General features: G+C 42.0%; 449 protein-coding genes, 5 pseudogenes and 3 riboswitches (2 of these 457 running past the window's edge). Of the genes and pseudogenes, 325 read left to right on the top strand and 129 right to left on the bottom strand.

The features are described from left to right. Nucleotides 1–383: the 3' portion of a thioesterase family protein gene (locus tag B5354_RS11240; RefSeq protein WP_079529154.1), read on the top strand. The gene continues 91 nt to the left of window position 1, outside the view; only the last 383 of its 474 coding nucleotides appear in the window; its start codon lies off the left edge, out of view; it ends in the stop codon at nt 381–383. Between the two features lie 163 nt (nt 384–546). Then, the gene (locus B5354_RS11235) at nt 547–1,281 is read left to right on the top strand and encodes an SDR family NAD(P)-dependent oxidoreductase (protein WP_079528837.1); all 735 of its coding nucleotides are present in this window, start codon (nt 547–549) and stop codon (nt 1,279–1,281) included. Between the two features lie 60 nt (nt 1,282–1,341). On the opposite strand, the gene B5354_RS11230 is transcribed toward B5354_RS11235, so the two are convergent. Continuing rightward, nucleotides 1,342–2,091: an SDR family NAD(P)-dependent oxidoreductase gene (locus B5354_RS11230; protein WP_079528835.1), complete on the bottom strand. Its 750-nt coding sequence runs from the start codon at nt 2,089–2,091 to the stop codon at nt 1,342–1,344. A gap of 86 nt (nt 2,092–2,177) precedes the next feature. Between B5354_RS11230 and B5354_RS11225 the strand changes: the two genes are divergently transcribed. Together B5354_RS11225 and B5354_RS11220 are read left to right on the top strand one after the other, a co-directional pair. Further along, nucleotides 2,178–2,693 carry a PadR family transcriptional regulator gene (locus B5354_RS11225; protein WP_079528834.1) on the top strand — a complete coding sequence of 172 codons (516 nt, stop codon included), beginning with the start codon at nt 2,178–2,180 and terminating at the stop codon, nt 2,691–2,693. 123 nt (nt 2,694–2,816) lie between these two features. Next, complete coding sequence (locus B5354_RS11220) at nt 2,817–3,200, top strand: carbonic anhydrase (protein WP_079528832.1); 384 nt, start codon at nt 2,817–2,819, stop codon at nt 3,198–3,200. 100 nt (nt 3,201–3,300) lie between these two features. On the opposite strand, the gene B5354_RS11215 is transcribed toward B5354_RS11220, so the two are convergent. Then, a complete protein-coding gene (locus B5354_RS11215; protein ID WP_079528831.1) occupies nt 3,301–4,014 on the bottom strand; it encodes a GntR family transcriptional regulator in 714 nt (237 codons plus the stop codon). Nucleotides 4,015–4,229: 215 nt separating this feature from the next. Here B5354_RS11215 and B5354_RS11210 point away from each other — a divergent pair, with 215 nt between their 5' ends. Genes B5354_RS11210 through B5354_RS11200 form a run of 3 tightly spaced genes read left to right on the top strand, consistent with a single transcriptional unit; the run spans nt 4,230 to nt 7,770 of the window. Further along, a complete protein-coding gene (locus B5354_RS11210) occupies nt 4,230–5,600 on the top strand; it encodes a 6-phospho-alpha-glucosidase (protein ID WP_079528829.1) in 1,371 nt (456 codons plus the stop codon). 18 nt (nt 5,601–5,618) lie between these two features. Beyond that, nucleotides 5,619–6,356 carry a chitin disaccharide deacetylase gene (chbG, locus tag B5354_RS11205; RefSeq protein WP_079528828.1) on the top strand — a complete coding sequence of 246 codons (738 nt, stop codon included), beginning with the start codon at nt 5,619–5,621 and terminating at the stop codon, nt 6,354–6,356. Nucleotides 6,357–6,369: 13 nt separating this feature from the next. Then, on the top strand, nt 6,370–7,770 hold the full coding sequence (locus B5354_RS11200) for a PTS transporter subunit EIIC (protein WP_079528823.1): 1,401 nt from the start codon (nt 6,370–6,372) through the stop codon (nt 7,768–7,770). 304 nt (nt 7,771–8,074) lie between these two features. On the opposite strand, the gene B5354_RS11195 is transcribed toward B5354_RS11200, so the two are convergent. Continuing rightward, nucleotides 8,075–8,536 carry a GNAT family N-acetyltransferase gene (locus tag B5354_RS11195; RefSeq protein WP_079528821.1) on the bottom strand — a complete coding sequence of 154 codons (462 nt, stop codon included), beginning with the start codon at nt 8,534–8,536 and terminating at the stop codon, nt 8,075–8,077. Between the two features lie 128 nt (nt 8,537–8,664). After that, entirely contained in the window at nt 8,665–8,958 is a 294-nt protein-coding gene (locus tag B5354_RS11190; protein ID WP_139377108.1) for a hypothetical protein, read from the bottom strand. A 146-nt stretch (nt 8,959–9,104) separates the two neighbouring features. On the opposite strand from B5354_RS11190, the gene B5354_RS20500 reads away from it, so the two are divergent. The 10 genes from B5354_RS20500 to argF all read left to right on the top strand — a co-directional run bounded on the left by B5354_RS20500 (nt 9,105) and on the right by argF (nt 21,252). After that, nucleotides 9,105–9,278, top strand: coding sequence for a hypothetical protein (locus B5354_RS20500; protein WP_176142465.1), 174 nt, complete (start codon nt 9,105–9,107; stop codon nt 9,276–9,278). Nucleotides 9,279–9,631: 353 nt separating this feature from the next. Beyond that, complete coding sequence (locus B5354_RS11185; protein WP_079528816.1) at nt 9,632–10,150, top strand: GNAT family N-acetyltransferase; 519 nt, start codon at nt 9,632–9,634, stop codon at nt 10,148–10,150. A gap of 188 nt (nt 10,151–10,338) precedes the next feature. Beyond that, complete coding sequence (locus tag B5354_RS11180; protein ID WP_079528813.1) at nt 10,339–11,649, top strand: lysine N(6)-hydroxylase/L-ornithine N(5)-oxygenase family protein; 1,311 nt, start codon at nt 10,339–10,341, stop codon at nt 11,647–11,649. Between the two features lie 290 nt (nt 11,650–11,939). Further along, on the top strand, nt 11,940–12,974 hold the full coding sequence (gene argC / locus B5354_RS11175) for an N-acetyl-gamma-glutamyl-phosphate reductase (protein ID WP_079528810.1): 1,035 nt from the start codon (nt 11,940–11,942) through the stop codon (nt 12,972–12,974). Nucleotides 12,975–12,996: 22 nt separating this feature from the next. After that, the gene (gene argJ, locus B5354_RS11170; protein WP_079528807.1) at nt 12,997–14,220 is read left to right on the top strand and encodes a bifunctional ornithine acetyltransferase/N-acetylglutamate synthase; all 1,224 of its coding nucleotides are present in this window, start codon (nt 12,997–12,999) and stop codon (nt 14,218–14,220) included. Further along, a complete protein-coding gene (gene argB, locus B5354_RS11165; protein WP_079528804.1) occupies nt 14,183–15,001 on the top strand; it encodes an acetylglutamate kinase in 819 nt (272 codons plus the stop codon). Before argJ ends, argB begins: the two co-directional genes overlap by 38 nt. Then, complete coding sequence (locus tag B5354_RS11160) at nt 15,001–16,176, top strand: acetylornithine transaminase (protein WP_079528802.1); 1,176 nt, start codon at nt 15,001–15,003, stop codon at nt 16,174–16,176. The genes argB and B5354_RS11160 overlap by 1 nt, the downstream gene beginning before the upstream one ends. A 27-nt stretch (nt 16,177–16,203) precedes the next feature. After that, on the top strand, nt 16,204–17,271 hold the full coding sequence (locus B5354_RS11155) for a carbamoyl phosphate synthase small subunit (protein WP_079528799.1): 1,068 nt from the start codon (nt 16,204–16,206) through the stop codon (nt 17,269–17,271). Next, entirely contained in the window at nt 17,264–20,296 is a 3,033-nt protein-coding gene (locus B5354_RS11150; protein WP_079528796.1) for a carbamoyl-phosphate synthase (glutamine-hydrolyzing) large subunit, read from the top strand. The genes B5354_RS11155 and B5354_RS11150 overlap by 8 nt, the downstream gene beginning before the upstream one ends. Continuing rightward, complete coding sequence (gene argF / locus B5354_RS11145; protein ID WP_425432116.1) at nt 20,293–21,252, top strand: ornithine carbamoyltransferase; 960 nt, start codon at nt 20,293–20,295, stop codon at nt 21,250–21,252. The genes B5354_RS11150 and argF overlap by 4 nt, the downstream gene beginning before the upstream one ends. A gap of 144 nt (nt 21,253–21,396) precedes the next feature. Here the strand turns inward: argF and B5354_RS11140 are convergent, their stop codons facing one another. Further along, a complete protein-coding gene (locus B5354_RS11140) occupies nt 21,397–22,824 on the bottom strand; it encodes a Na+/H+ antiporter NhaC family protein (protein WP_079528793.1) in 1,428 nt (475 codons plus the stop codon). Nucleotides 22,825–23,060: 236 nt separating this feature from the next. On the opposite strand from B5354_RS11140, the gene B5354_RS11135 reads away from it, so the two are divergent. From B5354_RS11135 to B5354_RS11125, 3 genes are all read left to right on the top strand, one after another. Beyond that, nucleotides 23,061–23,537 carry a UPF0158 family protein gene (locus B5354_RS11135; RefSeq protein ID WP_079528791.1) on the top strand — a complete coding sequence of 159 codons (477 nt, stop codon included), beginning with the start codon at nt 23,061–23,063 and terminating at the stop codon, nt 23,535–23,537. 1,466 nt (nt 23,538–25,003) lie between these two features. Beyond that, nucleotides 25,004–26,731, top strand: a complete 1,728-nt coding sequence (locus B5354_RS11130; protein ID WP_079528788.1) for an ABC transporter ATP-binding protein — start codon at nt 25,004–25,006, stop codon at nt 26,729–26,731. Next, nucleotides 26,728–28,578 carry an ABC transporter ATP-binding protein gene (locus B5354_RS11125; protein ID WP_079528785.1) on the top strand — a complete coding sequence of 617 codons (1,851 nt, stop codon included), beginning with the start codon at nt 26,728–26,730 and terminating at the stop codon, nt 28,576–28,578. The genes B5354_RS11130 and B5354_RS11125 overlap by 4 nt, the downstream gene beginning before the upstream one ends. A 189-nt stretch (nt 28,579–28,767) precedes the next feature. Here B5354_RS11125 and B5354_RS11120 read toward each other — a convergent pair whose 3' ends face one another. Next, nucleotides 28,768–29,187, bottom strand: coding sequence for a VOC family protein (locus B5354_RS11120; RefSeq protein ID WP_079528783.1), 420 nt, complete (start codon nt 29,185–29,187; stop codon nt 28,768–28,770). Between the two features lie 188 nt (nt 29,188–29,375). Between B5354_RS11120 and B5354_RS11115 the strand changes: the two genes are divergently transcribed. After that, nucleotides 29,376–29,507 carry a YpzI family protein gene (locus B5354_RS11115; RefSeq protein ID WP_079528780.1) on the top strand — a complete coding sequence of 44 codons (132 nt, stop codon included), beginning with the start codon at nt 29,376–29,378 and terminating at the stop codon, nt 29,505–29,507. Nucleotides 29,508–29,614: 107 nt separating this feature from the next. On the opposite strand, the gene B5354_RS11110 is transcribed toward B5354_RS11115, so the two are convergent. The 4 genes from B5354_RS11110 to B5354_RS11095 all read right to left on the bottom strand — a co-directional run bounded on the left by B5354_RS11110 (nt 29,615) and on the right by B5354_RS11095 (nt 34,917). Continuing rightward, nucleotides 29,615–31,048, bottom strand: coding sequence for an alkaline phosphatase PhoX (locus B5354_RS11110; protein WP_079528778.1), 1,434 nt, complete (start codon nt 31,046–31,048; stop codon nt 29,615–29,617). Between the two features lie 233 nt (nt 31,049–31,281). Further along, entirely contained in the window at nt 31,282–32,319 is a 1,038-nt protein-coding gene (mnmH, locus tag B5354_RS11105) for a tRNA 2-selenouridine(34) synthase MnmH (protein ID WP_079528776.1), read from the bottom strand. A gap of 315 nt (nt 32,320–32,634) precedes the next feature. Next, a complete protein-coding gene (locus B5354_RS11100) occupies nt 32,635–33,834 on the bottom strand; it encodes a M14 family zinc carboxypeptidase (protein ID WP_079528773.1) in 1,200 nt (399 codons plus the stop codon). A 30-nt stretch (nt 33,835–33,864) separates the two neighbouring features. Further along, complete coding sequence (locus B5354_RS11095) at nt 33,865–34,917, bottom strand: M14 family zinc carboxypeptidase (protein ID WP_079528771.1); 1,053 nt, start codon at nt 34,915–34,917, stop codon at nt 33,865–33,867. A gap of 254 nt (nt 34,918–35,171) precedes the next feature. Here B5354_RS11095 and B5354_RS11090 point away from each other — a divergent pair, with 254 nt between their 5' ends. From B5354_RS11090 to B5354_RS11080, 3 genes are all read left to right on the top strand, one after another. Beyond that, the gene (locus B5354_RS11090) at nt 35,172–35,618 is read left to right on the top strand and encodes an SgcJ/EcaC family oxidoreductase (protein ID WP_245804757.1); all 447 of its coding nucleotides are present in this window, start codon (nt 35,172–35,174) and stop codon (nt 35,616–35,618) included. A gap of 271 nt (nt 35,619–35,889) precedes the next feature. Beyond that, the gene (locus B5354_RS11085; RefSeq protein WP_425432114.1) at nt 35,890–37,764 is read left to right on the top strand and encodes a Xaa-Pro dipeptidyl-peptidase; all 1,875 of its coding nucleotides are present in this window, start codon (nt 35,890–35,892) and stop codon (nt 37,762–37,764) included. 235 nt (nt 37,765–37,999) lie between these two features. Next, on the top strand, nt 38,000–39,373 hold the full coding sequence (locus B5354_RS11080) for a VWA domain-containing protein (protein WP_079528768.1): 1,374 nt from the start codon (nt 38,000–38,002) through the stop codon (nt 39,371–39,373). A gap of 123 nt (nt 39,374–39,496) precedes the next feature. Here the strand turns inward: B5354_RS11080 and B5354_RS11075 are convergent, their stop codons facing one another. Beyond that, a complete protein-coding gene (locus B5354_RS11075; RefSeq protein ID WP_079528766.1) occupies nt 39,497–40,294 on the bottom strand; it encodes an ABC transporter permease in 798 nt (265 codons plus the stop codon). Next, nucleotides 40,291–40,929, bottom strand: a complete 639-nt coding sequence (locus B5354_RS11070; protein WP_079528763.1) for an ABC transporter ATP-binding protein — start codon at nt 40,927–40,929, stop codon at nt 40,291–40,293. The genes B5354_RS11075 and B5354_RS11070 overlap by 4 nt, the downstream gene beginning before the upstream one ends. A gap of 207 nt (nt 40,930–41,136) precedes the next feature. Between B5354_RS11070 and B5354_RS11065 the strand changes: the two genes are divergently transcribed. Further along, a complete protein-coding gene (locus B5354_RS11065; RefSeq protein ID WP_079528761.1) occupies nt 41,137–41,700 on the top strand; it encodes a GNAT family N-acetyltransferase in 564 nt (187 codons plus the stop codon). Nucleotides 41,701–41,941: 241 nt separating this feature from the next. Continuing rightward, nucleotides 41,942–42,874 carry a DUF4349 domain-containing protein gene (locus B5354_RS11060; protein WP_079528758.1) on the top strand — a complete coding sequence of 311 codons (933 nt, stop codon included), beginning with the start codon at nt 41,942–41,944 and terminating at the stop codon, nt 42,872–42,874. Between the two features lie 51 nt (nt 42,875–42,925). On the opposite strand, the gene B5354_RS11055 is transcribed toward B5354_RS11060, so the two are convergent. Then, nucleotides 42,926–43,447, bottom strand: coding sequence for a GNAT family N-acetyltransferase (locus B5354_RS11055; protein ID WP_079528755.1), 522 nt, complete (start codon nt 43,445–43,447; stop codon nt 42,926–42,928). A gap of 166 nt (nt 43,448–43,613) precedes the next feature. On the opposite strand from B5354_RS11055, the gene B5354_RS11050 reads away from it, so the two are divergent. From B5354_RS11050 to B5354_RS11005, 10 genes are all read left to right on the top strand, one after another. After that, the gene (locus tag B5354_RS11050) at nt 43,614–44,057 is read left to right on the top strand and encodes an SRPBCC family protein (RefSeq protein ID WP_079528753.1); all 444 of its coding nucleotides are present in this window, start codon (nt 43,614–43,616) and stop codon (nt 44,055–44,057) included. A gap of 116 nt (nt 44,058–44,173) precedes the next feature. Next, a complete protein-coding gene (locus B5354_RS11045) occupies nt 44,174–45,316 on the top strand; it encodes a DEAD/DEAH box helicase (RefSeq protein WP_079528750.1) in 1,143 nt (380 codons plus the stop codon). Nucleotides 45,317–45,350: 34 nt separating this feature from the next. Continuing rightward, entirely contained in the window at nt 45,351–46,097 is a 747-nt protein-coding gene (locus B5354_RS11040) for a CAP domain-containing protein (protein ID WP_139377107.1), read from the top strand. A gap of 166 nt (nt 46,098–46,263) precedes the next feature. Further along, nucleotides 46,264–47,286, top strand: coding sequence for a LacI family DNA-binding transcriptional regulator (locus tag B5354_RS11035; protein ID WP_079529150.1), 1,023 nt, complete (start codon nt 46,264–46,266; stop codon nt 47,284–47,286). A 2-nt stretch (nt 47,287–47,288) separates the two neighbouring features. Then, on the top strand, nt 47,289–48,245 hold the full coding sequence (locus tag B5354_RS11030) for a sugar kinase (protein ID WP_079528744.1): 957 nt from the start codon (nt 47,289–47,291) through the stop codon (nt 48,243–48,245). 4 nt (nt 48,246–48,249) lie between these two features. Then, nucleotides 48,250–48,903, top strand: coding sequence for a 3-hexulose-6-phosphate synthase (hxlA, locus tag B5354_RS11025; protein ID WP_079528742.1), 654 nt, complete (start codon nt 48,250–48,252; stop codon nt 48,901–48,903). Beyond that, nucleotides 48,872–49,426: a 6-phospho-3-hexuloisomerase gene (gene hxlB, locus B5354_RS11020; protein ID WP_079528739.1), complete on the top strand. Its 555-nt coding sequence runs from the start codon at nt 48,872–48,874 to the stop codon at nt 49,424–49,426. Before hxlA ends, hxlB begins: the two co-directional genes overlap by 32 nt. A gap of 180 nt (nt 49,427–49,606) precedes the next feature. Beyond that, entirely contained in the window at nt 49,607–50,635 is a 1,029-nt protein-coding gene (locus B5354_RS11015; RefSeq protein ID WP_079528737.1) for a TRAP transporter substrate-binding protein, read from the top strand. A 59-nt stretch (nt 50,636–50,694) separates the two neighbouring features. After that, nucleotides 50,695–51,174: a TRAP transporter small permease gene (locus B5354_RS11010; RefSeq protein WP_079528734.1), complete on the top strand. Its 480-nt coding sequence runs from the start codon at nt 50,695–50,697 to the stop codon at nt 51,172–51,174. After that, the gene (locus B5354_RS11005) at nt 51,171–52,460 is read left to right on the top strand and encodes a TRAP transporter large permease (protein ID WP_176142464.1); all 1,290 of its coding nucleotides are present in this window, start codon (nt 51,171–51,173) and stop codon (nt 52,458–52,460) included. The genes B5354_RS11010 and B5354_RS11005 overlap by 4 nt, the downstream gene beginning before the upstream one ends. 37 nt (nt 52,461–52,497) lie before the next feature. Here the strand turns inward: B5354_RS11005 and B5354_RS11000 are convergent, their stop codons facing one another. The 8 genes from B5354_RS11000 to B5354_RS10965 form a co-directional block, all read right to left on the bottom strand. Then, a complete protein-coding gene (locus tag B5354_RS11000) occupies nt 52,498–53,124 on the bottom strand; it encodes a hypothetical protein (protein WP_079528732.1) in 627 nt (208 codons plus the stop codon). A gap of 211 nt (nt 53,125–53,335) precedes the next feature. Continuing rightward, nucleotides 53,336–54,085 (bottom strand): alpha/beta hydrolase, encoded by a 750-nt coding sequence (locus tag B5354_RS10995; protein WP_079528729.1) that lies wholly within the window; start codon nt 54,083–54,085, stop codon nt 53,336–53,338. A 109-nt stretch (nt 54,086–54,194) separates the two neighbouring features. Beyond that, nucleotides 54,195–54,815 carry a response regulator gene (locus B5354_RS10990; RefSeq protein ID WP_079528727.1) on the bottom strand — a complete coding sequence of 207 codons (621 nt, stop codon included), beginning with the start codon at nt 54,813–54,815 and terminating at the stop codon, nt 54,195–54,197. A 175-nt stretch (nt 54,816–54,990) separates the two neighbouring features. Continuing rightward, nucleotides 54,991–55,983, bottom strand: coding sequence for a zinc-binding dehydrogenase (locus B5354_RS10985; RefSeq protein WP_079528724.1), 993 nt, complete (start codon nt 55,981–55,983; stop codon nt 54,991–54,993). Further along, nucleotides 55,980–56,936: an ArsA family ATPase gene (locus tag B5354_RS10980; RefSeq protein WP_079528721.1), complete on the bottom strand. Its 957-nt coding sequence runs from the start codon at nt 56,934–56,936 to the stop codon at nt 55,980–55,982. Before B5354_RS10980 ends, B5354_RS10985 begins: the two co-directional genes overlap by 4 nt. 43 nt (nt 56,937–56,979) lie before the next feature. Next, nucleotides 56,980–57,246 carry a cory-CC-star protein gene (locus B5354_RS10975; RefSeq protein ID WP_079528719.1) on the bottom strand — a complete coding sequence of 89 codons (267 nt, stop codon included), beginning with the start codon at nt 57,244–57,246 and terminating at the stop codon, nt 56,980–56,982. A 15-nt stretch (nt 57,247–57,261) separates the two neighbouring features. Then, on the bottom strand, nt 57,262–57,639 hold the full coding sequence (locus B5354_RS10970) for a hypothetical protein (RefSeq protein WP_079528716.1): 378 nt from the start codon (nt 57,637–57,639) through the stop codon (nt 57,262–57,264). A 68-nt stretch (nt 57,640–57,707) separates the two neighbouring features. Continuing rightward, nucleotides 57,708–59,444 carry a carbon starvation CstA family protein gene (locus tag B5354_RS10965; protein ID WP_079528713.1) on the bottom strand — a complete coding sequence of 579 codons (1,737 nt, stop codon included), beginning with the start codon at nt 59,442–59,444 and terminating at the stop codon, nt 57,708–57,710. Nucleotides 59,445–59,671: 227 nt separating this feature from the next. On the opposite strand from B5354_RS10965, the gene B5354_RS10960 reads away from it, so the two are divergent. From B5354_RS10960 to B5354_RS10950, 3 genes are read left to right on the top strand one after another with little or no spacing between them, the layout of a single operon-like run. Further along, a complete protein-coding gene (locus B5354_RS10960) occupies nt 59,672–60,277 on the top strand; it encodes an anthranilate synthase component II (protein ID WP_079528710.1) in 606 nt (201 codons plus the stop codon). Continuing rightward, nucleotides 60,274–62,025 (top strand): aminodeoxychorismate synthase component I, encoded by a 1,752-nt coding sequence (pabB, locus tag B5354_RS10955; RefSeq protein ID WP_342742991.1) that lies wholly within the window; start codon nt 60,274–60,276, stop codon nt 62,023–62,025. Before B5354_RS10960 ends, pabB begins: the two co-directional genes overlap by 4 nt. After that, nucleotides 62,025–62,396, top strand: a complete 372-nt coding sequence (locus B5354_RS10950) for a thiol-disulfide oxidoreductase DCC family protein (RefSeq protein ID WP_079528707.1) — start codon at nt 62,025–62,027, stop codon at nt 62,394–62,396. The genes pabB and B5354_RS10950 overlap by 1 nt, the downstream gene beginning before the upstream one ends. Nucleotides 62,397–62,638: 242 nt before the next feature. Here B5354_RS10950 and B5354_RS10945 read toward each other — a convergent pair whose 3' ends face one another. Next, on the bottom strand, nt 62,639–63,637 hold the full coding sequence (locus B5354_RS10945; RefSeq protein ID WP_079528705.1) for an NADP-dependent oxidoreductase: 999 nt from the start codon (nt 63,635–63,637) through the stop codon (nt 62,639–62,641). 109 nt (nt 63,638–63,746) lie between these two features. Here B5354_RS10945 and B5354_RS10940 point away from each other — a divergent pair, with 109 nt between their 5' ends. From B5354_RS10940 to B5354_RS10915, 6 genes are all read left to right on the top strand, one after another. Further along, entirely contained in the window at nt 63,747–64,490 is a 744-nt protein-coding gene (locus B5354_RS10940) for a GNAT family N-acetyltransferase (protein WP_079528702.1), read from the top strand. Nucleotides 64,491–64,573: 83 nt separating this feature from the next. Next, a complete protein-coding gene (locus B5354_RS10935; protein ID WP_079528700.1) occupies nt 64,574–65,347 on the top strand; it encodes a DUF4037 domain-containing protein in 774 nt (257 codons plus the stop codon). 57 nt (nt 65,348–65,404) lie between these two features. Then, nucleotides 65,405–65,508, top strand: a riboswitch (TPP riboswitch). 95 nt (nt 65,509–65,603) lie between these two features. Next, a complete protein-coding gene (locus B5354_RS10930) occupies nt 65,604–66,206 on the top strand; it encodes a YkoF family thiamine/hydroxymethylpyrimidine-binding protein (protein ID WP_079528698.1) in 603 nt (200 codons plus the stop codon). Nucleotides 66,207–66,213: 7 nt separating this feature from the next. Next, the gene (locus B5354_RS10925) at nt 66,214–66,792 is read left to right on the top strand and encodes an ECF transporter S component (RefSeq protein ID WP_139377129.1); all 579 of its coding nucleotides are present in this window, start codon (nt 66,214–66,216) and stop codon (nt 66,790–66,792) included. Continuing rightward, nucleotides 66,789–68,444, top strand: a complete 1,656-nt coding sequence (locus tag B5354_RS10920; protein WP_079528694.1) for an ABC transporter ATP-binding protein — start codon at nt 66,789–66,791, stop codon at nt 68,442–68,444. Before B5354_RS10925 ends, B5354_RS10920 begins: the two co-directional genes overlap by 4 nt. Then, nucleotides 68,431–69,210, top strand: coding sequence for an energy-coupling factor transporter transmembrane component T family protein (locus B5354_RS10915; protein WP_079528691.1), 780 nt, complete (start codon nt 68,431–68,433; stop codon nt 69,208–69,210). The genes B5354_RS10920 and B5354_RS10915 overlap by 14 nt, the downstream gene beginning before the upstream one ends. 42 nt (nt 69,211–69,252) lie before the next feature. On the opposite strand, the gene B5354_RS10910 is transcribed toward B5354_RS10915, so the two are convergent. Then, complete coding sequence (locus tag B5354_RS10910) at nt 69,253–69,621, bottom strand: DUF779 domain-containing protein (protein ID WP_079528689.1); 369 nt, start codon at nt 69,619–69,621, stop codon at nt 69,253–69,255. 21 nt (nt 69,622–69,642) lie between these two features. Beyond that, nucleotides 69,643–71,163 carry an acetaldehyde dehydrogenase ExaC gene (gene exaC / locus B5354_RS10905; RefSeq protein ID WP_079528686.1) on the bottom strand — a complete coding sequence of 507 codons (1,521 nt, stop codon included), beginning with the start codon at nt 71,161–71,163 and terminating at the stop codon, nt 69,643–69,645. A 234-nt stretch (nt 71,164–71,397) separates the two neighbouring features. Between exaC and B5354_RS10900 the strand changes: the two genes are divergently transcribed. Beyond that, nucleotides 71,398–72,273, top strand: coding sequence for a 5'-3' exonuclease (locus tag B5354_RS10900; protein ID WP_139377105.1), 876 nt, complete (start codon nt 71,398–71,400; stop codon nt 72,271–72,273). A gap of 47 nt (nt 72,274–72,320) precedes the next feature. Here the strand turns inward: B5354_RS10900 and B5354_RS10895 are convergent, their stop codons facing one another. The 3 genes from B5354_RS10895 to B5354_RS10885 all read right to left on the bottom strand — a co-directional run bounded on the left by B5354_RS10895 (nt 72,321) and on the right by B5354_RS10885 (nt 74,360). Next, entirely contained in the window at nt 72,321–72,953 is a 633-nt protein-coding gene (locus B5354_RS10895) for an SDR family oxidoreductase (RefSeq protein WP_079528684.1), read from the bottom strand. Nucleotides 72,954–73,021: 68 nt separating this feature from the next. After that, entirely contained in the window at nt 73,022–73,957 is a 936-nt protein-coding gene (locus tag B5354_RS10890) for a PD-(D/E)XK nuclease family protein (RefSeq protein ID WP_079528681.1), read from the bottom strand. Between the two features lie 79 nt (nt 73,958–74,036). Beyond that, entirely contained in the window at nt 74,037–74,360 is a 324-nt protein-coding gene (locus B5354_RS10885; protein WP_079529146.1) for an MGMT family protein, read from the bottom strand. 98 nt (nt 74,361–74,458) lie between these two features. Here B5354_RS10885 and thiD point away from each other — a divergent pair, with 98 nt between their 5' ends. Both thiD and B5354_RS10875 read left to right on the top strand, forming a co-directional pair. Then, nucleotides 74,459–75,265 carry a bifunctional hydroxymethylpyrimidine kinase/phosphomethylpyrimidine kinase gene (thiD, locus tag B5354_RS10880; protein ID WP_079528678.1) on the top strand — a complete coding sequence of 269 codons (807 nt, stop codon included), beginning with the start codon at nt 74,459–74,461 and terminating at the stop codon, nt 75,263–75,265. 79 nt (nt 75,266–75,344) lie between these two features. Beyond that, nucleotides 75,345–76,013 carry a Type 1 glutamine amidotransferase-like domain-containing protein gene (locus B5354_RS10875; protein ID WP_079528676.1) on the top strand — a complete coding sequence of 223 codons (669 nt, stop codon included), beginning with the start codon at nt 75,345–75,347 and terminating at the stop codon, nt 76,011–76,013. Nucleotides 76,014–76,073: 60 nt separating this feature from the next. Here B5354_RS10875 and trhO read toward each other — a convergent pair whose 3' ends face one another. The 3 genes from trhO to B5354_RS10860 form a co-directional block, all read right to left on the bottom strand. Continuing rightward, a complete protein-coding gene (gene trhO / locus B5354_RS10870; RefSeq protein WP_079528674.1) occupies nt 76,074–77,015 on the bottom strand; it encodes an oxygen-dependent tRNA uridine(34) hydroxylase TrhO in 942 nt (313 codons plus the stop codon). Between the two features lie 194 nt (nt 77,016–77,209). Beyond that, nucleotides 77,210–77,752, bottom strand: coding sequence for a cysteine hydrolase family protein (locus B5354_RS10865; RefSeq protein ID WP_079528672.1), 543 nt, complete (start codon nt 77,750–77,752; stop codon nt 77,210–77,212). Between the two features lie 228 nt (nt 77,753–77,980). Continuing rightward, a complete protein-coding gene (locus B5354_RS10860; protein ID WP_079528670.1) occupies nt 77,981–79,168 on the bottom strand; it encodes an MFS transporter in 1,188 nt (395 codons plus the stop codon). 283 nt (nt 79,169–79,451) lie between these two features. On the opposite strand from B5354_RS10860, the gene B5354_RS10855 reads away from it, so the two are divergent. The 6 genes from B5354_RS10855 to B5354_RS10830 all read left to right on the top strand — a co-directional run bounded on the left by B5354_RS10855 (nt 79,452) and on the right by B5354_RS10830 (nt 86,136). Then, on the top strand, nt 79,452–79,940 hold the full coding sequence (locus B5354_RS10855; protein ID WP_079528668.1) for a PTS sugar transporter subunit IIA: 489 nt from the start codon (nt 79,452–79,454) through the stop codon (nt 79,938–79,940). A gap of 12 nt (nt 79,941–79,952) precedes the next feature. Then, a complete protein-coding gene (gene treP, locus B5354_RS10850; RefSeq protein WP_079528665.1) occupies nt 79,953–81,362 on the top strand; it encodes a PTS system trehalose-specific EIIBC component in 1,410 nt (469 codons plus the stop codon). A gap of 30 nt (nt 81,363–81,392) precedes the next feature. Beyond that, on the top strand, nt 81,393–83,084 hold the full coding sequence (gene treC / locus B5354_RS10845) for an alpha,alpha-phosphotrehalase (protein ID WP_079528663.1): 1,692 nt from the start codon (nt 81,393–81,395) through the stop codon (nt 83,082–83,084). A 24-nt stretch (nt 83,085–83,108) separates the two neighbouring features. Beyond that, complete coding sequence (treR, locus tag B5354_RS10840) at nt 83,109–83,822, top strand: trehalose operon repressor (RefSeq protein ID WP_079528661.1); 714 nt, start codon at nt 83,109–83,111, stop codon at nt 83,820–83,822. 291 nt (nt 83,823–84,113) lie between these two features. Further along, nucleotides 84,114–84,623, top strand: a complete 510-nt coding sequence (locus B5354_RS10835) for a DUF6933 domain-containing protein (protein WP_079528659.1) — start codon at nt 84,114–84,116, stop codon at nt 84,621–84,623. Between the two features lie 115 nt (nt 84,624–84,738). Next, a complete protein-coding gene (locus B5354_RS10830; RefSeq protein WP_079528657.1) occupies nt 84,739–86,136 on the top strand; it encodes an MBL fold metallo-hydrolase in 1,398 nt (465 codons plus the stop codon). Between the two features lie 44 nt (nt 86,137–86,180). Here the strand turns inward: B5354_RS10830 and B5354_RS10825 are convergent, their stop codons facing one another. Both B5354_RS10825 and B5354_RS10820 read right to left on the bottom strand, forming a co-directional pair. Beyond that, nucleotides 86,181–86,834 (bottom strand): DUF429 domain-containing protein, encoded by a 654-nt coding sequence (locus B5354_RS10825; RefSeq protein ID WP_176142463.1) that lies wholly within the window; start codon nt 86,832–86,834, stop codon nt 86,181–86,183. 224 nt (nt 86,835–87,058) lie between these two features. Beyond that, nucleotides 87,059–88,345, bottom strand: a complete 1,287-nt coding sequence (locus tag B5354_RS10820) for a helix-turn-helix domain-containing protein (RefSeq protein ID WP_079528652.1) — start codon at nt 88,343–88,345, stop codon at nt 87,059–87,061. A gap of 244 nt (nt 88,346–88,589) precedes the next feature. On the opposite strand from B5354_RS10820, the gene B5354_RS10815 reads away from it, so the two are divergent. Both B5354_RS10815 and B5354_RS10810 read left to right on the top strand, forming a co-directional pair. Further along, nucleotides 88,590–90,155, top strand: coding sequence for a M4 family metallopeptidase (locus tag B5354_RS10815; RefSeq protein WP_425432127.1), 1,566 nt, complete (start codon nt 88,590–88,592; stop codon nt 90,153–90,155). Nucleotides 90,156–90,343: 188 nt separating this feature from the next. Further along, on the top strand, nt 90,344–92,293 hold the full coding sequence (locus B5354_RS10810) for an aconitate hydratase (protein WP_079528647.1): 1,950 nt from the start codon (nt 90,344–90,346) through the stop codon (nt 92,291–92,293). Nucleotides 92,294–92,347: 54 nt separating this feature from the next. Here the strand turns inward: B5354_RS10810 and B5354_RS10805 are convergent, their stop codons facing one another. From B5354_RS10805 to B5354_RS10795, 3 genes are all read right to left on the bottom strand, one after another. Then, nucleotides 92,348–93,301, bottom strand: coding sequence for a ring-cleaving dioxygenase (locus B5354_RS10805; protein ID WP_079528645.1), 954 nt, complete (start codon nt 93,299–93,301; stop codon nt 92,348–92,350). Between the two features lie 235 nt (nt 93,302–93,536). Continuing rightward, nucleotides 93,537–93,689: a sporulation histidine kinase inhibitor Sda gene (gene sda, locus B5354_RS10800; RefSeq protein ID WP_176142462.1), complete on the bottom strand. Its 153-nt coding sequence runs from the start codon at nt 93,687–93,689 to the stop codon at nt 93,537–93,539. Between the two features lie 17 nt (nt 93,690–93,706). Then, nucleotides 93,707–94,234, bottom strand: coding sequence for a helix-turn-helix domain-containing protein (locus B5354_RS10795; RefSeq protein WP_079528641.1), 528 nt, complete (start codon nt 94,232–94,234; stop codon nt 93,707–93,709). Between the two features lie 283 nt (nt 94,235–94,517). Between B5354_RS10795 and B5354_RS10790 the strand changes: the two genes are divergently transcribed. Continuing rightward, nucleotides 94,518–95,129 (top strand): trimeric intracellular cation channel family protein, encoded by a 612-nt coding sequence (locus tag B5354_RS10790; protein WP_079528638.1) that lies wholly within the window; start codon nt 94,518–94,520, stop codon nt 95,127–95,129. Nucleotides 95,130–95,177: 48 nt separating this feature from the next. Here the strand turns inward: B5354_RS10790 and cysK are convergent, their stop codons facing one another. Continuing rightward, nucleotides 95,178–96,107 carry a cysteine synthase A gene (gene cysK / locus B5354_RS10785; RefSeq protein WP_079528636.1) on the bottom strand — a complete coding sequence of 310 codons (930 nt, stop codon included), beginning with the start codon at nt 96,105–96,107 and terminating at the stop codon, nt 95,178–95,180. Nucleotides 96,108–96,321: 214 nt separating this feature from the next. Here cysK and helD point away from each other — a divergent pair, with 214 nt between their 5' ends. Then, nucleotides 96,322–98,658, top strand: coding sequence for an RNA polymerase recycling motor HelD (gene helD, locus B5354_RS10780; protein ID WP_079528633.1), 2,337 nt, complete (start codon nt 96,322–96,324; stop codon nt 98,656–98,658). A 12-nt stretch (nt 98,659–98,670) separates the two neighbouring features. On the opposite strand, the gene B5354_RS10775 is transcribed toward helD, so the two are convergent. Next, nucleotides 98,671–99,312 carry a YpmS family protein gene (locus B5354_RS10775; RefSeq protein ID WP_079528632.1) on the bottom strand — a complete coding sequence of 214 codons (642 nt, stop codon included), beginning with the start codon at nt 99,310–99,312 and terminating at the stop codon, nt 98,671–98,673. A gap of 17 nt (nt 99,313–99,329) precedes the next feature. Further along, complete coding sequence (locus B5354_RS10770) at nt 99,330–100,247, bottom strand: SGNH/GDSL hydrolase family protein (protein ID WP_079528629.1); 918 nt, start codon at nt 100,245–100,247, stop codon at nt 99,330–99,332. A gap of 187 nt (nt 100,248–100,434) precedes the next feature. On the opposite strand from B5354_RS10770, the gene B5354_RS10765 reads away from it, so the two are divergent. From B5354_RS10765 to B5354_RS10735, 7 genes and pseudogenes are all read left to right on the top strand, one after another. After that, the gene (locus B5354_RS10765) at nt 100,435–102,714 is read left to right on the top strand and encodes an ATP-dependent DNA helicase (RefSeq protein ID WP_079528627.1); all 2,280 of its coding nucleotides are present in this window, start codon (nt 100,435–100,437) and stop codon (nt 102,712–102,714) included. Nucleotides 102,715–102,860: 146 nt separating this feature from the next. Next, complete coding sequence (locus B5354_RS10760) at nt 102,861–103,586, top strand: SDR family NAD(P)-dependent oxidoreductase (RefSeq protein ID WP_079528625.1); 726 nt, start codon at nt 102,861–102,863, stop codon at nt 103,584–103,586. Continuing rightward, on the top strand, nt 103,579–104,610 hold the full coding sequence (locus tag B5354_RS10755) for an S-adenosylmethionine:tRNA ribosyltransferase-isomerase (protein ID WP_176142461.1): 1,032 nt from the start codon (nt 103,579–103,581) through the stop codon (nt 104,608–104,610). The genes B5354_RS10760 and B5354_RS10755 overlap by 8 nt, the downstream gene beginning before the upstream one ends. Beyond that, nucleotides 104,611–104,952: a VOC family protein gene (locus tag B5354_RS10750; RefSeq protein WP_079528621.1), complete on the top strand. Its 342-nt coding sequence runs from the start codon at nt 104,611–104,613 to the stop codon at nt 104,950–104,952. It begins immediately after the preceding gene. 225 nt (nt 104,953–105,177) lie between these two features. After that, nucleotides 105,178–105,576 (top strand): IS200/IS605 family transposase, encoded by a 399-nt coding sequence (gene tnpA, locus B5354_RS10745; RefSeq protein ID WP_079528619.1) that lies wholly within the window; start codon nt 105,178–105,180, stop codon nt 105,574–105,576. 11 nt (nt 105,577–105,587) lie between these two features. Then, nucleotides 105,588–106,703, top strand: a complete 1,116-nt coding sequence (locus tag B5354_RS10740; RefSeq protein WP_079528618.1) for an RNA-guided endonuclease TnpB family protein — start codon at nt 105,588–105,590, stop codon at nt 106,701–106,703. A 124-nt stretch (nt 106,704–106,827) separates the two neighbouring features. Continuing rightward, nucleotides 106,828–107,115: pseudogene (locus tag B5354_RS10735) on the top strand (MFS transporter); the annotation flags it as partial. 51 nt (nt 107,116–107,166) lie between these two features. On the opposite strand, the gene B5354_RS10730 reads toward B5354_RS10735, so the two are convergent. Continuing rightward, on the bottom strand, nt 107,167–108,615 hold the full coding sequence (locus tag B5354_RS10730; protein WP_079528616.1) for an HsdM family class I SAM-dependent methyltransferase: 1,449 nt from the start codon (nt 108,613–108,615) through the stop codon (nt 107,167–107,169). 243 nt (nt 108,616–108,858) lie between these two features. Between B5354_RS10730 and B5354_RS10725 the strand changes: the two genes are divergently transcribed. Together B5354_RS10725 and B5354_RS10720 are read left to right on the top strand one after the other, a co-directional pair. Further along, nucleotides 108,859–109,449, top strand: a complete 591-nt coding sequence (locus B5354_RS10725) for a biotin transporter BioY (protein ID WP_079528614.1) — start codon at nt 108,859–108,861, stop codon at nt 109,447–109,449. Nucleotides 109,450–109,511: 62 nt separating this feature from the next. Then, nucleotides 109,512–110,567, top strand: coding sequence for a PQQ-dependent sugar dehydrogenase (locus tag B5354_RS10720; protein ID WP_079528612.1), 1,056 nt, complete (start codon nt 109,512–109,514; stop codon nt 110,565–110,567). A 49-nt stretch (nt 110,568–110,616) separates the two neighbouring features. On the opposite strand, the gene B5354_RS10715 is transcribed toward B5354_RS10720, so the two are convergent. Next, nucleotides 110,617–111,018: a hypothetical protein gene (locus tag B5354_RS10715; RefSeq protein WP_079528610.1), complete on the bottom strand. Its 402-nt coding sequence runs from the start codon at nt 111,016–111,018 to the stop codon at nt 110,617–110,619. 191 nt (nt 111,019–111,209) lie between these two features. On the opposite strand from B5354_RS10715, the gene B5354_RS10710 reads away from it, so the two are divergent. After that, nucleotides 111,210–111,650, top strand: coding sequence for a DUF6376 family protein (locus B5354_RS10710; protein WP_079528607.1), 441 nt, complete (start codon nt 111,210–111,212; stop codon nt 111,648–111,650). Nucleotides 111,651–111,832: 182 nt separating this feature from the next. Beyond that, nucleotides 111,833–112,933 carry a M24 family metallopeptidase gene (locus B5354_RS10705; RefSeq protein ID WP_079528605.1) on the top strand — a complete coding sequence of 367 codons (1,101 nt, stop codon included), beginning with the start codon at nt 111,833–111,835 and terminating at the stop codon, nt 112,931–112,933. Nucleotides 112,934–112,983: 50 nt separating this feature from the next. Here the strand turns inward: B5354_RS10705 and B5354_RS20265 are convergent, their stop codons facing one another. Then, nucleotides 112,984–113,115: a competence protein gene (locus tag B5354_RS20265; protein WP_139377104.1), complete on the bottom strand. Its 132-nt coding sequence runs from the start codon at nt 113,113–113,115 to the stop codon at nt 112,984–112,986. A 178-nt stretch (nt 113,116–113,293) separates the two neighbouring features. Between B5354_RS20265 and B5354_RS10700 the strand changes: the two genes are divergently transcribed. The 10 genes from B5354_RS10700 (at nt 113,294) to B5354_RS10655 (ending at nt 122,909) form a co-directional block, all read left to right on the top strand. After that, nucleotides 113,294–113,647, top strand: coding sequence for a lmo0954 family membrane protein (locus B5354_RS10700; protein WP_079528603.1), 354 nt, complete (start codon nt 113,294–113,296; stop codon nt 113,645–113,647). A gap of 29 nt (nt 113,648–113,676) precedes the next feature. Next, entirely contained in the window at nt 113,677–114,318 is a 642-nt protein-coding gene (locus B5354_RS10695; protein ID WP_079528600.1) for a PspA/IM30 family protein, read from the top strand. Nucleotides 114,319–114,414: 96 nt separating this feature from the next. Then, nucleotides 114,415–115,137, top strand: a complete 723-nt coding sequence (gene liaF, locus B5354_RS10690) for a cell wall-active antibiotics response protein LiaF (RefSeq protein WP_079528597.1) — start codon at nt 114,415–114,417, stop codon at nt 115,135–115,137. Beyond that, nucleotides 115,134–116,174 carry a sensor histidine kinase gene (locus tag B5354_RS10685; RefSeq protein ID WP_079528595.1) on the top strand — a complete coding sequence of 347 codons (1,041 nt, stop codon included), beginning with the start codon at nt 115,134–115,136 and terminating at the stop codon, nt 116,172–116,174. Before liaF ends, B5354_RS10685 begins: the two co-directional genes overlap by 4 nt. Continuing rightward, the gene (locus tag B5354_RS10680) at nt 116,171–116,803 is read left to right on the top strand and encodes a response regulator transcription factor (RefSeq protein WP_079528593.1); all 633 of its coding nucleotides are present in this window, start codon (nt 116,171–116,173) and stop codon (nt 116,801–116,803) included. The genes B5354_RS10685 and B5354_RS10680 overlap by 4 nt, the downstream gene beginning before the upstream one ends. Before the next feature lie 768 nt (nt 116,804–117,571). Next, nucleotides 117,572–118,273, top strand: coding sequence for a ribose 5-phosphate isomerase A (gene rpiA, locus B5354_RS10675; protein ID WP_079528591.1), 702 nt, complete (start codon nt 117,572–117,574; stop codon nt 118,271–118,273). Between the two features lie 126 nt (nt 118,274–118,399). Beyond that, nucleotides 118,400–119,926, top strand: coding sequence for an RQC-minor-2 family DNA-binding protein (locus B5354_RS10670; RefSeq protein WP_079528588.1), 1,527 nt, complete (start codon nt 118,400–118,402; stop codon nt 119,924–119,926). A gap of 62 nt (nt 119,927–119,988) precedes the next feature. Then, nucleotides 119,989–120,633, top strand: coding sequence for a DUF4166 domain-containing protein (locus B5354_RS10665; protein WP_079528587.1), 645 nt, complete (start codon nt 119,989–119,991; stop codon nt 120,631–120,633). A gap of 11 nt (nt 120,634–120,644) precedes the next feature. Continuing rightward, entirely contained in the window at nt 120,645–121,478 is an 834-nt protein-coding gene (gene kynA, locus B5354_RS10660; protein WP_139377103.1) for a tryptophan 2,3-dioxygenase, read from the top strand. Nucleotides 121,479–121,574: 96 nt separating this feature from the next. After that, nucleotides 121,575–122,909 (top strand): polysaccharide deacetylase family protein, encoded by a 1,335-nt coding sequence (locus B5354_RS10655; RefSeq protein WP_079528584.1) that lies wholly within the window; start codon nt 121,575–121,577, stop codon nt 122,907–122,909. 43 nt (nt 122,910–122,952) lie between these two features. Here the strand turns inward: B5354_RS10655 and B5354_RS10650 are convergent, their stop codons facing one another. Continuing rightward, entirely contained in the window at nt 122,953–123,924 is a 972-nt protein-coding gene (locus B5354_RS10650; protein ID WP_079528581.1) for a homoserine dehydrogenase, read from the bottom strand. After that, nucleotides 123,914–124,987 (bottom strand): homoserine O-acetyltransferase MetX, encoded by a 1,074-nt coding sequence (gene metX / locus B5354_RS10645; protein ID WP_079528578.1) that lies wholly within the window; start codon nt 124,985–124,987, stop codon nt 123,914–123,916. The genes B5354_RS10650 and metX overlap by 11 nt, the downstream gene beginning before the upstream one ends. Nucleotides 124,988–125,066: 79 nt before the next feature. Next, a riboswitch (SAM riboswitch) is annotated at nt 125,067–125,182 on the bottom strand. Nucleotides 125,183–125,338: 156 nt separating this feature from the next. Here metX and B5354_RS10640 point away from each other — a divergent pair. From B5354_RS10640 to B5354_RS10625, 4 genes are all read left to right on the top strand, one after another. Further along, entirely contained in the window at nt 125,339–125,596 is a 258-nt protein-coding gene (locus B5354_RS10640; RefSeq protein WP_342742989.1) for a DUF2188 domain-containing protein, read from the top strand. A gap of 135 nt (nt 125,597–125,731) precedes the next feature. Beyond that, nucleotides 125,732–127,186, top strand: coding sequence for an IS1182 family transposase (locus B5354_RS10635; protein ID WP_079528577.1), 1,455 nt, complete (start codon nt 125,732–125,734; stop codon nt 127,184–127,186). Between the two features lie 307 nt (nt 127,187–127,493). Then, nucleotides 127,494–128,711: an NAD(P)/FAD-dependent oxidoreductase gene (locus B5354_RS10630; protein ID WP_079528575.1), complete on the top strand. Its 1,218-nt coding sequence runs from the start codon at nt 127,494–127,496 to the stop codon at nt 128,709–128,711. A 38-nt stretch (nt 128,712–128,749) separates the two neighbouring features. After that, the gene (locus B5354_RS10625; protein ID WP_079529143.1) at nt 128,750–129,232 is read left to right on the top strand and encodes a hypothetical protein; all 483 of its coding nucleotides are present in this window, start codon (nt 128,750–128,752) and stop codon (nt 129,230–129,232) included. A gap of 16 nt (nt 129,233–129,248) precedes the next feature. Here the strand turns inward: B5354_RS10625 and B5354_RS10620 are convergent, their stop codons facing one another. Further along, the gene (locus B5354_RS10620; RefSeq protein WP_079528573.1) at nt 129,249–130,094 is read right to left on the bottom strand and encodes a TetR/AcrR family transcriptional regulator; all 846 of its coding nucleotides are present in this window, start codon (nt 130,092–130,094) and stop codon (nt 129,249–129,251) included. 115 nt (nt 130,095–130,209) lie between these two features. Here B5354_RS10620 and B5354_RS10615 point away from each other — a divergent pair, with 115 nt between their 5' ends. Both B5354_RS10615 and B5354_RS10610 read left to right on the top strand, forming a co-directional pair. Beyond that, complete coding sequence (locus tag B5354_RS10615) at nt 130,210–133,380, top strand: efflux RND transporter permease subunit (RefSeq protein WP_079528571.1); 3,171 nt, start codon at nt 130,210–130,212, stop codon at nt 133,378–133,380. A 204-nt stretch (nt 133,381–133,584) separates the two neighbouring features. Beyond that, on the top strand, nt 133,585–134,553 hold the full coding sequence (locus tag B5354_RS10610) for an NAD(P)/FAD-dependent oxidoreductase (RefSeq protein ID WP_139377102.1): 969 nt from the start codon (nt 133,585–133,587) through the stop codon (nt 134,551–134,553). 57 nt (nt 134,554–134,610) lie between these two features. On the opposite strand, the gene rarD is transcribed toward B5354_RS10610, so the two are convergent. Continuing rightward, nucleotides 134,611–135,507, bottom strand: coding sequence for an EamA family transporter RarD (gene rarD / locus B5354_RS10605; RefSeq protein WP_079528567.1), 897 nt, complete (start codon nt 135,505–135,507; stop codon nt 134,611–134,613). 113 nt (nt 135,508–135,620) lie between these two features. Further along, nucleotides 135,621–137,201 (bottom strand): FAD-dependent oxidoreductase, encoded by a 1,581-nt coding sequence (locus B5354_RS10600; RefSeq protein ID WP_079528565.1) that lies wholly within the window; start codon nt 137,199–137,201, stop codon nt 135,621–135,623. 160 nt (nt 137,202–137,361) lie between these two features. Here B5354_RS10600 and B5354_RS10595 point away from each other — a divergent pair, with 160 nt between their 5' ends. Continuing rightward, on the top strand, nt 137,362–137,859 hold the full coding sequence (locus tag B5354_RS10595; protein WP_079528563.1) for a PTS sugar transporter subunit IIA: 498 nt from the start codon (nt 137,362–137,364) through the stop codon (nt 137,857–137,859). Nucleotides 137,860–138,021: 162 nt separating this feature from the next. Then, the gene (locus B5354_RS10590; RefSeq protein WP_079528561.1) at nt 138,022–139,485 is read left to right on the top strand and encodes a glycoside hydrolase family 32 protein; all 1,464 of its coding nucleotides are present in this window, start codon (nt 138,022–138,024) and stop codon (nt 139,483–139,485) included. Nucleotides 139,486–139,549: 64 nt separating this feature from the next. On the opposite strand, the gene B5354_RS10585 is transcribed toward B5354_RS10590, so the two are convergent. Next, nucleotides 139,550–140,185 carry a class D sortase gene (locus B5354_RS10585; protein WP_079528558.1) on the bottom strand — a complete coding sequence of 212 codons (636 nt, stop codon included), beginning with the start codon at nt 140,183–140,185 and terminating at the stop codon, nt 139,550–139,552. 230 nt (nt 140,186–140,415) lie between these two features. On the opposite strand from B5354_RS10585, the gene B5354_RS10580 reads away from it, so the two are divergent. From B5354_RS10580 to cls (B5354_RS10570), 3 genes are all read left to right on the top strand, one after another. Further along, nucleotides 140,416–141,063, top strand: coding sequence for a TasA family protein (locus B5354_RS10580; RefSeq protein ID WP_079528556.1), 648 nt, complete (start codon nt 140,416–140,418; stop codon nt 141,061–141,063). A 71-nt stretch (nt 141,064–141,134) separates the two neighbouring features. Continuing rightward, nucleotides 141,135–141,671 carry a transcription repressor NadR gene (locus B5354_RS10575; RefSeq protein WP_079528554.1) on the top strand — a complete coding sequence of 179 codons (537 nt, stop codon included), beginning with the start codon at nt 141,135–141,137 and terminating at the stop codon, nt 141,669–141,671. A 174-nt stretch (nt 141,672–141,845) separates the two neighbouring features. Then, nucleotides 141,846–143,288 carry a cardiolipin synthase gene (gene cls / locus B5354_RS10570; RefSeq protein WP_079528551.1) on the top strand — a complete coding sequence of 481 codons (1,443 nt, stop codon included), beginning with the start codon at nt 141,846–141,848 and terminating at the stop codon, nt 143,286–143,288. A gap of 136 nt (nt 143,289–143,424) precedes the next feature. On the opposite strand, the gene B5354_RS10565 is transcribed toward cls (B5354_RS10570), so the two are convergent. After that, nucleotides 143,425–144,573, bottom strand: coding sequence for a S1C family serine protease (locus tag B5354_RS10565; protein WP_079528549.1), 1,149 nt, complete (start codon nt 144,571–144,573; stop codon nt 143,425–143,427). A gap of 224 nt (nt 144,574–144,797) precedes the next feature. Here B5354_RS10565 and B5354_RS10560 point away from each other — a divergent pair, with 224 nt between their 5' ends. From B5354_RS10560 to nhaC, 4 genes are all read left to right on the top strand, one after another. After that, nucleotides 144,798–145,490 (top strand): response regulator transcription factor, encoded by a 693-nt coding sequence (locus tag B5354_RS10560; RefSeq protein WP_079528547.1) that lies wholly within the window; start codon nt 144,798–144,800, stop codon nt 145,488–145,490. After that, nucleotides 145,487–146,899 carry a sensor histidine kinase gene (locus tag B5354_RS10555; protein WP_079528544.1) on the top strand — a complete coding sequence of 471 codons (1,413 nt, stop codon included), beginning with the start codon at nt 145,487–145,489 and terminating at the stop codon, nt 146,897–146,899. The genes B5354_RS10560 and B5354_RS10555 overlap by 4 nt, the downstream gene beginning before the upstream one ends. Next, nucleotides 146,889–147,410, top strand: coding sequence for an acyl-CoA thioesterase (locus tag B5354_RS10550; protein ID WP_079528543.1), 522 nt, complete (start codon nt 146,889–146,891; stop codon nt 147,408–147,410). The genes B5354_RS10555 and B5354_RS10550 overlap by 11 nt, the downstream gene beginning before the upstream one ends. 339 nt (nt 147,411–147,749) lie before the next feature. Next, nucleotides 147,750–149,147: a Na+/H+ antiporter NhaC gene (gene nhaC / locus B5354_RS10545; RefSeq protein WP_079528541.1), complete on the top strand. Its 1,398-nt coding sequence runs from the start codon at nt 147,750–147,752 to the stop codon at nt 149,145–149,147. Between the two features lie 286 nt (nt 149,148–149,433). Here nhaC and B5354_RS20260 read toward each other — a convergent pair. Continuing rightward, nucleotides 149,434–149,625, bottom strand: a pseudogene (locus tag B5354_RS20260) (transposase); the annotation flags it as partial. A 316-nt stretch (nt 149,626–149,941) separates the two neighbouring features. Here B5354_RS20260 and B5354_RS10535 point away from each other — a divergent pair. The 6 genes from B5354_RS10535 to B5354_RS10510 all read left to right on the top strand — a co-directional run bounded on the left by B5354_RS10535 (nt 149,942) and on the right by B5354_RS10510 (nt 158,664). Beyond that, complete coding sequence (locus tag B5354_RS10535) at nt 149,942–151,357, top strand: alanine/glycine:cation symporter family protein (RefSeq protein WP_079528536.1); 1,416 nt, start codon at nt 149,942–149,944, stop codon at nt 151,355–151,357. A gap of 134 nt (nt 151,358–151,491) precedes the next feature. Next, nucleotides 151,492–153,390 carry an ABC-F family ATP-binding cassette domain-containing protein gene (locus B5354_RS10530; protein WP_079528534.1) on the top strand — a complete coding sequence of 633 codons (1,899 nt, stop codon included), beginning with the start codon at nt 151,492–151,494 and terminating at the stop codon, nt 153,388–153,390. Nucleotides 153,391–153,505: 115 nt separating this feature from the next. Next, entirely contained in the window at nt 153,506–155,068 is a 1,563-nt protein-coding gene (locus B5354_RS10525) for a mechanosensitive ion channel (protein ID WP_079528532.1), read from the top strand. A 115-nt stretch (nt 155,069–155,183) separates the two neighbouring features. Then, nucleotides 155,184–156,431 (top strand): aminopeptidase, encoded by a 1,248-nt coding sequence (locus tag B5354_RS10520; protein WP_079528530.1) that lies wholly within the window; start codon nt 155,184–155,186, stop codon nt 156,429–156,431. A gap of 378 nt (nt 156,432–156,809) precedes the next feature. Further along, on the top strand, nt 156,810–156,989 hold the full coding sequence (locus B5354_RS10515; protein WP_079528528.1) for a hypothetical protein: 180 nt from the start codon (nt 156,810–156,812) through the stop codon (nt 156,987–156,989). A gap of 145 nt (nt 156,990–157,134) precedes the next feature. Further along, nucleotides 157,135–158,664, top strand: coding sequence for a BCCT family transporter (locus B5354_RS10510; protein WP_079528526.1), 1,530 nt, complete (start codon nt 157,135–157,137; stop codon nt 158,662–158,664). Nucleotides 158,665–158,706: 42 nt separating this feature from the next. On the opposite strand, the gene kynB is transcribed toward B5354_RS10510, so the two are convergent. From kynB to recQ, 3 genes are all read right to left on the bottom strand, one after another. Then, on the bottom strand, nt 158,707–159,327 hold the full coding sequence (gene kynB, locus B5354_RS10505) for an arylformamidase (RefSeq protein WP_079528525.1): 621 nt from the start codon (nt 159,325–159,327) through the stop codon (nt 158,707–158,709). A 12-nt stretch (nt 159,328–159,339) separates the two neighbouring features. Next, nucleotides 159,340–160,614, bottom strand: a complete 1,275-nt coding sequence (kynU, locus tag B5354_RS10500; RefSeq protein WP_139377101.1) for a kynureninase — start codon at nt 160,612–160,614, stop codon at nt 159,340–159,342. A gap of 82 nt (nt 160,615–160,696) precedes the next feature. Next, complete coding sequence (recQ, locus tag B5354_RS10495; protein WP_079528521.1) at nt 160,697–162,847, bottom strand: DNA helicase RecQ; 2,151 nt, start codon at nt 162,845–162,847, stop codon at nt 160,697–160,699. Nucleotides 162,848–162,953: 106 nt separating this feature from the next. On the opposite strand from recQ, the gene B5354_RS10490 reads away from it, so the two are divergent. Beyond that, nucleotides 162,954–163,892 carry an NADP-dependent oxidoreductase gene (locus B5354_RS10490; protein WP_079528518.1) on the top strand — a complete coding sequence of 313 codons (939 nt, stop codon included), beginning with the start codon at nt 162,954–162,956 and terminating at the stop codon, nt 163,890–163,892. 352 nt (nt 163,893–164,244) lie between these two features. Here the strand turns inward: B5354_RS10490 and brnQ are convergent, their stop codons facing one another. Continuing rightward, complete coding sequence (gene brnQ / locus B5354_RS10485; protein ID WP_079528515.1) at nt 164,245–165,564, bottom strand: branched-chain amino acid transport system II carrier protein; 1,320 nt, start codon at nt 165,562–165,564, stop codon at nt 164,245–164,247. Nucleotides 165,565–165,838: 274 nt separating this feature from the next. On the opposite strand from brnQ, the gene B5354_RS10480 reads away from it, so the two are divergent. Then, nucleotides 165,839–167,689: a cation:proton antiporter gene (locus B5354_RS10480; RefSeq protein WP_079528513.1), complete on the top strand. Its 1,851-nt coding sequence runs from the start codon at nt 165,839–165,841 to the stop codon at nt 167,687–167,689. Between the two features lie 55 nt (nt 167,690–167,744). Here B5354_RS10480 and B5354_RS10475 read toward each other — a convergent pair whose 3' ends face one another. Then, nucleotides 167,745–167,924: an SE1832 family protein gene (locus B5354_RS10475; RefSeq protein ID WP_079528511.1), complete on the bottom strand. Its 180-nt coding sequence runs from the start codon at nt 167,922–167,924 to the stop codon at nt 167,745–167,747. Between the two features lie 479 nt (nt 167,925–168,403). Between B5354_RS10475 and B5354_RS10470 the strand changes: the two genes are divergently transcribed. After that, nucleotides 168,404–169,282 carry a GNAT family N-acetyltransferase gene (locus B5354_RS10470; protein ID WP_079528508.1) on the top strand — a complete coding sequence of 293 codons (879 nt, stop codon included), beginning with the start codon at nt 168,404–168,406 and terminating at the stop codon, nt 169,280–169,282. 31 nt (nt 169,283–169,313) lie between these two features. On the opposite strand, the gene B5354_RS10465 is transcribed toward B5354_RS10470, so the two are convergent. Continuing rightward, a complete protein-coding gene (locus B5354_RS10465) occupies nt 169,314–170,381 on the bottom strand; it encodes an AI-2E family transporter (protein ID WP_079528506.1) in 1,068 nt (355 codons plus the stop codon). Nucleotides 170,382–170,588: 207 nt separating this feature from the next. Between B5354_RS10465 and pepT the strand changes: the two genes are divergently transcribed. From pepT to B5354_RS10445, 4 genes are all read left to right on the top strand, one after another. Continuing rightward, nucleotides 170,589–171,821 carry a peptidase T gene (gene pepT / locus B5354_RS10460; protein WP_079528503.1) on the top strand — a complete coding sequence of 411 codons (1,233 nt, stop codon included), beginning with the start codon at nt 170,589–170,591 and terminating at the stop codon, nt 171,819–171,821. A gap of 266 nt (nt 171,822–172,087) precedes the next feature. Continuing rightward, nucleotides 172,088–172,882 carry a TerC family protein gene (locus B5354_RS10455; protein WP_079528501.1) on the top strand — a complete coding sequence of 265 codons (795 nt, stop codon included), beginning with the start codon at nt 172,088–172,090 and terminating at the stop codon, nt 172,880–172,882. Nucleotides 172,883–172,950: 68 nt separating this feature from the next. Next, a complete protein-coding gene (locus B5354_RS10450; RefSeq protein ID WP_079528499.1) occupies nt 172,951–173,142 on the top strand; it encodes an SE1561 family protein in 192 nt (63 codons plus the stop codon). 5 nt (nt 173,143–173,147) lie between these two features. Beyond that, on the top strand, nt 173,148–173,606 hold the full coding sequence (locus B5354_RS10445) for a GNAT family N-acetyltransferase (RefSeq protein WP_079528497.1): 459 nt from the start codon (nt 173,148–173,150) through the stop codon (nt 173,604–173,606). Nucleotides 173,607–173,612: 6 nt separating this feature from the next. Here B5354_RS10445 and B5354_RS10440 read toward each other — a convergent pair whose 3' ends face one another. Next, on the bottom strand, nt 173,613–174,533 hold the full coding sequence (locus B5354_RS10440; RefSeq protein ID WP_079528495.1) for a hypothetical protein: 921 nt from the start codon (nt 174,531–174,533) through the stop codon (nt 173,613–173,615). 141 nt (nt 174,534–174,674) lie between these two features. Here B5354_RS10440 and B5354_RS10435 point away from each other — a divergent pair, with 141 nt between their 5' ends. After that, complete coding sequence (locus B5354_RS10435; RefSeq protein WP_079528494.1) at nt 174,675–175,121, top strand: OsmC family protein; 447 nt, start codon at nt 174,675–174,677, stop codon at nt 175,119–175,121. Between the two features lie 199 nt (nt 175,122–175,320). Next, nucleotides 175,321–175,545 carry a hypothetical protein gene (locus B5354_RS20495; RefSeq protein WP_079528492.1) on the top strand — a complete coding sequence of 75 codons (225 nt, stop codon included), beginning with the start codon at nt 175,321–175,323 and terminating at the stop codon, nt 175,543–175,545. A gap of 264 nt (nt 175,546–175,809) precedes the next feature. On the opposite strand, the gene B5354_RS10425 is transcribed toward B5354_RS20495, so the two are convergent. Beyond that, nucleotides 175,810–177,465: a glycoside hydrolase family 13 protein gene (locus B5354_RS10425; protein ID WP_079528491.1), complete on the bottom strand. Its 1,656-nt coding sequence runs from the start codon at nt 177,463–177,465 to the stop codon at nt 175,810–175,812. A 194-nt stretch (nt 177,466–177,659) separates the two neighbouring features. Between B5354_RS10425 and B5354_RS10420 the strand changes: the two genes are divergently transcribed. The 9 genes and pseudogenes from B5354_RS10420 (at nt 177,660) to B5354_RS10385 (ending at nt 186,284) form a co-directional block, all read left to right on the top strand. Then, complete coding sequence (locus tag B5354_RS10420; protein WP_079528489.1) at nt 177,660–177,995, top strand: hypothetical protein; 336 nt, start codon at nt 177,660–177,662, stop codon at nt 177,993–177,995. A gap of 92 nt (nt 177,996–178,087) precedes the next feature. After that, entirely contained in the window at nt 178,088–178,255 is a 168-nt protein-coding gene (locus tag B5354_RS20750) for a hypothetical protein (RefSeq protein WP_245804756.1), read from the top strand. After that, nucleotides 178,252–178,740, top strand: a pseudogene (locus B5354_RS10415) (undecaprenyl-diphosphate phosphatase); the annotation flags it as partial. The gene B5354_RS20750 and the pseudogene B5354_RS10415, both read left to right, overlap by 4 nt. Nucleotides 178,741–178,878: 138 nt before the next feature. Further along, nucleotides 178,879–180,345: a potassium/proton antiporter gene (locus B5354_RS10410; protein ID WP_079528484.1), complete on the top strand. Its 1,467-nt coding sequence runs from the start codon at nt 178,879–178,881 to the stop codon at nt 180,343–180,345. Between the two features lie 151 nt (nt 180,346–180,496). Continuing rightward, a complete protein-coding gene (locus B5354_RS10405) occupies nt 180,497–181,210 on the top strand; it encodes a FadR/GntR family transcriptional regulator (RefSeq protein WP_079528482.1) in 714 nt (237 codons plus the stop codon). 414 nt (nt 181,211–181,624) lie between these two features. Beyond that, entirely contained in the window at nt 181,625–183,211 is a 1,587-nt protein-coding gene (locus tag B5354_RS10400) for an L-lactate permease (RefSeq protein WP_079528479.1), read from the top strand. A gap of 208 nt (nt 183,212–183,419) precedes the next feature. After that, the gene (locus B5354_RS10395) at nt 183,420–184,139 is read left to right on the top strand and encodes a (Fe-S)-binding protein (protein ID WP_079528477.1); all 720 of its coding nucleotides are present in this window, start codon (nt 183,420–183,422) and stop codon (nt 184,137–184,139) included. A gap of 13 nt (nt 184,140–184,152) precedes the next feature. Then, a complete protein-coding gene (locus B5354_RS10390; RefSeq protein WP_079528475.1) occupies nt 184,153–185,586 on the top strand; it encodes a LutB/LldF family L-lactate oxidation iron-sulfur protein in 1,434 nt (477 codons plus the stop codon). 2 nt (nt 185,587–185,588) lie between these two features. Then, nucleotides 185,589–186,284 (top strand): LutC/YkgG family protein, encoded by a 696-nt coding sequence (locus B5354_RS10385; RefSeq protein WP_079528473.1) that lies wholly within the window; start codon nt 185,589–185,591, stop codon nt 186,282–186,284. A 129-nt stretch (nt 186,285–186,413) separates the two neighbouring features. Here the strand turns inward: B5354_RS10385 and B5354_RS10380 are convergent, their stop codons facing one another. From B5354_RS10380 to B5354_RS10370, 3 genes are all read right to left on the bottom strand, one after another. Next, nucleotides 186,414–187,106, bottom strand: a complete 693-nt coding sequence (locus tag B5354_RS10380; RefSeq protein WP_079528471.1) for an LrgB family protein — start codon at nt 187,104–187,106, stop codon at nt 186,414–186,416. Continuing rightward, the gene (locus tag B5354_RS10375; protein ID WP_079528469.1) at nt 187,076–187,480 is read right to left on the bottom strand and encodes a CidA/LrgA family protein; all 405 of its coding nucleotides are present in this window, start codon (nt 187,478–187,480) and stop codon (nt 187,076–187,078) included. Before B5354_RS10375 ends, B5354_RS10380 begins: the two co-directional genes overlap by 31 nt. A 276-nt stretch (nt 187,481–187,756) precedes the next feature. Next, the gene (locus B5354_RS10370; RefSeq protein WP_079528468.1) at nt 187,757–188,254 is read right to left on the bottom strand and encodes a hypothetical protein; all 498 of its coding nucleotides are present in this window, start codon (nt 188,252–188,254) and stop codon (nt 187,757–187,759) included. Nucleotides 188,255–188,684: 430 nt separating this feature from the next. Continuing rightward, nucleotides 188,685–188,834: riboswitch (FMN riboswitch) on the top strand. 137 nt (nt 188,835–188,971) lie between these two features. Between B5354_RS10370 and ribD the strand changes: the two genes are divergently transcribed. The 7 genes from ribD (at nt 188,972) to B5354_RS10335 (ending at nt 195,958) form a co-directional block, all read left to right on the top strand. Continuing rightward, a complete protein-coding gene (gene ribD, locus B5354_RS10365) occupies nt 188,972–190,069 on the top strand; it encodes a bifunctional diaminohydroxyphosphoribosylaminopyrimidine deaminase/5-amino-6-(5-phosphoribosylamino)uracil reductase RibD (RefSeq protein WP_079528466.1) in 1,098 nt (365 codons plus the stop codon). Next, a complete protein-coding gene (ribE, locus tag B5354_RS10360; protein ID WP_079528464.1) occupies nt 190,069–190,716 on the top strand; it encodes a riboflavin synthase in 648 nt (215 codons plus the stop codon). Before ribD ends, ribE begins: the two co-directional genes overlap by 1 nt. Nucleotides 190,717–190,732: 16 nt before the next feature. Continuing rightward, on the top strand, nt 190,733–191,926 hold the full coding sequence (locus B5354_RS10355; protein WP_079529142.1) for a bifunctional 3,4-dihydroxy-2-butanone-4-phosphate synthase/GTP cyclohydrolase II: 1,194 nt from the start codon (nt 190,733–190,735) through the stop codon (nt 191,924–191,926). Nucleotides 191,927–191,993: 67 nt separating this feature from the next. Further along, a complete protein-coding gene (gene ribH / locus B5354_RS10350) occupies nt 191,994–192,464 on the top strand; it encodes a 6,7-dimethyl-8-ribityllumazine synthase (RefSeq protein WP_079528462.1) in 471 nt (156 codons plus the stop codon). Between the two features lie 260 nt (nt 192,465–192,724). Beyond that, nucleotides 192,725–193,966, top strand: coding sequence for an aminopeptidase (locus B5354_RS10345; RefSeq protein WP_079528460.1), 1,242 nt, complete (start codon nt 192,725–192,727; stop codon nt 193,964–193,966). A gap of 233 nt (nt 193,967–194,199) precedes the next feature. Next, nucleotides 194,200–195,213 carry an acyltransferase family protein gene (locus tag B5354_RS10340; RefSeq protein ID WP_079528457.1) on the top strand — a complete coding sequence of 338 codons (1,014 nt, stop codon included), beginning with the start codon at nt 194,200–194,202 and terminating at the stop codon, nt 195,211–195,213. Between the two features lie 85 nt (nt 195,214–195,298). Further along, nucleotides 195,299–195,958, top strand: coding sequence for a type 1 glutamine amidotransferase domain-containing protein (locus tag B5354_RS10335; protein WP_079528455.1), 660 nt, complete (start codon nt 195,299–195,301; stop codon nt 195,956–195,958). Between the two features lie 41 nt (nt 195,959–195,999). Here the strand turns inward: B5354_RS10335 and B5354_RS10330 are convergent, their stop codons facing one another. The 4 genes from B5354_RS10330 to B5354_RS10310 all read right to left on the bottom strand — a co-directional run bounded on the left by B5354_RS10330 (nt 196,000) and on the right by B5354_RS10310 (nt 201,752). Next, on the bottom strand, nt 196,000–197,355 hold the full coding sequence (locus tag B5354_RS10330) for a YjiH family protein (RefSeq protein ID WP_079528453.1): 1,356 nt from the start codon (nt 197,353–197,355) through the stop codon (nt 196,000–196,002). Nucleotides 197,356–197,464: 109 nt separating this feature from the next. Then, nucleotides 197,465–198,343 (bottom strand): fructosamine kinase family protein, encoded by an 879-nt coding sequence (locus B5354_RS10325; RefSeq protein ID WP_079528450.1) that lies wholly within the window; start codon nt 198,341–198,343, stop codon nt 197,465–197,467. Nucleotides 198,344–198,630: 287 nt separating this feature from the next. Then, nucleotides 198,631–199,524 (bottom strand): GNAT family N-acetyltransferase, encoded by an 894-nt coding sequence (locus B5354_RS10315; RefSeq protein WP_079528448.1) that lies wholly within the window; start codon nt 199,522–199,524, stop codon nt 198,631–198,633. A 101-nt stretch (nt 199,525–199,625) separates the two neighbouring features. Next, a complete protein-coding gene (locus tag B5354_RS10310) occupies nt 199,626–201,752 on the bottom strand; it encodes an immune inhibitor A domain-containing protein (protein WP_079528447.1) in 2,127 nt (708 codons plus the stop codon). A gap of 256 nt (nt 201,753–202,008) precedes the next feature. On the opposite strand from B5354_RS10310, the gene B5354_RS10305 reads away from it, so the two are divergent. The 5 genes from B5354_RS10305 to B5354_RS10285 all read left to right on the top strand — a co-directional run bounded on the left by B5354_RS10305 (nt 202,009) and on the right by B5354_RS10285 (nt 207,404). Continuing rightward, entirely contained in the window at nt 202,009–203,655 is a 1,647-nt protein-coding gene (locus B5354_RS10305) for an ABC1 kinase family protein (protein ID WP_079528444.1), read from the top strand. Nucleotides 203,656–203,801: 146 nt separating this feature from the next. Further along, entirely contained in the window at nt 203,802–203,969 is a 168-nt protein-coding gene (locus B5354_RS20745; protein WP_245804755.1) for a hypothetical protein, read from the top strand. A 221-nt stretch (nt 203,970–204,190) separates the two neighbouring features. Further along, a complete protein-coding gene (gene coxB, locus B5354_RS10295; RefSeq protein ID WP_079528443.1) occupies nt 204,191–204,886 on the top strand; it encodes a cytochrome c oxidase subunit II in 696 nt (231 codons plus the stop codon). 32 nt (nt 204,887–204,918) lie between these two features. Next, nucleotides 204,919–206,826: a cytochrome c oxidase subunit I gene (ctaD, locus tag B5354_RS10290; protein WP_079528441.1), complete on the top strand. Its 1,908-nt coding sequence runs from the start codon at nt 204,919–204,921 to the stop codon at nt 206,824–206,826. Further along, the gene (locus B5354_RS10285; RefSeq protein WP_079528440.1) at nt 206,826–207,404 is read left to right on the top strand and encodes a cytochrome c oxidase subunit 3; all 579 of its coding nucleotides are present in this window, start codon (nt 206,826–206,828) and stop codon (nt 207,402–207,404) included. Before ctaD ends, B5354_RS10285 begins: the two co-directional genes overlap by 1 nt. Before the next feature lie 78 nt (nt 207,405–207,482). Here the strand turns inward: B5354_RS10285 and B5354_RS10280 are convergent, their stop codons facing one another. Beyond that, nucleotides 207,483–208,718 (bottom strand): GNAT family N-acetyltransferase, encoded by a 1,236-nt coding sequence (locus tag B5354_RS10280; protein WP_176142460.1) that lies wholly within the window; start codon nt 208,716–208,718, stop codon nt 207,483–207,485. Nucleotides 208,719–209,586: 868 nt separating this feature from the next. Next, a complete protein-coding gene (locus tag B5354_RS10275; protein ID WP_079528436.1) occupies nt 209,587–210,315 on the bottom strand; it encodes a YwaF family protein in 729 nt (242 codons plus the stop codon). A gap of 386 nt (nt 210,316–210,701) precedes the next feature. Between B5354_RS10275 and B5354_RS10265 the strand changes: the two genes are divergently transcribed. The 3 genes from B5354_RS10265 to B5354_RS10255 all read left to right on the top strand — a co-directional run bounded on the left by B5354_RS10265 (nt 210,702) and on the right by B5354_RS10255 (nt 212,843). After that, nucleotides 210,702–212,039 (top strand): sodium-dependent transporter, encoded by a 1,338-nt coding sequence (locus tag B5354_RS10265; protein ID WP_079528433.1) that lies wholly within the window; start codon nt 210,702–210,704, stop codon nt 212,037–212,039. Nucleotides 212,040–212,165: 126 nt separating this feature from the next. Then, a complete protein-coding gene (locus B5354_RS10260; RefSeq protein ID WP_079528431.1) occupies nt 212,166–212,462 on the top strand; it encodes a YwdI family protein in 297 nt (98 codons plus the stop codon). Nucleotides 212,463–212,474: 12 nt separating this feature from the next. Beyond that, entirely contained in the window at nt 212,475–212,843 is a 369-nt protein-coding gene (locus tag B5354_RS10255) for a DUF423 domain-containing protein (protein WP_079528429.1), read from the top strand. On the opposite strand, the gene B5354_RS10250 is transcribed toward B5354_RS10255, so the two are convergent. The 3 genes from B5354_RS10250 to B5354_RS10240 form a co-directional block, all read right to left on the bottom strand. Continuing rightward, entirely contained in the window at nt 212,840–213,088 is a 249-nt protein-coding gene (locus tag B5354_RS10250) for a hypothetical protein (RefSeq protein ID WP_079528427.1), read from the bottom strand. The two genes, B5354_RS10255 and B5354_RS10250, sit on opposite strands and share 4 nt — an antisense overlap. A gap of 94 nt (nt 213,089–213,182) precedes the next feature. Further along, nucleotides 213,183–213,731, bottom strand: coding sequence for a spore coat protein GerQ (gene gerQ / locus B5354_RS20740; RefSeq protein WP_425432126.1), 549 nt, complete (start codon nt 213,729–213,731; stop codon nt 213,183–213,185). A 115-nt stretch (nt 213,732–213,846) separates the two neighbouring features. Next, complete coding sequence (locus B5354_RS10240; RefSeq protein WP_079528426.1) at nt 213,847–214,269, bottom strand: cell wall hydrolase; 423 nt, start codon at nt 214,267–214,269, stop codon at nt 213,847–213,849. A 146-nt stretch (nt 214,270–214,415) separates the two neighbouring features. On the opposite strand from B5354_RS10240, the gene B5354_RS10235 reads away from it, so the two are divergent. After that, nucleotides 214,416–215,084 carry a response regulator transcription factor gene (locus B5354_RS10235; RefSeq protein ID WP_079528424.1) on the top strand — a complete coding sequence of 223 codons (669 nt, stop codon included), beginning with the start codon at nt 214,416–214,418 and terminating at the stop codon, nt 215,082–215,084. Beyond that, a complete protein-coding gene (locus B5354_RS10230) occupies nt 215,081–216,436 on the top strand; it encodes a HAMP domain-containing sensor histidine kinase (protein ID WP_079528422.1) in 1,356 nt (451 codons plus the stop codon). Before B5354_RS10235 ends, B5354_RS10230 begins: the two co-directional genes overlap by 4 nt. An 11-nt stretch (nt 216,437–216,447) precedes the next feature. Here the strand turns inward: B5354_RS10230 and B5354_RS10225 are convergent, their stop codons facing one another. Next, a complete protein-coding gene (locus B5354_RS10225) occupies nt 216,448–216,945 on the bottom strand; it encodes a DUF1648 domain-containing protein (protein ID WP_176142459.1) in 498 nt (165 codons plus the stop codon). Nucleotides 216,946–217,074: 129 nt separating this feature from the next. Here B5354_RS10225 and B5354_RS10220 point away from each other — a divergent pair, with 129 nt between their 5' ends. The 3 genes from B5354_RS10220 to B5354_RS10210 are packed head-to-tail and all read left to right on the top strand — an operon-like array spanning nt 217,075 to nt 219,411. After that, complete coding sequence (locus tag B5354_RS10220) at nt 217,075–218,010, top strand: ABC transporter ATP-binding protein (RefSeq protein ID WP_079528418.1); 936 nt, start codon at nt 217,075–217,077, stop codon at nt 218,008–218,010. After that, nucleotides 217,988–218,692: an ABC transporter permease gene (locus B5354_RS10215; RefSeq protein ID WP_176142458.1), complete on the top strand. Its 705-nt coding sequence runs from the start codon at nt 217,988–217,990 to the stop codon at nt 218,690–218,692. Before B5354_RS10220 ends, B5354_RS10215 begins: the two co-directional genes overlap by 23 nt. Beyond that, entirely contained in the window at nt 218,692–219,411 is a 720-nt protein-coding gene (locus B5354_RS10210) for an ABC transporter permease (protein WP_079528413.1), read from the top strand. The genes B5354_RS10215 and B5354_RS10210 overlap by 1 nt, the downstream gene beginning before the upstream one ends. A gap of 154 nt (nt 219,412–219,565) precedes the next feature. Here B5354_RS10210 and hemQ read toward each other — a convergent pair whose 3' ends face one another. After that, nucleotides 219,566–220,303, bottom strand: a complete 738-nt coding sequence (gene hemQ, locus B5354_RS10205; protein WP_079528411.1) for a hydrogen peroxide-dependent heme synthase — start codon at nt 220,301–220,303, stop codon at nt 219,566–219,568. A 226-nt stretch (nt 220,304–220,529) separates the two neighbouring features. Here hemQ and pta point away from each other — a divergent pair, with 226 nt between their 5' ends. Then, on the top strand, nt 220,530–221,501 hold the full coding sequence (pta, locus tag B5354_RS10200; protein WP_079528409.1) for a phosphate acetyltransferase: 972 nt from the start codon (nt 220,530–220,532) through the stop codon (nt 221,499–221,501). Between the two features lie 165 nt (nt 221,502–221,666). Here pta and B5354_RS10195 read toward each other — a convergent pair whose 3' ends face one another. Continuing rightward, nucleotides 221,667–222,509 carry a lipoate--protein ligase family protein gene (locus B5354_RS10195; protein ID WP_079528407.1) on the bottom strand — a complete coding sequence of 281 codons (843 nt, stop codon included), beginning with the start codon at nt 222,507–222,509 and terminating at the stop codon, nt 221,667–221,669. A gap of 137 nt (nt 222,510–222,646) precedes the next feature. On the opposite strand from B5354_RS10195, the gene B5354_RS10190 reads away from it, so the two are divergent. From B5354_RS10190 to B5354_RS10150, 9 genes are all read left to right on the top strand, one after another. Further along, nucleotides 222,647–223,291, top strand: a complete 645-nt coding sequence (locus B5354_RS10190; RefSeq protein ID WP_079528405.1) for a LytTR family DNA-binding domain-containing protein — start codon at nt 222,647–222,649, stop codon at nt 223,289–223,291. 125 nt (nt 223,292–223,416) lie between these two features. Beyond that, nucleotides 223,417–224,928, top strand: coding sequence for a succinyl-CoA:acetate CoA-transferase ScpC (scpC, locus tag B5354_RS10185; RefSeq protein WP_079528403.1), 1,512 nt, complete (start codon nt 223,417–223,419; stop codon nt 224,926–224,928). A gap of 145 nt (nt 224,929–225,073) precedes the next feature. Beyond that, nucleotides 225,074–225,916, top strand: a complete 843-nt coding sequence (locus tag B5354_RS10180; protein ID WP_079528400.1) for a glycerophosphodiester phosphodiesterase — start codon at nt 225,074–225,076, stop codon at nt 225,914–225,916. 178 nt (nt 225,917–226,094) lie between these two features. Next, complete coding sequence (locus B5354_RS10175) at nt 226,095–227,390, top strand: HD domain-containing protein (RefSeq protein WP_079528399.1); 1,296 nt, start codon at nt 226,095–226,097, stop codon at nt 227,388–227,390. A gap of 14 nt (nt 227,391–227,404) precedes the next feature. Continuing rightward, nucleotides 227,405–227,905 (top strand): YwgA family protein, encoded by a 501-nt coding sequence (locus tag B5354_RS10170; protein WP_079528397.1) that lies wholly within the window; start codon nt 227,405–227,407, stop codon nt 227,903–227,905. A gap of 122 nt (nt 227,906–228,027) precedes the next feature. Then, the gene (locus B5354_RS10165) at nt 228,028–230,016 is read left to right on the top strand and encodes an ABC transporter permease subunit (protein ID WP_079528395.1); all 1,989 of its coding nucleotides are present in this window, start codon (nt 228,028–228,030) and stop codon (nt 230,014–230,016) included. A gap of 91 nt (nt 230,017–230,107) precedes the next feature. Beyond that, on the top strand, nt 230,108–230,545 hold the full coding sequence (locus B5354_RS10160; protein WP_079528393.1) for a GNAT family N-acetyltransferase: 438 nt from the start codon (nt 230,108–230,110) through the stop codon (nt 230,543–230,545). A gap of 43 nt (nt 230,546–230,588) precedes the next feature. Continuing rightward, nucleotides 230,589–231,584, top strand: coding sequence for a serine hydrolase domain-containing protein (locus B5354_RS10155; RefSeq protein ID WP_079529140.1), 996 nt, complete (start codon nt 230,589–230,591; stop codon nt 231,582–231,584). A 45-nt stretch (nt 231,585–231,629) separates the two neighbouring features. After that, nucleotides 231,630–232,193, top strand: coding sequence for a GNAT family N-acetyltransferase (locus B5354_RS10150; protein ID WP_079528390.1), 564 nt, complete (start codon nt 231,630–231,632; stop codon nt 232,191–232,193). 110 nt (nt 232,194–232,303) lie between these two features. Here the strand turns inward: B5354_RS10150 and B5354_RS10145 are convergent, their stop codons facing one another. Beyond that, nucleotides 232,304–233,056: a PRC-barrel domain-containing protein gene (locus B5354_RS10145; protein WP_079528388.1), complete on the bottom strand. Its 753-nt coding sequence runs from the start codon at nt 233,054–233,056 to the stop codon at nt 232,304–232,306. A 228-nt stretch (nt 233,057–233,284) separates the two neighbouring features. Between B5354_RS10145 and B5354_RS10140 the strand changes: the two genes are divergently transcribed. After that, the gene (locus B5354_RS10140; RefSeq protein WP_079528385.1) at nt 233,285–234,262 is read left to right on the top strand and encodes a ring-cleaving dioxygenase; all 978 of its coding nucleotides are present in this window, start codon (nt 233,285–233,287) and stop codon (nt 234,260–234,262) included. Nucleotides 234,263–234,453: 191 nt separating this feature from the next. Next, complete coding sequence (locus B5354_RS10135) at nt 234,454–234,801, top strand: VOC family protein (protein ID WP_079528384.1); 348 nt, start codon at nt 234,454–234,456, stop codon at nt 234,799–234,801. Between the two features lie 294 nt (nt 234,802–235,095). Here the strand turns inward: B5354_RS10135 and tatC are convergent, their stop codons facing one another. Together tatC and tatA are read right to left on the bottom strand one after the other, a co-directional pair. Then, complete coding sequence (tatC, locus tag B5354_RS10130; protein WP_079528381.1) at nt 235,096–235,818, bottom strand: twin-arginine translocase subunit TatC; 723 nt, start codon at nt 235,816–235,818, stop codon at nt 235,096–235,098. A gap of 68 nt (nt 235,819–235,886) precedes the next feature. Beyond that, nucleotides 235,887–236,102 (bottom strand): twin-arginine translocase TatA/TatE family subunit, encoded by a 216-nt coding sequence (tatA, locus tag B5354_RS10125; protein ID WP_079528379.1) that lies wholly within the window; start codon nt 236,100–236,102, stop codon nt 235,887–235,889. Between the two features lie 408 nt (nt 236,103–236,510). Here tatA and B5354_RS10120 point away from each other — a divergent pair, with 408 nt between their 5' ends. Continuing rightward, nucleotides 236,511–237,935, top strand: a complete 1,425-nt coding sequence (locus tag B5354_RS10120; protein WP_079528376.1) for an aldehyde dehydrogenase family protein — start codon at nt 236,511–236,513, stop codon at nt 237,933–237,935. A 51-nt stretch (nt 237,936–237,986) separates the two neighbouring features. On the opposite strand, the gene B5354_RS10115 is transcribed toward B5354_RS10120, so the two are convergent. The 4 genes from B5354_RS10115 to B5354_RS10100 form a co-directional block, all read right to left on the bottom strand. Next, the gene (locus tag B5354_RS10115; RefSeq protein ID WP_079528374.1) at nt 237,987–238,385 is read right to left on the bottom strand and encodes an ectoine synthase; all 399 of its coding nucleotides are present in this window, start codon (nt 238,383–238,385) and stop codon (nt 237,987–237,989) included. A 48-nt stretch (nt 238,386–238,433) separates the two neighbouring features. Beyond that, nucleotides 238,434–239,714, bottom strand: coding sequence for a diaminobutyrate--2-oxoglutarate transaminase (ectB, locus tag B5354_RS10110; protein ID WP_079528372.1), 1,281 nt, complete (start codon nt 239,712–239,714; stop codon nt 238,434–238,436). A 30-nt stretch (nt 239,715–239,744) separates the two neighbouring features. Beyond that, entirely contained in the window at nt 239,745–240,287 is a 543-nt protein-coding gene (gene ectA, locus B5354_RS10105; protein WP_079528370.1) for a diaminobutyrate acetyltransferase, read from the bottom strand. Between the two features lie 580 nt (nt 240,288–240,867). Then, on the bottom strand, nt 240,868–241,359 hold the full coding sequence (locus tag B5354_RS10100) for a hypothetical protein (protein ID WP_079528368.1): 492 nt from the start codon (nt 241,357–241,359) through the stop codon (nt 240,868–240,870). A gap of 104 nt (nt 241,360–241,463) precedes the next feature. Here B5354_RS10100 and B5354_RS10095 point away from each other — a divergent pair, with 104 nt between their 5' ends. The 7 genes from B5354_RS10095 (at nt 241,464) to B5354_RS10065 (ending at nt 246,319) form a co-directional block, all read left to right on the top strand. Then, on the top strand, nt 241,464–242,255 hold the full coding sequence (locus tag B5354_RS10095) for an alpha/beta hydrolase (RefSeq protein WP_079528367.1): 792 nt from the start codon (nt 241,464–241,466) through the stop codon (nt 242,253–242,255). Between the two features lie 31 nt (nt 242,256–242,286). Beyond that, nucleotides 242,287–242,748 (top strand): hypothetical protein, encoded by a 462-nt coding sequence (locus tag B5354_RS10090; protein WP_079528365.1) that lies wholly within the window; start codon nt 242,287–242,289, stop codon nt 242,746–242,748. A gap of 118 nt (nt 242,749–242,866) precedes the next feature. Further along, nucleotides 242,867–243,643: a hypothetical protein gene (locus tag B5354_RS10085; protein ID WP_079528363.1), complete on the top strand. Its 777-nt coding sequence runs from the start codon at nt 242,867–242,869 to the stop codon at nt 243,641–243,643. A 44-nt stretch (nt 243,644–243,687) separates the two neighbouring features. Beyond that, nucleotides 243,688–244,191, top strand: coding sequence for a DinB family protein (locus B5354_RS10080; RefSeq protein ID WP_079528361.1), 504 nt, complete (start codon nt 243,688–243,690; stop codon nt 244,189–244,191). Nucleotides 244,192–244,241: 50 nt separating this feature from the next. After that, nucleotides 244,242–244,928, top strand: coding sequence for a SagB/ThcOx family dehydrogenase (locus tag B5354_RS10075; protein WP_079528359.1), 687 nt, complete (start codon nt 244,242–244,244; stop codon nt 244,926–244,928). Nucleotides 244,929–245,144: 216 nt separating this feature from the next. Continuing rightward, on the top strand, nt 245,145–245,963 hold the full coding sequence (locus tag B5354_RS10070) for a YitT family protein (RefSeq protein WP_079528357.1): 819 nt from the start codon (nt 245,145–245,147) through the stop codon (nt 245,961–245,963). A gap of 143 nt (nt 245,964–246,106) precedes the next feature. Further along, the gene (locus B5354_RS10065; RefSeq protein WP_079528355.1) at nt 246,107–246,319 is read left to right on the top strand and encodes a hypothetical protein; all 213 of its coding nucleotides are present in this window, start codon (nt 246,107–246,109) and stop codon (nt 246,317–246,319) included. Nucleotides 246,320–246,453: 134 nt separating this feature from the next. Here B5354_RS10065 and B5354_RS10060 read toward each other — a convergent pair whose 3' ends face one another. Both B5354_RS10060 and B5354_RS10055 read right to left on the bottom strand, forming a co-directional pair. Then, a complete protein-coding gene (locus B5354_RS10060) occupies nt 246,454–246,864 on the bottom strand; it encodes a GlcG/HbpS family heme-binding protein (RefSeq protein WP_079528353.1) in 411 nt (136 codons plus the stop codon). 116 nt (nt 246,865–246,980) lie between these two features. Next, complete coding sequence (locus B5354_RS10055) at nt 246,981–247,163, bottom strand: 2-hydroxymuconate tautomerase (protein ID WP_079528351.1); 183 nt, start codon at nt 247,161–247,163, stop codon at nt 246,981–246,983. 174 nt (nt 247,164–247,337) lie between these two features. Here B5354_RS10055 and B5354_RS10050 point away from each other — a divergent pair, with 174 nt between their 5' ends. Continuing rightward, a complete protein-coding gene (locus tag B5354_RS10050; RefSeq protein ID WP_079528349.1) occupies nt 247,338–247,886 on the top strand; it encodes a YwhD family protein in 549 nt (182 codons plus the stop codon). A gap of 422 nt (nt 247,887–248,308) precedes the next feature. On the opposite strand, the gene B5354_RS10045 is transcribed toward B5354_RS10050, so the two are convergent. Beyond that, a complete protein-coding gene (locus B5354_RS10045) occupies nt 248,309–250,360 on the bottom strand; it encodes a transglycosylase domain-containing protein (RefSeq protein ID WP_079528347.1) in 2,052 nt (683 codons plus the stop codon). A 145-nt stretch (nt 250,361–250,505) separates the two neighbouring features. Here B5354_RS10045 and speE point away from each other — a divergent pair, with 145 nt between their 5' ends. The 6 genes from speE to B5354_RS10015 all read left to right on the top strand — a co-directional run bounded on the left by speE (nt 250,506) and on the right by B5354_RS10015 (nt 255,878). After that, nucleotides 250,506–251,339 (top strand): polyamine aminopropyltransferase, encoded by an 834-nt coding sequence (speE, locus tag B5354_RS10040; RefSeq protein WP_079528345.1) that lies wholly within the window; start codon nt 250,506–250,508, stop codon nt 251,337–251,339. Nucleotides 251,340–251,342: 3 nt separating this feature from the next. Then, the gene (gene speB / locus B5354_RS10035) at nt 251,343–252,215 is read left to right on the top strand and encodes an agmatinase (RefSeq protein WP_079528343.1); all 873 of its coding nucleotides are present in this window, start codon (nt 251,343–251,345) and stop codon (nt 252,213–252,215) included. A 683-nt stretch (nt 252,216–252,898) separates the two neighbouring features. Then, the gene (locus tag B5354_RS10030) at nt 252,899–253,345 is read left to right on the top strand and encodes a hypothetical protein (protein ID WP_079528341.1); all 447 of its coding nucleotides are present in this window, start codon (nt 252,899–252,901) and stop codon (nt 253,343–253,345) included. A 79-nt stretch (nt 253,346–253,424) separates the two neighbouring features. After that, nucleotides 253,425–253,853: a YwiB family protein gene (locus tag B5354_RS10025; RefSeq protein WP_079528339.1), complete on the top strand. Its 429-nt coding sequence runs from the start codon at nt 253,425–253,427 to the stop codon at nt 253,851–253,853. Further along, entirely contained in the window at nt 253,850–255,517 is a 1,668-nt protein-coding gene (gene argS, locus B5354_RS10020; RefSeq protein ID WP_079528337.1) for an arginine--tRNA ligase, read from the top strand. Before B5354_RS10025 ends, argS begins: the two co-directional genes overlap by 4 nt. A gap of 181 nt (nt 255,518–255,698) precedes the next feature. Then, a complete protein-coding gene (locus B5354_RS10015; RefSeq protein WP_079528335.1) occupies nt 255,699–255,878 on the top strand; it encodes a XapX domain-containing protein in 180 nt (59 codons plus the stop codon). Here the strand turns inward: B5354_RS10015 and cls (B5354_RS10010) are convergent, their stop codons facing one another. Next, the gene (cls, locus tag B5354_RS10010) at nt 255,879–257,069 is read right to left on the bottom strand and encodes a cardiolipin synthase (protein WP_079528334.1); all 1,191 of its coding nucleotides are present in this window, start codon (nt 257,067–257,069) and stop codon (nt 255,879–255,881) included. Nucleotides 257,070–257,273: 204 nt separating this feature from the next. On the opposite strand from cls (B5354_RS10010), the gene B5354_RS10005 reads away from it, so the two are divergent. From B5354_RS10005 to icmF, 8 genes are all read left to right on the top strand, one after another. Then, nucleotides 257,274–259,406 (top strand): heterodisulfide reductase-related iron-sulfur binding cluster, encoded by a 2,133-nt coding sequence (locus B5354_RS10005; RefSeq protein ID WP_079528332.1) that lies wholly within the window; start codon nt 257,274–257,276, stop codon nt 259,404–259,406. A 150-nt stretch (nt 259,407–259,556) separates the two neighbouring features. Beyond that, entirely contained in the window at nt 259,557–260,744 is a 1,188-nt protein-coding gene (locus B5354_RS10000; RefSeq protein ID WP_079528330.1) for an acetyl-CoA C-acetyltransferase, read from the top strand. A 12-nt stretch (nt 260,745–260,756) separates the two neighbouring features. Next, complete coding sequence (locus B5354_RS09995; RefSeq protein ID WP_079528328.1) at nt 260,757–261,608, top strand: 3-hydroxybutyryl-CoA dehydrogenase; 852 nt, start codon at nt 260,757–260,759, stop codon at nt 261,606–261,608. 21 nt (nt 261,609–261,629) lie between these two features. Then, nucleotides 261,630–262,775, top strand: a complete 1,146-nt coding sequence (locus B5354_RS09990; protein ID WP_079528327.1) for an acyl-CoA dehydrogenase — start codon at nt 261,630–261,632, stop codon at nt 262,773–262,775. Between the two features lie 15 nt (nt 262,776–262,790). Further along, on the top strand, nt 262,791–263,930 hold the full coding sequence (locus tag B5354_RS09985; RefSeq protein WP_079528325.1) for an acyl-CoA dehydrogenase: 1,140 nt from the start codon (nt 262,791–262,793) through the stop codon (nt 263,928–263,930). A gap of 21 nt (nt 263,931–263,951) precedes the next feature. Continuing rightward, nucleotides 263,952–264,884 (top strand): methylmalonyl Co-A mutase-associated GTPase MeaB, encoded by a 933-nt coding sequence (gene meaB / locus B5354_RS09980; RefSeq protein ID WP_079528323.1) that lies wholly within the window; start codon nt 263,952–263,954, stop codon nt 264,882–264,884. 2 nt (nt 264,885–264,886) lie between these two features. Then, nucleotides 264,887–265,516, top strand: coding sequence for a TetR/AcrR family transcriptional regulator (locus tag B5354_RS09975; RefSeq protein WP_079528321.1), 630 nt, complete (start codon nt 264,887–264,889; stop codon nt 265,514–265,516). 14 nt (nt 265,517–265,530) lie between these two features. Next, complete coding sequence (gene icmF, locus B5354_RS09970; protein ID WP_079528319.1) at nt 265,531–268,776, top strand: fused isobutyryl-CoA mutase/GTPase IcmF; 3,246 nt, start codon at nt 265,531–265,533, stop codon at nt 268,774–268,776. 286 nt (nt 268,777–269,062) lie between these two features. Here the strand turns inward: icmF and B5354_RS09965 are convergent, their stop codons facing one another. Next, nucleotides 269,063–269,380, bottom strand: coding sequence for a hypothetical protein (locus B5354_RS09965; protein ID WP_079528317.1), 318 nt, complete (start codon nt 269,378–269,380; stop codon nt 269,063–269,065). Between the two features lie 288 nt (nt 269,381–269,668). On the opposite strand from B5354_RS09965, the gene rpoE reads away from it, so the two are divergent. The 37 genes from rpoE (at nt 269,669) to spoIID (ending at nt 306,161) form a co-directional block, all read left to right on the top strand. Beyond that, nucleotides 269,669–270,205 (top strand): DNA-directed RNA polymerase subunit delta, encoded by a 537-nt coding sequence (gene rpoE, locus B5354_RS09960; RefSeq protein WP_079528315.1) that lies wholly within the window; start codon nt 269,669–269,671, stop codon nt 270,203–270,205. A 154-nt stretch (nt 270,206–270,359) separates the two neighbouring features. Beyond that, nucleotides 270,360–271,970: a CTP synthase gene (locus tag B5354_RS09955; RefSeq protein WP_079528313.1), complete on the top strand. Its 1,611-nt coding sequence runs from the start codon at nt 270,360–270,362 to the stop codon at nt 271,968–271,970. Between the two features lie 264 nt (nt 271,971–272,234). Next, nucleotides 272,235–272,603, top strand: a complete 369-nt coding sequence (locus B5354_RS09950) for a response regulator (RefSeq protein WP_079528311.1) — start codon at nt 272,235–272,237, stop codon at nt 272,601–272,603. Nucleotides 272,604–273,398: 795 nt separating this feature from the next. Next, nucleotides 273,399–274,262, top strand: a complete 864-nt coding sequence (gene fba, locus B5354_RS09945) for a class II fructose-1,6-bisphosphate aldolase (RefSeq protein WP_079528309.1) — start codon at nt 273,399–273,401, stop codon at nt 274,260–274,262. Nucleotides 274,263–274,364: 102 nt separating this feature from the next. Continuing rightward, nucleotides 274,365–275,006, top strand: a complete 642-nt coding sequence (gene fsa / locus B5354_RS09940) for a fructose-6-phosphate aldolase (RefSeq protein WP_079528307.1) — start codon at nt 274,365–274,367, stop codon at nt 275,004–275,006. 69 nt (nt 275,007–275,075) lie between these two features. Then, the gene (locus tag B5354_RS09935) at nt 275,076–276,362 is read left to right on the top strand and encodes a UDP-N-acetylglucosamine 1-carboxyvinyltransferase (RefSeq protein WP_079528305.1); all 1,287 of its coding nucleotides are present in this window, start codon (nt 275,076–275,078) and stop codon (nt 276,360–276,362) included. 331 nt (nt 276,363–276,693) lie between these two features. Then, nucleotides 276,694–277,659, top strand: coding sequence for a class II fructose-bisphosphatase (glpX, locus tag B5354_RS09930; RefSeq protein WP_079528303.1), 966 nt, complete (start codon nt 276,694–276,696; stop codon nt 277,657–277,659). A 374-nt stretch (nt 277,660–278,033) separates the two neighbouring features. Beyond that, nucleotides 278,034–279,323, top strand: a complete 1,290-nt coding sequence (gene rho, locus B5354_RS09925; protein WP_079528301.1) for a transcription termination factor Rho — start codon at nt 278,034–278,036, stop codon at nt 279,321–279,323. Between the two features lie 164 nt (nt 279,324–279,487). Beyond that, nucleotides 279,488–279,733, top strand: a complete 246-nt coding sequence (locus B5354_RS09920; RefSeq protein WP_079528299.1) for a type B 50S ribosomal protein L31 — start codon at nt 279,488–279,490, stop codon at nt 279,731–279,733. Between the two features lie 207 nt (nt 279,734–279,940). Then, entirely contained in the window at nt 279,941–280,561 is a 621-nt protein-coding gene (locus B5354_RS09915) for a thymidine kinase (protein ID WP_079529139.1), read from the top strand. A 140-nt stretch (nt 280,562–280,701) separates the two neighbouring features. Next, the gene (locus tag B5354_RS09910; RefSeq protein WP_079528297.1) at nt 280,702–281,103 is read left to right on the top strand and encodes a hypothetical protein; all 402 of its coding nucleotides are present in this window, start codon (nt 280,702–280,704) and stop codon (nt 281,101–281,103) included. Between the two features lie 229 nt (nt 281,104–281,332). Next, nucleotides 281,333–282,403 (top strand): peptide chain release factor 1, encoded by a 1,071-nt coding sequence (gene prfA, locus B5354_RS09905; RefSeq protein WP_079528296.1) that lies wholly within the window; start codon nt 281,333–281,335, stop codon nt 282,401–282,403. Beyond that, complete coding sequence (gene prmC / locus B5354_RS09900) at nt 282,396–283,256, top strand: peptide chain release factor N(5)-glutamine methyltransferase (RefSeq protein ID WP_079528294.1); 861 nt, start codon at nt 282,396–282,398, stop codon at nt 283,254–283,256. Before prfA ends, prmC begins: the two co-directional genes overlap by 8 nt. A gap of 265 nt (nt 283,257–283,521) precedes the next feature. Then, the gene (gene spoIIR / locus B5354_RS09895) at nt 283,522–284,148 is read left to right on the top strand and encodes a stage II sporulation protein R (RefSeq protein ID WP_079528292.1); all 627 of its coding nucleotides are present in this window, start codon (nt 283,522–283,524) and stop codon (nt 284,146–284,148) included. 88 nt (nt 284,149–284,236) lie between these two features. Beyond that, nucleotides 284,237–284,563: a hypothetical protein gene (locus B5354_RS09890; RefSeq protein WP_079528291.1), complete on the top strand. Its 327-nt coding sequence runs from the start codon at nt 284,237–284,239 to the stop codon at nt 284,561–284,563. 272 nt (nt 284,564–284,835) lie between these two features. Next, a complete protein-coding gene (locus B5354_RS09885; RefSeq protein ID WP_079528289.1) occupies nt 284,836–285,873 on the top strand; it encodes an L-threonylcarbamoyladenylate synthase in 1,038 nt (345 codons plus the stop codon). Between the two features lie 54 nt (nt 285,874–285,927). Then, a complete protein-coding gene (locus B5354_RS09880) occupies nt 285,928–286,467 on the top strand; it encodes a manganese efflux pump MntP (protein WP_342742985.1) in 540 nt (179 codons plus the stop codon). Nucleotides 286,468–286,532: 65 nt separating this feature from the next. Further along, on the top strand, nt 286,533–287,147 hold the full coding sequence (locus B5354_RS09875; protein ID WP_079528288.1) for a low molecular weight protein arginine phosphatase: 615 nt from the start codon (nt 286,533–286,535) through the stop codon (nt 287,145–287,147). 99 nt (nt 287,148–287,246) lie between these two features. Beyond that, nucleotides 287,247–287,690, top strand: coding sequence for a ribose 5-phosphate isomerase B (rpiB, locus tag B5354_RS09870; protein WP_079528286.1), 444 nt, complete (start codon nt 287,247–287,249; stop codon nt 287,688–287,690). 188 nt (nt 287,691–287,878) lie between these two features. Next, the gene (locus B5354_RS09865) at nt 287,879–288,424 is read left to right on the top strand and encodes a TIGR01440 family protein (RefSeq protein WP_245804777.1); all 546 of its coding nucleotides are present in this window, start codon (nt 287,879–287,881) and stop codon (nt 288,422–288,424) included. A 20-nt stretch (nt 288,425–288,444) separates the two neighbouring features. Beyond that, nucleotides 288,445–289,698, top strand: coding sequence for a serine hydroxymethyltransferase (locus tag B5354_RS09860; RefSeq protein WP_079528282.1), 1,254 nt, complete (start codon nt 288,445–288,447; stop codon nt 289,696–289,698). 608 nt (nt 289,699–290,306) lie between these two features. Next, entirely contained in the window at nt 290,307–290,939 is a 633-nt protein-coding gene (upp, locus tag B5354_RS09855) for a uracil phosphoribosyltransferase (RefSeq protein WP_079528280.1), read from the top strand. A gap of 12 nt (nt 290,940–290,951) precedes the next feature. Then, nucleotides 290,952–292,100: a non-hydrolyzing UDP-N-acetylglucosamine 2-epimerase gene (wecB, locus tag B5354_RS09850; RefSeq protein ID WP_079528279.1), complete on the top strand. Its 1,149-nt coding sequence runs from the start codon at nt 290,952–290,954 to the stop codon at nt 292,098–292,100. Between the two features lie 285 nt (nt 292,101–292,385). Then, nucleotides 292,386–294,611 (top strand): S8 family serine peptidase, encoded by a 2,226-nt coding sequence (locus B5354_RS09845; RefSeq protein ID WP_281252729.1) that lies wholly within the window; start codon nt 292,386–292,388, stop codon nt 294,609–294,611. 540 nt (nt 294,612–295,151) lie between these two features. Continuing rightward, nucleotides 295,152–295,523: an ATP synthase subunit I gene (locus B5354_RS09840; RefSeq protein ID WP_176142484.1), complete on the top strand. Its 372-nt coding sequence runs from the start codon at nt 295,152–295,154 to the stop codon at nt 295,521–295,523. A 24-nt stretch (nt 295,524–295,547) separates the two neighbouring features. Next, nucleotides 295,548–296,270, top strand: coding sequence for a F0F1 ATP synthase subunit A (gene atpB / locus B5354_RS09835; protein WP_079528277.1), 723 nt, complete (start codon nt 295,548–295,550; stop codon nt 296,268–296,270). A 39-nt stretch (nt 296,271–296,309) separates the two neighbouring features. Then, complete coding sequence (gene atpE / locus B5354_RS09830) at nt 296,310–296,522, top strand: F0F1 ATP synthase subunit C (protein ID WP_079528275.1); 213 nt, start codon at nt 296,310–296,312, stop codon at nt 296,520–296,522. Between the two features lie 239 nt (nt 296,523–296,761). Next, nucleotides 296,762–297,226 carry a F0F1 ATP synthase subunit B gene (atpF, locus tag B5354_RS09825; protein WP_079529135.1) on the top strand — a complete coding sequence of 155 codons (465 nt, stop codon included), beginning with the start codon at nt 296,762–296,764 and terminating at the stop codon, nt 297,224–297,226. Then, nucleotides 297,223–297,765: a F0F1 ATP synthase subunit delta gene (locus B5354_RS09820; RefSeq protein ID WP_079528273.1), complete on the top strand. Its 543-nt coding sequence runs from the start codon at nt 297,223–297,225 to the stop codon at nt 297,763–297,765. The genes atpF and B5354_RS09820 overlap by 4 nt, the downstream gene beginning before the upstream one ends. Before the next feature lie 22 nt (nt 297,766–297,787). Continuing rightward, nucleotides 297,788–299,296 carry a F0F1 ATP synthase subunit alpha gene (gene atpA, locus B5354_RS09815; RefSeq protein WP_079528271.1) on the top strand — a complete coding sequence of 503 codons (1,509 nt, stop codon included), beginning with the start codon at nt 297,788–297,790 and terminating at the stop codon, nt 299,294–299,296. A gap of 126 nt (nt 299,297–299,422) precedes the next feature. Beyond that, nucleotides 299,423–300,289 carry an ATP synthase F1 subunit gamma gene (gene atpG, locus B5354_RS09810; protein WP_079528269.1) on the top strand — a complete coding sequence of 289 codons (867 nt, stop codon included), beginning with the start codon at nt 299,423–299,425 and terminating at the stop codon, nt 300,287–300,289. A 42-nt stretch (nt 300,290–300,331) separates the two neighbouring features. Then, complete coding sequence (atpD, locus tag B5354_RS09805; protein ID WP_079528267.1) at nt 300,332–301,723, top strand: F0F1 ATP synthase subunit beta; 1,392 nt, start codon at nt 300,332–300,334, stop codon at nt 301,721–301,723. Between the two features lie 92 nt (nt 301,724–301,815). After that, nucleotides 301,816–302,220, top strand: a complete 405-nt coding sequence (locus tag B5354_RS09800) for a F0F1 ATP synthase subunit epsilon (RefSeq protein ID WP_079528265.1) — start codon at nt 301,816–301,818, stop codon at nt 302,218–302,220. Between the two features lie 384 nt (nt 302,221–302,604). Beyond that, nucleotides 302,605–302,838: a DUF1146 family protein gene (locus tag B5354_RS09795; protein ID WP_079528263.1), complete on the top strand. Its 234-nt coding sequence runs from the start codon at nt 302,605–302,607 to the stop codon at nt 302,836–302,838. Nucleotides 302,839–302,922: 84 nt separating this feature from the next. After that, nucleotides 302,923–303,639, top strand: coding sequence for a YwmB family TATA-box binding protein (locus B5354_RS09790; protein WP_079528261.1), 717 nt, complete (start codon nt 302,923–302,925; stop codon nt 303,637–303,639). Nucleotides 303,640–303,673: 34 nt separating this feature from the next. After that, nucleotides 303,674–304,984 (top strand): UDP-N-acetylglucosamine 1-carboxyvinyltransferase, encoded by a 1,311-nt coding sequence (gene murA, locus B5354_RS09785; protein WP_079528259.1) that lies wholly within the window; start codon nt 303,674–303,676, stop codon nt 304,982–304,984. 136 nt (nt 304,985–305,120) lie between these two features. Beyond that, nucleotides 305,121–306,161, top strand: a complete 1,041-nt coding sequence (gene spoIID, locus B5354_RS09780) for a stage II sporulation protein D (protein WP_079528257.1) — start codon at nt 305,121–305,123, stop codon at nt 306,159–306,161. Between the two features lie 147 nt (nt 306,162–306,308). On the opposite strand, the gene B5354_RS20245 is transcribed toward spoIID, so the two are convergent. Beyond that, nucleotides 306,309–306,581 (bottom strand): hypothetical protein, encoded by a 273-nt coding sequence (locus tag B5354_RS20245; protein WP_139377098.1) that lies wholly within the window; start codon nt 306,579–306,581, stop codon nt 306,309–306,311. Between the two features lie 198 nt (nt 306,582–306,779). On the opposite strand from B5354_RS20245, the gene spoIIQ reads away from it, so the two are divergent. The 6 genes from spoIIQ to B5354_RS09750 all read left to right on the top strand — a co-directional run bounded on the left by spoIIQ (nt 306,780) and on the right by B5354_RS09750 (nt 311,665). Next, nucleotides 306,780–307,865, top strand: coding sequence for a stage II sporulation protein SpoIIQ (gene spoIIQ, locus B5354_RS09775; RefSeq protein WP_483866674.1), 1,086 nt, complete (start codon nt 306,780–306,782; stop codon nt 307,863–307,865). 311 nt (nt 307,866–308,176) lie between these two features. Then, nucleotides 308,177–308,455 carry a sporulation transcriptional regulator SpoIIID gene (gene spoIIID / locus B5354_RS09770; RefSeq protein WP_079528253.1) on the top strand — a complete coding sequence of 93 codons (279 nt, stop codon included), beginning with the start codon at nt 308,177–308,179 and terminating at the stop codon, nt 308,453–308,455. A gap of 169 nt (nt 308,456–308,624) precedes the next feature. After that, entirely contained in the window at nt 308,625–309,626 is a 1,002-nt protein-coding gene (gene mreB, locus B5354_RS09765; protein ID WP_079528251.1) for a rod shape-determining protein, read from the top strand. A gap of 27 nt (nt 309,627–309,653) precedes the next feature. Continuing rightward, nucleotides 309,654–310,481: a flagellar hook-basal body protein gene (locus B5354_RS09760; RefSeq protein ID WP_079528250.1), complete on the top strand. Its 828-nt coding sequence runs from the start codon at nt 309,654–309,656 to the stop codon at nt 310,479–310,481. A gap of 58 nt (nt 310,482–310,539) precedes the next feature. Further along, a complete protein-coding gene (locus tag B5354_RS09755) occupies nt 310,540–311,382 on the top strand; it encodes a flagellar hook-basal body protein (RefSeq protein ID WP_079528248.1) in 843 nt (280 codons plus the stop codon). A 19-nt stretch (nt 311,383–311,401) separates the two neighbouring features. Beyond that, nucleotides 311,402–311,665 carry a DNA-directed RNA polymerase subunit beta gene (locus tag B5354_RS09750; protein WP_079528246.1) on the top strand — a complete coding sequence of 88 codons (264 nt, stop codon included), beginning with the start codon at nt 311,402–311,404 and terminating at the stop codon, nt 311,663–311,665. A 96-nt stretch (nt 311,666–311,761) separates the two neighbouring features. Here the strand turns inward: B5354_RS09750 and B5354_RS09745 are convergent, their stop codons facing one another. Continuing rightward, the gene (locus tag B5354_RS09745; RefSeq protein ID WP_079528244.1) at nt 311,762–312,541 is read right to left on the bottom strand and encodes a DUF4878 domain-containing protein; all 780 of its coding nucleotides are present in this window, start codon (nt 312,539–312,541) and stop codon (nt 311,762–311,764) included. A 388-nt stretch (nt 312,542–312,929) separates the two neighbouring features. Between B5354_RS09745 and B5354_RS09740 the strand changes: the two genes are divergently transcribed. Together B5354_RS09740 and B5354_RS09735 are read left to right on the top strand one after the other, a co-directional pair. After that, the gene (locus B5354_RS09740; RefSeq protein WP_079528242.1) at nt 312,930–314,258 is read left to right on the top strand and encodes an FAD-dependent oxidoreductase; all 1,329 of its coding nucleotides are present in this window, start codon (nt 312,930–312,932) and stop codon (nt 314,256–314,258) included. Nucleotide 314,259: 1 nt separating this feature from the next. Beyond that, a complete protein-coding gene (locus tag B5354_RS09735) occupies nt 314,260–315,336 on the top strand; it encodes a class I SAM-dependent methyltransferase (protein ID WP_245804753.1) in 1,077 nt (358 codons plus the stop codon). Nucleotides 315,337–315,525: 189 nt separating this feature from the next. Here B5354_RS09735 and B5354_RS20240 read toward each other — a convergent pair whose 3' ends face one another. Further along, nucleotides 315,526–315,678 (bottom strand): lmo0937 family membrane protein, encoded by a 153-nt coding sequence (locus B5354_RS20240; protein WP_139377097.1) that lies wholly within the window; start codon nt 315,676–315,678, stop codon nt 315,526–315,528. 91 nt (nt 315,679–315,769) lie between these two features. Here B5354_RS20240 and fabZ point away from each other — a divergent pair, with 91 nt between their 5' ends. From fabZ to B5354_RS09715, 4 genes are all read left to right on the top strand, one after another. Then, entirely contained in the window at nt 315,770–316,192 is a 423-nt protein-coding gene (gene fabZ, locus B5354_RS09730) for a 3-hydroxyacyl-ACP dehydratase FabZ (RefSeq protein WP_079528240.1), read from the top strand. A gap of 402 nt (nt 316,193–316,594) precedes the next feature. Next, on the top strand, nt 316,595–317,911 hold the full coding sequence (locus tag B5354_RS09725; RefSeq protein WP_079528238.1) for a S8 family peptidase: 1,317 nt from the start codon (nt 316,595–316,597) through the stop codon (nt 317,909–317,911). 137 nt (nt 317,912–318,048) lie between these two features. Then, nucleotides 318,049–319,407, top strand: a complete 1,359-nt coding sequence (locus B5354_RS09720; RefSeq protein WP_079529133.1) for an N-acetylmuramoyl-L-alanine amidase — start codon at nt 318,049–318,051, stop codon at nt 319,405–319,407. Nucleotides 319,408–319,575: 168 nt separating this feature from the next. Then, entirely contained in the window at nt 319,576–319,890 is a 315-nt protein-coding gene (locus B5354_RS09715; RefSeq protein WP_079528236.1) for a hypothetical protein, read from the top strand. A gap of 21 nt (nt 319,891–319,911) precedes the next feature. On the opposite strand, the gene B5354_RS20490 is transcribed toward B5354_RS09715, so the two are convergent. After that, nucleotides 319,912–320,079, bottom strand: coding sequence for a hypothetical protein (locus B5354_RS20490; RefSeq protein ID WP_176142456.1), 168 nt, complete (start codon nt 320,077–320,079; stop codon nt 319,912–319,914). A gap of 82 nt (nt 320,080–320,161) precedes the next feature. Then, nucleotides 320,162–320,350, bottom strand: a complete 189-nt coding sequence (locus tag B5354_RS09710) for a YjfB family protein (RefSeq protein ID WP_079528234.1) — start codon at nt 320,348–320,350, stop codon at nt 320,162–320,164. 248 nt (nt 320,351–320,598) lie between these two features. On the opposite strand from B5354_RS09710, the gene B5354_RS09705 reads away from it, so the two are divergent. The 3 genes from B5354_RS09705 (at nt 320,599) to B5354_RS09695 (ending at nt 326,009) form a co-directional block, all read left to right on the top strand. Further along, a complete protein-coding gene (locus B5354_RS09705) occupies nt 320,599–321,222 on the top strand; it encodes a hypothetical protein (protein ID WP_079528233.1) in 624 nt (207 codons plus the stop codon). Between the two features lie 368 nt (nt 321,223–321,590). Beyond that, nucleotides 321,591–322,934 carry an efflux RND transporter periplasmic adaptor subunit gene (locus B5354_RS09700; protein ID WP_079528231.1) on the top strand — a complete coding sequence of 448 codons (1,344 nt, stop codon included), beginning with the start codon at nt 321,591–321,593 and terminating at the stop codon, nt 322,932–322,934. After that, entirely contained in the window at nt 322,935–326,009 is a 3,075-nt protein-coding gene (locus tag B5354_RS09695; RefSeq protein ID WP_079528229.1) for an efflux RND transporter permease subunit, read from the top strand. Between the two features lie 296 nt (nt 326,010–326,305). Here the strand turns inward: B5354_RS09695 and B5354_RS20735 are convergent, their stop codons facing one another. The 3 genes from B5354_RS20735 to B5354_RS09685 form a co-directional block, all read right to left on the bottom strand. After that, nucleotides 326,306–326,404: a putative holin-like toxin gene (locus B5354_RS20735; protein WP_245804752.1), complete on the bottom strand. Its 99-nt coding sequence runs from the start codon at nt 326,402–326,404 to the stop codon at nt 326,306–326,308. Between the two features lie 225 nt (nt 326,405–326,629). Next, the gene (locus tag B5354_RS09690) at nt 326,630–327,832 is read right to left on the bottom strand and encodes a chromate transporter (protein ID WP_079528228.1); all 1,203 of its coding nucleotides are present in this window, start codon (nt 327,830–327,832) and stop codon (nt 326,630–326,632) included. A 19-nt stretch (nt 327,833–327,851) separates the two neighbouring features. Next, the gene (locus tag B5354_RS09685) at nt 327,852–328,157 is read right to left on the bottom strand and encodes a PadR family transcriptional regulator (protein WP_079528226.1); all 306 of its coding nucleotides are present in this window, start codon (nt 328,155–328,157) and stop codon (nt 327,852–327,854) included. A gap of 290 nt (nt 328,158–328,447) precedes the next feature. On the opposite strand from B5354_RS09685, the gene B5354_RS09680 reads away from it, so the two are divergent. From B5354_RS09680 to B5354_RS09670, 3 genes are read left to right on the top strand one after another with little or no spacing between them, the layout of a single operon-like run. Next, nucleotides 328,448–328,810, top strand: coding sequence for a DUF3231 family protein (locus B5354_RS09680; protein ID WP_079528224.1), 363 nt, complete (start codon nt 328,448–328,450; stop codon nt 328,808–328,810). Next, nucleotides 328,788–329,459, top strand: coding sequence for a DUF3231 family protein (locus B5354_RS09675; protein ID WP_281252738.1), 672 nt, complete (start codon nt 328,788–328,790; stop codon nt 329,457–329,459). The genes B5354_RS09680 and B5354_RS09675 overlap by 23 nt, the downstream gene beginning before the upstream one ends. Nucleotides 329,460–329,509: 50 nt before the next feature. Continuing rightward, nucleotides 329,510–330,520, top strand: coding sequence for a DUF3231 family protein (locus B5354_RS09670; RefSeq protein WP_079528220.1), 1,011 nt, complete (start codon nt 329,510–329,512; stop codon nt 330,518–330,520). Between the two features lie 248 nt (nt 330,521–330,768). Here the strand turns inward: B5354_RS09670 and B5354_RS09665 are convergent, their stop codons facing one another. After that, nucleotides 330,769–331,521, bottom strand: coding sequence for a sulfite exporter TauE/SafE family protein (locus tag B5354_RS09665; protein ID WP_079528218.1), 753 nt, complete (start codon nt 331,519–331,521; stop codon nt 330,769–330,771). A gap of 433 nt (nt 331,522–331,954) precedes the next feature. On the opposite strand from B5354_RS09665, the gene B5354_RS09660 reads away from it, so the two are divergent. The 6 genes from B5354_RS09660 to B5354_RS09635 all read left to right on the top strand — a co-directional run bounded on the left by B5354_RS09660 (nt 331,955) and on the right by B5354_RS09635 (nt 336,090). Further along, nucleotides 331,955–333,292: a copper amine oxidase gene (locus tag B5354_RS09660; protein ID WP_245804751.1), complete on the top strand. Its 1,338-nt coding sequence runs from the start codon at nt 331,955–331,957 to the stop codon at nt 333,290–333,292. Between the two features lie 265 nt (nt 333,293–333,557). Beyond that, nucleotides 333,558–334,535: a class F sortase gene (locus B5354_RS09655; protein WP_176142455.1), complete on the top strand. Its 978-nt coding sequence runs from the start codon at nt 333,558–333,560 to the stop codon at nt 334,533–334,535. Between the two features lie 185 nt (nt 334,536–334,720). After that, nucleotides 334,721–334,825: a YjcZ family sporulation protein gene (locus B5354_RS09650; protein WP_079528214.1), complete on the top strand. Its 105-nt coding sequence runs from the start codon at nt 334,721–334,723 to the stop codon at nt 334,823–334,825. Between the two features lie 319 nt (nt 334,826–335,144). After that, entirely contained in the window at nt 335,145–335,378 is a 234-nt protein-coding gene (locus B5354_RS09645; RefSeq protein WP_079528212.1) for a hypothetical protein, read from the top strand. Further along, entirely contained in the window at nt 335,379–335,810 is a 432-nt protein-coding gene (locus B5354_RS09640; protein WP_079528210.1) for a hypothetical protein, read from the top strand. Next, nucleotides 335,797–336,090, top strand: a complete 294-nt coding sequence (locus B5354_RS09635; protein ID WP_079528208.1) for a hypothetical protein — start codon at nt 335,797–335,799, stop codon at nt 336,088–336,090. Before B5354_RS09640 ends, B5354_RS09635 begins: the two co-directional genes overlap by 14 nt. Before the next feature lie 140 nt (nt 336,091–336,230). Here the strand turns inward: B5354_RS09635 and B5354_RS09630 are convergent, their stop codons facing one another. Continuing rightward, nucleotides 336,231–337,703: a spore germination protein gene (locus B5354_RS09630; RefSeq protein ID WP_079528207.1), complete on the bottom strand. Its 1,473-nt coding sequence runs from the start codon at nt 337,701–337,703 to the stop codon at nt 336,231–336,233. A gap of 229 nt (nt 337,704–337,932) precedes the next feature. Between B5354_RS09630 and B5354_RS09625 the strand changes: the two genes are divergently transcribed. The 3 genes from B5354_RS09625 (at nt 337,933) to B5354_RS09615 (ending at nt 340,127) form a co-directional block, all read left to right on the top strand. Next, complete coding sequence (locus B5354_RS09625; RefSeq protein WP_079528205.1) at nt 337,933–338,631, top strand: YetF domain-containing protein; 699 nt, start codon at nt 337,933–337,935, stop codon at nt 338,629–338,631. A 306-nt stretch (nt 338,632–338,937) separates the two neighbouring features. Then, nucleotides 338,938–339,291, top strand: coding sequence for a DUF4260 domain-containing protein (locus B5354_RS09620; RefSeq protein ID WP_079528203.1), 354 nt, complete (start codon nt 338,938–338,940; stop codon nt 339,289–339,291). Between the two features lie 86 nt (nt 339,292–339,377). Next, nucleotides 339,378–340,127 carry a MerR family transcriptional regulator gene (locus B5354_RS09615; protein ID WP_079528201.1) on the top strand — a complete coding sequence of 250 codons (750 nt, stop codon included), beginning with the start codon at nt 339,378–339,380 and terminating at the stop codon, nt 340,125–340,127. 203 nt (nt 340,128–340,330) lie between these two features. Here the strand turns inward: B5354_RS09615 and B5354_RS09610 are convergent, their stop codons facing one another. Both B5354_RS09610 and B5354_RS09605 read right to left on the bottom strand, forming a co-directional pair. Next, nucleotides 340,331–340,813: a hypothetical protein gene (locus tag B5354_RS09610; protein ID WP_079528199.1), complete on the bottom strand. Its 483-nt coding sequence runs from the start codon at nt 340,811–340,813 to the stop codon at nt 340,331–340,333. Between the two features lie 10 nt (nt 340,814–340,823). Continuing rightward, the gene (locus B5354_RS09605) at nt 340,824–341,831 is read right to left on the bottom strand and encodes a DUF3231 family protein (protein WP_079528198.1); all 1,008 of its coding nucleotides are present in this window, start codon (nt 341,829–341,831) and stop codon (nt 340,824–340,826) included. 162 nt (nt 341,832–341,993) lie between these two features. Here B5354_RS09605 and B5354_RS09600 point away from each other — a divergent pair, with 162 nt between their 5' ends. Then, nucleotides 341,994–342,308, top strand: a complete 315-nt coding sequence (locus B5354_RS09600) for a hypothetical protein (protein ID WP_079528196.1) — start codon at nt 341,994–341,996, stop codon at nt 342,306–342,308. A gap of 198 nt (nt 342,309–342,506) precedes the next feature. Here B5354_RS09600 and B5354_RS09595 read toward each other — a convergent pair whose 3' ends face one another. Continuing rightward, nucleotides 342,507–343,211 (bottom strand): CBS domain-containing protein, encoded by a 705-nt coding sequence (locus B5354_RS09595; protein ID WP_079528194.1) that lies wholly within the window; start codon nt 343,209–343,211, stop codon nt 342,507–342,509. Nucleotides 343,212–343,753: 542 nt separating this feature from the next. Here B5354_RS09595 and B5354_RS09590 point away from each other — a divergent pair. From B5354_RS09590 to B5354_RS09480, 23 genes are all read left to right on the top strand, one after another. After that, on the top strand, nt 343,754–344,083 hold the full coding sequence (locus tag B5354_RS09590) for a helix-turn-helix domain-containing protein (RefSeq protein WP_079528192.1): 330 nt from the start codon (nt 343,754–343,756) through the stop codon (nt 344,081–344,083). A gap of 188 nt (nt 344,084–344,271) precedes the next feature. Then, nucleotides 344,272–344,586 (top strand): helix-turn-helix domain-containing protein, encoded by a 315-nt coding sequence (locus B5354_RS09585; protein ID WP_079528190.1) that lies wholly within the window; start codon nt 344,272–344,274, stop codon nt 344,584–344,586. A 229-nt stretch (nt 344,587–344,815) separates the two neighbouring features. Further along, complete coding sequence (locus B5354_RS09580) at nt 344,816–345,574, top strand: tyrosine-protein phosphatase (RefSeq protein ID WP_079528188.1); 759 nt, start codon at nt 344,816–344,818, stop codon at nt 345,572–345,574. 769 nt (nt 345,575–346,343) lie between these two features. Further along, the gene (locus tag B5354_RS09575; RefSeq protein ID WP_079528186.1) at nt 346,344–347,102 is read left to right on the top strand and encodes a tyrosine-protein phosphatase; all 759 of its coding nucleotides are present in this window, start codon (nt 346,344–346,346) and stop codon (nt 347,100–347,102) included. 183 nt (nt 347,103–347,285) lie between these two features. Next, nucleotides 347,286–347,618, top strand: a complete 333-nt coding sequence (locus B5354_RS09570; protein WP_079528184.1) for a helix-turn-helix domain-containing protein — start codon at nt 347,286–347,288, stop codon at nt 347,616–347,618. 264 nt (nt 347,619–347,882) lie between these two features. Next, complete coding sequence (locus B5354_RS09565; RefSeq protein ID WP_079528183.1) at nt 347,883–348,170, top strand: VanZ family protein; 288 nt, start codon at nt 347,883–347,885, stop codon at nt 348,168–348,170. Nucleotides 348,171–348,540: 370 nt separating this feature from the next. Next, complete coding sequence (locus B5354_RS09560; protein ID WP_079528181.1) at nt 348,541–349,308, top strand: tyrosine-protein phosphatase; 768 nt, start codon at nt 348,541–348,543, stop codon at nt 349,306–349,308. Nucleotides 349,309–349,376: 68 nt separating this feature from the next. Continuing rightward, entirely contained in the window at nt 349,377–351,224 is a 1,848-nt protein-coding gene (locus B5354_RS09555) for a polysaccharide biosynthesis protein (protein WP_079528179.1), read from the top strand. Between the two features lie 23 nt (nt 351,225–351,247). Beyond that, entirely contained in the window at nt 351,248–352,126 is an 879-nt protein-coding gene (gene galU / locus B5354_RS09550) for a UTP--glucose-1-phosphate uridylyltransferase GalU (RefSeq protein ID WP_079528177.1), read from the top strand. A 20-nt stretch (nt 352,127–352,146) separates the two neighbouring features. Beyond that, nucleotides 352,147–353,475, top strand: a complete 1,329-nt coding sequence (locus tag B5354_RS09545) for a UDP-glucose dehydrogenase family protein (RefSeq protein WP_079528175.1) — start codon at nt 352,147–352,149, stop codon at nt 353,473–353,475. A gap of 302 nt (nt 353,476–353,777) precedes the next feature. After that, nucleotides 353,778–354,995 carry a DegT/DnrJ/EryC1/StrS family aminotransferase gene (locus B5354_RS09540; RefSeq protein ID WP_079528173.1) on the top strand — a complete coding sequence of 406 codons (1,218 nt, stop codon included), beginning with the start codon at nt 353,778–353,780 and terminating at the stop codon, nt 354,993–354,995. Between the two features lie 46 nt (nt 354,996–355,041). Then, nucleotides 355,042–355,554 carry a GNAT family N-acetyltransferase gene (locus B5354_RS09535; RefSeq protein WP_079528171.1) on the top strand — a complete coding sequence of 171 codons (513 nt, stop codon included), beginning with the start codon at nt 355,042–355,044 and terminating at the stop codon, nt 355,552–355,554. 65 nt (nt 355,555–355,619) lie between these two features. Then, the gene (locus B5354_RS09530; RefSeq protein WP_079528169.1) at nt 355,620–356,807 is read left to right on the top strand and encodes an ATP-grasp domain-containing protein; all 1,188 of its coding nucleotides are present in this window, start codon (nt 355,620–355,622) and stop codon (nt 356,805–356,807) included. Between the two features lie 36 nt (nt 356,808–356,843). Further along, on the top strand, nt 356,844–357,437 hold the full coding sequence (locus B5354_RS09525; RefSeq protein WP_079528167.1) for a sugar transferase: 594 nt from the start codon (nt 356,844–356,846) through the stop codon (nt 357,435–357,437). A gap of 31 nt (nt 357,438–357,468) precedes the next feature. Beyond that, complete coding sequence (locus tag B5354_RS09520) at nt 357,469–358,713, top strand: glycosyltransferase family 4 protein (protein WP_079528165.1); 1,245 nt, start codon at nt 357,469–357,471, stop codon at nt 358,711–358,713. Next, a complete protein-coding gene (locus B5354_RS09515; protein ID WP_079528163.1) occupies nt 358,706–359,737 on the top strand; it encodes an SDR family NAD(P)-dependent oxidoreductase in 1,032 nt (343 codons plus the stop codon). Before B5354_RS09520 ends, B5354_RS09515 begins: the two co-directional genes overlap by 8 nt. A gap of 12 nt (nt 359,738–359,749) precedes the next feature. After that, the gene (locus tag B5354_RS09510) at nt 359,750–360,844 is read left to right on the top strand and encodes a polysaccharide biosynthesis C-terminal domain-containing protein (protein WP_079528161.1); all 1,095 of its coding nucleotides are present in this window, start codon (nt 359,750–359,752) and stop codon (nt 360,842–360,844) included. A 3-nt stretch (nt 360,845–360,847) separates the two neighbouring features. Beyond that, nucleotides 360,848–361,978, top strand: a complete 1,131-nt coding sequence (wecB, locus tag B5354_RS09505) for a non-hydrolyzing UDP-N-acetylglucosamine 2-epimerase (protein ID WP_079528159.1) — start codon at nt 360,848–360,850, stop codon at nt 361,976–361,978. Between the two features lie 142 nt (nt 361,979–362,120). Further along, complete coding sequence (locus B5354_RS20485; protein ID WP_176142454.1) at nt 362,121–362,729, top strand: CatB-related O-acetyltransferase; 609 nt, start codon at nt 362,121–362,123, stop codon at nt 362,727–362,729. A gap of 2 nt (nt 362,730–362,731) precedes the next feature. Then, the gene (locus B5354_RS09495; RefSeq protein WP_079528157.1) at nt 362,732–363,889 is read left to right on the top strand and encodes a glycosyltransferase; all 1,158 of its coding nucleotides are present in this window, start codon (nt 362,732–362,734) and stop codon (nt 363,887–363,889) included. Nucleotides 363,890–364,292: 403 nt separating this feature from the next. Beyond that, a complete protein-coding gene (locus B5354_RS09490; protein ID WP_079528155.1) occupies nt 364,293–365,498 on the top strand; it encodes a lipopolysaccharide biosynthesis protein in 1,206 nt (401 codons plus the stop codon). Between the two features lie 139 nt (nt 365,499–365,637). After that, nucleotides 365,638–366,963, top strand: coding sequence for an O-antigen ligase family protein (locus B5354_RS09485; RefSeq protein WP_079528153.1), 1,326 nt, complete (start codon nt 365,638–365,640; stop codon nt 366,961–366,963). A gap of 1,103 nt (nt 366,964–368,066) precedes the next feature. Further along, nucleotides 368,067–368,258, top strand: coding sequence for a hypothetical protein (locus B5354_RS09480; RefSeq protein ID WP_079528151.1), 192 nt, complete (start codon nt 368,067–368,069; stop codon nt 368,256–368,258). A gap of 631 nt (nt 368,259–368,889) precedes the next feature. On the opposite strand, the gene B5354_RS09475 is transcribed toward B5354_RS09480, so the two are convergent. Together B5354_RS09475 and B5354_RS09470 are read right to left on the bottom strand one after the other, a co-directional pair. Then, entirely contained in the window at nt 368,890–370,005 is a 1,116-nt protein-coding gene (locus tag B5354_RS09475; protein ID WP_079528149.1) for a M20 peptidase aminoacylase family protein, read from the bottom strand. Between the two features lie 17 nt (nt 370,006–370,022). Further along, nucleotides 370,023–370,937: a MurR/RpiR family transcriptional regulator gene (locus tag B5354_RS09470; RefSeq protein WP_079528147.1), complete on the bottom strand. Its 915-nt coding sequence runs from the start codon at nt 370,935–370,937 to the stop codon at nt 370,023–370,025. A 55-nt stretch (nt 370,938–370,992) separates the two neighbouring features. Between B5354_RS09470 and B5354_RS09465 the strand changes: the two genes are divergently transcribed. The 5 genes and pseudogenes from B5354_RS09465 to B5354_RS09445 all read left to right on the top strand — a co-directional run bounded on the left by B5354_RS09465 (nt 370,993) and on the right by B5354_RS09445 (nt 377,289). After that, nucleotides 370,993–372,423, top strand: coding sequence for a YfcC family protein (locus B5354_RS09465; RefSeq protein ID WP_079528145.1), 1,431 nt, complete (start codon nt 370,993–370,995; stop codon nt 372,421–372,423). A 498-nt stretch (nt 372,424–372,921) separates the two neighbouring features. After that, a pseudogene (locus B5354_RS09460) lies at nt 372,922–374,639 on the top strand (ABC transporter ATP-binding protein). A 395-nt stretch (nt 374,640–375,034) separates the two neighbouring features. Then, nucleotides 375,035–375,835, top strand: coding sequence for a glutamine ABC transporter substrate-binding protein (locus tag B5354_RS09455; protein ID WP_079528143.1), 801 nt, complete (start codon nt 375,035–375,037; stop codon nt 375,833–375,835). A 72-nt stretch (nt 375,836–375,907) separates the two neighbouring features. Then, on the top strand, nt 375,908–376,567 hold the full coding sequence (locus B5354_RS09450) for an amino acid ABC transporter permease (protein ID WP_079528141.1): 660 nt from the start codon (nt 375,908–375,910) through the stop codon (nt 376,565–376,567). Further along, nucleotides 376,567–377,289: an amino acid ABC transporter ATP-binding protein gene (locus tag B5354_RS09445; protein WP_079528139.1), complete on the top strand. Its 723-nt coding sequence runs from the start codon at nt 376,567–376,569 to the stop codon at nt 377,287–377,289. Before B5354_RS09450 ends, B5354_RS09445 begins: the two co-directional genes overlap by 1 nt. Nucleotides 377,290–377,842: 553 nt before the next feature. Here the strand turns inward: B5354_RS09445 and B5354_RS09440 are convergent. Beyond that, the gene (locus tag B5354_RS09440) at nt 377,843–378,400 is read right to left on the bottom strand and encodes a Uma2 family endonuclease (protein ID WP_079528137.1); all 558 of its coding nucleotides are present in this window, start codon (nt 378,398–378,400) and stop codon (nt 377,843–377,845) included. Between the two features lie 221 nt (nt 378,401–378,621). On the opposite strand from B5354_RS09440, the gene B5354_RS09435 reads away from it, so the two are divergent. Then, entirely contained in the window at nt 378,622–379,161 is a 540-nt protein-coding gene (locus B5354_RS09435) for an NUDIX hydrolase (protein WP_079528135.1), read from the top strand. A 212-nt stretch (nt 379,162–379,373) separates the two neighbouring features. Here B5354_RS09435 and B5354_RS20730 read toward each other — a convergent pair whose 3' ends face one another. After that, nucleotides 379,374–379,472, bottom strand: coding sequence for a putative holin-like toxin (locus B5354_RS20730; RefSeq protein WP_245804749.1), 99 nt, complete (start codon nt 379,470–379,472; stop codon nt 379,374–379,376). A gap of 343 nt (nt 379,473–379,815) precedes the next feature. Between B5354_RS20730 and B5354_RS20235 the strand changes: the two genes are divergently transcribed. Further along, entirely contained in the window at nt 379,816–381,237 is a 1,422-nt protein-coding gene (locus B5354_RS20235; protein ID WP_139377096.1) for a ribonuclease YeeF family protein, read from the top strand. Nucleotides 381,238–381,251: 14 nt separating this feature from the next. Then, complete coding sequence (locus B5354_RS09425) at nt 381,252–381,713, top strand: Imm30 family immunity protein (protein ID WP_079528133.1); 462 nt, start codon at nt 381,252–381,254, stop codon at nt 381,711–381,713. A gap of 220 nt (nt 381,714–381,933) precedes the next feature. Here B5354_RS09425 and B5354_RS21075 read toward each other — a convergent pair whose 3' ends face one another. Then, the gene (locus B5354_RS21075) at nt 381,934–382,032 is read right to left on the bottom strand and encodes a putative holin-like toxin (RefSeq protein ID WP_245804749.1); all 99 of its coding nucleotides are present in this window, start codon (nt 382,030–382,032) and stop codon (nt 381,934–381,936) included. A gap of 402 nt (nt 382,033–382,434) precedes the next feature. Between B5354_RS21075 and B5354_RS20895 the strand changes: the two genes are divergently transcribed. Then, the gene (locus B5354_RS20895; protein ID WP_281252728.1) at nt 382,435–382,911 is read left to right on the top strand and encodes a DUF2247 family protein; all 477 of its coding nucleotides are present in this window, start codon (nt 382,435–382,437) and stop codon (nt 382,909–382,911) included. Continuing rightward, nucleotides 382,895–383,026 carry a DUF2247 family protein gene (locus B5354_RS21070; RefSeq protein WP_425432125.1) on the top strand — a complete coding sequence of 44 codons (132 nt, stop codon included), beginning with the start codon at nt 382,895–382,897 and terminating at the stop codon, nt 383,024–383,026. The genes B5354_RS20895 and B5354_RS21070 overlap by 17 nt, the downstream gene beginning before the upstream one ends. A gap of 225 nt (nt 383,027–383,251) precedes the next feature. On the opposite strand, the gene B5354_RS20725 is transcribed toward B5354_RS21070, so the two are convergent. Further along, nucleotides 383,252–383,350 carry a putative holin-like toxin gene (locus B5354_RS20725; protein WP_245804748.1) on the bottom strand — a complete coding sequence of 33 codons (99 nt, stop codon included), beginning with the start codon at nt 383,348–383,350 and terminating at the stop codon, nt 383,252–383,254. A 365-nt stretch (nt 383,351–383,715) separates the two neighbouring features. Here B5354_RS20725 and B5354_RS09415 point away from each other — a divergent pair, with 365 nt between their 5' ends. From B5354_RS09415 to B5354_RS09375, 9 genes are all read left to right on the top strand, one after another. Beyond that, complete coding sequence (locus B5354_RS09415; protein WP_079528132.1) at nt 383,716–384,675, top strand: LCP family glycopolymer transferase; 960 nt, start codon at nt 383,716–383,718, stop codon at nt 384,673–384,675. Nucleotides 384,676–385,434: 759 nt separating this feature from the next. Continuing rightward, complete coding sequence (locus B5354_RS09410; protein ID WP_079528130.1) at nt 385,435–386,157, top strand: GntR family transcriptional regulator; 723 nt, start codon at nt 385,435–385,437, stop codon at nt 386,155–386,157. A gap of 49 nt (nt 386,158–386,206) precedes the next feature. Then, a complete protein-coding gene (locus B5354_RS09405; protein ID WP_079528128.1) occupies nt 386,207–386,530 on the top strand; it encodes a (2Fe-2S)-binding protein in 324 nt (107 codons plus the stop codon). After that, complete coding sequence (locus B5354_RS09400) at nt 386,520–387,620, top strand: NAD(P)/FAD-dependent oxidoreductase (protein WP_079528126.1); 1,101 nt, start codon at nt 386,520–386,522, stop codon at nt 387,618–387,620. The genes B5354_RS09405 and B5354_RS09400 overlap by 11 nt, the downstream gene beginning before the upstream one ends. Continuing rightward, the gene (locus B5354_RS09395; protein ID WP_079528124.1) at nt 387,621–387,953 is read left to right on the top strand and encodes a (2Fe-2S)-binding protein; all 333 of its coding nucleotides are present in this window, start codon (nt 387,621–387,623) and stop codon (nt 387,951–387,953) included. Further along, nucleotides 387,946–389,040 carry an NAD(P)/FAD-dependent oxidoreductase gene (locus B5354_RS09390; RefSeq protein ID WP_079528122.1) on the top strand — a complete coding sequence of 365 codons (1,095 nt, stop codon included), beginning with the start codon at nt 387,946–387,948 and terminating at the stop codon, nt 389,038–389,040. Before B5354_RS09395 ends, B5354_RS09390 begins: the two co-directional genes overlap by 8 nt. A 126-nt stretch (nt 389,041–389,166) precedes the next feature. Next, on the top strand, nt 389,167–390,597 hold the full coding sequence (locus tag B5354_RS09385; protein WP_079528120.1) for a sodium:solute symporter family protein: 1,431 nt from the start codon (nt 389,167–389,169) through the stop codon (nt 390,595–390,597). 53 nt (nt 390,598–390,650) lie between these two features. Then, complete coding sequence (gene solA, locus B5354_RS09380) at nt 390,651–391,790, top strand: N-methyl-L-tryptophan oxidase (RefSeq protein WP_079528119.1); 1,140 nt, start codon at nt 390,651–390,653, stop codon at nt 391,788–391,790. A gap of 386 nt (nt 391,791–392,176) precedes the next feature. Further along, complete coding sequence (locus tag B5354_RS09375; protein ID WP_079528117.1) at nt 392,177–392,359, top strand: hypothetical protein; 183 nt, start codon at nt 392,177–392,179, stop codon at nt 392,357–392,359. Between the two features lie 308 nt (nt 392,360–392,667). On the opposite strand, the gene B5354_RS09370 is transcribed toward B5354_RS09375, so the two are convergent. Then, entirely contained in the window at nt 392,668–392,997 is a 330-nt protein-coding gene (locus B5354_RS09370) for a type II toxin-antitoxin system PemK/MazF family toxin (RefSeq protein ID WP_079528115.1), read from the bottom strand. Continuing rightward, entirely contained in the window at nt 392,997–393,266 is a 270-nt protein-coding gene (locus tag B5354_RS09365) for an AbrB/MazE/SpoVT family DNA-binding domain-containing protein (RefSeq protein ID WP_079528114.1), read from the bottom strand. The genes B5354_RS09370 and B5354_RS09365 overlap by 1 nt, the downstream gene beginning before the upstream one ends. Before the next feature lie 693 nt (nt 393,267–393,959). Here B5354_RS09365 and B5354_RS09360 point away from each other — a divergent pair. Further along, entirely contained in the window at nt 393,960–395,000 is a 1,041-nt protein-coding gene (locus tag B5354_RS09360) for an N-acetylmuramoyl-L-alanine amidase family protein (protein WP_139377094.1), read from the top strand. 74 nt (nt 395,001–395,074) lie between these two features. Here the strand turns inward: B5354_RS09360 and B5354_RS09355 are convergent, their stop codons facing one another. The 7 genes from B5354_RS09355 to B5354_RS09325 form a co-directional block, all read right to left on the bottom strand. Next, on the bottom strand, nt 395,075–395,536 hold the full coding sequence (locus B5354_RS09355) for a CBO0543 family protein (RefSeq protein ID WP_079528110.1): 462 nt from the start codon (nt 395,534–395,536) through the stop codon (nt 395,075–395,077). Continuing rightward, nucleotides 395,524–396,060, bottom strand: a complete 537-nt coding sequence (locus B5354_RS09350) for a CBO0543 family protein (RefSeq protein ID WP_079528109.1) — start codon at nt 396,058–396,060, stop codon at nt 395,524–395,526. The genes B5354_RS09355 and B5354_RS09350 overlap by 13 nt, the downstream gene beginning before the upstream one ends. Before the next feature lie 318 nt (nt 396,061–396,378). Continuing rightward, a complete protein-coding gene (locus B5354_RS09345; protein WP_245804747.1) occupies nt 396,379–396,828 on the bottom strand; it encodes a PaaI family thioesterase in 450 nt (149 codons plus the stop codon). Nucleotides 396,829–396,853: 25 nt separating this feature from the next. Further along, nucleotides 396,854–397,246 (bottom strand): thioesterase family protein, encoded by a 393-nt coding sequence (locus B5354_RS09340; protein WP_079528107.1) that lies wholly within the window; start codon nt 397,244–397,246, stop codon nt 396,854–396,856. A 24-nt stretch (nt 397,247–397,270) separates the two neighbouring features. Then, the gene (locus B5354_RS09335) at nt 397,271–398,047 is read right to left on the bottom strand and encodes an enoyl-CoA hydratase-related protein (RefSeq protein WP_079528105.1); all 777 of its coding nucleotides are present in this window, start codon (nt 398,045–398,047) and stop codon (nt 397,271–397,273) included. Nucleotides 398,048–398,092: 45 nt separating this feature from the next. After that, on the bottom strand, nt 398,093–399,100 hold the full coding sequence (locus B5354_RS09330; protein ID WP_079528103.1) for an NAD(P)/FAD-dependent oxidoreductase: 1,008 nt from the start codon (nt 399,098–399,100) through the stop codon (nt 398,093–398,095). 477 nt (nt 399,101–399,577) lie between these two features. Beyond that, on the bottom strand, nt 399,578–400,537 hold the full coding sequence (locus B5354_RS09325; RefSeq protein WP_079528101.1) for an NAD(P)H-dependent flavin oxidoreductase: 960 nt from the start codon (nt 400,535–400,537) through the stop codon (nt 399,578–399,580). A 68-nt stretch (nt 400,538–400,605) separates the two neighbouring features. Here B5354_RS09325 and B5354_RS09320 point away from each other — a divergent pair, with 68 nt between their 5' ends. Then, on the top strand, nt 400,606–401,136 hold the full coding sequence (locus tag B5354_RS09320) for a gamma carbonic anhydrase family protein (RefSeq protein ID WP_079528099.1): 531 nt from the start codon (nt 400,606–400,608) through the stop codon (nt 401,134–401,136). 465 nt (nt 401,137–401,601) lie between these two features. On the opposite strand, the gene paaX is transcribed toward B5354_RS09320, so the two are convergent. Beyond that, nucleotides 401,602–402,453 (bottom strand): phenylacetic acid degradation operon negative regulatory protein PaaX, encoded by an 852-nt coding sequence (gene paaX / locus B5354_RS09315; RefSeq protein WP_079528097.1) that lies wholly within the window; start codon nt 402,451–402,453, stop codon nt 401,602–401,604. 256 nt (nt 402,454–402,709) lie between these two features. Further along, complete coding sequence (gene paaK, locus B5354_RS09310) at nt 402,710–404,044, bottom strand: phenylacetate--CoA ligase PaaK (protein ID WP_079528095.1); 1,335 nt, start codon at nt 404,042–404,044, stop codon at nt 402,710–402,712. Between the two features lie 313 nt (nt 404,045–404,357). Here paaK and paaA point away from each other — a divergent pair, with 313 nt between their 5' ends. From paaA to B5354_RS09255, 11 genes are all read left to right on the top strand, one after another. Beyond that, nucleotides 404,358–405,269: a 1,2-phenylacetyl-CoA epoxidase subunit PaaA gene (gene paaA / locus B5354_RS09305; protein WP_245804775.1), complete on the top strand. Its 912-nt coding sequence runs from the start codon at nt 404,358–404,360 to the stop codon at nt 405,267–405,269. A gap of 24 nt (nt 405,270–405,293) precedes the next feature. After that, nucleotides 405,294–405,653 (top strand): 1,2-phenylacetyl-CoA epoxidase subunit PaaB, encoded by a 360-nt coding sequence (gene paaB, locus B5354_RS09300; protein ID WP_079528091.1) that lies wholly within the window; start codon nt 405,294–405,296, stop codon nt 405,651–405,653. Then, nucleotides 405,650–406,465 carry a 1,2-phenylacetyl-CoA epoxidase subunit PaaC gene (gene paaC, locus B5354_RS09295; protein WP_079528089.1) on the top strand — a complete coding sequence of 272 codons (816 nt, stop codon included), beginning with the start codon at nt 405,650–405,652 and terminating at the stop codon, nt 406,463–406,465. The genes paaB and paaC overlap by 4 nt, the downstream gene beginning before the upstream one ends. Nucleotides 406,466–406,489: 24 nt before the next feature. Beyond that, nucleotides 406,490–406,990 carry a 1,2-phenylacetyl-CoA epoxidase subunit PaaD gene (paaD, locus tag B5354_RS09290; protein WP_079528087.1) on the top strand — a complete coding sequence of 167 codons (501 nt, stop codon included), beginning with the start codon at nt 406,490–406,492 and terminating at the stop codon, nt 406,988–406,990. A 438-nt stretch (nt 406,991–407,428) separates the two neighbouring features. Continuing rightward, on the top strand, nt 407,429–407,734 hold the full coding sequence (locus B5354_RS09285; protein WP_079528085.1) for an EthD family reductase: 306 nt from the start codon (nt 407,429–407,431) through the stop codon (nt 407,732–407,734). After that, complete coding sequence (locus tag B5354_RS09280; protein ID WP_079528084.1) at nt 407,727–408,500, top strand: enoyl-CoA hydratase-related protein; 774 nt, start codon at nt 407,727–407,729, stop codon at nt 408,498–408,500. Before B5354_RS09285 ends, B5354_RS09280 begins: the two co-directional genes overlap by 8 nt. Before the next feature lie 3 nt (nt 408,501–408,503). After that, nucleotides 408,504–409,286, top strand: a complete 783-nt coding sequence (locus B5354_RS09275; protein WP_079528082.1) for an enoyl-CoA hydratase/isomerase family protein — start codon at nt 408,504–408,506, stop codon at nt 409,284–409,286. An 18-nt stretch (nt 409,287–409,304) separates the two neighbouring features. Beyond that, nucleotides 409,305–410,831, top strand: a complete 1,527-nt coding sequence (locus tag B5354_RS09270) for an aldehyde dehydrogenase family protein (protein WP_079528080.1) — start codon at nt 409,305–409,307, stop codon at nt 410,829–410,831. 21 nt (nt 410,832–410,852) lie between these two features. Then, on the top strand, nt 410,853–411,707 hold the full coding sequence (locus B5354_RS09265) for a 3-hydroxyacyl-CoA dehydrogenase (RefSeq protein WP_079528078.1): 855 nt from the start codon (nt 410,853–410,855) through the stop codon (nt 411,705–411,707). A 15-nt stretch (nt 411,708–411,722) separates the two neighbouring features. Continuing rightward, nucleotides 411,723–412,922, top strand: coding sequence for a thiolase family protein (locus B5354_RS09260; RefSeq protein ID WP_079528076.1), 1,200 nt, complete (start codon nt 411,723–411,725; stop codon nt 412,920–412,922). A 46-nt stretch (nt 412,923–412,968) separates the two neighbouring features. Continuing rightward, nucleotides 412,969–413,208 carry a 4Fe-4S dicluster domain-containing protein gene (locus tag B5354_RS09255; protein ID WP_079528074.1) on the top strand — a complete coding sequence of 80 codons (240 nt, stop codon included), beginning with the start codon at nt 412,969–412,971 and terminating at the stop codon, nt 413,206–413,208. A gap of 315 nt (nt 413,209–413,523) precedes the next feature. On the opposite strand, the gene B5354_RS09250 is transcribed toward B5354_RS09255, so the two are convergent. The 3 genes from B5354_RS09250 to B5354_RS20980 are packed head-to-tail and all read right to left on the bottom strand — an operon-like array spanning nt 413,524 to nt 417,719. Next, nucleotides 413,524–415,974: a penicillin acylase family protein gene (locus B5354_RS09250; RefSeq protein WP_176142453.1), complete on the bottom strand. Its 2,451-nt coding sequence runs from the start codon at nt 415,972–415,974 to the stop codon at nt 413,524–413,526. Nucleotides 415,975–416,016: 42 nt separating this feature from the next. Further along, the gene (locus B5354_RS09245) at nt 416,017–417,603 is read right to left on the bottom strand and encodes a sodium:solute symporter family protein (protein ID WP_079528070.1); all 1,587 of its coding nucleotides are present in this window, start codon (nt 417,601–417,603) and stop codon (nt 416,017–416,019) included. Continuing rightward, nucleotides 417,600–417,719, bottom strand: a complete 120-nt coding sequence (locus B5354_RS20980) for a symporter small accessory protein (RefSeq protein ID WP_342742980.1) — start codon at nt 417,717–417,719, stop codon at nt 417,600–417,602. The genes B5354_RS09245 and B5354_RS20980 overlap by 4 nt, the downstream gene beginning before the upstream one ends. 668 nt (nt 417,720–418,387) lie before the next feature. Here B5354_RS20980 and dcuS point away from each other — a divergent pair. From dcuS to B5354_RS09230, 3 genes are all read left to right on the top strand, one after another. Next, entirely contained in the window at nt 418,388–420,019 is a 1,632-nt protein-coding gene (dcuS, locus tag B5354_RS09240; RefSeq protein ID WP_079528068.1) for a DcuS/MalK family sensor histidine kinase, read from the top strand. Then, nucleotides 419,991–420,704, top strand: a complete 714-nt coding sequence (locus tag B5354_RS09235; RefSeq protein WP_079528066.1) for a response regulator — start codon at nt 419,991–419,993, stop codon at nt 420,702–420,704. Before dcuS ends, B5354_RS09235 begins: the two co-directional genes overlap by 29 nt. A 168-nt stretch (nt 420,705–420,872) precedes the next feature. After that, the gene (locus B5354_RS09230; RefSeq protein ID WP_079528064.1) at nt 420,873–422,201 is read left to right on the top strand and encodes a 2-hydroxycarboxylate transporter family protein; all 1,329 of its coding nucleotides are present in this window, start codon (nt 420,873–420,875) and stop codon (nt 422,199–422,201) included. Between the two features lie 277 nt (nt 422,202–422,478). Here the strand turns inward: B5354_RS09230 and B5354_RS09225 are convergent, their stop codons facing one another. Further along, the gene (locus B5354_RS09225; RefSeq protein WP_079528062.1) at nt 422,479–422,778 is read right to left on the bottom strand and encodes a hypothetical protein; all 300 of its coding nucleotides are present in this window, start codon (nt 422,776–422,778) and stop codon (nt 422,479–422,481) included. Nucleotides 422,779–423,007: 229 nt separating this feature from the next. Further along, nucleotides 423,008–423,502 carry a sigma-70 family RNA polymerase sigma factor gene (locus B5354_RS09220; protein WP_079528061.1) on the bottom strand — a complete coding sequence of 165 codons (495 nt, stop codon included), beginning with the start codon at nt 423,500–423,502 and terminating at the stop codon, nt 423,008–423,010. A 197-nt stretch (nt 423,503–423,699) separates the two neighbouring features. On the opposite strand from B5354_RS09220, the gene B5354_RS09215 reads away from it, so the two are divergent. From B5354_RS09215 to B5354_RS09150, 14 genes are all read left to right on the top strand, one after another. Further along, complete coding sequence (locus tag B5354_RS09215; protein WP_079528059.1) at nt 423,700–424,164, top strand: RNA polymerase sigma factor; 465 nt, start codon at nt 423,700–423,702, stop codon at nt 424,162–424,164. A gap of 216 nt (nt 424,165–424,380) precedes the next feature. After that, complete coding sequence (locus tag B5354_RS09210; RefSeq protein ID WP_079528057.1) at nt 424,381–424,677, top strand: hypothetical protein; 297 nt, start codon at nt 424,381–424,383, stop codon at nt 424,675–424,677. Beyond that, nucleotides 424,678–425,364, top strand: coding sequence for a DnaD domain-containing protein (locus B5354_RS09205; protein WP_079528055.1), 687 nt, complete (start codon nt 424,678–424,680; stop codon nt 425,362–425,364). Continuing rightward, nucleotides 425,343–425,675 (top strand): hypothetical protein, encoded by a 333-nt coding sequence (locus B5354_RS09200; protein WP_079528053.1) that lies wholly within the window; start codon nt 425,343–425,345, stop codon nt 425,673–425,675. Before B5354_RS09205 ends, B5354_RS09200 begins: the two co-directional genes overlap by 22 nt. After that, a complete protein-coding gene (dnaB, locus tag B5354_RS09195) occupies nt 425,665–426,972 on the top strand; it encodes a replicative DNA helicase (protein ID WP_079528051.1) in 1,308 nt (435 codons plus the stop codon). Before B5354_RS09200 ends, dnaB begins: the two co-directional genes overlap by 11 nt. Nucleotides 426,973–427,260: 288 nt before the next feature. Further along, complete coding sequence (locus B5354_RS09190) at nt 427,261–427,938, top strand: GOLPH3/VPS74 family protein (RefSeq protein WP_176142452.1); 678 nt, start codon at nt 427,261–427,263, stop codon at nt 427,936–427,938. A 205-nt stretch (nt 427,939–428,143) separates the two neighbouring features. Next, a complete protein-coding gene (locus B5354_RS09185; protein WP_079528047.1) occupies nt 428,144–428,437 on the top strand; it encodes a hypothetical protein in 294 nt (97 codons plus the stop codon). A gap of 201 nt (nt 428,438–428,638) precedes the next feature. Then, nucleotides 428,639–429,085, top strand: coding sequence for a DUF4064 domain-containing protein (locus tag B5354_RS09180; RefSeq protein ID WP_079528045.1), 447 nt, complete (start codon nt 428,639–428,641; stop codon nt 429,083–429,085). A gap of 354 nt (nt 429,086–429,439) precedes the next feature. Next, entirely contained in the window at nt 429,440–430,183 is a 744-nt protein-coding gene (locus tag B5354_RS09175) for an SDR family oxidoreductase (protein WP_079528043.1), read from the top strand. A gap of 179 nt (nt 430,184–430,362) precedes the next feature. Continuing rightward, entirely contained in the window at nt 430,363–431,559 is a 1,197-nt protein-coding gene (locus B5354_RS09170; RefSeq protein WP_139377093.1) for a M24 family metallopeptidase, read from the top strand. 33 nt (nt 431,560–431,592) lie between these two features. Further along, complete coding sequence (locus tag B5354_RS09165) at nt 431,593–432,801, top strand: cystathionine gamma-synthase family protein (protein WP_079528041.1); 1,209 nt, start codon at nt 431,593–431,595, stop codon at nt 432,799–432,801. A 5-nt stretch (nt 432,802–432,806) separates the two neighbouring features. Then, nucleotides 432,807–434,057 carry a M20 metallopeptidase family protein gene (locus tag B5354_RS09160; protein WP_425432110.1) on the top strand — a complete coding sequence of 417 codons (1,251 nt, stop codon included), beginning with the start codon at nt 432,807–432,809 and terminating at the stop codon, nt 434,055–434,057. Continuing rightward, complete coding sequence (locus B5354_RS09155) at nt 434,047–435,099, top strand: homoserine dehydrogenase (protein ID WP_079528037.1); 1,053 nt, start codon at nt 434,047–434,049, stop codon at nt 435,097–435,099. Before B5354_RS09160 ends, B5354_RS09155 begins: the two co-directional genes overlap by 11 nt. Before the next feature lie 7 nt (nt 435,100–435,106). Beyond that, on the top strand, nt 435,107–436,546 hold the full coding sequence (locus tag B5354_RS09150; protein WP_079528035.1) for an aldehyde dehydrogenase family protein: 1,440 nt from the start codon (nt 435,107–435,109) through the stop codon (nt 436,544–436,546). A 272-nt stretch (nt 436,547–436,818) separates the two neighbouring features. Here the strand turns inward: B5354_RS09150 and B5354_RS09145 are convergent, their stop codons facing one another. From B5354_RS09145 to B5354_RS09130, 4 genes are read right to left on the bottom strand one after another with little or no spacing between them, the layout of a single operon-like run. Then, nucleotides 436,819–437,475, bottom strand: coding sequence for an ABC transporter permease (locus B5354_RS09145; protein WP_245804746.1), 657 nt, complete (start codon nt 437,473–437,475; stop codon nt 436,819–436,821). A gap of 52 nt (nt 437,476–437,527) precedes the next feature. After that, nucleotides 437,528–438,397, bottom strand: coding sequence for an ABC transporter ATP-binding protein (locus B5354_RS09140; protein WP_079528031.1), 870 nt, complete (start codon nt 438,395–438,397; stop codon nt 437,528–437,530). 24 nt (nt 438,398–438,421) lie between these two features. Next, nucleotides 438,422–438,775: a DUF2178 domain-containing protein gene (locus B5354_RS20720; RefSeq protein WP_139377092.1), complete on the bottom strand. Its 354-nt coding sequence runs from the start codon at nt 438,773–438,775 to the stop codon at nt 438,422–438,424. Next, nucleotides 438,765–439,004: a helix-turn-helix transcriptional regulator gene (locus B5354_RS09130; RefSeq protein WP_079528027.1), complete on the bottom strand. Its 240-nt coding sequence runs from the start codon at nt 439,002–439,004 to the stop codon at nt 438,765–438,767. The genes B5354_RS20720 and B5354_RS09130 overlap by 11 nt, the downstream gene beginning before the upstream one ends. 180 nt (nt 439,005–439,184) lie before the next feature. On the opposite strand from B5354_RS09130, the gene B5354_RS09125 reads away from it, so the two are divergent. The 6 genes from B5354_RS09125 to B5354_RS09100 all read left to right on the top strand — a co-directional run bounded on the left by B5354_RS09125 (nt 439,185) and on the right by B5354_RS09100 (nt 449,011). Continuing rightward, on the top strand, nt 439,185–439,382 hold the full coding sequence (locus B5354_RS09125) for a plantaricin C family lantibiotic (protein WP_079528026.1): 198 nt from the start codon (nt 439,185–439,187) through the stop codon (nt 439,380–439,382). 36 nt (nt 439,383–439,418) lie between these two features. Continuing rightward, nucleotides 439,419–439,616, top strand: coding sequence for a class II lanthipeptide, LchA2/BrtA2 family (locus B5354_RS09120; RefSeq protein ID WP_079528024.1), 198 nt, complete (start codon nt 439,419–439,421; stop codon nt 439,614–439,616). An 18-nt stretch (nt 439,617–439,634) separates the two neighbouring features. Further along, the gene (gene lanM, locus B5354_RS09115) at nt 439,635–442,568 is read left to right on the top strand and encodes a type 2 lanthipeptide synthetase LanM (protein WP_079528022.1); all 2,934 of its coding nucleotides are present in this window, start codon (nt 439,635–439,637) and stop codon (nt 442,566–442,568) included. A gap of 1 nt (nt 442,569) precedes the next feature. Continuing rightward, entirely contained in the window at nt 442,570–444,741 is a 2,172-nt protein-coding gene (locus B5354_RS09110; RefSeq protein WP_079528020.1) for a peptidase domain-containing ABC transporter, read from the top strand. Then, complete coding sequence (gene lanM, locus B5354_RS09105) at nt 444,732–447,545, top strand: type 2 lanthipeptide synthetase LanM (protein ID WP_079528018.1); 2,814 nt, start codon at nt 444,732–444,734, stop codon at nt 447,543–447,545. The genes B5354_RS09110 and lanM (B5354_RS09105) overlap by 10 nt, the downstream gene beginning before the upstream one ends. Nucleotides 447,546–447,898: 353 nt before the next feature. Next, a complete protein-coding gene (locus tag B5354_RS09100) occupies nt 447,899–449,011 on the top strand; it encodes an alcohol dehydrogenase catalytic domain-containing protein (protein ID WP_079528016.1) in 1,113 nt (370 codons plus the stop codon). Between the two features lie 435 nt (nt 449,012–449,446). Here B5354_RS09100 and B5354_RS09095 read toward each other — a convergent pair whose 3' ends face one another. Further along, nucleotides 449,447–450,355 (bottom strand): helix-turn-helix domain-containing protein, encoded by a 909-nt coding sequence (locus B5354_RS09095; RefSeq protein ID WP_176142451.1) that lies wholly within the window; start codon nt 450,353–450,355, stop codon nt 449,447–449,449. A 239-nt stretch (nt 450,356–450,594) separates the two neighbouring features. Here B5354_RS09095 and B5354_RS20480 point away from each other — a divergent pair, with 239 nt between their 5' ends. Then, a complete protein-coding gene (locus B5354_RS20480) occupies nt 450,595–450,756 on the top strand; it encodes a hypothetical protein (RefSeq protein ID WP_176142450.1) in 162 nt (53 codons plus the stop codon). Nucleotides 450,757–451,066: 310 nt separating this feature from the next. After that, complete coding sequence (locus tag B5354_RS09090) at nt 451,067–451,315, top strand: hypothetical protein (protein ID WP_079528012.1); 249 nt, start codon at nt 451,067–451,069, stop codon at nt 451,313–451,315. A gap of 123 nt (nt 451,316–451,438) precedes the next feature. Here B5354_RS09090 and B5354_RS09085 read toward each other — a convergent pair whose 3' ends face one another. After that, entirely contained in the window at nt 451,439–452,125 is a 687-nt protein-coding gene (locus B5354_RS09085) for an ArsR/SmtB family transcription factor (RefSeq protein WP_079528010.1), read from the bottom strand. Nucleotides 452,126–452,316: 191 nt separating this feature from the next. On the opposite strand from B5354_RS09085, the gene B5354_RS09080 reads away from it, so the two are divergent. The 6 genes and pseudogenes from B5354_RS09080 to B5354_RS09055 all read left to right on the top strand — a co-directional run bounded on the left by B5354_RS09080 (nt 452,317) and on the right by B5354_RS09055 (nt 457,054). Continuing rightward, nucleotides 452,317–452,937 (top strand): flavin reductase family protein, encoded by a 621-nt coding sequence (locus B5354_RS09080; RefSeq protein ID WP_079528008.1) that lies wholly within the window; start codon nt 452,317–452,319, stop codon nt 452,935–452,937. A 266-nt stretch (nt 452,938–453,203) separates the two neighbouring features. Beyond that, nucleotides 453,204–453,752 (top strand): dihydrofolate reductase family protein, encoded by a 549-nt coding sequence (locus tag B5354_RS09075; protein ID WP_245804745.1) that lies wholly within the window; start codon nt 453,204–453,206, stop codon nt 453,750–453,752. A 141-nt stretch (nt 453,753–453,893) separates the two neighbouring features. After that, a complete protein-coding gene (locus tag B5354_RS09070) occupies nt 453,894–454,154 on the top strand; it encodes a hypothetical protein (RefSeq protein ID WP_079528007.1) in 261 nt (86 codons plus the stop codon). Nucleotides 454,155–454,380: 226 nt separating this feature from the next. After that, the gene (locus B5354_RS09065) at nt 454,381–455,016 is read left to right on the top strand and encodes a pentapeptide repeat-containing protein (RefSeq protein WP_079528005.1); all 636 of its coding nucleotides are present in this window, start codon (nt 454,381–454,383) and stop codon (nt 455,014–455,016) included. 538 nt (nt 455,017–455,554) lie between these two features. Beyond that, nucleotides 455,555–456,079 (top strand): DinB family protein, encoded by a 525-nt coding sequence (locus tag B5354_RS09060; protein ID WP_079528003.1) that lies wholly within the window; start codon nt 455,555–455,557, stop codon nt 456,077–456,079. Nucleotides 456,080–456,222: 143 nt separating this feature from the next. Next, nucleotides 456,223–457,054: pseudogene (locus tag B5354_RS09055) on the top strand (GNAT family N-acetyltransferase). Between the two features lie 173 nt (nt 457,055–457,227). Here the strand turns inward: B5354_RS09055 and B5354_RS09050 are convergent. Then, entirely contained in the window at nt 457,228–458,679 is a 1,452-nt protein-coding gene (locus B5354_RS09050) for an MFS transporter (protein ID WP_079528001.1), read from the bottom strand. A 187-nt stretch (nt 458,680–458,866) separates the two neighbouring features. Between B5354_RS09050 and B5354_RS09045 the strand changes: the two genes are divergently transcribed. Then, nucleotides 458,867–459,217 carry a VOC family protein gene (locus B5354_RS09045; RefSeq protein WP_079527999.1) on the top strand — a complete coding sequence of 117 codons (351 nt, stop codon included), beginning with the start codon at nt 458,867–458,869 and terminating at the stop codon, nt 459,215–459,217. 144 nt (nt 459,218–459,361) lie between these two features. Here B5354_RS09045 and B5354_RS09040 read toward each other — a convergent pair whose 3' ends face one another. From B5354_RS09040 to B5354_RS09030, 3 genes are all read right to left on the bottom strand, one after another. Next, nucleotides 459,362–459,730 (bottom strand): iron chaperone, encoded by a 369-nt coding sequence (locus B5354_RS09040; protein WP_079529127.1) that lies wholly within the window; start codon nt 459,728–459,730, stop codon nt 459,362–459,364. Nucleotides 459,731–459,825: 95 nt separating this feature from the next. Continuing rightward, a complete protein-coding gene (locus tag B5354_RS09035) occupies nt 459,826–460,794 on the bottom strand; it encodes an NAD(P)H-dependent flavin oxidoreductase (RefSeq protein WP_079527997.1) in 969 nt (322 codons plus the stop codon). 377 nt (nt 460,795–461,171) lie between these two features. Further along, nucleotides 461,172–461,373, bottom strand: partial view of a DeoR/GlpR family DNA-binding transcription regulator gene (locus B5354_RS09030; RefSeq protein WP_079527995.1) — the final stretch only. Its footprint extends 587 nt past the window's final position; the window shows 202 of its 789 coding nt (coding positions 588–789); the start codon falls outside the window, past its right edge — the gene reads right to left on this strand; the stop codon is at nt 461,172–461,174.

The following is a 461,373-nucleotide window of genomic DNA, read 5'->3' as shown; positions in this document are numbered from 1 at the left end:
TCAGCTGGGCGGTTGATGGTTTCATGAGGGAAATGGGTGTAACTGATGCTTTTCGTGAAAAAGAACGGTACACCATGTTCACCCTTGAAAATCACGTCTGTTACTTAGCAGAAATGAATTTTGAAGAGTCATTGGAAGTCCATGCAACCGTACTTGACTATGACGCGAAGCGCGTCCACCTTTTTCTCGAGTTATATGGAAAGGAAGGTAAACGGGCGGCTACTAGCGAACAAATGCTAATGGGCATGGACCAGGAATCTGGCCGGCCTGGCCCGTTTCCGGATGAGGTTTTTTCAAAGCTGCAATCATTGGCAGACAAGTTCTCAGTTGAAACAAAGCCGAAAGAAGCCGGCCGAGTGATCGGAATAAAGAAGAAAAAATAATGTTTTTTATAACTATCAAAAACGCGGGCATGAGTCTATACACCTCATGCCCGCGTTTTAAATTTGTCCTATCAGCAGTTAAATATATACCCAATCCATATACTTTGCACAAAGTATATAAAGTGATAGGATAGTTATATATCCTTTAAGGGAGGAAACCATGATGGGGAAATTTGATAATAAAGTGGCTATTATAACTGGCGGTGCTTCTGGCATGGGGCGTCGTATGGTTGAATTATTCAGCGAAGAGGGAGCTTTAGTGATTGCTGCTGATATCAACAGAGATCGTTTACAAGAAGTTGACAACTTAGAAGGTGTGGAAGGTCAGTATCTTGATGTTTCATCTGAGAATAATTGGATCAGCCTTACTAAACAAGTGATCGACACCTATGGAAGAATTGATATCCTTATTAACAACGCAGGAATTTCAAGCGAAAAAACGGTTCAAGATATTACTATTGAGGATTGGGATACGATGATGCGAATTAACAGTTTCGGTCCATTTGCCGGTATGAAGCATGTTATCCCTTATATGATGGAACAGAAGTCAGGTTCAATCGTCAATATTTCAAGTTATACAGCTCAAATTGGAATGGGGCTGAATAACTATTCGGCATCAAAAGGGGCGGTACGTGCTATTTCAAAAGCAGCAGCTACTCAATACGGTCCATATGGTGTACGGGTAAATGCGGTGTTCCCTGGAGTTATTCAAACGCCAATGACGGATGGGTTAAAGGAAGCTGGTGAGACTGTTAATAGACTTGTTCGTGCTACTCCGTTACAAAGATTTGGTACGGCGGAGGACGTAGCACAGGCTGTTTTATATTTGGCATCCGACAACGCGGCCTATGTTACAGGTGCTGAGCTAGTCATTGATGGTGGTTTTTCAGCTCAATAAACATATGACTGGTTATTTATAGAAGATGCACCCTTCTCTTACAAGGGTGCATCTTTTTACTTATGTTAATTTAACTGTGCCTCCATCCACCATGATCGTTTGACCCGTAATATATGAGCTATTATCACTGCTTAGAAAGACAGCGACTTTTCCGATGTCCTGCTCTGGGTCCCCCAACCTCCCTAGTGGAATTCCAGCTATCATGGATTGATACTGTTCAGGGTGTTGCTGTCTCCATCCCTCTACACCGGCAGTATAGGCGATCGGCGAAATTAAGTTCACATTAATTTGGTCTCTAGCCCATTCGTTTGCCACCGTACGCGTTAAACCTCGAATTGCTTCTTTGGCAGCTGCATAAGAGGCTTGATTTGGCTGGCCGGATATCCCTGCTCCTGAAGCGAAGTTAATGACAAAACCTCGGTTTTCTTTCAATTGTTCATAACTTGCTTGCATTAAATTCACAGTAGGGTAAAATCCAGTGTTAAAGGATAAATCAAAATCATCGCGCAATGTATTTGTAAATGGTTTTTGCCTGGAAGCATGGGCGTTATTGATGAGAATATCGAGCTTGCCGAACGTATCGATGGTTTCCCGAACAATTTCTGTTGCATGTTCAGCGATAGAAATATCTTTTAAAATGAAGTGGACTTTGCCAAATCGTTTCAACTCCTTCATTGTAGATTCACCAGCATCCTTATTAATATCTACAATGACTACGTTAGCGCCTTCTTTCAGCAAGGCTTTGGCAATACCTTTTCCTATACCTCCTGCACCACCTGTTATAATTGCGACTTTATTAGCTAATTGCATGGAATCACTCCTGTCAGTTTATTTACATTATATACTCTTATATACTCTGTGCAAAGTAATCAGTTTATCGAGAAAGGGAGACAGCTATGTCAATACAAATCGTCATCCTAGGGTTGTTAAAATCGAACGATCAGCATCCTTATGAAATCAAAAAAATGATAAAAGAGAACAAGTGGGACCAATTTTTCGACATGACAGATGGAAATCTATATTATTCCATAGAAAGTCTTAAAAAAAAGAATTATATTCAGTCCATAAAAACAGAAAAGGTGGAGAAGCGGCCTAATCGTACAATCTATTCAATTACATCAGAAGGGCATAACCATTTGATCAACTTGATTTATGAGGTTTTTGAAACTCAGAAAATGGATGGGCGGTCGCTCTATCCGGCGCTGCTATTTGTTGATTACGTAAACTTAGACAAAGTATCGGAGCTTATTACTTCATGGATCGTGAATCTTGAACGTGTATTAGACGACAATCCGCCTTCAGGTTCTGAATTGGCAGCTGCCATTCACAGTCATTACTACGGAATGTTAAACTTTCATCTGAAATGGCTAAAGAATGTACAAGATATAATAAGGGAGCGAATTTCAGATTAATTTTTTTATTCAGGGGAAAGTGATAGTTCCAGAGAGGCGACATAAAGTCAATGAATTGGTATGATAGAAGTATCGTTACATTATATAAAGCTATAAAATGACTATTACAGGAGGCTAAAAGTTATGTCTGATTCAAAATTTGCGACAGCCATTAACTGCATGGATGGGAGAGTTCAACAGCCGGTATTTGAGTGGATGAAAGAACAGTTTTCAGTTGAGTACATAGATATGATTACTGAGGCTGGTCCGAACAAAGTGCTGTTAGAAGGAACAGAGCGAGAGGTTGAATCCATACAGTCCAGGGTTCAAGTTTCTTATGAAGCCCATGGCTCAGAGGTAGTAGCGATTGTAGGGCATTATGGCTGTGCAGGGAACCCGATTCCAAAAGATGAATTGTTTGGGCAGATTGAAAAGTCTGTGGAGAAAATTAAAAACTGGGGACTGGAAGTCAAGGTTCTTGGGCTTTATGTGAATGAAAACTGGGAAGTAGAAGTTGTAAAGGAATAGTTGAAAGTGAAAAGAAGAAGTCCATTGGGCTTCTTTTTTAGTTACAATTGATTGAACCAATAAGGAGCTGGGCAATTGATTTGCCCAGCTCCTTATTATATCAAAACCGTTTAGATGTAAATTTAAATGTATACTTCTCACTTCTGAAATAGAGACGGGTATATTCAAAAATTGTATCATCATCCAAATATGCCCATAAATTCATGGTTAGAATTGATGCTTCACCTTCTAATAGGAGAATTCTCTTCAATTCTTCATTTGGGGATAGCGGTAGAATCTCTCCTTGACGTTCTTTAATGATATAGCCTTTGTTTTCCACGTATTCGTATTTAGAACGAGTCATCACTTCTACTGACAAATCTGGAAATAGGGAGACTGGCATGTATGTTTCCTCCAAAATCATCGGTTCGTCATCCACACAACGCAGTCTCCGAATAAAAAAGACCTTTTCCCCTTGGTTAAGTTGTAAAGTTTCTCTTACCTGATCACTAGGTTCTTGCATGTGAAAATCAAGCACTTGGTTAGTTGGTGTTTGATTTAAATGGGTCATTTCTTCAGTAAAGCTTTGCAACCTGTATATATCGTGTTCGATTTTCTGGTTTTTTACATATGTACCGCTTCCGCGAACCTTATAAAGTATGTCTTCATTCACTAGCTGTTGAATGGATTGACGAATGGTTACTCTGCTGACCTGATATTTTTCAGCTAGTTTTTTCTCCGAGGGAATAGCTTCATCTTTATTAAGCTTTGCGGTAATGATTTCTCTTTTGATTTTGCTTGCTACTTGCTTATATAACGGCGTATTTGTATTCATTTACGTCACCACCATGGTTATGTGTTTATAGTTGTATTAATCATCAATACAACTATAAACGAATCCGAAATTATTTTCATCCTTCTATATTGTAAAATAGTTTTTGTTCATATATTAAAATGAAATTAATACAAATATAATGCATAATTGGTATTGAATTAGTATTATAATGGTGATATAAATAATGTAAGAGCTGAATGGAAAGGAGCACTATTATGAAAAGACAGCGCTTAGTTGTAGTCGGCAGTGGAAGCACTTATACAATGGGGATGATGATGAGCTTAATCGAAGAAAAAGAACGTTTCCCCTTAAAAGATGTCATATTCTACGATATTGATGAACAACGTCAGGAACGAAACGCAAGAGCAACTGAAATTTTATTTAAAGAACGCTATCCAGAATTGGAGTCTTTCTCCTACACAACGGACAAAGAGACAGCTTTTAAACAGGCTGATTTTGTATTTGTGCAAATCCGTACGGGTGGTTTAGCCATGCGAGAGCGGGATGAACAGATTTCCTTAAAACATGGCGTTGTAGGACAGGAAACATGTGGCCCTGGAGGAATGGCTTATGGGCTGCGTTCAATTGGAGATATGATTGAACTTGTAAATGACGTCCGTGCTTACTCACCCGATTCCTGGATATTAAATTATACAAATCCAGCCGCAATCGTAGCGGAAGCACTTAACAGGGAGTTTCCAAAAGATCAGCGCATTCTCAATATTTGTGATATGCCAATTGCTATTATGATCAGTTATGCTAAAATTCTTGGTCTCAATGTATGGGATATTGTACCGGAATACTTCGGGTTAAATCACTTTGGCTGGTTCACGAAAATTTATGACAAAGAAGGCAATGATCACACAGAACGTTTAAAGAGGCTTATTATTGAAACAGGTTTTACCCCAGAGGATGAAGCAATTGCTAATGATACCTCCTGGCAGAAGACATTTGAACAGGCACGCCAAATGCTGATTGATTTTCCGGAATTTCTACCTAATACGTACTTGCAATATTACTTATACCCTGAAGCCATGGTTGAAAAAGAGAACCCCAGCCGCACGCGGGCACGACAAGTCATAGAAGGGCGCCAGAAGCACGTTCATGATTTATGTAATCGTATCATCATGAAAGAGACAGCCGAAGGAGAAGATTTAGATGTTGATATTCATGGTGTCTTTATGGTTAGGGCAGCTGAATCTCTGGCCTATAATTTAAATAAACGATTCATAGTTATGGTGGAAAACAATGGTGTTATTCCTAATTTGCCAGTGGAGGCCATGGTTGAAGTACCAGCTCTTTTGACAAGCCAGGGACCTAAGCCATTTTCTGTTGGTGAGATTCCTATTTTTTATAAGGGGCTTATTGAAGGTCAGTTAGCTTATGAACAGCTAGTTGTTGACGCCTATTTTGAAAGAAGTTATCAAAAGCTTGTTCAGGCACTTACATTAAACCGCACAGTAGTCAATGTTTCTAAGGCTAAGGAGATTGTCGATGATTTGATCGCTGCCAATGAAAAATACTGGCCGGATATTAAGAAAAATACGGAATCATTTTTTCAGACAACATCTGATAGTAATAATTAGAAAAGAGAAGGGGATATCATGAAAAAGCTTATTATTAATGCAGATGATTTTGGCTATTCAAGAGGGGTGAATTACGGAATCATTGATTCTTATCAGTATGGTGTGCTAACTTCGACAACTTTTATGTCAAACATGCCAGGGGCAGACCACGCGGCTGACCTGGCCAAGCAAAACCCAGGCCTTGGAGTAGGAGTGCACCTTGTTTTAACTTGTGGGAGACCTTTATTGGCTAATCATCGAACGATTGTTGATTCAAAAGGGGACTTCAGAAAGCTAGCCTTTTACAAGGGGGCTTTTACGATTGATTATGATGAAGTGTATTTCGAATGGAAGGCGCAAATTGAAAAATTCCTCTCCTATGGTTTACAACCAACTCATTTAGATAGTCATCATCATATCAATTCATTTGGTGACATTCCTCAAGTTTTTTTGCAGCTAGCCAAGGAGTACAGCTTGCCTGTTCGTAATAATATGGAGCAGAAAGAAGTGAAAACAACAGATTTTTTTGCTTATTTAATTGAAAGCGCTTTAAAAGATGAGCAGGCCCTTAATGAGTTATTTAGGGAACATGATACAGTCGAAGTCATGTCCCATCCAGCTTATTTAGATAAACCGCTGCTCTCGACGTCTTCCTTCACCTATCCAAGGGTGGATGAAGTGGAGTTTTTAACAGATCCAGGAATTGTGGGCTTGATTCAGGGGCGGTCAGATATTCAATTGACCACGTTTAAGGGACTTTTAAAGCCGATCATATGAGGAGGAACGAAAAATGAAAAGCTTTTTGCAAAAGTTTGGAAAATCGTTATTAATTCCCATTGTTGCTTTGCCTATTGCTGGGTTGCTGCTGCGGATTACAGCTGAGGATATGCTTGATATTCCTCTGTTTCAGGCTTCTGGGGTTATTTTAGCGCAAATGGATGCACTAATTGCCATTGGTATTGCTATGGGCCTAGCAAAGGCAAAGGATAAGGGGATACCGGCACTTACAGGCTTCCTGGCTATTATCGTTTTAGAAGAAGGGCTCAAGATTATGGACCCTGAGCTGAATATGAGCGTTTTTGGCGGGGTCCTAGCGGGTTTAATAGCAGCTTATATTTATAATAAATTTAAAGATACAAAGCTTCCTAGTATGTTTGCCTTTTTCAGTGGTGAAAAGTTCCCGATTACGATGATTATTTTCACGATGATTCCGGTAGCTGGAGTTATGGCCTTGATTTGGCCTTATGCTCAAGCTGGAATTGATGCCTTCAGTCAAACATTAATGGGCCTTGGAGCCCTGGGAGTATTTATATTTGGATTCTTAAATCGATTTTTACTGCCATTTGGCTTGCATCATGTGATTAATACGTATGTTTACTTTGGTTTAGGTGAATATGAAACTGCTTCCGGTGAGGTCGTAACTGGTGAAATTACACGATTTCTCAGTGGCGACCCAACTGCAGGGTACTTTATTGGCGGATTTTTCATTACCATGATGTTCGGGATTCCTGCCATCGCGCTAGCCATTACGAAGGCTGCAAGAAAAAGGAAACAGGAGACGAAATCATTGATGTCATCAGGTGCAGCGACGTCTGTTGTAACGGGGATTACCGAGCCTATTGAATTCACATTTCTTTTTACCTCCCCGTTATTATATTTCCTGCATTCCATTTACACTGGTTTAGCAGGGGCTGTTCTTTACCTGCTTCACATCAGGCATGGGTTCTCCTGGGGAGCGGGAGCAATTGACTATTTCTTGAATATCAATCTATCAGATGGAGGGTTGTGGATTATACCAATAGGTTTGGTATTCTCTGCACTATATTACTTCACTTTCTATACCATTATCGTCAAGAAGGACATCCCATTAATCGGAAGAGAACACGACCTCGAATTTGATGAAGTTGCTTCTAGTAAGGAACAGGATCTAGAATTGTCCCACTCCAATCATGAATACATGGCCAAGAAGATCCTTCAGTCTATTGGTGGAAAAGAAAACGTCATAACGAATGACCATTGTATGACACGTCTGCGGCTGGAATTGAAGGACACAGATATAGTTGATGAAAAGCGAATCAAACAAACTGGTGCCCATGGTGTAGTAAAAGTCGATAAGCAAAATATACAAATTGTTATTGGCTCAGAAGCCACAACTGTAAAAAGTGAACTAGATAAGTTTCTGGATGAATAATCAATTAATCCCACCTCAGGTCATACAAATATTGGATGACCTGAGGTGGGAAATAAAGGACCATTCTGATGGGGTGAAATTCTTGGAGACAACCTCCCCTGCATTTTGAAAATAAGAAAGAGGGTCAAAATTATATCTTTTATGAAAAAGTGCGGGGATAGAACTGATTAAAATGATCCCAATAACTCCTAAAAGGTATTGGCTAATCAATTTAGCAATGAATTTCATCTGTGCACCACCAGTAGAAAATTATAACTTAATGGATCAAGCTTTCCTTTTCTAGATTGATTCTCGATTCTCTCATTCAGGTAAGTCTTTTACTGAATCGAACCGTGTCAAGCGCCTGAATACCGTTCTCGTATATCGGCTCAGGATAGCGGGTGAAGAAATCCTTGATGATTCCATCCATCCGAAAACCTGCTTTTTGATAGAAAGCGAGATTGGCAAGACTTGAATTAGACGTGCCGACAACCATGTTGTGGAACCCTTTTTCTTTATACAGTTGGAAAGCATTGTTCATCACCCGTTTTCCGAACCCTTGCCCTTGCTTCTCAGTGGCAATAGCAAAGTTTTTCACTTCAACAGTGTGTGGGGTGGGGAAAATAAACAGGCAGACTCCTATCGTTTGTTTCTCATACTCAATTGCGTACATTTCCCCTTCGTCGATATACTCATTAATAATCTCCTCTGTCTCATCTGCTAACAGAAGATACGGTAAATAGACTTGTCTCTTTTGAACAGGTGACAGTGTGATTGAATTTTCCATAGAAACCTCCTTAACTAAGACAGCTTTTCTCTGAGTTGCACGAAATCATGATGACTTAATTGATGACGATGAATTTTAGCACTTCTTCCATCTCCATAATAAATGTGGAGGTAACCCTCTTTTTCGACTTATTTATTTAGAGAAACCAAAGGAATTTCTTTCTCGTAAGGATAAATGCCAGGGCGAATAAGTAGTTTGTCTTCGTCGATTCTAACGTACGATAATTTGTGAATGTTCATAAAGGATATGGCTAAATAAATACTAATTCCGGATGTAATAATATGGAGGATAAAGACAAAAAGTAGAGTCTCTGCCAAATAAATATCGAAGCAGATTAACACGATATTTATTGCCGCGACTGCCAGCCATGCCAAACCTAGAAGCATTTGATCTGAAAAGTTCATATAAAACTGATGCTCCATGTCAATCAACCTTTCCTCTCTGCAGCATATAATTGAGTAAGAAGCCTACCTTTTCTGAAAATCATTGTCTTAACTATACGAATAATGAGGAAGTTGGTTTCAAAAATGTTAGAATAATCTAAAAGGACAGGGAAGGAGTATGTGTGATGCAAAAGAAGGTCTCCTTAGCAGGATGGGTGTTGTTCATTGTGGGCGCCTGCTTTTGGATAGCAGATGTAAACTTGCCTTTTGTTGATATTGATTCTGTGCTAGTAGGTGCAGGAGCTGTATTGTTGCTCATATCGGGAATAATGAAGATGAAAGAACAGCAAATGGAGTGACCACTTACACCGAACCAGATCATCCAGCTTAACCCAATTTTTCGAAAAGGTGGTTGTGGATTTTCTGCCCCTCTATAGATAGTTAAATTGTACAAACCCTTTTGCGAACTTCCTTAAAATAAGCTGGTCCAGCCTATTCATTCACACACTGCATTAATTACTGATCAGATTGAAAAAATTCAACCTCTGCCAGTACGACATGGTGTTGCTTTATCACTTTTACCGTCCATACTTCCCCTGAAACCCCTTTTCAGTTCATTGATCAATCATACATTGGAAAACTGTTTGAACATGCGCCTTTTCTACCCACATAGGGTGGTAGTCCATGAATTTTAATAAGGAGAGGTGTGAATATGGAAGTAAAATTTTGGGGTGAAATAGGTGAGGGTGTAAATGATATGATTGACATTTACAGCAATTCATTTGAAGACACAAAACCAGAACAAGTCTTAGAAATGATAACAAAACATGTTACATATAAAGGTTTTTCCGGTGTGAAATATGTGGGCGAAAGTGGGGATGTCCTGGAATTTGCATATGGTTATACGTCATTCCCCGGGCAATATTATCATGAAAAGATAGCAGCACAGTTGACTGATAAAGAAATTCATCAATGGCTTACTGATTGTTTTGAGTTTGTGGAATTAGCTGTTGAACCTGCCAGAAGAAAAAAAGGTATTGGCCGACTGTTGCATGATGAATTATTGCAGACTGTCAACCATACCACCTCCATACTTACGACCTCTATAGATAATGTCCCGGCGATTGAATTGTATAGACAGAGTGGATGGCAAGTGGTGAAAGAACATGCAGTTGTCATACCTGAAGTTCCACTATTACTAGTGATGGGGAAAGAGCTACGGTATTCCTGATGTTTCCTTAAACAATGACTTGTGCATAAAGATGTATGAAATTGTAAACCTAGTAAGGATAGTCTCTATACTGACGAAGGATATTACCCGGTAAGCCCCCTTCCCCCATGTTACCGTTTTCCTGCCATTATGGTACCATGGTAGTAGTGTTCTGAAATGGAATTTTTTCAGAAAAAGGAGTAGTGAAAATGGAACAACAAGACAAAATGTATGATCTCATCGGGGTAGGAGTGGGCCCCTTTAACCTAAGCCTGGCTGCACTTCTCGACGAAATAGAAGATATTACTAGTGTTTTCTTCGAACAGAACGATCACTTTGACTGGCATCCGGGCATGCTCATTGAAGGTACGAAAATGCAGGTGCCTTTCCTCGCAGACCTAGTCACGATGGCCGATCCAACCAACAAACATAGCTTTCTCAACTACATTAGCCAAAACGACCGCATGTATCAATTTTATTTTTTACAACGACTCGACATACCGCGCCGTGAATATAACGAATACTGCCAATGGGTCTCAAAAAGACTTCCAAGCTGTCAATTTGGTCAACGTGTAACCGGCGTGCGTCATATCCAGGATAACGAGGAATACTTTCAAGTCGAAGTCCTTAATCTTGTCACCAACCAGACGAGCGAATTTAAGACACGGCACCTCGTTATGGGTACGGGGACTGTTCCTGTTATGCCGAAATCGTTGAGGAATCTACCTGCCGCAGACGTGTTCCACACCGCAGATTTCCTCCCTAATCAAGAGCGTTGCGGAAACGCTAAGTCGATCACTGTCGTCGGCTCAGGACAGAGCGCCGCTGAAACGTTTCGCGAACTCTTAAAAGAACAGAAAGATTACGGCTACCGTATCGACTGGATCACCCGCTCACCAGGGTTCGCTTCTATGGAAGAGTCCAAGCTGAGTCTTGAGCATTTTTCACCCGACTATGTGAACTATTTTTACCAATTACCACAGAAGCAAAAAGACGAGATTTTTGCTAACCAGGGCTTGTATTATAAAGGAATCAGCAATCACACCATTAATGATATTTATAATCTTTTATATGAATATTCTATAGGCGGGGATGAACTTAATGTCGGCCTTCAAGTACTTAGTGAAGTGAAGGATATTACACCGAAATCATCAAGCAAAGGATACGAAATCACCTGTTATCATACGCAAAAGAAGGAAGAATTCACTCATGAAAGTGAGGTAGTAATTACTGCAACCGGGTATAAACCGAACGTGCCGGATTTCGTCCATCACCTTGGTGATTTCCTCGAGTGGGATGAAGAGGGACGCTATAAAGTTGAGCACGATTATCGGCTGCAGAAAGCTGAGGAGTCCAGCAATGAAATTTATGTCCACAGCGGCATTTCCCATACACATGGTGTCGGCTCAACGAATCTAGGGCTCTCTGTTCATCGAAATAAAGTGATTATTAACCATTTAATGGGACGGGAGGTTTACAAGTTACCTGAAAATAATATCTTCCAGAACTTTGGACTATAACTTTCGCAAAAAGGTCAGCATAATGCTGGCCTTTTTTTCATGTTGAAAAGGAATTGTCTGGAGGTTCAGAGACAATTGCTCGAACCGAAAGCATCATTGCATGAAATTAAGATTTATTGCACAAATCTGTTCGTTGAGGGCATTTCCCCGATTAAGATCCCCAAGTCCGGTAAGAAAAATTCAGAAACTTCTTCCCAACCTATTGACAATTACCAGATAAAAAGGAATAATAGCATAATTATACGGAATAATTAATAATTATACATTTATATACGAAAGGAGTAAAAAGATTGAAGGCAGGAATCGTTGGAGCTACTGGATATGGCGGTGTTGAATTATACCGACTATTATCCTCTCATTCGCATATTGAATCGATCACATTATATTCTTCCACTCAGTCGGGGGAAGGGATAAGTGAATCATACAGTCATTTGAATACAGCACTTGATCAACTGCAGCCATTGGAACCAGCTGCAATGAAGGCTGACCTTGACGTTATCTTTTTAGCCACACCTGCAGGAGTATCCAGTAAGCTCACTCCGGATCTCCTCGGCGGAAAAGCCAGGGTGATCGACTTATCTGGAGATCTTCGTATTTCGGATCGGGATGTTTATACAAATTGGTATAAGAAGGAGGCAGCACCTCAACCGGTCCTTCAGCGAGCTGTCTATGGTTTACCTGAATGGAATAAGGAATCCATTCAGTCTGCGGAACTGATTGCCAATCCAGGTTGTTTTCCGACAGCGGCACTGCTCGGTTTAGGACCATTTATAAAAGAGAAGATGCTGGACACGAGCCGAATTGTCATTGATGCCAAAACCGGTGTTTCAGGGGCAGGGAAAAATCCGAATCCCTTGGCCCATTTTGCTCATACTCAGGAGAACGTCCAGATTTACAAGGTTAATCAACATCAACATATTCCGGAAATAGAGCAGCAGCTTACTAGCTGGGAGGAATCAATGGAGCCCGTGTCGTTTTCTACCCACTTAATCCCGATGACCAGGGGGATTATGACGACGATATATGGTGAATTGACAAGGTTTCATTCAACTGAGCAGTTGCACGAGTGTTTGAGAGCCTATTACGGAGAGCAGCCGTTTATAAGAGTGCATAAGCCGGGTCACTTGCCGAGTACAAAGGATGTTTATGCATCGAACTACTGCGATATTGGCGTAACGGTCGATAAGCGGACTCAACGGGTGACGATTGTATCTGTCATTGACAATTTAATGAAAGGGGCGGCGAGTCAGGCTGTCCAAAATATGAATCTAGCAGCAGGGATCGAAGAAACGACGGGGCTACTTCATATTCCTGTTTATCCATAAGAATGAAAGGGAGGAGAATTTGATGCAGAGTACGGAGGCATACAAGATTGAGAGAGTTGAAGAAGGGACGATTTCTACACCTGTCGGGTTTAGTGCAGGAGGAATACACAGTGGTCTCAGGCGTGCCAAAAAAGATTTCGGATTGCTGATGAGTGACCAGCCTGCCTCCGTCGCAGCTGTTTATACGCAAAGTCATTTTCAAGCTCCTCCGCTTCAGATCACAAAGGAAAGTATTGAAGAGGCCGGCCAAATTCAGGCGATTGTCGTCAACAGTGCAATTGCTAATGCCTGTACAGGTGAACAAGGGCTAGCAAACGCCTATAAAATGAGGGAGCTCTTATCACAACAACTATCTATCTCAAAAAGCTACATTGCCGTTGCCTCAACAGGGGTCATCGGTGAACAGCTTCAAATGGATAAAATCGAGTACGGCACTCAACATGTGCAAGCAACAAAGAATGGAGCCAGTGATTTTCAGCAAGCGATCTTAACCACTGATACTTGTGAAAAGAAGTCGTGTTACCAGGTGGATATTGATGGGGAAACGGTAACGATTGCGGGCGCGGCCAAAGGTTCAGGGATGATTCATCCAAACATGGCCACGATGCTAGGTTTTATTACGACAGATGCCTCCATTTCATCGCAGCATCTCCAGTCAGCATTAAGTGTTTCGATTGAAAAATCTTTTAATCAAATCACCGTTGATGGTGAAACATCCACCAATGACATGGTACTTGCGCTTGCCAATGGCCGTATAAATCATCAAACGCTTACGCCGCAGCATTCCGAATGGCCAGCCTTCCAGCAAGCTCTTCAGCAAGTATGTGAGGACTTAGCCAAACAAATTGCTAAAGATGGGGAAGGGGCTACTAAGTTAATCGAAGTCAACGTTACGGGGGCTGTATCGAATGAAGAGGCGAGAATCATTGCTAAGAACGTCGTCGGTTCAAACCTTGTCAAGACAGCGATCTATGGAGCGGATGCTAACTGGGGCCGAATCGTCGGTGCGATTGGCTACAGCCAGGCTAAGGTTAATGCGGATAGCTGCAGTATTTCTATTGAAGGCCAACTGGTATTCAGAGATGGCACGCCATGTACTTTTTCAGAGGAGCAAGCGAAACAGGACTTGAGTAAAGAGGAAGTGACGATAGACATTGAGCTTTATGAAGGGAGCGGAACTGGAACGGCTTGGGGGTGCGATTTGACGTATGATTATGTCAAAATCAACGCTAGCTATCGAACGTGACCTTGAGCAGAAGCCTGTTGTGGTTGTAAAGCTTGGAGGAAGCATGCTGGATCAGTTATCGGAAGATTTTTACCAGAGCTTTGGAGAGCTTCGTAAGCATTACCACTGCATCATTGTCCATGGCGGTGGACCGGCGATTACATTGATGCTGGACCGTTTGAATATAGAAAGCGAGTTCTATGAGGGATTCCGAAAGACAACGAAAGAAACACTTGAAGTTGTGGAGATGGCTTTGAGTGGAAAAGTGAACGCGCAAATAACGGCTGATCTTGCTCAACAATCCATACGAGCAATTGGTTTGAAAGGCTCTGACGCGATGATGCTGACAGCGAAGCTCATCGACCAGGAGAAATGGGGTTATGTAGGAACGATAGAACATGTAGAAACAGACTTGCTCCTTCGTTGCCTAAATGCTGGTTACATGCCTGTCATTGCCCCGCTAGGCAAAACGTCTGAAGGGCAAACGGTCAATATCAACGCTGATGTGGCTGCCGCAGCAGTGGCGAAGGCCTTGAGTGCAGAGAAATTATTATTTGTAACAGATGTTCCTGGCATTATACGGGAGGGGACTGTTATTGAAGAGACCACACCTGAGGACATTGAGTCCCTTATCCAAACAGGATTGATTCATGGCGGTATGGTCCCAAAAGTGAATGCAGCGGTAGAGGCTTTATCAGGTCAGCTGCAGGAAGTCATGATTGTAAGTGGTGAACATCCATTAATCGAACACAATCAGATGAAAGGAACAAGGATCCGAGCGAGACGAAAGGAAGAAGTCTAATGAGTTTATTTCCAACCTATAAACGATTTCCATTAACGATTGAGTCAGCAAAAGGTACAACGGTTGTCGATGATCAAGGAAACGAATACTTGGATTTTGTTTCAGGTATAGCTGTATGCAATTTAGGCCATCGTCCACCTGCAGTACAGCAAGCCGTTGAGGAACAGCTCGATAAGTTATGGCATGTATCGAACTTGTATCAAATACCACTGCAGCAAGAAGCTGCAGAGTTTTTGACAAACGTTACTAATCTCGACTGCGTCTTCTTTTGTAATAGTGGAGCAGAAGCTAATGAAGCAGCAATCAAACTGGCGAGAAAACATACAGGCAGGGAAAAAATTATAACGTTTACGAATTCCTTCCATGGCCGGACGTTTGCAACTATGAGCGCAACTGGACAGGAGAAGGTTCAAGAAGGCTATGGAACTATGTTGCCTACGTTCGAATATCTCCCATATAACGAAATGGAAGCTCTAAAAGATCTCCAGGGTGAAGATATAGCAGCCATTATGATTGAAGTCATTCAAGGAGAAGGTGGGCTCGTAGAAGGAAAAGCATCCTTTCTTGAAGCTGTTCAGGAAAAATGCCGGAAACTCGGAGCCCTGCTCATTATTGATGAAGTACAAACAGGGATTGGACGCACTGGTGCCCCCTTTGCCTTTCAGCATGCTGAACTCGACCCTGATATTGTGACAGCAGCCAAGGGATTGGGTAGCGGCTTTCCAGTCGGAGCCATGATCGGCAAAGCACCATTAGCTGAATCCTTTACCCCAGGATCACACGGGACGACATTTGGAGGAAATCCGTTAGCTATGGCTGCTGTAAAAGCAACACTTGAGACCATTTTTAACTACCATTTTTTACAGGAAGTAAAAGAGAAGGCTGCTTATTTTCAAGAGGAATTACAAACTCGTCTGCTTCCTTTGTCCACCGTTCGTGAAGTGCGCGGGCAGGGATTGATGATTGGGATAGAAGTGAAGGGCTCTGTTCCAACGATTATTGGAGAATTAAGGGGGCAGGGATTGCTGGCCGTTCCTGCGGGGACCCATGTTCTACGTCTGCTCCCGCCCCTGAATGTTTCTTATGAAGAATTACAGACTGCAGTCCAGCAGCTAGAGTCTGTCCTCAAACAAACTAAAGCAGCAGACGAAGAGGAACTAAGCTCAAACCGATAATTTATTTCATACAGCGAGGTGTTAGGCATGCAACAAGGATATCTTACCTTACAAGATGGTCAACAATTCCAAGGCGAAGCGTCTGAAGATTGGGCGGATCCCATCGAAGGCGAAATTGTCTTTTTCACCGGCATGACCGGTTATCAGGAAGTACTCACCGATCCTTCCTATCAGGGTCAAATCGTTGTTTTCACATATCCGCTCATCGGAAATTATGGAATCAACGAAGATGATTTTGAAAGCGAGCACCCACAAGTGAAAGGTGTTGTGATGCTGCACTGTGCTGAGACAGCTTCGCACTATAAAGCCACGACATCACTAAAGGACTACCTTCACGATAAAGGGGTCCCTTTTTTAACCAATGTAGATACCCGTGAAGTAACGAAAGCGATCCGGACAGGAGGTACACGCCAGGCTGCACTGGCAAGCACACCAAAGAAGCCGACGAGTACTCAAATGACGAATCAAATTTATCAGGTTAAGGGTACGAAACTGACGACACACGGGGACGGAGCCGACCATATTGTTTTAATTGACTTCGGATCTAAGCATTCCATTTTACATCATCTTTTGGAAAAAGGTGTTCGCGTGACAGTTGTTCCTTTTACTGAACTCCATGCTATAGATGAACTTAAGCCGGATGGAGTAGTCCTTTCCAATGGCCCTGGAGATCCAAAGGATGTGGCACCATATTTATCAAAAATAAAACACGTACTGAAATCCTTTCCATCACTCGGGATTTGTCTCGGCCACCAGGTGATTGCGTTGGCATTTGGCGGGGAAACGAAGAAGCTTTCTTTCGGGCATCGCGGTGCGAACCATCCAGTGAAGGATCTCGAGACGGGAAGTGTTTTCCTTACTTCGCAAAACCATAATTACGTTGTCGATGAAGAAAGTCTGGCGGATACAGGATTGCACCCTTACCTAATTCACGTAAATGATCAGTCATTGGAAGGGCTGAAGCATGACAAGTTACCTGTATTATCCGCGCAATTTCATCCGGAGGCCAACCCTGGACCTGAGGATGCTTATTGGTTATTCGAAGATTTTTTCAAACAGATCACGGCAACAAAGGGGGAGAAAGCCTATGTCTAAGAAGATTCTCATTATCGGGTCCGGACCGATCTTGATCGGTCAGGCGGCAGAATTCGATTACTCCGGGACGCAAGGCTGTCTTGCCCTGAAGGAGGAAGGCTTTAATGTCGTCCTCGTTAATAATAACCCGGCGACCATTATGACAGATACGACAATGGCCGATACCGTGTATTGCGAACCACTTACGGTGAACAGTATCGAAGCTATCATCAAGAAAGAGCAGCCAGATGCTCTGCTGGCCGGACTTGGCGGTCAAACAGCTCTGAATTTGGCTGTTGAACTCGACAAACAAGGAATATTATCGAAATATAATATAGAACTGTTAGGAACGAGTGTCACATCGATCCAAAAAGGGGAAGACCGTGAATTATTTCGTGAACTAATGAGTGAACTTAGTCAGCCAGTCCCCGAGAGTGAAGTGATCGAAACTGTGCAAGGTGCAAAAGATTTTGCCCGGAAAGTTGGCTATCCCGTCATTAGTCGACCAGCCTACACCCTTGGCGGTCGTGGCGGCGGAATTGTTGATTATGAGTCGGAACTTGAGGAACTGATCCACAACGGCTTAAAGGCCAGCCCTATTGGTCAGGTGATTTTAGAAAAAAGTATTGCCGGGTTTAAAGAAGTTGAATATGAAGTCATGCGTGATCACAACGGCACATGTATTTCTGTATGTAATATGGAGAACTTTGATCCTGTTGGCGTTCACACAGGCGATTCCATTGTTGTTGCACCATCACAAACACTGACAGATCAAGAATATCAAATGCTGCGCACGGCTGCCTTTACGATCATTTCCGAGCTGGAAGTCGTTGGGGGCTGTAACGTCCAGTTCGCACTTGATCCAAACAGCAATCAATATTATGTGATTGAAGTCAATCCAAGAGTGAGCCGTTCATCTGCCCTTGCATCGAAGGCGACGGGCTATCCGATTGCGAAAATGGCGACCAAACTGGCTCTGGGCTTTACACTTGATGAATTAAAAAACCCGCTTACAGGCACGACATATGCGAGTTTTGAACCAGCCCTGGATTATGTAGTTGTTAAATTTCCGAGATGGCCATTCGACAAATTTTCAGAAGCTGACCGTAAGCTTGGAACGAAAATGAAAGCAACTGGTGAAGTGATGGCCATTGACCGCACGCTCGAAGGTGCTTTTCAAAAGGCTTTAGCTTCACTGGACCAGTCTATTCCCGAACTGGATCCTACGCAGTTAAAGACACATCTGACACAGCCGACAGACTTACGCTACTTTGCAATTCTGGATTTATTGCGCCAGGGAGAGACGATCGAACAAATTCATAAAGAAACAGCCATCGACCTATTTTTCCTAAGCATTCTACAAAACCTTGTTAAGATTGAGAACAAATTGAAAGCCTGTACGACGGAAACATTGTCTGAAGAGTTGCTGCAGCTAGCCAAAGTCTACGGGTTCACAGATGCAAGCATTGCGAAACTGGTGCAAACATCAGAATCAACCATCACCCAGAAGAGATTAGGTTATCATCTTTATCCAAGTTATAAGATGGTCGACACATGTGCAGCTGAATTTGAAGCGGCTACAAACTATGTTTATGCAACCTATTCTGGCGTGAACGAAATTGATCCCCTTCCTTCAGCCAAGAAAGCATTGATTGTTGGTGCAGGACCGATTCGGATCGGTCAAGGTGTCGAATTCGATTATAGTGCTGTCAAGGCTATCGAAACATTGAAGGAACTGGGGTGGTCGACGATCATGATCAACAATAACCCGGAAACCGTCAGTACCGATTACGAAACAGCCGATCGTCTATACTTTGAACCGATCACTAAAGAAATCATCGAGGCCATCGTAGAACACGAACAAATAGACCAGGTCTACACACAGTTTGGCGGTCAGACTGCTATTAACCTGGCTGCTCAACTAGAAGAGGCAGGCATACCTCTGGCGGGTGTTTCGGTTGATACGATCGCCCAGCTCGAAGACCGTGAACAATTTTACTCGATGTTAAAAAGCCTGGATATTCCGCACATTCCAGGAGCGGTCTGCCATACCTTTGATGAGGCCATGTTCGCAGCGAGCTCCTATACGTATCCGCTTCTATGCCGCCCATCATACGTCATAGGCGGCCAGGGAATGGTGAAAGTTAACAATGAACATGAACTGAAGGGTGCACTTGCCGGCACAGATGCCCGTCATTATCCTATTGTGCTTGATGAATTTATAACAGGTCAGGAGGCAGAGGTTGATCTCGTCGCTGACGGGGAGCATATCTTTATTCCGGAAATCATGGAGCATGTAGAACCCGCCGGGATTCACTCTGGCGATAGTATGGCAATTTTTCCTTCTACTTTAGATGAAGATGTGAAGGCGACGATTAAGGAATATGCGAGCAAAATAGTTCAGCATACAGATTATAAAGGGATTATGAACATTCAATTTCTACTGACAGAGGACGCGGTCTATGTGCTTGAAGTGAATCCACGAGCGAGCCGAACCGTTCCGATCGTGAGTAAGGTGTCGAACCGATCGCTGATTGATTTGGCGACACGCGTACTAGCAGGGGATGTTTCTTCTCACTTAAATCAGGTGCAGCCTCCCGAATTTGAACATGTAGCGGTAAAATATCCGTTGTTTTCGGCCCATGCTTTACCAGAACTTGATCATAAGCTTAATGCCAACATGAAATCAACGGGCGAAGGCATGTGCCTGGGAGGAACAGTACAGGAAGCTCTGGCCAAAGTTTTCGAGCACCTGCCTCATTTTTACGAAGAACATGTAAGCTTTGTGGAAGAGGGTTATTCCCATATGGAATCACCAAGTCAGCTTCCCTTTTCAGAATGGATACAAACTGATCAAGCAAGTATTTATGTGAACGATCAACAAACTACGGAAGCTATGGAAAGAAGAATTCAAGCTTTGAAATATGGTGTCACCGTCTTTAGTCAAAAAGAGACGTTTGAAGCTTACCTCGCTTCGCTGCATGTAAGTCCATATCTTCCAGCCCCGCTGCCCGGGAGTTTAAATGAAGGAGTGAAATTAGGATGAACTTAATGCATCAAATGGTCAGCCACACACATTCACTGAAAGGGAGAAATGTCAGCACTTGGCTCGATTTCTCCCAGTCCGATGTATCCGGCTTGCTCGCTCAATCCCAACATTTAAAGGAAAACCCTCATAACAATATTTTGACTGGAAAATCATTAGGTATGATCTTTGAAAAGTCATCCACTCGTACTCGTGTCTCCTTTGAAGTAGGGATGATTCAGATGGGCGGGCATGCCCTCTATTTAAATACGCGGGATATTCAAATTGGCCGCGGTGAAAGCATTTCAGATACAGCAAAGGTGCTATCAGGGTATGTGGATGCCATAATGTATCGAACGACGTCACATGAGAAATTACAGGAGCTTGCCCAACATGCTTCAATTCCTGTTATTAATGGTCTCTGTGATCGATACCATCCTTGTCAGGCCCTGGCAGACATTTTTACTATCCTTGAGCTTAAAGGGAGACTGGCTGGGATTAAAGCTGTTTATATCGGAGATGGCAATAATGTGGCCCATTCTTTCATGATTCTTGGCGCAATGATGGGCATGGAGATTGTGATTGCTTCGCCAGCAGGGTATGAACCTGATTCGGAAATTTTGGCAAAAGCCAAGCAAACAGCTGTAGAAAACAACGGATCTGTTATGGTTGAGCATGATCCTATGCAGGCCGTAAAAGACGCTGATATCTTTTATACTGATGTCTGGGCTAGTATGGGGCAAGAGGAAGAAGCAGAAGAACGCATGAAAGCTTTTGAGGGCTTTCAGGTCAATCAACAGCTGCTTAGTGCAGCTAAAGATGATGTTCACTTCCTGCATTGCTTGCCGGCTCATAGAGAAGAAGAAGTGACAGCAAGCGTCATTGATGGCCCTCGGTCTGTGGTCTTTCAACAGGCTGAAAACCGCTTGCACGTACAAAAGGCGATCCTTCAGGCTGTAATCGGTGATATTTCGTGACCACTCCATTTTAGCTTTGAAGCGCTCGCAATTTGTGAATAACGATCACAATACGTCCGATTAGCTCATAAATGATTAAAAATCGCTCCAGAATTTGTAAAAACGCTCAAATAAAATCCTCACCAACTTGGGTGAGGATTTTTTTCATAAAAATATTGCCAGTGCTAAGTAACCTAAAGCTGCGACACCTGCTGCCATCAAACCTGGTTTCAGCTTAAATTTGGCGTACTCAATCGTATTTAGATTCAAAATACCAGCTGTCGTATTTGTGTCGTCGCTCAAAGGAGAAGCGAAAGCACCGAACGTTCCACTGGCAAATACGGCACCAATTACAATGGGAAGTGAGCTGCCTGCGGTAACGGCGATTGAGAGCGCCACCGGCATCAAAATCCCCCATGCTCCCCATGCTGAACCAATGAAATAGGCAAGTCCACAGCCGAGGACAAAAATAACAACAGCTACATATCCAGGTGGAATCCAATTGAACCAAGTGGAAATCGTATCCGCAAAGCCTAGCGCTTCGGTTCCTTTACTCAGCCCCCACACCATCGCAAGCAATAAAATAACACCCATCATCTCATTGCCGCCCTCGATCAACTCTTTCATTTGTTTACGAAGCGGTTCTTTAGAAAATTTCAAGTACACGACGAACCAAATCAATGTTAAAAGAACCGCTAACACCATAGCACCGAGCACGTTGTCATTAATCAGCGCCTGGAATCCAGATTTGCCCTTTTCAACTCCAATCGCATACATGAAGGCAAACGTAAGAATGATGACACTGGCGAGAGGGATAATCAGGTTCCATGGATTTGCCGGAAGATCTTTTTTTACAGCGGGATGGCAATCCTCCCACTTGTCATCATCCTGCTGATCGTCTTTCGCATTGTCCCCTTGATTATTTTTCTTCTCTGCATCTGTTGCCTTTTTTTTCGAACGATGAAAAAAACTTAAATAAAATCCGAGCAGCAGCATCGAAAAGGCAAAGAAGTTAAAGGGAATACTTTGTAAGAAGAGGGTATAAGGGTCGCCAGATGTCCCCGCCTGATGAATGGACAGCTCCACAACCGAGGTCATGTAGCCTACGAACGCTGTTGCAACAGGTATAACAGCTACGAGAGGTGAGGCTGTTGTTTCAATTACGAACCCGATCTCCTGTTTAGACATTGGAATTTTCCTGCGCATCGCCTTCATAACTGGGGCGATCGTTACGATACGAAAACTCGGCGTACTAAACGTTCCAACGGCAGACAACCATGATAATATAAATGCTCCTCGCTTATTCTCTACTTTTTCTGTAGCTGCCTTAACAAATCCTTTAATTCCCCCTGACATGCGGACGAGCCCGATCATGGCTGAAAAACCATATAAGAAGATAATGATTTTTAAATTATTTTCATCTTGAAGGCCTTGAATGATGAACTGGATAGCAGTGAGCATTCCATTTAACCAGTGAGGTTCTGCTAAATATCCGGCAACAATCACGGCAAATAGTAAGCTCGGAACCACTTGCTTTGTCCAAATTGCCGCAATAATTACGACAACGAAAGGGATAATTGATAACCAACCCATTGTGGCACCTCTTTCCGTTGATAGATCATTTTTTTAGCATGGGTGAAGTAAGTGGTTTATATGCATGAGAATTGAGTAATTAAAGAAAAAGGGAGTTGATTCAAAAGCCATAATAGTGTTTTGTCAGTTAAGTTAGGTGGGGTAGAATAAACACAAGAACCCAGAGTTATTGACAAGTCTGAATAAATCATATTTTCAAGGGTTAGAAGGAAAAATTATTTTAAGGTGGTGTTTAGATGTCAACTTCGGTAAGTATTAAAGATATTGTAGAAGAAATGGATATGCAAATGGAGGAATATCTGGCTTTTCTAAATGTAAATACGGGAAGAATTGTGTCCTTGTTTGAAGAAGATTTACATACAGCAGAAGAGGAAGAACCTATGGATGCGATGGAAGGTTTACAGGATTGGGAGAAGGATGTTTTAAAATTGGCCTATGATATTGTTGATCATCCCATGAAATATAAACAACTGCCATCGAAATATGAAATTCATGAATACGAAATGATTGAAGAATTTTGTTTGAATATACAGGATCCAGATGCAAGGGAAAATTTATTAATTCTTATTAAAGGCAGGGGAGCGTTTAGAAGATTCAAGGATCGTATTAATGAATTAGGGATAGAGGAAGAATGGTACACCTTCCGTGAAGAGCAATATAGAAAGATCGCAGTGGAATGGTGTGAAGCTAATCAATTGAGCTATACAGAATAATTAGTAAATTTTAAATTGAAAAAGGTTCTGCATGAAGAATACTTAGACCACGTCTCAGCGCCTGACATTTGACATTAAAGATAGAAGGGATATTAAGTAACTTCTTTTGGGAAAAATGAAATTTGTCATTGTTATTGAGTTAAAGGGACAGTTATCTTGAAAGCTCAATTCCGAGAAGTTTGAGTAGAGAAGGGGAGATGGGGAGAGGCCGCTTTCCGTGGGCGTACGGTGAGCTTCCTCAGGCTGTCGCCTTGCGGGATCTCACCCTGTAACTTAATCCCACAGGAGTCTCCCCCTCCCCATCTCCCCTTGCCTTATGTTTTTTTTAGAGTCATCTTGAAATTACCCTAAACAGTAAAGCTTTTTTGTCACTGAGATATGGGCAAGCGCAAAGGTATATTCTTGAACTTAACCCATTTTTCAGGGAAGAAATTGCTTTCGAACGATGAAAGCAAAGAACTTTGTTCGTACTATATACCATTACCACGTATTTAATATATTTCTAACCCAGTCTTAATAAATGCCTCTCCCCACTCTACAAAAACTCTTTTGCAAGACTTCGTTAGTTATCTTTTTAGTCTTTGAAGATGCAATTTTCCCCGTCATAAAAGGGATTATGGTTCTCCTATAAAGGTAGATATGGATCGATTTATAGATTTTTTTAAAAAAATCTATTAAAAAAAGTGATCCAATTGTCTATTTGATTCGATAGCTGTATGTAGAAAGGTAAGGGAGGTGAGACAGTGCAAGATATTACGCAAATTCTAAGCGACATTCTAAACGGCAGTGTCAACGATTCCGGAAATGTTGGTGTGGATATCAGTGACTTGCTATAACACTTACCTATGAATCCATGAATAGGGTATATGTTTATAATTAATTCTATCTTAGGACAGTGTACTGTTGTTCCTTTTGAGAACAAAAAACTTGTGCCATGGGAGGTGACACCATGTTTGATTCAACACAAATTTTAAGCGACATTCTAAACGGCAGTGTCAATGACTCTGGCAATGTTGATTTAGACATCAGCGATTTGCTATAAGGCATATTCGTAATGAATAAGAAATAAAAAGCCATTGGAGGTGACATCATGTTAGACGTAACACAGATTTTGAGCGACATTGCTAACGGTAGTGTCAACGACTCTGGCAATGTTGATGCAGACATCAGCGATTTGCTATAAGGCATATTCGTAATGAATAAGAAATAAAAAGCCATTGGAGGTGACATTATGTTAGACGTAACACAAATCTTAAGCGATATTGCTAATGGAAGCGTGAACGATTCTGGCAATGTTGACTTGGACCTTGATAGCTTACTTTAATACATGCCTTGAAATATTAAGGCAGTATAGACTTGTTAACACTCCGGGGTGAATCACTTCACCTCGGCTTTTTTCGTATAAAACAGGATCTATAAATCACATTAATTTTGGCTCGATTCAAGATGGATGGAGGTGATGAAACATGATGAAATTGTTCAAATATTTAAAGCCCTATCGCATCCCTATCATAGTTATTTTGGTGCTAACACTTTTTCAAGCCTTATCTCAGCTCTTTCTTCCTGCCTTAATGGCGAATATTGTGGATAAAGGGATCGTGAATGGTAACATTTCCTATATTGTTAAGATAGGCGGCCTCATGTTGTTGGTGGCTGCAGGGGGTGTGGTTGTTTCGATCTTGGCAGGATTCTATTCTTCGAAAGTGTCCATGGGATTTGGAAATGTTGTTCGTGAAAGAATGTTTACACATATTGAAAATTTCTCGCTGCAAGGATTTGATAATGTTGGGTCTTCCTCGCTTATTACTAGGACGACCAATGATATTATGCAAGTTCAGCAAGTGCTGACAATGATGCTGAAAGTCTTGATTATGGCTCCGATGATGTTTATTGGGGGAATCCTTATAGCTATTGCTACAGACGCGGCTATGTCATTGATTATTATCGCGGTTATTCCTATCATAGTTGCTGCGATTATCGTTGTGGCCAAAAAAGGACTCCCGCTTTTTAAAGCATTGCAGAAGAAGTTGGATCGAATGAATCTCGTACTTCGGGAAGGGCTGAACGGCATTAGGGTTATTCGTTCTTTTAATCGCACTGATCATGAACAGAATCGTTTTAAAGAAGCAAACTTAGATTTTGCAAACACGGCAATTAAAGTTAACAAGATTATGGCAACGTTAACACCGGTCATGATGTTTGTTCTTAACTTTTCAATCATTGCGATTATATGGTTCGGCAGTATTCGAATCAGTAATGAAAACCTTCAAGTCGGTGAATTAATGGCCTTTATTCAGTATGCCATGCAAATCATGTTTTCCTTAATTATGTCATCGATGATGCTCATCATGATTCCCCGCGCCTCGGTCTCAGCCGCCAGGATTAACGAGGTACTCGATAAAGTTCCTGATGTGAAGGATCCGGTTGGTGATAAAGATGAACACTTGCTAGAGGGAGTTGTGGACTTTGATCATGTAACGTTCAGTTATCCGGGAGCTGAAGAGCCTGTCCTTTCAAACCTTTCATTCTCTGCCAAGCCAGGACAGGTAACAGCTATTGTAGGGGGCACTGGAGCTGGAAAATCGACACTTATTAACCTGCTCCCAAGATTCTATGATGTTGATCGGGGCAGCATCAAGATAGATGGTGTCGATACACGTGACATATTGCAGAGTAATTTGAGAAATAACATCAGTTTAGTCCCTCAAAAAGCAGTTCTTTTCTCGGGAACTATTGCAGATAATATTCGCTATGGAAAGAAAAACGCGACAGATGAAGAGGTAAGGAAGGCAGCGGATGACGCCCTAGTATCAGACTTTATTTTAGAGACGAAGAACGGCTTTGACTCTGTTATCGCTCAAAAAGGGGCAAACGTCTCGGGTGGACAGAAACAGCGCCTTTCCATCGCCCGCGCTCTAATAAGAGAAGCTAATATCTATATATTTGATGATAGTTTTTCAGCACTTGACTTTAAAACCGATGCTAAGCTGCGTGCATCCCTTCAACAGGAGACATCTGAAGCCACCGTATTCATTGTTGCTCAAAGGATCAGTACAGTTATGGATGCAGACCAGATTATTGTTTTAGATCACGGAGAAATGGCAGGCGTTGGAACACACCGAGAGTTAATGGAAAACTGTGAAGTCTACCAGGAGATTGTATCATCCCAGTTGTCAGAGGGGGAAACGGCATGAGCGAAAAGCGTCAAAAACAGCAAAGAAACCGTCGCAAAGGTAAGCAAGAGCAAAAGGTCAGAGATTTTAAAGGAACATTAAAAAGACTGATCGGCTACCTGAAACCTCATAGAGTACCATTGCTGAACGTGCTTGTAACGGCTGTCCTCAGCACAATTTTTGCCATTCTCAGCCCTAAAATCATTGGAATGATTACAACGGGTTTATTTCAATCCACGGTGATGAAGAGGTACGGCATTCAAAATGCCAGGGTTGACTTTGAGTTTATTCAGGCAGCTTTGATTATTTTAGGTGTGCTATACCTTTTGAGTGTCCTATTCAGCTACATTCAACAGTATATTATGGCGAGCGTTGCGCAAAAGACCGTCTATACCATCCGTGAAGAAGTAAACGAAAAACTCTCCCGTCTCCCGCTTCAATATTTTGATTCACGAACACATGGCGACCTATTAAGTCGTGCTGTTAATGATCTGGAGAATATCAGCAGCACACTGCAAAAAAGTCTTACACAGTTCATTACATCCATCGTAACATTAGTTGGTGTTGCGGTGATGATGCTTACCATTAGTCCGTTAATGACTGCGATTGTTTTTATAACCTTACCGATAAGTTTTATCATAACAAAGAAAGTGGCTGTACGTTCACAGAACTATTTCATAGGCCAGCGAAAAGCCCTTGGACAATTGAACGGCCACGTAGAGGAAATGTTTTCAGGGCATCAGGTGATCAAGGCGTTCGGTCGTGAGGATCAGTCTATTGACCGATTTAAGAAAATGAACGAGAGCCTTTATCAAACAGGCTGGAAAGCACAATTTATTTCCGGTCTGATTAAGCCAATTTTAAAATTTGTAAATAATATTGTTTATGTATTCATTTGTGTAATTGGTGCTCTGTTAGTTACAAGGGGAGTGATCGGAGTCGGCGGAATCCAAGCATTTATCCAATATATTAGACAGTTTTCCCAACCGATTACTCAAGTTTCCAGCATAGCAAATGTCATTCAATCAACGGTTGCATCAGCTGAACGTGTTTTTGAAATTCTTGACGATGAGGAAGAATGGGTATCGGCGAATGTGAAGTCGATGCCATCTGCAAACGGCTCCGTTAGTTTTCAAAGTGTTGATTTTGGCTATCAAAAGGATTCCCAGCTGATTAAAGAAATGACAGTAAACGTAGAGCAAGGCCAAAAAGTAGCGATTGTAGGGCCGACTGGAGCCGGAAAGACAACACTGATCAATCTATTGATGCGTTTTTATGAAATAGACAAAGGCAAAATTACAATCGATGGTGTAGACATACGCGATGTAAAACGAGGGGAGTTGCGCAGCCTATTTGGCATGGTGCTCCAGGATACGTGGCTCTTCAATGGGACGATACGAGATAATATAGCCTACGGTCGCGAAAATGCCACTGAAGGCGAGGTTATTCAAGCAGCTGAAGCCGCACATGCTGATTACTTTATTCGGACACTCCCTGAAGGTTACGATACGGTTCTGAATGAAGAAGCATCCAATATATCACAAGGTCAGAAGCAATTGCTTACTATTGCTCGTGCGATCATTACGGACCCTGCAATCCTTGTGTTAGATGAAGCTACCAGCAGTGTGGATACAAGAACAGAAAGCCATATTCAGCAGGCCATGAGTGAATTAATGGAAGGGAGAACAAGCTTCATCATTGCTCACAGACTTTCCACGATTAAGGACGCAGATACAATTCTCGTTATGGATAAAGGCAGTGTGATCGAGCAAGGAGCACATGATGAACTGTTAGCGAAAGACGGTTTCTATGCTGAGCTTTACAACAGTCAGTTTGGAAACGAAACCTCTGAAAAAATCACATCATAACGTATGATACACAAATTTTTAGAACAGCGGGGAAAAGCATAGGACATGTGCAGTATCGCTCAGGATCCGGTGTATAAGCAATGAGTTCGACTTCATTAAGTACGGGTTAAGGTTGACATTCGGACAGCCGAAAGCATAGCTGGAAGCAATTATAATGCCATCACCCGCCTCCGGCCTCCTGTCTAGTTCTTACTGTTCGTTAGGATAGTCACAAAACTCAATGATCGTTCCTTCGGTGTCTGCCGGATTTAAATAAATCAGACGTCGCCCGTGTTTGTTTGTTCTCCTTGTATCTTCCATAACCCGGAGGTTTTCCCTTTTCAGCGACACAATAGCTTCATCCAGGTCATCAACCTGGTAAGCTACATGGTGAACGCCTTTTCCTTTTTGCTTGATAAAACGAGCAATTGGAGAGGTAGTATTGTTTGTCGGACACAATAGTTCTGTTCGATCTCCGTCGATCTCCATTATGGCGATTTCGCTTTCAACTCCAGGTGCTTCGCTGCGATAGCGGTCAATCAAAGTAGCTCCTAAGATGTTTTTATAAAAGTCAATGCTTTCCTCAAGCTGTCTGACAGCAACACCAATATGGTCTAACTTTTTTTTCATCTTTCCTACTCTCCTCGTTCAATTTTCCACTATTTTATCATAGTCATGTTGAAGTTAAATCTCGGAATTCTCCCCTAACGACCAATTATTCTGCCCTAACCACAAATGTACATTAAAGAAACAGTGTAATTACTTGAAGTATGAAACTTTGTCTTCTCTTCATAATAACAAAGAAAGGAGGGTAGATAATGGGCAAAGACCGACAAGAGAAGAAGCTTAAGAAGTCAGAAAGGGTAGAATCTGACCGTGATCAAAGTTTAGACTTCCCTGGTGCTACTCAGCTTGAAGATGCTGAAGAAGCACGTAAACGGAACAAGTAAAGGAAGTTGGATAAAAAAAGATGTGAGGGGGTAATTCCTGCTCACATCTTTCTCAAAGTCTTCTAACTTCTCGTATTGTTTTGAACGAAAGTGCTTATTTTCTTTTCTTACGCAATTGGCATGCCGTGACGCGAGAAGGCTGCAGCTTCTAAATCAGTCAACCCTTGAACTTCAGCAAATACAGAAAGTTTGTCCGACACTTTTGGTGCATACTGGGAAGGTGGAGCCGCGTGCCCCATTTGTCTTCTGCGTCCGGCATTTTTACGTGCAAACGGACCCCAAATTGCAAAAGTCAGCCCAGGGTTTTGAATATTCACAAAGAATGTGTCCCCTCTTGTAGAGAATGTAGGACCTGCCAATTCTGAGTTGTTGATTTTATTTTCAGCAAATACATACGACTCTCCCTCAGGAGTAATGCCGATAATCCGGTCAACTCCGCCGCCATCTTCGGAAATCCATAAATCTCCCCATGGAGTAATACAAATGTTATCGGGCATTTCTAGATCATTGGCAGCCGTTGATTCATAAAAAAGTTCCAATGAGTTAGTAGCAGGGATATAACGATATACACGCCCTAAATTTTTATCCCCTGCAGATGTATCATCAAACCAAAATACTCCACCTTCAAAATAAGCCCCTTCCAAACGGCTGAATGCAATGCAGCCTTTTTGCCCAGCATCATATGTAGGCTTTTCTGGATCAACATCTTTCCAGACAATTCCGAATGCATGTCCCGTATAAAAATCACTTGAGCTATCTGAACTCATTTCTTCCATAGCAGCAGCCTGTAATGTACCGCCTTTTTGCAAGGAACCAGCTTTTTGACTGCGATCATTTGGAAGGAAGCGATAAAGGTAACTCGGACCGCCATCTTCCGTCAGATAAACAATCCCTGTGGCAGGATCGATAGCAGTCGCCTCGTGTGAAAAGGCGCCCATCTCTCTGATTGGAGTTTTAGACATTTTATTTTCCGGTTCTTGAGGGTCGACTTCGAACACATAACCGTGTCCTTCTTCAAGTGTTTCCTCACAGGTCAGCCATGTTCCCCACGGGGTAGCCCCGCCAGCGCAATTTCGAATAGTCCCTGCAGATGAAACATACTCCTTGCTCACCTTGCGATTAGCCCCAACAACTAGAGCTGTAGTGCCGCCAGTATTGTCTTTATGGTACGGGTTTTTACCTATGACTGGGTATTTAGGATTGCCGCTTAGTTCATGGTTGCGAACGAGAATCGTAGAATTGTGCGGTCCATTGAAAGCAGCCATTCCATCAAAGTTTTCCGGTATAGGGCGGCCATCCGAAAGCTTACCGCCTTCCTCTGAAATAATCCGGTATTGAAAACCTTGAGGGAGGTCCAGGATACCGCCGGGGTCTTTGACTAATGGCCCGTATCCACCTAATGTTTTTGGCTTCCCGGGTGCTGCTGAAACGCTCTTACTGCCTAAGGAAAGAATTCCTGATGTGCCAAGTGCTAACGCTGCTGTGCTCATTCCGCTAACTTTGAAAAAGTCACGTCTGTTCATATTAGAATTGCCTGTCATTAAAGATGCCCCCTTATTCATTAAAAAATAACCCTATAAGGTAATCTATTAATAAACTAGCAGACCACTTTTAATGAAATATTTAATCATTGTGAAGTTACTGTTAATTACGGAGTTTTCTAAAGTGAAGAAGGAGAGTCAGCTGGAATTATCGAGGATTTAACACATTAAATCACTTTATATAAATAGTTTGACAGGCTCCGCCAGCCAATGGGGAACCTGTCCAAGGGCTATTACATTCCTACTTGTATTTCATTTACAAGATTTTGAACACCTTTAATGGCTTCGGTGTTGTTATTGGCTTGAATCGTAATTTTGTCCGGATATTTCTCGACTGTATGATCATAGAGAGGGTCGTAATAATACTCGAGCAGCAATTGAACAGCTGAGTAAAACTCACCGTTTTCAAGGTTGCTCTCAATTTTTTTAGCAACCGGTGTATGGATTCGTTTCTTAATAATTCGGAAAGCTTCCATGTATTGCTCTTGATGTTCCCATGGTTGATAATCATCCAATATATTGAGTATTCTCTCGTTTAAAGGTAAATCAATAAACAGCTGTGTGCCTTGTTCTTTTTTTTCAAATAGAAAGTCAGGCAGAACGGCTTTACCGATTCGCTTGCTCTCCCCTTCCAGCAGTACATATGGTGATTGTTGGAAGCGCAGCAAATCTTGAACAAGCAGCGACTCAAATTTCCTTTGATTATGAGGTTCTAGTCCAATTTGGCCAAAAATGGACCCCCTATGATTAGCCATTTTTTCTAAATCGAGAACAGGATAGCCATCTTCTTGAAGGTGTTGCAAAATAGCCGTTTTTCCAGATCCTGTATAACCATTAAGAACATAAGTCCGCGGTTTGAATTCCATTTGTTCTAAGGTCTGTACGACCCACTGGCGATAACTGCGTATCCCCCCTTTTAATCGATAAACGTGAATTCCCATTAAATCAAGGACAGTTGCCGCAGTCTCACTACGCATTCCGCCTCGCCAGCAAAATACAGCTTTCTCTGTACTAATCTTACTGAATTTCTTAATAAAGTCAGGTAGTTTAGCAGAAAAGATTTCAAGCCCGCGTTCCTTTGCAGCATTTGTGCTGACTTGCTTATAAAGTGTTCCCACTTCGGCTCTTTCGTCGTTATTAAATATAGGTATATTTAGGCTGCCAGGAATTGTGGCATCATTATATTCTGAGGGGGAGCGGACATCAATTAAGATAATCTCCCCATTTTCCTTTAACGTTGATAATTCATTTAGCGTAACATCTTGAAACATTCGTATATCCGCCTTTCACAATAGCTCTTAGAAAAAACCCCCTCAGTGCTGATTTAAAACACTGAAGGGGTTATGATTACATGTTCTGGGAATTTTTTAGTAGTTCTTGAAATTTTAGTGGAATCATCTGCAGGAATCGCGCACAGGAATTGTACAAAAGCAACACCACAGCAAATGAATAGTGACGCTCATAACCCCTTAATGAGTCATTTACTATTTTAGTATATCATAAAAATGCTCATGGAATTGGTATCGGAGATTGGATGGGCTCTGTTGCCCTTCTGCAGGGGTCACCCTCTCTCCATTCCTAATAATTTATATGCCTGGCGAATATGAAGTTTCTGGAATCTCATAATATCGATCGGCATCAAGGTTCTGTACAGTTCCTTCAGCAACACCTTTTATGATACCGTTTAAGCCCGTTTCGACGGCCTTAACAAGCATTCCTTTTTTCTTTTGACCCATGCTTTGGGTTTGTCCTGTAACTTCAAAAAGCACTGTCCCACTTCCATTTAAGGCAAAAGAACCTAACGCTGTACCTGGAAGATCCAACCCCTGACTATATAAAGTAATATTATCAAAAGGTGATTTTCCCATAGATTGAAGAGCGTCATAGGCTGCTACATTAAGCTGCTTTGAGAATTCATAGTTGTAAGTATCCGTATATTCTGCGTATTCTTGACCTTCTTCACTTGATGGATGGGGAACAAATTGACCTGACAGGGAAAGGGTGACGGGTTCATCGGTTCCGTCGACGTAATAAAGCCCTTGGTGATGCAGGTCTACAAAAACATCTACCTTGCCAAATTCTTGTTTTAACCCTTTGTAAACATCCCGAACGGTCTGGGCCTCAGGCGTGATAAACCAGCCTGGGTCATCTGATGCGCCTGGAATATCATCAGCTTGTGGTACATAATCCAGATCGGGGTTAAAATCACGATTGACGTCGAATCCAGGTTTATCAGCATATTGATCACCCTGCAAAGTACCTGTGTAATAATTCCACGTAGGGCCATCAGAATTGGCCAACTGAGGAAAATTCTTTACAACCTCTGCCCATGTCATGTCGTTCCCTCTTCGCTCCAACTCAGAGGCGTCCGGGTTCATCTTCGGCAAAGCGACTAAAGTAATTTCTTCACGAATTTTCTGCACCTGAGGAGAATTACTGGAACCCAGGTGTTGCAAAATGTTTAATAGAGCTTCTGTTCCTGTTTTTTCGTTTCCGTGAATCTCACTTTCAATCATGATGACACGGTCACCATCACCGACTCTTGCCTGATAGATATTTCTCCCGCTATTAGAGTGTCCTGCCACACTAACATCGACTTTTCCGTTACTGGTCCGCTCTATTTTTTTAAGTTTTTTTCCTAATTGAGCATAGTTCGTGAAACCGGAACTATTATAGGTCTGCTGTTCAGGGGTTCCAGGATGGTTACCCGCTGCGGAGGCAGGGATGACAATACTTGCAGAAAGTACAATCGTGCTCAGGACAGTTAGCAGGTTTCTTTTCTTCAAATTCTTCAACTCCTTCAAGCTTTTTAGCAATTATTCACCAGAGTAGTTACTTTCAGGTAAGGTTTCCCAGAATGAAGTATCAGCAGATTGGATCGAGCCGTCAGCAAGCGCCTTCAAGCTTGCTTCCATTGCTGTTACCACCTGTTTAATGAGATACCCGTTACTCTTCTGTCCAAGGACGTAATCTTCGTACCAATGGTCTGCCATTCCACGTACCTCCAGCAGTAAGGTAGAAATTCCATACTCGAGGGCTAGTCCGTTACGGCTGATCGTTGGTTTGTTACTGCCTGGATATTTAGACAGAAGACCATATCCTTTTGAGTCAATGGCATTGTACACGACTGCACCTAGCTGTTTTGATTGTTCCCGTACTTCTGGATCTACATTTTCGTTTGTCGGATATAGGATGGATCCGGATACGAGCTCTCCTGTATCCCCTAATGTCGTTTGAGTCCCTTGGTGATGCAGGTCAATCATATAATCAGGCTTATATGTCTGTAGAATATTCTGATGTAGTGCTTTCGTTTCAGGCTGATTACGTTCAACATGATCACGATTTAGGTCAACACCATTTGCGTTGTAACGGGTGTGAGTACCGGCAACATAATCCTCTAAGGAGAAATTGACATCACCCTCAGCTCCGTCAACATTTAGCCGGGGAGCGATAAGAACATTTACATTTTTGAGGATTTCCTGTACTTGTTTTCCATTTGATGTTAAGTGTTTGATGACTTGAAGGGCGCCTTCTGTCGTGAGTGTTTCATTTCCATGCTGCTGGGTCAGAAATAATATGGTGGGGTTGTCTTCATCGATACCGAAATTGGCCAAGTATAAATCTCTTCCTTGAACAGACTGCCCATAGACTTCAAGTTCTAATGCCTCCGAACGCTTATCGGATTTTTCTAAGAAATTAACCATTTCTTTATAGGAGTGGAGACGCTCATTCTTAATCGTTTCATTTCCACCGTAGTTCGGTCCATTGGTGCCGTTATCCCCAGCTAGGACTGTGCTTGTTCCTGTCAAAAATGTCCCTGACATTAATAAGACCGCACTCATTATAGCTGTTATAATTTTGTTTTTCATAGAGATCCTCCTCAAAGAGTAATTTATAAAATACTTTTTCTGTCAGGGAGTGTATAATTCCTTTATAAAAAAGGAAAATAATTCCGTGTACCTACTGTTTTCGAGGACATTTATATAGAAGAGGTCTTTAGAAATGGATATAAATTCCTTGCGTTATTAGACAGGTCGTGAGATGAAGGTTCATTTAGAGATGCTCTAAAGGCAGATATGGTAACATTTAAAATAAGCTGGGATTTTATAAGAGGAGGCAAATCGTGGATAATACTGAAATAAAAGCAGAAGTGATTGAACTTTATCAAAAGTTAATTCATGCTTGGAACGATCGTAATGCGGAGGAAATGACTGAACTATATACGGAAACAGGGGAGCAAATTGGATTTGATGGGAGCTTGCTGACAGGACCCGATGAGATATCCGCGCACCTTGGTGACATTTTTGCCAAGCATCCGACACCGCCTTTTACGAGTAAAGTAAAGGATGTCCGGCTATTAGGAGGAGAAAGTGCTGTATTGCGAGCTATTGCAGGAATGGTTCCACCTGGTAATACAGAACTCGATCCACAACTTAATGCACACCAAACACTTATGGCAGTGAAAATAGATCATCAGTGGAAAGTTGAACTTTTTCAAAATACGCCGGCACAGTATCATGGCCGGCCGGATTTAGTGGAAGAAATGACAGAGGAATTAAAGAATAGTTAAAATAAATATAGTAGAAGAGCTGATGCTAGTGGAAATCTAGTGTCAGCTTTTTTGTTTTGCATCTGTCGTCTGCTTATCCACTCCAAAATCCTTATTGGATTTTGTATTCTCAAGCAGTGGGATGTCTGAATTTAGGTTTGTATATTTCTTACTGGTTCATTATTCCTGCATCCTTTCTATTGATTTTACGTTTCTATAAGCAAAACAAGGAACTTATTAAACTTTCATAGAATGTAAATGTTATGGAATTCTATAAGGGAGGGGATTATGTGTGAGGAAAAGTACATTCCTATATACTACGTTTTTATTATTGATGTTATCCACGGTGGCTGCTGTTCAGCCAGCGGATGCTGAAGATGGAAAATCAGAGTCTTCAGATGTTCAGCAAATTGAAGTGGAGGATGGAAAAACTCAGCCAGTTTATTCTCATAAGGAAGCCATCAGGGAGACCATTTTTATTGAAACCTCAGTCGACAGTGATGGAGACGGTGAACTAGATCGGGTACATGCTGATATTATACGGCCGAAAGAAACGGAACAAGGTTTAAAAGTTCCAGTTATTTATGAAATGAGCCCGTATCGTGCTGGGCTAAATCCGATCAATTTTCATGATGTTGATGTGCCTTTAAATCCAGTCGATCATAGGAAGCCTGCGAAGAAAGGAAAAGGGGAGCAAGGGAAGGTAAGCCTTGCTGAAAATCAAGCGGCAGCCAGCGCGACAGCAGCCGGACCGGCTCAACCCTCTTTTCCTGGATATTATGATGATTATTTCGTTCCGCGCGGGTATGCAGTAGTCCTGGCTGAAAGTTTGGGGAGCGGACTTTCTAATGGCTGTGCAACCTCGGGCGGCAAAAACGAAACACTTGGAACAAAAGCTGTAATTGATTGGTTAAATGGGCGAACAAAAGCTTATGATAGTGAAGGAAATCTGGTTAAAGCCGATTGGTCAACAGGAAGTACAGGGATGATCGGGATCTCATACAATGGAACTCTGCCGAATGCTGTCTCCACAACGGGTGTAGAAGGCTTAGAAACGATTGTTCCGATCGCTGCGATCAGCAGCTGGTATGATTATTATCGTGCGAATGGCGCTGTAGTAGCCCCAGGAGGTTATCAAGGGGAAGATACAGACGTACTGGCCCAGGCAGTTACGACACGAGCGAATGCTGAGGAATGTAACGATGTACTGAAGAAACTAGAAAGGTTACAGGATCGCGAAACAGGCGACTACAATGAGTATTGGGATGAACGGAATTATGTAAAAGATGCTAATAAAGTTGAAGCTAGTGTGTTTGCTGTACATGGACTAAATGACTGGAATGTTAAGATGAAGCATCTTTCTCAATGGTGGGATGCTCTTGGTGAAAATAATGTAGAGCGTAAACTTTGGCTTCATCAGAGCGGACATGCCAACCCCTATTACCTTGGTAATGAGGAATGGCTGGATTCACTAAATAAATGGTTTGATCATTGGTTGTATGATATCGACAACAACATTATGGAAGAGCCGATGGTTGATATTCAGCGAGAAGATGGAAATTGGAAAACGTATCAGTCATGGCCTGCGAAAGATGCAAATGGCGTAGCACTGTACTTCCAGCAGGAGGAAACCAGTCTTGATCCAAAGCCAATGTCAGGAAAAAATAAGACTACGGCCACATTCATAGATAATCCTGCTATAACAGCCAGAACGCTTGCAGAGAATCCGAACAGTGAGCATGAGAATCGCCTTGTTTACCAAACACCGAGGCTTGATTCATCACTGCGGATTAGCGGAACTCCCGAGGTTTCTATTCGAGCAAGCATTGATGCCCGTGCTGCTAATCTAACAGCACTGTTAGTGGATTATGCTCCAGATGGATCCTTTGAAATAGTGACTAGAGGATGGATGGATCCGCAAAATCGCCATTCGATTTCTAAATCCCACTCTCTTGTGCCTGGTAAAGAATATAAGTTTACTTGGGGAATGCAGCCCGATGATTATATCTTTAAAGAAGGTCATCAAGTAGGTGTGGTTCTGCTTGCTTCTGACCATAACTATACAATTCGACCAGAAGCGGGTACAAAGATAACAGTGGATCCTAAGCGCAGTAAAATAGTGCTGCCTATTGTAGGTGGAAAGCAAACCGTTGCTTTTTCGAACTAAGTGTTACATTGAAATATTATACCAATAGCCATGTGCCTCCCGGACTTCTAAACGGGAGGCGTTTTTTTGAGCCTCTAACTTCTTAACAGCGAAATTCAGCAATTTAGCCCTGTCCTCAAAAGAAAAAAGCTTGGGCACAGTTGTAATTTATCCCCATTTTAGTAGTATAAGATGGGAGAATAAATTTCCAATTTAAATTTTTACAAAAAAGTTAGGAAAAGTAGGGGGAGTTTGCGTGAAAAAGTTATCATGGTTGGTGTTGTTATTTTTATTGTGCAGTCTGCTTGCTGCTTGCGGATCTAATGAAGAGGCATCCACAAAAGGTAAAAAGTCAGAAGACAAGGCATCAGAAAAAACGGAGGAACAGGCTGCCTCAGATAAAGAAGGTATTGAAAAAGATTTTGCAGTAGCCACGACGATAGAGGATATTATTGAGCAAGATTCGGGGAAATATGCTGGGAATGCATACAATGAGGCCGTGGTGCATCGTGCATTGGATGAATCAGCTTTTCAGGATAAGGACAGCTTCCAAGTGTATGCGAATTTATTGAGTTTGATGAGTGAATCAGGTCAGTACAAGAAATATTATAATTTTGCCAAAGAATTTAATCCACATATGGAGACGGCGGTTTCTGACACTCCAGGTGGAATGAAATTGGATAATGGGGAAAAGGTCAACAGCACAGCCAATATCGCCATCCTGCTTGATGCAAGCGGCAGTATGGCCCAAAAGGTTGACGGAAAAACCAAAATGGAGCTAGCTAAAGCAGCGATTAACAATTTTGTTGCTTCCATGCCAAAGGAGGCTAATGTCGGTTTAAGAGTGTATGGACATAAAGGAAGCAATGCGGATAGTGATAAGGAAATTTCCTGTGATAGTACGGAATTAGTATATGATTTAAAGCCGTATGATAAAGGAGATTTTGAGGAAGCTTTGGATAAATTCGAGCCAACAGGTTGGACACCGATTGCGAAATCTATAACGGAAGCGAAGAAAGACTTTGAGAACACCGACGGCGGCAGCAAGAACATTATTTATATTGTCAGTGACGGTGTGGAGACGTGTGACGGGGATCCAGTTGAAGCGGCGAAAAAACTTCATGATTCTAATATTGAGGCAGTTGTTAATATAATTGGATTTGACGTTGACAGCAAAGGACAGGAACAATTGCTAAAAGTGGCGGAAGCAGGCGGCGGTGAATTCAAAACCGTTGAATCTGAAGATGACTTTAAAGAGGTATGGGAAGATGAACGTGTTCGCCTTTACAATGAGTGGAGTTCGTGGAATGCCGACAATTATAATGAGGTTTCGGGTGAACAAACAGATAAAAAGAATGAACTGTACGGGAAACGCACGGATTTTATGAATCTGACTTATGACGAAGAAAGTAACTTAAAAGAGGCTGTTTATTATTTAGAGGGGAATGAACAGATCAGCGATCAAGTAAGTGAAGAAGTTATTAGTATGATTGAGCAGCGTCAGGAGATCCTGGCTTCTTTTGAGGAAAAATTCAATTCATTGCTGGAGACCGTTGAGACGGAAGGCGATGAATTGAAAGAGAAAATTAATGAAAAGGGCGACCAAATGAAGGAAAAATACGATAACTGATCAGGATGATCTCTATTCTTTTTAAGTTTGAACCATCTAAAACTAAAACAATCCGTGAAATAGGAGCGGTGCGAGAAGGGATCCATCTTGCGCCGCTCTTTTTATGTTTTTATTAGCTGCCTATCAGCTTTTCCCCATGTTATGAAGCAGCTGGCTCCGCTCATTGAAAAATACTTTATAAGCCAAATTAACAAATAAAATTACCGTTAAGGACACTGATCCAATAATACCTAACAAAATGGCAATTTGATATTCAACCGCGATAAATGGGCTTGCTCCAGCTAAGATCTGACCTGTCATCATCCCAGGTAAAAATACAATCCCCATTCCAACCATTTTATTAATTGTCGGCAGGATGGCTGAGTCAAAGGCGCGATTTACCCACTTTTTAGTGGCCGCCTGAGGGCTTGCACCAAGCATTAAAGCAGCTTCCACCTTTTGGCGCTGATCATTCATGCCATCAAGCAGAGTCTGTACACCAAGTGTTACACCTGTCATAGAATTGCCGATAATCATACCAGCGATTGGAATGAAGTACTGAGGGTCATACCACGGTGTAAGCTGGATTACGATAAAATTGAAGTAAAGTAAGCTGACTACAGAACCAGCAACCATAGAGATTAAGATTGCACGTTTGAGCGGTTTATTCAACTCACCTCGTACTCTGCTTGAAATGTTACGAACAGAGAATGCTACCATAATGGCAACAACAAGAATCGTTAGTAACGGATGAGGATTATCAAATAACAGCATTAAAATATAACCGACGATGAGCAGCTGCAGTGTCATTCGTATTGTAGCAATTAAGATTTGTTTTTCCCTGGGAATCTTTCGCCAGCGAACGATGGCTAATAAAATAAGGATAAATACGTAAGCGGCTCCCAATTGCCAGAGGGTCAGATTGATCATTTCTTCTCTCATGAGGACCCCTCTCCTTTTAGTGTGTACTTATGAAAATCAATGGTTTCGTCGGAGAAGTTTTCTGCAATGGAGCGGGAATGTGTCACAAATATTACAGTTTTCTTTCGCTCTTCCGCAAAGGTCATGAAGTTCTCCATCACTTCATGTTCCAGCTCTTCATCAAGCGAAGAGGTAGGTTCATCTAGTAAATATACAGGACTGTCCATTAACGTGATTCGGGCTAAAGCTAAACGCTGCTGCTCTCCACCCGATAAGTTTTCGGCCTCATCGTCAAGACTCTTGTATAAACGGAAACGTTCAATGGCTTGTTTACAGGCATTCTCATCAGGCTCTTCTTGCTCAGCGAAACGAACACCAGCTAAAAGGTTATCTTTGACGCTTTCACCAAACAATACAGGATGTTGAGTGAGCATCGCCACGTCCCTTCGATGAGCAATGGGATCACGTTCGGCGATATTTTTTCCACGAAAAAGAATCTGGCCTTCACTAGGGGAAATCATATGGTTCAACAGCTTTAAAAATGTAGATTTTCCACTGCCGCTTTCCCCTACAATACAGGTCTTCTGATGTTCATGAATAGTTAATGAAGGTACATGTAAGATATCAAGATATGTAACGTTCTCAAAAGTGAACAATATAGAAACACTCCTTATACATACACAATTTAAAAAGGTGATATATACTAAATTTTATCCTAAATACAGCACTAGAGAAACTAATACGGTATCGGACCGTATATCCTAACTTCCCACAAATGACTGTAAATTATCAGATGTAGTAGAGAATGAAATGGAGTTCAAGTAAGATAAAGGCAGAGAACACTTTTTGGAGGAGGCGAAACGATGAGCAGCACAAAACAAGCGGATTATATTAAATTCTTAGAAGGGGACAGACTCTATCTGAGGCCGATTGAGCAGGAAGATTTAGACTTATTTTATAAAAAAGCCTTATTGGATAAAGAAGGAAGAAGACTGACAGGAACACAAGCTGTATTTAGCCGTGCAGGTGTTCAAAACTGGTTTGACAGGAATTCGACGGATAGCAGCAGAATTGATTTGGTGATTTGCCTGCAGACGAACCATCATATGATCGGCGATTTGGCTATGCTGGAAATTGATCATCAAAACCGAAAGGCCGTTGTCCGAATTTCCATATTTGATAAGAATTACTGGGGTCAAGGGTATGGCACAGAGGCTATGTCGCTGCTGCTAGAATTCGGATTTCATCATTTAAATTTGCATCGAGTTGGACTGGATGTCTTTTCATATAATGAAAGAGCTGTGAAATCGTATCAAAAGCTGGGGTTTAAGCGAGAAGGAGTCATTCGGGATGACCTTTACTATGATGGGGAGTATCATGACTCGATATTAATGGGTGTTTTGAAGGAAGAGTTTGTAAAACAGTAAGGCTGGGTAGTTGAAAGTTGACCAAGTATTTCTAGGGTGAGCCTCAGGATTAGTTGCTTCATTATGGGGTTAGCCGACCACCCTAAAAGAACACTATCCTCTCAATATTTACCACACTTATTCATCTTATCCTGTCGTTTTCAGAGCGTATGTTTCTTGTGTATTTGAATGACAAAGGAAACCTTTTCTGTTACCTGACGTCTATACATAACATAGAACTAAAAAACAATGGGGGTCAAACATGAAAAACTGGCTATATGTTGTGTTGGTACTCAGCTTTATTATCCTTGTCACAGGCTGCAGCGGTGATTCGCAAAGCAGCAGTGAGTCGGGGAACGAAGCTGCTTTGACAGCGGAACTCCGTTCTGGAGAAAGCGGTAAATTTGCTCCAGCTTCTGAAGAAAAAGCGGAACAAAATAATGCAAATCAAGAAAAGCAGGCATCAACTGAAATAACGGAAATCAACCAATCTGCGCGGAAAGTGATTTATACCGCCAACCTAAGAATAGAGGTGAAAGATTATCAGCAAACCATCACCAACATTCAATCACAAGTAGCTGAACACGGAGGCTATATTGTGGAATCGAATATGTCCGGCGAATCTGGAGAAGGGTCAATTAACGGGTTTGTCACTGCACGTATCCCTCAGAGTAAGTTTCGTGAATTTATTAAGATCGTTGAAGAGGGCAGCAGTAAAGTCAATGAAAGCTCGATTTCAGGTCAAGACGTGACAGAAGAATATGTAGATCTTGAATCACGTTTAAAATCCAAGCGGGTAGTGGAAAAACGGCTGCTTTCGTTTATGGAACAAGCGGAGAAAACGGAAGACTTGTTGAAGATTTCTGAAAATCTGGCTAAGGTTCAGGGAGAAATTGAAAATATCCAGGGGCGTATGAATTACTTGCAGAATAAAACGGACCTGGCGACCGTGAATATTCATATTCAGGAACATAATGTCCAAATCTCTGGAGTAAACAGCGATGAATTAAATACATGGGATCAAACGAAGCAGCAGTTTTTAAAAAGTATTAACTTCCTTATTACGGTTTTTTCTGGTTTGATTGTATTTGTAGTCGGCAGTTTGCCCGTTTTAATTTTCCTGGGCATCATCGGTCTAGCTGTATTTTTGATTATGAAAAGGGTAAGAAATAAACGGTCGCACAAAGGATCATAGTTGATGAACCAGCAAATTAGGGCCGCAGTATGTGGCCCTGATTTTTATCGTTTACTGGTACCACTCAGATTCCAATAGGCTCATTTCGTACAAGCTCCAGTACTCGTCGTTGATTTTCCGGTGATCACGGAGAAGACCATCCTTTTTAAACCCTGCTTTTTCATAACAGCGAATGGCAGAATGATTAAAATCGAACACACCGAGACTGACTTTATGCAGTTTTAGCTGATTAAAGGCCACTTTCAGTGTTTCCTTTATCATCATTTCTCCAAATCCTTTTCCACGGACTTCGTCGCCGACGATGACTTTTCCAATCCGGGCCGACCGATTCGTTCTGTCGATATTTCTTAGTGCAATGTGACCGATTGTTGCGTCCGTTTGTGTGTCGACCGCGCTAAAAATAAACTGGCTCGCATGATCAGAGTTTGAATCTGTCATATAGTCTTTTAATTGTTCGTGATTCAGTGGATAATGAAACATAGGTCCGCCCCATTGAAGTAAGAATTCTGGTGATGTAATCCAATTGATTAGTTGAGGGAAATCTTTTTCTGAAAAATAACGAAGCTCAATCATAGGCCTATCCTCTTCCTTTTGTATGTAGTTAGTCTTGTTCATAGTGTACTTTTTCTAACAGTGGAAGTCACGAACCGTGATTGTGCATATGGAGTTTAAGGAAGGGAAGTTGCGGCGTTAGGTTAAAAAAATATTTAAGAGACATTGATGTTTTGGAGGGATATACATGGCCTTTTTAAGGCGTAACGTACTGATAAATAAGCCGACTGAAGAAGTATTTGCTGCAGCAACAGATTTTTCAAACAGTCCGGAAATAATGGAAACCGTGGTGGAGGCAAAGCCTATCACTGATGGACCGGTCAGAAAGGGATATCAATTTAAGGAAGTACGCGAGATACGCGGACGAAAATCGGCATCGATTATTGAAGTGACTGAGTATGAGCCCAATGAAAGTTATGCTGTTAGAAGCGATCAACATGGGATTGATTTACGTTATCACTACACATTTGTGGAAACGGCAGAAGGGACAAGAGTAGATTTCATAGGTGAATTGGATACTAAAGGTTTACGTAATACTCTTATGAAGCCACTCATTAAAATGATCATTAAAAAAGAGGATGCTGATCATTTAGATAAAATGAAAGCATGGGTAGAAAAGAACCCATCTTGATATGGTATAATAAATCAAATTAGATGCCGTGTGCAAGTAGGTCTCTTAACGACAACAGAGACCTGTTTTTTTATGAGTGAAGAATGATACGGTACTTAAAGGAGAGACAAGCAACTATGAGTGATTCGAATAAATCAAGCTGGTTTCAAAACATGGCCCCTTTTTTAAAGGAAGCGTGGGAACTGTCAAATTTTGAGCAGCCAACCTCTGTTCAGCAGAATACCATTCCTCTTATAAAGTCAGGCAGAGACGTGATAGCGGAGGCACCTACAGGGAGTGGAAAGACACTGGCTTATGTATGGCCGCTTCTCGAACAAATTGATCCTGCAAAGAAGCATACGCAAGTACTTGTCCTGGCCTCTTCTCATGAACTAGTGATGCAAATTCATCAGGAGGTCCAAACATGGTCAAAGAACAGTGGGGTAACCAGTGCCACTCTAATTGGCGGCGCGAATGTGAAACGACAAATTGAAAAGCTTAAGAAAAAACCACAAATGGTTATCGGCACTCCAGGCAGGGTATATGAATTAATGAAACAAAAGAAATTGAAAGCACATGAAATTAAGACGCTTGTATTGGATGAGGCAGATCAACTTCTCGTCCCTGAGCATATGGAGACTGTACAAAACATTGTAAAGGCTACCCTTAAAGAACGACAAATTCTCCTTTTTTCAGCTACTTTACCAAATGAAGTAGAAAATACTGCTCAGGAATTTATGAAAGAACCTGAAGTTATTCGTATCGAGAAGGAAGCGTTAAGACCAGATGCTGTACACGCTTATATTTCTACACAGGATAGAGATAAATTAGAAATCCTTAGGAAGCTGGCACGAATGGAATCGTTTAAAGGGCTGGCTTTTGTAGGGGATATTGGCAATCTAAGTGTTTATGCTGAAAAAATAAGATACAAAGGACTTTCACTGGAAATTCTTCATAGCGATGCAAAAAAGGAAGAACGAGCTAAAGCTTTGAAAAAGTTTCGTAATGGGGATATTTCACTTTTGCTGGCAACGGATGTAGCTGCTCGCGGGCTGGATATTAAAGATATCACCCATATTATAAACTTAGATGTACCTAAATCCCCTTCTGATTACATTCATAGAGCTGGACGTACAGCGAGGTTAGGGTCAAACTCAGGGACAGTAGTCTCACTTGTAAACCCTGTAGAAGAGAAGCGCCTGAAAAAATACGCAAGAAATTTTAGCCTTCGTTTGGAGAAGAAAGAAATGCATAAAGGAAAATTAATGGATTGTAAATAACAATCTTGATTTTTATGCTAAAGGAGTGAAGGGTTTGCTTAAGAGGTTATCAATCATTTTTGTTTCGGTTTTAGCTTTAGTTACCTTGACTACCCCTGCTTTTGCCTCGGAGCAAAATAACTGGAAGATAGAGCAGATTGGTGCCCAGTCTTTTGAAGAATGGACGAACCAAATACAGGAGTGGCTGTCAGAGCAGAACTTTGAATTTAGTAAAGAGCGGTTTGAGCAAAATTTTAATATCCTCTTTAATCCTGAACAAATTCCTGAAAATCAGCAGCCGCAGCCGCAGCCGCAACAGTCAGAAACGGAACAGCCTGAGGTTGATGCTCCGCAGGCAGGACAAGAGTCTCAAAGGTCATCACAAACTCCCGCAAAAGTAGAAAATGGGGCAACATCCAACTATGAAGAAAAAGTAGTTCAGTTGGTGAATGAGGAACGAGCAAAAGAGGGTCTAGCTCCATTAACCATGCACAACCGTCTTAGTGACCTAGCACGTATGAAGTCACAGGATATGGCAGATAAAGGATATTTCAGCCATACGTCGCCTACCTATGGCTCACCTTTCGATATGATGAAACAGTATGACTTCAGCTATTCAGCTGCTGGTGAAAATATTGCTGCTGGCCAGCGAACACCACAAGAGGTTGTAGAAGGCTGGATGAATTCTCCGGGCCACAGAGCCAACATAATGAATGAACACTTCACCCATATCGGTGTAGGATATGTGGAAGGCGGCTCATATGGTACGTATTGGACACAGCTATTTATGAATCCTAGATAAGTAAATGAAGAGACAGACTCTCATGAATGAGGGTTTGTCTTTTTTTATAGAAGGAGAATCTATAAATTTTGAAAAAGGGGTTGTAAAACGCTTACAAGGGTCCTATACTAAACTAAACCGGTTTACTAAACCGATTTACCAAACTTGCAGAAGATGGAGATTTAGTATGAAAACAGTAACTATGGCCGATGTTGCAAAGCAAGCCAATGTGTCGAAAAGTACAGTGTCGCAATATTTAAATAAACGCTATGACTATATGGGGGAGAAGACAAAGGCAAGAATTGAACAGGCCATTAAAGAACTTGGCTACCAGCCTAATATCGTCGCCAGAAGTTTAAAGCAGAAGTCAACAAAAACAATCGGAGTGATTGTTGCCAATATTCTGCACAATTTCTCGACTGAAGTTAGCAGAGCAATAGAAGACGTTTGTCATAAGGCAGATTTCCATACGATCATATGCAACGCAGATGATGATCCAGATAAAGAAAAAAAGTATATCGAAATGCTAAGAGCCAAACAAGTAGATGGATTAATTATATTTCCAACAGGAAATAACCGAGACCTTTATAGGAACATGCTCGATCAGAATTATCCCGTTGTTTTTGTCGATCGGTCAGTTCCCGATATCCCTATTTCCTCTATTATGCTTGAGAATGAAAAGGCTTCAGAGCTTGCAGTTGATTATCTAGCCAAAAAAGGACACAAACGAATCGCGATGATTACTACACCGATGAATGAAAATGTTTCCTCTCGTGTTGAGCGGATGGAAGGTTATAAGCGTGCTCTGCAGTCACATGGATTAGACGGAAGGGAGGATTATATTCGAAGCATCGATCCTGAGCAGGTAGAGGAAATTCTTAAGGGAATGCTAGCTCTTGACCAGCCTCCGCAAGCGATCCTAGCCGGAAACGATCTTATTTTAAAAGAAGTGCTGACATTTTCTAAACTCCACCGTTTCAAGATCGGCGAGGACCTTTCGGTAATTGGGATTGATGATGTACCTTATGCCAGTTTCTATTCTCCGGCTATCACTACGATAGCTCAGCCGACATTTAAAATGGGAAAAATGGCAGGAGAACTTTTGCTGGACAAAATAAACAAAAAATCTACGGTTGATAAACGACCGGATTATCACTTTGCACCAACATTAATGGTCAGAGAATCTGTTAAGGATCACAAGGAGGACTAGCCATGAAGAAAGATGTAATCACAATTGGGGATGCGATGATCACTTTTGATCCTTCACATAATGGACCAATGAGGTTTGCCTCCTCGTTTGAAAGAAAGGCAGGAGGAGCAGAATTCAACTTTGCGATAGGCTGTGCAAGGCTTGGCTTATCAACGGGATGGATCAGCAGGTTAGGCAATGATGAGTTTGGAAAGTTCATTCGTAATTTTGCTAGAGGGGAAGGGGTGGATGTGTCACGTGTACAATTGCTGGATGACTATTCTACCTCGCTCAACTTTAAAGAGATTCGAGCAGATGGAAGTGGACGAACTTTCTATTATCGCGATCGCTCGCCAACCGAAGCGTTATCGGAAGCAACCCTTGATGAGGAGCCGTTAAGACATTGTAAACTGTTCCATGTCACAGGTGTATTTGCCGCCATTGACCCTGATAAAAACATCCCGCTGCTGAAACGGGCGATCACGATTGCGAAGGATCATGGTGCAGCTATTTCGCTTGATCCTAATATCAGGCTCAAACTGTGGAGTCAAAAGCAGGCGAAAATGGGATTAACAGAACTTCTTCCCTATGTAGATGTTTTGTTAATAGGCGAGGAAGAAGCTGACTTGTTGTTTGATACTCATGATCCAGATGAACTTGTTCAAACCTGTAAGCCTTACGGAATTTCAACTGTTGCGATAAAGAAAGGTGAAAAGGGTGCAACTGCTTATCAACAGGGCGAAATGATTCAAGTCGAAGCCGTATCCCCTAAAAAAGTTGTGGATACAGTAGGCGCAGGAGATGGCTTTGATGCAGGATTTGTTTACGGTTTATTGAAAGGATGGCCGCTCGAACGGACGGTTCAATTCGCTAATATTATTGGTTCGATGGTTGTAAGTGTCTACGGAGATAATGAAGGATTACCTGAGCTTGAAGATGTATTGGTGAAGCTTGGAGAACGAGAATTTATCGAGAGGTGAGACAATGAATCTCCAATTAGCATTGGATAGACTGACCGAAAAAGAGTGTCTTCATATTTTAGCTGATACGAATGAATCGCTCGACTGGATAGAAATCGGTACAGGAGTCATAAAAGAGTATGGTCTGGCAATTGTCAGGAACATAAGGGAAGCTTATCCAAATAAGGTGATTGTAGCAGATATGAAAACGTGCGATGCAGGCAAGCACGAGGCGATCCAAGCTTTTGAAGCTGGGGCTGATATTACGACAGTCATGGCATTTTCAGCAGATCAGACGATTGCAGACATGCTGGATGTGGCCAGAACTTATAAAAGCAGAGTGATGGTGGATTTGTTGGGTGTTCATGATCCGTCACGAGTTCAACAGCTTCATCAATTAGGTGTAGGCCTCGTTAGTCTTCATTTTGGCAAAGACATGCAGAAAAACGGCAGCATGGACAGTCAGTTGTTTGAGTTGGTCAGCCATTATCCAGATCTTGAGGTAGCTGTGGCTGGAGGAATCAATCTTGAAACTTTACCAGAAATTCTACCGCACCAACCTGACACGTTGATTGTTGGAGGTGCCATTACGAAACAGGAAAAACATAAGCAGGCTGCTGCAAAAATCAAGGAGGTCATGAACAACTATGAAGCAAACCATTCACACCGTCACTTATGAAATTAGCCAGGTTCTTACCAATATTAGCGAGGATCAAGCGATGCAATTATCACGCTCATTAATGAGAGCAAAGCAGATTTTCGTCGCGGGTGAGGGCAGGTCGGGACTAATGGGTAAAGCTTTTGCTATGAGATTGATGCATGCCGGATACCACGTCTATGTAACGGGGGAAACGATCACACCCAATATCCAGGAGGACGATTTGCTGATTGCCATATCCGGCTCAGGCTCCACAGATTCAATCTGTCAGTTCGCAAAAAAAGCGAAAGAGCAGGGAGCAAAGGTAACAGCCGTTACTACCGACGTAAATTCAAACCTCGCAGACATGAGTGATGAGATGCTTATTATTCCAGCTGCAACTAAAAAAAGGCGTGAAGAGGAACCGACGACGATTCAGCCATTAGGCAATCAATTTGATCAATCCTTACATTTACTGCTGGATGCGATCATTATTTATACCATTGAACAGGCAAAGAAGACGGATAACGAAGAAATGACAAAACGTCACGCAAATCTTGAATAGGGGTGGAGGATGAATACATCTCAGAAAATACTGGAGTTTAAATATCGTTCGTTTATTCGCAAGACGGATATGACGGTGTATCTGTGTTGGCAAACAGTACGTTGAACTATTATCAGAAGTCTAATTAACTATTTTATGTAAGCGTATTCAGCTAATATCAAGTTAAAGGAGGGGACTTTTATGAGGAAAACATTATTAATCTTGCTGCCTGCCATAGTTCTGTTACTTCTTTCATTGACTGGATGTGGAGAGCGTGTAGCAGGTGGAGCAGAAGATGATGGAGATATAAAAATCATTGCTGCTCATAATCAAACCTCACCAGAGAATCCCTATCAATATGGCATGAAGGAATTTGAAAGGGTAGCTGAAAAGAATGAAAGCATTGAGGTAGAGGTCCATGCAGGAACGCTGGGTACCAGTGAATCCGAACTCGTACAAAAGCTCAAACTTGGTGGAGCGGATGTTGTACTTGTCTCACCTGGATTTATGTCAAAAACAGGCATAAAGGAAATTGATTTGTTTGCCATGCCGTATGTTTTTAAGAATTATGATCATTGGGAACGAGTGGTTGACGGCGAGGTCGGAGAGCGAATGGCTGAAATTATCAATGAAAAATCCGACAATGATTTTAAACTACTAGGTTATTGGAGTGCCGGAGTACGTCATTATTATGGCAAGAAACCCCTTGAATCGATTGAAGACATCGATGGCATGAAGTATCGGACTCAAACATCCGGGGTTATTGCGAAGTACTGGGAAGCAACAGGCGCTGTGCCGACCTCTGTAGCCTGGGGAGAACTGTACCAGGCCTTACAGCAAGGAGTTGTCGATGCTTCTGAGAACTCTTATCCTTACTTTGTTCAGCAGAATCACCATAAAACCGAGAATGGTAAATATATTACTGAGACAGGTCACGATTATACGACCCGCTTCTTGCTCATCAATGGAAATAAATTTGACTCCTATACGGAGGAGCAGCAAGAGGCAGTTCTAAAGGCGGCTAAAGCGTCTGTGGAAAAAGAGCGAGAAATCGTCAAGAAGCAAGAAGAGGAATACAAGCAGAAGGCTATTGATGAAGGGGCAAAAGTAAACCAAATTGACCGTGAACCATTTATTAAACTGGCGAAGCCTATTCAAAACGAGCGAGCAAAGGAAATAGGTGTAATGGAGTTATTGAAAAAGATTAGGGAGTTGAAAAAAGAAGGCTAAAGGAGGAGGTGAGGTGATCCTTCCCTTTAACCCTTTATATGAGGGAGAGTAGAGAGAATATGTTTATTAAATGGCTTGAAAAAATTCAATTAACGATTGGTGTTTTGTTTCTTTTAGTCTTTTTCATCACGGTTATTATCCAAGTGGTTACGCGTTATATAGGTGTTTCTGCGATTTGGACAGGTGAAGTAGCTACCTATTCCTTTATTTGGTCCGTATTTATGGGGGCGTCGGTTATGCTCAATAAACGGGAACATTTTAAATTCGATCTTCTATTGAACAAATTACAAGGAAAAAGTAAAAAAACTCTTTATCTTATAAATGACCTCATTTTATTGTTGTTTACCTTTGCGTTATTTTACTTTGGCATCATCGTCTCCGAAAGCTTCTGGAACTTCACCTGGGTTTCCTTACCACAAATGAAGATGGGATATGTATGGATTTCAGTACCGATCATGGGAGGAACCATGGTGATCTATACACTGGCACATATGATACGAAATGTTAGAAACTTCTCAAAAAGGGAGGTCATCGAATGATTGGTATAGTGTTAGTTGGCTTATTTATCATTTTAATGGTGATAGGAATTCCTATCGCGTTTGTTATAGGAATTGTATCACTGCTTGGATTCATGAATATCCCTTATATCCCTGAGGCTATGGTTCCTGTGAAAATGCTCAACGGCCTTGATTCATTTGTGCTGTTGGCTGTACCCTTATTTATTTTAGCCGCAAACTTGATGAATAGCGGCCAAATTTCCCAAAAATTGATCGATTTTTCCCTTTCGATTGTAGGTCACATTCGCGGGGGACTAGCTCATGCCAATATCTTAGTGTCTATGTTGTTCGCCGGAGTGTCGGGAGCAGCTCAGGCGGATACAGCCGGAGTTGGCAAGATTCTAATTCCCAATATGAAAAAGCAAGGGTATGATACGGAAACGGCGGTTGGTGTTACTGCAGCTTCCTCTACAATAGGTGTGATCATTCCTCCAAGCATACCGATGATCATTTTCGCAGGATTAACGAATGTCTCGGTAGGGGCGTTATTTTTAGTAGGCATTATTCCAGGGATTCTTGTAGGAGTCGGAATGATGGTGCTCGTTTATTTTCTCTCATTGAAAAATCAATATCCGACCTATCAGCGAGCATCGATGAAGAACTTCATTAAAAAATTTCTTGATACTATCCCAGCCTTAATGACCCCTGTTATTTTAATTGGGGGAATTATATCAGGGATTTTCACAGCAACGGAAGCCGCTGCTTTTGCTTCCATTTACACTGTCTTTGTGGGCATGTTTTATTACAAGACCCTTAAGTTAAAGGACTTTCCGAAAATATTAGTCGATACACTTACACTTAGTTCATTATCACTATTTGCCCTGGCCGCAGCAAGTGCTTTAGGTCAACTGATGAGCTATTATAGACTATCGACCTGGGCAGAGCAGTTCTTTGCCAATAATATCGATAGCAGATGGCTCTTCTTATTGATTATTATCGCGTTCTTCCTCTTTATAGGAACATTTATGGATGCCATTCCAGCGATGATTCTGTTTATTCCTGTTATTTTACCCGTAGCGATTAGCTTTGGTATTGATCCAACCTTGTTAGGAATTGTTACCATTATGACTTTGGCGGTGGGACTAGTTACACCACCGTATGGATTATGTTTGTTACTGGCTGCAAAAATAGGGAAGCTGCCGATTGAACGTTCCTTTAAAGCCGTTATTCCTTATATTACAATCGTTGTTGTGGTGCTTCTCGTGGTGGCATTCGTACCGGGAGTAGCCTTCTATGTACCTGAATTAATAAGTCCTGATTTATTTTAATGGAAGCAGACAGGGGTGAAGCACACCCCTGTCTGCTTTAAACTTTTTTAATGCGACGTACATATCCCTCAACTCTTCTGCGATCGGTTTTCTTATCAGCCCGGAACCATTGGTGAAAGAGGACCATAAGTGTAATAAGCATCGTTGCGAGTCCCGACCACATAAATCCGAGCGTCGGAGCAGAGGGATAGTACACAAATGATAGTTGATGATAGGTAAAGAAGAGTAGCGTGGTGCCAGTAAAGTAAGCGAATTTGCTCGAGTAAGCTATTGGTTTATGGAATGAACAGTTTATAAGCAGCGGTCCCCAATAAATAATAGAGCAGATTCCCAGAATGATGATGTGAAGAGCAACTCCCAAATTGTTAGGGAGCATGAGCAGTACTTCATAGCTGAGCAATACACCGAGAAAGAATACAGCCATACTTATAAGTAACCTGTGACTTCCCTTTAGAAAAATCCGCAGGGAACTGCGAAACCACAAGTTATGTTTGTTGGCGTATAAAATGCCAAGCGGAGCAAAAAGAAAGGCCAATAAACTTCGTGATGTGTTCAATACGGGATAGACGAACAAACTGTTAATCGTTAGAATGCCAACTACAAACAAAACAGCAAGTAATACAGCCAGAGTTTTTCCGGAGCGGAAAATTGCGGTTTGTTGCACGCCATCATCTCCTTGGAGTGTTGCAGATTTATTTCCCTTGCTAGCATTTATTAAACCTCAAAAGGATATCAATTAGTTTGTCAACTTTTAAGTGATTTAACATAGGAAAATAAAGTCATCTATGCTCTTCTAAGGAAAGTTCAACACGGCGGTAAAATTCGTGCATAGACAGCAGCACCATAAAACGGCAATTTATTTCCTTCAAAACAAGTTAGGACATATTCAGCCAATCTGAAAGCATTTCCTGCACTGATTCAAGGTGATTCATGAAATGATGCTCAGCACCGTCAATTACTTTTAGCTTGGAGTTCTCGGGAAGCCACTTCATTCCTTGTTTTGTTATAGGCACTAAAATTTCCTCCTCACCCTGGTTTCCATGGATAAGAAGAATCGGGCAAGAGATCCGCGAAAGCAATTGTTTTTGATTACATTGTTCAAAATCAAGCAGCATTTCTTTTGATATGACCACTTCGTCCCGATAAGGATCAGCAACTTCTACTGAAAAGTATCCGGTTCTATGTAGTTCGGCGAGTTTCTCCCCAGTAAAGTGGTCTGGCCAGTGGTAATGTACAGGCCCTGTTCCTGCCCCTGTTAAGATCATAGTTTTAACGTATTTGGGATGGTAAGCCTCTAGACAAACTCTCGCCCCTAGGCTGTGCCCGTAAAGGACCATTTCAGTGAAACCTGCCGTACCAGCATAGTTAATAGCCGACGTGAGGTCATCCACTTCATTAGCCAATGTCAGGGGAGTATCATCACTTTCCCCACACCCGCCAAAGTCAAAGCGCAGTACACTATAACCGAGTTTGTAAAAGGTAGAGGCAAATAAATCAAAGCGACCGCGAGAAGAACGATTAGAAAGAAAACCATGACACATAATAACGATCTGATTCCCTTCATTCCTATACAAATCACCAACCAAAGTCAGCCCCCTGCTGTTAGAAAAAGTAACCCTCTGCATACAGCATCCCCCCTTTCTCAATAAAGTAAATTCCCTTTAAATTCCACCTCAGGTCATCCAAATATTACCATGATGCGTAAGAAAGCGGAAGTGACTGTGCAGGCTTCCGCTAATTGGTATACCATCTATATAGTTTCTTTGGTCTGCCAATTTTTTGGTGGTCAATGACTTGTTTAACTTTCCCTTCTTTTAACAAATACATGAGGTAGCGGTAGACGGTAGGATACGCTAGTCCAATTCCTTTTGAAATGGTGTCGACCGAGTTCGCCCCACGATGGTCCTTTAAAAAATCGGCGACGGAATCCAGTGTTCCTTTACTAATTCCTTTGGCACTATATACATCTTCATCGGTTTCCAGCTGTTTCCTCATATTTGCAATCTGGGCATGTAAATGGATTCGGGAGATTATATCAAGTTCCTTCACAGGTTTCAACGCAAAATCTGTAGCCCCAGCTTTCATAAATGATTCGGCAGCTTCTTTGCTGTTATCTTCTGTCAAGATAAGGATTGGAATCTGTTGATTCTCAAGACGCACTTTCTGAACTAACTCTAATCCATTTATAGCAGGCATATGATAATCCGCGATGATAATATCATAATCATGTTTACTCAGTTGATTAAGTCCTTCTCGTCCATTCGATGCAGTGTCTGTCTCGAGACCGTCTCTCTCACATAAATCCTTTAGAAATGTACTAAGCGATTGATCATCGTCCACAATTAAGACTTTCATATCTTCACCCCTCTCTCAGAAAATGCTACATGCCTTTCTTTGTTACGTTGAAGTATTAATACTATTAATAGTATAATTTAGCGGCTTTTATCGCAATGGTTAAATAAAATAGGCTTGGTAAAGAAGAAAAGTCATACGTAAACAGCCCCGCGGTGATTACCGCAGGGCTGCTTCTTCATCCTATTGAAAAACCTATTTTTCCGAAATTTTTCGTTTCCTGAAGGTATTCAAAGGCTTCTTTATATTGAGATAAGCTGAACATACGATCGAGTTCAGGCTTAATACCGTGCTGTTCAATAAAAGAAAGCATGTCAGCGAATTCCTCGGCACTTCCCATCGTTGAGCCAAGCAGATTGAATTGACCATAGAAAAACTTACGAATATTAATCGTGACTTCGTCCTCTGTAGTGGCTCCAAACGTCACAATCGTTCCACCTTTTCGAATGATAGAAAGGGATTGTTCAAACGTTGCGCGCCCCACGCTTTCTACTAGCAAATCCACCTTCTCATTCTTTAATTCTTCGTTCCAGTCTGAGTTGGTCGGGATGGCGATGTCAGCTCCCAGTTCTTTTGCTTTCTTTAGCTTCTCTTCATGTCTGGATGTAACGATCACTTTTGCTCCAACAGCTTTCGCAAATTTCAATGCAAAGGTGAGTACACCACTTCCGATCCCAGGAAGCATGACCGTGTCTTCTGGTTTAATCTTCCCTCGGGTAAACAGGACACGATAAGCTGTTAATGCTGCAAGAGGCAGAACTCCCGCCTCTTCCCATGATAGATGTTCAGGCTTAGGGACAATATTGTCGGCAGGCACTGAGATATACTCTCCAAAGGTGCCGTTGTCAGGGAGGCCCAGGATGTCAAATCCTTCAGGTGGTGCATCACTAGTATGCTTCCAGCCTAGCCCTGGATTGATGATTACTTCATCCCCCTTAGTAAGGCCTTGAACGTCTTCACCCATCTCTTCAATGATCCCAGCTCCGTCTGAACCGAGCACCAGGGGCGGCTGATCCGTTTTGTGTCTTGAAGTGACAGCAATGTCTCTACGGTTCATCCCCGCCGTTTTGAGTTTCACTTGAACCATCCCTTTTTGGACAGCCGGTGCGTCTATGTCCTGCAATGATAGTCCTTTTAATCCTTCCTGTTCTGCATGTACAATAGCTTTCATTTGTGCGTTTCCTCCTTAGTCAATGGTTGCAAATGAGAAGCAAAAATAGACAATTTGTCCATATCCGCTACATCTTCTTCGAACAATGGCACGTTAATCGTTTGCTGGTTTGAAAAACTTTCTTGAATTTGGTTTAAATAGTCCTGTTCCTGTTTCCTTCGTCTTTGTAAAAAAGCCCCGTCTGCATGGTCAGGCAATACTTTGTTGACGATCAAGGTTTTAATGTGAAGATGGTATTTATCTAACTGTTTAATGGCCTGTTGTGTTTCGAGGATTGGAAGCCGTTCAGGAATGAGAACAAAAATAAACCCGGTCTGTTTCTCATCTAATATAATTTTTCGTACAGCTGAAAATTTCTCTTTCCGCTTCTGCAAAATCTCATAAATCGGATCGTCAATGGGCTCGCCGTCATTAAGGAGTTCAGTATAATTGTCATTGATTTTCTTTCTGCGTTCAAGCATTCCGTCTATCCAGACACTCATTAACTCTGGCAATGTTAACAACCTGATCGTGTGGCCGGTCGGGGCTGTATCAAATATAATTTTATCAAACTCATCTGCTTCTTCCAGAATGATGGAGATCAGCCGGTCGAACAAAGCAGCCTCGTCTGCACCAGGAGAAGCACTGGCCATATCAATTTGCCGATGAACCTCTTCAACCATTTTTGATTTTACTAACCCTTGGAGGTTATCCTTCACACCTTCAATGTATCGTTTGGATTCCCGATCTGGATCCACTTCCATTCCCCATAAATTTTCTTCAAGACTGGTTTTCTCATGCTTGATTTTTTTATGGAAAATATCTCCCAGGTTATGAGCGGGATCTGTTGAAACAACTAGTGTTTTATGACCAGCGCGGGCAAAGGCAACGGCGATTGCAGCGGAGGAAGTTGACTTTCCAACACCACCTTTGCCGCCGACAAATAGGATGTTGTTGTGGTATAAATCATTCATCATAAGACCCCTTTGCAATCAATAAGTTTGATGTGTTGGTTTATTAGCAGCAGCGGATTCCATCCAGCGGTGATTTTTCCATTCCCATCCTTAAGTGCCAGTCGTGAAACTTTTCAATAATGTAGGGGTATAATTCAAGGGTGTAATAAAAGGCAGGATTTGGGATACCGAGCATATCAGAATAGATGAGCAAAAGAAACAAGTCATCTTCATCTCTAAGCTCTCTGGCAATTTCATTTTTGTGGGGGAGGCTCAAGACTTCATCATAAAATTGTACTAGTTTTTTTAACGATAGCTTTTTGTTACCCATAGCTTTTTTGCCTCCTTACGAATGCTGCATCTCATTTATTAGTGTATCACAGCTTTCTAAGTTTTCCGTCAACTTACCATTGATGAAGACCGCATTGTACTTAATGTGAAGAGTTAAATGTTTCACCGCTTCCATCATAGTAATGTATCTACCCTTCACTTGTTGCAGAAAATACACTCCAATAGCAAGAATATTTCTCGGGTCAAGAAAGGTAATCGATATATTCTCTCCATATGTTTGCTTCATATTCCTGTAAAACTCCCCCATGAGCAGTCGGTCTTGGTCATGGTGTTTGAACTCATCAGCCATTTTGATGAATCCATCTCCGCATATTCCTCCGCAGCAGCCCATTCCTATTTCTTTTTCAGCACGTATAATCATGAGGTGAATCATTTGTTTGCCTCCTAAAATAAGAGAAAGCCGCACAATGGAGAAGTGCGACCTTCTTTTTATTTTATTTTCTAAGCACTTTTTTCGATATTATTATCTTTTCCATTAAGAAGGGCCGAGGCTGCCGTTAACAGAATCCAGATAGTGAAGACTAGGATGATCGCGCCAAAGCTGAATAAAAGCCAATCACTTCCTGCTGCCCATGGTGCCCATTCTGTAATCACCTGATCAATCATAGCCCATAGTGTCATAAACATGATGAACAGCATTGGAATGAGGGTCGGCCAATAGTTCCTGCCAAGTCGTTTTAACCAGATAGAGATCAGCAGCAAACTAATTCCTGCCAGCAGCTGGTTCGATGTACCGAACAGCGGCCACAGGAGATAGCCCCCGGATCCAAACCCTTTCGGCCCTTGCGGAATCAATGTTAATGCCGCACTTGAGACAACGGCAGCCGTTGTAGCAACATGTGCTTTTGTCAAAGGTTTAAAATTATATTCGGTTCCCAATTCTGAAATGATATAGCGCATAAGCCGGACAGAAGAATCCAGAGTAGTGGCAGCAAAACTAACGATGATAACAGATACTATAGTTGATGCTACAACAGATGGGATGCCAAGGCCTGTAGCTAATTGGGCCGCTCCTTGGATAAACACAGTCAGGCCAGCCCCGCTTGCTTCTGTAAAGCTGCTGTACGTGGCTGAAAATTCTCCAGCTGTAGGGAAGAAGGTAATAACAGCAATGATCGCTATTAAAGCCAGGGACCCTTCACCGACAGCGCCCAGGTACCCTACGAAACGTGCTTCCTTCTCATTGTTCAGCTGCTTGGAGGTCGTTCCGGATGATACTAAACCGTGAAAACCAGAAATGGCTCCACAGGCAATGGTTATAAATAAGAGCGGGAACCAGGAAACGTCTGCTTGCGCATTACTGACAGGTGCTGTTACTTCCGGGTTCGTAAACAGCAAGCCTAAATAAAGTAATCCTAACCCGACCAATAGCTGGTGAGAGTTAATGTAGTCTCGCGGCTGCAAGAGCTTCCAAACTGGTAAAGTTGAAGCGATATACACATAAACCATCAACACAACAATCCATACGAAGAAGGCCATGGACGTGGCATTTGCCCCCATGAACGTGGTGGCGCCTTCCCCGCCGAAATATTTAACTAAATCAATTTGTAAAACGGGCACATAGCTGGCCACAATGGCTGCTAAGTACATCACACCAAGGGCAACGACCGATGGGAGTAACATACTGCCTTTTTTCTTATACACACTGTATCCGATCCAAACAGCAAGTGGAATTTGAATAAAGACAGATACGACACTCGCTGGGAACGAGATGAATAAGTTTGCGATGACCCACGCAAAAACAGCGTTAACCATCAGTACTAATAATAAAATTATAAATAAAAATAATTTCTTTGCTCGTTCGCCAATAAGCTTACTTGCCAATGTACCCATGGATTGACCCTTGTTTCGAACAGATAAGACCAGGGTTCCAAAGTCGTGAACACCTGCCGCAAAAACAGTTCCGAGCAGTACCCAAAGAATTGCTGGCAGCCAACCCCAATAAACAGCTATAGCTGGTCCGACGATAGGGGCTGCTCCGGCTACAGAAGTAAAGTGATGACCCCATAAAACAAATTTATTAGTAGGAACAAAGTCAACCCCATCCTCGTACTTATGGGCAGGGGTTACATAGTTTGGATCCAAACGGTAAATCTTTTCAGCAATGAACTTTGAATAATACTTATAACCTAATGCAAAGATGATAATTCCAGCAATAGCCAGCCAAATACCACTCATAAAATCCCTCCTTAAATTGTAGACGCTATTCTATATGTATACGCTTACACTTTATAAGTATTATACTACAAATTTTCAGTCAATTTCAATTTAGTTGACTGACTTATCTAAAAATTAAATCTATCATTCTTTTTATAGTTTCATAGGCTTCACAGTTGTTTCGTGAATTTATAGTGTTGAAGAGGTACAATAGTAAGAGAGGTATTCATTCGTAAAAGGAGATTACTATGATTGTAATGATTGATAACTATGATTCATTTACCTATAATTTGTCTCAATATTTTCGACTTCTGGACGAAGATGTAGTCGTTTATCCAAATGACCAAGCTACCATTGAGGAAATAGAGCATTTAGCTCCAGACTTGCTTGTGATTTCACCAGGCCCGGGACATCCTGTCGAATCAGGAATTTGTTATGAGGTGTTGAACCATTTTTATAGAACAATACCAATTCTCGGGATTTGCTTGGGTCACCAGATTATTGTTGATTTTTTTGGAGGGAAGGTTGCAAAAGGAAAGCGTCCGATGCACGGTAAAGTCACCATGATGACACACGATGGAAAGTCTATTTTTCATGGTGTTCCATGTGTGGTTCAGGTGACCAGGTATCATTCGCTTCAAACTCCGGCTGAAGATCTTCCGTTGTCATTAGAAATTAGTGCTATGTCAGAAGATTCAGTAGTTATGGCGGTTCGTCACCATACCCATCCTGTTGAGGGAATTCAGTTTCATCCGGAGTCTATTTTGACGGAGCATGGTTTCCAAATGTTAAGCAACGCTTATGATCGGGCCCTGTTTTTTCAAAAAACAGAGGAGGAGGGAGTGCCAATATGAGTATGAATGAACCTCATCTGTTCTTTGAATTTGCTGATGGGGAGGGAGTAAACCAGCCTATGCTGTTCACAAATCCTCATCACATAATAAAAGCGAACTCATTAGAAGAAGTCCAAAATGCTTTCCTCCAGGCGGAAGCTGCTTTAGCAGAAGGATTTTATGTAGCAGGGTGCGTTTCCTATGAAGCAGCGCCTGCTTTTGATGCGGCCTTTAAGGTGAAAGTAAAAGGGGACTGGCCGCTAATTTGGTTTGGAGTGTTTACTGAGCCAAAGTCTGAAGCACCTGCTCTTTTATCACAGGATTTTTCAGTTTCATCGTGGAAAATGGATACAACTTTTGAGGAGTATCAAGGGGGAGTTGAGAACATTAAAGAAGCTATCGAGCGAGGGGACACCTATCAAGTTAATTATACAACTAGGCTTGAGGCAGTTTTTGATGGTGATGCATTTGGTTTCTATAAACAGTTAGCCGATAACCAACAATCTTCGTATAGCGCTTATTTGTCTCTCGATGGTCACCAGAAGATTTTATCAGCTTCGCCAGAATTGTTTTTTCGTAAAAATGGTCAGCATTTGGTCACGAAGCCAATGAAAGGGACGGCTAAGAGAGGACGTACGCTTGAAGAAGATGAAGCCAACAAGCAGGAATTGAATGTTTCCGGTAAAGATCAGTCAGAGAACTTGATGATTGTTGATTTATTGCGAAACGATGTGGGAAGACTGGCTTTACCGGGCACTGTTCAAGTACCGAGGTTATTCGATATTGAAACCTACCCCACGCTCCATCAGATGACATCAACAGTAGAAGGGGAGCTGCCTGAAGGTACAACTATGTATCAAATCTTTGAAGCTTTATTTCCTTGTGGTTCGATAACAGGAGCCCCAAAAGTCCGTACGATGGATTACATTGCTTCGATGGAAACTTCTCCAAGAAATATTTATTGCGGTGCCATTGGTTACATGACGCCACATCGAGAAGCTGTCTTCAATGTTCCAATTAGAACTGTTTTACTTAATAATGGCAGTGCCGTGTACGGAGCTGGTGGAGGAGTAACGTGGGACTCAACGACGGAAGGTGAATATGAAGAACTTCACACGAAAGCAAGGTTATTAACAGAAGGAAGACCATCGTTTAAGCTTCTGGAGACGATGCAGCTTAACGATGGAGTTTACCCTCTCCTAAACCGCCACTTGAAGCGTATCAGTCACTCGGCACGGTACTTTCATTATGCTTTTAATGAAAAAGATGCTACTGCTAAATTGCAGCAGCTTGCCCAACATTTCTCTCAAGGGTTATACAAAGTGCGAATGCTTAGTAACCAACAGGGGGATATTGAGCTTGAAACTGATGCCATTAATGTTTCGCCTGAAGAGGTTTTATGTACGGTGGCTCACAGGCCAATAGACCTTAGCGATCCGTTTCTTTTTCATAAAACAACCCACCGGAAAGTCTATGAGCAGCATCAGGATGAAGCAGCTAAGGGGAGTTACGCGGTGCTGTTATGGAACGAACGTGGGGAGATGACTGAGTTTACCACAGCAAACCTGGTAGTGAAGCACAAAGGGGCGTACATTACCCCGCCAATTTCAGGTGGTCTGCTGGCAGGGACGTTTAGAGAGGAATTGTTAGCCCAGGACCAGGTTAAAGAGCAAGTTATTTATAAGGATGATCTCGCTTCATTCGAAGGGGTATGGATGGTCAATGGAGTAAGAGGCTGGATAAAAGTCCGATTCGAGGAGGATAAATGATGAAGCATATCGTTTTTTATGATGCAGCGTGTCCTTTTTGTTTTAATGTTAAACGGATTTTGCGTAAGTTTGACTGGTTGAATCAGCTGAAATGGGTTTCTGTTCAGGAGGTTGAAAAGGAGAATGGAAAGTATCCTTACTTGAGCGGGCGCAATGTAAAAGATGAAATCCATATGCTTACAAAACAAGGTGAGCTAAAGGCAGGATTTGGTACAATTCGGAAGTTATTATTACTATTACCCCCGATTTCTTGGATAGGGTTGATCTTATACCTTCCCGGAATGGAACGGCTTGGTTCTCCACTTTATAAATGGTTCTCCAGCCATCGTTATCAATGGTTTGGTCAATACGATCAGCCGCGATACCAATAATACTAGGGGACAATGTGCAACAGGATCCATCAGAGATATGGAATGGCAAAAAATTAAAGGGGCTGGGACATAACTAACTATTTTAAGTGAAAAGGCGAACGATATGCAGTTGAAGCGCAGTATATTTTCGTAGCGGTTTAAATGCACCGATCATAATTTCTACTTAGTTCGGATTTTCATCTTATAAAACACTTTTGTCCCAGCCCCATTAATCTACCATAGCAATTTACAGTCAGCTGTACTTAGGATGAAGCAACTTTAACCAGTTGTTTACCTGTATTGTTTCCTTCAAAGAGACCAAAGAAGGCATCTGGAATGTTGTCAAACCCTTCATGAATCGTTTCTTCATAAGTTAATTTTCCTTGTTTCAACCAATTGGAAAGGTGCTCAAATCCTTCTTTAAAACGGTCCCGATAATCTCCAACTACGAACCCTTTAATCGTAGCGCTGGATTTGATCAAATGCATTTGAATGCGCGGTCCTTGATCATTAGGAACATTATAAGATGCAATTGCACCACATTGTGTAATACGTGCAAATTTATTTAACAATGGATAGACGTGATCAGATATCTGTCCTCCGACGTTATCGAAGTAAATATCTACACCATTGGGACAGGCTTGCTGAAGAGATTCAGCGACATCTTCTGTTTTATAATTGATTGCTGCATCTGCTCCTAATTCATTTACAAGATAGCTTGTTTTGTCATCACTGCCTGCAATTCCGACTACGTGGCAGCCGAGAATTTTCCCGATTTGTACTACGGTAGAACCTACAGCCCCGGCAGCACCAGAAACGACAAGGGTTTCTCCTTCTTTTGGCTGCCCGATATCAATAAGGCCAAAGTAAGCAGTAAGACCAGGCATTCCTAGAATTCCCAAGGATGTAGTTACAGAACCTAGGGACGGATCCACTTTTCTAATTGAGTCAGCAGAAGCAACGGTTACTTCTCTCCACGGAAGCGAACCTGTAACGATGTCACCTGCAGAAAATGCTTCTGTGTTTGATTCGACGACTTGTGCCACAGCGCCGCCTTCGATAGGTTCATGTAATTGAAAAGGGGCAACATACGACTTCGCATCGTTCATGCGGCCTCTCATATAAGGATCAACCGATACATACAGCAGTTGAACTAGTACTTCGTCATTTCCGGGCTGCTGGGCATCAGCCTCTACAAGATTAAAGTGCTCATGGGTGGGAGTCGCATACGGTCTTTGAGCCAGTTGAATTTCTCTGTTCATTCTCCTCATCCTTTCCATTATTTACAATCCTATTGTATCGCATCCCACGGGTGTGATTAAAAGGATAGGCTTGGCTTACATAATATTTCTTATTATTGAGGAGGATACTATGAAGGAAAATGCCTTAAATAGATCGAATCTATATAAAAAAGTAAAGTTTGTTGAAGGAGAGAATTTTACAATAGTAGAGAACCTCACTCATTTATCAACAGGGCAGCTTCTTAAACTGTTAGACTATCTTGTTCATGATGTTCGCTTTCACCAAGCAGCTACACTCTCTATTTTGCTGCCATCTCCTTCGGTAGTGGTAGAAGAGAAATTGGGAAAATTGGGATTTACATTGCATGACGTCACAGTTTCTGTAAAAAGAGACCTATCAGACATGGCTCCGCCAGAAGAACCATTTACCTTACGAGTTTTAGAGGAAGGGATGGAAGAGTCCTTTAAACAGGTATGGTCTCAATCTATGGAAGGTTCATTGAATGCTTCCTCGAGTTTAACGATGGATGAACAGTTTAACAGTGTAGAAAAAGAACTCGGTCCTAACTATAGGCATACATGTCAAATGGTATATGAAGGCGCTAAGCCCATAGGAGTGGTGATGCCGCATATAGAACCTGGAACAACAGGAGAAGGGCGATTGTTCTATTTCGGCCTTATTCCTGAAAAGCGGGGGAAAGGGAAAAGCAGGGCATTGCACCGACAAGCTTTATCCGTTCTGCGGGATGAGTTCAATGCCGATTATTATATGGGCTCGACCAGCTACCGAAATGAACCAATGCTAAAAGTATTTGATTACAATGGGTGTCATGAGGTAGACCGGAGTAACTTGTATGAAAGGAAAATGAGGTAGGTACTGCTCGTTTATGTTTAGGATGTTGGCATCTTTGTAAAACCCGTTAAGGGAAGTCAGCAAAAGGCGGTGGTGATCGAGTGATGAATTTAGAAGAATTAGCAAAAAAAGCAGCAAAGGTATATGAGCAAAATGCTAAGGTGGAAGCTGTTTATATTGCCGGCTCTGTTGCGCGTGGCTGGGAAGATAGTTTCTCTGATATCGAGCTGAACGTCCTATGGTCCGGGGAGCCGACAGATCAAGATCGGTTATCTGTAATTGACCAGTTGAATGGCGAGTTGATTGATTTCTATGGATTTGAAGATGACGAATGGTCTGAAACCTTTAAGCTTGAGGGTGTTAAATTTGAAATAAGCAGTTTTCTTACTGAAACTTTTCGTGGAGTAATCCACCGGGTAACAAAAGAATTTGACATTAGTTTAGAAGGCCAATGTTTGATCTCCTCGATCCATTACGGAGTTCCTGTAGCTGGCGCTGAGTTGATGGACGGTTTAAAGGCCAAGGTCCAAGTATACCCTGAACAACTGGGGCATGTGATGATTGATGCTTACTCTGATTTCGGGAATCAGTGGAAAAATCGGCAAGCTTTGCTGGAACGAGAAGACTGGCTGATGTTTTATTCAGTTGTGACGGCGATGCAGCATCATTTAATGGGAATCCTATTTGGATTAAATTGCATGTATGTTCATCATCCTGATTTCAAATGGCAGCAGCATACCTTAGATTTAATGAATATTAAACCAGCAGATATTACTAAGAGATTAAAAAGGGTATTTTTCTCAAGCCCTGACCAGGGATTGCAAGAACTTGAGCAGTTAGTTCAAGAAGTTCAAGAGCTTGTCAGGGAAAAAGAATAGGCTTTACAAATGTATAACCATTGATTACGATAGAAGTGTGAAAAAATTGCATATCGTTAATAACACTAGGGGAGCTGCGTACGCGGCTGAGAGGAAACCGTTTCTGACCCTTAGAACCCGATCTGGATAATACTAGCGTGGGGAAGTGGAGTCGATCGTAGAATGATAATGGTACACACATATACATACGTTCGTAGCTGCACTCCCGCGGGGTGCAGTTTTTTTTGTGTTTATTAAAAAAGGAGGAAGTATAAACATGAGTGAAGTTTGTGGATCTGCTAATCGAATTGCAGGAAGTTCATTCTCGATTTATCCGATGTCTGACCGTTTTGTGGAGATTATTAAGTCCTCGCTGAATGAAGTGGACACATCGAAAGTATGGATGAGAACAGATGATGTCACGACGACAGTAAGAGGGCAGATGATTCATGTGTTTGATGTAACGAAAGCGATTTTTTTACAAGCGGCAAAAACGGGAGAACATGTAGTATTTCAAGCAACTTATTCAATAGGATGCCCAGGGGACTCGGCTGGCGATGTGTACATGGCAGAGGATAATCTAGTACAAAATGCTTCCGCAAGCGGGTTGATTGACCAAGAGGCTGCCGCTAAGTTTTCCTTATACCCTATGGGCGGCGGGAACTATATGGATGTTATTTATGGTCAAATTGAAGACATGAAGAATCAGGGTGTTGAGGTGAGTGCGGCTCATTATTCGACACGTTTAGACGGGGATGGAAACAGAGTGTTTGATGGCTTGGAGAAAGTATTCCAACAGACTGAAGAGCAAGGCTCTCCTCATACGGTCATGACTGTTACGATTTCTGCAAACAGTCCCTCTGTAAAAGGAGGGAAGTGAAATGGGACTGCATAACTGGAAGTTGAAAGAAATTGTTGTGATGTCCGTGCTTTCCGTAGTATTTGCCGTTGTTTATTTAGCCTTTTTACCTGTTGGAAAGCTGCTGGCAGGACTATTTGGCCCAATCGGATATGATCTGATCTTCGGAATTTGGTTTATCGTTTCGATTGTAGCGGCCTATATTATTCGTAAAAAAGGGGCGGCATTTTTATCAGAAACGATTGCAGCCACAGTAGAAATGCTGCTTGGAAATGCAATGGGCCCGATTTTAATTTTAACAGGGATCATCCAGGGGCTCGGGGCAGAGGCTGCTTTTGCCGTGACAAGATATAAATCATACAATCTAGCTGTATTAATGCTGGCTGGTGTCGGAGCAGCTGTCTTTAGTTTTGTATGGGGGTACTTTCGTTCCGGGTACGCTGTATTTGGAACAGGATACATTCTTAGTATGCTTGTCGTTCGGATGATAAGCGGTGCCTTGATCTCTGGTGTGTTAGGGAAGGCCATTAGTGATGCTCTGGCAAAAACGGGTGTATTAACGGGGTTTGCCCTTGGAAAAGAGCAGCGAAGGAAGAAGGCAGCATGAAGTTACTTGATGTGCGTCAACTTCATCTCCAGTTTCAAGAAGTAAATGACCAAGTGTTATCAAATATTAGTTTTTCAATAGACCAGGGCGAGCGTTTACTATTATTAGGACCGAGCGGCTGCGGGAAAAGCACGCTGACGTATGGTATAAATGGTATTTATCCTCGTGAACTAGACGGAACAATGACAGGCGATATTCAGTTCAGAGGTAATTCTGTGGCTAGCTATGCTCCCGGGGAAATGAGTCAACATGTTGGGGTCGTGTTTCAAGATCCTGAAAGTCAGTTTTGTATGATCACAGTGGAAGATGAAATAGCATTTGGCCTGGAAAACATCCATACACCAGTGGAGCGGATATCTTCCCGTATTGATCATGTTCTACAGCTTGTAGGATTAGAAGGAGCAAGACAGCGATCGATACAAACATTATCAGGCGGGCAAAAACAGAAGCTCGCTTTAGCCTGTGTTCTCGCTATGGAACCTGAGCTGTTAATTTTGGATGAACCGACGGCCAATTTGGACCCGATTGCCACACGTGATTTTATCCAAACCATCCAAGCACTTCAAGAAGAAAAAGGCTTTGCGCTTCTTGTTATTGAACATCAACTAGATGGATGGGTATCTTTTATTGAACGAGGAGTGATGATGAATCGAAGCGGCGAGCTAGTTTATGATGGCCCTATAAGAGATTGGATGAACAGGCATAAAAGTGCATTACAGTGTCAGGGGATATCGATGCCGGCGGTAACTCAGTTAGCTATGGAGAAAGAATGGCTGGATCAATGCAGCCATTTTCCACTGACTGTTTCTGATGTTATTACTGGATGGAGGGGTTCAAAAGAACAGATCACTTTTCCTCCTGAGCCAAGGGGAAGCCATTCTACCTCAACAATTCTTCAATTATCATCAATTTCGTGGATGAAAAGAAAAAGCAGGATTATCTCAGATGTATCCCTGAAAATCAGAAAAGGGGAGTTCATAGCAATGGTTGGTGAGAATGGAAGCGGGAAAACTTCTCTTTCCAGGGTTATGGCAGGTCTGCAAAAGCCGACTAAAGGCAATATTTCTTTTCTCGGAAAACCACTCTCATCTTGGAAAGAAATAGATGTAAGGAAGCACATCGGCTACGTTTTTCAAAACCCTGAACATCAGCTGATTACAGATACCGTATATGAGGAGATAGCATTTAGTCTCAGAGTTCAAGGTATCGAAGAATATAAAGTCGATCAACAAGTACGGGAAGTTCTTGACATCTGTCAGCTGAATGGGATGGAAGAACGCCATCCGTACACATTAAGCCAGGGGCAAAAGCGCAGGTTGAGTGTGGCTTCGATGATAGTGGATCATCAGGAACTGTTAATACTGGATGAACCAACGTTTGGCCAGGATGCCCAATCAACAGAACAATTAATGACCTTGTTGGCTCAACGGCAGGAAAAAGGCGCCACAATTGTCATGGTGACGCATGATATGGAGTTAGTAGATAAATATGCTGATCGGGTGCTCGTCATAAATAAAGGGGAAGTGGTCGCAGATGGACATCCTCATAAACTATGGTGTGATGATGGTTTAGCTAGATGGCAGCTTAATTATCCCGTTCGAATTCAACTGCAGCAACAGGTGGAAAGGGAGGGGCTGTATGTTTCTTCATAAGCTTAACCCAAGCATCAAAGCCTTAACGGTAATCGTTGCAGTTATCGGACTAGCCCTTATTTTTGATCCTATCACCCCGCTGCTATTCAGTATATGGACGATAGTGTTTACTTTTCTGTTTGGAAAAGTAAACATAAAATATTACCTTTTGTTTTTGCTTCCTTTTATGATCATTTCTTTAGGAATGCTGTGGACAACGATAGCATTTTCTGACGCCCCAGAGCATCCCGCTCAAACGATCCACTTGCTGCTGTGGGAAATTCCGGAGGAGGATATTGTAGCTGCCTTGTCTCTTGTGTTTAGAATGTTCGCCTTTGCCACCTTGTCCTTACTGTTCATTTTTACAACAGATATGGTTCACTTTATTTTAAGTCTCATGCAACAGTGTAAACTACCGCCAAAGCTGGCTTACGGGGTGCTGGCGGGATATCGTTTTCTTCCTTTAATGAAGGATGAATTTAATCAAATCCAGGAGGCTCATCAGGTAAGAGGAGTTAAACGAACGAAAAAGGTAAGAGAGTCTATTAAACAATACAGAAGGTTTATGATTCCGTTATTGGCAGGTGCCATCCGCAAAGCAGAAAGGACAGCTGTTGCCATGGAGTCGAAGGGGTTTACCGGTGAGAAGGATCGAAATTTCTATCGTAGATTTACAGTAAAGAGTATAGATTGGATATTTCTAATTGTGACGCTCACCGCGCTAATCGCGATCGCCTATGTTTCTAATGTGTTAGGATACTTCAGCTGGTATAATGGACAGTTCTAAATAAACATTCCCCTGCCATGGAAAGCAAGGCAGGGGGGGTGTTTAAAGAATTCCAGCTGTTTTAAGTTCTTTGAATTCTTCATCGGAAAAGGCACGAGAGCGGGTTAAGAATCGTTTTCCTTCTACTCCTTCCAAAGAAAACATTCCACCACGGCCGTCTACAACATCAATAATGAGCTGGGTATGCTTCCAGTAATCATATTGCTTCTTGTGGATATAAAAGGGAGTCTCCCCAATTTTCCCAAGCAGAACGTCCTGAGTGCCTACGATCAAGTCGCCCTCCGGGTAACACATCGGAGAGCTTCCATCACAACAGCCGCCGGATTGGTGGAACATCAACGGGCCGTGTTTCTCTTTAAGTGCTTCAATTAACTGGAGAGCTTCATCGGTAGCCGTTACACGTTCAACCATTCCGTCACCTCCTTTGTAAGATTAAAAGAATCCTAACTTCTGTCCACTATAGCTGACAAGCAGATTTTTCGTTTGCTGATAGTGGCTGAGCATCATTTTGTGGTTCTCGCGGCCGACCCCAGACATTTTGTAGCCGCCAAATGCTGCATGAGCAGGATAAGCGTGGTAGCAATTCGTCCACACACGCCCAGCTTCAATGCCGCGCCCGAAGCGATAAGCAGTATTAATATCTCTGGACCAGACCCCTGCTCCGAGTCCATAAAGAGTATCATTAGCAATTTCCATTGCTTCTTCTGGATCTTTAAAGGTAGTAACTGCAAGAACAGGACCGAAGATTTCCTCTTGGAAGATTCTCATACTATTATTGCCCTTGAACATCGTTGGCTGAACATAATAGCCTTCGGAAAAATCGCCAGCCAGTTGATTCCGCTCACCGCCAATGAGACATTCCGCACCCTCCTCTTTTCCAATATTAAGATAGGAAAGAATTTTTTCAAGCTGTTCAGAAGACGCTTGAGCTCCCATCATGACTTCTGGGTCAAGCGGGTTCCCGACTTTAATGGCTTTGACACGTTCGATGACTCGTTCCATAAATTGATCATAAATAGATTCCTGCACAAGCGCACGTGAAGGACAGGTACACACCTCTCCCTGGTTTAAGGCAAACATAACCATCCCTTCAATCGCCTTATCAAGAAAATCATCATCTTTACTCATCACATCTTCAAAGAATATATTTGGTGATTTTCCGCCAAGCTCAAGCGTGACAGGGATAATATTTTGTGAAGCATATTGCATAATCATGCGGCCGGTTGTTGTCTCTCCGGTGAAGGCAACCTTGTTAATGCGTGGATTTTGAGCAAGTGGTTTACCAGCCTCAAGGCCATAACCGTTCACGACATTTAATACACCAGCAGGAAGTAAATCCTCTATCATCTCTAGTAACAGCAGCAAGGAGGCTGGAGTCTGTTCCGCTGGTTTAAGCACAATGGCGTTACCAGCAGCAAGTGCAGGGGCAATTTTCCATGTAGCCATAAGGATCGGAAAGTTCCAAGGTATGATTTGTCCTACTACTCCAAGCGGTTCGTGAAAATGATAGGCGACCGTGTCATTGTCAATTTCCCCAATTGACCCTTCTTGGGCACGAATGACTGAGGCAAAATAGCGAAAATGATCAATGGCTAATGGGATGTCAGCATTAAGTGTTTCTCTGACGGCTTTCCCATTCTCCCATGTTTCAGCGACAGCCAGTTTCTCAAGGTTCTCCTCCATACGATCAGCAATACGGTTTAGAACAAGCGAGCGTTCCGTGACTGAGGTTTTCCCCCAGGACTCCTTTGCTTCATAGGCTGCATCAACGGCAAGCTCAATGTCTTCTTCTGTGGAACGAGGTACCTGACAGAAGGTTTTGCCAGTTACAGGTGTAACATTATCAAAGTATTGCCCTTTTACTGGTGGAGTCCATTTACCCCCAATAAAATTTTCGTAACGTTCTTTGTACTGAACGATTGACCCTTCGGTATTAGGAAATGCGTATACCATTCTTCATGCCTCCCATTATTAATCTGGTGATGTGCAAACGCTTACAAAGGAGAGTATGTAAATAGATTGCACGTAACTCTAATTTACTACGTTATCAGAATTTTGTCAATTATTAGGTAATACCCTTGTTTCAAATAGAAGAATAGTTTCTAGATATTGTTAAAGCTATTTGACCCGCTTAGATCTGCAATTTGTTATAATAGAATCAACTTTTTAAAATAAAGGGGTCCGAAGATGATGACAACGAATCGAGTTTTGCTCGTTGACGGAATGGCCTTGCTTTTTCGCGCGTTCTACGCCACAGCAATGAGCAATTATTTCATGATAAATAGTAAAGGTATGCCTACAAATGCAGTTTACGGAATGGTAAAGCATCTGTTTACAGCTATCGATACTTACCAGCCTACACACGTTGTATGCTGCTGGGATATGGGAAGTAAAACATTTCGTAACGAGCTTTTTTCCGAATACAAAGCAAACCGCGGGGAAGCTCCGGAAGAATTAATCCCTCAGTTTGAGTTAGCCAAGGAAGTTATGGAGTCATTGGATATTCCGAATATAGGGAAAGCTGGCTTTGAAGCGGATGACTGTATGGGAACGCTGAGTGATGGATATTGCAAAGATTCGCAGGTGTTTATTCTCACAGGGGACCAGGATATGCTTCAGCTGCTCAAGCCGAATGTTTCTGTCGTTTTATTGAAGAAAGGGTATGGAAATTATGCTGAATACCGCGAGGACTCTTTCTTTGAGGAAAAGGGGATTACCCCAGCACAAATGGTAGATTTAAAGGCTTTGATGGGCGACAGCAGTGATAATTATCCTGGGGTGCGAGGAATTGGCGAAAAAACAGCACTTAAACTATTAATCCAGCATAAAACGATAGAGGGGATTCTGGAAAATATCGAGCAATTAACGAAAGCACAGCGGGCAAAAATTGAGCAGGACCTTGAGATGCTTCATCTTTCAAGAAAGCTTGCGCAAATTCATTGTGAAGCTGATGTGAATTGTTCATTGGAAGAGGCTCTGTTTTTCATTAATGATGAAAAAATGGGGCAAAAATTCGATGAACTCGAGTTTAGAAATTGGCAGAAAAATCTTGTAGGAATGTAAAAAATAACAGCCACTCCCACCGAATTGGGAGCGGCTGTTTTATTGACTTATAGATTTTTCAAAGCATCTTCGATTTGCGTTTCACCTTGAACCATCTCAAAGGTTTTATGATACGCATTTGCTTCTTCCAGAGCGGCAATCATCGTCTTAGCCACATCTGCTCTTGTAATGGAGTCACGCTCCACCTTCTTACCAACTTTAATTTTACTGGTGCTATCTTCGTTGGTCAGACCGCCTGGGCGAACGATCGTATAATCAAGTTCCGTGCCTTCCAAGTATTCATCCGCTTCAAGCTTCATTCTCAAGTAATGCTCCATAGGGCCGGATCCCTGGCTTGGATCATCTGCAGAGATGGCACTAAGCATAACGAATTTCTTAATCCCCAAATTTTCTGTTGCCTTAATCAGATTGATGGCTCCATCACGGTCAACTGCTGTCGTTTGATCTGAACCAGTGCTTGACCCTGAACCAGCCGCGAACATCACAGCATCCATTCCTTTGACAGCATGACCAACATCTTTTGTTAAATCGGCGAGAACGGGTGTACCGCCTAATTCGTCAATTGTTGCTTTTTGTTCTTCTTTACGAACCATTCCGTACGGCTCATGACCGTCTTCTTTTAGATATTGTATAAGTAAACGTCCTGTCGTACCATTTGCTCCTGCTACGAGTACTTTCATAACTTCTGAACATCTCCTTCTGTTTAATGCTACATTAAGTTTATCCGTTCTCAGTTTTGTTCAAACATTTAGGAGCCAGAAGGGAAACATAGTTCTTGATAGTTACAATGGGCGCAAATACGCGGGTTGTCCTGCATTGGGAATTGTTCAATTGGCAAAGGTTGGTTTTGATTGGGGTCCAGCAGGTAACTTTGCATTTGCTCCATACTGATTTGGTAGAGACGTTGAACATTTACAAGGTCATGGGATGTTAGCTGGTGCTCCACATTAGTTCCCTCTAATAAATATTCATTTCGAATAACGATTTCATCTAATGATTCAATATTATATTTTTGTTGTAAGTAAAGAGCATATAGTGCCAGCTGGTTGCGGTCTTCATCAGATGATTTCCCTGTTTTCCAATCTACTATTACCCATTTTCCTTTTTGTAAATCCTTGTAAACTAAATCCATCACGACAAAAATCTTAATCCCATCAACCTTCATATATCTGAATTTTTCTGATTCTATGAACCGCATATTTTCTTTGTTAAGGACGTCTGCGAACGACTGGCTCGCAAAGAAATTTTTCACTGTCGTATGTAGGCGATCTGTTATTTTCTTAATTTTAGATTCTGGCAGTGTATTTGTCTGACTGTAATAAATTTCATGCAGCATTGTATAATGTTTCGGCCTGTTAAGCCATAGATGTTCTTTACGAGTCGATTCAATAAATCCTTTATTTAAATGATGGCGAATCTTATCCACGACCGCTTCTTGACTAGGAATCTCTTTATCATGCAGCACATCTTGAATCATTTGATAGATTAAATCGTGGACAATACTGCCAAAATGCATCTCTAGATTTGTAATTTTTTTTAGACGATAAGCCTGCTGCGACAACGAATCTCCACTAGTAAGCCAACCATTATGGGAGACATAATAATCATAAGCATACTTACGCAAACACGTCAGCATAGTTTTATGCCGCGAAAGCGACCACGACAACTCCGGAAAACGCCTCATCCCAAATCCTCCTCTTCTTTCCCTTCTCCTTCCACCTCAGGTCATCCATTCATTCCTATTCATTACTTAAATTCCCACCTCAGGTCTTCCAATCATTTCCTTCCAATCTATATTGATATGTAGCTAAGTCGATTTGTTTATTAATAACAACAATACCCTCGCTTTCAAGTGAAAGCTGCTGCTCCATTGCTGCTTCCTCATCATTGATGGCAATTTCTCCTTTGGAATTGATGACTCGGTGCCACGGCAGCTGATATTTTCTGCTCATTGAATGAAGCACCCGGACCACCTGTCTCGCCGCACGCGGACTCCCTGCAGCACGAGCAATCTGCCCGTAAGTCATCACATGTCCCTCAGGGATCTCCATGATAATCTTTATCACTTTTTCTGTAAAAGGTTTCATTGACACCAATCATCTCCTAAAAACATCCAGGTCATAGCCTCACCTATCAAGAATTTGTTACAATTTAAGTAGACGAATCGAACCATCGGAGGCTAACTATGAGTATACCACGAACACTTACAATCGCAGGATCAGCAGCCCAGGGAAGCGCCGGCATCCAAGCCGACCTTAAAACTTTTCAGGAACTAGATGTATATGGCATGAGCGCGATCACGGCTATCGTTGCCAACAACTCCACAACGGAACAAGGAATGTTCACCCAGCCTCTCGAAGCCATAGAGGCGCAAATTTATGCTTCTATGGAGCATGTCGGACCCAATGCTCTGAAGACGGGGATGCTTTTTACCGAACCGATTATCAAACGGATAAGCGAGTTGATTGCTGTTTCTTCGGTAAAAAAGATCGTGGTCGACCCAGTTATGATTGGGAAAATGGGATCACAGCTGCTCCAGGATGAGGCTATTCAAACGCTGATCGAGCATCTGCTGCCACTTGCGACAATTATCACACCCAATCTGCAAGAAGCGGCACGTATATTAGACGAACCTGCCCCGCGTTCTCCAGAAGATATGGAGGAGGCCGCCCGGAAACTTTACAAACTTGGGCCGAACTATGTCCTTCTTAAAGGTGGATCTCTAACCAATCATTCAGCCGTCGATATTCTGTATGACGGAGACACCATGAGGCGATATGAGTCGGAGCGCATCGATACGATTCATACAAGCGGTGCAGGCTGCACCTATTCAGCAGCTATAACCGCAGAGCTTGCTAAGGGGAGAACGGTCGAGAGTGCTGTCCAAATAGCCAAGTCATATGTGACCAGCGCCATTCGAGATGCCTTATCCTTTAATCGAGGAATCGGCTCAACCAACCACGCCGCCTATCGCAAAAACGAACAAAGGTAAATTTGGTATAATATCCCACCTCAGGTCATCCAGAATATGGATGACCTGAGGTGGGAATTTATGGAGGAGGGTGTTTAAAGTGAAAGATACACATTTATTTTTGTTCGGTGGCAGCCCGCCTATGCCTGATAGGATGGCTAGTCAGTTTGTTGAAACGTTAAGGAACAAAAGAGGAACCATCACGGTTTTATACATAGAACGGGAAGGTGCTGAAGAGTATCTTCCAAGATATACGCTTTCATTACACAGTCACGCACCGGAACTGAACATATTCTATCTGCCATTAGGTACTTTTTATACAGAGAAACAACTCGACCAATTGAGAGCATCGAATGGGATTATAATTGGCGGTGGAGATACATTAGCCTACCGTAACTATATTGTGGAGACTGAGATAGCTGAGATCATTCGATGTCAATTTCAGAACGGAACACCGATTGCGGGATTTTCAGCGGGAGCACTGATCTCTCCGAACAATTGTGTGATCTCACCGAAAGATAACCCTGAAGAGGTTACTTTATACCAACAAGGACTCGGGTTACTCATGAATGCTGTCCTTTCAGCTCATTACCTGAAGTGGGAAGAACAAGATCAATTGAAAACGATTGTTGCTTATACCCACGTTCAAGTTGGTTACGGCATTGCTGAAGATTCTGGAATCTATTTCAAAAATCAAAGACTAACCACAATCGAAGGATATGTTCATATAGAAAATTATTCCACCTCAGGTCATCCAGAATATGGATGATAGAATGAGGGCAAACAAAAGGCCTTTGCTCATGAGCAAAGGCCGAAATAAGAATCGCACTTAATTCTCAATACGGTCATATTTATCAATTTGCTTCTTACGTACAGCATCCCAGCGGTTTTCGGGGTGCTCTTTACACTCAGTTGTACAAGCAGCGTGGTATTTCTCTTCACACTCTGTACAGCAAACATACTGACGATTACATACAGGGTTACTACAATTAATCATGCGATCTTCAGTTTTCCCACAGTGTTCGCACTCCGCAACTACTTTTTCTTCAACCTGATTAATAGGCACGGAAATACGCTCATCAAATACATACATTTTTCCGTCAAAAAGCTGGCCTTTAACCTCCGGATCTTTACCATACGTATTGATGCCGCCTTCAAGCTGATAGACGTCTTCCACACCATTTTTCATTAGAATCCCCGTTAACTTTTCGCAGCGAATCCCGCCTGTGCAGTAGGTGAGGACCTTTTTATCCTTCCAGTCGTCGGCATTCTCAGCAATCCACTCTGGAAATTCACGAGAGTGCTCCACGTCAGGCTGAATCGCATTACGGAAATGACCGATACGGTATTCATATTCATTCCGTCCGTCAATCACAACCGTATCTTCATCTTGAAGCATTTCATAAAATTCCTTCGGCTTCAGATGTTTGCCGCCAAATGTTTTCGGGTCAATATCATCATTCTCGATACTCCAGTTGACCAGCTCGGGCTTGACGCGGCAATGCATTTTCTTAAACGCATGTTCTTCGTGTTCGTCTATTTTAAAATGAATATCTGCAAAGCGTTCGTCTGAGCGTACGTAATCCATATACTGTTCTACTTGCTGCACAGTACCAGAAACCGTTCCGTTGATTCCTTCAGGAGCAACAATAATTCGGCCGCGCAGACCCAAGTCTTTGCAAAAGTTTAAATGATTTGCACAATATTCCTCGTAGTCGGGCATGTCAACATACTTGTAATATAATAGAACTCGATAATCTTTTGAGCTCATTGGTGATTCCTCCTATATATAGATCAAGCATTATAATAAAAAAGCATAAAATATCCATACTCCATCATATTCGATTTCAGCTGGAATTTCAAATTACTGTTTCTTATCATGCACTAAGATCAAAAACTATACAGATTTCACACAAAAAAAGCACCTTCGCTCAAAAAGGTGCTTCTAATCGTGCTGTCACAATGTTATACGACTTTTGCTCCTAGTACCTGCTCAAAGTGATTCAAAGCCCACTCATGACCTGGCTGATTAAAGCTAGCCACTGCCTCCTTGTGTACGACAATCTGATATCCTAAATTATATGCGTCTATCGCTGTATGGAGGACACAAATATCTGTGCAAACTCCTACTAACTGGATTTCGCCGATTTCCCGCTCCCGCAGCTTCACATCCAAGTCTGTGCCATGGAAGGCACTATATCGAGTTTTATCCATAAAGTAAATGGCAGAACGGTTTGCATCAAATAAGTGCAACAGCTCACCATATAAACTTCTTCCCTTTGTTCCGCGGATATTGTGCGGCGGAAACAAGTCTGTCTCGGGATGGTACGGGTTGTTTTCTTCGTGCACATCGACTGCCAGCACGACATAATCTTCATTCTGTATGGATTGCTCAGTTAAACTTACAAGAGAGTCTTCTATATCTCTTCCAGGTTTCCCGCACGTAAGAGCACCTTCTTCTGCGACAAAATCAACCGTATAATCAATCACAATAAGTGCGCGATTCATCCTTTAATCGCCTCCCATATGTATATACACATATCTTAACACAGGATAAGGCTGAGTGATGTTCCGAATTATAAATGCAGGCGAGCGGACACCCCCCCAGGAAAATCACGTTCAGCCACCCGCGAAAAGAGGTGTAAATTTTTGTAGCGATCCATAGGTACTAATCATAAGTTACTGCTAAGTTCGGATTTTCATTTGATAAGACACTTTTGTGCCAACTTCCTGCACCTAGACAGAATGAGCGTGTCGGACCGACTGAGGGTTTTTGTACATCGTCATGAACATGACGGCTCCACACAAAATAAGGAGTCCGCTCGTCACAAAAAAGACAGCTGAAAATCCGTAGAGTCCTGATAACATTCCACCCATTGCCGGACCAATAATGTTTCCTAAAAAGCGAAGACTCGTATTGTAACCAAGCACTTCTCCTTGCATCGCAACAGGAGCTTCCTGACGAATATATGCTGTTCGAACAGGAATGATCCCGCCAATTGAAACACCGAGCAAGAAACGCAGCGCTACCAGCTGCCAGATATTCGTCACAAACGCTGCGGGGATGTAGACAATACCTGCCATAAATAAAAGAAAGACAAGGATTTTTACATAACCCTTTCGATCAGCAATCCGGCCCCAGCGCCTTGCCATTAGCAAATTACCAAGCCCCGCAGCCGAAAAGGCAATTCCGGAAAATAAGGCTAAGTTCGCAGGTCCATGCAATTCCCCAACGTATAGTGACAGAATTGGTTGAATGCTGAAGTGAGCAATTTGCACGAACATAGAAACAATCATCACCATTAAAAGCACAGGCTGTTTCACAATGTGCTGAATAACCTCACGGGAAGAGTAGCTTGACTTTTCCTTCTCATCTTCCTTCTCCACCTTTTGTTCATGAATCCCAAAGAACACGATGAAGGCAGAAAGAAAAACTGTTATCGATACAAATTGAAAAGTTGTTCCATAGCCAATAGAGTCTGCAATAAAGCCGCCAAGCAGCGGTCCCAGCAAGCTGCCGGTAATGCTTCCGGTTTGCAGCGTACCAAGTACTTGCCCGGCAATGCGCTTCGGTGTTTGTGTAGCAATTAAAGCTTGTGACATCGGTATAAATCCAGTGAAAATCCCCATAAACAGCCGGAGTAGGAACAGCTGCCACACCGTTGTTGCGAACCCCATCAATAGAACAGATAAAGCAAGGCCCGTTGCAGAGACGATCAAGATGTTGCGCCTCCCATACCTATCTCCAATTCGTCCCCAAATTGGGGAAAAGATAAAGGCTGTAACAAAGGTAATTCCAAACACAAGTCCTGACCACGTTTGTACGAACGAGCTGGAGAAATCACCCAGTTCATCAATGTATAAAGATAAGAACGGTAAAACCATCGTAATACTGCCAGCTATGAAAAAGTTGGCGAACCACATGATCCATAAGTTACGTCTTGCGCGTTGTTCCTTTGTTAGGATAGCGGATCCCTTCTTCCTAAATATTTCGGTACCCTAAATAATTTTATAGCATAAAAACTTCCATATATAAAGAAATAACCCTCCGTTATAGAAGGAGTAGAAAGAAACATGCAAAGAATGGAAAACAACTAGAACAAAATAAAACGGTTGCAAAACATGTATATACAACTTATAATAAAGTCGAATTATGTATATACATGTCTGCATTATTTTAATGTAAGCGTTTAAGGAGGGGCACTATATGTTCAAAAAACTTTTTGGAAATAAAGAGCAATCGGTCGTTGTGGTTGCTCCCATAAATGGGAAGGTAGTAGCGCTTGAAGATGTACCGGACCCTGTGTTCTCAGAAAAAATGATGGGTGAGGGGATAGCTATTCAACCTGTTGAGGGGACGATTGTAAGCCCGGTGGAAGGTGAGATCGTTCAGCTTTTCCCAACAAAGCACGCTGTGGGGCTAAAGACGAAAACAGGTGCAGAGATCCTCATCCATATTGGATTAGAAACGGTAAGTATGGAAGGGGAAGGTTTTGAATCTTTTGTTAAACAAGGGGATAAAGTAAAAGTGGGAGACCGCTTGATTACCTTTGATAAGAATTTAGTGGAAGAAAAAGCAAAGAGTATAGTCACGCCTATTATTGTGACCAACAGTGATGAATTTGGTGTTGAGTTGACATCCGAAAGCCAAGCTTCAGCAGGAGAGACGGAACTGTTGACAGTTAATAACAAATAGGAGGGGAATTGTATGAATCACAAACAGCAGGCCGAGCAAATACTAGAAGCTATCGGTGGCAAAGAGAACCTGTCGGCTGGAACACACTGTGTGACACGTCTTCGTTTAGCTTTACATGATGAAGATATTGTTGATAAGGAAAGATTGAATCAGTTAGACGCGGTTAAGGGCTCTTTTTCAACGAACGGTCAATTTCAAATTGTTGTCGGTCAAGGCACCGTAGATAAGGTATATAAAGAGTTAATCCAATTAGCTGATATTGGTGAAGCCTCAAAAGACGAAGTGAAAGAAGCATCAAAGGGAAACATGAACTGGCTTCAGCGTGCTGTTAAAACGCTGGCAGACATTTTCATCCCCATCTTACCGGCAATTGTAACCGCTGGTCTGCTTCTTGGTATTAATAACATCCTGACTGCTCCAGGAATCTTCTTTGATAATCAATCCATTATCGATGTCTACCCGCAGTGGTCGGGTATCGCGAACATGATTATCGTCATAGCCAACACGGCCTTTGCTTTCTTACCTGGACTGATTGGATGGTCCGCTGTTAAGAAATTCGGAGGAAGTCCGATTCTCGGTATAGTTATGGGTCTTGTCCTCGTAAATCCGGAATTATTGAATGCATGGTCATATGGACAAGCAGTTAAAGAAGGTACCGTTCCCACTTGGGATTTATTTGGCTTAACTGTTGAAAAGATTGGCTATCAAGGCCAGGTTCTGCCCGTACTTGTAGCTTCCTATGTCTTAACAAAAATTGAATTATTCTTGCGTAAACGAGTTCCAGAAAGTATTCAACTGTTGGTTGTTGGACCTGTAGCTTTACTTGTAACTGGTTTCTTAACTTTTATTATTATCGGTCCTATTACATTCGCTATCGGAAACGGAATTACTGATGGATTAGTGTCTATATTTGATCATTTTGCTGCGCTTGGCGGACTCATTTATGGTGCTTTATATGGGGTAATGGTTATTACCGGAATGCACCACACTTTCTTAGCTGTCGATATTCAATTAATCGGAAGCACAGGAACAACTTTCTTATGGCCGATGCTTGCGCTGTCCAACATTGCACAAGGTTCAGCTGCTTTAGCAATTATGGCAGCTTCTAAGGACGAGAAGTTAAAAGGTCTTGGACTTTCTTCAGGGGTATCAGCCTATCTCGGAATTACAGAACCTGCCTTATTTGGTGTGAACTTACGCTTTAAATATCCATTCATCATAGCTATCACATCTTCTGCTATTGCTGGTCTTTATATCTCAGCAGCCGGAGTTGTGGCAAGTTCAATTGGTGTCGGCGGGATTCCTGGAATATTCTCCATTGTAGCCCAATATTGGCTTGAATTTTCCATTGGAATGGTGATCGTGATTGTTCTTCCATTCGTGGGAACATTCCTATATGCCAAACGTAAACGCGACGTATAAGAACATTTTTATAAGAACGGTGGTGCTCATATGACACAAGAACAACAACCTTGGTGGAAAAAAGCCGTCGTCTATCAAATTTATCCTAAGAGCTTCAACGATACGACGGGAAATGGAGTAGGCGACATTCAAGGTATTATCGAAAAGCTGAATTATTTAAATACACTTGGGGTCGACGTCCTATGGCTGACCCCAATGTACAAATCTCCACAGAACGATAACGGCTATGATATTAGTGATTACTACAATATTCACGAAGAATACGGAACAATGTCTGACTTTGAGCGTTTACTTGAAGAAACCCACAAACGTGGCATGAAGTTGATCATGGACATCGTTGTGAATCATACGTCCACAGAGCACATGTGGTTCCAGGAGTCGAAGAAATCGAAAGAAAACCCATACCGTGATTATTACATTTGGAAAGATTCTGTTAACGGGGGGCCTCCAACTAATTGGCAGTCTAAATTTGGGGGAAATGCATGGGAATATGATGAACAAACAGGTCAGTATTATCTCCATCTATTTGATGTAACACAAGCAGACTTAAACTGGGAGAACCCTGAAGTCCGTGAAAAAATCTATGAAATGATGCGCTTTTGGGGAGGAAAGGGTGTCGATGGCTTTCGATTAGACGTCATCAACCTGATTTCAAAAGATCAACATTTCCCAAATGATGATGGAAGTGTCGCGCCTGGCGATGGCCGCAGATTTTATACAGATGGACCTAGAGCTCATGAATTTATGCATGAGATGCATCAAGAAGTTTTCGCTCCGTATGACCTTATGACGGTAGGGGAAATGTCGTCGACAACTATCGATCATTGCATTCGTTATACAGCACCTGAGAGAGAAGAGCTTAGTATGACGTTTAATTTCCACCATTTAAAAGTTGATTATCCAAATGGCGAAAAATGGACGAAAGCTCCGTTTGACTTTATTGAATTAAAGCAAATTCTCTCCACGTGGCAGGAGAAAATGAATGAAGGCAATGGATGGAATGCATTATTTTGGTGTAATCACGACCAGCCTCGTGTACTATCAAGGTTCGGAGACGACAAAAATTACCCTGACGAATCTGGAAAAATGTTAGCCACAACGATACACATGATGCAGGGTACCCCTTATATTTACCAAGGGGAAGAGTTCGGCATGACGAATCCTGGTTTCGAGTCTATCGAGCAATATCGTGATGTAGAATCGATAAATGCATATGACATGCTAAAGGAGAAAGGTGTTAATGAACAGAAGATTATGGAGATTTTGAAACAGAAATCCCGTGATAATTCCCGTACACCTGTTCAGTGGAATGATGAGCAACACGCAGGATTTACCGAAGGCACTCCATGGATCCCGGTAGCTGCTAACTATCCGCACATAAATGCAGAAGCAGTCATGCACGAAGAGGCATCCATTTTCGATCATTACCAGAAGCTTATTAAAATTAGAAAAAATTATCCGATCATCACGCATGGAGATTATCAGCTGCTGCTGCCTGACGATGATCAAGTATTTGCCTATCTAAGAAACTGGAATAACGAGAGCTTGCTTGTGGTAAACAACTTCTACGATAAAACAGCATCATTCAAGCTTCCTGACCATGTAGAGCTGCAAGGAGATTGCAATCAGTTAATTAGTAACTACACTGACTCACAAGAGGACTACCATCACATCGAATTGCGGCCTTACGAGTCGATCGTTTACCATATTCGCTCTAATTGATATGATAAAGAGCGGTGATAGCAAATGAAAAACAAATTTATTGTTATATACAACGATTTAGTGCAGGCAATTCGGCAAGGAGAGTTCACAGCAGGTGACACACTCCCCTCGGAAAATGAATTAGCCCTAAGGTTTTCCACTTCAAGGGAAACGATCCGAAAAGCTTTAAATTTACTGTCCCAAAATGGCTATATTCAAAAAGTGAGAGGGAAGGGCTCCGTCATTCTCGATCATAGTAAATTTGAATTCCCCGTTTCAGGACTAACAAGTTTTAAAGAGTTAACCAATCAGCTTGGTCAGACCGTTAAAACTCATGTCCATGAATTAATTTTAGAAACAGCGAATAATCAATTGCGGTCGAGGCTGAATTGTACCAGCGAAAAGAGAATTTGGAAGATTTCCCGAACAAGAGAGATAGATGGGGAGCGCATAATCTTAGATAAGGATTATATTCTTGAAGAGATTGTACCTGAGCTGACAAAGTCGATCGCTGAGCATTCGATTTATGATTATATCGAAAATACGTTAGAACTGGATATTAGTTTTGCCAAAAAAGAAATTGTGGTCGAAGGTGTAACGGAAGAAGATGAGCAGCATTTAGATCTGGAAGGACATGCCCAGGTTGTTGTGATTCGAAGCTATGTTTATTTGGCTGATGCCACATTATTTCAATTTACTGAATCGAGACACAGACCTGATAAATTTCAGTTTGTTGACTTCGCGCGCCGAACAAAATAAACGTATTGAAGAGTCCGGGACAGAACTGAATTATGCATAAAATAATCCGGACAATTTCATTTGAATTTGCCCGGATTATTTGCATACCAAGAAAGGAATTCTACCATCGCTCCGTCAAAATGCTTCGCTTTCCGGAGCCCCTTAAAGCAATAATGAAATGGACTAAGCAGCCAAATATTTTGTGTATGTAATGTAATTTACGGTCAATTCATATCGATGAAAGGATATGAATAGTGTGGTTTGTATTAAGCTGTTACACTAGAGACAGAATAGAGTTGAGGTGGGATGAATATGTTTGTCATTGGAGCAACACAGAAGCTGGTAAAAGAGATAAAAAAAGAGTTGGACGATCCCGAACAATATCAAGAGATCTCAAATATTTACCAGTGGCATGCGAATGTAATGACCATAAATAAACGTAAATGCCTGATGTTAATGAATAATAAAACAGGCATAAATCTGACATTGTTTGGTCTTAGAAAACAGCAATTTGATAATATAGAGAATGTTATAAAGGGGTCCTTGAATCAATTATTTCAACTTCTGAAAATAGAGAGAGAAATTGCCGACCAAATGTTAGAAGCCGCTGAACAGTTTGTTTACACAAAGACGACAAGCCGCCAAGTTTTAGGAATGATGAATCAAGTGAAGGTCATGGTGGAAGAGGCCGCTAATGGCTTAGAGTATGAAGCAATCGATGCAGAAGAGATTAATTATATTACTAATGCTGAATTGATTTATGGCCCGCTGGAAGCTCATACACCTGTGGAAACACTGAAGGCTTATTTTAAAGAATCATAAGAATCCACACCACGTTATATTAAGGTGTGGTTCTTTTCATTTCAAGCAGGACTTTGAACACAATACGTGTAATCATAATAGTAAGATGCACTAGTGCATGAACGGAGGAATAAATATGTTTATTCAAACCTTTTTTGACGAAAATTTAGCGCAAAACTCGTATATGGCAGGGTGTCAGAAAACAGGGGAAGCCATTGTGATTGACCCGGCCAGAAATGTTCAGCCTTATCTAGAAACAGCTCGTAAAAACGGTTTGCACATAACCAAGGTAACGGAAACTCATATCCATGCAGATTTTCTCTCTGGCTCTAGGGAATTAATACAGGAAACGGGTGCCTCTTTGTTCCTTTCAAACGAAGGAGATGACGATTGGAAGTACAATTTTGGAAAAAAGGAAAGTCACGAATGTCTCAAGGATGGAGACCAATTGTATGTAGGAGGAGTACGTTTAGAAGTGCTTCACACACCAGGACATACACCAGAAAGTCTTTCGTTTATATTGTCGGATGAAGGCGGAGGAGCTTCTGTTCCCATGGGAATCTTCACGGGGGATTTTGTGTTTGTAGGGGATGTAGGTCGTCCGGATTTACTTGAGAAGTCAATAGGTGCTGCAGGGACAGCGGAACTTGGAGCAAAAGCAATGTATCAGTCCCTCAATCGCTTCAAGAAATTACCGGACTTCGTTCAAGTGTGGCCAGGTCATGGCGCCGGCAGTGCCTGTGGAAAATCACTCGGGGCTGTCCCTTCTTCTACTATAGGTTATGAAAAGCAGACGAATTGGGCGTTGAATGTGGAAAATGAAGAAGAGTTCGTCGACATGTTAATAGCCGGCCAACCTGAACCTCCTGCTTATTTTCCTATTATGAAGAAACTGAATAAGGAAGGCCCCGTCTTACTAGCCAAAGATCAGGAACTCCAAGAGATAAAACTGGAGGAAATAAGCCGACTTAATGGTTTTATAGTGGATACTCGCTCTAAAGAAGAATTTGCTGAAGGACATCTGCAAGGGTCTATCAATATTCCTTTTAACAAGTCCTTTGTCAACTGGGCAGGGTGGCTGCTTCCGTATAATCAAGATGCGGTGGTCATTGCGAATAAGGATGAAGCTCTTGAAATAAGAAGGACGCTTCAATCAATTGGATTTGATCGCTTAACAGGTTATTTGCCAACTGAAGAAGTGGATAAGTTAACGGATCTAGAAGGGTACGAAACTGTTACAGTTGGGGAGTTTGAAGACAAGCGAGGGAGTGAAGAATATGTGGTAATTGATGTCCGCAATCAGTCCGAATGGGATGAAGACCACATTGATGACGCTATGCACATTATGCTCGGGACATTGCCACACCGACTGGATGAAATCCCATCAGGTAAGGTTCCTATCGTGCATTGCAAGTCCGGAGCACGCTCAGCAGTCGCCGCAAGTATTCTTCAGGCGAATGGCTATAATAAAGTGATCAATGTTTCAGGAGGATTTGATGCCTGGATCAAACATAAACAAACTGCAAAAGCATAACTCTTTATCAAGAGCTTTGTTCAAGTTATTGGGCAAAGCTCTTTTTAACATGAAAAGGGATACGGATGGTGAGGGGAACTAGAATCATACGTCCAATACGGATTACGGTTAGAATGTCCATAATCCCAAGCTGCAATAGCAGCGGCACACGCATCAACTAAGTGACTGGTTGTTAGAAAATCTATTTGTATTCCTTGCAGACCAAAAGAAACCATCCAGTCCACTATCCACTTCAAGCTATCAGGTGAGTGTTTATAGAATAGAGTGTGCTCTCTTCCATGATTCTTAGGGATTCTGGAGGCAAGAGTTGCTCCTGGATGTACTTCAATAACTTCCACATTTGTAAGACTAGTTAACATAGACGCCAATTTCATCCCTCTAGCAGTGAGGTAAATCATTTTTGTCAGAGTGGGGGGCATAATTGAACCAGATTTCATTCCAAGTTCTTTTGCGAATTCACGCAGTTCTTTGTCGAGTTCGCGATCCCCGCCGCCATCTTGATAAGAAAGAGGAGCATCAATCCCTACAAGAACCTGATTTCTTTCAGACAAGCAGGTAATGAGTGAAAGGATGTCGTCGTCAGAAGCGGAGGTCAGCAACTGATCAAACTGTAAAAAGTGTTCATCACTTTTAAAAACAGTTACGGCTGTATTTGTGTGGTTGGCAGGGCCAGACAGGTCGATTCCGACGATAATCATTTCAAGGAGACTCCTTTCGAAAAAAATACCCTCTACCATTGGATAGAGGGTCAATATATAGGTATAGGATTAGGGGTGTTCATTAAATAAAATAACTACATGAAATTACTAAACTTGTTCCGCTACAATAGGCCTTGGAAATGTTTCTACAGCACTATCATGAAGTACTGGAGCTGAAACTGATACTAATAAGCCAGTTAGCGCTATGACTGCTAATAACTTTTTCATAAACTTATCCCTCCTCCCAAATGAGAGTGTTTATTTAACAATTGAATTGCTAACCTAAGGTAAGATGAAGACTTTTTATACATTCTTTGCTTTTCAAGGAGGTCAGCTAAGAACATTGCATATCTAATAGCATATGTATGATCTCTGCTCTCCTGAAAGTATGGAATTACTTCATTTTCTAATAGCTCCTGTATATCTTCATTTTCAGTCATGATATATTTATAAACTTTAAAGTGTAACTCATGTGGTTTTGAAGGGTAGGAAATGAGTTGTTTTTCTCCCTCATTTATCCATTCTATGCATCCATTTTCATCATCTAATTTATAATGTTGAGTAATTAACCCATGAATAATATTTAAAAATTCAAAGGTGTCTAATGCAGTATTTATTTCATCGACAAATTCTAAACTCTTTTTGTAACTAGAAATGGATGCCTTGTGATTTTCAAGCCTGGATTCTAAAACTCCTATATTAATGTAAACAAGTTTGAGTTGAACACGATTATTGGTTTGAGTGGCAATCTTCCGGGCAAGATGGAAATTTTCTAGGGATTTCGAATAGTTTCTTAAACGACTGAAATTTATCCCTTGAATAATATGGCAATCAGCACTTTTAGTTAAATCATAATGACTTTGATAGATTTCCAGAGCAAGACTTGTATAAAAAATAGAGGCCGATATGTAATTGGCTTGACCTGTGCTTAATGCAAGCAAATAGTAAAGGTCGCTGTACTGCCAATCTTCTAATTCCAAAGATGAACTATAATTTTTGGCTTCCATTAAATCTTGATAGGAATCCTCGAACTTAGTCTTATAATACTTCATAAGTCCCGAAACCAAATGGAAATAGAAATTCATTTCGTCATCAAAAGTATCTTTATGCTGACGGATATTTTCCCAAGCCTCATAAGCCTTCTCCACCTCATTTTCCAACAGAAGGTATCGAATGCGGTATAGCTCGAAAAAAATATATAAATGATGGTTAGCTAGCGTTTCTTTCTGCTGGAGCAATTCATTCATGAGCAGCTCTGCATCTTCTCTACGCTTGAACACAATCGATTCATACCATTCCTTTAGCTTCTCTTTAGAAGGATGACTATAGGAAGATTCCGAAAAGTCGAGCCCAAGTCTTTCGTAAAGCAGTTCGAGAACCTCGACAGCCGGAACTGTTTGATCATTCTCAATCTTCGAGAGGTAGGCTGATGAAATGATGCCCTCAGCTAGCTGGTTTTGAGTTAAACCTTGTTTAACCCGGTGAAAACGAAGCACTTTACCATATTCCATTTTCCACACACCTAGTTGATCAACTAAAGATTTGTCAGAAGGTTTGCTCTTTCAAATCTATTTTCAGAATACACGTTCGATTAGTATATTTCAACTATATTGATAGGTTTCCCAAGTCGTTCAAATTTCATGCCTTTAAGTGGGGGATATCGCACTAACTTTCACAGACATAATGACAGAAAATTGTGTTATATTGGCAATGTACTCGAGAAAAAGGAGGAATTTGATGAAGTGGAAGTCATTAATGGCGTCTGTTGTCATAGGTTCTAGTTTAGTGTCGGGTGGGACGTTTGTAAGTGCGGAAACTGATTCTGCAGTGCAGGATGCAAAGGCTAACGCTCCCCATTTTGTGAAAAAGAATTTTGATGCATCCAAAGTCGTGTCCGAAAAGGCAGTCAAGCGATTCTTTAAAGAGAATTCTGAGAAATTTGGGGTCAACCCGAATAAAGACTTGAAGTTTATTGAGGCGAAGAAGGATGAGCTGGGTATGACACACTACACATATCAGCCAATGGTAGAAAATATTCCTGTTGCTAATTCCGAAGTCATTGTACATACGGACGAGTCTGGAACAGTAACATCGGTGAATGGTGAATTTCATAAAGATGCCCCAGAGAAAATTAAACAGAATCGTCAAGTGAAAAAGAAAGAAGCTGTTAAAATAGCCTGGGAACATATTGATGTAGAAAAAGATACAGCTGACAAAGTAAAGAAAACGGCAAAAGGAGAAACGTTTGAGACTTTAACGGAGACTAGCAATCTAGTCGTCTATCATGAAGATGGTGACTATCAATTGGCATATCACGTAGAGCTTCAATTCTCTCAGCCATATCCTGCGAACTGGCAACTGTATGTTAACGCAGAGTCTGGGGATGTGATTAAAGCTGCCAACGTCGTAAAGGAAGCAACAGGGACGGGTACCGGTGTTCTTGGTGATACTAAATCTTTAAACACATATTATACAAACAGCACATATTATTTATTCGATATTACCAAACCAATGAATGGTGTAATTGAAACATTTACGGCTAACCAGGGACAATACTTGCCTGGGAATTATGTAACGGATGCTGGAAACACCTTTTTTAGTGAACAGCAAAAAGCGGCTGTCGATGCCCACTATTATGCAGGAGAAGTATTTGACTATTACTATAACAAGTTTGGGCGTGTAAGTTATGACAACCAGGGTGCAGACATCCGTTCAACTGTACATTATGGTTCCAATTACAATAATGCAGCCTGGACAGGCAATCAAATGATTTATGGTGATGGAGATGGCACAACATTTACGTATCTATCTGGTGCCGATGACGTCGTAGCCCATGAGTTGACTCACGCTGTGACAGATACCACGGCCGGATTGATTTATGAAAATCAATCGGGTGCTCTGAATGAATCATTCTCTGATGTATTCGGGTACTTTGTTGATTCCGAAGATTGGTTGATGGGTGAAGATGTATATACGCCTGGCCGCTCTGGTGATGCATTGCGTTCTCTTTCTAATCCAAACGCTTATAATCAACCTGATCATATGAATGAATATCAAGATTTACCGAATACGCGTGAAGGTGATTGGGGCGGAGTCCATATTAATAGTGGAATTCCGAACAAAGCTGCATATTATACCATTAATAGCTTAGGTATTTCTCAATCCGAGCAAATTTATTATCGAGCATTAACGGTTTACCTCACTCCAAGCAGTGACTTCTCCTATGCAAAAGCAGCTTTAGAACAATCTGCCCAAGATCTTTATGGAACACAGGCTGCCAATGCAGTTACCCAAGCATGGAATAATGTAGGAGTTTATTGAATTTACTAATCCTCCCCCTTAAAATATATCGATGGCGGATGAGATCTTTGATCTCATCCTTTTTTTGTGCTGATTTCTGTATTTATTAAGATATAAAATGGAAATAGTGAGTAAATTAAGGATGAAAAGGGTATAAAAAACATAGGAAATTAATTATAGGGAAACGTAATAATAAGGAGGAGTGCTGAGTGGGGTATAATGTCACACAAAAGTTAATTAAAGATCATTTAGTTGAAGGTGAAATGAAACCAGGGGCGGAAATTGGTTTAAAAATTGATCAGACCTTAACACAGGATGCTACAGGAACCATGGTTATGCTGGAGTTGGAGGCAATGGGAATTGATCGTGCGAAAACAGAGGCTTCCGCTCAATATGTTGACCATAACCTAATTCAGGAAGATAGTAAAAACCCTGACGATCACCTGTTCTTAGAAAGTGCTGCAAAAAAATTCGGGCTGCACTTTAGCCGCCCAGGAAACGGGGTAAGTCACCCAGTCCATATGCAGCGTCTAGCCAAGCCGGGTCAAACTCTGCTTGGTTCGGACAGCCATACATGTGCGAACGGCTGTATGGGGATGCTTGCCATGGGTGCAGGCGGTATTGATGTAGCCATGGCAATTGCAGGTGAACCTTTTTATGTGAAAATGCCTAAAGTCTGGGGTGTAAAAGTTACCGGAGAATTCCCGGATTGGGTAAGTGCTAAGGATGCCATTTTAGAAATGTTGAGGCGCCACGGAGTAAAAGGTGGAGTCAATCATGTGTTTGAATATTATGGTCCAGGACTTAAGAATTTAACGGCAATGGATCGCCACGTTATTGCCAATATGGGTGCAGAGCTAGGAGCAACAGGAACTGTTTTTCCTTCTGATGATGAAACGAAGCGCTATATGAAGCTGCAAGGCCGGGAAGACGATTGGATTGAGCTTAAAGCTGATGATGATGCCAAGTACGATGTTCAGGATGAAATTAATCTTTCAGAGCTTGAGCCTATGATTGCGAAACCTTCTAGCCCTGGTAATGTGGTTACTGTAAGGGAGGTAGAAGGTGAACCGATTTACCAATCTTATATTGGTTCATCAGCTAACCCGGGATACCGTGATTTTGCCATTGCTTCAAAAATTGTTGAAGGCAAACATATTGCAGATGGGTTGTCATTTGATTTAAACCCTACTTCCAGACAAATGCTCATTGATTTGTCTGAGCAAGGCCATATCGCAAACTTTCTACAGGCAGGAGCTCGTTTACATCAGGCTGGATGTAATGGATGTATCGGTATGGGGCAGGCGCCGGCAACCGGGAGAAATAGCCTAAGAACGACACCTAGGAACTTCCCAGGGCGTTCAGGAACAAAAGAGGATAGTGTATTCTTATGTAGTCCGGAAACGGCTGCTATATCTGCATTAAAAGGAAAAATAACAGATCCCCGAAATGCTGGATTTGAATTTCCGAAAGTACAGGAACTTGATAAACCTACCATTGATACACAGCTCCTTGATAAACCGTTAACACCGGAACAATCTGCTAAAGAAGAGCTTGTGAAGGGACCAAATATTGCTTCTATACCTAAGATGGATGAACTTCCAAATGAACTGGAATTACCGATCTTACTTAAAGTAGGGGATGACATCTCAACGGATGAAATTTTAGCAGGAGGAGCCAGAGTGCTTCCATTTAGGAGTAATCTGCCTGAGATTAGCAAATTCACCTATGAAATTGTAGATGAAACGTATTACGACAGAGCGATGAAACAGCGGGAAGAAGGGGGCCATATCATTGTTGGTGGAACTAACTATGGACAGGGCTCAAGTCGTGAACATGCTGCACTAGCTCCGAGGTATCTCGGGTTGAGAGTGGCTATTGTAAAAGATTTTGCTCGTATTCACTGGCAGAACTTAGTTAACTTTGGTATTCTTCCGCTGACCTTTGTTAATAAAAAAGATTATGAAGATCTTGAGCAAGGTGATGTGTTAATCTTTAAAGACCTTCGTAAAGCGATTCACAAAGGGAATGAAATCGATGTGACCATAAAAGGCAAAAATAAGACCATTAAAGCTGAGCACGCTCTTTCCGAACGTCAACTTGAAATGATGGAATCAGGTGGATTAGTCAACTGGGTGAAAAATCGGTTAGACGTATAAAGAGAGATGTCCTAAAAGCAAAGCCTGTGATCCATTATAAGGATCACAGGCTTTTTAATGGTTTAGAGTATTAAGAGGAACTAATTTTGATTCGATATCCTCACGTTTATGTTCAAGGAAGGGAGGAAGAGCTAAGCTTTCTCCTAAATGCTTCTCATCTTCATCTGTAGTAAATCCCGGGCCATCTGTTGCCAGCTCGAATAGAATGTGGTTTGGCTCCCTGAAATATAGAGATTTAAAATAAAAACGGTCCACTAGCCCTGAATTAGGGAAACCGGCGTGTTTGATTTTATCTGCCCATTCGGCAAGTTCTGATTCATCTTTGACACGAAAAGCAACGTGATGGACACTGCCGCGGCCAGGACGTTCTCGTGGCAATTCCGGATTAACCTCAATATGAATTTCTGCTCCAGTTCCGCCTTCTCCCGTTTCAAAAACAATACGATCATCAACTGTTCCAACTTTACGGAATCCGAGGATATCAGTCAGGACCTTTGCTGTAGGGGCAGCATCGGCAACGGTCAGATGGACAGGGCCAAGTCCGTTAATTCCTACTTCCTGGGGCACTGGAGATTGATCCCAAGCCACTCCAGGTGCTACACCCTCATTATTCTCATCTGATACGAGTGTCATTCGCTGACCTTCAGGATCACGGAAAGACAAAGTTTTCCTGTTCATAAGTTCTTTAATCGGTTCTTGTTCGACCCCAAACTGGTCAAAGCGCTTTTTCCAATAATCTAAAGCCCTGTCATCTTTCACCCTTAATGAAGTGGTTGAAATACTGTGAGTACCAGGGTAAGTCGTTCCAGCTCGTGGTATCTCAAAAAAGGTTAAATCTGTACCGGGATTCCCCTTTTCATCAGCGTAAAACAAGTGATACATAGAGTTGTCGTCCTGATTTACTGTTTTTTTAACGAGTCGCATGCCTAAAACATTTGTATAAAAATCGTAATTTTTCTTAGCGTTGGCTGTAATGGCTGATACATGATGAATTCCTTTAATATTCACATCAACCACCTCCTGAATAAGTATTCGTATTTATCTCGAATTCAAGATAAATGATACTATGTTGTGTTATATTTGTCAATAAGGTTAAGATGGAAAAGAATTGGCAAAGAAAAAATCTTTCGCTTGTTTCGATCTTTATATAATCTTTGATTCTGGGCATTATGAAAGTATCTCTCTTAAATGGCTCTTCCTCTGGAAGCAGCCACGTGAAGTAATAGTCGCCGAGTGTTTAGATTTAATTAATGCTGTCAAGACGTACTTTTCGTTTGAATTCTCTTTTAGATAATTCATTCTCAATAAGATTGATGAATTCTTCATCTAATTCCAGTTCAATGGCTCTCTTATGGGTTACTTTAAGTATACGTATAGGTAACTGCTCTAAATTCAAGGTAGTACCCCCTTGCCTTATGGTAATAGTGCAGTAGAAGTTGTTGCTGCTCCAAGTATCCGTCCATCGCTATCATATAAGGGCTGGCCAAAAACATAATATTCTACAATGCCATCAGAAACAGGAAAATGAATGCGCCTGTGAAGCGTGTCTTTTGTTTTTATTATGTTACGCTTAAACTCCATAAGCTCGACAATTCCATTGTTTGTACCATTATAATCATCTCTTTTTCCGATAATGGTCCTTGTGTCAAAGTCTGGATTGGGATTAAACATCCAAGTATATTTCAATTCAAGGTCACAATGTGCCACGATAATAGGGGAATGAAGAAGGGCGAGTTTAAATGGTTCGCTTAAATGTTCAGAGAAAAATAACGACGGATTCACATGAAGAAAACTTGCAATTTGTGAGGCAACTGCGATACTGGGGTTCCTGGACCCTGTCTCAATTTGTGCATAATAAGCCCTGTCTATAAATGCCCCTTTAGCTACTTGTTGTTGTGTTAAATTTCTTTCCTTCCTTAGTTGAACCAGCCAATGTCTCATAATTTTCCACACCTACTATCTCTATATTAATATATTTATTCGAGTGTTGTTCTGAAAGTCCTTGTGGCAGTTTGCAACAAATTAGCCCGTCATTTAAAATATTTCAAGAAAGCAGGATGCCTTTTAGAAGGTATCTATTATATAGCGATCTAAATCACTATTTGTCCAGCTTTTTGATTAAGTAATAAGCTATTAGTTTTTTACCCTGAATAGAGATAAAGTAATCTTGACTTGATTAGTATGGCGTGTTGGCTAAAAAAGTACGTTGAGAGGGGGGACCGTGATGTCTTTTGAGATATTAACGATTATAGCTGTCAGTGCGTTTGCCTTTAGTGGAGCCATTGTGGCTTTGAGTGAGCGGTACGATATATTTGGTACGTTTATGTTAGGTATTGCCACTCCTTTTGCTGGAGGAATTATTAGAAATATAGCCATGGATGTACCGGTTGTCCATGTTTGGGAGCAGGGTTATCTGTTTTATGTCGCCTTTTTCACGATTGCGGTAGTCTACTTTTTTCCAAAAGGCTGGGTGATGTTCTGGGACCGCTGGAACGTTTATCTGGATGCGATAGGGTTATCGGCTTTTGCATTGCAAGGTGCGGCTTTCGCAATTGAGCAGAACTTTCCGCTTGGAGGTATTATCTTTGCAGCGATCATAACCGGCGTTGGGGGAGGAATGACGAGGGATGTGCTTGCCCAAAGAAGACCTATGGTGCTTCATCAGGAGATTTATGCTGTATGGGCAATGGCGATTGGCCTTATCGTTGGTCTGGAATTAGTAGATCTAGGGAACGTGTGGCAAAAATATACTTTATTCGGGGTTGTTTTCAGCTGTCGCATTATTTCCTATCACTCGGGCTGGCATTTGCGGTTTCGCGATTTATATCGATTATAGCGTAAAAAAAGAGAGCCTCACTTTAAACTAGTGGCTCTCTTTCATGGTTTAATAACGGAAAAGATCGCCTGATAAGTAACGTTCTCCTGTATCAGGTGCGATCACCACGATTACATCTTCTGGGCTTTTCCTTTTAGCAACTTCAAGTGCTGCCCAGCAAGCTGCACCGCTTGAGGTTCCAAGCAGCAGTCCTTCTTCGCGTGCTAACCGCCTGGTCACGTCATAAGCATCTTCATCAGTCACTTGGAAAATCTCATCCATGACGTTCACGTTTAAGATGTCTGGGATGAAACCAGGGCTCGTCCCTACAAGTTTATGTTTACCCGGTTCTCCGCCCGATAGTACAGGGGAACCTGAAGGCTCCGCAACGTGAATCGATAAATCACTATAGTGTTTTTTTAACTCTTCGCCTGTACCGGTTATCGTCCCGCCAGTTCCCGCTGTCGAGACAAATGCAGTAAGGGGTTTGCCGATTTCATTCATGGCCTCAATGATCTCCGTTGCCGTTGTGTTTCTATGGGCATCGGGGTTTGCTTCGTTTTCAAACTGCATTGGCATGAAGGCGCCGTCAATCTCTTCAACAAGCTCTTTAGCCTTAGCGATTGCTCCAGGCATTTTTTCGTCACCTGGTGTTAAAAAAATTTCTGCCCCATAAGCTTTTAATAGGTTGATACGCTCCTGGGTCATTGTATCGGGCATAACTAAAATGGAACGATATCCGCGAGCGGCGGCGTTCATAGCAATTCCAATTCCTGTATTGCCGCTGGTTGGTTCAATAATGGTGGACCCTTCTTTAAGGTGGCCATTTTCCTCAGCCTGCATGATCATATTGTAAGCAGCTCTGTCTTTCACACTGCCGCTGGGGTTTTGCATCTCTAATTTTAAGTAAATAGCTGCACTATCCTCTGGAACTATTCGGTTAAGTTTTACAAGCGGAGTATTTCCGATTAAATCAGCAATATTATGAACAACTTGCATGCTGTCACTCCTTATCTTTAGTTATAGAAAAATAATATCATAGTATCAATAAATAGCATAAAAAAAGACACACACTGGTGTCTAAGAGTTTGTTTTCCACAGAAAAGTGTGGTATTATAAATTTTGGTATTTTGTTAAGTGTATAACTATCCATTTTACATTTTAAATGATTTTGGGAGGTTTGTCAACTTTTTTGCGGAAGGAAGATTATGTTATGACTCGTGATGGTAACGAATGGGGTGTCGAGCGAAAAAGACTTGCCGATGTACGCAAGGTGATCGATGCGAAGAAAGAACAATTACTGCAAAATACAACATCGCTTAAAGAAGATATAATAGACCTTCGAAAGAAATTCTGGGATGATGTGACAGTCAATTTTGATGAGGTTGATGATGCCGTAGAAACCTATGCAAGTATTAAACAGCAATCAGAGCTTTTGTCGGAACGGGAACGAAGCCATGGTCACTATCATAAGAATAAGCAGCTATTGGAACGAATGGAGGAATCTCCGTATTTCGGACGGATTGATTTTGATGAGAATGGGGAAGCAAAAGAAAAGATCTATATAGGAGTTTCTTCACTCATGGATGAGGAAGAAGAATTCTTTCTTGTTTATGACTGGCGTGCGCCTGTTTCAAGTATGTACTACGACTTTGAACCTGGTCCGGCTCATTACCTTACCCCCTCCGGCACTGTTAAAGGTGAAATCGAATTAAAGAGACAGTATGTAATTGAGAACGGCCAGTTAACAGGCATGTTTAATACCGGGGTTACCATTGGGGACTCATTGCTGCAAAAAGTTCTCGGGGACAAGGCAAGTTCTCAAATGAAAAGTATCGTAGCTACGATACAGAAAGAACAGAATGCGATTATTAGAAATGAAAGCAGCCGGCTCTTGCTTGTCCAAGGGGTAGCTGGGAGCGGGAAAACTTCAGCAGCCATGCAAAGGGTGGCTTATTTACTGTATAGACATCGCAAGCAAATCAATGCAGATCAGATTTTACTGTTTTCTCCAAACCAAATGTTTTCCAGTTATGTTGCTGCTGTACTGCCTGAATTAGGTGAGGAGCCGATGCAACAGTCAACATTTCAGGAGTACGTTTCCAAACGTCTGGATAGTGAATTTACTTTACAAGCCCCTTTTGAACAACTTGAAGAATCTTTAGTTACCAAGGCCGACGGTTCCGTGCCCGAAGACCAAGAGGCTGTGGATTTTAAATCAAGTGTTGATTATAAAAAGATGATCGATCATTACCTGACGGAGCTATCTGCACACGGTATGAAGTTTAGAAATCTCAAGTTCAGAGGAGAGCTTCGAATCACCGCTGAGGATATAAAAGAGTATTTTTATCAATTGGATCCTTCAATGAAGATGGCCAACAGAGTAGACCTCGTAAAAGGTTGGTTGTTCAGCGAGCTGAAAAAATTAGAGAGAGAAGAGCAAATGAAGGATTGGGCAGAGGAAGAGGCAGGGCTGCTCAATAAAGAAGAGTACCACCAAGCCTTCCAACAGCTTGAGCACGGTCATAACTTTGATGAGGAAACCTTCGATGATTTTGAAAAAGAGGAAATGCTGCTTAGAAAATGGGTGGTCAAACGCAGGGTTGATTCTTTAAGAAAACAGGTAGCAGATTATCAGTTTATTCATGTGAGGAAAATTTACACTGGGCTGTTTCGTGATTTATCTAATCAAAATCAAAAGCTTCCAAAAGACTGGGAGACAATATGTAAGCGTACCATACGAAACTTGGAGCAGCGCTATCTCCCTGTTGAAGATCAAACTCCATATTTATATTTAAAAGATCAGCTGGAAGGGAAAAAAGTTAATACTTCGATCCGTTATGTGTTTATGGATGAAGCCCAAGATTACACTATTTTTCAGTTTCATTATATTAAAGAGCTGTTCCCGCAGGCACGGTTCACACTTTTAGGCGACAAACATCAGGCCATATATTCTCATAACCATGGGCAAAAGACCATTTTGGATGAGCAGGTACATGATGGAGGAGCAACAAAAATGGATTTGTCCAGGAGTTATCGTTCAACAAAACCTATTGTTGATTTTACGAAATGTCTATTGCAAGATGGCGCGAATATTGAAGCCTTTAATCGAGACGGACAGCTGCCAAGGCTTTGGAAGATCGAAAAGCAGCCTGAGACTAAAAAGACGGTCATTGAAGTTGTTCTTAATCGGCAAAAAGAAGGCCATAAAACGATTGCTATTCTTTGTTATTCACTGGAAGAAAGCAAGTCAGCGTATGAGTTAGTAGGAGAAGAACTAAACGCTTCGTTAATCTATAAAGAAACACAATCCTTTCAAGAAGGTGTGCTTATTCTTCCAGTTTATTTGGCCAAAGGAATAGAGTTTGATGGAGTGGTCGTATATAATGCTGCTAATCCTGGTTATCAAGTCGATGGCGGGCATTTAATGTTGTATACGGCTTGTACAAGAGCCATGCACGAACTGGATGTTTTTTACGATAATGACTGTCCGATTCTTTCAGAAATTCCAAATGAACTTTATATAAAAAAAGGAACCGCTGCTCTTTAAGAAGAGCGGCGGTTATTGTTGCAGCTTTTGTTCTGCGATAACTTGTGCTATGTCGAAAGTCTCGCGTGGAACGGAGATGCGAAAGGCTAGTTGATTAGCACTTAAGTTAAAGCGGTCCACTTCAACATTGAAGTTTGAGGCTGTATCCATTTGTGTAACCGCCAGATATATACTTTCTTCATTGGGATGAACTCTTACCCATTCAGGCAGTTTATAATTTTCGGCGACAAATTCCAGGACTTTTTTATTTGGCAGGGGTAGTTTCCCGAGTGAAATTTTTTCCTGTTCCAGGACGAGGTCCCCATTTTTTTGTACGACAGGGTTTAGCTCCATTTTAATAGGGATAGTCTGTTCGAATGCTTTAATATTACCTATGAGCGTAACGTTTCGGTCTAAAGAAATGGAATAATCAAATACTGTTTGTGTTGACAGTTCACTTAAATACTCGTTGGCTAACTGCTCTAGATTTTGTTTAGTCGAAACAATTGTAAATTCCGCATCTGAGCTCTCTTCTTCCGGCTGAACATTAACGAGCGTATATGAGGTAGGAAGAAAAATTAAAGATAATATCCAAACAACTATGCCCAGGTTGATGACAGCTAATAGGAAGAAGGAGGACCTCCATTTATTTTTAAGAAACCATCGTTTAAACATTTTGCATTCCACCTGTGTTATTTCTCAATTTCGGGCCTGATGACTTCAAGAACCCGTTTGGCGATCTGTTTGTAACCTTTTTCGTTGGGGTGAAAATGGTCTTGCTTCCATAAGTATTCCTCCAGTTTGCCAGCAAAAATATCTTTGATCGGTATAAAGACAGCCTGATCATATTGTGAAATAACCTCTTTACCAATACGGTTCCACTCATTTATGATTTGTGTAAGTTCAGGTATGTTTTCAAAATATTTAGAGAAAGGATTATAAAGGCCGATTAGGTAAAATGGTGCATCAGGGTTTAATTCTTCAATACGCTGCATAATTTCATGGAGACGTTTTTCATAACCCGCTTGCTCGGCTGCAAAATCCTCATAATTTAAGCTTGTGAAGTTGTTTTTCACGACCTTCATCATATCATTGGCGCCAATCGTAATTAATACAATGTCAGCTTCTTCAATAGAGGAAGCCATTTCTTCTTCCTCCATTCTCTCTAGCAGCTGGTCAGTACGATTACCACGCTTTCCGTAATTTTCAATATTAATATCTTCGCCTTCTATGTTGCTGTTAAGCGTCTCTTCTATTATACCTACATATCCGCCATTATCTGTGCGATCGCCAACCCCCTGTGTTAGAGAATCGCCTATTGCGACGACTTTTAAGTCTTCCTCCACAAAAAGATGTTTAGCTCCTTCGATCACACTGGAAAAGACTTCGCGTAACCCTTCGCTTAAAGTTCCTTCTTCTTCGGCAGGCTTTTGATCGTACTCTTTTTCTTTAGGAACAGGTTTTTCTTCTTCTGTTTGTTTCTCTTCGGTGGGTGTTTGGCTATTGTTTGGATTAGACGAACTTTCAGGTTGATTGATAAAAGAGGCGAGAATCAAAATCAGAAAGATTAGTGAAAGGATAACAATGGCCAACCACTTTATTTTTTTCATAATGCAATCACCTGTAGTTTCTGAGTAATTTCGCTTATTATTATTAGTATATGTTGAAATCAAATTTTGAGAAATATATAAGATTTACCTATTATTATAACATGTTAGCTTATTAAGTAGACATTCGAAAATCGATAGCAAAAATTGACGGTGTTTTATCACTTGTTTGTAGGCAGGAGGGGTTTTAGTGGATCAGGAGTTAAGTATTTCGGTGCGGGCATTGGTTGAATATGTGTATCGTGAAGGCAGTATCGATAATCGATTTCGATCCAATACGGCGCTGCAAGAAGGAACAGCTATCCATAAAGCTGTTCAGAAGGAATACAACGAAGGCGAAGAGAAGGAAGTCCCCCTTGAATATACATACGCTTACGAGGAGATCAAGCTGCATATTCATGGAAGATGTGACGGGGTTCTTACCACAAAAAAAGGCCCGAAAATCGACGAAATAAAGTCAACTGCTCTTGAGCTTGAAGAGCTCACTGAAAACAGCTTTCCGGTCTATTGGGCTCAAGCTAAGGGGTATGCCTTTATCTACGCGGAACAAGAGGGATTGGACACAATAGATGTTCAACTAACCTATGTTCAAAAACAAACGAAGGAAAAGAAGCGCTTTGTTCACACATACACAGTAGCTGAACTGAAATCCTTTATCCAGCAAACCATCGAAGAATACATGTCATATGCCAGAATTCTTTTGCATATTCGTGAACAAAAACAAAAGACGATTCCCGATTTAACGTTTCCTTTTTCAAACTATCGATCAGGACAGCGTCAGTTCGCAGGGAGTGTGTATCGTACAGTTCAAGAACAACGAACCTTATTTGCCCAGGCGCCTACAGGTATAGGCAAGACGATCTCAACGTTATTTCCGGCGATAAAGGCCATGGAAAAAGGGAAGCATGAGCGGTTATTTTATTTAACAGCAAAAACGGTCACTCGTTCGACAGCTGAGGAAGCGCTTCGTTTGATGGAAGAAACCGGCTTAATGTTACGTTCTGTAACATTGACAGCTAAGGACAAAATCTGTTTTCAAGAAGAAACGATTTGCCAGCCTGATTATTGTGAGTTTGCAGATGGCTATTATGATCGAATTAATGGAGCTATCGTTGACGTGTTAATGAATGAAACGCAAATTACCCGTAACGTTATCGAAAAATACGCAAGAAAACATCGGGTATGTCCTTTTGAGTTTTCCTTGGATTTAACTGATGTCGTTGATGTTGTAATAGGGGATTACAATTATATTTTTGACCCACGCGTATCACTTAAAAGACTAATGCCGGAGCAAAAGAAAAAAACAGCATTACTAATAGATGAAGCCCATAATTTGGTGGAGCGTGCCCGGGAAATGTACTCGGCTGAAATTACTGGCGGATCATATAAGGGAATTAACAGACAGTATAGAGGAACAAATAATGAATTAGCTGAAACGGCAGCAAGTGTTATGAAAGATATGGACGCCGTAGACGCAAGGGAATCAGCAATAGAATACCAGCTTGATGATATCCCTGGTCAGTTAGAAGAGAATCTGGAAAGGTTTATAAACCAAGCTGAACGTCAGCTTCGTGATCAGAACGAGGAGGAAGAAAGAGATGAGGTGTTGCTTGAGTGTTATTTTGCAACCCAAAACTTCCTGAAAATACTGGGTATGGTTGATGAGCATTATGTCTATATTGGCAACAGCCTTAACCAGCATATAAGCATAAAACTTTATTGCATCGATCCTTCTCACGTACTGCACCAAGCTTCGAAGCCGTTTCGTTCCAATATCTTTTTCTCTGCTACTTTATCACCGTTTGGTTATTACAAGGATATGCTTGGCGGGCAGGATCATGACTATATCCTCAGACTTCCTTCCCCATATGACCCGGGGCAAATTGACGTAAGCCTGGTGTCATTATCAACAAGGTTTAAAAATAGACAACAGACTGCGAATCGTCTGGCTGAACTATTGTATAATCAGGTGAAAAATCAACCTGGCAATCATTTATTCTTTTTTCCTTCCTATCAGTATATGCGGTTAGTTTATGAACATTTTCAATCGTATGATCTAGATGCTGTGTCACAGGAACAAGGGATGACGGAGGAACGCAGGGATGATTTCCTTGCTCAATTTGTTGAAGGCGGACACTTAGCAGGTTTTGCTGTACTGGGAGGGGTCTTTTCTGAAGGTGTTGATTTAAGAGGAGACCGTCTAAACGGAGTGGCCATTATAGGAATTGGGTTAGCACCGCGCAATTTTGAACGTGAATTAATTAAGTCTTACTTTTCAAAGCGTGGCCGCAATGGGTATGACTACGCCTATGTATTCCCAGGGATGAATAAGGTACTGCAAGCTGGAGGACGGCTTATTCGTTCAGAAGAAGACTACGGGGTTATCCAATTAATTGATGATCGATTTTTGAATAATAAATACGTCAATCTTCTACCGGAAGAATGGAAAAACTACAAAATAATTTATTAATCTATTTCCTGGGAAATAGATTACGACAAAAGTCGTAAATACTCCTGCATCGAATGTGTGAGATAAAGATACTTTATGTGACTCATGCTTAGTGTGTCTCCTTTTTCTATACTAAGGATACTTAGATAGGGAAAGGAGATTTTATTATGAGTAAAACCATTATGATAACGGGTGGCTCTAAGGGTCTTGGGAAAGCGTTAGCCTTAGGGTTCGCTAAACAGAATCATCGTATTGCTATTTGTGCAAAGGGAGCCCAGGAGTTAAAAGCCGTACAGAAAGAGATTGAGGAATTAGGTGCAGAAGTGATTGCTCTCCAAGCGGACGTTTCAAACGTCCATGATATCGAAAAGTTCGTTTCTCTAGTAGAGGATCGATTCGGAAGTGTGGATGTGTTAATTAATAATGCTTCCGTATTCGGCCCTGGCCCTAAGCAGCTTCTTGATTATGACCATGAACAGTTTCTTCATGTGTTAAAAGTCAATAGCATGAATCCATTTCTCGTGACCAAAAGAGTGCTGCCAGGAATGATTGCAAACCGGACTGGTTCAATTATTAACTTAACTTCAGAAGCGGGGCATACTGGGTTTGCCGAGTGGGGCGCTTATGGGATCTCAAAGTTTGCCGTGGAAGGATTGACACAAACGTGGTCATGCGAAATTGCTGATTATAGTATAAGAATTAATATGGTAGATCCGGGTGAAATGGATACCGAAATGCATGATCGAGCCGTTCCTGATTGCGATTACCAGCTGGCAAGACCGGAAGACAGGTTAGACGTTTTCTTCTATTTAGCTTCTGATGAATCGAGAAACCATAACGGGGAACGCTTCGAAGCGGAAGGTTTCTCAAGGGAGGCGCTGGTACATGAGTAATCTGTTAACCTCGTTTGAAATTCCTACTCATCTTCATGCATCATCACCTATAGAACGAAGAGGTCTTGAGCGTGACCAAGTTAGAATGATGGTGCTAGACCCATTGTCCGGAAAAAGGAAGCATACACACTTCCGTACTATAATCGATACTTTTCAAGCAGGTGATGTGATCGTCCTCAATCGGTCGAGAACGATCCCTTCAAGTTTGCAAGCTGGCGGAGCAAATGGTGATGTTGAAGTTCGATTAGCCAGGAAAGTAAATCATGATCGGTACGAAGTGTTGTTAGTAGGAAATCAATACAGAGATGGGGAAAACATTTACTTTCAAAACGGCCTCTTGGCAACAGTTGAAGGGAGGGGAAGTGAACATCCTTTGCAAGTATTGAAATTCCAGTTCGGCGGGATTTCGCTGATGGAATATATTTATGACTATGGATCCCCAATTTACTATGAGTATGTGGAAAACCCTTGGCCGCTGAATGACTATCAAACCGTCTATAGTTCTGTACCAGGATCTATTGAGATGGCCTCAGCCGGACGCGCATTTACTTGGGAAATCATCGCGGCGTTGGAAGAAAAAGGGGTGGAAATATGCTATGTTACACTTCATACTTCTTTGAGCTATTACGAGGATGATAAATGGCCGTCACCGTCCAGTCATCCCGAACTTTACACGATCCCGCATGAAACAGCTGGAGTTATCAATAAAGCCAAAGAGGAAGGGCGCCGTGTGACAGCTGTAGGCACAACCGTTGTACGTGCGCTGGAATCAGCTGTTCGGAATGATCGCTTAACTCCGCAGGACTCTGTTCTTACCTATTTGTATATTAATCAGGAGCATTCCTTGAGAATAGTGGATGCCCTCTTAACTGGCTTCCATGAACCAGAAGCTAGTCATCTAGACTTGCTCACAGCGTTTGTTGACCATGAGGTATTAATAGGAGCTTATAATGAAGCCATTGAACAGGGTTATTTTTGGCATGAATTTGGGGACATGAATCTAATTGTCCCAGGCAGACTGTAAATGTTTCATCATGTCGGGGTTGAAGTGTTCGATGTTGAGCAGGCGGAGAGGTTTTATTGCTGCCAGTTGGGGTTTACGGTTGATAGGAGGCTGGAATTCCCAGATGAACGTATCGTTTTTTTAACAAATGAAGACTGTACGATTGAATTAGTCCAGCCTAAAGATCGACAGCCTCAGGGGGTACATTTTGCAATAGAGGTATTTGACCTGCCGGCTAAAATCCGGGAACTTAGCAACAGGGGTTTGTCTATTTATGAGGGACCATACAGTATGGCAGGGCTAGAGGTGGTCTACTACCAGGGGTTTAACAAAGAAATTATTGAGTTTGTCCAACGTTCATAATAATTCGGGTGCTTGTACGTACCATTGTATACAAGCATCCTCTTTTTTTATTTCATAAAATTTTGAATTTAACATTTTTCTGAAAGAAGTCTCCCTCTTCAAGCGTGTGAAGGGTGTATCCTAACGGTAAGGGGGGAGATGAATTTCGGTTGGGCGTTAGCCCTAAGACTTTTTGTTATAGACATGGTATAATCAGTCTTATAAAACATAAGGATTGATATACCAATGAAATTAGATAGTAATAATCATTCAGTATTCTTAATGTATTATCATCTTGTACTAGTAGTGAAATACCGAAGAAAAGTTATGAACGATTCAATTTCTGATTATGCAAAAGAAAAATTTGTGTCATTGGGCGGGAAATACAATATTACATTGGTTGAGTGGAACCATGATATAGATCATGTTCATATCCTGTTCAAAGCTCACCCCAACAGTGAATTATCAAAGTTCGTCAATGCGTATAAAAGTGCAAGTTCGAGACTTATCAAGAAGGGTTTTCCCTATGTGCGTGAAAAACTATGGAAAGAAATGTTTTGGTCGAGAAGTTTCTGTTTATTGACTACTGGTGGTTCACCTATTGAAGTGGTGAAAACGTATATTGAAAATCAAGAGATAAAGTGAGGTGATTTGATATGGCTAAACAAAATAAAGCGTATAAATTTCGTCTGTATCCAACGGAAGAACAGGAGATCGTTATACACAAAACCTTTGGTTGTGTTCGCTTTATCTATAACAAAATGTTATCAGAACGAAAAGAAACGTATGATCGCCTCAAAGATGATAAAGAAACCTTAAAAAAGGTGAAACACCCGACTCCTGCTAAATACAAAAAAGAATACTCGTGGCTAAAAGAAGTTGATTCTTTAGCGCTTGCCAATGCACAGCTAAACTTAGATAAGGCTTATAAAGCCTTTTTCAAAGGTAACGCTAAGTTTCCAAAATTCAAAAGTAAGAGACATAAACAAAGCTACACAACGAATGTCGTAAACGGAAATATTGAGTTATTGGATCGTCATATCAAATTACCTAAACTTAAAATAGTAAAAATGAAGCAACATAGACAGATTCCTGTGGAGCACAACATGAAGTCATGCACCATTTCAATGACGGCATCAGGAAAATACTATATTTCGATTTTGACTGAATATGAAAAAGAGATTAAAGGCAAGGAAATTCAAAGTGTTGTTGGGTTAGATTTTGCGATGGATGGATTGTTTGTCGATAGTGAAACAGGTAAGAAAGCCAATTATCCTCGTTTCTATCGTCAAATGCTTGATAAATTAGCAACGGAACAACGCAAGCTTTCTCGAAAAAAGAAAGGCTCTTCGAATTGGAATAAACAACGGATTCGAGTGGCTAAAATTCAAGAAAAAGTCGCCAACCAACGCAAAAATTTTCTTCATCATACGTCGAAAGAGTTCGTTGTGAATTATGATGCCATCATTATCGAAGATTTAGATATGAAGGGAATGTCGAAAGCACTTCAATTTGGAAAAAGTGTAGCTGATAATGGATGGGGAATGTTCACTTCTTTTCTGCTGTACAAGCTACATGAACAAGGGAAACAACTTGTCAAAATAGACAAATGGTTTCCTTCTACAAAAACTTGTTCAAGTTGTGGCTCCGTAAAAGAGGTAGCCTTGTCAGAACGTATCTATCATTGTGCTTGTGGCCTAAATCTTGATCGAGACTACAACGCTGCCCTAAACATCAAAAAAGAAGGCATTCGCTTATTAGCGATTGCCTAATAAAATAAAAACTCTTGGAACAAGAGGGTTAGCTTGGTCCATTTCACTAGCTAACAAAAGTGGTGATGACCCAAGAAGCCCCCACTTCAAGCATCCATAAGGGTGGTAAGTGGTGGGTAGTTCACTTGGTATTATTTACACGTGTTATGGTGGAGGTTTTTCAACAATCCCAGCCTTTATTGGGGATTTGTTTGGTACGAAAGAATTAGGTGCCATTCATGGTTATATTTTGACAGCTTGGGCCGCATCGGGTCTTGCCGGACCGCAATTTGCAGCTTATATGAATGATACAACGGGCAGCTATGAAAGTAGTTTAATCTTCTTTGCCGGACTCTTCGTGGTGGCCTTAATTATGTCCATATTAACTAAGAGAGACATTAGGAAGAAAAGGAAAAGTTTGAAAGCTGCATAGCTTTTGACATAGCGAAAAGCTCAAGCCCATTGTCAGCTTGAGCTTGCTTTCTTATAACAGTTCAATAAGCTGTTCACAAAAATTATTAACATGAACTCGGTTGCTGGGCGAGATGCGATAAACATCAAAAATACTATTATCTATGTTTTGCTGCTGAATAGTGGGATCATAGGATAAGTTTTTCTGCTTCTCAGATACGATGTGCTTTACTTGCTTGGAAATGCAGCTTTTTAATGGAGGGTCCGGCTCAATAAAAGGCAGCTTTTTAACATATCCGGAAGTAATCATATTTGTGCGATTTAACACTTTACGCAGCATGTAGCTAGTCAAATTGCTATTTAGGAGACCTAGAAGGTAATAAAGCTCTTCTTCATTTTCAGTAAAGAGGTTTGTGTTTACCCCAAACAGACTGCCTTTAGGCAGGTATGATGCCTGAAAGTCGATCCCCATAGAGGAGCAGGTAATTCCTTCACGGAAAAAGAATTTCTGGTTACGAACGGTAAATTTAGGGACTGCCCGGCTATACTTTTCCCAATTCTTATGAATGTAGTATTTCGGTTCATAATACCATCGATCACGAATCCCTCCATTTTTATAGAAAGGAATCCACTCCTCATCATCTTCATTGACTTCCCAGGGCCTGAATAGAAACTGTTTATCATTTCCAGTTGAAATCCCTGTTCCTCCTTGTACCTTATCAGCCAGGGTGAATTCTGGTTTTATAAATAAGGAGAGAATTTCCTCAGGGACATTAATGGCAAAATTGGAACCAGGCATCATACGAAAATAGGATTGTTGTAAATATTGTACTCGCTCTGCTGGAGGTGAATTGTATTCTTCTGCTGCCAAGCGGTCGACTAATTTCATCACGTGATCTGGCTTAGGAGAACCTTTCCTAATCGTTATAATGGCTGTTCGTACATCAGCTTTGCCAACGTGAAACAATTTCCTGGGGGCGAGTATGATTTCAATTATTTCTGTGTGATCTATTAAGTACTGACGAAACTTGGTATAATGCACATTCGTTAAAAAAGAATCTTGAACGATCATGCATAAAACTCCGCCTTCTTTCAATAACTGAAGTCCCTTATAGATAAAGAGGGTATACAAATTATGCACACCGATCTCTTTAAAGTTTTTTTCGAGGTCCTGTTTATTTTTTTTAAAATAATCACTGTGACGAATTGATTTGTAGGGTGGGTTTCCTATAATCGCATCGAAAACTTGCTGTGGCTTTGATGTTAGGAAGTCTTGATGAATGAATTGCACATCAGGTACGTCTAGGGAAACGTTAGGGTCGATATCATAAGCATGAATATAGGTAGGATCGACTCCTGCTTCTATCAGCGCCCTGACAAACACACCATCACCTGTAGAAGGATCTAATATATGGGCTGGTTGTGGTGTTTGCTTAATTTCCTGGAGTATAGTCTTCACCATGTATTCGACAGTCGATAAGGGTGTTTCGTATTGTCCCATGGAGCGCTGGTAGGATAGCATGGAAACGCCTCCGTAATTTTTTTAATATACTTTACACCAAAATAAGTAAAAAGTCACCATGTATTGGGAGGGGGTAATTAGTTCAAATCACTCACTTGAATTCCTTAATAAGAAAATATCGGTGAGTAAAGGTTTGTTTAATTAAGAAAACGAATACTTGTTAACTTAATGATATATAGGTTGACAATGCTTCTTATTCTCAGCTATGTTATTTATATAGATAAGGAATAGGAGGAAAATAAGTTGCAACATTCACGTTCAACAGCTTATGAAATAACCATCGGTGCTCTATTTGTGGCACTGATGGCAATTGGTTCGAATATAACTGCTTTTGCGCCCTTTTTGTCTATTATGAACGTACCACTCACCTTACAAACGTTTGTCGCAATATTAGCTGGTATTATACTAGGAAGCCGGTTAGGTTTCTTTTCTATGTTTGTATATACCGTTCTCGGTCTTATAGGTGCTCCTGTTTTTGCAGGATTTAAAGGAGGGATGGGAAGTTTGTTCATGCCTACATTTGGATTTATCCTTTCTTTTATGGTGTTAGCCTTTGTAGTGGGGAAAGTGGTTGAAAATCGCAGAAGTTTCTCTGTCTACATGATTGCAGCTATTGTTGGTTTAGTTATTAATTATGTAGTGGGAGTGAACTGGATGTACATGGCTCTTCATCTTTGGGTAGGTGAAGGTTCAGGGATTGGGTACGCAATTGCTTGGACAAGTATGACTCCATTCTTAGTCAAAGATTTAGCGTTAACAATATTAGCGGCGCTTTTTGCCTATCGTTTGGAGAAAGGTGTGCTTCATCGTACTCCTCTACGCAGAGCAGCTTAACACGTGAGATGTTATAGCAGTCTTGCTATACTAGAAGAAACGACTCAGTACGGAGGTAGAGTATGAGGGTTCTTCTATCTTGTCTTTTGATTCTTTTGATTATGATAGGATGTCAGCCGGAAGATGAACAGAAGGAACAAGTGGAGAAGCAGACCGGAGTTGCAGGCGAGATTGATGAAGTCGTTACAGACCTGCAATCGCCATGGGATATTGAGTCCCATCAAGGCACCATTTTCATAACCGAACGAGAAGGAAGAATCGTTTCATGGACAGAGGAGCAAGGCTTAAAGAGAATGAAGGTTGAAACGGAAGAAGACATTGCCCAGATTGGTGAAGGGGGATTGCTTGGCTTTACGCTTGACCCTGATTTCAGTGATAACCGTCAAGCATTCGCCTATCATACCTATGAAGAAAATGGTCAAATTAAAAATCGGGTTATTGTGCTCGAATATAAGAATGATCAATGGTTGGAAACGGAGGTCATTTTAGAAAATATACCAGGGGCCAATTTTCATAATGGAGGCCGGATTGAAATAGGACCGGATCAAAAACTCTACGTTACAACAGGGGATTCGCTGGACAGTGAGCTCGCTCAGGAGAGGGACAGCTTAGCCGGTAAAATATTGCGTATAAACTTGGATGGATCAGTTCCGGAAGATAATCCCTTCAAAGGTTCCTATGTGTATAGCTATGGGCATCGAAATCCGCAAGGGCTGGCATGGGATAAGAGCGGACAATTATATGCATCAGAACATGGACCCGACAACCATGATGAAGTAAATGTGATCAATCCCGGAGATAACTATGGTTGGCCCCGGATCGTTGGAGATGAAGAGGTTGAAGGGATGCAGCCACCTCTATACCAAACAGGTCAGAACACATGGGCACCTTCAGGGATTGTGGTGTTTAATGAAAATTTATATATCGCAACATTAAGAGGGACGGCTTTGCGTACGCTTTCTCTTAATGAAGAAGATCCTGCCGTGACGGTGGATGGATATGGAAGGATCCGAGATGTTGAGCAGATCGGAGAATCGCTCTATTTTATAACAAATAATACGGATGGCCGAGGAAATCCAGATGAAGAAGATGATCGGCTGATGCGGCTGGAACCGTAATCTAAAAAATCCAGGGCAGTATCCTTTAAAAAGGTCTGCCTTGGATTTTTTAGTCTTCGGAAATGAATTTGCCATGTACAAATGCCATGATAGCGAAAACAACAAAAGCAATTAATAAAATCGTCCCGCCTACAATAAAGAATACGGTGTTGAACGTTTCCATTCCGTCTCCAAAAGGCTTCGTGAAATATAGCCACATGCCTGTAGTGAGACCAAGTACTCCGAAGAAAGAAGTCCAGACATGTACTTTGGATAATTTAGAGTTCTTCGGGATGGAAAACATTTTATAATACATACCAAAAGCAAACAAAGACAACCATCCGACAACGAGAATGTGTGCGTGGACTGCAGTAAGTTGATAGCCGCCGCCACCAGCCATGTGTGAGCCCATAAAAGCGCCGATCAAAGCGTAAATGGCTGAAACTCGTATGAAAAATCGAGTACGGTCCATGGAAATCCCTCCATTTTACAATTAGAATCCTCTGCTATTATATCGAAGGTACCCCTTAAATGAAATGAGAACAGACGAGTTGTTGCAAAAGGTTCAAAAACAGTAGTGATTTTTGACTTAAGATTAATTTTATTGGAACCTTTATCTGTTCTATTCGTATGGTAGGTAATCATGGAAGAGGAGGAGATCGAATGAAAAAACTGTTTATACTTCCATTGTTATTAGTCGCATTGAGTGGCTGCAGCCTGATTGAGGAAGCAACGAATGGATTGCAATATACGGAAGATGTGACACAATTTATTGCTGATGCGGAGGAGTTTTCTAGCGACTTGCCGCAGTTAATTGAGCAGGCTCAAAATGATGCTACTGCTTTTGCTGATGTAGAACAACGTCTTCAAGAGTTTCAAACTGAAATAGAAGAAGTACAGTCCCTGAATCCTCCAGAACTCGCGGAGAGTATTCACAATGATCTCATGGGGTACACAGAGCAACTCGAATCAGGCGTAGAAGAAATGATTCAGGCCGCTCAAGAACAAGTGATCAATATCGAGGCGGTGGAGAATTCAGCTTTGTTTCAAGCCATCAGAGATATTCAGGAAATCCAGCAAAACCTAAACCAATTAGGTGAATAGCAAGCAGCGAGCACGATAATAGTGCTCGTTTTTTTATGGAATAAATCCCCACCTCAGGTCATCCAGAATATGGATGACCTGAGGTGGGGATAATTGGTTTAATGGCATTTCTGTCATATTTGGAGTGAGTGCTTTTTTGAGATATGATGGAGAGGGTAATGTAATTAAGAAGGGATGATCTTATGGAACATAGATTGACTAGTTTTTCAAATTACTTAAAAGAGAATCATATTGATGTAGCATTTTTAAATTCTACAGAGAACGTTTTCTATCTGACAGGTTTTCATACAGATCCGCATGAGCGTTTATTGGGACTGCTCGTTTTCGCAGAAGCAGACCCGATCGTTGTACTTCCTGGCATGGAAGCGGGTCAAATTCGCGATGCTGGCTGGACCCATGAAGTAATTGGCTATGCAGATCATGAAGATCCTTGGATGATGATGGCAGATAAAATGAAGCAGAATGGAATTTCCCAGGTGAACACAGTTGGACTTGAGAAACAAGTGCTCTCATATGGACGCAGTGAATCGCTGCTGTCTCTGTTTGATGAAGTGGCCGTAGTTGACGTGGAAGGCCAGCTTAACGAGATGCGTGTAGTAAAAGATGAAAACGAAATTAGCATCATGCGTGAAGCAGCAGAGCTTGCTGACTACGGGGTCAAAGTTGGTACTGAAGCTCTTGAGGAAGGCATTACTGAAATGGAAGTTCTTGCAACAATTGAGTATGAACTCAAGAAAAAAGGTGTTGCTGAAATGTCCTTCTCCACGATGGTATTATTTGGTGAGAAGTCTGGACAGCCTCACGGAAACCCTGGTGACCGCAAACTAAAAGCAGGAGATTTCGTACTATTTGACTTAGGTGTTGTCTGGAAAGGGTACACATCAGATATTACTCGTACCTTTGCATATAAATCTGCTTCCGATGAACAGAAAGCTATTTATGGAAAAGTGAAAGAAGCACTTGAAGCCTCTCTTTCAATCAGTAAACCCGGAACCCGGATCGGGGACCTTGACCAAACTGCAAGAGACCTGATTACAGAGGCTGGATATGGTGAACTTTTCCCACATCGGATTGGACATGGTCTAGGTATCAATGTTCACGAATTTCCTTCCATGAGTCATTTGAATGACGGGGTATTAAAAGAAGGAATGACTTATACGATTGAACCTGGTATCTATGATCCGGCAATCGGAGGAGTACGATTAGAAGATGATGTCCTCGTTACAGAGAATGGTTATGAAACATTAACGAAAACTCCAAAGGAACTTCGTATAATAGAATAATCATAAAAGCCTGAAATCACTCGCTGGATTTCAGGCTTTTTCATTCTTAATTAATCTTGCTCTTTTTTATCTCCTAATTCCTTACCCGATTTTGATATGGTGATTCTCTCTTCACCTGTGGCCGGTTGAACGGCATCTCTTCCTTTTTGAATCGTCCGTTTAGACTTTGATCGTTTGCCCATAGATCAATTCACTCCTCACAAAAAAGTAACCTTATAAGTGTATTTTCAGCGTAAATCATATAATTTATGTAAAAAGATACGCCCCTGGTCCTAGTCGAAAATATATCCCTGGCTCATTACGGAAAACTTACATTCCTCGTATCATGAAGATAAGAAATAAGCGAGGAGGGAAATGCCGATGAAAAAGTTTTTGCTGTTTATTGCAGGGCTTGTGGCGCTGGGCGTTCTGCTGGCTAACCTTGGTCCAATGGTTCTATTGGGAGTCAGCGTCTGGCTGCTATATGTAGTATTTAAGCAATTCATGAAGTCTGACTCAACCTTTGGCAAAATTGCCTGGATTGTGCTTGGATTAGTGATTCTGAGTATAGCTGTATCCAATATCTTTGCTGTCATTGGACTAGCTGCGGCCTACGTGCTTTACGTCATTTACAAGAAAATGACTAAGCGTAAGGACGATTCAATCATAGAATCAAGCAGTACTTCAGACCCGTTTACGAACTTTGAAAGACAGTGGGCTGAGTTAAACAAATAATCTTAGTATGAAAAAAGGAGAGACGAACGATGGCTAATTTATTTACACGTTTGAAGGATACGATTACGGCTGACTTGCATGATGCCTTAGACCAGAAAGAACAAAAGAATCCAATTGCGATGTTGAACCAATACTTACGCGAGAGTGAAAAGGAAACGGAAAAAGTCCGTAAACTGGTTGAACGTCAGTATCGATTGAAGGACGAGTTCGCTCGTGAACAGCAAAGAGCTGAAGAAATGGTGGACAAGCGTAAGCACCAGGCGGAAGTAGCTCAAAAAGCTGGAGAAGAGACGATGTATGAATTTGCAGTTAAGGAACGCGAGGCCTATGAAGAACGGTCAGAGCGGTTAAAGTGTTCCTATGAAGAAGCGGTCAAGCAGCTCGAAACACTTGAACAGAAATATGAAGAAATGAAGCACAAGTTAAAGGACATGCATGTGAAGCGGATGGAACTGATGGGTCGTGAAAACATCGCCCGCGCTCATCACCGTATGAATCAAGTTCTGGAAGATACAGCGGACAAGCCGTATGCAAGGTTCTCCGAAATGGATCGTTATATTGAAGACTTAGAGTATAAAGTGAATAGTGCCTATTACCGTAATACGTTTGATAGTAAGGTTGCACAGCTTGAAAAAGATATGAAGAATACAGAGGATGTTACGGTACAGTAAGAATCATGGTATCATGAAAGGCGCAGGACACTGCGTCTTTTTGGTGCTATAAATAACATTAAAAAGCCGGTCCCACGGAAGAAGGAGGTTACCTTTATGTTTAAACATATGTCGACAAGTACCATTAACACCATTTTAATCATAGGGGTAATTCTCCTGTTTCTTGAGATCACCTTCTTTAACGGCGGTCTCATCTTTTCTGTACTTTTCTCAGGATTGTTCCTCTATATAGGTTGGAAAAAGTATCGAAAAGTATGGGGGAAAATCCTATTCTGGATTGGCTTAATCAGCCTAACCTTGACGATTTTAAACATGATAGCCGTTCGTTTTCTAATTATTGTCGTCATCGTTCTTTTCATACGTCATTACTTTCGAACAAAAAAAGAACCAGAGCGAATTCATTTAAACTTACAAGCGGATGATGTTCCTTTTGACGCGGGGACTGAACCGCTGGTGAAGCAAAAGTTATTCGGTGACCAAACGACAGCCAGAACGTCTTATAAATGGCGGGATATCAATGTCCATGGCGGGTTTGGTGATCGTGTTATTGATCTTAGTCATGCCGTTTTCCCTGAAGATGAGGCGGTCATTTCAATTCGCCATTTAGTTGGTAATGTCCAAATATATGTACCTTATGAAGTTGAAGTAGCGGTACACCATAGCGCAATCCTTGGGCGGGCGGCTATTTTTCAATATCGTAAAACGAAGTTGTTCAATCAGATGGTATCCTATCGTACACCTGAGTACGTTACTACCAAACCTCGAGTTAAAATTATTACCTCGATAGTGTCGGGAGACATCGAGGTGAAACGGATATGAATGGATGGCAGAAGCAGGTCCTAGCCGGCCTATTATCGTTTGTTCTTTTTGCCATGGTTATCCTGCTGTTTACCTTTTCGGCTTTCCCCCTAAAGGATTGGTCAGATTTATGGTCGAGGAAAGTACTTGATTTACCGTATATACTTCTTGCGCTAGCGTTGTCAGTCACTGGCGGATTAGGCGTTGGAATTGCCCAGGGCTATGCTTTGAAGAGGAAGTTTCATTATGTGGAACATCAACTTGATGAAATCGGCAAGGGGAATCCTGTACTGTACGATGATGTGGATCGAGGCGATCTTCAGAAGATTGAGGAGAAAATGAAGCAAATAGAAGCTCGGTTTAAGAAACAGACAGAAACGGCCCAACGTTTAGCTTCTGAACGTGCTAAAGAGCGGGAGAAGAGTCTCCAGGAAGTTGTCCATCAGGAAAGGAACCGTTTAGCACGTGAGCTTCATGATTCTGTGAGTCAGCAATTATTTGCAGCGTCCATGATGATGTCAGCGATCAATGAAAATAAATCAACAGATACTGAGTCTCGAGACAGACAGATGGCTATGGTGGAGAAAATGATTCATCAGTCACAGCTTGAGATGAGGGCATTGCTTCTCCATTTGCGACCAGTTGCCCTCAAGGATAAATCACTGTCTGAAGGGTGTAACGAGCTCTTACATGAATTGACACAGAAAGTGCCTATGAACATTGAATGGACCGTTGAGCCGTTGTCGCTGGAAAAAGGAATCGAGGACCAGTTATTTCGGATATTGCAAGAAGCTGTCTCCAACACACTACGGCATGCTAAAGCCAATACGCTGACAGTAATGCTGATTGAAAGAGATGATCATATTATCTTAAGAATAGTGGATGACGGCATTGGATTTGATGTAGAAGAGGCTAAAACAAGTTCCTATGGGTTGCAAAATATGCAGGAGCGAGCCTTAGAAGTCGGTGGTACGTTAAAGGTTGTCAGCTTGTCCGAACAAGGAACAAGACTTGAAGTGAAAGTACCTCATTTTGTAAAAGGGGGAGAGCCATCTTGATTACTGTATTATTCGCTGATGATCATGAAATGGTCCGTATCGGTGTTTCCGCTTATTTATCAGCGCAATCAGATATAGAGGTAGTCGCTGAAGCAAATGATGGAAAAGAGGCCGTCGATCTGGCTTTAGCACAACGCCCGGATATAATTTTGATGGACCTTGTTATGGAAGAAATGGACGGGATCGAAGCAACGAAAAAGATTATTCATCAATGGCCGGAAGCTAAAATTATTATCGTCACGAGTTTTCTTGATGATGAAAAAGTTTATCCTGCTCTTGAGGCTGGAGCTACGAGTTATATGCTGAAAACCTCTAAAGCAGGTGAAATTGCTGATGCCATTCGGGCAACATATGGCGGGCAGTCAATTCTTGAGCCAGAAGTTACCGGCAAAATTATGACAAAAATGCGGACGCCCGAGACCGCAGACCTTCATGAACAGCTCACATCCAGAGAAATGGAAATCCTGCTGCTCATGACTGAGGGAAAAACCAATCAGGAAATTTCTGAGCAGCTGTTTATCGCTTTAAAGACAGTCAAGGTCCACGTTAGTAACATTTTAGGTAAGCTTGGGGTACAGGACCGCACTCAGGCGGTCATTTATGCTTTTAAACATAACCTTGCAGAGTAATAGCCTCACCGGCAGGTGGGGCTATTACCTTAACATCACATAAAGTAAGGCCAGCAATAAAAAAAGACAAAATATGGTGAATTTGATGTAGACGTTTCTCATGAGATTCCCCTCCTCATGATGTTTTCTCCTATTTTATGTTTAAGATATTCAATCATTGCCTCATACATGAGTCCATTTCATAACGTCTTTTTACAAGAATAAAGACCAATAAACCACGTTCTATTCGTGTTGCTCCACCATCGCTCCGTTTGTAGAATCTAAGTAAGGTTCCGCATTTATAAAAGGAGAATGGTAGTGGGAACCAATCGCTTACATTTAAGTCGTTTTTTTATCGGTAGTCTCCTCGGTCCTTTCCCGTAGGAGTCACCCCCATTTCGTTAATGAGAGCAGTGAAACTATCTTAATAAAAAACGGAACGGTGTCTTTGGGAAGGTCTTTTGAATAATTGTATTAATAAACAGAAAATGGAAAGGTCATTCGAAATGATTTTTAAAAAAATATGGCAAGGTGAGATGGGGAAGGGGGAGACTCCTGTGGGATCAAAGTACAAGGTGAGATCCCGCAAGGCGGCAGCCTGAGGAAGCTCACCGTACTCCCACGGAAAGCGACTCCTTCCCCAACTCCCCTTCTCCACTCAGACATTAGGAATCGAGTTTTCAATTTTTACATACCTAACCCTTGACGGGCAGTGGCAATCACATGAAGAAATTGAGCCTGTTTTTTTACAAGAAATTGGGGAATAACAAAAAAGACGAGGTGATAGAAATGACGTGGAATAACTCATTAGCTAACATACTGAATTGGTCAGGAGACATCTCAAATCAATCGGACAAAATGCAGGTAGCTGAGCAGGTGGGTAATTTTGTGAATGATGGAGACGTGATAGGGGTAGGATCTGGCTCTACAGCCTTTCTAGCCTTACAAGCTATCGCTGAACGAGTGAAAATAGAACGGATGAACGTTCAGGCGATCCCTACCTCTAAAGAAGCGGCTCTCAACTGCACAGTTCTCGAGATTCCTGTAACGACGTTAACTGCAGCGAGACCTGATTGGGGATTTGATGGGGCAGATGAAGTCGACGGCATGAAGAGGCTGATTAAAGGGCGCGGGGGAGCATTGTTCGCTGAGAAGCTTGTGATGGCTAGTGCTCAAAAAACATTCATTCTCGTGGATGAAAGTAAATTTGTATCGAAGCTCGGGGCTGCTTTTGCTGTGCCCATTGAAGTCGATCCCAGGGCGATTCATCTAGTAGAAACGAAACTGCACGATGCTTTCAGTCCTGAATCCGTAAATCTGCGGATGGCAGTGTCTAAGGATGGACCTGTTATAACAGAAGCAGGAAATGTGTTGTTAGATGTTAAATTTGAAGAAATCACCTCAACTATGGAACAGGAGATCAGTGCTCTCCCTGGGGTGATTGAATCTGGTCTGTTTCTGGATTATCCCGTCGAAATTCTGTCCACTTAAATCATTTCTGGTGATAAAATTAAGGAAGACGCATGATTAAGCCCAAAATTACAATATTTATTGGTAAGTTTACATACTTTTTCTATAATAGTAGTATATCCTTCAATTCTAAAAGGGGAAATCATTATGGGACTGCCAGAAAGTATGACTTACAAGAACGATCGCTACCCGTACATTATTCTTACTCCTATTGGAAACATGAACAAACAAATACGCTCGATCGGTCATAAGTTCGAACGAGGATTGTTGTCGCGAATTAATGAAGTGATCGCTGAGCAGGTAAAGTGTAGGGATTTACCATTAGATCGGCTGCAGCGTTATTTATCAGTTGAGGGGAACACTGTTTTACCTGTCTCTTTTATTAAAGATGATACGTTAAACCCTTATTTAATTAGACCGGAATTATTTCTTTGGACTGAACTTTCCAGGGAGGGCGGTCTGCCTTTCGATAAGCGGTTTCTTTACGACACAGATATTACGCTATTATCATCAGAAAAATTGGAACAACACTTAATTCAAGTTCTTAATGACCATCTATTTGTAGCTGAAATAGCAGAGTATTCACGAAGCTATTGGTTAGATAAAATTGCTTCCAGCTTCGATAAGCATCCGCTCGTTCAATTGACTCAGAGCAAGCGTGACGTCGTAGAAGCTGTCGAGCAAATGAATCAATCCGCATTACTCTCCCAACTCAAATATCCAGAAGATGTAGCCAGATGGCGAGACCGTGTTACTATTGTGATGAGACCATTTCGAACTTTTCCAAAGCAATGGTTTACAGGACGTATGGAGATGTGCAGACATGAAAAGCAATTGCAGTTCTATTCCATTGAAAGGACTGTCGGCTGCAGGTGTGATTGCTGTGACTATACAGTTTACTATCATCTTGACAGTGATCAGGTTTCGTTACAGGAAGAATATCATGTGGAGCGTGCCCACAAGCGAATCGAAACTATCGAGCGTCAATTTAATGAAATTGCGTTACAGAACAAAGGACTCACTCGTCAAATTCAAGAGTTGATTAACATGAAAGGGAAACTTCGGCCTGTTCAGCATACTTTAGATGCGGCACTATCTGTAGCCAGACAAATTGAAAGATATCAAGGGGATGCAGCCGTCGCCGATGCGTATCCTCTGCTTGAAATGCATCATAATCTCTCCAGCTCAGCACTTCCTCAAAGGGGCTCAGAGTCACTCTTATTATGGCTCTCAAGGGTAGAACTAAGTGATGTGAGCCTGCTCAAACGACTGTTTGCCTGGAGAAATCATATCGATGATCAGGTGAACGCAAAGGCTGTGGCTCTGCTTCATCAGCTGCAGGTCCAGCTTGATGAAGCGGAATACACGGAAGAGGACATTATTATTACGATCAAAGAACATGAATTAAACTATTCAGATGTCCAGCAAGTTCTTGATCTGGTTCACTATTATGGAACAGAACATCCTGCTCATACCCTCGTGCAAGTGCTTGCGGGTAAATCAACAAACAAACTTCGGCGCCTCAAGCTCCACGAAACGCGCTGGTTTGGCCTGTTGGATGAATGGCCGCCAAAGCATATTCAACGGTTGTTCAATCAATTAGAAAAGCAAGGGTGGCTGATGAAACAGCGTAAAGGCTACTCAATCAGTGATTTTGCTGAAGAAGTGATGTGATTTAATGTGGGCTGATAGTAAAGCCCACTTACATACAATCTTAAATAAGGAGGAAGATTCACTTGAAATCCATTTATCATCAAGCGTTAGGAGAAAAGTTCGATCAATTGCACCCTGAATTGCAAAAGAAGTTTGGCTTAACCAGTGATCAAAAATTAATGGTCCTTGGTCAAGGGCGCATGACAGAAATCCGAGGGACTCCTCTTTTCCTACGGCCATTTTTAAACATAGGAGCAAAAGATCATCTCATTTTTGCTGAGCGAGGGAGAGAGGTCCCTTTTACCATGGAAAACTATGCTTATGTGGATGAGCGGGGTCGTGAATCAATTAGTTACATTCGCCGCTTTTTCTTCCCGTATGCTATTCGTGGCTTTGATGCCGTGATGTCTTATGATAATGAAAAGCAGTCATTAGTAGATGATCTAGGAAAGTCTGGATGCTTATCGACACAGATGGAGCTTGATGTTACCAGTGAAGGCGGATTACTCATGCATTCCCGGGAAATGAGCGTAGCAGGGAAATTCTCGTTTAATGGTCCGAGGACATCCTTGTATGAGCATTATGACGAAAAGCAGAAAGCATTTCAGGTTCACGTACATGTGGATCACCCTTTATTAGGCACTTTACTCATGTACGAGGGAATAGTTCATACGGAGTTTTTACCCATTACAATCAATCATATTCCAGACCGCGGCATTTTAACATAGGGGGGATTAAGGTGAACAGTGATTCGAAATCGAATGAAAATGTACATACAGATTTTAAAGAGCGCATGACTTATGGTGAGTATTTAAACTTAGATCGGCTACTTTCTTCCCAAAATCGACTTTCTGAACATCATGATGAGATGCTGTTCATAGTCATACATCAGGTGAGTGAGTTATGGATGAAGCAAATTTTACATGAGCTGAGAGCGGCCATTGATCTGATTAGGGAGGGGGAGATCCAAGAAGCGCTGAAGATGTTGTCGAGGGTATCTAAGATACAAACTCAAATTATCCATGCCTGGGATGTGCTCTCTACACTAACCCCTGCCGAGTATATCCAGTTTCGGGATGATCTAGGGCAGGCATCGGGTTTCCAATCTTACCAATACCGTATGGTTGAATTTGCATTAGGATATAAAACGCCACACGTATTAAAGATTTATGAAAAGGATCCTGAACTTCATAAAGAATTAAAAAGAGCCTATGAAGCTCCAGGTATATATGACGCAGCTATCGAAAGACTGGTCGAAGCTGGATTCAAGATTAATCCCGATCTCATAAATCGGGACTTTACAACCATTTATCAGTCTGATGTGACCGTGGAAAAAGCTTGGGAAAAAGTGTATAAGGATGTCGAAACATACTGGGATCTTTATCAGTTGGCAGAAAAATTAGTGGATATTGAAGATTGGTTTCAGCAGTGGCGTTTCAGGCATATGAAGACAGTAGAGAGAATTATTGGCCACAAAACAGGAACAGGGGGCTCCTCTGGTGTAGGGTATTTAAAGAAAGTATTAGACCACCGTTTCTTTCCAGAACTATGGGATATTCGAACGACCCTTTAAATTAACAGAAAAGCCGGAACATAACAAAGATATTATTTTATTATTACATTTATGTTACACTAAGGTGTGAGTTTATTACGGTGAAGAGGGAAGGTTATGAGACGACTAAATATTTATGTAGCACTCCTTAGTCTATTGTTGATTTTGACGGCTTGTTCTATTTTTATAGCAGATGCAAATGAAGGTTCGCTTAAGGTGACTTCGGATCCTGCGGGTCACTATGATGTATCTATGAAAAGTGATATAGAAGAATTCGAAAAGTATCATATCACTATTCATTATCCGCAGACCCCTAATGACCAAATTGACCAAGTGATTATAGATTACGTGAATCAGAAGAAAGATGTTTTCAAAAAAAGAAGTTATGAAGTAGTTCTTAACAGTGAAGAGCAGTCCGTACATGAATTGCATATTGATTATGACATCGTGTATCAGGATGAAAAGGTATTTGTCGTTGAGTTTATTGAAACGACAGACATCGGCCAGAAGCGGGCTGATGTGAGCCGTACGGTTATGAATTTTGATAAATCAAGCGGCAAGAGGCTTGAGCTGAAGAACCTATTTAAAAAAGGTACAAACTATAAAAAAGCGTTGCTTCAGGAAACTAAAGAAAAGCTTGGCATGCAAAGCGAGACAAACTCGTCTGTCAGTTTTGAAAATATAGCACTATCGGGAGATTCTCTTCTTGTGTTCTTAACGGGAGAAGAACAGAAGAGATGGAACACTAGCACCTCGAAAGTGTCTATAGATAAGCAAGTGTTGAAAGACATTTTAGTGCCTGAATACGCCCAAGTGTTTGTACAAACTCAAGAGGAGAATGAGGCTGAAGCTTCATTTCCTGAGATTGAAAAGACGGATCCATCACCTAAACGTGTGGATGGAAAGAAAGTAGCCCTCACCTTTGACAATGGTCCTCATCCAAAAAGAACACCCCTTATTTTAGACGTGCTAGAGAAGTATGAGGCAAACGCAACCTTTTTCATGATAGGGAAACGGGTTAAACATTTCCCTGAAACGGCTAGAGAAGTAGTGAAACAGGGGCATATGGTCGGTAACCATACGTGGACTCATCCAGGGTTTGAACGTCTTTCTGATAGTCAGCAGAGAGCGCAGTTGGATAAGACCCGGGATTTGATTCAAGAGGTCATGGGTGTGACTACAAATCTTGTGCGTTTGCCGTTTGAAGGGGAGCTTCCGGAAGCTTTTACAGATCGGTATGAGGTGGTTCCATGGACTATTAATACCACCGAAGACTGGAACTTAACGAACGCTTCTGAGATTGCAGATGCAGTAATTTCAGACGTGGAGGACGGCTCTATAATTGTGTTAAGCAGTCTCCATTCTGTTACACCAGAAGCATTAGACATTATTCTTGATGAGTTAACGGCACAAGGGTACAGTTTTGTACCGGTAAGTACTTTACAAAAATAACAAATAAGAGCCATAGACAAAGTTTCGTCTATGGCTCTTATTTTTATATATGTTGTTTGACTGGGTAAGACTGCAAGATATAGAGAAAGTCTTCGACCATTGCGCTCGCTGTCGGTAATTGGCCTGCACCTGCCCCTCTGAGCGTCAAAGGACCGACCAAATCTCCAATAAGGTGAATGGCATTATCTACACCATCTACCGGATAAAGTCCGTGAGAAGGCGGCAGCACTTGCGGTTTTACACTGGCGTTAAGTTTACCATTTACCACTTCAATTGAAGCAATGTGGCGAATTTTACTTCCTTGTTGTTGGGCATTTATGAATTGATCTGCTGTTATCTGATCAATCCCTTCACAAAGAACGGTTTCCCAACTTGGCTGTTTGCGATAGATAAGCTGACTCAAGATCATCAATTTGTAAAAAGCATCATACCCCTTAATGTCATTTGTGGGATCAGCTTCGGCAAACCCTCGTTTCTGAGCTTCCTCTAACGCATCCTGAAAGCTCCTTCCTTCACTCTGAATGGATGAGAGGATATAGTTACTCGTACCATTTAAAATGGCTTCGACTTTTGTGATGGAATTTACCTGCAGGAGTCTGGTGATGGTCCCGAGGATGGGCGTTCCGGCCGCTGTTGTCGCTTCATAGCCAATTCCTACACGTTCCCCAGCCTGCGTCAATAAATGGTTTCCATGATTGGCAAACATCACTTTGTTCGCTGTAATGACATGAATGTGCTGATCGATAGCCTTTGTTAAATATGAAAAACCCGGTTCTTCTCCTACGATCGCTTCAAAGATCACATCGGGCTGCTGTGCAAGAATCTGCTCATATTGATCAGTGACGAAAACAGAATAGGGAAGTTCTCGTTCCTTAGATAAGTTTTCTACTAGGATACCGCATAGTTCGATAGGGGCTCCTGCTAATTTGGTTAAATGATCCCGTTTTGTTTGCAGGATTTGATACACTCCCTGTCCGACCGTTCCGAATCCTAATATGGCTGCTTTAATAGTCAAATTCCGTCCCCTCCTCGTTTAATCTCTCACTTATCCATGTTCCCCACTCTCCAAATTCCACAAGAAATCCATCATGTCCATAGTCTGTTTTTACATGATAATGTTCCCCCCTCGACGCATGATGGGAGATTGGCTGAATTAATTCTTTTGGATAGAGAAGGTCGTGCTCAAAGCTTACTGTAAAAAGGACCGGTTTAAATGCTGCGGCTATATCTTGTAAGCTGCCGCGTCCTTTCCTGATGTCGTGATTGTTCATAGCTTCTAACAAATACAGGTAGCTGTTGGCATCAAAACGATCCTTTATTTTTTCCCCTTGATAATTCAAATAGGATTGGATGGAATAAAGCGCATCCTCTTGTTCTCTTGCGAATCTTTTTTGAAACAGAGGGGCGCTTCTATAGGTGACCATGCCGGCCATACGGGCAATTTCAAAGCCTTGAAGTGTCTCGTTAGATGAATAATAGCCCTCCATAAAGGCTGGGTCATCCTTGATGGCTCTTGCTCCAATATGGTTAAAGGCGATTCCGTAATCACTTAAATAAGGGGTCGCAGCTAATACGAAGAGCTGTTTCATAAAGTCAGGGTAAAGCAATCCCCATTCGAGCACCTGCATTCCTCCGAGTGAGCCGCCTGCTACGGCATGGAGCTCGTAAACCCCTAACTGTTTTAATGCTTTATATTGGGCGTGAACCATATCACGAATCGTTACTTCAGGAAAATCAAGACGATAAATGTCACCAGTTTCAGGATTTATACTTGCTGGTCCGGTCGAACCGTGACAACCTCCCAGCACATTAAACGTGATGACTTGATACTGTGTGGTATCAATTGGGCATTCCTCTCCAACCAATCCTGCCCACCATCCGGGGTTTTCGCTAGAACCGACAGCGTACTGGTTTCCGGTTAAGGCGTGACAAAGCAGAATTACCGGCGCACCCTTAGGACCATAATGTTCATATGCCAGCTCAATCTGGGGAAGCGTCTCACCAGATTCAAATGTGAAGTCTTCGATTGAAACCTTTGCAACAGTCTGTTTCTGTTCAACAGGGTTTTGCAATGACATGCATCATCCCTCCTTAATGTAAAATTCCATATAAAAACCCTCTTCTTTAATAAGAAGAGGGTGTATGTATATGTTCCTCCTCTTATCTGTCAGATCTATCCTTCGATCTGTAGGAATTAGCACCTTTTCAAGCCGAAATGCTTGAAGGTTGCCGGGCGTCACAGGGCCTAGTCCCTCTGCCACTCTCGATAAGAGATATTTAGTTTTTTCTTTAAGAATCCCAAGAATATAAGCCACATCAGCTTATGCTTTTCATGCAGCCATCCTAGAATGTTTTTTTAAATGTATGTTTCGAATTATAAAAGCAGAAGTGACTATTGTCAAACTATTTTTGCAAAGAGGATATGTTTAATGGAAAACTATGCCGGGAAGAGTTTTAATAGAACATTGATGAGAGGAGAGATTATGGTGAAGGAATATAGTGTTGTGCCGAATAAAGATGTAACAGGCTGGTTCGTGAAAATAGAGGACGTAGCTCCAACTGACTTATACGATGAACGTGATACAGCTGTAGAAAAAGCAACGGAGATGGCCGAGAATAATAAGCCAAGTCGTCTGCAGGTGATGGATCAAGATCACAATGTAGAAAATGAATGGAATTTCAAATAAGGAGAGGCTCCCTTTAGCGGAGGCCACTGAAAAAGTCCACGATAAAACTAAACACGGTGCCTTTCTTCGATTTATCGAAGAAAGGCACTGTGTTTTCTTGTATAATGAAAAGACTACATAAAAGTGAGGGATTGGATGTTAGACCGACAATTATCAATGAACTTCAGTCAATTTGAGGGGCTATACGATATGGTGGTTCCGAAAGACCACCTGCTTCGAAAAATTAATGACCTTGTTGATTTTTCTTTCGTGTACGAGGAGCTTGAAAGTAAATACTGTCACACGAACGGTCGACATGCTATTCACCCTATTCGTATGTTTAAATACCTATTATTAAAGACCATTTATAAGATTTCGGACGTCGACTTAGTGGAACGTACTCAAGTGGACATGTCCTTCAAATACTTCTTAGAGATGGCCCCCGAAGAGGAGGTCATCGACCCAAGTTTACTAGCTTACTTTCGACGTAAGCGCTTGGATGACGATGATCTGATGGATCTCTTAATTCAGAAGAGCGTCGAGATTGCGATTGAAAAAGATGTTATTCAATCCAAGTCTGTCATCCTGGACGCAACGCACACCAGGTCCCGCTATAATCAGACGTCTCCAGAAGAAGTGCTGCGCAACCGTTCAAAGTCCGTACGTAAATTAATTTACACTGAAGATGAAGATATGAAGCATAAGTTCCCTGGTAAGCCCACGGAAGACACCCTGGATGCTGAATTGGACTATTCCCAACGTTTGGTCGAAGTGATCGAAAAAGAACCTGCCCTCGTTTCGCTTCCCAAGATCAAAGAACCATTAAATTTATTGAAGGAAACCATCGAAGACGACCAACTGGAACTTAGGGAGTCAGAAGACCCGGATGCCCGTCTTGGTCACAAATCCGCAGACTCTTCCTTCTTTGGATATAAGACTCACCTCGCGCTGTCTCAGGATCGCATCATCACCGCGGCAACCGTGACGACAGGCGAAAAGACAGATGGAAAACACCTTCAGACGTTAGTGGGAAAGAGCCAGGAAGCTGGAATGGAAGTTGAAGAAATCATTGGAGACGCTGCGTATTCAGAAAAAGGAAATATCGCTTATGCCAGAGAAAACGACATGAGCCTCGTTTCCAAGTTAAACCCTTCAGTATCCCATGGTTACCGAAAGAAAGAAGATGAATTTGAGTTCAATAAGGATGCCGGGATGTATGTATGCCCCGCCGGTCATATGGCTGTTCGAAAAGCCCGTCAAGGAAAAAAGGGTGACGCCACCAATCAAGTGGACTCGTACTACTTTGATGTGGAAAAGTGTAAGAGGTGTCCCCTTCAAGAAGGGTGTTATAAGCCAGGAGCTAAAACCAAGTCCTATTCCGTTTCCATAAAATCGGAGGAACACCAGAACCAACTAGCGTTTCAAAACAGCGAACACTTTAAGGAAAGGGCAAAAGAACGATATAAGATCGAAGCGAAGAATAGTGAATTGAAGCATAGACACGGATATGAGATTGCCTCATCTTCGGGTCTCCGAGGCATGCGTATACAAGGGGCGATGGCAATATTCACCGTTAATCTAAAGCGAATTATGAAGCTCATGGAGGAATAAGAGGAAAAAGACCCTCTTAAAATTAAAAGAAATAGGCGGGTTGAATGAATTCTTCGTTCAACCCGCCTATATTTTTACACATCATTTGAAATCGCGCAGTTCTTCAGTGGCCTCCTTTAGCGGGAGTCTTTTTTTTATGTTGAAAACTACGAAATGTGCAATTCCGTAACTTTATAGGCAATAACCTACATGAGATGCAATTAACGGGTGTTTTATGTGATTCAATCTGTGCAGTCCCAATAACTAGCTGTTTTCGTAAAAAAACGTTACGCTAGGAGAAATAGAGTGAGAATGAGGTGCTTGGGATATGGAACAACGTGTGGATATTGTGATTGTAGGAGCAAGGGTCGCTGGTGCGAGTCTTGCCATTTTGCTTGGGCAAATGGGGAAAAGAGTTCTTCTGATTGATAAGGCCTCCTTTCCAAGTGATACGTTATCTACACACCATTTATCCCATATGCATTATTTAGATAAGCTTGGTGTACAGGAAGATGTGGAATCAACCGGATTGCGAAAGATTAATAGGATGCGTACATACATTGGCGATAGCTTTGTAGAAGGGCCAAGGGATAACTATACGATCATACCTAAACGCAGTCATTTAGATGATGTCCTGCTGTCGAAAGCGTGCAGTAATAAAGGAGTCGAGCTGCTGGAGAATTGTACAGTTAAGGGTGTGATAAGGAATAATCAGCGTGTGATTGGTGTGGAAGCCGTGGATAAAAAAGGGCAGACAAAGCGGATTCATGCTTCGCTCGTAGTTGGAGCAGATGGCAGACATTCGTATATAGCTGAATGTGTTCAAGCAGAAAAATACGGATTTCACTCTCCCCTGCGACCGGTGTTTTACGGCTATTATCATGGAATTAAACCATTACTGGAACCAACTACAGAAATTTTCCTTAATGAAGGGCGAATCGGTTTTCTCTTTCCGATGGAGCCGGGGGTTGACTGCTTAGGGCTGGAAGTTCATTCAGATGAATTTAAAGAGATTGTAAAAAAACCTCATAGATTTGAAGAGATTTATCAATCATTCTATGGGATGGAGAAGCGGTTACGGAACGGTTCACTACAAGGGAAAATCATCGGTACGCCGGGGGTGCCGAATTTTTTCAGAGAACCGGCTGGAGAAGGTTGGGCTCTAATTGGAGATGCCGCCCATAGTAAAGACCCAAGTACTGGTCTTGGAATCAACGATGCCTTCATGCAGTCCTTCTTATTGGCTGAGGCAATCGAGAGACAAGACTCCGGGGAATCTTGGGAGCACCTCATGGATGAATTCAATCAGAAGCGAGATGAACAGTTACAGCCAGGGTATCGATTAACCCTCGATTACATTCAATCTATCAGACCATGGTCACAAAATGAGCAAGCCCTCTTTCAGGCAATGGCAGCTAATCCGATGGTATGGAATAAAATCGTTCCACATCTTCCTGCTTTATTACAGGAACACTCGACGGCTATTCCCGAGCTATATGGTTCGGTCGAATGGGAGGCTAAGAACTTTGGCCATAGGGAGGAATGAAAGTTCTCTTATCGAATAAGTTAGGAGAGGTGATCTTAATGACTTGGACAAAAGAAACGGCCTTTGAAAAATTGCAAAGCATTTATACAGATAAGGTCATGCAGGAAGAGAAGCGCCGAATTTTTCAGCAAGTGTATCGACATTTGCACGAACATTTGGATGATCTGGCTGTGAGTTCAGGCTTAAAACAAGAAGCAGAAAAACAGTTGAAGTTTTTTAAAGAATACACGTTCATGCCTGGCGATAACTTATTTCAGTCCATGCGTTATGTGTTTCTGTTGGCACGAGGTGAGCGCGAAACAGATCCACAAACGACAGAGCAGCATATCAATCGGATTTACCGTGCACTATTTCAGCCTGCTGGTTTAAAGAACCCTTATATCCCTGACTCTTTTTGGTCAACAACACTGGGCGTTGCATGTCTTGTCGCACAAAAAGGTGTGGAATCCGTATATCCTATACTTGATGAAATCACTGAAGCCGAGCAAATGGAAGGGGAGAACAGCCACGAACCAAAATGATGCCTGGTCGTGGTTGTTATACATGAAAATAGGAACGAATTTGCCCGACTATTTGCTGGAATTCACCTTTATCTTCAAGATTGGTCAGCATACCTTTAATGACAGCGGAACGAGGCTCTGCTCTGTTAAGCTCTTCAAGCAGTACGGCTATAGTGTCTTGAATGTCTTTTGGGGCAGATTCTTGTTTCTCCTCTAATGAATCTCTCATCAGCTCTAACTGACGAGAATAATAGTTATCAGGAATGATTTGGCTCATGATTTCATCGTTAATGACTGGGTGGTCATTATTATGTTTGAACCCGTTAACAAGGTAATCCGCACGTTTTAGCATTTCCTCACAAAGCAGTCTAATATCAAATTTCACATTCTCAATAATAATCAAGTCAATATAAGTTTTAAATATCCCCTGTAAGATAAGAGTGAGCTCCCATGCGAATTCCTTGATCCTATCCCCGTAGATATCAATCAGGTTCTTTTTGTAAAAATGGTAAGAATTAAACCTCATATGACGTAAAAATTCCTCAATATCATGATTGAAAGGAATGGCCTGCTCTCGTATTTGCATAATAATAAATTCACGGTGGGCGATGATTTCTTCAAACGTAACAGAGAGTTTCTGGATAAATTTTTCGCGCGGCTGTAAATCTTCTGCCTCAATTTCATCTATGTTGAGCTGTATCTTTCTAGAATAATAATAAAAAACCTCTAACAACAGGGCATCCTTTGACTTGAAATGTAAATAAAAGGCTCCTTTTGAAATGCCGCACTCATTAGCAATTTCCTGTACGGAAGTGGCGCTGAATCCTTTGTTGGCGAATAGTTTAATAGCGTGTTCGATGATGAAAATACTTTTATCTTCCATATTTTAATGACTCCTTAAATTAATTCAAACAAGTTCCCCTCTTGACTTATGACCGTGTAGTCATTTATATTATAGTTTGTTGTGACTAACTGGTCAAATCAGGGGAGGAGTTTGTATGAAACAAATCATTAACTTTTCTATGAACAATAAATTTGCGATTTGGTTAATGACTATTATTATAACCATAGCAGGTTTATATTCAGGTTTAAATATGAAACTAGAAACGATTCCGGATATTGAACCACCTATTATTACGGTGTCTACTGTTTATCCGGGAGCTACACCAGAAGAGGTTGCTGAACAGATTTCAGAGCCCATTGAACAACAGGTCAGCCAGTTAAGCGGAGTGAAGACGGTCAGTTCTACATCATATCAAAACGCTTCTTCTCTTCAACTGGAGTACACCTTTGATAAAAATCTAGACGAAGCTGAAGATGAATTAAAAGAAGCAGTTGCAAAAGTAACACTGCCTGAGTCAGCCCAGGAACCTTCAGTCAGCCGGCTGAGTTTTAGCGCATTTCCTGTAGTCAGCTTAAGTGTCATCAATGAAGACCAATCATTAGAAAAGATGACGACTACGGTAGAAGACCAGATTGTGCCGGCACTGGAAGGAATTGAAGGCGTAGCAGATGTTCAAGTCTCCGGTCAGCAAGTCCAGGAGGTACGAATTAATTATGACGAAGCTGCTCTAGAAGAGCGCGGAATGAATAGTGAGACAGTTACGCAATTAATCCAGGGTTCCGATGTTTCTTTCCCATTGGGCTTATACACGTTTGACGACACTCAAAAGTCTGTTGTCATCGATGGAGAATTAACGACAGTCGAAGATCTAAGAAACTTGGAAATCCCGGCCATCCCTTCGTCCTCAGGGCAATCAGCAGCGCAGCCGCCATCTCAGGGACAGCCATCTGCTCAAGGGTCCTCAGCCGGGCAAACACAAGCTCAAGGTCAGTCCTCTGCAGGTGCGATGACAGCTGAGCAGGCAGCACAAGCTGGTATCCCTACTGTGACACTTGAAGAGCTTGCTGAAATCGAAGTTGTCGGGCAAGCTGAGTCCATTTCTCGCACCAATGGAGAGGATTCAATTTCGCTTCAAGTAATTAAATCACAAGAGGCGAATACAGTTGATGTTGTAAATGCAGTTAAAGAGCAGACAAAGGAATTAAAAGGTGAACTCGATGGAGCAGAGTTTATCTATTCATTTGACCAAGGGGAGCCGATTGAAGAATCAGTCAGCACAATGTTGAACAAAGCCTTGTTCGGCGGGTTATTTGCTGTCCTCGTAATTCTTCTGTTCCTGCGTAATTTCAGAACGACACTAATTTCTGTCATATCGATTCCGCTTTCTCTGCTCATTGCCGTTCTAGCCCTTAAACAAATGGATATAACTTTAAATATTATGACATTGGGTGCGATGACTGTAGCGATTGGAAGAGTAGTGGATGATTCCATTGTCGTCGTTGAAAATATATATCGGCGTATGTCGCTTCCAGGGGAAAAACTAAGGGGCAAAGATTTAGTTCGTTCCGCAACACGTGAGATGTTTATGCCGATTTTATCTTCAACGATTGTTACTATTGCTGTGTTTTTACCTTTAGGGTTAGTAGAAGGGACCGTGGGGCAAATCTTTTTACCGTTTGCCTTAACCGTTGTATTTGCACTGTTGGCGTCACTCCTTGTGGCGGTCACAATTGTGCCAATGATGTCCCATTCTTTGTTAAAACCAGGCAAAATGAAAAAAGTTGATCATGATGATCAAGGCGGACGGCTAGCCAGAGCATATCGTTCACTGCTGAATCGAACGCTTAATCACAAAATTATTTCAACGATCATTGCCTTTGTTATTTTGGCAGGAAGTGTAGCGTTAGTACCGTTTGTGGGCGTCAGTTTTCTGCCAGCTCAGGAACAGAAAATGGTTATTGCCACCTATAATCCAGAACCAGGCCAAACATTGGAAGATGTCGAAAGCATCGCTACGGAAGCACAAGAGTATTTTGAAGGAAGAGATGGTGCAGAAACGATTCAGTATTCGGTAGGTGGAGAAAACCCGATGAATCCTGGAGCATCGAATCAGGCTGTTTTCTTTGTAGAATACAATAGCGAGACAGAAAACTTCTCATCAGAAAGTCAGACTGTAATTGATGATTTACAAGGTGCGACTGAACAAGGTGAGTGGTCCTCACAGGACTTCTCATCAACGGGATCAAGCAGTACACTCGAGCTCCTCGTATATGGGGATTCGATTGATGAAATTGAGCCTGTAGTAAAAAATGTCCAGTCCATGTTATCTGAACAAGATAATTTGACTGGAATTGACTCCAGCTTATCTGAGTCTTATGAAGAGTACACACTTGTGGCTAATCATGAAAAATTGAGCGAACTTGGGTTAACAGCGGCCCAGTTAGGTATGGAGCTAAACCAAAATGGCGAGCAGCCAGTCGTTACCACCATTAAACAGGATGGCGAAAAACTGGATGTCTACGTAGAAGTAGAAAAGGAAAACTATGAAGACATCAGTGATATTACGGACCGTGAGATCCAATCACCTACGGGTCAATCTGTTGCCATCAGTGAAGTGGTAGAAGTGGAAGAAGGAACAACGGCTGACACCATTACACGGAAAAATGGCAGTGTCTATGCAAGCGTCAGTGCGAAAATCACTACTGATGATATTGGATCAGTATCGTCTGAAGTTCAAAGTGAAATTGACGAGCTTGAGATACCGTCCGGCATGGAAGTGACGATGGGTGGAGTTACCGAGGATATTCAAGAGTCATTTACACAGCTTGGTTTAGCCATGCTTGCTGCAATTGCGATCGTCTACCTCGTACTCGTCATTTTCTTTGGTGGAGCCCTGGCACCATTTGCGATCCTGTTCTCCTTGCCATTTACAATTATTGGCGCAGTTGTAGGATTGCTTATCAGTGGGGAAACCATTAGCATTTCTGCGATGATCGGTGCACTCATGCTCATCGGAATTGTCGTAACAAATGCCATTGTTTTAATTGACCGAGTCATTCATAAGGAAAAAGAAGGGTTTACAACAAGAGAGGCGTTACTCGATGCCGGCATGACACGCCTGCGCCCTATTTTGATGACAGCACTGGCTACAATTGGTGCCTTGCTTCCGCTCGCGTTAGGACTTGAAGGTGGATCAATTATCAGTAAAGGACTGGGAATTACCGTAATCGGCGGGTTAACCAGCTCCACATTGTTGACCCTTCTCATTGTACCGCTTGCGTATGAAGTATTAAGTAAGTTCCGTAAGAAAAAGACTAAAGCATAATGGTTATGAAAAATGCACCTCCCACTTTGTGGAGGTGCATTTTTATCGGCGCATAGAAGCAATAATCCGATAGCTAAAACAACAAATTCATGACGGGGCGTCAGGTTTCCGATAAACAATTCATAGGAATAGAAGAGGTAGGACAATCAAAGAATCGGGTGTAGCTAGACATGTCCTGATTTTCTTATGAAAGGGGTGCTCATTTTGCAAAAGTATGATGTCGCGGTCGTTGGTGCAGGATTATCTGGGATTGTGGCAGCACGAAAGTTGAAACAAGCAGGAGCAAGTGTGCTGCTGTTGGAAAAGGAAGAGACTGTAGGAGGGAGGCTGGCGACTTCCATTACAGCTGAAGGAAAAGCCGACATTGGAGCCCAATTTTTCACAGTACGAACAGAAGAACTGCAGCAAGAAGTTGAGGAATGGCTGGAAAGGGGCTGGGTGAAGCGTTGGTTCGGGGAAGATTATCCGCGTTACACATCAGTTGACGGAATGAGTTCACTCGCTTGTCGCTTAGCCGAGGGAGTTGATACTGTGACTTCTACATTGATTACTACTATTAACGCCCGGGATTCCTACACGGAATTGCATGACGAGAGCGGTAGTTTGTATAAATGCAAGCAGGTTCTATCTACGCTGCCTGCTCCTTTAACAGCCAACTTGATAGGCGAAAGTTCATTTGATTTGAAGACCGAAGCGTATCAAACATTAAAGGAAATTCAGTTTCAGCCCACCTATGTCGGGATCTTTCAGTTTGATCAGTCTCCTCCTCTTCCGGAAAACGGTCACATAGATAAACAGCTTCCTGCGGGTGTAGAACGGATAGTTGACCACCAAAAAAAGGGGATCTCCAAAACTCCTTTGATCAGTGTCTATATGACGGCTAATTGGTCAGCATTACATGAAAGTGGTGAACCCATTCTTAAAATGATAAAAAATACAACCTTCTCTTATTTAGATTTTCAAACGGTGGTGTCACAGCAGTTGGAAATCTGGCCCTATGCACAGGCGTCTGCAACTTATCATCGCTCTTTCCTGGAAATAGATAATCAAGGTAAGTTGTTAGTGGCAGGTGATGCTTTTCTTCGCCCAGATGATCAGGCGGGGAGGACGCGTTTTGAAAGTGCCTTCCTATCCGGCCAAGATGCAGCTGCACACGTCTTAAGTGACAGTTAACGTTCAAAAATGAACGCGTAACAGCCCCGGCTGACTATTGCCAGGGCTGATAATTAATCAAGCCGCTTCATATTTTCGAAGCCGTTTCATCCTGGAAACCGTGTAGACCGCAAGACCCGCCCAGATTAACGTAAAGGATACAACATGAACACTCGTAAAAGGTTCATTATAAAGAAAAACGCCGAGAAACAGCATGATAGTTGGGGCAAAATATTGCAAAAAGCCAACCATAGACAAAGGGATCCGCTTAGCCCCTGCAGCAAATAGCAATAACGGAATGGCGGTTGCGATCCCCGATCCTAAAATAAGCAGTGACGTTATAGACAACAACTCAATGTCAGGGGGAGAACCTTGACTATTCATAAGATACATCAACGCAATCGGAGTGACGATCAGTGTTTCTATGGTTAGTCCGAACATAGCATTTAACGGAACGAGCTTTTTAAGCAAACCATAAGAACCGAAGCTTAAGGCGAGTAACAAGGCCACCCATGGCACTGAACCAAAATGGACAGTCATGTAGAGCACACCGCTTGCCGCTAAAATAAATGCGATCCACTGCGGTTTAGAAAAAGACTCTTTCAGTACGATCATGCCCAAAAGAATGCTGACTAAGGGATTGATATAATAGCCAAGGCTTGCCTCCACGACGTGGTTATTGTTGACGGCCCATATGTAGGTAAGCCAGTTGAGGCTAATGGTGAATGAAGCGAGTGTTATCCCAATCAGACTCCGTTTATTCGCCCAAACTCGTCTCGATTCAGCAATAAGCGGTTTCCACTTATTAAGAGTGATGACGACAGCAATCATAAACACAAAAGACCAGACGATTCGGTTGGCCAAAATTTCAAACGCGGGGAGCTGCTGAAGTAGTTTCCAATAGATTGGAAGGAACCCCCAAAGAATATAAGCGCCTGCCGTGTAAAGAATGCCCAGTTTATTATCATCTGCCATAAGCATAATCCTTTCATGGTTAACAATATGTTATGACGTCATTTTAAGCTAATTTTATAATAATTGGAAAGAAAAAGGTTTCCACAAAAAAGAGCGCCTGCTAAGCGCTCTTTCTAATGATGATCAGTTGATTCTTCGAATGCTTCTGGATCATCAGGGATAATATAGGTTTCTCTAGTGTTTTCAAGGGACAGTTTTTCCAGGGGATGCTTAGCCGGGCCTTCCATGACCGCGCCATCATAAGAGAAACGAGATCCGTGACAAGGACAATCCCATGTGTGTTCACCACTGTTCCACTCTACTTCACAGCCCAGATGAGTACAGGTCGTATCCAATAGATGCAGCTCCCCTTCCTCATCTTTAAAGGCTCCTGCTCGTTTGCCTTCAAACTGGATAACAGCGCCTTCGCCTTTCTTCAAATCCCGTGGTTCCTTATCCACTAATTCAACCTTACCCTCAACTAAATGAGCGGCGACATTTAAGTTGTTGGATAGAAATCGTTTTAGGCTTGGATCACCTTTGAACCGAGAAGGTGTAAAGACAGAATGATACTCCGATTCACTTTCCATAATGTAATCGGTAATCAATCTTCCTGCCACCGTACTGTTCGTCATCCCCCATTTTCTAAAGCCTGTGGCTAGGAAAACCCGATTATCATTCATCGTAACGGGTCCAATGTATGGGACTTTATCTAATGTAATTAAGTCCTGTGCAGACCATTGGAATAATTTGTTCTTGATCCCAAATGTGCGGGCCGCATACTCTTCAAGGGCTTTATAGTGTGAAGACATGTCAGCTCCCTCTCCAGTACGATGACTTTCACCACCGATCAGCAAAATGTTTTTGTCATCGAATGTTGCAGAACGTATTGAACGTTTAGGTTCATCAATGGATAAGTACATGCCATTTTCCCATTCCTTTTCAGGTTCGATAGCGATCACATAAGAGCGCTCTGCATACATTCTGCTAAAGTACATTCCTTTTTTATCATTAAAGGGAAAATGGGAACAAGAGATAAGGTGTTCGCTGGTTACCGTCGCACCATTTCCCGTTTCGATCTCAATATTCTCTCCTTCTTTTACACTGATTGCTTTCGTATGTTCATAAATCTTGCCGCCCATCGCCACAATCTCATCCACTAAATGAGATAAATAATGCAAAGGATGAAATTTAGCCTGATTACGCATGCTCAGAACTCCTGATGTCTCCGTATCAAAAGGAAGATCTTCCAAATGTTCACCCGCTATATCAAGGCGCTCATAGGCCTTCTTTTCTTTTTCGATTTTTTTTGCACCTTTTTCTGTGGTAGCGAAAATATAGGCGTCTTCACGTGTCCAATCACACTTTATGGAATGGTCGTTAATATGTTTTTCAATCCATGCGATCGCGTCTTCCTGGGCTTGATAATAAAGTGCGGCACCTTCATCACCGAAGTGCTCGATGAGTTCGTGATAGATAAGCCCATGTTGGGCGGTTACTTTTGCAGTAGTATGACCGGTTGTCCCGTTGCACAGCTCGTCAGCTTCCAGCAAGGTAACTTTTTTTCCTTCCTTAGCAAGCATGTAGGCTGTTGTAATTCCAGTGATCCCGCCCCCAACAATAGTAATTGGCGTGGAAGTGGATTGCTTTAGTGGTTCAAATGTGGGAAGCTTTGTATCTTCTCTCCACATGGGTTCAGGTTTTGTCCAATTCATGTAGATCCTCCTTGATGGCTGTTTTGTATCAGTTTGCCCTATCCTTTCTTTTTCATGTAAAAGCTCTGGTGGGTCTCTATGTTTAAGTTCACGTTTACAGATCACAATCAAGGGAAAAGTATAGATAGCTTTTTTTTATCTATAGAAAGGTTTTGATGATATGTTCAAAAAACTATTTGGTGGAAATAAAAGGATAGAAGAGCAATTTGTAGCTCCCTTAACAGGAAAGGTGGTTTCCTTGGATGATGTACCAGACCCGGTGTTCAGTCAGCGAATGATGGGTGACGGTGTAGCTGTTGAACCGACAGATGGAAAAGTAGTCAGCCCTATAGCCGGAGAAGTGGTTCAAGTCTTTCCAACGAAACACGCGGTGGGCATTAAAACGAAGTCAGGCGTAGAAGTGCTCGTTCATATTGGGCTTGAAACAGTCTCGATGGAAGGGGAAGGTTTTGAAGGTCATGTCAGCGCTGGCGATCATGTCCAGCCGGGAGACCCCTTAATCACGTTTGATATGGATCTTGTTAGTGAGAAAGCTAAAAGTACAACAACGCCGATTATGATTACTAATTTTGATGAAGTGGTCGAACACTTTGAACCGTCGTATCATGAAACAGCAACTGCTGGAGAAACAGGCATCATGACAGTGAAAACAAAGTAAATGAGTGATGAAGACAGTCTAGGGGAGACCCTAGGCTTCTTTCTGTTCTCCGCGGATCCTGATAAGCTTGTCATAATGAGTAAAATAATATAACCTGCAAATGCAGATAAGCGTAGGACGGATTTGATCACCCCAAATACTTAGAAGGCTTGGAGGATTAACATGAACGCTAAAGATAGAGAATTACGAAATAAAGCTGCAGAGGCTATCGAGGAGAAGGAGGAACGGGTCAATCAGGACCACTACAGGCTAACTTATCACCATATGCCGCCAGTAGGCTTGCTAAACGACCCAAACGGTTTGGTTCAATGGGACGGTGTTTTTCATTTGTTTTATCAATGGATGCCCTTTCATACAGGACACGGGGAGAAGTTCTGGGGGCATTATACATCAAAGGACTTTGTGAATTGGAAGCAACAGCCACTGGCACTGGCACCTTCTGATTGGTTTGATAAAGATGGCTGTTATTCCGGCAGTGCAGTGGTTCATGAGGATAGATTGTATCTCTTTTATACGGGAAATGTAGTGAATGAACAGGGCAAAGGAGAATCGTATCAATGTATGGCTGTATCAGAAGAGGGCATTCATTTTGATAAAAAGGGGCCTGTCATCCATCTTCCCGAAGGATATACGGCTAATTTCCGGGATCCGAAAGTATGGAAAAAAGAGGGCATCTGGTACATGGTGGTTGGTGCACAAAATAAGGACAGTCAGGGTAAGGCAGTCCTGTTTAGATCAGAAGATTTAACAAATTGGCAGTTGGTTGGAAATATTACTGGTTCCTATCAACATAAGCTTGGGGATTTTGGCTACATGTGGGAATGCCCGGACTTTTTTGTGTTAGATGGTCAAGAGGTGTTGATGGTTTCTCCACAAGGCTTGCAAGCTGCTGGGATGGAATATAATAATCGTTATCAGAGTGGTTATTTTACAGGGACGATGGATTACGAACGTGGCGATTTTAAACATGCTGAGTTTAAGGAACTGGATCGCGGCTTCGAATTTTATGCGCCTCAAACAACTATTGATGAGAAGGGGCGGCGAATTCTCTTTGGATGGATGGGCGTTCCTGAACAATACGAAGAAGCACATCCTACGCTTGACCACCACTGGGTTCATTGTTTAACCATTCCCCGGGAACTGCAATGGAATGGAAACCAGCTGGTCCAGAAGCCATTGGAAGAGCTTAAGGAAATGCGGGAATCCGTTTTGCTGCATTCTGATATTACCATTGAAAATGACCAGAAAGGTGTGCGTGGTGTTGGAGGAAATTCGGTAGAAATTCAACTCGAATTTGAAAATATTGAAGAGCAGTTCGCTCTGGAACTGTTTCATTATGCGGCTTTCAGCTACCAGAAAAAAGATGGAATTCTAACATTATCACGACCTCACCTGGAGGATAAAAGTAAAACAGAATTTAGACGGGTTAAACTTAACGGTGAATTAAATCAGCTTCGGCTATTCATTGACCATTCCACACTTGAGATTTTTATCAATGGAGGAGAAGAAGTATTCACATCAAGAATCTTTCCTCAGGAAGGGAATGATGCTGTCCTCTTCACCTCATTAGGTGCTAGCACATTCTCCATAGAACAATGGAAGCTAAACGGATATACGTATTCTTGACAGGCTAATATGGGTATAATTTCCACCTCAGGTCATCCAAATTTTGGATGACCTGAGGTGTTATTTAGACACTTTTTTGTGCGTATATGATATAGCGTTTGGGAGCGTTTCCGATGAAGCTGAATGGATAGCAGGTTGTGAGGACTAAGATTTCTTCTGGGTAGGTGGAGTGAATTACTGTTCGGTCTTCAGCATTGACAATCTTTGAATGACTCATTTGATAGGTGTACGTTCCATCCGCGATTTTGATAATAAAGTCATCACCAGCTTCGAGTTGACCAAAGCGGCGAAAAACAGTGTCCCGATGACCTGAGAGCACAATTTGGTCATTGTGGCCAGGGAGACTGGTAGACGAGACGTGGCCTACTCCTTTTTCAAGGGAAGTCTCATCAGCTCCAGAAATGATGGGGAGGACCGCCTTTAAGGCAGGTATTTTCAAAACACCAATTGATTGATTGGACGGAAAGCGCTCGGTTTGCTGTTGATCTAGGCTTTTGTTCTGAATAGAAGGTGAAGAAGCATCGGATTGTCCTTTTACTGATGAGGAGCTGGCTGCGGCATTGGAGTTCTGATTAACGAGCATCTGGGCTTCTTCAAGTGCGTTGGACTGCAGCAGTGATGATTGATACAGGGAGTTACCGGCATAAATGATTATAGAAAGTCCAGCCAGCAATAAAAGTAAGGCTAGTTTTTTAAACATAAATCCTTCCCCCTTCTCATTTGTTTCATTATAGAGAACAAAGACTTTTAATAAAAGTTGTGTAATTTAGTGTGAAACGATGATATACATAGGAAATAGAAGAATGTTGTTCTTTAAAACGAATAAAAGCTATTTTTTGACTGTTTTATATTTTGTTAATACCTTATATAATAATCTAAAGTTCTTTATTACGAACGACAAGACAGAAGCAAGGAGGGTATGAATAGCAAATGGTAAAATCCTGGAGGCTTGTCTGTGCTGTTTGTTTATCGGTTATAGGTCTGCTTGTTTTTTCTGATGGCGTGCAAGCTGCTGAAGAAGAAAAAGAAATAAATATCGGAACATCTCCAGAAACCATTTTGTTTAAGGTGAGTAATCTGAAGCCGGGAGATACGATGACGAGAGAAGTGGAGATCTCGAATTTAGGGACTAGGGACTTTACCTATAGCACAGTATCTGAATTTACAGGAGGATCGGAAAAATTACTCCGAGCACTACGATTACAGGTTACGGATCAAACTGGTAAGCAAGTATATGCTGGCTCAGTAATGGAATTATCTGAACTGGATAAAAGATACTTGAAGGTTTCCGAGGAGGACCAATTGACTCTTAAAGTAGAGATGCCTTTTGAGTTAGGAAATGACTATCAAGGACTCGCAGGAAGGTTTGAGATTAGATTTACCGCAGACGGAGCTGATAGCATTGCAGGGGCACAAAATCCGAAGAGGACGAGCCAGCCGCCGATTGGTTTTTCTGGAATCGGACTTCCGGATACAGCCACGCCGCTATATAATATCCTTCTGCTTGGTTTGGTCATGGTCTTGATGGGGGCTGGTTTATATGTCATTCATTATGTGAGTAATCATAGAGCAGAGTAAGATTCCCCTCTCTCCATATGGGTAATTGTGCTAAAATGGAGATAAGATATATGTACGAGGGAGTCGTTAACATGAGTGAATCTAAGCTGAAAGCAAATGAACGCAGAGATCATATATTAACTTTATTAAAGGAACAGGATGAACCTCTTACAGGAAGTTCCATTGCCAAGGAAATGAACGTGACGAGGCAGGTGATTGTGGGAGATGTTTCTCTGTTAAAAGCTAGTGGTGAGCCCATTGTAGCTACTAGTCAAGGGTATGTTTATTTAACAAAGATGGATTCAGCTCCCGCGTATAAGCGAACAATTGTCTGTTGTCACTCTGCTGACCAAACCGAAGAAGAATTGACAATCATGGTTGATCACGGGGTGAAGATAGAGGATGTAGTCGTAGAGCATCCGGTTTATGGTGATCTAACGGCTCGATTAAACATTTCAAATCGCCGTGATGTTCAACGTTTTATAGAGCAGGTCAGTTCAACGAATGCAGCGTTTTTACTTGAGTTGACGGATGGAATTCATACACATACCATCTCAGCAGACCATATCGAAACGTTAGATGAAGCAGAACAGGAACTTGCTGAGAAGGGGATTTTATTAGGAAAATGAATAGGCTTACAACAGAGGCTGACTCGTCATGAGTTAGGCCTCTTATTTTGTGGAGTCGGGAGGAGAAATTGTCAATTCTTGTTAGGTTCCTTCCGCTTTTCTTGTTTAGGTCATATACTGAAATGTGCTATAGTTGATATTCAATAGTGTTACTAAAAGGAAGGTGGGGATGAGGTGATTTTTTTCCCTTACGTGTTAAGTGTAATCCTCATATTGAACGTGCTTTTGGCACTGGCTATTATCTTCCTTGAACGCCGGGATGCAAGCTCAACTTGGGCTTGGTTGATGGTTCTCCTTTTTATTCCAATCGCAGGATTTTTTCTGTATTTAGTATTTGGGAGGAAATTAAGCAAAAAAGAAATCTTTACGTGGGATAAGAAGAGTCGTCTAGGACTTCTGACAGCGGTCCAGGACCAGCTTCGTTCTATTAAGGACCATACCTTAAAAGTCTATCATGAGGATATCGTTCCATATGAAGATTTAATCTATATGCAATTGAAAAATAATGATGCATTGCTCACCCAAAATAATGAGGTTGAGATTTTTACCGATGGGCAGAAAAAATTTCATGCATTACTTGAAGATCTTGAACAAGCACAGGAACACATCCATCTTCTTTACTACATTGTCCGTGATGACCGGTTAGGGCAGCGGCTGGCTGACGTCCTCGTTAGAAAAGCAGAACAAAATGTAGAAGTGAAGCTGTTGTATGATGACATGGGCTCAAGGAAATTAGGACGTAAATATATAAGAAAAATTGAGGAAGCAGGGGGGATGGTGGAGTCCTTCTTCCCGCCGCTGATTCCTAAACTGAATATGAAAATAAATTATCGAAATCACCGTAAGCTGGCTATTATCGATGGGAAAATTGGTTATATCGGCGGGTTTAATATAGGTGATGAATATTTAGGGTATAGTAAACGGTTTGGATACTGGCGCGATACTCACGTTCGTCTGGTAGGCGGGGCTGTTAATAATATGCAGACCCGATTTATTTTAGACTGGAACCATGCCTCAAGGGATGACATTTTCTACGACGAACGCTATTTTCAAGCGGATGGTGAAGGTGATGTGGGGGTCCAAATCGTCTCAAGCGGTCCAGATTCAGACTGGGAACAGATCAAGAATGGGTATATTAAAATGATTATGTCTGCTAAAGAATATGTCTATATCCAGACACCTTATTTCATTCCTGACGATAGTCTGCTGGATGCCATGAGAATTGCAGTTTTATCAGGCGTCGATGTGCGTATTATGATCCCTAATAAACCAGATCATCCTTTTGTTTATTGGGCCACATATTCCAACATTGGTGAATTGCTAAAGGCTGGAGCTACTGTTTATATTTATCAAAAAGGCTTCTTGCATGCGAAAACCCTTGTAGTGGACGGCAATATCGCTTCAGTGGGTACCGCCAACATCGACGTGCGCAGTTTCCGTTTAAATTTTGAAGTGAATGCCTTTTTATATCATCCGAAGATTGCCCATGTGTTATCAGACCGTTTTCATGAGGATATTACCGATTCAACTGAACTGACCTTTACATTATATAAGAATCGCTCAACATGGGTTAAATTTAAAGAAGCAATAGCAAGACTGTTATCTCCTATCCTTTAAAGGCAGCACATGAATACAAGGATCGATAGTGATAAACCAAATACTTTAAAGTTCTGAGCTGGATAAGCAGAACATAAAAAAAGGACCTGTGCTTCTAGTCACAGGTCCTTTTCTAGAGAGAGGTTAAATTTATATTTTATCGGGAGGAAAGTTCGAGTGAAACTTTCATTGGTTCACCATTTCGGTAAACAGTCATTTCTACCTGTTCGCCAATCTTGGCTTCCTTATATAGGTATTGGCGTAAACTCATGAGCGATTTTACTTTCTCGTCGTCAATCTTTGTAATCACGTCATACTTTTGCAGATTAGCATCAGCTGCAGGAGTCCCCTGCTCTACACCGGCAACAATAACACCTTGCTGGATGCTGCCTGGCAAGTTCAATTCTCTTTCAAGAATGGGACTCGGAACTTCCCTTACATCCTTCAGGGATACACCCATGTAAGGTCGCTGCACGCTTCCATGAGTTTCTAGGTCTTTAATGACTGGCTTGACCACACTCATCGGAATAGCAAAGCCGATGCCTTCTACTTCTTTTTTAGCGATCTTCATAGAATTAATTCCTATGACTTCACCTTGAAGATTAACCAGTGCCCCGCCGCTATTTCCTGGGTTAATAGCAGCATCGGTTTGAATCACTTCGGTTTGCCAGTCTGGCTGTTGGTCTCCGTTAATATCTACTGGAATATCACGGTTAAGACCACTGACAATTCCTTTAGTGACTGAACCAGCGAACTCCATGCCAAGCGGGTTACCGATTGCTATGGCTGTTTGGCCAACCTCTACGTCTTCGGATGACCCTAGATCTGCAACCCCTTCGACATGTTCGCTATCTATTTGTAAAACGGCTAGGTCTGTTAGTGGGTCACTGCCTTTCAATTCGGCTTTTACTTTTGTACCATCACTTAAAATCACTTCAATTTCAGAAGCATTGGCTACCACATGATGGTTGGTCACAATATAAGCTTGATCGCCGTCTTTCTTATATATGACCCCAGATCCAGTGCCGGCTTTTTGTAAACCGCGGGGACTTTCCTGAATATTGCTTACAGCTACCACAGACTCTTCTGCTTCATCAACAGCCTGTGTTACGGCTTCCTGAGTTTTACCTAGCTGTAACTCATCAGCTTGGGCAGTAGGTTTACTCGTATTGATGTTTATCGAGATCCCCTGCCATTGGAATACAGTTGTTATAAAAAACACGGCTATAATAGCTCCTAATACTCCATAAGCTAAACCGGATCGTTTGTAGTGCTGTTTGGTTTTTTTATTGTTCTCATCATTCATGTTTCTAATGACCCCTTTCTTAGAAAAAATAAGAGAGAGTAGAGTATGGAATTACTGTAGCGATGAATTTAGATAACGAACTGATTCCCTCTTGCAACTTTTATTCTACGGATGAGTTATGGCATGACTTTGGAGTAAATGTGGAAAAAGTGTGTAAAAGAGGTTCTCTTCGTAAAAGTATGCGAAAATGTAGAAAAGCCTTGAGCGTAAGGAGTGAAAATAATATGGATCAATCAATTGGCTTAGTCGAAGATGATGCCAATATCCGCGACATTGTCACAGGCTACTTAATGAAAGAAGGGTTTAACGTCAAGGCACTTGAAACAGCGGAAGCAGCATGGGAGCTGTTTGAAGAGGAACCGCCTGACTTGTGGGTGCTTGATCTTATGCTTCCTGGTATGGATGGCTATGAATTTTGTAAAAAAGTAAGACAGACATCAGAGGTGCCGATTGTCATTATTTCAGCGAAGGATGAAGAAGTTGATAAAATTCTAGGCCTTGAGTTAGGCGGCGATGATTATTTAACGAAACCTTTCAGCCCTAGGGAACTGGTTGCACGCGTAAAGCGGCATTTAAAACGATGGGAAGTTATGAAACCAGAGGAGGAAGAATCATCTGAACTTATTCAAGCTGATGAGCTTACCTTAAATGACGTTGAGCGAAGTGCTTACTTTCAAGGGGTGGAAATTGAGGTGACGACAAAGGAGTTTGAAATGTTAAAGATCCTGGCAGAACAGGAAAACCGTGCTTTTAGCAGGGAGGAACTACTTGTTCAGGTTTGGGGCGATGATTACTTCGGCAGTGACCGGGCGGTCGATGATTTAGTGAAGCGGCTTCGTAAAAAAATGAAAGACCTTCCATTAGAAACGGTCTGGGGCCATGGCTATCGATTAAGATCAAATAGGGGGTCATCATGAGGCTTCTGTATCAGCTCAATGCAGCATTTACTGCGATCATTATTATCATTATGTCGCTTACAGCTTTCTTCGTCTATTCTTTGTTAATGGACTTGCTTGTGCAGGATGAATTGAGACAGCTGGAAGGTCGTGCTGAAGTACTTAGAAATATTGCCAATGAGCAGAATCCGTCAGAGCGAGTGGCACAACTGTCGCAATTTATTCAGGACAGTAATTTTCCTATTGTGTTATTTGATCGTTACGGAGAAGAAGTCTTATTCAGTACACTGCCAGCTGAAACCGCTCAAAAATGGGTTGAAAATTATGATGGTGATCTCATCGAAGAAGAAGTGTGGGAAGGTCATCAAGGTGAAAGTTATGTTGTATATGATTTAGGCTTTGCACCTAGCAGGAGCGGGATGATTTTAGTAATTGCGACTCCATTAGATGATTTACAAGTTGTACAAGCTATTTTTGCACAGCGAATGACTGGTGTCTTCTTTATCGGATTGATGCTTGCCATTATTATGGGGTACTTTCTAACTAGAAAACTCGTAACTCCGCTTACTCGTTTAAAGCAAGAAGTGAAGAAAATTGAGAAGCGGCAATTTTCTCAAGTTCAGCCGGTAAAATCGAGTGGTGAAATAAAAGAGGTTGAACAAAGCGTTCGTCAAATGGCTCATGAATTGGAACGTTATATTACCTCACAAAAGCAGTTTTTCCAAAACGCTTCCCATGAATTAAAAACCCCGTTGATGTCCATTCAAGGATATGCGGAAGGGATACGTGACGGTGTCTTTGAAAAGGATGCAGCCGATAAAGGGCTGACGGTTATTGTAAGTGAAACAGAACGTCTGAAAAAAATCGTAAACGAAATGATCTTGTTAGCGAAACTTGATAGCGATGAAGATGTATATCATCCGCAAGCAACAAATGTGATTGACGTCATTACTCAAGCGAAGGATCGTTTAGTCCCCCTTGCAAAGGAAAGGGATATTGAATTACGCCTCGAATCAGATGGGGCATTTCATACGTTTGTGGACAGGGAACGTATTCTTCAGGCCTTAATTAATATGATTGGAAACGGAATTCGTCATGCCAATCATGAAGTTATTCTGCTTTCATACGTTGAAGGAGATAGTCTGCGAATTCTGGTTACAGATGATGGGGATGGCATACCAGAAGAGCTTCTGCCGCAATTGTTTGAACGGTTTATTAAAGGAAAACAAGGGGAAACAGGCCTAGGATTGGCGATTTCCCGGGCGATTGTCCAGCGCAGCGGCGGAACAATCCAGGCCTATAATAATAAGGGGCAAAACGGGGCAACCTTTGAAATGAAATTATCAAAAAGGATGTCATCATTGAGAAGTGATATAATAGAGGAAGGGAACGATTCCAGAAAGAAAGAGAGGGATGACAATGGAAGCTAAACCTTGCATTGATTCATTAGCCGTAAAGAATTCACATGTACTCCCACCAGATACAAATAGCCATGGCACATTATTTGGAGGAAAGCTGATGGCTTATATCGATGATGTGGCAGCAATTGCATCTGTCCGCCATTGCCGTAAGCCGGTTGTTACAGCATCAACCGATTCTGTAGACTTTCTGCAGCCAGTATTTGAAGGAGATACAATTTGTTTAGAAGCTTTTGTAACTTGGACGCACAATACCTCAATGGAAGTGTTTGTTAAAGCCATTACGGAAAATTTACTTACCGGTGAAAGAAAAGTATGTACGACAGCATTTCTTTCAATGGTTGCTGTTGATGAACATAATCAGCCGACTCCGGTTCCGCCCGTATATCCGGAATCTAAAGAAGAAAAATGGCTCCATGAAGGTGCAGCTAAACGTCGTGAACAGCGGAATTTAAGAAGAAAAGAATCCAAGGAACTAGCTGAACTGTTCGGTACAGGATTACCTTGGAAGAAGGACGAATAACTGGAAAAACGTTATATCCATTTGTAAACCATGGTGAGTTCACCATGGTTTTATTGGTGTTTTGCCAACATTTTGATGTATAACGCGCCCGTTTGACTATATTTCTTATCATGCTATACTTATTCATGGCAAAAAGCGTTTTTTCTATTTTCAATCAATTTATATGTACATATTTTAATTCCCTGTATAGAAAGAACAGCTTGTTGAGGATGAGCACACAAAGTATCAACGTCTTAGTAAGCGTTGAATATTGTGGTGCTTCGCATACAAAAAGGATGTCATGGGAGGTACAATCATCAACTGTACGTATCAAACATTAATAAAAACAGGAGGAAGTATATGTCTTCACAAGCCAGACTTCCAAAGTTGACTGAAGTCGCGTTATTTTTTGTTATCTTTTTAGCGATTATATTTTCATTTATAATGTTTTTTGAACTGCCTATTCAGCTGGCTCTTTTTATTTCATGGTTTATTATTATCGGATTTGGGTTAAAGCTGGGCCATAAATATGATGATTTACAAGGGGCCATTACAAATGGAATTTACAATGGTCTAGAGGCGGTATTGATTCTTATTTCAGTAGGGGCGCTAATTGGCTCATGGATTGCTGGAGGGGTCGTGCCAAGCCTTATTTATTACGGACTGGAAGTTATTCATCCGAGTATTTTTCTCCTTGCCACATTAATTATTTGTGCCATTACGTCCCTGGCTACGGGGACTTCATGGGGGACTGCCGGAACTGCAGGGATTGCTATGATGGGCATCGGAAACGCACTTGGCATTCCGTTACCAATGGTTGCGGGCGCAGTTTTATCTGGTTCTTATTTCGGGGATAAATTGTCACCACTATCAGACAGTACGGTACTGGCTGCATCAATGGCAAAAGTGAATGTCATCTCACATATTCGTTCGATGATGTATGTCAGTGTTCCAACGTTTATTATTACTGCAGTGTTATTTACATTCGCTGGATTTATATATGTAGATGGAAATGCTGATCTAAGCCAAACGGAGAATGTGATGAATGCCTTAAAAGCTAATTTTAATATAGCTTGGTACATTCTTGTTCCTGCTGTTGTAGTCATTGGATTACTTGTTATGAAGAAACCTTCTATTCCTACGATTTCGCTTGGAGCCTTATTCGGTATTATTTGGGCAATCATTTTCCAAGGGATGTCCCCTGTGACAGCCATTAATACGGCATATGCAGGATTTAGTGTGGACTCAGGCGTTGACTTTATTGATAACCTGCTAAACCGCGGCGGGATCACAAGTATGCTGGATATTGTCTTGCTTATTGTGCTCGGACTTGGTTTTGGCGGAATGTTAAACCATATTGGCGCCCTCCAAGTTATTGTTAATCGATTCGAGAAGTTTATGACGAACGCAGGAAGGTTGACCGCTTCTACTGTTTTTGTAGGCTTTTTGGGAAATCTCATTGGTTGTGCAATGTATGTTTCCTTAATATTAACACCAAAGGTTGTCGAAAATCGTTATGATGATTTAGACATTGACCGAACAGTACTTTCGCGAAATACTGAGTCTGGGAGTACGTTGACGTCCGGAATGGTGCCGTGGTCAGATAATGGCATATATATGTCAGCTGTCCTAGGCGTGTCAACGCTATCGTACTTACCGTTTATGTGGTTAAGCTTCATATCCATTATTATAACGGTTGTTTATGGCTATACCGGGAAATTTATCTGGTATAACAGCGAAAAAGGTGAAGCGAAATAGACGCTATAAGGCATCCAATATGAAGTACCCTGGAATATATTAAATAAGTTGAAAAAGAACGTTAGCTTTAAAGCCATCTGAGACAATTTCATGTCTCAGATGGCATTAAATTTAACAGTGGAACTATGCTTAGAGATAAGGGGGAGTGCACTTAGGAATGTTCTCTTCTGGAGAAACCCTTGTTTTTCCACAAGCTTTTTTCTTGCCGCCAGGAGCGAAAGCCCCTTCCCTTTCCGCGGACGAGCGCCCGAGCTTCCTCGCGAAACCCACACTCGGCGATCTCGGCTCACTCGTTCTTCCGCAGGAGTGGAAGGGGCCTCGCTCCTTGGAATTTCTTCAGTTCTTTTGAATCTGCGAAGCTACGCTCGACTTTCTCTTTTCTCCTACGGTATATCCACTTTCCTTCATTGGAAAGCCGGTCCAACCGAACCTGTTCTTTGTCGTCCTCCCACACATGGCGCATGATCGTTTTCTGATGCTTTTGATTTTTGGGTGCACTGAGCTTTTTCATGTTCTGGCAGGCAGCCGTCATCAGCGCCTGTTCCTTCACTTTACCTTTTCCACGCAAGCGGCAATAGCGCAGCGCATGCACAAGCTGACCATGGTGAAGACACCATGGTTTTATTTTTAAAATTCAATCGCATATTCCTATTTTAAGTTTGTACGATTATTGGTAAAGTAAATAATAGTGCATCTTATCGGTTCTATTTTTATTTGATTGGTTTCATTCAGAATCTATCATGAATAGATTCCAACTAGTGTGAGTGTCTTTAAATTTTTGGAGGTGAAGGGATATGGAAGAACTAATATCCACGCTAAATGGCTGGATGTGGGGATATATACTAGTTGCAGCACTTTTAGGATTCGGTCTTTATTTTACTATTCGTCTGAATTTTGCTCAATTTCGTTATATCCCTGAAATGTTTCGCGTTTTATTTGATAAGCGGGCGATATCTGCTGACGGAAAGAAAGGGACGTCGCCGTTCCAGGCTTTCACGATCAGTACAGCATCCCGTGTTGGGACAGGGAACTTAGCGGGTGTAGCTGCGGCTATTTCCGTGGGGGGGCCTGGAGCTGTATTCTGGATGTGGATGGTGGCCATCCTTGGTGGTGCTTCCAGTTTTATCGAGAGTACTCTGGCTCAGGTATATAAAATACCTGACAAAGATCAATACCGAGGCGGCCCGGCCTATTATATGGAAAAAGGGCTTAACAATCGAATGCTTGGAATTATCTTTGCCATAACGATTACGTTTACATACGGACTTGTGTTCAGCTCCGTACAATCCAATACAATCAGGTTGGCATTTGAACGTTCTTTTGATATAGAGCGGTGGACAATGGGCATTATCCTGACTATTATTACGGCTCTTATTATTTTCGGTGGTCTGAAAAGGATAGCTCAAGTGACACAGTTTGTTGTGCCAATCATGGCAATTTTCTATATTATATTGGCAGCTTATGTACTGATCGCGAATCTGCCACAGCTTCCTCAAATGATCGGGATGATTTTTCAAGGAGCTTTTGGTTTTAGAGAGATAGCCGGCGGAACCTTTGGTGGAATGATCTTAGTCGGAGTTAAACGTGGATTATTCTCAAACGAAGCCGGAATGGGTAGTGCACCAAACGCAGCAGCTACCTCTGAGGTATCGCACCCGGTCAAACAAGGTTTAATTCAAACACTAGGTGTTTTCACAGATACCCTTTTAATCTGTAGTGCTACAGCTGTTATCATCCTATTTTCCGGAGAGTACGTGAACACGGATCTTGATGGTGTACAGTTGACACAATTAGCCTTTGAAACGCAATTGGGACGATGGGCAGCTATCTTTATCGCAGTAGCCATTTTCTTATTTGCTTTCAGTTCAATTATTGGGAACTACTATTATGGTGAAACCAATATCGAGTTCATAAAGGAAAGTGCAACTGGGATGTTCATCTATCGCCTGGCTGTGCTAGCAATGGTACTATTCGGTGCAGTAGCCGAATTTGGTCTTGTGTGGTCACTTGCCGATTTAACAATGGGCATTATGGCATTAATTAACCTTTATGCCATTTTTAGGTTGTCTAAAGTAGCTTACGCTGCATTGAAAGACTACAATAGACAGCGGAAGGAAGGGAAAGATCCTGTTTTCTATCAGGATCATTTACCAGGTGTCAAAGGAATGGAATACTGGCGCAGAGATCAGACAAGTGAAAAAGAACAGTAAACTTTTTATCCAAATAAGCCCCAGAAACGTTTGAAAACGTTTCTGGGGCTTTTAAAATGGTGTATATTAGGCGCTTCCGTTTTTCTTGTATGATAAAATGGTGATTAGTTTGTTAGATAAAGGGTGAGCGAAATATGAGCATTTTATCTGTTGAGCAATACAGTAAAAGTTATGGTGACAAACAGCTGTTTACCGATGTATCGTTCACCATTTCAAACCAGCAGCGCATTGGTTTAATTGGTGTTAACGGTACAGGGAAATCTACGCTGCTAAAGTCGATCGCAGGGATAGAATCGGCTGATACAGGAACGACACAGCATGCCAAAGATTTTACAGTAGAATATTTGCCTCAGGATCCAGAATTAGATGCAGACAAAACGGTGTTAGAGCAAATCTATTATGGTGACTCTGAGATCATGGTTGCGATTAGGGAATATGAACGCGTGTTGCAGCGTCTTCAAGACAATCCTGAAGATCAGCACGTACAGAATCAGTTGTTAACCTATCAACAGCGCATGGAAGAGACAGGTGCGTGGGAAGCAAATACGAGGGCGAAGACAATTTTGACGAAGCTTGGAATAGTTGATTTTAATAAGCCGATTCAGGAACTTTCTGGAGGTCAGCGCAAAAGAGTAGCCTTGGCTAAGGCATTAATTCAGCCGGCTGATCTTTTGCTGCTTGATGAACCTACGAACCACTTAGATAATCAGACTATTGAATGGCTCGAGGAATATCTGGCTCAATATAAGGGTTCATTAATGGTTGTTACCCACGACCGTTATTTCCTAAATCGGGTAACGAATCTTATCTATGAGCTCGACAATGGCACGTTGTACACTTACGAGGGGAATTACCAAACGTTCCTCGAGAAAAAGGCGGAGCGTGAAGAGCGGGAACGTCAAGCTGAACAGAAGCATCAAAACACGTTAAGAAGAGAACTTGCTTGGCTTAAGCGGGGAGCTAAAGCCCGTTCGACTAAGCAGAAGGCGAGGAAACAGCGTGTAGAAGCAATGCAGGAACAAACATTTAACAATGACAAACAGGATGTTGATATGGCTATTGGCTCTACCCGGTTGGGAAAGCAGGTTATCGAGTTAAAAGACATCTCCCATTCCTTCGCGGAAAAGCAAATCATTAATCAATTTGATTATTTAGTGGTTCCTGAAGAGAGGTTAGGGATCATCGGTCCGAATGGTTCAGGTAAAACAACTTTATTAAATATAATGGCGAAGCGTATTCATCCTGACCATGGAGAGCTTACGATCGGTTCTACGGTTAAAATTGGCTATTATACACAGGATCATGAGGAGATGGACGAATCATTAAAGGTTATCGAATATATAAAGGAAGTTGCTGAAGTGATTTCCACAGCGGATGGTGAGCAAATCACGGCCGAGCAGATGCTCGAACGGTTCCTTTTTCCAAGACCACAGCAGTGGACCTATATTAAACGTCTTTCCGGCGGGGAACGGCGCAGGCTTTATTTACTGCGTGTATTGATGAGCGAGCCGAACGTTCTCTTTCTCGATGAGCCTACGAATGATCTTGATACCGAAACCTTAAGCGTTCTTGAAGGCTATTTGGAACAATTCCCTGGTGTAGTCATTACCGTTTCGCACGATCGCTATTTCTTAGATCGAGTCGTTGATAAACTGTTGGTATTTGAAGGAGAAGGGGTCGTTGAAACCTTCTATGGAAATTATTCAGAACTTATTGAACAAAAAAAGGTCTTGAAAAAGGAAGAAGCTAAGTCAGAGAAGGGTGAATCCTCTGTCCAGGAACAAACGCGCAGATCGAACCGCAAACGTAAATTATCCTACCGGGAGAAACAAGAGTGGGAGACAATTGAAGATGACATTACTGCCATCGAAGAGGAAATCGAGGCTATTGACGGAAAAATTGCTGATGCAGCAAGTGACTATAATAAAGTGGAGGAATTATACCAAACCAAACAGGACTTAGATGAAAAACTGGAAGAAAAAATGAATCGTTGGGAAGAGCTTTCCTTAATTATAGAAGATGCGTCAGAATGACATGCGCAAAAGTCCCTATTTTTATAATAATAGGGACTTTTGTGTTTTTTTGTTGAATAAAGGGGAATGGGTCTGTGAAGTAAAAATAATGCTTTACAGAGGAAGGTGAGTGAACATGAACTCAATTCAAGAGGAATTTATGAATATGACTAGTAAATTACCTGAATTGATTCTTGCGTTGGTGGTATTGCTGCTTGGCTATATCATCGCTAAGGCTGTTGAAGGAGCAGTTAGAAAGGGTCTCCAGAAAACAAAATGGGATGAAAAGCTTTTCGGTGAGGGAGAAAAAAGAAGTGACAATAGCTCAAGTGAAACGATCATAAGTAAGGTTGCGTTCTGGATCATTATGATCTTTGCTTTTGTATGGTTCTTCAACATTCTCAGCTTAAATCTGCTGGCAGAACCACTCGTCTCTATGCTCTCATCCATAACAGGTGCTATTCCTAATATAATTAAAGCAGGTATAATTCTATTAGTTGCCTGGGTGGTAGCTACTGTAGTGAAGAGGTTAATTGAATCTGGCGGACGTAAAGTAAATGCGAATAAAATGCTAGTTAGAACAAAAGCTGTTGATCATGAAGAAGCGGGAAATAAAGCGATTGATACAGCTGGTCAAGTCGTCTTTTATTTAATCTTGCTTATCTTTTTACCGGCTGTGCTCGGTGCTCTTGACATGGAAGGTATCAGTGCACCGTTTGCTGGCATGTTAAATAGTATTCTATCGTTTATACCTAAGCTCTTTGCTGCGGCCTTAATCGTTCTGATCGGCTGGGTGATTGCTCGCCTAGTCAGTAACATTTTAAGTAATTTCCTAAAGAGTATTGGTACAGAGAAGCTGGCGGACAAACTCAAATTGAACCATGTATTTCAAGGAACGACGGTTTCAGATGTTATTGGAACCATTGCGTTTGTCCTAATTATGATACCAGTAACCATTTCAGCCCTTGAAACCCTTGATATCCGAGGTATATCTGAACCAGCGATCAGTATGTTAAATGATATTCTGACCATGCTGCCTGAAATAGCAACAGCGATTGTATTCATCCTGGCAGGTATTATGATCGGGAAAGTGTTGAAAGATATTGTCGTTTCCATTCTAAATCGCGTTGGATTTAATGGATTAATGAACCGAATGGGGCTTGGGCGTCTGGATGATAATGATCAAATGCCATCCCTTTCTGAGTTTGTTGGTTATATTGTTCAGATTTTAATAGTTTTCTTATTCGTTGTGGAGGCCATGCAAATACTCAATCTTGAATTTATGGTTGATCTAGCTACAGGAGTAGCTTCCTATTTACCTTCTGTGCTAGCAGCGATTCTTATTCTCGGATTTGGCTTATGGTTAGCGAACGTGACAGCCAAATTATTAGGAGGTATGCTTAGAAATTCATCGGGTTCTCCACACGTACTAAGCCTGATCGCCAAATATGCGATTATTGTTTTCGCCTTCTTTATGGCCCTTGATCAGCTGGGTATTGCAGCTTCTATTATTAATGCAGCCTTTATCCTGATTCTGGGAGGCGTCGCTTTAGCATTTGGCTTATCCTTTGGTTTAGGAGGCCGCGAGCACGCTTCAAAATATTTAGATAAAATGGACAGGAGACTTAGTAAAGTAAGAGTGGATCATTCTGAGCAACAAGACTCGCCAAATGATGACCATTCAGGTGATCACTTTTAATTATTAATAAGATCCAATCACAGGCATTCCTGTGGTTGGGTCTTCTTTTTTGTATGAGGATAGGAATTGTGAAATAATGTATACGGATACATAACAAACAATGGGAGGAAAACCAATGTTATTACCTAGTCAAGAACAATTAGAAAAGTATGCAGAGCTTGCTCTGCGTACAGGTGTGAACTTGCAGGAAAACCAGAAACTTATGATCAATTCAACAGTAGAGGGGGCGCCATTCACTAGGATTGTAGCTAGAAAAGCCTATGAAATGGGCGCTGAAGATGTGCATATTGTCTGGGCGGATGACGAACTCACACGTCTTCGTTATGAGTATGCCGATGTGGAAACGTTAAAGGAAGTACCTGACTGGCAAAAGGATATGTTTAGTTACTTTGGGGAAAAAGGAGCAGCTATACTTTCCATCCGGTCAACAGATCCGGATCTGTTAAAAGGAATTGATGCTGGAAAGGTAGCAGCTGCAACTAAAGCTCGATCCGAAGCGATGACGAAGTTCAGAGATTTTACAATGAATGATCGTATTCAATGGTCAATCGTCAGCATCCCTATCCCGGCCTGGGCGCAAAAAATCTTCCCAGGTGAGTCAGAAGAAAAAGCCGTAGAAAAATTATGGGAGCAGATATTTAGTATTGTAAGAGTTGATAAGAACGACCCTGTGGCTGCCTGGGAAGATCATAACCAGACGTTGATTAAAGCAAAGCAATTCCTCAATAAGAAAAAATATAGCAAACTTATTTACAAAGCTCCTGGGACCGATCTTGAAGTGGAACTGCCAAACAACCATATCTGGAAGGGTGGAGCTTCCCAAACCGTTGAAGGAAACGTACCTTTCAATCCGAATATGCCAACAGAAGAGGTGTTTACTGCACCCCATAAATACGGAGTAAACGGTCAAGTTTCAAGTACAAAGCCTCTTAATTATGGAGGTAATGTGATTGATCATTTCACACTCACTTTTAAAGATGGTAAAGTAGTAGATTTTAAAGCGGAAGAAGGAGAAGAAACGCTGCAGCACTTGCTGGATACTGATGAAGGTTCCACAAGACTTGGGGAACTAGCTCTTGTTCCGCATGAATCACCGATCTCTCAATCCGGTTTAATTTTCTATAATACGCTGTACGATGAAAATGCTTCCTGCCATTTGGCATTAGGAAAAGCTTATCCGAACAACGTTGAAGGCGGATCTGACATGAGTGAAGAAGAACTGGACCAAAGTGGTGTTAACCATAGCCTAAGTCATGTCGACTTCATGATGGGTTCAGATGAATTGGATATTGACGGTGTCCTTGAAGACGGAACTACCGAACCAGTGATGAGAAAAGGAAGCTGGGCCATCTCTTTTGAGTAAAATACTATACAGTAGCTTTCCTGAGAAAAGACGCTGACTTCAGCGTCTTTTTAAGTCTGTCGGGAAAGTCTAATGTTTTTTCCAGGGATAAAGGCAGTGATGACATGGACAAGGATGTTTATCTGCGAAAAATCTTATATTACCGCAATAATAAAAATATATCAGTGATAATTAGAATATAACCGCTAAAATGAGGATATACCCGCGAATAGTTTTCATTTCAAAAAATAAGTGCGAGGAGACTGCGGAAAGTTCAGCAGCGGTGTCCAGCGGCTTTTTTCATGAATCCTTATGATTCCCATATAATGATGAATAGGGGGATTGAGAAAATAAAAGTAGGGTATAACACATGTACAGAGAATAAAAGGAGGCTTTTTCATGGTTGATATTGAAAGTGAACTTCCTGGATTTCAGTCAAACCCAAATACGCTTGGAAAATGCAGCAGCTGTGGTAAGATGTTACGGACAAAACAAGAAGCCAAAATAACGATGTGTAAAGATTGCCAAAAGCGTCATCGTGACAAAGATCATGTGTTAGATGAAGAAAAGGATAAGTAAGAATGGAAGAAAAGACTGCAGTGAAGTGAAAACTGCAGTCTTTTTTTGTATGAAAGAAGATTTTTCTTTACATAATATAAGACCGGATGGTAGAGTGTTGCATTGTGCGTCAAAAAAGCAAGATTAATGAATAAAGGAGTTCTGTATGAATCATAAACAAACTGGAAGAGTAGACTGGCCCGTTTTTATAATCAGTGGTGGTGCTTTACTGCTCTTTGTTATTTTAGCACTTATTAATATCACATGGATTGAAACCTTTGTCAGTACGACCTTTGCCTGGTCAGTTACTTACTTTGGGGCATTCTGGCAGCTATTGATGTTAGCCACTTTCTTTGTAGGTATCTGGCTGGCATTTTCTAAATATGGAAACATTAAAATGGGCGGAATTGAGAAACCCGAAATTAGTTTATACAAGTGGTTATCGATTATTATGGCTACTTTATTAGCTGGAGGAGGCGTATTTTGGGCCGCTGCAGAACCTCTCTATCATTTTCTCACGGTTCCTCCATATCTGTCACAATCAGGAATTGAGGCTGGAACAAAAGCAGCTATAAACCCAGCACTGGCGCAAAGTTTTATGCATTGGGGATTTTTAGCTTGGGCGATATTAGGAACGATTAGTGCAGTCGTGATGATGTATGGTCATTATCACAAAGGTATGCCAATGAAGCCAAGAACGCTTCTTTACCCTATTTTTGGGGAGAGCATCCGCAACAATTGGTTCGGAACACTTGTCGATGCTTTTTCTATCATTGCTGTGGCAGCGGGAACAATCGGTCCAATTGGTTTTCTTGGACTGCAAGCGAGTTATGGGCTTCAAGAAATATTTGGCATCCCTAACGAATTTGGCACTCAAGTTTTAATTATCATTGCCGTGGTTTTAATTTCGACAATATCAGCTGTAACGGGTCTGTATAAAGGGATTCAGTTTTTAAGCAGCTTTAATGTTCGCCTTGCACTAGGTCTGATGATTTTTATTGTGATTTTTGGTCCAGGAGGATTTATCATTGATCATTTCGTTTCGTCATTTGGGGTCTATATAGATCAGTTCATACCAATGAGCACATTCCGTGGTGATTCGGATTGGTTATCGTTATGGACCGTATTTTTCTGGGGATGGTTTATTGGCTATGGTCCTATGATGGCCATTCTTGTAAGCCGTATCTCCCGAGGCCGTACGATTCGTGAAATTATCGTAGCCATTTCCATTTTTGCACCAGTCATCTCTACTTTCTGGTTTACGATTCTTGGCGGATCGGGTATATTTTTTGAACTGCAAAATCCGGGATCAGTCTCTGAGGCATTGAATGCGGCAGGCAAACCCGCAGCAATGTTCGCTATCACTGAGCAACTTCCATGGGCAGCCATTATTTCTCCTTTGTTCTTACTACTAACGATTTTGTTTGTCGTAACGACAAGTGATTCAATGTCATATACGATTGCGATGGCTGTCACGGGTGAAGGGAACCCGAAAGTATGGCTTCGTGTTTTCTGGTCTGTCATTATGGGGGCTATTGCAGCAATCCTTCTAATTACAGGAGACAGTGGTATTACACAGTTGCAGAATTTTATTGTTGTAACAGCCGTCCCTGTATCTCTGTTATTATTGCCAATGATTTGGCTGGCGCCGCGCGTTGCCAAACAAATGGCTATTGAACAAAATATAAAGAAATAATAAAAGAGCTCTTGCGCGTATATTGGCGCAAGAGCTCTTTAGTTACATTTGCCGCAAAACCGCACGGACAGGACTGCCATCAGCCTGGTCCATTTTAAGCGGAAATGCCATAAGTTCGTATCGGCCTGGGGCAACATGATCAAGCACAATACTTTCTAAGATAAGCACATCGTTGTTATAAAGGGAATGGTGAGCGGGTAGGTTCTTACTTGTTTCAGCGTCGACAGATGGGGTGTCGACACCTATCAATTCAATGCCTTGTTCTTTTAAAAAAGGACCAACATCTTCACCAATCACAGTATAACTCTCTGGAAATTTGGTGCGGTCTTTCCAGCTGGTGGACCGGAAAAGCACCTTACTGACACCTTCAAATTCAAACGCTTCTAGATCCTTTCTCGTGATCGTCTCTTTCCCCTCCATGTTAAGAACAAGAGCTTCTCCCATAAAACGTTCGACCTGAATTTCAGCCATTTTCAGTCCATTAGAATCATAGTGGAAAGGGGCATCGACATGTGTACCGATATGATTGCTTCCCTTATGACTGCCGACATTAACAGCTCCCGTTTCTTCCATGGATGCGGTTAGTTCGTAGCGGAAAGGCTCGTCCCCTGGCCAAGGTGGTGTTGAATCATTGAGTGTCATGGAAATGTCAATTAGTTTCATTAGATTTCCTCCCTAAGCAATAGTGTCGCGCTCATTTTTGAATTGTTTATATTCTCCACTTTGTACAAGTTCCTTGAGTGTCATCATAACTTGATAAAGGTCGGAATAGGAAGTATAAAGGGCGATGGGGGCCAGACGGATCACATTCGGCGCACGGAAATCAGGAATGATTTGCTTGGCCTTTAAGGCTTTACAAATGCTTGCTGCTTCTTCATGAATTATGCTGACATGTCCGCCTCTTCGTTCATCTTCCTCTGGGTTAGCAATCGTAAACCCGAATTCGCTCAACTCTTCATTAACAAAATTTATTAAAAAACGAGTTTGTTGTAAGGATTTCTCACGAATTCGTTCTATTCCCGCTTCTTGGAAAATTTCCAGTGAACCTATGAGAGGTGCAGAGCTTAAAATATGTGGTGTTCCGATTTGAAAAGCCCCCGCACTCTCAGCCTGTGCAAGGTTATGATCCATATCAAATTGTTTATCTTTATTGGAACTAAACCAGCCGGCCAGCCCTGGTTTCTTTCCAAGGTGTTTTTCATGTACAAACAGGCCGCCAACTCCTCCAGGTCCGCTATTCAAATATTTATATGTACACCAGACAGCGAAATCGATTCCCCAGTCATGGAGTTGATGGGGAAGGGCACCAATGGAGTGGGCTAAGTCGAACCCAATGATGATGCCACGCTCATGAGCAGCTTTCGTGATTGTAGGGATATCGAGCAGCTGGCCGCTTCGATAAAGAACCGATGGCAGAAGAATTAGAGCCACATCCTCTGTCATAGCATTGATGATCCTATCTTCAGATAATGTCCGTCCATCCGCACTCTCTACCTGTACCAAATGTTCCTCTGGATCATATCCATGCAGCTCAAGCTGACTTTTTAAAGCATAAATGTCAGAAGGAAAGTTCAGCGTATCCGCCAAAATTTTTGTCTTTTTCCCTGATGGCTTATAAAACGTTGCCAATAGTTGATGAATGTTAGTCGTGATAGAACCTGTATTAATGACTTCCTCAGGTTTAGCCCCAAGCAATGGAGCTGTCATCGCTCCGAGTTTTTCGGACAGGTAAAACCAGGGCTGTTTCCCCTCTGTCCATCCATTGATGCCAAACTGCTTCCAATCCTGAAGAGAAGTTAGTAAAGCCTGTTCAGCCCTCTTGGAAAGAAGGCCGAGAGAATTTCCATCCATGTAAAGTATATTCTCAGGTAAATAAAATTCAGTCTTGAATGATTGTAACGGATCGTGATGGTCTAGATTAGCAGCCAGATCGTTTGTAAGCCTTTCCATAAACAATTCCACCCTTCTTTTTTTAAAAAACTCTTTCTACTACCATAACAAAAGAACTGCCATGATAGACAGTTCATTTTGATTATTTCATATAACCGTGTTTAACGAGGACTGCCTTTATTAATCGGTATGTGTATTCTTCAGGCAGGGCATCTTTTAAGGGTTTTAGCTTTTTCTCATTCAATTTGCTGTAAGCCATGAGGACATTTTCTTCTTGTTCATCATTGAACCAGAGCTCCCAATTGATCGTTTTGCCTTCGCCAGCCGAACGGAAAAGATGGTTTTCTACGGTCTGCGCACTCATTCCCCGTTCTTCGGCAATGTCATCGATGGTCTTCTCTGCATCTACCCACATGTCATACGTAATTTCATGGCTAGGTCTCGGGTCAGTCGGATCCTTTTTATGCATGGAGGGCTTTAGAGATTCGCTAGGCCGATGCTTAGGGCGTGATTCTGTTTCTTCAGCCCAAGGATGAATTTTTTCTAAAAATAGTTCCCCGTATTGTTCGAACTTCTGCTCCCCGATTCCTTTAATTTTCAGCATTTCCCTTTTGTTTTGAGGAAGGTAAATGGTTAATTCTTTAATCGTAGCATCTGAAAAGATTACATATGGGGGCAGGTTAGCTTCATCTGCCAGTTCCTTTCGCAGCGTACGCAGGGCTTCAAATTTTTCTACATCATAGTTAATTTCCTGATCAGAAGTAGTGGTTTCGACTAACATTTTTACGGGTCTTTCACCTTTAAGGACAGAAACGGACTCTGGGGTGAGTTGTAAGGTCGGATATCTTCCTTCTCCTGGACTTAACAAACCTTCAGCCGTTAAAAAGTTAATAAATTGAGTAAGTCCTCTCTCCGTATACCGGGATAAAATTCCGTACGTGGACAGCTTATGAAACTTAAATTGTAACACTTTTTGATCAGAGGACCCACGCAGGACCTTGGCTGTTAATCCTGCTCCGAACCGTTCTCCCATCCTTTTCACACATGAGAGCACCATTTGAGCTTCTCGAGTCATGTCCTGTTCTTCGCCTTCGTATAAACAGTTGGAACACTTTTCACAAGGTTCGTGTGGGTGAGGGTCAGCAAAGTAGTCTAATATATACTGTTGAAGACATACATGGGTATGGCAGTAGTTGACCATAGACTGCAGCTTCTGGTATTCATCTTTTTTCTTGTCCTCACCCATCATAGACTGGTCAATAAGAAAGCGCTGTAAGTGGATATCCTGGCCGGAAAAAAGCAGCACACAATCACCAGGCTCCCCGTCACGTCCAGCTCGTCCAGCTTCCTGGTAATAGGATTCGATATTCATAGGCATCGAGTAATGAATCACGTATCGAACGTTTGATTTATCGATCCCCATACCAAAGGCGTTGGTGGCTACGATCGTAGTTGTTTCATCTTGAACAAAGTCACCTTGTACTTGCTTACGTTGGTTCTCAGTCATCCCTGCATGATATTTTCCAATAGAAAAACCTTTCTTAGCCAGGAAATTTTGCAGGTGATCGGCATCTTTTCTAGTGGCGGTATAGATGATTCCTGAATCATGTGGCCGTTGTTCCAGGTACTCAAGAATAAAGTCACGCTTGTCGCGTCCTTTAACGAGTCGAAAAGACAAATTGCTTCGTGCAAACCCGGTGTTAACGACTGAGTCATCTGTGACGTCGATAAGCTGCACTATATCCTGTATTACTTCTTGTGTAGCTGTTGCTGTTAACCCCATAATAACGGGAAGGTTAGGAATTTGGTAAAGAGTTTGTACAATTGAACGATAGCTTGGTCTGAAGTCATGGCCCCATTGTGAGATACAATGTGCCTCATCAAAAGCGATTAGAGATAATTTAATCCTTTTAATCGTTGAAAAAAATGATTGAGAATCAAATCGCTCCGGAGCAACATAGACAAACTGATAGCGCCCCTGCTCCATATCAGAGATACGGCTTCGCTGTTCTTCGAAGGACAGCGAACTGTTTATATAAGTAGCTGCAATTCCATAAGAGGTTAGGGCGTCAACTTGGTCTTTCATCAGCGATATGAGTGGTGAAATAATGATAGCCGTTCCCTCTAATGTAAGACCGGGTATTTGATAACACAGCGATTTCCCTCCGCCAGTCGGCATGACAGCCAGTGTGTTTTGATGAGTCAATACACGCTGGATGGCTTCTTCCTGGCCGGGGCGAAACGAGGTGAATCCATAATATTCTTGTAAATATTTTCTAGCCTGTTCGATCATATTAAGATCATCCTTTGCAAATTCTTTGTCTATCGTATCATGTTTTGATTTAGTTGAAACGGGAAAAATTCAGATACAAAATAAATTATGAACGGAGGATAAAGGAATGAAGGCAATTGTAATAGAGCAGTATGGCGGGAAGGATCAACTGATAGAAAAAGATGTGCCTGAACCAGAAATTAAGCAGGATCAAGTTTTGGTCGAACTTCATGCCACATCAATCAATCCGATCGATTGGAAGTTAAGGGAAGGATACTTAAAGGAAAAATTAGATTTTGACTTTCCTATTATATTAGGGTGGGATGCAGCTGGAGTTATTAAAAAAACAGGAAGTGCTGTGCAGAACTTTAACGTCGGCGACCGTGTGTTTGCACGTCCTGAAACAACGAGAAACGGTACGTATGCCGAGTATGTCGCAGTTGATGAATATTTACTTTCCCGTCTTCCAGAGTCGATTTCTTTTGAAGAAGCAGCAGCCGTTCCGCTTGCAGGTTTAACGGCTTGGCAATGTCTGGTTGACTTTTCCGACGTCTCGAAAGGTGATCATGTTCTCATTCATGCTGGGTCCGGCGGGGTAGGACATTTTGCAATTCAAATTGCGAAAGCATTTGGAGCCACTGTTTCGGCTACGGCTAGTGGGAAGAACAAGGAGTGGGTAGAGAAACTTGGTGTAGATCGATTTATAAATTATAAGGATGAGGATTTTTCTGAAGTCCTAAGTGATGTTGACATTGTCCTTGATACAATGGGCGGGCAAATCCAAGAGAAGAGCTACGAAGTGTTGAAAGAAGGCGGCCGCATGCCTTCCATTGTACAACCACCAAATGAGGACACGGCCAGTAAACATGGAGTAAAAGCCGGGTTCGTATGGCTTGAGCCAGATGGAGACAAACTGAGCAAGCTAGCAGACCTTATGGTAGAAGAAAAAATAAAACCCGTCATTGGACATCAATTTGACTTTAATGAAGTTGGGTTGCAGGAAGCCCACGAGCTGAGTGAAACGCATCACGCTAAAGGTAAAATTGTTATTCCTATTACATCATAAAAATCGGAGGCTGGGACATAATTGAATATCTAAAGTAAAAAGACGAACGAAGTGCTGTTTAAGCGAAGTATATTTTCGCAGCGGTTATATGCACCAATTACAGTTTTACTTACGTTCGGATTTTCAATTGATAAAAATACTTTTGTCCCAACCTCTTTTTTGTAGCCGTATGACATCAATTAATTGAAATCCAAACAGCTCCGATACCAGGTACTGGCATATAGAAGCTTTGGACGGGCATATTCGTTATTAGAGGTCAAAGTCTTGATGTAAAAGTCAGTGTGATGGTGATGGATCGGTAAGATAAACAGGGCAGTTCTCTCATAATACTGTTGAGAACTGCCCTGACTTATTATTTGTTTGTGACGACCCTGGATGTTTTCGTAGTGACAGTCCAGTGAATAATAGCCCCAATAATAGCCCCGACAAACGCTGGCAGAATCCAGCTCAGATTTATTTCTGAAAACGGCAAGGCCTGAATATAAGGGGTTACAGACTTAAGTGGAAATCCGGCAGCCACGAGCCCGTCGTATAAACTTATGACACTTGTAAACAGAATGGCTCCTCTGTAAACATAGGGCGAATGGTGAATGATTCCTCCTGTAAAGGTAAGTATAATCAAAACGATCGTAATCGGATAAACAAAAACCAGCACAGGAACAGAATAGGCAACGATTTGATTCAATCCCATGTTTGCAATAGCCAGACTGATAATGGTTACCGCTAAGGCGACACCTTTGTAAGTTAGACCTTTGAATCGGCTGCTGAAAAACTGCCCACAGGCAACGACTAGTCCAACACAAGTTGTAAAACATGCCAGCGCTACAATGATTCCGAAAAGTAGGGTGCCTATATTACCGTACATGATGTTAGCAGCCCCCGCGAGAATCGCACTACCGTTCTCGTATGTCCCTTCTGTAGCCATTTTAGCACCGATCCAGCCTATGGATACATACACACTTGTTAAGCCGATGGCTGCAACGCTTCCAGCCTGGAAGGTGCGAAGTGTGAGCGTCTTGCTGTCAGATATTCCTCGTTCACGAAAAGTGGTCACGGTTATGATTCCAAAAGCCAGGGCAGCTATGGCGTCCATGGTGAGGTAGCCTTCGACGAAACCAGTAAAAAACGGCTGTGAACTATATTTTTCGCCAGGCGGCTGAATCTCACCATCTAGCAAAAAGAAGGCACCGACGACTAATCCAATAATAGATATAAATAAAGCAGGTGTTAACATTTGGCCAATTCGATCCACAAGTTTGGACGGATTTAAACTTACGAAAAAGACTAGTCCGAGAAAAATAGTGGTAAATAAAAACAGTCCCAATGAAGAGGACTCACCAAGCCATGGAGCTAGTCCAGATTCAAATGCTACACTCGTTGCTCTTGGAATTGCGAAAAGCGGTCCGATCGTTAAATAAACAACCGAGATGAATATGATTCCAAATAGAGGGTGGACTCGGCCTGCAAGTTGTATAGCCCCTCCTCTTACAAGTGAAATAGCAACAACGGTTATGATAGGTATTCCTACTCCAGTTAATATAAAGCCAATGATAGCTGGGAAGTAAGAGGTACCAGATTCTATACCAAGTGAAACGGGGTAAATTAAGTTTCCGGCTCCAAAAAATAATGCAAAAAGTGTAAAGCCGATAAACAGGATATCTTTTTGTTTCATGACGTTTTCCTCCTCTACGATGTTATCCTATCTAACGTAAAAAAGAGCTTCTCATGGAGAAGCATCAATCTTCTTTTTTCAGTATTTATCACCGCAGTAATATTATCAATGTCAAAAAATTATGTCAATGTTTTTTTATGTTAATTTATCGGTAAAGGCAGCGTTTTCATATTTGTCTTCATTTCTTTTTGGTACAAGATAGTTTACAGATGTATGGTTGCCATATAAAATAAGTCTCGATACATATCCTTTTGAAGATAAGGAGTTATTATATATGATCGATTCACTGTTATTTGAAGTCATGTTAGTTGGCGCACTGGGAATTGGCTCACAATGGGTCTCATGGCGCTTTCGGTTGCCTGCCATTGTTGTGATGTCAATTGTTGGTTTACTCGCTGGGCCTGTTTTAGGATTGATGAATCCTGAGCAGGACTTTGGCGAATTATATAGCCCTATTATTTCACTCGCAGTTGCAGTGATCTTATTTGAGGGCAGTCTCAACTTAGATTTTAAAGAGGTAAAGGGACTGGGCAGACCAGTATTTCGTGTAGTAACCATCGGTGCCTTTATTAGCTGGATACTTGGATTACTGGCCGCCCATTATATGGCTGGTTTATCATGGGCTGTTGCCTTCGTGATTGCAGCTTTATTTATTGTGACAGGGCCAACGGTTATCTTGCCTTTATTAAGACAGTCTAAACTGAAGCCCAGGCCGGCAAAGATTTTAAAATGGGAAGGAATTATCGTTGATCCGATTGGGGCACTGCTTGCTGTTTTTGCCTTTGAAATAACAGAGTTCATTGTAGGAGCGAATCAATCTCCGACGGCTTTGTTATCGTTCTTCCTGGCCGCCATTTTTGCGGTAATGCTCGGGTATGCTTGCGGTAAAGGAGTAGGCTGGATGTTTGAAACCGGCTATGTTCCAGAATATTTGAAGTCTCCTGTCGTCCTCATGGTGGTAATAGCGTGTTTTACGATAGCTGATGAAGTGACACATGAAACAGGACTGTTATCCGTTACAGCAATGGGAATGACGCTTGCTAATATGCATATATCATCCATTGCAGACATGCGGCATTTTAAGGAAAGCATTTCACTTGTGCTTACCTCCACCATCTTTGTACTTTTAACGGCTTCTCTAACACGTGAAACATTGATGCAGATTTTTAATATCGAGATCATTGGATTTGTTCTCTTGATGTTGTTTATCGTCCGTCCGTTATCGATCTTTCTTTCCACGTGGGGGACAGATCTATCCAGGTCTGAAAAGATATTGGTTGGGTGGATTGCCCCTCGCGGGATTGTTGCTTTAACCGTATCTGGTTACTTTGCAAGTGTGTTATTGGATGCAGGTTTTGAGGATGCCTCAATCTTAACATCCCTTACCTTCGCACTCGTATTTACGACTGTAATGGCCCATGGCTTTTCCATTGGATGGTTATCGAAAAAACTCGGCCTCTCCATGGAAGGCCCGCCTGGTGTTCTGCTTGTTGGCGGCAGTAAATTCACTACCAAGCTTGCTAAAGCATTACAAGATGTCAAAGTTCCTGTCGTCATAAGTGATTCTTCGTGGGAGAGACTATCTTCAGCACGCGCAGAAGGTGTTAAATCCTATCACGGAGAGATTTTGTCGGAGCAAACGGAATATAAATTGGATATGACTCCGTATGAATACATGCTGGCGGCTACCGAATTTGATTCTTATAATGCATTAGTGTGTACGACGTTCGTTCCTGAATTTGGACGCAACAATTTGTTCCAGCTAAGTTTAAGCAAGCGCGAAGGCGACAAACTTGAAGATCTCGTTCATACGATCGGAGGGCGAGTATTATCAAATCAAGGAGCTTCGTGGGAAGAACTGAACCAAATGGTTGAACATGGATATGTGTTTAGAAGAACAAATATTACTGGGCAATATACGTATCGGGATTACCTAAATAACATTGATGATCAAGCTATTCAAATCTTCGTGAAAAAGCCGAGTAAGAAAGTGGAATTCTTTAGTGAAGAAGTTGAAACGAGAGTAGAACAGGGAGATATCGTAGTTTCCTTGACTCCGCCGAAAAAAGAATTCGAAAAGATTCAAGAGAAGTTAGAAAAGCAGCGAAAAGAAAAGGAAAAGTAACTAAAAAGCAGAAAAATCGGCGTGCGATCAGATCGCACGCCGATTTTTCTGTATGTTATTTCACTTCAGCTAATTTTTGTTTCAGTTCCTTTAACTGATCCTCCATGCGTGCCAGCTGTAATTCAGCGTTCTGCACGTTAGCTCCAGCTGCTTCAAGCTTATCCAGATCACCTTGTATCCGTATATAATCAGACTTTAGAGCAGCAATTTCATCCTCAATTTCTTTCCTCGTCATACGATCACCCCTTTATTTACTATTGTAGATGTTGTGTCAAGAGGGTATAATAGTGGAAATTTTCTAAAGGTTAATTCCGTTAATCCTTATTTGGTAAAAACTTCGTTACCACAGCAAGGTTGATTTCCACTTCGAGCATTTGTTTTCCGCAAGGCTGGGACAAAAGTTTCTTTAGCAAATGAAAATTTGACCTAAGTAGGAACATGATCGGTGCATATAATCTGCTTCAAAAAATATACTTTGCTTTCCGCGGGCGGCTGTTGAGCCTCCTTGTGCTGGCGCACTACAGGACGTGCCGAACTTAGTCGAACTTCTTCTGTTGCTTTCCGCAGGAGTCAACTGCCCTACGCTTCAATCAACCGCCATACCTAAGTAGTGTATTTCCGAAGCAGGTATGTGAAGTCATAGTTTTTGCTTCTTATGTCATAACGACTATCTTTAGAAAACAGACTAGAAGGGTTATTAAAGGGGGAATTGTCATGATAAGAATCGAAGAAACTGCAGACGCAGCTGGTTTTGCCAGGCAGGCTGAACCATTATTGTTACAGAAAGAGGCTGAGAATAACCTTCCACTCGGCATTATCGGGCGTTGGAAGCATGGATCGGAAAAGGATTCTTCTGCCTCTATGCTCACCATTTACAACGGTGAAGAGCCTGTTTACATAACACTCCGAACTCCGCCGCATTTATGGATTTTGCCTGCTGTATCAACCATTAATCAAGAGAGTGTGACTCATTTAGCTTATTTCCTTTATGAGAATGAATATGAAGTGCCAGGCGTACTTGGAGAGTCTGACGCGGTGCGATGGTTCGTGGAGGCGTGGGAGAAATGCAGTGGTCAAGCAGGGGCTCTGCATATGAAGCAGGGCATTTATCGATTAGATCAACTCAAACCCGTTATAAAAAACGATGGGGAGCTAATCGTTGCGGAGCAAAAAGATTACCCTCTGTTAGTAAAGTGGCTTACAAAATATGGGCATGAAACAGGAGAGGGTTTTCATAAGGAACGAGCTGCTCAACTAGCAGGCGATATGATCTCTGATCAAAGAATGCACCTTTGGCAGGTGAACGGCACCATTGTATCGATGGTTTGCCGGGCGCGGACCACCCCTAATGGAGCCACTGTAAATGCTGTTTTCACTCCAGATGAATATAAACGCAGAGGCTATGCCACTCAGGCTGTCGCCTCTTTAACTAAAGCATTATTAGCAGAAGGATATGACTTCTGTGCTTTATACACAGACTTGGCTAATGAGACCTCGAATACCATTTATAAAAAAATCGGCTACAACCTTGTAGGCCAATCGCTCGTATATCATTTTGCATCTCATCATAATAAGCAATCCCCGCACCTATAATCCTGCAAGTTTTATAGGCTCAGGGATCTTTTTAATGCTCTGGTCTATTTTCCAGCCATTCATGATAGAAATGGGTAATTATTGTTTTTACCAGTGCATAGGTTGGAATGGCAAACAGAAGACCAAGGAAACCTGCCAGACTGCCTGCAGCGAGTATGACAGTAATGACCGTTAACGGATGAATATTAAGAGCTTTCCCCATCACGTTAGGGGAGACAAGGTTTCCTTCAATTTGCTGAGCAACAACCATTATGATGGCCACATATAAAACCAAAATCGGTTCTTGAAATAGTGCAACTAGAATAGCGGGAATAACCGCTAAGAAAGGACCGACAAAAGGGATGACGTTCATCATCATAGCGAATAAGGCCAGTGTTAAAGAGTAATGCAAGTCAATGATTAAGTAGCCCACAAGCAAAATCATTCCGACGAACACACTGACCGTAAGCTGGCCGATAATAAAGGAGTTTAATGTATGATCAAGAGATTTAGCTAGCTTTTCAAAGCTTTTCCCGATACGTGCATTCATGAATTGACGTAAAAACGGAACAAGCTTGTCACCATCTTTCAGCATAAAGAACAAAAATAACGGGACTAAGATCAATGCAAAAACAAAGCCGATAAACTGACTGATCACATCGATCATGATCGTTGATGCTTGTTTCAAGTAGGATTCTAGATTTTGAATCACATTGTTAATCGCACTATTGAACTGATCTGGGATAATAGCCTGGTTCTGCTGCCAGTAATTGATGGTATCACTAACCATCTCCACCATAGTAGGAAAAGTTTCAATTAACTTTGAAAATTGCTCCTGAGCGATAGGAGCGATAAAGCGGGTGATTAAGTATCCAATGAAAATATAAAGCAAAAAGACTGATAAAATAGCAAACAATCTTGGCACTTTATACTTTTCCAGGAAAAGCATTACGGGTCTTGAAATATAAAATAGGATTCCTCCGCCGATGAAAGGAATGGCTATTGCCGCTAGATAAGTGAATATAGGGGCAAAGAAAAATTGAATTTCATGTATGAGTAAAATAAATAATGAAGCTAGAATACCTGCGATCAAAGTTTGAAACCAACGTTTATGAATCATGAAGACACACCTTTATGTATGAAATGACTATCTATAAAGTAATTCTTCCCCGGTTATGAAATTCCTGCTTGAAAATGGAAAGTGTTCATGAGGGAAAATAAATATGCTATAAGATTATCACTATTCCTCTATCGTTGAAAATATGTCCAGAGGATTATATGGTAGAGAAGATAAAACGTTAATCCAATAATACTGAGGGTGAAAATGATGAAAGAACAATTATTGAAGCGGTTTACAAGTTACGTGAAGATCGACACACAATCAAATGAATCCAATGACCAGTGTCCTTCTACGGAGGGGCAGCTAGTGCTTGCTAATCAATTGGTAGAGGAACTCAAGGACATTGGAATGGATGAGGTCACCATCGATGAAAATGGGTATGTAATGGCTACACTACCTGCTAACGTTGACAAAGACCTTCCTGTCATTGGTTTTTTAGCGCATGTAGACACAGCAAGAGATTTTACTGGGAAAGACGTCTGCCCTCAGATCGTTGAGAATTATGATGGAGGTGATATTTCGTTAAATGATGAAGTCGTGCTATCCCCTTCAGATTTTGAGGAACTTCTTGCATACAAAGGACATACCTTGGTGACGACAGATGGTACTACTTTGCTAGGTGCTGACAATAAAGCTGGTGTGGCGGAGATCATGACAGCGATGCAGTATCTAATCAATCAACCTGAAGTAGAACACGGTAAAATACGGGTTGCTTTTACTCCTGACGAGGAAATTGGGAGGGGACCTCACCTATTTGATGTGGAACGATTCGGTGCAGAATTTGCTTATACAGTAGACGGCGGTCCATTAGGTGAACTACAGTATGAAAGTTTTAACGCAGCTGATGCGACGATCACTTTTGATGGCAACAGTGTTCATCCAGGGACGGCAAAAGGCAAGATGGTCAATGCTTCGAAACTTGCGATTGAGTTTATTGAGCAGCTTCCGAAGCAAGACGCACCTGAGTTTACCGCTGAATATGAAGGCTTTTATCATCTAGTTTCATTTGAAGGAGATGTAGAGAAGGCTCAGTTATATTATTTAGTAAGGGATTTTAATAAACAAGAATTTGAAGCGAAAAAGCAAAAACTGCATTCGATTGCCGCACAAATAGGTGCCAAATATGGAGAGCATCGCGTCAGCCTGGAGGTTCATGACCAATATTATAATATGGGGGAGAAAATTGAACCGAAAAAGGAAATTGTGGATGTGGCGTACCAGGCGATGACAAACTTGTCTATTCAACCGATTGTCCAGCCCATTAGAGGAGGCACTGACGGTTCACAACTTTCCTACATGGGGCTGCCTACACCGAACCTGTTTACTGGTGGTGAAAATTTTCACGGTAAGTACGAGTATATCTCATTAGATAATATGATGAAGTCTACACAAGTGATCGTAGAAATTTGCCGCCTGTTTACTGAAGGAATACAGAATTAGCTAATGGAATTAAATTGATCAATGAAACAGGACATATACCTGTTGACAATTGATGTAATCATGCTATGATGATAGCAGAATTAGTTTCCCTTAAAGGGGAGTAGCTGCAAAGTAAAGTCGTCATTTCGGGAATACATCCCCGGCTTTACTGGCAACGAACGTTGTTAGCGAGACCTTTACCCACAGAGGTAGAGGTCTGTTTTTTTATGATCTTACCATTGTGGTGGGATCATTTTTTTATAAAAAAAGGAGAGTAAATCAAAATTATGGATGCTCAATTACTGATTGAATATGGGTGGGTATTACTCGTTCTTGTTGGGTTAGAAGGTATTCTAGCTGCTGATAACGCTCTAGTGCTAGCTATTATGGTAAAACATTTGCCACCTGAAAAAAGGAAAAAGGCTTTATTTTACGGATTGTTAGGTGCCTTTCTTCTACGCTTTGGTTCGTTATTTGTTATTTCGTTTCTCGTTGATGTCTGGCAAGTCCAGGCACTTGGGGCCGCCTACTTGCTGTTTATATCTGGTAAACACTTGTATGATAAATGGAAAGATAAAGACAGGAACGAACCAGATCCTGATGAAGTAGAGGTAGATACAGACGGTAAAGGAAAAGGTTTCTGGATGACTGTTTTAAAAGTTGAACTGGCTGATTTGGCCTTCGCTGTTGATTCTATTTTAGCTGCTGTTGCGCTGGCCGTAGCATTGCCGGAAACTCCGTTACCACCAGTTGGAAGCCTAGATGGCGGACAGTTTGCCGTTATCTTGACCGGCGGGATGATCGGAATCATTATTATGCGTTTCGCGGCCAACTACTTCGTGAAACTCCTTAAATCCCGACCAGGCCTTGAGGTGGCGGCCTTTATTATAGTCGGCTGGGTAGGGGTGAAGCTGGCTGTTTCCACACTAGCCCACCCTAGTATTCAAGTGTTGGATGAGCATTTTGCCCATTCAACAACATGGAAGCTATTCTTCTACTCTGTACTCGTATTGATTGCGGTTGGAGGATGGTTTTTATCAGGTAAGAAAAAAGAACCACAAAAGCAAGATCAAACCGGTTAATAAATAAATGGGAGTCTTTTTCGAAAGGGCTCCCCATTTTATACCTACATACACTAGGAGGGAAAACTATGGGGAAGGCTGCCGAGACTCAATCTGAGCAATTCAGATATGTGAAAAACCGTATTCAAATGCTGCACCAAGTCGTTGAAACGATGGACCCTGAACAGGTGGAGCATGAAGACTTCTTACGGGTTCTGGATATGATTGAACAACTGCAGTTGAAAATGCAGCGTTTTAAGAAGGATTGGGAAAAGGAGTAGAGTCTATGACAATACAATTTCATCCTATTACTCAAGATGAAGCAGAAGAGGTTGTGGAGTGGCACTATCAAGGCGAATACAGTTTTTATGATATGAAAGAAGGCAAGGAAGATTACGAAGAGTTTATCGATCCTGAACAGAGAAGCAAGCATACACATAGTGCATGGCGGGATGGAGAATTGATTGGCTTTCTCACTAATACCCCCGTGGATGTTGATACTATTGATATTGGACTGGGCATGCATCCAGATTTGACTGGGAAGGGAGAAGGCCAATTATTTTTACGAAAGGGTCTGCAGTTTGTTTATGAAAATTATGCCCCTTTGAAAATCACACTATCTGTTGCTGTTTTTAACAAAAGGGCGATAAAAGTTTATGAGCGAGCAGGCTTTGCAGTTGTGAAGTCCTTTCAGCAGCCTACGAACGGAAGTATATATGAGTTCGTCAAAATGGAAAAAGCCTGATGGGGATTAGGTCGCGACTTTTCCATAGTTGAGCAGAGACTGAAGAGCTTCATAGGTAAGAACACCACGCCATTCTTGCTTCGCTTGCTCCCAGCTATCCATGTACTCATTCCATTCCCATGGAGGCTCGATAAATGGTTGGTCCTTTAATTTTCCCATCACAAACTGCAGGTTTTCCTCAATCTTTGATGTCGGAATTCCTAACGATGAATGATTTGGAGCAGTAGTAAATTTCAATGGGGAAGGCACATAATCCTGCCACTTTTCCTGATCTAAAACGACGAGGGATTGAACAGCTTTATGTAATTGATCAGATGCCTCTGGCGTTAGCAAGTTAGGGTGTAACTGAAAAAAACGCTGATAACAGTAGATTTCATGCTCAGACTCAAATACAGTTAAATTCATAAAATAGTCCATACATTGCTTGCCCAATTGATCTACATCAAGACGTGTTACGGCTTTGCGGTAGAGAAGCAGGTATCCGATGATTTCCGCGCTGGGATTCCCCCAGTGATGATCAATCCACGACCTACCGTCAGCATGCACAGTCCACCAGAAGGCATGCGGATAATGGTTAACTTCTGGCGGCACAGCGTACCATCCCTGTCTCTTGGTATCAAACTGATCTTCGAAATATATAAGCGCTGATTGGATCATTTGATTAGCTTGAGGATTGTCATCGAGTTGTACTAACAATTGCATAGCTGCAGACGTAGCGATCGGAGAGGAATGGGGCAGCCTGATGTCAGCCTCCAACCCATTTCCAAACCCGCCATCTTCATTTTGAAAGGCAGTTAGAGCTGTGACTATGTCTTGTTCATGGCCACCTTTCATCAATTGTTTCAATCTCGCCTTTTCCAGCTCTCTCCCATGCTTAATGATCCAGTTTGCTGCACGTTTATAATGATGTTCTGATAATTTTTGCATTCAATCAGCCCCTTTCTATTGCTTAGTTTCGCTACGGATGGACAGAAATCCTTTTTCAAAAATAAGCAAATGACTTCATTAATGAATACATGCTCGTTTACAATAAATGAATATAGAATGATTTGAAAAGGAGCAAATACGATGGCATTTCACCACTTTCATCTTAAAGCAAACTGGCCAGGCGGCCGTAATGAAGTAGGATCGATTGAAGCAGATAAATTAAAAACAAAAATTTCAATTCCAAAAGAAATGGACGGACCGGATATTGGTACGAACCCTGATGAAATGCTATTAGGAGCAGCAGCAACTTGTTACATTATCAGTTTAGCGGCCATGATCGAGCGGGCTCATCTTCCATTAAAGGAGATGGACATGGAATCTGAAGGGATTGTCGATGTGACGGACGGTGTTTTTACGTATAAGAAGATCATCCACAGACCAAGAGTTATCTTGAAAGAAGGGGCAACTGAGAAGCAATTAACCAGTTTAAAAAGACTAGTTGATAAAGCAGAGAAAAGTTGTATGATTTCTAGAGCAATTCAAGGAAATGTAGAGCTTGAAATGGAAGCAGATCTCGGTATTGAATAGGAACGTTAGGGAAGCCTTTGTCGTGAAGTGACAAAGGCTTTATTTGAAAGGATATTCAGGATATGAATTTCACGCTGGGTTTTATCATTACATACATGTATTACTTTATCGCTTTGTTCGGCGCTTCCTATATAAAGAATGGGGGAGATGTTTGGACTGAAATTTTTCTGAAACAGATGGTTTATGGATTTTTCGTAACATGTTAGGCTGCGCTATTGTCGATTTATTGATTCAAGGAAAGGTTAAGCTGGTTCTGCCAATGGCGGGGTTAGCGGGTATCGTATATGGTTCAGGTCTGTTGCTTCTTTTTAATGCAGGGCCGGTTCCTTTTCTCGTATTATTCGTGTTTTCAGTTCTAACAAGTATTGGTTTCATGCTGTTTCGTGCAATTAGAATGAAAAAGAAGAGGAGAGGACAAGACTAAATCATACAAAAACCCAAATATTCTATTAAAGTTCGGCTTATTGTGTGTCAATAAAGAATTTCTACCAACTCTCCCGCATTCCGTGGGCACGGCCTCAGCTTCCTCAGAAAGCAAAGAACGCTTTCCTGCGGGATCTTCGACTCGCGCTGTTCCCACAGGAGTCTGCGTATTTTGACTACGCTAATGATCTGCGTTTATACTATTCAATTTTATATCGTTCGTTTTTTGACATCATTGCTTTACTTATAGCCCAGCCTCTTAAAGTTAAAATAAGTAAACGTGTGCTTCATACGGAGCCAGATGTAAATGTTTTGTGTGATGACCGTGAGCTTCCAGTTGGTTGGTGAGAAGTAATGCCTCTCTCGTTAAAGTGTAGTCACTTTCAAACTGGGCTGCTTTCCCTGTTAAATTCGCAATGATAAGGGCCGTCTGACCTTCATATGTCCGTGTGTAGGCATACACCTGAGGATCATTAGGATCCAGCAGATTATAGGTTCCATAAGTGAATAGGTCATGTTCTTTTTTCAATCGGATCAACTGTTTGTAATGAGTAAGGACAGAGTGTTCATCCTGTTCTTGATGAGCGACATTGATCTTTTTAAAATTAGGATTAATCTTCATCCACGGCTCACCCGTAGTGAAACCAGCTTGATCACCAGCTGTCCATTGCATAGGTGTCCGGCTGTTATCGCGAGAGGTGTTCCAGAGTATGGGCATAATCTCTTCATGTGACCAGCCATCGTCACGTTTATTTTTATAAAGGTTCTTTGCTGCAACGTCATCATAGTCTTCGATGGATTCATAGGAGACATTTGTCATGCCTATTTCCTGACCTTGATAAATAAATGGAGTTCCTTGCATGAGGAAATACATTGTAGCTATAGATGTTGCACTCTCACGCCAGTATTCTTGGTCATTTCCCCATGTAGAAACAGATCGCGCCTTATCATGATTTTCAGTAAATAACGCGTTCCATCCGTCATTTTCGAGTCCTTTCTGCCAGCGGGTCAGCACTTGTTTAAGCCCAACGACATCAAGCTGTTGCTCGGCTTCATAATCCCAAAGGTCAAGATGCTCAAATTGAAATACCATATCCATTTTCCCTTGTTCGCCTACCCAAAGATGGGCGTCTTCTATACTTACACCATTCGCTTCGCCAACTGTCATAACGTCATAATTCCCATACGTGCGATCCTTAAACTCTTGCAGGAATGTTTGGATTCCTTCCTGGTTCATGTGTTTGTCAAAAGAGGACACATATCGTTTGTTATCAGGATTCGGCATATCAGGAAGACCTGGTTCCTTTTTAATATGACTAATGGCATCAATTCGAAAACCATCAATACCTTTATCCAGCCACCAGTTTACAGTACTATAGAGTTCTTCACGGACCTCAGGATTATCCCAGTTCAAATCAGGCTGTTTCGTTGAGAATAAATGCAAATAATATTGATTTGTCCCTTCATCATATTCCCAGGCTGATCCCTCAAAAATGCTCTCCCAATTGTTCGGCTCTTGACCATCTTTACCATCACGCCAAATATACCAGTCCCGCTTAGGATGATCCGATGAAGAGCGAGATTCAATAAACCATGGATGCTCATCACTTGTATGATTTAACACCAGGTCAATGATCAGTTTCATGTCCCGCTTGTGAACTTCATCTAATAGTTGGTCAAAGTCAGCCATCGTCCCGAACTCATCCAGGATATCTTTGTAATCAGAGATATCATATCCGTTATCATCCTTTGGAGATTTGTATATAGGGCAAATCCAAATAAAGTCTATCCCTAAATTTTTAAGGTAATCAAGACGACTGATAATGCCTTGCAAGTCACCGATTCCATCCCCGTCTGAATCTTGAAAGCTCCTTGGGTACACTTGATACCCAACTGCCTCTTTCCACCAAGTTTTTTCCATTCTTCTGCCCCCTGTGCAACTTGTGCAAACGTTTTCCTAAACTATGTCATATCTTATACGATTTTATGGGGTTTGACAACAGAAATAATGTCATTCAGGTCCTGATTCAGATAAAGAAAATCAGGTTATATTTATTGTTTTTATCACTTGATATAATAAGACTTGAAATGCAATAGAAGAGGGGAGTGGTTAATATGAGAAAGGGTCTGCTGGCAGGGTTAGGTTTAATTATGTTGTTTTTTATGATCTGGTTGCAGCCAGCTGCTGAGCTTGAGAGTTATGCAGCACAATCTGCGGATGAACCAGTGGAACTGATGGCCTATGTAGATGCTGAGCTGAAAGCTATCCCGTCCACACAGTCAACCGTGGTACCGATCTGTAAAAGCAGAGCTTTCTTGCCCGCCTTAGTTGTTAATCCAGCCCCCAAGCAAATGTCGATCCCTGATAAATTCAGCTTTCAAAGGCTGTACATATCGGAAGCAATAAGGGGTATCGATGTAATGAAATATCAATCTCATTATCTCGTATAAGTCATATACAAATTTTTCAAAAACACTTTTATTCACACATTAAATAGTTGTGATCAATTTAGACTTGAAAACAGATTAAAGGAGATTTGTATATGACATCTAAAATTAAATCAGGTAAGAAAGAAAGGTTCGAATATTATGTTATGTCGGTTATTGTCCTGCTCTTGTTTTTCGGTACCATTGTGTTAGCAGGCGCATTGACAGGGACAGATTGGGCAGCATATCTCCCGGACTTCTCGTGGGGCGCGCTCTGGATATAGATGAGCATTTGTTCTCGACATCAACCGTATTATTCGGTCTTGTAGTGGGGGCTTTTCTGATGATAGCAGCCGACTTATATAGTACAAGTTATCAGCACAAGCGGACTCTTGATCAGATTACCTATAAACAGGCCTTGGTTATTGGTTTGATTCAGTGCTTTTCACTTTGGCCTGGCTTTTCAAGATCAGGCTCTACGATCTCAGGTGGTGTACTGCTTGGACTGAACCACCGTGCTGCGGCTGATTTTACATTTATTATGGCCGTGCCGATTATGGCAGGAGCGAGCTTTCTCTCTCTGTTAAGTAACTGGAAGTACTTCACACTGGATGTACTTCCTTTCTTTACCGTTGGTTTTATTAGTGCGTTCTTATTTGCCTACGTGTCCATTCGTTTTTTCTTGAGGATTATTGGGAGAGTGAAACTCATGCCTTTTGCCATTTATCGAATCGTTCTTGCTCTTGTTGTTTATATGATTTATTTTTAACGATTCACCTGTAAGATACGGCTGTTATAAGGGTTCTCATTAGATTATTAAAAGAAAATATATTAATCTTATAATAATAGCTTTATTTTATGCAATAAAGTATAAAGCAGCGTTTGATTTAAGCAAAAGGTGGGTTATATGGAAATAAATGTTGAAACGATTATACTCGTAATTTCTATTATGCTATTAACAGGTGTACTTGCCACGAAATTTTCTATTCGACTAGGAATGCCCTCGCTTATTTTATTCTTAGGTGCAGGGTTACTATTAAATAATTACATTTATTTTGAAAATGCTGGGCTTGCCCAGTTAATTGGAATATTTGCGTTAATCATTATTCTGTTTGATGGGGGCACTCAGACGAAATGGAAAGATATTAAGCCAATTGCCGGAGCAGCAGGGTCTTTGGCGACGGTTGGAGTTTTGATCACCTCATTTGTAACCGGAGCGGCAGCCGTTTATATTTTCGGCTTCACCTGGCTTGAGGGTCTGCTACTAGGGTCCATTGTCGGTTCTACGGACGCAGCAGCTGTATTTTCCGTCTTAGGGACCAAAGATATCAAGAAGAAGATTACCTCAACACTCGAGGCAGAATCTGGAACGAATGATCCGATGGCTGTATTTCTAACGATTATCTTTATCGATTTAATCCAAATCCCGGAAACATCTATTTGGGGAGCGATAGGAAGCTTTTTCGTAGAAATGGGCTTAGGTTTAATTGCCGGGTTATTGTTAGGAAAACTCACAGTGTGGGTCATCAATAAAATTGATCTGGATTCATCCGGCCTTTATCCAGTACTTGCTCTATCGTTTGCTATATTTTCCTACTCATTTACCGCCATGATTGGCGGGAGCGGGTTACTAGCCGTGTATGTAATGGCCGTAACTGTAGGAAATAGCGACCTCATGTATCGCTTCTCTATTCTTCGATTCAACGAAGGCTTTGGGTGGATGATGCAAATCCTCATGTTTATGATGCTTGGACTATTAGCATTTCCCAGCCAACTCCTCAGTGTAGCCTGGAAAGGTATTCTTCTATCGATTGTATTAATGTTCATCGCCCGACCAATTGGAGTCTTTATAAGTATGATCGGAATGAACTATGATCTTAAAGAAAAGACCTTTATTTCCTGGGCGGGATTAAAAGGAGCTGTCCCTATTGTCCTGGCGACCTATCCGCTTCTGGCAGGTGTAGAAAATAGTGATATTATTTTCAATGCCGTATTCTTCGTCGTGATTATTTCTGCATTGATTCAAGGCAGTACATTGTCTGGTGTTGGATCGTATTTGAAGTTAGCAGGAGATTCGAGAAATCGCTCTATAGGTGAGCTGGAATTGATTAACTTAGGAAAAACAGAAACAGAAATTGTTGAAGTAACCTTGGGTGAAGACTCGCCAATCACTGGACGAGAACTAAATGATATTGACTTTCCAAAAGATACGATTATCGTCACGATTGCCCGTGGAGATGAGGTCATTACTCCGACAGGGAATTCGGTTATGCAAACCTATGATACGGTATATGTGTTAACGAGAAAAAGCGAGCGCAAGGAAGTCAGAAAGTTATTGACATCAAAAGGAACAGAAAAAGCAAAAACGTCCTGATGAAAGGATTCGTAAGCACCTCAAATGGGTTGCGTGAGTGGGAAGTGTACACGTCATGCCTCTCTTGAGGTGCTTTTAAAATTCTTAAAAAGTTGTCGGTTTTCTGCCCTTTCGTTAAAATGAAGTTATCAAAGAAGACAGAGGTGTATCCATGGCTTATAAACAAATAAAGCCCCGTAAAATATATGAAGAAGTTGCTGATGAGTTATTAAATATGATAAAAACAGGTGACTTAAAACCAGGTGATAAGCTTAATTCTGTTCAGCAGCTAGCGGAAGATTTCAGTGTCGGCAGGTCGGCTATAAGGGAAGCGCTAAGTGCTTTGCGTGCAAAAGGAATAGTCGAGATGAGACAAGGTGAAGGGACGTTTATACGTGAATTTGATCCAAAGGTATTGACATCATCGATAGCAAGCTCCACTCTATTAATGGATAAAAAGGATATCCACGATTTATTAGAAGTTAGGAAAGTATTAGAGGTGGGAAGTGTCAACTCTGCAGTGGAAAACGCACAAGATTCAGATATGCAGGCAATCAGAAAAGCGCTTGCCGATATGCAGGATGCTAATGGGGATGAACAGCTTGGTGAGAAGGCGGACTTGCAGTTTCATATGGCGATTGCCGAAGCTTCTCACAATCGTTTTTTAATCGATTTAATGAATAATGTATCGGAAACGATGGTTGAAGCGATGTTTGAAACTAGACGTATCTGGTTGTTTTCTCAACAAAGGACGCTTGCAAAAATCTATCAACAGCATAAGCAAATTTTTGAAGCCATTGAGTCCAGAGATTCAGTTAAGGCGCAAGAGCTTATGTTAAACCACTTAACAGAAGTTGAACAAACCCTTTTAAAATATTATCATTGATACAATGCTACGGAAGGCTCCTAAATTAAAATGGTAAGGAGTCTTTTTTCTATGTCATTCATTAGAAAAAGTACACATCGTATCTGTATTTTCAAACAAATTCAATTCTATCCTTGCGTATTGGAAGCGCTGTATATTATAATAACGATTATTAAACAGGTCATCTGATGACCATATCCATAAGAGTCCATTTGTGAAAAAATGATGGCATCCACACTCATTTTACTCTTTTTTCTGTTGCAACTTAAAAACAAATCCCTCTCGCCAGACGAGGAATCTTTCGTTCTCTTGACGTGGTGAGAAATTTTATATAAATCTAAGTCAAGTCATCTGATGACCAGTTGAATTGTTATCAGTTGTTGTTAGGTATGAAAGCGCTTTACTTCATAAAAGAGTAGGGAGAGTTGAATAGCTATGTTATTGCTTGTGGCATTGAGCGCAATCATTGCACCATTTATTTTTTTGGTGATACTCAGAATGACTGCGTTAAAAGGAATGTTTTTTAGTGCAATTATTGTCATTGCGCTTGCATCTTTAGTTTGGGGAATGGAAGGCAATATTGTGCTAGCATCTATTTTACAAGGTACGCATAAGGCGTTTACCATTCTATTAATCTTGTTCGGAGCAATTGTTCTATTAAACACACTTAAGCATACTGGCGCGGTTGATCGTATTAACCAAGGATTTCAAAATATCTCGGGTGATATGCGCGTGCAGGTTGTGCTTGTTGCCTTTTTATTTGGTTCCCTAATTGAAGGGGCCGCTGGTTTTGGGACGCCGGCTGCTGTGACAGGCCCACTGATGGTCGCACTTGGATTCAATCCAATGGCTGCTGCAGTCTTGGCCTTAGTCGCTGATAGTTCAGCTGTTTCTTATGGAGCAGTGGGAACACCCATTCAGGTTGGTTTAAGTAATATTCCAGGGGCGGGCCCATCACTTTTTCAGGAAGTTGGAGTACATATAGCAACAATCGATTTAATTGCGGGTACATTTATCCCATTTGTGCTCGTTGTTCTACTGACACTTTTTTTCGGAAAAGGAAAGGGGATCAAGGATGCAATTCCATTGTTGCCATGGACTTTAGTAGTCGGAATTATTTATACTGCTTCAGCACTCCTTTATGCTATATTATTTGGTCCCGGGTTTGTCGCAATCTTGGCATCACTCACAGGTTTGGTCGTTGCTGCATGGACTGCCCAAAAAGGATGGCTCTTGCCGAAAACGGACTGGACAGATGCCCTACAAGAAGGCTTTGAATTGAAAAAGGAAAATTCAGATATGGGGCTGATTACAGCATGGTCACCTTACGTTGTGGTAGTTGGATTGTTACTAATTACCCGCATCATCCCCGAAGTAAAAGAATTCGCGTTGACAGCTATTGATTTTACCTGGAGCAACATACTTGGGGTGGAAGGAATTACATCGAAATGGGAAATCTTATATTCGCCGGGTACAGTATTAATTATTGCTGCGATTCTGGCAGTCATTATCCAGCGTAAGTCATTTTCCAATTTTGCGAAGGCATCGAAAGAGTCACTGCTCTCGATTATCACTGCCGGTTTAACATTAGTATCTACACTGGCTTTGGTACAAGTGTTCACCAACTCTGGTATGAATGTTCACGATCTGATAGGTATGCCACAGTATATCGCACAGGTACTTGCGAGCACATTCGGTTCGATGTGGGTTTTCGTCGCACCATTTTTAGGTGAACTTGGAGCGTTTATAACGGGAAGTGCAACAGTGTCAACACTGACATTTTCACCGATTCAATACAGTGTTGCTAACCAGACCGGAATGAATACAAACATCGTTTTGGCACTGCAAGTGATCGGTGGAGCTGCCGGCAATATGATTTGTGTTCACAACGTTGTTGCAGCTTCCGCAGTGGTTGGGTTATCTGGAGAAGAAGGATCCATTATTCGAAAAACATTAGTCCCGGCCCTATTGTATGGGTTATTCGCCGGTATTGGAGGGTTTATCTTACTCACAATTATGTAGCGGGACGGGGTACATTTAATCAATCTAATGAGAAATGTACCAGATGTTGAATCAAAGTGAGAAACTATTATTGTATTCAGAAATGGGATGGCCATAGGGAACATATCTATGAGAATAAAGAGGTTATATAGTAACGGTTTATAAACTAGAGATATGATGACCTGTTATTTACATGGGGAACGAGACCTGCAGGAAAGGGAGATTTATGATGAAGGTATCTTTGTTTATTACGTGTCTTGCGGAGTTGTTTTATCAAGATGTGGCGAAGGATGTGGTGGAGGTTCTGGAGCGGCTTGGCTGTGAAATAGATTTTCCGCATGGGCAGATATGCTGTGGCCAGCCTGCATACAATAGCGGCTATCGAAAGGATGCGCAAAAGGCAGCAAGACAGATGATTGCTGCTTTTGAGGAATCAGAATATATTGTTACTCCATCCGGTTCTTGTGCTGGAATGTTCAAGGAATATCCTGGCTTGTTTAAGGAGGATAAAGAATGGCGGGACAGAGCCCAAGCTGTCGCCGATAAAACATATGAGTTTACCCAGTTTATCGTCAACGTTTTGGGTGTTGAAGATGTTGGTGCAGCCTATTCAGCACGAGCTACGTACCATACCTCATGTCACATGATGCGGCTGCTTAAGGAGAATGAGTCACCATTTAAACTTTTGGGAAATGTAAAGGGGCTTGAGTTGCTTCCACTTGACAATAGCTATGATTGCTGTGGATTCGGGGGCACATTTGCCGTAAAAATGGTTCCAATTTCTGAGCAAATGGTCGATGAAAAAGTCAGACATGTGGAGGAATCCACGGCTGATATACTGATCGCGGCTGATGGTGGCTGTCTTATGAACATCAAGGGACGGATTGATCGCAAAGGAAAACCTATTGAAGTGAAGCATATTGCCCAAATATTAAATTCACGTGATTAAGGAGGTATTTTACATGGGAATGAAAATTGGAGATAAGCCATTTTTCGACAGGGTGGATGATGCCTTGGAAAATGACTTTATGCGAAACGCGATGGCTTCCGCTCAGGACAGGTTACGTGATAAAAAACTTGATGCCACAGAACGGGATGACCAGATTGGTGACTGGGAAGAATGGCGCAATGCAGGTGAGGAGATTCGTCGACACACATTAGAAAACCTCGATTATTATTTGGATCAATTGAGCGAAAATTTTGCTGCAAAAGGTGGACACGTATACTTTGCCAAAACAGCAGAAGACGCGAATCACTATATTCAGGAAGTAGCCAAGGAAAAAAACGCGAAAAAAGTGACGAAATCGAAATCAATGGTTACCGAAGAAATCGGGCTGAATGAGGCCCTTGAGGATGTCGGTTGTCACGTTGATGAGACCGATCTTGCCGAATATATTTTGCAGGTGGGCGGTAATGATCGACCTTCCCACATTGTAGTTCCCTCGTTACATCAAAATAAAGAACAAATCCGAGACACCTTTCAGGAGAAAGCGGGCTATACGGGGACGGAGGAACCGAGGGAACTAACGGCTTTTGCCAGAAGCCAGCTGCGCGATGTATTTCTTGAGGCTGATATTGGGATAACAGGGTGTAACTTCGCGGTTGCCGAGTCCGGTTCGATTTCACTGGCGACGAATGAAGGAAATGCAAACATGGTTACTTCTTACCCTGATACGCAGATCACGGTGATGGGTATGGAGCGACTGGTGCCAACATGGGATGAACTTGACGTTCTAATTAATTTGTTAAGCAGAAGTTCTGTTGGTCAAAACATAACCACGTACGTGACAAATTTGACTCCCGGTGTGGAAGAAGATTGTGTGGACGCTCCAAAAGAATTTCACCTGGTGATCCTGGATGCAGGACGTTCGAATGCATTAGGGACTGAATTTCAATCGGCGCTTCATTGCATCCGGTGCGCGGCATGTGTAAATGTTTGCCCGGTGTACAGACAAATTGGCGGACATGCCTATGGTTCGATTTATCAAGGGCCAATTGGTGCAGTTCTGTCCCCGATTCTTGGTGGCTATGAGGAATACGGAGAACTGCCTTATGCATCGAGTCTTTGTGCTGCCTGCACAGAAGCGTGTCCGGTTAAAATTCCGCTCCATGAACAATTGATCCGACATCGGGAAAATTATGTCGCCAAACAGGGGAAACCTAAAACAGGCGAAAAGATGGCGATGAAAGCATTTGGCGTAGGAGCAAGTACACCCTCTCTTTTTCAAATGGCCGTTAAAGGTGCGCCAACGTTTTTGAAACCATTTGTAAAAGATGGAAGTATTTCAAATGGCCCGGGCCCAATGAAACCGTGGACATCGATTCGCGAACTTCCTGCGCCAGGAAATGATAACTTCAGAACCTGGTTTAAGGAACATAAAAGGGGGAGAAAATAGCCATGGCTAAAGGAACCATTCATAATAAGGATGTTTTTTTAAGTGAAATCGCTGGGAAACTTGGACGTGAACGCAAGAAAGATGTTTCCTTGCCGGAGTGGCAGCATCAGCCGCAATGGAAGGTCTACAAAAATGCCTCCCCGGATGATTTATTGGCTACTTTTCGGCAAAGGAGTCAAGCTAAAGATGCGGAGGTAGTAGAAACAGACCAGGCAAAGCTTATGGAAACACTGCAAAAAGTTGTAGAGGAGTATGGTGGCGGGCCTATTGTTACAACAAACGATGACCGATTTGCTGAATATGAGATTAAGGATGTCCTTGATAATGATCATACACATCGATGGGATACAGCACTTGGCGCTGACAATATTGAAAAAGCAAATGCAGCTAATATCGGCATTTTCTTCGGTGATATCGCCCTTGCAGAATCAGGAACGATTGTCCAATTCAACGATAAGGATATCGCGCGTTCCGTCAGCCTTCTGCCGATTACGTACATTGCAATCCTGCCAAAATCATCGATTGTTCCACGGATGACGCAAGCAACACACGAAGTTCATAAACAAGTGGAGTCGGGTAAGGACATTGCAACCTGCATCAATTTTATTTCCGGCCCGAGCAACAGTGCCGACATCGAAATGGACATCGTAGTAGGAGTGCACGGCCCAGTCAATGCAGTATATGTGGTAGTTGAATAAGGAACGGAAGTCAACTCAACTGGGATTATATGAATTTCCGGAGCATGATTTCACCCCTAATTACAAACCCTGTACGAGTGAAAATCTTGTGCAGGGTTTGCTTAAGTTAAGGACCAAAAAGTTCCAGGTCTATGCATAAAATATCCATACAAACAGCGGGCCAAATATTGAGCCGGTGATGGCGCTTAGAGTCATGGCAACGGAGCTCATGGAGACAGTCTGCTCTCCGTATTCAAAAGCCTTAGACGTGCCAATCGCATGGGAGGCGCTGCCAAAGGCGATCCCTTGGCCCAAAGAACGGTTAACCCTGCACCATTTCAAGGTTGCTGGCCCGAGAACAACACCGGTGAACCCGGCGATCATGACAAATACAGCGGCTAGAGAAGGGACCCCGCCTAGTTCTGAAGCAATCTGCATCGCAACAGGGGTGGTAACTGATTTCGGCACAAGGGAAAAAATAAGCTCTTCCGCAAATCCAAGTGACTGGGCTAAAAGAATTCCGCTGGTAATCCCCATAATCGATCCAACCAGGACGCCCCCGATGACTGGATACAGATGCTTGAGTAATATTTTTCTTTGCTTATACAAAGGTAATGCCAGTGCTACTACAGCCGGTCCTAATAAATGATTAATCCACTGTCCTCCGATCATGTAAGTTTGATAGGGGATACGGAAACAAAGAAGGATGACAATGAGCACAAATGTCGTTGTTAAGGCTGGGATTAATAGTGGCCAACGAACCCAGCGGTACAGTCGATCCAGCGCTAAGTACATCAATATGGTAAATATAATTATGATGATTGCGATAAGTACTTCGAGCACTGCTTTTTCTCCTTTCTTTTAGCCGATCTTTTGGCCAAAAATTGGCTCGTATGCCCAGCTGTAATCATGGTGAAGAGTGTGCTGACAACGATGATAACAATCAGCAGAATACCGCTGCCGGCAAATAAATGGAAGTAATTCATGACACCGACTGTGGCTGGAATAAACAGCAGGGGTAAATAAGCTAAAAGAAATCCTGAGCCTGTTTCCACCCAATGAACCGGGCAAATGCCAATAATTAAAGCCGCTAACAGGAGCACCACTCCGACAATGCTGCCTGGTATCGGCAAATGCAGCTGGGCGGAGATCCAATTACCGACCATATAAAAGATATATAATAAGGCGATCTGTATGATGATTTTTAAGGTTTTCATAGATGTTCGGCGTATTTTTTTAATATAAGTGACGCCAGCCCTCCTTATGATAGGATTCAAATTACTCGTTAGGAAGATTAAGGGCCCTTGGTTTTAGGGCGGGTAGATCAGTTCATCTGATGAATTTACCCCTCCCATTTTACTCCTTGCCACATCGGGATGCAATCATTGAAGTTTTACAGAAACTACACGGTATTTTCGACATGTTGAAGTAAAGAGATTTTGTCATATACAAAAAAGAAGGGCCTGATCGTACAGCCCTTCTTTACTCTAGAGTTATTGATTTTTTATTTTTTGTTTCAATTCATTCAAACTGTCCACGGTTGTCTGTGCCCATTCTTTCATTTTGTCAATTTTAGGATCCTCTTGTTTAGCTTCACCGATTAGAGGATAAAGGCTTTCTTCTATTTTCTTGTACTGGTCTGGGAATTGTTCTTCTACTTGCTTCTCAATACTGTCCCAATTCTCTTCAAGAGTTTTCCCGTGACCATTAATTGTTTTGACATCATTTGCTGAGTCTTTTAAGCTGCTGTTCAACTGATTTACGGATTTGATCACGTTATCAACTTCAGATGCTAAATTCATATCTTTGCTCTCGCCACTAGATTGATTCCCTTCGGAAGACTCCGTTGATTTCTCACCATTGGCTGGCTCACTTTCTTGTTGATTGGTTTCTTCTTGAGAGCTAGTGTTATCTTGGTTCTCGGCTGTTCCACAGGCTCCCAAGATTATACCGAGGGCCAGGATCAAACTAAATGCATGGAATCGTTTCATAAAAGATCCTCCTTTTTGGTTTTATTTGTAAGCAGTATTCCCAATTCCTTCAAGTTGAAAACAGGGACATTCGAACGATTATGTGAGTTATATTTCCTTTATCAGAAAACGGTTGATGATCAAAATATAGAGGCCGGATCGTATATCTCCTTCAAAATTTTAAAGAAAAAGACTGTAAACTATGATCTTTACAGGAATATTCAGACTTATATAAACGATAACTCATACTTTTTTTCACTACTTTATCAAGCAGGGACTCCCTGCAATTTTTGGGGCACTTGTTGGAATCGTAGTGTCTCATCAAGTCAAAGCCCCGATTATAGCTAAAAGCTAACTCTACGTTTTTATTAATTAAATAAAGTACGAATAGTGCTAACTAATTGCGATTTTAATAAGATTCATTTATATTTATTATAAGACAATTGAATAAACAATCCTTCGGGGCAGGGTGAAAATCCCGGCCGGCGGTGATGGACCACAACGTTCAAAGCCCGCGACGGGGAAGGAGTCTTATTTCTTCCCCCTGATTTGGTGTAAATTCCAAAGCCGACAGTTACAGTCTGGATGGGAGAAGGAGCGAGCGTGCAAAATAAGGTGCAAACATTCTGTAGTTGTACCTTCTATTCGCTATACTTATTTTTCAATACAGTAAAGCCCTGGAGAAGTTTGTCTTCTTCAGGGCTTTTTTGATTAAAAAAATATGGGGAGGTGAGAAGGATGCAGCGCGACGAACGATATATGACTATGGCTATTCAGATGGCGAAAGAAACGATAGGACAGACGACTCCAAACCCTTCGGTTGCAGCAGTTGTTGTGAAAAATAATCAAGTAGTTGGTCTGGGAGTGCATGTCAAGGCCGGGGAGCCTCATGCTGAAGTCCATGCACTGCGGATGGCTGGTGAAAAAGCTCTGGGTGCAGAAATTTATGTAACACTTGAGCCTTGCAGTCATTTCGGGCAAACTCCGCCCTGTGCCCAGGCGGTGGTTGATGCTGGAATTAAACGTGTGATAATTGCTTCTCACGATCCTAATCCTAAAGTGAGCGGCCGCGGGATAGAGTTGATGAAAAAAGCCGGTCTTGAGGTGAAAACAGGGGTCTTAAAAGATGAAGCAGATGAGCTGAATCGCGCATTCTTTCATTTTATAAGAACAAAGCAGCCCTACGTTCGATTGAAATCAGCGATGAGCCTTGATGGAAAGATTGCTACCACAACAGGTGAAAGCCAGTGGATTACTGGTGAGTCAGCAAGGAAGGATGGCCACTCCTATCGTCATCGATCTGCTGCCATCTTAGCAGGCATTAATACGGTTCTAATGGATAACCCTAAGCTGACGACTCGAATAGCAGGAGGCGGCAACAGCCCGGTGAGAATTGTCCTTGATACCCATTTGCGGACTCCTTCTACCTCTCAGGTGATTCAAAATAGAGAAGCCCCGACTTGGATCTTTACAGGAAAATCCGTCGGAAAGGATGAAATGACCCGCTTTCAAAACTTTTCCCATGTTGAGGTGATCCGCCTGGCAACGGAAACCGTTCAAGTGGAAGCTGTTCTGGACTATTTAGGTGAACAAAAACTTACCTCATTGCTGATTGAAGGCGGCGGAACGATTGCGGATGCTTTTGTCCGGGCCGGGAAAGTGAACGAAACCATTACGTATATAGCACCTAAATTAATTGGCGGCAGGCAGGCCATGACCCCTGTAGCGGGTGAAGGAATCAGTAGTCTGGCCCAACTTGATAATTTTGCATTTCTTAGCTCTGAACAGCTAGGGGAAGATATCAAGCTTGTTTCAGTCAAAAGGGAGGATTCGTAATGTTTACAGGGATTGTAGAGGAAATGGGTACAGTCAAAAATATTAAAAGTAAATCAGAAGCGCTTGAATTAAGTATTATAGCGAAGGAAATTTTGTCGGATATAGATTTAGGGGATAGCATTTCGATAAACGGAGTGTGCCTCACCGTGACAAGTTATACCGATCAAAGTATAGAATTTGATGTAATGCCTGAAACCTTTAGGGCGACGAACTTGCACCAGCTGAAGCAAGGAAGTACAGTCAATCTCGAACGGGCCATGGCAGCAGGCGGCCGTTTTGGTGGTCACTTAGTTTCGGGTCATATCGATGGTACGGGTGAGATTGTGGCGAAGAAATCAGAATCAAATGCCGTTTATTATAAGATTGAACTTCCGGATGAACTGATCCATTATTTTGTGTATAAAGGATCAATTACGGTTGATGGAACGAGTTTGACCGTGTTTGGTGTGGAGGAGAACCGTGTCACGATCTCACTTATTCCGCACACGATGGACCATACGGTACTCGGTGATAAAGAACCAGGTGATCAAGTGAATATTGAATGCGACATGATTGGTAAATACGTGGCCCATTTTTTAGGAAAAGAACCTGAGAGCAGTCAGTCAAAGCTAACGAAGGATTTCTTAGATGAAAATGGATTCGCATAAAGAAGAGGGTGGGAAGATGTTTGATTCAATTGAACGGGCAATTTCAGAATTAAAACAGGGAAAAATGGTCATCGTCTGTGATGATGAGGATCGAGAAAATGAGGGGGATTTAATAGGATTAGCTGAATATGCAACGCCTGAGATGATCAATTTTATGATTACTCATGGCAAAGGGCTTGTCTGTGCACCTGTTACAAGTCAATTAGCTGATCAGCTTGAGTTGAACCCGATGGTGGATAACAGCACTGATCCTAATAAAACTGCTTTTACAGTAAGCATTGATCATAAGCACACGACGACTGGCATCTCTGCGGATGAGCGGGCACTGACGATTCGTGAAATGCTTAACCCATTAAGCCAAGCGGATGATTTCCAAAGACCGGGTCATATTTTCCCGTTAATTGCGAAAGAAGGCGGTGTATTGCGCCGTGCTGGTCATACAGAAGCTGCGGTAGATTTAGCTGAACTGGCTGGAGCCAAGCCAGCCGGGGTTATTTGTGAAATTATTAAAGAAGATGGGACGATGGCAAGAGTGCCTGATCTTCGTAAAATGGCTGATGAGTTTAATATTCCGATGATTACGATTGCGGACTTAATTCAGTATCGTTATCGAGTTGAAGATCATGTCATACGCGAAGTCGAGGTACAGCTGCCAACTGAATATGGTGATTTCCGTGCGGTTGCTTATACGAATGATATTGATTATAAAGACCATATTGCCCTTATCAAAGGGGAGATCGATCCAAGTAAGCCAACATTAGTTCGGGTCCATTCGGAATGTTTAACAGGTGATGTCTTCGGTTCCTATCGCTGCGATTGCGGACCACAGCTTCACAACGCACTTCGCCAAATCTCAGAAAACGGCAGCGGGATCCTGCTTTACATGAGGCAGGAAGGCAGAGGGATCGGCTTATTGAATAAGTTGTATGCCTATAAGCTTCAGGAAGAAGGCCTGGATACCGTTGAAGCTAATGAAAAGCTTGGATTTGGTCCCGACTTACGTGATTATGGTGTAGGAGCACAGATTTTACGGGACCTTGGAATTTCCAAACTGAAGCTGTTAACCAATAATCCGAAGAAGATTTCCGGTCTTGGCGGTTATGGCTTGGAAGTAGTAGAACGAGTTCCGATTCAAATGGAGTCAAGAAAAGAGAATGAACTATATTTAAAGACCAAACAGTCGAAGATGGGGCACTTATTTCATTACTAACAGAAAATAACTTGAGGAATCAAGGTATGAATTTTGCAAATAGACAGTAGCTAAAGGAGAGATCAGGATGGTTAAAACATTAGAAGGAAACCTTGTAGGAAGCGGATTGAAAATTGGAATTGTTGTAGGGCGGTTTAATGATTTCATTACGGGACGTCTATATGATGGAGCACTTGATGGATTGAAGCGCCATGGCGTAAACACGGATGATGTGGAAGTCGCCTGGGTTCCAGGTGCCTTCGAAATTCCTATGGTGGCAGGAAAGATGGCGAACTCAGGAAAATACGATGCTGTGATTACACTTGGAGCCGTAATTCGCGGGTCAACGCCGCACTTTGATTATGTGTGTGGAGAAGCTGCCAAGGGGGTTTCGCAGGCTAGCGTACAAAGTGGAGTTCCTGTTATCTTTGGAGTTATAACTACAGATACGATCGAGCAAGCCATTGAGCGAGCAGGAACGAAAGCCGGCAACAAAGGCTGGGAAGCGGCAACTGGTGCTATTGAAATGGCTAATTTAAATCGGCAATTTGAAGCATAAGACAAAATCGCGGGGGGCAGAGGCTTCCTGCGATTTTTTATGTGTAAAATCAATTTTTTATCCAAAAAACAGAAACCCTTTAGAGGGGAAGAATTCATAGTTTCTGGGCAAAATAATGAGACACTTGTGAAGGTCATCCATGATTTTGGCAGAATCCTTGTTATTTACCCTAAAAGGTCTTCGTACATCTAATCTAGTGGGATTTTTTTCAAAGTTATGAAATAATACGTATAGATCATTAAATAGTTGGAGGTATTCATTTGACTACACATCGAAAACGGCTTGAGAAGTATGCAGAACTAGCATTAAAAAAAGGTGTTAACCTACAGAGCGGTCAGGGGCTGATCATAAATGCTCCGATAGAGGCTGCTGATCTTGTCAGAATTATTTCTGCTAAAGCTTATGGAAGAGGTGCAAAAAATGTTCACGTGGAGTGGAGCGATGAACTTTTAAGTTATATGAAAATGAAGAATGCACCTATGAAGGTACTTGAGACATTCCCTAAGTGGAAGGCGGAGGGTCTTGAGGAGATGGTAAAGGATGGGTATTCCCTATTAACTGTATACGGTCCTAATCCTGATCTGCTCAAAGGAGTCGATTCTGAACGAATTGCTAAAGCGAATAAGGCGAGTGCGGAAGCGCTGACTGGATATCGCGATTACATTATGAATGATAAAACGACATGGTCAATTGTCGCTTATGCACAGGCTGCCTGGGCAGAAAAGGTCTTCCCTGGTCTGTCAGAGGATGCAGCTCAAAGTAAGCTTTGGGAGCAAATATTCAAAATAACCCGGGTAGATCAAGATGATCCCATTAAAGCTTGGGAGGAACACAATGAACGCCTGCGCCAAGCAAGAGAGTATTTAAATAAGAAGCAGTATAAGAAGCTTCATTATAAAGCAACAGGTACAGATTTGAGTGTGGAATTGCCGGAAAACCATATTTGGCATGGGGGATCGGCTACTTCTGAAAAGGGTGTGGAATTTAATCCGAACATGCCGACAGAAGAAGTGTTTACAATGCCGCACAAATATGGCATACAAGGCAAAGTCAGCAGTACGAAACCGCTCAGTTATGGAGGAAACTTGATCGAGAACTTTTCATTGACCTTTAAAGATGGAAAAGTCGTCGATTATTCTGCAGAGTCTGGCGAAGAAACGCTGAAACATTTATTGGATTCCGATGATGGGGCTAAGCGATTAGGTGAAGTAGCTCTCGTCCCTGATGAATCACCGATATCCAAGTCGGGACACATTTTCTATAATACGTTATATGATGAGAATGCCTCCTGTCACCTGGCATTAGGCAAGGCTTATCCGACTAATATTGAAAATGGCCCGTCGATGTCTAAAGAGGAGATGGAAAAGCATGGGGTTAACGACAGTCTCGTGCATGAAGATTTCATGATGGGCTCCGGTGAAATAGACATTGATGGAGAGACAAAAGACGGCAGTTATGAACCTATCTTCCGAAAAGGCTCGTGGGCCATTGATTTTGAATAATTAATCTAGGAGAAGAGCCTGTAAATTCAGTTTGCTGGCTTTTTCTTCTTTTATTTTCTTTTACATTTTAATGATGTGGTTACATTTTTGACATTACGATTACAGTTTATTTAAAAAGCAATAAAATCTAACTTCAACCTATATGTATTGTGGTAAAAAGGAATAGACACTGTTTTTACATTTAAAGAATTAAATCTAATACACAACCACAGAATTAAAGAGGGTGAAGGACTATGAAACGGGAAGCAACTTTTGACAATGCAAAACTTTTATTGATTTTCCTCGTTGTATTTGGTCATCTTATTCAACCGTTTACTGATGGTTCACATACGATGTACACCATCTACATGTGGATTTACACGTTTCATATGCCTGCGTTTATCTTTTTGGCTGGTTTTTTTGCAAAAGGATCAGGGCATAAAGACTATATCGTTAATTTAGCGAAAAAATTAATCTTGCCTTATATGATTTTTCAGCTTGCTTATTCAGGCTACTTTTTCTTTATAGGAAAGGATGGATGGCTGAATGGGCCGTTTTATCCACACTGGTCATTGTGGTTCTTATTCAGTTTATTCTGCTGGCACATTATGCTCTATTGGTTTAAGAGAGTTCCTGCACTGACGGGGATTTTGGTTTCTGTAGGCTTAGGACTCGTTGTAGGATACTTTAATGATATTGGCCATATGTTCAGTCTTTCGAGGACGTTTGTCTTCTTCCCATTTTTCCTGGCTGGCTATTGGTTAACAAAAGACCATGTCAAAAAATGGCGAACTCCGCAAGTGCGTGAAGCCACGCTTCTATTCATGACCGCGCTTGTTGGGTTAATTGCTATTTTTCCTGAATTCGACTCAGGCTGGCTGTTAGGTTCAAAATCGTACAGTGAGCTAGGAGGTTTGGAATTTGGCGGCTTAATCCGGTTTGCCGGTTACATTGTGGGTGCAATTATGACGGTGGGCGTCCTTGCGTGGATTCCTGGTAAATCGTATCGTTTTACTGTGTTAGGAAGGAGAACGTTATACGTCTACTTGCTTCATGGATTCTTTATTCAATTCTTTCGCGAAGCCGGCTGGTTTGAAGTCGACAACATGATTGACTTTGCAGGTTTAGCAATTGTAGCAGCAAGTATTGTATTCTTATTATCAAGTACGTCCATCCAAACATTGACTCAACCTGTTATTGAAGGCAGAGCCCAACTAATTAAGAAATGGTGGCATAAGTTAGCTAAGAAAGATTACACTACAAATTAAATAAAAGAATTCATACCTCTCTTAGGATTGAAATGTGTACTCTAGTGAAAGACTAGTGATATAGATCCTGAGGGAGGTATTTTTCATGGAAAAAAAGATCTTATTTGTGGCAACAAATATCGATAACATCGAAGGCGGGAACGAAACAGGGTTGTGGCTGCAAGAGTTTGTGGAGCCTGCAACAGAATGTAAACAAGCCGGATTCGAAGTAACGGGGGCGAGCCTTAAAGGCGGTAGAATTCCCATCGATCCAAACAGCTATAGTAATGATCTGCCCCGAGTCTGGGATGGAGTCATGGAACCAATCCATAATACAGATAAACTTGAAAACATTGATCTAAATGATTATGCAGGAATATTCTTCACGGGCGGGCATGGGACAATGTTCGATTTTCCTAATCAGACCGTTATTCAATCGGCTTTGCAGCACTTTATCGAGAACGACAAAGTAATAGGGGCAGTTTGTCATGGACCGGCCGCTTTTGTTGGTGTGAAGGATGCAAATGGAGATTCTTTTGTGAAAGGAAAAACGATAACGGGCTTTACCAATAAGGAGGAGGAGAAAGCAGGCCTGACTGACAAAATGCCTTTTTTACTGCAAGACAAATTGTCAGCTGAAGGAGCTAAATTTCAGACCTCGGAGCCTTATAAAGAGAATGTGGAAGTAGATGGCAAGCTCGTAACAGGTCAGAACCCGCAATCCAGCCTCGCTACGGCAGAAGCCTTTATTAGGCAAATCAAATAACTTTGAGGCTGGGACATATTTGTCACCAGCCTCTATCTTTTTTAAAAGATTAGATGTGCGATTAACGCAATGATTGGAAGCGTAATGATGGTTCTTAATAAGAAAATAATAAATAGATCTTTAAGGTTTACAGGTACTTTAGAACCTAATAGCAAACCACCAACCTCTGACATATAAATCAGCTGTGTAACGGATAAGGCCGCAATCACAAAGCGAGTCAATTCGCTTTCAATGGAGGCACCAATGATGGCTGGCAGAAACATATCGGCAAACCCAACTAATATCGTTTCAGATGCAGCTTGTGCATAAGGGATTTGCAATAGTTCCAGAATCGGAATAAATGGTACGCCTAGCCAAGTAAACACTGGGGTGAATTCTGCGATAATTAATGCAATGGTACCTAATGCCATGACAATTGGGGCAACACCCATCCACATATCTAAAATGTTCTGCCCGCCCTGTTTAAAGAACTCTTTAACTCCACTGGATTTGCTGCCTCGCTCGACTGCTTGTGTATATCCATAAGTAAAAGCATTGTGCTGTTCGGGGATCTCTTCACTAATATCATCGGCCTCTTCTGTAACATAAGTGTTCGCTTTACGTGAAAGCGGTGGAATTCTTGGCATGATTAATGCTGCAACAAGTCCTGAGAATCCGACAGTTAAATAAAATGGAATAAACATATCAGCTAAACCAACTTGCTGGATCACAACTAAGCTGAATGTAATCGATACAACAGAGAAGGTGGTTCCAATAACAGCCGCTTCTCTCTTCGTATAATAACCTTCTTCATACTGCTTACTCGTTAAAAGTACCCCGATAGTGCCGTCCCCTAACCATGAGGCCAGACAGTCTATAGAGGAACGTCCGGGCAATTTAAAAACAGGACGCATAATTTTCGTTAATATGACACCGAAGAGTTCAAGCAGCCCGAAGTTGAGCAGCAAGGGCAGAAACAATCCGGCAAATAAGAATACTGCGAATAGCACATGAAGGAGAGAATCTAATAACAATCCACCTGTCACATCAGAAGTAACAGCCTCAGGTCCAATTTGGAAATACACCATTATAGCAAAAATCATTCCTAATACACGGGTAACAACCCATACCCATGGTACATTGAACAATTGCTTGAAGAAAGGGGTTCTATCTAGTTTATCAGGTCCCATTAACTTAACTAAGAGGGTCCCGATCGCTGTAATTGAAATAATCAACATCATAATCAGAGATAGAGAGTCAGCCAGCGTTTCTTGAATCCACGTGGCCAGAATGGCAATAACAATCGTAACACTCTGATCCTCTGCATTATAAAACGGTACAATAAATAAAAATATACCAAGTATTGATGGCACTATAAATTTTAAATGTGATGAAATCTTGAAGTCACTTGCTTTCATTGAAGTATCGCTCCTGACAAATTTGATAAGAATAAATATGCAACAGAATAAATTTTAATACAAAAGTATGCAGTTGCCAATAAAAATATTTACCAGTGTTCTTAAATTCCTAGTTTTTCGTGTACCTTGCTAAAATACGATCCACGGAAAGGCCGTAGCTTTCACCAAACATGTTTAGATGAACGAGAAGATAATATAGTTGATAAAGCGGTTTCATATCCTCGTATTCATGAGGCAGCGGCATGACTTCCTGGTAAGCTGCATAAAAAGCCAGTGGAAATCCACCGAATAATTCCGTGAAAGCTAGTTCAAATGCGTGATCTCCATACAGAATGGAGGGGTCGATAAGGTAGGGGATGCCTCCGCGTCCAACTAAGTAGTTTCCTCCCCACAAATCGCCATGCAGGAGGGAAGGGGAAGGTTGATGTGGAAGTAACTGGTCTAATCGATCCAACAGCTGTTCAAGTCGTTCCCGCCTTTTTGGTGGCAAGGTCCTATGTTCAATTGCTAATTGCAATTGTGGCTGTAATCGATCATCACGAAAATACTCGACCCAGCTTTGCCGCCAATGATTATCCTGGGTTAACTCTCCAATAAAAGTCGGCTGATCAAACCCGAAGCGTTCAGCTGTATGTTTGTGCATATTCGCAAGATTTGCCCCAAGCTGTTCAACTGAGTGGGATGACCAGGCTTCATCTCTTTCGATCCACTCCATAATGAGGAGTCCCGTTTCGCCTTCATCTGGTTGATTATAATCGTATACTTTTGGAACGTTTATGGTGTTTGTTTGTGCGATTCGTTCTAAACCGAGTGCCTCGATTTTAAAGAAATGAGGCGGAACATTGTTATTTCCTTTAACAAAATATTCATCGCGATCTGTGCGTACATAAAATGCTTCGTTAATATCTCCTCCGCTAACTTTACTGATAGCTTGAATAGCGCTTTGGTCACCCAACCGGTGAAGTGATGTTTGAATAACTTGCTTCATATAATTCCCCTATCATTAACAATAACCTAAAAACTCAAAAGTTGAAATAGTGGAATAATTTAAACTGGTTGTCATGCACCTTAGCCGAAATATTGCAGTATTGAATTTATCACATGATAAAGGTTAAATCGCAATCCTTCCTGAAGCAGGTTGTCACCGCCGACATGAGAAAGTTTTGGAATTTTGAAAACCTTTACTTTACTTCCGACACTCTGCCCGCCCTGACTTGGATAAAGCACAAAAAGATCCAGAGCAGCATATTTTAGCTGTTCTGGATCTTTCATGAATTAATGGAATAGGGGAGGTGCACTCAAGTCACTAAGACTTTTTTCAAAGGCATAGACCGTGTTGATTTCACGAAAACCTAACTGCTGATAAAGTTGTTCCGCCTGCGTGTTTTGGTTACGGACTGAGAGTGTCACTGCTTTGACTTCATATACGTAGAAAGCATACTGTAAGGCGTGCTGTATTAACAAAGTTCCAATTCCTTTACCGCGGTCATTCGGCTGGACATTTACAAAACAAACTTCGCCCTCATCAGCTGTAATGGTCTCATAATAAAGGTAGCTGAGCAGCTTGCCATCTTCGATATAGCCAAAGAGTTTATTTTCCTCTCGCTTAGCCAGTTGGACCATTTCCTCCGTAGTGTAGTAAGCCCCCGCAGGGTGAAGGTCCCGAAGTGCATGAAGGTGCTCGCTCGTCAGTTCAAAAATATTTGGATTCCTCTCATTTGAAGGAGAGAAGTGGGACTGGTGCAGAGCTAATGTTCTTTCTATGTTATAAAGTGAAAAATCATGCCGTTCCGCAAAGGAAACCAAGGGATCGTTTGTTTTAAAACACGCCACTTTTACGACCTCAAAATGCAGTTGGAGGGTGAGGGTAGTCTTTTCCCACAGCCGTTCAATTACCTCAGAGTCTTCCTGAGTGGAGAAAGGTCCAAGTAGACGGGCCAGTTTCTGATCGAAAAAGGGGAGGATTCCTATAAATCCGATAATTTGGTTCTGGTCCCAAGCAACATAAGCAAGGGGTTCTTCGAATTGCGTCAACGTCCAAATTTGTTCAAAAATTTCATTGGGTTCTGAAGCAAGCCATGCTACATAATGTTTATCTTGCTCATTCATTGAGTGCAGCCATCGCGCAACAGTATGTAATTCTTTTACTTCTAGTTCTCGAATCTGCATACGATCACCTTAATTCCTGTTTACTCAAATCATGCCATAAAAATATAGAAAAACCAACCAGCATGATTACTGGTTGGTTTATGGTTTATGGATGATTCGTGTTATTTATTCTTAGGTCCTTTTCCATTGTTTCCTTTAAATTCAACTTCGTATTCAAACGGAACAGGAATCGTGCTGTCCTGTGGCGCAGCATAATACGTCGTCATATATGTTTTGCCTTTTCTGAAGGCTTGTTGAAGTTCTAATGCTTCCTTGTCGGTAACATTGAACGGATCGACTTCGATGACCTGGTATTTGCCGTTATTTTTCTCTTTAATGAATGTCACACCATAGTTTACATATTCTTCTTTTAATTGAGCTTCTGACATGAAGGCCTCTGTACTTGTGCCATCGAAGCTTAGACCAATTTCAGGAATGGCAATATCATCGATGAACCAGCCTGAATTATTGCTTCCCCAGTCCGTTAAGTAACGGAAGGAAATCAGTACTTCTTCGCCTGCATATTCAGAAAGGTCAAATGTTTCTTCTTTATAGTTCTCATATGTTCCTGTGAAACCAGGTAAGTTTTCCTTAATAGTTGGATATCCCTGATCAACTACATCTGAACGCGTATTTTCATTAGCAAGGGAAGTCCAAGTTTCGCCGCCATCTGTAGACACTTGCACGACTCCGAAATCCCACTGTTCTTCAATATCAATGTAGTTATCAAATGTTAATGTAGCTTCGTTCACATTCGAAAGGTCAGCACTAAAGATTAATTTGTTATCGAGCTCATCACCTTCACCTGCCCAATATACTTGGTCATCACTGCCGAGTGGATCCTGAACAGTTTCCCATTGTAATGGAAGGAAGTCAATTCCGTTGAACTTGAAATTCTCTACATTTTGATTTGGTGCGAAATTAAACTCTTTGAAATCTGTACCCCATGCCGGGACGCCATCTTTCTCATATGTTTTAGCTTTTTCGAAATTCACTGTAAAGCCGCGCTCACTGCCATCTTCAACTGGAAGCTTACGCAGGTCAATATTTTCAAAACCATACTTTCCACCTTTCCATTTGTCATCATCAACAACAAGGGCAGTGGAGAAGTCCTGGTATATTTCATTAAATGTAACACCTAGATTAAAGTCTTTATAAGCTTGTTCGTAGCTTGCGATACTGTTAATGCCGTCTGTAGCTACGTGACGAATGAACTCTTGTCCAAACCTTTCATAGTTATAAAGGGTAAACAGTTGCACTAAGCCGTAATCAGCAATAGTCTCAGGTCCTGTAGCAGCATTAACGTGCTCATCCCAATTTGTTAATGAGTTTTCAGGATGATCAAGCAGGAAGTTGATGGACCCAGCATCAAGACCGTATCCGCCGAGGTACTCAGAGAATGTAGACATACCTTCATTTAACCATGTGGTTTCATCACCATCGTTGTCAGCGTGTATCAAATGCTGCAGTTCATGGATTGTTGTTCCAAAAAATGTACTTTCCAAACGCTCTTTCCAATCGGCAGAGTCAATAGAAATAATGTTCCGATCTGTATAGTTCTCAAGTGTTTGCCAGAAGAAACCGGCTACAAAGAAAGGATATTCCGGGTTCTCATAGTTTTCATCCGGTATATTGCTGACGTGAATCATCACTTTGTCGCCATCACCTTTATAATAATCTTCTGGAACGAGGCCCATATCTTCAAGCTGGGATTCTGTTCCATCAAGAGAATCAGGCATTCCAAAGAATCCGGTTGCTACTGGATAAATGTTGGAATCAAATTCAGCAGTCATCTTTTCCACTTGTTCCTGGGTAATCACATGAGGATCACGTGGATCGCCTTCACCAAAAGAGAGGTCATTGGCTACCCATACTTCAACGTGTTCACCAACGCTTCGAAGGGTGAACTCTTGAAACTGCAAGTTACGGTTAAGAAATGATTTGGTTTCTCCTACTTTCTTTGCAGAGGCAGTTGTTGCCTTAGATGATTCTGAGGTCTTAGAATCATTGAAATTAACCTCTTCAGCAGCTTTTTTTATTTCCTTAGCCGCTCGCTTTTGAAATTCTTCACTTTGAGATTTTTGCTCTAGCTTTCCGTCAATATCGATACGATCTCCGTATCGCTCTACGTTCCAGTTGCTGTAATCCGTACTCGACTCAGATTGAGCACTTACATTTGATGCTGCTGGAGCAAGCAAAGATAGTGTTAACGCACCTACTGACAGTAATGCTGTCATTTTGTTCTTCATGTAGAAGTACCTCCCCAAATAAATTTGTCCCCTTTAAAACACTATCTATTATAAAGGTGGAATTAGTAATATTCAAAAAATTTAGAATGGTCATTTTGAAGTATTTTTCCGACAAAGGTGTCGATAACATACTCCAAAAGTACTTGAATAAGTCGAGTTTTGTTTCTTTGTGTCGAATGATTCATTTATCAAATTAGATTCGTGTTATAGCATTTAGGGTAACGGATAGGGAAATTTCTGTAGAAGGAGGAGGGAAATGAGCAGCCGACTTAAATACATATCAATTTATCGAATTATTGTCATCGTCTGGATGGCTGTGAAGTTTTTGTTGCAAATCTTCTGGTTTCAAAAGAGACACCGAATTTGGGATAAAGTGACGAAACGCAAATGGGAGGAGATGTTTACAAAACAGGCTAGAGAGTATCGAAGAACGGCTATACGTCTTGGCGGATTATTAATTAAATTTGGTCAGTTTCTCAGTTCAAGAGCCGACTTGCTCCCTCGCTCTTTTATAAAAGAGCTGGAGGGGTTGGTTGATCAGGTGGAGCCGGTTCCATTTCACTATTCCAAAGGTATCTTGGAAGAAGAGTGGGGCTGCTCGATTGCTCAGTCGCTCCAATCGCTTCATGAATCTCCTGTTGCTTCAGCGTCAATAGGTGATGTGTATCGTGCAACACTGCATGATGGAACATCGGTGGCGATCAAAGTACAGCGCTATCGTGTGAGAGAGATTTTTAATGTTGATTTCAGAGCGATGAGAATTGTATTTTTTATCATAGGAAAGTTTACAAGGTATGGGGAAAAGGCTGATTTACCGGCGTTGTATAAAGAAGTAGTTACTGTGATTACAAATGAACTGGATTTTAGATTGGAACTTGAGAACGGTAATCGGTTTAAACGGAGATTTAAAGCCTTTCCGTCTGTCTATACTCCTGATTACTATCAAGAGATGTCTACCGAACGTGTGCTTACCATGGAATGGATTGAAGGGACCAAGATTACCGATGTGGCGTTCATGAAAAAACACGGTATTCAACCTGAACAAGTAGCTAAAACGTTGTTTGATTTATCTTTGGAACAATTTTTGTTTTCCGGCATGTTTCATTCGGATCCCCACTCAGGAAACTTAATGATACGTCCTGATGGCACATTGGTTGTGATTGACTTTGGAATGGTCGGCGAGGTGAAGCAAACAGACGCAGATTCAATACGTTCTATGGTTCAGGGTTTTATACTGGAGGATTATGATCGTGTCGTTGGAGCACTAATTGAAATGGACTTTTTATTAGCCGAAGCGGACATTGATCGTGTTAAGAAAATCATTAAACAAACCACAGATTTATATTTAGAGGGTGGCTTCGGTAAATTGGATGCCAACAAAATGAATGACATCATGGATGAACTGCAGGTCTTTATCAAGGAGCAGCCGATTCAACTCCCAGCTGACTATGCCTTTTTGGGACGGGCAACATCGATTGTCGTAGGAGTATTAACAACGATTTATCCTCAAGTTGACTTAATTGCCTGGGGCAGACCTGTCCTTAAACGGTGGATGTCAGGTACAGGGTCTCATACATCTTTTTATAAAGAAATCATGAGAGAATCAGCAAAGCCGCTTCTCTCATTGCCGCGCGCTATCATACAATATTTGGAGGACGGCAATAAACAAAGAGAATGGCAGCGCTCTAAACTCCAGAAGAAATTCTTTCATCAGTTTTACTTGTTGTACGGTCTATTCACCTTTTTAGTCATGGTGGCAGGTTCAGGAATGGTAATTTACGCCGTAGTCGGAAGCTCCAGCCTTTTATTAATGTTAGGTTTGATTATTGGCGGAGTTGGAATATTTGGAATGCTTATAGTGGCAATAAGTCATTTTCGAATGATTAAAAAGTCTAAGTATTAAAAGGAGGTTTTCAAAAATGAGAGAATTGTTAAAACAAGGTTTTTACCTAGGGCTGGGTGCTGCTGTGAGCGGAAAGGAAAAATTTCGAATCAGTTGTTAATGATATGGCTGCAAGAGGTGATATGTCTCCGGAAGAGGCGAAGGATATGCTGAATACCTGGGTGTCAAAAGGGGAGCAGTTGAATGACGAGTGGAATGAGCGTTCACAGGCTAAAGCGAAAGAGCAGGTAAAGAAGCTGGGTTTTGTCACCAAGGAGGAATATGAGAGGTTAGAGGAAAGAATTAAAATGTTGGAGAACCAGCAAAACACATAAAGATTAAAGCCCCTTTCTAACAGATGTTAGTAAGGGTTTTTTTATGGAGTACAGCTTGAACTTACGGGGCAGATGAACGGAAGTAGACCATTTTTTAATCGGATAAAAGCTAGAAGTCTTCAGTACGTTTCAAGTGTCAAGTAATTGGATATGTACTTGTAATATCCTTAAATAAAAGCAGGTCGTGAGGTTTACTAATTTACTGTAAAGGTTGGAGTGTTATGAAAAAACTATTGCCCTTATTGACACTAATTTTGCTGAGTGGATGTAGTCTAAGAACACTGAATCCTGTAAGTAATTCAGCTGAAAAAATAACAGACCTAATATACCTCAGCTTTGCTATTATGATGCTCGTGCTGGCGGTCGTGTTTATTTTATTTGCGTTATTTATTAGAAAGTATAAAGAAAGACCGGAAACCTCTGATAAGATTCCTAAAGAAAAGAAGGAAAACAAACTTTTAGAGGTAACTTGGACTGTTATCCCTATTATTTTGATAGCGATTCTAGCTGTGCCTACAGTCAAAGCTACATACGATATCACTTCTACGATTTCTGGTCCAGATGATGGGGTATCGAAGGAAGCCGTAGTAGTAAAGGTCAAAGCAGAACAGTTTCGCTGGGAATTCACTTATGAGAACGGCAAACAGACGATGGACGAACTCGTTTTGCCTAAGGATCAAAAGGTTACTCTTCGACTAAGTTCTAATGATGTTATTCATTCTTTTTGGGTCCCCAGGTTAGCCGGGAAAATGGACGTAAGGCCAAATAAAGAAAATAGACTATCCTTTGTACCCCAAGTTACGGGCACCTTTCAAGGAAAATGCGCTGAGTTCTGTGGCGCTGGTCATGCAAACATGCGATTTGAAACAAAAGTTGTGACCCAGGAGAAATTTGAAGACTGGTTAGCATCAGAATGATACTCCAAAAAAGTTAGGCAGGTGGACAGACTATGAATTTACCATCAATTGGTCAAATCCCTTCTGATGTTGTAGCAGCTTGGATATTTACAATAATAGTGGGGATTGTTTTGCTTGTGTGGCTGACGAAATTAAAAAAATGGCCTGTTGTATTCGAATATATGAGGACAACACACCACCGTAAAATAGGTACCATGTACATTTTATTTGCTATTATCTTTTTCTTTAGAGCAGGTATGGATGCTATGTTGATTCGCACACAACTCGCTGTGCCAAAAAACGACTTTTGGGTATTTCAGGGCGACAAGTACAACGAAGTGTTTACTACCCATGGAACGATCATGATCTTTTTTGTAGCGATGCCATTATTAATCGGTCTAATGAATGTCGCTGTACCGCTGCAAATCGGTGCGAATGATTTAGCTTTTCCATATCTAAATGCGATTAGTTTTTGGTTTTTTCTAGCGGGCGGGCTGATCTTTAACATGTCGTTTTTTATGAATTCAGCTCCCAATGCAGGTTGGACAGCTTATGCACCTCTATCGACGGATACTTATACACCGGGACCTAATATTAACTATTACATATTGGGGTTACAAGTTTCGGGGCTTGGGACAATCTTTACAGCCATCAACATGATTGTAACGGTCATTCGGCTGCGCGCTCCAGGGCTGAAGTTATCAAAGATGCCGTTGTTTCCATGGTCTACCCTTGTTACGTCATCTCTGATTCTGGTCGCATTTCCGGTTTTAACGATAGCTTTAGTTCTGTTAATGTTTGACCGATTTTACGGGACATCTTTCTTCACTGGAGAAATAGGCTCACCAGTTTACTGGCAGCACTTGTTCTGGATTTTCGGCCATCCGGAAGTTTATATTCTTATATTGCCTGCTTTTGGGGTATTTTCTGACGTAATTTCGAATTTTTCCAGAAAAAAGGTGTATGGGTACACATCTATGGTAATTGCGCTGGCTTTGATCGGGCTGCTAGGTTTCATGGTATGGGCTCACCACATGTTTACAGTTGGAATGGGGCCATTGGCGAATTCCGTTTTTGCTATTACAACCATGTTGATCGCCATCCCTACTGGGGTCAAAGTATTTAACTGGTTATTTACTATGCGGGGCGGAGTCATCCGGATGAAAACTCCAATGTTATTTGCCTTAGGCTTTATCCCAACGTTTGTTATGGGTGGAGTTACAGGGGTTATGCTTGCTGTAGCAGCGGCGGATTACCAGTACCACGATTCATATTTCGTTGTAGCTCACTTTCATTACACTATGGTGGGTGGAACAATTTTAGGTGCTTTTGCGGGCATCTATTATTGGTATCCGAAAATGACAGGAAAAGTACTTGATGATAAGCTGGGACGCTGGCATTTCTGGTTGTTTTTGATTGGCTTTCACCTTACATTCCTGCCTCAGCATTTTGCTGGATTAAACGGAATGCCGCGCCGGGTCTACACGTACACATGGGCGGATAATGTATTTATTTTTAATGCGATAAGTACAGTCGGCGCCTACTTGATGGGAATTAGTATGCTGTTTGTGATCTGGAACCTTTACAAGACTCATCGATACGGCAAAAAAGCAGACGGAGATCCCTGGGATGGAAGGACACTGGATTGGTCTGTTGCCTCACCAGCACCCGAGCATCCTTTTAATCCGATGCCTAAGGTGAAACGTATGGATGAGTTCTGGTATAGGAAAGTCAACAATAAGGGCCTTGAATATGCCGATGACCCCAGGCCTTCTCCGATTTCCGTTGAGACCTATCAGCCCATTATACTGGCAGGGGTTATGATCGCTTTAAGCATTGCTTTTATCTATCTCTGGGTTTGGCTGCAGGTTATCTTAGGAGCGGGTGTGCTATCCTTCCTGGTTATCCGATCGTTAACCGATGAGCGCAGACAGGCATATCGAGAGGAGGAGAGGTCATAATGAATCAGTCGGTGTCACGTGAGTTATTCGGTGATAAGCGCTTAGGCTTTTATATTTATTTAGGGGTAGAGGCCGTTATGTTTGCAACTTTGTTTGCTACGTACATTATTTTTACTCCTCCTTCAAAAGGGGTTACCCCAACCGAGGCGTTTGACTTACGATCCGTGATCATGGCCTCTGTGTTCTTGCTGCCTAGTAGTGCAACTTTGCTGATTGCAGAAAAAGGGTTAAAGGATGGCAGCCGAGTGAAAGTGTGGATTGGACTGATCACAACGTTTGTGCTCGGTGCTGTGTTCCTGGGGCTCGAAGTGCATGAGTTCTATAAATATGCAGTTCACGAGGGCTACACGATATCGATGAATAATTTCATGGCTTCTTTTTATACGTTAGTTGGACTGCATGCGTCTCACGTTGCCTTTGGCCTTTGCTGGATGGTCCTGCTGATGCTTCAATTAAAAAGAAATCTTCCATCAGCATTATTTAATGAAAAGCAAAAAATATTCAATTATTATTGGCATTTTGTTGATTTTATTTGGGTGATGATTATCATCTTTGTTTATTCACCTTATGTATTTTAACCAAAAAAGACTAGCCAAGTGTAACATGTACTTTACAAAGGGTACCTGTACACCTGCCTAGTCTTTATTACGGCAAATTTAAAAAGATGACCAGTTCTCTGGTTTCTGTGGAGAGTCAAAAAGCTGCTTAACCTGTGACTTCATGTTGTCTGGTCCATGCACCTCAGCTCTTTTAAATTGTAAAAGTGTTGATAGCTGCACACAACCCATTAGCAAGGAAGACAAATCAGCGACATCTATAGTGAGTCGTATGCCGTCATCACGGCTATCACATGCCTCTGGTTTTCCTTCCTCAAAGCGATAAGAATAAGTTGTTTGTTCGGTCTTCATTAGCGTATCTTCCACATCGAAATGTACGGTAATGCTCTCAGGGCCAAAGGAATGGTCACTTATGTAGTTCATGAACAGCGGCAAGTCGACAATACGATACATGACACCCGTTCCTCGCTTGTGGGTTTCATGATACATACGGAAGATCAGGTCCTCTGTAACATTCCTCGGGTCATCCAGTAAAAAGGCTAAAGAATCATCATATGTGGGAAACACGATGGACCGCACTTGATCCTTTTGATTATGAAGAAAGTTAATAAGTGATTGAAAGGCCTCATCTGATTGAGTAAACCAGTCAGTAATATGTAAGTCATGCTTCAGGAATATATCATTCTGCTTCTGTATCAATTCAAAGATCATGTAGCCTGCGAGTTTACCGTTGATACGACAACCGATCACGTCCGTATGCTCCATGGAGATGTGGCGAAATTCATAATCAGCTTTATGGCAGGCACCATGTGTGTGTTCAGCCCAATCATTGTAGCAATCCATAACTTCTTCTTGGTTCTCGATCCGGGTCGCTGCAGGTGTATCATCGAAGAATGGGAGCTGAGCAGGTGAAAATTGATACAGGCTCAACTGTGGTCCAAATCCGAATCCCATTTTTCGATAAAAGTCCGGTCGGAATGGGTAAAGGTGTACAAGGGGATTGCTATCTTGCTTCGCTTGTTCAATAGTATGTTTGACTAAACGTTTCGCGATGCCCTGTTTCTTATAAGGGAGGTCGACCGCCAGGGTACCAATACCTTTAGTCGGTATCATTTGACCATAAACATTCATGGGCAGAGCATAGTCGATATATCCGCCCACAAGCTGGCGGTCCTCATAGACTCCGACATGATGGACACGCTCGTATTGATCCATCTTCTTGCGGTGTTCGGTTGCTTTTCGCATATCTTCCTCTGTTGTGAGTCCCATTCCAGGGTAACAGCGGCTCTGAATGGCAGTGAATGAAGCGAAGTCTGCAAGCGGTTTGATTCTCATAACATTTCTCCCTTCCATATCTATCCTTAAATAGTAATCTACTAATAGAGAAAAGAAAAGTAAGGTTATGCGAATTTCATTGGAAATGTTTGAATTTAAGTAGAAGACTGAAGGCCGAATCAATTTCATAATTGCTCATTTAATGCGCCAAAGACTGGTAGAATATAAGGCTCTTTTCCGAAAGGATTCAAAATGGAATCTTAACCAGTAGATTCTAGTTTCGATTTATAAAGAAAGCTGGTCATTTTCTATCAGTGTTGCTCCACAATCGCCCCTGTTTATTGAAGACCGGTTTCGTTACTTGAGAATGGCGGATGGGGTCTGGGAAACCACTCGCTTTCCGTGGGAGTCCGGCAAGCCTCCTCGAGCTCCGCTTTGCGGTGTCTTACCTAGGACTCTTTTCCCGCAGGAGTCTCGCAGTTCTCCAGCCCCCATTACTTTTATAAGAAGAACGAAACCATCATGCCAAAAGCTTCACGTAACCTGCTGGATATAGCTTTGTCCTATTTATTTGAGCGTCTTCCAGCTATACAACATGAATCGGTTGTAGATTGATCCGAAGTAAATTTTTTGGTAAAGGAGTGGAGGGAAACGGTGAGACTCCTGTGGAATACGCGGGATAGATGAGACCCCGCAAGGCGAAGCCTGAGGAGGCTCAGCGCACGTCCACGGAAAGCGAGCCGTTTCCCGGAGCCCCTTATACAAACTAAAGTCTCGGAATCGAGTTCTCCACAATACTACCCTTAACTTAATAAAATTATTTCAAATTCCTACCTGACTACAATTGAGGAGGTGCTTCCTTTTTTACGTTTTGAATCCCTTGGTAAACAATAGGGCTTAAATTATGAAATTGATTTGTTTAATAACTTTACTCCTTTTTGCTTAACATAAAATGACTACTTCGATAAATCCACAGCATGAATGAAAAGGCTGCTAGAGCAAGCAGCGATAAGTTCAAGTAGTACCATAATCCGTCCCCTAAGTAATTTAAAGGAGTGTTTGCAGCCGGAGGTCCGCCAAGATAAAGATAATTTGATCCGATTAATTGATTCATACACCCGATCACAACCGCATATAGGATAAGGTAACTGTACGTTTCGAACATGACCCGCCTATTAATGGAGACAGAGGAGGTTAAAATTAAGAAAAAGCTTGCCCATGGGATTGCCATATGGTGTAAAAAGAATTTCCAGAATCGAAAGTGCTCATATCCATGGGGAATATCCGGCGTAATGAGAGCCAGCATGGCAGGAATAATGCCAATAAAATAATTGATTTGGATCAATTTTTTCTGATAAGTGAGTAATCCGATCATGGCGATAAGAGAAGCAATACCGCATAAATGCAAGGGCAGATGCTCTGTTGGAGAGAACACACTATTTGTAAGCGTCCATATTTGATAGCTTATCTCACAACTTATGAGCAGGGCGAATAATCCCCACCTTATAACTTGATGTGTACGTGTTCCTTTTCTAATATTTGCGGAAAACAGATAGAAGACTGACATTCCCAACAAAAATACGATGAGCATGATCAGGTGAGATGTTCCAAAGAGCTGGAACGGCTGATTGATCCAAGGTCCGAACCATTTTTGCATGATTACACATCCTAGTGAATCTAGTTTTGCTGTGCTATGATTCTATCATATAACTGTCTAGAAAGAGGGGTAGCATGGGTAAGGTCAATTGTTTTAAGTGTAAGCATTTCTTTTCTACCTGGAACCCGAAATTCCCGCGAGGATGCAAAGCTTATGGGTTTAAAGGAAAAGAGATGCCGTCAGACTTCATTTTAAGAACAACGGGAATAAGTTGCATGCAGTTTGAATGGAAAGTCAAAGACCCTACTCCATCAAAGCCTTCAACAACTTCGACAATTGATATCAGGCTGTAAATAAATTGCAATTGTCTGTTGTCTGTCGTGCAAGCTTTGAATATATGATATGCTGAGGAATATTTAAATAGAATGAAAGGAGATGAAGAGACTATGGCAAGGGAAAAATGGGGGACGAGACTGGGCTTTATGCTTGCCGCCTTAGGTTCAGCTGTAGGGCTGGGAAATATTTGGCGATTCGCTTTCGTAGCGGGAAATAATGGAGGAGGCGCCTTTTTACTTCTGTATCTTGTATTCGTCTTATTAATTGGCGTGCCTCTCTTATTAACGGAAGTTAGTATTGGTCGAAAAGCACAGAGCGATGTAGTCGGTTCTTTTAAAAAGCTTGCTCCTGGAACCCCGTGGTTTCTATCCGGATTTTTCGGTGTGATTAGTGCATTTCTAATTTTAGGATTCTATAGTGTTGTGGCAGGTTGGTCCATTTATTACTTCTGGAAGTATCTAACCGGTGAATTTTTCACTCAGCCAGCTGCAGGCTATGCTGGGGCATTTGGAGAGTTTACGACACATGCCTGGCACCCTGTCTTCTGGACGGCCGTGTTTATGGCTTTTACAATCTTTGTTGTGTTAGGCGGAGTGAACAAAGGTATCGAATTTATTAATAAACTATTTATGCCTATTCTAGCAATCATACTCATTGTCCTTGCGGTTTATAGTGTATCATTAGATGGGGCAGTGGAAGGGCTGAAGTTCTTATTCTATCCGGATTGGTCCTCTCTTCGTGATCCATCGATCTATCTAGCAGCACTGGGGCAGGCATTCTTCTCCCTCAGTCTCGGGATGGGGGCTATGCTGACATATGGCAGTTATCTCTCAGAAGAAAATAAATTGCCTGGAGCAACTCTCGGAATCGGTCTCGTTGGCACCAGTTTTGCTGTTATTTCAGGTGTGGTCATTTTTCCTGCTGTATTTGCTTTTGGCATTGATCCAGCTTCTGGACCGAAGCTTGTCTTTATAACGCTGCCGGGAATCTTTCAACACATGCCTCTTGGCGGAATAATAGGAATTGTATTTTTCTTTGCTATTATCATTGCTTCCTTAACTTCGTCTGTTTCCATGCTTGAGGTTCCTACCGCATACTTTATGCGGATCTTTAATTGGTCGCGCAAGTTTACGACTATCCTTGTCGGAATCACAATGTTTGTAATTGGAATTGCTGTATCTCTAGGCTTTGGGGTATGGTCTGGGGTAACCCCAATTGGCAATAACAACATTTTAGATTCCATGGACTTTATCGCCTCTAACATCCTGCTGCCATTGGGAGGTCTTTCGATGGCCCTGTTTGTAGGATGGTATTTCACCAAAGAGCAGGCTTTGCAAGGTGCCGATATGGCGAATTCTATTGTAGGCGGGATTTGGTATAAGATCGTCAAATATATTGCGCCTATTGTTATTATTCTTATTTTCTTGCAAGCACTTGGTATCATTTAATAGACATTGTGAGGGAATTCCACTTCGGGATTCCCTTTGTTCTTGTGAGACATAAGATCAACGGCATGTTAAGATGATAAACGTAGAACATGTGGTATGAAATATCACGCAAAAGGAGCAGTAAGAATGGCTATAACGAATCAAACCATTTTAAAAAAAATGTCTAGTGAAATTCAGGAAGCAATGCTGAATCATGGGGATGATCAAAAAGTTCGTGAACATATACGTGCTGTAAAATTGCTTTCTGATCTTGTATTAGAGGAAGGATCAGAGTCCACACATTCGTCAGAGTCTATCCATGAACCTACCGTTGAGGAGATTCGTCAGATGATGGGATCTGATAAACCTGTCCCAGAAAGGTCCGAGGATAAATCGAGTCTGGACCATGATGAGGCAAACGGAAAGTCAATCTTTGATTTTTAGGGAGTGGAGATCATGAAGTTATTCCTAATACTGGGGATTATAAACGGTTTTTTTGCCGTAGCACTGGGTGCATTTGGTGCACACGGGTTAGAGGGGAAGGTTTCTGAGAAAGCTTTAGGTCAATGGGGAAAAGCAGTGGACTATCAAATGTTCCATACGATGGCATTACTCGTCACGGGATTATTAATGAGCAAAATCCAGACCGGGATGATGACAAGTGCAGGATGGTTCTTTTTCATTGGAATCCTGTTGTTCTCAGGAAGTCTCTATATTTATGCGCCTACCGGTATTAAAACATTTGCTATGATTACACCGCTTGGCGGGTTGTCGTTTTTGATCGGCTGGATCTTGCTTGGATATGCTGTTCTTAAACATCTTTAAAAATAAAGAATTGTAACAAAAATAAACAAAATGACTGCACGCAGCAGCTGGCTTATACAGGAGACCAGTTGCTGCTTTTTTAGTTCGATGAAAGCTTCAATAGCCAGACTGACAGCTAAAATGTAGAACATAAGAAGCACAATCCATTGATGCCCTAGATTGAATAGGGCAACAATGGCAAGGATAACAGCTGCCAGCAGTGTAGCTAATTGTAATTTGTAGTACTGTTCATAGGGGTGTTTCATAATCATTACCCTCTTTGAATTAGAATGATGCAGGAAGCCCACTATGACATAGTGGGCTCTCTACATGTTATTAATGTGGTGAGAATTAGCTCATTTACTCTATCGGATAGCTATAGTTTATTTCTTCAGGGAATGTGATGTAATCTAAATAGATCATTAACAATAAATAACGTTTGCCCGTTTCCGGATCACTTAAAATAATGTGATCGCGTCCAGCAGCTTCTATAATTCCTCTAAATATTTGTGCATTCCACTGTTCATTGCTCTCAAAAGTCATGTAAACCGTGGCTCTTTTTCCTTCGTTTAATCGTAAGATGTTTTCAATGTACGACTCCTGCATCGGGAGCATGCTTGGCGGGTTGTAGGCACCGCCGCCTGTCTGTTGCGTCTGAGGCATTGAGGGAACTTGAAGGCCTCCTTGTTGGGATCCCGGCTGCATACCTCCACCTTGCATACCGCCGCCTTGCATTCCTGGTATACCGCCTTGCATTCCCGGCATACCGCCTTGCATTCCTGGCATACCTCCACCTTGCATTCCCGGCATACCACCGCCTGGCATACCATTGTTCTGCATGCCCTGCATACCTGGCATACCCCCGCCTTGGGCCCCTGTTTGCGAGCCGCCACCTTGTCTATAAGGCATACCTGGGTAGTAGTTTACTGAAGGATAATAAGGGGCCGGATTCTGTTTCTTGCCACCTCCTTGTTCATCTTGTGGTCCTTGTTGATGTTTATCCATGATCATCACTCCTTACCTATTAATAAGCTTTTGGACATTCGGAACTAAGAGGATTATAGAAGCAATGGGACTTATACCTACCTGAATTCTGCTGTCCGTACCACTGGGCTGGGCAATCCCCTGGTGGTCTAAAAAACCAGAGAGAATTGGAAGCGGGATGGTATCTGTTTCCTTTGATCACTTTGCGTGCAAGATTAATGTCCTTTTCACGTGCCCGTTGGTAGAAGTATCCCTTTTGTGTAGCCTCAAATCCCCCTGGGCTCTGAAAAACCATGTCTCGAATAGAATCAATTCCAGTAAAGTCCAGACAGTTTACTCTTACACGGTTAACACCGGTATTTCCCACCATTAACATCCCGAGTCTGCCGTCGCCTTCTGCTTCAGCTCTCATTAATCTAGCAAGCAGCTTTACACCTTTTGTAGTTTTAGGAATGACAGCCACACTGTCACCTCACTTTTACATGTCCTTCGAAAGCTGACTCTTAACCACTATATGAGCCATCACCCATTAGATATGATTAAAAGATTAGAAAATTGGTTTAGATGTTGTATGATAACTGTAAGATACAGTAAAAAGGAGGGGGCACCGTGAACATTTTATATTTAGAGGATGACTTGGAGATTGGAGAATGGGTTACACACAAGCTCATTGATCATAACTATGAGACGAACTGGTTGACTTCAGGCATCAACCTGCCAGCAGACTTAAGTTTGTATGACCTCATCATATTAGACGTGATGCTTCCGGGTCTTGATGGTTTCTCAATTGGCCGCCGATTGAAGCGATTGGATGCATCGATTCCAATTATTATGTTATCGGCCCGGACTTCGATTGATGATAAATTAGAAGGATTGGAATTTGCGGATGATTATTTGACAAAGCCTTTTCATCCAGAGGAGCTGTTGAAGAGAATCGAAGTGCAGCTCAGAAAGTATGAACGATCACGAAATCAAACGCTTAAAATTGCTCACTTAGATATTCATCAGGAGAGCCAAATCATTCATAATAGAGAAACGAAAGAAGAGGTTATTTTGTCAGGAAAGCAATTCTACATATTCAGGTTTTTCCTGAAACATTTGAATCAGATTTTGACGAAGGAACAGCTTTATGAAGGGGTTTGGCAGGAACCTTTCCGAGAAGGAGATAAAACTTTAATGGTTCATATTAGACATTTAAGAGAAAAATTGGAGAAAGATCCTTCTAATCCTCGTATTATCGAGACGATTCGCGGGATCGGCTATAGGGTGAAGGGATGAAGAAATGGATTAAATCACTGCAAGCAAAATATTTACTGCTTATCTTGTTTGCTGTTTTAATGATTCCGATCTCAGTTCCCCTTATATCTATGATTGTTTATTTGCCTGGGATTGCAATCGAAAATCCAAACGAGCCCTATGGAGACTTTGATACATTTGAACAAAGATGGCACCAAGAGGCGGATGCGTTGAATGGAGCAACAAGGGAGCAAATTAGTTCCAGGCTTCATAAACTCCATTCTGAGTTCCCAGCTGCTGCTATGTTTTGGGTGAATGCACAGGGGGAAACTTCAGAGACCGTGAATTACGATGGCTCATTGCCTAAACAGTGGTCCTCAGCCTATACGATACAGTTTATGAAAAGCAACTATGATAATAATCCATTCACAGTCGTTGCTTTTATAGGGGAGACAGAGGACCAGGGATTTATGGTTGTCCAGCTGGACCGTAAATTTATTGATCCTCCGATTACGAATTTGAGTGAGCGTTACGATTACATCTTTTTTGTGGCATTTGGATGTATTATGATTGTCTTTATCTTTCTATCGTGGGTGTTTTTTAAGAAATTCCATAAGCGGCTGATGCGGTTGCAGGAGGCGATGGAACTTAGGAAGGAAACAGGTATTCCTCTTCCTGTTAAGAAGTCTTATGACGACGAAATCGGTCAATTGGAGGCAAGCTTTAACCGGATGGTACACGAACTTGAGGAGAGCCGTCAGCGTGAACAGCAGGAAGAGAAGATTCGACGGGAACTGATCGCGAATTTATCCCATGATTTGCGTACACCGTTGACAACAATCAGAGCTTCCATGAATGGAATCAGTCCGGAAGTGTCGAGCGAACATGGAAAAGAAAAATTACAATCAGTCCATAATAAAATCGACTATGTCAGCAACCTAATCGATAATTTACTATCATTTACACTTTTGTCCGGGAAAAAGTACCCTTATCATCCTGAGCAACTTGAAATGAATCGGTTTATGCGGGAGACCGCAGCCCATTGGTATCCGGTTTTAGAGGGAAAACAGATAGACGTGGACCTGCAAACAGCAGAGATGCCCGTTTACTGGGAGGTGGACCCTAAGTGGATGGAGCGCGTATGGGATAACCTATTACAAAATCTTGTTCGTTATGCTTCACTAGGAGGTTACGCAGGTATTTTTGTCTCAGAACACATGATCACCCTTCAGGATCACGGCCCTGGTATGAAAGGTCAGTCGACACAGAAAGGGGCGGGCATAGGGTTATCAATCGTCGATTTAATGGTAAGAGAAATGGGGATGCGTTTAAGAATTAGCTCCACTCATGAGGGAACTAGAATAGATATTATAACAAAGGACGCCCAGGTTTAGCAGCGGGCGTCCTATTTTAGTCGTATTGAGCGAACAAGAAATATCAGGACTACTCCTAACGTTCCGCCAAGAGTGATCAACATTCCCCACCCCTCCAAGCCATTTAGGTGCCCCATCCCAACTTGAATACTGACCCAAGTTAAATATGAGAATAGAAGGCAAATGACTAGTTTTAGCACACTAAGCATAAGCACAGCATTTCTATATTGTGCTTCCGCATTGTGTTCATGGATGGTGACGATGTAATTATACGCGTGTGGATATTTTTCAAGCATCGTAAAGGTTACCCAAATGAAGACAGAAATAATTGGAAGGGCAACAATGGACCACTTGCCGCCAAAACGGTCAGGTTCTCCGCTCAAATCAAAATGGACAGGAATGGTATCGGGAATGTTATTCCAGATGACTACCAAGTAAATAAATGTGGTGACCATCACAAGAAAGGAAATAGAAGTGGATAATTTCTCAAAAGTAGAGGTAGGCAAATCGATGTGGGGCTGATTTTTCATGGAATCATCTCCTTCGTTATAACTTACGGATGCAACTCCAAAAGGTTTCATGAATTTAAACAAAACTTAAACGAAAGCCTTCCCTGAATTTAAACCTGACCGTCTATGCTTGATATAGAGGTGATGAAGATGAGTGAAACAATCATTGCAACAAAAGGACTGCTGAAAACATTTAGAAAAACAAACGCAGTTGATCGAGTAGACATTACGGTAGAAAAAGGGGAAATCTATGGATTCCTCGGACCGAATGGGGCAGGAAAGACGACGACGATTAGAATGTTGTTAGGCTTAATGAAACCAAGTGGCGGCAGTATTAAGATGTTTAATAAAGATTTAAAGAGTCATAGGATTGAGATTCTCAAAAGGGTCGGGTCCCTTGTAGAGTCACCTTCTTATTATGAACATTTAACGGGGCGAGAGAACTTAGAAGCTTTGCGAAAACTATTGCAGGTACCGAAGTCACGAATTGATCACGTATTATCAATTGTTCGATTAACAAAGGATAGTGACAGAGCTGTGAAAGAATACTCCCTTGGTATGAAACAGCGGTTAGGTATTGCCTCTGCATTACTTGGTGAGCCAGAGCTGCTTATTTTAGATGAGCCGACAAATGGACTTGATCCATCAGGTATTCATGAGATTAGAGAGTTAATTAAGTCAATGCCGGAGGAATATGGGATCACGGTTATGATCTCCAGTCACTTGTTAAGTGAAATTGATCAAATGGCTTCAAAGGTTGGTATTATTTCGAAGGGGACGATGATTTATGAAGACTCGATTGAGAAATTGAGGAGCCGGGCTCGGCCGCAGATTCGTATGAGAGTAGGTAACGGCAGTGCAGCTAAATCTACACTTCTGTCTTCAGGATATGTGGTCGAACATGATGAAGAATATATTTATGTGGAAGAAGGCAGTGACGAGTACATTTCTGGTCTTACAGCCACATTAGTCCATCAGCGAATTCCTGTATATCGAATCGAGGAACAGCGTCAGTCCCTGGAAGATATTTTCCTGGATTTGACGAACGATGGGGGCGAGGCAAATGCTTCCTATTCTGCAAGCTGATTTATTAAAAGTGAGACGCAAGTGGTTCTGGCTGCTCGTGTTCCTCGGACCGTTTGGGGTGATTGCCCTTCAAATGGTCAATTACGGTGTCCGATATGAATGGATCATGCAGCGGTATCCTGATCGGTGGGGCAGTTTGATTCAGTTTGTCAATATGTTCGTTTGTCCCGCTCTGTTATTGGGGATGACTATTTTAGCGTCACAAATTGCTTCGATTGAACATAAACAGACTTCCTGGAAGCAGTTACTTGCTTTACCTGTAAAAAGAAAAGATGTGTTAATTTCTAAATTTATCGTGACGGCCTTCATGATCGGGATATCTTCCATTCTATTATTTATTGGAACGATTGCCCTTGGCATCGGATTAGGATTTGGCTGGGACTTTTCAATGATCGCTATCCTGGAAAATAGTTTTTACCCTTTCTTTGCTGGAATGCCTGTTTTAGCTCTTCAGCTATGGATGTCGATCGTGGCAAAAAATCAAGCAGGCCCGCTGGCTATAGGGATATTTGGTGCCGTTTTTTCGACGTATGCCTATAAAGCTCCGGACTGGTTGATTTGGAAATGGCCGCTGATGTTTCCGGGAAAAGATCCCCTGCCATTTGTAGGACTAGGGCTATTGGTCGGCCTCCTTATTATTACAGTTGGTGTGTTTGATTTCAAAAGGAGGGATATTGCCTGATGGTACGTTCATTAGTAGCTTCAGAGTTTTTGAAAATACGTAAAACCAAAGTATGGCTTCTGCTATTCATCAGTCCTATTTTAGCTGGCATTGTAGGTTTAACCGCTTCTCTTCCACCTGAAATATCTAATGAATGGAAACATTTTTTTATTGTCATGTCCCCTGCTCATTCATTGCTGCTCCTTCCGCTGATGATCAGTGTGTTTTCTGGGTTCATTTGCCGGTATGAACATCAGCATGGAGGCTGGCGGCGATTGTTTAGTATGCCGGTTGGCAGGCAGCAGGTTTATTTAGCAAAGTTTTTGATTGTATTTGGTTTGACTGCTATCAATCAGCTGATGTTTTTTGCCATCTATCTGTTAGTAGGGTATGGGAAAGGGCTTGAAGGGACTGTACCTGCTGAATTTGTCTTGAAATGCACGGCAGGTGGGTTGGTTGCTACATTGCCGTTAATTGCACTCACGTTATGGCTGGCGATGATTTGGTCAAGTTTTGCAGCGCCGTTTACATTAAATGTGATCTTAACATTACCGAATATTTTAGTTGCGAATTCGGAAACGTTCAGACCAGTTTATCCATGGGTGCAGCCGTTTGTGATGATGATGCCACAAGGAGAAGTGTTTTCTGTTCCAATGCAGTCACTGCTTGTTGCCATCGGCGCAGCCTTTATCACCTTTTACACCATCGGAAGCCTCAACATCCAAAAAAGAGCAGTGTAGTGTGTAGCTAAGTAAATTATAAAACACCCCAAATACTTCCACCTCAGGTCATCCAGATTCTGGATGACCTGAGGTGGAAGTAAATGTAAGAAATAACTGTAAATGTGCAAAATGAAAGACAGCCTCCTTTTATAGGGGGCTGTCTTCATTAGGTTTATACGTGAAGGAATCGGTCCACAGATTCTGGTTTCAGTATATTGCCAATATAGAAAGAACCGAAGTCGCCGTAGCGAGAGGTCACTTCATCAAAGCGCATGTCATAAACGAGCTTCTTAAACTGCAGTACGTCATGAGCAAACAATGTAACGCCCCATTCCCAGTCATCCAAACCGATTGAACCGGTAATAATTTGACGAATTTTACCTGCGTACTGCCTTCCAGTCATACCGTGGGCGTACATGAGTTTGGCGCGGTCATCTTTTTCAAGAACGTACCAATTATCATTACCTTGACGTCGCTTGTCCATCGGATAGAAGCAAATATGATTCCACTTCGGCAGGATCGGATTCAATCGCGCCTTAATATTTGGATCTTCTTCATCCACTTCGCCCATATAATCGGAAAGTTCCACAACTGAAACATAAGAGTAGGCTTTATAGGTGAACTCAGCTAATTTAGATTTTTCAAAAGCTGTTTCCAGTTCATTTAACTCTTCCATCGTAGGGCGTACAAACATCATCAGGAGATCTGCCTTTTGTCCAACTATCGTATATAATGCATGACTTCCTTGCTTGTTTTTTTCGGTATCTTCCCATTTTCCAATCAACTGGTGGAATTCGCTGATCGCCTGATCGCGTTCTTCATTGCTGGCATACTTCCATGAAGTCCAATCGATTGAGCGGAAATCGTGCAGGGCGTACCAACCATCCGCTGTCTTTACTGTTTCTGGCATGGCAAAATCGCTCCTTTTATCTAAAGTTTAAGTAATACTTCCTATTTCAATATAACACAATCGCCCTTGAAGCATCATTTCAAGCACTGTGAACGTATTGTGAACAAAAAAGTAGGGTACAGTGAAGATGTAATCGTTTTAATGAAAAAAATCCTATCATATTACTTTTCATTAAACACAAAACGTCTTATCATATAGTACAGAAATGAAAATGGGAGGGTCCAATATGAGTGATCTTTTTGATACATTGAAAGCCAAAATTGACGGAAAAGGCAAGAAAGTCGTGTTTCCTGAAGGTTTAGATGAACGCATTTTAACAGCAGTCGGTAAACTAGGGGCAGAAGGTTTAATCAAACCTGTACTAGTTGGAGAAAAAGAAAAAATAGAACAGAAGGCAAAAGAAATTGGTGTTGATATTTCTACGTCAGACATTCTCGATCCAGCAAGCTATGAAGGTTCCGATAAGATGGCGGCGAGTTTCGTTGAACGTCGTAAAGGAAAGGCAACCGAGGAACAGGCTCGCGAAATTCTTAAAGATGAGAACTATTTTGGGACGATGCTCGTTTATATGAACGAGGCGGCTGGCCTCGTTAGTGGAGCAGCTCATTCTACAGCTGATACTGTTCGTCCCGCTTTGCAGATCATTAAAACTAAGCCAGGAATCAAAAAAACGTCCGGTGTGTTTATCATGGTTCGTGACGAAGAAAAATATGTGTTCGCTGATTGCGCAATAAATATTTCCCCGGACAGCCAGGACTTAGCTGAAATTGCTCTGGCTAGTGCTGATACCGCCAAGCTGTTCGACATCGACCCTAAAGTTGCGATGTTAAGCTTCTCAACAAGAGGATCAGCGAAATCTCCTGAAACTGAAAAAGTAACGGATGCCTTGAAACTTGCCAAAGAGCAGAATTCAGAGCTTCTGGTTGATGGGGAATTCCAGTTTGATGCTGCTTTTGTTCCATCTGTAGCAGAGAAAAAGGCGCCGGATTCTCCGTTGAAAGGAGAAGCCAACACGTTTATCTTCCCAAGTCTTGAAGCAGGGAACATCGGTTATAAAATCGCCCAGCGCTTAGGAAACTTTGATGCGGTTGGCCCGATTCTGCAAGGATTGAACCAGCCAGTGAATGACTTATCACGTGGCTGCAATTCAGACGATGTGTACAAACTAGCCATTATTACTGCCGCTCAATCACTATAAGGAAATCCCGAAAGCTGTATCAGCTTTCGGGATTTTTTTGTGAAATATGCAATTAATCAGGAAAATGTGCAATACGAGATTTATATGCAATTATCGAAGAATCCGTGCAATTACTCAATATTACATGCAATTTATTGTGATTTCGTACAATTCACGGCTGATTTTTTACTCAATACGCTCGAGTGCTTTTGCATTTCGCTCAATCATTTGTTCAAAGCGTTTATTAAAGGTATCCATTTCCTCGCCCTCAAGCTGCTGCACAACAACATTTTCAGAGAAATCACTCAACTGGTACAGAATTCGATCCCTTACATCTGCAACGCTCAATTTAGTACCGAGCAGCTCGTTCATCGACGCCATCACAGAGGGGTCAATATCTGGATAAACAAAACGCGTTTCTTCCTCGCGCCTTCCTATTTCATAAAAGTTTTTTAGCAGTCGGGCCCGCTCTTCGCCATTTCCGCTTACATCTAAATAAATTTGTACAGCCGATCCATGCTTAACACGTCGCTGGGAAATCCCTGCGAATTTCCGTCCGTTGATACTCAGATCATAGGTTCCCGGGCAGTAGGATTGTGTGATTTCATAGGCCTCGATTTGGTTCGTGAGATCAGCGAACAGATGCTTGATAAACACGACCATGGCCTCATAGCCTTCATGAATATTGACCTCTTTTGAATCTGGAAAAATGAGAGATAGGTTGAGAACCCCTTCATCGAGCACAACCGCAAGTCCGCCTGAATTTCGGACAATGACTTGATAATCCTCAGATTTTAAATAGTCGACAGCCTCTGATATATAGGGTAAGCGGGCGTCAGGTATGCCGAGAACGATGGTATTATGATGCACCCAAAGTCTGGCTGTCGTAGAGGAAGTGCCCTGTCCAACGGAAATTGCCAGAGCATCGTCCGTCGCAAAGGATTGAAGCGCAGAAAATCCGGGACCGAGGCTGCTTTGATCAATGAAGCGATATATTTTGGGATGTAATAAGGTATGAATATGGTTCATGAATACGTTACTCCTTTATTAATAGAACAAAGTAATTATAACAGAAACAGTTGGAGTAGACAGGTTCAATTTGTCTGCCTTTCTAAAGATCCGTTAAACTAGAAGAAATGAGATATCGTGGGGAGGTGTTTAAAAGTATGGAGAGTTTTACGAAAGATTCTCTATTAGATGTGATTGGTGAGTTGTTTTCAGATGAAATATCGATAGCCGTATCAAATACTAAGGAATATATTTATTATCGTCCAAGTAAACGGATTGATTTGAAAATTGGAACAGGTGATCCTGTTAAAGAAGGAACGATTGCACATAAAGCTCTCATGACAGAACAGAAAGTTTCTGAATTTATTAACCGTGATGTATTTGGCGTTCCCTACCATGGGATGGCTGTTCCTTTTCATCATAATGGAAAACTCGAAGGATGTGTAATGGCGATTCATCCGGCTTTCACAGATGGAAAATCAGTCGTCACGGTTAAAACCCTGGATGGCTGGAAGCCGCTTCCCTTTGCCGAAGTGAAATACATAGAAGTGAAAGATCGTAAGGCATATGTATGGTCAGATCAATTTTGTGGCACACATAAAAATTCACTTCAAGAATTTGAATATATGTTGCCAAGGGAATCGTTTGTCCGCTGTCATCGATCGTTTATCGTCAATGTGAATCATATCAGGGAGATCTATCCTGACACTCATTCGACATTTTTGCTGTCGATGGACGATGGAGCAAGTATTCCCGTCAGTCAATCTTACTCCAGTTATTTTAGAAAACTACTCGGGTTTTAAAGGTTGCTGTTTTACTCAAAGAATCTGCTGGTTCATCCGTCATTTTTCTATTCCCCTTCATTTTCCTCAAATCATTGAGCGAATAAGTTAAAATAATTCTAAAAGTTATGAAAGAAGGCGATAGAATGGAAAATGATTACGGACGAATTCAAGATTCCCGCTTGAAGAAACGTGTTGTTTCTTCAGAAGAAGCCGCCTCATGGATTAAGGATGGTATGACGTTAGGCTTAAGTGGCTTTACACGTGCAGGTGACGTGAAAGCGGTACCATTTTCACTGGTAGAACGAGCTAAAAAAGAAGAATTTAAAGTAAACGTGTTTACTGGAGCTTCCTTAGGATCAGATGTAGACAAACTTTTCGCCCAAGCAGGCATTATTCATAAACGCTTACCGTTTCAGGCAGACTCGACAATGAGAAGTAAAATTAACAATGGTGAACATGTATTTGTTGATCATCATTTATCTCACACGTCTGAATTAGTGAGAGGAAATGTGTTAGAAACTATTGATTACGCAATATTGGAAGCGGTATCAATAACGGAAGACGGTATGGTGATTCCGACGACTTCCATTGGTAATTCATTAGCATTCGCCCAGCATGCAGAATCTATCATAATTGAGATCAACATGAAACAACCTAACCTAGAAGGGCTTCATGACCTATATGCCCCTGGCAAACAGGGAGAGCGTGATCCGATTCCGTTAACAAAAGTGGATGATCGTATCGGAACAGTCGGAATTCCAGTTGACCCAGAAAAGGTAAAAGGCATTGTGTTTACAGATCAAAAGGACTCCCCATCAACCATAACGAAGCCGGATCAGGACACAGTTATTATGGCCCAACATTTGATTTCCTTTTTACGGGAAGAAGTTAATGCCGGGCGTTTAACAAGGAGCCTTGCGCCCATCCAATCTGGAATCGGTTCTGTGGCTAACGCTGTTCTGCATGGCTTGATCGACTCAGAATTTAAGAACTTAGAAGTGTATTCAGAAGTGCTGCAAGATGCTGTATTCGATTTAATGGATGCTGGAAAAGTCAATTTTGCTTCCTGTTGTTCAATCACATTATCTGACGAAAAAATGACAGAAGTGTTTAATGACTTGGATATATATCGTGGTCGATTAATTATGAGACCACAGGAAATTTCAAACCACCCTGAGATCATTCGCCGTCTCGGCTTGATTTCAATCAATACGGCCTTAGAGTTTGATATCTATGGCAATGTCAATTCTACGCATGTAGCGGGTACAAAAATGATGAATGGGATTGGCGGTTCGGGAGATTTCGCTCGTAATGCCCGCCTGGCTATTTTCGTAACAAAGTCAATCGCTAAAGATGGAAGTATATCCAGCATAGTCCCATTTGCTTCTCATATTGATCATACGGAGCACGATGTAGATGTGGTTGTAACGGAACAAGGGTATGCAGACTTACGCGGATTAGCTCCAAGGGAACGTGTCGGGTTAATAATCGAGCGCTGTGCCCACCCTATTTATCGGGACCAACTTTGGGACTACTACAATCAAGCTGTTTCCAGAGGGGGCCAGACCCCTCATATTCTTGAGGAGGCGTTCTCATGGCACAAGAATTATGATGAGACCGGCACAATGCTTAAACAAATCCTTCAAAAGGTATAACCATGATAAGAGGACTCTCTTCGTAGTACTTACGGAGGGAGTTATTTTTTTCCTGTATTTCCTTACATTATATTAATGCTTCCCTAATACTCTATTAATGTAAGTTTTGTAGAGTGAAAGTAAGGATAGGAAGGGAGAGGAAGAGATGCCACGTTTTTTGTTCATTCTCATCATGGGGGTATTATTTATGGGAGTATTCAGTACATCAGCAACCAATGTTTCCGCTAATGAAATTAAAAACAGGGATCGTCAGCAAACTATCACAATCGCACACAGGGGAGCTTCCGGCTATGCACCTGAAAACACGATGGCAGCATTTGAAAAATCAGTTGATATGAAGGCAGAAATGTTTGAGCTTGATGTTCAAATGAGTAAAGATGGCAAGCTAGTTGTGATTCACGATACAACAATAGACCGTACGACAAATGGCTCTGGTCAAGTGGGAGATTTTACATATGAAGAGCTGCAGCAGCTTGATGCGGGGAGCTGGTTCAGTGAGGAATTTGCTAGTGAAAAAATTCCAACACTCGGTCAAGTGCTTGATGAATTTAAAGGGAGATCAGGAATATTAATTGAACTGAAGTCACCGTCCCTTTACCCAGGGATTGAACAAAAGGTAGCCGATGCACTTGTTTCCCGCAATATGCATAAGCCGGAAAATGAAAAAATCATTGTGCAGTCCTTTGACCATGAATCTATGAAAAAATTCCATTCGATTCTGCCATCAGTGCCGATAGGGGTGCTGCTTGGTTATAGTGAAAATGGAGTGTCCAATGAACAGCTGGCCGAATTCTCATCGTATGCCGATTATTTTAACCCTAATAAAGCTATGATTACGAAAGATCTCGTTGAACGAATTCATGAATATGACATGAAAACCCACCCTTACACTGTGAGAGATCGTGAATCTGCAAACTTTCTTTTAGAAGCAGGGGTAGATGGTATTATTACCGACTTTCCAGATTACGTTGATCCTCATAAAGGGTAAGAGGCGGAACTGGTAGGGTGTACCCACCAATTTTTCCGTTATGAATAGAAGAAGTTCCATACCTTATCTCTAGAGAACCGGTCATATAAATGTCCGGTTCTTTGCTTTGTCAAGATGTTTTTTTATGCTGAAAAAAGGTATATAATTATAGAAAATGTCGTGAAGAAAGGACAAGCTAATGGCCTATCGTGACGAGAAATTAAGTGAAGAAAAAGTATTTAAAGATCCCGTACATCGCTACATTCATGTACGCGACCGAGTCATCTGGGACTTGATCGGCACACCTGAATTTCAGCGTCTAAGAAGAGTTAGACAGTTAGGGACGAGCTACTTAACGTTTCATGGAGCTGAGCATAGCCGCTTCAACCACTCACTCGGAGTGTACGAGATTGTACGTAGAATTATTAGCAACTTTAAAGACCGCCCTAATTGGGATGAAGAGGAACGCTTGCTTTGCTTAGCGGCCGCCCTGCTGCATGATCTCGGCCACGGGCCTTTTTCTCATTCGTTTGAAAAAGTCTTTAAGCTCGATCATGAGGATTTCACGCAGGCAATCTTGCTCGGAGACACGAAAATCCATCAAGTGCTCTCTAAAGTAGAGGAAGGATTTCCAAAAAAAGTGGCGGATGTTATTAATAAAACATATAAAAATAAACTCGTGGTCAGTCTGATTTCGAGCCAAATTGACGCGGATCGAATGGATTATCTGCAGCGTGATGCCTATTTTACAGGGGTAAGTTACGGACATTTTGACATGGAACGGATTCTTCGGGTGATGCGTCCGATGGAGGACCAGGTGGTTGTGAAAGAAAGTGGAATGCATGCAGTCGAGGATTATATTATGAGTCGTTATCAAATGTATTGGCAAGTTTATTTTCACCCTGTGACACGGAGTGCTGAAGTGATTTTGTCAAAAATTCTTCACCGTGCGAAAGAGCTGTATGAGGAAGGATACACCTTCAAACTGGAACCGACACATTTTCTTTCCTTTTTCACGGAGAAGCCAAATTTAAAGGAATATTTAGCGTTGGATGAGTCTATCACACTTTACTATTTTCAAATGTGGATGGAAGAGGATGATCCTATACTGTCTGACCTTTGTGATCGATTCGTTAACCGCCGACTCTTAAAGTACATAGAGTTTAATCCAAATTCACAGATGAACGAATGGATGGAGCTGTATAGGCTGTTCCAGGAGGCAGGGTTGAATCCTGACTATTATTTGGTTGTCGATTCAAGCTCAGATTTACCATATGATTTTTACCGTCCTGGCGAAGAAGGGGAGCGGCTCCCTATCCATTTGTTAAAGCCCAACCAAGAACTTAAGGAGTTATCCCGTCTCTCAGATATTGTTGAATCGATTTCTGGGAAAAAACGTACAGATCATAAATTATATATACCGCTTGATCGATTAGAGGAAATGCCGGACCGGAGTAAGACGAAACAGCGTATTATGGAAATTTTGTTTGGATAAGGGGTGGAGTTGTCATGTTGGAGAATCACGCAAAGTTAATGCAATTCTTCTCAAGCTCTGAAGATATCGTCGGACGAAAAAAGCTGCAAAAGATGATTTATATCTTGAAAAAGTGTGATATTCCGTTTGAGGAACGTTATGAATTTCATTTTTATGGTCCCTATTCTGAAGAATTGACGTTAAGGATTGAGGAAATGTGCAACTTGGGTTTCATAAGTGAAACAAAAGAAGAGAAAAAGAATTATTATCAATACCGTTACCGAATGACGGAGGCGGGCCATGATTTTCTTAAACATTCAAATGTACATCTGCCGCCTTTTGATGAACATATTAAAGAAATGGGGGCCCAGAGCTCCCGGTTCTTGGAGCTCGTTTCCACTATGCTTTTCTTTGAACAATTACCTAAGGATGAAATCACGGAAAAAGTACACATTGTAAAAGGAAAACAAAATTATTCTAGTGAGGAAATAACAGAAGGTTGGAATTTTATTGAAAAAATTCGCCGGATTCATTAGTATAAGTAGTAGGAAAGGTATACTGTTAATCAGTATATCTTTTTTTATACATATGTGACTGACTATTTTTAAAATTGAAAAAGGTTAGAAATATGGCTGGAAAGCCTAAAGGAGGCTTGAGAATGAAATTAATCAAGTTTATGTTGTATTATATTTTTGGCTTAGTTGGCATTCTTTTAATCAGTGCTTCACCAGCCTTATTCAAAACAGGTACTTTCTTTAATGCATCCGCCTATATTAGCGAGTTAATATATTTGTTCCAAACAGTGATCCATCCGTCGGAGTGGGTGTATTTTTTCAAAGGGAATCCGGTGCCATTACTTGAATATCTTTGGGATCCTTATCGTTACTCTATGACCATCTTCATGGGGGCGATTGCATTGGGATTTGTCCTCGCCTTCTTATTTGCTATTGGCACCTTTTTCCTGCCATCTGTTTTAAAAAGGCTTGTAATGAGGCTGCTTAATTTAGTTGAAGCTGTTCCCGACCTGCTTCTCGCCTTCAGTGCTCAGCTGGTAATTGTGTGGCTGTATAAACAGACAGGGATCTTGTTCATGGATTTCGTTACAGTTGGTCAGGAAAGGATTTATGCTCTTCCCATCGCAGCATTAGCCATTCTTCCTATGGTTTCTCTTTATAAAATTATATTAATTCAATTGGACGAAGAAATGACGAAATCCTATGTACAGTTCGCCAAAAGTAAAGGGATGGTTAAATCCTTTATCCTTAACGTCCATATTCTTAGGAACATTATAAAAAGCATATTTTATCATTCAAAAATTATCCTGTGGGGAGCTTTATCGAGCCTTTTGATTATCGAGTATATTTTCAACATTAATGGGATTACTTCAGCCTTTATGAGTGATTTTGGACCGATTGTGACATTTTTAATCCTTGTTATGCTGTTCACGCCGTTTTTCATTTTTTACCAAGGAACAGAGCTGTTTATCTTTAAAGAAAACAGGGTTGCAGAAGAGACTAATTTGAAGATGAACAGGTTCCTCGGCTCTCTTTCGTTCAAGCCAAATGGAAAGTTAGTTAGACTGTTTGTTCGGGAAGTGGGGGTGCATTTCAAAAATGTAAAATTTCTGATTGGATTTGGGGTCATCTTTGCCATTGTTGCAACCAGTTTGATCTACACGGCTACAGCTGATCCTCTTGTTGAAAAGTTCTATCACATTTACGACGACAATGGAATATTAGTCAGCGCCGCACCTCACTCCCACGAGTATGTCTTCCTCGGGACAGATGAGCTTGGCTACAGTATATTGGATCAGATGCTTACTGGAGCAAAGTACACGGTTTTATTTGGTATAGCTATTGCTTTGCTAAGAGTGGCAATCGGCTTTATCCTAGCCATACCTTACGCTTTTTTCTGTCCTCCGAAGCTGCAGCGGGTGCTGGAGAAATTGGCAGACGGCATGCATTTCTTACCCTTAACGGTTATTGCTTATTTATTGTTAAGGCCTGTGCTTTGGATGCCTCCAGGCGGTTTTACGACAACAGAAATGGAGAGGATTATCTATCAAGGGATTGTTCTCACCATTCTGGCTGTGCCACTCCTTATTACGTTATTTGGAAATGAAATGAAACTAATCATGAAAGAAGAATTTGTCCTGAGTACTAAGGTGCTAGGAGGCAGTTCAGTTCATTTATTGTGGAGACATCTCCTGCCGCACTTAAGCGCTCGAATGGGGATTGTATTTGGTCAACAGTTTATTCAGACCTTGTTAATCTTCATTCATTTGGGCGTGTTTAGCATCTTTTTCGGCGGTACGGATGTTTCACATACTCCGTTTATGCCGGACCCGCCGCAATCGACAACTTACGAATGGTCCGGTCTAATTGGTTCATCTAAGAATGCTTTAATGACGGGGCGATGGTGGTACATTATCCCTCCACTCGTTGCATTCATGGTGGTCATCGTTGCCATGCAGTTTGTTATCCAGGGCATTAAGGAAGTCCAGCAAAAACGTGTTGGGGTGCCTATCGAACGCAATCAATGGTATCGCAGGCTATTCTCTGCAAGTAAGTCGCAAAAGACTATTGCCAAGCAACCGGCTAAAGAAGACTTTGTGTTTATGAATAGTGAGCATAGTCGTTCTTCTTAAGAAAAGATCGGGGTGGTTTTGTGAAAATGTTAAACTTTCTCGGGACGGGACATAAAGAAAAATATCATTTTCGTTAAGAAAGAGGGATTTCATGAACGGTGTCGAAATTAAAGAGTTAAAATCAGAAACAGAAATCGTAGAAGCTTTTCCAGTCATGAAACAACTTCGTACCCATTTAGATCAAGAAACGTATTTAGCGCTTGTTACAGAAGCAAGGGAAAAGGACAGCTATCAGCTTTTTGCACTATATGATCAAGGAAAGATTGTCGCTGTAACGGGTTTTAAACCAATGATCACTCTTTATTACGGACGTTTTGTATGGGTATGTGATCTTGTGACAAGCAGGGAGAATCGCTCAAAAGGGTATGGTGGTCAACTACTTTCTTTTGTCCATGAGTGGACGAAGGAGCATGGCTTTGAAGCAGTGGCTTTATCGTCAGGGTTGCAGCGAAATGATGCCCATCGGTTTTATGAGGAACGAATGGATTATAACAAGGCAAGTTATGTGTTTAAGAAAGTGATCGAATAGATGAAGGAGGGTGAGGTTATTGGATAAGAAGGGTGTAACATCAATGGAACATCATATCAAAGAGGATGGCTTTTCTGGAACAGTATTGGTGAAAGATCACAAGGAAGTTTTATTTCAATCCGCATCTGGCCATGCTAATCGAGCTGATGAGAGTTTGAATAAAATCAATACCCGCTTTGGAATTGCCTCTGGCTGCAAATTATTTACGGCTATAGCCATTGCGCAACTAGTTGAAAATAACCTGCTATCCTTTCAAACACGACTAAAAGATTGTTTAGATATTGAATTTCCGTATGTTGATGAAAGAGTTACCATCCATCACCTGCTAACCCATAGTTCGGGGATGGCAGACTATTTTGATGAAGAACGAATGGAGGACTTTGAAGATGTTTGGAAACAAACCCCAATGTATTTGTTGAAAAATCTAAGGGATTTTCTCCCAATGTTTCAACACGGAAAAATGATGTTTACTCCAGGAGAGAAATTTCATTACAACAATGCTGGATACATAGTGCTGGGGTTAATTGTGGAGCAACAAACGGGTACTTCTTTTCAAGAATATGTGGAAACAAACATTTTCGAGCGGTGCGGAATGGATCAGTCGGGTTATTTCTCCCTTGATAGCCTGCCTGGAAACACTGCATATGGGTACATCGATCAACGGGATGGGACATGGAGAACGAATGCGTACTCTGTTCCGATTAAAGGTGGATCGGATGGCGGTGCTTTTGTATCTGCGTTGGATATGATCAAACTATGGGAGGCTTTGATGGATTATAAGTTATTGGATGAACAAACGACAAACACGCTGCTGACTCCCTATGCCCAAGTGAATGAAGAAGTTGATTATGGATATGGGTTATGGATCTACTATAAACATAGTACTATCTATAAATACCACGTGATGGGATACGATCCTGGGGTAAGTTTTCACGCTGCTTTCTATCCGCAGTCAGAAATGAAGCTTGCCGTCCTTTCGAACAAAAGCTCAGGAGCACGCGATGTCATGAAAGAGTTAGAAAAAACCTTTGTTAAATAGAGCGGTAATTGAAAATTGGTAGAACAATGAAGGAGGGGATCCTCGATGAACCCTATACTGCTTGATTTTCCCCATAAATTTGAAACCGAGCGTTTATTTGTCAGGCTCCCGAAACCAGGGGATGGGAAGGCAGTCTATGAGTCTCTTAGAGCTTCGATAAATGAACTTAAGCCGTGGATGCCCTTTGCTCAGAACGATCAAAGTGAAGAGGAGACGGAAATCAACATTCGGGAAGCACACATTAATTTCTTGAAAAGAGAGGACTTAAGACTGCTTGCCTTTCACAAACAAACGGGAGAGCTAGTTTGCTCATCGGGCCTTCATCGTATAGATTGGGAAGTTCCAAAGTTTGAGATAGGATACTGGGGCGATACTCGTTTTTGCGGAAATGGTTATACAACAGAAGCTGTAGAAGGGATAACAGGTTTTGCTTTTAAAGAATTGGGGGCTAATCGTGTTGAGATAAGGTGCGACTCTAATAATGTGAAGAGCATAGCAATACCCGAGAGATTGAATTTTGATTTTGAAGGAATTCTTAGAAACGAAGATCGGTCGGCGGATGGGAAAGAGCTTCGGGATACATGCGTTTATGCAAAGGTTAAACTATAGGTCATTGAGGACAGTTTGAAAATAGATTCTTAATTCATACCCAATTTCTCTCTATGAATCTAGAGAAAAATTGGGTATTTATAATTACTTAGAGTAATCGAAGCGACCACTTATTTATTGTGAGAAAATTCTTTTCCGTAAGCGTTGTGAAGCTTTTCTTCGAATGCATTTGAAATAGGGGAATCAGGATCGTATTCAGGCGCATTTTTAACCTTTTCTTGATTAAGAGAAACATAAACTCTCTTTTCCTCCCATTTCACTTCCGTAATCCATGCAGGTGCGACAAGCACTTTTTTTCCAGATTTCCAATTTTTCGTATCTACTATTATATAGCGGATTTGCCAGCTTTCGTCATCTAAAAGGAAACTTTCAACATGACCGACCCCGCCATCTTCCGCATGAATTTCGTAATTCTCAATTTCCGAGGTGCTTCTTATATGGGACTCTCCAGGTTCTTCCTCCGTGTTAAGGGAACCTTGAACAAGGTGTTCTCCCAGCAGGTGGTTAGGATACATATTTGCACCCCAAACGCCAGGACCGCCCCAGTAACTGCCCCAACCGTAATATTGGTTTAATTTCAACTCCTGTTCACGGGATACTGGGCTTTCTGAATCGATATTCGGACTGTCCTTCACTTGCTCTTTTGATAATTGTACCGTTACATGACTTTCTTCGTGGTTAACAGCTGTGATGGAAATTGGTGAGATTAGTACGGTACGTCCTGGAAGCCACTTTCGGGTGTCCGCAACGAGGTAGCGAATCGTCCAACTCTCATCATCAAACAGAAATGATTCAACTTTTCCTAATTCATCATCAGTTGCATTAATCTGATAGCCGTGGATCTTCTTTTCATTATGAAACATTTGAATTGCCTCCTTGAAAATTTACCTTGCTAGTTTTATTCCCGAGGTTCGAACAGGATAAACTAATTGCCGTGCTGGAGTAAGCCATGGATATGGTTGGGTAGGATAAATCGGCCTGATTGACAGAAGGTAGAATAAATAGTACATTTATCTTGAATTAAAGATAAATCAATGACTTTAATAAAAAGTCCAGTTATAAAAGTGATTCATATAGGGAGGAGTAATAATATGAATGGATTAAAAGGCATACATCATGTAACAGCGATTACGAGCAGTGCTGAGAAGAATTATGAATTTTTCACATACGTGCTAGGAATGCGTTTAGTTAAGAAAACAGTTAATCAAGATGACATTCAAACCTACCATTTGTTCTTTGCCGATGATACAGGAAGTCCGGGAACGGATATGACATTCTTTGATTTCCCTGGTATTCCTAAAGGCGTCCACGGAACGAATGAGATTTCGAAAACTTCTTTCAGAGTACCAAGTGATGAAGCTTTGGATTATTGGGTGAAGCGTTTTGATCGGCTAAAGGTAAAGCATAGCGGCATTAAGAAGCAATTTGGTAAAAAGGTGCTATCTTTCGTGGATTTCGATGATCAGCACTATCAACTAATATCCGATGAAAATAATGAAGGCGTGTCTGCTGGTACACCATGGCAAAATGGTCCGATTCCTTTAGAATACGCTATTACTGGATTGGGTCCCATTTTTGTGCGAGTTGATAATGTTGATTACTTTAAAGACATGTTGGAAAAAGTTCTGCAATTTACTGAAATAGATAAAGAAGGGTCCTTTCATTTATTTGAAGTCGGCGAGGGAGGAAACGGCGCCGCTGTAGTCGTTGAATATAACACCGTTCTTCCGCAAGCCAGACAAGGTTTTGGCACAGTTCACCATACGGCGTTTCGAGTGGAGGACCGTTCCGTGCTGGATGAATGGATAAAACGGATGGACGGTTTCGGTTTCCGGACTTCCGGCTATGTAAACCGTCATTTCTTTGAGTCCCTTTACGCGAATGTCGCTCCGCAAATCCTGTTTGAGTTTGCTACAGATGGACCAGGGTTTATGGGTGATGAGTCTTATGAAACGCTTGGGGAGAAGCTATCTTTGCCCCCATCCTTAGAACCGAAACGTAAGGAAATCGAGGAAATGGTCCGCCCAATTGATACGGTTAGAAGTACAAAAACTTTTACTAAAGAGTAATGATAATTTGACCCGCGATAACGCCCTTCTTGATAAGAAGGGTGTTTTTTTGCAGGAGTGACAGAAATTGATGTAGAAGTATTTATCTATGCAATTAAAAGAAGGAATTTGGCATTAGAATATTTTCTAGCAAAGTTTAGATAGCGATTGAATACATCTTAGCTAATCATAGCTCAAGAGGGTAAAACTTAATGAGGACCAAACTGTTACACGTCAGAGCAAATGTTAAGGAATTGGATAGAGCAATCAAATGGTATAAAGACGTTTTAGGATTTAGCGTAGATGGTTCTTGGCCACCAGAAAATCCAAATTATGTCCATTTCGAACATGAAAGTGGAGCAATGTTCGCTCTAATGGAACATAAAAATTATCCTACACCCGGTCGCTTTAATTTCTATGTTGATGATGTGGATTCATTATGGGAGCGGTTAAAGAATAAAGCAGAAGTAGTAGAAGAGTTATTTTCCACTGCATACGGCAGCCGGAAATTTACCATTGTTGATTTGGACGGTAATGAGTTAGGGTTTGTTCAAGATTAAGAGTGAACGGATCTAACCCAGTGCTGTTAAGATAATATTTACTCTATTAAGTACTGGGCACTAATGAATACTGGGAATTTAGAGAAGGAAGAGTCTTGCAGATTAGATAGTTTAGGGGAGGTCTCTAATTTACTGATCCTTCCTTCTCTAAATATATTATAACAGAACACTTGTTCCTGTGTGAAGTGAAACGTGAAAAAATATCTTAAAGAAACGGTTTGGAAATGCTCAATATATTAGTAAATAGCCACAAGAGGTAGCTCGCCCTCTTGTGGCTTTCTCCTAATAATAAGGTTAAGCTGCAACTGCCAATTTTTGTTTACGTCTGTACACCACCTTAGAAAGCAGCACACTGCATTCATATAAGAACAGCATCGGAATAACGACGAGTATATCAGATAGGAGGTCAGGTGGCGTGATTAGGACTGCAATCAAAACGAGAACAAAATAGGCATACTTTCTCACTTTCTTAAGTCTGTATGGATTGAGAACCCCGAGACTTGTCAGGAACATGATGATGACAGGAAGTTCAAACAGAAAGCCGAAGGGCAAGGTCATATGTAATAGAAATCGGAAGTACTTCTCAGTTGTGAAAAAGGTGAAAAACATGCCTTCTGACAGGGAAAGTAAGAAGTCAAAGACAATAGGAAAAATAACAAAATAGCCGAATGAAATGCCAATTAGGAACAGGATAAATAATGAAGGAATATAGGCCAGTGTTACTTTTTGTTCCTTAGATGTAAGGGCTGGGCGTACAAAAAGCCAGATTTGATGAGCAACGATCGGAATGGTACAAGTAATAGCTACAACGCTCGCGAGCATTAAATATACCCACAGAATTTCACTTGGCCCGAGAACAGCCAGCTTTATTTCGATATCTTGACTCAGCCAATTATAAATCTCTTTAACATAAACGAATGCTGCTATAAAAAACAGGATGAATGAACCCAGGATGATAATAAGCCGCTTACGAAGTTCGCTTAAATGACCGACAAGATTCATTTCTTGTGCTGCCATCATCATACCTCCTTAAGATAAAAGAAGATGTAAGCAGAAGTGATTAGCTTACACCTTCCATTGTTTGATTAGTTAGCTGATTGTTTTTCTTTTTGCTCGCTGGAATTGTTTTGGTTTTCCTGACTTTGCTTATCATCGGACATTAGATCCTGAGTGGATTTTTTGAATTCTTTTAGGGTAGTCCCGAATGCACGTCCCATTTCTGGTAATTTTGATGGACCAAAAATAATTAGTGCAATCACGAGAATGATGATTAGACCTGGTATTCCAATGTTTTGTAGCATAATAACCTACCTTTCAAGTTATGGCTTTGTGATTAGGTGACTCTTTTGGTGAAGGAAATGAAACAATTTGTTCTTTCGAAAAGCTGGCATTCACATATAGATTAAAAACTTAAGACGGACCATTTTTTGTTCCATTCCCTACCCCCTGATGAATAACTTATGATCTAAAGTATAAGGTCCGGGTCTGGAAAAGTTAATAAACCTCCTGTAAAGTATTATTAAGATAAGTTTAAATTCATTTAAGATTATGAAAAGAAGACGAAAGGGAGGGTAATGGTTTACTTAAGAGAGTCAGCTGATTTTTGTTTGAAATGGAAGGATTAAGGTTATATAGTCTCTAAAACTGAATATAATTCTGATGATTTGCTTGTAATGATCACAATCTTTTTATAAAAGGAGACGGTGGAGATGCGTAACTACTTGAAGCATTACATTAATGGAGAATGGATAGATTCAACTGGTTCTGAAACGGAAGACGTGATTAACCCGGCGACAGAGGAAGTGATCGGGAAAATCAGTTTTGGGACGAAGGAAGATTTAGATAAAGCCGTTCAAGCGGCAAGGGACGCACTTCCTGCTTTTTCACAAACTCCAAAGGAAGAGCGAATTGAGATGCTTGAAAAGATTGCAGCTGAGTATGAAAGACGTAAAGATGACCTGATTGAAGTCATGACAGATGAGCTTGGTGCTCCTTTATCTATTTCTGAAAAGGTTCATTATAAAATGGGCTATTCTCACTTTTCCCAGGCTGCTGAATCACTGAAGGATTTCTCATTTATGGAGCAGCGCGGCAACCATACATTAGTCAAAGAAACAGTAGGGGTCAGCGGTTTGATCACACCGTGGAATTTCCCTACAAACCAAACGTCCACAAAAATTGCCAGCGCATTCGCTGCAGGCAGTCCAGTGGTCTTAAAGCCATCTGAACTGACACCTTTTGCCGCGATGATCTTAGCGGAGATTTTTGACGAAGTAGGTGTTCCGAAAGGTGTCTTTAATTTGGTTAATGGTGCAGGCGACGTCATTGGGGACGGGATTAGCTCACACCCTGATATTGATTTTGTTTCCTTTACGGGATCGGTTGGCGTCGGGCAAAAAATAATGGAAAATGCTGCGAAGACGATTAAGAACGTTGCGCTAGAATTAGGAGGCAAATCGCCGCTCATAGTCCTTGAAGATGCCGATCTTGAGCAAGCAGCCAAGTCAGCTGTAACCCATATTTCCATGAATACAGGCCAGGTTTGCTCAGCAGCTACGCGTATCATTGTGCCTGCGTCGATAAAAAGTTCCTTTGAGGAGGAAGTTAAACGAGTACTTCCGGAGTTTCCAGTTGGAGATCCACGGAAAGAATCGGTTGTGGGTCCGCTCGTATCCAAAAAGCAATGGGATCGTGTTCAATCCTATATTGAAAAAGGCATTGAAGAAGGTGCCACTTTAATCACCGGCGGAACTGGTAAGCCAGAGGGTCTTGATAAGGGTTATTTCGTAAAACCGACTGTATTTTCAGATGTGAATAATGATATGGTCATTGCCCGGGAAGAGATCTTTGGTCCGGTGATGTCGATTATTACCTATGAAACATTGGATGAAGCAATTGAAATTGCCAACGACACGGTCTATGGCCTTGCAGGATATGTAGTTGGTAAAGATCCAGAACTGCTTCGTAAAGTATCCACCAGCATTCGTGCAGGAAGGATTACGATTAACGATAAAGGTAAAGACTTCTCGGCTCCGTTTGGAGGTTATAAGCAGTCTGGTATAGGAAGAGAGTGGGGCGACTTTGGAATTGAAGAGTATCTTGAGAAGAAAGCTATCCTTGGTTTCCCTTCATAATTAAAATTTAAAAAATCCTCCCTGCTCGAGCAGGGAGGATTTCTTTATGACTTACTCGTCTGAATCGTCAACTGGGTAAACTCCATTTTCATCATGAATTTCACGGCCAGTAAGCGGTGGGTTGAATACGCAAACCATACGCATATCTGATCCTTCATAGGCACGCAGTAGGTGCTCATCATTTTCATCTAGTGCATAGATTTCATTCTTTTTAATAGGCCAGACCTTACCGTCTTTGAGTGTTTCCACTTCTCCTTCACCTTCGATGCAATAAACGGCTTCTAAGTGATTCTGGTACCAGATATGTGTTTCCGTGCCAGCTTTGATCACGGTATCATTCACGGAGTACCCCATGCCATCTTTTTTAAATAACAAACGGCGGGACGTCCAGTTTTCACCTTTGATTTCTTTTTCTGTTCCAAGTACGTCTTCTAGTTTTACGACTTTCATAATTTCGGCCTCCAATAGTGTTGTATAGTATAGTGAATCGTTAGTTAATTATGATGTAACTAATTCTTTTTCTTTTGCAACAGCTTCAACGGCTGCTTCAATCTTCTCAAAACCTTGTTCAAGAGCTTCCATGTCAATGTTGATCGGCGGGAAGAGCTTGAATACTTCATCATCTGCGCCAGCTGTTTCCATGATTAAACCTTGTTGGAATGCCAGCTCGGCGACTTTCTCAGAGAAACCTTCTACACCTGAAGAAATCCCCTGCATAATGCCACGGCCTTTACGATACCCTTTCATCTCTGGATATTTCTCAATTAAGCCATCCAGGAATGCAGTGATTTTCTCGCCTCTTTCTTTAATGCCTTCTTCAAAGCTTGGGTCTTCCCAGTAGCGAAGGGCTTCAGTAGCCGTTACGAAAGCCATATTGTTACCACGGAATGTTCCGTTGTGCTCACCTGGTCCCCAAATATCGTGTTCAGGCTTAATCAATGTGATCGCAAATGGCAAGCCATAGCCGCCAATAGATTTAGATAAACAGACGACATCAGGTTTGATACCAGCTGGTTCAAAGCTGAAGAAAGTACCTGTACGTCCGACACCTGCTTGCACGTCATCGATAATCAGGAAGATTTCGAATCGTTTACAAATCGCATCGAGTTTCTTCAACCATTCAAAACGCGCTGTATTCAGACCACCTTCGCCTTGTACTGTTTCAAGGATAACAGCAGCTGGAATTTCTACTCCACTGCCGCCATCTTCTAGATAGCGCTCAAAGTAGTCTAGTGTATCAAGGTTTTCATCAATATAGTTGTCATAAGGCATCGTGATGGCATTGTGAAGCGGAATGCCTGCCCCTTTACGCTTGAATGAATTTCCCGTTACAGAAAGTGCACCAATCGTCATGCCGTGGAAACCATTCGTAAAGCTGACCACTTCCGTACGTTTTGTCACTTTACGTGCTAATTTAAGAGCACTTTCTACAGTGTTCGTACCCGTTGGTCCAGGGAACATGACCTTATAATCGAGGTCGCGCGGTTTCAGAATGACGTCATTCAGCTTGTTTAAGAAATCGGCCTTTGCATCCGAAGCCATATCCAAGCTATGAGTAATCCCGTCATGGGTAATGTATTCAATAAGTTTTTCTTTCATATTCGGGTCGTTATGGCCATAGTTCAAAGCCCCGGCCCCGCTGAAGAAGTCTAAATATTCCTTGTTGTCAACGTCCCACATCTTGTACCCTTTAGCTTTGGTGAAAATGGTAGGGAAGCTGCGGCAATAAGATCTTACCTCTGATTCTAGTTCTTCAAATACAGTTAGATCGTTTTTCATAAATTGCAATCCTCCTTGATAGAATCTAAATTATTTATCGTTATCAGATGTTTTCGGTTTAGAAAATGGTCCAATTCGAAATGTTAACTCTTCTTCATGTCCCTCTCCTGGAAATAAATCCTCAGGGAAGCACTCTGTAATCGTACACGTCGTTTTGTGGTCACGTGCTAATTTTTTAAAAAGGGATTGTGAAGCTTCATTTGATGGTGTAACAGTAGCTTCAAGGTAACGAACCTCATTGCAAACTTCGCGATCAACCAGTTCATTTAAAATTTTGGAAGCTACGCCTTTACCACGCTGGGAAGAATCAATCCCAATTTGCCAGACAAATACAACATCACTTTGTTCAGGCGGGATAAAAGCAGTGACGAATCCGACTAATTTGTCGTTTTCTTTTGCAACGACGCAGGTTTCTGCAAAGTATTCACACATCATAATGTACTTGTAGGGTGAATTTTGATCGAGGGTTGAGTTGTTGACGAGTTCCCACATAGCGGAACCGTCTTCAACGGTTGGTTTCTCAAAGGTTAATTGTTGATCAGTCCGTGTAACTGTTGCGGTTTCATTAGTCATACGAGCTCACCTGTTTCATACTGGAATGTGATTATGACCATGTCCTCCTTTGATTTTTTAAACAAATAAGGCAGACGACATTGTAACCGTTTGCGTAAGCGCTACTCTGTCGTTGTCAATGTTTTTATAATAGTGGTCTGCACGCAGATAATCAAACCAGTTTTATAGGTAAAAAACGGCATTATTTCTTATGAATGGGGATGGCACACACTAAGTAGGGGTGTCATTACAAATTGCTAGGGTATAGTTAAAAATACAGACGATTTGAGAAAATCTGAATTTTGGTTAGAGGGCAAAATCATCCCAAACCCCTATACAGACCAAGGGTTTAGATATAAGGAGATATAAAGAGAAAAAAGGAGATATAAGAAGTATAAATTTTTTGTAAATGAGTGTGGAAATGCTTGCCATGATAGGGTTTTTCCCATTTAAATGGGAAAAACAGTTTTTTAAAAGAAACCTCCAATAGAATAAATCACTATTGGAGGTCCTTTAAGTGAATTATTCTTTTTTCCAATCCAAAGCGTCCTTGGCGATGCTTCTAAGGTGCAGATCCTGTTGAGGAAATGGTATTTCAATTTCATGCTATCAGGGCGCTCAAGTCGATTCCTACAGTAGTCAAACTGATAATGACGGCAATAACCATAATGATATAGTGGAAGATTCGCTCCAACGTAAATCGAACTCCACGATCAAGATGGTAACGCTCATAAACCGTCGGCAGTAAGAAATGATTTAATGTCTTTGAAAGGCGGTTAGCCAATGAAATAATCAGGTAAGCAATTACGATCAAAAATACCGAAATCTTAACCTCGCCTATGGTGAAAAAGGCTTGAAACAGCCACTTTGTTTTTGAAAAATAGATCAATAGAAAAAGAAAGATTCCATTGTAGGCTGCCCAATTGATAAAAGAAGTAAAGGCGTGCTGAATTCGGGTGTTATGTTTGATGGTGCGAATGAGTATATTATTCAGGATCCCTTTCAAGGCGAAAATGGCAAAGATGACCACGATGACAAGCATGGCGTCCTGCCAGAAACCCCATGTCTTCAAATGGGCCCAATTGGATGTCATAACGAAACTCCTTTACAGATCGTGCAAAATATTTTCCGTATATTATCGCATAGTCACAAAAAAACTCAAAGTTTGGATGAAAAAGAAGAGCAAAGGGTGATCAAATGTTAGAAAAATTCACTGTATATATTCCTCCTTTTAGTCAAGAACGAGTTGTTAGAGTCTATTTACCAATGGGGTATCATGAGGCGAAAAGGCAGTATCCTGTTTTGTATATGCACGATGGCCAAAATGTGTTTGAGGATCACGACGCTGTTGGGGGAGCCTCCCTTGGCCTGAGAGATTTTCTGGATAAATGTGAGCTTGATGTGATTGTCGTAGCTATTGATGGCAATCCGATTAAAGAAGATAGAGTGAATGAATATTGTCCGTGGACGGGCGGTGAATTCAGCCAAATGATCACCGGGCAGAATAGTGAGTTTGGAGGTAAAGGGGGAGCATACATAGAGTTTATTGTCAGCGAGCTCAAACCTTTGATAGATCGCAGCTACCGGACGATTGAATATAATACTGCGATGGCAGGTGTATCGTTAGGCGGGCTGATTTCCACTTATGCTGCCTGTCGTTACCCTGAAATCTTTTCCAAAGTTGCTGTTTTATCTTCAGCTTTTTGGAGGAATCAAGAGGAAATAGAACAGTTAATTAAGCAATCTAGCCTATCAGGGATTGAACAGTTTTATCTTGATTGTGGAACTAGCGAAACCAATGATGAATGGATTAATCGAAAGTTTTTCGAATCAAATCAATCGATCTATGAATTGCTTGGCAGGAAAATAGAGAATACAAGTTTTGAAGTAGTAGAAGGTGCTGAACATCATTATTCATTTTTCAGGAAAAGAGTTCCGGATATGATGACTTTTTTGTTCCTGGACTTTCGGAACATAAGCGGGGAATGATTAGCAAAGTGAAAAGAGAGGGGAGAGTATGATGAAGAAATTTATGGCCTGCCTTTTATATTCAGGGGTGATGGGATCTGTGTTAATGGGTGGGTTATTTTATATGAATCACTTAATAGAAAAAGCCGAAACCACTTATAACATGTTCCCATTAATGATTTTCTCACTGATTTATCCGCTTATTATGGGAATGTTGTTTGGACTTCCACAGATGATTAGCCGGCTGAAGAGAAGGGGAGTATTACATTTTGATGTAATCAAATTCGCTGCTATTGGCCTCCCTGCTCTCTATATCTTTGTCATTCCTATATTTTATTATTTCACAAAAATTGGCGGGTGTTTGCCGTTATCTAGAACCATTATGTTATCTGATTCAGGTGGTACTGTATTACTTACAATTGTCGGAGTTGTCTTGGGATATGTACTATTTGAATCGATTGGAAGGAAACCTGACCAATCGGGTAGTCACGTTACCTTAGAGGAAAATGGTTAAAGAAATCGCTGAAAACATTCTACATTGGTGTAGGCGCTTAATGAAGAGGAGGAGGAGTTTTCAGTAATTTTAATAGAATTTTAATTTGGAATGCTATTAATGGTTTGGAGGAAGTGTTATGAAATACGCTGTATCGGTCACAGATACGTCATACGTTAAAGAAATCGAGGAAAGTGGCAGAAAAATAATCGAATCATTGAACGATTTTGCTCACGATTTAGAAAAACTGACTACTTTTGACTATCCAAGAGGAATTGTCTTCCACGACCTCAAGTCAGCAACTGAACTCTACTCAGAAATCCCGCTGCCTGCTTATACTTCGAGGGATTTGATCCACCTGAGTCCATTAACTGAGGTATGGAAGGGTATCTTCTTGTCATCAACTAAAGGGCAAGATGTTACAAAAGCAGTTGAGTATTATTCATCGCTTGAGCAAGTTGACGTTGCCATGATTGCGGCACATGAACTCACTCATCATGCCGATTTTTTTCATGATGACTTTGAGGGTGACGAAGAAAATATGTGGTTCGAGGAAGGAATGTGTGAATATATTCCGCGAAAACTGATGTTGTCTGAGGAAAAATTTAAGGAGATTACAGAAGTGGAAAATCTTCTGATCGAGGCCTATAAAGGAGATTATGGAGGGTACACGTTAGACCAATTTGGAAAGGCAGGGTACCGGAAGGGAGAGAGTCTCGATTATGCCGGTGATTTTTACGATTATTGGCGTAGTGCGGAAACGGTAAAAACTCTTGTTGAGGAGTATTGTGAGGGAAACTTAGAGGAGTTAATCAGCTTTTATCAGGAATGGGAAAAAGGAGAACCGCTTCATTTGTTTTTTATGAAGCGTTTGAAGCTGTCGGATGAAGAGGCTAGGAGGCTGTGGTTCAGTTGAACATGTAGTTCTGGTATCCAATGGGAGAAAGAAAGGGGATTGCGATGGAATTTAAGGTAGATAGTACGCAAGGTTACACACCCAAAATAGGACATCTTATATCTATGATGAATTACGCAAGATACACAACTTTACAGGCTGTGAAGGGGTTAAGCACCAAGGAACTTGATTTTTTACCGAGTGAAGATGGGAACTCTATAGGTGCCTTATTATTACATATTGCTGCTGTTGAAGTGGGTTTTCAGATTGAAATCTTTGAAAACAGACGCCCAAACGAAGAAGAAGCTGCTGAATGGGGAGCGGCATATGAGCTCGGTGAACAAGGTAGGCAGGAAATTAAAGGGAACTCTCTTGAGTTTTATATACAGAAATTGGATGAAGTTCGAAACCGGACATTAGAAGAATTTCAAAAACGAGATGATGAATGGCTGTATGAAGAAAGGTTATGGGACAATCACAATTCGAATCATTATTTTATCTGGTTTCACGTGTTTGAGGATGAAATTAATCATAGGGGTCAAATGCGCATAATCAGGAAAATGCTTTAAGAAATGTAGCCGCTTGTTAGAAGTTAAATAAAGATAGGAGTGATCAGGTTATGGACAGTTATTTCAAAAGGTATCATAAAGAGTCAGGCTGGCCACCTGTATCTAATCCTTCCTCTAAACATGTAGAGAAGGATGTAAAACTTGAAGATTTTATTCTGCTGCGCTACAGCAGGGTGCCTGGGGAGTTGGGTGGAAGCATTCAATCTAGAGAATCTTCGAAGTCCATCGGTCGCGATAAAGGATTAGATAAGGACATTCTTGGGACTTTTTTAAAGTGGTCTGTTGGGGCTCTCGAGGATGAAACGGGCAGGAGGGCTTATCCGTCTGCCGGACAGCTTTATAGCAATGAACTATTTATAGCCGTTAAAGAGGTTGCCCATTTGCAGCCAGGCCTTTACAAGTATCACGCCAATGAACATGCATTAACTTTTGTTAACGGAAATAACGACGTTAACGATGCGTTGGTGCAGGAGAGCATTGATTATAATTTCTGCGTCATTGTAGCAGCTGATGTAACCTTTGCCGTAGATCAATATGGGGAGCGAGGCTATCGTTTTTGCTTAATGGAAGCGGGACATATGGTGCAAAATATCCAGCTGGTTGCTGGCAATCTAAATAAAGCTATTGTTCCCATTGGAGGATTTGTTGACAAGTATTTAAACAGCAGTGTGCTGCCGGGAGAAGATGATCTTTCAGCTTTATATCTTGTTCCAGTAGGAAAGAAACTGGATATTTAACTACTAAGGAATTTGGCATTATTTGTATGAATTACTTAGGGAGTTTTTTCTTGAGTAATAGACAGTTTAAAGAATCTTAAGAACCTCTCCGGAAAGGAACACCGCACTAGTTATAAAAGAGACTTTGGCCCTATGAAAACATGATTGACTTTTATTTTTATGGCCACTAGAATTCATTAAGTGTTCCAGCTATATCCGGATTGGAGGTTAAAGTTAATGAATCATTTATATAAATATTCTGTACTGTTTGTATTTTCTATTGCTTTAGGTTTTGCTTTTAATATGTTTCTACTCCCCCATGAAGTATTAACAGGCGGCGTAACAGGTCTTGCCATGGTTTTTGGGCTGCTTTCTCCCATAAACGCTGGTATTTGGCTTGTTATTTTAAATATCCCTATTTTAATCATTGGATGGATGAAGGTAGGTAAGGAATTTATATGGAATAGTATATTTTCTGTTTTTACCACTTCTATAGCTATGCAGTATATCCCTGTAATGAAGGTTACTGATGATGCTCTATTATCCGCGGTGTTTGGAGGAGTTATTGCCGGTATATCTATCGGTTTTATTATAAGATTTTATGGATCAACCGGAGGATTTGATGTTATTGGACTTGTGCTCACCCAAAAACGTGATATTCCTCTAGGTGGATTAATTTTTGGCTTAAATAGTATTGTTGTGTTTGTTTCCGGGTTTATCTTTGCTTGGGATCTTGCACTATATACAATGGCATCCATTTATATTACCGGGATTGTTATAGACCGTGTTCACACCCGTCATATTAAATTGAATTTGATGGTAGTCACGGATCGAGGGCAGGAGGTAAAAGATGAGCTGCTTGGAAATTTAATTCGCGGTGTTACTGTCATGAATGGGCAGGGCGGCTATTCTAATACTGAGCGTAAAGTGCTATATACGGTTATTTCTCGTTATGAATTAGCGATAGTTAAGTCCCTTATTTCTAGTGTTGACCCGAAAGCTTTTGTCAGTGTCAGTGAAACGGTTGAAGTAGTAGGGAACTTTAGGAGGTCATAGTGTCCTCCTTCTAATAAAAGCAGTTTCAGTTTTGATTATTTATTTTATGAGTAAGAAGCAAGTTTCACTCCCCATTTAGGCAATGTTTGTGACCATTATAGATGAGGCTTCCTTTGGTTATATTACCATCAGGAGGTGAAAATATGGACAATAAAAAGGATCGCAATAAGGAAAAGGTAAATGGAAAATTAGGCGGTATGGGTCTTTATGGAACAACTTCTAATACTGAAATTGCTGGTTACAAAGCTTCTGGTGACATTGAAAATGCTGGAAGGTTAGATAAGGGGTTTCAGAGAAATGAAGATGAAGACCTTGCTCCATCAGCTTCAATAAACGAGGGAGAGCAAGAGGAATAGTAGACGACTCATTTTTTATTGATTAATTTTTTCAAACCCCTCCCGTATAGCCATAAAGGCAATACGGGAGGGGTTTGAGTTTAGCCTTGTTAGTAGAGGGGGAAGCTATTCTACCTAAGTAAGTCTTTTTTAATTTACAAAGTTTCGAAAGCTTTAACGGCCGCCTCAGCCACTTGCACATCATGTTCTACTTTGCTGCCGCTGACCCCAACTGCTCCAACAACTTTTCCTTCCTTAACGAGCGGGATGCCGCCGCCAAACACAACAATACGTCCGTTATTGGTCGTATTCAGTCCGTACAGCTCGGCTTTCGGCACGGTTGCATCTGCTAAGTCAGAGGTAGGCATCTTAAGGGCTACAGAAGTCCAAGCTTTATTCTGGGCGATGTCCACACTGGCAAGCCATGCATCATCCATGCGATGGACGGCGATTAAGTTTCCGCCATCATCAAGGATCGAAATTACCATAGCCACATCTAGATTGCTGGCTTCTTTCTCAGCACTATCAATTAATTTTTTCGCAGTTTCTAAGGATAATTTGTTCATTTTGTATCTCTTCCTCTCATATGTTTGTCATTCTATAAGACTGCCTTCCACTTGTGAGAATTTTGAAACATAGAAGGCATTTCTCTTATCATCTAATATCGAAAAATTCTTGTGAGTTAATCAACCAATCGTTTTCCCGCGACACCATAATTTTGCTTCGACATTTCTTCAATCACAACAGTGACAGCTTCTTTACGGGCACCCGTTGTATCTGTCACGGCATCGGTTACCCTTTCAACTAAAGATTGCTTCTGATCATCGGTTCGGCCTTCGAGCATTTGTACAGTAATAATAGGCATATTGGTTCTCTCCCTTTAAAGCGTTAATTGGATCACAATACTTTCTTCTGCAAAAAGTGCTAAATTCCTGCCTCCGCGGTTGAGAATTATTGGAGTTTTTGTTGAGTGAAAAGTAGGACATGTGTATGTTAAAGTAGAAGCAACAGCAGTCTAGAAGGAGGATGTCATTTAGAAATGAAAGAATTTGATCAATTTAAAAATAAAGATGAAGGCGAAAGTAATGATAAAAAGAAAAATCAATTTACGATAATAAAAGATGACTCCACTGATGGTCACGGAGGATACGGCGTAGGGTCTATCAGCCTGGAGAACATGACGCCTGTAATTGTTGATGCTAATGAAGAAGAGGCGTTTGTGGACATGGGCGCTCTTCACGCCCGAAGCAAGGTCGAAAAGCGCGTTCGCTTTCAACCTGAGCGATCAGAAGTTCCAAATGGCAAACTGTATTGGATTGCATGGGTGACGGTCGACCATCGTGGTGGGAAACCTTGCTATTATGGCGTGTCCGGGAGTGAACTTGTTGTTGATCGTGGAATTCGCCGCGGCTACAAATCAATGCCTGAGCACGTGAATCAAATGGATAAATCATTAAAAGGCCGCTTCGTTTTGGAACATATGGATGAGAAATCGAAGCGTATTTTAGGGGAATACTTGCGTGATTTTAAACCAGAGCTCTGGGAGAATTCAAATCAAGAGTTGAAAGATCAACTTGGGTTCGAATAATAGAGGAGGCGCTTCCTGTTTAGAAAGGGAAAGCGCCTTTTTTGTGTTTTAAAGGGGCAAGCAGGAGCCAGACGGTTAAGGAATACTAACATGTTCTGTTAGTTAAAAGGATTAATAATGGATTAAAATACAGCTGCGGGAATTCATTCATGAAAGGTTTAAAAATTGTTCACAAAATGTTCACATGAAATAAGCAGCTTTTCGGGCAACGAATCTTGACGAACAAGCTGTTCGAATAATATATTAAGTACAACATGGGTTTTACATGTATTACTAGGACAAAGAAGACGACCGGCTAGTCACCGGTCGTTTTCTTTGTTTACTATTATTTGAATATTCAAACTAATGTAGAGTAATGGGTAAAACTTCCACCTCAGGTCATCCAGAAACTGGATGACCTGAGGTGGAAGGAAATGGGTGTGTTAGGAGAACCAGTCGACGATGCCGTCTAACCAGGAGTCGTCTTGGAGTTCTTCGTTAATTTGTTCTTCATTGCTTTTTTCGTTTGGTTCACAAGTTTCGGTTGGAATATTTTCTTCAGCCATGTAAACGAGTCTTTCTTCCGGGCAGCCTGGGCCGGAGAGTTTACCGGTTTTAGGGTTAATGTATACTCCTTTCACACCTGGAGTTGGAGTGAAAGCTGCGACAGGAAGCGGCTGATGAATCGTTTCCATTGTGCTGGCCCATAATTGTTTTGAATATTGGTGTTCAGCCGTTTTGGTAATATTACGGTTGTCATCATACCCTGACCACACTCCCATGATATATTGCGGACTGAATCCAATCATCCAGCTGTCTGCATCTGTCGTTCCAGATTTACCGCCATACATACGTGTCAGTTGATCGGCAATACTTGCTCCCGTCACACTCATATAGCCATTGAGAGCTGTATCGAACATCCCTGTCATCATATGCGTCACCGTAAAGGCGGTGTTAGGGTCAATTGATTTCTCGGTGTCTGTATTCAGTTTGTACTTGTACACGACGTTACCGTGGCGATCAGTAATCTTGGTTATCGTGTGAGCTTGTACAGCTGCAGATCCACTGACCATCCGCATGTAGCCATCGACCATTTCGTAAAGTGAGATCGAGGCACTACCGAGGGCCAAGGAAGGCACCGAGGGTAACTTGCCTGAAATGCCAAACGTACGCAATGTATCTACAAAGTTCTTTGGTCCGATATCAACGTTCGTTGTCACGGCATAGATGTTGTCTGATAACGCTAAGGCTTGTGCCATCGTGATTTTACGGTTGGCATAGTAATTATTGTAATTGCTAGGTGAGTAGACATTGCCATTTTTCAATTCAAAAGATGTTGGTTTACTTGCAATCATCGTCAGCGGAGTGTAATCACGCATCAAAGCCGCATAGTAGAGAAATGGTTTAATGGTGGAACCGACCATTCTCTGGGCATCGGTTGCTCGGTTATAGGCACTCTTTGAGTAATCTTTTCCTCCTGCCAAAGCTGTGACGGCGCCTGTTTGGCTGTCCATAATGACACTTGCTGTCTGAATCTCAGAGCCATTGGCGATTGTCTCATCGATGGATTGTTCGAGTTCTTTCTGATGTGATTTGTTTAACGTCGTGTAAATATGGTATCCGCCCGTTTTGACAGCATCCACATCGGTATCCAAAACTCTCGCAGCCTCTTCCGTCACTTTGTCCTGAAAGTATGGAGCCACTGTTTTCGTGGCTTCCCCTGAATGATCATAATAATCGAGTGACGCGGCAACAGCCTTTTGCTCTTTCTCAGCGGAAATGTAGCCAAGATCTTCCATGCGGGAGAGAATAACACTCTGGCGCTCTTCTGCATTCTCTGAATTATTTAAAGGAGAATAGTAGCTTGGCCCTTTAGGAATTCCAGCAAGCATCGAAGCTTCGGCTAAGGTAAGTTCCTCTGCATGTTTATTAAAATAGTAGCGGCTGGCAGCCTCAATCCCATAAGCTCCGTGTCCGTAGTAAATCGTATTTAGATACCCTTCAATGATCTCGTCCTTTTCATAAAAAATTTCAAGGCGCATCGCATAAAAGGCTTCTTTAAGTTTCCGCGTCCACGTCTTTTCATGAGATAAGTAGAGGTTACGAGCATACTGCTGCGTAATGGTGCTGGCTCCTTCTACCATTTTCATAGCTTTCAAGTCGGTTAGTGCAGCTGAGGCAATACGTCTGAGGTCAAAACCCCAATGATCATAAAAACGGTGATCCTCGATCGCAAGCGTGGCCTGAACAATGGATTCAGGCATATCCTCTTTGCTGATCCAGTAACGTTCCTGTTTGCCGTGGTCCTCGTCGATCACTTTCCCGTCAGAGCCATAGTAGATTGTATTCTGCTCGGTGTGAAGGGAAGGAGGGCCGAGACTGACTGCATAAATGAACACAGCTGCGAGCACAATGAGGCCAAGGATGCAGCAAGTGAAAGCTGCTTTCAATGACCTGCGTATCCATTTCCATCTAAGACGAATAAATAATAGCATTCTTCCCTACTCCTGCCTGTTAAGATATAATAATGATTACTATTATTATGGGGAAGACACTGGTAAATTAAACATTTGCTTGCCTTTTCCAGCGTTTAATCTATAATTTGATTGGTTACAAGAGTGTTGAAAGGAGATCTTTTGAATGGCTACATGGTTTACTGAAAAACAAACCGAAAACTTTGGCATTACGGCAAAAGTGAATCGGACTTTGCATAAAGAAACAACAGATTTTCAAGAATTGGAAATGGTTGAAACAGAAGAGTGGGGGAATATGCTGCTGCTCGATGATATGGTGATGACAACCGAAAAGGACGAATTCGTCTATCACGAAATGATGGCACACGTTCCGCTGTTTACCCATCCAAGTCCGAAAAAAGTGCTCGTTGTAGGCGGCGGCGACGGCGGAGTAATCCGTGAAGTCCTAAAGCATGACAGTGTCGAACAGGCAACCCTTGCTGAAATCGATGGAAAAGTGATCGAGTACTCAAAAAAATACTTACCAAGCATCGCTGGTACACTTGATGATGTTCGGGTTGACGTCCAAGTGTCAGACGGGTTCATGCATATTGCGAAAAGTGAGCGGGAGTATGACGTCATTATGGTTGATTCGACCGAGCCCGTAGGTCCAGCCGTGAACCTTTTTACAAAAGGATTCTATGAAGGAATTGCAAAAGCCCTGAAAGAGGATGGCATTCTCGTGGCCCAAACAGATAATCCGTGGTTTAAAGCAGATTTAATTCGGCAAGTGTATGGGGATGTTAAAGAAACTTTCCCGATTACACGCGTTTATACAGCGAATATCCCGACTTATCCCAGCGGTTTGTGGACATTTACGATGGGAAGTAAAATTTACGATCCACTGAAAGTTACGGACGAACGTTTCACGGCATTTGATACAAAGTATTACACAAAAGAACTTCATAAGGCCTGCTTTGCGCTGCCGAAATTCGTCAAAGATATGACGGAGGAGGACTAATCGATGCGATTCGACCCGGCCTACTCAGGAAAAGTGTTTATTATGAGCCGATCGACGGAAGAGGAAGCTAGAGTAGTTATTTACGGCATGCCGATGGATTGGACAGTTAGCTTTCGTCCAGGCTCTCGATTTGGCCCAAACCGGATCCGCGAAGCTTCGATCGGTCTTGAGGAATACAGCCCCTATTTAGATCGCCATCTTGAAGAAGTCAGCTATTACGATGCTGGAGACATGCTGCTACCGTTCGGTAATGCTGAGCGCAGCCTTGATATCATTGAAGGCTATATTGATGAACTTTTGGAAAAAGGGAAGTTTCCGCTTGGACTCGGTGGAGAGCATCTCGTCAGCTGGCCGGTCTTCAAAGCGTTTCATAAAACGCAGCCGAACATGGCGATTATCCATATAGATGCCCATGCCGACCTTAGGGAAGAGTATGAGGGAGAAGTTCTCTCTCATTCGACACCGATCCGAAAAGCGTGCGAGTTGATCGGGCCTGAGAACGTCTATTCATTTGGAATACGTTCCGGCATGCGGGAAGAATTCCAATATGCTCGGGAAAGCGGCATGCACATGTCGAAGTTTGAAGTGCTCGAGCCGTTGAAGGAGGTATTGCCTGAGCTTGCCGGCCGTCCGGTTTATGTCACGATCGATATTGACGTTCTAGATCCAGCCTTTGCTCCAGGAACAGGGACTGCTGAAGCTGGCGGCATTACTTCCAAAGAGCTGCTCGCTGCAATTCACGCGATTGCGGGATCTGACGTCCACGTAGTAGGGGCTGATTTAGTCGAGGTAGCTCCTGCTTACGATCAAACTGAGCAAACAGCGATCGCTGCCAGCAAGTTTGTACGCGAAATGCTTTTAGGGTTTGTCGAATAAATGATAGAATAGGTCCGTTGCAAGATGCAGCGGATCTTTATTTTTAACAAATGTGCAATTATTCTTGATTTCAAGCAATTATGATGGTATTCACACAATTTGTACAAATAGTTAAAGTTATATGCAAGGCTGAATTCTAAAGGAGTGTGTTTTTGTATAAACAGCATCACCACATACTGTATCGGAAATACACTACGCTTTCCACGGCCGCGCGCGTGGTGAGGTCGTTCGATGTTGGCACATGCCCCACACGACGAGGAGTAGTTCGACGCTGGCACAAGGACGTGCCGATCTTAGTCGAACTTCTTCTATTGCCGGTTTTAACCGAACTTCCTTGTTTATACAGTCTCCTCTCTCATAAATAATGCTCTCTACAGGGTCTCATCGTCTTCGCTTTCCCCAGAAGATTCGCTGGTATGGCGGTTGATTGAAACGTAGGGCAGTCGACTCCTGCGGGAAAAGCAACAGCTGAAGATCCCGCAGGAAGCGGTTTTTGCTTCCGAGGAAGCTGAAGCGTTGCCCGCGGAAAGCGACTGCCCGAAGTGGAAATCAACCTCTCTGTTGTGATGAAGATTTATACCAACGGTGAGGGGGATAGAGCAGCAAAATTTTTAAGAAAAGAGCCTTGTCTATTTTCATGCAATTGATAAAATACTGCACACACATAAGGAGTTTTTACAAAAATGGACAAAAAACTGATTAGCGTAACGGCAGGATATGCCCTCGTTATGGCTGCATTACTCATCCTCACCTTTTCGTTTGCCTGGAACCCTTCTGGATACAGCTATGAAATAGAAAATTCTACTCTTTCGGTCCAGGAAGGCCTTAGCAATGAAGTGGTGGCAGAAGTCGAGATCGCTGACAATATGGCCGATGTGCTGCTGTTTCAGGCAGCTGTTAGTGATGTGAAAACGCACTGGCATACAGATATCGTGCTGATCGCCCTTATCTTTCCACTCATTTTATTCGCGATCTTTAAAGACAAACGGCCATTTAAAAAGGTTCTCCCCTACAAATGGTTTCTGGGCATTGTGGTGGCGATCGTTGTCATCTATGCAGCAGCTACTATCCCTTCATATTTCTCTCAAATTCAGGAAGTCGAAACGTACGTGCAAAAAATTTCGCAATAACTTGAGTTTTTGCTGCGGTATTCTTATAATAGATTAGTTAGAAACAGACTCGAAATCTGGTGGATGGAGGAGTGGTCAAATGAAGGATGTACGTATTAAGCTCATAACGGAAATCAGAGATGCGGGTCGCAAAGAAGAGATGACGTTATCTGAACAAGGGCAATTATATACGCGTAACGAAACGGAAGTCCTCAAGTTTACGGAACACCCTGAAGAGGGGGAGCCCGTGAAAACGATGGTGACAATTAAGCCGGACCATATTAGTATTAAACGAACGGGGCCCGTTGAAATGCGCCAGGTTTTTCAGAAGAAGTTGGAGACGGAGAATATTTATCATCATACATATGGTGATTTTCATATGAGAACATGGACAGACCAAATTGAGTACCGCTCGCTTTCTGAAGCTTCTCAAGGCCGTCTGTTTATTAGTTATCAGATGACGCTGAATGATGAGGTTGAACAACGCCATCGGTTAACACTACTTTTTGAGGAGGAAAGGGAATCATGAACATTGTCGAACAGACGGAACAGAAGCTGAAGGATGAAATTGTTCGAGCCGTAAAGCAGGCAGGCCTGGCAACAGATGAGCAAATGCCCGTTGTGGTGCTGGAACAGCCGAAAGATAAGTCGCATGGAGATTATGCGACAAATATGGCGATGCAGCTGGCGCGTATCGCGAAGAAAAATCCGCGTCAAATCGCTACAGAGCTTGTGGAGCAATTTGATCGTTCCAAAGCTTCTATTGAAAAAATTGATATTGCCGGACCGGGATTTATTAACTTTCACATGAACAATCAGTACCTGGCTGATCTTGTCCCAGCGATCCTGTCTGCTGGGGAAAATTACGGACGCACAGAAATTGGAAAAGGCCATAGCGTTCAAATCGAGTTCGTTTCAGCAAACCCAACTGGGACTTTGCATTTAGGACATGCCCGCGGGGCTGCAGTCGGCGACTCGTTAAGCAATGTGCTTGATGCTGCAGGATATAATGTGTCTCGTGAATATTATATTAATGACGCTGGAAACCAAATTGCTAACTTGGCTCGATCTGTTGAAGCTCGCTACATGCAGGCGCTCGATAAAGATTGGGAGATGCCTGAAAATGGCTACCATGGCAAGGATATCATCGAACTTGGCGAAAAGTTGGTCGAGGAAGACGGAACGAGGTGGGTGGATGTTTCTGAAGAAGAGCGTCTGACCTTTTTCCGTAAGTATGGGCTGACTTACGAATTGAATAAAATTAGAACAGACCTGGAAGAGTTTCGTGTTCCGTTTGACGAATGGTTTTCAGAAACGTCCCTTTATGAAGGTGACCAAATCGAACAAGCGTTAAACGTCTTGAAAGAGAAGAATTATGTATACGAGCAAGACGATGCGACTTGGTTTCGGACGACTGCTTTTGACGATGATAAAGACCGTGTCCTCATTAAGAATGATGGTACGTACACCTACTTAACACCAGATATCGCCTATCATAAAAATAAACTCGACCGTGGTTTTGATACGCTGATTAACATTTGGGGCGCTGATCATCATGGTTATATCCCGCGAATGAAAGCAGCGATTCAGGCGCTTGGTTATGATAAAGATACGCTGGAAGTGGAAATCATCCAAATGGTCAACTTGTTCCAAGATGGGGAAAAGGTGAAAATGAGCAAGCGTACGGGAAAGGCTGTTACGCTTCGTGAGCTGATGGAGGAAGTCGGGATTGACGCGATGCGTTACTTCTTCTCAATGCGTTCCAGTGACTCTCATCTTGATTTCGATATGGACCTTGCACGTTCTGAGTCCAATGAGAACCCAGTTTATTATGTACAGTATGCGCATGCTCGTATTTGTACCATGCTTCGCCAGGCTGAGGAAAAAGGTCTTACAGGTGGAGCATTCAATGGCAAGTTCTTAACCTCGGAAAAAGAAGAAGATTTGCTGAAACGGCTTGGTGAGTTCACGCAGGTAGTGGCTGATGCTGCTGAAAAACGGACACCACATCGTGTTACGCAATATGCTTTTGATTTAGCATCAAATCTGCATAGCTTTTACAATGCTGAGAAAGTGCTCGATGAAGCTCATCACGAGCGTACAACGGCGAGAATTGCGCTCATGAAAGCTGTGCGTACAACTCTACAGAATGCGCTGCGCTTAATCGGCGTTTCTGCACCAGAACAAATGTAGCTGCATAGACTAATCAAAGAGTGTCCTTGCTGAATCAGGCGGGGGCATTCTTTTTTTGTCCAAACTCTGAGTTAGAATGTTTTTCCAACCCAACATAAGGTAAAATAATGTTGATGTAGGAGAGAGAGGATAGCCTGATCATGAATGGAATAACATAAGAATACTAAAAGGGGGCGTATAGATGAAGGAAGTTTTATTTGCTTTATTAACTGGATTTGTTGTAGGAATTATATTTGCAGCCTTTAAATTGCCGATCCCCGCGCCTCCGGCATTAGCTGGAGTGGCAGGGATTGTCGGCATTTATCTAGGCTTTAAAGTGTTTGCGTGGCTTGGTCCGATGGTGAGTGCCTTATTTAAATAACTATAAAATCGGGCGCAGCACTTTGGCGATTTGGATGTTTACTTTTGTAGCGAATGAACGTTGGGACAACCACTCTTCGTTAAAAGCAATCGCATTTTGCGCGTCCTCCATATATGCTTTTCGCAAATCGCTTATAAATACGTTGTCATAGACGAACGTATTGACTTCTTTATTTAGAAAGAAGCTTCGTCTGTCAAAATTGGCGGTACCGATATCGGCTATACTTTGATCGACCATCATCACCTTAGAATGATAAAAGCCATCGTCATACAGACAGATTTTCGCTCCTGCATGGAAAAGTTGTTCCAAATATGGGATAGCCGCTTCTTTTACGAAAGGATGATCTGATTTAAGCGGCACCATGATTTGCAGAAATACTCCGCGTTGTAAGGCTTGTTTCAAAGCTTTCATCAACTTCTCAGTAGGAATAAAATACGGTGTCCCGATTAAGATTTCCTCATCCGCACGCTGAATCATCTGCAAAAATTCATCCTCCAGCTTCATCCCATCCGTAGCAACGATTTTGACAGAGTGTTTCGCTTCTTCCTTGTTCACGATGGGTGAATGCTTCTCACCTGATGCTCGATACCAATCATCAAGAAAAATATGATGAAGTTCACTGACGACAGGACCTATCAGGCGTAAATGATAATCTCGCCAATCGCCGAATTTAGGGTTTTTCCCAAGATAATTGTCGCCAATGTTAAAACCGCCTACATAAGCAATTTTTCCATCAATGACTGTAATCTTCCGATGATTACGGCGATTTAATTTATAAAAGAAATAAGGAAATCCCGGGATTGCTGAAAAGTGAAATTGCACGCCAGCTTCTGCTAAATCGTTGCGTATCGACTTGGACAGCTGGTAGCCTCCCAGACGATCTGTCATCAGGCGGACGGACACTCCTTCACGGGCTTTACTTTTCAATATTTCAAGAAAATCGCGACCTGGCTGATCGCTGCTGACTAAATAAAAGTAAATGTCCACCTGCTGTTGTGCTTCCGAGATTTCTTGAAAAAGGTCCTCAAATAATGGGGCGCCGTTTGCATATAAGTGATAATCTGCTGTCGTTTCTTTAAAAGGGAGGATCTGGGCATGGTTCTGATGGTTTCTTCTTCCTAATTTAAAATCTAACACGATTAGCAGATAGATCAAGACGATAATAAGTAAAAGGGTTATTATGAATAACATTTTAATGGTGCCTCCTTCACATTTTCCTCTATTAGTTTCTCCCAAAGATGGAAGTTTGAAAAGGAAATCGTGTAAAATGTGTTGACTGAATGCTCATTCATAATTATAGTTAATATATAAGATTCAGAAAATTGACAGGGTTCCGAATTGATAATGGGAGAGGCGGTTCGGAATCTTGCAGACTAACTAAGAGGGGGAGAACAGATGAATCCTTTGTTACTCGCAAATTGGATTTTATTCCTGGGGGTTACGATATACGGGTTATATCTATTTGTTCGTGTGGTTCGTACACGGATTGCCTATATCCAGATGGGAAAGAAATTCGAATTTGATGGGCAGATTAAACGACGCCTTCAAAAAATATGGATTTACGTGTTTGGACAGAAAAAGCTGTTAAAGGATAAGAAATCGGGAGCCATTCATGTCATGATGTTTTATGGCTTTATCCTCGTCCAATTTGGGGCGATCGATTTTATTTGGAAGGGACTGGCTCCAGATTCCCACTTACCGCTGGGTCCGCTTTATCCAGGCTTTACTTTTTTTCAGGAACTGGTGACCTTAACGATTCTTGTTGCGGTGATATGGGCGTTTTACCGTCGTTATATTGAGAAGCTTGTTCGTTTGAAACGCGGTTTCAAAGCAGGACTTGTTCTTTTATTTATCGGTCTATTAATGATTTCAGTACTTATTGGAAATGGTATGGCGCTAATTTGGCACGGGCATGAAGGCGCATGGACGGAACCTGTTGCGACCATTGTTGCAAACGCTTTCGCATGGATGCCGCCAGTAGCTGCCGCCAGCGTATTTTTCGTCATGTGGTGGATTCACTTATTAGTTCTCCTTACATTTCTTGTTTATGTGCCTCAATCGAAGCACGCACACTTACTCGCTGCTCCGGTCAATGTATTCTTAAGCCGTGAGGGGCCTCCTGCGAAGCTTTCAAAGATTGATTTTGAAATCGATGAGGACACTGACGAAGAAGATGTTTCCTTTGGGGTTGGAAAAGTAGAAGATTTCAACCAGCTGCAAATGATCGACTTCTATGCGTGTGTCGAGTGCGGACGTTGTACCAATGTTTGTCCAGCGGCGGGATCAGGAAAAATGCTTTCGCCAATGGATTTACTTGTGAAAATTCGTGACCACTTAACAGAAACAGGGGCAGCCGTTACAGGCAAGGCTCCATGGGTTCCTTCTTACGCTTTTGCTGGAACTGAAGGCAATACACTGGCCAAAATGGCCGGCTCACAAGGTGGAGATGAAGCAGCCGCAACTACAGAAGCGGCATCAAGCAAGAGTTTAATCGGTGATGTAATTACAGAAGAAGAACTGTGGGCTTGTACAACATGCCGTAACTGTGAAGACGCTTGTCCGGTGATGAACGAACATGTTGATAAAATCATCGATCTGCGCCGCTATCTTGTTTTAACCGAAGGAAAAATGGATCAGGATGGCCAGCGTGCGATGATGAACATTGAACGCCAGGGGAATCCTTGGGGGCTTTCTAAGAAAGAACGTGTCAACTGGCGTGAAGCGGATGAGGAAGTAACGATCCCAACTGTTAAGGAACTGAAGAAGTCAGGCGAAGAGTTTGACTACCTGTTCTGGGTAAGTTCTATGGGTTCATATGACAACCGCAGCCAGAAGATCGCTATGGCTTTTGCCAAACTGATGAATGAAGCAGGCATCAAGTTTGCTATTCTCGGCAATAAAGAGCAGAACTCAGGCGATACAGCTCGCCGCATGGGGAATGAATTTTTATTCCAGGAACTAGCTGAAAAGAATATTAAAGAATTTGAAAAGCATGATGTGAAGAAGATCATTACGATTGATCCGCATGCGTACAATATTTTCAAAAACGAATATCCAGATTTCGGCTTTGAGGCTGAGGTGTACCACCATACAGAAATGCTTTCAGAGTGGCTGAAAGAAGGCAAGTTAAAGCCTGAAGCAGAGGTCAATGAAACAATTACGTATCACGATAGCTGCTACCTTGGCCGCTACAACGAAGTGTACCAGCCGCCACGCGAAGTTCTTGAAATGATTCCAGGCGTGAAAGTGGTGGAGATGAACCGAAACCGTTCAAACGGGATGTGCTGTGGAGCTGGCGGCGGGATGATGTGGATGGAAGAGAAATCCGGAAACCGCATGAACGTAGCTAGAACAGAACAGGCATTGGCTGTAGAGCCGACGATGATATCTAGTGGCTGCCCATTCTGTTTGACAATGCTTTCCGATGGTACGAAAGCGAAGGAAGTCGAGGAGAAGGTCAGCACCATGGATATTGCGGAAATTTTAGCGAAGTCTATTTTTCCAGAGAAGGTAGAGAAGACGGCATAGGTAAGTGCTAACCGAGTACGTTGATAGGTCTAAGATTAGTGTGCTGTAGGAAAGTGTACAAATTTTATGTACACTTTCCTTATGAAAAGAGATTGAGCGAGCGTTCAATCACCATTGAAAGCGTTAACAAGCTAAAGGAGGAAAATAATCATGACAAAGACTGTAATTGTAGCAGGTGCACGTACACCGTTTGGAAAGTTTGGAGGAGGCCTGGCCCCGCTAACTGCCGCACAACTGGGGGGAATTGCGATCAAGGCTGCGTTAAAAAAGGCCGACGTTTTACCGGAAGACGTAAAGGAAGTCATTATGGGGACAGTGCTGCAGGGCGGACAGGGACAGCTGCCTTCACGCCAAGCTTCCCGTGAAGCCGGTATTCCTTGGGAGGTTAAAACGGAAACCGTTAACAAAGTGTGTGCATCAGGGATGCGCAGTGTAACTATGGCTGATCAGTTCATTCGCTTAGGGGAAGAAGACGTCATTGTAGCAGGTGGAATGGAAAGCATGAGCAATGCACCATACTTTATGCCAAAAGCACGCTGGGGTTTGCGTATGGGAGATGCGGCTGTTAAAGACATGATGGTGCATGACGGCCTGACTTGTTCCTTTGAAAACGTTCATATGGGTAGTTATGGAAATCGCACAGCCAATAAATTTGAGTTAACAAGAGAAGCGCAGGATGAGTGGGCGGCTCGCAGTCATTCGCGGGCCCTTGAGGCAACTGAAGATGGCAAGCTGGCTGAAGAAATCGTTGCTGTTGAGGTTCCGCAGCGTAAAGGTGATCCGGTTGTTGTCGACACGGATGAAGCACCGAGAAAAGGAACAACGGCTGAAAAGTTAGCAAAGCTTCGTCCTGCTTTTGACAAAGATGGAACGATTACGGCGGGGAATGCCCCGGGTGTTAATGATGGAGCGTGTGCGATGGTGCTGATGTCTGATGAAAAGGCACAGCAGGTCGGAGCAGAAACCCTTGCCACTATTCTTGCCCATGATGAGGTGGCGGTTGAAGCTCATGATTTCCCGGAAACACCAGGGCTCGTTATTAATAAATTGCTGAAAAAAGCGGGTAAATCGCTTGAAGAGATTGACTTGTTTGAAGTGAATGAAGCATTTTCAACGGTATCCTTAGCAAGCGGTAAAATCGCAGGGTTGGATCCGGAGAAAGTTAATGTCAACGGTGGAGCTGTGGCACTTGGACACCCGATTGGAGCAAGCGGGGCACGTATTATACTTACATTAGCACATGAATTGAAGCGTCGCGGCGGCGGTCTCGGCATTGCAGCGATCTGCTCTGGAGGCGGCCAAGGAGATGCCGTATTGATTGAAGTACCGAAACAGTAAGGGGGAGTCTATATGTCAATTAATCAAGTAATGGTCATCGGTGCCGGACAGATGGGGGCAGGTATTGCTCAAGTGTTCGCACAGTCAGGCCTGAACGTTAAATTAAACGATATGAACGAAGAAGCACTGCAGAAGGGAATTGCAGGAATCGAAAAACGGCTTCAGCGTGCCGTGGATAAGGGGAAACTAACGGCCGAGCAGCAAGCGAATGCCAATGAACGGCTTACAGGTTCGACTGATCTAAACGATGCATCTGATTGTGACCTCGTGATTGAAGCTGTCGTGGAAAACATGGACGTAAAGACCAAGGTGTTTCAAAGTCTTGATGCCATCACGCCAGCTCATGCCATTTTGGCAACGAATACTTCATCTTTACCGATTACAGAAATAGCAGCAGCGACCAGCCGCCCATCTCAGGTGATCGGCATGCATTTCATGAATCCGGTGCCGGTTATGAAGCTTGTCGAGATTATCCGTGCGATTCAAACAAGTGATGAGACCTATCAAACGATTGAAGAAATGACAGAGAAACTTGATAAAACGCCTGTTGAAGTTAGTGATTTCCCGGGATTTGCTGCTAATCGGATATTAATGCCGATGATCAATGAAGCTATTTTCGCTTTACATGAAGGAGTGGCTTCTGTCGAGGATATTGACAAAGTGATGAAGCTCGGCATGAATCATCCAATGGGGCCACTTACTTTGGCTGACTTCATTGGACTTGATACCTGCCTGTATATTATGGAGGTTCTTCACGATGGATTTGGCGATAGCAAGTATCGTCCATGTCCATTGCTTCGACAATATGTAAAAGCTGGCTGGCTCGGTAAGAAGTCAGGTCGAGGGTTTTACAGCTACGAATAACAGGCGAGGGAGAGAACAAACATGAACCTGCAGTTTACAGATGAACAACAAATGATGCGGAAAATGGTCCGTGATTTTGCAGAAAAAGAAGTGGCTCCAGCTGTTGAACGGATGGAAGAGGAAGACCGTTTTCCCATCGAATTGATTCAGAGGATGGGGGAGCTCGGTTTAATGGGCATCCCGATCCCCGAACAGTACGGCGGCGCTGAAATGGACTATACGTCCTACATTATTGCGATTCATGAAATTGCGAAAGTAAGTGCAACACTTGGCGTCATCTTATCGGTGCACACCTCGGTTGGCACCAATCCGATTCTTTACTTTGGAACAGAAGAACAGAAGCAAAAGTATATTCCTAAATTGGCTTCAGGACAATATTTAGGGGCATTCGCTTTAACCGAACCAAGTGCTGGGTCTGATGCCGGCAGCTTAAAGACGCGTGCTGAAAAACAAGGAGATCATTACCTGTTAAACGGGTCAAAAGTGTTCATAACCAATGGTGGCGAGGCAGATACCTTTATCGTATTCGCTCGTACCAATCGTGATGAGCAGCGAGGTAATGGTGTTAGTGCGTTTATTGTTGAACGTGGCACCCCGGGCTTTTCTATCGGGAAAGCGGAGAAGAAGATGGGGCTGCATGGCTCGAGTACGGTCTCGCTCAACTTTGATCAATGTAAGGTTCCTGCCTCCCAGCTGCTGGGTGAAGAAGGGGCAGGGTTTAAGATTGCGCTTGCCAACTTGAACGTCGGCCGAATCGGAATTGCAGCTCAGTCGCTTGGAATTGCTGAAGCTGCGCTTGAGCATGCCGTAACTTATGCGAAGGAAAGAGAGCAATTCGGCAAGTCGATCGCAAAGCATCAGGGCATTTCATTTAAATTAGCAGATATGGCGACAGATGTAGAAGCTGCCAAACTATTAGTCTATCAGGCTGCCACGCTGGAGGCAGCTGGTGAGAAATGCGGCAGACAAGCATCGATGGCCAAACTATTTGCCTCAAAAGCGGCTGTTAACACAGCAATAGAAGCTGTTCAGGTACACGGGGGCTATGGTTATACAGAAGATTATGCGGTGGAACGCTTTTTCCGGGATGCGAAGGTTTGTGAAATCTATGAAGGAACGAGCGAAATCCAGAGAATTGTGATTGGCAACCATCTATTAAAGGATTGAACAGGAGGAACAACAATGAATTTCAAGCTGACAGAAGAACAAGAAATGCTTAGGAAAATGGTACGTGATTTTGCCAAAAATGAAGTTGAGCCGACAGCGGCTGAACGTGACGAAGAAGAACGCTTTGACCGCGAGATTTTTGACAAAATGGCGGAACTTGGATTAACCGGCATCCCGTGGCCAGAAGAATACGGAGGGATTGGCTCCGACTTTATCAGCTATGTGATTGCTGTTGAGGAGCTATCTCGCGTATGTGCGTCAACGGGGGTAACGTTATCTGCTCATATTTCCTTGTGCAGCTGGCCTATTTATAAATTCGGAAACGAAGAACAGAAGAAAACGTATTTGGCGCAGCTTGCTTCAGGAGAGAAACTAGGGGCTTACGCGTTATCAGAACCGGGTGCAGGAAGCGACGTCTCCTCTATGCGCACGCAAGCTAAGCTGGATGGCGACCATTACGTGCTAAACGGCAATAAAGTGTGGATCACTAATGGCGGGGTCGGCGATATTTATATCGTGTTTGCGAAAACAGAACCAGACGCAGGCAGCAAAGGCGTGAGTGCTTTTATTGTGGAGAAAGGCACTGATGGATTTACGTTTGGGAAAAAAGAGAAAAAGCTCGGAATTCGTTCTTCTCCGACAACAGAGCTGATTTTCGAAAATTGCCGAATTCCTAAAGAGAATTTACTCGGGCAAGAGGGAGAAGGCTTCAAAATTGCGATGATGACGCTTGATGGCGGCCGTAACGGCATTGCAGCGCAGGCACTTGGAATCGCGCAAGGGGCGCTTGATGAGTCCGTCAATTATGCGAAAGAGCGTGAACAGTTTGGTAAGCCGATCGCTAAGCTGCAAGGGATCTCCTTTAAACTGGCTGACATGGCGACTGAAATCGAAGCAGCGCGTCTATTAACCTATCAAGCTGCTTATCTAGAATCAGAAGGAGAACCTTATGCTAAAGCGTCCGCTATGGCTAAATTGTATGCCGGTGATGCAGCGATGCGCATTACGGTAGAAGCTGTGCAAGTTCACGGCGGTTATGGCTATACGAAGGATTATCCGGTGGAACGCTACATGCGTGACGCGAAGATTACGCAAATTTATGAAGGTACCAATGAAATTCAGCGTCTCGTGATCGGACGTATGGTGACACAGTAAGAGAAAGGAAGGCTACTTGTCATGCACCCTTTAGCTGAACGGATTAAACAAAAAGATATGCGAGCTCTGGCGCGGGCGATTTCGATGGTGGAAAGTGATCATCCTGACAAATTGGCTTTAATGAGTGATATTTTTTCCATAAAAAAAAGTGCCCATTACATTGGGATCACCGGATCTCCAGGGGCAGGGAAAAGCTCACTCATTAATCGGCTGCTCACGCATTTAAGAAAACAAGAGCTTACCGTCGCGGTAATTGCGGTCGATCCGACGAGTCCGTTTAGCGGTGGGTCTTTGCTTGGGGACCGAACACGCATGAATCAGCATTTTCTCGATCCAGGGATTTTCATACGCAGCATGGCAACGCGCGGAAGTTTGGGGGGTCTGGCGCGGGCGACGAAAGATGCAATCCGTGTATGTGATGCCTATGGATTTGATGTCATTTTAGTAGAGACGGTCGGAGTCGGCCAGTCGGAGCTTGATATTATGAAGGTCGTGGATACTACGGGACTTGTACTTACCCCAAACAGCGGAGATGTGCTGCAAATTTTCAAAGCAGGAATTATGGAAATCGCGGACCTGTTTATTATCAATAAAGCCGATCTGCCCGGAGTTGTTAAGCTGAAAGCTAGTTTAGAAGAATATATGATGATTGCGGATCCTAAGGGCTGGCGGCCGCTCATTGTCCGAACAGTTTCCACAGAAAACAAAGGGATAGAAGAGCTTTGGGATGGGGTATCCCGACACCGCTCCTATTTATATGAAACCGATCAAGGGGAAAAAAGGCGCCAACAGCAGCTTCAGCTTGAAGTCTATGAGTTGATCCGTGAAGAAATTTGGCGTGAAGTGAAGGAGCATGTGGAGGAGGATCAGGAGAAACTCCAAGCGGTGAGCGACCCTGAAGCTGATCCATATAAGCTTGCACGCTCCTGGTATCAACAATGGAAGGGTGACTGAACATGACAAAGAAACAAGTACCCTCTTCAATTAAGGACGAAGCTCTCGTTGAAAAACGGCGTAAGCAAATGGTCAAAGGGGCCGTAACGCTTTTTACTGAAAAAGGGTTTCACAAAACAACGACCCGCGAAATTGCTAAAGCTTCAGGATTCAGCATTGGGACCTTGTATGAGTACATTCGCAAAAAGGAAGATGTTCTGTTTCTCGTTTGTGACTCGATTTATGAACGAGTGAAAGAGCGAATGGAAAGCTCCATTGATCAAAACGAAACGAGTGTCGACAATCTAGTCTGTGCAATTCGTTCTTATTTTTCCCTGATGGACGATATGCAGGATGAAGTGGTAGTGATGTATCAAGAGGTCAAATCGTTATCAAAGGATGCTCAGGATTATGTCCTGCGTAAAGAGCGCGACATGGTAGCGATGCTTGAGAAAGTGATCATTAACAGTCTTCCTGTTCAATTGCCGGAAGGGGATACAGCACTTGTGGCTAATAATATCTTTGTGCAAGGGCAGATGTGGGGATTCAGACGCTGGATGCTGCAGCGAACCTTTACACTGGAATCCTATACAGACAGACAAATACATTTACTGCTTCAAGGGCTGAACGTCCAGGAAAAGAATTTATCCTAAGGAGGAGAAGCATAATGGAACAACCGCACGTTTATCAAGCGAAAAATCCGGTGCGTTTTGTAACGTCATCGAGCCTGTTTGACGGACACGATGCATCAATTAATATTATGCGCAGAATTTTACAAGCAACGGGGGCTGAGGTCATCCACCTTGGACATAACCGCTCTGTAGAGGAAGTCGTTAATGCAGCGATTCAGGAAGATGCTCAAGGGATTGCGATTTCGTCGTACCAGGGCGGCCACGTAGAATACTTCAAATATATGGTCGATCTTTTAAGAGAAAAAGGAGCCGGCCATATTCGTGTGTATGGCGGAGGAGGAGGTGTTATTCTTCCGCGGGAAATCAAGGAGCTTCATGATTACGGCGTTGCCCGTGTGTTCTCACCAGAAGATGGCCGGGAACTCGGGCTGCAAGGCATGATCAATACGATGATTGAAGAATGTGATTTCCTGCCGCCGCTTAATGTCAAAGAAGCCGTGGAAGATTTGACAAAAGGCAGCCACCAGGCAATGGCACGCTTTATTACCTATGTCGAAAATACACCAAAGCAAGAACGGGAAGCTGTGGCAGCGTTTGAAACCGCTGTTGAAGAGACGACCGAGAAGACAATTCCTGTGCTCGGAATTACCGGAACAGGCGGAGCTGGAAAGAGTTCCCTGACAGACGAATTGATCCGTCGTTTCATTAACGAAGTTCCTGATAAGAAAATTGCGATTCTGTCTGTTGACCCGACGAAAAAGAAAACAGGCGGCGCTCTGCTTGGGGACCGAATTCGCATGAATGCGATTTTTAACCCACGCGTTTATATGCGCTCACTTGCTACGCGTGATGCGCGCTCTGAGTTGTCAAAATCGATTGAAGAAGCGATTCAGGTCGTGAAAGCGGCTGGGGTTGATTTCGTTATTGTCGAAACGAGTGGAATCGGGCAAGGGGATGCCGCGATCACTGATATTACTGACCTGTCCATGTATGTGATGACAGCTGAATTCGGTGCGCCTTCCCAGCTTGAGAAGATTGATATGATTGACTTTGCTGATTTTATTGTCATTAACAAATTTGAACAAAAGGGATCAGAGGACGCACTCAGCCAAGTGCGTAAACAGTACGAACGCAGTCATATGTTGTTCCATCAGGATGTCACAAAATTCCCTGTGTACGGCACGATTGCCAGCCAGTTTAATGATCCAGGAACGAACACGCTTTTTGCTGCGATCATTGATAAGTTGAACGAAGTGTATGAGTGGCAGGATGATACGTCCTTTGAACGTGTCGATAAAGTAGAAAAGCAAAACGTGATTATTCCAAATGAGCAGAAGCAGTACTTGCGTGACATTGCAATGGCTGTGCGCGATTATCATAAACATACGAAGGAACAAGCTGATCAGGCGCGCAAGCTTTACCAGCTAAAAGGCACAATAGACTTGCTGGAAGATGGTGAACATAAATCCAGCATCGAGCGGTTAGTGGAAGATTATAAACGCAAACTGGACCGTGAGTCGACTGAAAAACTTGCAGATTGGGATGATCTCCACGAGCGTTATAGTGGCGAAACGTACACCTTTAAAGTGCGTGATAAAGAAATTACCATGGACCTGACGACGGAAAGTTTATCAGGAACGAAGGTGCCTAAAGTGGCACTGCCAGCCTATAATGACTGGGGTGACCGTTTAACGTGGCTGTTGCGTGAAAACGTCCCAGGTGCCTTCCCATTTACGGCCGGCGTTTTTCCGTTTAAACGAAAAGGAGAAGATCCAAAGCGTCAGTTTGCGGGTGAAGGGACACCGGAACGTACGAACCGCCGCTTCCACTACTTGTCAGAAGGTGATGATGCGAAACGGTTAAGTACAGCGTTTGACTCCGTGACCTTATACGGAGAAGATCCTGATGAACGTCCAGATATTTACGGGAAAGTCGGCGAAAGTGGTGTGAACATTTGTACGCTGGAGGATATGAAAAAGCTGTATGACGGCTTTGACCTCGTTGACCCAACAACCTCTGTATCGATGACAATCAATGGTCCGGCTCCGATCATTCTGGCGATGTTTTTCAACACGGCGATTGATCAGCAGTTAAATAAGTTTACCGAAGAAAATGGACGCGAGCCAAATCAGGAAGAAGCAAAGCAAATTAAAGAGGAAACGATTCATGTGGTGCGTGGTACAGTGCAAGCGGACATTCTAAAAGAAGATCAAGGTCAGAATACTTGTATCTTCTCGACAGAGTTTGCTCTAAGAATGATGGGCGATATTCAGCAGTACTTTATCGATCATGAAGTACGTAACTATTACTCTGTGTCGATTTCCGGTTACCATATCGCGGAAGCGGGTGCGAACCCAATCACCCAGCTTGCGTTCACGCTGGCAAATGGGTTCACGTATGTGGAATACTATTTAAGCCGCGGCATGGATATTAATAAATTCGCACCAAATTTGTCCTTCTTTTTCTCAAATGGTCTGGATCCGGAATATACCGTTCTTGGCCGTGTAGCTCGCAGAATCTGGGCGATTGTTATGAAAAATAAATACGGTGCCAACGAACGCAGTCAGAAGTTGAAGTATCATATTCAAACATCCGGCCGTTCGCTGCATGCACAGGAAATTGACTTTAATGATATTCGTACGACATTGCAGGCCTTAATTGCCATCCAGGATAATTGTAATTCCTTGCACACGAATTCCTATGATGAGGCCATTACCACGCCGACAGAGGAATCGGTGAGACGTGCGATGGCGATTCAGATGATCATTAGCAAAGAGTTTGGCTTAACGAAAAATGAGAACTCGCTGCAAGGGGCTTACATCATTCGTGAGCTTACTGACCTTGTTGAGGAAGCGGTTCTGCAGGAGTTTGAACGAATGAATGAGCGCGGCGGTGTGCTCGGTGCCATGGAGCGTCAGTACCAGCGCGGTAAAATTCAGGAAGAATCTCTGCACTATGAAGGGAAGAAGCATTCCGGGGAGCTGCCGATTATCGGGGTGAATACGTACTTGAACCCGAACCCGCTGACAGAAGATGATATTAATTCTATGGATATTGCGCGTGCTGATAAGGAAGAGAAAGAGCACCAGATCACAGAATTGCGCAACTTCCAGAAGTCTCATGAAGATGTGGCTTCAGAGGCATTGAATCGTTTGAAAGCAACGGCAAGCGGCGGAGGCAACGTTTTTGCTGAATTGATGGAAACGGTAAAAGTTGCGAGCCTTGGCCAGATTACGAATGCGCTGTATGAAGTAGGCGGGCAGTACCGTCGTAATATGTAAGAGGAAATGCGGTCCTGCACTGCTGTATGGCATGTGGGTGTGGGCCGGAAAAACTAAGAGTCCAGCCGTTTTATAGCGGCTGGACTCTTATTGGTTGGTTTTAAGCTCGTACAATTTTCTCGACCTTGCTGATAAGTTTTTGAAGCGGAGCGGATTGTGAGGGCATTCGACATCTGATTTTAGGCATAATAGATTAAGCACATAAATAAGGCGTAAACGCTCTCGAAGCTACGACAGAGAAAGTTCGGTTAAGAACGGCGTCGAACCACCCTCATCGTGTGGGGCATTAATGACCGCCTCCGACACCGTCGTCATCATGAGCTTGATTGATTTCTACTATGTATGGATGAGAATTTCCATACCATTCATATGAAACTTCATAGTTTTCGCCGGGTTTTAAGACCATCCAGGTGCTGGTATCCTTAACTTTTAGTTTCTGATCATCTACTGTTATGAAATAACCGTTGTCCTTATGAGATTTCTCTGTCAAAGTTGCTTCAGCCAGGTGCTTTTCGTGTATGATACCGTAGTTCGTAAAGACCCATATGCCAAGGACTACAGCAATGATTGAAAATAATACCCAGTCAAAAGGGTGCTTTTCCATAGCGTCATTTCTCCTTTGTATCCTATCTTTCTCTATTTTACGATAAATATGAAGGAACTCCAAGAGATTAAAGTGCAAGCAAACTGCCTCCATTGCCGATATACATTTCCTTCCACCTCAGGTCATCCAGAATCTGGATGACCTGAGGTGGAAGGATAATCCAGTTGGGTGCAGGTGTGATTTGATTTTTGTTGTGGCTGAACATATAATGGTTGGTATGATTAAATGTTATCCGTATGTCTATGATGTAATGTATAGATTATTTGATGAGTAAAGGAGTGCTGGATTATGAGTGTGAAAGAACTTAGTAAAGAACAGATTGAAGAAATTTCCATGATTGATTTTGCAACATTGATTTTGAAAGATCAGAGAGAAGCAATGGATTTTAATGATATTTTTGATCGCATTTCTTCTATGAAAGGATTCACTGAAGCTCAGAAAGAAGAATATATAGCTCAGTTTTATACTGACTTAAATGTAGACGGTCAATTTATGACCATTGGAACGAACAGATGGGGGCTGAAAAGCTGGTACCCTGTAGAACAGTTAGAAGAGGAAATTGCTAACCTTCCGCAAAAGCGTAAAAAGAAGAAGAAAAAGAAACCTTCCAAGCTGCTTGAAGATGAATTAGGAGCAGAAGGCTATGATGACAACGATGACGATCTCGAAGATGACATCGATCTGACGGATGAAGATCTGGATCTTGATGAAGACGATGATTACGAAGGTGACTACGAAGAAGACGATTTAGATGAAGAAGAAAAAGAGATCGTGGATGAGGATGTCAGCTTTGTTGGTGATGAAGATGAGGAAGATGAATCCTAAGGTTGACTTTCAAAGTACAAATCAGTAATATTTTACTTGGGCTCTTTAAATTTAGTTTGAACGTTCAAACGCTCCCCTGGATGGGGGAGCGTTTTTTTATTTTTTCTTCCCCTGTAAATACTACTAAGATGATCAGTTTATAAAAGAAAGAGGGATGATTGTGGCTACGAAATATATTTTTGTCACAGGCGGTGTAGTGTCGTCTCTTGGAAAAGGGATTACTGCAGCTTCGCTTGGCCGTTTATTAAAAAACAGAGGGTTAAAGGTAACAATTCAAAAATTTGATCCATACATTAACGTTGACCCCGGGACGATGAGTCCTTATCAGCATGGTGAAGTATTTGTAACCGACGATGGTGCTGAAACAGACCTTGATCTGGGTCACTACGAGCGATTCATCGATATTAATCTCAACAAATTCAGTAATACAACGACAGGGAAAGTATACTCAAACGTTATCAAGAAAGAACGTCGCGGAGATTATCTTGGCGGAACGGTACAAGTAATCCCTCACATTACAAATGAAATAAAAGAACGTGTTTTTCGCGCAGGACATGAGACGAATGCCGATGTTGTGATCACCGAAATTGGTGGTACAGTCGGTGATATTGAGTCCCTTCCTTTCTTGGAAGCGATTCGTCAAATTAAGAGTGACATTGGCCGCGAACATGTGATGTATTTGCATTGCACACTCGTCCCTTATTTGAAGGCAGCAGGAGAAATGAAGACAAAGCCGACGCAGCACAGTGTGAAGGAACTTCGCTCGCTAGGTATCCAGCCGGATGTTGTAGTGCTGCGTACTGAAATGAAAATCTCAGAAGAAATGAAAGAGAAAATTGCTTTGTTCTGTGATATCGATAAACAAGCTGTAATCGAAGCAGGCGACGCAGAAACGCTTTATAATGTCCCGATTGAATTACAGGCGCAAAATCTGGACGAGCTAACTTGTAAGCATTTTGGCTGGGAAACAGAAGAGCCTGATATGACAGAGTGGAACAAGCTCATTGATAAAGTGAAGAATTTAACAGGGAAGGCAACCATTGGTCTCGTTGGAAAATATGTTGAACTTCCTGATGCGTACATTTCTGTAGTGGAAGCCTTGAAACATGCCGGCTATAGCTATGATACAGATGTTGAGGTGAAATGGGTCAATTCTGAAGAAGTTACGGAACAAAATGTCCATGAGGTACTGGAAGATGTAGATGGGATTCTTGTACCGGGCGGGTTTGGAGATCGCGCCATTGAAGGGAAAATCACAGCGATCCACTATGCCCGTAAAGAGCGTGTTCCGTTCCTCGGTATTTGCTTGGGCATGCAGCTTGCTACGGTGGAATTTGCTCGCCATGAGCTTGGACTGACAGGTGCACATTCAGCTGAAATTGATCCAGCTACACCGCATCCAATTATTGATCTTTTACCAGAGCAGAAGGAATTAACGGACCTTGGCGGTACGCTCCGCCTTGGAATTTATCCTTCTCGCCTTAAGGAAAATACAAAAGCCATGGAAGCTTATGGAGAAGAAGTGATTTATGAGCGCCACCGCCACCGGTTTGAATTTAATAACCATTACCGGGAACAAATGGAAGAGCGTGGTTTCATATTCTCTGGTACGAGTCCAGATGGCCGTCTAGTAGAAATTATCGAAGTGGAAGACCATCCTTGGTTTGTCGCTAGTCAATTTCATCCAGAATTTAAATCGCGCCCTACTCGTCCGCAACAGCTCTTCCACGGTTTTATCGGTGCAGTAATTAACGAAAAATCATAAACCCTAGAGGGGCAAGCTAGTGAAGCTTGCCCTTTTACATACGACTTATAAATTACCAATAATTGCAGGAGTTCATCTGTCGAATATAGAAGTATTAAGATTAGAGATAGAATAAGTATGGGGTAAGAGAGAGTGAAGAATAGTTTAGCGGGGCATCCCGCAGACACGAACTTTAAGCGGCTTTTTCGCTGTTTTTTGAATGAAGAGCCGTTTAAAGTTCGTGTCTCGGAAGCTTGCTCAGTAAAAGAAGGGCTGTGAATACCCATGACAAGTAAGATCCTCATTATTGACGATCAACCTGGAATCCGAATGTTGCTAGAGGAATTTCTTAAAAGTGAAGGATATGAAACCATTAGTGCCAAGACAGGAAAACAGGCTTGTGAACAGGTAATGGAGCATCATCCAGACTTGATTCTAATGGATTACAATTTGCCTGTAATGAGTGGAGGAGAAGTGCTTAAATATTTAGAGCATCAACAAGTTAATAAGCCGGTTTTTATCATGACAGGCCTTTCAGAAAGCTCTATTGAGGGGGATACAAACTATTCCTTTGTTAAGCATGTTATTTCTAAACCATTTGATATTCATCAAATTCGTCAAATGATTGCGGACTGTCTTGTAAGCGAATACTAAACGAGGACCGCTCTGTTTGTTGATTTGAGTAAGGTTCCGTATTTTAATAAGAGAATGGGGGATGGGGAGACCACTCGCTTTCCACGAGCCCTACAGGACGTGCCGTTCTTAGTCGAACTTCTGCTATCGCGGTTTTAGCCGAACTTCTTTGAAAACCGGCAAGTCTCCTCGGTCTAAGACCTCTGGGGTTCGCAGTTCCCTCCCCTATTTCGTTGAGCAACGGAACCATCTTAATAAAGATTCGTGGTTATACTAGGGAAATAGTAGCTTCAATGAATTTACTCGTCCATGAATGGTCTTGGATTGTGCCTGAAATGGTAGTGATCCGTTTCCTTCTTCTTTTTAGAAAGGTGGGAGGGGAAATGGCGAGACTCCTATGGGAGGATCGTACAAGGTGAGATCCCGGAAGGCGCAGCCTGAGGAAGCTCACCGTACGCCCACGGAAAGCGAGTTATTTCCCCGACCACCTTCGCCTCATCGAGATAATGGAACGGTTGAATTCTTTAACCTTATAAAATATACATCTTCTATAATAATAACTCTCACAAAACCATTAATGATGTTAGCCTCTAGACCATTAAATTGTTAAATTTCCCCTTAGATGGAATACGAATAGTTACTTCCCAAAATCTTTTTTAAGTTGAAAGCGCTATCTCATCCTTGGAGTGTTGCACCTTAGAAAGGGTATTGGTATTCTTATTAATGTGGCTTACTTATACGACATATTTTTCAAAAAGATAAATTGAAGATATGGGAGTAAATACTAGACGTATTTTCATTAAAGGAGGATCTTTCATGCCGTTAGTTTCTATGAAAGAAATGCTAGAAAAAGCTAAGGAAGAACGTTACGGAGTAGGACAGTTCAACCTTAATAATCTGGAATATGCTCAAGCGATTCTTCAGGCTGCTGAAGAAGAGCAATCCCCTGTTATCCTTGGAGTATCTGAGGGTGCTGGACGTTACATGGGCGGATTTAACGTAGTGGTAGCTATGGTTGAATCACTCATGGAATCTTATGGGACAACTGTACCTGTTGCGATCCACTTAGATCACGGTTCAAGTTTTGAAAAGTGTGCAGAAGCGATTCACGCTGGATTCACTTCTGTTATGATCGACGCGTCTCATGATCCGTTAGAAGAAAACATCGCTCTTACGAAAAAAGTCGTAGAGCTTGCTCATATACACGGTGTGTCTGTTGAGGCAGAGCTTGGCCGTGTCGGCGGACAAGAAGACGACCTTATCGTAGAAGATGCTGAAGCAGCTTATGCAATCCCTGCGGAGTGTAAGCAACTCGTTGATGAGACGGATGTGGATGTATTTGCACCTGCTCTTGGATCTGTTCACGGACCTTACAAAGGTGAACCGAACCTTGGCTTTGACCGCATGGAAGAAATTATGGGCCTTGTTGACAAACCGCTTGTACTTCACGGTGGAACAGGCATCCCGACAGCTGATATCAAGAAGGCAATTTCCTTCGGTACAGCAAAAATTAACGTAAATACAGAAAACCAAATTTCTCAAGGTAAAGCGGTACGTAAAGTTCTTGCTGAACAGCCGGAACAATACGATCCCCGTAAATACTTGGGACCTGGCCGCGACGCCATTAAAGAAACCGTTATTGGCAAAATGCGCGAATTTGGTTCTTCGCAAAAAGCATAAAGATAGTGTTCAAGGAAGCCGTTACACCGTAACGGTTTCCTTTTCAACATGTATGAAAACGCCATCATTCTACAATTTTCAACATAGGAGGAACTTATTACTATGAAGTTTTTTATCGATACGGCTAATATTAACGAGATTAAAGAAGCGAATGCGTTAGGAGTACTTGCTGGGGTTACCACTAACCCAAGTTTAGTCGCAAAAGAAGGGGTTTCTTTTCACGAACGCCTTAAAGAGATTACCGAAGAAGTGGATGGGTCAGTAAGTGCAGAAGTTATTTCGCTCGATTCAGAAGGAATGCTTAAAGAAGCCAAGGAGCTGGCCGCGATTGCCCCTAACATTACGGTGAAGGTTCCCATGACTTTAGAAGGGCTGAAGGCTGTTAAAGCTTTAAGTGACCTAAATATCAAGACGAACGTTACGCTCATTTTCTCAGCCAACCAGGCCTTGCTTGCTGCACGAGCTGGTGCCTCTTACGTTTCGCCATTTCTAGGCCGTCTTGATGACATTGGCCATAACGGAATGGAGCTCGTAGCTCAAATTGCTGAGATTTTCGATCGTCATGCGATTGATACGGAAATCATCGCTGCTTCCGTGCGTCATCCTGTGCATATAACGGACGCAGCCCTGAATGGAGCACACATCGCAACGGTTCCATTTAAACTTTTTGATCAACTTGTCAAGCATCCTCTGACTGACCAAGGTATTGAAAAATTCCTTAATGACTGGAATAATCAAAAATAATACGAGTCATTTGGCAAAAATTGCACATGATAAAGATATAATCTTTACCTTTAAAGTGAGGAGTTTCCCATGAGAAAACTACTAGTAGAAGGCGGCACGCGCTTACGCGGACAAGTACGTGTCAGTGGTGCAAAAAACAGCGCCGTTGCTCTATTACCTGCTGCGATTTTAGCGAGTTCCAAAGTAACAATTGAAGGGCTTCCAAATATTTCAGATGTAGGAACGTTGTCTGATTTGCTTGAGGAAATAGGAGGGACCGTTCATCGAGATGGGCAGACGATTGAAATCGACCCTTCTGAAATGATCTCAATGCCGCTTCCAAACGGCCGCGTGAAAAAGCTGCGAGCCTCTTATTATTTTATGGGGGCAATGCTGGGCCGTTTCAATAAAGCGGTGATTGGACTGCCAGGCGGATGTCACCTCGGACCGCGTCCAATTGACCAGCATATTAAAGGGTTTGAAGCTCTTGGAGCTGAAGTGTCTAACGAACAAGGTGCGATTTATTTGCGTGCTAAGGAACTGCGCGGGGCTAGAATTTATTTAGATGTGGTAAGTGTAGGCGCTACGATTAACATTATGTTGGCAGCCGTGAGAGCCAAAGGGAAGACAACCATTGAAAATGCAGCCAAGGAGCCAGAGATCATTGATGTAGCGACCTTGTTAACGAGCATGGGCGCGAAAATTAAGGGTGCCGGGACGGATGTAATCCGAATTGAAGGCGTCAATGATTTAAATGGCTGCCTGCATACGATTATTCCGGATCGGATTGAAGCGGGCACTTATACGATCATGGCTGCAGCTCAGGGAGAAGAGATGATTATTGATAACGTCATCCCGCAACACCTTGAATCACTGCTGGCCAAGCTTCGTGAAATGGGTGTAACGATTGAGGAAAACGACGAACAGCTTTATATCAGACCTGGTGAAAAAATGAAGAGTGTCGACATTAAGACACTCGTTTACCCCGGATTTCCGACTGATTTACAGCAGCCCTTTACTACTTTGCTTACGAAGGCGGAGGGAACGGGTGTCGTTACCGATACGATCTATCAAGCTAGGTTCAAGCATGTCGATGAACTGCGCCGCATGAATGCTTCGATCAAAGTGGAGGGGGGAGCTGCAATTGTAGCTGGTCCGTCAAAACTTGAAGGAGCAAAAGTGAAAGCCTCTGATTTACGGGCAGGTGCTGCTTTAGTGATCGCAGGGCTAATGGCCGGCGGTGTAACTGAAATCACTGGCGTAGATCACATCGAACGTGGTTATGAAAACATTACGAACAAGCTGGTAGAGCTCGGAGCCAATATCTGGTATGAAGAGATGTCAGAAGAAGAAGTCGAGCAGTTTCAGAATTCATAAGAAAAGCGGAAGCGCCCTAGATAGAGGAAGATCGGCTAAGATCGGATAAAGAGGAAGTTCGACTAAGTTCGGCACGTCCTGTGCCAACGTCGAACTGACCCGCGTCCTGCGGGCCCAAGCAGTGCGGCGCAGTCGGGTGTTCTTTCCCGACGGAGGCGAACTGCTTATGTCTCGAGTGTCTGGGCGCTGCAGCTGGACAGTAGAAAAGCGGCTGGACAGTAGCACAATCCCGCTCTTATGGAGCATTTGCTAATATTGAAAGACCCCCACTTCTTGTGGGGCCATGGGGAGATGAGGAAAAATTCTAAATAGAGAATGGGGAGAATGAACCATGGAAAGAAGTTTATCAATGGAATTAGTCAGAGTAACCGAGGCAGCAGCTTTATCATCAGCTCGCTGGATGGGAAGAGGAAAGAAAGACGAGGCTGATGATGCGGCGACCTCTGCCATGCGTGACGTTTTTGACACGATCCCGATGAAAGGAACCGTTGTAATCGGGGAAGGCGAAATGGACGAAGCACCTATGCTTTATATTGGGGAGACTCTAGGGAATGGCTTCGGTCCAAGAGTGGATGTAGCTGTAGATCCACTTGAGGGAACTAACATTGTTGCACAAGGAACGTGGAATGCGCTGGCTGTCATTGCGATTGCTGATCACAACCAGCTGTTACATGCCCCGGATATGTACATGGAAAAGATTGCCGTTGGGCCGGAAGCTGTCGGAAAAGTTGATATTAACGCATCTGTATCTGAAAATCTGGCTGCCGTAGCTAAAGCGAAAAATAAAGACGTGGAAGATGTTGTAGCGATTGTTCTAAATCGGAAACGGCATGAAGGGATTATTGAAGAAATTCGAGCAGCAGGTGCTCGTATTAAGCTGATTTCTGATGGAGATGTGGCTGCCGCAATTAATACGGCATTTGACGATACAGGTGTCGATATTTTATTCGGATCCGGCGGAGCACCTGAAGGGGTACTCGCTGCGGTTGCGCTTAAATGTCTTGGCGGAGAAATCCAGGGAAAACTCATTGCTTCAAATGAGGAAGAACGCAACAGATGTAAGGATATGGGGATTGAAGACATCAACAAAGTACTTTACATGGAAGACTTCTGCGGCGGGGATGATGCCATCTTCGCAGCCACAGGAGTAACAGACGGAGAACTTCTTCAAGGTGTCCAATTTAAGGGACAGAAGGCAACCACCCAAACGGTTGTCATGCGAGCTAAATCCGGCACGGTTCGTTTTATTGATGGCGACCATAGTTTGAAGAAGAAACCGAATTTAGTGATTAAATAGCAGGATAAATGGGGAAGCTGAAGATATTCAGTTTCCCTACCCTACTTTTTACCCTCTGAAAGACTTGCCAAAAAAACCTCTTGAACCAATGTGATTACTAGATGTACAATAAGGTAGGTTTCTAACAATAAAGAATCAAAGAAATAATTTAATTGTAAACCTCTGTAAGCTTCACATCCCTCTTGTTTCTTCTTTTTATTTCCAAAAAGGGCAATCAACGCTCATACTAAGATCAGCATAGATTAGTAGAGAGCTTACTCTGGTATACACACAATCTATAAAAAAGCTCAAGCACGATCTCCGTTTAATTTTCTCGTTAGGAAACGACGGTCAACGAGGATGCTTAAGCTAAAAATAATTAAAGTGGTGATTTTGTGGCAGAACTATCAATATCCAACCTAGAAGGCATGACGTTAAAGAAACTCTATTCTTTAGCGAAGCAGTACAAGGTATCTTATTATGCCAAGCTGACGAAGCGAGAGTTGATTTTCGCAATTTTGAAAGCACAAGCTGAGAAAGATGGCTTTCTATTTATGGATGGCATCTTAGAAATAATCCCTTCTGAAGGATTTGGCTTCCTTCGTCCAATCAACTATTCTCCGAGTGCTGAGGACATTTACATCTCAGCATCACAAATTCGCAGATTTGATTTGCGTAATGGTGACAAAGTTTCAGGGAAAGTTAGACCGCCTAAGGAAAATGAGCGGTATTACGGATTGCTTCACGTAGATGCAGTAAACGGAGAAGATCCGGAGACGGCGAAAGAACGAGTCCATTTTCCTGCTTTAACGCCGCTCTATCCGGACCGTCACATGAAGCTTGAAACAGAAAGTAAAAAACTTTCAACACGGATTATGGACTTGATGGCACCGGTCGGATATGGTCAGCGTGGATTAATTGTTGCCCCGCCTAAAGCGGGTAAGACAATGCTGTTGAAACAAATTGCAAACAGCATTTCTACTAATCATCCTGAGTCAAAATTAATTATTTTACTTGTCGATGAACGTCCGGAAGAAGTAACAGATATCGAGCGTTATGTGGATCCAGATGTTGATGTGGTAAGTTCAACCTTTGATGAGGTACCGGAAAACCATATTAAAGTAGCTGAACTCGTCTTGGAGCGGGCGATGAGACTGGTTGAACATAAGAGTGACGTAATTATTTTAATGGACAGCATTACGCGTCTTGCGCGTGCTTATAACCTTGTAATCCCGCCAAGCGGACGAACGCTTTCTGGAGGGATCGACCCTGCAGCTTTCCACCGTCCGAAGCGTTTCTTCGGAGCGGCAAGAAATATCGAAGAGGGTGGTAGTTTTACCATCTTAGCTACGGCATTAGTGGATACAGGTTCCCGCATGGATGATGTTATTTATGAAGAATTTAAAGGAACCGGAAACATGGAGCTTCACCTTGATCGCAGTCTGGCTGAACGACGTATCTTCCCTGCGATTGACATTACTCGTTCCGGAACTCGTAAAGAAGAACTGCTGCTGCCGAAATCTGAATTAGACAAAGTGTGGGCGATTCGTAAAACGATGTCGGATTCTCACGATTTCATCGACCGTTTTCTACGCAGGCTGCGGTCATCGAAAACAAATGAGGAATTTTTCGATCTGATGGATAAGGATATGAAAGGGAAAACAACCTCATCCCGTCGCAGCTGATTGCTTTTCCAGAAAAAAGGATACTTCGCGCTGTTGCATTGGACTGCGTAGACTGATATAATCTTTCTATGTGAGTTTCAGTAAAAGGTGTATCGACTAACCTTCGACGGCTCTTACAATAACTCTGTTTCCAGAGGATTCAGGGCAAAAAGGAGTGGAAGAACATGAAAGCAGGAATTCATCCAGAATACCGTAAAGTTGTATTCCTTGATACAAGTTCTGATTTCAAATTTATCGCTGGATCTACACAAGGATCTGACGAAACAATCGAATGGGAAGACGGGAACACTTACCCGCTTATCCGTGTTGAAATTAGTTCTGCGTCTCATCCGTTCTACACAGGCAAACAAAAAGCTGACAAAGCTGGCGGCCGTGTGGATCGCTTCAAGAAAAAATATAACCTTTCATAATAATGTGCGGTCATCTTTGATGATCCCAGCATAATTTTGAACAAGAACAGGCAAATTGTCTTACCTTTTGCCTGTTTTTTTGTTAAAGGAAATCGAAGGACAGCAGCATAAAGAGTCATCCCTATGTGAGTTCAGCCATCTCATACAGGGAGCTTTTTTTGTCAAAAATAGATGGATGGAAGATGTGTGAAGGGAGCGACAGTGGACGTGTATGTAATGAAACAGAGCGGATGGGTTGAGGTGATCTGCGGAAGTATGTTCAGCGGGAAATCAGAAGAATTGATTCGCCGCGTGCGCCGAGCTACATATGGCAACTTGTCTGTTCGTGTATTTAAACCCGCCATTGATAATCGATATAAAGAGGATTCCATCGTGTCTCACAATGGAACTTCTGTGCTTGCAAGACCGGTTGCAGAGTCGTTGGAAATTCTCAGAGAAGTCAGTAATGAAGTCGATATTGTAGGGATCGATGAAGTGCAATTTTTTGATGATAACATTGTAGAAGTTGTAGAATGTCTGGCTGACCGCGGCATTCGTGTCATCGTTGCAGGATTGGATACGGATTTCCGTGGGGAACCGTTTGGCAAAGTCCCTGAACTGATGGCTTTGAGTGAAAGTGTTACGAAGTTGAATGCGATTTGCCCTGTGTGTGGTTCTCCGGCCAGTCGAACACAGCGCTTGATCGACGGCGAGCCTGCTTCCTATGATGATCCAATTATTTTAGTTGGAGCTTCTGAATCGTACGAGCCCAGATGCCGCCACCATCATGAGGTCCCGAATAAGCCCAGGCAAGCGCAAGTGAAGGCTCACGCCGAAAAACATGCATGATGGTTAATAACCACTGACCTAATGGTCGGTGGTTTTTTATGTAATCGAAGTGCTGCATGATGAAAGAAAGTGTCGATGGCATGGCGCATAATCCTTTTCTAATCCGTACACACTATGGAAAAAGAGAAGAGGTGTGAAAGATGATAAGGATCATAATGGCAGGAATTCTTATGACATTATTCATGACGGCTTGCGGGCAGGAATATGAAAATTTTCAAGGCAGTACCACACGTGATGATATTGAGAATTTAAGCGTGAAAGATGAGCATACATCTGAAGCAGAGATTGAAAACCCTCGCTCCATGGACCTAGTAGGCGATACTTGGGGATTGAAGCAGGATCGCGAGTTAATGAAAGAAGCTGCCAATCAGGTTCCTGGCGTCACTGTTAAGCGGGTGATTATCGAAGCTGGTCAGGCGCGGGTGACCGTTGATGTCGATCGCGAACTGAGCAGCGATGAGAAGATGGATTGGTCTAAGCAGATCAAAGAAGCTGTTTATAGTGCTGTGCCTCGCTATAACATTAATGTAAACATACGATAAGCCTGATGGTGCTGGAAATATGCAATTGAACGTTACAATCGTGCAATTAATGGCTTTCATATGCAACTAAGTTTAAGAAATAGGCAATTAACCAGAATATCATGCAATAATCCTCCCATTATGTGCAATCCTGGCTCTTGCGGAGAGATTGTTTTTTCAGGGGACGTGGTTGTAACCCCACCTTCTCTATAATATAATTAGACTGTTATGGAGAAAGAGGTGCATACCATTGATCGAACGTTTGCAAACACTTGAAGATCGTTATGAAAAATTAAATGAATTACTTAGTGATCCGGAAGTGATTTCGGATACGGATAAACTGCGTGAATACTCTAAAGAACAGTCTGGGCTTGCTGAAACGGTGACCGCCTATCGTGAGTACAAGGAAGTGACCGGGCAGCTTGACGATGCGAAGGTCATGCTTGAGGACAGTCTTGATGATGATATGGAAGAGATGGTCAAAGAGGAAATCAGCGAGCTTTCAGATCGAAAACAGGAACTGGAAGAGCGTTTGAAAGTCCTTATGCTTCCGAAAGATCCGAACGATGATAAAAACGTTATTATGGAAGTACGCGGAGCAGCTGGGGGAGATGAAGCGGCTTTATTTGCGGGGGATCTTTACCGCATGTATGCAAGGTACGCGGAATCTCAGGGCTGGAAGACTGAAGTGATTGAGGCAAATGCCAATGATGTGGGCGGCTATAAAGAGATCATTTTCATGATTAATGGAGATCGTGCCTTTTCGAAAATGAAGTTTGAAAATGGCGCCCATCGTGTGCAGCGTGTCCCGGAAACGGAATCGGGCGGACGGATTCATACGTCAACTGCAACTGTCGTCGTTATGCCTGAAGCGGAAGAAGTTGAGGTCGAAGTGCACGATAAGGATATTCGTGTCGACACGTTTGCTTCTAGTGGACCAGGCGGGCAAAGTGTAAATACGACGATGTCAGCTGTCCGTTTGACGCACGAGCCGACAGGGATTGTCGTTTCCTGTCAGGATGAAAAGTCGCAGATTAAAAACAAGGAAAAAGCGATGAAGGTGTTACGGGCTCGAATTTATGATAAAGTTCAGCGTGAACAACAGGCTGAGTACGATGAAAGTCGTAAATCAGCAGTTGGAACGGGTGACCGTTCAGAGCGGATTCGTACGTATAATTTCCCGCAAACACGTGTCACGGACCACCGTATCGGCTTAACGCTGCAGAAACTTGATCAAGTTCTGCAAGGCAATATGGAAGAGATCATCGACGCATTGTTAATTGAAGAGCAGACAAAGAAGCTGGAGTCTATCGGTGAGTAAGTTGTCGTTTACGACCATTGGAGAAGTCCGACGCTGGGCTTCTCTTTTTTTACAAGAAAATGGTCGAGAAGTGAGAGTCGCTGACTTGCTGCTTGAAGATATGCTTAAACTGAGCTTCTCCCAGCTGCTTGCTTATGAACGAGACCCTTTTCCTGAGGCAGTGAAACCGTCCTTTATCCGTGCGATCAAGGACCATGCCGAAACGGGCGTCCCCGTACAGCACCTGATTGGCAAAGCCCCGTTCTATGGCAGGGAGTTCTTCGTTAACGAAGCTGTTCTCATACCGAGGCCGGAAACAGAGGAGCTTGTGTTAGGTACGCTGGAGAGGATGCAGTCTAGTTCTCACCTGGAATCTCCGGTCGTGGCAGACCTGGGGACGGGCAGCGGAATTATTGCGGTTACGATGAAGCTTGAGGAGCCTGCAAGCCAAATAGTAGCCTCAGATCTCTCGACGGATGCACTGGAGACAGCCAGGAAGAATGCGGAAGCGCTTGAGGCTGAGGTGGCGTTTTTTTATGGCGATTTTCTGGAGCCGATCAAACAGCAGCCTATTGATGTTCTCATATCGAATCCCCCCTATATTTCACGTGGAGAGGAGCTTCAGGATACAGTGAAAAATTTTGATCCTGAGCTGGCTCTTTTTGCTGATAACGATGGGTTAGCCGCTTATCAAACAATCGTGGATCAGATCGTCCATTTTAAGTTATCCCCAAGGTTAATGGCTTTTGAAATTGGCCACGAACAAGGGGAAGCGGTTAAAACGATCATTGAAACCAAGCTGCCAGACTATCGTGTTGAAATCAAGCAGGATATTAATCAAAAAGACCGCATGATTTTTGCGGAATTAGTCTAACTCAGTTCGACTTCGAGAAAAGCTGCGGTCGAATATATGCTCGATTTCCTTCAGGGAACGATCCTGTGGAGAACGGGAAAATCCTCTTTTATTAGGGAACAATCCCTTCCGTTAATACCTCCCTTCGGAAAAAAATTATTATTATCGCCTGATAAAATATCGGCTGTAAAGCCTGAGACTATCAAGTTGCATTCATTTAATAGATTTAGAGGTTTAAAAGATTTCCTCCCTGCCCATACTAGCCAGTAACAGGGAGGGATTTTTTATGAGAAAAATAATTCTGGCTGCGACCGCCATTTTACTGAGTCTATCCATTCTACCTTGGGGAGACATGAGTAGTGCTTCCTCAAGCTCTTCATATAAAGTGATTCCCGACGAAGCGATTCGCCTTCGGATTCTAGCAGATAGTAACAAAGAAAAAGCCCAGGATTTAAAGCGTGACGTTCGTGATGCAGTCAACGCGGAAATTACGACATGGGTAGAGGACCTGACGTCGATTGACGCGGCGCGAGCCTTGATTCAATCCCGGCTTCAGGAAATAGATACGATTGTAAAAGAAACGATTGAACAGTCAGAGATTACGCAGAGCTATCAAGTCGAATATGGCAAGCAGGTAGAGTTCCCGACGAAGCTTTACGGCTCCTACATTTATCCGGCAGGTGAATATGAAGCGATTCTGATCACGCTTGGTGAAGGAGAGGGCGACAACTGGTGGTGTGTATTGTTCCCGCCACTTTGTTTCCTCGATTTCTCCAATGGAGCAACGGTAGCTCATGCCGAAGAGAAGGAAGCGGACCAGAAACAGGAAAAATCATCAGAAGAAACAGCTGAGCCTGAAAAGCAGGAAGTGGAATTCTTTCTTGTGAAACTTTGGAATAAAATCGTTTCCTAGCATATTTTCCTCTTTTTCTCATAGAGTACTAGAAAGGTCTCCAATTACGGCAGCCTTTCAAACAAGTACTAGAAAAGGGGGATTTTCTGTGTATATTGAAAAATTAGCACTCAAACATAATGGGGAATGTGGATATCTGATTAAGCGGGATAATGAAGAGGTGGGGTCGTTTATTCTGGACGAACAAAAGCTGGGTGTGAAAAAACTGCGCCAGCTTCAAGTTTCGGCGGACGTCTCCAAGGCAGGGGTATTATACGTGTTTGAGTTGATTCAGAACTATGCGAAAGAGGAAGGCATTCGAGAACTTCAAGTGGAAAGTCATTCTGATGATTTAAACAGATTACTCACTCATCAACAATTTGTATGTAAAGATGAGCAGCAAAGCTTGTGGACATATGATGTTATCAACAATTAATGTGAATAAGTGCATGTTTTATTCACAATCACATCAATTACTGTGGATATATTGTGAATAATTTAATGGATAAATGAGAGGGTATCGTGTGAAAGCGGTGAATATGTGGATAAATTTGTTGATAAGTTGAGGATAACCTGTTAGTAGTGTCTGGATTTGCGAATAACTACTGAATTATTCATAATGTTAGTATATAATTACCCAGCTGAAACAAGATGCAAACGCTGAACTGAACTATTTAACTTTTCCAGAAGATAAAAGGAGCGCCAGACATGAATAACTCAACACAACATTGGAAGCTATCCACACATGTATCAGAAGATGATGAGGCCATTATAGAAGCTGCTGAGCTGCTCAAGCAGCAGCAGGTTGTGGCTTTTCCGACCGAAACGGTGTATGGACTCGGAGGAGATGCGACGAATGCTGCCGCTGTTCAGCGGATTTTTGAGGCAAAAGGGCGCCCGGCGGATAATCCGTTAATCGTACATGTGGGTGATCAATCACAGGTAGAAGAGCTGGTTACCGAGATTCCACCTATTGCCCGTCAGTTAATCGAACAGTTTTGGCCGGGTCCATTAACATTGATCCTGCCGAGCAATGGTGCAGCTGCTGAAAATGTCACGGCTGGACTGCCGACGGTTGGCATACGTATGCCTGATCACCCTGTGGCGTTAAGTATTTTAAAAGCTGCCGGCACTCCTTTAGCTGCCCCTAGTGCCAATCGTTCAGGAAGACCGAGTCCCACCGAAGCGGTTCATGTTGCGCAGGACCTCGACGGGCGGATCGCCGGGATTGTCGATGGGGGGCCAACTGGAGTCGGGGTTGAATCCACAGTGGTTGATTGCACAGCTGAGATTCCGATGATCCTCCGGCCTGGTGGTGTGACAAAAGAGGATTTGCAGCCATTGATTCCTGATGTGATTGTGGATCCGGCTTTAGCTGCTCAAGGTTCTAAGCCGAAATCACCTGGCATGAAATATACTCACTATGCCCCAGAGGCACCACTCTGGCTCGTTGACGGGGACGGTTCATTTTTTCAAGATCAAATCAACCAGCTGCAGGCTGTGGATAAACGCGTTGGTGTGATGGCAAGTCATGAACTGGCGGACGAGCTGGACCATTCGCGAATTCTGCGCTGTGGCTCAAGAGAAAACTTGGCCGAAGTGGCCGGGAATCTCTATGGTGCACTGCGACAATTTAAAAAAGCGGATGTTGATGTTATCTTATGTGAAACTTTTCCGGACCATGGAGTAGGCGCTGCTGTCATGAATCGTTTGTCAAAAGCGGCTGTCCAAAAAGTTATCCAGTAACGGACATACAAGTTGAAAGCCCCGCATAGCATGTCCGGAGGGGGGCTTTCTCAAATGATCGAACAAGCTGCTTCATTAGTATTGCTGTCGTTTGCGCTCGGTATGGATGCTTTCTCTGTATCCCTCGGAATGGGGATGCAGGCGGTCAGGCTTAAGCATGCTTTTTTTGCCGGAATTGTCGTCGGGTTATTTCATATGTTTATGCCAGGTCTCGGAATCATTTTGGGTTCCTGGCTGTCGTCCAATGCCAGTACGTGGGCTGCTGTGGCAGGAGGATTCTTGTTATTCGGGCTTGGCTGCTATACTATTTTTGCATCATTTGCAGAAAAACGTTCTGCTGCCCATTCCCTCGTTGGCGCTGGATTATGGATTTTTGCAATTAGTGTTAGCATAGACAGCTTTCCTGTCGGGTTTAGTCTTGGTCTTCACCAGACAGCGATCATCGTTTCTGTGCTTTCCTTTGGGGTGGTCAGTACCCTCCTGACATGGGCTGGTTTTGTGCTTGGAAGAAGGGCAAGCGGTCTGCTTGGCACGTATAGCGAACTGTTAGGGGGAAGCATATTGTGTGCGCTTGGCCTATATGCAATTTTCTAAACTATTTTTTTGCGAAATAGATATGATATGATAGATAAAAAGCCTCAAGTGAGGAGTGTACCACGATGAATCTATTATTTGTATGTACAGGGAACACATGCCGCAGTCCAATGGCTGAGGCTCTTTTAAGGTTTAAATACAATGATGTGGAGGTTCGCTCGGCTGGTATTTTTGCGGGTTCAGGACAGCCGTTGTCGGAAGGGTCAGAGCATGTGCTCAGTGAAGTTGGATTATCCTTCAACCATTCCTCAACACCAATCACCCAGGAGATCATTGATTGGTCTAACCTTGTGTTAACGATGACAGACAAACATAAGCAGACCTTAGCTCTTCAGTATCCAGAAGACCATACGAAGTTCTTCACATTAAAGGAATATGTTCTGATCGATGAAACACAATGGCAGGAGCTGAAAGAACTTTACACCACTTTTGAGGAAAAGCGCTCATGGATTCTAAGCAATCTCCAGGACAACTTGACAGAAGCTGAAATAGAGACCCAGCTGAGGGAAGAATTGGCCGCTGAAATCGAAAGGATTCAGCAGCTTGAAAGTGACATTCCGAACTTGAATATAACCGATCCCTTTGGAAAAAATGTAAAAGTGTACAGAGAAACGAGAGATGAACTTAATCGGCACATTGATTTGCTGGTGGAGAAGCTAAAAAAGCTTAACGAGTATTAATCAAACGTTTGTTTAACCTGACTGGATAGGGTTTGGCAGCTTGTGAGCAACCTAAACGTTATACGAAACAAAACAAGTAATGAGGAGAGTGGCAGCAAAATGAAAGTGATTCTGGCATCCGACCATGGCGGGGTAAACCTACGCCGCGAAGTAGCAGACGTACTTGATGAATTACATATTGAATTCGAGGATATGGGCTGCGATTGTGAAACATCCGTAGACTATCCCGATTATGCGATTCCAGCCGCAGAGCGAGTGGCAAGCGGTGAATTCGATAAAGGCATTTTGATTTGCGGGACAGGCATCGGTATGTCCATCTCAGCTAATAAAGTGAAGGGAATTCGTGCTGCCCTTGTGCATGATCTGTTTACGGCAAAGGCTACGCGTGAACATAATAATTCGAACATGCTTTGCATGGGCGAGCGTGTCATTGGACCGGGTTTAGCAAAGGAAATTGCCCGCACATGGCTTGAGACGGATTATGAAGGCGGCCGTCACGATAATCGTGTAGGAAAAATTACCGAATATGAAGGAAAAGCGTAAGAACGTCCTCTAGGCTGATTGAACGCATGGGAGCTCTTTTAAAGGCTATTCCTTCCTTATAGGCCTACATACCCACCGAAGATTTTTGAAAAGTATGATAGAATGGCTGTACAGAAAAAGAGGCAATCTTTCTTTTTCAACACATGAACCATTGCTTCTTAACTAAAGGAGATGAGCCTATGACTGAAATTCAAACGATTCAACAAGAGGTATCTACCGTTGTCCGACAATTATTAGAGAGTGGACACATTAAGAAAGGTAGTCTTCTCGTCGTTGGCTGCTCAACAAGTGAAATAGCTGGCGAAAGAATTGGAACTTCCGGTAGTGAAGCCATTGCCGAAGTGGTGTATAATGAATGGCATAAGCTCACAGAACAGAAAGGGATCGATCTAGCGTTTCAATGTTGTGAACATTTAAATCGTTCACTTGTTATCGAACGTTCCGTGCAGAAGGATCGCCGCTGCCAGGAAGTTTCTGCTGTACCTGTTGCGGAAGCAGGCGGTTCAATGGCGTCCTATGCTTTCAAACATATGAACGATCCTGTTTTAGTAGAAGCGGTTGAAGCCGATGCAGGTGTTGACATCGGAGATACGTTAATAGGCATGCATTTGAAGCGAGTCGCTGTACCGCTTCGCCTTGACCAGAATTCAATTGGACACGCACATGTCACGGTTGCCTGCACACGTCCGCCACTCGTCGGCGGCAGCAGAGCGGTTTACGAACTTGAAAAGTAATTCGAGAGGGGAATTCGATCATGGAACATGTTAAATCAACAGATGCAGAACTATTCGCAGCAATTAAGGATGAAAAAGATCGTCAGGAAAACAATATTGAGCTGATTGCCTCAGAAAACTTCGTCTCAGAAGCCGTTATGGAGGCCATGGGCTCAGTGTTAACAAACAAGTATGCAGAAGGTTATCCAGGTCGTCGTTATTATGGCGGCTGTGAGCACGTAGACGTGGTCGAGAACCTAGCAAGAGATCGTGCTAAGGAACTATTTGGAGCAGAGCATGTGAATGTTCAGCCGCATTCTGGTGCTCAAGCGAACATGGCCGTTTACTTTACGGTTCTTAAGCCTGGGGATAAAGTGCTTGGCATGAACTTGAACCATGGCGGTCACTTGACTCATGGCAGCCCTGTGAACTTTAGTGGTACATTGTATGACTTTGAAGAATATGGCGTCGACCAGGATAACGAACAAATTGATTACGATGCTGTTTTGGCCAAAGCGAAAGAAGTAAAGCCAAAGCTGATCGTTGCTGGGGCAAGTGCCTATCCGCGTGAAATTGATTTTGCCAAATTCCGTGAAATTGCTGATGAAGTAGGGGCATACCTTCTCGTGGATATGGCTCACATCGCAGGCCTGGTCGCATCAGGTTTGCATCCAAATCCAATTCCACATGCTCAATTCGTTACGACAACGACTCACAAGACATTGCGTGGTCCTCGTGGCGGCATGATCTTTTGTGAAGAAGAATTTGCGAAGAAAATCGATAAATCCGTATTCCCTGGCATGCAAGGCGGTCCGCTTATGCACGTGATCGCATCCAAAGCCGTTTCCTTCAAGGAAGCATTGCAGCCGGAATTCAAGCAGTATACCCGTCAAATTATCGCCAATGCTAAGCAGCTGGGCGAATCGCTTAAGAAACATGGTATTCGTCTCGTATCCGACGGAACAGATAATCACCTATTGCTGCTTGATTTGCAAAATCTTGAACTTACAGGAAAAGTAGCCGAGAAGGCGCTTGATGAAGTCGGCATTACGACTAATAAAAATACCATTCCATTTGATCCGGAAAGCCCATTTGTTACGAGCGGAATCCGTATCGGGACAGCCGCTGTGACAAGCCGCGGCTTTAAAGAAAAAGAAATGGAAGAAGTGGCCGAGCAGATTGCCACAACGCTGAAACATCATGAGGATGAAGCGAAATTGAAGGAAGTAGCTGAAAGTGTTCAGAAGCTGACGTCTCGCTTCCCGTTATATCCTTCTTTGCTTACGACTTCTTAAATGAGGAAACCACTAGTCCCTGAGACTGGTGGTTTTTTTTGCCCCACAGGATGTGGAGTAGTTCGACGTTGGCACATGCCCCGCAGGATGTGGGGTCGTTCGGTGTTGGCACATGCCCCACAGGATGTGGGGTAGTTCGACGTTGGCACAGGCCCTACACGATGTAGGGTCGTTCGGTGTTGGCACAGGACGTGCCGATCTTAACCGAACTTCCTTGAAGGCCGTTTTTAGTCGAACTTCCGCTTTATCCGGTTTTAGTCGAACTTCCTCTATTGCCGTTCTTAACCGAACTTCTAAGAACGCTTCACTATGCCATTTTGCTTATGCGTGTCAGGTCTGACCGCCCCTCTCCACTTTTCGAATGTCTAGCTCTGGTGCCCAGACACTCGAGACATAAGCAGTTCGCCTCCGTGAAGAAAAACCACTTCACTGCGCCGCTCTGCTTGGGCCCGCAGGACGCGGGTCAGTTCGGTGTTGGCACAGGACGTGCCGTTCTTAACCGAATTTCATTTAGTGATTCAGGGCACCTCCGCTTTTCGTTGCTTGCTTGTTCGATATTTTTTCAGTACAATTTAACAGATGTAAACTATGAGAAGGAGTGACAGGCAATGGGAAATGTATACGTATTGGATCATCCATTAATTCAACACAAGTTGACGTACATAAGAAAAAATGAGACAGGAACGAAGGATTTCCGCCAATTAGTAGACGAAGTCGCCGCGCTGATGGCATTTGAAATCACTCGTGATTTGCCGCTTGAGGAAGTGGAAATCGATACACCGGTAGTCCAAAACTCTAAGGCTCAAGTGCTGACAGGCAAGAAAATTGGTCTAGTACCGATCCTGCGTGCCGGTCTTGGCATGGTTGATGGAATTATTAAACTGATTCCAGCTGCGAAAGTGGGACACGTTGGTCTTTACCGCGATCCGGAAACACTGCAGCCCGTGGAATACTATGTCAAACTTCCAAGTGATATCGAAGAACGTGAATTGATTGTTATCGATCCGATGCTGGCTACAGGGGGCTCAGCCAATGAAGCGATTCAGTCACTCAAGAAACGCGGCGCCCGTCAAATCCGTCTCATGTGTCTTGTAGCCGCTCCTGAAGGCGTAGAAGCTGTACAGGAAGCACATCCTGATGTTGATATTTACCTTGCGGCTATGGACGAACGGTTAAATGAAAAAGGCTACATCGAACCAGGCCTCGGAGACGCCGGCGACCGCCTGTTCGGCACGAAGTAAGGAGGCTCCTCGATGTCCAAACGCATTAAAGTGATGACGATTTTCGGAACGCGCCCAGAAGCGATCAAAATGGCGCCGCTCGTTTTAGAATTAAAAAAAAGGTCAGAGCAATTTGAGCCCATCGTCACGGTGACAGCTCAGCACAGACAGATGCTTGACCAAGTTTTGAGCATTTTCAGCATTGAACCCGATTACGATTTAAATATTATGAAGGATCGTCAAACGCTGACGCAAGTCACAGCAAGAGCACTCGAGGGGCTTGACGACGTGATGAAGAAAACGGAACCAGATGTTGTGCTTGTGCATGGTGATACGACGACAACGTTTGCTGCCTCGCTTGCCGCTTATTACAATCAAATTCCGGTCGGGCATGTGGAAGCAGGCTTGAGGACGTGGAATAAATATTCACCATTTCCGGAAGAGATGAACCGCCAGCTGACCGGAGTCATGGCAGATCTTCATTTTGCTCCAACGGATAAATCCCGGGACAATCTGCTGGCTGAGAACAAGCCGGAAGATCATATTTTTGTGACGGGGAATACGGCTATTGATGCGTTGAATACGACGGTCGATCATGAGTACACACACGAGGTGCTTGATCAGCTAGGTGACAAACGGCTCGTCCTGATGACGGCCCATCGCCGTGAAAACCTTGGCAGCAATATGGAGCAAATGTTCCGCGCGATTAAGCGTTTAGTGGAAACTCATGACGATGTGCAAGTGGTCTATCCTGTGCACCTCAACCCGGCGGTGCAGGAAACCGCTGATCACATTTTAGGCAATGATGAGCGCATTAAGCTGATCAAGCCGCTTGATGTGATCGATTTTCACAACTTCGCTTCTAGAGCCCATCTGATTCTGACTGATTCCGGCGGGGTGCAGGAGGAAGCTCCATCACTTGGTGTGCCTGTGCTCGTCCTGCGTGACACAACGGAGCGTCCGGAAGGCATTGAAGCGGGGACACTGAAGCTCGCGGGTACAGATGAGGATCACATTTTTAACTTGGCCAACGAACTTCTGTCTGATCCGGCTAAGCATGAAGCGATGGCGCAAGCTTCCAATCCGTATGGGGATGGACAAGCGTCCGCCCGGATTGCTGAAGCGATCCGCTACTTTTTCAAGCAGCGTGAAGATAAACCTGCTCGATTTGAAACACAATAAACTAGAGGGATCAAGTCTGTTCGCCGGGCTTGATCCTTTTTTATTATGGGCGGGTTGGATGGCGTTTGGTCAGAATCCGAGCTGTTAAAGGGCGAACTTCAGCTTTCAAGGGGAGAACTCCGGCTGTCAAAGGCCGAATCGGTTGGGTTTTGGGCCGAACAAGGAAGAGTTAGGGTAGAATCTTTTGAATGAGGCATCCAATCGGACAGAAAACCAATAGTGAAAAAATAACTGCATGCATAGCCGCTTCCATTCATCACAAACTATGGAAAAAGGAGCTTCTGCATGCGTAAGTTTTCTGCACTCGTATTCCTCACGGTACTTGTGATGGCTGGATTCAGTCAGCCAGGTCAGCAGCCTACACAACCTGCCTTGTTTGAACAGCCTGAACCGTCAGAGGAAACCACCATTATAGTTGAACTAGAAGAATCACCGAAAGCATTTGCGAGTCAGATACAGTCGAGGCTTCCGCTCCTTGAAGTTGTTGCAACGTATAACACTATTTTTCAAGGAGTGGCCATCAAGGGAGAAGCAGAAGAACTTGAGAAGCTCGCTCGCCTTGATTCCATTGTTAATCAGTACCCAGTACGGACATACAGTGCCGTAAATAATGGAAAGATTGAATCATTGGCGAAGAAGGATAAGCCGCTTTTAACGACGGAGGTGGTCAGAGAGGAGACTTCCTACACGGGAGAAGGGGTGAAAGTCGGCGTCATTGATACAGGGATCGATTACACCCACCCGGATTTAACCGCAAGCTACCGGGGGGGATTTGATGTTGTCGACTTTGATCAGGATCCCATGGAAACAATGGGAGGCTTTGGGGCGACGATGCACGGAACCCACGTTGCCGGGATCATTGCAGCTAATGGAGATATGAAAGGTGTTGCGCCAGAAGCAGAGCTTTATGCGTATCGTGCGCTTGGTCCTGGCGGGACAGGGTCATCGGTACAGGTGATCGCTGCCATTGAACAGGCGGTAGAGGACGGAATGGACGTAATTAACCTTTCGCTTGGAAACACGGTAAATGGGCCGGACTGGCCGACGACGAAAGCGGTCAATAAGGCTGTGGAACTGGGGACAACTGTTGTGGTTGCAGCGGGGAACGCTGGCCCTGATACATGGACGGTAGGGTCACCGGGTACGTCTTCAAAGGCGATTACAGTTGGAGCGTCCTCGCTTCCGACGACGCGGCCTGTCCTCACTTTGCCGGGACTCGATCGAAAGGTTGGCGTCCAATTGATGCAGGGATCTGTACCCTGGAATTTTTCAAAAAAATATCCGTTAATCGACGGGGGCTCTGGCGAAACGATTGTACCCCAGGCGACTGGAAAAATTGTCTTGATGGAGCGTGGAGTCGTGCCGTTTACGGAAATGGCGCAGATGGCATATGAGCAGGGCGCTGTTGGGGTGATCATTTACAATAATCAGCCGGGGATGTTTCAGGGGGCTTTAACAGGTGAGGTTCCGATTCCGGTCGCAGCTGTGTCCGGAAAAGATGGAAAGTGGTTGATGGAGCACGGTGTAAAGGGGGACCAGTGGCTTGAGACGACCAAGGTAGAGGTCGACCGTGGAATAGCTCCATTCAGCTCACGAGGGCCGGTGACGACGAACTGGGTTGTCAAACCTGACATTCTTGCTCCTGGTGTCAATATTATCAGTACAGTACCAGGTGGTTACCAACCGCTGCAAGGGACGAGTATGGCCGCTCCGCACGTTGCTGGGGTTGCAGCCCTGATGATTGAAGCTCATCCGGATTGGAGCCCTGCACAGATCAAGCGTTCGATGATGACGACGGCTGACTTGTTGACAAAGCAGTCCGGTCAGCTGTACCCGCCCACCGCACAAGGGACGGGGGTTATTGATACCGAAGCTGCTATCCAGCCCGACTTGTGGATTGAACCAGGGGGCCTTTACTTTGGACGGATAGAAGATTCGTTCTTTCGGGAAAAAGCGATGATTACGGTGCACAATAAAGGGGACAAGACTCAAACGATTTCTGTTCCCCTGCCCGACAGTCCAACAGGGGTAACGTGGACAATGCCGGAAACGATCCAGTTGGCGCCTGATGAAAAGGCAGAAATCCCCATCGAGATCAGTGTATCGAAAGCTTTCGTAGGGAAAGGCGTACATCAGGGATACATTACGGTGAAGAGTAACAGTCAAACGTATCAACTGCCTTATTTATTTATGATGGAGCGGGCGGATTATGAGAAGGTGTCGGGTTTTGAGTTGTACAAAGACTGGCAGACACAAGGGGATTTGTCCTATCGTTTCTACTTGACGGAAACTGTCGATCAAATCACGGTTGATTTGTACCGTGCGGGCACGATGCTGCACCAAGGTACATTATTTACACGAGAGGAAACGGAAGCAGGCATGGTCGAAGGTGAGATCGATCGCGGTTTGAAAGGAGCCCTGGCCGGACCATATATCGCAGTCGTTACAGTTACAAAAGACAAACAAACCTATAGCTATCCCTTCCCCATCTACCTGGAAAACAAAGAGTAAGGAATGTATTTACTATTATTTACCACCTCAGGTCATCCAGATTCTGGATGACCTGAGGTGGTAATAAAAGGGTATTTATAACTGGGTTAGGTTGGGGAGGATAATGTGCACAAAAAAACACCTGTGAAAAGGGTGTTTTTTTATGTGGGATAAAGGGTTGTTCAAATTGTGACAAAAATGTGATCAAATCGTGTCACACAATTGTTCTTTTGCCCCCAAACTCATTGACATCATATAACCCCTATTGTATTCTTACATAGTGTGGAATGATAAGGTTTTCATCCATGGGATCATTGAATTTTTCGCCATATGTTTACGGCGGAAATTGTCGCAATGAATCCTTTCACATAGGGCAGATTCATGGGGTGACCATGTTACTGCTTTCCCTGGCTAGCTGGGACCAGATCGCTGGTGGTTCGTGGAAAGGTTCGGGGAACAATCTTCCACTGTACCACTATATCTAGTTCGCACTGCCAATGGCTAGAGTACAGGTACATACGAACGATTCATTTTAGTACAAGTGTACACGGGAGACGATGCATTTTGGAATTTCAACACATGATAACCCGTCAGCGAAAATGGATGTTCTACCTTCTAGCTTTACTTGTTCTAGGGTGGGGGTTTACACCTTGGCAACCAGTTTTCCTCGGGCTTCTATTAGGAAGCATTCTTAGTTTCTTCAACCTCTGGCTCATGCAGAAGAAAATTACCAAGCTTGGTGAGACATCTGCAAAAGGTGAAAAGCCATCCAGAGGCATTGGCACATTAACGCGATTGGCTACCGGCGCTTTAGCCGCAGTCATCGTCCTTCAATTTGAAGAACATTTCCATTTAGTTTCGGTAGTATTGGGCTTAATGACAGCCTACTTTGTCATTTTTATAGATTACCTGTTTAACAAGTCAACAGAATAGCATGATGGAAGAGAGGTGAACAGATTGAATCACGAAGCACCGATGTGGAATGACGCTTTTGGAATCTCATGGCTGGACTTCAACTTATCAAACGTTCTGATGATGGTCATAGCTTCCACAATAGTGTTCATTGTATGTGTAGCAGCGACACGAGGTTTACAACGCAGACCAAAAGGGTTTCAGAACTTCATGGAGTGGCTTATCGATTTTATTAAAGGCATTATAGGTTCTAACATGGATTGGCAAGTAGGGAGAATGTTCCTTCCACTAGGATTAACTCTCTTCACATACATCTTCGTTTCCAATATGTTAGGGGTTGTGACCATGTGGGCACCGCATCATACTCTGTGGTGGAAATCACCAACATCTGACCCAGGGATCACAATGACATTAGCTGTTATGGTAGTGGTACTCACTCACTATTATGGTGTGAAGCTCAAGGGAACTAAAGAATATGGAAAAGACTTTACCCGTCCGCTTCCGTTCTTATTGCCTTTCAAGATTATTGAGGAGTTTGCGAATACATTGACGCTGGGTCTTCGACTGTATGGAAACATTTACGCAGGGGAGATTTTACTTGGACTTCTAGCAGGAATAGCGTCTACAAGTATCTTAGGATTCCTAGGTGGATTCTTACCATTGCTTGCATGGCAAGCGTTCAGTACATTTATAGGCTTTATCCAGGCATTTATTTTCACAATGTTGACAATGGTTTATATGTCTCACAAGGTGAGTTCTGACCATTAATAAAAAATATCTATTAAAATATATAAGGAGGAATTTAACATGGGTCTGATTGCAGCGGCAATTGCAGTAGGTCTTGCAGCAGTAGGTGCAGGTATTGGTAACGGTTTAATCGTAGGTAGAACAGTAGAGGGGATTGCTCGCCAGCCAGAATTGCGCAGCGTTCTTCAAACAACTATGTTCATTGGTGTTGCACTAGTTGAGGCACTTCCAATCATCGGTGTTGTTATTGCATTTATCGTAATGGGACAATAACTAGGTAACGTTCATAGAGTGATGGCGAAGTACCGTAAGACAGACTTCGCCTTTCCTTTACACCAGCCAAAATGTATATACCCATTATTACCGAAATGAAAACTTGGACTTAAATATCTTTAAGCCCTGGTTTTTGTCATGTATAGCCCATTACGGATTCGTGCTTGAAAGGAGTGAGCAATGTGCAAACTTTTACAGGATTATTCGTCCTAGGTGCCAGTGGCCTGAACGTTGGTGATATGCTCGTTCAGCTGATTCTTTTCCTAGTGCTGCTTGCGCTATTAGGAAAATTTGCCTGGGGACCGTTCATGAACATGATGAAAGAACGTGAAGATTATATTTCAAATGAAATAGATTCTGCTGAAAAGAACCACCAGGAAGCGATCGAAATGCAGCGACAAGCTTCTGAAGAGTTGAAAAAAACGCGTGAAGACGCGCAAAGTATAATTGAAGATGCACGTAAGACAGCTGGAGCACAAGAACGCGATATTATCGAATCTGCTCGTAAGGAAGCAGACCGCCTCAAGATTTCTGCTCGCCAGGAAATTGAGCAAGAGCGTGATAAAGCTGTTCAAACACTTAAAGATCAAGTGGCTTCCATGTCTGTTATGATCGCATCGAAAGTGATTGAAAAAGAACTATCTGAAAAAGATCAAGAAGCACTTATCAATCAATACATTGACGAGGCAGGAGAAGAGCGATGAGTGAAACGATCGTTGCTAAGCGTTATGCCACCGCTCTTTTTCAACTCGGTTCAGAACGATCAAAGCTAGAGACATTTGATACAGAATTACGTGCGATCAAAGAAGTTTTTCGCAGCAATAGAAATATCGTTACATTTTTGAAGCACCCGCGTGTGACAGTTGATCAGAAGAAAAAGTTGATCAATGATTCCTTTAAGGATGTATCGAAGGAGATCCTTCATACTCTTATGCTGCTCATCGACAGGCATAGAGAAGAGGTCATCCTCCCAGTGGTCGATCACTTCATTTTACAAATGAATGAAGCAAATGGGATCGCAGACGCAACCGTTTATTCTGTGCGTCCACTTTCAGAGCGTGAAATCAAGCGAATCTCTAAGACATTTGCACCAAAAGTCGACAAGCGCTCATTAAACCTTACGAATGTAGTAGAAACTTCTCTGCTCGGCGGTATTCGCCTTCGTGTCGGCAACCGTATTTTTGACGGATCGGTCAGAGGAAAACTAAGTCGTATGGAACGTGAGCTAGTTTCGAAAGTATAAAAGATGATAGGGGTGAAATGGCATGAGCATCAAAGCTGAAGAAATCAGTGCGCTGATTAAGCAGCAAATTGAAAACTACGAATCAGATATTGAAGTTAACGACGTAGGTACAGTTATCGAAGTAGGTGACGGTATCGCGCGTGCTCATGGTCTTGATAACGTCATGGCCGGAGAACTCGTTGAATTTTCTAATGGTGTCATGGGATTGGCACAGAACTTGGAAGAAAGTAATGTTGGTCTTGTCATTCTAGGACCATTTACAGATATTAAAGAAGGCGATGAAGTTCGTCGTACGGGACGTATCATGGAAGTTCCAGTTGGGGAAGAAATGCTTGGACGCGTCGTAAACCCGCTTGGGCAGCCAGTCGATGGCCGTGGCCCGATTGAAACAACTTCCACACGTCCGATTGAATCTCCTGCACCAGGAGTAATGGATCGTAAATCAGTTGATGAGCCGCTTCAAACAGGAATTAAGGCGATTGATGCGCTTGTTCCGATCGGCCGTGGTCAGCGTGAGTTAATTATCGGGGACCGTCAAACAGGTAAAACATCTGTTGCGGTTGACACGATCCTGAACCAACATGACCAGGACATGATCTGTATTTATGTAGCGATCGGACAGAAAGAATCAACCGTCCGTGGTACAGTTGAAACACTGCGCCGTCACGGAGCGCTTGATTACACGATCGTTGTTACAGCAAGTGCGTCCCAGCCTGCACCGCTATTATACTTAGCGCCATATGCAGGGGTAACACTTGGTGAAGAATTCATGTACAACGGTAAGAACGTTCTTGTCGTTTATGATGACCTTTCTAAGCAGGCAGCCGCTTACCGTGAGCTTTCCTTGCTGCTACGTCGTCCGCCGGGCCGTGAAGCATTCCCAGGGGATGTATTCTACCTACACTCCCGTCTGCTTGAGCGTGCCGCTAAACTGAGTGATGCGAAAGGCGGCGGTTCTCTAACAGCACTGCCATTCGTTGAAACACAAGCCGGCGATATCTCAGCTTATATTCCAACAAACGTAATCTCAATTACTGACGGTCAGATCTTCTTGCAGTCCGACCTATTCTTCTCAGGTGTACGTCCAGCCATCAACGCCGGACTTTCTGTATCTCGTGTAGGTGGTTCTGCCCAGATCAAAGCCATGAAGAAGGTAGCCGGTACACTTCGTCTTGACTTAGCGTCCTTCCGTGAGCTGGAGGCCTTTGCTCAGTTCGGTTCTGACCTTGATAAATCAACACAAGCTAAGCTTAACCGTGGTGCCCGTACAGTAGAAGTACTGAAACAAGGACTTCACCAGCCGCTAGCTGTTGAAAAACAAGTTATGATCATTTTTGCTCTGACAAGAGGGCATTTAGACGAGATTCCTGTTGAGGATATTACTCGCTTCGAGTCTGAATTCCACACTTGGTTAGATAACAACCGTAAAGAACTGCTTCAAGAAATCCGCCAAACAGGAAAGCTGGCTGATGAGGATGACATGAATGGAGCCGTTCAGGAATTTAAAAAGACTTTCGTCGTTTCTAATTAATAGAATCGTAACTAGATAAGCTTACAAGCCTCCATGCAGCACCACAAGTTAGCTGCAGCAAAGGGATAACTTGAAAGTACCCGGAGAGCTGTTACAGCTTGACACTAGAAAGGGTGGTGAAACAACGTGGCATCCCTTAGAGATATTAAAGGTCGAATTAATTCAACGAAGAAAACAAAACAAATTACGAAAGCAATGGAGATGGTTTCTGCTTCCAAGCTTAACCGTGCCGAACAAAATGCGCGATCTTTCGTTCCTTATAGTGAAAAGATTCAGGAAGTCGTAACAGGCATTGCAGCTGGCGGAGGCACAGTAAAGCATCCTATGCTTGAATCACGCGAAGTGAAGCGAACAGGATATGTAGTTATCACTTCAGACCGAGGCTTAGCTGGAGCCTACAACAGTAGTGTTCTGCGCAGAGTATACCAGGAGATCAAACAGAATCACAGTTCTACTGATGAATATACCTTGATTACACTTGGCCGTGTCGGTCGTGACTTTTTCCGAAATCGTAATATGCCGATCGATAAAGAAGTGACCGGAATATCTGATCAGCCTGATTTTGCTGATATTAGCACGATCACATCAGAAACGGTCCAGCTTTATACAGATGGTAAAATTGATCAGTTATATATGTATTACAACCATTATGTCAGTGCGATTACTCAAGAAGTTACAGAGAAAAAAGTACTGCCATTGACAAATTTAGGTGAGCAGGGCAAAGCAGCGGCATCAAGCTCCTATGAGTATGAGCCGAGCCAGGAAGAGATTCTGGAAGTTCTGCTGCCTCAATATGCCGAAAGCTTAATTTATGGTGCATTGTTAGACGGAAAAGCGAGTGAACATGCTGCCCGAATGACAGCAATGAAAAGTGCAACGGACAATGCCGATGATCTTATTGGCGACCTTTCACTTTCTTACAACCGTGCCCGTCAAGCAGCCATTACCCAGGAGATCACTGAAATTGTCGGCGGTGCTGCCGCCCTCGAATAGGGATCTGTGGATTTTTTGAATAGTAAGTTAGGAGGGAAATCGATGAGTAAAGGACGCGTAACCCAAATTATGGGACCCGTAGTTGACGTAACGTTTGGCGAAGGTCAACTTCCTGAAATTAACAACGCCGTTATCGTAGAATCAGAAAACGTCGACCTTACACTAGAAGTTGCCCTTCACTTGGGGGACAACACTGTACGTACTGTTGCCATGTCTTCCACAGAAGGTGTGCAGCGTGGAACACCCGTTACTGATACAGGCGGTCCGATCGCTGTTCCTGTAGGGGATGTGACCCTAGGACGCGTATTCAGCGTATTAGGTGAAAAAATTGACCTCGACGAACCGCTTCCAAGCGATGTTCGCCGTGATCCGATTCACCGTCAGGCTCCAACCTTTGAAAATCTGGCAACCGAAACGGAAATTCTTGAAACAGGAATTAAAGTTGTAGACTTGCTTGCCCCTTATGTAAAAGGTGGTAAAATCGGTTTGTTTGGTGGTGCCGGAGTTGGTAAAACCGTATTAATCCAGGAGCTTATTAACAACATTGCCCAAGAGCACGGCGGTATTTCTGTATTCGCGGGTGTTGGTGAGCGTACACGTGAAGGAAACGACTTGTACTACGAAATGAAAGATTCAGGTGTAATTGCCAAAACAGCCATGGTGTTCGGTCAAATGAACGAACCGCCTGGAGCTCGTATGCGTGTTGCCCTGACAGGTCTGACAATGGCCGAATACTTCCGTGATGAGCAAGGACAGGATGTATTGTTCTTCATCGACAACATTTTCCGTTTCACTCAAGGCGGACTTGAAGTATCAGCCTTGCTTGGCCGTATGCCATCAGCCGTTGGTTACCAGCCGACGCTGGCAACAGAGATGGGTCAGCTGCAAGAACGAATCACATCAACGGACAAAGGTTCTGTAACATCCATTCAGGCTATTTACGTGCCTGCCGATGACTACACAGACCCAGCGCCAGCGACAACGTTCGCCCACCTTGATGCTACAACGAACCTTGAGCGTAAACTTTCTGAACAAGGTATTTACCCAGCCGTGGATCCATTAGCTTCTACTTCACGTGCTCTTGATCCTGAAGTTGTAGGACACGATCATTACGAAGTAGCTCGTGAAGTTCAGCAAACGCTGCAGCGTTATAAAGAATTACAAGATATTATTGCAATCCTTGGTATGGATGAGCTATCAGATGAAGATAAACTAACAGTGTCACGTGCACGCCGTGTACAATTCTTCCTGTCTCAAAACTTCCACGTTGCCGAGCAGTTTACAGGACAGAAGGGTTCATATGTCCCTGTAGCTGAAACGGTAAAAGGATTTAGAGAGATTCTTGATGGCAAGCATGATGATATTCCTGAAGATGCCTTCCGTCTAGTCGGTCGCATTGAAGAAGTCGTCGAAAAAGCTAAACAAATGCAATAAGCATATCATTTTAAAGTGTCATTCAGGCGCTGAGGTATCGTGACCTGCGCCTGAAGCCCGGGCACTTATGATCTGCCTAAGGAGGAATAGCTATGAAAACACTAACGGTGAGTGTTGTCACTCCTGATGGCCCGATACTAGAAGACGCATATGACATGGTTAGCTGTAAGGCGGAAAGCGGGGAGCTTGGTATTATGCCTGGCCACATTCCAATGGTCGCTCCCTTAACCATCAGCGCTGTTCGTCTCAAGGGGAATGGACAATCAGATCGAATTGCTGTAAGCGGCGGATTCCTTGAAGTCCGTCCGGATAAAGTAACGATTCTGGCACAATCTGCTGAGAGACCTTCCGACATCGATATCGATCGTGCCCGCAAAGCCAAAGAGCGCGCAGAGCAGCGGATGGCTGACAAACAATCCGATATTGATATGAGAAGAGCTGAACTGTCACTCAAGCGAGCCATCAACCGTTTAGATGTGCACGACAATAACTTCTAAAGAACTGCTTTCATTACGAAAGCAGTTTTTTATTGTGAAAAACTCATCTCCGACAAGAATAGAGATTATCAGTGGCTGCGGTTGATTTCGACTTTTGTAAGCATGATCTAGGAGGAAATTAATCATCTTTTTTGTCATTATTCCCCGGGAAATACTTTCTTCTGTCTGAGGTAATTATCATTTTGACAGATCTTGCTGCGACACTCGTCTATGATGATGTAAGAGTTCGAACCTCGTCGATTGGGCTGCCTTTCTATAGGTGTTCACACAATGTTCACAGGGATCATGACGAATAAACACTAACTTATTGACAAACTATCTATCTCATGTAATTGTTTAATATGTGTGCAAAATCGGTAGATCCGTCAGTGAGGTGTTCGACGAATGGATCAATTTCTACTACAAGATGCACTCCTCAGCATGACCTCTCATATTATCTTCATTATCATCACCTGGAAGGTCCTGCAGGCAGTAAATCTAGATGCGTTTTTTAGAAAAGGACGTATCTTCGAAATCAGAGTCTTAATGATACTGATCACGATTGCAATTGCTACATCGGTTAGTAACTTCTTCTTGGATCTCATCAATTGGTCGAATAGTTTAGTGTATTTATTTTAATGTCAGAACGTGTCATAAAAAGTATCGTATGAAACTCACTCCCCCTGTTCACACTTGTAGTATTACGAGGGGGAGGAATTACATATGAAGATTTTATGGACTGGTTTACTAACCTTGACGTTATTATCAGGTGTTCACCCGCAGGAAACGGCTGGAGAGCAAACGGATATTTCTCCGTTACTAGAGTTGGCGGCATTTGCTGAAGGTGAACAGCTTCACGTTACTGAATATAAAGTTGTCCTTAAAGAGTCCATCAACATAGACGAAGCAGAACAAGTCATTCAGCAAATAAAGGCTTATGTTTCCGAGGACCAAGTAATAGAAGAAGAAACCAATTTGGCTCGTAAAAAAACTTTTACAAACGGTCAAAAAAGTTCTGATTTTATCGAACATTTTACAGTGATTACCCCAAGAGATGAAACCATTTCCACAGAATTGGTTTACTCACTTACTACCGGGGGTACACAGACATTAACGACCCAGGAAATTATGCAGCAAATCAACCAGATTCAGAAGCGGTTTTTTTCAGAAAATGTCACTTTATACACTTGTCTTAAAGCTGAAGATGGTGGTATTATTGATGATGTTTTAATCTATCAGAAATTCAAAAAAGCATTCAATATAACAACGATCGAAGCAGCTACCGAACAACGCTGGACTAGCAGATCCGGCTACACATCAAGGTGGAACCAAGCCATCCCATTACCGAATGGGGCGATGAATGTCCAATTCGCGACGCGAACATTGGGCGGTCGAACAATCGTTACAATTGGCACACCTATCATAACTGCTGAATATTAATAATAATGAATATGGACGCGGAGGAGAATGAACCTTGGAAAAAATCATCGTCCGTGGTGGAAGGCAGCTTAAAGGCACTGTAAGAGCTGAAGGTGCAAAGAATGCCGTACTGCCTGTCATCGCAGCAAGTATAATTGCAAGTGAAGGAAAAAGTGTTTTGCACGACGTCCCTGCCTTAGCGGATGTTTACACTATTAATGAAGTCATTAGACATATGAACGCAGATGTAGATATGAAAGGTCGCACAGTGACAATAGACGCTTCAGATGAACTGACAACCGAAGCTCCGATAGAATATGTTCGCAAAATGAGAGCTTCCGTACTCGTTCTGGGACCACTATTGGCCCGCTATGGCCATGCGAAGGTTGCTCTACCTGGAGGCTGTGCAATCGGTTCACGTCCGCTTGATCAGCACCTTAAAGGTTTCGAAGCAATGGGGGCAGAGGTAACCGTTGGAAATGGGTCTATTGAGGCACATGTAAACGGGCGTTTGCAAGGAGCTAAGATTTACTTGGACGTACCTAGCGTAGGAGCTACAGAGAATATTATGATGGCTGCTGCACTAGCCGAAGGAAAAACAATTCTTGAGAATTGTGCAAAAGAACCTGAAATCGTTGACCTTGCTAACTTCTTGAACAAAATGGGAGCGCGCATCGTCGGCGCAGGTACAGAGACAATCCGAATTGAAGGAGTCGATAAGCTGTTTGGCGCGACTCATACAATTATTCCCGATCGAGTAGAAGCTGGAACCTTTATGGTAGCCGCTGCGATAACGGGAGGAAATGTGCTCGTACAAGGAGCGATGCATGAACACTTACGTTCTGTTATTTCAAAAATGGAAGAAATGGGTGTGACCATTGAGGAAGAAGCTGATGGTTTGCGAGTCATTGGTCCAGATAAGCTTAAGGCAACGGACATTAAAACAATGCCCCATCCAGGCTTCCCAACAGATATGCAGTCACAAATGATGGCGCTGATGCTTAATGCAACAGGAACAAGTGTCATTACGGAAACGGTATTTGAAAATCGCTTTATGCATGTGGAGGAATTCCGCCGTATGAATGCGAAGATGAAGATCGAAGGCCGTAGTGTCATTGTAGAGGGTCCATCTAAACTACAAGGTGCTGAAGTGCAGGCAACGGACTTGAGAGCCGGCGCTGCTCTGATTTTAGCAGGTCTTGTAGCGGACGGATATACACGTGTAACTGAATTGAAACACTTAGATCGCGGGTATGTGGACTTTACTGAAAAACTTGCCCAGCTCGGTGCTAATATTGAACGTATCAACGAAGAAGAATCCTATATGGAAGAGATTGAGCCAAGCGAATCAATATCGACTTTATAATTTTCTCTTAATCACTTACTCATCAAGCAATTCCCTGTCAAATTTCTGACGTGGGGATTGCTTTTTTAGTTCTATCATCTGACTTTCGTGGATACATTTTAGTAGAGGGTCTACTATTGGTTCAGGAGGACGAGATATGAAAAGAAGGAATCGCATTGGCATCATGGTAATAAGCAGTATTTTTGTAGGGATCCTCTTGATCCCAACACTGATTGTGGTGCCATTCACAGACTCAAACGACACAGCAAAAGTTGAAGAAACACAAGCTCCATCCGCTGCAAATGAATCCGTGACAGAGCTGCCAGCCAGTCTATCTCCATTTAGTATTCACGTACTGAGGAGTAAGACGAAAGAAGTCGAAGAAGTTCCTTTAGAAACATACGTATCACGGGTGGTAGCATCTGAAATGCCGGCAAGTTTTGAACTTGAGGCTCTAAAAGCGCAGGCCCTTGCTGCACGAACATACATCACCCGGCATCTTGCACAGGGGGAACCTGTATCAGAGAACGCAGATGTGACAGATACCGTGCAGCACCAAGTGTATAAAAGTGATCAGGAACTTCGTGATTTATGGGGAGAGAATTATAAAGAAAACATAAGTAAAATTAATCGAGCTGTAAAGGAAACAGCTGGAGAAATCATTACTTATAAACAGCAGCCGATTGAAGCAGCCTTTTTCTCCACAAGCAACGGATACACAGAAAACTCCGAGGACTATTGGAAAAACGAGATTCCTTATTTAAAGAGTGTAGCAAGCCCATGGGATAAAGCTTCACCGAAGTTTAACGATCAAAAAATTGTTCCGGTCAGCGGATTGGAATCCTCCCTAGGTGTAGATATTTTGCCGACCCTTTCCAATATGGAACTCACTAAAACAGAAGGTGGCCGCGTTGACCAAATCACGATTGGGAGTGAAACCTTCTCAGGCAGACAGATACGGGAGGAGTTTAACTTGCAATCTAGTGATTTTACGATGGAAGTAAAGAATAATCACGTGATCTTCACTACTCAAGGGTACGGCCACGGAGTGGGGATGAGTCAATATGGGGCTAACGGAATGGCCAAGGATGGTAAGACTTACAAGGAAATCATTAAACATTACTATCAAAACACTGAAATCTCTCCGATGAGCAAGCAGACGGCTGCCATCACGACCGCTAAGCAGACAGTAAATTAAAGGGATTTTGATCGTAGAAAATGAGTTAGGGAGTTATGTCCCGGCGTTAGGTCGGAATGTTCCTGCGTTAGGGCGGTATATTTTTGAGATAGGTCGTTATAGTTTTGAGACAGGGCGTAATCGCACTTCGTTAGGACGTTATATGGTTTAGCTAGACAATAGTTTACCAAAGGAGCGGCGTAAAGAGAATGCAGCCGCTTCTTTGCTTTTGAAATAAGGGGCAGACCTTCGCGACATAAGCAATCCACCTACGTGAAGGAAGACCACTTCACTGCGGTGCCTTGCTTGGGCCCGCAGGATGCGGGTCAGTTCGGTGTTGGCACAGGACGTGCCGTTCTTAACCGAACTTCCTCTGTCGTGTCTAAACGCCCCTTTCCGCTTTTCTACTGTCCAGCTGCAAAGCCCAGACACTCGAGACATAAGCAGTTCGCCTCCGTGGGAAAAGTGCACCCCCACTGCGCCGCTATGCTTGGGCCCGCAGGACGCGGGTCAGTTCGACGTTGGCACAGGACGTGCCGCTCCTAGTCGAACTTCCTCTTTTGTGTCTAACCGGGCTTTTCCGCTTTTCTTAACAAAAATTTTCCTCTTCATGTATAGATTCCCTTAAAAGTGATCAGAATGATTTTTGAGGTGATGAACATGAGAGAGGAAGGAAAGAAAAGCGTGACTAAATTAAAGTTTAAACGCTTAATGCGCAAGAAGTGGATCTATCCAGCATTGTATCTTACCGTAGCAGCTTTGGTACTTGTAGGGGTGTTTTGGTTCCAGCAAAGCTCAAGTGACGTAGCCGAACAGATGAAGGATCAAAATCAAACAGGTGTACAAGACGATGTCGACGTACAGGATCAAGAATCCGTTCCCGTTACCGGTCAGGAAGAGAATTTGCAAATGCCTGTTGCCAGCGAGCAACAAACAACTGTCGTAACGAAGTTCTTTGATTATGATGCATCAAAAGAAGCGCAAGAAAGTGCACTGGTACTTTACAACAATAAGTATTATCAGAGTGAAGGAATCGATTTAGCAAAAGCGAATGGAGAAACTTTTGATGTAACAGCTTCTCTATCAGGGACTGTTACTGAAGTGAAAGAGGATCCACTCTATGGAAACGTCGTTCAAATCAGTCATGACAATAAAGTATCAACCGTTTATGCTAGTCTATCTGAGGTGAAGGTAGAAGCAGGTTCTGAAGTGAAACAAGGTGATGTGATTGGACAAGCTGGTCAGAATTCTTTTGGCAAAGCAGATGGTGTCCATGTCCACTTTGAAGTAAGAAAAAATGGTGAGCCACTGAACCCGGAGGATTTCTTCGGAAAAGCAGTAAGCAAAATAGAAGCTAAAGAAGAAAAGGCTAGCGCTGAAGAAGGCGGAGATGCTTCTGGTGAAGAGGAGCAGTCAACAACTGATCCTGCTGAAAAACAGAATCAGCCGTCAGCGAATGTAGAAGATCCAGATACTGAGATCGAGCCGGACCAATCTTCTGATAGTGAAGGTCAAATGCAGCCAGCACCAGAAGAAGGAGAAGCTCCAACTGAAGGGGATGCCCCAACTGAGGGTGAAACTCCAACAGAAGGAGATGCGCCAACTGAAGGCGAAACTCCAACTGAAGAGGGTGGAACTCCTTCAGAAGAAGCACCAACTGGTGAGGAAGAAGAGCCAGCACCAGGTGAAGACAGTTCTTCATCCGCTGCAACTACAAACGCTTAAGCAAAAATGGGGGTTTTTAAAACCTCCATTTTTTTATGTCTAACAACGCTCATTCTGCGTATTCTTTACCATGAAGTTCCGTACAGCAGCAATGATTCACTCGCCCATGTTTGAAGAAATATAAAAGGATGGTCCCCTGCCTTTTGACATATCTGAGAAGTTCGAGTAATACAATGAGGATAACCGAGCAGTCGGTAGCATCCAGGGTGCCACAACTAGAGAAATACTTACACCACTGAAGAACGCCCACTAACTCTAAACTTGTCTCGAGAAGCGACCCCTTGGATAGTCAATCACAGGAGGCGAGTGATGTGCATGACTACATCAAAGAACGGACCATCAAGATTGGGGAGTATATTGTCGAAACGAAGAAGACGGTAAGAGTGATTGCGAAAGAGTTTGGAGTGTCGAAAAGCACGGTACACAAAGACTTGACTGAGCGTCTGCCTGAAATTAATGCGGATTTAGCCAAACAAGTTAAGCTGATTCTCGATCATCATAAGGATATCAGGCATCTTCGTGGAGGAGAAGCGACACGAATGAAATATCGTACCATTATCGAAGATGCACCTGCGGAACCAACCCACTAGACGTGTATCCAACCTCCCGCCTATTTCATCCTTCATGGTTATGGAACTTTTTTCATGAGAAATGCGACGAATTATGTAACTTTGTGATAGAATATAGAATTAGATATGCTTATGTTTAATGAAATTTGGACCGAATAGGTTTTTTAGAAATAGGGAGGAACAACCGAAGATGTTTGCAAGAGATATCGGAATAGACTTAGGAACAGCGAACGTACTTATTCATGTAAAAGGGAAGGGCATTGTGTTAAATGAGCCCTCTGTGGTAGCGATGGACAGAAATACTGGCAAGGTTCTTGAAGTGGGAGAAGAAGCTCGTCGAATGGTGGGACGCACACCAGGAAACATCGAGGCAATTCGCCCATTGAAAGACGGGGTCATCGCTGACTTTGATGTTACAGAAGCGATGCTCAAGCATTTTATTCAAAAAACAAACGTGCGCGGCTTTTTATCCAAGCCTCGGATGTTGATTTGCTGCCCGACCAACATTACGAAAGTCGAGCAAAAAGCAATTAAAGAAGCAGCGGAAAAATCCGGCGGTAAAAAGATTTACCTTGAAGAAGAGCCTAAAGTCGCGGCAATTGGCGCTGGCATGGATATATTCCAGCCGAGCGGGAATATGGTCGTGGATATCGGCGGGGGTACGACGGATGTCGCTGTGATTTCCATGGGTGATATCGTGACCGCTTCCTCCATTAAAATGGCGGGTGATAAATTCGACCAGGAAATTTTGAGTTACATTAAGAAAAATTATAAGCTGTTAATCGGCGAACGGACTGCTGAAACCATTAAAATGAGTGTAGGGACCGTATTTAAAGGAGCACGCAAGGAAGAAATTGAAATTCGCGGTCGTGATATGATGTCTGGACTGCCGCGTACGATCACGGTAAATTCTGAAGAGATCGAGGCCTCCCTCCGCGAAGCTGTCCAGACCATCGTACAGGCCGCGAAGCAAGTCCTTGAGCGCACACCGCCAGAACTGTCCGCAGACATTATTGACAGAGGGGTTATCATGACTGGCGGCGGTGCTTTAGTGCACGGCATTGATCAGCTGCTCGCTGAAGAGCTGAAAGTCCCTGTATTTGTCGCGGAAGATCCTATGGACTGTGTAGCTAAAGGGACAGGAATCATGCTTGAAAACATAGACAAAGTGACTCGTCATAAAATCAGCTAAGGAACTTTTAGTAAGGGAGAGATCGTCTTGTTGAGAGGATTTTATACGGCAGCCTCGGGAATGATGGCAAACCAGCGCATGCAGGAAACATTGTCGAATAACTTGGCCAACGCTTATACACCAGGCTATAAAGCAGATCAGGGAACGCTGCGTGCCTTTCCTGAATTATTAATTCAGGAAATGAACCAAACCACCGTCCCGACACGTAATGGAGGACTGACTCTTCCAACAGAGAAATCAATCGGATCCCTCCATACCGGTGTGTACATGCAGGAAACATTACCAAAATTCTCTCAGGGCGATTTAAGGGAGACAGGGATCCAAACAGACCTGGCTCTCTTAAATGGCAATTTACCAGACGAGAACGGTTCCCTACTTTTTAACGTGCAGGATGAAGCAGGCAATCTGCGTTATACGAGAAACGGTAATTTTACCGTTGACGGCGAGGGCTTCCTGACGACGACTCAAGGGTATTATGTGCTCGATGACGCCGGCAATCCGATCCAAACGGACGGCATGGATTTTGACGTTAGTGAGAATGGCGCTCTGACCGCAGCAGGTGTCACTGCACAGCTAGGCCTGTCCTATAGTCCAAATTCCTTTGATTTAGAAAAAGTCGGAAATGGTCTGTACACGCCTGGAGAAGACGCCGCCCCACTAGCGGATGCACGTGCAGGCGGAGAGATCAACTTTTCTATAAGACAGGGTTTTCTTGAACGTTCCAATGTAGATCCGGCTCAAGTTATGACAGAAATGATGAATACATACCGTTCCTTTGAATTGAACCAGCGTGTGCTGAAGGCGTATGACCAGAGCCTTCAGAAAACCGTTACCGAGATAGCCAGGTTAGGCTAGGCAGGATTTCTTAAACTAGTAGAATGTAAGACTTGAAGTAAAGGAGAATAATGCCTTGATGAATCGAACGATGATGCAGGCCTCCGTAACGATGGGGCAAATTCAACATAAACTTGATATTATCGGCCATAATCTGGCCAATACAAACACACCGGGTTACAAAAGCAGACAAGCTGATTTCTCTTCGTTATTGTTTCAGCAAATCGATAATTTCGTGTCTGAGGGACAGGAAGAAGCAGCTGATGAGACAGGAACGCAAAACAGGCTGACACCTGAGGGGATTCGCGTGGGCTCAGGTGCAAGGGTCGCCCATACGAATATCGATTTGAGTCTGGGAAATTTGAAAAAAACCGATCGTGCATTGGATGTCGCTTTACTTGAAGACAATCATCTGTTTCAATTGCAAGTAGCGACAGAAAACGGATTTGAAACACAGTACACACGATCTGGGAACTTTTACCTTAGTGTAGCAGGCAATGGACAAGTTCTCCTGGCGAATGCTGATGGGTTGCCTGTTTTAAATGAAGATGGTCAGCCGATTCAGCTGGCTGACAATATGGAAGGTATGGAAATCCGCGAAGATGGTGCGATTCTCGTGACTCGCAATGGCAATACAGCCGTCGAAGCTCAACTCGGGATCGTAGAAGCCATCCGCCCTCGTGTGCTTGCAGCAGCAGGAAACAATCGGTTCTCTCTCCCTGCAGATGAGGCCCTTGCAGATGGGGCAATTATCGAGAACGTGAACGGTCAATTACAGAGCGGTGCTCTCGAAACCTCTAACGTAGATATTTCAAAACAAATGACAGACATGCTGATGGCCCAGCGTGCCTATCAATTCAACGCACGCTCGATTTCCACGAGCGATCAAATGATGGGACTCATCAGCCAGCTCAGGTCATAAGGTAAGGAGCTAGACAACTATGGCGACAAAAGAAGCAAAACAACAAGAGAAGAAACCATTGCGCAAACAGCACAAAGAAGGAAAGAAAAAGACATCAAGGAGTACACGCCGCCGAATTTTGCCGATATGGCTGCGCCTTGTGATTGTGCTTGTCCTTAGTGTTCTAGCCCTGCTGATTGGACTTGTCGTCGGCTATGGTGTCATCGGTGATGGAAATCCGCTCGATGCACTGGATTGGTCAACATGGGAGCGGATTTGGAATCTTGTTATGAAAACGGAATAGATGGTTGTCCTCATTATTTTATGAGTGGACTTCTTCAAATAGAACGCACGAGCTTTTTGGGCTCGTGCGTTTTTTAGTCCCTTTTTATTAAGATCTCTATTTGACTTCAACAACTTCGTCACTAGTAGGAATCATGGCGTTTTGAAGATGGCCACCAAAGACAACCTTCCACTGTCCATCCTCCTTACAAATGAGGACATTGCTCGTGGAGCGGAAATGTTCGTATTTCTTTTCAATTTGAGCCATAGCTGCTGAATCCGAGATCTTCCTGACGCCGAGTGCTGTTACTTCTGGGACTGGACCTTCGGATATTGCCTGGAGGTGTTTATCGAGTTGGGCTTTGTCTGTTTGAGATAAAGGTTTCAAATGTTTTTTTATGGCTTTGACATCGCCGGAGTTGATGGCTTTTGAAAAGTCTTCAATGGCCTGTCTGACTTTATCCTCGGTTACTCTGCGGTTCGATTTGTCAGGGAATTCGACGTATCCTGGGCCGTACACACCTCTAATGATTTTCCACTCTCCGTCTATTTTGACGACAGGGTTCGTTCCGACTGCAATCACGTCCTCATAGGTGGAGTGAGTCGAGACAATAGCTGTCGTGTCATTCACCATGTTCAATTCGGTGATTTCCGCTTGCTGCAGTGGGTGGGCTTTACAAAATCCGGTATAAAATTCTTTAACGTTGCTAATTTTTTGAGAGTGTTCAGATGTTCTCATCATTTCCTCAGCGTCACAATTTTTCTGGGCATTGAGAAATTGTACAACAGCGTTTAGGGCTTGTTCTTTGGCAGGTTCAGCGTATGCTGTTGAACTGATCCCAAGGCTGCCGCTTACTAACAAAAGGATGAGGGCTATGTTGGTGATTAGTTTGTTCATTCGTATGACCTCCTTCGTGATTTTTTTTCCTCCGTTATTATTTGCCAAGGTTTGATGGTTATTCTTAGAAAAGTATTAGATGGTATGGATCGGCCGCGGTAGGATTTCCTGTAACGGTCGGCGACTATTCCGGATCTCAGCGTGAATGTCTTGCAACAGTCGGCGATAGGGCCTGGTCACAGCGTGAATATCTTGCAAATTTCGGCTCTCAGCGTGATTGTCCTGCAACGCTAGGCGATTGTTCCCGTTCTCGAGAGCATTGTTTCCTAACGAGGAATGATTGTCCTCTAACGCAAGCGGGCAGAAATCAGCCGACTGGTGTCAGGTTTTCTTTTGACCAATTTGTGGAATGAATCTGTTATAGAAGGATTCAGGGAGGGGGCGACTTGTGAAGACAGACGTATTCATTGCTGGTGGCGGAGTAGGCGGACTGGCTCTAGCTGTCAAGTTGGCGAGCCGGGGCGTTCATGTCACGGTAGCCGAGCAGCTTGCGAAAAAATCGTCGGCTTATAAAGGTGAGCTGTTGCAGCCTAAGACGCTTGCGATCTTAGATCGGCTTGATGTGCTGGCGGAAACGGAGGCAAGCGGTCATGTAATCGATCAGCTGCGTTTTCTTGAGGTGGAGCGGCAAGCGCATGCCAACCCCCATGATATTCAATTAACAGAGCTCAATTATAACCGGGTGGCCAGCAAGTATGATCATTCACTCATGGTTCCGCATGAAACAACAAAGGATATTTTGTGGAAAAAAGGTACAGCTTATGCTGAGTATTTCCACTACTTAGCTGGTACGCGGTTTCTCGGTTTTGAAAATGGCATGGCTAAGGTGAGGCAGAAAAAAGAGATCCAATATATCGAAGCGGATGTGTATATCGGGGCAGAGGGGCGCAGTTCCCCGACGCGAGAGGCGATGAATGTGCGTGTGAAGCGGCGTGACTACAACCATCATTTTCTCACGGTGACCATCCCGAGGCCACGCGATTTTACTAAAGGAAAAATGATTACGACAGCTGATCAATTTCTCGGGCTGTTCCCGCTTCCCGACCAGCAAGTGCGAACGGTTTACCTCATAAAAGCGGGCACGTTCAAGCAATTCAAAGAGCGAGGTCTGTCCTATCTCCACCAGGCATACAGTGAATTAGAACCGGAGTTATCAGAAGGTGTACGGGCCATTCAGGATTGGAAGACCGTGCAGCTGATGATTCCGTTTATGTACCACGTGGACTCCTATTACAGAGGTAATTTGGCCTTGATCGGCGATGCGGCGCATACGGTACATCCGATGGCGGGGGAGGGGATGAACCTCGCCATTCAGGACGCTGATGTGCTCGGGGAATTGCTCGCTTGGTGCAAGGAACAGGGAGAACCATATCACAAGCATCTGCATTATTATGAAGATGTCCGCAAGCCGCGCGTGGAGTTTTTGTTAAACCTTAGTCATCTGTCCGCAAACGTATACTCGGTTCCGTATCAGTGGTGGCGCAGCATCCGCATGCGTGCGATGCAGCGGATGTATGAGGATGACGAACTTCACGTCAAGCAAATGTTAAACATATCAGGTCTCGGAAAATGGCCGTTTACGTTGGTTGACCGGGCTATCCAAGGGAGTATCCTTCCCGCCCGCAGGAAAAAGGTGAGCGATCGCAAGCAACAGCAATTTCTGTTCAGTGAAGCGGAGGATTACCCGTGGAGAACATCACAGAAAGGGAAGGTGTGACATGATGAACGAATGGGTTACCGCGATGCAAGCAAGAAAATGGATGAAGAAAAACGAGTCATTTTTACCAGGGTGGCATGCCTATGTAGGAGCAGAACTCGGCCTGTTTGACGATTTCGCCAAAGCGAAAACTATTGCCGACGTTAGCGATGAGACCGGCTATCCATATGACCTGCTCTCCTCCTGGGTCCGCGTCGGAGTTGCCGTGAAACATTTGAAGAAGCGCCCCAACCATCGCTTCCGAACCTCCAAGAAACGCTGTGCCTCACTGATGGGCGACAACGCCTCCACCGGCGTGAAAGCCCTGTTGAAGGAAGTCATGGAACTCCACATGCCGACACTCCTCAACTACCCGGACTACATGAGAACCAATCAACGCGCCTACTTCGACCACGAACGTCACGGTGAAGTAGTGGCCGAAACATCAGCACTGCTCGAACACTTTTCAATTAATAAAATAAAAAAGATGATACACGAAAGAGAGCTCGACACGGTCGTTGATCTGGGCTGCGGCCACGGCGGGTATTTGCGAAAACTAGCCGAGACATACCCAAACGTCCAAATGATCGGTGTTGATCTCAATCCAGACGTCGTGGAGCATGCCCGTGAGTTAGCGGAGGGCTACCCAAATCTCAGTTTTGAAGTAGCGGATGTGATGGACTGGATCCCGGCAGAAGACGGTGTTGATGTGATTCTGCTGCACAATGTGTTTCACTACATTCAGCCGGACGTACGCGAGCAGCTGATGAATCACTTGTACAGTTACCTTAATAAAGACGGCCTGATCTCAGTGGTCACACCAGTCAATGAAACACAGCATGGGGAAGAGTTCTCTTCAGCGTTTAACAGTTTTTTCGTCGCCCATTCGAACTTATTCGCCTTGCCGAATTCAGATGAGCTCAATGATCTAGCTGAAACGTGCCGCTTCGATCTGTTCGACTTCGATCCGATCATTAAAGAAGGATCGTGGTATACGTTCTGGCTGACTCCGAGCATCCGCGTGAAAGAAATCGGCCGTTATCAGGAAGATGGAGGAGCGCAGCAGGGGTTTACCAGCAATCGCCAGCTGACTTCTTAGCCTTGGAGAGGCTGTGTGGATGCGCAAATGTGCAATTATCCGCTGATATGTGCAATTAAGGTCGTGAAAGGTGCAACCCGGCTTAAAAAATGCATTAGGCTGAAATAAGTGCAATTCTTTAATTTTATGTGCAATTGACGTGCCGAATAACACACGGGCTATCTTACTTAAGCCGCAATACGAGTGATCTTAATCGCGCGGCCGGCCGCTTCTGCGGAACAAGCGAACAACGAGAAAAATAATCGCCGCAATCAACAGCAAATGAATTAACCCGCCAGCGATATCAATGATCAAACCAATCAGCCAAAAAGCCAGTAAAATGATAATAATCGTCCAAAGCATATGGATTCCTCCTTTCACCATCAAGAAAGTTTTGTCGAAAGTGGTGGATACTATTATAATAGGTATAGTTTGTACTGAAAGGAGTATTCCTATGTTAGATATTCAAGCGATTAAAGAAATCATCCCGCACCGCTATCCATTTTTGCTAATCGATCAGGTGGAAGAAATCGAGGAAGGCAAGCGCGCCGTCGGTTATAAAAACGTCACCGTCAACGAGCCTTTCTTCCAGGGTCACTTTCCTGATTACCCTGTCATGCCTGGTGTGCTTATTACCGAAGCCCTTGCACAAATGGGGGCTGTCGCGATGTTGAAAAAAGAAGAAAATCAAGGCAAGCTCGCCTTTTTCACGGGAATCGACAAATGCCGCTTCAAGCGTCAGGTTCAACCAGGTGATCGCCTTAAGTTGGAAGTTGAAATCGTCCGCCTCAAAGGGCCGATGGGTAAAGGAAAAGCCCTCGCTACCGTAGACGGCGAAACCGCATGTGAAGCGGAAATTATGTTTGCTCTTAAATAATGATTTAGAAACCGTCCTGGCTGGGGCGGTTTTTTTATGGTCATTGAATGGTTGAGGAGGATAGTATCGAAATGCCAGGAGATAGCGACTTAACGCTGTGAGATAGCGCCGTAACGTGAGGAGATAACGACCTGACGCGATTGGATACTGCCTTAACGCCAGGATGAAGTTTTCACTTGGACAGCGACGTAACGCATAATAACTTCCCCCTATAACTCCACGTTTTACCCTTCGCACCATCGCCAGCCATGCAGCGGCGTATACTCTTTTCAGTAAAAACCTCCAAATCCATAGAATTTTCTATCAGACAAGCGCCTTTTTTCACTCATAACCCTACAAATACCGCCATTTCTTCTTAACTTTTTCATAGGATACAGCATGACGATAAAAGGAGGTGATAGAATGTTAGGATTCTCTATGATTCAACTAGCGCGCGAGCATAGCGACAAATTCGACAAAGAATTGCGCCAACAATTAATCCATTTGTATAAACCTTTACGTCGTACTCCTTGTTTTCTACACCGCTTTATAGAAAATAGATTAAAAAAATCGAAGAAACTTCCTGTTATTATTGAATTCGAACACATGTATTCAGCATTGAACAAAGTTCATGATGTAGTTGAACTGGATGGGAAGTCCAAGATCATGCAGGAGTTTCCGAGCACATCCAGCTGTTCAGCTGAATTGACCGCAAAGACGATCGAGAAACTGATGAGCAATGACTGTCAAATTAAGAAAATATACTATGACCGCGAAGTGAAGGCTTTATTGGATGTAGCCTCCCCGTCAGTTCATGCGCAACAGCTGAACCAAAAGGGCATTACCGGGAAGGGCATCAACATTGCGATTGTGGATACAGGTGTTCATCCCCACGAGGATTTAACACAGCCTACGAACCGTATTGTAGCTTTTAAAGATTTTGTAAACAACAAACTCGAACCTTATGATGATAATGGACATGGTACCCATTGTGCCGGGGATGCGGCAGGTAACGGTTTTTCTTCAGATTTAAGATACCGTGGGACTGCCCCTGAAGCGGGGATTGTGGGGGTGAAGGTACTGAACCAAATGGGGTCAGGCTCACTCTCTACCATTGTTTCTGGTGTACAATGGTGTATCGACCACAAAGAGGAGCATAAAATCGATATCATTTCGCTTTCTCTAGGGGCTGCAGCAGATGAATCAGACTGTAATGACCCCCTTGTTCAAATTGTTGATAAAGCATGGGAAAGCGGCATTGTAGTTTGTGTAGCTGCAGGGAACTCCGGACCTGACCAACGAACGATCGGGACCCCAGGAATCAGTGCCAAGGTGATCACGGTGGGAGCCATGGACGATCAGGATACGATCAATCGTACTGATGAAGATATTGCTCCTTTCTCAAGCCGTGGCCCGGCATGTGGGGAAGTATCGAAGCCAGATATCCTGGCCCCAGGTGTCAACATTGTTTCCTTACGAGCACCTGGTTCATTTTTAGATAAAACGTCGAAGTCGAGTCGTGTAGATGACGACTATTTCTCGTTATCAGGGACATCGATGGCAACCCCGATTTGTGCAGGGATTGTAGCTTTGATTCTTCAAGCTCATGCAGAAGAATCACCAGATCAAGTGAAACAGCGGCTGCTTGATACAGCAATCGATAGAGGATTACCAGAATATGTTCAAGGTGCAGGTTATGTAGATGCCGTGAAAGCAGTAGATTCTAGTAACGACGCCTAGATAAAAACCATGTACTCTCGAACTCTATGTCGCAAAGGGGAAGGAGGTGTTGGACAAATATCTTTATCATGGATAACGGATCGCAGCTGCAAGATCCGTTATCATTTTTGAAAAAAGTAAAAGGAGGAGATGAAACCGTGAAGTTATATTTAGACCCGGGACATGGCGGAAGTGATTCAGGTGCCACTGGAAGCGGGTTAATGGAAAAAAATATTACACTCGATATTGCCTTAAAGATTCGCAGTATATTAAACAGTGAATATCGTAATGTTGATTTAAAGATGAGCCGGACATCAGACATCACAAAGAGCCTGGATCAGCGGACAAATGAAGCGAACGCATGGAACGCCGATTACTATTTGTCAATTCACATTAATGCCTTTAATGGTTCTGCCAGAGGATATGAAGATTATATTTATATCGGACTGTCAGATTCGTCCCAGACTGCTCAATATCAAAACATTATGCACCAGGAGATCACAGCCGTCAACGAATTGCCGGACCGAGGCCAGAAGAAAGCCAACTTTCACGTCTTACGAGAATCGGCAATGCCGGCACTGTTAACGGAGAATGGCTTTATTGACAATCCAACTGATGCTGCAAAATTGAAAAGTTCTGCTTATCGTCAAAAGGTGGCTCGCGGCCATGTGAATGGTCTTGCCCGCGCCTTTAATCTCGAAAAAGTAACCCCCAAGACGTTGTATAGAATCATTGCAGGTTCTTTCCAAGAACGTGAGAATGCACAGGATCGCGTCGATTATCTTGAATCCAAGGGAATTCCATCTTTCATTGATCAAGTCACGATTTCTGGTCAGATTTGGTATCGTGTTCAGGCGGGTGCATTTTCAAGCCGAATTAATGCTGAACAACGGCTGGCTAAAGTAAAAGAAGCCGGAATTTCAGATGCTTATATTGATGTAGAAGGTAACGACGGCAGCGGAGGCAATGATGACAGTGAGGAGGAAGTTTCGGGCTACAGTATTTTAGGTCCCGGCATGTTATCCTCACAGCAAATGGATCGTTTCGCCCGAAGTGTAAACCCTGATGCTCCATTGCTAGGACATTACTATCAAACCTTGGGTAATGTCTATGGGATAAGAGGTGATGTGGCTTTCGCTCAAGCCCTTCATGAAACAGACTATTTCCGTTTCACAGGGGTAGTCAATAAAGAGCAGAATAACTACGCCGGAATCGGCGCCACAGGCCCAGATAATTCCGGGGCAAGTTTTACTACACCAAAAGATGGAGTGCTGGCGCATTTGCAGCACTTGTATGCCTATGCCTCAACCAAACCATTGCCAGACGGCTATCCTTTAGTAGATCCGCGCTTTGATCTTGTCACCCGTGGCAGTGCCAAAGACTGGGTCGGTTTAAATGGAAAATGGGCCGTTCCTGGAGATCGATATGGACAATTAATCTTAGGATTGTATGAGAATATGGTCAAGGTCAGCATTCAACAACTGCAACAAGTTCTGGAACAGATTAAAACGTCTTAACTGAGTTCAGAAAAATTTTGACAACAAGCCGTCAGGAGCTTTATCGCTCCGGCGGCTTCTTTATTATGGGGCGGTATTACATACTGCTGTGCTGCTAGGATTTGGTATAACTGGCAAATAGCTTGGGCACACTAGAAGTCGTAAACGAATCTGAAGGAGGAAATGAATATGAAGAATATTGCCCTAAAACTACTCATTGCTTTTCTAACGATCTCAGTTCTTGGAGCTTGCGCCTCTGAAGAAGAACAGCCAGCAGAACAAGAAACAGAAGAGAACAACAATAATGCTACGGAAGAAGGAACTCCCCCAGAGGAAGACGATATGGGTGAAGAACAGCAGCAAAATGATGAAGGTAACAACAATGATAATGGTGGTACAGAAGAAGGCAACAACGATAATGGCGGTACAGATACCGATGATGGAAACCAAGACGGATCGAACGAAGATACGATGGAAATTGGAGAAGACCAGAACAACGAATAATCCAATCACTACAGCCGCTTACTAAGAGCGGCTATTTTTTTCGCCTTTTTGTAAAAAGACCGCTATGACGACGAGACTTATGCCGCCAAGGGTTAAAATAGGGACAAATTTAGTCAAAAAGTCGAGCAGCAGCAAGGAAATTCCAGTGAAGAAACATCCAAATCCGGTCACAACTAAACGCTTTGCCATTTTCATCACACTCCTTGGTTTGGTGAGGTCCAGGCAGCAAATCCCCCTGAGCTCAACAAAGGAAATTGCCGCCTATTCCACATTACCCCTTCAAATCAATTTGATTCCCGTGAGTTGGATGGGGGACGGCAGGTGCTGACTGCTGCAGCATCTGGATCATTTGATTGGCATCCCTTTCCGATGTTTTCATCGCCTTATCCATCACGGCAAGACTCGCCTGCTGTCTCACGTGCGCCTGACTCATCACGATTGAAGCCGCTGTAATATCCATCACATCACACTCCTTTCTTAGCTTATATCGTCTTCTCTATCGAACTTTCAACCCTCCAACTTTTACAATACGTTTACGATTTGTCCGCGAACTTGGCAACACCTCCTCACTTCGGTAAAATAGAAACTACTAGAGGATGCACGACCTTCTATACCAAATAAATCCCCTCATTCTACGGCGTAATTTTTCAAATCAGAAGTTTCCCAAAGGAGTATGTGTGGAATAGGAAAAGGAGAGGTGAAAAATCGATGAAATACAGAACAGCCGCAGACATCAAGCAATTTTTATTAGATGATCAAGAAGCAGTCGTAAACAACATTCCTAGAGAAAAAGTCGATGTTTACGATTATCTCAGCCAGGAATTTGCCGACACGTACGTTCCGGACGATACGATTTATCAATTTGTCTTTCGCCATTTCTTCAAGCTGGACAACCCTAGCCTCACGAAAGAATTCGAATTCGAATACTTTAAGATCATGGAAGAACAGCGCGAGCAAGAACGCCCGAACATCGTGCACATTACGAAACGCCTGTACGAGATTAAGAACCATAAAGGCAATCCAACGATGCAGTTCCCACTCGCCGCAGCCATGCTGCACGCGATCAACCCGGAATTCCCTTCCTATGACAGCGACATCGCGAAAGCCTTTGACTTCTCATCTACCTACCATTTAGCAGGTTTTGAGAAAAAAATGAAACGCTACATTAAGCAATATCAACATACGTATCAAACGTACAAGCAGTTGCTCGGTGACGAAGCTCTCATGCCGATATTCCAGCATTTTGATGAGAAATTCCCAGATCATGAGCAGCTTGCACAAGTGAAAAAGCTTGATCTCATCATTGCCCAACTCGGCAACACGATGCAGTAAGGTACATAACCGCCTGACTCTAATTGAGCCAGGCGGTTTTTTTTATCCCGCAGGACGTGTCGGTTTTAACCGAACCTCTTCTACACAAACTGCCTCGCCCCATCCAGACATCATTATTCCTTAAGCCCGTTCAAGAAATTAATTTATTATTTTTGGGTAATAGATTATTTCCGGGGAAATAATCTAATAAACGAGGAATTCCCCATCGATTCGACGTGCCCACCTTAATAAAATAGCCTTTAGCGATTTTCCCATTTTTCTGAACAAAATTCATTAATCTGTCACCACTCGACAAGTTGCAATCCCGTTCGCAGTTTAGTAACATTATCCATAATTATGACCACCACACAAGAGAGGAAATCGAGCCTATGAAACGTCTTACATACCTTCTCCTCCTGCTGACTATCACAACACTTACCGCCTGCAACAATACAGATAACAACGAAGAAACTGCCGAAACCCGCACAACACCCGTCGAAACAACTGAAATTGTTCAAGATAATTTCATTATTGAAAGAAAAATAGTGGGGAGGGCAACGACCGCTGACACTTCTCCCGTCATCTCGAGCGTCCCCGGAGAGCTGGTGACATTAAACGTAGCCAAGGGTGACCGCATTGAAGAAGGCGAGACGGTCGGCGTCGTTGATCCTGGCAATATGAGCAGCCAAGTTGAACTTCAGCAGCTTGCAGTGAAGCAAGCGAAGAAACAGCTGGAAAACGCTCGAATCGCTTATGAACAAGCGGAGGCTGGAGTAGAGAATGCGAAAGAGCAAGTCGAAATTGCTAAGAAAGCGGCCAATGCCAAAGCCACTCAAGGTAATAAAGCTGCTGCGGCTGTCAAACAGCAATATGAACAGGCGCAAGCACTGGCCGATGAGACGAAGCAATTAGTTGAAGAAGGCACCGTCCCGGAAGTGCTTTACGAACAAGCGCAAACGCGTGCTGATCAAGCTTATGCTCAATATCAACAGTTGATCGGTGAAAAGGGAGCATCAGGAAGTTCAGCTGTTGCGCAGGCTGAAGCACAGGTCGATCAGGCGCAGCAGCAGCTTGAACAGGCCCGCATCGGCATTGATCAAGCCGAGCTTCAAGTTGAACAAGCACAAGTACAGCTGAATCAAGCGGAGGAACAGGGCGCTAATGAAGCGATCACTGCTCCAGCGAGCGGAGAGATTTCGTCGTTGAAAGCTGGTGAAGGCGATATGGTCACAAATCAGCAGCCGTTCGCGACGATTGTCAGCTTGGATCCGATGACGGTCACAGCGGCCGTGACGGCGGAACAGCTTGGGTTATTTTCTGAAGGAGAAGAGCTTCAAGTACGTATTGATACGTTAGAGGAGCCGGTGACGTCTACGATCAGCTATGTTCCATCGGTTCCGGATGAGACAGGGCTTTATCCCGTCGAAGCGACCATTGAGAACCCGGATAAAACCATCAAACCTGGGATGATGGCGACGTTCCTTTTACCAGAAACGGTTGTCGAGGATACGTTGATTGTTCCAACAGATGCAGTAGCCGAGGAAGGCGGCCAATCGTACATTTACCAGGTGGTCGACCAGAAAGCGGTACGTGTCGATGTGGAAGTCATTGAATCACAAACTGAACAAACCGCGATTTCAGGTGACGTCAACAGGGAAGCGCCTGTCGTGACGAGCGGCCAGTTGACTTTAAGTGATGGCGCGAATGTGACGATCATGAAGGAGGACGCGTAAGTGAAGCTTGTAAACGAATCCGTCAAGCGTCCGGTCGGAGTGATCATGATTGTCGCTGCCATTCTCGGGCTTGGTTTCGTATCACTGCGGTCGCTTACGATCGATCTTTTCCCAGATATCGAACTGCCGATCGCTGTGGTATCAACGAGTTACGAAGGGGCAGCGCCGCAAGAGGTTGAAAAATTGGTCAGTCGTCCGATTGAATCTGCAGTCAGCTCGCTAGAAGGGCTTGAAGTCTTACAATCACGGTCTCAAGCAGGTGCATCGCTTGTAATGATGCAATTTAATACGGGGGTTGATCTTGACAGCACGTTGCTAGAGGTGAGGGAGAAGGTTGATTCCGTAACGAGTGTACTGCCTGAGGGGGCGGGAGAGCCGAGCGTACTGCGCTTCAATCCCCAACAGCTGCCGATCATGACGATTGGATTGTCAGGCGATACGCCGGAAAATTTGCAGCAATTGGCCGAGAATCGGCTCATTCCTTTGTTTGAACGCCAGGAAGGAGTGGCCTCTGTCACGGTTGAAGGCGGGCGATCGCGCGAAGTTCAAGTGCTGATCGACCGCGCCAAAATGGCACAATACGGACTTAACGCGCAGACGATTATTCAAGCGTTGAATTCCTCGAATCAGTCCGCTTCTGCCGGTAACATTCAAAAAGGGCAGAAGGACCTCCAAATTCGGATTAGCGGGGAGTATGAGAGCATTGAGGATGTGCGCGAGACGATTATCAAAACACCAAATGGTGCCAGCCTCACCCTTGATCAAATTGCTGATGTCGAGGAGAATTTTGCTACATCGAATACGATTTCTGAGGTGAATGGCACGCCAGCCGTTGTGCTGTCATTTTTGAAAAAAACCGATAGTAATACAGTCGAAACTGCGGATCAGATTCATGCAGCCATGGAGGAAGCGACGAGTGAGCTGCCGGAGGATGTTGAACTTGAAGTCGTCCTCGATACGAGTGAATTTGTCAAAACCTCGATCAATAGTGTAGTAAAAAATATTATCATCGGCGGGATTATCTCTGTATTCGTCCTGCTGTTATTTTTGAAAAGTATTCGTGCGACGCTCGTTATCGGGATTTCGATTCCGATCGCGATTATTTCAACGTTCACCTTGATGTACTTTACAGGTGAAACGGTTAATGTCCTGACGATGGGCGGGCTGGCGCTCGGAATTGGGATGATGGTCGACAGCTCGATTGTAATTTTAGAGAGCATTTATAGTTATCGGCAGCGGGGATATTCGATGGTTGAAGCCTCCAAGCTTGGTGCCTCGGAGCTGGCTCCAGCAGTTATCGCGTCAGCAACGACCACACTCGTCGTGTTTTTGCCAATTATTTTTGTGGAAGGGATCGCGTCGGAGCTGTTCACGCCCTTAGCGTTAACGGTGTCGTTTGCGCTGATCGCCTCGCTTGCCGTATCGGTTACACTCGTGCCGATGCTGTCATCGAAACTGTTGACGAAAACAATTGCATCAAGCGGCCGCCGTTATTGGTTCGACCGCTTTCTAGAAAAGGTAAACGATGCGTATCGCAGTTTGTTACGGAAAGTGTTGAAGTACCGAAAAACAACGGTGCTTGCGACCGTCATCAGCGTGGCGATTGGGGTTGCACTGATCCCGTTGATCGGCACGGAATTTATCCCGCCTTCTGACCAAGGACAAGTGCAAGTTAGTGTTAACATGCCTGAGGGGACAGGAATAGAAACCACTCAAGAGTTTACCAACCAGGTGGACGATCGTCTCAAGGAATTTAGTGACGTTATAGACGTGAGCTATCTAACGATTGGCGGGGGAGGTTTTGGTGGCGGAGCGGGGAACAGCTCCTCTGACTTTGCGTCCTACACGATACAGCTTGTTGATCCCGGAGAACGCGAGCAAACCACCAAGGCTGTCACAGAAGACATGAATGAAGCTTTACAAGGTATAGCGGGGGCCGATATAGCGGTCAGTGAAATGGAAGCCGGACTTGGCACAGGGGCGCCGTTGCAGATTCAGCTGAATGGACCGGAATACGAAGTGCTCGATCAGCTGTCTCGTCAGGTTGTCTATTTAATGGAAGATGTGGAGGGGATTAGTGGACCGACCTCTTCTACTGATGAAGGGCGCCCGGAAATGCAAATCGATGTGAATGCCCAGAAGGCAGCTCAGTATGGCTTAAGTGATCAGCAAGTCATCAACCAGATTCAGCTAGCCTTTAGCGGGCAAATCGCCACCCGCTATCGAGAGGGCGGCAACGAAATTGATGTCCGATTGATTTTGCCAAAAGAAGAGCGTCAAACGATTGCTGATCTGGAAGGGATGTCGGTGCAAACGCCGACCGGATCGATTATCCCGTTGGCAACGATTGCCGACTTGCAGCAAGTCCAAGGCCCTGTTTCTTTATTGCGGGAAGGACAGCAGCCGCAGGTGAACGTGGAAGCGGACGTCGTTGGCCATGACCTTGGGAGTACGACCGAAGCGGTTCGCGCACAGCTCGACAGCTTGAATTTTCCGGAAGGCTACTCGTATTCGATTGGCGGACAGGCGGAAGACATGCGCGATGCCTTTGGTGATCTGGCGCTGGCGCTCGTGTTTTCCATCTTTCTCGTGTATGCCGTGATGGCAGTCCAGTTTGAGAATTTCCTATTCCCATTGATTATTATGTTCTCGCTGCCCGCGACGATCGTAGGTGTATCGGGAGGCTTGTTCATCACTGGCTTGCCATTCAGCCTGCCAGCGTTTGTCGGGATTATTATGCTCGCCGGGATTGTCGTCAACAACGCGATTGTGCTTGTCGATTACATTAATATATTGCGGAGAAATTCATATGATCGCAGGGAAGCGATTTTAGAAGCGGGACCAAACCGTCTGCGTCCCATTTTGATGACGACGCTGACGACCGTGTTAGGCATGCTGCCGCTTGCGCTCGGCATTGGACAAGGCGCCGAAGCCCAACAGCCGCTCGCCGTAACGATCATCTTTGGGCTGACCGTTTCAAGCTTCTTCACGCTTATCCTGATCCCCGTCGTCTACACCTACTTTGACGACCTATCCAATAAAATCACCGGATTCTTTAACAAGCATGAAGAATAAAGAATCCAAAAAAAACACCACCTCAGGTCATCCAATTTCTGGATGACCTGAGGTGGTGTTTTTTTCCAAGTTAGGTTAACGAAATCATAAGTTTTCATCAATAGGATATTCGTTATCAGTAATGATCCACCTTCAATTAACTTTTTTCTGCAATTATGGTATGATAAAGACAGAAACAGGATACACATAATAAAAGGGACCACAGGTTGCAACTGTGATCCCCTAGATAGTTGCTCTTCTAGGGCACTGGCTATTTTAAAAATAGACTCACCCGGATTCTTGCTGGAATAGGGAGTCTATTTTTTTATGCGCAAAATCGCTACTATCAGGGCTATGACCGAAACAATCAGCGTACTAAAAGTGATCATGACCATTAGCGATTCGTAAGTGCTCACAGGCGTCACCCCCTTTCATCTTTAAGACATGGGGATTAGCCGACACCCTATTCAGCCTGCAGAGAGCAGTATGATCGAACAACTATCTAATACTGATTATACCATAGCCCTTCTATTGATAAGCTACATGTCGTAATATTTCTGAAATGTAAAGGAATAAATTACCACCTCAGGTCATCCAATTTCTGGATGACCTGAGGTGGTAATTACTTGGAAGATTTTCGATTAGATGCCGATCAGGTTGATGAGGTAGCCGCCGATCACGCCTAGGATGACGATGAGCCAGGCTGGAACTTTCCAGATGTTCAGTAAGGCGAATAAGACGACACCGAGGGCGAAGTCAGATGCTTCGAAGATCGAACTTTTGATCACGGGATCGTAGAACGCCGCTAATAAGATCCCGACAACACTGGCATTTACACCCATAAGAATTCCTTGGAAGGAAGAGCGTTTTCTCAATTCATTTAAAAACGGTAAAGCTGCAATAACGAGTAGAAACGATGGCAAAAATATTCCGATCGTAGCTACGATGGCGCCGCCGATTCCCTCCATCATCGTTCCTAAATAACTGGAAAACGTAAATAGTGGTCCAGGTACAGCTTGAGCCATGCCGTAGCCAGCCAAAAATTCTTCCGGTGACATCCAGCCTGTTGGCACAACTTCCCTTTCAAGCATCGGCAGGACCACATGACCCCCGCCAAAGACCAATGAACCCACCCTGAAGAAGATATCAAAAATACTTAGCAGCGGGTTGTTCGTCAGTTTTGTAATGATGGGTAGGGCGACGAGACCGAAGACAAGAATTCCTAGCGAAATCACGCCAGTTTTTTTAGAAATGTTGACAGAGAAGGGTTTAACATTGGATTCAGCTTGATCTTTAAAAAGCTGCAAACCTAACAGACCCGCTCCAATAATGATGACAATCTGCATCCAGGCAGAAGGATAGAGCAGCATAATAAAGGCTGCTGCCATGGCGATCGCAAGTCGCGTTTTATCTGGGGTAAGTTTTTTCCCTAAACCGATTAAAGCGTGCAGTACAATGGCTGCTGCTACAATCTTCAAACTATGAATAAATCCTGCATCTCCTAATGTGAAGGTCTGATACAGCATGGCAAATACGACGAGCACAATAACGGAAGGAAGGGTGAACCCAATCCACGACACGATTCCTCCCAATATTCCTCCACGCAGCATCCCGATCGATATCCCGACCTGACTGCTTGCCGGCCCAGGCAGGAATTGACACAGCGCAATGATATCTGAGTACGTTTTATCATCCAGCCATTTGCGGCGATCGATATATTCATCTTTAAAGTATGCCAAATGGGCAACAGGGCCGCCAAACGAAGTAAATCCTAATTTTGTGGAAGCCAGTAGAATCTCTAATAAGATGTGAAACGTACTTCTATTGGTTGATTGTTTGTCCATATATCTTCACCTCGATTATCTACTTAATTTCTTTGAAAAGTTCATAAGCCTTTTCGCGTGCTTCTTGAAGCACAGTGTCACCTTTTTCTGTGATGCGGTAATATTTTCTGATTTTCCCGTTTACATTCACTTCTTCTTTATCAAGAAGTTGATCGACTTCCATATTGTGCAGGATCGGATATAGCGTGCCGGCGCTCATTTCGTAGCCATGTTCACGCAGTTCTTCCAGCATCCATGAACCGTAAATCGCTTCTTCCTTGGCATGGTGCAAAATGTGAATATGAATAAATCCGAGAAACAGCTTGCGCAATACTTTATTATCCAAAAAATATCTCTCCTTTTAAAGTTGATATCGAATGTCAATATCGAATTTCGATCTTAATTGTACAATTTAGTTTATAAAAATGCAAGCCTCTAGAATTAATTCTCATCAAACCCCTTATACCTCAAGTCAACAAGTCTTCTTATGACAATAACTTCCACCTCAGGTCATCCAGAAATTGGATGACCTGAGGTGGAAGTTAGTCCCAATATGACATCGGGGAATATTCTTTTTGTTAGGTGAAACACTAAGCTATCAAATTGTGGATTTATTGAATCGGAGGGCTTTATTTTATGGAAAATACGAGTCATAGTGCTCGCTTATCAGCTTCGGAGCTGTCAAGCCTTTGGACACAATACCAAAGTTACAGCATGTCCATCTGTGTTATCGACTATTTCTTAGCAAAGGTAGAGGATGAGGACATACGTAAGATTTTAGAATTTGTCATAGGATTGTCAAAGTCACACGTTAGCAAAATTAAAGATTTTATGACTCAGGAAGAGTACCCTATACCTAAGGGATTTACAGATAAAGATGTCAACCGCGATGCTCCTTCATTATTTTCAGATGCTCTCACTTTATACTACATGTATATTATGACGCTGCACGGTTTAACCGGTTACGCAGCAGCTACTGGTACTTCAGTCCGCGCCTGATCAGAGGAAATTTTATATCCAGTGTAATGAGGAAACGATGGAGTTATATGACAAGATCGTCGAAGTTATGCTGAACAAAGGGATTTTCAGTAGACCACCTATTCTTAACCCAAAATCAAATAACCATTTTATTACGAATAACGACTACATTAAGCGGTGGGTTGGAAGACAGAGGCCATTAAATGCTGTAGAGATCAATGGCCTTTGTTTTAATGCTCAAAAGCTTATGGTGAAAATTGTGCTGGAAATGGGATTCGGCCAGGTCACGACGTCAAAAGAACTTCGTCAGTATTTTCAAAAAGGGTCATTACTTTGCCAAAAACAAGTGAAAACCCTTGATGCCATCTTGGCTAGGGATAACCTGCCTTCACCAAAGAAATGGGAATCAGAAATCACAAATTCTACGACACCACCTTTTTCAGATAGATTGATGCTGTTCCATGTCGTTTCACTGGTGTCTTCGGCAGCCGGTTTTTACGGAGCCGCCTTATCTGTTGTGCAAAGACGGGATTTAGCTGTCATGTACGCACGTCTGATCGGTCAAATTGGACTTTATGCGGAGAACGGCATAAATATTATGATCAAAAAAGGCTGGCTTGAGCAGCCACCATTAGCTGAGGACCGAAAAAAACTAGCGAATAAGAAATGACGCAGTTGAACCGTGAATTTTTCAAATGGACGTACAGGAGGGTATAAACTATGGATATAAATCACCAACCTGAGCTGACCTCAGCTGAAGTCTCAGCCTTGTGGACATCATATGTTCAAGGAACCATGATCATCTGCGGACTAAAATACTTTCTTGCCAAAGTAGAAGACCCAGACATCTCAGCTGTACTAAGCTATGCCATGGAGATTATGCAACAGCAAGTCGACACGGTTAAGCAAATTTTCGAGGCGGAAAACTATCCGATTCCATACGGATTTACAGAAGATGATGTGAATGAGAACGCTCCGCGTCTATTTTCGGATACATTTTTCCTAGTCTATATTTTAAACATGGCCAAATTTACCCTGGCTGCTTGCGGCCTAGCTGCTGGAACATCGACTAGGTTAGACATCGTCAATTTTTATAAGGATTGTTTAGATCAGTCACAAGAACTTCATATCCGATCGAAAAAAATTGCCTTAGAAAAAGGGATATATGTTCGGCCTCCGCACATTCCTAAACCGTCCCAGGTCGACTTTGTTACAAACCAAAGTTTTCTAACCGGCTGGGTCGGGAAACGCAGACCCTTGCTTGGGATTGAGATTACAAATATTGTGACGAACATTAAACGTAATGCGATCGGAAAAGCGCTGATTATTGGTTTCAGTCAGGTGGCGAGTTCTAAAGAAGTTCGTAAATACATGGAAAGAGGCCGTGATATTGCTCAAAAGCATGTAAAGGTCTTTTCGACTTTGCTGAACAAAGAATATTTGCCTGTCCCACGAACATGGGATCATACGGTAACGGATTCTACAGTTGCCCCTTTCTCAGATAAGCTGATGATGTTCCACATTTCTGCCTTGATTGCTTCGGGAATGGGCCAATACGGTATGTCGATGTCCGTAAGTCCAAGAAGGGATTTGGGACTGCACTATGTGCGGTTATCGGCAGAAATCGCGATGTATTCTGAAGATGGAGCAAATATTATGATTAACAACGGATGGCTTGAACAACCGCCAATTGCTGTTGACCGAAAAGCGTTAGCAAGGAAAAAGGGTTGAACGCTTCTGAGGGAGTTGTAAAAGAAGTTTTGCATTTATATGTAAAAAATACTCCGCTTGCCGTAGCACGGCTTCAGATCCCGCAGGAAAACAAAAGATGCTTTCCTGTGGGATCTTTGGCTCGTGCTGTTCCTACTGGGAGTCTGCGCATTTTGCCCCAATTGCTAACATAATTGGAAGAACCCCCCACCTCAGGTCATCCAGATTCTGGATGACCTGAGGTGGGGGTTATTGGTTTTATTTCCTTATTAAGTAAAGAAGAATAGTCTGATGGCCATTATGAGCACGGCGACTACCAATATTCGCTGTATCCATTTCTCGCCTCGTTTCACGGCGAACCGGCTGCCGAGAAAGGCACCGATACTTGTACCGAGGGCCAACGTTAAGCCGAATCCCCAGTGGATTTGGTCATTGAGGATGAAGACGACTAACGCGGAAAGGGTGTAGACCGCGACGATGAAAGCTTTTAAACTGTTAATTTTCACAAGCGAAAGTCCGGACATCAATGTCAGGGCAGCAATGATGATGAACCCAACGCCTGCTTGAATGAATCCGCCGTAGACACCGACGAGAAAGAACGCCAGGATGAGACCGATTTTTTTGGCAACGGTGTCCTGCTCTGATGTTTGCGATAGTCGCTTATGCGGCTTCCAAACGATGATGGCTAAGACGAGCAGCATTACGACGGATAGGATCCGGTTAAAAAGTTCGTCGGGAAGGGAGATGGCGAATCTTGCCCCGACGATCGATCCGAGGAAGGCTGGGATCGCCAACCGCAATCCCAGCTTCCAATCAAAGTATCCGCTTTTTCGAAAGGAAGTGATGGCGACAAGGTTTTGTGCCATGAGAGCAATCCGGTTGGTTCCGTTCGCTACGGATGACGGGAGCCCGAAGAAGATCAACAGCGGCAGCGTCAGCAGTGAGCCGCCGCCCGCCATGACGTTGATGAATCCTACTGCAATGCCTGCTGCTAGTATCGCTATGAATGAGAGAAGTGTCATGTATTTCATCCTTTTTCCAGTAACTGTGTTGGTTATTGGTAGATTATACGATATTTAGCCGTTTTATGACAGGATTCGAACTGTTTGAGATCGTATAAATTTTGGTAATTACCTTAATTTGGATGACCTGAGGTGGAAATTTACTGGATGACCTGAGGTGGAAGTTGTTTCCACTTTATTGTTCTGCATCGGTGGGGGATTGTTCTCTAACTAAAAATATTGTCCTCTAACGCTAGAAGATTGGTCCCTAACCTGTATTTACTGCAAGATCTCCCTCCTTCAGTGTTTAAATACCCCCCGCCATGACAGCTTTTTTCAAAAAATCCGCAAATAACCTAAAAAAATTCATAAAAAAAGTGATCCAATTGTAATCCACTCCCGATAGCTTAGTAAGAAAAACAGGACAGACAATACTTGAAGGAGAGTGACTCACTTGAAAACATTGAAAAAAGCAGTCGTAATGTTTATGGCAATCATGCTGCTTATTCCATCCCTGGCGATGGCGCATGAAGGGGAAACACATGATAAACCGACATCAAAGACACCAGCCGCCGATTTGCGCGCGGGTCTGGATCAATTGTTATCTGAACACTTTGTGTTAGCAACAACCGCTATGATTAAGGATTACAATGATGCCGAAGATGCTGATGAAGTTTATAAAAAACTTGATCAGAACGCGAAGGATATGACTCCGGTGATTGCTTCAATTTATGGCGAAGAAGCAGCCGCAAAGTTTGAAGACATTTTTCTTGGACATAACGATTACACGCCTGATTTTGTTGAAGCAAAAGTGAACAATGACAAGGAAGCTCGTCAGGCAGCTGAAGCTGAAGTTGATGAATTCGTCAATCAATTCAGTTCTTTCCTTGCTAAAGCAACAGAAGGTAACCTTCCTCAGGAAAAAGCAGCAAAAGTGTTAGCAGCACACGAACAAGATGTGATTAACGTATTTGATTATTATGTAGCTGGAGAATACAAAAAAGCATATGAGGCGTTCCGTGAAGGATTCGACCGTATGTTTACGATTAGTAAAGCTTTATCAAGCGCGATTGTTACACAAATGCCTGAAAAATTTGAAGGAACAAAAGCCGTAACACCAGCCGCTGACTTGCGTTCTCAATTGAACAGTCTGGCTGCCGAGCACTTCGCTCTAGCCGTTCTTGGAATGCAAAAGGGCTATAACCAGGCTGAAGATTATGATTTTGTAACGTGGGCAGAAAACATGAATACGCAGGATTTCACGAAAGCTATTGAATCGATTTATGGTGCGGAAGCGGCCTCACAGTTCCAGAAAATCTGGCAGAAGAACCACATCCAAGCACAAGGTCAACTTGTAACTGCAACACTTGAAAATGATAAAGAAGCACGTATGGCAGCGGAGCAAAGCCTGCAGACGTTTGCAGAAACGCTAGGTGAGTTCCTAGGAAAAGCAACGGGCGGAAACTTGCCAGCTGATGCTGCAACGAATGCACTTTGGGCACATGAAGAAGATGTTATCCAAACATTTGATCACTATGTAGCTGGCGATTACCAAGCAACATATGAGTCTTTCCGCGATGGATATGGCTTTATGTTTGGAGTTGGTGAAAAGCTGAGTGATGCGATTGTCAAACAAATGCCTGATAAATTCTCAACTGAGCAAATGCCATCTGACATGCCGAAGACCGGAATGGGCGGTACAGCCACAAACAGTCTTTGGACATGGGCAGCATTTGGAGCCCTTGTCTTGATCTCAGGCGGCTTCATGATTAGAAAAAAAGCACAGCAATAAATAAGTAATACAAAGCTCCTCAGGGGGTCCAGCCTTTGGGGGGCCTAAAGGACACCCGCATTTACCTCATCTTCGGATCAAGGTGAATGCGACTGTCCTCACTATATTTTGATACAACAACGGCGAGTTCCTTAAAACCCTCTCAAGGTCATATGCAAAGGATACGAGTCGCAACATGATAAGCTAGAGGGAGGGGCAACCCTCTCCTTTTTTCATAAAAAAAGCGTAACGTGATGATAAATACATTTCAAAAAAGGTGATGGGTATGAAGTGGAGAACGTATTTTACCATAGTAGGCTTAGGGGCCCTGCTGCTGGCGGGGTATAATTCAAACGTATGGGCGAACTTTACCTCCCCTTACGATCCGACAGCTGATACAGCAACCTCTGACAATAAAAAACAGGAAGCCTCTGATCTCTCCTTGAAATCGGAAGAGTTTACGCTCGTTGATGAATCAGGGGACATCAAAGAAGTTAATTTTGAAACGGATAAACCAGACACGAGCAGCGGAATTGTTCCAACCAACTTAAAAATTCCCAGTCTCGACATTGATGAGCCTGTATCCAAAGTAGGCATCCTCGACAGCGGACAAATGGGCGTGCCGAAAGATGACAAAACAGTCGGATGGTTCGAGCCAGGCACGAAGCCGGGCAATACCGGGAACGCTGTCATGGCCGGGCACGTGGATAACCAATCTGGACCAGCCGTCTTTTTCTACCTGGATGATTTACAAAAAGGTGATGAAGTCATTGTCACGAATGAAGAAGGAAAAGAGCTGACGTTTGTCGTGCAAAAACTTGAAAGCTATCCGCGTAACGACGCACCAATTGAGAAAGTTTTCGGGAAAACTAATAAAAAAAGGCTCAACTTGATTACGTGCACAGGGAACTTCAACTATGACAAAGGCACCCATGAAGAGCGTTTGGTGGTGTACACGGAACTGAAATCCTCTTTGGATAAAGAGCAGCCTAAAGAAGACGCCGATTACGAGATTAAAGCCCCTACCCATGTGGAAGTAAACGGAACTTTCATAACATGGCACGCAGTCCGTGTTGATGGGGTGGCAGGCTATCGTGTGTATCGCAGTGAAGATGGCGAGAACTTCAAAAAAGTAGCCAGCATTTCTGAACACGAACGCAAAACGTACACCGATCCTGAAGCATCGAAATACACGTATTACGTAACAACCGTTTACCTGGACGGAACCGAATCAGAACCCTCCAAACCCACCAAAGCCGAATAATACCGCCTCCCACCATACCTGAACTAATTACCATTATTAACCACCTCAGGTCATCCAGATTTTGGATGACCTGAGGTGGTTTTTTATTCCATTTCTGTACGGAAACCTATTTTTGGTAAGGGGTGGCTTATTGTCCACTCGTTATTGATCTTCCATCATAGTGTAATTAAAAAGGGGGTGAGATAATGAGTTACGGATATGGTGGAGGATTTGCTTTGCTTGTAGTCCTTTTCATTCTACTAATCATCGTTGGAGCTAGTGCATTCGGTGGTGGTTACGGTGGTTTTTAATGTGAATGGATTTATGAGTCAGGATCGATTCTCCCCCAGAGTCTGATTCCTGAATTTTAAAAAGGCTGACGAATTTTTCGTCAGCCTTTTCAACGTTGCAGGAGGTTCATTGAAAGAGTTGTTTTGTTGGATAAATTACAAAAACTTTACAAATTGGGAAAAAGTAATTATGCTATTAGAGGATTTTACATACATATGTACGAGGGATATCTCCGAAAGGTACCCGGTAGAGGGTAAATAGTATGAAGTCTCTTATGAGCATTAGGGTCTGCTTTGCTTTTGATCAGATTATTTGCGGGTTATAGTAGGGAATTCTGCGATGGAGTTTGCAGACGAATTCTATAATTCGACAGATGTCGAAAAGAAAGAATCCTATTTGAAGGAAAACGTGCATAAGAATGTTCGTGATCTATTTTTACCAAATGAGCTGACTGACATTACTTATTTTCAGAAAGCGCCTGCTAAGGGCGAAATTGCGTTCGATATTGGAGCACAGCGAAGGAGCAAAGAGCTAAATTATGAATACGATGAGGAAGTGGAAGGGGGAAAATAGGTGAATAAAACCGGTATATTCGTGTTAGGGTTAATCGGTTCGATATTGGGGATGATCGGATCCATTATGTGGTTCTTCTTTGGAACCTACTTCTTCGCGGGAATAGTGGATGCGGATCAGCCGTATTATGCCCCGTTGACTGATGGGGCCTTGGGTATAGGGTTAATTGTTTCAATCACACAGGGCGTTCTTACGATAGCTATCTTTATTATCACCCTTGTGAAGTCAACGCCTGGCAGTTTGGATGGAGGGGTGAAAAATAGCGGTGTATGGTTGTTAGTCTTGGGGATTATAGGGGCAATTATTAATCTATTTCATTTAATCCCTTGTGTATTGATTATTATTGCAGGATCAATAGCGTTAATAAACGCATCGAAAGAGAAAGAACAAGTTGTGGAACAACGGGAGGGAAATTCATATGATGGCAGCTAAAGTATTAAAACTCATTTCAGGTGGATTGGAAGCGTTATTAGGAATTCCGATCATTGGGGGAAGTATCATCCTCGGACTGGCGTGGACACCGTTGGCAGTGATGTTGTTATTACACATTGCTACATTAATTGTGAGTGTTAAGAATGATGTTAAGATCCACGGACCGATACTAGGGATTGTTACATCGGTTGTAGGGTGGATTCCGTTTGTGGGCATGACGATGCACATTATTACGGCCGTTCTATTATTAGTCGATGGTTCTAAACAAAAAGGAGAATGATGTCCTTATCATGTACGTACTTGGGATAATACGTTCATATGAACCTGTCGTGACGACAGGTTCAATTTGATGGATACAGCCACTCGAAAATAAATAACATACAACTAAAGGATACGACTCCGCGTCGTATCCTTTAATCATTAACGGTCTGGATCTCTCGGATGGAAAGCTTTTGGACGCCTGTTTTTCAGTGGCATCGGTGCTCTTAGAAGCACGTCTCTAAGAGCACGGTAGTTAAACGGAACAAGCGGCCACAGGTACGGAATGTTGAATGATTTGACGCGAATTAGCGAGAGGGCCCATATAGCAAGGCCAATCGCAAATCCGGCTAAACCAAAGGCGGCTGTTACAAACAGCAAAGCGAGACGAAAGATCCTGTTTGCCAGAGCAAATTCATACGAAGGTGTTGCGAATGTACCAATCGCGACAAGCGAAATGTACAAAATGACCTCGTTGGTAAACAGCCCTACGGCTACGGCAATCTGCCCGATAATAACTGCCGAGACGAGCCCGAGGGCGGTGGCCATTGCGGATGGTGTATGAATCGTCGCCATCCTGAGCATGTCCATCCCAATTTCAACGAGGACGAGCTGTATCAGTAACGGAATCAGAATCGACTCTTTTGGACCGATAAAACTTAACATTTCGGGCAATAAATTCTGGTTTTCTGCAAAAAAGAACCAGAGCGGTAGCAGGAAGATCGACATCCATACCGCCAGAAATCGGACGATACGGAAGTAAGCCCCTACAATCGGACGCTGCCGATACTCTTCTACGTGGTGCAGGTGGTGCCAAAAGGTCGCCGGCGTAATCAGTACACTTGGTGACCCGTCAACAATCACAAGCACATGACCCTCATACAAATGAATAGCCGCCGTGTCGGGACGCTCGGTGTAGCGCACCGTCGGATACGGGTTCCAGCCTCGTCCGCATAGAAATTCCTCCACCGTTTTCTCACCAAGCGGAAGTCCATCGGTATCAATTTTTTTAAGCGAACTCTTAATATTGTCAACAATGTGAGGGTCGGCGATATCCTTAATGTACGACACACAAATATCGGTTTGCGATCGTCTCCCGATCGACATGTACTCCATCCTCAGGGAAGGGTCGCGCACACGGCGTCGTGTCAGGGCTGTATTAAAGACCACTGTTTCGACAAAACCGTCCCGCGGCCCGCGTGTTACGCGCTCTAAATCAGGCTCGGACGGGCTCCTGACCGGATACGTCCTCGCGTCAATAATAATAACTTTATCAATGCCATCTACGATGAGCGCGGTCGCACCACTTAGTACCCAGAATACGGTTTTATCCAAATCATCTTCTGTACTAATCTCTATGTACGGAAGATAGGTTTTCATCAATTTCGTTAACGGTTCAGCATCAAGCTGTTCAGGCTCAAGATCAGCCAGCAGCTTCATGAGGAAATGCAGAATCTTATCCTTCGCAAAGCCGTCAATCAAAAACATGCCCATATCGCGCCCAGCATAGTTCAAGTCCAGATGGATCGCATCGAAACTTTCCCCAATCCCGAGCTCTTTTTTCATAAAATCAATATTATCTGTAAAACGATCATAAACAGGCTGTTTCGATCGTCGATATCCTTCGTAGCCCATACGTGCACCTCCTCCGTTACATTTTTCCCCAGTTAGGGCTAAATTCATACATGAAACCCGTAAGAAAAATGTCGAACTTAGAAAGGGTCAGGGTTACAGGGCAAAAGGGAGGTGTGGATAGAAAATCAGCCATGGAGGAGCTCATGTGGCAGATTCTGTTTCGGTTTCGAGAATGAATAGAAAGGTGAATTTAGCAAATAAATAAGTACGTTAGAGAGGATAGGTGATTATGGGAATTTGGGAGTTAGTTCTGCGGATCGCAATATCTTTCATCGTATTATTTTGTTTGGCTCGAATAGTTGGCCGAAAAGAAATCAGCCAGATGACATTTTTTAATTTTATTTCAGCCATTGCGATTGGTACGATTGCTGGAAGTCTTGCTGTCAACCAGGATTTAAGTATCCGTAATGGTGTAATCGCCTTAGCAGGGTGGGCTACCTTTACATTGCTCATGAGCGTCCTGGATATTAAATCTAAAACGCTCCGGAAAGTAACGAACGGAGATCCGTTGATCATCATTAAAGATGGTCAAGTGGCGGTAGATGCACTTCGTAAGGCACGGTTGGATATAGATACCTTGAGGGTAATGCTAAGGCAGCAGCATAACGTTTTCCAAATAAAAGATGTCGACTATGCTATTTTTGAAACGAATGGAAAACTTTCTGTCTTGAAAAAAGGTCTTCAACAGCCGCTGACCAAAGGCGATATGAACCGAGTACCAACAACCCCCAACGTGTACCCGGTTGCTGCTGAAGTGATCTCTGATGGTGCGGTGAATACCAAAAACTTATCGAAGCTGCATCTTGACGAAAAGTGGCTGGAGCAACAACTGAAACAAGCCGGAGTGAATTCCCCAGCCGATGTATTTTACGCAGAAGTCCAGCAAGACGGCACGCTGCATGTAGATAAAGGGAACACCCTTCATTAATCTATACTTATCCCATTAACTACCACCTCAGGTCATCCAGAATCTGGATGACCTGAGGTGGTAGTTTTTTACTTATGGAATAGGATAGTGGGGTAACGCTAATCGATTATGCCCTAACTCAGTGGGATAGCGCCCTAACGAGTTAACATTCTTCCCTAACGCGGCAGGATTCGCCCCTAACGTTTAAACATTCGTCCCCAACGAACATTACGCCCTATCTCAAAAACTTCCACCCAAATATTGGATCAAAACAATAAAGGGGTTCCGCCAACTAAGTAGAATATATATATCGAGGAGGGAACCCAAATGAACAAACGATTATTACATATAGAAGGACTTATCATGCTAATCACTTCCATCTACTTCTATGCTGCAATCGAATCAAGCTGGTGGATGTTCGTTCTATTACTGTTAACACCTGACCTCTCAGCACTCGGCTACCTGTATAACCATAAACTAGGAGCTTACCTATACAATTCTTTCCACACTTATACACCACCGTTGCTCCTCATCCTCATCGCAAACACCTTTCAACCAACATCGATCATGCTCAGTCTAGGACTGATTTGGATCGCCCACATCGCCATGGATCGCATGATTGGATATGGATTGAAGGAACCAACAGACCCGAAGACCACTCATTTACAAAAAATTTCATAACACCTATTGACCCTCACGTAACGTCACACCTTATAGTCAATCAGTGAGGAGGCGAAACGAACTCGAATGAAAGGAGATCGTTAAAGATGCCGATGAAAGTGAAAGAAGTTGCCGAACTCGTTGGAATCAGTATCCGCACGCTTCATCATTACGACAACATCGATCTGCTGTCGCCAGAGGATACGACCGAAGCAGGCTACCGGCTCTACTCCAATCAGGATCTAGAAACGCTGCAGCAGATTTTATTTTTCCGAGAGCTCGGTTTTCCTTTGAAAAAAATTAAGGAGATTATCACAAATCCGGAGTTCAACCAGCAGGAAGCTCTGCAACTGCATCGGAAAATGCTGCTTGAGAAACGACGCCGACTCGACGGGATGATCCGGACGGTGGAGAAGACGATTCAACAACAGAAAGGAGAGATTCATATGACGAACAAAGATAAATTTGAAGGCTTTGACTTTACCCGTAACCCATACGAACAGGAGGCTCGCGAGCGATGGGGCGATGAAGCTGTCGATCAGTCGAATGCGAAGTTCAACAAGATGTCTCAGCAGGAAAAAGATCACATGTCGAGACAAATGGATACAATTTATCGCAAATTGGCCAGTCTGCGTCACGACTCCCCAGATTCAGACGCAGCCCAAACCGCCATTAAAGAATGGTACTTTTTCTTGAACGACAGCATCAACAACGATGATCTCATGAAATTCAAAGGCATCGGCCAGCTTTATGTCGATGATGAGCGGTTCACGAACAACATCGACCAGTATGGAGAAGGCCTGGCAGCATTTATGCGCGACGCGATGGCCCTGTTCGCCGATCGCCATAGTAAATAAAAGTGAGGTGGAGGACGACTTCAGAGGATTTCTAGTCAGTTATACTGTGACATTTGTCAAATTCTATCATGCTTAGGCTTTCCACTATACGAACCTCTCTGTTTAAAAAGCAGAGAGGTTAGCTTTTTATGCTTGTAAAGAGTTGAAAAAACCCCACGTTTCATACTCCAGAAACAGTGCGGGTATATTTTTTGACCGAGGTACTATGTATTAGACCTCTGACGATTGTGAATCATTTTCACCAACAGAATTCGAACCAGGAGCCCAAGGAGCAAACCAGGAATCACAAACAGAATCGGCAGCCAAACAGGTCCAAACAAGATTCCAAATAGAGTGAAGCTCGGCGAATAAATAACCCCTACCGTAACAACATAAGCCGTAGAAACAAATGGGATAAAAGAAAAGATGTCCTTTCCACCCCCGGCGTCCTTATAAGCATCCCAGATGGCAAAGAAATACAAGCAAGGATAAAACATTAACCATCCATAGTTAGCCATGTTAACAGCCTCTTCCGTCTGCCCATGAAAACTCAATAAAATGACCTCATTAAAGCGACTCATCACATTCACTACAAATTCAGCAATCAGCAGAAGGATACCTTTCACATACTTATGGTTTAACAGCTGACCCAATCCCGGGAGTGCAATACTCCATAAAAGTTTTTCCAACGCAGCCTTATTAGCCATCACAGAGCGCCTACGTGTTAGCTAATTCATCACGGTCGGCTGCACGCGGGGGTTCTTCCAACCATCCATTCTTGATCAAAAGGTTAGCCCCGTCCTCAGCGAACTTAGCAATTTCAGCAATTAATCTGGCATATTGAACCCCTAAATCACGCCGTTGGATCGCAGCCATACTAGCCCCGTAATACCCCATGCTAATTCCTGTCAGAATAGATGATTTATACAACATTAACTTGTCTGAAAAAACGTTTGCCGTTGAATTTGTTACTTCATCACTCCAGGTCATCGGTGCAGGCAGGTCATCTTTTCGCATAACGGAACTAAATAGTTCGGTATGTTTCTTTGCAATTTGTTTTCCTCTTGTTAAATAGCGGCCTGTTTCCTTTGACTGCGCTGTTTGAGCAAACCCCTGCATCGTAACTATTCCAAGGGCGTTACGCTGGATATTTCCGTGCAAATTTGTAATTTCAAGTGCTGTTAAAGGACGAATATCGCCAAACCACCCTGCTAGAAACTGTTGAGATTTAACAAAATCAACGTGATTAGGTGCAGGCAGGCGAGGTGGACGCATATACAGCCCTTTAGCAAGCAGAAGCTCATTCGTCATTCTAACCATTTCGTTCGATTGAGACAGACATTCGCTGAAATAGTCTTGAATATATTCTCTAGTCACAACGTTTACACTGGCACTATAGGCATCAACACCCAATTTTCCGAATTGATTCAGCCAATTTAACACATATACATCGGAAAATAATTGCGGTGCATTCATATTCACATCATCTTCTTTATTAAATCCCTTGGGAACTGGATAACGATTTCTGTTGAAAATAGCAGTTAATCTGTCGATATGTGCTTTTGAATCCTGCAATCCCATAGAAAGAAGTTTCTTGATCTCCTCATCCTCAACCGTTTTCAGGTAGTATTCGATTTCACAAATGGCCAACGTGTCGTTCAAATAAGCCGACCAAAGCTGGGAAAGCTCTGCAGAAGTCAGTTTGATATTTTGATCTATAGTCATGATCTAATTCCTCCATTTAGACAGTCACCTTCTTGTCCTAGCATTTGTCTAATAGGAAGGTTTATTCATTAGAGAGGACGTATAGGAGGAGTCTGAAACCTTTCGTAAAACTTTTCGTATAAAGGAGGGAAAGAACTATTCTGAAATAAGCGTGGTGCTAAAATGATCGGCGAGTCGACTGTAAAGAAGATTAGAATCTATTTATTGAGGGTTGGATTTGTTTTAGCCGGTCTCCTGCTTTCCTACCTCATGACCTACAAAATCTCTTATCTTCCCAACGGTTATGAGGTGATTTCCAAACAAAAAGATGCTCTTCTCATCCAATCCTATAACGCGATAGGTGCTGAAGAGAAAGAGATTCGATACTCACCGCCAGCAGAAGAGGTATGGAAAGTGGACTTCTTGATCGCTCAGATTCAAGATCAGAAGGAAGCCCTTGTGCTATGGTTCACATCGATTTTTTTATATGTGTCCTAACCTTGTATCTGAGACTATAAAAAGGAAACCGCTATGGAAGATTGTAGTAGGGAAGGGAAGTGTCTTTGGTATGCTTGTTGCATTTATTCCTGTAGCTCGGGAACTTGATAAGATAAGGAGTTTCTTTTAATGCAAGATTTATTTGTATCGAACCTACCACGCCTCTTATCAATGCGGACCAGAGTAGGTCTTTTTTGTTTACTCTTCATCCATCATAATCAAATCAAGCAGCGTCACAATCCCGAGCAGCTTCCCATCACGATCGCCGCCCTCCGTGATCATCACAGCCTTCAGCTTCTCGCCATCCCCATGACTTGATTCAAACAAGTCCTCTAGCTCAAACACCGACGCCGTCTCCGAAACAAACTCCACATTATGCACCTTCTCGTGCCGCAGCACATCTCCAACCGTCACATGATCGACTGCAACAGCTCCACTCTCAACCGATTCCCCAAGCCAACGCACGATCCCGGCATCTGTCAACAGCCCTACAAACGCACCATCGCGATAGATCGGGAACTGCGATACCCCATGCTTCCGAAACGCTTCCACCACATGAAGCAGCTCTGTTTCTTCATAGAAAAACATCACCGGACGCGTTGCTACATCAAGCCCGAGTGGTGGTTGGTCAAGCGTTTGTTTAATTTGTTCAAGCTCCTCCACAACCTCTACATGAGGGGATGCAATGTAATATCCATCACGCACACGCTCATGCACAATCGCATTCCGCAGTTTCGCATATTGCCGCAGCACATCATAGAATTCCCGAATCACACCGCGATCCTTCGAATGATTCAACAGCTCTGCGAAATTATCGTTCTTGGGAAAACGATTCATCTCCTTCAAATGCTGGTGAATCTGATTAAACGCCAGCTCAAATCGCTCCACTAACTCATCACTCATACCGTTCACGCCTCCTATGTACTCACCGAATTGATCTACCCCTTAGTATAACCAAGAACACACCTTCTTTATAAAGTGAAACTTCCATAAGTGGAGTTTTCTTCTATTCCCACTGATGGTTAGTTGAACCAATCGGACATTACTGGCAGTTGATCCCCACTTAGACTCCTCGTTTATAATAAAATCTTGGGGGTTTTACTGCCAGTTAATGCGAGATAAAAAGTTGCAAAGAAAGCATCTGCCATTCCATCTGGTCATATACAGGGTATAATCTACCCACTTAAATCCTTCCCTGTCTCCAATAAAGAACACCACCCTCCTAAATGACCACTGCAACGTTGCAACTAGCACCCATAACTGTTCATCATTCGACAGCCCTTCAAGAGAATCTAATCGAAACAACTAGTAAAAAATCAATTTTTCAAGCAAAAAGTCTTACAATAATTCCGCGACCTAGGACAAGTTGACGATTTTCGTACTTTAAATAGAACACGGGGATGAATTATGCTATACTTTTGTTAATTAAGAAAGTAGGTGAAAGCATGATCGGTAGCCGCATTCAACAAATCCGTAAAGACCGCCACATGTCCTTGTCTGAACTGGCCGATCGAGCAGGTGTAGCCAAGTCTTACCTCAGTTCTATTGAACGAAACCTGCAAACCAACCCATCCGTCCAATTTCTAGAAAAGATCTCCAAAGAACTGGACATCTCAATCAACTATCTGCTCCACGGAGAAACGTCCGCTAAAGAGGAAAGCTTAGATGACGATTGGCTTGATCTCGTCCACGAAGCTATGAATTCTGGAATCTCCAAAGAACAATTCCGCGATTATTTAGAGTTTAATAAATGGAAAATCAACCAAAAGTCATAAAATATGAGAGTCAAAAGTGCTGGTTTAAAGCCGGCGCTTTTTTTGTGTGAAAAAAAAGGTGTATGTTAAATGTTGGTTTACTGCATTAAAGTGTGATAATGTATACCAAACTCCAGCTAATTTCCATTCAAAAATCAATTTTTACCGATATATTTGAACAATTTTATTAACAAAGGAGGTTCCTGAAAGTGATTGGTGAACACATCAAAGAAATAAGGAAAAAGAGGAAGATGACTCTTTCCGAACTAGCAGAGCGGTCGGGATTCGCCAAATCTTATGTAAGCTCAATAGAACGAAACAGACAAACCAACCCTACTATACAGTTTTTAGAGAGAGTCGCTAAAGAACTTGATGTATCCCTCAATTATCTGCTTTATGGGGAAACGAATGAAGACTTCCTTGATGAAGGATGGAAAAATTTAATTCAAGAGGCACAGAGGTTGGGAGTATCGAAGGAAAAGTTCCGTGAATATTTAAAGCGGAATCAAGATATGGATGGGTAGAAAGCAACCTGTATGGGATTGCTTCTTTTTTTATTGTAAAAATCTCAATGTCAAAATGGTGCATAATCCCTAAGCGGTGAGAGGACGCCGATGTTTGCCCAGGTAGAAATGAAGGTAATGGATGGAGTAATGAGTCAGAGGTGTAATGGTTAGACATATATAAAACATTACGAGCTTACTAGATAAATAAAATAGGTATGGAATTTCTAAGGGGAGATGATGTTAGCAAATGATAGATATTCACACTCATATTCTTCCAGGCGTTGATGAGGGACCTTCGACGATGGAACATAGTATAAAAATGGCAGAGAAAGCCGTAAAGGATGGAATAGAGACAGTTGTAGCGGCTCCGCATTATAACAATGGGGGTCACGTTAATGATAAGAACACAATTCTGATTCAGGTCAGGGAGTTGAATCGGGAATTAGAGGAACGCGACATTCCGCTTACGGTTCTGCCCGGTCAGGAAACACGCGCATATGCAGATCTAGTAGAGGCGCTCCGGAACGATGAGATTCTAACCGTCAATGAAGGGGATTATGTATTAATCGATCTGCCTCATGACCACGTGCCGGGATACTTGAATACCCTCTTATTCAACATGCAGGTAGAAGGGTATCAGCCGATCATCGTCCATTCCGAACGAAACGAACAAATCATCGAGCAGCCGAATCTACTGTATTCCCTCGTGAAAAATGGCGCATTTGTTCAAATTACAGCTGGCAGCCTACTAGGGAAGCACGGCAGCAAAGTCAAGAAGTTATCCCATCAATTGATCGATGCCAACTTAGTGCACCTGGTTGCGTCAGGTGCACAGAAGCCACAAGAACTTAATCTCAAGGATGGCTACCGGGAGATTAAAAAGCACTACGATCAATCGATGGTCTACTACTTCTCGGAAAATGCACAGTATGTCGTGGAGGGCCAGGCCTTAGCAACCGCACCTCCGCAAAGAGTGAAGAAGAAAAAGGTATTAGGAATCTTCTAATTCACGCATAGAAAAGAGACCTCTTAGGGGTCTCTTTTTACTGTGTATGTTTTTAAAGTTAAATAGAAATTCGACAATAACCATAACAATACGTCAGGTTTATAAAGCGTTGTGTGAGAAATAGCGTTTTTTTTAGCGAAAAAAAGTGTATTAAATATGTTGGTTTCTCCCCCCTAGTCATGGTAATATATATAGAAAGTCATAGGTAATTACCATTAGAAAACCAAAACTTACCTATATTTATACAGTATATTCACTTTTTTACATAAAAAATGGGGGTATAATTGTTTGAGGGAGGAGGTTCTAGGTATTACGTGGTATGCACATCAAACACATGCTATCCAAGCTAGTATTGTTCGTTAAAACATACTCATGCTTGATAGAACGGGATAAATAATCGAATCCTATTATTAAGGGATTGTCTTTTTATTATTTATTGGTGATCTGGTTGATAAATAGTGGCATTATCTGACCCAAAAGGCACGGAATCAAGATTATTGAAAGAGAGTTCCGTGTATTCCTGGAAGAAATAGAATGAGGTTACAAAAGCAACCCAAGGGACTGCTTATTTTTATTTAGAGAATCTCGATACCTAGATTTTTAAGGTTGAGATATGCAACATGAATTATTATGAGAACGATACCAAAATTTGCTTAGGAATATGGGTGAATATTGGAAGGTTCGGGAAACTATTTTGCTAGATAGAGAGAGATTTCAGCAAGTCAGATAGAAAAATTATAGAAATTCTAAGGGGAAAGGGTTTTGGGCAATGATAGATATTCACACGCATATCCTTCCAGGTGTTGATGAAGGGGCATCAACAATGGAACATAGTATGAAAATGGCAGAGAAAGCAGTAAAGGATGGGCTACGGACAGTTGTAGCTGCGCCGCATCATAACAATGGGAGTCATTATAATTATAAGAACAATATTCTTATTCAAGTCAATGAGTTGAATCGACAATTTGAGGAACGCGATATACCACTAACGGTTTTGCCCGGACAAGAGACACGTGTATATGGTGATATTGTTGAGGCGCTTCAGAAAGATGAGATCTTAACCGTTAATGAAGGGGATTATATATTGATCGAATTGCCTCGTGATCACGTGCCGGGATATTTGAACACGCTCTTATTTAACATACAGGTAGAAGGGTATCGCCCGATCATCGTGCACCCTGAACGGAACGAACAAATCATTGAGCAGCCAAACTTGCTTTATTCTATCGTAAGGAACGGGGCATTTGTTCAGATAACGGCTGCCAGTTTACTTGGCAAGTACGGCAGCAAAATCAAGAAGTTATCCCATCAATTGATCGAAGCAAATTTAGTGCACCTGGTTGCGTCAGGCGCACAGAAGCCACGTGGACTTAATCTCAAGGATGGCTACCGGGAGATTAAAAAGCACTACGATCAATCGATGGTCTATTACTTCTCGGAAAATGCACAGTATCTCGTGGAGGGACAGGCCTTAGCAACCGAACCTCCGGAAAGAGTGAAGAAGAAAAAAGTATTGGGGATCTTCTAATTCACGCTTAAAAGAGACCTATATTAGGGTCTCTTTTTACTGTGTATATATGATATCGGCAGTTTGTAAATTTTGTTTAGTGTGTAAGACGCAAAATTACACGAGTTGAAAAAATGTCATATTAAAAAATTGTATAGAAGCGATCAAATATAAATTTAGTAATTAAAATTTTGGGGTGCGGAAATGATCGGTAGTCGGATAAAGCAGATAAGGAAAGAGAGAGGTATGACAATATCAGAGCTGGCAAAAAGGACAGGTTTTGCTAAATCTTATATAAGTTCTATAGAAAGAGAAATACAAACCAATCCTTCTATTGATTTCATAGAAAAGGTTGCTAAGGAACTTGAAGTTCCTACAGCCTTTCTGTTTCACGGAACAGGGGAAGGTAAAAACATTTTAGATGAAGAATGGTTGAGTCTGATTAATGAAGTAGTAGATGCTGGCTTATCTAAGGAATTGTTTCGAGAATATATAAAAACCATTAAATACATGCGTGATAAGAAAGATAATACATGATCATAAATATCTCCATAGCAACTGAGTCGGCGTATTCTAATTCACGCTTAGAAAAGAGACCTGCTTGATAGGTCTCTTCTTACTGTATGTATGGTATCGGACTGTATGATCAATACTTAATGGAAAATACCAAATAAAAGAAAGAAGTGTATGTTCCATGCGCCGCATTCTATTTACGATCCTGCCTGTACTTTACATGATTCTTATCTGGCTACAATCCAGCTCAACGATTGCAGAAATTAAAAGTTTTATCTGTATATTGCCATGACGATTAATACGTTGTTTGAGAGCTTGCACCTAATCGAATTTGCCATCTTGTATTTGCTAATTGTTGGAGCCTTGCTAGTCAACAAAAGGTTTACGAAGACTACCAGTTATGCAGCAGCGGCCGTTGCCATGCTGTATGGGTTTGTAGACGAAGTCCATCAGTTTTATGTTGTGGGTAGGTCATTTACGGTAATTGATTTGGTGAAGAATAATTTTGGTGTATTAATAGCCTGCTCGTTCATTCATATTTTTTATTTTAGTGATCTTATAAAAACATCCAGATAGGGAGGGGTCTTGCAATAGTGCAAATTCTGTCGATAAATTGTGAATCATAGAAAATTAAATAGAATGAAACATAAGTGTAATATGCAATTAACAATTTACTAGTATTCTATTTGGATGTGAGGGTTATTAGTAATCTATTTATAATGTAAGCGCATACTGAAAATGTCCTAGGAAAAAAGTTTCCGACATAAATACGACATGTACACCCTTGATATCATTGCACTTTTCCCTAAAAATGTTAGCGATCTAGGAATATTCTCCAAATATCCCCTTCATGACCCAAAGGAAATCTGCTATAATATCTTTAATACAAAGTATTAAAAGATGTACAAGGAATATATATTATAAGTACTAGAGAGGAGAGGGACTATTGATTGATATCCACAGCCATATACTCCCTGGTGTTGATGACGGTGCTCAGTCCATTGAAGAAAGCATCAAGATGGCCCAAGCAGCTGTAGCTGATGGCATACATACGATTATTGCTACACCTCACCACCAGAACGGGACCTACAATAACTACAAGAACAACATCACGATCCAAGTGGCTGAGCTCAATCGACATTTGTCAGATTATGAGGTTCCATTAACCGTCTTACCAGGACAGGAAACACGAATCCATGGAGACATGTTAGAGGGACTCAGAAACGATGAAATCCTCACATTAAACAAAACAGGAAACTATGTCTTTGTCGAATTTCCATCGGATACCGTTCCGAGATATGCTAGTAAACTATTATTCGACATGCAAGTTGAAGGCTATCAGCCCATTATTGTCCATCCAGAACGCAATCGCCATATTATCCAGCATCCCGACACACTCTACAACTTAGTTAAAAAAGGTGCATACACTCAGATCACAGCAGCCAGCCTATGCGGACGTTTCGGAAAGAACATCCAGAAATTTACTCACAAATTAATCGAAGCGAACTTGACCCACCTTATTGCATCTGATGCTCATAACACCACTTCTAGAGGGTTTTGTATGAAGGATGCCTATAGGGAGTTACGAAAAAACTATGGTCAGTCCATGGTTTATTTATTTGCGGAAAATGCGGAGTATGTTGCTGAAGGACAAGCGTTAGCTTCGGATGTGCCAACGCATGTTAAAAAGAAAAAGTTTTTGGGATTATTTTAATAAGATATGGGGTGACACAAGTTTTTTTGTGTGACCTCTAATTTGTGAGGGAAGGGGTGTTTACTAAAATGACTACAGCTTTTAGAAAGAGATTGGCTTTATTAATTATTATCGATTCAATAATAGTATCTTTTTCGATATACATGTCTCACTTTTTCTTGAATCCTTATGTGACTACATTTGATTGGATGATGTTTGTTTCAGCTTTAACATTGTTGTTAACTCATCATATTTTTTCAAGTGTATTTGGGATGTATAAGAAAAAGTGGCGTTATGCCAGTATGGAAGAATTACTCGGAATTATAGTTGTTGTCTCTTTATCTATCGTATCGGCTGCAGCTGTACAAGCTTTAGCTTTTGGTTCTATTTATGAACGCGCACTTGTTATTACGTGGATGTTACATATTTTATTAATCGGCGGGGTAAGGTTTGCTTGGAGATACTATAAAACATACGGACTTACTGTTAACCCTAAAGGTAAAAAAGCAAAATTTGTAAAAAATGATCCCGATTTAAAAACAACTTTAATTGTGGGGGCAGGATCTGCTGGACGTATGCTGGCACGACAGATGAAGGGTTCAGCAGAAGTGAATACAAACCTAATTGGTTTTGTTGATGATGATTTCACGATGCATCACCTAACTATAGGTGGCTTACCAGTGCTTGGAAGTACGGAAAAAATTGAGGAGATTTCAAAACGATATGGAATCAATCACATAGTTATTGCCATGCCTTCTATTGAACGAAATCGGGTTAAAGACATTATTCAAGAATCACAAAAAGTAGTGAAAAATGTCCAAACTCTACCTATGATCGAAGATATTGCTCTTGGTAATGTTTCAGTCAATCAAATTCGTGACGTATCAATTGAAGATTTATTAGGACGAGAACCAGTTGAGTTAGATATTGACTCTATTTCTAGTGAAATCAACAGTAAAACAGTGCTTGTAACAGGTGCAGGTGGATCGATCGGTTCAGAAATTTGTCGACAACTGGTCAAATTTAGCCCAGGAAAGCTGCTCTTATTAGGCCACGGGGAGAACAGTATTTATACCATTCATATGGAATTGTCCCAGTTAGATATAGATACGGAGCTTGTAACGGTAATTGCAGACGTTCAGGACCGTGATCGTATTTTTGAAGTAGTTAATGAGTATAAACCATCTTATATCTATCATGCTGCAGCCCATAAACATGTTCCGTTAATGGAAGCAAACCCGAAAGAAGCGGTTAAGAATAATGTGATTGGGACGAAGAATATTGCTGAAGCGGCGGATATGGTTAAAGTTGGGAACTTTGTTCTCATCTCGTCTGATAAAGCAGTAAATCCTACAAATGTGATGGGAGCGACTAAACGTGTTGCTGAAATGGTTGTGCAATCGTTAAGCCGCACAAGTCAAACTAAATTTGTAGCAGTACGATTCGGTAATGTACTAGGAAGCCGTGGCAGTGTTATCCCGCTATTTAAGAAACAAATTGCAGCAGGAGGTCCAGTAACAGTGACGCATCCTGACATGACACGATATTTCATGACGATTCCTGAGGCCTCAAGGCTAGTAATGCAAGCGGGGGCTTTAGCTCGTGGTGGAGAGATCTTTGTGCTTGATATGGGTGAACCGGTGAAGATTGTTGATCTGGCCAAGAATCTTATTTCTCTTTCAGGGTTTAGGGAGGAGGAAATTGGAATTAGATTTGCTGGGATACGCCCTGGTGAGAAGATGTACGAAGAACTTCTCGGTGAAGGGGAAGTTCATTCTAAGCAAGTCTTTCCTAAAATCTATATTGGAAAAAACAATGATGTGCCGGTTACTGCTCTTTATAATTTTATTAATTTTGAGATGGATGAACTGACTAGTGAAGATATTAAATCAAATGTTTTTAGATTAATCGATAAAAAAGAACCAGTTTCAAATTAAAAAGATTACTGGAGGAATAACATATGACAAAGGTTAAGAAAGCGATTATCCCTGCTGCCGGGCTAGGTACGCGCTTTTTACCAGCTACTAAAGCTATGCCTAAAGAAATGTTACCCATAGTTGATAAACCAACTATTCAATACATAGTTGAAGAAGCAATCGCATCAGGAATTGAAGACATCATAATCGTTACAGGTAAAGGGAAGCGTGCTATAGAAGATCACTTTGATAATAACTTTGAACTTGAAGACAATTTAATGAAAAAGGAAAAATTTGAATTATTAGATAAAGTAAATGAAACTTCCAATGTAGATATTCACTACATTCGCCAAAAAGAGCCTAAAGGGTTAGGGCATGCTGTATGGAGTGCACGTAAATTCATTGGTAATGAACCATTCGCAGTACTATTAGGTGATGATATTGTCGAGGCTGATACTCCTTGTCTTAAACAATTAATAGAACAGTATGAAGAAACTGAGTCATCCATTATTGGGGTTCAACAAGTAGCTGATGATCAAACCCATCGTTATGGGATTATTGATCCTTCAAGTAATGAAAACCGCCGTTACCAAGTAAAAACATTTGTAGAGAAACCTGTACAAGGTACTGCACCTTCTAACTTAGCTATTATGGGTCGCTATATTCTTAACCCAGAGATATTCTCGTTCTTAGGGCAACAAAAGACAGGGGCCGGTGGAGAAATTCAGTTGACTGATGCGATTCAGGAATTAAACGAACTACAAAGTGTATTTGCTTATGACTTCGAAGGTAGTAGGTATGACGTTGGTGAAAAGTTTGGTTTTATAAAAACTACGATAGAGTTTGCCTTGAAAAATAATGAAATTGGTCCAGATGTAGAAGAATTACTAAATTCTTTAGTAAATCCAAAAGTCCATAATTAAATAGTAAGGGAGGTTATAACGTGAATATTTCAGTAGTAGGTACTGGCTATGTTGGACTAGTTACTGGTGTGAGTTTGTCTGACATTGGTCATACCGTTACGTGTATTGATATAGATAATGAAAAAATATTAAAAATGCAACAAGGAATTTCGCCTATATATGAACCCGGTCTTTCAGATATGATGACTAAAAATATTAATGAAGAAAGACTTTATTTTACGAGTAATCATCAGGAAGGTTTTGAAAGTGCTGAAGTAATTTATATAGCTGTGGGAACACCGGCAAGAGAAGATGGGTCAGCTAATCTTTCATTTGTAGAACAAGTAGCTAAAGATATCGCTTCACATGCTATTAGGGATGCAGTCGTAGTGACTAAGAGTACAGTGCCCGTGGGAACGAATGATAAAATCCAATCTATTATTGATAAAAACTTAGTGCATCAAGTAAATATTGAAGTTGTTTCCAATCCTGAGTTTTTAAAAGAGGGGTCCGCTATTTATGACTCATTCAATGGAGATCGCATTGTCATTGGAACTAATAGTGAAGAAGCAGCAAATACTATAGAAGAAGTTAATAAGCCCTTTGGAGTCCCTGTTTTTAAAACAGATATTAAAAGTGCCGAAATGATTAAGTATGCATCTAATGCATTTCTTGCAACAAAAATCAGCTTTATTAATGAAATTTCAAACATCTGTGAGAGACTAGGTGCTAATGTTGAAGATGTTGCAAATGGCATGGGTATGGACAAGCGAATCGGGGACAAGTTTCTCAATGCAGGAATAGGTTATGGAGGTTCATGTTTCCCAAAAGATACAAAGGCGTTGATCCAAATAGCAGGAAATGTAGAGTATGACTTTGAGTTACTAAAGGGTGTAGTAAAAGTCAATCAAAAGCAACAGGGGTTATTACTTCAAAAGTTAAACGAACGTATTCCTGACTTGAATGGGAAACGAATTGCTGTTCTAGGTTTGGCATTTAAACCGAATACAGATGATATGAGGGAGGCTGCTTCATTAGTCGTTACAGAGGAATTGGTTCATGCTGGAGCAGAAGTGGTTGCTTATGATCCGATTGCGATGGATAATGCGAGGAGAATCCTTAATGACAATGTTCAATACGCTAATTGTGTAGATGAAGCAGTGAAAAATAGTGATGCTACGTTGATTCTTACAGAGTGGGATGAAGTTAAAAATGTTGATTTAAATGTATTTGAATCAATGAATTATCCACTTCTCATTGATGGAAGAAACTGCTTCGAACTAGAACTGATGAAAGAAAAAAATGTAGAATATCATTCAGTGGGTAGACCGTTAGTCCATTATAAAGGTAGACAAGTATTATTAAAGTAGCTCTTATATACAAATAGCAAGCTATTTTATACGATGTGGCGCGTCTTCTGGGCTATTTCAGAAGGCCCCCTCCTTTGTTATAAATAAAACTTAGATCCTAGTTATAAGTGGTAAAAGAAAGTTCTGGTATTGCGGAGTAAATCATGAAACTTTTGTCCAGTTTATGAGGGTTGTGATTGTACTTGTAATAATTTAGTGGGTTAGTAGTTGGGTGGAGAAACTGTTCCAATTAAGTACAAGGCACTAAAAAGATGCGTTTTAAATACTAATGACCAAATTATATAAAAGTGAGGAAGATTTAAGTGACTGATTCTAATGTAAGAAATGTACCTTTCTCTCCACCGGATATTACAGATGCTGAGGTCGAAGAAGTTACAAAAGCAATTAAGTCTGGGTGGATCACAACTGGCCCTAGAACAAAAGAGTTCGAAAAGAAAATTGCCGAATACGTTGGTGTGAAAAAAGCTGTATGCCTTAACTCTGCTACTGCAGCAATGGAACTTACTCTTCGTATTTTGGGAATAGGACCTGGGGATGAGGTTATTACCTCAGCTTATACTTATACGGCATCTGCATCAATAATAGAACATGTTGGTGCAAAAATAGTATTGGTTGATAACGCTCCAGATTCCTTTGAAATGGATTATTCAAAACTTGATGAGGCGATTACTGAAAAAACGAAAGCCATTATTCCTGTTGATATAGCGGGTAAAATGTGTGATTACGAGGCTATTTATAAAGTTGTAGAAAACAATAAAGGAATTTTTAAACCCAATAATGAAATCCAAAAAGTATTTAATAGAATAGTTGTAATGACTGATGCTGCTCATGCTCTTGGAGCAGAGAGGCACGGGATGAAATGTGGACAAGTTACAGATTTTACTTGCTACTCTTTCCATGCAGTGAAAAATTTGACTACTGCTGAAGGTGGAGCTGTCGTCTGGCGTAGTCTCCGTGGTTTAGATGATGAATGGTTATATAATCGATTTATGCTATACAGCCTTCATGGACAGTCTAAAGATGCCTTTGCGAAAACAAAAAAAGGTTCATGGGAGTATGACATTGTCCTTCCGGCTTACAAGTGTAATATGACTGACATAACTGCTGGAATAGGTTTGATACAGTTAAACAGATACGGTGTTCTCATTAAAAGACGTAAGGAAATAATTGATATGTACGACAAGGCGTTGCTACCTTTAGGAATTAAAAGGTTACAGCATTATTCAGATGAATATGCTTCTTCAGGTCATCTATATTTAATGAGAATACCTGGAATCGAAGAAGCTGAGAGAAATAAAATAATCGTTAAAATGGCTGAGGCGGGTATAGTTTGTAATGTACACTATAAGCCTTTGCCAATGTTTACGGCTTATAAGAATCTAGGGTTTGATATTAAAGATTATCCGAATGCCTTTAATGTGTATAAGAATGAGGTTTCATTACCACTTCATACTTTGTTAAGTAATGAGGATGTTGAGTATGTTATTGATAGCTTAAAAGAAATTTTGAATAATATGTAAGGTATTAATTAACTACTGATTAGTTATGATAAAGGAGGGAAATTAGGTGAAATTAGTATATGAAAAGGTTTATCCAGATGAACAGAACAAACTATCAGAAGTTTACGAAATTATTAAGAACAGTGGAGAAAAAATGTTTAAGGAAAAAGGATTAATCCACTGGAGAACACCATACCCTATTGAAAATATTAAAATAGACTGCAAAGAACGAGAAGTATTTTTAGCTAAAAATACAGATACAAACTCATACGTGCATACATTCCAATTAGAGTTCTTAAATGATGACTTGAAGAACTCTAATAGTAATAATAAAGTAAGTAATATAGTGGTCATAAATAAATTTGCTACTCTACCCCAATATGCAGGATGTGGTATAGGAAAGCAAAGTATTAATTACATTGAAAAGTATTGCCTAAGTAGAGGTGTCTCAAATATCAGCTTAGAAGTTTATGATAAGAGTAAGCATGCAATTCGGTTTTATAAAAAAAGAGGATTTGTTGTTACAGGGTCAAAATCAACAAGGCATTTTACAGTTTCATTGATGGAAAAACAACTTTAGTACTTAATCTATATTTCTCTTAGTTTTTAGGGTAATTGGTTAAAGGTAGAAGAGGATGGTTCAGAATGAAAAAAGTCCTTATAGTGGGTGCGGGTTTTCTACAAGCCTTTGTTATCAGAAAGGCAAAAGAAATGGGATATTATACTATTACAATAGATGGTAATCCAAACTCTATAGGATTTAAATACGCTGATGATTTCAGCGTTATTGATATTGTTGACCAAAAGGCATGCTTAAAGTATGCACAGGCTATGAAGATTGATGGGGTCATGACAGCTGCAACGGACTATGGTGTGCTTTCGACAGCGTATATTGCGAAAGAAATGAATCTTCCTGGACTAAAAAATGAAGTTGCCAAGGTTATCAAAAATAAATATATTGTGCGCCGTGAATTGTTTAGGAAGAATGTTGATGATGTTTCTCAATATTATGAAATTAGTAATACTGATGAACTGGATGAAATACGTAACTTAATTAAATTTCCTGTAATGATAAAGCCGTGTGATGGGTCAGGGAGTAAGGCTACCAAGAAAGTTGATTCATACTCAGATTTGCTAGATGCCTGCGATAGGGCGATAAAAGCTTCTTTGATTGGGAAAGCCCTAATAGAAGATTTTATTGAAGGGAAAGAGTATGGGATAGAGTCCTTGGTCTATAACGGAAAGGTTTACGTGCTTGGGGTTATGGGCAAATATATGACCAATCCACCTGATTTTGCGGAGCTAGGTCATTTTATTCCTAGTCAGTTACCAATTGAAAGAGACGTGAAAGAAGTGGCTAAAAATGCCATCGAAGCCTTAGGAATAAATTTCGGCGCGGTAAATATGGATGTGCTGGTCACGAAGGACAACCGCATCTGTATTATTGATATAGGAGCAAGAATGGGGGGGAACTTAATTGGATCACATATCATTCCTGTTGGAACAGGCGTTGATTATATGGGAAGTCTAATACGTGCCTCGTTAGGAGATACAGTTGATTTTGAAACTCAAAAATCAGGAGTAAATGTTGTAACAAAAATATTGGCTTTAGATCCGGGAGAAGTAATAGGGTTGCCAAATTTTTCAATAATCAAGGAGAAGTTTGGGGTTGATATTTATCATGATTTAAAAGTTGGAAGTTTGATTAGCGAATACCATAACAACTTAGATGGGAATGGATATGTAGTTTCTGTTGCAAAAGACATAAGAAAAGCTGAAAAAAGAGCAGAGGAAACAAAAAACATGATTAATAAAGGCATAAGAAGAGGTTAGTCCATACGGATTTTCAATGTATTAAGGAGAGAAAATATGTATAGAAACTATATAAAACGGATTCTAGATATTATAGTTTGTATCTTAGGATTGATATTCTTCTTACTATTGTATATCATCATAGGAATATTGATAAAACTAGAAGATAGAGGCCCGGTATTCTATAAAGTAAATCGTATTGGGAAAGACAGTAAGTCTTTCAAAATGTATAAGTTTCGCTCAATGAAAGTTAACGCTCCACTTATACTTAATGCAGATGGAAGCACCTTTAATGGTGAGAAGGACCCAAGAGTTACAAAAATCGGAAAATTCATAAGGGAAACAAGTATTGATGAAACTCCCCAGATACTCAATGTACTTAAAGGTGATATGAGTATAATAGGGCCTCGAGCTAGTTTAGAAAGTGCGCTCGAAACTTTTAAAAGTGATGAAATCGATAAAATGAAAGTTAGGCCTGGTATTACAGGCTATACACAAGCTTATTACAGGAACGGATTATCTAATCGCCAAAAACGTTTAAAAGATGCATGGTATGCAAATAATGTTCATTTTATTTTTGACCTCAAAATTTCCTTGAAGACTATTACTACTGTAATTAAAAAGGAAGGGGTGTACACAAGATCTAACTGAATTGTTAATTAATTCGATATAGGATGAAATTATGAAGATATTAATTATGAAAGCTTATTATAAACCTGAAGTAACTTCCAGTTCTTATCTAACCGAAAACTTGTTACAGGCATTGTGTCAACATGGTATAGAAGTTGATTTGATTGTCCCCACTCCAACTAGAGGAATAAGTAAGGAAGTGAGAAAGGATTACAAAAGCAGAAAAAAAGAAGTTTTATATGATGGAAAATTAAACATATATAGATTTAATTTGTTTAATGAAAGAAGAAGTATTCCATTAAGAGTTATCCGTTATCTTTTGAGTAATCTACTTTACTTTTTAAAAGGTCTTAAAGCAAAAGACATTGACTTAATTCATGTTTCAAGTACACCGCCTACAATGGGAGTAGTTGCTGCTTTATTAAAGAAAGTGAAAAAAGTTCCGGTAGTCATTTCTATTCAAGATGTTTTCCCTGATTCTTTAGTAAGTAGTGGGATCACTCACAATAATTCCTTGCTATATAGGCTTGGTAGAAAAATTGAGGAATTTACTTATGAAAATTCTGATAAAATAATTGTAATCTCGGAAGACTTTAAAAGCAATCTCCTTTCTAAAGGTGTGTCTGGTGAAAAAATACATGTTATTTATAATTGGGTAGAACAAAACAGCATTGTCCCAATTAAGAGAAAAGATAATATGTTAGTTGAAAAATTAGGTTTAGATATTGATAAGTTTTATGTGGTTTATGCTGGTAACTTGGGTCATGCGCAAAATGTAGAAATACTAATACAGGCTGCTAATAGATTAAGAGATAATGTTCATATAGAATTCCTGATTTTTGGAAATGGAGTTTTGGAGGAAGAAATTAAAAAGAAAATAAATGATTTGGAACTTGAAAATATAAAACTATATCCATTATTACCATATTCAATGGTCTCCCATGTTTATAGTTTAGGGGATGTATCAATAGTATCTTGTAAAAAAGGATTTGGAGGAAGTGCAATGCCTAGTAAAACATGGAGTATTATGTCATGTGGACGGCCAGTTTTAGCAAGCTTTGATTCCGGGACTGAACTAGAGAATACATTAAAGAAGAATAATTTAGGTCTTTTTTCGGAAGCCGAGGATTTGGATTCATTAGTTAATAATGTTTATCAATTATATAAAAAAAATCATTTAGCAACTGAAATGGGGAAAAACGGAAGGGAATTTATTTTAAATAACTTGACTAGTGAGAATGGAACTAGCGAATACATTAACACATTCTGGAAAGCAGTGATGAAAAAAAATGTTTGAAGAAAAAACAATACTAATTACAGGTGGCACCGGCTCATTTGGTCATGCAGTACTCAATCGTTTTTTACAAACAGACGTGAAAGAAATCAGAATTTTCTCGCGTGATGAAAAAAAACAAGACGATATGCGTAGAGAATACCAAAATGAAAAAGTGAAATTTTTTATCGGGGACGTCCGTGATAAAGATAGTGTAAAGAATGCTATGTATGATGTGCATTATGTTTTCCATGCCGCAGCATTGAAGCAAGTTCCTTCCTGTGAATTTTTCCCTATGGAAGCCGTAAACACGAATGTAGTGGGTACAGAGAATGTTTTAACAGCGGCTATCGAAACTGGTGTTGAAAGAGTAGTTTGTCTTTCGACTGACAAAGCAGCATATCCAATTAATGCAATGGGGATCTCCAAAGCAATGATGGAAAAAGTTTTTGTTGCTAAGTCTAAGACCGTTTCTCCAGATCGTACACTCATATGTGGGACAAGATATGGAAACGTAATGGCTTCAAGAGGTTCTGTTATTCCGTTATTTATTAACCAGATCAAACAAGGAAAACCAATTACAGTGACTGACCCGAACATGACGCGCTTCTTAATGAGTTTAGAAGAGGCTGTTGAACTTGTTGTATTTGCTTATAAAAATGGAGAAGCAGGAGATATTATGGTTCAAAAATCACCTGCTAGCACTATAGGTGTTCTAGCTCAAGCATTGAAGGAATTATTCGATGTAGATAATGAGATTAAAATTATTGGAACCAGACATGGAGAGAAGCTTTACGAAACTCTCTTGACGAAAGAAGAATTTGTTGTCGCTGAGGACCTTGGGGGGTTCTTCCGCGTCCCGGCAGATCAGCGTGATTTAAATTATGATAAGTACTTTAAAGAAGGAAATGATCAGCTTTCTACTATTCAAGAATATAATTCGCACAATACAAGAATACTAGATATTAATGAAGTAAAAGAAAAGCTTCTCGAATTAGATTTTATACAAGAAGAACTAAGTCAATGGAAAGATAAAGTAACGGTGTAAGGAGGTCTGTCGTTGAAAATTTTAGTAACTGGTGCAAATGGGTTTATAGGTAAAAACTTGATAGCAGAGTTGAATAATAGAGGATACCAAGAGATTTTACCTTACACAAAGGAATCCACAAAAGCTGACTTAGAGTCAATGTTAAAAACATGTGATTTTGTGTTTCATTTAGCGGGTGTTAATCGTCCTAACGAGGAAAAGGAGTTTTTTGAAGGTAATGTAGATTTAACAACTGAAATCATTGCTTTATTGAATGAATATAATAATGAGGCTCCTTTAGTTTTTACTTCTTCCATTCAAGCGGAAAATGATTCACCATATGGAACTAGCAAACGCGAAGCGGAGGAAGTCCTTTTAAAAAATGTAAAAAAATCGCTTGTTTTTCGGTTACCGAATGTATTTGGAAAATGGTCGAAACCAAATTACAATACAGTAGTAGCTACTTTCTGCCATAATGTTGCTAGAGATATTCCTGTTGCCGTTAATGATCCTGTAAAAGAGCTTGAGTTTGTATACATTGATGATGTGGTGAATGAACTTATTCGTGTGATGGAGAAAGAAGAAAAGTCATCAGGCTTTTATACAGTCCCTGTATCTCATAAAATATCTTTGGGAAAGTTAGCTAAAACAATTCAAAGCTTTAAAGAAAGTAGAGATAATCATTTTGTTCCTTATATGGGTGATCTTTTAACTAAGAAACTTTACAGCACTTATTTGAGTTTTATACCAGAAGATCAATTTTCTTATCCACTAAAAATGAATGACGATAATCGTGGTTCCTTCACTGAGTTCTTGAAAAGTAATGACCGTGGTCAAGTATCGGTAAACGTTTCTAAACCTGGTATCACAAAAGGAAATCACTGGCATCATACTAAAAATGAAAAGTTTTTAGTAGTTAGTGGTGAAGGGTTAATTCGTTTTCGGAAAATAGGTAGCGATGATATTATTGAATATCGTGTGAATGGAGATAAATTAGAGGTTGTCGATATTCCTACGGGATATACTCATTCAATTGTGAACGTTGGGGAGACAAATTTAGTAACTGTCATGTGGGCTAATGAGACATTAGATCCGAATCATCCAGATACGTACTTTTTGGAGGTTTAATAGATGAGCACAAAATTAAAGGTTATGACAGTTGTTGGTACTAGGCCAGAAATTATACGACTTTCAGCTGTCATAAATAAACTAGAAGAGTCAGAAGCAATTGACCATATTCTCGTTCACACTGGACAAAATTATGACTATGAACTGAACGAGGTTTTTTTTGATGACTTTCATTTAAGAAAGCCAGATTACTTTCTTAATGCTGCTACAAGTGGAGCTATTGAGACTGTGGGAAATATCTTAATTAAAGTTGATCCTATTATGGAAGAGGTAAATCCAGATGCTTTTTTAGTTTTAGGAGATACAAATAGTTGTTTATGCGCGATTGCAGCTAAAAAAAGACAGATCCCTATTTTCCATATGGAAGCAGGCAACCGTTGTTTTGACCAACGTGTACCCGAAGAAACAAACCGAAAAATAGTTGACCATGTATCAGATATTAATCTAACTTACAGTGATATTGCTCGAGAGTATTTACTACGCGAAGGGTTTCCAGCTGAACGTGTAATAAAAACAGGAAGTCCTATGTATGAAGTTATCCATAGCCGTATTGCAGATATTGAGGAGTCCGATGTTCTCAAACGGATGGATTTGAACAAAAAAGAATATTTTGTTGTTTCGGCGCACCGTGAAGAAAATATTGGTTTAGAAAAAAACTTCTTTGATTTAGTTAATACTCTAAATTCAATTGCTGAAAAATACCAATTACCTATTATTATGAGTACTCACCCTAGAACTAGGAAAATGATTGAAAAAAGGAATGTCCAATTTAATTCATTAGTTAAGACGATGAAGCCACTGGGGTTCAATGATTATATAAAGCTTCAAACAAATTCAAAGGCGACATTAAGTGATAGTGGGACGATTAGTGAAGAATCCTCGATTTTAGGCTTTCCTGCTTTGAACATTCGTGAAGCACATGAGCGGCCTGAAGCGATGGAAGAGGCATCAGTTATGATGGTTGGATTAAATAAAGAAAGAATATTGCAGGGGATAGAAGTTCTTGAAATGCAAGGAAAAGATTCGTTACGAGATGTTGAGGATTATAGTATTTCGAATGTGGCGGACAAAGTACTAAGGATAATATTGTCTTACACGGATTATGTGAATAGAGTTATTTGGAAGAGTTATTGACTGTTTTATAGATTTACTGTTGGGGAGGAACTACATATATAAATAGTAAAAACCACAAGTTTGGAATCTATAAACAGATATTAGAGAAACAGGATAGTTAAAAACGTTCATGGAACGATGTTTGTTAGAGGAGAAAAAGTAGATGAAATTTAGCTATTTGTTTGCAAAACTAATCAAAAAAATTCACTTACCAGCTATTAAAAATTCCTATATCAATAAAACAGCGAAAGTTTGCTCCGGATCACACGTTATCGAAAGCGTAATAGATAGTTATTCTTATGTTGGCAATTTTAGTTCAGTGAACAATACATATATAGGGAAGTTTTGTTCTATTGCTGATAAATGTGCAATTGGTGGGGCTTCTCACCCACTGAATTGGGTATCTAGCTCACCTGTATTTCATCAAGGTAAGAATATAATGAAGAAAAATTTTTCTCATCATGATTTTAATCCCTATCAAAAAACTACTATAGGAAATGACGTTTGGATAGGTAGTAATTCATTAATAAAAAGTGGTATAACTATTGAGAATGGAGCCGTAATAGGGATGGGATCAATAGTTACAAAGAACGTTGGGGCTTACGAAATATGGGCTGGAAACCCAGCTAAATTGATTCGCAAAAGATTCAGTGAAGGTGAGATTAATATGCTTCAAAACAGTAAATGGTGGGAGTGGGACGAGCATACTCTTGCTGAAAAATCAAAGTATTTCAATGATATTGAAAAATTTTTGGAGAGATTAGGAGAATAAGTTTGAAAGTACTACATCTTTGTTTAGCCTCTTTTTATATTGATAATTATTCGTATCAAGAAAATTTATTGCCCAAGTATCATAAAGAGCTTGGTTATGAAGTCGAAATAATAACCTCACTAATATCTTTTGATCAAAATGGAAAAACTTATTTACTAAATAATGGTGGTAAATATATCAATGAGTTTGGTATTCCCGTAACTAGGTTGGAGTATAAAGGTTCAAAGGTTAGCAGTAAATTACGACAGTATAAAGGAACTTATGAGGAGATTTCCAGTGCAAAGCCTGATATCATTTTTATACATGGTGTACAGTTTCTTGATATTAATCATGTTGTTAGGTACTGTAAAGAACATCCAGAAGTAAAGGTTTTTATTGATAACCATGCAGACTTTTCAAATAGCGCTACAAACTTTTTATCTAAAAATATCTTGCATAAAGTAATCTGGAGGCATTGTGCTCATTTAATAGAACCTTATACTAAAAAATATTATGGGGTACTTCCTGCTAGAGTTGACTTTCTTAAAACTATATATAAAATTCCAAAAGAGAAAGTTGAATTATTAGTTATGGGAGCTGACGATGAGAAAGTTACAGAAGCCAACAACATAAATATAAAGAGGAAAATAAGAAAAAAGTATAATGTTAAAAATGACGATTTCCTAATTATTACTGGTGGTAAAATCGATACAGCCAAGAAACAAACATTACTATTAATGCAAGCAATTAAACAAATCCAAAGTAAAAAGATTAAGCTAATTGTTTTTGGTTCAGTGGTTGAAGAGTTAAAAGAAGAGGTCAACTCTTTAGTAGATGACGATAGAGTCCAATATATTGGTTGGGTTAAGGCTGAAGATAGCTACAAGTACTTTGCTTCTGCAGATTTAGCAGTATTCCCTGGACGGCATTCTGTATTTTGGGAACAAGCCGTAGGCATAGGGGTGCCGTGTATTTTCAAATATTGGAAAGGGACAACTCATATTGACTTAGGGGGGAATTGTAAATTCCTATATAAAGATACCGTTGAAGAAATTCGCGAGAGAATAATTGAGATTTTAAATAATGAAGAGAATTATGTTGAAATGAAAAAAACCGCGGAAACTAAGGGAATGAAGGCGTTTTCATATGCACAAATAGCCAAAGATAGCCTTGAAGTCTAATTATGCCATGTATAAACTTAGCAAAAATACAAACCCGATTCCCTAGAGCATAAAAATGGTAGATTAAATATTTGGGACCCTAAACAATGCTTCAACTCACGTATTTTCAAAACTATACACACTTTATGTTTCTGTAAAAAAACGATTTTGTTCTCGATTGTAGTGGTTGATGAGAACACATATGGTAAATCCTATTTCTGGGCGCTCCCGTATAGAACAAATCACTGACAACGGTTTTCGGCTATGATAGGGATCTCCTCGTTTCATATCTTTAGTAAAGTCTACTTACCTTAGCTTTCCTGTTCGAAAAATTGCGCCAGGTCTGATAGGTTCGGAAATATTAAATTAATTTGTGTGATGGAGCTACCCTATTATAAGAATGTATATTGGGGAAAGATATCTAATGTTATTAAATCTTAAAAACAAAATATATTCAGATATTATTTTAAATATTATATCTTCTGGAATTGTAGCAGTCCTATTGCAATTTCTTGTTTATCCATTACTTAGTAAAAATTCTTCAGCTAATAATTTCGGGGAAATTTTGGTGATGATGGGCGCTATAAATATAATAGCTGTATTTTTAGGAAACTCACTTAATAATATAAGACTTATATTTGAAAAAGAATACTATGAAGAAAATGTTATCGGTGATTTTTCTGTAATTTTAATAATTGCAGGAATATTTAATGTTTTATTAATTTCAGTCACAACTGCTTTGTTGTGGTCTGACCAACCTTTGTTAGGTGATTTGTTATTAATTTCAATATCAGTTCTTACCATGTTAAGAGCATATTTATCTGTGAGTTATCGAATAAAATTAGATTATATTAAAATACTTCAACATAACTTAATTTATGGCGCAGGCTTGTCTCTGGGTGCTGTTGTCTTACAATTTTCTGATGCATGGCAACTAGTGTTTTTTATAGGAGAAACTTTTTCTATTTTATTTTTAGTTATAACTACTGAAATATTAAGGGAACCATTAAAGATTACTCATAAATTCAAAAATACAATTAAACAATATATTTTCTTAAGTATATCTAACTTGATTAAAAACACATTGCTTTATATAGATCGATTAATTATCTTTCCTATCTTGGGAGGGGCTCAAGTGGCAGTTTTTTTTGCTGCTACTGTAATTGGAAAGATGTCGATATTTATATTAAACCCTATCTCTTCAGTTATGCTAAGTTATATATCTAATAAGAATCGTAAAATGACCTTAAAAGAATTTTGTATCGTAAATGTAACAGTGCTCTTTTTTAGTATGTTTACTACATTCTTCACCCTAATCGTATCAAAATATGTATTGAATTTATTATATGCAGATTTGTATGTGGAAGCTTCTAGTTTATTATTAACTGCAAATTCGGGAGTTATTTTACTAGCTAGTAGTTCTATCACCCAAGCGATAGTATTAAAATATAGTTCAACATATTTACAGGTAGTAATCCAGTTGGTCCATGGGATATTTTATATAGGTGGTGGATTGCTAATGATTACAGATTACGGATTGAAAGGTTTTTGTATTGCTTTACTTTTATCTGCGGTAACTAAGTTCCTTCTAATTTTCGGAGTGGGAGTAGTAACACTTAAAAAGAGTTAATTAGATAATTAAGAAAATCAAAAATATTCATATAATATATTGTTTATACAAACTATATAAATTATTAATTTAAGAGTAATTTTCGGATTTTTGACTTAATCAATTACTTTAGTATCTAAATGTGTCTAGAAGTAAGTTTATGATTATCATTAATATCATTAACTTAAACTATGAAAATATACATGGAGCGATTTATTTGAATAGTAATTTAACTGTAAAGAAATCAAATTTATTATATATTACCTGGTTGGCTGTATTAGCTATGTATTCTTCAAACTTTTTCGGTTACGGAGAATTTATCCCTATAATTTTATTTCCATATATTTTATTGTATTTATTAGTTGGGGAATTAAGTAAAAAATCCATGTTGACTTTAGTTTGCTTGTTTGTATTTAGTTTTACCTATTCTTTAATATCTTTTTTCTACGGTTATTTTACTTTGGCTAGTCTTTTAGGCCGACTTCTTTACCCGTCCATACTCTTTGTATTAGGATACAAGTTAGCTGGAAGTGATTTTAGTAATAAGAAAAGTTTGGGTTATTTAATTACAATTATAATTGCTTCTTCTCTTTATGGTTTTTTCTCTCTAATGAAATCAATTTTAACTTACGGTAGTATTAATGCTATTATCAATAATTTAGGAGGGAGAATTGTTCTAGATCTGTGGGGTAGTGGAGAAGTAAATGCTACGATATTGAATGCTAGCCTTTCTTTAGGTTTGTCACTGCTTCCCCTTTTGTTAAACAATTCTAGTATGGGAAGTTCCCTCAAATATCAATTTAAATTTAAACTTCTGTGTTTACTTTCTTTTGTAGTAAGTTTTTATACAATTTTCTCACTTGGAAATAGAACTGGTATTGTAATCGTAATCTTTTCATTTCTAACAGTCTACCTATTTGTAGAGAAAAATAACAGGAAACGGTTCTCAAAAGCCATTAGCTTATTTTTCATTACTATTATAGGTTATTTACTTTATTCACTAAATATTTTTAGTATTAAATCCATATGGGAAGGAAGTTTAATTTTTAATAGACTTAGCTCTCGTCAGTTGAGCGAAAATCCAAGGATTGATGCATGGATAAATGTTTTTATAGGTACCTTTGAACATCCTTTAGGTGGAAGGGAAACCAACATCCACTTAGGGTTTGCTCATAATTTGTGGCTAGATGTGGCGTATGATGCTGGGATAATACCTTTTATTTTGTTAATACTTTTTACTTTTATTTCACTATTTAGCATATATAAATTTTTAAAATCTGATTTTACTCTTATATTTAAAAGTCTCATATTAGCTATGTGTATAGCTTTTTTTATCACTTTTTCTCTGGAACCGATATTACAAGGTTTAATTACTTATTTTACAAGTTTTTGTTTTGTTATTGGGATCCTACAGAGGAAAGTTCACGATAAAAAACAATTGAACAGTCAACTAACCTCAGGTGACTTGGCCACTCTAAAGGATTAATGCTTCTAGTGTTACTTTTTACTTCGGTTCGACTGACACTTTAATTTAAATCCATGATGTATCAAAACTGGTTACTGATTCATAAATTTTTTACTCGCTATACTTGTGTTACATTAATATAGATTTGAAATTCAGTTTTATTATTTTCCACCTTAAAGTTAAAAAAGAAAACAACCACCTAACGGGCGATTATACCCATTCAGTATTTTTTATACAATTAGGCGAAAAAGAACGGCCAAATTTACGGATTAATAAACGCTTTGTCTTCCCTCTTCCAACTCACTACAGGGTTCCCACAAGGCCTTTAGGCGATTGGCAATCTTCCGGGCGCTATAGGATGGCCATATCTCTTGCCTATGTAAAACGAGTAAACAAAAGTGAGTAGTGCGATATAAATTTGATTTTGGGCAGCTTCTTTATCGAAGCTAAAGAAGCGTTTTATGTTACGTGTTGTAAGGGACACGAAAAAGAACCTTCTTCGACTCACTACATACGACTTGGAAACACCGGTCGAAACGCAGGCTTAGATGTATCGCAACCGTTGGAACATTGAGCTTTTCTTTCGTTGGATCACCATCATGACGTGGTCTATCTGACTTTGAAAAGATCCAATCTGAATGATGGTGCCAGATTCAACCACCGAGGAATCTTTACTTTGAAGCGGACGGTGTTCCTTTTGATACGTGTCAAAAATGTGTACCCCGAAACTGGGCCCAGGGAAACTGTTCGCTATTCAACGATACCGTTGTAGAATCGATCAGATAGAAATGTTTTCCAAACTTCATGTGTATATTTTTATCTTGACATTCATAGCTAGATAACGAAAATGGTGGCAAAAAACATCCGAATCAAATTTTAGATTTATAGCATTTACGTGTTTACCAAATGACGTTTTTTCTTCTTGTACCAAAATGGTAGTCCTTTATTTTGGATTTGGACAGGAACCCCCTGCGCCAACCATAATAAAGAATTTTTTTGATGGATAAGATCAGGTAATTATTTGTGCGACAATAGTGACTCTCTACACTGAGAGTGGAAAAGCAGGTTTGGCTTTTGAGTTTCCTTTAATTTTTTTTAATAGAAAAAAAATGAGGTATTTTATTATGCGATATCAATTAATTCATTCAGCTATTGAACAAGATGGTTGTAGGGCTATCGAAATAAGGGATCATGAAAAAAATAAATATTATGTTTATTATACACAGGAAATAATCTACATAAAAGAATCGGGTTTAAAAGCTTTCTTATTTTCTCATCTGAAAGATATAAACGAAGGTTATTATGATGTGGATTAGATTTTTAAGACAACAACCTATTACGAGAATCATCCTCTAGACAAAAAATCACTTAATATTTTCACCATATATTCTTCATAGAAAAATTTGTAGTTATATGAATAATTTATTAAGCAATTTAAATTCCATTTATTGGGATTTGGAGGATGGGTTAGTTATTTATTAGTATTCCGTGTGCATGCTACATGCTTCATACTGGGAACGCTTAGTCGAAGTATCTTAGAAATAGAAATTCCCTGCACTTTTAAAGGGAATATGCCAAAATAGCGCCTGGTTTGAAGATCAGATACTTTTCAGCTATATCTATTTTGTAAAAATCTTTTCAATAATAATATCACTCCATATTTCGACTGAATACCACCATCTTTTCATCGGGAGTAAACCAATGTGCTTTTCTAGACTGGCAGTGAAGGCTAAGTGTTTCCTGAATCTGGAGTCATATAGTGACTCCTCCATTATTGTATTTTTAGATGAAATACTTGAATTATATCTTTTTAATAAGGTCCTGGCTGTCATGAAATGTTCCTAACGAATGCTAAAATCTTTACCTAATCAGTCTATAAATATTCGTTTATGTCGCAATGCCAATTTAGACATACATGTTGATTCAGAATACTCTATTTTATTCATCTTAATTATCCAAGTAATTCAATGTTTTAAAAACCGCTCCCGTCAAAATCCTCACCCCAGGCATAATCATCTCATGATCAAACGACATATTTGGATGATGCAGCCCCGGTTTCAAATCACAACCCAATCCCAGAACGGAAGCCTTAATATGTTCCCTCTTCAATGTATAAAAGTGAAAGTCCTCACTTCCTGTTGTCGTTACAGGGTCTACTAGATTTTCTTCTCCTAAGACTTCCTTGATAGATTCCGCCATAAATGCCTGTGCTTCGGGAGCCACAATGGCCGATGCCATCATTGATTCTAGCGATAAATCGATTGGAACTCCATAGTAATCTGAGACGGATTTAACGGCTTCTTCTACAGAGTTCGTTAATTTTTCAATGGTATCGTTTTTTTGGGCGCGTAAATCAATGCTGAAGGTGGCGTTGCCTGGAATGATATTGGCACTTTCGCCGCCGGCCTGGAATTTGGTGAATTTGACGGAGTGGGGAATCATTGGATCGATATGGATGTGATTTAGTTTCTGGACTAATTCCGCTCCGACTTCGATCGCGTTGAAGCCGAGGTGGGGGCGGGCTCCGTGTGTGTCTTCTCCTTTAATTTCGCCGGTGATATGGCGGGCCGCTCCGTGAAACAGGGCAGGGGTGGCCATGCCGTTTTTCACTTCCTGAATGGGGCGTAGGTGAACGCCGTATAAGTAATCGACATCATCCACGACGTTTTTTTCGACCATTTTCAACGCGCCGGTTCCTTTTTCTTCGGCGGGTTGAAAGATGAAACGTATAGTTCCATTCGGGATGTGATCCATTTCTTGAATCGAGAGCAGTACGCCGAGAACCATGGACATGTGAGAGTCGTGGCCGCATGAGTGATTGGCCTGGAATGTGCCATTGACCTCCTGCCAGAGGGCGTCCATGTCGGCGCGGATTCCGACGACTGGTTTTCCTTCTCCGATTTCTCCGGTCACTCCGGTACAATCCTCAAATGTACGGACGCGGCAGCCATTTTCTACTAATAGATTTTTGATATATTCGGTGGTCTCGGTTTCTTTCCAGCTTATTTCTGGGTGGGTGTGCAGGTGTTGAAAGATTTCCATAACCTTTTTTTCGATATCCATCGTGATCACTTCTCCTTTTACAATTTAAACGTTTGTTTGAGTCGTTTTTCTTCCATTGTTAGTTTGTTTTGTCGGGTTTGTTCTGGCTCTTTAATAGATATGCCGGACACGAGCGCATTTAGAAAGGAAAACACAATCGGGGCCGTTTCGGAATGGCTCCTTTTTGAAAAATAGACGGGAAACAGGATGTCGGCGTGCTTTGATATCGGTGCGATGCCGGAATCGGTAATGCCGATAATCGTCCAGTCGCGTCGTTTCGCTTCTTCGGCGAGCATTAAGGTTTCCGTTGAATAGGCGTGAAACGAGAACACGATAAAGACGTGTTTGGATGATCCAAAGTCGAGATGGGCATCGAGATCAGGACGATAGAGCCTGGCATTGACCCCGATCGACTGTAATGCATAAGTCAGCCAGTGGGCCATCGAAAAGGTATAGCGCAATCCGGCAATCAGGACCTGATCGGCTTCTGCCAGGGCAGCCGTAGCTTGCTTAAATTGCTCTTCTTTTATATTTTCCGCTGTGGATGCGATGTTAAATTGATCGTGCAGCATCACGCGTTCATGAAAGGGACGCTCTTTCTCCTCGTTATGGGACAACGGATACTCCGCAAAGATCCGCTTCTGATTAAATACATAGTCGCGCACCTCATGCTGCAGCTCGCTGTACCCCTTATACCCTAACGTCAGACAGAAGCGAGTGATCATCGATTCGCTGACCCCGAGCGCCTCGCCAACCTTCTTCGCTGGGTTGGCCGCAAAGGCGGTCGGTTCCTCTAGTAGATAGTTCGCCACTTTTTTTAAGCCTTTTGACAAATCATCATAGGCGTTTTCAATTTTTGTGTAGTAATCTTCCACAAAGCTTCCTCCTGAAAATAAAAGATAATTTTTAAAATGATATTGATTTAAAAGAAATACTTTATTATAATCTATCATAACTTATTAGTTGTCACAATATTTACTCAGTTTTAACAAAGGAGGTAGTTTTCACATGGCGATTGAACAACAGGAGCACCATTCCGCTCCGAAACAGAAGAAGAAGTGGGCGATGCCTGACGCGTATATCATCATGCTGCTGATTATGCTGCTTGCGGCGATTGCAACCTACATCTTGCCATCGGGGGCATTTGAACGAGTGGAGCAGGGAGATATTACGGTAGTCGTTCCAGACAGCTTTCATAGTGTCGAGGGAGATCCAACTGGGATTATGGACTTCTTTCTATCGATTCAAAATGGCATGGTCGAGACAGCCGGCATCATATTTTTAGTTTTAATTATCGGGGGAACCTTTGCTGTTATTGAATCGACCGGGGCCATCAATGCTTCGATTATGAAGGCCGTGAATAAAACGAAAAATCGCGAACATTTACTCGTCCTGTTCGTGGGGGTGCTGCTTGCGATTGGCGGGTTGACCGGCGCGATCTCCAATGCTGTCATTGCGTTTATTCCAATCGGGATCGTCCTCGCGAAGGCGCTCGATTTAGATGCTATCGCTGGTGTGGCGATCATTAAATTAACGGCGTATGTCGGATTTAACACATCGTTTATGAGTCCATTTACCGTGCTGATTGCCCAGGACATCGCTGGACTTCCGTTGTACTCCGGCATTCTGTTCAGATGCATTATGACGGTGGTAATTTTCACCGTTACGATTGGTTATATTCTTTGGTATATTAAGCGTGTGAAAAATGATCCGGCGAAAAGTCTGATGGGGGCCAATCGTTTTCCAAAAGACGATGAACAAGTGAGGGAGGATGTGCACCAGAAATTTACCGGCACTCATAAATTGATTCTGTCCTTTGTCGTGTTAGCGATTGTATTTTACATCGTCGGTGCGCTGCAATTCGGCTGGTCTCTCAATCACATGGCTGCCATTTTTCTAATTATCACAGTGGGAACTGGGCTGATTGCTAAAATGTCGCCGAATTTTGTTGTCAAAGAATTCATGGGTGGCGCGAAGAATCTCGTTTATGGTGCGTTAATTATCGGACTAGCTAGAGCTATTGTGCTCGTCATGCAGAACGGAGAAATCCTCGATACAATCGTCCACTGGCTGGCCGTGGCGATGGAACCCTTCTCCTCCGTGTTCGGTGCGATTGCCATGTTTATCGGGAACTCGCTGTTCGCTTTGCTCGTATCATCTGGGAGCGGGAACGCCGTCGTGATGATGCCGATCCTGACACCATTAGCGGACCTGATGGAAGTCCCTCGCCAGGTGGCGGTGACAGCTTATCAATTGTCCGATGGCTTTATGAACAGTATTACGCCGGCGTCTGGTGTGCTGTTAGCTTGCCTGGCGATTGGCGGGGTGCCGTGGACGAAGTGGGTGCGGTTCATGCTGCCGTTAATCGTGATGTGGTATGTGTTGTCGATGGTGTTCTTGGCGATCGGGGTGCTGATTGGCTGGGGACCGAATTATTAAGTGAGAATAAGCCACCGTGTTTCTTTATGATGCGCGGTGGCTTTTTTTGCTCAATGATGCGTGTTTCTATCTGCCGGTTTTGGCGAGGGCGAGCGAAATTAGGGTTGAGGTGAGCGAAAAGAGGTACAACGGAGCGTAATACAAACATAGCGAGCGCATGTGCTCAAGCTGTGAGCGGAAAAGGTGTTAAAGAGAGCGAAAAGGAAGAAGTACTTGATACGCGTCGAAGGGGAATGGTTCCGAAACTTACAGGTCCTGTCACAATGATGATTCATCCCATTTTGCTTTTGAGATGAGGAGACTTAATTTTCTGATATCTGTTGTTCACTCCAGAGCAAAGTTTGTATATAATTGAACTAATAATAAACAAGGAGGCATTTCACATGCTCAACTTAATGAATCAAACCGTAAAAACATATAAGGGTGGAACACTTACTTAAATGTGAACGGTGAACCCCCTTATATGTGTATATCCAAATAACACAAAAGGGGTAACTCATGGATTTTCCAATTAAAAAATTTTTATCGTATTATAAACCGTATTTACCAGTATTTCTTTCCGTTTTGACCTGTGCTGTGATCATGTCTGCTGTGGCTTTAGCATTTCCGCTGCTCGTTCGGTATATTACAAAAGACGTTCTAGAAGGAGACTTGGCCACCGCGTTAAGTGAAGTGTATTGGATTGGCGGACTCATGCTTGTTTTGACAGTGATCCAGCACTTAGCGAACTACTTTGTGGACTACAAAGGTCATGAAATTGGAGCTCGTATGGAAAGTGATATGCGCAGTGAGCTATTTACGCACATGCAAAAGCTTTCCTTCCACTTTTACGACAAGGAAAAATCGGGTCAGCTCATGTCTCGAATTACAAACGATCTGTTATTGGTTTCCGAGCTCTATCATCATGGCCCGGAAGACTATATTAAATATCTCGTCCGCTTTATCGGAGCGTTTGTCATTTTGCTCTTTATTAACGCGCCATTAACGATTGCAGTGTTCTGCTTTTTACCATTAATATGCGTTTTTGTTTTATATTTTAATAAAATATTGAACAAAGCATTACTCCGAAATAAGGAACGGATCGGGGATGTAAACGCACAGGTTGAGGATAGTCTGGCTGGGATCCGCGTGGTTAAATCGTTCGCCAACGAGCACGTAGAGGTCACGAAGTTTAACCGTGAAAACGAACGATTCCTCGATAGCCGGAGACAAACGTATCGGGCAGAAGCGTATTTTAGCAATGGTCTTGAAACGTTTATCCAGCTGATTACGATCACGGTGGTTATCTTTTGCAGTGCCAGTATCGTCAATCACTCGTTAGATTTAGCAGATTTGATCACTTTTTTACTGTATATTGGGTTTATGATTGAGCCGATTCAACAATTGACTCATATGAGTACGCAATTTCAAGAAGGCATCACCGGTTTTCAGCGCTTTTATGAAATTATGAGACATAAGCCGAAGGTCGACAACAAACCAGATGCCGTCGATTTGAATGAAGTTCGCGGTGAAATTGAATTCGTAGACGTTGTCTTCCGTTACGAAGACCATTTGGAGAATGTTTTGGATGGTATATCCCTGCATGTCAAACCTGGTGAATATGTGGCGTTAATCGGTCCGTCCGGCGCGGGGAAAACTACATTATGTTCGCTTATTCCTCGCTTTTATGACGTGACAGATGGGGACGTGTTACTGGATGGAATCGACGTCCGGGATCTCTCCCTGCAATCACTGAGAAACAGCATTGGCATTGTGCAGCAAGATGTTTACCTCTTTACGGGAACAGTTATGGACAACATTCGCTACGGAAATCCGGAGGCGAGCGATGAAGCCATTATCGAGGCGGCCAAACATGCAAATGCTCACGAATTTATCATGGCTTACCGGACGGTTACAGCTCAGAGATCGGCCAGCGGGGTGTAAAGCTGTCCGGCGGTCAAAAGCAGCGGCTGAGTATCGCACGTGTATTCTTAAAGAATCCGCCAGTACTCATTTTTGATGAGGCTACGAGCGCGCTCGATAACGAGAGTGAGAGCATCGTAAAGGCCTCGATGGAAGAGTTGGCGAAAGGGCGTACGACGCTTGTGATTGCCCACCGTCTTTCCACGATTCGTAATGCAGGGCGGATTGTGGTTTTAACAGAGGGTGGTATCGCGGAACAAGGTACACATGAAGAGCTGCTTGAACGCGATGGTGCATATGCACATCTGTATTAGAAACAGTATGGATTACATCTGTAAAGTTTCAAACTCGAAAAACGGTTCTCTCTTGGAAAAGGAGAGAGCCGTTTTTATTATCTATGGAAGACACAAGGAACTCTTATCGTTATGAAGGTTGTTATGACGAGTTTTTTTAAGTATTATATGAAATCTTATGCTTCAAAGAATTTAGCGTTAAGTCACAATTTTTGATTCGTCTTATCCAATTAACAACTCACGCCTTCTTGATTAATATTTTCGTAAAATTTGAAATACATCTGAGATATTGTATAATATAAGAAAATTGAGAAAATTTTTGCGTAGAGCCATTGAGCTCGACAACTCGATTTAAGGAGGTCATGAATAGGGCTGGCTTCAAAACCAGTTAGACAAAAAAAGGGGGAAAAACAAAAATGAGAAAAAGTAATGGAAAGTTCTTGGGTCTTATCTTATTATCTGCTTGTCTGATGCTTGTACTTGCTGCCTGTGGAGGTGGCGGTGAATCAAGTGGTTCAGATGGTGAATTAAAGGACAAATATACCGTTGCAACGGATACTGGGTTTGTTCCGTTCGAATTTAAAAAAGACGGTGAATATACGGGTTTCGATATTGAACTCATTAATGCGATCGCAGATGAAGCCGGATTTGAAATAGAATTGGCACCAACAAACTTTGATGGTATTATCCCGGGATTACAAACGGGGAAATTTGATATTGCGATTGCCGGAATTGGGATTACCGAAGAGCGTGCGAAGAAGATTGATTATAGTGATCCATACTACGAATCAGGGCTGCGTATTGGGGTTCCGAAGGATAATACATCCATCAAAAACCTTGAGGATCTGGAAGGCAAAACTATCGCCACAAGACTCGGGTCAACTAGTGCAGCATTCATTAAAGAGAACATTAAAGATGCCACAGCAAATGAGTACCAGCAGATGAGTCAGGTGTACCTGGCCGTGGAAAATGGAAGCGCTGATGCTGTGCTGTATGATGCTCCAAACGTGGCTTATTACATCAAAACTGAAGGCAGCGATAAGCTGAAAATGGTCGGAGAATTGTATAAAGCCGAGCAATATGGAATTGCCATTTCTAAAGGGCAAGAAGATTTGGTAAAGGCTATCAATGATGCCTTGGCAACGCTGAAAGAAAATGGAACATACGATGAAATTTATAAAAAATGGTTTGGTGAAGCACCAAAAGAAGAATCATAAGAGCAGTAAAAGGGTGTAACCATCCAGTTGTTACACCCTTTACTTTTTATAGACAACAAGAGAGGTGAGAATATGCTGGATAGATTTAATTTTTCCGGTGTTGTTGAATTTTTACCACAATTAATGACCGGTCTTTACTATACGCTGCTAATCTCGGTAGTTGGTCTTTTGATAGGCTTTGTTCTCGGTGCTATTTTTGGACTGGGACGTATTTCAAGAATTAAAATTATTTATTGGATATCAAGTGTGTACATAGAGGTTCTGCGCGGAACCCCGGTTCTGGTTCAGGCCATTTGGATATTCTATGCGCTGCCGTTGATTATTTACTATAATTTCGATTCCGTTACAGCGGGTATTATAGTAATTGCTTTAAATTCAGGGGCCTATATCGCAGAAATCGTGCGTGGTGCCGTCGTATCTATTGAAAAAGGGCAAATGGAGGCTGGCCGTTCACTTGGCTTAAATCATCGACAGACGATGCGCCATATTATTTGGCCGCAGGCTTTTAAACGAATGATTCCGCCATTAGGCAACCAGTTCATTATCAGTATTAAGGATACATCCCTGTTATCCGTCATACTCGTGCCGGAACTGATTTTCCAAGGACGATTGATTGCTGCCAACCACTTTAATGCTGTTGAAATTTATACGACAGTTGCCGTGTTCTATCTGGCCATTACCTTAACATTGTCCTTCGTGTTAAGCATTGTTGAAAGGAGGCTGGATGTATAATGATTACCGTTGAAAATTTGCATAAAAGCTTCGGAAAGCTGGAGGTCCTAAAGGGCATTGATGCCAAAATTGAACAAAAAGAAGTGGTCTGTGTCATCGGCCCGAGTGGATCCGGAAAAAGTACTTTTCTAAGGTGTTTAAATTTGCTTGAAGAAATTACAAGCGGTGATGTTGTAGTTGACGGAGCAAGTTTAAATGATCCGAAGACAAATATAAATGAAGTTCGAAAAGAAGTGGGCATGGTTTTTCAGCAATTTAATCTGTTTCCGCATAAATCCGTCATTGAAAATGTGATGCTTGCCCCACAAAAAGCGCGCGGAATCAGTAAAGATGAAGCACAGGATCGTGCCCAGAAGTTACTGGAAAAGGTCGGTCTGAGTGAAAAAGCTGACATGTATCCCAATCAGTTATCAGGCGGACAGCAACAGCGTGTGGCTATTGCTCGTGCCCTTGCCATGGAGCCTAAGGTCATGTTGTTTGATGAACCAACCTCTGCGCTCGACCCAGAGCTTGTTGGGGAAGTGTTGGCGGTTATGAAACAGCTGGCCTATGAAGGGATGACGATGGTCGTCGTGACGCACGAAATGGGATTTGCCAAAGAAGTTGGGGATCGAGTCCTCTTTATGGATGAAGGAATTATCATGGAGGAAGGCAATCCGGAACAGATCTTTACGAATCCTGAATCGGAGCGGACAAAGGAATTTCTGAATAAAATATTGTAATGAGGTATGAGGCTACTGGTCTGCTATTTTGCAGGCCGGTAGTTTTTTTGTGTGAAGTTGTCAAAAGTCATGATGGGCGGAGCTGTCATGATTCCACTAAGCATCAGTGGGGGAGCGAAAATGGCGTGGAAGTGAGCGAAATAGTTATGATCGGAGCGAAAAATGAAGATAGCGAGCGCAATTGTTTAGGGTGGGAGCGGGAATGATGTTATTGTGAGCGTTATGCGCAATTCAACAAGTCTAGAGTTGTTAAACCAGGTGTAGCCGATCCAACAACCTCATCAAACAAGCAGCTAATCAACTGAGCGGTGATCATAAAACATTTTTCTTTTCCCTAGTTTCTTTATCAGTCCTTTTTCTTTAGCTCTTCTCCAACGTTTTATCGATATAAGATCTAGGGCTTCTCTTTCCCCTTTTGTTCTTGCTCGGGTTCGCTTTCGTCTTCCTTTTTTTGTTATCCACTAAAAGGTCATTTAACTTTTGTGTAAGTCAAGAAATTATTTCCAACGGGTCCACTGGTCGGAAATAGTTCCAGGCGGTATAGACAAAAAAATTATAAGAACAACCGGTCCAGCTCAACAGAAAAACCTTCAAGGACTTTTGAGTGAATAGCTCCACGAAAGGAATCTAACTGCTGATACTCCCTATTCTCATCTAGGTGGTAAACGAAAACGACATTCAGCATAGGATTAACAATCCAATATTCTGTAACCCCATACTGCATATATAAGTTCAGCTTGAACACGAGGTCATGAGATTGATTAGAAGGACTGAGAATTTCAATGATCAAATCAGGTACTCCAACATAGTTGTTGTCAGTAAAACCGCTTTTGTCACAGATAACGGAAAGGTCCGGGATGACAACGCTGTTTTCTACCATTCCCTCATTTTTTAAAACGATATCAAAAGGAGCATGGAACACTTCGCATTCTTTACCTTTAAGATAGTCAAATAAAGCTGCATGCAGTTGACTTGAAATTCGTTGATGTTTGGTCGACGGGGAGGGTGTCATGTAAATACAGCCATCCACGTATTCGAGTAGTTCTTCGGAGTTTTGTCTCATTTTATGATATTCCTCAAGTGTGACTGATTGTTTTTTCGGAATGCTCACAAAGAACCCTTCTTTCTTAAATTGGTTTTATTTTATTATATAGCACAGTACTGCCAACGACAATGTCAGAGTTTTAGTGAAGTAAGGGAAATAGCCTGATCATATATAGTAGTGAGTGTTTTTACTATGCAAGGGGGACCGATGGGTAAAGGCGTCTAGTTGTTGACATAGGGAAATGATGAGCGGAAAATGAAGCCATCATCTGTTAAAAGGAGTTCATTATGACTAAAAAACAGCCATGGAAGGTTATGGAATCAGAAAATGTTGAAGTCAGTAAATTTATCGTGAAAAAAGAACAAGTTCAGCTTTCCAATAAGGATGAGATGGAATTTTCCTATGTAAGTTTTCCGCACGGTGTTTGTGTGTTGGCCCTGACAGAGGATGGTCAGGTGATTGTGCTCAAACAATACCGTCATGCGGTAAGGCATTGGGAGTTAGAGCTGCCAGCGGGTGCGATTGATCACGATGATTCACCGCTTGCGACGGCTAAGCGTGAATTGCTGGAAGAAACGGGCTATCAAGCAGATCAATGGATTAACCTCGGCTTTGTTCACCCTTCTGCGGGATCCACTTCTGAAGCGATTCATCTTTTTGCAGCGAAGGGTGTTTGTAAGGCTGGGGAGCAGGAGCTTGAACCGAGTGAAGAGATTGAGATGCAGCTTGTTGGGATGGATGAGTTGTACGAGCTGATTGGCAGTGGTGACTTTAGACATGGGGCGGGGCTTGCTGCGGTTCTGCAGTATCAGTGTTTGGAAGATTGAATGTGACGGTAAAATAGGCGAAAAGGTAATCGAGCTATAGCTTGACTACTACATTTAACTTTTGTGAAAAACGTGGTATAATTAAGTCATAAACAGGATAAACATAAGAAAAGGAGATCACAGCTCCAACTGTGATCCCCTAGATAGTTGCTCTTGGTTAGGGCAAGGCTATTCGTAAAAATAGACACTCCCCGTTTTGTGAGACAGGGTGTCTATTTTTTTATGCGTATGATCGCCACTATCAAGGCAATCAATGTTACATTTAGGGTGCTAAAGGCTATAGCAACCATCAATGCTTCATAGACGCTCATGGCATCACCCCCTCATTATTTGACATGGGGATTAGCCGACACCCTATTCAATTCGAACAACTATCTAATTTCTATTATTACATAAATATGGTGTTAATACTTCCAAAATATTAAGAAATATCATCAAGGTATGGTTGAACTGATTGTAAGTGGTAAATCTCGTGATGAGGTCAGAAGTGGTTATGAGGTATCAGTTTTTGAGGGATAGATATATGGGGAAAAGCGAGATATGAGTTTGTTTCTACTTTGTGATACGAAACGTTAAGATTTGAATACACGTATTCCTTTCTGGTAAAAAATTCTATATACTTGATGTAACGAATTCGGAAAGAGGTTGTTTTACATGAAGGTGCTTGATGTTCCGGATCTCCAGAAGGGTGGAGAAGAAACGATACGTACGCTGGAAAACTTGAGGAACTCGGTTCAACAAGTTAAGGTCAGTATAAAGGCGATCATTGATTTGGAAGACTCACTTCGCGGGGAAGGCGGAGAGGCGATTCGGGCGTTTTACCAGGAAGCGCACCTGCCGTTTTTGAGCTATTTGGAGCAATTCCTTTCGCAATATGAAGAGGCAATTCGTAAAATGATGGCTTCCTTGAATGAACTCGAGCCGGATGCTGATGGTCTGATCCGGGAAGATTTCCTTGAACAGGAAGTGGAAGCGGGCTTACATAAAGCCAGTACCGTCACGACGGAGATCGTCCAAGAAGTCAACCAGGCCGTTAGCGGCGTCCAGGATATTGTGTCGCTGCCGTCTGTTGATGATAGTGCGTTTTTACAAGAGATTCAACAGGCAAGAAACAAGAAGGACGAGACGGTGGAGCGGCTGCATGAGTTTGATCAAACGCAGTCGACCCAGTTGGCGGAGTTGCAGCAAAGCTTATCGACCATGAATCAATACATAGAATCGATTTCGTCCCAGTTTGAGGCCGGCGATATGAGTATAGGAAGTTATCAGGCAGGTCAGCTTCAATCCAATGCGGATTGGGCATCTATCAATCTAGCAGTGAGTGCGAAGGCCGTCCCTCCAGGTGAAGTAGACGGTTTTATTTCGGAACAGAAGCGGCTGTCTCCTGTAACACTGGGGTATGAATTTACCTCAGGAGGGGTATGTACAAGGGAAGACATGATGGCGGCTTCTGCGCAGGAAGAGGATGTGGGTTGGTTTAAGAAGACGGCGTCCTTCGTGCTTGATTTTATTCCGGTTGTTGGGAATGTCAAGGCGGCTATTGAGACGAAGACTGGTGAGAATTTGATTACGGGTGTGGAGTATGAAGGCTGGGAGCGGGCGATCCTGGCTGCTTCTGTTGTTGGCGGGGGAGTTGTTAAGGTACTTGGGAAAGGTGTTAAGGGTGTTGCTAAGGTTAAAGGTAATCCTCTCTTGCCTACGGAAGGTAAAGTAGGGACATTTAAGGAACTCGTAAAACAAGGTACAGCATTTGATAATATTACGCCTCATCATATGCCTTCTGCTGCTAAGATGAAACAAGCAGGAGTAAAAAGGAACAATGGTGTTAGTATGAATATGGAACAGCCCCATCCAGGTGTAGGTGGAAGGCATAGAGAAACATATACTTATGGTTTAAGTGGTAATAAATTGGAAGATTATTTAAACCTAGGTTACCGTGATGCCTTTGCTCATGATATATTAGACGCAAGAAGGATATATATGAAGGATGGTGTCTACACACCTGAAATACGAGAGGGTCTTTTAAATACGATTAGAAAAAATAGAGAATTATATCCTGAGTTATTTAATAAATAAGTGGGGTGGAGTGTATGGATGTGAAATCAGAATTAAAGAAAGTGTACACAAATAGACTTTTACAATCACATAACGAAATATCTGAATTTGAAGAAGCGTTAAATAATCTTATTGATTTAGGAGATAAATCAGTTATCACAGAATTATGCATGGCATTTGACGATGATACTGAACAATATGAAATTATGTTCGGCTTAGTACATAGCATAGAGCACCTCTATAAAGAAAATATTGAAGAAGGATTACATTTAATAGCTTTAGCTATTCCACATGTTATTGATAGAGCGGAAGAATGGATGGAAATTTTGCATTACAGAATTTTAAATCACGAGCAAGTAAGGAGAAAATATGGTAGCGTTATATCTAAGTTAGATGGCAGGACAAAAGAGATGGTAATAAACTTATTAAGAAACATAAAGAGTGAAGACCCAAATACTTTTGGCAATCCTGTAGATGAAGTATTAAAGGCAATATAATTACGTATCTTATCCCTAGGTTACAAGAGAAGATGCAACCAATGTAATACACTATTCATTTAACTTTCAGACAAAAACATGGTATAATTAAGCCAGAAACAGGATACACATAAGAAAAGGAGGTCACAGCTGCTACTGTGCCCCCTTAGATAGTTGCTCTTTGACTAGGGCAAGGCTATTCATAAAAAATAGACATTCCCCGTTTTGTCACGCAGGGTGTCTATTTTTTTATGCGTATTATCGCCACTATTAAGGCAATCAATGTTACATTTAGGGTGCTAAAGGCTATAGCAACCATCAATGCTTCATAGACGCTCATGGCATCACCCCCTTTTTATCTGACATGGGGATTAGCCGACACCCTATTCAATTCGAACAACTATCTATTTTCTATTATTACATAAATATGGAGTTTATACTTCCAAAATATTAAGAAATTTCATCAAGGTATGGTTGAACTGATTATAACTGTTGGTTTCAGACATGACGGAGTCCGGGGAGATTTTCTCGAACAGGCAGTGGAGGCGGGATTACATAAAGCTAGTAACGTCACCAATATTTGATTCCGTCAATAAGTATGTGTTTTCTGGAAACTCTGATACTGCTTGGTATTGTTATGATTCAATGAGAACGTATTTGTACAACTTGATAAACCATCAGAAACTTTACTGCAGTCATTTGATGATTTCAGTTCCAACACAAGGGATCCTTTAATTGTAGTATGTCTGACTCACTTTTTTATATGACTTTCTTAGAAGAAGCTTCTGAGTCTTCTAATGGTTTATCTTCATTCAGTTTTCTAATTCCGAATCCTCCAGTGTACGGTGCGAGCACCCCATACAAAGTGGAAAAGACAAATCCGCCTAAGTTAAATATAGCCCATGGTAAAAATTCGAAGTTGCTTACACCTAGTGTTGTGGCCATAAACACACCGGAAACGGTCCAGGGCATTAAGACTTCGGTGATTGTTACGGAGTCTTCCATGCTTCTAGATAAGTTTACAGGGTGTAACGTATATCCTGGTTCCGATGCTTGGAAGCTTGAGAAAAGAAAATGGAGATTTGGCATTCTAATTTATTTGAAGAGTATCCATCAGGATGATTTTGAGAAACTATTAAACATGGTAGCAGAAGTTTATGCTTATATGGGGTATCCGGAAGACATAGAGAGTTTTATTAACAATCTATCTATCTCCTAAAGATGGATATGATCCAACGCTATACTCTCATGAAGAGAGTGTGGATAGGTTGATTAACCTTTTTAACAACTTTTTGCACCAAGAGAAGAGATACTTGGAGAATGCTATCACTTGAGGACATCTTATCTTGTGCGTTATTAAGTTATCAAAGAAATATGCAACAAGTGTAATACATTATCCATTTAACTTTCGGACAAAAACATGGTATAATTAAGCCAGAAACAGGATACACATAAGAAAAGGAGATCACAGCTCCCACTGTGATCCCCTAGATAGTTGCTCTAGATTAGGGCATGGCTATTGTTGAAAATAGACACTTCCCGTTTGGTTGAGAGGGTGTCTATTTTCTTTTGCGTGAAATCGCCACAACTAAGGCAATCAATGATACATTTAAGGAGCTAAAAGCTATAGCAACCATCAATGCTTCATAAACGCTCATGGCATCACCCCCTTTTTATCTGACATGGGGACTAGCCGACACCCTATTCAATTCAAACAACTATCTATTTTCTATTATTACATAACTATGCTGGTAATACTTCCATAATATTAGATATTTCAGAATAAATCGAGGTGCAGCTTTTTTATATAGTTGCTCTTTGATTACGGTCATACCATTCATCGAAAATAGGCACTCTCCGCTTGATAGCGGGAGGTGTCTATTTTTTGTGTGAAATGATCCCACCTATTAATCTAGAAAGCTATTTGCAATTCTAAGAAATTTGTCGTATTCTTGTGGTCTGTGAACTTTGTAGGTATAATGAAGGATAGTAGATTTACAAATAATGGAGTGAGACTATAATTATGAAACGTTCAGATATACACAAAAAGAAGAGAAAGAGGGGCAAGTGGTGGAAGATACCGCTTCTCCTGATTGCTTTATTGATTGTAGGCGGGGGAGGTTACCTGTACACGATTTATGCGGGAGCGAAAAGCACGGTTGATGATGAGATGCATCAGAAGGTGACTGCTATTGATCATGAAGCGGCCAAGGAAAAAATTTCGCAGCAGGAACCTTTAAATATTTTGCTGATGGGTGTCGACGAGCGTAAGGGTGACTCAGGAAGATCGGATGCTCTAATGGTGCTTTCGTTAGACCCGGCCAATAATCGCAGTCAGCTGATCAGTATTCCGCGTGATACGAGAACGAAGCTTGTGGGTGACGATCCTATGTCTGGAACGATGGACAAAATCAATCACGCGTATGCGTTTGGCGGTAAGGACATGACGATCAGTACGGTTGAGAATTTTTTAGATATTGAACTTGATTATTATGTGCAGATGAACATGCAGGGACTTTCTGAAATGGTCGATGCGGTTGGAGGAATTACCGTTAACAATCAACTAGATTGGTATGATAAAGGCTATTATAAAAAAGGCTATCATTATGAAAAAGGTCAAATTACGCTGAATGGCCCGCAAACGATGGGGTATGTGCGGATGAGATATCAGGATCCAAAAGGTGATGCTGGGCGAAACGAACGCCAGCGTCAAGTGATCCAAGCGATTATTGATAAGGGTGCCAGCATTAGTTCGGTGAGTCGGATTGGGGATATTATGGATGTTCTTGGCAACAATGTCACAACGAATATGAATTTCAGTGTTATGAAAGACATTATGCTGAACTATCGCAGTGCTCAGCAAAACATGAAGACGTATCAGATGACAGGGAATGGAACAAGAATTAATGGGACGTACTATCTGCAAGTTTCAGATCAGGAAGTCCAGAAGGTTCATAATATGATTAAGGAATACAGCTCGTAAACTTAAAATGCTGTCTCTTCGCGTTTAGCGGAGAGACAGCATTTTTCTATTTCTGGCAATTACCCTTTTGTTAACGCGATGAGCAGGATGACTATGATCCAAAATGGGGCGCACAGCAATAGTGCGTTTCTGAATCCTTTTGCAAACATGACCGACACCTCACTCGTTGATGTTTTTACCATTGTTGCTGAATGTATGGGTCTGTATACGAGGGGGTCGTAAATGATTTGGTCTATAAAAGGTCTTTTACGAAGAAAAGGTAAAATGTGACCAGTAGGATAACCAACTGTATTTTGCAAATTTGCAGTACATAGAATTGCAAAGCGCGATACACAACTTTGCAAGATAAAATACATAACCAGAATTGATTTGACACGGAGCCTCTGCGAGCAAGATTATAGAGCCAAGAAGCCAGGTCCCTCTAAGGGTCTGGCTCTGCCGAAGGAGGCTATCATGCTCGCATCTCCACGTTAAATAACATGAAAATGGTTCTGCATTTTTTCTTTGTAATTCTATGTAGTCTCAAATGCGCAACTCTGTATTCTTATTTTGCAAAATACACCAACTTTAAATATATGTTTTTAAAGGGCGTTTCCGTACTTTAATTACACAACAAAAATATACTGTATCATATAGAAAACTTTCAAAAAAAGAATAAAATTTACAAGGAATTTTCTAAAGACGTAGCGAAATGTAATAATGTCAGAAAAATTATAATATTATAATTTATAATCAATATAGAACTAGAAGGAGAAGAATATGAAGATTAATAAGAGCTTATCGATACCTTTATACCAACAAGTAAAGAAATACTTAGAAGAGAAAATCAGCTTGAAGGAATGGGAGGCTGGACATCGATTACCAACTGAAAAGGAATTAGCTTCTCAGTTCAGTGTGAGCACAATTACGATAAAAAGAGCCATTCATGATTTAGTAGACGAGGGATTTCTATATCGACAGAGTGGCAAAGGAACATTTGTGACTGATAAAAAGGAACAAAATATTTCTAGGTTGGTTTCATTACGAAATGAAGCCTGGGAAGATCATAACCATCCGCATCGCACATTAAGTTTCAACAAGGAAAAAGCCAGCAAAAAAATCAGTAAGTTATTAGGAGTTAGTGAAAAGCAAGAGGTTTATAAAATTAATAGAATTAAGCTTCAAGAAGATAAACCAGTTGCCATTGAATATTCTTTTATACCGACGTCATTAGTTCCGGATCTAAATTCCAGCGATATAGAGAATGAACTCCTATATAATTTGTTTGAAGAAAGGTACCACGTAAAGTTAGAAAGAGCTAAAGTATATTTTAATACCATTTTAGCTGATGAATATGAAGCGAATTTGCTGCAAGTACCGTTAGGAGAGCAATTATTTGTACTCGAACGTTATACTCTTACCGAGGCAAAAGATGTGATCGAGTACTCAAGATTTATTTTAAAACAAGACCAGTCGAGATATTTTCTTGAGGTACCTCTTTAATTTCATAAAAAATATAAGATTATAATATTATATTTTTAGGAGGGCTGTTATGTATATTAAGGATCATCCAATTTTAAAAAAGGATAACAACCACGAAGTTACTTTTTTCTATAATGGAACAACTCTTAAAGCTAAGCATGGACAAACGATTGCTGGAGCATTGATGGCTAATGGTATTAAGAAATTCGGTATAACTCGTAAGCTGCAGCAATCAAGAGGTCTGTATTGTGCAAATGGCAGGTGTTGTAGTTGTTTTGTAACTGTTAATGGCTTGGAACATGTGCTTAGTTGTATGACCCTAATAGAGGATGGAATGGAAGTAAATCCTAATAGTGGAGATCCTGATGTAAGGAGGGGAGAGTATGGAAACTGATGTCTTAATTATCGGAGCTGGCCCCGCGGGTTTAAATTCAGCTTACGAAATTGCTTCGAATGGTGTCCAGACAGTCATTGTTGACGAATCTTTCTTCCCGGGAGGCCAGCTGAAACAACAAACACAGTACTTCAATAATCTTCCTAGGCAGTTTGAGGCCCAGAGAGGAATAACTCTAGCAGAAACATTGGCCAATCGCCTTCATTCCTTACCTGTCACTATGCTCCATAAACATACTATGATCGGAGTTTATAAAGACGGAAGTATTGGGGTATCCAACGGGGAAAGCACGTTCCCGATAAAAGCTAAGAAAGTGATTGTAACAACAGGAGCAGCTGAAGAGACTTGTTTATTTCCAGGGTGGACTTTACCGGGAGTCATGACTGTGGGAGCAGCACAAATATTAATGAACCGGGAAAGGGTATTACCCGGGAAGAATGCAATCATCTTAGGGTGTAACTCTTTCTCACAAGAAGTCGCACAACAGTTAAAGGATTGCGGTGTTAATATTCTAGGAATCATTGAAAAAAATACTTCTTTGGGTCGTGAAAGTAGAGAAAGGCTGCATTCAGACATTCCCCTACTATTAAATAGCTACATCACGAGAGCGATGGGGAGGGGAGAAGTAGAAAAGGTTTTTATCAATCATAATGGTAGCGAACAGGAATGGAGAGCCGATCTGATTTGTATTGGAAATGGGTTGTCTCCCATATTAGAACCGTTTGAAATACTTGATTGTTCATTTACAAATAAGGAAAAGCTAGGGGGATTGCTGCCAGGGTATGACAGTAACTTCAAAACAGAAAACTCTTCCGTATATGTCGCTGGTAATGCTGCTGGGATAACTTGTATGGGTGGTGTTTTATTAACGGCTGAAATTGCAGCCGCGGATGTACTACGACATCTAGGCGTGTTAAATAGGGAAGATGCAGCAAGACAAACCACCTACTTATGGAAGGAACTTTTGCGCATCGAAACTCAGACTGATAGTGAAGTGTTCTATGCTAGAGTTGCTTCTATACAAGAATTTCATGAGAAAAACAACATACCATTACCTACTTCATTTCATGCAATCTTGGAGGAATGTTAAATGGATAAATCCACAATTGTCTGTCGGTGTGAAGAAATTAACATTGATGAAATAGAGACTGCTATTAAGATGGGTGCTTCTACTTTTGATGACATTAAAAGACTCACTCGATGTGGGATGGGACCTTGTCAATCTAAGGTTTGTATGAATCTTGTCCGGGAGTTGTTAAGTGAAAACTTAGGGAAGCCTTTAAAGGAAATCCCTCCTTCCAGGATGCGTATGCCACTAAAAATCACTCGATTAGGATCTTTAGTTGGGAAGGAATCCTCTAACAATGTCCTTTCTGTATTTAGTGAATCGTCTTTAGAAGAAGGTGAGCAGCAAAATGAATAAACATTATGACATTGTCATTATCGGCTCTGGGGTAATTGGCAGCAGCATTGCGTACCATCTATCTGAAAGGAAAGAAAAGGATATATTGGTAGTGGATAAAGGATTCCCGTTGTCGGGGACGTCTGGTTCTACACAGGCATGGGTGTGGGTTCATAATAAAACTCCGTCTTGGTATGGAGAGTTAAGTATGTACAGTGCAGAATTATATCCCTTCTTAGGAAAGAAAATTGGTGATGTGGAATACAAAAGGACTGGGGGAATCGCACCGTTTTTTAATGAGTCAGAACGGGAGAAGGCTTTAAAGCTCGCTGAAGCTCAGGCGGAAGTAGGTATAAAGGTTGAGGTGTTAAATAGAGAGCAAGTACTTGAAAAAGAACCTGCTCTATCTCCATCCATTGCAGGCGCGACCTATAGTGATATCGACGGTAATGTAAATCCTTTTAGACTAGTAGAACTTTATATTAAAGCTGCACAAAAAAATCATGTACAGTTTGCATTTTATAACCCTGTTCTAGATATCAAGAAAGAAAAAGGTCTCTTTAAGATTTTTACAAAAAAAGAGGAACCGGTCACTGCTGAAAAGGTAATTATAGCTGGAGGGCCATGGACAAAAGAAATTGGTGAAATGCTGGGGGTACACATTCCTGTAAAACAGGTGCGAGGGCAGATCATAGTTACAGAACCGCTTGCTCCTTTCCTTACACATACGATCGGTGGTATGCGTCAAGCAGAAAATGGAGAAGTATTGATTGGCTATTCTAAAGAAGAAGTAGGATATGATCGCCGGACGACATTGGATGTGATTCAAGAGACTGCCAGTATGGCTGAAAATTATGTTCCAGCTCTAGCTAGAGCTAATGTAGTCAGAAGTTTTGCGGGTATAAGGGTCATCCCAGAAGATGGTTTTCCTATTGTAGGCACTATACCTGGCGTGCACAATGCCTTCATTGCTACGATGCACAGCGGCATTACACTGTCTCCCTTAATTGGAACCCTTATGTCTGAGTTATTAATGGAGGGGGAGACTTCCATTGATCTTGGACGTTTAAGTCTACGACGCTTTATGAAGGCATCCGAAAAAGTATAAATGATCCAGAAATGAAAGGGGGTGGCTAAGGTGGTGTAAGCGCAGTGGTTGTCGATGCCTATCCTGAGTTCAGGGACACTTCCAGAATAACACAACCAGATAACTAAAATGATTTGGAGGGGAATAATGAATCCTACATTAGTGCTTGTGTTAAGTTCTGCTGTTGTTTTGTCCGGGGCTGCTCTGTTTTCTTTCTGGATTGGAAGAAAAGACAAAAGTAGTGAAAATTGGATTGTAGGTGGACGCTCATTACCTATGTATGTAGTGGCTGGAAGTCAGTTTGCTACTGGGATGGGAGGTGGAGTGTTAGTAGCCCACATAGGGATAGGATATAGTGCAGGGTGGTCTGCTATAACCTATAACTTTTTATATTCGATAGGGATTATTATTCTGGTATTACTTGCCGATTGGCTAAAAAAACAAAATTTCTCTACTATGCCGGAAATCTTCAAGAAGTTGTATGGGGAAAATAAATTACTGATGAGTGCTGTTACTTTTATGGCAATCGTAGTGCCTTTTGGTTGGTTATGTACCCAGTTGGTTGCATTCGGTAATCTATTTTCGAGTATATCGGGTATACCCTTCACTTTATTAGTGTTTATTTTTGCAGCAATTAGTCTCTTATTTGTTTTACCAGGTGGAATGACTTCTGTTGCATGGACCGACTTCATATTTGGATGTATGATGCTTATTATGTCAATTGTAAGTGGTTTCTACATTTTGAATTTAGCAGGGGGCTGGTCGGAAATATCAAGTGCTGTCCCTCAATCTATGATTGGATTCCCAGAAGGTTTGGGTGCTGTAGGAATGACAACCATTCTATTTTGGATTTTAGCTATTTTCCCTGGGGCACTGACTAATCAGATGTCGTACCAGCGCATATATGCTTCCAAAAGTCCGAAAGTAGCAAAGAAAGCCTTTCTCATAGCCGCAATCGTAGGTGTTATTGCTGGTATATGGGCTTCTTTCATGGGAATTACCATTTTCTCAATGAATCCCTCCTTAGAGAATTCAGAAATGGCATCAGGATGGTTCCTCACTCAAATCCCAATTTGGTTTATGGCCATTTATTCAGCTTTCATCATCGCAACCATCATGTCTACAGTTAGTAGTGCCGTTCAATCGGTCGTAGTAAATATTACAAAAGATATTTATCAATCGTACATTAATCCGGAAGTGAGTGACCATAAACTTCTGCGAATGTCGAGAATTATGGCAGTTGTGGTCATTGTATTATCAGTTCTTTTAGCATTGTATTACCCTCAGGCTCTAGGATGGCTTGTTGCAACATATGCCTATTCTGCCTCTGGGTTACTTGTACCTATTTTTGGTGGGTTTATTTTAAGGAATACCAAAATTTTGACTGATAAGGGAGCTATAGGAAGTATAGCAACAGGTGTGATTAGTGCTGCAATTGCACAATTGATCGGTACTCAGATACCTTACGTAGCATTTGGAATAGTAGGTTCATTGGTTGGCTTTATTGTATGTAATTATCTCTTTAAAAAAGAAAATACCCATTATAAAAATAAGCAAGATGAGACTCAATTAGGATGAATTTACTGAATACTCAATTATAATTGACCGTTTATAATCGAAAGGGTGTTTATATGGATGCAGATGTAGCCGTGATTGGCGTAGGAACAATGGGGAGCATGGCGACATGGCAGCTTGCTAAGAGGGGAATATCTGTTTTAGGATTTGAAAAGTACGGAATCGGAAACGATAGGTCCGCTGTAGGAGGGGAATCCCGTTTATTCAGAACAGCCTATATGGAAGGAAAGGAATATGTACCTTTATTACAAGAATCTAAACGTTTATGGCAAGAACTAGAGAAGGAAACAGGTGAAAGTCTACTAACATTAAATGGCGGCCTGATGATCGGCGATCCAGATACTCAAGTTATGAAAAACGTGCAACATAGCATAGAATCCTTTGATTTAGACCATGAGATTTTACAAGAGAAAGAAGCTCATAGACGATTTCCGCAACATCGGTTGTTTGCTAGAGATATTATGATTCTGGATAAAAACGCTGGATTTCTACGTCCTGAGTTAGCGGTTACAACAGCTGCTACCCAAGCGGAAGAACTGGGGGCATCTATCCTGCGTTATACAGAAGTAAAAGATATCAAGCCTGACCGTTCGGGAGTTACTATTTCAACCGATAAAAGAAGATATCGAGTAGGAAAAGTTTTAGTTACCACTGGACCATGGTCAGGTGCTTTTTTACCGGAATTAAGCCGACAATTCAAAGCACGACGTTTGGTATTAACATGGTTTTCTGCAAAGGACATCACTAAGTTTTATCCGAAGAATTTCCCAATCTTTGCTCGTATGCGAAAGGACTTTAGATTGACAGGAGCTCCAACTCTGGACGGTACTATGGTTAAAGCATCTAATACAAAAAATCCTGATTTAATAGAAGATACAGGACAAATAAATCGAGACGTTAAAGTTGAAGAACTAAGAGAAGTGGGAGAAGCAGTTAAGGAGTTAATTCCTGAACTTATTCCTGACCCTGTACGAGCTAGTGTTTACATGGATGCCTATACCCCGGATGATCATTCAGTCGTTGGATTCCTACCGGGAATGGACGAAAATGTAATGATAGCAAGCGGTTTTTCAGGTCACGGATTTAAAATGGCCCCGATAATAGGAAGAATTGCTGCGGATCTTTTAGAAGATGGGAATACGTCATATGATATTGAACACATGGATCCCAAACGTTATGTAGAAAACTTAGCTTGAGAATATCTTTTTAGGAAATTCCTTTGTGGATAACCTGGAATGTGTTTAAAGCCAAACAAGGTGGCTATTTCTGCAAGAGATTTTTTCTTCCATGATTCGCTCTAAACTGCCACACCCTATACGGGTATGGCAGTTTAATTGCTTTTCTAACAAGAATTGCAGAGTCCGATTAATGATCTCCTTAGATTCAACTGTAAAAATCCATAAATAAATAATATTTATGTTTAGCCATCTTTTTGATGAATGTTCCATTTCCAATGTTGTTGGTTTCCTGACATAATTAGATACTGGCAACTGTGCAAAGATACCTTATAACAAAGTCATCTACTGAGGAGGTATAATTCATAGGTTCTTCATCCAAATTATGATAAAGGAGGATGAACTATATGCCGAAGGATTCAGAGAACACTCATTCCGAACCAACTCCCCACCGCGACGGTCAAAGAGATCGGATCATTAATGATGATCGTGGAAAACAAATAGGGGTCGCTGCCGATCAGGAGAAGCCTATCGAATTGGTAGCTGATGAGAAGATGAGGGAGTTTAAGCGGAATATGGAAAAACAATAAGGGAGCGTCATTCACGAACAGCTCTTAATATACCTATGGGAAAAGCGCCTGGGCTTCATTGCTCAGGTGTTTTTTTGACATAATACTCCTATAAGTTATGATAATTTCCCGGGAAATATTTATTCCAACATCTTTCGACGAATCCTTTGACGAAAGAAGGTGCGCATTGATTTTGAAGAGAATGTGAGGGAGTTCGAGCGGAATATGGAGATACAATAAGGGGGGCATTCACGAACAACCCTTATTATTTCTACGGGGAAATCGCCTGAGCTTCATTGATCAGGCGATTGTTTTGTTTCTGAGAATATCTAAATGAAAGTGTGGATTTTATCCAGGCAATCCTGAACGACATGAGGTGGTGCTTGGTCTTTGATAGTTAGTTTTCTTGTTCTCCAGTCTAAACTTTTTAACTGATCCGTTAAAATCACGCCTGATATACCTAAACCGTCTGGAATCTCTACTTCAAACGGATAGCCCTTTTTCTTGCTAGTGATCGGACAGACTACTGCAAATGACGTAACTTTATTAAATGCTTGCGGAGATAATACAATGGCAGGTCGTTTTACCGCTTGTTCATTCCCTGATTGGGGATTGAAGTTGATATATACTAATTCGCCACGTTCCGGAACTTCCGCCATTAAATCAGCTCATCTCCCTCAGGATGACCAAAGTCAACTTCCTTGTGCTGATTATCTGGGGTGACTTGGGATAGCAAGGTATCTAATGTAGGTTTCTGCTTGACTGGCTCTAAACGAATACCATTATCATCAACGGTTAATGTCATTTCTGATCCATGTACTATCCCTATGCGTTGTGCTGCCTTTTGAGGGATCCTTACACCTAAGCTACCGCCCCATTGTTGAACTTTAGCCATATAAGACACCTCTTTCCTTTGGTTTGTACTCATTATACCATCCCCTTTTGCTATTATATATATTAATATATATCTATACCCGCAATTTGAAAAAAGATACATTTTTTTCTCTGAAATCAATAGTTGAGCAGTCTCATTAATCTTAGGTACGCCAGCTAAAAACTTTTATACTAATACGGGACGCACATAACAAGTGCAACTCATTTTTATGTTTGTACCATTGTTGCTGAATGTATGGGGCTGCATACGTTAGTTGAGTTAAATAGAAGGGGGATTTCGATTTGGAGGTATGTTTTTGGCGGGGTGATGCATTTATTCTGCCATCAAGACGGAGATACTTCCTTTCGCAGCAAGGATTCGGCCCTTCAAGCCAGTGATTCTCCCCTACGAGGCAAGATTCGGCCCTTCGAGGCGAGGGTTCGACCCTTCAAGTCGAAGATTCTACCCTTCAACTAAATGATTCTCCCCTAAAAAGTCCACGGTCGCTTTATGCGCTTAAAGTACCTCTTCAGGACAAATTAAAAAGTACCCCTCATTCAGTATACATTTCCATTAAATCCTTTTATTTCCTCCTGAACTAGTTTATTAGCATTAATTTTATGGAGAGATATGTTACGTTTTGCAGAATATTGTTACAATATTGAAACCAATCCAACTTAAAACTATGGTTCTATAGTTTTAGTTAGTAGAGAATGAGGAGAGAGGAGTGAGGGTTTTATTACTGTTGTGAGGAAAAGTAGTTTTACGTTGTTGGTGGCTTGTCTAAGTTTTATGATGTTGTTCACTTTTTTGACCCCGAAGGTTGCTGCTGAGGAAGGGACTACATATCGGGTGGAAGCCACCAATCTGAATGTGAGAAGTGGGCCGGGTCTTGAGTCGTCGGTCATTGGTTCGCTGGATGATCAGGCTCTGGTTACGGTTTACGAGCATCGATATGGCTGGGCTCGTATTAATTATGATGGTCAAGTCGGCTGGGTTGCCGGATACTATTTGGTTGAGACGGACTCCAATTCTTCTCAAGGCGGACAAGTTTCCGTTAGTGTGGATGCGGCTCACCTACGGACTGGTCCGGGAACGGGTCACGACAGTCTTGGACTCGTTTATCGCGGGGATACTTTTACAGTTATCGAAAAGTCCAACGACTGGGTTCAAGTGCAGGTTTCGGGAGGCAGCGGCTGGATCGCAGGTTGGCTTCTTACGAGCGGCTCATCATCTGAGCCGCCGAGTTCATCCTCGTTAGAAGGTATAAACGTGGTGCTCGATGCAGGACACGGCGGGTATGATCCTGGTGCTATAGGATATTACGACGGCCACGAGAAGAACATGACCTTACCGACAGCTCAGGTCGTTTCGGAGCAACTGGAGCAGGCAGGCGCGACGGTAATCATGACGAGGTCGAGTGACCGTTATTTATCCCTTGAGGAGCGCGTGTCCATCAGCAATGATTACAACACACACGCTTTCATTAGTTTGCATTATAACTCTAGTATTTACTCAAGTGCCCGCGGCATTAGCACCTATTATTATTCAGATGCAGACAAAGGGCTTGCTGATCAAATTCAAGATCAGTTAGTTGCTCATACGGGTCTGCAGAATGATGGTGTGAGGTTTGGAGACTTTCATGTGCTGAGGGAAAACAGTGATACATCGGTTCTTGTTGAACTTGGTTTTATCTCGAATCCGATCGAGGTGGAAAAGCTGAAGACGGCAAGCTATAAGGCTAATGTAGCTGAAGCCATTACTCAAGGTCTTATGGATTATTTTTAAAAAATCGAAACACCTTCAAGCGTTATCATGACGTTTGAAGGTGTTTTTTGGATAGGGAAGGAAAGTCATTGAATTCAAGTACTTGTCTTCTTATGGATCACCCACATCAGCGAACGCACACATATCAGAAACGTAAATACAGTAATTAAAGTAAAGTACCACTTCCATTGATGGTATTCGATAAGATCTGTGTATCCTTCTAAAAAGAATTCAATAATGGTCAAAACACTACTATAGAATCCTGCTTGCCAAATAAATCCGAAAATACCCGATTGATAAGAGGTTTGATAATAATACGTACATACTATGGGTAATAACAGAAACTCAAAAAGAACGCTGGAATGAAAGGGTGGTTTAAGAAAAGTTACTGGATAAGAAATGAGGTGGTGTGCAACTACAAGAGCTCCTATGAAGCTTCCGAAGTATGCTGAAATAAAATAAATTAACAACCAATCCTTCTGCGGTGGTCTTCTTAGAGCTAGTATAAAGAGTCCTATTCCAATAAAGAGAAAAACACGCAGCATTATAATTTCCATAGTAATGTCTCCTCATCAACATGTGTGGAAGTCCAAGGTACATCAAACGAATAAATGAGAATGACGATAATAATCACTGAAGCTATATAAGCAAGAGACGGTCGCTTATAATGAAGTATCAGCATAGGGAACATAACAATCACAAATAAGAATGACCATCCCAATGACCAGCCATTATCATAATAAATAGCTCTTGTTAAATGACCGATCCATTCGGTGCCCACGTATAGTAAGACCCATTTTCCAACATGAATAATTTGCTTACTCAGCGTATCCGGGTAATTGGATAGAAACAGGATAACTGTGCAGGGAAAGACAATAAACGTATATAATAATGCTACTCCTGTGTGGGGGAGTCCGAAATGTGATTGTACCGTCCATAGTGGGTAGTTATGTGTAAAATAAAAATATAATAAATCCATTGCGGGCATGTAAATCATTGTCGCGTGGAATTCACGAAACCGGCTCCAATCAGCCCAGCGCCAAGCTGCTGCTACAGCCCAAATCGTTATGAAAATGTGCATGTGACCCCGCCTTGGTTAAAATCTGTTTTAAAGTTAGATTATCCAATTGTTGGGGAGGTATGTATGGTTTTTAAGTTTATCATGCTTCGGAATCTGTGGTATATGCAAGATTGCTGCCAGGTTCTTCGCCAAAATGCGAGGTAGCGAGCGTAAATTGCTTGGAAGTGAGCGAAATGGATGGGATGGGGAGCGATCAGAACGAAAAGCGATCGTATTTTTGGATTTGTGAGCGAAAATAGGCTTAATAGGAGCGCTACACATTCATTTCAATAAATACAGCAGAGGGGCATCATTCAATAGGTGCCCCTCTACATGCTCTTATTCCTCTACTGGAACAAAATAGTGATTTTTACGGTAAGCCACCGCTTCCATGGTAGCAATTAACACATTATCACTCTCGATTTTGACTTTATACCAGGCCATTTTATGATTCTTCTTCTCCTCAATAGCCGTTGCGCGGAGTTGTGCTCCTTTTTCTCCAGCAGCCATATAGTTCATAGTAGTAGATATGCCTACAGCCGTTTTTCCGTAAGAGTTGGAGGCTGCTGCAAAAACATAATCTGCAATTGCAAAAGTTATAGCTCCATGAACGGTTCCGTGTGCGTTTAGCATGTGGTCTTCTATATCTAGTTTGGCTGAAGCCGTTCCTTCGCCGATGTCTACTAATTTAATGCCGAGAAATTGAGCGTAAGGCTCGTTCTCCATGGTTGCAATGATTTCGGTTTTATAGCGATGGTGCAGATCGCTTTCGTTGATGACAGATTTCAAGATAGTTCCTCCCTTGCTAGTGAGCTTACTGGTGTGCGGTGAGTTGTCTGCTAATGTATTCTTTTAACAAAATGGCTTGTTTGACGTGGCCTTCTCCAATTTGCCGCTGGCCATTTTTTACGCTGACGTGAGTCCATATTGATTTCGGACGAATTTCAGTTACGGTCGCGGTCACCTCGATGGGCTCGCCCTCACCGGAAGGGGCTAAATGCTTGACCTGGACGGAAGCTCCCATTCCTTCTTCTTCAGGAGTTAGATAGGGAAGGATGAGTTTCCTTGAGGCCCATTCCATGTGATAGACCATCGTGACAGTAGAATAGGCGGGGTGGACGATTTCTCCACCAAATTGTGCAAACATGTCAGGGGTTACTTTTGCTTTTATGACCGCCTTATCTCCGACCTGAAGCCCTGTCTTCATGTCTCATTCTCCTTCCGAATTAAATCATTTCCCTTTAAAATTGGCTGGTCGTTTTTCGTTAAAAGCATGTAAGGCTTCTATCCGGTCTTCTGTAGGAATAATCACTTCATAAGCTTTAGCTTCGATCGCTAATCCCGTATGAATATCAACGTTCGCTGCCTGGTTAATAGCGTATTTAGCCTGGATGACTGCCAATGGGCCATTCGCTGATATTTCATTGGCCAGGGAAGCGGCTTCGGTCAGTAATGCTTCTTTTGACACGACCCGGTTAAGAATTCCTAACTCCTTCGCTGTATCAGCTTCTATTTTTCGAGCAGTCAGGATCAACTCCTTAGCATGGGAGGGACCAATTAAATTCGTGAGTCGCTGCGTTCCGCCGGCACCTGGGATAATCGCCCAACTCACTTCGGTTAATCCCATTTTTGCTTCAGGAATGGCTAGACGGAAGTCACATGCTAAAGAGAGTTCGAAGCCGCCGCCTAAGGCATAGCCATTAATGGCAGCAATCGTCGGCTGAGGCATGGCTTCAATAAGGTTGAACACATGTCTAATTTTAGTAACATTTCGTCTTACTTCTTGTTCATTCAAGGTTTGTCGTTCTTTCAAATCCGCTCCTGCGCTAAAGGCTTTTTCACCTGCGCCGGTAAACATAATCGCGCGGATTTCTCGATCTGTTTGAAGATCTTGAAGGACCTCCTCTAATTGTTGGAGTGTGTCAAAATCAAGGCAATTCAATCGTTCTGGGCGGTTTAACGTAATGGTGGCTATAGAACCTGTTTTTTCTGTTTCAACTTTGCTCATCTGTGTTTCCTCCTGTGAATAGGTTACGGTCGTTTTGCTGAAAAATTATTTGGCGGAAGCTGCAAAAATACTTGTGCTGTGTCCTGCATGCAGTCTTGCTTTTGGATCGACTAATAATTTTGCGTGATTGACCGCAATTGGGGCTTCGCCAAATCCGGTTGCGATTAACTTAGCTTTCCCTTCGTATGTGCAAACATCTCCGGCCGCAAAGATGCCTGGGATATTAGTTTCCATTCTTGAGTTCACTTGGATGGCGTTTTTTTGGATATCCAGTCCCCACGTTTTTAAAGGGCCGAGTGACGTGACAAAACCGAAGTTTACGATAAGGTCCTCCACATCAAGTAAATGAGTGGTTTCCCCTTTCACTTCTTGAATTAACACTTGCTCGAGTTTGTCATCTCTTCCGATTAATCTGCTCACCTCAAAAGGCGTCTTCATGTTAACGTTCGACTGTTCCAGCAGCGAGAGACTGTGTTCATGAGCGCGAAAGGAAGGGCGCCGGTGAATCAGGGTGACTTCTTTGGCAATTGGTTCCAAGGCTAGCGACCAATCTACTGCTGAATCGCCACCACCGCAGACGACAACCCGCCGATCCTTGAATTGATGTAAATCTTTGACGGCGTAATGAAGGCAGTTGTTTTCGTAGCTGTCTGCGCGTTCCACCTTTAGTTTTCTAGGCTGAAAGGCACCGGCTCCCGCCGTAATAATAACGCTTCGTGAGTAGTGGGTGGCCGTTGAAGTCTCTAGTTTAAACGTGCCATCTTCTAAACGGATCACGTTTTCAACCGATTGTTCCAGGCTCCAATTAGGGGAAAAAGTCTGTGCTTGCTCATGTAATTGATCAACTAGTTCTTGTGCTTTAATTTTCGGAAAGCCGCCCACATCGTAAATATACTTATCAGGATACAAGGCGGACAACTGACCGCCGACTTCAGGTAAGCTATCGATCACGTTAACAGATGCTTTTCTCATGCCTGCATAAAAAGCTGTAAAAAGACCAACTGGACCTGCTCCAATAATGGTAATATCGTAAGTCTTTTCTTCGGACATCATTCTCATCTCTCCTTATAAAATAATATAACGTTATTTATACGTTTATTTATATTTTGTTATATAGAAGGATACGTAATATATTATAAACTGTCAATATGAAGCATCGTCTTTTTTGAAAAAATAGTAAGGAGGCTGATGGCTCCCGTAACTGTCTGTTAGGGTGCGGGCTTGCTGCCGAAAAATTAAAATCCCGTCGGTGAGCAGGGGAGCAGCTGCCCAATACTACTCCAGACAGACCGTAAACAGTGAGGCATTTAGTTAGGGCGCTATACTTGTTCGTTAAGTCGTTATGCCATTGCGTTAGGGAGTTATATTTCCGGATAGGGCGCTATCACGGGGGGTTAAGACGTTATCGGTCCGCGTTAGAGAGCAATACAACCCGCTGCTCCTTATGAAAATGGAAATGAATGGATGACCTGAGGTGGAAAAAAGGTGACAATAAAAGAAGCGAATACCTTTTCGGGTATCCGCTTTACTTTATTTCTGGCTGTGGACAGGTAATGATATGTCTTTTAGGCTGCTTTGTGCTTCCTGGATCATCCGTGTAAACAGTTCCTGGACAGTTGGGATGTCCTCAATCATCGTAGATATTTGTCCGGCATTGACGTGACCTTCCTCCAGTTTGCCTTCGATTGCGCCCAGAATATGGTGGGATTCATCGGTTTTTTCTAAGTAAGATTCAAGAGGGATTTCTTCTTTTTCAGAATCGAGCAATTGCTGTCCATATGGTGTTTTTAAGATGCGTCTTACTTGCTGATAAGGTCGGCCGACGATCATGGTGCCGTCAGAGCCGGCCGAGCACAAGGCTTCTTTATAAGCCGGGTGAACCTGGGCATCTTTTGTTGCGATGAGCCGTGTGCCTAATTGGACGCCTTGTGCGCCTAAACTCATCGCAGCCAGCACTCCGCGTCCATCCCCGATGCCGCCGGCGGCCACGACAGGAATGGCTACAGATGAAGCAACTTTAGGGAGTAATGTAAACGTGGTGAGTTCTTCTTTTGCATTAATACCTGCTGCTTCATATCCTTCCGCTATTACAATGTCAGCTCCTGCCGCTTCGGCTTTTCGAGCTTGCTTTTCATTCGCGACGACACACATGACGACAACATTATCAGTCTTCAAAGGCTCAATATAGGGAGCGGGATTTCCTGCAGATAGAGCAACAGCAGGTACTTGATGCTTTTTTATCAGCGTGAGAATGTCTTTGACGTAAGGCTGGATGGCGAGGGGGATGTTGATGGCAAATGGCTTTGACGTTTCGCGGCGGATATCCAGAATCATCTGTTCCACTTTTTCAGGAGCTAATGTGCCAGCACCAATCGTGCCTAACCCGCCGGCTTCCGAGACAGCGACGGCCAGAGAAGCGTGGCTGATATTCCCCATTCCTCCCTGGATAAAAGGAAGGTCTACACCTAATATTTTTGCTATATCATTCATAATCATGCACCTCCGTTAAAAATGTGTTATATTAAAAAGTATAACATGAAGGGATGGGAGGAGTACAAATGATTTATCGTTATAAGGACTTTTCACCGCAAATTCACGAGACCGCTTTTGTTGCAGATGGGGCTAAAGTGATTGGGGATGTCGAGATTGGAGCTCAATCAAGTATTTGGTTTCATGTTGTCTTAAGAGGGGACGAAGGGCCGATTCGGATTGGCGAGCGCTGCAATATTCAGGAAAACACGATGTGTCATCTTTACGAAGACTTTCCATTAACACTCGAAGATGAAGTGTCGGTCGGACATAATGCGATAGTCCATGGCTGCACATTGAGAAAAGGATCATTGGTAGGCATGGGGGCAACTGTATTAGATGGGGCTGAGATTGGAGAGTATTCGATTGTAGGCGCAAATAGTCTAGTTCCTTCAGGGAAAGTGATTCCTCCTCGTTCTCTCGTCCTTGGTTCTCCGGGTAAGGTAGTGAGGGAACTGACGGATAAAGACATGGAAATGATTGAGGAGACGATTCAGACATATGTTCAGAAAGGGAAGGAATTTCAAAAAGTAGAGGTGCTTGAGAAAGTGTTTGGATAAGTTTTATTTCTAGCTTGTAGACAAACCCTAGGTTTGTCTACAAGCTATTTTATTACGGTACAGTGCGTAATCGAAAGGATTATTCTTTGCAGTTGATATTAGCTTAGGACAATCTATTTAGCATCCTGACAGGTTTCACCTGATAGTAAATGTAATTAAACTACTATAGGTTTTTTTAGAATGGTTTTGATATTGGATGGTTTTGAGAGGCTTATCTAAACTCCTCATGCCAGCAGTTGACATACACGAAGACTCCTACGGGAACAGCGCGAGTCGAAGATCCCGCAGGAAAGCGGTCTTTGCTTTCTGAGGAATCTGAGGCCGTGCCCGTGGAAAGCGAAGTGTATGTTAACTGCGAGTTTATAGAGCCGGTAGGTGTAATATTTCCGGGAGCCTATAACAAAAAAGCAGTTCGGTTCTGGAGTGAGTGTACTCCAAAACCGAACTACTTAGATTAATACATAGTCAGGATTCCTTCGTATCAAGCGGTTCACCGGGTTCAAAGACAGATTCAAAAAAGCGCGTCGCAGGTTCCCTTAACATTTGATAGTAGTCTCTAAATAGGGAAGCCGCTGAATCTCCCAACCAATCCTCCGGCAATAGCTCCTGAGGAAGGCTTGGATCGATGAACAAAAATTTCCTGTATTGATGGACTAACATTGTTCTTTCGACGAAACAGCTTCCGTCGCTTAAATCTCCTTTTTCAATCTTATTCTTATCGATTATATATTTCTGGCTATATGTTTGGATAAACTCCGAGTACCGCTCATTCACTTCCTCGAGATCCCAGCATTGATCGACGAGGTCTTTGTTTTGATTCATACCTTCATATTTTGCCCGAAAAAAATTGACATAGGAATCAATTTCGTATTTGGCAATTAAGTTGTTAACTTGCTCTTCTAATGGGTTTGGCGTGATCCAGCAGCTGTTTGATAAAAGGCCAAAACCGCTCCAAACTAATTCTCTCCTTAATTCATCTCGTAAATGGCGTTTGTCTTCCGGGATCGTATAGAGCAGTAACCGCCACTCTCCGTCCCAGGAAGGAGGGTTGATTTGATAAATTCGGTTCGCGGCTTCATCCATTCGCTTTTTGCCGCGGTCTGTTAAGTAATAATAACTTTTGTTTCCTTGTTTTTCCGACTGTACCCAGCCTTGTTTGCTCATACGGGATATCGCTGCCCGCACAGATTGTTCGTTATGTCCGAACTCTTTAAGTAATCGAATTAAACTGCCAATCCATATGACATTTCCGTATTGACTAATGTAATCTCCGTATAATGTAAAAATCATGGAACGTGTGTTAAATAGTTTTTCCATCAGCTGTCCTTTCTTTTTCCTCCGTGGTTTATAGCTTGTATATTATGCTATCATGCTCGCTTATCACTTTAAATAATCGTAAAAACCTAATTTGCTTTTTCATTTTAATTAAAGCAATAAAAAGGGACGTTTTGAAGAAAAATCCTCTAATAGGTATTCTACTACAAAAAGAAAAAGCGTCATACTATTTTTTCTGGATACAAAAAAATACAAAGCGAAATGTCCTTCGCTTTGTATAACCATAGTAATAGACATTTTATAGGGAAGCAGACAGGGAAGAACGAGTATCAAAAATGCGTTTAGCTTTTCCTTCAGAGCGGGGAATGGTTTTTGGCTCTTTTAAAGTGACTTCCATAGAAACGAGAGCTTCCATCTTTAATACCTTCTGGATCTTTCGGACAAGTTCGTGGGCAATGGAATCGTTTAAGTTCTGTTCCGGCAAAGAGGCAAAGAACTTTTCACAAACTTCCACGTGTAATTCAACGTGGTCCATGACGCCTTTTTTCTGAAGGTGAATTTGGTAATGAGGTGCTAATTCATCCATGCCACAAATGTAACGCTCGATTTCGGAAGGAAAGACATTAACGCCGCGGATAATGAGCATGTCATCTAAGCGTCCCTTAATCCTGCTCATCTTCGTTGTCGTTCGTCCACACGCGCATGTTTCCCGAGTAATCGAAGATATATCACCGGTTCGATAACGAATAATCGGCAGTGCTTCCTTCGTAAGGCTTGTGAAAACGAGTTCTCCATCCTCGCCATCGGGTACAGGCTCGAGTGTATCCGGGTTAATCACTTCGACGAGAAAGTGATCGTCTGCAATATGAAGGCCATCCTGACATTCCGCACATTCCATAGCTACTCCTGGCCCCATCACTTCGCTGAGCCCGTATATGTCTGAGGCTTTTATATCAAACATGTTCTCAATTGTCTTTCTCATTTGTTCTGACCAAGGTTCAGCACCGAGTATCGCATGTTTTAAAGAAGTGGAGGCTGGGGCAATGCCCATATTCTTCATCGTTTCTCCTATGTTCAACAAATAGGATGGAGTCGAACAAATGACACGAGGTTTAAAGTCTTGAATGAGTGTAATTTGCTTTGATGTATTTCCGCCTGAAATCGGAACAGTAGCACAGCCTAAATGTTCGGAACCCACATGAAGTCCTAATCCGCCTGTAAATAAACCATACCCGTAAGCGTTGTGAAGTACGTCTCCCTTACGCCCTCCAGCCATGTAAATAGCGCGGGCTACGATTTCCCCCCAATGATCCATATCATTTCTTGAATAGGCCACGACCGTCGGTTTCCCGCTTGTACCAGATGAGGCATGGATTCGGACAACTTCCTCCATAGGAGTGGCCAATAAGTTAAAAGGATAATTCTCGCGCAAGTGGTGTTTCTTCGTAAAAGGAAGCTGTTGGACATCCTCCCATGACTGAATATCGTCAGGGGTGATTGAAGATTGTTGAAAGGATTCTCGGTAAAACGGGACATGGTTATACACGCGTTCCACTGTCTTTTTCAAACCTTCCCATTGAAAGTCTTTCATTCTTGAGCGACTCCAATGTTCTCTTTCCGAAAAAGTAGACATGATATGATCTCCTCCTATGATATTAATTATACGATATATTTGAAAACCGTCACATTCAAGATATCTGTTAATGAAAACGCTGTCAATATATTGAGAAAATTTAAATAGTAATTAAAACCGTTACATAGGCTGTTTTATCAATGTTTACAACAATCGTGAACAGATAGAAAAACATTTTAGGGTTGATTATTATATAACGTTTATTTATAATGACGTTAAACAAACGTAACAAGGGAGTGGTATAGTGTATAACTACGGTGGCACATTAGCTGCAGACAATGTTGATGAAGATAAAGAAAAATATGCGCGGTTTATGGAGCGCGTTGAAGCTGGTGAAAAAATCGAGGCTGACGATTGGATGCCGGATGAGTATCGCCAAACCTTAATTAAACTCATTTCCATGCACGGAATCAGCGAAATTATGGGGGCACTTCCTGAGAAAGAGTGGGTGCCGAAAGCGCCGACTGTTAAAAGAAAACTGGGGATTATGGCAAAAGTTCAAGATGAAATGGGTCACGGCCAGCTGCTTTTACGAGTAGCTGAGGATTTAATGAAACCTTATGGGAAAAACAGAGAAAGCTTAATGGAAGATCTATTAAATGGCGACTTAAAATTCCATAACGTTTTTCACATGCCAACGCGAACGTGGGCAGATGCAGGGATGGTGGGGTGGCTCGTTGATGGGGCTGCGATTATTTCACAAACCAATATGTTAGACGCCTCCTATGGACCTTACCAGCGAGCTCTCAAACGGATCTGTCAAGAAGAAGTCTTTCACGCCCAGCATGGAGAAGCGATTATTATGGCGTTAGCCGAAGGGACGAAGGAACAGAGGAGAATCCTGCAAGAATCACTGAATAATTGGTGGCCTTCCCTGTTAATGTTTTTCGGACCTGAATCAGCATCCACAACAGGATCTTCAAAGCAGGAAGTGACAACGAAATATCGCATTCGCAAAAGTTCCAATGAAGAATTGCGTCAGGCTTTTCTCGATAAATACTTGCCGCGTGTTTTCTCACTAGGGTTAACGGTTCCGGATGAAACGGTTCATTATGATGAAGAGAAACAGCGTTGGATCTATCAACAGCCTGATTGGAATGAATTTAAACAAATTATCAGCAATAATGGACCACGCTCAAAAGAACGCTTGCGTTTAAGAGAAATCGCCTATGAAAACAATCGCTGGGTGCGGCAGGCGCTGGCTCCGCAAGTTGTTGTTTCATAAGGGCTTCGGAAGGGAGAGATGATGATGGAAAAACAGAATGAATCTAACTTTTATCGAGAATATGAAGTGTTTAGTAAAAAGAATGAAAAATCACCCATCCAGCACCAGTTCAGCCTGCTCGCTCCCAATGACGACATGGCGCTGAACATGGCACAAGAGAATTTTATGCGCCGGGAAAAAGTGCTCGATGTCTGGGTGGTGCCGCGCAATCATATTCGCTCCATGAATAGTGAAGAGCGCCTGCAATGGACGAATCGTTTAGACAACAAAGATTATCGTAGTACAAAAGGTTACGGTTATTTGAGGAAAAAGTGGAGTGAAAAAGAACAAGGCATGTTAGATGAAAAAGAAATTATGTCCTGGAAAGAGGTGAAGAAATCATGAAATCTTTTGAAACCGTTGAACAGGCGAAACAAAATCCTGCTTATTACGAGGCCTTAACTGAATTGTTGTATCAGCTGGCGGATGATGACTTTATCATTTCTTTCCGAGGCTCTGAGTGGCTTGGGTTAGCACCTCATATTGAAGAAGATGTTGCTTTTTCATCGATTACGCAAAATACGATGGGGCATGCTTTTCTCTACTATCAATTATTAGAGGATTTAGGGGAAGGAAAAGTGGATGCGCTTGCTCACGAACGCGCTCCTGAGCAAAGGCGGAATGCCAGCTATTTTGAAAAGAAAAATGGAGAAGGTTCCTATTATGGAGAACCGTGGTATGACTGGGCGCTGACCGTTGTTCGTCAGTTTTTATATGAAACGATGAAAAAAGTAAAACTTGAAGCGGCTGTGAAAAGCTCCTATGAGCCGCTGGCGAACACGGCACAGAAGGTATTGATGGAACAGCCTTATCACTTGGCGCACTGGAAAATGTGGATGCAGCAGCTTCTGAGTTCAACTGAAGAAGCTCAGGAGAAGATTCAGGCTCGTTTAGAGGAAGCGTGGGAAGAAGGCAAGGATATTTACGATTTAGGGCCAAAAGCTCAGGATATCGTACACCATCAATTAATCTCTGGTGAGAGTGAGTTGAAGCAGCGGTGGCTGCAAGAGGTGCAGGCGACGATCAAAGATTTACCAGCCGATTCGCTGGGTGACAAGTTTGGCAGCGGGCGATCAGGTGAACATACCGCCGACTTAGACCAGGCTTTACAAACGCTGGCGGAGGTTTATGACAGTGATCGGTATGCGGTATGGTAAGTCATTTTAAAGGAGGGGATAAGCGTGAATGATGAACAAAAGCGACAGGAGATTCTAGCCATTTTAAAAACAGTGGATGATCCTGAGCTTCCCTCAGTCAGCGTTCGGGATCTCGGGATGGTTCATGACGTACTGGTGAATCATCGCAACGTATCGATCACCATGGTACCCACCTTTGCAGGCTGCCCCGCCCTCGATTTTATTGAAAAAAATGTGAAGCTTGCAGTAGAAAGTTTGGAATGGGTAGAGAGGTGTCACGTTGAATTTTCCTTCCAGATTAGATGGTCAACGGATGCGATTACTAATGAAGGAAAAGAACAACTGAGAAAACATGGCGTGTCGCCGCCCCCTGAAAACTATCAGCCTGGGGAGGAATGGTCCGTCGATTGTCCGTATTGCGGATCAGCGTTTACCTCGATGGATAATGTGTTCGGTCCGACGGCATGCCGCAGTATTCTCTATTGCGGTTCCTGTAAAAATCCATTTGAAGCCATGAAACCCGTAGTAGATTATTCAGTTGTGTAAGTCTATGTTTTTTCCTTTGTGTGGCTAGAGTTAATACGTAATAAAGTAATGCCTCTTAGCAATTAATATACAAGAAGCCTACAACGGGATATGATTAAACTTATTTAAGTAAAAAGACGAACAATGTACTGTTTTAGCGGAGAAAATATACGAAGACTCCTGCGGGAGGAAAGGCCTAGGTGAGACCCCGCAGTGCGCTAGCACAAGGAGGCTCAACAGCCGCCCGCGGAAAGCGAAGTATATTTTCGTAGCGGTTTACATGCACCAATTATAATTTTTATAGTTCGGATTTCCATTTGAAAAACACTTTTGTCTCAGCCTCTCTGAAAGCTTAGAGGATGTCGACTGTGGGTCCCGCGCGGCATATTTTAACCTTCGTATTGTGAAAAGAGAAATTATGAAATTAAATCGTTTTACACAAGAAAGGAGTTTTTATAAATGGTCAAGCTAATTGCTCTGTACAAACAACCCGAGGATAAAGAGGCGTTTGATGAGCACTACTTTAACACACATACCCCGATTACAAAGGAGATTCCGGGCTTGCGGGAAATGAAAGTCACCAAAATCGTCGGTTCTCCGATGGGGGAAAGCGAGTATTACCTGCTTTGTGAAATGTTCTATGATGATCACGATTCCCTGCAAAAGGGGATGAAGTCAGATGAAGGCAAGGCTTCCGGAAAAGATCTAATGAAGTTTGCGGGCGATCTTGTGACGCTGATGATCGGTGAAGAAGTAGATGGCTAATGAATTTATTCAAACATATGTCGAGAAAAAAACCGGGATTATTCAGCTTGATCGACCACAGGCTGCCAATGCGCTGAATCGGCAAATGGTCGATGAAATCGTTGAACAAATGGAACGTTTCGACCGTGATGATTCGATTCGTGTGATTGTCGTAAAGGGGAATGAGAAAGCATTTGCTGCCGGAGCTGATATTGATGAAATGATGGATGATTCCCCGCTGTCCCTGGAACTTACCAATCCTTTCGCGGTATGGGATCGGATGATGTTGATTAAAAAGCCCGTGATCGCGGCCGTCAACGGGTTTGCGTTAGGCGGCGGGTTTGAACTGGCGCTTCATTGCGACCTCATTGTTGCAGCTGAGAACGCAAGTTTCGGATTCCCGGAAGTGACCCTTGGTGTCATGCCTGGTGCTGGCGGTACGCAGTTTTTAACAAAAGCGATGGGGCGGGCGAAGGCATTGGAATGGATTTGGCTAGGGCAGCAGATGAGTGCACGGGAAGCCTTGCATTACGGTGTGATTAACCGGGTTGTGGCTCCTGAAATGGTGAAGGAAGAAACGATGAGGCTGGCCCACCAGCTTGCCGGGCAGGCACCTGTAGCGGTCCGTCTTATCAAGGAAGCGGTTGATGAGGCTGTAGACACGCCGCTCGAAGATGGGTTGAAGCTGGAGCGGAAGAATTTCTACCTAGCCTTTGCCTCTCAGGATCAAAAAGAAGGGATGAAAGCTTTTACTGAGAAACGGTCTCCTTCTTTTAAGGGGGTGTGATGAATGGAAGCAGAATTCGAAACGATTACGTATGAACAAAGCAAAGGTGTCGCGAGGATCGTCTTAAATCGACCGTCTGCCTTCAATGCTTTTACAGAAGTCATGAACAAAGAGATCATCAAAGCTTTAAAGACAGCAAGCAAAGATAGTGAAGTGAGAAGTATCGTGATTACAGGTGAAGGCAAAGCGTTTTGTGCCGGAGAGGACTTGGGTGGAGTCGATGAAAATACCAATCATGCTGACTTCCTTCGTAACCGCTACCATCCGATGGTGAAGGCGATCAAACAAACGGAAAAGCCGATCGTGGCTGCAGTCAATGGGACAGCAGCGGGCGCAGGAATGAGTTTAGCCTTAGTGGCCGATTTCCGGTTAGTTCAGCCAGAGACCAAATTTGTAAGCGCATTTATGAGCATCGGGCTGATTCCGGATTCGGGGTTCCTTTATATGCTGCCTCGGCTCATCGGCTATGCAAAAGCATTAGAAGTAGCTGTGCTTGGCAAACCGATTACGGGAGAAGAAGCGAAGGAACTAGGGCTTGCCACAGAGGTGATACAATCCTCGGAATGGGAGGATGGGGTAGCTCAATTTTCTGAAAAACTAGCAGACATGCCTACTCAATCTATTTCTCTAGTAAAACGATACATGATCGATGGCATGAATTCTACCTTTGAAGATTTGCTTGAAAAAGAAGCGCAGGCCCAGCGGATTGCAGGGCAGTCTCATGATCATCGCGAAGGGCTGCAGGCATTCAAAGAAAAACGTAAACCATCGTTTATTGGAAACTAATTAAAGGAGTGGTGAGATATGACAAGCACAGTAACAGCAGAAGCAGTAACAGAGGTTGGAGCGATGAAGCGTGAACATTATGGAATGATCATTAATGGGGAGCGTGTAGAAAGTGCTTCCGGTGAAACTTTTGAAGTATATAATCCTGCCAAAGGTGAGGTCCTGGCTACGGTTGCAAAAGCCAATCAGGAAGATGCTGAGAAGGCCGTACAAGCGGCGCGGAACGCTTTTGACAAGGGGAAATGGAAGAATAAATATCCGGTCGGAAAACGCTCCCGTGTCCTCAATAAAATTGCGGCGATTATGCGGGAACGATTTAATGAACTCGTTGAAGCGGAAGTGTTAAACAGCGGGAAGTCTGTCGGGGCAGCACAGGTTCAAATCAACCAGTCGATTGAGGACTTTGAATTTTATGCGGGTGCGATTGTCGGCCACCGCGGTGCCGTCAATAATATGCCGAATGGCTTTTTTAACTATACACACAAGGAACCGGTTGGAGTGTGTGCCCAGATCATTCCATGGAATTATCCGATGATGATGGCGGCCTGGAAAATAGCCCCGGCGATTGCAGCTGGCTGTTCCGTGATTATCAAACCAGCTAGTTTGACGCCGATTACAGCGATTATTTTGAACGAAATTTGCCATGAAGCGGGTGTGCCAGAAGGCGTCGTGAACACGCTCCCAGGTTCAGGCAAAGTTGTCGGCGACTACCTAGTCGAACACAAAGATATTAACAAAGTGGCCTTCACAGGTTCAACACCGACAGGAAGAGATATTATGAGCAAGTCTTCAGAGACACTAAAACGCCTTACCCTCGAGCTGGGCGGAAAATCACCAAATATCGTGTTTGAAGATGCAGATTTAGATGCGGCTGTTCCAGGTTCATTATTTGGGATTTTCTTTAACACGGGTCAATCCTGTGAAGCGCGTTCACGCATGTTTGTGCATGAATCGATTTATGATGAATTTATGGAGCAATTTATTGCAAAAACAGAGAAGCTGAAGTCAGGTGATCCATTTGATAAAGGGACGCACCTTGGTTCGATCATCAGCCGCAACCAGCTCGAAGTTATAGACAGTTATGTTCAGTCCGCTAAAGAAGAAGGAGCGACGATCGCGACAGGCGGTAAAGTCATGGAGATTGAAGGATTTGAAAATGGTCATTGGTATGAGCCGACTGTGATTACCGACGTTACCCCTGATATGAAAGCTGTGAAAGAGGAGATCTTCGGCCCTGTCGTTGTGGTCGAGAAATTCACGGATGAGAAAGATGTAGTCAAGCGTGCCAACGATACAGAGTACGGATTAGGATCGGCGATATGGACGAAGGACCAGGGCCGAGCTACTCGCGTCTCCCATCAGATTGAAGCCGGAATCGTGATGGTCAATACACCATTCTCAGCATTCCCTGGCACTCCATTTGGAGGCTATAAACAATCTGGATTCGGCAGAGAACTTTGTGTAGAAACACTCGACCTTTATATGGAAGATAAAAGTGTTCTTTCTTACTATGGACCAAAACCGCTAAATCCGTTCGGAGTGTAAAAGAAAGGAAGGGCTTAGACCATGGCTGTACAAAACGTGACGGTGGCGGGAGCTGGCGTGATGGGGCGAGGCATTGCTTATGTCTCGGCCCTTGCCGGTTTTCATACCACCTTAGTTGATGTGTCGGAAAGTCAGCTGCAGGATGCGTATGCGTTTGCTGAAAAAACGACACGAAAAGGGATTGAAAAGGAAAAAATCACAGAACAACAGGCGCGTGAACTGCTGGATCATCTCCATACCTCTTCACAGCTTGAATCAACCGTAAGTACGGCTGATTTACTGATAGAAGCAGTGCCAGAGAAACGTGAGTTGAAGAAACAAATTTTGGAGACGGCAGATAAACATGCACCAGAGCATACGATTTTTGCTTCAAATACGTCGACAATCAGTCCAACAGAGCTCGGCTCCTACACAAATCGAGCACCACAAGTAGCGGTTATGCACTTTTTTAATCCCGTCCATCGTATGCCGCTTGTCGAGATTGTGAAGGGGTTAGAAACGAGCGATCAGACGGTGGACCTTATTCGAGTTTCTTCCGAAAAAATGGGGAAAGAAACCGTTGAAGTCAATGAATTTCCTGGTTTTGTGACGAGTAGAATCAGTGCTCTTGTCGGCAATGAGGCGTTCCAAATGCTGCAGGAAGGCGTGGCCACTGCAGAAGATATTGATAAAGCGGTTCGGCTCGGCTTGAACTATCCGATGGGTCCCCTTGAGCTTGGGGATTTGGTCGGATTAGACGCCCGCCTGAATAATTTAAAGTACTTACACGAAACGTTAGGTGAAAAATACCGTCCTGCTCCGCTATTGGAACAGCTCGTTCAAGCAGGCAGGTTAGGGAGAAAAAGCGGGCGCGGTATATATAACTATGAGGAGTAAGGGAGGTGAACATTCATGGAAGAAGTTGTAATTGTAGATGCGGTAAGAACCCCGATTGGACGGTATAATGGTGCTTTAAAAAGCGTTCGCCCGGATGACTTGGGAGCCCATGTTCTACGTTCCTTACGAGAGCGTAATCCAAAGCTTCCGATTGAAGAAATCGAGGAGGTCATCCTTGGAAATGCCAATGGGGCAGGAGAAGATAACCGAAATGTAGCGCGGATGTCTACATTACTCGCTGGATATCCGACTACAGTAGCAGGTACGACGATTAACCGATTGTGCGGATCAGGATTGGACGCGGTGACGTACGCTGCCCGGGCGATTGCTGTCGGGCAGGGAGACGTAATGATCGCCGGTGGGACGGAAAGTATGACACGCGCCCCTTATGTGATGGGAAAGCCCGACAAAGGATTCAAACGCGGTGATCAACAGCTCCAGGACACGACGATCGGCTGGCGTTTCACTCACCCGTCCATGGATGAAATGTATGGCACAGACTCAATGCCGGAAACGGCTCAAAATGTTGCTGAAGCCTATAACATTTTACGATCCGATCAAGATGAGTTTGCTCATCAAAGTCAACTGCGTGCCAAAGAAGCAATGGAAAGTGGACGGTTGAAGGAAGAAATCACACCCGTATCGATCCATGACCGAAAGATGGGCACATATGAGGTGGCTGAAGATGAACACCCGAGACCGTCCACTACACTGGAAAAATTAAATAAACTTCCATCGTTATTTTCCAATGGCAGTATTACCGCTGGGAATGCATCTGGAGTCAATGATGGAGCTTCGGCTGTTTTATTAATGAGCCGGAAAAAGGCGGAGGATCTAGGACTAGAACCTCTTGCTACTTATGTTACCTCAGCTACAGCAGGAGTGGAACCTAGAATTATGGGCATTGGTCCCATTCATGCTACGCAAAAAGCGCTGAAACGAGCTGACATGAACGTGGATGATCTTGACTTGATCGAATTAAATGAAGCATTTGCCTCCCAATCTCTTGCATGTATCCGTGAGTTGAACTTCGATCAGGATATTGTCAATGTCAATGGAGGTTCGATTGCGTACGGTCATCCGTTAGGAGCCAGCGGAGCTAGAATTCTAACGACCTTGCTGCACGAAATGAAAAAGAGGGATAGTAAACGTGGCCTGGCTACAATGTGTATCGGCGTAGGCCAAGGAATTTCGATGATTGTAAAAAGGGATTAAACGTATTTTGTGCGGTTTTTGATTTTATAAGAAGGAGGGCTTCACCGTGGCTTTTGTAATTACATCACCTTGTAAAGATGAAAAGGCAGGCGAATGCATCGAAGTCTGTCCGGTAGATTGTATTGAAGAAGGGGAAGACATGTTTCATATTGATCCAGAAGTATGTATTGAATGTGGTGCCTGTGAGGCAGCTTGTCCTGTGGAAGCGATCTATATGGAAGACGAAGTTCCTGAGGAAGAAAGTGATTATATTCAATTGAATCGTAAGTTTTTTGAAGCAGGCTGAAAACGAAGAAAAATTTTCGTTAGGGCGTTATGGTTGGTCGTTAGGGCGTAATAGCTGCTCGTTAGGTCGTTATGACTGTGAGTTAGGGAGGTATATTTTTGAGATAGGTCGCTATCTTTTTGAGACAGGACGTTATCGTTTCTCGTTGGGGAGTATATCCCCCATTCAAGAAATGAGGGTGCCCCTCATGTAAAGGGCGCCCCATTTTTTTATATAACACTTGAAAGGCGGAGCGAGGATACTGACTAAAGATCTCATCAAAAGAGTAATAGAAAGCGGCTCCCACTTGTGGAGGCCGCTTTTTCCATTAGTTCTTTATCGGAATTGCAGGTAATGGATCGATTCCGTATTATTGATAACGTCCTGTTTTGTAAAAAGAATCGGTTTAAACTCCCAGTTGGCGTACATCTTGATTTGGTCATTGTAATGTTGGTGAACAGAACCGTCTTTACTAATAAACCCAACTTGACCTGGAGGAGTGATGTTAAAGCCTTCTGGTCCCTTTTTTGTTAATTCCACGTAATGATTTTCACTTCCCCGATTCATAACGGGGATTGGGATATCTGAGCCTAAACCATGTGGTGCACCGATCAGTGACTGTGCTCCGAACGTTGTTGTCCTTACTTCTGTTAACCAGTCATCCATATTTCCGTTATATTCTTTTTCTAGTTCGTTTAGCGCTTGATGTAAGCTTTCCATTATAATTTGCTCACGACTTTCTCCATTTAACCAATCATATTGAACAGCATTTTGTGCTTCATCTCCGCGAAATACTCTTAAACATAAACTGCAGCCATACCGATGGTCAATGGTTCCTTTTAGGTCATCATAGCTTTTGCCAAGGTCGTCTTTAAATAGATTAGCTGGAACGTTGGACCACCAAGCTTCGAAAATAGTTGTAGCTGGACTGTCATAATAGCCATCATCATTTAGATCTTCATTGAGGTTATTCCAGTTTTTTAAATACTGGTAAACCTCTTTTAATTCTGGATTTTTGTCAATGTCCCCCTCCAGAGTGTCTAGTAGGTAAGGCTTAAACCATTTTGTTCTTAAATTAACAAGGCTTGCGTGGTAATTAATGTCGTTGATCTCCTGTAAGTTTAATTTGTCAGCTTTTTTCGCCTGATCAATGTACTGTTGGACTCTATGGTCAGCTCCCCAATTAAAGCTTAATTCACCATTCTGCCAATTTGGAGAAGGTTTATTATTCCAATTAGCAACAAAACCGACGTCCGGATTGATCACAGACGGATTATTTGCTGTATCCTTGAATCCGTCCCATTCATATTGACCGGTTCCGGGAGTCGGGAGTCTAAAGTCAAGTCTCTGATCCCGTTTAGGGTATTGACCTACATGGAAATAACCAATATTCCCTTGTTTATCAGCATAGAACCAATTCAGTGACATCGTAAAATTTCGGGCTGCTTTCTTGAACTGATTTAGATTATGTGCCCAATTGGTTTGTAAATAAGCGGACCAGCTTTGTCCTTCTGTTCCACGAAAACTCCACGATTTACTGTAGGCTGCTTGCTTTTCCTCATCCAGGTAAATTACAGGACCGTGAACAGTTTCGTAAAACACTTTTTCAACTTCTTGGATGTCTCCGTTCTCATCACGAACTTGAAACTTTTCGACGCGTTTTTTCATATCTGCCCATTCGCCTTTATACTGATATTGGTGAGGGTTATTTGGGTTTAATGTCTCTTTAAATATATCGACTTGGTTGCCATAGCCGGCAGTGGATGAAAAGCCGAATTTATTGGTTGCCCCAAACATAATGAATGGGTATCCAATAAATGAAGATCCCTCAATATCAATCCCTGGACCATGCAGCCCCACCTCATACATAAAACCAGGAGCGGTTAATCCAACCTGTGGACCTCCAAACACCATGGCGTTACCAGATTCAGATTTTTCTGAGCCAACAATTAGGGCGTTGCTTCCGACTTTTAATGGGACCCCTAACTCGTGAGAGGTTTTCTCGAATTCTTTACGTCTATCCTTGATTTTGTCAGCAGCTTCAATCGCTGCTTCAGAGGTTTGTCTGACCTTTCCGTTTCCATAGTGTTGTTTTTGACCTAATTCTTCATCCCCCATAATGCTAGTAGGAGAGGCGGGATTATTTTTCGGGAAAATATCATTAAACATTTTTTTAGCTTTATCAGCTCCATGGTTCTGCTTTAAATTCGCCAGGGTTGCCGCATTCTTTAACTCCTGTTCCTGATCCATAAAGACCGTCATAGAAGCCATGTATAATCTTAAAACGTCAACACCTGTCCAAGATTTAGGTTTGATATCGTATTTGTGGAATTCTTTTGATAGTAAACGATTAGGTTCTTGATTAGCTTCTTTGATATATTTGGTAATCCCTTTGGCATAATTTTTGATTACTTTTTGTGAAAAGGGATCCATTCGTGAAATCATATTCTTTACTTCTTTATCACTATAACCGTCTCTCCGCATTCTCATATCGTGCTCTAAATACTTGTTACCAAAAATGGCCGATACTCTCCCTTCATTGCTGCGGCGAAACATAACAAGTTGGAATAAGCGGTCTTTAGCTGTAACATAGCCATAAGCACGATACAAGTCATCCTTAGACTTTGCGTAAATATGCGGGACCCCATAATCATCTCTAACAATTTTCGCGGTACCATTTTTAACGGTTACGTTTTTGTCTTTTGGTTGTTGTTTTGCTTCTACTTGACTTGATGAAAAAACCATTACGCTCAACAACAAAAATAAGATCGTTTTTTTCAATAGCAATTGAGATCCTCCCATCTTTTTTATATCCATCGTACCTCTCATTCACTTCGAAACGACGGAGTCCTCTGTTACTTCTATATCCACCTGCTCGCCTGTTTTCAAACTAACGAGAATAAATACAAGGCTTGAAAGCGGAAGCGCGTAGAACAATGGATTAATATGAGTCATCGGGAAGCCTGCTAAAGTATCCATTCCGAACAAGGCGTTGGCTAATCCGATGGCTGCCGCTTCTTTTTGATGGAAAAACAGGAAACCGATAATACTTACGGCAAAACCAACAACGATACTTGAAATAGCACCGGCCCTTGTTGAATTTTTCCAATATAGACTGCCGATGAGTACTGGTAAAAACCCAGCAGCACAAATCCCGAACCAGAACGATGTCGCTTGAGCTATGACGCCGCCCGGCAAGATGTAGGCTAATAAAATGGCAGCGGCCATGCCAATGATGACACCAACGCGAGACATGCTGATTTTGTTGCCGAATACGGAGTTGACGCCGATGTTCTTCAAGATGTCTTCACTAAAGGAAGCCGACTGAACGTGAATTAACGAACTGACCGTTGAGATCACGGCTGACAATGCCGTTAAGGTAAACAAATAAACAAACCAATCTGGCATCATTTCATTGATAAAGGTCGGGATAACAAGGTCAACATTCCCGCCTGCCACAGTCATAGCAAGCTCGCCGGTCGTATTGTAAAAATAAAGATTGGTTAGCGGTCCGATCATGAACACAGCGCCCGTCATAAAAAATATGAAAATACCGCCGACGAGCACGGAGCGATTTAAGGCGCGGTTGTCCTTTACGGTCATACACCGCATAGTAAGCTGCGGCTGAGCCAATACGCCAATGCCGACCCCCATGATTAATGTACTGACCAGTGTCCACCAAATGGGAGAACCAAAGGCCGGCATGGCTGTCCAACCACGATGTCCTTGTTCCGCGAGAGCGTCGGGGACGAGTTCCTTCAACGCGGTTAACCCGCTATGTCCTGCGGTTAATCCGCCGACTGCCTGATACGTCCCGAACAAAAAGATTGCCATCATAACCAGCATAACGATTGCCGCGAAGGCGTCCGTATACATTACGGCTTTCAGTCCGCCACTGATCACGTAAGCTCCTACAATAAATGCCAATACTAACAGGGCGATATTATAATCAATCGCTAGTGTTTCTTCCAAAAATCGACCGCCGCCAATTAGTACAATACTCGTATAGGCTGGCATAAATACAAAAATCATAATCCCCGAAAACACAGTGATGAATTTCGAATTATATCGCTCCCCTAAAAAAGATGGAAACGTAAACACATTCATTTCAGCTGACAGTTTTCGGATCCTTGTCCCAAATAAGGCGAAAGCTACAAAAATGCCCAATATAATATTCAAAAAAGCCAGCCATAGCATCCCAAACCCGTATATAGCCGAAACTCCGCCAAAACCGACAAGCGCGGAAGTACTGATGAATGTCGCCCCATAGGAGAGGGCCATAACAATCGGGTTGATACTACGTCCTGCCACAAGGTAATCTGCTTCTGTATTTGTTTTTCGGTAACCGTAATAAGCCAGCCCAGACATAATGGCTATGTAAACGGTTAATAGCGGGATAAGTACTGATAGATTCATTGCGAATCATCTCCTCCTTTGTTCCAGTTGATTAATCCATAAATAACGCAGCCGAGTGCTGATAAAGCTGTGCCGACCCAGGCGAATACAATGATTAAACCGTCCATTCCAAGCATGGTTATCTCTCCTCTTTAATTAACATCTGTTTAATTTGCAAGCCCTTTCAAAATATTTATTGATAGTTCGTTAATTTAACGTACTTTATAATTTTGTTATAAAAAGTAATGTGTGGAAGGGATGTTTTTCGTTGATGATGCTGCTGACTGGACTTCCAATCCTGTGTACTGGAGTGAGTTATCGAAGGTGAATAGAATAAGGGCTGATTTGTCGTGTCATTACGAGTGGAGTGCTGTTATAGATTAAATATTAAAAGGGTTAACATCTCGACATTCGTGTGAATTCATTGCAGATTTTTCACTTTTCTTGTACCTTTTTACTTTTACGGTTTACTGCTTACAATCCTGATCTCATTTATGCATGTTGAATCATCTCCCGCCCTTTGTATGATATAAAAATATAACAACGTTTTATATACGTCATACTAACACATGCGAAACATATTGAAAAGAATTTTCTGATAATTATTTGGGGGTTATTTTGGAATAGTAGAGGAGGTTAGGTGAGGGACAGAAGTTAGAGTAGGAAAAGGGGCCACAGTTACTCTTGTGGTCTATGCTACAATGAAAAGAAAATTACTATAGTAAAATTGTGACTTTTATAGGTCCCCTTATTTAAAAATCTATCTATTTCAATCTACCAACTTCCAGTCTTGAGGTGAGACACAGTGCGCCAGCCACGATTTAAGTTAAGTACCATTATCATGCTCCTAGTCTGCCTCGTCGTATTAGTATCTTTGCTCGTTACAGACCTCCTCATCACCGATTCTACAAGTGAAAATATCCGCAACCAATTGGAGGAGAAAGCGACAATTGTCTCCCGTACGGTTGCAGAGTCTCAAATTGTTAAAAAAGGGTTACAGGGTGAGGTGGACCAAGATAAGATCCAAGAGTATGCGATGACGATCCAGGATGAAACCGGTGTCTTATTCGTTGTGGTGATGAATATGAATGGGATCCGCCAGTCACATCCTGTTCCTGAAAGGATTGGCAAACACTTCGTAGGCGGGGACGAGGGACGCGTGCTTCAGGGGGAGGAGTATATTTCTTCGTCGAAAGGCACGTTAGGAAAGTCGGTACGGGCTTTCACACCAATCTATGATCAGAGTCAGAATCAAATCGGAGCTGTAGCGGTCGGTATTTCGTTACAAGCCGTTCAGGAATCGATTCAACAAAGCCATCAACGGGTCATCATCGGTTCGATTGTGGGGGTGCTCGTTGGGATTACCGGGGCTCTTCTGTTAGCTAAATACATTAAGAAAAGCTTGTTTGGTCTTGAGCCGCATGCGATTGCCCGGATTCATGAGGAACGAAATCGGATGCTTCATTCTGTGCGTGAAGGCATTATCGCGATCGATAAAGGGTCCACAATTGTGCTCGTAAATAAATCAGCTCGGCACATTTTTCAGAAGGCGGGCTTGATGAATCAGGAACCGGTAGGAATGAAAATCAATGACTTCTTACCAGGTACGATGCTACAGCATGTGTTAGAAGAAAACGTATCGGAATTAGATGAGGAGCAAACGATTAATGGGGTTTCAATCATCACCAACCGTGCTCCCTTAGTTGTACAAGATCAGGTTGTTGGGGCGATCGCGACGTTTCGTGACAAAACCGAGGTTAACCAGTTAGCGGAACAGCTGACGGGGGTGCAGATGTATGCCGATACGCTAAGGGCTCAATCACATGAGTTTATGAATCAACTGCATGTGCTGCTAGGGTTGATTAAGATGGAAGATTATAAGGAAGTGAACCATTTTATTAGTACATTGGTGAATCACCAGGCTCATGAAGTGGGCAATGTCACGCGGGATATCAAAGATCCGGCTCTTGCTGGATTCGTCATTGGCAAAATGAGCGCTGCCAGAGAATCGCATGTGCATTTGAATGTTGAATGTGAAACCGAGATCCCGCAGCCGGAGGATCCTGCCATCACCCATGAACTGATTACGATCCTTGGCAACTTGATTGATAATGCGGTTGACAGTGTTTGGGAACGTACGCAGAAGCAGGTCGATGTGAGATTGTCGTACATAGATGCCCTGTTGACGATAATCGTGTCGGATACAGGAAGCGGCATTTCGGAGGACAAGTACGAGGAAATTTTTCAAAAAGGAGTGTCTACGAAAGAGGGGGATCATCGTGGATTTGGCCTTTATCTCACGAAACGGAGTGTGGAGAACATGGAGGGCTCCATTGATGTGGGCTCAAATCGTAAGCATGGCACTACTTTTACATTAATTATCCCTTACGAATCAGGAGGTGAACAAAGTGATCAGCGTGCTCATCGTAGAGGATGATCCGATGGTAGCTCAATTGAACAAAAGTTACATCGAACAAATAGACGGGTTTACACTCAGCGGCATCGCTGGCAACACAGATGAAGCCATTGAGCACTTGGCCCGAACGAAAGTGGACTTGCTGCTTCTCGATGTCTATTTGCCAGGGTTAAATGGAATTGATTTTCTAAAAAGGATCCGTGAACAAAATCAGGATATTGATGTGATCTTAATTACAGCTGCATCCGATATTCACCAGATTCAGCAATCCTTAAGGCTTGGAGCTGTAGATTATCTCATTAAACCGTTTGAATTTGAACGCTTTGAGAAATCGCTCACTCAATACAAGCGAAATCATTATACATTATCGGATATCGACCAAGTTAACCAGCGTGAAATCGATCGTGTGCTCCAAAAATCAAGTCCGCAAGCAGAGGGACTGAAATCATATGAATTACCGAAGGGCCTTACGAAAAACACATTAGCTACGATTAACCAGGTGATTCTCTCTAAGGAACCAGATTCTTTTTCCACAGATGAGGTGGCAGAGATGACGCAAATCTCCAGGGTTTCTATACGGAAGTATTTAAAATTCCTGAGTGACATCGAGTATTTGGAAGAAACCCTGGTCTATGGTGTCGGGAGGCCGATTTACCAATATAAACTGAATGATTCCAAGCGAGATCATATCGATCGTTATTTGTAAAAGCAGCCAACTTCGGCTGCTTTTTTTAATTACAATACTATCATTAATTTCGTAATGTGTGAATGTTCTGTGAACTTCACTAAGATTAGGTTAAGTAAATGAAAGCGTTTGCTGACGCTTTAAGCATTCATCTGTTATTTTACTACGAACGAAAAGGAGTGGATCAAGATGTCACAAACAGCTAAAGAGCTGAACTATGACAGCCAATCGGACGAACAAGTCACAGAAATGCAGAGCAAAAAGAAAGGGTTTACGATTTTCGAGATTCCTGTGCTATGGTTCGCCATTTTTACGGCGATCACCTTGTTCAGCTTGTACACGGGGAACCTTCCAGGCGGGATGATCGGAAGCTTGCTTGTGATGATTGTATTGGGAGAATTATTTGGTTGGATTGGGGACAACACCCCAATCGTCAAAACCTTTCTCGGCGGGGGAGCGATCATCGCCATCTTCGGTGCGGCATTCATGGTGTATGCAGGGTGGCTGCCGGATTCTTCGGTGACAGCCATGACAACTTTCATGAAAGATGGTGGCTTCTTGAATTTTTACATCGCGGCCTTGATAACAGGGAGTATCCTTGGCATGAATAAAAAGATTCTTATGAAAGTAGGTTTGCGTTACTTTTTACCTATCGGTGGAGCGGTGATTGGTGCCATGTTGATCGCCGGTCTATTAGGATCTTTAGTTGGTTTCTCTTTGCGCGAGGCTGTTCTTGTTATCACCATGCCGATCATGGGCGGCGGTATGGGAGCAGGTGCTGTGCCGATGAGCCAAATCTATTCAGAGATGATGGGAAATACTCCAGGCTATTATATTTCTATTCTGGTACCTGCCCTTGCTTTAGGGAATGTCTTCGCTATTGTTTTGGCAAGTATGCTTAACCTGCTTGGGAAAAAAGTTCCTTCTTTGACGGGGAACGGTCAACTGGTTCACGGTTTTCAATACAAAGAGGAAAAGCCGACCTATGATATTCAAAAAATGGGGATCGGTTTACTGGCTGCTGTCGCATTCTTTGCAGTGGGGACTTTGCTTGGAGACTTTATCCCCATCCACCCGTATGCGATTATGATTATTATTGTCGCTGTTATGAAGATTGTTGATGTGATTCCTCAAAATGTAATTGAAGGTGCAAGCCAATGGTATAAGTTTGTCGCCAATAACTGGACACTTGCCTTACTGTTTGGAATCGGAATCGCTTATACCGATTTGAACACGGTCATTGAAGCCTTGACCCTGCAGTATATTCTGACTGTATTCGGTGTTGTATTCGGAGCGATCATTGGAGCAGGATTGCTCGGCAAACTTGTTGGATTCTACCCGATCGAAGCAGCTATCACGGCTGGTTTGTGTATGGCGAATATGGGTGGAACAGGTGATGTGGCGGTTCTTTCTGCTTCGAAGCGAATGGAACTGATGCCTTTTGCTCAGATCTCCTCTCGCTTAGGCGGAGCACTCATCTTATTGTTAGCCGGGTTAATTATCCCGTTATTTAACTAGTAGGTATCAGCCTAATCCCCTCGGGGCGAGCGTAAATGGCTTGGAAGTGAGCGAAATGGATATGAAGGCGAGCGATTTGGACGAAAAGCGATCGTTCGTAAACAAGATGTGAGCGAAAAAAGCCTATATTGGAGCGTTGCACACTATCCTGATGAGATTGATTGGTGAACGGGAGGTCTAGAATAATGTAAGACTGCAGTAGAAAAAATAGCCCAAAGAAAAAGGATGGTCTTCTGTTCAAGAAAACCATCCTTTTTCGAATAGATCGAGTTTGCCATTATTCGTTATTGTTATGTTGTTCTTCGTCTAACTCATCATCACCTTGGTCTTTTTGCTCTGAAGGCTCTTCGCTCGGATCAGGTTCTTGCTCATCATTGTTTTGATTTTGTTGTTCGGAAGGCTCTTCGGTTGGATCCGGCTCTTGTTCGTCATTATTTCCGCCTTCGTAGTTTTGGTCAGTAGGCTGCTGTTCATTTTGGGTTGGCTCTTGTTCTTCGTCAGCAGTGCCGCACCCTGTCAATATCCCAGTGGATAGAATAACTGCGAGTAGGCTTAAAGTTAGTTTATTCCATTTCATTGTGATCACCTCATTCAAACATGTTGTTACCATTATTTCCAATTTGTTCGTATCTATTCAACACATAATTAATTTGTTCTTTAGATATCGTTCAGTTAGAAGGCGAACACTTCGAGACGCATGGTGAGACAGAAGCAATCTGCCTGAATTATACACTCTTAACTATCTCATTTGGAAAGACAGATTCATTTACCACCAAAATGAATCTGTTTAGTTCATTATGGTAGATTTAAAACTCCCCGATTTCCTGCAGCAAGCCACGAAGCTTTTTCCTCGCATGACGTCCCCAATTCTTCACCGCATCCCTCGTCACTCCTTCTACCTTGGCAATCTGATCGACCGACAAATCCTGGATGATAAAATAGTAGACCCATTTCCATTGATTTGTCGTCAATATTCCCTTGACTTGCTCCCACAGGTAGTGGTCTTCGATGAGATCTTCTGTGTGCAGCGGGGAAGTGATTTGGTCCTGGATATAGATTTGGTCATACTTTGAGGCAGTTGCTTCTTTGCGGATGGCATCGATGAGGGCGTTGCGGATTTTCCAGCTTATGTACGTCGATAGTTTTCCCATGTCGGGATTGTAGCTTTCATATGCTTTCCAGAGGGCTTCTAATCCTTCAGCAAAAAAATCTCCGTTGCGATCTTTGATGTGGAGTTTGTGGATATGGAAATAAATCAGCTGTTTATGTTGTGTAACGAGCTCTTCGAAGTCTATGGACATATGGCCAGCCACCTTTTCGGTTTATATTTTTCATAATTATTATCGTGTCGAAAAGGGGTTTTGGTGTCATAAATTGGGTTAATTTTTAAAAAATTGAAGAAAATTATAAATAAATATTCCATTTTTGTAGTTCTTAGGTAATAATAAGGGGGTGCACAAATTCAGGATTGGATATCCAATAGAAATGGAAACTAGCATTGAACGAATCCTACGAACATTACCAACGTCTTGTCTACTTAGTCCTCCACAAACTACACGTGAGGAAGCCTCACGAGGATTATCTCCAGGAAGCTTTTTTCATTTATGATGCCTGCAAGGAAAGCTTCGACCCTACCCGGGCCAATTTTTCTACGTATTTTACAAGCCAGCTCACCTTCTATTTAAAGTCCCTGTTTCGTAAGCAAAAAATTCAATCGTCACGCCTTTCTATGCTTAGCCGGTATGACGGTTCTTTTTCACCGGATCCGATTATAGATTTGATTTCCTTCCACGATATTTTCCATTATGCTGCTTTAACTTCTTTTGAAAAAAATGTTCTTCGCTTATCTCTTCAAGGCTGTACGGTTGGACAGATCGCTGTGTCTGAATCGGTCAGCCCTGCTACCGTGAAGCGTGCGAGAAAGGCGATTAAGGAGAAAACGAAGCCCCACCTGTGTCCATAATCGTTTCTTAAAGCTGCCCTTCGCTACGTACCATTTCCCTTTTAAAAATAGCTTGGTTCACATTTCTCACCGTGTGCCAAGTATTTTCTTGGAGGAAAAAAATAATGGCATTTTTGACACCTCACGCGGAGCACATACGATTATAGATCATGAAGGGGGAATTTTTGTGAAGCAAAAAAGAACCCTTCCACAAGAAAAATCAAGGAGGAAATCAAGATGAACTATGTAAAAGAAATTCAGGCATTCTATGAGCAGGTGGAACTTAAACCGATTTCGGCATCTGCCGCGAGCTTGTGGCACGCGATGTTGTACTTCCACCACAAATCGGGGGCGCGTAAACAGTTCAAAGTAGGAGCGCCGGTGTTATGCATCAAATCCGGGTTAGGGGAGAGCACGTTCAAGAAGGCACGGCGGGAGTTAAGGGAGAAAGGCTACATTATTCACATTGCGGGTGCGCCGAAAGAGATCCCGACATACCAAATGATTTCATTGCAGAAGGAGGAAAACCATTAAATGAACTACATTAAGGAAATCAATGCTTTTTATAAAAAATTGGAACAAACCCCGTTGTCAGGCTCCGCAATATCCTTGTGGCATGCGTTCATGAGCGTCAACAATCAATGCGATTGGAAGGAAGAATTTACGGTTGCCTCGTGGGTGGTGCGTTCCAAAGCGGGGTTAAGTGAAGGGACTTTCAAACGGGCGCGGAATGAATTGAAAGAGCATGGTTACCTGATTCATAGACCAAGGGGGTCGCGGTTGAGTGCAGCTTATCAAATGGTCTCTTTGCAAGCCACAGTGGACCACAATGTGTACGATAAAACGTCCCCATTAGTTAAACAGAAAAAGAAACAGAAACAAGTAGTAGTGGCGGAAGGGGGACCGCATTCTTTTTATGAACAAAATATGGGCATGCTGACACCGTTCATCGCGGAGTCGATCACGAAATGGTGTGAGGAGATGTCAGATGAGCTTGTGCTTGAATCTATGAAAATTGCCGTCAAGCAGAATAAACTGCTGTTTCAGTATTGCGAGGGAATTTTGAAGCAATGGGAAAAGCACGGCGTGAAGACGGTGGAGGCAGCTAACATGTTGGAATCGAAAAAAGTGTCAACGCGCCGATCGAAAAAAGCGGCGAACCAGAGTATTTTTGACAAATTGAGAGCGGAGGGTGACAAATGGATCAAAGAGAAGCGTTAGAAGTACTGGAAACGATGAGTGAACTGTACCCAAATAAAATCGAGATCACAGAAAGGGTAGCAGACATGTTGATTCCCGAGTTGATGGAAATGGACTTCACAGGTGTGAGGAAAAAACTGTCCGCCTTTGCAGCGCGAAACGTTTTTCCACCGACTCTTTCAGAAATCGCGGTGTATCCGCCAGAGGAAAACACGTACCTGGATAAAATGCGGCAATGGGAGCAGGAAGCGGCGAACGTAACGCCGGAAACGAAGCAGCGTTTTCAAAAGCAGCTGCAGCAACTGGTGGAGGAGATGTCACATGATTCGTAATCATGAAGCGGAACAGGCGGTACTTGGAGCGATCCTGCAAGAAGGGACTCTCGTTAAAGATGTGTTTCTGCTGGCTGTACATTTTGAGAACCGTAATCATCAGGAAATTTTTCAAGCGATTAAAAAGGTAGATGCGGCGGAGCAGCCAGTCACGATTGTAACGGTCACGACTGAATTAGGAGAGCGGGTAGGGCGTCTCGGCGGCGTTCAGTACTTGCTGTCTCTGGCTGAATCGGTTCCGACTACGGCCACATTCAAGCATGACCAGCGGCTGGTGCTGGAAGCTTATCGGAACCGAAAGACGAAGGAACTGGCATTACACTACGCTGGCAACCCTACCGACCAGTCTCTAGATCAGCTGATGGGACGATTGGATGAACTGCGTCAGATTGGATTCGAACAGGACCGGGCAACTGTGTATGAGCACTTGATAGACATCGCTCAAGAGATGACCGATCCACCCGAAGGCGGGCAAACCGGTTTTTCCACTGGCTACATACAACTCGATCAGATGACAGGCGGGGCACAGCGAGGCGACTTACTCATCGTCGCCGCCCGCCCATCCATGGGAAAAACGGCCTTCGCCTTGAACCTGGCCACCCACCATTGTCGAGCAAGAGGAGCGGTTCACCTGTTCAGCTTAGAGATGGGCGTCAAATCACTGCTGCAGCGGATTATCTCGATGGAAGCCGCGGTCGATGGGCAAAAGTGGCGCTCGATGAGTTTTTCCAATAAAGATTATGCACAAGCGCTGAAATCGATTGGGGAGATCGCCCGCTGGTCGCTCAACATTCATGAACAGGCGCGAACTGTTCATGATATCCGGGCAAGCGTTCGTCAAGCTATGCAGGATGATAAAGCCGGCCGTAACCATATGGTGATCATCGATTACTTGCAGCTATTGACAGCAAAAGGCCGCTTCGAACGCCGCGACCTCGAAGTCGGAGCGATCACACGAGAACTGAAGCTGCTCGCCCGCGAACTAAACGTGCCGATTGTACTTCTGTCACAGTTGTCGAGAAATGTAGAGCAACGCCAGGATAAACGACCGATGCTGTCTGACTTGAGGGAGTCCGGCAACATTGAGCAAGATGCGGATGTGGTCAGCTTTCTGTATCGGGATGATTACTATAACAGAGATTCGCAGCTGAAGGACCGTGTGGAGATTTTGCTCATGAAGCAGCGGAATGGTCCGGTTGGAAGTGTCGGGCTGAGGTTCTTGAAGGAGTATGGAAGATTTGAATGTTTAGAAGAAGGGCTGTCTGATTTTCGGAAATCTGAATTCATTGTTCCTTAATGGTTGCGGAATGTTTCCTAACTCGATGGGATTGCTCCCTAACGGAAAAGATTGTTCCCTATCTACTTAGGATTGTTCCGTAACGGAAAAGATTGTCCTCTATCTCTTTAAGATTGCTCCCTAGCGTGAAAGATTGCCCTCAAACTCCTCGGGATCGTAAAAATTTTCCTTTCACCTATGTAGTAGATTAGATCTCCTATGCTAAGAAAAGAGTCCAGTTCATTTTTTTGAAACAAATGGCTATGATTTTTCGTATCGTATAGAAGAGTTATGAAAAGGGGGAACCGTATGTTTACAATTGCAGAAGAACTATTGCTGCTCGCACTTGATGACGATAAAGGAACGGTCGTTTTTTCAGCCAGTAGTTCCTTAAACTATGGTCTGGCGGGAGCGATTCTTGCCGAACTTACGATTCAGGAACGGATTACGCTCGAAGATGAAAAAGTAGTGGTTATGAATGAAAATGGAGATGGCTTCCAACGTACGGTATTACAGCAAATTAAGGATTCGAAAAAACCTAGAAGTGTCAAGCACTGGGTTCAAAGTATCAGCTTTCGGATGAATAAAATAAAGAAAGAGATCCTTAATTCTTTGGTGAAAAGAAACGTGTTACGAGAAGAAGAACAAAAGATCTTATGGGTATTCTCGCGACATGTCTATCCAAATGAACAGGATAAACCCGAACAACAAATCCGAAAGCGTCTCCATTCGTGTCTTTACGGAAACGAAGAGGCTGATGAAAGAACGGTTATGCTGCTGAGTCTCATAAAAGCTTGCAATCTTATTGGCGAAGTTTTTCCAAATGAAAAATCTAAAGATGTCCAAAACAGGATAGATGAGGTAAGTGAAAGTGAGGCGTATGGGAAAGCTGTGAAGAAATCCATAGAAGCGATGCAGACGGTGGTGATAGCTGCTTGTGCGTCAGCTGCAGCAAGTTCGGCAGCTAGTTCTGGGGGTGGCAGCTAAGCTCTTCCTATCTTGTTGAATAGATTCTGTTCAATTTCACGGATGTCACAAACTCGTCACCGGAAAATTTACATGGACTTAAAATTGTGGTGGTACACTCGGAATTAGTACACGAAGATTTTCTTTTGAAAAAAAGAATATCTTCGATGTACGTGAAATAAGGATAGTCACACAGAGGAAAAAGTCGAACAAGAAGGAGTGCAGTATGTTGTATCTCAAAGAAGTAAAAAATCTAGAATTCAATAGTCAACTTTCCTTAAACCAAGTAGAGGACCGCCTTCTGATTACAGCAGACTTTCCTAAAGGATTCCTTTTTGAAAATTGCTTAGAAAATCCTTTTCTATATGTGACTTTGTATGTTCGCGGTGGAGAGAGAATTAAGCTGATCGATGAAGAGACAGCCCAGCTGTACTCACCGGCGAAAAAGGATTTTGCGCCTGAGACTTATCATCAAATTATTACGTTTGCCAGGAAGCATGCGCCGCAATTTAAGGACTAGTTTTGAAGGGAATTAAGAGATTAGAGATTTCAGCATCCTGTTTGTGAAAAGAGCAGGATGCTTTTTACGTAGCCGGCTCGATTCGAGTTAAGAGTCTCTCTTAGTGCTTTTATGATTGATTTAGAGTTTCAATATGATGAAAATATTGGTATGCTTTTTCATAGAAAAATAGTTACGGATTAAAGAAAGGGGGAGTCGTGGATGAAGAGGACGTCCGAAATTGTACTAGGCATTATAGGCAGTGTGTTATACGGGTTCGCTTTAATCGGTGTTTTTCCTTCATTATTTGCCGTAATCCCCAGTATGTATGAAGCGACCCTTCAGCCAGGCGTCTCATTCGCCGTCATTAGCATGGCAGTAATGGTTTCTCTGCTCGTCATTGTTCTCATCGTTTTACCTGCGGTCGGATTAGCTTTGGGAATTACGGGTACTAGTTTTTTAGTGAAAGAGAAAAGTCCTAAAGTAGCTGGGGCTTTCTTTCTAGCGGCTGGGGTCCTATCTGTTGTGCTAACATCATACCTATTGATAGCTGCCATAGGTTCCGTGTTTTACTCAGACTTGGGTTCTACGGTTTTTTCAGCGTTTTTCGGACTATTGTCGATATTTCCGTTCTTTGTTAGTGGTATTATGTGTCTGGCTAGGAAGTAAGGGCAAACCAGAGGAGCACGTGTTCATATAGCTTTACTTAAGCAGCCCGGAAAACCCTTATCTTAAAGGGGGGTTCCGGGCTGCTTGTTTTATAGATAGGCTGCACACAGTGGTATTTCATCGTTCCATGATTCAAAACGAAAGGTCAATATGCTCTCATTACCACATGAAGTTTTCCGAAATAAAACATACAGCACAGGGTATGTTTTAGATCTCGATCATTGTGGAAATACGGAACATGTGGGGCTGAAAAAGGATTTTATGCCCCTGTTTCACTTCAAAAATTAGTACATTGCATGCCGGGTGATAGCAAAACTTCCCAGGTAACCATAGTAGAAAGGTGTGTTTTTGAAAATGCCTAACCATATCGAAGGAAAAGTTGTCGTCTTAACGGGTGCGTCCAGCGGCATTGGAGAATCAACTGCGAAGGAACTGGCAAGCCATGGTGCCAAACTGGTCCTGGCCGCACGGCGTGAAGAACGGCTGCAGGAATTACAAAAGGCCATCGAGAACGAAGGGGGAGAGGCTCAATACAAAGTGACGGACGTCGTTTCTGAGGAACAAATGCAGGAACTGGGGCGATTTGCGCTTGATACGTATGGAAAAATTGATGTGATGGTGAATAACGCCGGGTTAATGCCACAGTCGCTGCTGCATAAGTTGAAGACTGACGAGTGGGATCAAATGATTGATGTCAATATTAAAGGTGTGCTGTATGGAATCGCTGCGGTACTGCCGCACATGCGTGAACGAAAAACTGGCCATATTATCAATATCTCATCCGTCGCGGGTCATGAAGTCTTTCCGGGGAGTGCGGTCTACAGTGGAAGTAAGTTTGCTGTCCGTGCCATTACCGAAGGACTGAGAAAAGAGGAAGCGGCGAACAATATTCGCACGACGATTCTTTCTCCTGGTGCGATCGATACCGAATTAACCGAAACGATTACCGACAACGAAGTCAAACAGGGTGTGGACGAGCTTTACAAGCAAGCTATTCACCCAGATTCCATGGCTCGGGCAATTCGTTATGCTGTAGCCGAACCTGGCGATGTATCTGTCAATGAGTTGATCGTTCGCCCTACTTCGCAAGAGCTCTAAATAGAATGTTGTAAGCCCCCTGCCTCTAATTGAAATAGAGGCAGGGGGCTTTTGCGTGGGACCTGCTCACGCCCCCCAGAGGCCGTTTTTACAAAAGATTTATCAAAAGGGCTACGTTTTATTCCACCGCGTTTGTGGGAACAGAACCATAAATTGTTAAAGGAAGGAGGGGGTTCACTGTGCAACAATTATTTAACTTAGAAGAATACCAGCAAAGACTCAGTCAGGTGAAAACCAGAATGGACGAACAAGGGGTGGATGTTCTGTTGGTTTCCAATCCATCCAACATCAATTACCTTTCCGGCTATAATGCGTATTCCTTCTATGTTGTGCAAGCCTTAATCGTCATTAAAGAGCACGACCAGCCGATTTGGATTGGCAGAAGGGAAGATGCGAACGGGGCCAAGTTAACGACATGGCTGGATGATGATCGCATCTATTATTATACCGACGACTACCTTCATTCGAACACGAAACACCCGATGGATGTGATTACTAATGTGTTCAAAAAACTGAACCAGGATAAGCGGCGAATTGGGGTAGAGTTGGGCAGTTATTATTTTTCAGCCATGATTTATGAAAACTTTAAAGGTTCGCTGCCAGATGCCAGTTTCATAGATGCCACAACATTAGTCCCCAACGTGCGGATGATTAAATCGCAGCAGGAACTACAATACATGAGAAATGCTGCGGCGAATGCTGAACATGCGATGGAAATCGGCATCAACGCAATTCGTGAAGGGGTAAGTGAAAATGAAGTCGCGGCTGACATCTACCATGCCCAGATTAACGGGGCAGAGGGAATCGACGGAGATTACCCATCGATTGTGCCGTTACTGCTGTCAGGGGTTAAAACGTCGAGTCCCCATTTGACGTGGGATGGAACAGCTTTTCAAGGAGATGAGATTGTCACACTTGAACTGGCCGGAGTTCATAAACGCTATCATTCCCCGCTTGCGAGAACGATCAAGCTCGGACAGCCAACTTCAAGGGAGGAGCGCCTGGCAGACGCTGTCCATGAAGGGATTAACGAGGCGCTCGCTGCCGTCAAACCTGGTAAAACGTGCGGAGATATAGCCATGGTATGGAGTGAGACAATTAAGAAACATGGGTTTGAAAAATATGACAGACTCGGCTATTCCATCGGCTTAAGTTATCCGCCGAACTGGAGCGAGCATACAGCGAGTATCCGTCAGGGAAATGAAACCGTCCTGCAGCCGAACATGACGTTTCATTTGATCCCCGGTCTTTGGGAACAGGACTGCGGAGTTGAATTCAGTGAAACGTTCGTCGTTACGGAGGATGGCTGTGAAACCCTTGCCAATTACCCGCGTGAACTGATTATTAAGGAAGGCAAAAAGGCGACTTCTTCTTAAGAGATCAACAAAGAATCAAGGGAGGAATAAATGATGGCTAATCAATGGGATTATGGAACAGAGTCTGTTTGGGCTGGTGAAGACCGCTATTTACTGCAAGGCGCAACACAAGTTCCCGTTGTTCACAGTGTTTCCTTTGGTTATAGCGACATCGATGATTGGTATGACGTTGCCTTAAATAAGCGAGAAGGGCATATTTATGCGAGAAATACGAATCCGACGGTGGATGTGTTTGAAGAAAAGATTCGTCAGCTGGAAGATGCGGAGGCGGCGACCAGCTCTTCAACGGGGATGTCTGCCATCAGTAATTCACTGTTTGCCCTGCTCTCCTCAGGTGATCGTGTCGTGTCCATCAAAGATACGTACGGCGGCACCAATAAAATTTTCTCAGAGTTTTTGCCAAAATTTAATGTGGATGTGGAGCTTTGCGATACAACTGACTTTGAAGCCATAGAGCGGGAGGTTGAAAAAGGTTGTAACATCCTCTATTTAGAGTCCCCGACGAATCCAACGTTAAAAATTGTTGATCTGAACAGGCTGATCGCAGCGGCAAAGCGTGTCGACGCACTAGTGATCGTGGACAACACATTTGCTACGCCGATCAATCAACATCCATTGGCTCTCGGAGCTGATCTGGTGATTCACAGTGCCACAAAATTTCTCGGAGGTCACGCAGATGCACTTGGCGGCATCGTTTGCGGACCAAAAGAACTCGTCGATAAAGTGTATCACTTTCGCGAAATTAACGGCTCAACACTTGAACCTATGTCCGCGTACTTGTTGCTTCGCGGCATGAAAACACTTGATATCCGCCTTAAACAGCAAGAATGGAGCGCCCAAAAAATTGCCCATTATTTAGAGGGGCAGCCGCTTGTTGAGGATGTGTTTTATCCAGGGCTCCCTTCCCATCAGGGACATGACATCGCAACCCAGCAAATGGATGGCTTCGGCAGCATGCTCAGCTTTTCACTAAAAGGCGGACTTGATGCTGTACGTGAATTTTTGCCCACTCTTAACCACGCACACTTGGCGGCCAATTTAGGCGCAGTCGAAACCATTGCCAGCATACCGAGAACATCAAGTCATGTTGAAAGTTCAGCCGAAGAACGGGAAGCCATGGGGATTCCTGAAGGCCTGATTCGTTATTCCACAGGGGTAGAAAACACCGAAGACTTAATCGCTGATCTCGATCAAGCCTTCGAAAAACTTTCCAAAACACAAACGGAATATACGAACTCGTAAGGAAGGTGATCCAATTGGCTGGTAGTTATGCTATCACTGAACGTGCCGACGAGCTTTCGGATGAACTCATAAAATGGAGACGGCACATCCACCAGAACCCTGAACTCAGTTTTCAAGAACGGGATACGTCCTCCTTTGTGGAAGATAAATTGAAACAAATCGACGGAATCGACATTGAAACAGGAATTGCTGGAACCGGTGTGCTAGCGACACTTTCTAATGGGTACGGACCGACGATTGCGGTACGAGCTGATATGGATGCTCTGCCAATTGAGGAACAGAGTTCACAGGATTATTGTTCCGAGAATGATGGCGTCATGCATGCCTGCGGACACGATGCGCATACAGCGATTTTACTCGGTGTCGCTCAGTTGTTAGGTGAAGCTTTTAACAAAAATGAATACAAAGGGACGGTGAAGCTCCTGTTCCAGCCAGCAGAAGAGGTTCCTGATGAGGACGGGCGTACTGGATCCAGTTACGTGGTCAAGGAAGGTGTGCTGGACGAGGCGGACGCTGCTTTTGCCCTGCATATGTGTCCGTGGCGAGAAGTAGGTGAAGCCCAAGTGAATGATGGGTACAGCATGGCAAATATCGATATGTTCAAAGGAACAATACGCGGAAGCGGCGGTCACGGGGCTTACCCGCAGCAATGTCAGGACCCGATCTGGATGCTTGGTCCAGCCATGCAAGCCTTATACGGCATAGTTTCACGAAAAATATCTCCGCTGGAGTCAGGCGTTGTGACGATTGGCCAAGTTCACGCGGGAACATTAACGAATGTGATTCCTACTGAAGTCGAAGTCGAAGGCACACTGCGAAGTTACAGCCCTGACATTAGGGAATTTCTTGTCGATGAAGTTAAGAAAGCTTTTTCCGTTGTGGAACCGCTTGGCGGAGAGGTTGACGTGGAGATTACTCATGGTGAACCTGCTCTTCAAAATGACCCGCAGGTGAATACATGGCTGAAGCAGACGATGCAAGACATTTATCCGTCGTTTCAAGTGTATGAAGGTCCGTTTGGGCTTGGCGGCGAGGACTTTAGCATCGTGACTAAGGAAATGCCGGGGGCGATGTTTTTCCTTGGCTGTAAAAATGCTGATGATCAGCAGCGTAATTTACACACCCCGGAATTTGATATCGACGAAGCATGCCTGCCTTATGGTGCAGCGATTTTAGCAGAAACGACCCTCAGGTATTTGTCAGGTGACTATGAGCTAAAAGATCAAAATCAGGAGGTGACGACAAATGACGCATAAGCTGGCGTTTGTCGGATTCGGAGTTGTCGGAAGTGGACTAGCGGAAATTCTGCTTAATAAGCAAGACATGCTGGCGAATCAAGTTGCCTTAGATGCCGAGATTGTTGCGATTTCAGATTTGAACTTAGGTTCGATCTATCACCCAGAAGGACTAAATCTCCAGACGTTGCTGGATGTGGTCAAGGAAGATAACAGTTTAGAGCATTATCCTGAACACCCCGGCTTAATCAGAGGGTGGGACAGTCTGCAAACGATTAGGGAGACAAACGCGGATACGATTGTGGAAGTGACCCCAACGGATGTTGAAACAGGTCAGCCCGCAATCGATCATTGCCGGGAGGCTTTTGAAAATAAGAAGAATCTTATCACCACAAATAAAGGCCCTGTCGCCCTTCAATACAAAGAATTATCCGCGCTGGCCGAGGAAAATGGCGTCGGATGGGGATTTGAAGGCACGGTGATGAGCGGAACGCCAACATTGCGGATGCCCGCTGTTTCGCTGTCGGGAAATACCATCCGTGAAATCCGCGGAATCCTCAACGGGACAACGAACTTCATTTTAACAAAAATGGAAGAAGACATGACGTATGAGGACGCCTTAGCCCAGGCGCAGGAACGTGGCTATGCAGAAGCGGATCCCACCAGTGATGTTGAAGGTCATGACATTTTGTATAAAGTGGTTATTTTAGCCAACGTTGTGATGGATGTACCTCTGGAAAAAGATGAGGTGGAATGCCAGGGAATGACAGATCTTACCGCGGAAGACATTAAAGAAGCGAAGTCAGAAGGGAAACGGTGGAAGCTGCTCGCGAGAATTACCCAGCAAGATGGTAAGGTTCAGGCATCCGTAAAACCGGAAAAGCTTTCCTTGGATGAATCACTCTCCTCGGTGATGGGAGCCACGAATGCGATCACTTATGAATGTGATTTGTCGGGTCCGGTTACGGTCACAGGCGCAGGTGCCGGACGGATCGAAACTGGATTTTCTCTGTTAACTGATTTAATTAATATCAACAAAACACGAATCTATGAAATGAGGTGAACACAGTATGACAACAGGTGTAACAGGTCAAAAGATGTTAATTGCCGGTGAATGGAAAGAGAAGGATGAGACCATAGAAGTTCGTGATCCAGGTGACAACAGCCTGATTGATACCGTTCCAGCTGCTTCAGCGAGCGATATGAACGAAGCGATTGAACGGGCCAAACAGGAAATCGACCAAAGAAGAAGGCTGCCTGTTCATAAACGGATTGAGATCTTAAACCGAGCAGCGGATAACGTGAATGAGCAAAAAGAAACGTTTGCGACCATCATAGCCCGCGAAGGAAGTAAGACGATCAATGAAGCTCGGGATGAAGTAGACAGAACGATTCAAATCCTGAGAATTAGTGCAGAAGAGGCGCGCAGAATTCAGGGCGAAACGATTTCCTTTGACCAGGTACCTGGAAGTGAGAACCGTGTTGGCTACTATACTCATTTTCCAATCGGCGTTGTGGGTGCCATTACCGCCTTTAATGACCCATTAAATCTGGTAGCTCATAAGGTTGGTCCGGCGCTTGCCTCTGGAAACGCCGTAGTCGTCAAGCCGACAAAGGTGACGCCGTTGAGCGCCCTTTATTTAGGAGAAGCCCTGATTGAGGCAGGTCTGCCATCCGCATTGCTCTCCGTTGTAACGGGAAAAGGAAGCGAACTTGGCGTTCCACTCGTCAAGCATCCTGACGTAGGAATGATTTCGTTTACCGGAGGTCTTGAAACCGGAGAACAAATCACCGAAAAAACGGGCGTGAAAAAGCTTCGGATGGAACTAGGCTCAAACTGCCCTGTCATTGTCCTGAACGATGCGGATCTCAAAAGCGCCGTTGAGAATACCGTCAGCGGTTCCTTTGCAGCTGCTGGGCAAAACTGTATCAGTGTCCAACGCGTTTTTATTGAAAAAGATGTCTTCGATGATTTTACCAAACAATTCGTTAAGCAAACAAAACAGCTGAATATGGGCGATAAACGTTCTGAATCCACCGACATGGGGCCGATGATCAGTGAAGAAGAAGCCAAACGAATCGAACAGTGGGTGAATGAAGCTGTTGAAGATGGAGCAGAAATTCTGTGCGGAGGCGAGCGCCGGGGCGCTTATTACACGCCGACGGTCTTAACCAATGTTCCAAAACATGCCAAGATTGCATGCGAAGAAGCATTTGCCCCAGTCGTTTCTCTATTTCCTGCCGAGGACTTAGAAGAAGCCATTCAGCAGTCTAATTCAGTGAACTATGGACTGCAAGCAGGGATCTTCACCCCGAACATCGACAAAGCTCACGAAGCTATTGAAAAGTTGGATGTCGGCGGTGTGATCGTCAATGACAGCAGTGACTACCGCGTCGATGCGATGCCGTTTGGCGGTGTGAAAGGTTCAGGTATCGGTCGAGAAGGGATTCGGTTTGCGATTGAATCGATGACGGAAAAGAAAGTGGCTTGTTTTAATTTGGCCAAGTAACAACGGTGTTTACAATTTCAGAGTGGATATTAGCTACTTACCTAACGAATTTGCCATAAAGCCCTCTTAGCCAATTGTTAGGATTTGAATGAAGTAGTCAGCGACATTACGGGGAAATGAAGTTGTTTCAGCGCTGTACAAAGAAAGTCGAAGAGACTTCGCTCTTCGACTTTTTATCATGGGGAGAAATTGAAAATCTATTTAAAGTAGCTTAGCTTTCAGAAAAGGGGCCAGTCTTGGCTCTTTTAAAACTCTACAATGCAATCTTATTATTATATTTCAATTCTTTCGCTTTTTTTAAGGACGAGTACAAGAAGTACGACTAAGGTGAGGCATCCAATAAAGTACTGCATAGGAGAAAGTGGGTTTGATCCAACCATAACTGGATAGAAATAACCAGGAAAATTTTCAATTATGTTTGAAAGAAATACGTTATTTGTACTTTCCAACACATTTATCAAAATATTATGAAAGAAAAGTAGTAACGCTGTCAAAATTCCATAAACTGCACCACTTCGGACACCATAAAGTAGTAAGATATATCCAAACAAGAAAAAAGTTAGCACTAGAAGAAAGACGTTAACTGAAAATCCCAGAAGGAAGGAAGCTTTCAACTCTCCAGGAACTCCAAGTTCTTTTGTAACTAGAAGTAAAACAATTCCTAATGCTGCATAAATTAAACTGACACATAGAGCAATTACAACATTGGCTAGTACATATTTTTTTCTGTTTTGTTTTGAATTGTTAATCAATGATATTGTCTTAGATGAATAATCTCTGTTGACAAAGTAAAGAGGGTGTAATACAGCAGCGAGCATTCCTAACATACAATAAAAGTTTGAAACATGTTTAATCGTAAAAGCTGTAGTTCCTGATAAGATAAGGTAACTAATGAGTATTGCTGGTCCTAAGGCTGCCAATACTCCCACAATCAAAGATCCCCTCTTAAATAGCTCACTTAAGTTGTAACTAACGTAACTTTTAATATCCAATATCACGTTTTTCACCTCCGAGTTTGCTCATATACACATTACGAAGCGTTTTCTTTTCAGTAGTAAAATCAATTAATCTTATACCTAATTTATTTAAAAATTGGAAAACATCAGCATTATTTGCCGTCGTTTCAATTTCAACTGTTTTTTCACTTGAATGAACGATACTTCCGAACTCTTGATGATTGATAAATGTTGCTAATTCAGTAGGAGTATCAAAAACTAATTTTAGTATGTGCTGGCTCTTGTTACTAAATTGCTGTTCATCAAGGATGTTCCCTTTTTCTATAAACAAGACGCGATTACAGACGTTCTCAATGTCTTCTAGCTTATGGCTGGAAATCAATATACCGACATTCCACTCTTTAGCCATTTTTTTCAATTGCTCTAATACTTCGAGGGATGTTTCAATATCCATACCGTTTGTTGGCTCATCTAATACGACGTAACTCGGATTGTTCAATAGACTTATAACTATTCCTAATTTCTGCTTCATTCCCAAAGAGTATTCCTTCACTTTTTTATTCAATACATCAAACAATTGCAGGCATTTTAGAAGTTCCTCGTATTCATTAAGTTTGAATATGTTTCCATAAATTTTCGAGAAATAGGATAAATGCGCTAATCCAGTCTTATTACTAAATAGTTTAGGTTCCTCAATCAAGTATCCGACATGACTGTTGTCTTCAACAGATCCATCGAATTTCTGAATCGTTTGAGCAATTATCTTCATAAGCGTACTTTTTCCTGCGCCATTATTTCCAATTAAACCGACAATTTCTCCTGGTTTGAAATCAAAAGATAGCTCATTTAAAACTACAGAGCCACTATATTTCTTAGTAATTGAGTTGATAAGCATTTTCCAATCCCCCTGTTTATTCCATTAGTTTAAAAAATCCCTTTTGTATTGAACAGCTAGATATATTCCAGATGCGAAGAATGCCAGAGAATATTTAAATAAAAAGAAAATTTGCCACATGTATCCTTTCGGAAAAATTAAGTCGCACAGAACGACTCCACCTAACATTACGAAGGCACTTTTCAAATATATGTGACTTGTTCTTTCGTCTGATTTACCCATTTTGTTCCGATATACGAGTATCAAGACCCCTCCGACTAAAAGCAATATAAAACCGCTAACAATAAGCATATTCCAATTATCATTTGATTTTTCCGCCCAAATTTTCAAAGGATAAAAGATTGAATTTGATATTACGGGCATAGATTCAAACGTCATTTGGATCATTTCCTTTCACATAAGTAAAAATATCGTTCACATCAACTTCAAAGAAATCGGCAATACGAAACGCTAGTCGTAACGAAGGCACATAATTTCCTTTTTCCATTACAAAAATTGTTTGCTTAGAAACACCGATTTTTTTTGCCAACTCTAACTGAGACATCTTGGCAAGCACTCGATATTCATAAACATTATTTGATATGGAATCGCCAAAATCTTTCTTCATAAATCCTCACCTCTCACAAAGTATTGTAAAGTAAACTTATACAAGAGTAAAGTGAACTTTGTGAATTTGCAATATAAGTATTTTAATAATTCAGGAATCTCGTTGACGGGGTATATTTCCCATGGTAAAAATTACTAGAGAGCTCTTAATTTTTGGAATTTTCCAGAAAGGAGGGATAATATGAAAAACGAAATCAGTAAATTGAAAAAAGAGAGTCAGAATGAACAAGTTACTTGGTTTGAAGAGGTTGTAGATCAACAATTTGATGATGACGTATTTGGAGCCTGCACTACAAATACATTTTCTCTTAGTGATTACTGGGGCAATGATGGGAGTTGGTGTACAGCTTCTCATGAATGCATGTCATGGTGTAAATAATTTAGAAATACTTATATGGGAAAAGGAGATATCGCTATGAATAATAATAAATCTAATAATCGTAATAGTACGGAAAATGAATTAGAACTGGGAAAATATCTGGAATCAGATATGATCGCATTAACTGATGATGAAGTTGCTGGAGGGGCAACACCAACTATCGTTATTACGGTAGTTACGGGATATATTTCAACTAACACTTGTCCAACTACTGCTTGTACACGCGCTTGTTAAAGGGGGGGTAGAAATTTTATGATTACCTACAAGAAACAGTTTTATCCAGAACTTGAACAGTCAGATTTCGATGAACATATTGCACCACTTCTATATTATATTGATGAATTGTCTGTGCACTCTGAAGATAATTTGAATAATGTAGATGCTTTCAAGGCCCAGGAATTATACCCCTATCATAACCCTTGTAGGATGATTGCTAGAAATGCCTTGGAGAAAGTATGGGACTCGAATTTGGACAAGCATCTTCTGGAACCTGAATCATTCAAAAATGCTATCTGTGAGCTGTTCTCACAGATAGCTTTCTCGTACTTAATAAGGTGTTTCGCTGAACAGATCAAAACATTATCTGAGCAGTCTATGAATTCGAAAGAAATTTATGATTACTACACTCAAAGATTAATGGCTACACAGTTCAAAGAATTTGCGGATATTTACGCAATTGCATGGGGTAGGTGCAATAATCTATTAGAGAACAGAGCAAATGCAATTAAAGATGCTATTCAGTTGACTGAAAAACATCGTGTAAGAATTGAGGAAGAACTCAAAATTCCGTGCACTAGTCGTATTGCTTCTGTACAGTCAGGGGGAGACACACATAACAATGGGACTTCTGTAGCGATTATTACTTTTGAACATGGAGAAAAGATTGTTTTCAAACCGCGTTCAGTATCTGGAGAATTAGGATATACAAACTTCATTCGAGAGATTAACAAATTTATATCTCCAAAGATGCCTTCCCTGACTGTTATTGATTTTGGTAATTATGGTTTTACAACGTTTGTAGAAACTAATGAAGAAAAGACTGATATGTTCCAAGCAGGCAGACTAGCATGTCTAATGTTTATGTTAAATGCTACAGATATGCATTACAGCAACATACTGTGGACAAATGAGGGGCCGCTTCCAATAGATTTGGAAACTCTATTCCATCCACCTCGGATTAGAACTGGAATTCCTGAATCAAAAAGAAGCGCTTATCATGCATTGGAGAAATCAGTATATGGTACAGGTGTACTCCCAATATCATTAGGTACAAAAACAGGGAATGGTTCAGTTGATGTCGGGTTCACTGGTATTCGAAACGAAAACAGTGTAAGTCCTTTTAAGATTTTCGATATACAAAATGGTTTTTCTTCAAACATAAAAGTTGTCTGGAAGCATCAAAGTATCGATAATACTCTATCGAATGACCCAGATTTGGAGTCTTTTATCCATGAAAGATGTGACCAAATTATTGAAGGTTTCTCTGAATTTTTCATGCAAGTATACCAACAAAAGAATCTGTTTATTGACGCAGTTAGAAAGTCATTTAGTAATGTTAATTTTCGTTATATACATAATATGACATACAGGTATGAACAAATCTTACGTATCTTATCTGATGCAGAACCATCCAGAGATATAGAAACGGCACATGCTTTATTGTCTCGTACTGGAATACTGAGTCTAACAAGTGATACCAATTTGGTTTTATCTGAATGCAGACAACTCTGGAACGGGGACATCCCGTATTTTTCCCTCAACTTCAAAGGGACAGAAGTTTTTTCTGGAAATGAAGTTATTTCTCATATTCCAACAAGTCCGGAATCACAATTTATTTCAAAGATGGAAAATCTCACAAAAGATGACTTGATTAGACAAACCAACCTAATACGACTAGCTTTTGTTGCTAAGTTAGCAGATCCACATGCAGATGGAAAGCTAAAACTAGAAGAGTCAGAATCTATAGAGAAAGAAATAACTAAATTTAAAAAGCTGAACACAGTAAAAGATTACAACAATAAAAATCACAAAGAAATCATTTCTTGGTTTTCCAAATCAATAACTGAATCACTTTTGGATGATCGCTATGAACATTTACCAAAGACTTGGATTGGACCTGTTGCACGATTTGGGGGGCAGGGCTGGACACCAGGAGTTTTAGGGTACGATTTATATAACGGAAGAGTTGGCCCAGCACTCGCGTTAGCAGTGGCCGGTAAACTGGTATCAGACGATGATGCAATCAAAGCTTCCAATGATATTTTTGAAAAATCATCAAACATTCTAGAAGAAAAAAGTTTCGAACTTAGAAATGTCCTTCTTTCTGGAATTGGTGGATTTTCTGGAGTTTCAGGTCTACTGTGGACATTATTTGCGGCAGGGGATTTCGTTGGAAACGAAAAATGGAAAGACATAGCTGTTAATTCGTGGCCAATATTGCACCATTCTCTGGATACACCAGATAATGATTTTTTCGACATGATTACGGGCAAAAGTAGTTCGATTGTTATGAGATACCGAACGCAAAAAGATTTCAAATTAAGTAATGATATTATCAAAAGAAGTCTTTCATTGGCATATTCAAAAATAAATGCAAGTGATACTCAAACTACTTCAGGATTGACTCATGGATATGGTCAATTACTTTGGTTTTTTGCTTTGGTCAATCAAAAACAAGAAAACAGCGAAATAAAACGAATAGTTGAGGATATTGATTCGATCATCTGTAATAAGTACACAAACAATGATGGAATCATAGAGATATATAAAGATGGCGAAGGTATGAATGTATCATCATCTTGGTGTAATGGTTTATCAGGACTATTAATAGCCTATTACGAAGCATACAAATCAAACATTTTACCTAAAGAATCTGTTCTAAATTTAATAGATCAGCTAAGAAGAATACCTATATCGCGTGTTCCGGTACTTTGTCATGGAAGTTTGGGAATAGTAGAGGCGCTTGAGTACGTGAGTGAATCATTTCCAGAAGAGACATCTGAAATCCTCCTAGAGATGAAAACAACTTTCTGCTCTCCAGAATATATTTTTAACTACTATAAAAATGGGAAGGGCCGATATCCTTTAAGCCCAGGATTGATGGCGGGTAAAGCTGGTGCACTATTGCACCTTTGCAAATCTCTTGACCCTACTATTAAAACTTCCCCATTAACGTTTGGTAATTAACATGAAAATGTTTTCTGAAAAAATGAAAAAAAGAAAACTCACTCCGACTTTACAATTAGCACAATCAGAATGTGGGCTATGTTGTGTTAGAACGATTCTGGAGGCTTATAATTACCAAACTTCAATTACAGAACTCAGACAAGTTAAAGAGCCTGGAAGAGACGGTTTAGGATTGCAACAACTAAAAGAGTTGCTCTCTCATTTTGGAATGAATGCCAAAGCTTATCGAATAAAAGACACGAGGGCATTTACAGTAATGGACTTTCCAATCATAGCCTTTTGGAAAGGGTATCACTTTGTTTGTATCGAGTCGTATAGTGAAGATGAAGTAATAATCATGGACCCTTCAATAGGGAGGATATCAATCTCCCATTCAGAGTTTTTAGAGAATCTTGAAGAGTATGTGCTAGTTGCAAAACCTGGAACAGATTTCGAAAACCGTAGCGTTAACAACCTTTCTCGATGGAAAAAAGACTATATTTGGCCATCTAATATGATAAATCTATATGTAAAAATAGCTTTATTAAGCATTGTGTTAGTTGGAATGACATTAGCGATCCCCATATTCACACAACTGTTAATTGACAATGGGCTTGGCGATGTCACTTCCTTTGCTACAATACTTGTGTCTCTCATAATAGCAATGGTTATTATGATAGGACTGAATTTTCTCAGGACCTCCTTCTCCATAAAAATAATTTATCGTTTTAGTTGGCATCTTATGGGAGGGGCCTTTACACGTGTTTTATCGCTCGCAGCAAAGTATTTTACAGTAAGGGCTCCTGGTGAAATTATTTATCGGCTTAACTCCCTTACACGAATACAGGATGTTTTAGGAACGACACTAGTACAGGCATGTCTTGATTTGATAAGTAGTGTAGCCATATTAGGATATATTTTTTGGATATCACCGATACTTGGGACAATGGTACTGTTGTTTATTGTATCAACCTTTGTTTTTCTGGTTATTGGTCAGTCTTACGTGAATTCTGCAACGGATAAAGAACTGCATGAGGGAACTAATGCACAGAGCATACAGTTAGACGCTGTGGTTTCCATAAATAGCGTGAAACTAGGAGGCTATGTCCAATCCTATATCAATGACTGGAAGCAGCGATTCAAAAGATACTTAAATGCAACAAGCCATAGAATGCGTATCCAGCAAGGAATAATAGGAGCGATATTATCCGGAATACAAGTATTTGCTCCTTTAATTATTCTTGTTACTAGTATATATATGGCAGAATTAGGTTTCTTGACACTTGGACAAGCAATTGCGGTTCAGTCAATTGTGTCATTATTGTTCGTCTATATGAATTCAATTTTCACAACTGCATCTGAAATTATGGTGGCAGTGCGATATATTGTTTTAGCTGAGGATATATTTGAATATCCCAAAGAACACTCTCGTGAAACTTCAAGGGAAATGGATTCAGGATCAGTATCTATGAAAAATCTTAGTTTTAGTTATACCTCCGATGACATTCCGGCCGTTAAAGATATTAATTTGGATATTTCTGATGGAGAAACGATAGCTCTAGTTGGGGTATCTGGGTCCGGGAAGACTACTCTTGGGAAGGTAATAAGTAGTTTATTTAAGCCTACTAGTGGTTCTATATATTTTGGAGGAATGGAGTATCATGACTATAATCTTGATACATTAAGAGATTCAATTAGCTATATTCCTCAAGAAGCACACTTGCACAATCGAACTATAATGGAAAACCTCAAGCTGGGCAGTAAACGTACGGAATCAGAAATACTAGAGTTTTGTGATTCATTAGGATTTTTAGATTTTATTGGCAAGTTTCCTATGGGTTACAACACAGTAATATCAGAAACTGGAGCAAACCTATCTGGAGGACAAAGGCAACGTATTCATATAGCGAGAATTTTACTTCAAACACCCAAATTACTAATAATGGATGAAGCGACTTCATCACTTGATAATATTTCACAAACAAATGTTTATAATGCATTATCAAATATTAAATGTACAAAAGTTGTTATAGCACATCGGTTTGCAACTATTCTAAATGCTGATCGTATTGTAGTTCTTGAAAATGGATGCATTGTAGAAAGTGGATCTCATGAAGAATTAATTAATAAAGATGGCTTGTATGCTGAATTGTTTAGTGCAGAGCTTGAAAAGGAGAGTTTACAATGCAGTTAGTATCAGAGAGACTAGTCCATGCTGTGGAGAGTTTTTTTTCAGATGAAATAGAAAAGACGAATTATAAGGTAAAAGAAAACTTATCTAGGCAAGATGTTGTAACGCATGCTGAGATAGCATCTATGGACTGTTTACACACATTATTGGAATTTCACGTGTGGAGACTATGTCATAAAACTTTTGTATATGAACTTCACAAATATCGAGAAAGTTTATCTTATCCGGCTAATCCTTCATCATCAAAAATATTTGATCGATATGTCAGCTTAATCGATAAGGAACTCATAAGCAATTGGTTTACAAAATATGATTTTTTACGAAAAATGGTAACACAATCAGTGAATAATACTTGTTCTTTCATTGAAGATGTGTCCCACAATTTCAGCCGTGATGCCACTTTACTCTTATCAAAAGGTTTAATTAGTAGAGGATCAAAATTACAAGCTATTACACCTCTTGAATCCGATCCTCATAATGGTTCAAAAGTTAACCTTTGCTTGGAATTTAAATCGTCAAAGAAGATTCTATATAAGCCTCGGTCTTTAGAGATTGATGTTTTAATAGATGAGCTTTTTTCTGACACATTGAAATTTGATACTCTACAGAACTATTCACCAGTTCCTCGAACGGTTAATCGAGGTAAATATGGTTGGCAAGAGTTTGTGCAGCATACACCCATAAGCCAGTCAGAGACTGGCAGTGCTTATTATAACCTAGGTTTATGTGCGGCGGTGTTTAGCTGTTTGGGGGCAACAGATTTACATGATGAAAATATTATTTTTAATGGGATATTTCCTTATGTTGTAGATTTAGAAACCAGTTTACAACCGAAATATGGTCGTAGTCATTCCCTCCACGAATCAATGGAGGAAATGATTTCCCATTCAATTGCTAATACGTCAATAATTCCAGCTAAGCAATTGACACTTCCGCATGAAGTGTTAATTGGCGCAATCAATACGCCCTATCCACAAGTAACCAATGAAATGGTCTTTACATTGAAAAATCCAGGGACAGACGCTGTAGATTTGGCTAAGGAAAAGATTACTGTTGAACGGACAACTGTACCAATAACGTTAACTGATAATCAAGCACCCGATCCACTTCCATTTCAAGAAGATTTCCTAAATGGTTACTCAGATGGATATGAAAAGATGATGGATAAACGTGAGCAAATTTATTCTAAGTTAACTGATATTGAATGTTTAATGAGAGTAGTTATTAGACCTACAGTTCAGTATTACTTTATGCTTGATGCATGCCTATTTCCTGAGAATTTAGTTGACGATGCCTCAATTAATCAAGTGCTAAAATATCTAAAACCCCCTAGGTTAATTAGGGATTCTGAAATAGCTAAGAAAACGTTGGAAGAAGAAATTCGTTCTATAAAAAATGGAGATATCCCACACTTTTCCATAAAGGCAAATGATAAACGTTTATACTCAATGGATTTTGTTTCAAATGAGATATTTGATGTGTCACCAGCAAATAATGCAATTAAAATGTTAGAGGAGCTGTCACAAAAAAGATTATTACATGATAAGCGCTTAATTGCAGAAGGATATTCTGATATTAGAATACATGAGGCAGATCATAAAAAAACTGATGATTTGGGCTATCAATCTCCTCTCTTTTCAAATGTTTTGCGAAAGGTAACAAAAGATAATCCCGATCCTTTGATTGAATTAATAAGGTCTTTATCAATTACTACCAAAACAGATAATGCTCAAACTGGATGGATTGGAGGGGTATATGGAAATATACCTATATCCTATGATTCTACCGCTTTAATTTCGCTTCATGATACCGGAGGCATCCTTTTTCTCTTGGAGCACATGACAGAGTATGAAAAAACAGTCACCTCTCCAGAGAACATCAATCTTTTTAATCAGGCTAATAAAGGTTTAAAATCTCTTCGTCATGCATTTTCTTCACAATTAGAATCTGCACCAATATCGATAGTATCAGGATATAGTTCTTTGGATTTCATATTTAACCATAATTCGAATAGGGTAAAAGGAATAGAAGAAATTGCAATGCATTTTCAATCAGAGGAAACTCCGCGTGGCGATATATTTATCGGCCCAACAGGGATAGGTCTCACGTTAGCATCATTTTCAGATACACCGAATCAGATTTTAAGAGAATTGGAATCTAAAATTTGCATTGAAAATCCCTCAACTATGTTATCTAGTGATGGATTAGCACATGGGAACTTAGGAGTTATCTGGGCCCAATTTAGATTATCTTTTGCTTTAAAAGATATTGAAGGGTGTAAGCGTTTTTTTAAAAAGGCTTCACAAATATCCTTTCCGAATACTGTTAATACTGCAGGTTGGTGTAATGGAAATGCTGGTTTGTTAATGGTCCTAGCTGAAATGGCAAGTGCATTAAACGAACAATTAGATCTATATGAAGTAGCTAAGAAATCAACAGCACTGCCAAAAGATAGACCTATAGATTTATCTATATGTCATGGGGCTGCTGGGGTACTTCAATCTCTACTGTTTGCATATGAGGCTCTTGGAGATTCGTGGTATCTATCACTTGCAAATCAGTATTGGGAAACTGTATTAGATTTGGCTAATAATAATGGATTTTATACTGGAGAGAAGAATAGAGACTACCTTTTGGGATACTTCCTCGGTTGGAGTGGAGTAGCTGATTCAGCTCTTCTGTTAAAGATGTATAACAATGGTGACCCCGCTTGGTTTCCACTTAATCTAAGCTCTGTTTCATATCAACAAAATAATATATATAAGGAGCATTCCTGTAAGGAGGAATTTGAGGAGATATCAAAGTAGAGTCCGGATACATAAAAAAGCCCCTTTGGTACGATAGAGAGTGTTTAGTACCAAAGGGGAACATCTACTAAGGATTCCACATAAATTGAGGGCTTAGCGCAAATGAACGGATTTCGGGGGTGGAACAGACCACAGCCATCAAAGGTGTCAGCCTCATGACGGTGGTAGTTTTGAGGACTATTATCGTTATTAGTCCATGAACCACCTGACCGGCAAGCAATCGTTTATGGTGTTAAGCCGAATTTGATGAAATACCTTTATGTATTAGGCTTCATCATTGATTAATTTAAAAACAGGAGAAAAGCGAAGATTATATAAGTAGTAAAATTGAGTTTTAACAGGGAGGATATAGAGTGCGCTCATTAGTGGCAATTAATCCGAGTAAGAAGGATTCAATGGATTACACAGAATTAGGAACGGTTAAGTTTGGACAAGAAGATATACTGTTTGGAACGATTGAATTAGATCAACCTACTTTCGACACTGAACATCCGAAAAATAGTGAATATGTATTAGTAAGAGTAACAGCTTTTTCATGCAATTACCGTGATAAAGCCCTATTAATCGAAAACTACAATTCAATCAAGAGTTCTGACCGATTGTTTGTTCCATTTGGCTCAGAATTTAGTGCAGATATTGTTGCTGTTGGTAGGGACGTGCATGAATTTAAGGTCGGGGATAGTGTGATGTCTGATTGCTCATACCCTGATAGCGGAAAGCAAGGAGTTTTACCCGGTGTAGCTACAAATTTTGCATCGATGGGTTGGTTGCGTCTCCATAAGAAAAAGATAATAAAAAAACCAAAAAGCCTAGGTGATAGAGAAGCTGCTTGTTTTTCGTTGGGATCCCAAACTGCGTCAGGGATGATAAGCCGCTCTGGAATACTTGCTAATGGTGGAAATCCGTTAGTATTAAGTGCACGGTCAAACACATCACTATTTATTATTCAACAGTTACTCTCTCATGGCATTACTCCACTTTGTTTGTCAACGTCAGATTGGAGTGATGAAGAACTACAAAAAATACATCCTAGCCGCGTGGAATCAGTAAGTAATGCTATTAATAGTGCGTCAAATGATATAGTCAAGCAGAAGATCACACATGTTTTTGACCCATTTTTCGATATGAACATCGGCTATGCATTACATTACTTACAAACTGGTGGGACATATGTTACTTGTGGGGTACGAGATCAACATCCATTATTGTCCAATGACACTCCAAGTGATGCGGAGCCTATGGTCAGAGGAGCATTAGAAATGAGTATTGTTAAGAATGTTTCTATTTTGGGAAATTGCCTAGGGTCAAGAGAAGATTTAGAAAGAGCAATTCAGTTACAAAATAGAACGGGTATGAGAATAATCATTGATCAGGAATATGAACTAGAAAAAGGTGTGGATTTTGTACAACGCTCTTTTTTTGATTCCTCCCGATTTGGAAAATGTGTTCTAATTCTTTCAAAATAACTTTTAATAGGAGGGAGTCATCGTGTCAACAATAAAATGGATTTTACTAATTTTTTTATCTACAAGCATTGGTGCATTTGTAAACCGGATAATGGAGAATATAAATATAAATATTTGGTTATCTAGAGGCATTGGTTGTCTCGTTTCAGTAATCGTCGCGCTTCTTCTATACAAATACTTCACTAGGGGATAATTCTCTGAGGTATTGATAACTTTTTGAATGAAGGTTTTCAATAAGAGCTTATAAGCCGTTCGTAAATGTGAAATTCTACGCTATTGTATCTTGCAATTTTTCTTTGCAAGATACAATAGATAACCGAAATTAATTTGACACGGATCTTCTCTGAGAAAGATTGTAGAGCCAGAAAGCTGCATGGAATGTCACACGGTATGAATACCCTTCTTTTCTTGAATTATCACCCTCATTCGAATCCGTTACTTAGTATCTTTTTCTAACAATAAACTTACCTCTTGGATCTTATTTGTAATTATCATCAAAAACTCATAGTTGCTAACCTTTAGTTTGAAAATGTCTTGAGACTTTATTAGCCATTTTAATGATTGATTATATTTTTGCATTTTCTCAAAATTTAGTCCTATTTGGAAATACAATTCACCTAGGTCCGAAATAGATTCCATATTTCCACTATAATATATACCTTCTTGACAATATTTTATAGACTCTTCATAGCTTCCTTGAATAGTTAAAACCTTCGACAAATTGTAATAAACTTTGGGAAATAGAGATGAAATGGATAAAACATAAGGTGAAAGTTTTTCTTTGGTAGCTAAAATCAATTTGAAAGTTTCGATGGACTCTTCTAATAAATTCTCTTCTGCATATAAAATGCCTTGACTATTCAAGATTTTAACATCCTGATATGAAAAGATAAGATTATCCGATATATTTAAAGCTTCTTTCAAAAGATCCATTGCCAGTGTGAAATCATTACTCAAATAATATTGACATACACCTTCAGCCCATAAGAAAAACTGTTTGACCTTTCCACTTTCAAAAGAAGTGTTCCCTTTCTCTAATTCAATAATTTTCCATGCTTCAGTATAATTACTAGTTTCAACAAGTTTTATCAACTTGGATTCTATTTTTTTGAAGTGGGGAAATTTAGGGTATTCAGACATAAGCAATAAACCATCTAATGTAATCCCCAATTTCTCTGCCACTTGTCTTAATAAAATCGAATTAGGAATATTAGTTCCACTTTCTATTTGACTGATTAGAGATTGGGTACATATACCATCGGAAAGTTCCTTTTGTGAGATACCTAAATAAAGCCTTAAATCTTTAATAGTACTTCCAATAGATAGTTCAACATAAGGATCCATTTTTAACACCTCAAATAGAAAATTTTCATACGATACATATTTTACCACAATGCATTTACTCATATATATATAATGTGTGCACAATAAAAATCACACATTAAGGTACCCGTTTTATAGTATAAGTATTTTAATATTTGGAAACATCTCAAGTAAAATATGGTATATTTTTACTTAGAAATCAACTATATTGACTAGGTAAATTAGAATTTAAATCAAAACAAATAAAGGAGTGGGGTAGATTGAGAAAGTTATTGATATTCTTCAACTTACTATTAGCCTTAATAACCTTTAGTGTATTAGACAATAGCTACAGCAACATTTCTGAAGTAAGCACAGCTTTTAAGATTCACGAGGTAGATTCAGATGTTTCACTATATGATGATCTTCCATTCAAACACTAATTTCAGACGTGATTATTGATCAAATAAATAAACTATTTGTGACTTTTGATAAGCCAGTTTGTACAAAAGCTTTTTAATTTTCGTTAAAGGATAGAAGCACAAAGTACATTTTTAAGGTTACCTTTAAATCGTTCGTAACGGAACTTTCATTTTTTCATTATAATGCGAGATAAAAGAAAGGCCCCTATTATTGTAGCCTGAACTATACCCCGAATAATAGGGGCCTTTCTAAAAATATGTAGACGGCGCTTACCTTGATTACAGGAAAGCGCCACTATTTATATGGTTTAACTGTTCTTCCAAGGAAAATGTGAAAGAGTATATTTTTTTACTTACCCTTTCTTTTCCGGGTGAAGACGGGCAAACTGTAATAGCGCATATTCGGGGTGAAAAATATCAAGATTTGATGTTAGTGACAGACCAAAGCGATACGAAAACCAACGGGAAAGGTGTCGTTATTAACCTAACTGTAAAAGACATTAATTCTTTTTCAGATAAAGCACTTAAATTTGATGGGGAGATTATAGAAGGACCAATTGACCGCCCTTGGAATGCTTGAGAACTTTTACTGAAAGATCCAAATGGTTATCTAATAACACTTTTCACGGGGATGGGTAAAGAATTATTAACAGCAAGAGATTTTGAATGACAAATACAAAAGCTTTACTTGGATTGTTGTGTTCTAAACCTTCATATTAAAATACTTTTGTAATCCGTCATGCCCTCTTTCTGTTACTTTGACCGCACGGCTAGATGGATGCTTTTCTATCCAATTTATCTCAAAGAGCTTTGCAGCAATGGCATTACCTAATGCGCCTGCTAGGTGATGTTGTCGTTCACTCCAATCCAAGCATACTCTGGAGAAGGAACGTCGTTTTTGGCGTAGTTTAGAAATGTCCAGTCCAAATTCCTCGAAAAATCTTTCTCCTTTTGAAGAAACAATGAATTCCTTTTCAGCTTTTTCAATTAGTCCTTCTTGAAGCATGGACTCGGTCAATCCCACCCCTAATTCACCAGCTAAATGGTCATAGCAGGTACGCCCGGATTTAAGTGCCTTCATTTGTATGGACTGATTCAATGAACGTATTTCAGGCGGTCTGGAGAGCGCTAGGAAAGATTCTAAAATTTGAGCAACTTCTCCATCAATAATGTGATAGTACCTGTGACGACCGTGTTTTTCCATAATGATTAGATTGGCTTTCATTAACTTTGATAGGTGAAAACTTGCCGTTTGCTGCTTAATCCCTGCCATGTATGCCAATTCAGTGGCCGTATGAAAACGTCCATCCATTAGGCTTGTCAAAATTAACGATCTAGAAGGTTCTCCGAGAATGGAGGCAACCTCTGCTACATTAGGACTAGCGTTCATTTTAGCTCCCCCTCGTTTACAAGCATACTTCGATCATAATGGAAAATTCTTATAGTCACAATATTTTCTTTTAACATCCATATTTCGATCAATGTTGTAGTTTTACAGAATTATACTGTATATATCATTTTGTAGTTCTAGCAGAGGAACTTGTTAGAGTACCTAATGGTCTAATACAGGAGGGGATATAAATGATCCAAAATAGCATGTCACAAAGAGACCAGGAAATTAAGCCAAAAATCCTTTATTACGGAACTCCCGTAATTTTACTTAACACTCTAAATGAAGATGAAACGACGAATATTACGCCTATTTCCTCTTCTTGGGGGCTTGGCGATTGTATTGTATTAGGGCTTGGTCTTGGAGGAAAAGCCATTGAGAACTTGCAAAGGGATCCGGAAAGTGTGGTTAACATTCCAGACCCTTCGTTATGGGAAAATGTTGAAGCACTAGCACCTTTCACGGGCCGCAATCCAGTTCCAGAATATAAACTGGATTCAGGGTTTAGCTATGAAAAGGACAAATATAGGGCAGCAGGGTTAACACCAAAGGAATCTAAAACGGTAAAGCCTTCTAGAATCGATGAGTGCCCCTTACAAATAGAAGCAATAGTGAAAAATATTAGAATTCCAGAGCATAATCCCGTGTTTGGTATTGTAGAAGTACAGGCTGTCCATGTACATGCTCATAAAAATATTGTTATGGACCAGCATCATGTTGACCCAAGGAAGTGGAGCCCGTTAATTTATAATTTTCGTCATTACTTTGGACTTGGTGATGAATTAGGGAAAACATTTCGTGCAGAAACTTAAACAAGCTACTTAAGATCGTGATCAGATGAACTTTTCTAGTAAACAAATATGGTTGAGCTATGGTTTCGTTAATAATAGCTGCTAGAAGCTTGATGCTCAGTTCAAGGTAATTTATCTTGTAATCAAGTCTTAATGAAAAGGGCGCTTATCTTAAATAAAGGTAAGCGCCAATCTTACATATAAGGGCCAGTTTGTTGATTTTCCTGAAGAAATCCTATGTACTCGTATGTGGTAAGCTAAAAAACCAATGAGAAAGGAGTTTTTGCATGGGGAAAGTTGTTATTGATATGTCCATTTCACTTGATGGGTTCATCACTGGACAAAATGATAACCCCAAGCAACCTTTAGGAGATGCAGAGGTTTTACATAATTGGTTGTTTTCGGGGGATCAAGCCAGTCAGGTAAATGAGTTTTTTAAGCTTTCTGAAGTAAATCGAGTAGTATATGATAAATCTCTAAATAATGCTGGAGCCATGATCGTTGGACGAGGGACGTACGATATTGTCAATGGGTGGGGAGGTAGTCATCCTAATAAAGGCGTTCCAGTATTTGTTGTGACGAATAGGGATCCCGAAACAGTTCCACAAGGTACAACACCCTTTACGTTTGTATCAGATGGTGTCGCGTCGGCTGTTAAGAAAGCTAAAGCTGTATCGGGTGATAAGGAAATAGGTGTTGCAGGTGCGAGTGTCTCACAACAATGCTTGAAAGCAGGTCTTGTTGATGAAATATTTTGCATATTGTTCCTGTTATTTTGGGAAAAGGAAAGCGACTCTTTGAAGAATTTACATCACTTGAAATTGTTGAAGTTATAAATGCGTCTGATGTGACACATATTCGGTATAAAGTTATTCAATAATAGACAGATGTGACATTGTTTGGGCTATACTCCCTAAACGAGCGCTTTAATGGAGGATAGAACTTGTTATTTATCAATTAAAATAGGAAGGGATGTCATGAAAAAATATTTTCTTGCAGTGACGTATGATGTTTGTGAACACAACGAGTTATTCGAACATATGAACGAGTATCCTCTTGAATCATCTGTTGATATGGAGAACCAGGTAAGGAATTTTGCTAAACTGGATGTTGCTCCATTGGTACAAGTTTATAAGTCAGAAACAAGTGACTTTCAAGAATTAAAGCTGCACAAGGAATTTAAATTTAAGGAATATGAGTGCGGTTGCAATGAAGAGACTCCAAATGATGAAAGTTAGTGAATAACTGTTTGTTTTATTCAATAAAAGGAAACGTTTATCGAATAACTCGCTTTCATTTAAGGGACATTTAACTTAATAGAGGGTTTCTTAGAACTTAAAACAACTCCTGTGTATCAGAAACTGCATAAAGGTCAAGTCTTGAAAGGGAACCTGTGTTCCTTTATGTTTGTATCTAAAGACCTTATAAATGAATTAAAGTTCTTTGAAAGTAGGTAGATATACAGTGAAGATTGACACACCTAAGATCCCTGAAGATCTAACCGAGAGAAGATTTACAGATATTTTTTACGAAGAAGATCCAGAATTTGAAATGTGTATGGTTACCGATTCAGAATTTGATAACGAGTCCATAGATCGATTACGACTTTATCAAACAGTTGTCAAAAACTGCAACTTTGTTAATACTGACTTTAGCAGAATTGATCTTACCGATGTGTGCTTTAAGAATTGTGATTTATCCAATGCTAATTTGGGTAATGCCTCCATGAATCGAGTTGAATTTCTTAATTGTAAGTTGCTAGGCAGCAACCTGGCAGAGTCTTATATCGGTAATACAAGATTTGGGGGATCCATTCTTAATATGGTTATGTTCGGTAACTCAAAACTTGAAAAGGTGATTTTTGATGATGCTAAGTTAGAAAGCGCTGACCTTTTTGACTGTAAGCTTAAAAAAGTAGAATTTCTTTCATGCAATCTTAATGGCGTAAGCTTTGAAGAGACATCATTAAAAGGAATTGATATAAGCTCATCTGATTTTGATTCTTTAATTGTTTCAGTAGAGAATTTAAAAGGGTGTAAAGTATCAACGTCTCAAGCGATACAATTTGCTTCGTTATTAGGTCTGAAAATTCAACGTTAAATCTTAAGTAATCGGGCGCACTGATAGTGAGGAACATATAAGATGACTAAGATTCGTAACGCATTTACTTTCTTCAGTAAAAAAAACTGAATGTGAATGATAAATAAGGCGATCAATGACCACCTCTGTTAATATGAGATCCTCAAAGACGCGATTCCATTGTGCACATAACACACCCGACATTATAAAGTGAATAAAAACTTGCAGGCTGTCGAGACTTTCTCGACAGCCTGAGAAACTTCCCATCATTTTTTTGGCTCTAGATCAATTCTTCACCGACGTGTTCTTGGTTGTTTCTCTACTTTCCTATCATGTTGCTGTGCGTTTTTATTTGAAAGCTTTTTGTTTCCTTGAGCCATGATTTTTCACTCCCCTCACTTTTAGTATTTCGAAAACCAGTCATTTTATTGATTGAAATGCAAGAAAACCTTAAGACCTAATAATTTGAGGGCTTTAGCGGAATAAAAATAGAGCTTAAAACCAAAGTGGCAGTGTATAATTAGGGTACTAAATCAAATATGAAAGGAAGAAGCCTTAAATGAAGCAGATTGAATTACAATTGTATGACTATAACGAATGGGCAAATAGACAAATTTTCGACCGCCTAAAAGAGCTGCCCAAGGATGTTTATCGTCAAGAAGTTCAAAGTGTATTTCCATCAATATCTCATGTTTTAGCCCATGTTTATCTTTCTGATCTTGGGTGGATAGAAGTGTTTTCGGGTAAAAGTATGGATTATTCATTGAGGCTGCAAGAGGAACTAAAAGAGGAGACAGTCTCAAAGGGAATGGAAGAAATGGAAGCTATATTTCTTAAACTGTCAGAACGGTACAAGTTGTTCCTAAGTAAAATGGAAAACACAGACAAACCGCTTGTGATTGAAAACCCGAATGGTGACTTGATGGAAACAAGTGTGTTTGAGCAAGTGCTTCATGTTGTGAACCATGGAACCTATCACCGTGGTAATATCACTGCTATGTTAAGGCAGATGGGGCATTCTTCTGTTCCGACAGATTATGGTCTTTATTTATATTTAAAACAAATGAAGAATAAAAAAGAATGAATGTCGTTTCCGAATGGGCGCTTATCTTGAATAAAGGTAAGCGCCAATCCTAGATATAAGGACTGTTTTCTTGAGTAGATTGAATTAAAATGTAAAATATGGATGTATCTGGATTAAGACTCTTTGGGGGAGGATGTTCAATATTGATTACTGAACTTAACACGAGAGAATTTTATAAATGTAAAAGTTTACTAAATGAAAAAGGTAATTTAGAAGTTAAAGGAGTAATTGAAGGAGTAAATCCTGGTCGTATATTTGTCGATAATAGCGATTCTCCTAAAACTGGACTGATTTGGTTAGACAATAATGATGGGTTTTTCTTTATTGGCGATGAAGAGAATAAGGTGTTTAATACTTGTATAAACGATTTTGTTGATAAAATAATAACTCCTGAAGCAAAGAAACTTCAAGAAAACTATTTTATAGGAATTGGTAATCACCCAGGATGGAATAAGACTATAGAAAAAATCTTTGAACATCGTCCATTGAAAATGACGAATCAAAGAGTATATGAGCTGGAAAAAAGTAATTATAGGGAAAAGAATAACCCTTCAATTTGGACCAGAATACAAAGTTTTTAAAATAAAGAAAGCTCTGTATGAAAATAACGATCATTCATTTGATAACATTGAATTTGTACGCTCGAAAATATTAGAGTTTTGGCCTTCCCCCGAAAGCTTTTACAACAGGGGAATAGGCTATTGTATTGCTTACAATCATAAGATTGTGAGTGTATGTTTGTCGGGATTTGCATTTGAAAATATGCACAGTATAGATATAGAAACGTTAAAGGCTCATCAAGGGAATAATTTAGCTCAAAAGATTGCCCACTATGTTGTAAAAGAAGGTATGAGCAATGATATAGTTCTGTACTGGGATTGTGAGGAGGCAAACAAGCCCTCTAATGCAATCGCTCAGAATATAGGTTTTACAAATGTGTTCAACTATGTAGTGTATATTTTTCCATTTGAGTAAAATACATATTAAGCTAAAGGAAAAGTTCAACACGATTAATCAATAATAAAGTCAATTTAACTTGGCATGCAGGAGAGAAGAAAATGACAAACGAACAGCGACGAATTAAGGACAAAGAGTGTAACAGGGAAGGAGCATAACCTTAAGTCACTGCTCCTCCCTGATGTTTTTCTTTATTTATCTGAATCCGGATTGTCCTTTTTTTCATCAACTGTGCCTATTTCCTCAGCAGCTTCCATTTCTTCTTTCCACCATAATGCAACTTTTGGATTTTCGACAGCTTCTTTATATTCGGACTTCGAAGCTACTGTCGGGTATGAACCTTTCAGGGATTTTCCTGACGTGTTACTGAAAAAGAATGCGATCACTAAGAATCCGATGATACTAACGATTGTGAGATAGAACCCAGGTGCTAAGCTATTTCCTGTTTGGTAAACTAACCATGTTGCAACTAATGGAGTAGTTCCGCCAAATAATGAAACGGAGACATTAAAGGTCACGGCTAGTGTTCTATAGCGAATATCTGTTGTGAACATCGTTGGTAATGATCCAGGCATTGTACCTTCATAAGTTGAAAGCAAAACACCTAGAATGAGGATTCCTAAAGAAATAAACACTAAAGAATCCAAGTTCATTAAATAAAATGCTAGCGCAGATAACAGCGTTAATCCGCCTAAACCAATCAGGAAAACAGTTTTGTTTCCAATATTATCACTGAGCCTTCCAAACATTAGAGCCAGCGGTACCATAATAACCATTATAATTGTAATGATTACGGTTCCAGTTGTACTGGATAATCCAATAACCGCACTTAAATAAGAAGGCATGTATGATAGTAACATGTAGTTTGTAATATTAAAGAATGCGACTGCTACAAAACATACAAGAACATCTTTTTTATGATTTTTTAAAATAGACAGGAAGCTCTCCTCTTCGGTTTCATCATCGGCAATTTCATTTTCAAAAATCGGTGTTTCTTCTAAACTTCTTCTTAAATACAACCCAACAAACCCTAAAGGTAAACCGAGTAGGAATGGTATTCTCCAGCCCCATGAGGCCATCTGTTCATTTGATAAAATCATAAAGAGTGCACTTGCAAGTAGTGAAGCTAATATAAAACCAGCGAGCGTGCCAATTTCCAATCCACTTCCAAGCATGTTACGTTTATTGTCTGGGGAAGATTCCGCAATATAGACCATTGCACCAGCGTATTCACCACCAGTTGAAAAACCCTGAATAATTCTGGCTATTAATAAGAGTATAGGAGCCCAAATACCTATTTGATCATAAGTGGGTAATAAACCGATTAGTAATGTTGAAGCAGCCATTAAAATAATTGTGGTCGTTAAAACAACTTTTCTTCCTGATTTATCACCGATTTTACCAAATATAACACCGCCTAGCGGGCGCATTAAGAAGGCAATCGCAAATGTTGCAAATGTGAAAACCAATTTAAGCTGATCATTCTCAACACCGGTAAAAAAGTTTTGACTAATAATAACAGCCAAATATGAATATAAGCCAAAATCAAACCATTCCACAGCGTTTCCTATCCCTGTAGCATACACGCTTTTCTTAGTTTGTTGAAAATCTACAACGTTGATCTTTTCCTTGTTAAATTTCACTTTTTCATGTCAACTCCTCAACATGGTATATACTTATACAAAATAAAGACAAACGGGCTATTAGTCAGGTTGGATCTCTTCATCATAATTACCGTTTTATTATGTACTTTCGATTCCTTTTTATGAAAAGTTTAATTGAGCCTTTTGTGAGATTTAAATTTGGACAACACATTTAGGAGGATATAAAGTGAAGGTTAAACGAATTGTTGCCAATATTGAGGCGCAGGAAATGTCTAAAGCAAAATTCTTTTATGGGGAAGTACTCGGACTTGAACAACTGATGGATATGGGATTTATTGCAACATACGGTTCGCATGAGAAAATGGACACTCAAGTTAGTTTCCTTTCAGAGGGGGGATCTGGGACACCTGTGCCAGATCTATCGATTGAGGTCGATGATCTTGATGACGCGCTAACCCGCATACAAGAAGCAGGGATTTCAATTGAGTATGGACCAGTCGAGGAATCATGGGGAGTTCGGCGATTTTTTGTAAGGGATCCATTTGGGAAGCTCGTTAATATTCTTATCCACCTGTGAATGAAAGAGTTTATAGGTTGAGAAAGCCGCATTTTAGGAAAATGCGGCTTTACTTTAGAATAAAGCAAATGACTTTATTCTTACTTAACTTAAAGGGCTTTCAAATCCCCTTAAGCATAATTTGCTAGGAGTCTCTAAGAAATATTACCTCCAAAAGTTCGTATATTCTGCTTTATCCCGAATGTTAAATTCAATTATTTTCTCAAGCAATTCATAATCGACGGGCTTATTCCAAGGGATGCGAAACAACCCTTTAGTCGCACTGTAGTCAGCTTGTGCAATGTCGTCTGCAAATTGCGTAATGCCTGCTTCTTCAGGAGAAATGCTCATATGATGCTTCGCCGTTGAAAGACCAATAATAAACGTGCCGTGATCGGAAAACATTGGCGTATTCCACTTGATGTGTGGTTCTAAATTTGAGAATGTATCAATAATCCACACCAAAATTTCCTCCGTTCGTTCTCGGTGGTCGGAATTATCGATACCGGCTAAATATCCTGCAAAAACTTCAATATTTTCCTCCTTAAAAACTGTCTCATTCAGAGAAGCTTCTATTATCACTCTTCCTTCAAACAACCTTTAGAAGCACTCAGATCCTCTAATCAACTTTATCTAACTGCACTGCCACTTATCAGATTGTTTCTTGCTTCACTATACTCATTATAAATTTTGTCAACATAATCTGCTGTACTCGTAATGTCTTGAACAGCACCGATGCCTTGGCCGCTTCCCCAAATATCTTTCCACGGCTTAGCGTCTTCTCCTCCAAAATTCATCTTGGATGGGTCACTCTCAGGAAGGTTATCAGGATCCAATCCTGCTGCTTGAATGGATGGTTTCAGATAATTTCCGTGTACACCCGTGAAAAGATTGCTGTAGACAATATCATCAGATGTAGAGTCAACGATGGATTGCTTATACTCTTCAGAAGCACGGGCTTCATGCGTGGCAATGAAGGGAGAGCCAATATAAGCATAATCAGCCCCCATAGCTTGGGCGGCTAAAACTGAACTACCCGTAGCAATCGATCCAGACAAAGCAAGAGGCCCGTCGAACCATTGGCGGATTTCTTGAACTAGGGCAAAAGGGCTCTTTACACCGGCATGACCGCCAGCTCCTGCCGAAACGGCAATTAATCCATCTGCACCTTTGTCGATGGCCTTGTGCGCGAAAGTATTATTGATAATGTCGTGCAGCACAATTCCTCCATAGCTGTGTGCATGATCATATACCTCCTCCCGCGCACCTAAAGAAGTTATGATAATCGGAACTTTGTATTTCTCGCACAATTCCATGTCGTGTTCTAACCGTTTATTAGACTTGTGAACAATTTGATTAATCGCAAATGGGGCAGCAGGACAATCTGGATTTTTGGCGTTATAAGCTGCAAGCTCTTCTGTAATTTCTGCCAGCCATTCATCAAGTAAGGATCCAGGTCTGGCATTTAGGGCAGGCATCGATCCAACGATTCCTGCCTTACATTGCTCGATCACTAGCTTAGGATTACTAATAATAAATAATGGCGCCCCGATTACAGGGATACGCAAATTCTGAAGAATTGACGGATTTTCTGACATGTGTTATTCCTCCATTCCATTTATAGGCATACGAGCCTTATGTATTTAGTAATAACTTTTTACGAAACTAGGAGCTGGGAAATGGTTCGCGATATATTTACCAGATGGTTGCGGTATTCTTGTCTGTATTGACCTTTCATTTTGGATTTGGAAAGGCACCCCTTCGCTACCCATTATAAAGGATTTTTTTGTAAATAAGAATAGATATTTGAACATTCAGATATTAATTGTGCAACAATGGTGATGAGGTTGTTGCCTTGAGCGAATCCTATAAAGCAGAAATTCATTGCCACAACATAAAAGATTCTCCTATTCATGCAATAGGAGAATCTTTATAGCCTTATTTAATAGTGTTCCGTCATCCGTAATGCGGGACTTTATTTTTGTGTGCTTAGGGCTGGAGCTAGTACATTAATATGACTTTCTGATAGTTGTGCAGACAAGTTATCATCCAACGGATTATCAGTGACCAACGTATCGATGTCATCCGGTGTTGCAAAAACTGCACTTGAAGTCGTTCCTATTTTCGAACTATCCACGATGGCAACTAGTTTATTAGACCTTTGTACAAGTTGTTTC

This window comes from Halobacillus hunanensis (genome assembly GCF_900166655.1).
GTDB lineage: Bacteria > Bacillota > Bacilli > Bacillales > Halobacillaceae > Halobacillus_A > Halobacillus_A hunanensis.
Note: the sequence above shows the minus strand (reverse complement) of the source record. Positions and strands in the feature narration are given on the sequence as shown.

What these genes read in the sequence shown, in the direction of transcription:
- B5354_RS10170 (WP_079528397.1), top strand. Translation starts at nt 227,405, where the DNA reads ATGTTGGAGAATCACGCAAAGTTAATGCAATTCTTCTCAAGCTCTGAA.
- B5354_RS09075 (WP_245804745.1), top strand. Translation starts at nt 453,204, where the DNA reads ATGGGGAAAGTTGTTATTGATATGTCCATTTCACTTGATGGGTTCATC.
- B5354_RS10585 (WP_079528558.1), bottom strand. Translation starts at nt 140,185, where the DNA reads ATGTTTAAAAAACTAGCCTTACTTTTATTGCTGGCTGGACTTTCTATA.
- B5354_RS09575 (WP_079528186.1), top strand. Translation starts at nt 346,344, where the DNA reads ATGATAGATATTCACACGCATATCCTTCCAGGTGTTGATGAAGGGGCA.
- lanM (WP_079528018.1), top strand. Translation starts at nt 444,732, where the DNA reads ATGCAGTTAGTATCAGAGAGACTAGTCCATGCTGTGGAGAGTTTTTTT.
- mnmH (WP_079528776.1), bottom strand. Translation starts at nt 32,319, where the DNA reads ATGTTTCAAGATGTTACGCTAAATGAATTATCAACGTTAAAGGAAAAT.
- B5354_RS09325 (WP_079528101.1), bottom strand. Translation starts at nt 400,537, where the DNA reads ATGAATGATATAGCAAAAATATTAGGTGTAGACCTTCCTTTTATCCAG.
- B5354_RS10520 (WP_079528530.1), top strand. Translation starts at nt 155,184, where the DNA reads ATGTTATTACCTAGTCAAGAACAATTAGAAAAGTATGCAGAGCTTGCT.
- B5354_RS09425 (WP_079528133.1), top strand. Translation starts at nt 381,252, where the DNA reads ATGGATGTGAAATCAGAATTAAAGAAAGTGTACACAAATAGACTTTTA.
- B5354_RS10825 (WP_176142463.1), bottom strand. Translation starts at nt 86,834, where the DNA reads ATGATTATCGTCGGAATCGACCTGTCTGGCCCTGCCAACCACACAAAT.
- B5354_RS09095 (WP_176142451.1), bottom strand. Translation starts at nt 450,355, where the DNA reads ATGGATCCTTATGTTGAACTATCTATTGGAAGTACTATTAAAGATTTA.
- B5354_RS09615 (WP_079528201.1), top strand. Translation starts at nt 339,378, where the DNA reads ATGCCGATGAAAGTGAAAGAAGTTGCCGAACTCGTTGGAATCAGTATC.
- B5354_RS10755 (WP_176142461.1), top strand. Translation starts at nt 103,579, where the DNA reads ATGAGTAATCTGTTAACCTCGTTTGAAATTCCTACTCATCTTCATGCA.
- B5354_RS09200 (WP_079528053.1), top strand. Translation starts at nt 425,343, where the DNA reads ATGGATCAAAGAGAAGCGTTAGAAGTACTGGAAACGATGAGTGAACTG.
- B5354_RS10015 (WP_079528335.1), top strand. Translation starts at nt 255,699, where the DNA reads ATGAAGGAAGTTTTATTTGCTTTATTAACTGGATTTGTTGTAGGAATT.
- B5354_RS09230 (WP_079528064.1), top strand. Translation starts at nt 420,873, where the DNA reads ATGTCACAAACAGCTAAAGAGCTGAACTATGACAGCCAATCGGACGAA.
- B5354_RS10075 (WP_079528359.1), top strand. Translation starts at nt 244,242, where the DNA reads ATGGACAGTTATTTCAAAAGGTATCATAAAGAGTCAGGCTGGCCACCT.
- B5354_RS10560 (WP_079528547.1), top strand. Translation starts at nt 144,798, where the DNA reads ATGGATCAATCAATTGGCTTAGTCGAAGATGATGCCAATATCCGCGAC.
- B5354_RS10685 (WP_079528595.1), top strand. Translation starts at nt 115,134, where the DNA reads ATGAATGGATGGCAGAAGCAGGTCCTAGCCGGCCTATTATCGTTTGTT.
- B5354_RS09645 (WP_079528212.1), top strand. Translation starts at nt 335,145, where the DNA reads ATGGAGTTTGCAGACGAATTCTATAATTCGACAGATGTCGAAAAGAAA.
- B5354_RS09355 (WP_079528110.1), bottom strand. Translation starts at nt 395,536, where the DNA reads ATGGAAATTATAATGCTGCGTGTTTTTCTCTTTATTGGAATAGGACTC.
- B5354_RS10030 (WP_079528341.1), top strand. Translation starts at nt 252,899, where the DNA reads ATGGACAAAAAACTGATTAGCGTAACGGCAGGATATGCCCTCGTTATG.
- B5354_RS11120 (WP_079528783.1), bottom strand. Translation starts at nt 29,187, where the DNA reads ATGAAAAAAAAGTTAGACCATATTGGTGTTGCTGTCAGACAGCTTGAG.
- B5354_RS09275 (WP_079528082.1), top strand. Translation starts at nt 408,504, where the DNA reads ATGGAAGCAGAATTCGAAACGATTACGTATGAACAAAGCAAAGGTGTC.
- upp (WP_079528280.1), top strand. Translation starts at nt 290,307, where the DNA reads ATGGGAAATGTATACGTATTGGATCATCCATTAATTCAACACAAGTTG.
- B5354_RS11185 (WP_079528816.1), top strand. Translation starts at nt 9,632, where the DNA reads ATGGAAGTAAAATTTTGGGGTGAAATAGGTGAGGGTGTAAATGATATG.
- B5354_RS09735 (WP_245804753.1), top strand. Translation starts at nt 314,260, where the DNA reads ATGATGAACGAATGGGTTACCGCGATGCAAGCAAGAAAATGGATGAAG.
- B5354_RS09280 (WP_079528084.1), top strand. Translation starts at nt 407,727, where the DNA reads ATGGCTAATGAATTTATTCAAACATATGTCGAGAAAAAAACCGGGATT.
- B5354_RS10750 (WP_079528621.1), top strand. Translation starts at nt 104,611, where the DNA reads ATGTTTCATCATGTCGGGGTTGAAGTGTTCGATGTTGAGCAGGCGGAG.
- B5354_RS21075 (WP_245804749.1), bottom strand. Translation starts at nt 382,032, where the DNA reads ATGAGCGTCTATGAAGCATTGATGGTTGCTATAGCCTTTAGCACCCTA.
- pabB (WP_342742991.1), top strand. Translation starts at nt 60,274, where the DNA reads ATGAGTATGAATGAACCTCATCTGTTCTTTGAATTTGCTGATGGGGAG.
- B5354_RS10860 (WP_079528670.1), bottom strand. Translation starts at nt 79,168, where the DNA reads ATGTGGTTCGCCAACTTTTTCATAGCTGGCAGTATTACGATGGTTTTA.
- B5354_RS10630 (WP_079528575.1), top strand. Translation starts at nt 127,494, where the DNA reads ATGGAACAACGTGTGGATATTGTGATTGTAGGAGCAAGGGTCGCTGGT.
- B5354_RS10045 (WP_079528347.1), bottom strand. Translation starts at nt 250,360, where the DNA reads ATGCTATTATTTATTCGTCTTAGATGGAAATGGATACGCAGGTCATTG.
- B5354_RS10120 (WP_079528376.1), top strand. Translation starts at nt 236,511, where the DNA reads ATGCGTAACTACTTGAAGCATTACATTAATGGAGAATGGATAGATTCA.
- B5354_RS09975 (WP_079528321.1), top strand. Translation starts at nt 264,887, where the DNA reads ATGACAAAGAAACAAGTACCCTCTTCAATTAAGGACGAAGCTCTCGTT.
- B5354_RS09595 (WP_079528194.1), bottom strand. Translation starts at nt 343,211, where the DNA reads ATGAGTGATGAGTTAGTGGAGCGATTTGAGCTGGCGTTTAATCAGATT.
- B5354_RS10945 (WP_079528705.1), bottom strand. Translation starts at nt 63,637, where the DNA reads ATGAACAGAGAAATTCAACTGGCTCAAAGACCGTATGCGACTCCCACC.
- B5354_RS10210 (WP_079528413.1), top strand. Translation starts at nt 218,692, where the DNA reads ATGGTACGTTCATTAGTAGCTTCAGAGTTTTTGAAAATACGTAAAACC.
- B5354_RS09530 (WP_079528169.1), top strand. Translation starts at nt 355,620, where the DNA reads ATGAAAAAAGTCCTTATAGTGGGTGCGGGTTTTCTACAAGCCTTTGTT.
- B5354_RS11200 (WP_079528823.1), top strand. Translation starts at nt 6,370, where the DNA reads ATGAAAAGCTTTTTGCAAAAGTTTGGAAAATCGTTATTAATTCCCATT.
- B5354_RS10580 (WP_079528556.1), top strand. Translation starts at nt 140,416, where the DNA reads ATGGTAAAATCCTGGAGGCTTGTCTGTGCTGTTTGTTTATCGGTTATA.
- B5354_RS10890 (WP_079528681.1), bottom strand. Translation starts at nt 73,957, where the DNA reads ATGAGGCGTTTTCCGGAGTTGTCGTGGTCGCTTTCGCGGCATAAAACT.
- B5354_RS09655 (WP_176142455.1), top strand. Translation starts at nt 333,558, where the DNA reads ATGAAGTGGAGAACGTATTTTACCATAGTAGGCTTAGGGGCCCTGCTG.
- B5354_RS10155 (WP_079529140.1), top strand. Translation starts at nt 230,589, where the DNA reads ATGGAACATCATATCAAAGAGGATGGCTTTTCTGGAACAGTATTGGTG.
- B5354_RS09285 (WP_079528085.1), top strand. Translation starts at nt 407,429, where the DNA reads ATGGTCAAGCTAATTGCTCTGTACAAACAACCCGAGGATAAAGAGGCG.
- B5354_RS11075 (WP_079528766.1), bottom strand. Translation starts at nt 40,294, where the DNA reads ATGAGAGAAGAAATGATCAATCTGACCCTCTGGCAATTGGGAGCCGCT.
- B5354_RS20720 (WP_139377092.1), bottom strand. Translation starts at nt 438,775, where the DNA reads ATGACGTTTGAATCTATGCCCGTAATATCAAATTCAATCTTTTATCCT.
- gerQ (WP_425432126.1), bottom strand. Translation starts at nt 213,731, where the DNA reads ATGCCTTATAGACAAGGTGGCGGCTCGCAAACAGGGGCCCAAGGCGGG.
- galU (WP_079528177.1), top strand. Translation starts at nt 351,248, where the DNA reads ATGACAAAGGTTAAGAAAGCGATTATCCCTGCTGCCGGGCTAGGTACG.
- B5354_RS10330 (WP_079528453.1), bottom strand. Translation starts at nt 197,355, where the DNA reads ATGAAAGCAAGTGACTTCAAGATTTCATCACATTTAAAATTTATAGTG.
- B5354_RS10740 (WP_079528618.1), top strand. Translation starts at nt 105,588, where the DNA reads ATGGCTAAACAAAATAAAGCGTATAAATTTCGTCTGTATCCAACGGAA.
- B5354_RS10815 (WP_425432127.1), top strand. Translation starts at nt 88,590, where the DNA reads ATGGCGTCTGTTGTCATAGGTTCTAGTTTAGTGTCGGGTGGGACGTTT.
- B5354_RS09690 (WP_079528228.1), bottom strand. Translation starts at nt 327,832, where the DNA reads ATGGACAAACAATCAACCAATAGAAGTACGTTTCACATCTTATTAGAG.
- B5354_RS09955 (WP_079528313.1), top strand. Translation starts at nt 270,360, where the DNA reads ATGATTGTGGCTACGAAATATATTTTTGTCACAGGCGGTGTAGTGTCG.
- B5354_RS09330 (WP_079528103.1), bottom strand. Translation starts at nt 399,100, where the DNA reads ATGATGTCCGAAGAAAAGACTTACGATATTACCATTATTGGAGCAGGT.
- B5354_RS11005 (WP_176142464.1), top strand. Translation starts at nt 51,171, where the DNA reads ATGATTGGTATAGTGTTAGTTGGCTTATTTATCATTTTAATGGTGATA.
- B5354_RS09995 (WP_079528328.1), top strand. Translation starts at nt 260,757, where the DNA reads ATGTCAATTAATCAAGTAATGGTCATCGGTGCCGGACAGATGGGGGCA.
- B5354_RS10615 (WP_079528571.1), top strand. Translation starts at nt 130,210, where the DNA reads ATGAAACAAATCATTAACTTTTCTATGAACAATAAATTTGCGATTTGG.
- B5354_RS10420 (WP_079528489.1), top strand. Translation starts at nt 177,660, where the DNA reads ATGAGAAAGGGTCTGCTGGCAGGGTTAGGTTTAATTATGTTGTTTTTT.
- B5354_RS10470 (WP_079528508.1), top strand. Translation starts at nt 168,404, where the DNA reads ATGATAAGAATCGAAGAAACTGCAGACGCAGCTGGTTTTGCCAGGCAG.
- B5354_RS11190 (WP_139377108.1), bottom strand. Translation starts at nt 8,958, where the DNA reads ATGGAGCATCAGTTTTATATGAACTTTTCAGATCAAATGCTTCTAGGT.
- tnpA (WP_079528619.1), top strand. Translation starts at nt 105,178, where the DNA reads ATGAAATTAGATAGTAATAATCATTCAGTATTCTTAATGTATTATCAT.
- B5354_RS10025 (WP_079528339.1), top strand. Translation starts at nt 253,425, where the DNA reads ATGAAGGATGTACGTATTAAGCTCATAACGGAAATCAGAGATGCGGGT.
- treP (WP_079528665.1), top strand. Translation starts at nt 79,953, where the DNA reads ATGAATCACAAACAGCAGGCCGAGCAAATACTAGAAGCTATCGGTGGC.
- B5354_RS11150 (WP_079528796.1), top strand. Translation starts at nt 17,264, where the DNA reads ATGTCTAAGAAGATTCTCATTATCGGGTCCGGACCGATCTTGATCGGT.
- B5354_RS10960 (WP_079528710.1), top strand. Translation starts at nt 59,672, where the DNA reads ATGATTGTAATGATTGATAACTATGATTCATTTACCTATAATTTGTCT.
- mreB (WP_079528251.1), top strand. Translation starts at nt 308,625, where the DNA reads ATGTTTGCAAGAGATATCGGAATAGACTTAGGAACAGCGAACGTACTT.
- B5354_RS10760 (WP_079528625.1), top strand. Translation starts at nt 102,861, where the DNA reads ATGAGTAAAACCATTATGATAACGGGTGGCTCTAAGGGTCTTGGGAAA.
- B5354_RS09635 (WP_079528208.1), top strand. Translation starts at nt 335,797, where the DNA reads ATGATGGCAGCTAAAGTATTAAAACTCATTTCAGGTGGATTGGAAGCG.
- fabZ (WP_079528240.1), top strand. Translation starts at nt 315,770, where the DNA reads ATGTTAGATATTCAAGCGATTAAAGAAATCATCCCGCACCGCTATCCA.
- trhO (WP_079528674.1), bottom strand. Translation starts at nt 77,015, where the DNA reads ATGAGCTCAAAAGATTATCGAGTTCTATTATATTACAAGTATGTTGAC.
- B5354_RS09385 (WP_079528120.1), top strand. Translation starts at nt 389,167, where the DNA reads ATGAATCCTACATTAGTGCTTGTGTTAAGTTCTGCTGTTGTTTTGTCC.
- B5354_RS09270 (WP_079528080.1), top strand. Translation starts at nt 409,305, where the DNA reads ATGACAAGCACAGTAACAGCAGAAGCAGTAACAGAGGTTGGAGCGATG.
- B5354_RS20490 (WP_176142456.1), bottom strand. Translation starts at nt 320,079, where the DNA reads ATGGCAAAGCGTTTAGTTGTGACCGGATTTGGATGTTTCTTCACTGGA.
- B5354_RS10995 (WP_079528729.1), bottom strand. Translation starts at nt 54,085, where the DNA reads ATGCAGAGGGTTACTTTTTCTAACAGCAGGGGGCTGACTTTGGTTGGT.
- B5354_RS10250 (WP_079528427.1), bottom strand. Translation starts at nt 213,088, where the DNA reads ATGAAACACCCCTATGAACAGTACTACAAATTACAATTAGCTACACTG.
- B5354_RS10565 (WP_079528549.1), bottom strand. Translation starts at nt 144,573, where the DNA reads ATGAATGATGAGAACAATAAAAAAACCAAACAGCACTACAAACGATCC.
- B5354_RS09860 (WP_079528282.1), top strand. Translation starts at nt 288,445, where the DNA reads ATGGAACATGTTAAATCAACAGATGCAGAACTATTCGCAGCAATTAAG.
- B5354_RS09405 (WP_079528128.1), top strand. Translation starts at nt 386,207, where the DNA reads ATGTATATTAAGGATCATCCAATTTTAAAAAAGGATAACAACCACGAA.
- B5354_RS09165 (WP_079528041.1), top strand. Translation starts at nt 431,593, where the DNA reads ATGGCTAATCAATGGGATTATGGAACAGAGTCTGTTTGGGCTGGTGAA.
- B5354_RS10260 (WP_079528431.1), top strand. Translation starts at nt 212,166, where the DNA reads ATGGCTATAACGAATCAAACCATTTTAAAAAAAATGTCTAGTGAAATT.
- B5354_RS09140 (WP_079528031.1), bottom strand. Translation starts at nt 438,397, where the DNA reads ATGCTTATCAACTCAATTACTAAGAAATATAGTGGCTCTGTAGTTTTA.
- B5354_RS10445 (WP_079528497.1), top strand. Translation starts at nt 173,148, where the DNA reads ATGACAATACAATTTCATCCTATTACTCAAGATGAAGCAGAAGAGGTT.
- B5354_RS11155 (WP_079528799.1), top strand. Translation starts at nt 16,204, where the DNA reads ATGCAACAAGGATATCTTACCTTACAAGATGGTCAACAATTCCAAGGC.
- B5354_RS09390 (WP_079528122.1), top strand. Translation starts at nt 387,946, where the DNA reads ATGAATAAACATTATGACATTGTCATTATCGGCTCTGGGGTAATTGGC.
- paaK (WP_079528095.1), bottom strand. Translation starts at nt 404,044, where the DNA reads ATGTCTACTTTTTCGGAAAGAGAACATTGGAGTCGCTCAAGAATGAAA.
- metX (WP_079528578.1), bottom strand. Translation starts at nt 124,987, where the DNA reads ATGTCATTGCAAAACCCTGTTGAACAGAAACAGACTGTTGCAAAGGTT.
- B5354_RS09225 (WP_079528062.1), bottom strand. Translation starts at nt 422,778, where the DNA reads ATGAAATGGAATAAACTAACTTTAAGCCTACTCGCAGTTATTCTATCC.
- B5354_RS11050 (WP_079528753.1), top strand. Translation starts at nt 43,614, where the DNA reads ATGGCCTTTTTAAGGCGTAACGTACTGATAAATAAGCCGACTGAAGAA.
- B5354_RS10855 (WP_079528668.1), top strand. Translation starts at nt 79,452, where the DNA reads ATGTTCAAAAAACTTTTTGGAAATAAAGAGCAATCGGTCGTTGTGGTT.
- B5354_RS10985 (WP_079528724.1), bottom strand. Translation starts at nt 55,983, where the DNA reads ATGAAAGCTATTGTACATGCAGAACAGGAAGGATTAAAAGGACTATCA.
- B5354_RS10220 (WP_079528418.1), top strand. Translation starts at nt 217,075, where the DNA reads ATGAGTGAAACAATCATTGCAACAAAAGGACTGCTGAAAACATTTAGA.
- B5354_RS09435 (WP_079528135.1), top strand. Translation starts at nt 378,622, where the DNA reads ATGACTAAAAAACAGCCATGGAAGGTTATGGAATCAGAAAATGTTGAA.
- spoIIQ (WP_483866674.1), top strand. Translation starts at nt 306,780, where the DNA reads ATGATTTTTGAGGTGATGAACATGAGAGAGGAAGGAAAGAAAAGCGTG.
- B5354_RS10510 (WP_079528526.1), top strand. Translation starts at nt 157,135, where the DNA reads ATGAATCATAAACAAACTGGAAGAGTAGACTGGCCCGTTTTTATAATC.
- B5354_RS09190 (WP_176142452.1), top strand. Translation starts at nt 427,261, where the DNA reads ATGTTTACAATTGCAGAAGAACTATTGCTGCTCGCACTTGATGACGAT.
- B5354_RS10305 (WP_079528444.1), top strand. Translation starts at nt 202,009, where the DNA reads ATGAGCAGCCGACTTAAATACATATCAATTTATCGAATTATTGTCATC.
- B5354_RS10395 (WP_079528477.1), top strand. Translation starts at nt 183,420, where the DNA reads ATGAAGGTATCTTTGTTTATTACGTGTCTTGCGGAGTTGTTTTATCAA.
- B5354_RS09885 (WP_079528289.1), top strand. Translation starts at nt 284,836, where the DNA reads ATGAATAACTCAACACAACATTGGAAGCTATCCACACATGTATCAGAA.
- B5354_RS10835 (WP_079528659.1), top strand. Translation starts at nt 84,114, where the DNA reads ATGTTTGTCATTGGAGCAACACAGAAGCTGGTAAAAGAGATAAAAAAA.
- B5354_RS10145 (WP_079528388.1), bottom strand. Translation starts at nt 233,056, where the DNA reads ATGTTTCATAATGAAAAGAAGATCCACGGCTATCAGATTAATGCAACT.
- B5354_RS10310 (WP_079528447.1), bottom strand. Translation starts at nt 201,752, where the DNA reads ATGAAGAACAAAATGACAGCATTACTGTCAGTAGGTGCGTTAACACTA.
- B5354_RS10285 (WP_079528440.1), top strand. Translation starts at nt 206,826, where the DNA reads ATGAATCAGTCGGTGTCACGTGAGTTATTCGGTGATAAGCGCTTAGGC.
- B5354_RS09375 (WP_079528117.1), top strand. Translation starts at nt 392,177, where the DNA reads ATGCCGAAGGATTCAGAGAACACTCATTCCGAACCAACTCCCCACCGC.
- argS (WP_079528337.1), top strand. Translation starts at nt 253,850, where the DNA reads ATGAACATTGTCGAACAGACGGAACAGAAGCTGAAGGATGAAATTGTT.
- B5354_RS09965 (WP_079528317.1), bottom strand. Translation starts at nt 269,380, where the DNA reads ATGGAAAAGCACCCTTTTGACTGGGTATTATTTTCAATCATTGCTGTA.
- B5354_RS10980 (WP_079528721.1), bottom strand. Translation starts at nt 56,936, where the DNA reads ATGAATGATTTATACCACAACAACATCCTATTTGTCGGCGGCAAAGGT.
- B5354_RS10480 (WP_079528513.1), top strand. Translation starts at nt 165,839, where the DNA reads ATGATCGATTCACTGTTATTTGAAGTCATGTTAGTTGGCGCACTGGGA.
- B5354_RS11110 (WP_079528778.1), bottom strand. Translation starts at nt 31,048, where the DNA reads ATGACAGGCAATTCTAATATGAACAGACGTGACTTTTTCAAAGTTAGC.
- B5354_RS10160 (WP_079528393.1), top strand. Translation starts at nt 230,108, where the DNA reads ATGAACGGTGTCGAAATTAAAGAGTTAAAATCAGAAACAGAAATCGTA.
- B5354_RS11180 (WP_079528813.1), top strand. Translation starts at nt 10,339, where the DNA reads ATGGAACAACAAGACAAAATGTATGATCTCATCGGGGTAGGAGTGGGC.
- B5354_RS11035 (WP_079529150.1), top strand. Translation starts at nt 46,264, where the DNA reads ATGAAAACAGTAACTATGGCCGATGTTGCAAAGCAAGCCAATGTGTCG.
- B5354_RS10465 (WP_079528506.1), bottom strand. Translation starts at nt 170,381, where the DNA reads ATGATTCATAAACGTTGGTTTCAAACTTTGATCGCAGGTATTCTAGCT.
- B5354_RS10265 (WP_079528433.1), top strand. Translation starts at nt 210,702, where the DNA reads ATGGCAAGGGAAAAATGGGGGACGAGACTGGGCTTTATGCTTGCCGCC.
- B5354_RS09755 (WP_079528248.1), top strand. Translation starts at nt 310,540, where the DNA reads ATGAATCGAACGATGATGCAGGCCTCCGTAACGATGGGGCAAATTCAA.
- B5354_RS10940 (WP_079528702.1), top strand. Translation starts at nt 63,747, where the DNA reads ATGAAGGAAAATGCCTTAAATAGATCGAATCTATATAAAAAAGTAAAG.
- B5354_RS09445 (WP_079528139.1), top strand. Translation starts at nt 376,567, where the DNA reads ATGATTACCGTTGAAAATTTGCATAAAAGCTTCGGAAAGCTGGAGGTC.
- B5354_RS10640 (WP_342742989.1), top strand. Translation starts at nt 125,339, where the DNA reads ATGGAAAACTATGCCGGGAAGAGTTTTAATAGAACATTGATGAGAGGA.
- helD (WP_079528633.1), top strand. Translation starts at nt 96,322, where the DNA reads ATGACTCGTGATGGTAACGAATGGGGTGTCGAGCGAAAAAGACTTGCC.
- B5354_RS09715 (WP_079528236.1), top strand. Translation starts at nt 319,576, where the DNA reads ATGAAGAATATTGCCCTAAAACTACTCATTGCTTTTCTAACGATCTCA.
- B5354_RS10790 (WP_079528638.1), top strand. Translation starts at nt 94,518, where the DNA reads ATGTCTTTTGAGATATTAACGATTATAGCTGTCAGTGCGTTTGCCTTT.
- rarD (WP_079528567.1), bottom strand. Translation starts at nt 135,507, where the DNA reads ATGGCAGATGATAATAAACTGGGCATTCTTTACACGGCAGGCGCTTAT.
- B5354_RS10700 (WP_079528603.1), top strand. Translation starts at nt 113,294, where the DNA reads ATGAAAAAGTTTTTGCTGTTTATTGCAGGGCTTGTGGCGCTGGGCGTT.
- B5354_RS09985 (WP_079528325.1), top strand. Translation starts at nt 262,791, where the DNA reads ATGAATTTCAAGCTGACAGAAGAACAAGAAATGCTTAGGAAAATGGTA.
- B5354_RS10180 (WP_079528400.1), top strand. Translation starts at nt 225,074, where the DNA reads ATGCCACGTTTTTTGTTCATTCTCATCATGGGGGTATTATTTATGGGA.
- ectB (WP_079528372.1), bottom strand. Translation starts at nt 239,714, where the DNA reads ATGAAAAACGATCTAACTGTATTTGAAGAACTAGAATCAGAGGTAAGA.
- B5354_RS20980 (WP_342742980.1), bottom strand. Translation starts at nt 417,719, where the DNA reads ATGCTTGGAATGGACGGTTTAATCATTGTATTCGCCTGGGTCGGCACA.
- B5354_RS10335 (WP_079528455.1), top strand. Translation starts at nt 195,299, where the DNA reads ATGGAAAAAAAGATCTTATTTGTGGCAACAAATATCGATAACATCGAA.
- B5354_RS10080 (WP_079528361.1), top strand. Translation starts at nt 243,688, where the DNA reads ATGGAATTTAAGGTAGATAGTACGCAAGGTTACACACCCAAAATAGGA.
- B5354_RS10575 (WP_079528554.1), top strand. Translation starts at nt 141,135, where the DNA reads ATGAGTGAATCTAAGCTGAAAGCAAATGAACGCAGAGATCATATATTA.
- B5354_RS09555 (WP_079528179.1), top strand. Translation starts at nt 349,377, where the DNA reads ATGACTACAGCTTTTAGAAAGAGATTGGCTTTATTAATTATTATCGAT.
- B5354_RS09210 (WP_079528057.1), top strand. Translation starts at nt 424,381, where the DNA reads ATGAACTATGTAAAAGAAATTCAGGCATTCTATGAGCAGGTGGAACTT.
- B5354_RS20485 (WP_176142454.1), top strand. Translation starts at nt 362,121, where the DNA reads ATGAAATTTAGCTATTTGTTTGCAAAACTAATCAAAAAAATTCACTTA.
- B5354_RS09130 (WP_079528027.1), bottom strand. Translation starts at nt 439,004, where the DNA reads ATGAAGAAAGATTTTGGCGATTCCATATCAAATAATGTTTATGAATAT.
- B5354_RS09480 (WP_079528151.1), top strand. Translation starts at nt 368,067, where the DNA reads ATGCGATATCAATTAATTCATTCAGCTATTGAACAAGATGGTTGTAGG.
- wecB (WP_079528279.1), top strand. Translation starts at nt 290,952, where the DNA reads ATGTCCAAACGCATTAAAGTGATGACGATTTTCGGAACGCGCCCAGAA.
- recQ (WP_079528521.1), bottom strand. Translation starts at nt 162,847, where the DNA reads ATGATCGAACAGGCTAGAAAATATTTACAAGAATATTATGGATTCACC.
- B5354_RS09150 (WP_079528035.1), top strand. Translation starts at nt 435,107, where the DNA reads ATGACAACAGGTGTAACAGGTCAAAAGATGTTAATTGCCGGTGAATGG.
- B5354_RS10325 (WP_079528450.1), bottom strand. Translation starts at nt 198,343, where the DNA reads ATGAAGCAAGTTATTCAAACATCACTTCACCGGTTGGGTGACCAAAGC.
- B5354_RS10375 (WP_079528469.1), bottom strand. Translation starts at nt 187,480, where the DNA reads ATGAAAACCTTAAAAATCATCATACAGATCGCCTTATTATATATCTTT.
- B5354_RS09245 (WP_079528070.1), bottom strand. Translation starts at nt 417,603, where the DNA reads ATGAATCTATCAGTACTTATCCCGCTATTAACCGTTTACATAGCCATT.
- B5354_RS11235 (WP_079528837.1), top strand. Translation starts at nt 547, where the DNA reads ATGGGGAAATTTGATAATAAAGTGGCTATTATAACTGGCGGTGCTTCT.
- B5354_RS10910 (WP_079528689.1), bottom strand. Translation starts at nt 69,621, where the DNA reads ATGGTTGAACGTGTAACGGCTACCGATGAAGCTCTCCAGTTAATTGAA.
- B5354_RS10355 (WP_079529142.1), top strand. Translation starts at nt 190,733, where the DNA reads ATGTTTGATTCAATTGAACGGGCAATTTCAGAATTAAAACAGGGAAAA.
- B5354_RS10225 (WP_176142459.1), bottom strand. Translation starts at nt 216,945, where the DNA reads ATGAAAAATCAGCCCCACATCGATTTGCCTACCTCTACTTTTGAGAAA.
- speB (WP_079528343.1), top strand. Translation starts at nt 251,343, where the DNA reads ATGCGATTCGACCCGGCCTACTCAGGAAAAGTGTTTATTATGAGCCGA.
- B5354_RS10720 (WP_079528612.1), top strand. Translation starts at nt 109,512, where the DNA reads ATGAGGGTTCTTCTATCTTGTCTTTTGATTCTTTTGATTATGATAGGA.
- atpE (WP_079528275.1), top strand. Translation starts at nt 296,310, where the DNA reads ATGGGTCTGATTGCAGCGGCAATTGCAGTAGGTCTTGCAGCAGTAGGT.
- B5354_RS10930 (WP_079528698.1), top strand. Translation starts at nt 65,604, where the DNA reads ATGAGTGAAGTTTGTGGATCTGCTAATCGAATTGCAGGAAGTTCATTC.
- B5354_RS10590 (WP_079528561.1), top strand. Translation starts at nt 138,022, where the DNA reads ATGAACGCTAAAGATAGAGAATTACGAAATAAAGCTGCAGAGGCTATC.
- B5354_RS09800 (WP_079528265.1), top strand. Translation starts at nt 301,816, where the DNA reads ATGAAAACACTAACGGTGAGTGTTGTCACTCCTGATGGCCCGATACTA.
- B5354_RS09080 (WP_079528008.1), top strand. Translation starts at nt 452,317, where the DNA reads ATGATCCAAAATAGCATGTCACAAAGAGACCAGGAAATTAAGCCAAAA.
- rpoE (WP_079528315.1), top strand. Translation starts at nt 269,669, where the DNA reads ATGAGTGTGAAAGAACTTAGTAAAGAACAGATTGAAGAAATTTCCATG.
- B5354_RS10275 (WP_079528436.1), bottom strand. Translation starts at nt 210,315, where the DNA reads ATGCAAAAATGGTTCGGACCTTGGATCAATCAGCCGTTCCAGCTCTTT.
- B5354_RS10085 (WP_079528363.1), top strand. Translation starts at nt 242,867, where the DNA reads ATGAAATACGCTGTATCGGTCACAGATACGTCATACGTTAAAGAAATC.
- B5354_RS10405 (WP_079528482.1), top strand. Translation starts at nt 180,497, where the DNA reads ATGGCTTATAAACAAATAAAGCCCCGTAAAATATATGAAGAAGTTGCT.
- argF (WP_425432116.1), top strand. Translation starts at nt 20,293, where the DNA reads ATGAACTTAATGCATCAAATGGTCAGCCACACACATTCACTGAAAGGG.
- B5354_RS09650 (WP_079528214.1), top strand. Translation starts at nt 334,721, where the DNA reads ATGAGTTACGGATATGGTGGAGGATTTGCTTTGCTTGTAGTCCTTTTC.
- B5354_RS11015 (WP_079528737.1), top strand. Translation starts at nt 49,607, where the DNA reads ATGAGGAAAACATTATTAATCTTGCTGCCTGCCATAGTTCTGTTACTT.
- B5354_RS09365 (WP_079528114.1), bottom strand. Translation starts at nt 393,266, where the DNA reads ATGAGTACAAACCAAAGGAAAGAGGTGTCTTATATGGCTAAAGTTCAA.
- B5354_RS10920 (WP_079528694.1), top strand. Translation starts at nt 66,789, where the DNA reads ATGAAGTTACTTGATGTGCGTCAACTTCATCTCCAGTTTCAAGAAGTA.
- B5354_RS10070 (WP_079528357.1), top strand. Translation starts at nt 245,145, where the DNA reads ATGAATCATTTATATAAATATTCTGTACTGTTTGTATTTTCTATTGCT.
- atpD (WP_079528267.1), top strand. Translation starts at nt 300,332, where the DNA reads ATGAGTAAAGGACGCGTAACCCAAATTATGGGACCCGTAGTTGACGTA.
- wecB (WP_079528159.1), top strand. Translation starts at nt 360,848, where the DNA reads ATGAGCACAAAATTAAAGGTTATGACAGTTGTTGGTACTAGGCCAGAA.
- B5354_RS10525 (WP_079528532.1), top strand. Translation starts at nt 153,506, where the DNA reads ATGAACTCAATTCAAGAGGAATTTATGAATATGACTAGTAAATTACCT.
- B5354_RS11010 (WP_079528734.1), top strand. Translation starts at nt 50,695, where the DNA reads ATGTTTATTAAATGGCTTGAAAAAATTCAATTAACGATTGGTGTTTTG.
- ribH (WP_079528462.1), top strand. Translation starts at nt 191,994, where the DNA reads ATGGTTAAAACATTAGAAGGAAACCTTGTAGGAAGCGGATTGAAAATT.
- B5354_RS11215 (WP_079528831.1), bottom strand. Translation starts at nt 4,014, where the DNA reads ATGAATACAAATACGCCGTTATATAAGCAAGTAGCAAGCAAAATCAAA.
- paaB (WP_079528091.1), top strand. Translation starts at nt 405,294, where the DNA reads ATGGAAAAACAGAATGAATCTAACTTTTATCGAGAATATGAAGTGTTT.
- argB (WP_079528804.1), top strand. Translation starts at nt 14,183, where the DNA reads ATGATTATGTCAAAATCAACGCTAGCTATCGAACGTGACCTTGAGCAG.
- B5354_RS10135 (WP_079528384.1), top strand. Translation starts at nt 234,454, where the DNA reads ATGAGGACCAAACTGTTACACGTCAGAGCAAATGTTAAGGAATTGGAT.
- B5354_RS10655 (WP_079528584.1), top strand. Translation starts at nt 121,575, where the DNA reads ATGAGACGACTAAATATTTATGTAGCACTCCTTAGTCTATTGTTGATT.
- B5354_RS11130 (WP_079528788.1), top strand. Translation starts at nt 25,004, where the DNA reads ATGATGAAATTGTTCAAATATTTAAAGCCCTATCGCATCCCTATCATA.
- brnQ (WP_079528515.1), bottom strand. Translation starts at nt 165,564, where the DNA reads ATGAAACAAAAAGATATCCTGTTTATCGGCTTTACACTTTTTGCATTA.
- B5354_RS09450 (WP_079528141.1), top strand. Translation starts at nt 375,908, where the DNA reads ATGCTGGATAGATTTAATTTTTCCGGTGTTGTTGAATTTTTACCACAA.
- pta (WP_079528409.1), top strand. Translation starts at nt 220,530, where the DNA reads ATGAGTGATCTTTTTGATACATTGAAAGCCAAAATTGACGGAAAAGGC.
- B5354_RS10695 (WP_079528600.1), top strand. Translation starts at nt 113,677, where the DNA reads ATGGCTAATTTATTTACACGTTTGAAGGATACGATTACGGCTGACTTG.
- B5354_RS10635 (WP_079528577.1), top strand. Translation starts at nt 125,732, where the DNA reads ATGTTAGACCGACAATTATCAATGAACTTCAGTCAATTTGAGGGGCTA.
- B5354_RS10450 (WP_079528499.1), top strand. Translation starts at nt 172,951, where the DNA reads ATGGGGAAGGCTGCCGAGACTCAATCTGAGCAATTCAGATATGTGAAA.
- B5354_RS09795 (WP_079528263.1), top strand. Translation starts at nt 302,605, where the DNA reads ATGGATCAATTTCTACTACAAGATGCACTCCTCAGCATGACCTCTCAT.
- B5354_RS09155 (WP_079528037.1), top strand. Translation starts at nt 434,047, where the DNA reads ATGACGCATAAGCTGGCGTTTGTCGGATTCGGAGTTGTCGGAAGTGGA.
- B5354_RS11160 (WP_079528802.1), top strand. Translation starts at nt 15,001, where the DNA reads ATGAGTTTATTTCCAACCTATAAACGATTTCCATTAACGATTGAGTCA.
- coxB (WP_079528443.1), top strand. Translation starts at nt 204,191, where the DNA reads ATGAAAAAACTATTGCCCTTATTGACACTAATTTTGCTGAGTGGATGT.
- B5354_RS10475 (WP_079528511.1), bottom strand. Translation starts at nt 167,924, where the DNA reads ATGACGAGGAAAGAAATTGAGGATGAAATTGCTGCTCTAAAGTCTGAT.
- B5354_RS10165 (WP_079528395.1), top strand. Translation starts at nt 228,028, where the DNA reads ATGAAATTAATCAAGTTTATGTTGTATTATATTTTTGGCTTAGTTGGC.
- B5354_RS09790 (WP_079528261.1), top strand. Translation starts at nt 302,923, where the DNA reads ATGAAGATTTTATGGACTGGTTTACTAACCTTGACGTTATTATCAGGT.
- B5354_RS09920 (WP_079528299.1), top strand. Translation starts at nt 279,488, where the DNA reads ATGAAAGCAGGAATTCATCCAGAATACCGTAAAGTTGTATTCCTTGAT.
- B5354_RS09180 (WP_079528045.1), top strand. Translation starts at nt 428,639, where the DNA reads ATGAAGAGGACGTCCGAAATTGTACTAGGCATTATAGGCAGTGTGTTA.
- B5354_RS11045 (WP_079528750.1), top strand. Translation starts at nt 44,174, where the DNA reads ATGAGTGATTCGAATAAATCAAGCTGGTTTCAAAACATGGCCCCTTTT.
- B5354_RS09470 (WP_079528147.1), bottom strand. Translation starts at nt 370,937, where the DNA reads ATGATAGATTATAATAAAGTATTTCTTTTAAATCAATATCATTTTAAA.
- B5354_RS10820 (WP_079528652.1), bottom strand. Translation starts at nt 88,345, where the DNA reads ATGGAATATGGTAAAGTGCTTCGTTTTCACCGGGTTAAACAAGGTTTA.
- tatA (WP_079528379.1), bottom strand. Translation starts at nt 236,102, where the DNA reads ATGCTACAAAACATTGGAATACCAGGTCTAATCATCATTCTCGTGATT.
- B5354_RS09710 (WP_079528234.1), bottom strand. Translation starts at nt 320,350, where the DNA reads ATGGATATTACAGCGGCTTCAATCGTGATGAGTCAGGCGCACGTGAGA.
- meaB (WP_079528323.1), top strand. Translation starts at nt 263,952, where the DNA reads ATGCACCCTTTAGCTGAACGGATTAAACAAAAAGATATGCGAGCTCTG.
- B5354_RS10710 (WP_079528607.1), top strand. Translation starts at nt 111,210, where the DNA reads ATGAAAAAACTGTTTATACTTCCATTGTTATTAGTCGCATTGAGTGGC.
- icmF (WP_079528319.1), top strand. Translation starts at nt 265,531, where the DNA reads ATGGAACAACCGCACGTTTATCAAGCGAAAAATCCGGTGCGTTTTGTA.
- B5354_RS10705 (WP_079528605.1), top strand. Translation starts at nt 111,833, where the DNA reads ATGGAACATAGATTGACTAGTTTTTCAAATTACTTAAAAGAGAATCAT.
- B5354_RS10090 (WP_079528365.1), top strand. Translation starts at nt 242,287, where the DNA reads ATGAAGAAATTTATGGCCTGCCTTTTATATTCAGGGGTGATGGGATCT.
- ectA (WP_079528370.1), bottom strand. Translation starts at nt 240,287, where the DNA reads ATGACTAATGAAACCGCAACAGTTACACGGACTGATCAACAATTAACC.
- B5354_RS10490 (WP_079528518.1), top strand. Translation starts at nt 162,954, where the DNA reads ATGAAGGCAATTGTAATAGAGCAGTATGGCGGGAAGGATCAACTGATA.
- B5354_RS10195 (WP_079528407.1), bottom strand. Translation starts at nt 222,509, where the DNA reads ATGAACCATATTCATACCTTATTACATCCCAAAATATATCGCTTCATT.
- B5354_RS09070 (WP_079528007.1), top strand. Translation starts at nt 453,894, where the DNA reads ATGAAAAAATATTTTCTTGCAGTGACGTATGATGTTTGTGAACACAAC.
- ctaD (WP_079528441.1), top strand. Translation starts at nt 204,919, where the DNA reads ATGAATTTACCATCAATTGGTCAAATCCCTTCTGATGTTGTAGCAGCT.
- B5354_RS10370 (WP_079528468.1), bottom strand. Translation starts at nt 188,254, where the DNA reads ATGAAACGATTCCATGCATTTAGTTTGATCCTGGCCCTCGGTATAATC.
- B5354_RS10625 (WP_079529143.1), top strand. Translation starts at nt 128,750, where the DNA reads ATGACTTGGACAAAAGAAACGGCCTTTGAAAAATTGCAAAGCATTTAT.
- B5354_RS10280 (WP_176142460.1), bottom strand. Translation starts at nt 208,718, where the DNA reads ATGAGAATCAAACCGCTTGCAGACTTCGCTTCATTCACTGCCATTCAG.
- treR (WP_079528661.1), top strand. Translation starts at nt 83,109, where the DNA reads ATGAAAAACAAATTTATTGTTATATACAACGATTTAGTGCAGGCAATT.
- hxlA (WP_079528742.1), top strand. Translation starts at nt 48,250, where the DNA reads ATGAATCTCCAATTAGCATTGGATAGACTGACCGAAAAAGAGTGTCTT.
- B5354_RS20235 (WP_139377096.1), top strand. Translation starts at nt 379,816, where the DNA reads ATGAAGGTGCTTGATGTTCCGGATCTCCAGAAGGGTGGAGAAGAAACG.
- thiD (WP_079528678.1), top strand. Translation starts at nt 74,459, where the DNA reads ATGAGTATACCACGAACACTTACAATCGCAGGATCAGCAGCCCAGGGA.
- B5354_RS11135 (WP_079528791.1), top strand. Translation starts at nt 23,061, where the DNA reads ATGTCAACTTCGGTAAGTATTAAAGATATTGTAGAAGAAATGGATATG.
- B5354_RS11055 (WP_079528755.1), bottom strand. Translation starts at nt 43,447, where the DNA reads ATGATTGAGCTTCGTTATTTTTCAGAAAAAGATTTCCCTCAACTAATC.
- atpA (WP_079528271.1), top strand. Translation starts at nt 297,788, where the DNA reads ATGAGCATCAAAGCTGAAGAAATCAGTGCGCTGATTAAGCAGCAAATT.
- B5354_RS11065 (WP_079528761.1), top strand. Translation starts at nt 41,137, where the DNA reads ATGAGCAGCACAAAACAAGCGGATTATATTAAATTCTTAGAAGGGGAC.
- B5354_RS20895 (WP_281252728.1), top strand. Translation starts at nt 382,435, where the DNA reads ATGTCTGACTCACTTTTTTATATGACTTTCTTAGAAGAAGCTTCTGAG.
- B5354_RS20240 (WP_139377097.1), bottom strand. Translation starts at nt 315,678, where the DNA reads ATGCTTTGGACGATTATTATCATTTTACTGGCTTTTTGGCTGATTGGT.
- hxlB (WP_079528739.1), top strand. Translation starts at nt 48,872, where the DNA reads ATGAAGCAAACCATTCACACCGTCACTTATGAAATTAGCCAGGTTCTT.
- B5354_RS10115 (WP_079528374.1), bottom strand. Translation starts at nt 238,385, where the DNA reads ATGAAAGTCGTAAAACTAGAAGACGTACTTGGAACAGAAAAAGAAATC.
- B5354_RS09725 (WP_079528238.1), top strand. Translation starts at nt 316,595, where the DNA reads ATGTTAGGATTCTCTATGATTCAACTAGCGCGCGAGCATAGCGACAAA.
- chbG (WP_079528828.1), top strand. Translation starts at nt 5,619, where the DNA reads ATGAAAAAGCTTATTATTAATGCAGATGATTTTGGCTATTCAAGAGGG.
- B5354_RS09350 (WP_079528109.1), bottom strand. Translation starts at nt 396,060, where the DNA reads ATGCACATTTTCATAACGATTTGGGCTGTAGCAGCAGCTTGGCGCTGG.
- B5354_RS10150 (WP_079528390.1), top strand. Translation starts at nt 231,630, where the DNA reads ATGAACCCTATACTGCTTGATTTTCCCCATAAATTTGAAACCGAGCGT.
- B5354_RS10895 (WP_079528684.1), bottom strand. Translation starts at nt 72,953, where the DNA reads ATGAAAGTACTCGTAGCAGGAGCAAATGGTACGACAGGACGTTTACTT.
- B5354_RS10555 (WP_079528544.1), top strand. Translation starts at nt 145,487, where the DNA reads ATGAGGCTTCTGTATCAGCTCAATGCAGCATTTACTGCGATCATTATT.
- hemQ (WP_079528411.1), bottom strand. Translation starts at nt 220,303, where the DNA reads ATGCCAGAAACAGTAAAGACAGCGGATGGTTGGTACGCCCTGCACGAT.
- rpiB (WP_079528286.1), top strand. Translation starts at nt 287,247, where the DNA reads ATGAAAGTGATTCTGGCATCCGACCATGGCGGGGTAAACCTACGCCGC.
- B5354_RS09085 (WP_079528010.1), bottom strand. Translation starts at nt 452,125, where the DNA reads ATGAACGCTAGTCCTAATGTAGCAGAGGTTGCCTCCATTCTCGGAGAA.
- B5354_RS09260 (WP_079528076.1), top strand. Translation starts at nt 411,723, where the DNA reads ATGGAAGAAGTTGTAATTGTAGATGCGGTAAGAACCCCGATTGGACGG.
- rpiA (WP_079528591.1), top strand. Translation starts at nt 117,572, where the DNA reads ATGACGTGGAATAACTCATTAGCTAACATACTGAATTGGTCAGGAGAC.
- B5354_RS10410 (WP_079528484.1), top strand. Translation starts at nt 178,879, where the DNA reads ATGGAAATAAATGTTGAAACGATTATACTCGTAATTTCTATTATGCTA.
- paaC (WP_079528089.1), top strand. Translation starts at nt 405,650, where the DNA reads ATGAAATCTTTTGAAACCGTTGAACAGGCGAAACAAAATCCTGCTTAT.
- spoIIR (WP_079528292.1), top strand. Translation starts at nt 283,522, where the DNA reads ATGAGAAAAATAATTCTGGCTGCGACCGCCATTTTACTGAGTCTATCC.
- B5354_RS10215 (WP_176142458.1), top strand. Translation starts at nt 217,988, where the DNA reads ATGCTTCCTATTCTGCAAGCTGATTTATTAAAAGTGAGACGCAAGTGG.
- B5354_RS11225 (WP_079528834.1), top strand. Translation starts at nt 2,178, where the DNA reads ATGTCAATACAAATCGTCATCCTAGGGTTGTTAAAATCGAACGATCAG.
- B5354_RS10100 (WP_079528368.1), bottom strand. Translation starts at nt 241,359, where the DNA reads ATGACATCCAATTGGGCCCATTTGAAGACATGGGGTTTCTGGCAGGAC.
- B5354_RS11115 (WP_079528780.1), top strand. Translation starts at nt 29,376, where the DNA reads ATGGGCAAAGACCGACAAGAGAAGAAGCTTAAGAAGTCAGAAAGGGTA.
- lanM (WP_079528022.1), top strand. Translation starts at nt 439,635, where the DNA reads ATGATTACCTACAAGAAACAGTTTTATCCAGAACTTGAACAGTCAGAT.
- B5354_RS20725 (WP_245804748.1), bottom strand. Translation starts at nt 383,350, where the DNA reads ATGAGCGTTTATGAAGCATTGATGGTTGCTATAGCTTTTAGCTCCTTA.
- B5354_RS09335 (WP_079528105.1), bottom strand. Translation starts at nt 398,047, where the DNA reads ATGAGCAAAGTTGAAACAGAAAAAACAGGTTCTATAGCCACCATTACG.
- B5354_RS09035 (WP_079527997.1), bottom strand. Translation starts at nt 460,794, where the DNA reads ATGTCAGAAAATCCGTCAATTCTTCAGAATTTGCGTATCCCTGTAATC.
- B5354_RS10670 (WP_079528588.1), top strand. Translation starts at nt 118,400, where the DNA reads ATGGGACTGCCAGAAAGTATGACTTACAAGAACGATCGCTACCCGTAC.
- kynU (WP_139377101.1), bottom strand. Translation starts at nt 160,614, where the DNA reads ATGGAAAGGCTTACAAACGATCTGGCTGCTAATCTAGACCATCACGAT.
- B5354_RS10620 (WP_079528573.1), bottom strand. Translation starts at nt 130,094, where the DNA reads ATGGAAGATAAAAGTATTTTCATCATCGAACACGCTATTAAACTATTC.
- B5354_RS10005 (WP_079528332.1), top strand. Translation starts at nt 257,274, where the DNA reads ATGAATCCTTTGTTACTCGCAAATTGGATTTTATTCCTGGGGGTTACG.
- B5354_RS20265 (WP_139377104.1), bottom strand. Translation starts at nt 113,115, where the DNA reads ATGGGCAAACGATCAAAGTCTAAACGGACGATTCAAAAAGGAAGAGAT.
- ribD (WP_079528466.1), top strand. Translation starts at nt 188,972, where the DNA reads ATGCAGCGCGACGAACGATATATGACTATGGCTATTCAGATGGCGAAA.
- B5354_RS10795 (WP_079528641.1), bottom strand. Translation starts at nt 94,234, where the DNA reads ATGAGACATTGGCTGGTTCAACTAAGGAAGGAAAGAAATTTAACACAA.
- B5354_RS09220 (WP_079528061.1), bottom strand. Translation starts at nt 423,502, where the DNA reads ATGTCCATAGACTTCGAAGAGCTCGTTACACAACATAAACAGCTGATT.
- B5354_RS10390 (WP_079528475.1), top strand. Translation starts at nt 184,153, where the DNA reads ATGGGAATGAAAATTGGAGATAAGCCATTTTTCGACAGGGTGGATGAT.
- B5354_RS20745 (WP_245804755.1), top strand. Translation starts at nt 203,802, where the DNA reads ATGCTGAATACCTGGGTGTCAAAAGGGGAGCAGTTGAATGACGAGTGG.
- B5354_RS09750 (WP_079528246.1), top strand. Translation starts at nt 311,402, where the DNA reads ATGGCGACAAAAGAAGCAAAACAACAAGAGAAGAAACCATTGCGCAAA.
- fsa (WP_079528307.1), top strand. Translation starts at nt 274,365, where the DNA reads ATGAAGTTTTTTATCGATACGGCTAATATTAACGAGATTAAAGAAGCG.
- B5354_RS09680 (WP_079528224.1), top strand. Translation starts at nt 328,448, where the DNA reads ATGGAAAATACGAGTCATAGTGCTCGCTTATCAGCTTCGGAGCTGTCA.
- B5354_RS10435 (WP_079528494.1), top strand. Translation starts at nt 174,675, where the DNA reads ATGGCATTTCACCACTTTCATCTTAAAGCAAACTGGCCAGGCGGCCGT.
- B5354_RS10600 (WP_079528565.1), bottom strand. Translation starts at nt 137,201, where the DNA reads ATGAATTGGACAAAACCTGAACCCATGTGGAGAGAAGATACAAAGCTT.
- B5354_RS09935 (WP_079528305.1), top strand. Translation starts at nt 275,076, where the DNA reads ATGAGAAAACTACTAGTAGAAGGCGGCACGCGCTTACGCGGACAAGTA.
- B5354_RS09490 (WP_079528155.1), top strand. Translation starts at nt 364,293, where the DNA reads ATGTTATTAAATCTTAAAAACAAAATATATTCAGATATTATTTTAAAT.
- B5354_RS09845 (WP_281252729.1), top strand. Translation starts at nt 292,386, where the DNA reads ATGCGTAAGTTTTCTGCACTCGTATTCCTCACGGTACTTGTGATGGCT.
- B5354_RS20730 (WP_245804749.1), bottom strand. Translation starts at nt 379,472, where the DNA reads ATGAGCGTCTATGAAGCATTGATGGTTGCTATAGCCTTTAGCACCCTA.
- B5354_RS09515 (WP_079528163.1), top strand. Translation starts at nt 358,706, where the DNA reads ATGTTTGAAGAAAAAACAATACTAATTACAGGTGGCACCGGCTCATTT.
- cls (WP_079528334.1), bottom strand. Translation starts at nt 257,069, where the DNA reads ATGTTATTCATAATAACCCTTTTACTTATTATCGTCTTGATCTATCTG.
- treC (WP_079528663.1), top strand. Translation starts at nt 81,393, where the DNA reads ATGACACAAGAACAACAACCTTGGTGGAAAAAAGCCGTCGTCTATCAA.
- B5354_RS10530 (WP_079528534.1), top strand. Translation starts at nt 151,492, where the DNA reads ATGAGCATTTTATCTGTTGAGCAATACAGTAAAAGTTATGGTGACAAA.
- B5354_RS09950 (WP_079528311.1), top strand. Translation starts at nt 272,235, where the DNA reads ATGACAAGTAAGATCCTCATTATTGACGATCAACCTGGAATCCGAATG.
- B5354_RS09630 (WP_079528207.1), bottom strand. Translation starts at nt 337,703, where the DNA reads ATGGGCTACGAAGGATATCGACGATCGAAACAGCCTGTTTATGATCGT.
- B5354_RS10190 (WP_079528405.1), top strand. Translation starts at nt 222,647, where the DNA reads ATGGAGAGTTTTACGAAAGATTCTCTATTAGATGTGATTGGTGAGTTG.
- B5354_RS11140 (WP_079528793.1), bottom strand. Translation starts at nt 22,824, where the DNA reads ATGGGTTGGTTATCAATTATCCCTTTCGTTGTCGTAATTATTGCGGCA.
- B5354_RS09605 (WP_079528198.1), bottom strand. Translation starts at nt 341,831, where the DNA reads ATGACTATAGATCAAAATATCAAACTGACTTCTGCAGAGCTTTCCCAG.
- B5354_RS09320 (WP_079528099.1), top strand. Translation starts at nt 400,606, where the DNA reads ATGATTTATCGTTATAAGGACTTTTCACCGCAAATTCACGAGACCGCT.
- B5354_RS09185 (WP_079528047.1), top strand. Translation starts at nt 428,144, where the DNA reads ATGTTGTATCTCAAAGAAGTAAAAAATCTAGAATTCAATAGTCAACTT.
- B5354_RS20750 (WP_245804756.1), top strand. Translation starts at nt 178,088, where the DNA reads ATGACATCTAAAATTAAATCAGGTAAGAAAGAAAGGTTCGAATATTAT.
- B5354_RS10715 (WP_079528610.1), bottom strand. Translation starts at nt 111,018, where the DNA reads ATGGACCGTACTCGATTTTTCATACGAGTTTCAGCCATTTACGCTTTG.
- B5354_RS09570 (WP_079528184.1), top strand. Translation starts at nt 347,286, where the DNA reads ATGATCGGTAGTCGGATAAAGCAGATAAGGAAAGAGAGAGGTATGACA.
- B5354_RS10055 (WP_079528351.1), bottom strand. Translation starts at nt 247,163, where the DNA reads ATGCCTATTATTACTGTACAAATGCTCGAAGGCCGAACCGATGATCAG.
- B5354_RS11210 (WP_079528829.1), top strand. Translation starts at nt 4,230, where the DNA reads ATGAAAAGACAGCGCTTAGTTGTAGTCGGCAGTGGAAGCACTTATACA.
- B5354_RS10230 (WP_079528422.1), top strand. Translation starts at nt 215,081, where the DNA reads ATGAAGAAATGGATTAAATCACTGCAAGCAAAATATTTACTGCTTATC.
- B5354_RS09880 (WP_342742985.1), top strand. Translation starts at nt 285,928, where the DNA reads ATGATCGAACAAGCTGCTTCATTAGTATTGCTGTCGTTTGCGCTCGGT.
- B5354_RS11195 (WP_079528821.1), bottom strand. Translation starts at nt 8,536, where the DNA reads ATGGAAAATTCAATCACACTGTCACCTGTTCAAAAGAGACAAGTCTAT.
- B5354_RS11230 (WP_079528835.1), bottom strand. Translation starts at nt 2,091, where the DNA reads ATGCAATTAGCTAATAAAGTCGCAATTATAACAGGTGGTGCAGGAGGT.
- solA (WP_079528119.1), top strand. Translation starts at nt 390,651, where the DNA reads ATGGATGCAGATGTAGCCGTGATTGGCGTAGGAACAATGGGGAGCATG.
- B5354_RS10830 (WP_079528657.1), top strand. Translation starts at nt 84,739, where the DNA reads ATGTTTATTCAAACCTTTTTTGACGAAAATTTAGCGCAAAACTCGTAT.
- B5354_RS10455 (WP_079528501.1), top strand. Translation starts at nt 172,088, where the DNA reads ATGGATGCTCAATTACTGATTGAATATGGGTGGGTATTACTCGTTCTT.
- B5354_RS10900 (WP_139377105.1), top strand. Translation starts at nt 71,398, where the DNA reads ATGATGACAACGAATCGAGTTTTGCTCGTTGACGGAATGGCCTTGCTT.
- B5354_RS10385 (WP_079528473.1), top strand. Translation starts at nt 185,589, where the DNA reads ATGGCTAAAGGAACCATTCATAATAAGGATGTTTTTTTAAGTGAAATC.
- scpC (WP_079528403.1), top strand. Translation starts at nt 223,417, where the DNA reads ATGGAAAATGATTACGGACGAATTCAAGATTCCCGCTTGAAGAAACGT.
- B5354_RS09665 (WP_079528218.1), bottom strand. Translation starts at nt 331,521, where the DNA reads ATGACACTTCTCTCATTCATAGCGATACTAGCAGCAGGCATTGCAGTA.
- B5354_RS09990 (WP_079528327.1), top strand. Translation starts at nt 261,630, where the DNA reads ATGAACCTGCAGTTTACAGATGAACAACAAATGATGCGGAAAATGGTC.
- B5354_RS10065 (WP_079528355.1), top strand. Translation starts at nt 246,107, where the DNA reads ATGGACAATAAAAAGGATCGCAATAAGGAAAAGGTAAATGGAAAATTA.
- glpX (WP_079528303.1), top strand. Translation starts at nt 276,694, where the DNA reads ATGGAAAGAAGTTTATCAATGGAATTAGTCAGAGTAACCGAGGCAGCA.
- paaX (WP_079528097.1), bottom strand. Translation starts at nt 402,453, where the DNA reads ATGGAAAAACTATTTAACACACGTTCCATGATTTTTACATTATACGGA.
- B5354_RS10440 (WP_079528495.1), bottom strand. Translation starts at nt 174,533, where the DNA reads ATGCAAAAATTATCAGAACATCATTATAAACGTGCAGCAAACTGGATC.
- B5354_RS09465 (WP_079528145.1), top strand. Translation starts at nt 370,993, where the DNA reads ATGGCGATTGAACAACAGGAGCACCATTCCGCTCCGAAACAGAAGAAG.
- B5354_RS09060 (WP_079528003.1), top strand. Translation starts at nt 455,555, where the DNA reads ATGAAGCAGATTGAATTACAATTGTATGACTATAACGAATGGGCAAAT.
- dnaB (WP_079528051.1), top strand. Translation starts at nt 425,665, where the DNA reads ATGATTCGTAATCATGAAGCGGAACAGGCGGTACTTGGAGCGATCCTG.
- B5354_RS09670 (WP_079528220.1), top strand. Translation starts at nt 329,510, where the DNA reads ATGGATATAAATCACCAACCTGAGCTGACCTCAGCTGAAGTCTCAGCC.
- spoIID (WP_079528257.1), top strand. Translation starts at nt 305,121, where the DNA reads ATGAAAAGAAGGAATCGCATTGGCATCATGGTAATAAGCAGTATTTTT.
- B5354_RS09120 (WP_079528024.1), top strand. Translation starts at nt 439,419, where the DNA reads ATGAATAATAATAAATCTAATAATCGTAATAGTACGGAAAATGAATTA.
- B5354_RS10950 (WP_079528707.1), top strand. Translation starts at nt 62,025, where the DNA reads ATGAAGCATATCGTTTTTTATGATGCAGCGTGTCCTTTTTGTTTTAAT.
- B5354_RS09340 (WP_079528107.1), bottom strand. Translation starts at nt 397,246, where the DNA reads ATGAAGACAGGGCTTCAGGTCGGAGATAAGGCGGTCATAAAAGCAAAA.
- B5354_RS10000 (WP_079528330.1), top strand. Translation starts at nt 259,557, where the DNA reads ATGACAAAGACTGTAATTGTAGCAGGTGCACGTACACCGTTTGGAAAG.
- B5354_RS09400 (WP_079528126.1), top strand. Translation starts at nt 386,520, where the DNA reads ATGGAAACTGATGTCTTAATTATCGGAGCTGGCCCCGCGGGTTTAAAT.
- B5354_RS10050 (WP_079528349.1), top strand. Translation starts at nt 247,338, where the DNA reads ATGAAAGAATTTGATCAATTTAAAAATAAAGATGAAGGCGAAAGTAAT.
- B5354_RS09565 (WP_079528183.1), top strand. Translation starts at nt 347,883, where the DNA reads ATGACGATTAATACGTTGTTTGAGAGCTTGCACCTAATCGAATTTGCC.
- B5354_RS09410 (WP_079528130.1), top strand. Translation starts at nt 385,435, where the DNA reads ATGAAGATTAATAAGAGCTTATCGATACCTTTATACCAACAAGTAAAG.
- B5354_RS10515 (WP_079528528.1), top strand. Translation starts at nt 156,810, where the DNA reads ATGGTTGATATTGAAAGTGAACTTCCTGGATTTCAGTCAAACCCAAAT.
- B5354_RS10775 (WP_079528632.1), bottom strand. Translation starts at nt 99,312, where the DNA reads ATGTTTAAACGATGGTTTCTTAAAAATAAATGGAGGTCCTCCTTCTTC.
- B5354_RS09820 (WP_079528273.1), top strand. Translation starts at nt 297,223, where the DNA reads ATGAGTGAAACGATCGTTGCTAAGCGTTATGCCACCGCTCTTTTTCAA.
- B5354_RS10935 (WP_079528700.1), top strand. Translation starts at nt 64,574, where the DNA reads ATGAATTTAGAAGAATTAGCAAAAAAAGCAGCAAAGGTATATGAGCAA.
- atpF (WP_079529135.1), top strand. Translation starts at nt 296,762, where the DNA reads ATGCTCGTTCAGCTGATTCTTTTCCTAGTGCTGCTTGCGCTATTAGGA.
- B5354_RS10965 (WP_079528713.1), bottom strand. Translation starts at nt 59,444, where the DNA reads ATGAGTGGTATTTGGCTGGCTATTGCTGGAATTATCATCTTTGCATTA.
- nhaC (WP_079528541.1), top strand. Translation starts at nt 147,750, where the DNA reads ATGTCTTCACAAGCCAGACTTCCAAAGTTGACTGAAGTCGCGTTATTT.
- B5354_RS09875 (WP_079528288.1), top strand. Translation starts at nt 286,533, where the DNA reads ATGAATCTATTATTTGTATGTACAGGGAACACATGCCGCAGTCCAATG.
- B5354_RS10885 (WP_079529146.1), bottom strand. Translation starts at nt 74,360, where the DNA reads ATGAAACCTTTTACAGAAAAAGTGATAAAGATTATCATGGAGATCCCT.
- B5354_RS10315 (WP_079528448.1), bottom strand. Translation starts at nt 199,524, where the DNA reads ATGCAGATTCGAGAACTAGAAGTAAAAGAATTACATACTGTTGCGCGA.
- B5354_RS10140 (WP_079528385.1), top strand. Translation starts at nt 233,285, where the DNA reads ATGAATGGATTAAAAGGCATACATCATGTAACAGCGATTACGAGCAGT.
- B5354_RS11220 (WP_079528832.1), top strand. Translation starts at nt 2,817, where the DNA reads ATGTCTGATTCAAAATTTGCGACAGCCATTAACTGCATGGATGGGAGA.
- B5354_RS09745 (WP_079528244.1), bottom strand. Translation starts at nt 312,541, where the DNA reads ATGAACAAACTAATCACCAACATAGCCCTCATCCTTTTGTTAGTAAGC.
- pepT (WP_079528503.1), top strand. Translation starts at nt 170,589, where the DNA reads ATGAAAGAACAATTATTGAAGCGGTTTACAAGTTACGTGAAGATCGAC.
- kynB (WP_079528525.1), bottom strand. Translation starts at nt 159,327, where the DNA reads ATGAAACTAATTGACATTTCCATGACACTCAATGATTCAACACCACCT.
- B5354_RS20495 (WP_079528492.1), top strand. Translation starts at nt 175,321, where the DNA reads ATGTTAGGCTGCGCTATTGTCGATTTATTGATTCAAGGAAAGGTTAAG.
- B5354_RS10990 (WP_079528727.1), bottom strand. Translation starts at nt 54,815, where the DNA reads ATGAAAGTCTTAATTGTGGACGATGATCAATCGCTTAGTACATTTCTA.
- B5354_RS09590 (WP_079528192.1), top strand. Translation starts at nt 343,754, where the DNA reads ATGATCGGTAGCCGCATTCAACAAATCCGTAAAGACCGCCACATGTCC.
- B5354_RS10730 (WP_079528616.1), bottom strand. Translation starts at nt 108,615, where the DNA reads ATGCTATCCTACCAGCGCTCCATGGGACAATACGAAACACCCTTATCG.
- ribE (WP_079528464.1), top strand. Translation starts at nt 190,069, where the DNA reads ATGTTTACAGGGATTGTAGAGGAAATGGGTACAGTCAAAAATATTAAA.
- B5354_RS10970 (WP_079528716.1), bottom strand. Translation starts at nt 57,639, where the DNA reads ATGATTCACCTCATGATTATACGTGCTGAAAAAGAAATAGGAATGGGC.
- B5354_RS09705 (WP_079528233.1), top strand. Translation starts at nt 320,599, where the DNA reads ATGAAATACAGAACAGCCGCAGACATCAAGCAATTTTTATTAGATGAT.
- B5354_RS10595 (WP_079528563.1), top strand. Translation starts at nt 137,362, where the DNA reads ATGTTCAAAAAACTATTTGGTGGAAATAAAAGGATAGAAGAGCAATTT.
- B5354_RS09600 (WP_079528196.1), top strand. Translation starts at nt 341,994, where the DNA reads ATGATCGGCGAGTCGACTGTAAAGAAGATTAGAATCTATTTATTGAGG.
- B5354_RS09415 (WP_079528132.1), top strand. Translation starts at nt 383,716, where the DNA reads ATGAAACGTTCAGATATACACAAAAAGAAGAGAAAGAGGGGCAAGTGG.
- B5354_RS10060 (WP_079528353.1), bottom strand. Translation starts at nt 246,864, where the DNA reads ATGAACAAATTATCCTTAGAAACTGCGAAAAAATTAATTGATAGTGCT.
- B5354_RS09625 (WP_079528205.1), top strand. Translation starts at nt 337,933, where the DNA reads ATGGGAATTTGGGAGTTAGTTCTGCGGATCGCAATATCTTTCATCGTA.
- speE (WP_079528345.1), top strand. Translation starts at nt 250,506, where the DNA reads ATGGCTACATGGTTTACTGAAAAACAAACCGAAAACTTTGGCATTACG.
- B5354_RS09580 (WP_079528188.1), top strand. Translation starts at nt 344,816, where the DNA reads ATGATAGATATTCACACTCATATTCTTCCAGGCGTTGATGAGGGACCT.
- B5354_RS09265 (WP_079528078.1), top strand. Translation starts at nt 410,853, where the DNA reads ATGGCTGTACAAAACGTGACGGTGGCGGGAGCTGGCGTGATGGGGCGA.
- B5354_RS09620 (WP_079528203.1), top strand. Translation starts at nt 338,938, where the DNA reads ATGAACAAACGATTATTACATATAGAAGGACTTATCATGCTAATCACT.
- B5354_RS10865 (WP_079528672.1), bottom strand. Translation starts at nt 77,752, where the DNA reads ATGAATCGCGCACTTATTGTGATTGATTATACGGTTGATTTTGTCGCA.
- B5354_RS09525 (WP_079528167.1), top strand. Translation starts at nt 356,844, where the DNA reads ATGTATAGAAACTATATAAAACGGATTCTAGATATTATAGTTTGTATC.
- B5354_RS09395 (WP_079528124.1), top strand. Translation starts at nt 387,621, where the DNA reads ATGGATAAATCCACAATTGTCTGTCGGTGTGAAGAAATTAACATTGAT.
- cysK (WP_079528636.1), bottom strand. Translation starts at nt 96,107, where the DNA reads ATGCAAGTTGTTCATAATATTGCTGATTTAATCGGAAATACTCCGCTT.
- liaF (WP_079528597.1), top strand. Translation starts at nt 114,415, where the DNA reads ATGTTTAAACATATGTCGACAAGTACCATTAACACCATTTTAATCATA.
- B5354_RS11095 (WP_079528771.1), bottom strand. Translation starts at nt 34,917, where the DNA reads ATGAAAAACAAAATTATAACAGCTATAATGAGTGCGGTCTTATTAATG.
- B5354_RS09370 (WP_079528115.1), bottom strand. Translation starts at nt 392,997, where the DNA reads ATGGCGGAAGTTCCGGAACGTGGCGAATTAGTATATATCAACTTCAAT.
- B5354_RS11060 (WP_079528758.1), top strand. Translation starts at nt 41,942, where the DNA reads ATGAAAAACTGGCTATATGTTGTGTTGGTACTCAGCTTTATTATCCTT.
- B5354_RS10175 (WP_079528399.1), top strand. Translation starts at nt 226,095, where the DNA reads ATGGCCTATCGTGACGAGAAATTAAGTGAAGAAAAAGTATTTAAAGAT.
- fba (WP_079528309.1), top strand. Translation starts at nt 273,399, where the DNA reads ATGCCGTTAGTTTCTATGAAAGAAATGCTAGAAAAAGCTAAGGAAGAA.
- B5354_RS10095 (WP_079528367.1), top strand. Translation starts at nt 241,464, where the DNA reads ATGTTAGAAAAATTCACTGTATATATTCCTCCTTTTAGTCAAGAACGA.
- B5354_RS11125 (WP_079528785.1), top strand. Translation starts at nt 26,728, where the DNA reads ATGAGCGAAAAGCGTCAAAAACAGCAAAGAAACCGTCGCAAAGGTAAG.
- B5354_RS10550 (WP_079528543.1), top strand. Translation starts at nt 146,889, where the DNA reads ATGGAAGCTAAACCTTGCATTGATTCATTAGCCGTAAAGAATTCACAT.
- B5354_RS09475 (WP_079528149.1), bottom strand. Translation starts at nt 370,005, where the DNA reads ATGGATATCGAAAAAAAGGTTATGGAAATCTTTCAACACCTGCACACC.
- B5354_RS11030 (WP_079528744.1), top strand. Translation starts at nt 47,289, where the DNA reads ATGAAGAAAGATGTAATCACAATTGGGGATGCGATGATCACTTTTGAT.
- B5354_RS09700 (WP_079528231.1), top strand. Translation starts at nt 321,591, where the DNA reads ATGAAACGTCTTACATACCTTCTCCTCCTGCTGACTATCACAACACTT.
- B5354_RS10340 (WP_079528457.1), top strand. Translation starts at nt 194,200, where the DNA reads ATGAAACGGGAAGCAACTTTTGACAATGCAAAACTTTTATTGATTTTC.
- B5354_RS09110 (WP_079528020.1), top strand. Translation starts at nt 442,570, where the DNA reads ATGAAAATGTTTTCTGAAAAAATGAAAAAAAGAAAACTCACTCCGACT.
- B5354_RS09125 (WP_079528026.1), top strand. Translation starts at nt 439,185, where the DNA reads ATGAAAAACGAAATCAGTAAATTGAAAAAAGAGAGTCAGAATGAACAA.
- B5354_RS10770 (WP_079528629.1), bottom strand. Translation starts at nt 100,247, where the DNA reads ATGAAAAAAATAAAGTGGTTGGCCATTGTTATCCTTTCACTAATCTTT.
- argJ (WP_079528807.1), top strand. Translation starts at nt 12,997, where the DNA reads ATGCAGAGTACGGAGGCATACAAGATTGAGAGAGTTGAAGAAGGGACG.
- B5354_RS20245 (WP_139377098.1), bottom strand. Translation starts at nt 306,581, where the DNA reads ATGTCTCGAGTGTCTGGGCTTTGCAGCTGGACAGTAGAAAAGCGGAAA.
- B5354_RS10400 (WP_079528479.1), top strand. Translation starts at nt 181,625, where the DNA reads ATGTTATTGCTTGTGGCATTGAGCGCAATCATTGCACCATTTATTTTT.
- B5354_RS09520 (WP_079528165.1), top strand. Translation starts at nt 357,469, where the DNA reads ATGAAGATATTAATTATGAAAGCTTATTATAAACCTGAAGTAACTTCC.
- B5354_RS09205 (WP_079528055.1), top strand. Translation starts at nt 424,678, where the DNA reads ATGAACTACATTAAGGAAATCAATGCTTTTTATAAAAAATTGGAACAA.
- paaA (WP_245804775.1), top strand. Translation starts at nt 404,358, where the DNA reads ATGGAGCGCGTTGAAGCTGGTGAAAAAATCGAGGCTGACGATTGGATG.
- B5354_RS10975 (WP_079528719.1), bottom strand. Translation starts at nt 57,246, where the DNA reads ATGGGTAACAAAAAGCTATCGTTAAAAAAACTAGTACAATTTTATGAT.
- B5354_RS10255 (WP_079528429.1), top strand. Translation starts at nt 212,475, where the DNA reads ATGAAGTTATTCCTAATACTGGGGATTATAAACGGTTTTTTTGCCGTA.
- B5354_RS10535 (WP_079528536.1), top strand. Translation starts at nt 149,942, where the DNA reads ATGGAAGAACTAATATCCACGCTAAATGGCTGGATGTGGGGATATATA.
- B5354_RS09455 (WP_079528143.1), top strand. Translation starts at nt 375,035, where the DNA reads ATGAGAAAAAGTAATGGAAAGTTCTTGGGTCTTATCTTATTATCTGCT.
- B5354_RS09610 (WP_079528199.1), bottom strand. Translation starts at nt 340,813, where the DNA reads ATGGCTAATAAGGCTGCGTTGGAAAAACTTTTATGGAGTATTGCACTC.
- B5354_RS09910 (WP_079528297.1), top strand. Translation starts at nt 280,702, where the DNA reads ATGATAAGGATCATAATGGCAGGAATTCTTATGACATTATTCATGACG.
- B5354_RS09485 (WP_079528153.1), top strand. Translation starts at nt 365,638, where the DNA reads ATGATTATCATTAATATCATTAACTTAAACTATGAAAATATACATGGA.
- tatC (WP_079528381.1), bottom strand. Translation starts at nt 235,818, where the DNA reads ATGGCAGCACAAGAAATGAATCTTGTCGGTCATTTAAGCGAACTTCGT.
- B5354_RS10915 (WP_079528691.1), top strand. Translation starts at nt 68,431, where the DNA reads ATGTTTCTTCATAAGCTTAACCCAAGCATCAAAGCCTTAACGGTAATC.
- B5354_RS10425 (WP_079528491.1), bottom strand. Translation starts at nt 177,465, where the DNA reads ATGGAAAAAACTTGGTGGAAAGAGGCAGTTGGGTATCAAGTGTACCCA.
- B5354_RS09175 (WP_079528043.1), top strand. Translation starts at nt 429,440, where the DNA reads ATGCCTAACCATATCGAAGGAAAAGTTGTCGTCTTAACGGGTGCGTCC.
- B5354_RS20500 (WP_176142465.1), top strand. Translation starts at nt 9,105, where the DNA reads ATGCAAAAGAAGGTCTCCTTAGCAGGATGGGTGTTGTTCATTGTGGGC.
- exaC (WP_079528686.1), bottom strand. Translation starts at nt 71,163, where the DNA reads ATGGTATACGCATTTCCTAATACCGAAGGGTCAATCGTTCAGTACAAA.